The 455,660-nt window shown below is 72.2% G+C and carries 413 protein-coding genes, 4 tRNA genes, 2 rRNA genes, 1 other RNA gene, 10 pseudogenes and 2 riboswitches (2 of these 432 cut by a window edge); of the genes and pseudogenes, 244 read left to right on the plus strand and 186 right to left on the minus strand.

Features of this window, described 5'->3' with window-relative positions; genetic code table 11:
• The 3 genes from OHQ87_RS25875 to OHQ87_RS25885 form a co-directional block, all read left to right on the plus strand.
• Positions 1-1,100 (plus strand): 23S ribosomal RNA (locus tag OHQ87_RS25875); it begins 2,009 nt to the left of the window's first position.
• Positions 1,101-1,195: 95 nt separating this feature from the next.
• A 5S ribosomal RNA gene (rrf, locus tag OHQ87_RS25880) occupies positions 1,196-1,312 on the plus strand.
• Positions 1,313-1,560: 248 nt separating this feature from the next.
• Positions 1,561-2,187: an NADPH-dependent F420 reductase gene (locus OHQ87_RS25885; RefSeq protein WP_328342019.1), complete on the plus strand. Its 627-nt coding sequence runs from the start codon at positions 1,561-1,563 to the stop codon at positions 2,185-2,187.
• A gap of 323 nt (positions 2,188-2,510) precedes the next feature.
• Here OHQ87_RS25885 and OHQ87_RS25890 read toward each other — a convergent pair whose 3' ends face one another.
• Positions 2,511-4,334 carry a VanW family protein gene (locus OHQ87_RS25890; protein WP_328342021.1) on the minus strand — a complete coding sequence of 608 codons (1,824 nt, stop codon included), beginning with the start codon at positions 4,332-4,334 and terminating at the stop codon, positions 2,511-2,513.
• Positions 4,335-4,488: 154 nt separating this feature from the next.
• Here OHQ87_RS25890 and OHQ87_RS25895 point away from each other — a divergent pair, with 154 nt between their 5' ends.
• From OHQ87_RS25895 to OHQ87_RS25905, 3 genes are all read left to right on the plus strand, one after another.
• The gene (locus tag OHQ87_RS25895; RefSeq protein WP_328342023.1) at positions 4,489-4,614 is read left to right on the plus strand and encodes a hypothetical protein; all 126 of its coding nucleotides are present in this window, start codon (positions 4,489-4,491) and stop codon (positions 4,612-4,614) included.
• Between the two features lie 424 nt (positions 4,615-5,038).
• Complete coding sequence (locus OHQ87_RS25900; protein WP_328348999.1) at positions 5,039-5,581, plus strand: DUF6230 family protein; 543 nt, start codon at positions 5,039-5,041, stop codon at positions 5,579-5,581.
• A gap of 78 nt (positions 5,582-5,659) precedes the next feature.
• Positions 5,660-7,270, plus strand: coding sequence for a DUF6114 domain-containing protein (locus OHQ87_RS25905; protein WP_328342025.1), 1,611 nt, complete (start codon positions 5,660-5,662; stop codon positions 7,268-7,270).
• A 156-nt stretch (positions 7,271-7,426) separates the two neighbouring features.
• Here the strand turns inward: OHQ87_RS25905 and OHQ87_RS25910 are convergent, their stop codons facing one another.
• Positions 7,427-9,097: a DUF885 domain-containing protein gene (locus OHQ87_RS25910; RefSeq protein ID WP_328342027.1), complete on the minus strand. Its 1,671-nt coding sequence runs from the start codon at positions 9,095-9,097 to the stop codon at positions 7,427-7,429.
• Positions 9,081-9,749 carry a Uma2 family endonuclease gene (locus OHQ87_RS25915; protein ID WP_328342028.1) on the minus strand — a complete coding sequence of 223 codons (669 nt, stop codon included), beginning with the start codon at positions 9,747-9,749 and terminating at the stop codon, positions 9,081-9,083. Before OHQ87_RS25915 ends, OHQ87_RS25910 begins: the two co-directional genes overlap by 17 nt.
• A gap of 178 nt (positions 9,750-9,927) precedes the next feature.
• Here OHQ87_RS25915 and OHQ87_RS25920 point away from each other — a divergent pair, with 178 nt between their 5' ends.
• Positions 9,928-10,959 carry a DMT family transporter gene (locus OHQ87_RS25920; protein WP_328342030.1) on the plus strand — a complete coding sequence of 344 codons (1,032 nt, stop codon included), beginning with the start codon at positions 9,928-9,930 and terminating at the stop codon, positions 10,957-10,959.
• A 195-nt stretch (positions 10,960-11,154) separates the two neighbouring features.
• Here OHQ87_RS25920 and OHQ87_RS25925 read toward each other — a convergent pair whose 3' ends face one another.
• From OHQ87_RS25925 to OHQ87_RS25935, 3 genes are all read right to left on the minus strand, one after another.
• Positions 11,155-12,231, minus strand: coding sequence for a PHP domain-containing protein (locus tag OHQ87_RS25925; protein ID WP_328342032.1), 1,077 nt, complete (start codon positions 12,229-12,231; stop codon positions 11,155-11,157).
• A gap of 75 nt (positions 12,232-12,306) precedes the next feature.
• Positions 12,307-15,267: a glycosyl hydrolase gene (locus tag OHQ87_RS25930; protein ID WP_328342034.1), complete on the minus strand. Its 2,961-nt coding sequence runs from the start codon at positions 15,265-15,267 to the stop codon at positions 12,307-12,309.
• Between the two features lie 139 nt (positions 15,268-15,406).
• Entirely contained in the window at positions 15,407-16,351 is a 945-nt protein-coding gene (locus OHQ87_RS25935) for a peptidoglycan DD-metalloendopeptidase family protein (RefSeq protein WP_442930601.1), read from the minus strand.
• Between OHQ87_RS25935 and OHQ87_RS25940 the strand changes: the two genes are divergently transcribed.
• From OHQ87_RS25940 to OHQ87_RS25955, 4 genes are all read left to right on the plus strand, one after another.
• Positions 16,350-16,724, plus strand: a complete 375-nt coding sequence (locus OHQ87_RS25940) for a hypothetical protein (protein WP_328342039.1) — start codon at positions 16,350-16,352, stop codon at positions 16,722-16,724. The two genes, OHQ87_RS25935 and OHQ87_RS25940, sit on opposite strands and share 2 nt — an antisense overlap.
• 72 nt (positions 16,725-16,796) lie before the next feature.
• Entirely contained in the window at positions 16,797-16,964 is a 168-nt protein-coding gene (locus OHQ87_RS25945; RefSeq protein ID WP_204926980.1) for a hypothetical protein, read from the plus strand.
• Positions 16,965-17,077: 113 nt separating this feature from the next.
• Positions 17,078-17,611, plus strand: a complete 534-nt coding sequence (locus tag OHQ87_RS25950) for a tRNA adenosine deaminase-associated protein (protein ID WP_328342046.1) — start codon at positions 17,078-17,080, stop codon at positions 17,609-17,611.
• A 64-nt stretch (positions 17,612-17,675) separates the two neighbouring features.
• Positions 17,676-18,245, plus strand: a complete 570-nt coding sequence (locus OHQ87_RS25955) for a nucleoside deaminase (protein ID WP_328349000.1) — start codon at positions 17,676-17,678, stop codon at positions 18,243-18,245.
• Positions 18,246-18,399: 154 nt separating this feature from the next.
• Here the strand turns inward: OHQ87_RS25955 and deoD are convergent, their stop codons facing one another.
• Entirely contained in the window at positions 18,400-19,110 is a 711-nt protein-coding gene (deoD, locus tag OHQ87_RS25960; protein ID WP_328342048.1) for a purine-nucleoside phosphorylase, read from the minus strand.
• A 75-nt stretch (positions 19,111-19,185) separates the two neighbouring features.
• Between deoD and OHQ87_RS25965 the strand changes: the two genes are divergently transcribed.
• A tRNA-Ser gene (locus OHQ87_RS25965) sits at positions 19,186-19,272 on the plus strand.
• Positions 19,273-19,359: 87 nt separating this feature from the next.
• Here the strand turns inward: OHQ87_RS25965 and OHQ87_RS25970 are convergent.
• From OHQ87_RS25970 to OHQ87_RS26055, 17 genes are all read right to left on the minus strand, one after another.
• Positions 19,360-20,589: a tyrosine-type recombinase/integrase gene (locus OHQ87_RS25970; protein ID WP_328342050.1), complete on the minus strand. Its 1,230-nt coding sequence runs from the start codon at positions 20,587-20,589 to the stop codon at positions 19,360-19,362.
• 17 nt (positions 20,590-20,606) lie between these two features.
• Complete coding sequence (locus OHQ87_RS25975) at positions 20,607-20,816, minus strand: helix-turn-helix domain-containing protein (RefSeq protein WP_328342052.1); 210 nt, start codon at positions 20,814-20,816, stop codon at positions 20,607-20,609.
• Between the two features lie 421 nt (positions 20,817-21,237).
• Positions 21,238-22,797: a hypothetical protein gene (locus OHQ87_RS25980; protein ID WP_328342054.1), complete on the minus strand. Its 1,560-nt coding sequence runs from the start codon at positions 22,795-22,797 to the stop codon at positions 21,238-21,240.
• Positions 22,794-23,780 (minus strand): bifunctional DNA primase/polymerase, encoded by a 987-nt coding sequence (locus OHQ87_RS25985; protein WP_328342056.1) that lies wholly within the window; start codon positions 23,778-23,780, stop codon positions 22,794-22,796. The genes OHQ87_RS25980 and OHQ87_RS25985 overlap by 4 nt, the downstream gene beginning before the upstream one ends.
• A gap of 101 nt (positions 23,781-23,881) precedes the next feature.
• Positions 23,882-24,688: a phosphoadenosine phosphosulfate reductase gene (locus OHQ87_RS25990; RefSeq protein ID WP_328342058.1), complete on the minus strand. Its 807-nt coding sequence runs from the start codon at positions 24,686-24,688 to the stop codon at positions 23,882-23,884.
• 2 nt (positions 24,689-24,690) lie between these two features.
• Positions 24,691-24,999 (minus strand): hypothetical protein, encoded by a 309-nt coding sequence (locus tag OHQ87_RS25995; protein WP_328342060.1) that lies wholly within the window; start codon positions 24,997-24,999, stop codon positions 24,691-24,693.
• Positions 24,996-25,505 (minus strand): DUF4326 domain-containing protein, encoded by a 510-nt coding sequence (locus OHQ87_RS26000; protein WP_328342062.1) that lies wholly within the window; start codon positions 25,503-25,505, stop codon positions 24,996-24,998. Before OHQ87_RS26000 ends, OHQ87_RS25995 begins: the two co-directional genes overlap by 4 nt.
• A complete protein-coding gene (locus tag OHQ87_RS26005) occupies positions 25,502-25,795 on the minus strand; it encodes a hypothetical protein (RefSeq protein ID WP_328342064.1) in 294 nt (97 codons plus the stop codon). The genes OHQ87_RS26000 and OHQ87_RS26005 overlap by 4 nt, the downstream gene beginning before the upstream one ends.
• Positions 25,796-26,178: 383 nt before the next feature.
• Entirely contained in the window at positions 26,179-28,374 is a 2,196-nt protein-coding gene (locus tag OHQ87_RS26015; RefSeq protein ID WP_328342068.1) for a cell division protein FtsK, read from the minus strand.
• Between the two features lie 109 nt (positions 28,375-28,483).
• The gene (locus OHQ87_RS26020) at positions 28,484-28,672 is read right to left on the minus strand and encodes a hypothetical protein (protein ID WP_328342070.1); all 189 of its coding nucleotides are present in this window, start codon (positions 28,670-28,672) and stop codon (positions 28,484-28,486) included.
• A complete protein-coding gene (locus OHQ87_RS26025) occupies positions 28,669-28,809 on the minus strand; it encodes a hypothetical protein (protein ID WP_328342072.1) in 141 nt (46 codons plus the stop codon). Before OHQ87_RS26025 ends, OHQ87_RS26020 begins: the two co-directional genes overlap by 4 nt.
• A 237-nt stretch (positions 28,810-29,046) precedes the next feature.
• The gene (locus OHQ87_RS26030; protein WP_328342074.1) at positions 29,047-29,211 is read right to left on the minus strand and encodes a hypothetical protein; all 165 of its coding nucleotides are present in this window, start codon (positions 29,209-29,211) and stop codon (positions 29,047-29,049) included.
• Between the two features lie 138 nt (positions 29,212-29,349).
• Positions 29,350-29,817, minus strand: a complete 468-nt coding sequence (locus OHQ87_RS26035; protein ID WP_328342076.1) for a Pycsar system effector family protein — start codon at positions 29,815-29,817, stop codon at positions 29,350-29,352.
• A gap of 93 nt (positions 29,818-29,910) precedes the next feature.
• On the minus strand, positions 29,911-30,072 hold the full coding sequence (locus OHQ87_RS26040) for a hypothetical protein (protein WP_328342078.1): 162 nt from the start codon (positions 30,070-30,072) through the stop codon (positions 29,911-29,913).
• Between the two features lie 15 nt (positions 30,073-30,087).
• Complete coding sequence (locus OHQ87_RS26045; RefSeq protein WP_328342080.1) at positions 30,088-31,284, minus strand: hypothetical protein; 1,197 nt, start codon at positions 31,282-31,284, stop codon at positions 30,088-30,090.
• Between the two features lie 55 nt (positions 31,285-31,339).
• A complete protein-coding gene (locus OHQ87_RS26050) occupies positions 31,340-31,651 on the minus strand; it encodes a hypothetical protein (RefSeq protein WP_328349001.1) in 312 nt (103 codons plus the stop codon).
• Positions 31,652-31,811: 160 nt separating this feature from the next.
• Positions 31,812-32,063 (minus strand): DUF6284 family protein, encoded by a 252-nt coding sequence (locus OHQ87_RS26055; protein WP_328342082.1) that lies wholly within the window; start codon positions 32,061-32,063, stop codon positions 31,812-31,814.
• Between the two features lie 325 nt (positions 32,064-32,388).
• Between OHQ87_RS26055 and OHQ87_RS26060 the strand changes: the two genes are divergently transcribed.
• The 3 genes from OHQ87_RS26060 (at position 32,389) to OHQ87_RS26070 (ending at position 35,309) form a co-directional block, all read left to right on the plus strand.
• A complete protein-coding gene (locus OHQ87_RS26060) occupies positions 32,389-32,802 on the plus strand; it encodes a helix-turn-helix domain-containing protein (protein WP_328342084.1) in 414 nt (137 codons plus the stop codon).
• A 154-nt stretch (positions 32,803-32,956) separates the two neighbouring features.
• Complete coding sequence (locus OHQ87_RS26065; protein WP_328342086.1) at positions 32,957-34,363, plus strand: helix-turn-helix transcriptional regulator; 1,407 nt, start codon at positions 32,957-32,959, stop codon at positions 34,361-34,363.
• Position 34,364: 1 nt separating this feature from the next.
• Positions 34,365-35,309 (plus strand): NAD-dependent epimerase/dehydratase family protein, encoded by a 945-nt coding sequence (locus OHQ87_RS26070; protein ID WP_328342088.1) that lies wholly within the window; start codon positions 34,365-34,367, stop codon positions 35,307-35,309.
• Between the two features lie 141 nt (positions 35,310-35,450).
• Here the strand turns inward: OHQ87_RS26070 and OHQ87_RS26075 are convergent, their stop codons facing one another.
• The 5 genes from OHQ87_RS26075 to OHQ87_RS26095 all read right to left on the minus strand — a co-directional run bounded on the left by OHQ87_RS26075 (position 35,451) and on the right by OHQ87_RS26095 (position 42,202).
• Positions 35,451-37,139, minus strand: a complete 1,689-nt coding sequence (locus OHQ87_RS26075) for a GmrSD restriction endonuclease domain-containing protein (protein ID WP_328342090.1) — start codon at positions 37,137-37,139, stop codon at positions 35,451-35,453.
• Between the two features lie 1,017 nt (positions 37,140-38,156).
• The gene (locus OHQ87_RS26080; RefSeq protein ID WP_328342092.1) at positions 38,157-40,613 is read right to left on the minus strand and encodes a hypothetical protein; all 2,457 of its coding nucleotides are present in this window, start codon (positions 40,611-40,613) and stop codon (positions 38,157-38,159) included.
• A gap of 90 nt (positions 40,614-40,703) precedes the next feature.
• Complete coding sequence (locus tag OHQ87_RS26085; RefSeq protein WP_328349002.1) at positions 40,704-41,198, minus strand: hypothetical protein; 495 nt, start codon at positions 41,196-41,198, stop codon at positions 40,704-40,706.
• 32 nt (positions 41,199-41,230) lie between these two features.
• Positions 41,231-41,845, minus strand: a complete 615-nt coding sequence (locus OHQ87_RS26090; RefSeq protein WP_328342094.1) for a hypothetical protein — start codon at positions 41,843-41,845, stop codon at positions 41,231-41,233.
• A gap of 150 nt (positions 41,846-41,995) precedes the next feature.
• Positions 41,996-42,202 (minus strand): helix-turn-helix transcriptional regulator, encoded by a 207-nt coding sequence (locus OHQ87_RS26095; protein ID WP_328342096.1) that lies wholly within the window; start codon positions 42,200-42,202, stop codon positions 41,996-41,998.
• A gap of 156 nt (positions 42,203-42,358) precedes the next feature.
• Between OHQ87_RS26095 and OHQ87_RS26100 the strand changes: the two genes are divergently transcribed.
• Positions 42,359-42,607: a flavin reductase gene (locus tag OHQ87_RS26100; protein WP_328342098.1), complete on the plus strand. Its 249-nt coding sequence runs from the start codon at positions 42,359-42,361 to the stop codon at positions 42,605-42,607.
• A gap of 314 nt (positions 42,608-42,921) precedes the next feature.
• Here OHQ87_RS26100 and OHQ87_RS26105 read toward each other — a convergent pair whose 3' ends face one another.
• Both OHQ87_RS26105 and OHQ87_RS26110 read right to left on the minus strand, forming a co-directional pair.
• Positions 42,922-43,248, minus strand: a complete 327-nt coding sequence (locus OHQ87_RS26105; protein WP_328342099.1) for a hypothetical protein — start codon at positions 43,246-43,248, stop codon at positions 42,922-42,924.
• A 716-nt stretch (positions 43,249-43,964) separates the two neighbouring features.
• Positions 43,965-44,049: transfer RNA gene (locus OHQ87_RS26110), tRNA-Ser, on the minus strand.
• An 82-nt stretch (positions 44,050-44,131) separates the two neighbouring features.
• On the opposite strand from OHQ87_RS26110, the gene ffs reads away from it, so the two are divergent.
• The 4 genes from ffs to recR all read left to right on the plus strand — a co-directional run bounded on the left by ffs (position 44,132) and on the right by recR (position 48,151).
• Positions 44,132-44,221: signal recognition particle sRNA small type (ffs, locus tag OHQ87_RS26115), an RNA gene on the plus strand.
• Between the two features lie 108 nt (positions 44,222-44,329).
• Positions 44,330-47,134 (plus strand): DNA polymerase III subunit gamma and tau, encoded by a 2,805-nt coding sequence (locus OHQ87_RS26120; RefSeq protein WP_328342101.1) that lies wholly within the window; start codon positions 44,330-44,332, stop codon positions 47,132-47,134.
• A 108-nt stretch (positions 47,135-47,242) separates the two neighbouring features.
• Positions 47,243-47,551 (plus strand): YbaB/EbfC family nucleoid-associated protein, encoded by a 309-nt coding sequence (locus OHQ87_RS26125; protein ID WP_328349003.1) that lies wholly within the window; start codon positions 47,243-47,245, stop codon positions 47,549-47,551.
• Positions 47,552-47,557: 6 nt separating this feature from the next.
• Complete coding sequence (gene recR / locus OHQ87_RS26130; protein ID WP_328342103.1) at positions 47,558-48,151, plus strand: recombination mediator RecR; 594 nt, start codon at positions 47,558-47,560, stop codon at positions 48,149-48,151.
• Between the two features lie 215 nt (positions 48,152-48,366).
• On the opposite strand, the gene OHQ87_RS26135 is transcribed toward recR, so the two are convergent.
• On the minus strand, positions 48,367-48,954 hold the full coding sequence (locus OHQ87_RS26135) for a hypothetical protein (RefSeq protein WP_328342104.1): 588 nt from the start codon (positions 48,952-48,954) through the stop codon (positions 48,367-48,369).
• 633 nt (positions 48,955-49,587) lie between these two features.
• On the opposite strand from OHQ87_RS26135, the gene OHQ87_RS26140 reads away from it, so the two are divergent.
• From OHQ87_RS26140 to OHQ87_RS26160, 5 genes are all read left to right on the plus strand, one after another.
• On the plus strand, positions 49,588-51,264 hold the full coding sequence (locus OHQ87_RS26140; RefSeq protein ID WP_328342106.1) for an ABC transporter substrate-binding protein: 1,677 nt from the start codon (positions 49,588-49,590) through the stop codon (positions 51,262-51,264).
• 99 nt (positions 51,265-51,363) lie between these two features.
• Positions 51,364-52,371, plus strand: a complete 1,008-nt coding sequence (locus OHQ87_RS26145; RefSeq protein ID WP_328342108.1) for an ABC transporter permease — start codon at positions 51,364-51,366, stop codon at positions 52,369-52,371.
• Entirely contained in the window at positions 52,368-53,471 is a 1,104-nt protein-coding gene (locus OHQ87_RS26150; protein WP_442930602.1) for an ABC transporter permease, read from the plus strand. The genes OHQ87_RS26145 and OHQ87_RS26150 overlap by 4 nt, the downstream gene beginning before the upstream one ends.
• A 214-nt stretch (positions 53,472-53,685) precedes the next feature.
• The gene (locus tag OHQ87_RS26155) at positions 53,686-54,672 is read left to right on the plus strand and encodes an ABC transporter ATP-binding protein (RefSeq protein ID WP_328342110.1); all 987 of its coding nucleotides are present in this window, start codon (positions 53,686-53,688) and stop codon (positions 54,670-54,672) included.
• Positions 54,669-55,823 (plus strand): ABC transporter ATP-binding protein, encoded by a 1,155-nt coding sequence (locus OHQ87_RS26160; RefSeq protein WP_442930603.1) that lies wholly within the window; start codon positions 54,669-54,671, stop codon positions 55,821-55,823. The genes OHQ87_RS26155 and OHQ87_RS26160 overlap by 4 nt, the downstream gene beginning before the upstream one ends.
• A 133-nt stretch (positions 55,824-55,956) precedes the next feature.
• Here OHQ87_RS26160 and OHQ87_RS26165 read toward each other — a convergent pair whose 3' ends face one another.
• On the minus strand, positions 55,957-56,448 hold the full coding sequence (locus OHQ87_RS26165; RefSeq protein ID WP_442930604.1) for a hypothetical protein: 492 nt from the start codon (positions 56,446-56,448) through the stop codon (positions 55,957-55,959).
• A complete protein-coding gene (locus OHQ87_RS26170; RefSeq protein WP_328342112.1) occupies positions 56,430-57,089 on the minus strand; it encodes an HNH endonuclease family protein in 660 nt (219 codons plus the stop codon). The genes OHQ87_RS26165 and OHQ87_RS26170 overlap by 19 nt, the downstream gene beginning before the upstream one ends.
• Positions 57,090-57,196: 107 nt before the next feature.
• Between OHQ87_RS26170 and OHQ87_RS26175 the strand changes: the two genes are divergently transcribed.
• Positions 57,197-58,660: an MFS transporter gene (locus OHQ87_RS26175; RefSeq protein ID WP_328342114.1), complete on the plus strand. Its 1,464-nt coding sequence runs from the start codon at positions 57,197-57,199 to the stop codon at positions 58,658-58,660.
• A gap of 92 nt (positions 58,661-58,752) precedes the next feature.
• On the opposite strand, the gene leuA is transcribed toward OHQ87_RS26175, so the two are convergent.
• The 3 genes from leuA to OHQ87_RS26190 form a co-directional block, all read right to left on the minus strand.
• A complete protein-coding gene (gene leuA, locus OHQ87_RS26180) occupies positions 58,753-60,504 on the minus strand; it encodes a 2-isopropylmalate synthase (RefSeq protein WP_328342116.1) in 1,752 nt (583 codons plus the stop codon).
• 265 nt (positions 60,505-60,769) lie between these two features.
• Complete coding sequence (locus OHQ87_RS26185) at positions 60,770-61,300, minus strand: nitroreductase family protein (protein WP_328342118.1); 531 nt, start codon at positions 61,298-61,300, stop codon at positions 60,770-60,772.
• An 84-nt stretch (positions 61,301-61,384) separates the two neighbouring features.
• Entirely contained in the window at positions 61,385-62,209 is an 825-nt protein-coding gene (locus OHQ87_RS26190) for a hypothetical protein (protein ID WP_328342120.1), read from the minus strand.
• A gap of 245 nt (positions 62,210-62,454) precedes the next feature.
• On the opposite strand from OHQ87_RS26190, the gene OHQ87_RS26195 reads away from it, so the two are divergent.
• Positions 62,455-63,720, plus strand: coding sequence for an aspartate kinase (locus OHQ87_RS26195; RefSeq protein ID WP_145922160.1), 1,266 nt, complete (start codon positions 62,455-62,457; stop codon positions 63,718-63,720).
• Between the two features lie 4 nt (positions 63,721-63,724).
• Positions 63,725-64,792, plus strand: coding sequence for an aspartate-semialdehyde dehydrogenase (locus OHQ87_RS26200; protein WP_328342126.1), 1,068 nt, complete (start codon positions 63,725-63,727; stop codon positions 64,790-64,792).
• A 252-nt stretch (positions 64,793-65,044) separates the two neighbouring features.
• Here the strand turns inward: OHQ87_RS26200 and OHQ87_RS26205 are convergent, their stop codons facing one another.
• Positions 65,045-66,421, minus strand: a complete 1,377-nt coding sequence (locus OHQ87_RS26205; RefSeq protein WP_442930858.1) for a diguanylate cyclase — start codon at positions 66,419-66,421, stop codon at positions 65,045-65,047.
• 175 nt (positions 66,422-66,596) lie between these two features.
• Between OHQ87_RS26205 and OHQ87_RS26210 the strand changes: the two genes are divergently transcribed.
• The 4 genes from OHQ87_RS26210 to OHQ87_RS26225 all read left to right on the plus strand — a co-directional run bounded on the left by OHQ87_RS26210 (position 66,597) and on the right by OHQ87_RS26225 (position 69,528).
• The gene (locus tag OHQ87_RS26210) at positions 66,597-67,301 is read left to right on the plus strand and encodes a histone deacetylase (RefSeq protein WP_328342129.1); all 705 of its coding nucleotides are present in this window, start codon (positions 66,597-66,599) and stop codon (positions 67,299-67,301) included.
• Between the two features lie 153 nt (positions 67,302-67,454).
• The gene (locus OHQ87_RS26215; protein ID WP_328342131.1) at positions 67,455-67,913 is read left to right on the plus strand and encodes a lamin tail domain-containing protein; all 459 of its coding nucleotides are present in this window, start codon (positions 67,455-67,457) and stop codon (positions 67,911-67,913) included.
• Between the two features lie 241 nt (positions 67,914-68,154).
• Entirely contained in the window at positions 68,155-68,631 is a 477-nt protein-coding gene (locus OHQ87_RS26220; protein ID WP_328342133.1) for a hypothetical protein, read from the plus strand.
• 375 nt (positions 68,632-69,006) lie between these two features.
• The gene (locus tag OHQ87_RS26225; protein ID WP_328342135.1) at positions 69,007-69,528 is read left to right on the plus strand and encodes an SRPBCC family protein; all 522 of its coding nucleotides are present in this window, start codon (positions 69,007-69,009) and stop codon (positions 69,526-69,528) included.
• A gap of 4 nt (positions 69,529-69,532) precedes the next feature.
• On the opposite strand, the gene OHQ87_RS26230 is transcribed toward OHQ87_RS26225, so the two are convergent.
• Both OHQ87_RS26230 and OHQ87_RS26235 read right to left on the minus strand, forming a co-directional pair.
• Positions 69,533-69,979: a hypothetical protein gene (locus tag OHQ87_RS26230; protein WP_328342137.1), complete on the minus strand. Its 447-nt coding sequence runs from the start codon at positions 69,977-69,979 to the stop codon at positions 69,533-69,535.
• Positions 69,980-70,179: 200 nt separating this feature from the next.
• Positions 70,180-70,767, minus strand: coding sequence for a hypothetical protein (locus OHQ87_RS26235; protein ID WP_328342139.1), 588 nt, complete (start codon positions 70,765-70,767; stop codon positions 70,180-70,182).
• A 190-nt stretch (positions 70,768-70,957) separates the two neighbouring features.
• On the opposite strand from OHQ87_RS26235, the gene OHQ87_RS26240 reads away from it, so the two are divergent.
• Entirely contained in the window at positions 70,958-71,941 is a 984-nt protein-coding gene (locus tag OHQ87_RS26240; protein ID WP_328342141.1) for an ArsR/SmtB family transcription factor, read from the plus strand.
• A 349-nt stretch (positions 71,942-72,290) separates the two neighbouring features.
• On the opposite strand, the gene OHQ87_RS26245 is transcribed toward OHQ87_RS26240, so the two are convergent.
• Positions 72,291-72,509, minus strand: a complete 219-nt coding sequence (locus OHQ87_RS26245; RefSeq protein WP_328342143.1) for a flavin reductase — start codon at positions 72,507-72,509, stop codon at positions 72,291-72,293.
• A 368-nt stretch (positions 72,510-72,877) separates the two neighbouring features.
• On the opposite strand from OHQ87_RS26245, the gene OHQ87_RS26250 reads away from it, so the two are divergent.
• The 3 genes from OHQ87_RS26250 to OHQ87_RS26260 all read left to right on the plus strand — a co-directional run bounded on the left by OHQ87_RS26250 (position 72,878) and on the right by OHQ87_RS26260 (position 74,382).
• Positions 72,878-73,288 (plus strand): winged helix-turn-helix domain-containing protein, encoded by a 411-nt coding sequence (locus OHQ87_RS26250; RefSeq protein ID WP_328342145.1) that lies wholly within the window; start codon positions 72,878-72,880, stop codon positions 73,286-73,288.
• A gap of 234 nt (positions 73,289-73,522) precedes the next feature.
• Positions 73,523-73,972, plus strand: a complete 450-nt coding sequence (locus tag OHQ87_RS26255; RefSeq protein WP_328342147.1) for a hypothetical protein — start codon at positions 73,523-73,525, stop codon at positions 73,970-73,972.
• 32 nt (positions 73,973-74,004) lie between these two features.
• Positions 74,005-74,382: a hypothetical protein gene (locus tag OHQ87_RS26260; RefSeq protein WP_328342149.1), complete on the plus strand. Its 378-nt coding sequence runs from the start codon at positions 74,005-74,007 to the stop codon at positions 74,380-74,382.
• 457 nt (positions 74,383-74,839) lie between these two features.
• Here OHQ87_RS26260 and OHQ87_RS26265 read toward each other — a convergent pair whose 3' ends face one another.
• The gene (locus OHQ87_RS26265; protein WP_328342151.1) at positions 74,840-75,097 is read right to left on the minus strand and encodes a hypothetical protein; all 258 of its coding nucleotides are present in this window, start codon (positions 75,095-75,097) and stop codon (positions 74,840-74,842) included.
• 450 nt (positions 75,098-75,547) lie between these two features.
• Here OHQ87_RS26265 and OHQ87_RS26270 point away from each other — a divergent pair, with 450 nt between their 5' ends.
• Complete coding sequence (locus tag OHQ87_RS26270) at positions 75,548-76,096, plus strand: hypothetical protein (protein ID WP_328342153.1); 549 nt, start codon at positions 75,548-75,550, stop codon at positions 76,094-76,096.
• Positions 76,097-76,724: 628 nt separating this feature from the next.
• Here OHQ87_RS26270 and OHQ87_RS31465 read toward each other — a convergent pair.
• The gene (locus OHQ87_RS31465) at positions 76,725-77,120 is read right to left on the minus strand and encodes a DUF4145 domain-containing protein (RefSeq protein WP_442930605.1); all 396 of its coding nucleotides are present in this window, start codon (positions 77,118-77,120) and stop codon (positions 76,725-76,727) included.
• Between the two features lie 1,325 nt (positions 77,121-78,445).
• Between OHQ87_RS31465 and OHQ87_RS26275 the strand changes: the two genes are divergently transcribed.
• Genes OHQ87_RS26275 through OHQ87_RS26285 form a run of 3 tightly spaced genes read left to right on the plus strand, consistent with a single transcriptional unit; the run spans position 78,446 to position 81,416 of the window.
• Positions 78,446-80,005: a replication initiator gene (locus OHQ87_RS26275; RefSeq protein ID WP_328342155.1), complete on the plus strand. Its 1,560-nt coding sequence runs from the start codon at positions 78,446-78,448 to the stop codon at positions 80,003-80,005.
• Positions 80,002-80,199 carry an excisionase family DNA-binding protein gene (locus tag OHQ87_RS26280; RefSeq protein WP_026269772.1) on the plus strand — a complete coding sequence of 66 codons (198 nt, stop codon included), beginning with the start codon at positions 80,002-80,004 and terminating at the stop codon, positions 80,197-80,199. Before OHQ87_RS26275 ends, OHQ87_RS26280 begins: the two co-directional genes overlap by 4 nt.
• Positions 80,199-81,416: a tyrosine-type recombinase/integrase gene (locus OHQ87_RS26285; protein ID WP_328342159.1), complete on the plus strand. Its 1,218-nt coding sequence runs from the start codon at positions 80,199-80,201 to the stop codon at positions 81,414-81,416. The genes OHQ87_RS26280 and OHQ87_RS26285 overlap by 1 nt, the downstream gene beginning before the upstream one ends.
• A 386-nt stretch (positions 81,417-81,802) precedes the next feature.
• Here OHQ87_RS26285 and OHQ87_RS26290 read toward each other — a convergent pair whose 3' ends face one another.
• From OHQ87_RS26290 to OHQ87_RS26300, 3 genes are all read right to left on the minus strand, one after another.
• On the minus strand, positions 81,803-82,402 hold the full coding sequence (locus tag OHQ87_RS26290) for a hypothetical protein (protein ID WP_328342161.1): 600 nt from the start codon (positions 82,400-82,402) through the stop codon (positions 81,803-81,805).
• A 1,076-nt stretch (positions 82,403-83,478) separates the two neighbouring features.
• Positions 83,479-84,174, minus strand: coding sequence for an HAD family hydrolase (locus tag OHQ87_RS26295; RefSeq protein WP_328342163.1), 696 nt, complete (start codon positions 84,172-84,174; stop codon positions 83,479-83,481).
• Entirely contained in the window at positions 84,171-85,037 is an 867-nt protein-coding gene (locus OHQ87_RS26300; RefSeq protein WP_328342165.1) for a GntR family transcriptional regulator, read from the minus strand. The genes OHQ87_RS26295 and OHQ87_RS26300 overlap by 4 nt, the downstream gene beginning before the upstream one ends.
• A 625-nt stretch (positions 85,038-85,662) precedes the next feature.
• On the opposite strand from OHQ87_RS26300, the gene OHQ87_RS26305 reads away from it, so the two are divergent.
• From OHQ87_RS26305 to OHQ87_RS26360, 12 genes are all read left to right on the plus strand, one after another.
• Entirely contained in the window at positions 85,663-85,908 is a 246-nt protein-coding gene (locus OHQ87_RS26305; RefSeq protein ID WP_328342168.1) for a DUF6284 family protein, read from the plus strand.
• Positions 85,908-86,276, plus strand: coding sequence for an RRQRL motif-containing zinc-binding protein (locus tag OHQ87_RS26310; protein ID WP_328342170.1), 369 nt, complete (start codon positions 85,908-85,910; stop codon positions 86,274-86,276). Before OHQ87_RS26305 ends, OHQ87_RS26310 begins: the two co-directional genes overlap by 1 nt.
• A gap of 136 nt (positions 86,277-86,412) precedes the next feature.
• Complete coding sequence (locus OHQ87_RS26315; protein ID WP_328349007.1) at positions 86,413-86,724, plus strand: hypothetical protein; 312 nt, start codon at positions 86,413-86,415, stop codon at positions 86,722-86,724.
• A complete protein-coding gene (locus tag OHQ87_RS26320) occupies positions 86,724-87,593 on the plus strand; it encodes a DUF2637 domain-containing protein (RefSeq protein ID WP_328342172.1) in 870 nt (289 codons plus the stop codon). The genes OHQ87_RS26315 and OHQ87_RS26320 overlap by 1 nt, the downstream gene beginning before the upstream one ends.
• A 92-nt stretch (positions 87,594-87,685) precedes the next feature.
• Positions 87,686-88,153, plus strand: a complete 468-nt coding sequence (locus OHQ87_RS26325; protein ID WP_328342174.1) for a Pycsar system effector family protein — start codon at positions 87,686-87,688, stop codon at positions 88,151-88,153.
• A 22-nt stretch (positions 88,154-88,175) separates the two neighbouring features.
• The gene (locus OHQ87_RS26330) at positions 88,176-88,553 is read left to right on the plus strand and encodes a hypothetical protein (RefSeq protein WP_328342176.1); all 378 of its coding nucleotides are present in this window, start codon (positions 88,176-88,178) and stop codon (positions 88,551-88,553) included.
• 20 nt (positions 88,554-88,573) lie between these two features.
• Positions 88,574-90,508 (plus strand): conjugal transfer protein TraB, encoded by a 1,935-nt coding sequence (locus OHQ87_RS26335; protein WP_328342178.1) that lies wholly within the window; start codon positions 88,574-88,576, stop codon positions 90,506-90,508.
• A gap of 181 nt (positions 90,509-90,689) precedes the next feature.
• Positions 90,690-90,917: a hypothetical protein gene (locus tag OHQ87_RS26340; RefSeq protein WP_328342180.1), complete on the plus strand. Its 228-nt coding sequence runs from the start codon at positions 90,690-90,692 to the stop codon at positions 90,915-90,917.
• Positions 90,918-91,193: 276 nt separating this feature from the next.
• Positions 91,194-92,078: a bifunctional DNA primase/polymerase gene (locus OHQ87_RS26345; RefSeq protein ID WP_328342182.1), complete on the plus strand. Its 885-nt coding sequence runs from the start codon at positions 91,194-91,196 to the stop codon at positions 92,076-92,078.
• Positions 92,075-93,382 carry a DUF3631 domain-containing protein gene (locus OHQ87_RS26350; protein ID WP_328342184.1) on the plus strand — a complete coding sequence of 436 codons (1,308 nt, stop codon included), beginning with the start codon at positions 92,075-92,077 and terminating at the stop codon, positions 93,380-93,382. Before OHQ87_RS26345 ends, OHQ87_RS26350 begins: the two co-directional genes overlap by 4 nt.
• A gap of 38 nt (positions 93,383-93,420) precedes the next feature.
• The gene (locus OHQ87_RS26355; RefSeq protein WP_442930606.1) at positions 93,421-93,627 is read left to right on the plus strand and encodes a helix-turn-helix domain-containing protein; all 207 of its coding nucleotides are present in this window, start codon (positions 93,421-93,423) and stop codon (positions 93,625-93,627) included.
• Positions 93,627-94,790 carry a site-specific integrase gene (locus tag OHQ87_RS26360; protein WP_328342186.1) on the plus strand — a complete coding sequence of 388 codons (1,164 nt, stop codon included), beginning with the start codon at positions 93,627-93,629 and terminating at the stop codon, positions 94,788-94,790. Before OHQ87_RS26355 ends, OHQ87_RS26360 begins: the two co-directional genes overlap by 1 nt.
• Positions 94,791-94,844: 54 nt before the next feature.
• Here the strand turns inward: OHQ87_RS26360 and OHQ87_RS26365 are convergent, their stop codons facing one another.
• The 3 genes from OHQ87_RS26365 to OHQ87_RS26375 all read right to left on the minus strand — a co-directional run bounded on the left by OHQ87_RS26365 (position 94,845) and on the right by OHQ87_RS26375 (position 96,786).
• Complete coding sequence (locus OHQ87_RS26365) at positions 94,845-95,183, minus strand: hypothetical protein (protein WP_328342188.1); 339 nt, start codon at positions 95,181-95,183, stop codon at positions 94,845-94,847.
• A 421-nt stretch (positions 95,184-95,604) separates the two neighbouring features.
• A tRNA-Pro gene (locus tag OHQ87_RS26370) sits at positions 95,605-95,681 on the minus strand.
• 211 nt (positions 95,682-95,892) lie between these two features.
• Complete coding sequence (locus OHQ87_RS26375) at positions 95,893-96,786, minus strand: metallophosphoesterase (protein WP_328342190.1); 894 nt, start codon at positions 96,784-96,786, stop codon at positions 95,893-95,895.
• A gap of 25 nt (positions 96,787-96,811) precedes the next feature.
• On the opposite strand from OHQ87_RS26375, the gene OHQ87_RS26380 reads away from it, so the two are divergent.
• Positions 96,812-97,267, plus strand: coding sequence for a GatB/YqeY domain-containing protein (locus OHQ87_RS26380; RefSeq protein ID WP_328342192.1), 456 nt, complete (start codon positions 96,812-96,814; stop codon positions 97,265-97,267).
• A 192-nt stretch (positions 97,268-97,459) separates the two neighbouring features.
• On the opposite strand, the gene OHQ87_RS26385 is transcribed toward OHQ87_RS26380, so the two are convergent.
• Positions 97,460-99,889, minus strand: coding sequence for a penicillin-binding protein (locus OHQ87_RS26385; RefSeq protein ID WP_328342194.1), 2,430 nt, complete (start codon positions 99,887-99,889; stop codon positions 97,460-97,462).
• A gap of 403 nt (positions 99,890-100,292) precedes the next feature.
• On the opposite strand from OHQ87_RS26385, the gene OHQ87_RS26390 reads away from it, so the two are divergent.
• Positions 100,293-100,613, plus strand: coding sequence for a WhiB family transcriptional regulator (locus tag OHQ87_RS26390; RefSeq protein WP_328342197.1), 321 nt, complete (start codon positions 100,293-100,295; stop codon positions 100,611-100,613).
• Positions 100,614-100,742: 129 nt separating this feature from the next.
• On the opposite strand, the gene OHQ87_RS26395 is transcribed toward OHQ87_RS26390, so the two are convergent.
• The 3 genes from OHQ87_RS26395 to OHQ87_RS26405 are packed head-to-tail and all read right to left on the minus strand — an operon-like array spanning position 100,743 to position 103,555.
• A complete protein-coding gene (locus tag OHQ87_RS26395; RefSeq protein ID WP_328342199.1) occupies positions 100,743-101,888 on the minus strand; it encodes an ArsA family ATPase in 1,146 nt (381 codons plus the stop codon).
• Positions 101,889-101,945: 57 nt separating this feature from the next.
• Complete coding sequence (locus OHQ87_RS26400) at positions 101,946-102,923, minus strand: ArsA-related P-loop ATPase (RefSeq protein ID WP_328342201.1); 978 nt, start codon at positions 102,921-102,923, stop codon at positions 101,946-101,948.
• A gap of 26 nt (positions 102,924-102,949) precedes the next feature.
• Positions 102,950-103,555 (minus strand): Rv0361 family membrane protein, encoded by a 606-nt coding sequence (locus OHQ87_RS26405; RefSeq protein ID WP_328342203.1) that lies wholly within the window; start codon positions 103,553-103,555, stop codon positions 102,950-102,952.
• Positions 103,556-103,878: 323 nt separating this feature from the next.
• On the opposite strand from OHQ87_RS26405, the gene OHQ87_RS26410 reads away from it, so the two are divergent.
• The 7 genes from OHQ87_RS26410 (at position 103,879) to OHQ87_RS26440 (ending at position 111,702) form a co-directional block, all read left to right on the plus strand.
• Complete coding sequence (locus OHQ87_RS26410; protein ID WP_328342205.1) at positions 103,879-104,361, plus strand: hypothetical protein; 483 nt, start codon at positions 103,879-103,881, stop codon at positions 104,359-104,361.
• A 45-nt stretch (positions 104,362-104,406) separates the two neighbouring features.
• The gene (locus OHQ87_RS26415; protein ID WP_088643831.1) at positions 104,407-104,562 is read left to right on the plus strand and encodes a DUF4177 domain-containing protein; all 156 of its coding nucleotides are present in this window, start codon (positions 104,407-104,409) and stop codon (positions 104,560-104,562) included.
• A 10-nt stretch (positions 104,563-104,572) separates the two neighbouring features.
• Positions 104,573-105,034 (plus strand): RidA family protein, encoded by a 462-nt coding sequence (locus OHQ87_RS26420; protein WP_328342209.1) that lies wholly within the window; start codon positions 104,573-104,575, stop codon positions 105,032-105,034.
• A 121-nt stretch (positions 105,035-105,155) separates the two neighbouring features.
• On the plus strand, positions 105,156-105,956 hold the full coding sequence (locus OHQ87_RS26425) for an MBL fold metallo-hydrolase (RefSeq protein ID WP_328342211.1): 801 nt from the start codon (positions 105,156-105,158) through the stop codon (positions 105,954-105,956).
• Positions 105,953-109,525 (plus strand): adenylate/guanylate cyclase domain-containing protein, encoded by a 3,573-nt coding sequence (locus OHQ87_RS26430; RefSeq protein WP_328342213.1) that lies wholly within the window; start codon positions 105,953-105,955, stop codon positions 109,523-109,525. The genes OHQ87_RS26425 and OHQ87_RS26430 overlap by 4 nt, the downstream gene beginning before the upstream one ends.
• Before the next feature lie 143 nt (positions 109,526-109,668).
• Positions 109,669-110,115 carry a hypothetical protein gene (locus OHQ87_RS26435; protein ID WP_328342216.1) on the plus strand — a complete coding sequence of 149 codons (447 nt, stop codon included), beginning with the start codon at positions 109,669-109,671 and terminating at the stop codon, positions 110,113-110,115.
• Positions 110,116-110,145: 30 nt separating this feature from the next.
• Positions 110,146-111,702 carry a serine/threonine-protein kinase gene (locus OHQ87_RS26440; RefSeq protein ID WP_328342218.1) on the plus strand — a complete coding sequence of 519 codons (1,557 nt, stop codon included), beginning with the start codon at positions 110,146-110,148 and terminating at the stop codon, positions 111,700-111,702.
• On the opposite strand, the gene OHQ87_RS26445 is transcribed toward OHQ87_RS26440, so the two are convergent.
• Complete coding sequence (locus OHQ87_RS26445; protein ID WP_328342220.1) at positions 111,689-112,015, minus strand: hypothetical protein; 327 nt, start codon at positions 112,013-112,015, stop codon at positions 111,689-111,691. The two genes, OHQ87_RS26440 and OHQ87_RS26445, sit on opposite strands and share 14 nt — an antisense overlap.
• 129 nt (positions 112,016-112,144) lie before the next feature.
• On the opposite strand from OHQ87_RS26445, the gene OHQ87_RS26450 reads away from it, so the two are divergent.
• The 3 genes from OHQ87_RS26450 to OHQ87_RS26460 all read left to right on the plus strand — a co-directional run bounded on the left by OHQ87_RS26450 (position 112,145) and on the right by OHQ87_RS26460 (position 116,092).
• Positions 112,145-113,938: an alpha/beta hydrolase gene (locus tag OHQ87_RS26450; protein WP_328342222.1), complete on the plus strand. Its 1,794-nt coding sequence runs from the start codon at positions 112,145-112,147 to the stop codon at positions 113,936-113,938.
• Between the two features lie 175 nt (positions 113,939-114,113).
• The gene (locus tag OHQ87_RS26455; RefSeq protein WP_328342223.1) at positions 114,114-115,055 is read left to right on the plus strand and encodes a transporter substrate-binding domain-containing protein; all 942 of its coding nucleotides are present in this window, start codon (positions 114,114-114,116) and stop codon (positions 115,053-115,055) included.
• Positions 115,052-116,092, plus strand: coding sequence for a hypothetical protein (locus tag OHQ87_RS26460; RefSeq protein ID WP_328342224.1), 1,041 nt, complete (start codon positions 115,052-115,054; stop codon positions 116,090-116,092). The genes OHQ87_RS26455 and OHQ87_RS26460 overlap by 4 nt, the downstream gene beginning before the upstream one ends.
• A gap of 7 nt (positions 116,093-116,099) precedes the next feature.
• Here OHQ87_RS26460 and OHQ87_RS26465 read toward each other — a convergent pair whose 3' ends face one another.
• The 8 genes and pseudogenes from OHQ87_RS26465 to OHQ87_RS26500 all read right to left on the minus strand — a co-directional run bounded on the left by OHQ87_RS26465 (position 116,100) and on the right by OHQ87_RS26500 (position 126,839).
• A complete protein-coding gene (locus OHQ87_RS26465) occupies positions 116,100-117,263 on the minus strand; it encodes an acyl-CoA dehydrogenase family protein (RefSeq protein ID WP_328342225.1) in 1,164 nt (387 codons plus the stop codon).
• Positions 117,260-119,329 carry an ATP-binding protein gene (locus tag OHQ87_RS26470; protein WP_328349009.1) on the minus strand — a complete coding sequence of 690 codons (2,070 nt, stop codon included), beginning with the start codon at positions 119,327-119,329 and terminating at the stop codon, positions 117,260-117,262. The genes OHQ87_RS26465 and OHQ87_RS26470 overlap by 4 nt, the downstream gene beginning before the upstream one ends.
• A 187-nt stretch (positions 119,330-119,516) precedes the next feature.
• Positions 119,517-121,118 (minus strand): acyl-CoA carboxylase subunit beta, encoded by a 1,602-nt coding sequence (locus tag OHQ87_RS26475; RefSeq protein WP_328342227.1) that lies wholly within the window; start codon positions 121,116-121,118, stop codon positions 119,517-119,519.
• A gap of 177 nt (positions 121,119-121,295) precedes the next feature.
• Complete coding sequence (locus OHQ87_RS26480) at positions 121,296-122,492, minus strand: acyl-CoA dehydrogenase family protein (protein ID WP_328342229.1); 1,197 nt, start codon at positions 122,490-122,492, stop codon at positions 121,296-121,298.
• Complete coding sequence (locus OHQ87_RS26485) at positions 122,489-124,279, minus strand: acyclic terpene utilization AtuA family protein (protein ID WP_328342231.1); 1,791 nt, start codon at positions 124,277-124,279, stop codon at positions 122,489-122,491. Before OHQ87_RS26485 ends, OHQ87_RS26480 begins: the two co-directional genes overlap by 4 nt.
• A 122-nt stretch (positions 124,280-124,401) precedes the next feature.
• Positions 124,402-125,172: pseudogene (locus OHQ87_RS26490) on the minus strand (TIGR03084 family metal-binding protein); the annotation flags it as partial.
• A gap of 68 nt (positions 125,173-125,240) precedes the next feature.
• Positions 125,241-125,873: a TetR/AcrR family transcriptional regulator gene (locus tag OHQ87_RS26495; protein WP_328342235.1), complete on the minus strand. Its 633-nt coding sequence runs from the start codon at positions 125,871-125,873 to the stop codon at positions 125,241-125,243.
• 288 nt (positions 125,874-126,161) lie between these two features.
• On the minus strand, positions 126,162-126,839 hold the full coding sequence (locus OHQ87_RS26500) for a Crp/Fnr family transcriptional regulator (protein WP_067306583.1): 678 nt from the start codon (positions 126,837-126,839) through the stop codon (positions 126,162-126,164).
• Positions 126,840-127,059: 220 nt separating this feature from the next.
• Between OHQ87_RS26500 and OHQ87_RS26505 the strand changes: the two genes are divergently transcribed.
• From OHQ87_RS26505 to OHQ87_RS26530, 6 genes are all read left to right on the plus strand, one after another.
• Positions 127,060-127,764, plus strand: coding sequence for an adenosylcobinamide amidohydrolase (locus OHQ87_RS26505; protein ID WP_328342240.1), 705 nt, complete (start codon positions 127,060-127,062; stop codon positions 127,762-127,764).
• Positions 127,765-127,820: 56 nt separating this feature from the next.
• Positions 127,821-128,978, plus strand: a complete 1,158-nt coding sequence (locus OHQ87_RS26510; protein WP_328342242.1) for a CapA family protein — start codon at positions 127,821-127,823, stop codon at positions 128,976-128,978.
• Between the two features lie 93 nt (positions 128,979-129,071).
• Positions 129,072-129,860 carry an endonuclease III gene (gene nth / locus OHQ87_RS26515; protein WP_328342244.1) on the plus strand — a complete coding sequence of 263 codons (789 nt, stop codon included), beginning with the start codon at positions 129,072-129,074 and terminating at the stop codon, positions 129,858-129,860.
• Positions 129,857-130,579 (plus strand): TlpA family protein disulfide reductase, encoded by a 723-nt coding sequence (locus OHQ87_RS26520; RefSeq protein ID WP_328342246.1) that lies wholly within the window; start codon positions 129,857-129,859, stop codon positions 130,577-130,579. Before nth ends, OHQ87_RS26520 begins: the two co-directional genes overlap by 4 nt.
• On the plus strand, positions 130,576-131,274 hold the full coding sequence (locus OHQ87_RS26525; RefSeq protein WP_328342248.1) for an NUDIX hydrolase: 699 nt from the start codon (positions 130,576-130,578) through the stop codon (positions 131,272-131,274). Before OHQ87_RS26520 ends, OHQ87_RS26525 begins: the two co-directional genes overlap by 4 nt.
• A 58-nt stretch (positions 131,275-131,332) precedes the next feature.
• The gene (locus OHQ87_RS26530; RefSeq protein ID WP_328342250.1) at positions 131,333-132,511 is read left to right on the plus strand and encodes a MarP family serine protease; all 1,179 of its coding nucleotides are present in this window, start codon (positions 131,333-131,335) and stop codon (positions 132,509-132,511) included.
• 91 nt (positions 132,512-132,602) lie between these two features.
• Here OHQ87_RS26530 and OHQ87_RS26535 read toward each other — a convergent pair whose 3' ends face one another.
• The 4 genes from OHQ87_RS26535 to eccCa form a co-directional block, all read right to left on the minus strand.
• Positions 132,603-133,328 carry a phosphatase PAP2 family protein gene (locus tag OHQ87_RS26535; protein ID WP_328342252.1) on the minus strand — a complete coding sequence of 242 codons (726 nt, stop codon included), beginning with the start codon at positions 133,326-133,328 and terminating at the stop codon, positions 132,603-132,605.
• 30 nt (positions 133,329-133,358) lie between these two features.
• A complete protein-coding gene (locus tag OHQ87_RS26540) occupies positions 133,359-134,186 on the minus strand; it encodes a phosphatase PAP2 family protein (RefSeq protein WP_328342254.1) in 828 nt (275 codons plus the stop codon).
• Between the two features lie 41 nt (positions 134,187-134,227).
• On the minus strand, positions 134,228-135,619 hold the full coding sequence (mycP, locus tag OHQ87_RS26545; RefSeq protein ID WP_328342256.1) for a type VII secretion-associated serine protease mycosin: 1,392 nt from the start codon (positions 135,617-135,619) through the stop codon (positions 134,228-134,230).
• 75 nt (positions 135,620-135,694) lie between these two features.
• On the minus strand, positions 135,695-139,696 hold the full coding sequence (gene eccCa / locus OHQ87_RS26550; protein ID WP_328342258.1) for a type VII secretion protein EccCa: 4,002 nt from the start codon (positions 139,694-139,696) through the stop codon (positions 135,695-135,697).
• Between the two features lie 103 nt (positions 139,697-139,799).
• Between eccCa and eccD the strand changes: the two genes are divergently transcribed.
• Entirely contained in the window at positions 139,800-141,200 is a 1,401-nt protein-coding gene (gene eccD / locus OHQ87_RS26555) for a type VII secretion integral membrane protein EccD (RefSeq protein ID WP_328342260.1), read from the plus strand.
• A 132-nt stretch (positions 141,201-141,332) separates the two neighbouring features.
• Here the strand turns inward: eccD and OHQ87_RS26560 are convergent, their stop codons facing one another.
• Complete coding sequence (locus OHQ87_RS26560; RefSeq protein ID WP_067306541.1) at positions 141,333-141,839, minus strand: inorganic diphosphatase; 507 nt, start codon at positions 141,837-141,839, stop codon at positions 141,333-141,335.
• Between the two features lie 722 nt (positions 141,840-142,561).
• On the opposite strand from OHQ87_RS26560, the gene dacB reads away from it, so the two are divergent.
• The 3 genes from dacB to tilS all read left to right on the plus strand — a co-directional run bounded on the left by dacB (position 142,562) and on the right by tilS (position 146,542).
• Positions 142,562-144,022: a D-alanyl-D-alanine carboxypeptidase/D-alanyl-D-alanine endopeptidase gene (dacB, locus tag OHQ87_RS26565; protein ID WP_328342263.1), complete on the plus strand. Its 1,461-nt coding sequence runs from the start codon at positions 142,562-142,564 to the stop codon at positions 144,020-144,022.
• Between the two features lie 188 nt (positions 144,023-144,210).
• The gene (locus tag OHQ87_RS26570; protein ID WP_328342266.1) at positions 144,211-145,278 is read left to right on the plus strand and encodes a zinc-dependent metalloprotease; all 1,068 of its coding nucleotides are present in this window, start codon (positions 144,211-144,213) and stop codon (positions 145,276-145,278) included.
• A 4-nt stretch (positions 145,279-145,282) separates the two neighbouring features.
• Positions 145,283-146,542, plus strand: a complete 1,260-nt coding sequence (tilS, locus tag OHQ87_RS26575; RefSeq protein ID WP_328342268.1) for a tRNA lysidine(34) synthetase TilS — start codon at positions 145,283-145,285, stop codon at positions 146,540-146,542.
• Positions 146,543-146,708: 166 nt separating this feature from the next.
• On the opposite strand, the gene OHQ87_RS26580 is transcribed toward tilS, so the two are convergent.
• A complete protein-coding gene (locus OHQ87_RS26580; protein WP_328342270.1) occupies positions 146,709-147,671 on the minus strand; it encodes a GlxA family transcriptional regulator in 963 nt (320 codons plus the stop codon).
• 138 nt (positions 147,672-147,809) lie between these two features.
• Here OHQ87_RS26580 and OHQ87_RS26585 point away from each other — a divergent pair, with 138 nt between their 5' ends.
• The 4 genes from OHQ87_RS26585 to folE all read left to right on the plus strand — a co-directional run bounded on the left by OHQ87_RS26585 (position 147,810) and on the right by folE (position 151,879).
• Entirely contained in the window at positions 147,810-147,959 is a 150-nt protein-coding gene (locus tag OHQ87_RS26585) for a hypothetical protein (RefSeq protein WP_328349122.1), read from the plus strand.
• Positions 147,960-148,059: 100 nt separating this feature from the next.
• Entirely contained in the window at positions 148,060-148,635 is a 576-nt protein-coding gene (hpt, locus tag OHQ87_RS26590) for a hypoxanthine phosphoribosyltransferase (protein ID WP_091247681.1), read from the plus strand.
• A gap of 539 nt (positions 148,636-149,174) precedes the next feature.
• Positions 149,175-151,181 carry an ATP-dependent zinc metalloprotease FtsH gene (ftsH, locus tag OHQ87_RS26595; protein WP_328342276.1) on the plus strand — a complete coding sequence of 669 codons (2,007 nt, stop codon included), beginning with the start codon at positions 149,175-149,177 and terminating at the stop codon, positions 151,179-151,181.
• 35 nt (positions 151,182-151,216) lie between these two features.
• Positions 151,217-151,879 (plus strand): GTP cyclohydrolase I FolE, encoded by a 663-nt coding sequence (gene folE, locus OHQ87_RS26600; protein ID WP_328349010.1) that lies wholly within the window; start codon positions 151,217-151,219, stop codon positions 151,877-151,879.
• Positions 151,880-151,922: 43 nt separating this feature from the next.
• On the opposite strand, the gene OHQ87_RS26605 is transcribed toward folE, so the two are convergent.
• Both OHQ87_RS26605 and OHQ87_RS26610 read right to left on the minus strand, forming a co-directional pair.
• A complete protein-coding gene (locus OHQ87_RS26605; protein WP_328349011.1) occupies positions 151,923-152,609 on the minus strand; it encodes a hypothetical protein in 687 nt (228 codons plus the stop codon).
• Positions 152,610-152,777: 168 nt separating this feature from the next.
• Positions 152,778-155,450 (minus strand): FtsK/SpoIIIE domain-containing protein, encoded by a 2,673-nt coding sequence (locus OHQ87_RS26610; protein WP_328342277.1) that lies wholly within the window; start codon positions 155,448-155,450, stop codon positions 152,778-152,780.
• Positions 155,451-155,653: 203 nt separating this feature from the next.
• On the opposite strand from OHQ87_RS26610, the gene OHQ87_RS26615 reads away from it, so the two are divergent.
• A complete protein-coding gene (locus tag OHQ87_RS26615) occupies positions 155,654-156,214 on the plus strand; it encodes a hypothetical protein (RefSeq protein WP_328349012.1) in 561 nt (186 codons plus the stop codon).
• Positions 156,215-156,217: 3 nt separating this feature from the next.
• Here the strand turns inward: OHQ87_RS26615 and OHQ87_RS26620 are convergent, their stop codons facing one another.
• From OHQ87_RS26620 to OHQ87_RS26650, 7 genes are read right to left on the minus strand one after another with little or no spacing between them, the layout of a single operon-like run.
• A complete protein-coding gene (locus OHQ87_RS26620; RefSeq protein ID WP_328342279.1) occupies positions 156,218-156,820 on the minus strand; it encodes a hypothetical protein in 603 nt (200 codons plus the stop codon).
• 13 nt (positions 156,821-156,833) lie between these two features.
• Positions 156,834-158,012 carry a M23 family metallopeptidase gene (locus OHQ87_RS26625; protein WP_328342281.1) on the minus strand — a complete coding sequence of 393 codons (1,179 nt, stop codon included), beginning with the start codon at positions 158,010-158,012 and terminating at the stop codon, positions 156,834-156,836.
• Positions 158,009-158,566, minus strand: a complete 558-nt coding sequence (locus OHQ87_RS26630; RefSeq protein ID WP_328342283.1) for a hypothetical protein — start codon at positions 158,564-158,566, stop codon at positions 158,009-158,011. The genes OHQ87_RS26625 and OHQ87_RS26630 overlap by 4 nt, the downstream gene beginning before the upstream one ends.
• Complete coding sequence (locus tag OHQ87_RS26635; RefSeq protein WP_328342285.1) at positions 158,563-160,512, minus strand: MFS transporter; 1,950 nt, start codon at positions 160,510-160,512, stop codon at positions 158,563-158,565. The genes OHQ87_RS26630 and OHQ87_RS26635 overlap by 4 nt, the downstream gene beginning before the upstream one ends.
• Before the next feature lie 2 nt (positions 160,513-160,514).
• Positions 160,515-164,357, minus strand: coding sequence for an ATP-binding protein (locus tag OHQ87_RS26640; protein ID WP_328342287.1), 3,843 nt, complete (start codon positions 164,355-164,357; stop codon positions 160,515-160,517).
• Positions 164,358-164,406: 49 nt separating this feature from the next.
• Entirely contained in the window at positions 164,407-164,769 is a 363-nt protein-coding gene (locus tag OHQ87_RS26645) for a hypothetical protein (protein WP_067302246.1), read from the minus strand.
• 13 nt (positions 164,770-164,782) lie between these two features.
• A complete protein-coding gene (locus tag OHQ87_RS26650; RefSeq protein ID WP_328342290.1) occupies positions 164,783-165,097 on the minus strand; it encodes a hypothetical protein in 315 nt (104 codons plus the stop codon).
• 357 nt (positions 165,098-165,454) lie between these two features.
• Between OHQ87_RS26650 and folP the strand changes: the two genes are divergently transcribed.
• From folP to OHQ87_RS26685, 7 genes are all read left to right on the plus strand, one after another.
• Positions 165,455-166,351 carry a dihydropteroate synthase gene (folP, locus tag OHQ87_RS26655; RefSeq protein WP_328342292.1) on the plus strand — a complete coding sequence of 299 codons (897 nt, stop codon included), beginning with the start codon at positions 165,455-165,457 and terminating at the stop codon, positions 166,349-166,351.
• Complete coding sequence (folB, locus tag OHQ87_RS26660; RefSeq protein WP_328342294.1) at positions 166,348-166,707, plus strand: dihydroneopterin aldolase; 360 nt, start codon at positions 166,348-166,350, stop codon at positions 166,705-166,707. Before folP ends, folB begins: the two co-directional genes overlap by 4 nt.
• Positions 166,704-167,231, plus strand: coding sequence for a 2-amino-4-hydroxy-6-hydroxymethyldihydropteridine diphosphokinase (gene folK / locus OHQ87_RS26665; protein WP_328342296.1), 528 nt, complete (start codon positions 166,704-166,706; stop codon positions 167,229-167,231). The genes folB and folK overlap by 4 nt, the downstream gene beginning before the upstream one ends.
• A 67-nt stretch (positions 167,232-167,298) precedes the next feature.
• Positions 167,299-167,787: a DUF3180 domain-containing protein gene (locus tag OHQ87_RS26670; RefSeq protein WP_442930860.1), complete on the plus strand. Its 489-nt coding sequence runs from the start codon at positions 167,299-167,301 to the stop codon at positions 167,785-167,787.
• A 100-nt stretch (positions 167,788-167,887) separates the two neighbouring features.
• Positions 167,888-169,102 carry an ABC transporter permease gene (locus OHQ87_RS26675; RefSeq protein WP_328342300.1) on the plus strand — a complete coding sequence of 405 codons (1,215 nt, stop codon included), beginning with the start codon at positions 167,888-167,890 and terminating at the stop codon, positions 169,100-169,102.
• 122 nt (positions 169,103-169,224) lie between these two features.
• Positions 169,225-169,530, plus strand: coding sequence for a hypothetical protein (locus tag OHQ87_RS26680; RefSeq protein ID WP_328342302.1), 306 nt, complete (start codon positions 169,225-169,227; stop codon positions 169,528-169,530).
• 65 nt (positions 169,531-169,595) lie between these two features.
• Complete coding sequence (locus tag OHQ87_RS26685) at positions 169,596-170,096, plus strand: hypothetical protein (RefSeq protein WP_328342304.1); 501 nt, start codon at positions 169,596-169,598, stop codon at positions 170,094-170,096.
• A 32-nt stretch (positions 170,097-170,128) separates the two neighbouring features.
• Here OHQ87_RS26685 and OHQ87_RS26690 read toward each other — a convergent pair whose 3' ends face one another.
• Positions 170,129-171,124, minus strand: coding sequence for an ABC transporter ATP-binding protein (locus OHQ87_RS26690; RefSeq protein WP_328342306.1), 996 nt, complete (start codon positions 171,122-171,124; stop codon positions 170,129-170,131).
• A 2-nt stretch (positions 171,125-171,126) separates the two neighbouring features.
• Between OHQ87_RS26690 and OHQ87_RS26695 the strand changes: the two genes are divergently transcribed.
• The 4 genes from OHQ87_RS26695 to OHQ87_RS26710 all read left to right on the plus strand — a co-directional run bounded on the left by OHQ87_RS26695 (position 171,127) and on the right by OHQ87_RS26710 (position 176,006).
• Positions 171,127-171,813 carry an ABC transporter permease gene (locus OHQ87_RS26695; RefSeq protein WP_328342308.1) on the plus strand — a complete coding sequence of 229 codons (687 nt, stop codon included), beginning with the start codon at positions 171,127-171,129 and terminating at the stop codon, positions 171,811-171,813.
• Between the two features lie 149 nt (positions 171,814-171,962).
• Positions 171,963-172,685 (plus strand): ABC transporter permease, encoded by a 723-nt coding sequence (locus tag OHQ87_RS26700; protein WP_328342310.1) that lies wholly within the window; start codon positions 171,963-171,965, stop codon positions 172,683-172,685.
• Between the two features lie 152 nt (positions 172,686-172,837).
• Positions 172,838-173,842, plus strand: coding sequence for a glycine betaine ABC transporter substrate-binding protein (locus OHQ87_RS26705; RefSeq protein WP_328342312.1), 1,005 nt, complete (start codon positions 172,838-172,840; stop codon positions 173,840-173,842).
• Between the two features lie 175 nt (positions 173,843-174,017).
• Positions 174,018-176,006 (plus strand): hypothetical protein, encoded by a 1,989-nt coding sequence (locus OHQ87_RS26710; RefSeq protein WP_328342314.1) that lies wholly within the window; start codon positions 174,018-174,020, stop codon positions 176,004-176,006.
• A gap of 50 nt (positions 176,007-176,056) precedes the next feature.
• Here the strand turns inward: OHQ87_RS26710 and OHQ87_RS26715 are convergent, their stop codons facing one another.
• Both OHQ87_RS26715 and OHQ87_RS26720 read right to left on the minus strand, forming a co-directional pair.
• On the minus strand, positions 176,057-177,226 hold the full coding sequence (locus tag OHQ87_RS26715) for an NADH-quinone oxidoreductase subunit D (RefSeq protein WP_328342316.1): 1,170 nt from the start codon (positions 177,224-177,226) through the stop codon (positions 176,057-176,059).
• A complete protein-coding gene (locus tag OHQ87_RS26720; protein ID WP_328349013.1) occupies positions 177,223-178,386 on the minus strand; it encodes an SAM-dependent methyltransferase in 1,164 nt (387 codons plus the stop codon). Before OHQ87_RS26720 ends, OHQ87_RS26715 begins: the two co-directional genes overlap by 4 nt.
• Positions 178,387-178,604: 218 nt before the next feature.
• Here OHQ87_RS26720 and OHQ87_RS26725 point away from each other — a divergent pair, with 218 nt between their 5' ends.
• From OHQ87_RS26725 to OHQ87_RS26770, 10 genes are all read left to right on the plus strand, one after another.
• Positions 178,605-179,582 carry a Rossmann-like and DUF2520 domain-containing protein gene (locus tag OHQ87_RS26725; protein WP_328342318.1) on the plus strand — a complete coding sequence of 326 codons (978 nt, stop codon included), beginning with the start codon at positions 178,605-178,607 and terminating at the stop codon, positions 179,580-179,582.
• Between the two features lie 163 nt (positions 179,583-179,745).
• Positions 179,746-180,591 carry a pantoate--beta-alanine ligase gene (gene panC / locus OHQ87_RS26730; protein ID WP_328342320.1) on the plus strand — a complete coding sequence of 282 codons (846 nt, stop codon included), beginning with the start codon at positions 179,746-179,748 and terminating at the stop codon, positions 180,589-180,591.
• Positions 180,592-180,624: 33 nt separating this feature from the next.
• Positions 180,625-181,050 (plus strand): aspartate 1-decarboxylase, encoded by a 426-nt coding sequence (panD, locus tag OHQ87_RS26735; protein WP_328342322.1) that lies wholly within the window; start codon positions 180,625-180,627, stop codon positions 181,048-181,050.
• 135 nt (positions 181,051-181,185) lie between these two features.
• Positions 181,186-182,034 (plus strand): septum formation family protein, encoded by an 849-nt coding sequence (locus OHQ87_RS26740; protein WP_328349014.1) that lies wholly within the window; start codon positions 181,186-181,188, stop codon positions 182,032-182,034.
• A 74-nt stretch (positions 182,035-182,108) separates the two neighbouring features.
• The gene (locus tag OHQ87_RS26745) at positions 182,109-183,806 is read left to right on the plus strand and encodes an L-aspartate oxidase (RefSeq protein ID WP_328342324.1); all 1,698 of its coding nucleotides are present in this window, start codon (positions 182,109-182,111) and stop codon (positions 183,804-183,806) included.
• Between the two features lie 114 nt (positions 183,807-183,920).
• Positions 183,921-184,817 carry a carboxylating nicotinate-nucleotide diphosphorylase gene (nadC, locus tag OHQ87_RS26750; protein ID WP_328342326.1) on the plus strand — a complete coding sequence of 299 codons (897 nt, stop codon included), beginning with the start codon at positions 183,921-183,923 and terminating at the stop codon, positions 184,815-184,817.
• 101 nt (positions 184,818-184,918) lie between these two features.
• Positions 184,919-185,677 (plus strand): type III pantothenate kinase, encoded by a 759-nt coding sequence (locus tag OHQ87_RS26755; RefSeq protein WP_067302186.1) that lies wholly within the window; start codon positions 184,919-184,921, stop codon positions 185,675-185,677.
• Positions 185,678-185,804: 127 nt separating this feature from the next.
• Positions 185,805-187,313 carry a lysine--tRNA ligase gene (gene lysS / locus OHQ87_RS26760; RefSeq protein WP_328342331.1) on the plus strand — a complete coding sequence of 503 codons (1,509 nt, stop codon included), beginning with the start codon at positions 185,805-185,807 and terminating at the stop codon, positions 187,311-187,313.
• A 112-nt stretch (positions 187,314-187,425) separates the two neighbouring features.
• Complete coding sequence (locus tag OHQ87_RS26765; RefSeq protein ID WP_168222573.1) at positions 187,426-187,770, plus strand: histone-like nucleoid-structuring protein Lsr2; 345 nt, start codon at positions 187,426-187,428, stop codon at positions 187,768-187,770.
• 439 nt (positions 187,771-188,209) lie between these two features.
• Positions 188,210-190,735 (plus strand): ATP-dependent Clp protease ATP-binding subunit, encoded by a 2,526-nt coding sequence (locus tag OHQ87_RS26770; RefSeq protein ID WP_328342334.1) that lies wholly within the window; start codon positions 188,210-188,212, stop codon positions 190,733-190,735.
• 129 nt (positions 190,736-190,864) lie between these two features.
• On the opposite strand, the gene OHQ87_RS26775 is transcribed toward OHQ87_RS26770, so the two are convergent.
• Positions 190,865-191,770, minus strand: a complete 906-nt coding sequence (locus tag OHQ87_RS26775) for an A/G-specific adenine glycosylase (RefSeq protein ID WP_328342335.1) — start codon at positions 191,768-191,770, stop codon at positions 190,865-190,867.
• 96 nt (positions 191,771-191,866) lie between these two features.
• On the opposite strand from OHQ87_RS26775, the gene OHQ87_RS26780 reads away from it, so the two are divergent.
• The 3 genes from OHQ87_RS26780 (at position 191,867) to OHQ87_RS26790 (ending at position 193,987) form a co-directional block, all read left to right on the plus strand.
• The gene (locus OHQ87_RS26780) at positions 191,867-192,379 is read left to right on the plus strand and encodes a glycine cleavage system protein R (protein ID WP_328342336.1); all 513 of its coding nucleotides are present in this window, start codon (positions 191,867-191,869) and stop codon (positions 192,377-192,379) included.
• A 173-nt stretch (positions 192,380-192,552) separates the two neighbouring features.
• On the plus strand, positions 192,553-193,116 hold the full coding sequence (locus OHQ87_RS26785) for a peptide deformylase (RefSeq protein WP_328342337.1): 564 nt from the start codon (positions 192,553-192,555) through the stop codon (positions 193,114-193,116).
• Between the two features lie 139 nt (positions 193,117-193,255).
• Complete coding sequence (locus OHQ87_RS26790) at positions 193,256-193,987, plus strand: hypothetical protein (protein WP_328342338.1); 732 nt, start codon at positions 193,256-193,258, stop codon at positions 193,985-193,987.
• A 73-nt stretch (positions 193,988-194,060) separates the two neighbouring features.
• Here the strand turns inward: OHQ87_RS26790 and disA are convergent, their stop codons facing one another.
• The 4 genes from disA to OHQ87_RS26810 form a co-directional block, all read right to left on the minus strand.
• Positions 194,061-195,242, minus strand: a complete 1,182-nt coding sequence (gene disA, locus OHQ87_RS26795) for a DNA integrity scanning diadenylate cyclase DisA (protein WP_328342339.1) — start codon at positions 195,240-195,242, stop codon at positions 194,061-194,063.
• Positions 195,243-195,385: 143 nt separating this feature from the next.
• Positions 195,386-196,837, minus strand: coding sequence for a DNA repair protein RadA (radA, locus tag OHQ87_RS26800; RefSeq protein ID WP_328342341.1), 1,452 nt, complete (start codon positions 196,835-196,837; stop codon positions 195,386-195,388).
• Positions 196,838-196,931: 94 nt separating this feature from the next.
• Complete coding sequence (locus tag OHQ87_RS26805; RefSeq protein ID WP_328342343.1) at positions 196,932-197,759, minus strand: hypothetical protein; 828 nt, start codon at positions 197,757-197,759, stop codon at positions 196,932-196,934.
• 141 nt (positions 197,760-197,900) lie between these two features.
• Positions 197,901-198,740: a UbiA family prenyltransferase gene (locus OHQ87_RS26810; protein WP_328342344.1), complete on the minus strand. Its 840-nt coding sequence runs from the start codon at positions 198,738-198,740 to the stop codon at positions 197,901-197,903.
• Between the two features lie 46 nt (positions 198,741-198,786).
• Here OHQ87_RS26810 and OHQ87_RS26815 point away from each other — a divergent pair, with 46 nt between their 5' ends.
• The 4 genes from OHQ87_RS26815 (at position 198,787) to OHQ87_RS26830 (ending at position 202,528) form a co-directional block, all read left to right on the plus strand.
• On the plus strand, positions 198,787-199,545 hold the full coding sequence (locus OHQ87_RS26815; protein WP_328342346.1) for a methyltransferase domain-containing protein: 759 nt from the start codon (positions 198,787-198,789) through the stop codon (positions 199,543-199,545).
• Between the two features lie 44 nt (positions 199,546-199,589).
• Positions 199,590-200,756 (plus strand): acyl-CoA dehydrogenase family protein, encoded by a 1,167-nt coding sequence (locus OHQ87_RS26820; protein WP_328342347.1) that lies wholly within the window; start codon positions 199,590-199,592, stop codon positions 200,754-200,756.
• Positions 200,757-200,814: 58 nt separating this feature from the next.
• Positions 200,815-201,876: a type III polyketide synthase gene (locus OHQ87_RS26825; RefSeq protein WP_328342349.1), complete on the plus strand. Its 1,062-nt coding sequence runs from the start codon at positions 200,815-200,817 to the stop codon at positions 201,874-201,876.
• A gap of 91 nt (positions 201,877-201,967) precedes the next feature.
• Positions 201,968-202,528 carry a hypothetical protein gene (locus OHQ87_RS26830; protein WP_328342351.1) on the plus strand — a complete coding sequence of 187 codons (561 nt, stop codon included), beginning with the start codon at positions 201,968-201,970 and terminating at the stop codon, positions 202,526-202,528.
• Between the two features lie 81 nt (positions 202,529-202,609).
• On the opposite strand, the gene OHQ87_RS26835 is transcribed toward OHQ87_RS26830, so the two are convergent.
• Entirely contained in the window at positions 202,610-203,329 is a 720-nt protein-coding gene (locus OHQ87_RS26835) for a hypothetical protein (protein WP_328342352.1), read from the minus strand.
• Positions 203,330-203,657: 328 nt separating this feature from the next.
• On the opposite strand from OHQ87_RS26835, the gene OHQ87_RS26840 reads away from it, so the two are divergent.
• The 4 genes and pseudogenes from OHQ87_RS26840 to OHQ87_RS26860 form a co-directional block, all read left to right on the plus strand.
• Positions 203,658-204,143 carry a CarD family transcriptional regulator gene (locus tag OHQ87_RS26840; RefSeq protein ID WP_091610855.1) on the plus strand — a complete coding sequence of 162 codons (486 nt, stop codon included), beginning with the start codon at positions 203,658-203,660 and terminating at the stop codon, positions 204,141-204,143.
• Between the two features lie 54 nt (positions 204,144-204,197).
• Complete coding sequence (ispD, locus tag OHQ87_RS26845) at positions 204,198-204,893, plus strand: 2-C-methyl-D-erythritol 4-phosphate cytidylyltransferase (protein ID WP_328342356.1); 696 nt, start codon at positions 204,198-204,200, stop codon at positions 204,891-204,893.
• Between the two features lie 16 nt (positions 204,894-204,909).
• Positions 204,910-205,392, plus strand: a complete 483-nt coding sequence (gene ispF / locus OHQ87_RS26850; RefSeq protein WP_328342358.1) for a 2-C-methyl-D-erythritol 2,4-cyclodiphosphate synthase — start codon at positions 204,910-204,912, stop codon at positions 205,390-205,392.
• 512 nt (positions 205,393-205,904) lie between these two features.
• A pseudogene (locus tag OHQ87_RS26860) lies at positions 205,905-206,750 on the plus strand (tetratricopeptide repeat protein); the annotation flags it as partial.
• Positions 206,751-206,842: 92 nt separating this feature from the next.
• Here the strand turns inward: OHQ87_RS26860 and OHQ87_RS26865 are convergent.
• Positions 206,843-208,024 (minus strand): homogentisate 1,2-dioxygenase, encoded by a 1,182-nt coding sequence (locus OHQ87_RS26865; protein WP_328342359.1) that lies wholly within the window; start codon positions 208,022-208,024, stop codon positions 206,843-206,845.
• Between the two features lie 95 nt (positions 208,025-208,119).
• On the opposite strand from OHQ87_RS26865, the gene OHQ87_RS26870 reads away from it, so the two are divergent.
• From OHQ87_RS26870 to OHQ87_RS26890, 5 genes are all read left to right on the plus strand, one after another.
• The gene (locus OHQ87_RS26870) at positions 208,120-209,010 is read left to right on the plus strand and encodes a hypothetical protein (RefSeq protein WP_328342361.1); all 891 of its coding nucleotides are present in this window, start codon (positions 208,120-208,122) and stop codon (positions 209,008-209,010) included.
• Positions 209,007-210,203, plus strand: a complete 1,197-nt coding sequence (gene fahA, locus OHQ87_RS26875; protein ID WP_328342363.1) for a fumarylacetoacetase — start codon at positions 209,007-209,009, stop codon at positions 210,201-210,203. Before OHQ87_RS26870 ends, fahA begins: the two co-directional genes overlap by 4 nt.
• 226 nt (positions 210,204-210,429) lie before the next feature.
• Positions 210,430-210,639 carry a DUF397 domain-containing protein gene (locus OHQ87_RS26880; RefSeq protein WP_328342365.1) on the plus strand — a complete coding sequence of 70 codons (210 nt, stop codon included), beginning with the start codon at positions 210,430-210,432 and terminating at the stop codon, positions 210,637-210,639.
• Positions 210,640-210,747: 108 nt separating this feature from the next.
• The gene (locus tag OHQ87_RS26885) at positions 210,748-211,230 is read left to right on the plus strand and encodes an SRPBCC family protein (RefSeq protein ID WP_328342367.1); all 483 of its coding nucleotides are present in this window, start codon (positions 210,748-210,750) and stop codon (positions 211,228-211,230) included.
• Positions 211,231-211,394: 164 nt separating this feature from the next.
• On the plus strand, positions 211,395-212,642 hold the full coding sequence (locus OHQ87_RS26890) for an outer membrane protein assembly factor BamB family protein (RefSeq protein ID WP_328342369.1): 1,248 nt from the start codon (positions 211,395-211,397) through the stop codon (positions 212,640-212,642).
• A gap of 95 nt (positions 212,643-212,737) precedes the next feature.
• Here the strand turns inward: OHQ87_RS26890 and hisC are convergent, their stop codons facing one another.
• The 4 genes from hisC to hppD are packed head-to-tail and all read right to left on the minus strand — an operon-like array spanning position 212,738 to position 216,855.
• Positions 212,738-213,841, minus strand: a complete 1,104-nt coding sequence (hisC, locus tag OHQ87_RS26895; RefSeq protein ID WP_328342371.1) for a histidinol-phosphate transaminase — start codon at positions 213,839-213,841, stop codon at positions 212,738-212,740.
• On the minus strand, positions 213,838-214,839 hold the full coding sequence (locus tag OHQ87_RS26900; RefSeq protein ID WP_328342373.1) for an RDD family protein: 1,002 nt from the start codon (positions 214,837-214,839) through the stop codon (positions 213,838-213,840). Before OHQ87_RS26900 ends, hisC begins: the two co-directional genes overlap by 4 nt.
• Before the next feature lie 40 nt (positions 214,840-214,879).
• Positions 214,880-215,638: an RDD family protein gene (locus tag OHQ87_RS26905; protein WP_328342375.1), complete on the minus strand. Its 759-nt coding sequence runs from the start codon at positions 215,636-215,638 to the stop codon at positions 214,880-214,882.
• 11 nt (positions 215,639-215,649) lie between these two features.
• Complete coding sequence (gene hppD / locus OHQ87_RS26910; protein WP_328342377.1) at positions 215,650-216,855, minus strand: 4-hydroxyphenylpyruvate dioxygenase; 1,206 nt, start codon at positions 216,853-216,855, stop codon at positions 215,650-215,652.
• A gap of 141 nt (positions 216,856-216,996) precedes the next feature.
• On the opposite strand from hppD, the gene OHQ87_RS26915 reads away from it, so the two are divergent.
• The 9 genes and pseudogenes from OHQ87_RS26915 (at position 216,997) to OHQ87_RS26955 (ending at position 225,322) form a co-directional block, all read left to right on the plus strand.
• A complete protein-coding gene (locus tag OHQ87_RS26915; protein WP_328342379.1) occupies positions 216,997-217,497 on the plus strand; it encodes an Lrp/AsnC family transcriptional regulator in 501 nt (166 codons plus the stop codon).
• Between the two features lie 185 nt (positions 217,498-217,682).
• The gene (locus OHQ87_RS26920) at positions 217,683-219,095 is read left to right on the plus strand and encodes an outer membrane protein assembly factor BamB family protein (protein WP_328349015.1); all 1,413 of its coding nucleotides are present in this window, start codon (positions 217,683-217,685) and stop codon (positions 219,093-219,095) included.
• 67 nt (positions 219,096-219,162) lie between these two features.
• On the plus strand, positions 219,163-220,830 hold the full coding sequence (locus tag OHQ87_RS26925; RefSeq protein ID WP_328342381.1) for a fumarate hydratase: 1,668 nt from the start codon (positions 219,163-219,165) through the stop codon (positions 220,828-220,830).
• A 148-nt stretch (positions 220,831-220,978) separates the two neighbouring features.
• On the plus strand, positions 220,979-221,545 hold the full coding sequence (locus tag OHQ87_RS26930; RefSeq protein WP_328342383.1) for a hypothetical protein: 567 nt from the start codon (positions 220,979-220,981) through the stop codon (positions 221,543-221,545).
• A gap of 2 nt (positions 221,546-221,547) precedes the next feature.
• Positions 221,548-222,198, plus strand: a complete 651-nt coding sequence (locus OHQ87_RS26935; protein WP_328349016.1) for a nucleotidyl transferase AbiEii/AbiGii toxin family protein — start codon at positions 221,548-221,550, stop codon at positions 222,196-222,198.
• Positions 222,199-222,722: 524 nt separating this feature from the next.
• Entirely contained in the window at positions 222,723-222,986 is a 264-nt protein-coding gene (locus OHQ87_RS26940) for a hypothetical protein (protein ID WP_328342385.1), read from the plus strand.
• Between the two features lie 71 nt (positions 222,987-223,057).
• Positions 223,058-223,300: a hypothetical protein gene (locus tag OHQ87_RS26945; protein ID WP_328342387.1), complete on the plus strand. Its 243-nt coding sequence runs from the start codon at positions 223,058-223,060 to the stop codon at positions 223,298-223,300.
• 43 nt (positions 223,301-223,343) lie between these two features.
• Positions 223,344-223,629: pseudogene (locus tag OHQ87_RS26950) on the plus strand (type II toxin-antitoxin system Phd/YefM family antitoxin); the annotation flags it as partial.
• A 283-nt stretch (positions 223,630-223,912) separates the two neighbouring features.
• A complete protein-coding gene (locus OHQ87_RS26955) occupies positions 223,913-225,322 on the plus strand; it encodes a class II fumarate hydratase (protein WP_328342388.1) in 1,410 nt (469 codons plus the stop codon).
• Between the two features lie 123 nt (positions 225,323-225,445).
• On the opposite strand, the gene OHQ87_RS26960 is transcribed toward OHQ87_RS26955, so the two are convergent.
• On the minus strand, positions 225,446-225,727 hold the full coding sequence (locus tag OHQ87_RS26960; RefSeq protein ID WP_328342389.1) for a hypothetical protein: 282 nt from the start codon (positions 225,725-225,727) through the stop codon (positions 225,446-225,448).
• 654 nt (positions 225,728-226,381) lie between these two features.
• A complete protein-coding gene (locus tag OHQ87_RS26965; RefSeq protein ID WP_328342391.1) occupies positions 226,382-226,927 on the minus strand; it encodes a CGNR zinc finger domain-containing protein in 546 nt (181 codons plus the stop codon).
• Positions 226,928-227,004: 77 nt separating this feature from the next.
• On the opposite strand from OHQ87_RS26965, the gene OHQ87_RS26970 reads away from it, so the two are divergent.
• The 3 genes from OHQ87_RS26970 to OHQ87_RS26980 all read left to right on the plus strand — a co-directional run bounded on the left by OHQ87_RS26970 (position 227,005) and on the right by OHQ87_RS26980 (position 230,583).
• Complete coding sequence (locus OHQ87_RS26970) at positions 227,005-227,967, plus strand: EamA family transporter (RefSeq protein ID WP_328342393.1); 963 nt, start codon at positions 227,005-227,007, stop codon at positions 227,965-227,967.
• Positions 227,968-228,112: 145 nt separating this feature from the next.
• Positions 228,113-228,802 carry an HAD family hydrolase gene (locus OHQ87_RS26975; protein WP_328342395.1) on the plus strand — a complete coding sequence of 230 codons (690 nt, stop codon included), beginning with the start codon at positions 228,113-228,115 and terminating at the stop codon, positions 228,800-228,802.
• 89 nt (positions 228,803-228,891) lie between these two features.
• Positions 228,892-230,583 (plus strand): S8 family serine peptidase, encoded by a 1,692-nt coding sequence (locus tag OHQ87_RS26980; protein WP_328342397.1) that lies wholly within the window; start codon positions 228,892-228,894, stop codon positions 230,581-230,583.
• 89 nt (positions 230,584-230,672) lie between these two features.
• On the opposite strand, the gene OHQ87_RS26985 is transcribed toward OHQ87_RS26980, so the two are convergent.
• Positions 230,673-231,350: an IclR family transcriptional regulator gene (locus OHQ87_RS26985; RefSeq protein WP_328342399.1), complete on the minus strand. Its 678-nt coding sequence runs from the start codon at positions 231,348-231,350 to the stop codon at positions 230,673-230,675.
• A 63-nt stretch (positions 231,351-231,413) separates the two neighbouring features.
• On the opposite strand from OHQ87_RS26985, the gene cysS reads away from it, so the two are divergent.
• Positions 231,414-232,829: a cysteine--tRNA ligase gene (gene cysS / locus OHQ87_RS26990; protein ID WP_328342401.1), complete on the plus strand. Its 1,416-nt coding sequence runs from the start codon at positions 231,414-231,416 to the stop codon at positions 232,827-232,829.
• A complete protein-coding gene (gene rlmB / locus OHQ87_RS26995; RefSeq protein ID WP_328342402.1) occupies positions 232,829-233,974 on the plus strand; it encodes a 23S rRNA (guanosine(2251)-2'-O)-methyltransferase RlmB in 1,146 nt (381 codons plus the stop codon). The genes cysS and rlmB overlap by 1 nt, the downstream gene beginning before the upstream one ends.
• A gap of 193 nt (positions 233,975-234,167) precedes the next feature.
• On the opposite strand, the gene OHQ87_RS27000 is transcribed toward rlmB, so the two are convergent.
• A complete protein-coding gene (locus OHQ87_RS27000; RefSeq protein ID WP_328342403.1) occupies positions 234,168-235,259 on the minus strand; it encodes an ABC transporter ATP-binding protein in 1,092 nt (363 codons plus the stop codon).
• Between the two features lie 366 nt (positions 235,260-235,625).
• Here OHQ87_RS27000 and OHQ87_RS27005 point away from each other — a divergent pair.
• From OHQ87_RS27005 to OHQ87_RS27020, 4 genes are all read left to right on the plus strand, one after another.
• A tRNA-Thr gene (locus OHQ87_RS27005) sits at positions 235,626-235,702 on the plus strand.
• Between the two features lie 248 nt (positions 235,703-235,950).
• Positions 235,951-236,355, plus strand: a complete 405-nt coding sequence (locus tag OHQ87_RS27010) for a helix-turn-helix domain-containing protein (protein WP_442930607.1) — start codon at positions 235,951-235,953, stop codon at positions 236,353-236,355.
• A 35-nt stretch (positions 236,356-236,390) separates the two neighbouring features.
• Positions 236,391-236,810, plus strand: a complete 420-nt coding sequence (locus OHQ87_RS27015) for a VOC family protein (RefSeq protein WP_328342407.1) — start codon at positions 236,391-236,393, stop codon at positions 236,808-236,810.
• A 59-nt stretch (positions 236,811-236,869) separates the two neighbouring features.
• The gene (locus OHQ87_RS27020) at positions 236,870-237,292 is read left to right on the plus strand and encodes an ASCH domain-containing protein (RefSeq protein ID WP_328342409.1); all 423 of its coding nucleotides are present in this window, start codon (positions 236,870-236,872) and stop codon (positions 237,290-237,292) included.
• A gap of 112 nt (positions 237,293-237,404) precedes the next feature.
• Here the strand turns inward: OHQ87_RS27020 and OHQ87_RS27025 are convergent, their stop codons facing one another.
• On the minus strand, positions 237,405-238,055 hold the full coding sequence (locus OHQ87_RS27025; RefSeq protein ID WP_328342410.1) for a hypothetical protein: 651 nt from the start codon (positions 238,053-238,055) through the stop codon (positions 237,405-237,407).
• A 79-nt stretch (positions 238,056-238,134) separates the two neighbouring features.
• Positions 238,135-238,701 carry a hypothetical protein gene (locus OHQ87_RS27030; RefSeq protein ID WP_328342411.1) on the minus strand — a complete coding sequence of 189 codons (567 nt, stop codon included), beginning with the start codon at positions 238,699-238,701 and terminating at the stop codon, positions 238,135-238,137.
• Positions 238,702-238,869: 168 nt separating this feature from the next.
• Here OHQ87_RS27030 and OHQ87_RS27035 point away from each other — a divergent pair, with 168 nt between their 5' ends.
• Positions 238,870-241,251, plus strand: a complete 2,382-nt coding sequence (locus OHQ87_RS27035; RefSeq protein WP_328342412.1) for a M4 family metallopeptidase — start codon at positions 238,870-238,872, stop codon at positions 241,249-241,251.
• 114 nt (positions 241,252-241,365) lie between these two features.
• Positions 241,366-242,136 (plus strand): enoyl-CoA hydratase/isomerase family protein, encoded by a 771-nt coding sequence (locus tag OHQ87_RS27040; protein ID WP_328342414.1) that lies wholly within the window; start codon positions 241,366-241,368, stop codon positions 242,134-242,136.
• Between the two features lie 235 nt (positions 242,137-242,371).
• Here the strand turns inward: OHQ87_RS27040 and OHQ87_RS27045 are convergent, their stop codons facing one another.
• The 3 genes from OHQ87_RS27045 to OHQ87_RS27055 all read right to left on the minus strand — a co-directional run bounded on the left by OHQ87_RS27045 (position 242,372) and on the right by OHQ87_RS27055 (position 245,582).
• Positions 242,372-242,815 carry an HNH endonuclease gene (locus OHQ87_RS27045; protein ID WP_328342416.1) on the minus strand — a complete coding sequence of 148 codons (444 nt, stop codon included), beginning with the start codon at positions 242,813-242,815 and terminating at the stop codon, positions 242,372-242,374.
• Positions 242,816-243,478: 663 nt separating this feature from the next.
• On the minus strand, positions 243,479-245,005 hold the full coding sequence (locus tag OHQ87_RS27050) for an FAD-dependent oxidoreductase (RefSeq protein WP_328342417.1): 1,527 nt from the start codon (positions 245,003-245,005) through the stop codon (positions 243,479-243,481).
• Between the two features lie 58 nt (positions 245,006-245,063).
• Entirely contained in the window at positions 245,064-245,582 is a 519-nt protein-coding gene (locus tag OHQ87_RS27055; protein ID WP_328342418.1) for an MSMEG_6728 family protein, read from the minus strand.
• Positions 245,583-245,684: 102 nt separating this feature from the next.
• Here OHQ87_RS27055 and OHQ87_RS27060 point away from each other — a divergent pair, with 102 nt between their 5' ends.
• Positions 245,685-247,478, plus strand: a complete 1,794-nt coding sequence (locus tag OHQ87_RS27060) for an NAD-binding protein (protein ID WP_328342419.1) — start codon at positions 245,685-245,687, stop codon at positions 247,476-247,478.
• On the opposite strand, the gene OHQ87_RS27065 is transcribed toward OHQ87_RS27060, so the two are convergent.
• Positions 247,479-248,714 (minus strand): APC family permease, encoded by a 1,236-nt coding sequence (locus tag OHQ87_RS27065; protein ID WP_328342420.1) that lies wholly within the window; start codon positions 248,712-248,714, stop codon positions 247,479-247,481.
• A gap of 9 nt (positions 248,715-248,723) precedes the next feature.
• Positions 248,724-249,536 (minus strand): phosphatase PAP2 family protein, encoded by an 813-nt coding sequence (locus OHQ87_RS27070; protein ID WP_328342422.1) that lies wholly within the window; start codon positions 249,534-249,536, stop codon positions 248,724-248,726.
• 181 nt (positions 249,537-249,717) lie between these two features.
• Here OHQ87_RS27070 and OHQ87_RS27075 point away from each other — a divergent pair, with 181 nt between their 5' ends.
• Complete coding sequence (locus tag OHQ87_RS27075) at positions 249,718-250,980, plus strand: DUF4032 domain-containing protein (RefSeq protein ID WP_442930608.1); 1,263 nt, start codon at positions 249,718-249,720, stop codon at positions 250,978-250,980.
• 993 nt (positions 250,981-251,973) lie between these two features.
• Here OHQ87_RS27075 and nagA read toward each other — a convergent pair.
• From nagA to OHQ87_RS27090, 3 genes are read right to left on the minus strand one after another with little or no spacing between them, the layout of a single operon-like run.
• Positions 251,974-253,083 carry an N-acetylglucosamine-6-phosphate deacetylase gene (gene nagA, locus OHQ87_RS27080; protein WP_328342427.1) on the minus strand — a complete coding sequence of 370 codons (1,110 nt, stop codon included), beginning with the start codon at positions 253,081-253,083 and terminating at the stop codon, positions 251,974-251,976.
• Positions 253,080-254,093 carry an ROK family protein gene (locus OHQ87_RS27085; protein WP_328342429.1) on the minus strand — a complete coding sequence of 338 codons (1,014 nt, stop codon included), beginning with the start codon at positions 254,091-254,093 and terminating at the stop codon, positions 253,080-253,082. The genes nagA and OHQ87_RS27085 overlap by 4 nt, the downstream gene beginning before the upstream one ends.
• Entirely contained in the window at positions 254,090-255,019 is a 930-nt protein-coding gene (locus OHQ87_RS27090) for an SIS domain-containing protein (RefSeq protein ID WP_328342431.1), read from the minus strand. Before OHQ87_RS27090 ends, OHQ87_RS27085 begins: the two co-directional genes overlap by 4 nt.
• A gap of 199 nt (positions 255,020-255,218) precedes the next feature.
• Between OHQ87_RS27090 and OHQ87_RS27095 the strand changes: the two genes are divergently transcribed.
• The 5 genes from OHQ87_RS27095 (at position 255,219) to OHQ87_RS27115 (ending at position 259,323) form a co-directional block, all read left to right on the plus strand.
• The gene (locus tag OHQ87_RS27095; RefSeq protein ID WP_328342433.1) at positions 255,219-256,004 is read left to right on the plus strand and encodes a DeoR/GlpR family DNA-binding transcription regulator; all 786 of its coding nucleotides are present in this window, start codon (positions 255,219-255,221) and stop codon (positions 256,002-256,004) included.
• 119 nt (positions 256,005-256,123) lie between these two features.
• Positions 256,124-257,134, plus strand: coding sequence for an ABC transporter ATP-binding protein (locus tag OHQ87_RS27100; protein ID WP_328342435.1), 1,011 nt, complete (start codon positions 256,124-256,126; stop codon positions 257,132-257,134).
• A complete protein-coding gene (locus OHQ87_RS27105; RefSeq protein ID WP_328342437.1) occupies positions 257,131-258,144 on the plus strand; it encodes an ABC transporter permease subunit in 1,014 nt (337 codons plus the stop codon). Before OHQ87_RS27100 ends, OHQ87_RS27105 begins: the two co-directional genes overlap by 4 nt.
• A 117-nt stretch (positions 258,145-258,261) precedes the next feature.
• Entirely contained in the window at positions 258,262-258,645 is a 384-nt protein-coding gene (locus OHQ87_RS27110; protein ID WP_328342439.1) for a DUF3263 domain-containing protein, read from the plus strand.
• 165 nt (positions 258,646-258,810) lie between these two features.
• Positions 258,811-259,323 (plus strand): GNAT family N-acetyltransferase, encoded by a 513-nt coding sequence (locus OHQ87_RS27115; protein WP_328342441.1) that lies wholly within the window; start codon positions 258,811-258,813, stop codon positions 259,321-259,323.
• A 393-nt stretch (positions 259,324-259,716) separates the two neighbouring features.
• Here OHQ87_RS27115 and OHQ87_RS27120 read toward each other — a convergent pair whose 3' ends face one another.
• From OHQ87_RS27120 to OHQ87_RS27150, 7 genes are read right to left on the minus strand one after another with little or no spacing between them, the layout of a single operon-like run.
• The gene (locus OHQ87_RS27120) at positions 259,717-262,041 is read right to left on the minus strand and encodes an AAA family ATPase (RefSeq protein WP_328342442.1); all 2,325 of its coding nucleotides are present in this window, start codon (positions 262,039-262,041) and stop codon (positions 259,717-259,719) included.
• A gap of 37 nt (positions 262,042-262,078) precedes the next feature.
• Positions 262,079-262,633, minus strand: a complete 555-nt coding sequence (locus tag OHQ87_RS27125) for a hypothetical protein (RefSeq protein ID WP_328342443.1) — start codon at positions 262,631-262,633, stop codon at positions 262,079-262,081.
• Between the two features lie 44 nt (positions 262,634-262,677).
• Complete coding sequence (locus tag OHQ87_RS27130) at positions 262,678-263,430, minus strand: GTP-binding protein (RefSeq protein WP_328342444.1); 753 nt, start codon at positions 263,428-263,430, stop codon at positions 262,678-262,680.
• Complete coding sequence (locus OHQ87_RS27135; protein WP_328342445.1) at positions 263,408-263,878, minus strand: DUF742 domain-containing protein; 471 nt, start codon at positions 263,876-263,878, stop codon at positions 263,408-263,410. Before OHQ87_RS27135 ends, OHQ87_RS27130 begins: the two co-directional genes overlap by 23 nt.
• A complete protein-coding gene (locus tag OHQ87_RS27140; RefSeq protein WP_328342446.1) occupies positions 263,875-264,345 on the minus strand; it encodes a roadblock/LC7 domain-containing protein in 471 nt (156 codons plus the stop codon). Before OHQ87_RS27140 ends, OHQ87_RS27135 begins: the two co-directional genes overlap by 4 nt.
• Positions 264,342-266,993, minus strand: coding sequence for a sensor histidine kinase (locus OHQ87_RS27145; RefSeq protein WP_328342447.1), 2,652 nt, complete (start codon positions 266,991-266,993; stop codon positions 264,342-264,344). The genes OHQ87_RS27140 and OHQ87_RS27145 overlap by 4 nt, the downstream gene beginning before the upstream one ends.
• On the minus strand, positions 266,980-268,167 hold the full coding sequence (locus tag OHQ87_RS27150) for a hypothetical protein (RefSeq protein ID WP_328342448.1): 1,188 nt from the start codon (positions 268,165-268,167) through the stop codon (positions 266,980-266,982). The genes OHQ87_RS27145 and OHQ87_RS27150 overlap by 14 nt, the downstream gene beginning before the upstream one ends.
• 371 nt (positions 268,168-268,538) lie before the next feature.
• Here OHQ87_RS27150 and OHQ87_RS27155 point away from each other — a divergent pair, with 371 nt between their 5' ends.
• Positions 268,539-271,409, plus strand: a complete 2,871-nt coding sequence (locus OHQ87_RS27155; protein WP_328342449.1) for an alpha/beta fold hydrolase — start codon at positions 268,539-268,541, stop codon at positions 271,407-271,409.
• A 98-nt stretch (positions 271,410-271,507) separates the two neighbouring features.
• Complete coding sequence (locus OHQ87_RS27160; RefSeq protein WP_328342450.1) at positions 271,508-272,383, plus strand: ABC transporter permease; 876 nt, start codon at positions 271,508-271,510, stop codon at positions 272,381-272,383.
• On the opposite strand, the gene OHQ87_RS27165 is transcribed toward OHQ87_RS27160, so the two are convergent.
• The 4 genes and pseudogenes from OHQ87_RS27165 to OHQ87_RS27180 all read right to left on the minus strand — a co-directional run bounded on the left by OHQ87_RS27165 (position 272,380) and on the right by OHQ87_RS27180 (position 273,609).
• Positions 272,380-272,661 (minus strand): hypothetical protein, encoded by a 282-nt coding sequence (locus OHQ87_RS27165; RefSeq protein ID WP_328342451.1) that lies wholly within the window; start codon positions 272,659-272,661, stop codon positions 272,380-272,382. The genes OHQ87_RS27160 and OHQ87_RS27165 overlap by 4 nt on opposite strands.
• Positions 272,649-272,912 (minus strand): annotated as a pseudogene (locus tag OHQ87_RS27170) (DivIVA domain-containing protein). The gene OHQ87_RS27165 and the pseudogene OHQ87_RS27170 overlap by 13 nt, the downstream one beginning before the upstream one ends.
• Positions 272,913-273,028: 116 nt before the next feature.
• Complete coding sequence (locus tag OHQ87_RS27175; protein ID WP_328342452.1) at positions 273,029-273,151, minus strand: hypothetical protein; 123 nt, start codon at positions 273,149-273,151, stop codon at positions 273,029-273,031.
• Positions 273,148-273,609, minus strand: a complete 462-nt coding sequence (locus OHQ87_RS27180; RefSeq protein ID WP_328342453.1) for a hypothetical protein — start codon at positions 273,607-273,609, stop codon at positions 273,148-273,150. Before OHQ87_RS27180 ends, OHQ87_RS27175 begins: the two co-directional genes overlap by 4 nt.
• Between OHQ87_RS27180 and OHQ87_RS27185 the strand changes: the two genes are divergently transcribed.
• Positions 273,608-273,739, plus strand: a complete 132-nt coding sequence (locus OHQ87_RS27185) for a GntR family transcriptional regulator (protein WP_328342454.1) — start codon at positions 273,608-273,610, stop codon at positions 273,737-273,739. The two genes, OHQ87_RS27180 and OHQ87_RS27185, sit on opposite strands and share 2 nt — an antisense overlap.
• A gap of 195 nt (positions 273,740-273,934) precedes the next feature.
• On the opposite strand, the gene OHQ87_RS27190 is transcribed toward OHQ87_RS27185, so the two are convergent.
• Both OHQ87_RS27190 and OHQ87_RS27195 read right to left on the minus strand, forming a co-directional pair.
• Positions 273,935-275,107 (minus strand): sensor histidine kinase, encoded by a 1,173-nt coding sequence (locus OHQ87_RS27190; protein WP_328342456.1) that lies wholly within the window; start codon positions 275,105-275,107, stop codon positions 273,935-273,937.
• Positions 275,104-275,760, minus strand: coding sequence for a response regulator transcription factor (locus tag OHQ87_RS27195; protein WP_328342457.1), 657 nt, complete (start codon positions 275,758-275,760; stop codon positions 275,104-275,106). The genes OHQ87_RS27190 and OHQ87_RS27195 overlap by 4 nt, the downstream gene beginning before the upstream one ends.
• A gap of 126 nt (positions 275,761-275,886) precedes the next feature.
• Here OHQ87_RS27195 and OHQ87_RS27200 point away from each other — a divergent pair, with 126 nt between their 5' ends.
• The 4 genes from OHQ87_RS27200 to OHQ87_RS27215 are packed head-to-tail and all read left to right on the plus strand — an operon-like array spanning position 275,887 to position 279,536.
• Positions 275,887-276,432: a hypothetical protein gene (locus tag OHQ87_RS27200; protein WP_328342458.1), complete on the plus strand. Its 546-nt coding sequence runs from the start codon at positions 275,887-275,889 to the stop codon at positions 276,430-276,432.
• Positions 276,429-277,568: a peptidoglycan-binding domain-containing protein gene (locus tag OHQ87_RS27205; RefSeq protein ID WP_328342459.1), complete on the plus strand. Its 1,140-nt coding sequence runs from the start codon at positions 276,429-276,431 to the stop codon at positions 277,566-277,568. The genes OHQ87_RS27200 and OHQ87_RS27205 overlap by 4 nt, the downstream gene beginning before the upstream one ends.
• Positions 277,569-277,596: 28 nt before the next feature.
• On the plus strand, positions 277,597-278,283 hold the full coding sequence (locus tag OHQ87_RS27210) for an ABC transporter ATP-binding protein (RefSeq protein ID WP_328349017.1): 687 nt from the start codon (positions 277,597-277,599) through the stop codon (positions 278,281-278,283).
• Positions 278,280-279,536: an ABC transporter permease gene (locus OHQ87_RS27215; protein ID WP_328342460.1), complete on the plus strand. Its 1,257-nt coding sequence runs from the start codon at positions 278,280-278,282 to the stop codon at positions 279,534-279,536. The genes OHQ87_RS27210 and OHQ87_RS27215 overlap by 4 nt, the downstream gene beginning before the upstream one ends.
• Positions 279,537-279,658: 122 nt before the next feature.
• Here the strand turns inward: OHQ87_RS27215 and OHQ87_RS27220 are convergent, their stop codons facing one another.
• Entirely contained in the window at positions 279,659-281,512 is a 1,854-nt protein-coding gene (locus OHQ87_RS27220) for a hypothetical protein (protein WP_328342461.1), read from the minus strand.
• Between the two features lie 818 nt (positions 281,513-282,330).
• Between OHQ87_RS27220 and OHQ87_RS27225 the strand changes: the two genes are divergently transcribed.
• Positions 282,331-282,780, plus strand: coding sequence for a DoxX family protein (locus tag OHQ87_RS27225; protein WP_328342463.1), 450 nt, complete (start codon positions 282,331-282,333; stop codon positions 282,778-282,780).
• A gap of 56 nt (positions 282,781-282,836) precedes the next feature.
• Here the strand turns inward: OHQ87_RS27225 and OHQ87_RS27230 are convergent, their stop codons facing one another.
• Complete coding sequence (locus tag OHQ87_RS27230) at positions 282,837-283,562, minus strand: hypothetical protein (RefSeq protein ID WP_328342465.1); 726 nt, start codon at positions 283,560-283,562, stop codon at positions 282,837-282,839.
• 301 nt (positions 283,563-283,863) lie between these two features.
• Positions 283,864-283,999, plus strand: a riboswitch (SAM riboswitch).
• A gap of 9 nt (positions 284,000-284,008) precedes the next feature.
• Between OHQ87_RS27230 and thrC the strand changes: the two genes are divergently transcribed.
• From thrC to paaN, 3 genes are all read left to right on the plus strand, one after another.
• The gene (gene thrC / locus OHQ87_RS27235) at positions 284,009-285,295 is read left to right on the plus strand and encodes a threonine synthase (RefSeq protein WP_328342467.1); all 1,287 of its coding nucleotides are present in this window, start codon (positions 284,009-284,011) and stop codon (positions 285,293-285,295) included.
• A gap of 270 nt (positions 285,296-285,565) precedes the next feature.
• The gene (locus OHQ87_RS27240; protein WP_328342468.1) at positions 285,566-286,585 is read left to right on the plus strand and encodes a GNAT family N-acetyltransferase; all 1,020 of its coding nucleotides are present in this window, start codon (positions 285,566-285,568) and stop codon (positions 286,583-286,585) included.
• Positions 286,586-286,637: 52 nt separating this feature from the next.
• Complete coding sequence (paaN, locus tag OHQ87_RS27245; protein WP_328342469.1) at positions 286,638-288,311, plus strand: phenylacetic acid degradation protein PaaN; 1,674 nt, start codon at positions 286,638-286,640, stop codon at positions 288,309-288,311.
• Positions 288,312-288,475: 164 nt separating this feature from the next.
• Here the strand turns inward: paaN and OHQ87_RS27250 are convergent, their stop codons facing one another.
• Positions 288,476-289,006: a GNAT family N-acetyltransferase gene (locus OHQ87_RS27250; RefSeq protein WP_328342471.1), complete on the minus strand. Its 531-nt coding sequence runs from the start codon at positions 289,004-289,006 to the stop codon at positions 288,476-288,478.
• Between the two features lie 223 nt (positions 289,007-289,229).
• On the opposite strand from OHQ87_RS27250, the gene OHQ87_RS27255 reads away from it, so the two are divergent.
• The 3 genes from OHQ87_RS27255 to groL all read left to right on the plus strand — a co-directional run bounded on the left by OHQ87_RS27255 (position 289,230) and on the right by groL (position 292,577).
• A complete protein-coding gene (locus OHQ87_RS27255) occupies positions 289,230-289,433 on the plus strand; it encodes a cold-shock protein (protein ID WP_067305333.1) in 204 nt (67 codons plus the stop codon).
• Positions 289,434-289,704: 271 nt separating this feature from the next.
• A complete protein-coding gene (locus OHQ87_RS27260) occupies positions 289,705-290,676 on the plus strand; it encodes a hypothetical protein (protein ID WP_328342477.1) in 972 nt (323 codons plus the stop codon).
• Between the two features lie 278 nt (positions 290,677-290,954).
• Positions 290,955-292,577 carry a chaperonin GroEL gene (gene groL / locus OHQ87_RS27265; RefSeq protein ID WP_328342479.1) on the plus strand — a complete coding sequence of 541 codons (1,623 nt, stop codon included), beginning with the start codon at positions 290,955-290,957 and terminating at the stop codon, positions 292,575-292,577.
• Between the two features lie 112 nt (positions 292,578-292,689).
• Here the strand turns inward: groL and OHQ87_RS27270 are convergent, their stop codons facing one another.
• Entirely contained in the window at positions 292,690-295,155 is a 2,466-nt protein-coding gene (locus tag OHQ87_RS27270; protein WP_328342481.1) for a S8 family serine peptidase, read from the minus strand.
• 662 nt (positions 295,156-295,817) lie between these two features.
• On the opposite strand from OHQ87_RS27270, the gene OHQ87_RS27275 reads away from it, so the two are divergent.
• Complete coding sequence (locus OHQ87_RS27275) at positions 295,818-297,644, plus strand: glycerol-3-phosphate dehydrogenase/oxidase (RefSeq protein WP_328349018.1); 1,827 nt, start codon at positions 295,818-295,820, stop codon at positions 297,642-297,644.
• Between the two features lie 82 nt (positions 297,645-297,726).
• Positions 297,727-298,233: a hypothetical protein gene (locus OHQ87_RS27280; protein WP_328342482.1), complete on the plus strand. Its 507-nt coding sequence runs from the start codon at positions 297,727-297,729 to the stop codon at positions 298,231-298,233.
• Between the two features lie 32 nt (positions 298,234-298,265).
• Here OHQ87_RS27280 and OHQ87_RS27285 read toward each other — a convergent pair whose 3' ends face one another.
• Entirely contained in the window at positions 298,266-299,666 is a 1,401-nt protein-coding gene (locus OHQ87_RS27285; protein ID WP_328342484.1) for an FAD-binding oxidoreductase, read from the minus strand.
• Positions 299,667-299,701: 35 nt separating this feature from the next.
• Here OHQ87_RS27285 and OHQ87_RS27290 point away from each other — a divergent pair, with 35 nt between their 5' ends.
• Entirely contained in the window at positions 299,702-300,079 is a 378-nt protein-coding gene (locus OHQ87_RS27290) for a DUF4031 domain-containing protein (protein ID WP_328342486.1), read from the plus strand.
• Here OHQ87_RS27290 and OHQ87_RS27295 read toward each other — a convergent pair.
• Complete coding sequence (locus OHQ87_RS27295; RefSeq protein ID WP_328342488.1) at positions 300,032-300,667, minus strand: HD domain-containing protein; 636 nt, start codon at positions 300,665-300,667, stop codon at positions 300,032-300,034. The genes OHQ87_RS27290 and OHQ87_RS27295 overlap by 48 nt on opposite strands.
• 92 nt (positions 300,668-300,759) lie before the next feature.
• Here OHQ87_RS27295 and OHQ87_RS27300 point away from each other — a divergent pair, with 92 nt between their 5' ends.
• Together OHQ87_RS27300 and OHQ87_RS27305 are read left to right on the plus strand one after the other, a co-directional pair.
• Positions 300,760-301,992, plus strand: a complete 1,233-nt coding sequence (locus OHQ87_RS27300; RefSeq protein ID WP_328349019.1) for an FUSC family protein — start codon at positions 300,760-300,762, stop codon at positions 301,990-301,992.
• Between the two features lie 2 nt (positions 301,993-301,994).
• Positions 301,995-302,105: riboswitch (SAM riboswitch) on the minus strand.
• 66 nt (positions 302,106-302,171) lie between these two features.
• Positions 302,172-303,638, plus strand: coding sequence for a PrsW family intramembrane metalloprotease (locus OHQ87_RS27305; protein ID WP_328342489.1), 1,467 nt, complete (start codon positions 302,172-302,174; stop codon positions 303,636-303,638).
• A gap of 338 nt (positions 303,639-303,976) precedes the next feature.
• On the opposite strand, the gene OHQ87_RS27310 is transcribed toward OHQ87_RS27305, so the two are convergent.
• Positions 303,977-305,302, minus strand: coding sequence for a hypothetical protein (locus OHQ87_RS27310; RefSeq protein WP_328342490.1), 1,326 nt, complete (start codon positions 305,300-305,302; stop codon positions 303,977-303,979).
• A 354-nt stretch (positions 305,303-305,656) separates the two neighbouring features.
• Between OHQ87_RS27310 and OHQ87_RS27315 the strand changes: the two genes are divergently transcribed.
• The 3 genes from OHQ87_RS27315 to OHQ87_RS27325 are packed head-to-tail and all read left to right on the plus strand — an operon-like array spanning position 305,657 to position 307,892.
• Positions 305,657-306,016 (plus strand): hypothetical protein, encoded by a 360-nt coding sequence (locus OHQ87_RS27315; protein WP_328342492.1) that lies wholly within the window; start codon positions 305,657-305,659, stop codon positions 306,014-306,016.
• The gene (locus OHQ87_RS27320) at positions 306,013-306,618 is read left to right on the plus strand and encodes a tetratricopeptide repeat protein (protein WP_328342494.1); all 606 of its coding nucleotides are present in this window, start codon (positions 306,013-306,015) and stop codon (positions 306,616-306,618) included. The genes OHQ87_RS27315 and OHQ87_RS27320 overlap by 4 nt, the downstream gene beginning before the upstream one ends.
• Before the next feature lie 8 nt (positions 306,619-306,626).
• Positions 306,627-307,892: a glycosyltransferase gene (locus tag OHQ87_RS27325; RefSeq protein WP_328342496.1), complete on the plus strand. Its 1,266-nt coding sequence runs from the start codon at positions 306,627-306,629 to the stop codon at positions 307,890-307,892.
• Positions 307,893-307,955: 63 nt separating this feature from the next.
• Here the strand turns inward: OHQ87_RS27325 and OHQ87_RS27330 are convergent, their stop codons facing one another.
• A complete protein-coding gene (locus tag OHQ87_RS27330; protein WP_176738891.1) occupies positions 307,956-308,123 on the minus strand; it encodes a hypothetical protein in 168 nt (55 codons plus the stop codon).
• Positions 308,124-308,226: 103 nt separating this feature from the next.
• Positions 308,227-308,574 (minus strand): GroES family chaperonin, encoded by a 348-nt coding sequence (locus OHQ87_RS27335; protein WP_328342501.1) that lies wholly within the window; start codon positions 308,572-308,574, stop codon positions 308,227-308,229.
• Positions 308,575-308,725: 151 nt separating this feature from the next.
• On the opposite strand from OHQ87_RS27335, the gene OHQ87_RS27340 reads away from it, so the two are divergent.
• Positions 308,726-310,060, plus strand: a complete 1,335-nt coding sequence (locus OHQ87_RS27340) for an AI-2E family transporter (protein ID WP_328349020.1) — start codon at positions 308,726-308,728, stop codon at positions 310,058-310,060.
• A 66-nt stretch (positions 310,061-310,126) separates the two neighbouring features.
• On the opposite strand, the pseudogene OHQ87_RS27345 reads toward OHQ87_RS27340, so the two are convergent.
• Both OHQ87_RS27345 and OHQ87_RS27350 read right to left on the minus strand, forming a co-directional pair.
• Positions 310,127-310,813 (minus strand): annotated as a pseudogene (locus tag OHQ87_RS27345) (ATP-dependent DNA helicase); the annotation flags it as partial.
• 189 nt (positions 310,814-311,002) lie between these two features.
• Positions 311,003-312,364: pseudogene (locus tag OHQ87_RS27350) on the minus strand (ATP-dependent DNA helicase); the annotation flags it as partial.
• Between the two features lie 140 nt (positions 312,365-312,504).
• On the opposite strand from OHQ87_RS27350, the gene OHQ87_RS27355 reads away from it, so the two are divergent.
• Complete coding sequence (locus tag OHQ87_RS27355) at positions 312,505-313,011, plus strand: DUF402 domain-containing protein (protein WP_328342503.1); 507 nt, start codon at positions 312,505-312,507, stop codon at positions 313,009-313,011.
• A gap of 101 nt (positions 313,012-313,112) precedes the next feature.
• Here the strand turns inward: OHQ87_RS27355 and sigJ are convergent, their stop codons facing one another.
• A complete protein-coding gene (gene sigJ / locus OHQ87_RS27360) occupies positions 313,113-314,078 on the minus strand; it encodes an RNA polymerase sigma factor SigJ (protein ID WP_328342505.1) in 966 nt (321 codons plus the stop codon).
• Positions 314,079-314,548: 470 nt separating this feature from the next.
• On the opposite strand from sigJ, the gene OHQ87_RS27365 reads away from it, so the two are divergent.
• The 3 genes from OHQ87_RS27365 to OHQ87_RS27375 all read left to right on the plus strand — a co-directional run bounded on the left by OHQ87_RS27365 (position 314,549) and on the right by OHQ87_RS27375 (position 317,434).
• Positions 314,549-315,652 (plus strand): PPK2 family polyphosphate kinase, encoded by a 1,104-nt coding sequence (locus OHQ87_RS27365; protein ID WP_328342508.1) that lies wholly within the window; start codon positions 314,549-314,551, stop codon positions 315,650-315,652.
• A 146-nt stretch (positions 315,653-315,798) separates the two neighbouring features.
• Entirely contained in the window at positions 315,799-316,425 is a 627-nt protein-coding gene (locus OHQ87_RS27370; RefSeq protein ID WP_067311399.1) for a DUF47 domain-containing protein, read from the plus strand.
• A gap of 4 nt (positions 316,426-316,429) precedes the next feature.
• Positions 316,430-317,434 carry an inorganic phosphate transporter gene (locus tag OHQ87_RS27375; RefSeq protein ID WP_328342511.1) on the plus strand — a complete coding sequence of 335 codons (1,005 nt, stop codon included), beginning with the start codon at positions 316,430-316,432 and terminating at the stop codon, positions 317,432-317,434.
• 108 nt (positions 317,435-317,542) lie between these two features.
• Here OHQ87_RS27375 and OHQ87_RS27380 read toward each other — a convergent pair whose 3' ends face one another.
• Positions 317,543-318,511 (minus strand): Gfo/Idh/MocA family protein, encoded by a 969-nt coding sequence (locus tag OHQ87_RS27380; protein ID WP_328342513.1) that lies wholly within the window; start codon positions 318,509-318,511, stop codon positions 317,543-317,545.
• A gap of 110 nt (positions 318,512-318,621) precedes the next feature.
• Between OHQ87_RS27380 and OHQ87_RS27385 the strand changes: the two genes are divergently transcribed.
• Complete coding sequence (locus OHQ87_RS27385; protein ID WP_328342515.1) at positions 318,622-319,608, plus strand: NUDIX hydrolase; 987 nt, start codon at positions 318,622-318,624, stop codon at positions 319,606-319,608.
• 672 nt (positions 319,609-320,280) lie between these two features.
• Here the strand turns inward: OHQ87_RS27385 and pstB are convergent.
• The 7 genes from pstB to OHQ87_RS27420 all read right to left on the minus strand — a co-directional run bounded on the left by pstB (position 320,281) and on the right by OHQ87_RS27420 (position 327,413).
• Positions 320,281-321,057, minus strand: coding sequence for a phosphate ABC transporter ATP-binding protein PstB (pstB, locus tag OHQ87_RS27390; RefSeq protein ID WP_091242519.1), 777 nt, complete (start codon positions 321,055-321,057; stop codon positions 320,281-320,283).
• Positions 321,058-321,074: 17 nt separating this feature from the next.
• Positions 321,075-322,163 carry a phosphate ABC transporter permease PstA gene (gene pstA / locus OHQ87_RS27395; RefSeq protein ID WP_328342519.1) on the minus strand — a complete coding sequence of 363 codons (1,089 nt, stop codon included), beginning with the start codon at positions 322,161-322,163 and terminating at the stop codon, positions 321,075-321,077.
• Positions 322,160-323,251 carry a phosphate ABC transporter permease subunit PstC gene (gene pstC, locus OHQ87_RS27400; protein ID WP_328342521.1) on the minus strand — a complete coding sequence of 364 codons (1,092 nt, stop codon included), beginning with the start codon at positions 323,249-323,251 and terminating at the stop codon, positions 322,160-322,162. Before pstC ends, pstA begins: the two co-directional genes overlap by 4 nt.
• Before the next feature lie 43 nt (positions 323,252-323,294).
• Complete coding sequence (gene pstS / locus OHQ87_RS27405) at positions 323,295-324,401, minus strand: phosphate ABC transporter substrate-binding protein PstS (protein ID WP_328342523.1); 1,107 nt, start codon at positions 324,399-324,401, stop codon at positions 323,295-323,297.
• Positions 324,402-324,682: 281 nt separating this feature from the next.
• Positions 324,683-325,609, minus strand: a complete 927-nt coding sequence (gene mshD / locus OHQ87_RS27410) for a mycothiol synthase (protein ID WP_328342525.1) — start codon at positions 325,607-325,609, stop codon at positions 324,683-324,685.
• A gap of 45 nt (positions 325,610-325,654) precedes the next feature.
• Positions 325,655-326,521, minus strand: a complete 867-nt coding sequence (locus OHQ87_RS27415) for a polysaccharide deacetylase family protein (RefSeq protein ID WP_328342527.1) — start codon at positions 326,519-326,521, stop codon at positions 325,655-325,657.
• A 175-nt stretch (positions 326,522-326,696) separates the two neighbouring features.
• Positions 326,697-327,413 carry a winged helix-turn-helix transcriptional regulator gene (locus OHQ87_RS27420; protein ID WP_328342529.1) on the minus strand — a complete coding sequence of 239 codons (717 nt, stop codon included), beginning with the start codon at positions 327,411-327,413 and terminating at the stop codon, positions 326,697-326,699.
• Positions 327,414-327,688: 275 nt separating this feature from the next.
• On the opposite strand from OHQ87_RS27420, the gene OHQ87_RS27425 reads away from it, so the two are divergent.
• The 5 genes from OHQ87_RS27425 to OHQ87_RS27445 all read left to right on the plus strand — a co-directional run bounded on the left by OHQ87_RS27425 (position 327,689) and on the right by OHQ87_RS27445 (position 331,245).
• Entirely contained in the window at positions 327,689-328,729 is a 1,041-nt protein-coding gene (locus OHQ87_RS27425) for a hypothetical protein (protein WP_328342531.1), read from the plus strand.
• Positions 328,730-328,890: 161 nt separating this feature from the next.
• Complete coding sequence (locus tag OHQ87_RS27430; protein WP_328342533.1) at positions 328,891-329,670, plus strand: LmeA family phospholipid-binding protein; 780 nt, start codon at positions 328,891-328,893, stop codon at positions 329,668-329,670.
• 116 nt (positions 329,671-329,786) lie between these two features.
• The gene (locus OHQ87_RS27435) at positions 329,787-329,864 is read left to right on the plus strand and encodes an Ms5788A family Cys-rich leader peptide (protein ID WP_323135737.1); all 78 of its coding nucleotides are present in this window, start codon (positions 329,787-329,789) and stop codon (positions 329,862-329,864) included.
• Positions 329,865-330,063: 199 nt separating this feature from the next.
• Positions 330,064-330,912, plus strand: a complete 849-nt coding sequence (locus OHQ87_RS27440; protein ID WP_328342535.1) for a sulfurtransferase — start codon at positions 330,064-330,066, stop codon at positions 330,910-330,912.
• A gap of 3 nt (positions 330,913-330,915) precedes the next feature.
• Entirely contained in the window at positions 330,916-331,245 is a 330-nt protein-coding gene (locus OHQ87_RS27445; RefSeq protein ID WP_328342537.1) for a DUF1416 domain-containing protein, read from the plus strand.
• Between the two features lie 181 nt (positions 331,246-331,426).
• On the opposite strand, the pseudogene OHQ87_RS27450 reads toward OHQ87_RS27445, so the two are convergent.
• Together OHQ87_RS27450 and OHQ87_RS27455 are read right to left on the minus strand one after the other, a co-directional pair.
• Positions 331,427-331,675, minus strand: a pseudogene (locus OHQ87_RS27450) (hypothetical protein); the annotation flags it as partial.
• Entirely contained in the window at positions 331,672-332,178 is a 507-nt protein-coding gene (locus OHQ87_RS27455) for a DivIVA domain-containing protein (RefSeq protein ID WP_328342540.1), read from the minus strand. The gene OHQ87_RS27455 and the pseudogene OHQ87_RS27450, both read right to left, overlap by 4 nt.
• A 244-nt stretch (positions 332,179-332,422) precedes the next feature.
• On the opposite strand from OHQ87_RS27455, the gene OHQ87_RS27460 reads away from it, so the two are divergent.
• Positions 332,423-332,662 (plus strand): winged helix-turn-helix domain-containing protein, encoded by a 240-nt coding sequence (locus OHQ87_RS27460; protein WP_328342542.1) that lies wholly within the window; start codon positions 332,423-332,425, stop codon positions 332,660-332,662.
• A 791-nt stretch (positions 332,663-333,453) separates the two neighbouring features.
• Here OHQ87_RS27460 and OHQ87_RS27465 read toward each other — a convergent pair.
• Complete coding sequence (locus OHQ87_RS27465; protein ID WP_442930609.1) at positions 333,454-337,836, minus strand: S8 family serine peptidase; 4,383 nt, start codon at positions 337,834-337,836, stop codon at positions 333,454-333,456.
• 309 nt (positions 337,837-338,145) lie between these two features.
• On the opposite strand from OHQ87_RS27465, the gene OHQ87_RS27470 reads away from it, so the two are divergent.
• From OHQ87_RS27470 to OHQ87_RS27480, 3 genes are all read left to right on the plus strand, one after another.
• Positions 338,146-338,622 (plus strand): winged helix-turn-helix domain-containing protein, encoded by a 477-nt coding sequence (locus OHQ87_RS27470; protein ID WP_328342546.1) that lies wholly within the window; start codon positions 338,146-338,148, stop codon positions 338,620-338,622.
• A gap of 689 nt (positions 338,623-339,311) precedes the next feature.
• Positions 339,312-339,485 (plus strand): hypothetical protein, encoded by a 174-nt coding sequence (locus tag OHQ87_RS27475; protein ID WP_328342547.1) that lies wholly within the window; start codon positions 339,312-339,314, stop codon positions 339,483-339,485.
• Between the two features lie 4 nt (positions 339,486-339,489).
• Positions 339,490-340,452: a hypothetical protein gene (locus tag OHQ87_RS27480; protein ID WP_328342548.1), complete on the plus strand. Its 963-nt coding sequence runs from the start codon at positions 339,490-339,492 to the stop codon at positions 340,450-340,452.
• 494 nt (positions 340,453-340,946) lie between these two features.
• Here OHQ87_RS27480 and OHQ87_RS27485 read toward each other — a convergent pair whose 3' ends face one another.
• The 3 genes from OHQ87_RS27485 to OHQ87_RS27495 form a co-directional block, all read right to left on the minus strand.
• Positions 340,947-343,004 (minus strand): amylo-alpha-1,6-glucosidase, encoded by a 2,058-nt coding sequence (locus OHQ87_RS27485; protein WP_328349021.1) that lies wholly within the window; start codon positions 343,002-343,004, stop codon positions 340,947-340,949.
• On the minus strand, positions 343,004-343,381 hold the full coding sequence (locus OHQ87_RS27490) for an SCP2 sterol-binding domain-containing protein (protein ID WP_328342550.1): 378 nt from the start codon (positions 343,379-343,381) through the stop codon (positions 343,004-343,006). The genes OHQ87_RS27485 and OHQ87_RS27490 overlap by 1 nt, the downstream gene beginning before the upstream one ends.
• 183 nt (positions 343,382-343,564) lie before the next feature.
• Positions 343,565-343,939, minus strand: coding sequence for a DsrE family protein (locus OHQ87_RS27495; protein WP_328342552.1), 375 nt, complete (start codon positions 343,937-343,939; stop codon positions 343,565-343,567).
• 12 nt (positions 343,940-343,951) lie between these two features.
• On the opposite strand from OHQ87_RS27495, the gene mtfM reads away from it, so the two are divergent.
• Together mtfM and OHQ87_RS27505 are read left to right on the plus strand one after the other, a co-directional pair.
• On the plus strand, positions 343,952-344,056 hold the full coding sequence (gene mtfM, locus OHQ87_RS27500; RefSeq protein WP_067315095.1) for a small membrane protein MtfM: 105 nt from the start codon (positions 343,952-343,954) through the stop codon (positions 344,054-344,056).
• 181 nt (positions 344,057-344,237) lie between these two features.
• Positions 344,238-344,828, plus strand: a complete 591-nt coding sequence (locus OHQ87_RS27505; RefSeq protein WP_328342554.1) for an FABP family protein — start codon at positions 344,238-344,240, stop codon at positions 344,826-344,828.
• Between the two features lie 25 nt (positions 344,829-344,853).
• Here OHQ87_RS27505 and OHQ87_RS27510 read toward each other — a convergent pair whose 3' ends face one another.
• The gene (locus OHQ87_RS27510) at positions 344,854-345,702 is read right to left on the minus strand and encodes an aminotransferase class IV (protein WP_328342556.1); all 849 of its coding nucleotides are present in this window, start codon (positions 345,700-345,702) and stop codon (positions 344,854-344,856) included.
• A gap of 160 nt (positions 345,703-345,862) precedes the next feature.
• On the opposite strand from OHQ87_RS27510, the gene OHQ87_RS27515 reads away from it, so the two are divergent.
• The 8 genes and pseudogenes from OHQ87_RS27515 to OHQ87_RS27550 all read left to right on the plus strand — a co-directional run bounded on the left by OHQ87_RS27515 (position 345,863) and on the right by OHQ87_RS27550 (position 352,478).
• A complete protein-coding gene (locus OHQ87_RS27515) occupies positions 345,863-346,267 on the plus strand; it encodes a Fur family transcriptional regulator (RefSeq protein ID WP_328349022.1) in 405 nt (134 codons plus the stop codon).
• Positions 346,264-347,376: a CAF17-like 4Fe-4S cluster assembly/insertion protein YgfZ gene (gene ygfZ, locus OHQ87_RS27520; protein WP_328342558.1), complete on the plus strand. Its 1,113-nt coding sequence runs from the start codon at positions 346,264-346,266 to the stop codon at positions 347,374-347,376. The genes OHQ87_RS27515 and ygfZ overlap by 4 nt, the downstream gene beginning before the upstream one ends.
• Positions 347,377-347,503: 127 nt before the next feature.
• Positions 347,504-348,331, plus strand: a complete 828-nt coding sequence (locus OHQ87_RS27525) for a 3-keto-5-aminohexanoate cleavage protein (protein ID WP_328342560.1) — start codon at positions 347,504-347,506, stop codon at positions 348,329-348,331.
• A gap of 204 nt (positions 348,332-348,535) precedes the next feature.
• Positions 348,536-349,495 (plus strand): asparaginase, encoded by a 960-nt coding sequence (locus tag OHQ87_RS27530; RefSeq protein WP_328342562.1) that lies wholly within the window; start codon positions 348,536-348,538, stop codon positions 349,493-349,495.
• Between the two features lie 113 nt (positions 349,496-349,608).
• Positions 349,609-350,238 (plus strand): annotated as a pseudogene (locus tag OHQ87_RS31470) (helix-turn-helix domain-containing protein); the annotation flags it as partial.
• A 218-nt stretch (positions 350,239-350,456) separates the two neighbouring features.
• Entirely contained in the window at positions 350,457-351,209 is a 753-nt protein-coding gene (locus OHQ87_RS27540; RefSeq protein ID WP_328342564.1) for a hypothetical protein, read from the plus strand.
• Between the two features lie 70 nt (positions 351,210-351,279).
• A complete protein-coding gene (locus tag OHQ87_RS27545) occupies positions 351,280-351,594 on the plus strand; it encodes a DUF2516 family protein (protein WP_328342566.1) in 315 nt (104 codons plus the stop codon).
• Positions 351,591-352,478 (plus strand): alpha/beta fold hydrolase, encoded by an 888-nt coding sequence (locus tag OHQ87_RS27550; protein WP_328342568.1) that lies wholly within the window; start codon positions 351,591-351,593, stop codon positions 352,476-352,478. The genes OHQ87_RS27545 and OHQ87_RS27550 overlap by 4 nt, the downstream gene beginning before the upstream one ends.
• Before the next feature lie 46 nt (positions 352,479-352,524).
• Here OHQ87_RS27550 and OHQ87_RS27555 read toward each other — a convergent pair whose 3' ends face one another.
• Complete coding sequence (locus tag OHQ87_RS27555; RefSeq protein WP_328342570.1) at positions 352,525-353,205, minus strand: nucleotidyltransferase domain-containing protein; 681 nt, start codon at positions 353,203-353,205, stop codon at positions 352,525-352,527.
• A 76-nt stretch (positions 353,206-353,281) separates the two neighbouring features.
• Here OHQ87_RS27555 and OHQ87_RS27560 point away from each other — a divergent pair, with 76 nt between their 5' ends.
• A complete protein-coding gene (locus OHQ87_RS27560) occupies positions 353,282-354,199 on the plus strand; it encodes an SDR family oxidoreductase (protein WP_328342572.1) in 918 nt (305 codons plus the stop codon).
• A gap of 22 nt (positions 354,200-354,221) precedes the next feature.
• On the opposite strand, the gene OHQ87_RS27565 is transcribed toward OHQ87_RS27560, so the two are convergent.
• A complete protein-coding gene (locus OHQ87_RS27565; RefSeq protein ID WP_328349023.1) occupies positions 354,222-355,214 on the minus strand; it encodes a helix-turn-helix transcriptional regulator in 993 nt (330 codons plus the stop codon).
• An 84-nt stretch (positions 355,215-355,298) separates the two neighbouring features.
• On the opposite strand from OHQ87_RS27565, the gene OHQ87_RS27570 reads away from it, so the two are divergent.
• Positions 355,299-356,093, plus strand: a complete 795-nt coding sequence (locus OHQ87_RS27570) for an EI24 domain-containing protein (RefSeq protein WP_328342574.1) — start codon at positions 355,299-355,301, stop codon at positions 356,091-356,093.
• Positions 356,094-356,102: 9 nt separating this feature from the next.
• Here the strand turns inward: OHQ87_RS27570 and OHQ87_RS27575 are convergent, their stop codons facing one another.
• The 7 genes from OHQ87_RS27575 to OHQ87_RS27605 all read right to left on the minus strand — a co-directional run bounded on the left by OHQ87_RS27575 (position 356,103) and on the right by OHQ87_RS27605 (position 364,300).
• Positions 356,103-356,999, minus strand: a complete 897-nt coding sequence (locus tag OHQ87_RS27575; RefSeq protein ID WP_328342576.1) for a GNAT family N-acetyltransferase — start codon at positions 356,997-356,999, stop codon at positions 356,103-356,105.
• A 467-nt stretch (positions 357,000-357,466) separates the two neighbouring features.
• Complete coding sequence (locus OHQ87_RS27580; protein ID WP_328342578.1) at positions 357,467-358,474, minus strand: LacI family DNA-binding transcriptional regulator; 1,008 nt, start codon at positions 358,472-358,474, stop codon at positions 357,467-357,469.
• Between the two features lie 19 nt (positions 358,475-358,493).
• The gene (locus OHQ87_RS27585) at positions 358,494-359,867 is read right to left on the minus strand and encodes a GH1 family beta-glucosidase (RefSeq protein ID WP_328342580.1); all 1,374 of its coding nucleotides are present in this window, start codon (positions 359,865-359,867) and stop codon (positions 358,494-358,496) included.
• Positions 359,868-360,049: 182 nt separating this feature from the next.
• Positions 360,050-360,883, minus strand: a complete 834-nt coding sequence (locus OHQ87_RS27590; protein ID WP_328342582.1) for a carbohydrate ABC transporter permease — start codon at positions 360,881-360,883, stop codon at positions 360,050-360,052.
• Entirely contained in the window at positions 360,880-361,866 is a 987-nt protein-coding gene (locus tag OHQ87_RS27595) for a carbohydrate ABC transporter permease (RefSeq protein WP_328342584.1), read from the minus strand. Before OHQ87_RS27595 ends, OHQ87_RS27590 begins: the two co-directional genes overlap by 4 nt.
• Before the next feature lie 112 nt (positions 361,867-361,978).
• Entirely contained in the window at positions 361,979-363,286 is a 1,308-nt protein-coding gene (locus OHQ87_RS27600; protein ID WP_328342586.1) for an ABC transporter substrate-binding protein, read from the minus strand.
• Between the two features lie 255 nt (positions 363,287-363,541).
• Positions 363,542-364,300, minus strand: a complete 759-nt coding sequence (locus OHQ87_RS27605) for a maleylpyruvate isomerase family mycothiol-dependent enzyme (RefSeq protein ID WP_328342588.1) — start codon at positions 364,298-364,300, stop codon at positions 363,542-363,544.
• A 71-nt stretch (positions 364,301-364,371) separates the two neighbouring features.
• Here OHQ87_RS27605 and OHQ87_RS27610 point away from each other — a divergent pair, with 71 nt between their 5' ends.
• A complete protein-coding gene (locus OHQ87_RS27610) occupies positions 364,372-365,463 on the plus strand; it encodes a UDP-N-acetylmuramate dehydrogenase (protein ID WP_328342590.1) in 1,092 nt (363 codons plus the stop codon).
• A gap of 68 nt (positions 365,464-365,531) precedes the next feature.
• On the opposite strand, the gene OHQ87_RS27615 is transcribed toward OHQ87_RS27610, so the two are convergent.
• On the minus strand, positions 365,532-366,302 hold the full coding sequence (locus OHQ87_RS27615; protein WP_328342591.1) for an SDR family oxidoreductase: 771 nt from the start codon (positions 366,300-366,302) through the stop codon (positions 365,532-365,534).
• Between the two features lie 181 nt (positions 366,303-366,483).
• On the opposite strand from OHQ87_RS27615, the gene mshA reads away from it, so the two are divergent.
• The 3 genes from mshA (at position 366,484) to OHQ87_RS27630 (ending at position 369,440) form a co-directional block, all read left to right on the plus strand.
• The gene (gene mshA / locus OHQ87_RS27620) at positions 366,484-367,851 is read left to right on the plus strand and encodes a D-inositol-3-phosphate glycosyltransferase (RefSeq protein WP_328342593.1); all 1,368 of its coding nucleotides are present in this window, start codon (positions 366,484-366,486) and stop codon (positions 367,849-367,851) included.
• A 58-nt stretch (positions 367,852-367,909) separates the two neighbouring features.
• Positions 367,910-368,425, plus strand: a complete 516-nt coding sequence (locus OHQ87_RS27625) for a YbjN domain-containing protein (RefSeq protein WP_328342595.1) — start codon at positions 367,910-367,912, stop codon at positions 368,423-368,425.
• Between the two features lie 76 nt (positions 368,426-368,501).
• Positions 368,502-369,440 (plus strand): hypothetical protein, encoded by a 939-nt coding sequence (locus OHQ87_RS27630; protein ID WP_442930610.1) that lies wholly within the window; start codon positions 368,502-368,504, stop codon positions 369,438-369,440.
• 1,122 nt (positions 369,441-370,562) lie between these two features.
• On the opposite strand, the gene OHQ87_RS27635 is transcribed toward OHQ87_RS27630, so the two are convergent.
• Positions 370,563-371,918: an MDR family MFS transporter gene (locus OHQ87_RS27635; RefSeq protein WP_328342596.1), complete on the minus strand. Its 1,356-nt coding sequence runs from the start codon at positions 371,916-371,918 to the stop codon at positions 370,563-370,565.
• Positions 371,919-372,068: 150 nt separating this feature from the next.
• On the opposite strand from OHQ87_RS27635, the gene OHQ87_RS27640 reads away from it, so the two are divergent.
• Positions 372,069-372,836, plus strand: coding sequence for a phosphoglyceromutase (locus tag OHQ87_RS27640; protein ID WP_328342597.1), 768 nt, complete (start codon positions 372,069-372,071; stop codon positions 372,834-372,836).
• Between the two features lie 123 nt (positions 372,837-372,959).
• On the opposite strand, the gene phoU is transcribed toward OHQ87_RS27640, so the two are convergent.
• Positions 372,960-373,613, minus strand: a complete 654-nt coding sequence (gene phoU / locus OHQ87_RS27645; protein WP_328342598.1) for a phosphate signaling complex protein PhoU — start codon at positions 373,611-373,613, stop codon at positions 372,960-372,962.
• 212 nt (positions 373,614-373,825) lie between these two features.
• Here phoU and OHQ87_RS27650 point away from each other — a divergent pair, with 212 nt between their 5' ends.
• On the plus strand, positions 373,826-375,109 hold the full coding sequence (locus OHQ87_RS27650) for a sensor histidine kinase (RefSeq protein ID WP_328342600.1): 1,284 nt from the start codon (positions 373,826-373,828) through the stop codon (positions 375,107-375,109).
• 22 nt (positions 375,110-375,131) lie between these two features.
• Positions 375,132-375,815, plus strand: a complete 684-nt coding sequence (locus OHQ87_RS27655) for a response regulator transcription factor (RefSeq protein ID WP_067314784.1) — start codon at positions 375,132-375,134, stop codon at positions 375,813-375,815.
• An 18-nt stretch (positions 375,816-375,833) separates the two neighbouring features.
• Here the strand turns inward: OHQ87_RS27655 and OHQ87_RS27660 are convergent, their stop codons facing one another.
• The gene (locus OHQ87_RS27660) at positions 375,834-376,646 is read right to left on the minus strand and encodes a hypothetical protein (protein WP_328342603.1); all 813 of its coding nucleotides are present in this window, start codon (positions 376,644-376,646) and stop codon (positions 375,834-375,836) included.
• Between the two features lie 73 nt (positions 376,647-376,719).
• On the opposite strand from OHQ87_RS27660, the gene OHQ87_RS27665 reads away from it, so the two are divergent.
• Together OHQ87_RS27665 and OHQ87_RS27670 are read left to right on the plus strand one after the other, a co-directional pair.
• Positions 376,720-377,664: a Ppx/GppA phosphatase family protein gene (locus OHQ87_RS27665; RefSeq protein ID WP_328342604.1), complete on the plus strand. Its 945-nt coding sequence runs from the start codon at positions 376,720-376,722 to the stop codon at positions 377,662-377,664.
• 76 nt (positions 377,665-377,740) lie between these two features.
• Positions 377,741-378,547, plus strand: a complete 807-nt coding sequence (locus OHQ87_RS27670) for a sugar phosphate isomerase/epimerase family protein (protein WP_328342606.1) — start codon at positions 377,741-377,743, stop codon at positions 378,545-378,547.
• Between the two features lie 191 nt (positions 378,548-378,738).
• On the opposite strand, the gene OHQ87_RS27675 is transcribed toward OHQ87_RS27670, so the two are convergent.
• The 3 genes from OHQ87_RS27675 to OHQ87_RS27685 are packed head-to-tail and all read right to left on the minus strand — an operon-like array spanning position 378,739 to position 380,748.
• The gene (locus OHQ87_RS27675; protein WP_328342608.1) at positions 378,739-379,278 is read right to left on the minus strand and encodes a CGNR zinc finger domain-containing protein; all 540 of its coding nucleotides are present in this window, start codon (positions 379,276-379,278) and stop codon (positions 378,739-378,741) included.
• A 19-nt stretch (positions 379,279-379,297) separates the two neighbouring features.
• Entirely contained in the window at positions 379,298-380,464 is a 1,167-nt protein-coding gene (locus OHQ87_RS27680; protein WP_328342610.1) for a glutathionylspermidine synthase family protein, read from the minus strand.
• A 2-nt stretch (positions 380,465-380,466) separates the two neighbouring features.
• Complete coding sequence (locus OHQ87_RS27685; RefSeq protein ID WP_328342612.1) at positions 380,467-380,748, minus strand: hypothetical protein; 282 nt, start codon at positions 380,746-380,748, stop codon at positions 380,467-380,469.
• A gap of 125 nt (positions 380,749-380,873) precedes the next feature.
• Here OHQ87_RS27685 and OHQ87_RS27690 point away from each other — a divergent pair, with 125 nt between their 5' ends.
• The 6 genes from OHQ87_RS27690 (at position 380,874) to OHQ87_RS27715 (ending at position 386,124) form a co-directional block, all read left to right on the plus strand.
• On the plus strand, positions 380,874-381,794 hold the full coding sequence (locus OHQ87_RS27690; protein WP_328342614.1) for a proline dehydrogenase family protein: 921 nt from the start codon (positions 380,874-380,876) through the stop codon (positions 381,792-381,794).
• A 102-nt stretch (positions 381,795-381,896) separates the two neighbouring features.
• On the plus strand, positions 381,897-383,207 hold the full coding sequence (locus OHQ87_RS27695) for a hypothetical protein (protein WP_328342616.1): 1,311 nt from the start codon (positions 381,897-381,899) through the stop codon (positions 383,205-383,207).
• A 185-nt stretch (positions 383,208-383,392) separates the two neighbouring features.
• Positions 383,393-383,605: a helix-turn-helix domain-containing protein gene (locus OHQ87_RS27700; protein ID WP_088646105.1), complete on the plus strand. Its 213-nt coding sequence runs from the start codon at positions 383,393-383,395 to the stop codon at positions 383,603-383,605.
• Between the two features lie 206 nt (positions 383,606-383,811).
• Positions 383,812-383,913 carry a 30S ribosomal protein bS22 gene (locus tag OHQ87_RS27705; RefSeq protein WP_007465623.1) on the plus strand — a complete coding sequence of 34 codons (102 nt, stop codon included), beginning with the start codon at positions 383,812-383,814 and terminating at the stop codon, positions 383,911-383,913.
• Positions 383,914-384,034: 121 nt separating this feature from the next.
• Positions 384,035-385,108: an NAD-dependent epimerase/dehydratase family protein gene (locus OHQ87_RS27710; protein ID WP_328342620.1), complete on the plus strand. Its 1,074-nt coding sequence runs from the start codon at positions 384,035-384,037 to the stop codon at positions 385,106-385,108.
• A 158-nt stretch (positions 385,109-385,266) separates the two neighbouring features.
• A complete protein-coding gene (locus OHQ87_RS27715; protein WP_442930862.1) occupies positions 385,267-386,124 on the plus strand; it encodes a lysophospholipid acyltransferase family protein in 858 nt (285 codons plus the stop codon).
• A gap of 96 nt (positions 386,125-386,220) precedes the next feature.
• On the opposite strand, the gene OHQ87_RS27720 is transcribed toward OHQ87_RS27715, so the two are convergent.
• From OHQ87_RS27720 to OHQ87_RS27730, 3 genes are all read right to left on the minus strand, one after another.
• Positions 386,221-387,165 (minus strand): HAD family hydrolase, encoded by a 945-nt coding sequence (locus OHQ87_RS27720; RefSeq protein ID WP_442930611.1) that lies wholly within the window; start codon positions 387,163-387,165, stop codon positions 386,221-386,223.
• A gap of 123 nt (positions 387,166-387,288) precedes the next feature.
• Positions 387,289-388,152 (minus strand): DUF5667 domain-containing protein, encoded by an 864-nt coding sequence (locus OHQ87_RS27725; protein WP_328342623.1) that lies wholly within the window; start codon positions 388,150-388,152, stop codon positions 387,289-387,291.
• Between the two features lie 229 nt (positions 388,153-388,381).
• A complete protein-coding gene (locus OHQ87_RS27730; RefSeq protein ID WP_328342625.1) occupies positions 388,382-389,443 on the minus strand; it encodes an ECF subfamily RNA polymerase sigma factor, BldN family in 1,062 nt (353 codons plus the stop codon).
• Positions 389,444-390,163: 720 nt separating this feature from the next.
• Here OHQ87_RS27730 and OHQ87_RS27735 point away from each other — a divergent pair.
• From OHQ87_RS27735 to OHQ87_RS27765, 7 genes are all read left to right on the plus strand, one after another.
• Positions 390,164-390,418, plus strand: a complete 255-nt coding sequence (locus OHQ87_RS27735) for a glutaredoxin family protein (RefSeq protein ID WP_328342627.1) — start codon at positions 390,164-390,166, stop codon at positions 390,416-390,418.
• Between the two features lie 293 nt (positions 390,419-390,711).
• Complete coding sequence (locus OHQ87_RS27740) at positions 390,712-391,482, plus strand: redox-sensing transcriptional repressor Rex (protein ID WP_328342629.1); 771 nt, start codon at positions 390,712-390,714, stop codon at positions 391,480-391,482.
• Positions 391,479-392,870: a glutamyl-tRNA reductase gene (locus tag OHQ87_RS27745; protein WP_328342630.1), complete on the plus strand. Its 1,392-nt coding sequence runs from the start codon at positions 391,479-391,481 to the stop codon at positions 392,868-392,870. Before OHQ87_RS27740 ends, OHQ87_RS27745 begins: the two co-directional genes overlap by 4 nt.
• Complete coding sequence (gene hemC / locus OHQ87_RS27750; protein WP_328342631.1) at positions 392,867-393,862, plus strand: hydroxymethylbilane synthase; 996 nt, start codon at positions 392,867-392,869, stop codon at positions 393,860-393,862. The genes OHQ87_RS27745 and hemC overlap by 4 nt, the downstream gene beginning before the upstream one ends.
• Positions 393,859-395,439: a uroporphyrinogen-III synthase gene (locus tag OHQ87_RS27755; protein WP_328342632.1), complete on the plus strand. Its 1,581-nt coding sequence runs from the start codon at positions 393,859-393,861 to the stop codon at positions 395,437-395,439. The genes hemC and OHQ87_RS27755 overlap by 4 nt, the downstream gene beginning before the upstream one ends.
• A 19-nt stretch (positions 395,440-395,458) precedes the next feature.
• Positions 395,459-396,442 (plus strand): porphobilinogen synthase, encoded by a 984-nt coding sequence (hemB, locus tag OHQ87_RS27760; protein WP_328342633.1) that lies wholly within the window; start codon positions 395,459-395,461, stop codon positions 396,440-396,442.
• Positions 396,443-396,671: 229 nt separating this feature from the next.
• On the plus strand, positions 396,672-397,103 hold the full coding sequence (locus OHQ87_RS27765; RefSeq protein WP_328342634.1) for a helix-turn-helix transcriptional regulator: 432 nt from the start codon (positions 396,672-396,674) through the stop codon (positions 397,101-397,103).
• Positions 397,104-397,160: 57 nt separating this feature from the next.
• Here the strand turns inward: OHQ87_RS27765 and OHQ87_RS27770 are convergent, their stop codons facing one another.
• From OHQ87_RS27770 to OHQ87_RS27780, 3 genes are all read right to left on the minus strand, one after another.
• Positions 397,161-400,433: a lamin tail domain-containing protein gene (locus OHQ87_RS27770; RefSeq protein WP_328342635.1), complete on the minus strand. Its 3,273-nt coding sequence runs from the start codon at positions 400,431-400,433 to the stop codon at positions 397,161-397,163.
• Positions 400,434-400,537: 104 nt separating this feature from the next.
• Positions 400,538-401,554, minus strand: a complete 1,017-nt coding sequence (locus OHQ87_RS27775) for a GNAT family N-acetyltransferase (protein ID WP_328349026.1) — start codon at positions 401,552-401,554, stop codon at positions 400,538-400,540.
• A gap of 72 nt (positions 401,555-401,626) precedes the next feature.
• Positions 401,627-402,868, minus strand: a complete 1,242-nt coding sequence (locus OHQ87_RS27780; protein ID WP_328342637.1) for a lytic transglycosylase domain-containing protein — start codon at positions 402,866-402,868, stop codon at positions 401,627-401,629.
• A 56-nt stretch (positions 402,869-402,924) separates the two neighbouring features.
• Between OHQ87_RS27780 and OHQ87_RS27785 the strand changes: the two genes are divergently transcribed.
• Entirely contained in the window at positions 402,925-403,149 is a 225-nt protein-coding gene (locus tag OHQ87_RS27785; RefSeq protein WP_328342639.1) for an FmdB family zinc ribbon protein, read from the plus strand.
• A 151-nt stretch (positions 403,150-403,300) separates the two neighbouring features.
• Complete coding sequence (locus OHQ87_RS27790; protein ID WP_328342641.1) at positions 403,301-406,201, plus strand: ATP-binding protein; 2,901 nt, start codon at positions 403,301-403,303, stop codon at positions 406,199-406,201.
• 105 nt (positions 406,202-406,306) lie between these two features.
• Here OHQ87_RS27790 and OHQ87_RS27795 read toward each other — a convergent pair whose 3' ends face one another.
• Complete coding sequence (locus OHQ87_RS27795; RefSeq protein ID WP_328342643.1) at positions 406,307-407,830, minus strand: glycoside hydrolase family 10 protein; 1,524 nt, start codon at positions 407,828-407,830, stop codon at positions 406,307-406,309.
• A 509-nt stretch (positions 407,831-408,339) separates the two neighbouring features.
• Between OHQ87_RS27795 and OHQ87_RS27800 the strand changes: the two genes are divergently transcribed.
• Positions 408,340-409,845, plus strand: a complete 1,506-nt coding sequence (locus OHQ87_RS27800) for an amino acid permease (protein ID WP_442930612.1) — start codon at positions 408,340-408,342, stop codon at positions 409,843-409,845.
• A 193-nt stretch (positions 409,846-410,038) separates the two neighbouring features.
• Here the strand turns inward: OHQ87_RS27800 and arfA are convergent, their stop codons facing one another.
• Positions 410,039-411,550 (minus strand): arabinosylfuranosidase ArfA, encoded by a 1,512-nt coding sequence (gene arfA, locus OHQ87_RS27805; RefSeq protein ID WP_328342645.1) that lies wholly within the window; start codon positions 411,548-411,550, stop codon positions 410,039-410,041.
• A 136-nt stretch (positions 411,551-411,686) separates the two neighbouring features.
• Between arfA and OHQ87_RS27810 the strand changes: the two genes are divergently transcribed.
• Positions 411,687-412,688 (plus strand): LacI family DNA-binding transcriptional regulator, encoded by a 1,002-nt coding sequence (locus OHQ87_RS27810; RefSeq protein ID WP_328342647.1) that lies wholly within the window; start codon positions 411,687-411,689, stop codon positions 412,686-412,688.
• A 102-nt stretch (positions 412,689-412,790) separates the two neighbouring features.
• Here the strand turns inward: OHQ87_RS27810 and OHQ87_RS27815 are convergent, their stop codons facing one another.
• The 3 genes from OHQ87_RS27815 to OHQ87_RS27825 all read right to left on the minus strand — a co-directional run bounded on the left by OHQ87_RS27815 (position 412,791) and on the right by OHQ87_RS27825 (position 415,585).
• Complete coding sequence (locus tag OHQ87_RS27815) at positions 412,791-413,516, minus strand: methyltransferase domain-containing protein (protein ID WP_328342649.1); 726 nt, start codon at positions 413,514-413,516, stop codon at positions 412,791-412,793.
• Positions 413,517-413,595: 79 nt separating this feature from the next.
• Positions 413,596-413,910: a hypothetical protein gene (locus tag OHQ87_RS27820; RefSeq protein ID WP_328342651.1), complete on the minus strand. Its 315-nt coding sequence runs from the start codon at positions 413,908-413,910 to the stop codon at positions 413,596-413,598.
• 37 nt (positions 413,911-413,947) lie between these two features.
• Positions 413,948-415,585 carry an ABC-F family ATP-binding cassette domain-containing protein gene (locus OHQ87_RS27825; protein ID WP_328342653.1) on the minus strand — a complete coding sequence of 546 codons (1,638 nt, stop codon included), beginning with the start codon at positions 415,583-415,585 and terminating at the stop codon, positions 413,948-413,950.
• Between the two features lie 476 nt (positions 415,586-416,061).
• Here OHQ87_RS27825 and OHQ87_RS27830 point away from each other — a divergent pair, with 476 nt between their 5' ends.
• Together OHQ87_RS27830 and OHQ87_RS27835 are read left to right on the plus strand one after the other, a co-directional pair.
• Positions 416,062-416,832: an ROK family protein gene (locus OHQ87_RS27830; RefSeq protein ID WP_328342655.1), complete on the plus strand. Its 771-nt coding sequence runs from the start codon at positions 416,062-416,064 to the stop codon at positions 416,830-416,832.
• Between the two features lie 92 nt (positions 416,833-416,924).
• Entirely contained in the window at positions 416,925-417,293 is a 369-nt protein-coding gene (locus OHQ87_RS27835; protein ID WP_328342656.1) for a tetratricopeptide repeat protein, read from the plus strand.
• 32 nt (positions 417,294-417,325) lie between these two features.
• On the opposite strand, the gene OHQ87_RS27840 is transcribed toward OHQ87_RS27835, so the two are convergent.
• The gene (locus OHQ87_RS27840) at positions 417,326-417,505 is read right to left on the minus strand and encodes a hypothetical protein (RefSeq protein ID WP_442930613.1); all 180 of its coding nucleotides are present in this window, start codon (positions 417,503-417,505) and stop codon (positions 417,326-417,328) included.
• 229 nt (positions 417,506-417,734) lie between these two features.
• On the opposite strand from OHQ87_RS27840, the gene OHQ87_RS27845 reads away from it, so the two are divergent.
• Positions 417,735-417,929 (plus strand): helix-turn-helix transcriptional regulator, encoded by a 195-nt coding sequence (locus OHQ87_RS27845; protein WP_205789268.1) that lies wholly within the window; start codon positions 417,735-417,737, stop codon positions 417,927-417,929.
• Positions 417,930-417,997: 68 nt separating this feature from the next.
• The gene (locus OHQ87_RS27850; RefSeq protein ID WP_067315484.1) at positions 417,998-418,252 is read left to right on the plus strand and encodes a Smr/MutS family protein; all 255 of its coding nucleotides are present in this window, start codon (positions 417,998-418,000) and stop codon (positions 418,250-418,252) included.
• Positions 418,253-418,258: 6 nt separating this feature from the next.
• Here the strand turns inward: OHQ87_RS27850 and OHQ87_RS27855 are convergent, their stop codons facing one another.
• The 4 genes from OHQ87_RS27855 to OHQ87_RS27870 all read right to left on the minus strand — a co-directional run bounded on the left by OHQ87_RS27855 (position 418,259) and on the right by OHQ87_RS27870 (position 421,946).
• Positions 418,259-418,522: a type II toxin-antitoxin system RelE family toxin gene (locus OHQ87_RS27855; protein ID WP_328342664.1), complete on the minus strand. Its 264-nt coding sequence runs from the start codon at positions 418,520-418,522 to the stop codon at positions 418,259-418,261.
• Positions 418,519-418,899, minus strand: a complete 381-nt coding sequence (locus tag OHQ87_RS27860; protein ID WP_328342666.1) for a hypothetical protein — start codon at positions 418,897-418,899, stop codon at positions 418,519-418,521. The genes OHQ87_RS27855 and OHQ87_RS27860 overlap by 4 nt, the downstream gene beginning before the upstream one ends.
• Positions 418,900-419,017: 118 nt before the next feature.
• Positions 419,018-419,467, minus strand: coding sequence for a GNAT family N-acetyltransferase (locus tag OHQ87_RS27865; protein WP_328342668.1), 450 nt, complete (start codon positions 419,465-419,467; stop codon positions 419,018-419,020).
• Between the two features lie 82 nt (positions 419,468-419,549).
• Positions 419,550-421,946, minus strand: coding sequence for a M28 family peptidase (locus OHQ87_RS27870; protein ID WP_328342670.1), 2,397 nt, complete (start codon positions 421,944-421,946; stop codon positions 419,550-419,552).
• 268 nt (positions 421,947-422,214) lie between these two features.
• Between OHQ87_RS27870 and OHQ87_RS27875 the strand changes: the two genes are divergently transcribed.
• From OHQ87_RS27875 to OHQ87_RS27905, 7 genes are all read left to right on the plus strand, one after another.
• Complete coding sequence (locus OHQ87_RS27875; RefSeq protein ID WP_328342672.1) at positions 422,215-423,432, plus strand: PP2C family protein-serine/threonine phosphatase; 1,218 nt, start codon at positions 422,215-422,217, stop codon at positions 423,430-423,432.
• Positions 423,429-425,270, plus strand: coding sequence for a sensor histidine kinase (locus tag OHQ87_RS27880; RefSeq protein ID WP_328342674.1), 1,842 nt, complete (start codon positions 423,429-423,431; stop codon positions 425,268-425,270). The genes OHQ87_RS27875 and OHQ87_RS27880 overlap by 4 nt, the downstream gene beginning before the upstream one ends.
• Positions 425,267-425,719 carry a response regulator gene (locus OHQ87_RS27885; RefSeq protein ID WP_328342676.1) on the plus strand — a complete coding sequence of 151 codons (453 nt, stop codon included), beginning with the start codon at positions 425,267-425,269 and terminating at the stop codon, positions 425,717-425,719. The genes OHQ87_RS27880 and OHQ87_RS27885 overlap by 4 nt, the downstream gene beginning before the upstream one ends.
• On the plus strand, positions 425,712-426,518 hold the full coding sequence (locus tag OHQ87_RS27890; RefSeq protein WP_328342678.1) for an inositol monophosphatase family protein: 807 nt from the start codon (positions 425,712-425,714) through the stop codon (positions 426,516-426,518). The genes OHQ87_RS27885 and OHQ87_RS27890 overlap by 8 nt, the downstream gene beginning before the upstream one ends.
• A gap of 287 nt (positions 426,519-426,805) precedes the next feature.
• Positions 426,806-427,819, plus strand: a complete 1,014-nt coding sequence (locus OHQ87_RS27895) for a coiled-coil domain-containing protein (RefSeq protein WP_328342680.1) — start codon at positions 426,806-426,808, stop codon at positions 427,817-427,819.
• Between the two features lie 36 nt (positions 427,820-427,855).
• Positions 427,856-429,409 carry a fused MFS/spermidine synthase gene (locus tag OHQ87_RS27900; RefSeq protein WP_328342682.1) on the plus strand — a complete coding sequence of 518 codons (1,554 nt, stop codon included), beginning with the start codon at positions 427,856-427,858 and terminating at the stop codon, positions 429,407-429,409.
• A gap of 71 nt (positions 429,410-429,480) precedes the next feature.
• Positions 429,481-431,139 carry a serine/threonine-protein kinase gene (locus OHQ87_RS27905; protein ID WP_328342684.1) on the plus strand — a complete coding sequence of 553 codons (1,659 nt, stop codon included), beginning with the start codon at positions 429,481-429,483 and terminating at the stop codon, positions 431,137-431,139.
• Between the two features lie 65 nt (positions 431,140-431,204).
• Here OHQ87_RS27905 and OHQ87_RS27910 read toward each other — a convergent pair whose 3' ends face one another.
• Complete coding sequence (locus OHQ87_RS27910; RefSeq protein WP_328342686.1) at positions 431,205-431,873, minus strand: potassium channel family protein; 669 nt, start codon at positions 431,871-431,873, stop codon at positions 431,205-431,207.
• On the minus strand, positions 431,863-433,197 hold the full coding sequence (locus tag OHQ87_RS27915; protein WP_328342688.1) for a TrkH family potassium uptake protein: 1,335 nt from the start codon (positions 433,195-433,197) through the stop codon (positions 431,863-431,865). Before OHQ87_RS27915 ends, OHQ87_RS27910 begins: the two co-directional genes overlap by 11 nt.
• 207 nt (positions 433,198-433,404) lie before the next feature.
• On the opposite strand from OHQ87_RS27915, the gene OHQ87_RS27920 reads away from it, so the two are divergent.
• From OHQ87_RS27920 to coaD, 3 genes are all read left to right on the plus strand, one after another.
• Positions 433,405-434,538: a glycerophosphodiester phosphodiesterase gene (locus OHQ87_RS27920; RefSeq protein WP_328342690.1), complete on the plus strand. Its 1,134-nt coding sequence runs from the start codon at positions 433,405-433,407 to the stop codon at positions 434,536-434,538.
• 421 nt (positions 434,539-434,959) lie between these two features.
• Positions 434,960-435,493 (plus strand): DUF6817 domain-containing protein, encoded by a 534-nt coding sequence (locus OHQ87_RS27925; RefSeq protein WP_328342691.1) that lies wholly within the window; start codon positions 434,960-434,962, stop codon positions 435,491-435,493.
• A gap of 56 nt (positions 435,494-435,549) precedes the next feature.
• Positions 435,550-435,972, plus strand: a complete 423-nt coding sequence (gene coaD, locus OHQ87_RS27930) for a pantetheine-phosphate adenylyltransferase (RefSeq protein ID WP_328342692.1) — start codon at positions 435,550-435,552, stop codon at positions 435,970-435,972.
• A gap of 237 nt (positions 435,973-436,209) precedes the next feature.
• Here coaD and OHQ87_RS27935 read toward each other — a convergent pair whose 3' ends face one another.
• Together OHQ87_RS27935 and OHQ87_RS27940 are read right to left on the minus strand one after the other, a co-directional pair.
• Positions 436,210-436,728: a hypothetical protein gene (locus OHQ87_RS27935; RefSeq protein ID WP_328342695.1), complete on the minus strand. Its 519-nt coding sequence runs from the start codon at positions 436,726-436,728 to the stop codon at positions 436,210-436,212.
• 263 nt (positions 436,729-436,991) lie between these two features.
• Complete coding sequence (locus OHQ87_RS27940; RefSeq protein ID WP_328342697.1) at positions 436,992-437,222, minus strand: GntR family transcriptional regulator; 231 nt, start codon at positions 437,220-437,222, stop codon at positions 436,992-436,994.
• A 298-nt stretch (positions 437,223-437,520) separates the two neighbouring features.
• On the opposite strand from OHQ87_RS27940, the gene OHQ87_RS27945 reads away from it, so the two are divergent.
• The 10 genes and pseudogenes from OHQ87_RS27945 to OHQ87_RS27990 all read left to right on the plus strand — a co-directional run bounded on the left by OHQ87_RS27945 (position 437,521) and on the right by OHQ87_RS27990 (position 447,019).
• The gene (locus tag OHQ87_RS27945; RefSeq protein ID WP_328342699.1) at positions 437,521-437,892 is read left to right on the plus strand and encodes a DivIVA domain-containing protein; all 372 of its coding nucleotides are present in this window, start codon (positions 437,521-437,523) and stop codon (positions 437,890-437,892) included.
• Positions 437,889-438,149 carry a hypothetical protein gene (locus tag OHQ87_RS27950; protein ID WP_328342701.1) on the plus strand — a complete coding sequence of 87 codons (261 nt, stop codon included), beginning with the start codon at positions 437,889-437,891 and terminating at the stop codon, positions 438,147-438,149. The genes OHQ87_RS27945 and OHQ87_RS27950 overlap by 4 nt, the downstream gene beginning before the upstream one ends.
• 253 nt (positions 438,150-438,402) lie before the next feature.
• Positions 438,403-439,608 (plus strand): substrate-binding domain-containing protein, encoded by a 1,206-nt coding sequence (locus OHQ87_RS27955; RefSeq protein WP_328342703.1) that lies wholly within the window; start codon positions 438,403-438,405, stop codon positions 439,606-439,608.
• Between the two features lie 3 nt (positions 439,609-439,611).
• Positions 439,612-440,355: an ABC transporter ATP-binding protein gene (locus OHQ87_RS27960; protein WP_328342704.1), complete on the plus strand. Its 744-nt coding sequence runs from the start codon at positions 439,612-439,614 to the stop codon at positions 440,353-440,355.
• Positions 440,356-440,411: 56 nt separating this feature from the next.
• A complete protein-coding gene (locus tag OHQ87_RS27965; protein ID WP_328342706.1) occupies positions 440,412-441,158 on the plus strand; it encodes an ABC transporter ATP-binding protein in 747 nt (248 codons plus the stop codon).
• Positions 441,155-442,045, plus strand: coding sequence for a branched-chain amino acid ABC transporter permease (locus OHQ87_RS27970; RefSeq protein ID WP_328342708.1), 891 nt, complete (start codon positions 441,155-441,157; stop codon positions 442,043-442,045). The genes OHQ87_RS27965 and OHQ87_RS27970 overlap by 4 nt, the downstream gene beginning before the upstream one ends.
• The gene (locus tag OHQ87_RS27975; RefSeq protein WP_328342710.1) at positions 442,042-443,163 is read left to right on the plus strand and encodes a branched-chain amino acid ABC transporter permease; all 1,122 of its coding nucleotides are present in this window, start codon (positions 442,042-442,044) and stop codon (positions 443,161-443,163) included. Before OHQ87_RS27970 ends, OHQ87_RS27975 begins: the two co-directional genes overlap by 4 nt.
• Positions 443,164-443,347: 184 nt before the next feature.
• Positions 443,348-443,965: pseudogene (locus tag OHQ87_RS27980) on the plus strand (DEAD/DEAH box helicase); the annotation flags it as partial.
• A 135-nt stretch (positions 443,966-444,100) separates the two neighbouring features.
• Positions 444,101-445,615: pseudogene (locus OHQ87_RS27985) on the plus strand (helicase-related protein); the annotation flags it as partial.
• Between the two features lie 216 nt (positions 445,616-445,831).
• A complete protein-coding gene (locus OHQ87_RS27990; RefSeq protein ID WP_328342711.1) occupies positions 445,832-447,019 on the plus strand; it encodes a hypothetical protein in 1,188 nt (395 codons plus the stop codon).
• A gap of 34 nt (positions 447,020-447,053) precedes the next feature.
• On the opposite strand, the gene OHQ87_RS27995 is transcribed toward OHQ87_RS27990, so the two are convergent.
• Positions 447,054-447,470, minus strand: coding sequence for a helix-turn-helix domain-containing protein (locus OHQ87_RS27995; RefSeq protein ID WP_328342712.1), 417 nt, complete (start codon positions 447,468-447,470; stop codon positions 447,054-447,056).
• A 260-nt stretch (positions 447,471-447,730) separates the two neighbouring features.
• Between OHQ87_RS27995 and OHQ87_RS28000 the strand changes: the two genes are divergently transcribed.
• Positions 447,731-448,171, plus strand: coding sequence for a hypothetical protein (locus OHQ87_RS28000; RefSeq protein WP_328342713.1), 441 nt, complete (start codon positions 447,731-447,733; stop codon positions 448,169-448,171).
• A 7-nt stretch (positions 448,172-448,178) separates the two neighbouring features.
• Here the strand turns inward: OHQ87_RS28000 and OHQ87_RS28005 are convergent, their stop codons facing one another.
• The 4 genes from OHQ87_RS28005 to OHQ87_RS28020 form a co-directional block, all read right to left on the minus strand.
• On the minus strand, positions 448,179-449,411 hold the full coding sequence (locus OHQ87_RS28005; RefSeq protein ID WP_328342714.1) for a class I SAM-dependent methyltransferase: 1,233 nt from the start codon (positions 449,409-449,411) through the stop codon (positions 448,179-448,181).
• Positions 449,412-449,858: 447 nt separating this feature from the next.
• On the minus strand, positions 449,859-451,646 hold the full coding sequence (locus tag OHQ87_RS28010) for a DEAD/DEAH box helicase (protein ID WP_328342716.1): 1,788 nt from the start codon (positions 451,644-451,646) through the stop codon (positions 449,859-449,861).
• Positions 451,647-452,017: 371 nt separating this feature from the next.
• Positions 452,018-452,245 carry a DUF3107 domain-containing protein gene (locus tag OHQ87_RS28015; protein ID WP_328342717.1) on the minus strand — a complete coding sequence of 76 codons (228 nt, stop codon included), beginning with the start codon at positions 452,243-452,245 and terminating at the stop codon, positions 452,018-452,020.
• A gap of 65 nt (positions 452,246-452,310) precedes the next feature.
• Complete coding sequence (locus OHQ87_RS28020; protein WP_328342719.1) at positions 452,311-452,949, minus strand: TetR/AcrR family transcriptional regulator; 639 nt, start codon at positions 452,947-452,949, stop codon at positions 452,311-452,313.
• A 2,198-nt stretch (positions 452,950-455,147) separates the two neighbouring features.
• Between OHQ87_RS28020 and OHQ87_RS28025 the strand changes: the two genes are divergently transcribed.
• Positions 455,148-455,660 carry the beginning of a Daple gene (locus OHQ87_RS28025; RefSeq protein ID WP_328342721.1) on the plus strand. 1,248 nt of this gene lie beyond the right edge of the window, so 513 of the gene's 1,761 nt are visible here — the first part of the coding sequence; the start codon lies at positions 455,148-455,150; the stop codon falls past the right edge of the window.

Here is a 455,660-nt window from a genome sequence, read left to right on the forward strand (position 1 = left end):
GTAATTCGATGTATATGGACTGACGCCTGCCCGGTGCTGGAACGTTAAGGGGACCTGTTAGCCTTTCGGGGCGAGGCGGAGAACTTAAGCGCCAGTAAACGGCGGTGGTAACTATAACCATCCTAAGGTAGCGAAATTCCTTGTCGGGTAAGTTCCGACCTGCACGAATGGCGTAACGACTTCCCCACTGTCTCAACCACAGGCCCGGCGAAATTGCAGTACGAGTAAAGATGCTCGTTACGCGCGGCAGGACGGAAAGACCCCGGGACCTTTACTATAGCTTGACATTGGTATCTGAATGGGCTTGTGTAGGATAGGTGGGAGCCAGTGAAACCTGTACGCCAGTATGGGTGGAGGCAATCTTGAAATACCACTCTGGTTGATTTGGGTATCTAACTTCGGACCGTTATCCGGTTCAGGGACAGTGTCTGGTGGGTAGTTTAACTGGGGCGGTTGCCTCCTAAAGGGTAACGGAGGCGCCCAAAGGTTCCCTCAGCCTGGTTGGCAATCAGGTGTTGAGTGCAAGTACACAAGGGAGCTTGACTGTGAGACTGACAGGTCGAGCAGGGACGAAAGTCGGGACTAGTGATCCGGCACTTGCGAGTGGAAGCGGTGTCGCTCAACGGATAAAAGGTACCCCGGGGATAACAGGCTGATCTTCCCCAAGAGTCCATATCGACGGGATGGTTTGGCACCTCGATGTCGGCTCGTCGCATCCTGGGGCTGTAGCAGGTCCCAAGGGTTGGGCTGTTCGCCCATTAAAGCGGTACGCGAGCTGGGTTTAGAACGTCGTGAGACAGTTCGGTCCCTATCCGCCGTGCGCGTAGGATACTTGAGAAGGGCTGTCCCTAGTACGAGAGGACCGGGACGGACGAACCTCTGGTGTGCCAGTTGTCCCGCCAGGGGCACGGCTGGTTAGCTACGTTCGGAAGGGATAACCGCTGAAAGCATCTAAGCGGGAAGCCTGCTTCAAGATGAGGTATCCCACCCACCTATGGTGGGGTAAGGCCCCCAGCTAGACGACTGGGTTGATAGGCCGGAAATGTAAGCCCGGTAACGGGTTCAGTTGACCGGTACTAATAGGCCGAGGACTTGACTACGAAGCTGCTACGCGTCCACTGTGCAACTCTGAACAAGCAAACACCCCGACTGGTCACACGACCAGCCCGCGCGTGTGTTGATATGTTCATAGAGTTACGGCGGTCATGGCGGAGGGGAAACGCCCGGTCACATTCCGAACCCGGAAGCTAAGCCCTCCAGCGCCGATGGTACTGCACTCGGGAGGGTGTGGGAGAGTAGGACACCGCCGGACAACTTTCACAGTAAGCCCACCCCGCGGGGTGGGCTTACTGCATTTCCCCCGTGGTTCGGTGAATCGCCCCGGACAGGAGCCCTCACCTCGTACCGTCGATGCTGGACCCGGCTTCGGGGGGTCGCATCAGCTCAACGGAAAACGTGACGTGGAGTACGCCTCGTTCGCAATCGGAGCGGACCGGTCGGGGTACCTGCTGACCGTACGACCGGAACTGACCGTCGGGAGCGGCGGAGGCAGGAGTGGTCATGAAGATCGGAATCATTGGTTCGGGGCACATCGGCGGCACCCTCACCCGGCGGCTGCGTTCCCTCGGGCACGACGTGACAGTCACGAACTCGCGGGGGCCGCAGAGCCTGACCGAGCTGGCCCAGGAGACAGGTGCGGTCGCCGGCACCCTCGAGCAGGCCGTCCAGGACGCGGAGGTGGTGGTCGTGGCGATCCCACTGCTCGTGGTGCCCGAGCTGCCGGCACCACTCTTCGACGGCAAGATCGTCGTCGACGCGAACAACTACTACCCGCAGCGTGACGGTGACATCGCCGAGCTGCTCGACCGCAGCCTCAGCTCCAGCCGGTGGACCGCCGATCACCTCAAGGGTGCCCGGGTGGTGAAGACCTTCAACAACATCCAGGCCGCGCACCTGATGGACCAGGGCAAGCCCGCTGGCGCCGGTGAGCGGATCGCGCTGCCGGTGGCCGGTGACGACGCCGACGCCAAGCAACTGGTGATGCAGCTCGTCGACGCGCTCGGCTTCGACCCGGTGGACGCGGGCACCCTCGACGAGAGCTGGCGGCAGCAGCCAGACACCCCCGTCTACGGCACCGACCGGGATGCCGAGGGCGTCCGCCAGGGACTCGCCGACGCCCGTCCCTGACCAGGCCTGGCGCATCCGGGGAACACCCCGGGCGGGGGCGCACCCGGGAACATCCAGGGCAGGCGGATCGGGAACACCCCGGGCATACCCGGAAAGCACGGAGCCCCGCCGGCGATCAGCCGGCGGGGCTCGTCCGTGCCTGGGCCCGGCGGGCCTCGAACCGCGCTCGTGCCGGGGCCGCCACTACCGGGCCGGCCTGACTGCGCCACCACCTCGCCCCCGACCGTGGCCCGCGCACGTCTGCCGTCCCGGCGACGGTGCCAGCGGGGCCTCGATCAGCGCTCGGATCCAGGGAGCGGGTGGGCTCAGGGAACGGGTGGGGATCAGGAGGGCTTGGGACCGCAGACGAAGTTGGGCTCGGGGTCGTAGGTCCAGCTGAACTTCTCCCGCTTGACGACCTTGCCGTCCTTCTTGATGACCCGGTACGCGTCCTGGCTGAAGCCGGTGCTGCCGGCGGCGGCGATGCACTTCGGGCCGGGCTCCAGGTGGACCGTCTTCGGCGAGGTGATGTTGCGGCGGGGGCCGTACTCGGTCTTGACGCTGTCGTAGATCTTGGTGCTCCACATCGACACGGTGATCGTGTTCGAGGTGTACGCGGTGTCGATCAGCACCCCGTACGGCGTGTTGTTGCGGAACTTGAAGTCCAGGTCCGGCCAGAAGATCGTCGACTCGATCACCGCCGGGTAGCGGCTGAAGTAGAAAGAGTGCGGCTTGTGCTCGACGTCCTGGAGGCCGGCGTAGTAGCTGGCGTTGAAGAGCGTGGTGGTGAACTGGGAGACGCCGCCACCGACCCCGGGGACCAGCTTGCCGCCGACGATCACCGGGGCGTCCTGATAGCCCTGACCGTAGCCGCGCTCACCGGTGTGCGCGTTGAGCGAGAACGTCTCGCCCGGCTGCACGATCGTGCCGTCCACGTCCTTCGCCGCCTGGATGATGTTCTGGCTTCGCGGTGAGGAGAGCCCGCCGGGGAACTTGGTGGAGAAGGTGGAGACCCGCTCCTTGATGCCCAGCTCGGCCAGCTTCGCCTCGGTCAGCTCCGGCTCGGCCGCCTTGAGCTGCCCGGTGACCGTGCGGCCGTCCGTCTTCGGCAGCACCGCCAGCAGGTCCCGCCCCAGCGCCGCCGAGTCGAGCTGCTGCCCGGCCCGGCCCGGCACCACCTTCGGCTTGCCGCCGGAGATGGTCAGGCCGGCGTCCTTCGGCGTGGACTCGATCGCGGCCAGTTTGCTGCCGAGCGCCGACCGGAGCCGCTTCACGTCGACCTTCGGCGTCAGCTTCCCTTCGTCGTCGGCCGGGAAGCGCAGCGCGCGGGCGATCACCGCCGGCGGGACGCTTACCGACCCCTTGTCGGAAGTGATCGTGACCGGCGCGGCCACGGCCGGCTTCGCCAGCTCGGCGACCAGCCGGTCCACCTCCTCCCGGGTGGTCACCGGGTTCTTCTCCACCACCGGCACCGTCACCGGTTGCCCGGCCAGCCAGCCCGCGCGGACCACCTGTGCCGACTGCTCCGGATCCAGCGTCAGGCTCGGCCTGGGGTACACCGGCTTCGGGGTGGTGCCGGTGAAGATGATCGCCGGCATCGTCATGTCCCGGCCCTGCTTGCCGAGGACAGTCTTCAACGCCGCGTCCAGCTTGGCGGCGTCCACGGTCACCACCGGGTCGACCGTACGGGAGCCGAACAGCCGGTCCACCGGGTGTGCCTGCGCGGCGGTGGCGGCGGCGACGGTGGCGTCCACGTCCACGGTCAGGCCGACGTCGGCGGGGTTGATCTCCGCCCGGTTCTCGCCCACCACCACGGTCAACGGGGAGTTCATCGTGCCGGCCCGCTTCTCCAACTCGGCCCGCAGCTCCTTCGTCGCGTCGGCGCGGCTGCGGCCACCCAGCTCGGCGCCGAGCACGCTGGTGCCGCGCGGGACGTCCCCGGCGTACGCCCAGGCACCCGCGCCGACCACCCCGGCCAGCACCGTAGCGGTCACCCCACCGGCGAGCAGCACCCGCCCGCGGCGCCACCACGGCCCGCCGCCGGAGCCCGAGCCCGCGGCCCCGCCGGCCGTCGTGGGCTCGTCCTCGCCCGGCCAGCTCACCGCGGTGACCTGCACCGTGGGGCGGTCGTCGGAGACCTGGTTGTCGCCGTACAGGGTCACAGCCACCTCGATCGGACGTACCACACGGGGGGTTGCGGCCCCCGGGGACACCTACGGTAGCCAACCGGACGGCCAGCCGACAGCGTGCGTCCGGCCATCCTCACCACCGCGTGTCGTAGCCGGTCACACGGTGTATGGCCGTTCGTGGCACGGTGTCCGGATGGGCGAACGGGAATTGACGTACGGTGGCGGCGGAATCGACCGGGCGGCGGCGTTGCGCGCTGACCCGCAGTGGCTCGCGGCACAGCTCGCCGCACCCGGCAGCCGGGGGCTGCCGGCCGGGTGACCGGTTTCTGCGCCGGAATCGTCACCCACAGACAACCCTCAGTCGAGCGTTATCAAAAGGTGATGTTTGTCAGTATGCCTCTACTCAGGGTGGCGGAGCCCCCTTCGGTCACGGCGATCTGGGCGAATTGAGCGAACTTCGCGGCCTGGCGATGTTAACCGTCGGTAACATCCGGACATCTTCAAGATTGTTTCCCGTTACCGGCCGGTAGCAAGGGGTCTTGTGAGGTAGGTCGCTTCGCGGGAACATCCAATCCGCGTACTGCACGAGGCCGCCGGCCCGGTGGCAACCGCAGCACCCTCCACCCACCTCCCTCCCGAGCTGCGACCGCGCTCGGTGATGACCCCTCGCCAAGGAGAACCCCGTGAGTGAATCGGAAGGCCGCCAGCTGACCGGCGGGACACGGTGGCGTCGCTTCGCCGCGATGATGGTGCCAGCCACCGCAGTGGCCGGGGCGATCGTCTTCGGCATGTCAAACGGCGCCATCGCCGCGTCGTTCGCCGTCTCCGGCCAGACCTTCAAGGTCGGTGCCTCCACGTTGGAGGGCACCGGCTTCAAGCAGTACGGCGGCTTCGTGAAGGAGAAGGACGGGACCGCCCACCCGGTGGCCGTCTCCGAGATCACCAACGCCAAGCTCTACGACCTCTGCCAGTCGGTGAAGGTGCCGGACATGCCGATCGTGCTCACCATCAATGCCGGTGGCGGCGGCAAGCCGGCGACGGCCGAGGGCCTGCTCATCGACATGGATTCGCTCGGGGGCGACGCGGAGTTCACCAACATCAAGATCGGTCGGGACGCCACCGACCTGAATGCCGGCGCCACCCCGAAGTCCTTCGGCCAGAGCGCCGACAAGGTCGTCATCAAGGACCTTGAGCAGGTGGCCCGTTCCACCAGTGCTGGTGTCTTCACCCTGAACGGCCTGAAGTTGAAGGTCAACGTCGGTGCCGCCGCCAAGGAGTGCTTCTGATCTGAGGACCGGGCCCGTGGCGGACACCGCGACGGGCCCCGGCTCTGTCCACCCACGTCAGAACCGCCAGGAGGACACGTGAAATCCGCCCCAGCGCGGCCTGCCCGACAGAGCTGGATCGCTCGGGCGTGGCGCGCTTTCCGCCGGTGGCGACGGGTACGGCCGTTCTGGGGCGGACTCCTCACCGCGCTGGCCGGCCTGGAGATCTTCGCCACCACCCAGATGAGCCTCGGTGGTCTCACCTTCCAGATGGGGCCGACCGGCTTTCTGTCCTGGCTGATCCCGGTCATCCTGGTCGCCTGCGGGATGCTGATGTGGTTCACGCCGCAGCAACGCTACTTCTACGCCGTCATCGCGGCGGTGACGGCTGTCTACTCCCTGATCGGGGTCAACCTCGGTGGGTTCTTCATCGGGCTGCTCCTGGGCATGGTGGGGAGCGCGCTGGGCTTCGCCTGGGTCCCGGCCCGCAGCCCGGCACCTCTTGCCGCCGGGAACGAGACGGTCACCCAGCCGGATGGGCCAGCAGAGGAGACACCCCTCGTCGACGAGTTGATGCCGCCGCGCCGGGAGGAGCACACCACCGGGCCACTGACCGACACGTTGCCCCCACCGCGCAATCCGCTCCGCGAGACGGCAGTGGTGGACCGGGAGGGAACCGGAGGCACCGACACCACGCAGGTCCTGCCGGCGGTCGAGCCGGGCGGTGGCCCCTACCGCCCGCACCATCGGGATCCGCGGCTGTACGCGGTCCTGCTGGTGCTGACCACCACCTTCATGGTCGCGTCGCTCGCGGTCCGTGGGGCGCAACCGGCACTCGCGGAGCCAGCCTGCCCGGGGCCGACGAAGGCCGCGTCAGCACCTGGTCCACGCCCGTCCGCTCCGGCCGGTCCGAGCCCCACGCCGTCCGACAGTCCGGGCCCCATGCCGTCCGGGACGCCCGGGGGTAACCTGCTCACCGACCTCCTCGACGGCGTCACCAGCCTGTTCACCGGCGACGACAGCGACGCCGGGACGGCTGCGGCCCGGGGGAACCCGGCGCGTTCCTCGAAGGCATCCCCGACCCCCGAGCCCATTCTCAGCAGGCCAGTCGTCGGTTCCGGTGCTCGACCCGGGCCGAGCACCACCGTCCCGGCCCAGGGGTCCACCTCCCCCTCTCCGACGGAATCCGCCCGGCCCAGCCGGGGAACCTGCGGAAAGCCGGTTCCGAGCGCTTCGAAGCGGGTCGAGGTCGGCAAGCCGTTACCGAGGATCGCCGCCGAACCGGGACAGCCGACGGTAGCCCGCCAACCGTCCAAGTTGACCGGCACCAAGGTCACCATGACCGGGCTGCGGTTCGAGGGGATCGTCGACCTGCCCACCTCGGACGGCACGCTGACGGTGCTGAAGTTCAGCATGAGCAAGGCGGTCACCGCCGACTTCATGCTTGTCGCGGACGGTCCGGCAGGTCGCCACCAGCGGTACGTCACCGACGAGCTGACCGTACGGGGCGACGTCGCGTTCTACGCCACCCGGTTCGTCGGCCGGCTGCTCGGCATCAAGATCACGCTGACCCCGGACCTGCCGTTTCCCGACGGCATCCCGATCACCTCACCGGTCCCGATCACCTTCACCGACCCGGTGATCGACCTGGCGTTCGTCGACTCCGACACGCTGACCGCCCGACCCGCGCTGGTGCTCGACCTCTCCTGAGCTTTCCTCCACCCCCAGGTGCGTCGGGGGCGGGCACCCGCCCGCCCCCGACCACTGATCCCGGCCTGCGGCCCACCCGGCAGGGGCCGGGACCCGCCCGGCCGGCGTACCGCATCCGGCTCCGCTGGCCTGAGCGGGCGGGTGCCCGGTCACGGTTCAGAGGCGGGCCAGTGCCCGGCGCAGCGGGTCGAGCCCGAGCGCGCCCAGGTCGAGCGCCTGCCGGTGGAACTCCTTCAGGTCGAAGTCGGCACCCCGCCGGGCCTTCGCGTCCTCCCGGGCCTGGAGCCAGATCCGCTCGCCCACCTTGTACGACGGCGCCTGCCCCGGCCAACCCAGGTAACGGTTCAGCTCGAACCGTAGGTTCTCCTCCGGCACCCGGCAGTGCGTGCGCATGAACTCCCAGCCCAGTTCCGGCGTCCACCGCTCACCCGGGTGGAACCCGAACGGATTGTCCCGTGGGATCTCCAGCTCCAGGTGCATGCCGATGTCGATGATCACCCGGGCCGCCCGGAACGCCTGCCCGTCCAGCATGCCGAGCTTGTCGCCCGGGTCCTCCAGGTAGCCCAACTCGTCCATCAGCCGCTCTGAATAGAGCGCCCAACCCTCGCCGTGGCCGGAGACCCAGCACAGCAGCCGCTGCCAGCGGTTGAGCAGCTCCGCCCGGACGGCGGTCTGGGCGACCTGGAGGTGGTGGCCGGGGACGCCCTCGTGGTAGACCGTGGTCACCTCGCGCCAGGTGGAGAACTCGGTGACCCCCTGCGGCACCGCCCACCACATCCGGCCAGGACGGGAGAAGTCCTCGCTCGGCCCGGTGTAGTAGATCGACCCGTCACTGGTCGGGGCGACGCAGCACTCGATGCGGCGTACCTGCTCGGGGATGTCGAAGTGGGTGCCGTGCAGCTCGCCGATCGCCTTGTCGGCCAGCGCCTGCATCCAGTCCCGGAACGCCTCCTTGCCACGGATGGTCCGGGCCGGGTCGGCGTCCAACGCGGTCACCGCCTCGTCGATGGTGGCACCCGGGCCGGCGATCCGGGCGGCCACCGTCCGCATCTCGGCCTCCAACCGGGCCAGCTCCGCGAAACCCCAGGCGTACGTCTCGTCCAGGTCGACCTTCGCGCCGAGGAAGTACTGCGAGGCCAACTCGTAGCGCTCCCGGCCGGCGGCCTGCTTGTCCCGCCCGTGCGGGACCAGTTCGGTACGCAGGAACTGGCCGAACTCCGCGGTCGCCGCGGTCGCCGCCGCCGCACCCCGGCGCAGCTCGGTGCCGAGCGTGCCGTCGACGTCCAACCGCTGCACCAGGCCGTGGAAGAAGTTGTCGCCGTGCGGATCGGTCCAGCTGTCGCACTGCTTGGCCACCTCGGCCAGCTGCACCTTGGAGCTGACCCGGCCGGCGGCGGCGGCTTCGCGCAGGGTGGTCTTGTAGCCCTCCAACGTGCCGGCGAAGCGGTTGAGGCGGGCGGCGACATCGGCCCGGCCCTGCTCACCCTCGGTGGACATCAGGTCGAAGACCATCCGGATCTCGTGCAGCCCGCTGGCGATCACGTTCACCTCGCTGGTGATCTCGCCCGCCTCGTAACGGGCCAGCTCCAGGCCGAGGCGTTCCTGCATGGCCTCCTTGGCGGTCCGCTCCGCCACTGACTCCGGCTCGGTCACGTCCAGGTCGGCAAGGGTGCGCCGGGTCAGCTCGGCCCGTGCCTCGTAGCCGGCGGGCGAGAGGTCGTCGAGTTGGTCGTCGTAGCCGGAGATACCGACGTAGGTGGCGCCGGTCGGGCTCAGCGGTGCCCAGTCGGCCACGTACCGGTTCGCGAGGTCATCGATTCGTCCCACGCTGCGACCCTACGTGATCGTCGGTTCCGGTTGTCGAACACGCTTGTCGGGTTCGGGGCAGCAGGCGGGCCGGGGCGAAGTCGATCGGGAAGGGCAACCGGGAGCGCAGCCGTTGGCCACCGACCGCCCGGCACACGACCGGGTAGCCGCCGCCGTCGTCCCTACCCCACAGGGTCGCGGTCATCCGCTGGGGTCGCCGATCCAGCTCCACTCGCAGGAACCACGGCACCCCCGCCGTCGCGCAACGGCGCAGCCGGTCGACCGGGTCCGGCCGGTCACCGCGCCGGACGAACTCCACCGCCATCGTGCACAGTGTCGCCGTCACCCAGCGTTCCTGCTCGTCGTCGGCCGGCAGGGAGTGCAGGACGGTGACGTCCGGTTGGATCCAGCAGGACGCGGTGAAGGTCAGGTTGACCCGGCCGAGCACGTGCCGGCCGGTCGCCTCGGCCGCCGGGACAAACGCGCTGGCCAGAGCCGCCGTCGCCACACTTTCGACGGCCGGCGGGAACGGGGTGACCACCAGCCGGCCGTCGACGCACTCGTGCCGGGCACCGGCCAGCGCGCCGGCCGGCAGGTGCCGCTCCGCCTGCCGTACGGTCCAACCACCGGCCAGGGCCGGCACCGGTGCGGCACCGTTCGTCGACGACCTCAATCACGACACCTCCGGTCGATCAACGAGGCGGAGCCGCCGGAGTTCCTGTCGCCTGGCTCAGGGCAGCAGGTCACCCGGACCGCCGGGATCGTCCGCAAGTCGGATGGTCTCTGTGGCCGACGACACGGTGGCCGAAATCCGCGGGACTTCGTCGTGCCACTGCGGCAGAGTGCAAGGGGTGACAGGCCACACCACCCCTGACCGAGCCGCGCTGCGAACCTGGCTGCCGGGCTTCCTCGCCCTCGCCGCGATCTGGGGCTCCAGCTTCCTGTTCATCAAGGTCGGCATCGCGGAACTGCACCCGCTGCACCTCACCCTCTACCGGGTGGCGACCGGCGCGGCGACGCTGCTGGTGGTGTTGGTGCTGCTCCGGGACCGGCTGCCCCGCGAGCCCAGGGTCTGGGTGCACATGGTGGTGGTCGCCGCCTTCGGTGTGGCGATCCCGTTCACCCTCTTCGGCTACGGCGAGCAACGGGTCGAGTCGATGCTCGCCGGCATCTGGAACGCCACCACACCGCTGTTCGTGCTGCCACTGGCGGTGCTGGTCTTCCGTACCGAGCGGTTGACCGCGCGGGCCGCCGTCGGGCTCGGGCTGGGCTTCCTCGGCGTGCTGGTGGTGCTCGGCGTCTGGGAGGGGGTGGGCGGGGCGCACTTCGCCGGCCAGTTGATGTGCTTCGGTGCGGCGGCCTGCTACGGGGTGGCCATTCCGTACCAGAAGAGGTTCGTCGCCGGCAGTGCCCACTCCGGGCTGTCGCTCTCGGCGGCGCAGCTGCTGGTGGCCACCGCTCAGCTGGCGGTCGTCGGGCCGCTGGTGGCCGGGGTGCCGCCGGCACCGACCGGTCTGTCGTGGCCGGTGGTCGGGAGCGTGCTGGCGCTCGGTGCGCTCGGCACCGGGCTGGCCTTCGTGATCAATCTGCGCAACATCCGGATGGCCGGGGCGAGCACCGCCGCCACGGTGACCTACCTGGTGCCGATCTTCGCGGTGCTGATCGGCGCGCTGGTGCTCGGCGAGCGGCTGAACTGGCACCAGCCGGCCGGTGCGCTGGTCGTACTGCTCGGCGTTGCCGTCGCACAGGGCCTGCTCGGCCCCCGCCGACCCCGCCGGACGCCCGCTGCGGCCAGCTCGTCCGGCGTCGAGCCGTTGTCCGGCGTCGAGCCGTTGTCCGGTGGGGTGCGCCGGTCAGGCACGCCGTCCGCTGCCGGGCGGTGACCGGGTCCCCGTCAGCCCGCCCTCCGCGATGATCGACTCCAGGGAGTCGTAGTTGCGGTGTCCCGCCAGCTCGGATACCGCAACCAGGCCCCCGGGGAGCGGATCATCGCGGGCGTTGGGCGTTGGGCGTTGGGCGTCGGGCGTCGGGCGACCGGCAGGAGGCGGGACCCGGGTCAGGGGCGGGTCAGGGGCGGGTCAGGAGTGGGTGCGGGTGCGGGTCCAGTCGACCAGGCGGTCGGCCGGCCAGGTGTTGACCACCCGGTCGGCGGGGACACCGCACAGGGCGGCCCGGACGCAACCGAACCGCTGCCAGTCGAGCTGCCCGGGGGCGTGCGCGTCGGTGTCGATGGCGAACCGGCAGCCGGCCTCCAGGGCGCGGCGGATCAGCCGCTTCGGCGGGTCCTGCCGCTCCGGCCGGGAGTTGATCTCCACGGCCACGTCGTGCTCGGCGCAGGCGGCGAAGACGGCGTCTGCGTCGAAGTCGCTCTCGGGGCGGGTCCGCGCCCGGTGCCCCCGGTCGCCCGGGCCGGTCACCCCGGCCGGTCGGGACGACACCATCCGCCCGGTGCAGTGGCCGAGGATGTCCAGGTGCGGGTTGGCGACCGCGGTGAGCATCCGGCGGGTCATCCTCGCCCGTTCGTCGCGCAGGCCGCTGTGCACCGAACCGACCACCACGTCGAGCCGGGCCAGCAGCTCCTCGTCCTGGTCGAGGGAGCCGTCGGCGAGGATGTCCACCTCGATCCCGGTGAGGATGCGGAAGCCCTCGGGCAGCGCCGCGTTCACCGCCGCCACATGGTCGAGCTGCTGGCGCAGCCGGTCGGCGGTGAGCCCCCGGGCCACCGTCAGCCGGGGCGAGTGGTCGGTCAGCACCACGTACTCGTGGCCGATCTCGACAGCGGCGAGCGCCATCTCCTCGATCGGTGACCCGCCGTCGGACCAGTCCGAGTGGGTGTGGCAGTCGCCACGCAGCGCGGCCCGCAGCGCGCCGGCCGCCTCGTCCAGGTCGGTGCCCTCGGTGGCGACCAGCCGGCGCAGGTAGACCGGTTCCTCGCCGGCCAGCGACTCGGTGACGCAGCGGGCGGTGACGTCACCGACGCCGGGCAGTTCGGTGAGCGTTCCGGCCCGGTTCCGGTCGGTCAGCTCCGTCGCCGGCAGCGCGGCGAGGGCGGTCGCCGCCGAGCGGAACGCGCGTACCCGGTAGGTGGCCTCGTTTGCCCGCTCCAGCAGGAACGCGATCCGACGCAGGTCGGCGACGGGGTCTCTGGCGCTCATGTCTGGTCAACCTACGCGTCCGCGCCGCCGGTCGGGGGACGACCGGCGGCGCGGAGTGTGGACAGCAGGGACGGATCAGGAGTACGGCAGCTTCACCACCGACTGGTTGCCGATGCCGAGGGTGGACGGGTTGACGCCGATCGCCGACCAGACCTCCACCTTCACCGTGCCCCGGGAGAGGTTGCCCAGCGTGCCGACGGCGGAGTGCAGCCCGGCGTTCTGCGTGTAGTGCTCGTAGCCGGGCACCGGATCGGTGGCGAAGTAGCGGTACGTCTCCACCCGGTCGAAGGTGCCGTCACCGGTCAGGTCGTAGGAGACCCGGGCCTGCACGCCGTTGCCTACCGACTGGCCGGCGTCGAGGAACAGGTCGAACCCGGTCTGGCCCCCGGCGTAGGTCAGGTTGAGCCCGGTGGCGGTGAAGACCACCGGGTTGGCCGGGGTGCCGTCGTGGTTCGTGCCACCGGTGCCGGCCACCGTGGCCGTCGTCGCGGTGCCGGAGGCCCCGAGCCCGCCGCCGGGCAGCAGGAACCTGGTCGGCGAGCCGGCCGGCGGGGTGGTCGGCGGCGGGGTCGGGCTGGTCGGGGTCGGCGACGGGCCGGTCGGCGTGGGGCTCGGCCCGGTCGGGGTGGGGGTGGGCGACGTGGTCGGGGACGTGGTCGGCGTGGGGCTCGGGTTGGTGCCGCCGGCCGCGTTGCCACCGCTCCAGGTGTACGCCCCGGTGGTGGCGGTCTTCCCGGCGGCCACGGTGAGGCTGGTGCCGTCGGAGAAGCGCACGGTCAACGGCGCGGCGGTGATGTTGCTTGCCACGTAGGTGCGTGCGCCGTTGCGGTTGAACACGGCGGCCAGCGGATGGTTGGCGGTGACCGTGGTGTCGACCTGGCCGAGCGCGGCGAGGTTGCGGATCCAGTGGAAGGTGTGTGCCCGGCTCTCGCCCTCCTCCGGGGTGTAACCGGGGTTGGCCCGTAGCTTGGCCAGCGCCGCGTCCGGATCACCGAGGGCCAGGAACTGCCAGAGGATGTCCTGCCACACGGTGGGTTCGCCGCCGTTGTTGCGGACCAGTTCGGCGTAGTTCGCCTTGTTGTAGGCCGGCCGGTAGCCGAGGTAGAGGTGGCCGCCGGTGACCGGGAGCATGTTGATGCCCTGGATCATCTCCGGGTCGGCGCTGAACCAGGTCGCGTACGCCCCACCGTCGCCCCAGACCATGCCGACGGTGGAGTGCCCGAACGTCTCCGGGTAGTTCTCGTTGTCGACGTCGAACCAGTACTCCTGGATGGCGGCGGCCTGGGTGGTGTAGATGAACACGCCCGCGTCGCGGACGGCGGTGTTGCCGGTGGCCTGCCCCCACTGGATCAGAGCGTTGGCGAAGTTCATCCCCTCGGACGAGGACTCCTGGTTGTTGCCGGCGTTGAACGAGCCGTGCCCGGCGGCCCAGTCGTGCCCGGCGTAGATGTCGAAGTCCCGCAGGTAGGGGAAGCGGGTGTCGGACCGGTTGTAGTTGTTGGCGTCCCGGATGAGCAGGTCGACCATGCCGCCGTACTGGCTCTGCGTGGCCCACGTCGGGTCGAACTTGGCAAGCGTCGCCGCCGCCGCGACGAAGTACCCGTAGTGGAAGTGGTGGTCGTTGAGTTCCTGGTCGGACCCGTACGACGCCGGGTAGCCGATCAGGGTGCCCCAGTTGCGGTCGTAGTAGAAGACCTTGGCGGTCTTGCCGGGGGTGGCGGTGAACCAGTCGGTCAGGGTGCTGCGGATGGCGTTGAGCGCCGCGTTGCGGGTCTCGGTGTCACCGACCTGGTCGGCGATCTCGGCGATCCGGGCGGCCCGACCGAGGCCCTTGCCGGTCCAGTAGGTGTCGCCGCCGCGCTGGTCCATCGGGTTGCCCCGGACGGCGGCGAGCTGCTCCTTGAGTTGGGTCAGGTCGGTGCCGGACCCGGTGGCCACGGCGGGCACCTCGGGCAGGACGCCGTGGAACTTCATCGTGGTGCGGAAGGAGGCGACCCCGGTCAGCACCTTCATCCGGCCGCGCGCCGACGGGTAGGTCTGGGTGAGCGGGGTGCTGCCGGCGAGCGACTTCCACTGGTGCGGGTAGAGGCTGACCACGGTCTGGGTGGCGGTGCCCTCCCGGGCGGTGGTGGTGAACGAGTACGTGGTGTCCACCGCGCTGGTCGCCGGGTCGTAGGTGTAGTCGACCCGGGTGCCGGTGACGTGCGCGTGGGCGTACCGGCCGTAGCTGGCGGCCAGGGCGGCGCGGGCGGTGGCGTCGGCGGTGGGCGGCAGCAGGGCGACGGAGAAGTAGCCCTTGCCGGCCAGGGTGGAGGTGATCCGTCCGTTGACGACGGTCCAGCTCGCCCCGGTCGGGGCGTACCCGACGTAGTCGTGGCCCCGGACGGTGAAGCCGATGGTGCCGCCGGTGTTCGACCAGACGGTGGCCGCGCCGCCGGTCGGGTTGATCTGGGCGTCGCCACCGGTGGCCTGGAAGTAGGCGAACGGCAGCCCGTGGCCGATGGTGGCGCGCAGGCTCCGCGCCCCGTCACTCCAGTACGGGGTGACCGTCCAGTCGGACCAGTCGTCGACCTTGACGACAGGTACGCCGAGCGCGGCCACCCCGACCCGGATGTCCTCGGTGTAGGTGTACTTGAACTCGCCCACCCCGGTCGAGGTGCCGGTGACGGTGGCGGTGGACGGGGCCGAGAAGCCGAGCCCGTCGGTGAACGTCTGGTACGACAGCGGGTGGGCGTGCAGCGGTTCGCTGTAGGAGCAGTTCGTCTTCTTCCACAGCAGCGACGACCACCAGTCGTTGGTGGGGATCGGCCCGGCGGGGGCGTTGGCGGTGGCGTACTGCCGGGGGTTGGTGGACAGGTCGCCGCAGCCACTGGGCAGCGGGCCGACCGGGTCGGTGGTGTAGCTGCCGGCGCCGACGGTGGCCGCCTCGGCGGGGGTGCCGACGGTGGTGAGGGTGAGGCCGCCGACGGCGACGGCCAACGCGGTGGTGGTGGCGAGCACCCAGGGGGTGCGACGCCGGGGGACGGGAGGTGTCATGGTGCCTCCTCCGCGCGGAGCCGCTGGGACGGCCAACTGCGCGGTTCGTCGGAATTGGGGAGGATAGTTACCTGAGAGAGCGCTCTCTCACTCGGGACGTTAACCGACGGGTAATACCTACGTCAATGCGTACGGCGGGCTACCCGGCAGCGGACGAGCCGCGCGGAGCGCGGGGGCAGCCGTGTTCGCGCTCCCACGCGGCCACCGCCGCGACCGGCGACCGGTTGCCCTTGCCCCGCCAGGAGTCCAGGTACTTCGCCGGCCACACCACACCCCGCCGGATCCACCAGTCGTCGCGCCCGGTGCACTTCGGTGACAACCCGAAGTGCAGGTGGCAGACGTTGTTCGCGTTGCCCGTCCGGCCCACCTCGCCGAGCTGCCGGCCGGCGGTCACCCGGACCCCCGCGTCGATCCCCGCGCTGATCGCACTCAGGTGCGACCCGTAGTACCGCACCCCGTCGTCACCCAGCAACGACACCGACAGACCACCGTTGTACGGACCCAGCGGCCCCTTCTTGTCGAACCGGTCCACCCGGCTCACCTCCAGGACCGTCCCGTCGGTGACCGCCACCACCGGCTCACCGCAGTCGGCGAAGATGTCGGTGCCCGGATACCCCGAGTGCGTCGGGTGGTAGTCGACGTTGCCCGCCCGTACCGGAAAGACCCGGCGCAGGGTGGTCGGGACCGGGGTGGCCGACGGCGACCCGGCCGGGGTCGGCGTGGTCGAGGGTGCGCCGGTGGGGGTCACCGGCACCGACGGCTGGTCACCGGTGGCCACCGCCGTCGGTCCGTCCCAGACCGGGGGCGCGGCCGGTCGGTCCGTCCCGCAGCCACCCAGCAACGCCGCCACCAGCAGCAGGACGGGGTACGCCGGACGGGTGGGCCGTCGGTCGGGCCGCAGCAGGGACATTCGGACATCCTGGCAGACCGCTACGGTGGAGGTCACACCGACAGCGGCACCGGCCGACCCGGTGGGCCGGCTCTCGGCCCTGGCATGACCTGCCGGTCCCCTTCGGTCGGCAGTCCGGCAGGGGCGCTGCGGGTGCGGTGTGGTCCGTCCGGTCGGAGGGGGAGCAGTGAGCATGACGAACCACCAGCCCGGACCCGCTCCGCCGCAGGTCCCGTACGCCTCCTCGGGGCTCTTTCCCGCCGGGCGGCCCCGGCGGCCGACCTGGCGGGAACCGCACCCGGTCACCGGTGCCGCGGTGGCCGCGGGGGGTGCGCTCGCCGCCGCCTGGCTGGTGCTCTTCGGCCTGCTCGGCCGGGACGTCGGCGGGTACGCCTGGTGGACGGTCGTCGCCGGTGCGCTGGCCTGGCTCGCCGCACTGGCTCTGGTCCGGTACGGCGACCGGGGGGTCGGCACCGGCGTCGCTATCGTCACCGCGGGTGGTTGGAGCATCGCGTTCGCAGTCGTCGTGACACGGTGGGCGGTCAGCGCGGACTGGCCGATGTGGTGACTCACGGTGATCGCACGGCTTCGTTTGCCGCATCATCTTGACGTACTCGCTGTGACTGGGGACGCTCTTGTCATGGCCTGGAACACCCCGCGGCTCGACTCCGAGCGGAGCCGGCGTCGCCTGCAGATTCTCGCCGAGCTGGCGGGAGCCCGCTCGGTACGCCAGCGGGAACGGCCCCAGCGGGAACGCACCGAGCGGCTACGCCAGCTCATCGCCACCCGTCGCCGCGTCGCCGGCTGACGAACTTTCCGGGATTGCCCGGTCCTTCGGGGCGTTGACCGGTCGGCTGCCGACCCGACCGGTTAACGTGCACGCGTAACGAGTCGGCCGTGCCGAGGTCTTTTGGGGGAACCATGTCGTACTTCGCTGCCGCCGTGGTGCGCGACGAGGGCGGCTGGAACGCCGCCGAGGTGAACCTGCGGGGCGCCACCGACATCGACGAGGTCGCCGACCGGCTGCGCGATGTCGAACCGGAGGCCGACGTGTCGCTGCTCTTCGTCGAGGCCGACGACGCGTACCTGGTGCTGCTGCGCCTCGACGAGGGAGAGGACCTGAAGGTCTTCGGTTCCGATTCGGCGTACGCGGAGGAGTCCCGGCTGGGTGCGCTGCTCGTCGGCGATCTCAAGACCTCGGTCACCGGCCTCGACGACGTCGACGAGCCGCCGTCGACCACCGCCGGTGGGGGCGACGAGGAGAGCGAGCAACCGGTCGTGGACCCCGAGGCCGACCCGGTGGGCGACGCCGACATCCTCGCCGATCTGGGCATCTCCGCCCAGCATCTGCTCAAGCTCTGTGCCCACGAGGGCATGCTCCCGGCCGACGTGACCGCCGAGGTGTGCCAGGTGCTCGGCTGCGTCGACGAGGTCGAAGAGCTGCGTGAGGTCTGAGCCCTCACCCGCCGGCGACGACGTGACAGGGGCGTTCGGCACCGACGGTGGCCCGACGGTGCCGATGGGAAGCGGCCCGGGGGCGACCGGCCGGCAGGCCGTTCCGGATTCCACCGGCCGCCGGCAACGGCACGAGCGGTGGATGCGCCGCGCGCTGGAGATCGCCGTCACCGGCCCGGACCTACCCTCCGCCGACGGTCCCGTCGGGCCGGACAGTTCCATCGGGCCCGGCGGTTTCGGTGGTGGGGCGGTGGAGGACGTGCCGGTGGGTGCGGTGGTCTACGGCCCGGACGGCACCGAGTTGGCCGTCGGCCGTAACGAACGGGAGTTGACCGGGGATCCGACCGCCCACGCCGAGGTGCTGGCGTTGCGGCGGGCCGCTGCGCGGTTGGGCCGCTGGCGGCTGGACGACTGCACGCTTGTGGTGACCCTGGAGCCGTGCACCATGTGCGCGGGCGCGCTGGTGCTGGCCCGGATCTCGACTGTCGTCTTCGGCGCCTGGGAGCCCAAGACCGGGGCCGCCGGCTCGCTCTGGGACGTGCTGCGCGACCGTCGCCTCAACCACCGCCCCGAGGTCTATGCCGGCGTCCTGGCCGCCGAGAACGCCACCATCCTGCGCGCCTTCTTCCGCTGACCAGCTAACGGGCAGCCGCCTGACGGTCCCGTGCGACCACCCGGGCTTTCCGTGCGGCCCCCGGCGGGCTCCTGCCTGATCAACTCGACAGGGCCGATGCGGCGGTGTCCGCGTGCCGGCGATACCACCGCATCGGCCCTGTGGTGGGCCGGGCTCAGCGGGTGACGGCGGTGTCCAGGGCGATCTCCACCATCTGGCCGAAGGTCTGCTCGCGTTCCTGCGCGGTGGTCTTCGCGCCGGTCTTGATGTGGTCGCTGACCGTCAGCAGGGTCAGCGCGCGGGCCTTGAACCGGGCGGCGATCGTGTAGAGGGCGGCCGACTCCATCTCCACCGCCAGCACGCCGTAGTCGGCGAGGGTGTCGTACAGGTCCGGCCGGTCGGTGTAGAAGGCGTCGGCGGCGAGGATCGGCCCGACGTGCATGGTGATGCCGCGCCGCTCGGCCACCTCGACCGAGGTACGCAGCAACCCGAAGTCGGCGACCGGGGCGTAGTCGATCAACCCGTCGAAGCGCATCCGGTTCATGTTCGAGTCGGTCGACGACCCGATCGCCGCGATCAGGTCCCGCAGTTGGAGATCCTCGGTGAGCGCGCCGCAGGAGCCGACCCGGATCAGGGTCTTCCCGCCGTACTCGTTGATCAGCTCGTGGGCGTAGATGGAGGCGGACGGCATGCCCATGCCCGAACCCTGGACGGAGACCTCGACGCCGTTCCACCGCCCGGTGAAGCCCAGCATGCCCCGCACCGTCGAGTAGCACGTGGCGTCCTCGAGGTAGGTCTCCGCGATCCACTTGGCCCGCAGCGGGTCGCCCGGCATCAGGACCCGCTCGGCGATCTCGCCCGGCTTCGCGCCGATGTGCGTACTCATGGCAAAGATCCTGCCAGGCCGGCCGGGGCGATACCGGTGCGGCATCGGAACCGGGGTTCCTGTACCCTCGTCGGCGGTGGCGTGTCCGAGTGGCCTAAGGAGCACGCCTCGAAAGCGTGTGAGGGTTTACGCCCTCCGCGGGTTCAAATCCCGCCGCCACCGCTCACGAACAGGCGAAACGCCCGGTCGATCCGCGAGGATCGCACCGGGCGTTCCGTTTGTGGTCTCAGTTTCGGTCTCAGTTGCTGCTCAGGAGGGCGTTTTCGGGTCCTCCGTCGGGTTGTCCCAGAGCAGCCCGCCGACCCGCTTGGCGATGTCCCGGCGGACCTGGGCGGTGAGGTGTTGGTACCGGACCGCCATTGCCGAATTCGACCAACCCATGATGCCCATTACCGCCCGCTCGGCGACGCCGAGAATCAGCAGCACCGTGGCGGCAGTGTGCCGGGCGTCGTGCAACCGGCCGTCCCGTAGCCCGGCAAGCCGGAGCAGTCGTTTCCATTCGTCGTAGTCGGTGCGCGGGTTGACCGGGCCGCCGGTCGGCGTGGTAAACAGCCAGTCGCCGCCCTCCCATAGTTGGGCTGCCGTGACGCGCTCCTGATCCTGTTCCTCGTGGTGCTTGCGGAGCAGCGCCACCAACTCGTCAGGCAGCCCGATGCTGCGCCGACCGGCCCGAGACTTGGTCTCGGCGGTGTCGGCGCGCACCTGGCGACGGTCGGGGCAGTGCCCGCCGTGCTTCCGGCCGCACGGTGAGCTACATCCGTGCTTCCACCTCGGCCGCTGCCGGCCGCGCCGAACGGTCAGCGTCCCGGCGTCGAGATCGATGTCCGACCAGCGCAGGCCGAGCGCTTCGCCCTGGCGCAGACCGAGAGCGAGCGCGACCGCCCACCGCGCGCTGTTGCGCCGGCCCCGGGTGGCAGCCATGAGCCGCCGTACCTCCGTGACCGAATACGGCTCGATCTCGCTCTCCGGCAGTCGCGGTGACTTGGCGAGACTGGCGGGATTCTTCGCCAGGTGCCCCCGGCGTACCGCCTCGTTGAGCGCGGTCCGGATCGTGCGGTGCGCTTGGTGGGCGGTCGCTGGGGCGCTGCCGTTGTCCTGCATCCGTCGGTAAAGGCGCTCCAGGTGCTCGGGCTCCAGGCGCTCGATGCGGTGGGCACCGAGACCGGGAATGAGGTGCCGGTAGACCGCCACCCGGTAGCCGGCGATGGTGTTCTCTCGGACGGCCGGTGCGGCGATGTTCTCCACCCAGTGCGTGAGCCAGGTCTTCACCGTCCAGCGCTGGCCAGCCTTGCGGACCGCCCCGCTGTCCCGCTCCCGTTCCAGCAGTCGAACCTTCTTGATGACTGCGGCTTCCGTCTTGCCCCGGACGTGTCGACGGTCCGGAGATCCGTCGTCCTTCACGCCGACGGTCACCCGTCCGTGCCAGGAACCATCAGTGCCGAGGTAGATGCTCGACGCCCCGTTGGGCTTGCGTCCCATTCGTCAGGCTCCTTTCGTCAGGCGGCGTGGTCGAGTGGCGTCGGGTCGGCCAGGAGATCCCGCACGTACTCGTCGAGGCAGAAGGTGGGCACTCGGCGAAGACGGCCGATGGTGACGGTGCGGATCTGTCCGGCCTTGATGAGGGCGTACATGGTGGTACGGCCGATGCCGAGTCGCTGGGCGGCTTCTTCGATGGTCAGGACGACGCGGTTGTCGGTGCTGGGCACTGTCTCTCCCCGTGTTTCCGTGGCGTGTATCGACAGGAGCGGATAGAGCAGGTTGCTGAGAGCGCCGTAGCGCCAAGATCTCGGGCGGCATGGTGTTCGGCCATGCGTCGGTTCGTTGTGTGGCTCTCAGTGGGCCGGTGTGGGCGGGGGTGTGGGCGGCCGTGGGTGGTGCTGTGCGTGGGAGGGCTGAACCATCTCCGCATCTCCGCATCTCCGCAAACATGGCTGTGAGCTGGGCGAATGCTTGCGGAGATGCGGAGTTCCGTTGAGGGGTCATCTCCGCAAAGAGGTGTGATCTCCGCAGTGTTTGCGGAGATGCGGAGATCGATGGTTCTCTAGGTGGTGATCTCCGCAGGGTGTTTCCGCTGGTAGAGCGGGGTTGGTGCGGCGTTGCGGAGATGCGGAGATGGTTCAGCAGGTTTCACCCCTGGTGGTGCTCGACCCAGAACACCGACCGGTCGCCCCGGTCGTTCTTGCCGGCCCGGACGACGTGTTCCCCGCGCCACCGTCCGGCCTGCCCGGTGAGCAGTCGGCCGAGTTGCAGCGGGTTGGGTAGCCGGCCGTTGTGGGTGGTGATGAACTGCCCGTCCCACGGGTCGTTGATGTCACTGCCGAGGTGCAGGGGTTCGGCGTCCTGGCGGAGTTCGGCGGCGGTCATGGGCCGGTTGCCGTGACGGTCGTGCCAGCAGGTGAGGAACGCCCGCCAGCGGGTTTCGTCTTCGTCGATCTCGCGGATATCGGCGGCGTTGGTGAGGAAACCATCGATGCCGTGATGGTGGAGGAATCCGCCGAGGGCTTGCGCCCAGGGGGTGAACTGCCGCATCGACAGTCCGGTGACCCGTGGTGCTCCCTGGCGGGTCCAGTCGAGGACGAGGACCAGGAGGTGCCACAGGACGGTGAGTTGGTTGGTGGGGTTGGTGATCCATTGGTCGAGGTGGGGGATACCGAATCCGGCTTGGTCGCGGAGTTCGGGGCGGGGCATGTCGGGGTCGAGGCGCACCCGGACGGTGCGAGAGGCCATGTCGCCGCCGACTTGCAGGTTGTTGCCCGTGGCCATCCATAGCCGGTCGTTGACGGTGGCGACGTTGCGGGATGCGCCCAACTGCCGGTCGGACCACACACCCGAGGTGACGAGCTGCGCGAGCACCGCCGAGTCGATGACGGTTCCCTCGGCGAGGTTGTCCCAGATGACCACGCCGACCTGCTCTGCCAACACCGCCGTGATGGACTTGCGGAGTTCTTCATCCGAGTAGGCCCAGGTCATGACCCGTTGCCCGTAGAGCATCCCGGGGCCGGCGGTGAGGATCGTCTTCCCCGATGACGGCATGGTCGCGTCGATGAGCGCGAACGGCGTCAGGGAGCGGGTGAAGTGCCGCAGGATCGGCGTGGCCAGCAGCGCCACGTAGTTGGCCCGGTCGGCGGCCGATGACCACGGGAAGTCCCGCAGGAACCGGCCGAGCAGGAACGTACGCGCCTCGTCGACCTGCTCCGGGGTGGGGTGGTCGGGCACGGGTGGCAGGGCGACTTTCGAGGCGAGGTAGAGGCCGGTAGGCGCGTCGTAGCCGGGCTGCTGCAACAAGGTGCCGTCACGGCGCAGCACCGGGGCACCGATGATGCCGCGTAGCGGCGGCACGCCGGGCCAGGTCTTGCCGGCCAGCACCGATGACAGGATGTCGCGTGGTGGGGTCACCTCGTCTTCGAACATCTCAGGGTCTCCTGTGTCGCTCTTGCGAGTCTTGAGGCGGTAGACGTAGGCGTGTTCGGCGAGCAACCCGGCCAGACCAGCGGGGTTGACCATGCTCGCGGACACGGGCAGCGGGGAGTCTTCGTCGGCGGCGGTGGCCAGGCCACCGGAGACCGCTTCCATGTGGACCAGGGAACCGGCGGACACGTACGTGTCGGGCAGCAGCCCGTCGACCAGGGCGGCTTTGAGCACGCGGATGGTTTCCGGGCCGGACCCGATTTGCAACCGCGTCGTCATGCCGCCGCCTTTCCGGTCCCGGCCAGGTGGCGCGGGTTGCGTGCCCCGACGCGCAGCCCGGACGCGATCGTGCGCGCCACCTCCCCGGCCCGCAGCCCGATCGACAGGGCGGCCGGTTCGAGGACCGCGTACACGTCGGTGTCGGTGAGCGCGCCTCCGGCGGCCAACTGGCCGAGTGCCACGGCCGAGGTGAACAGGGCGTGATTGCGGTGCCCGTCGGGGGCGGCGGTGAGGTGGGCGACCTGCCTGCGGATCGCGGCAGCGAGGTACGCGCCGCGCCGATCCGGCGGCAACGCCACCGCAGCAGGCCGGTAGGTCGGCCGCACGGTGGGCGCCAACAGGTCGGCCAGCCATCCGGGCAGCGGGGCGGGGTCGACGTCAAGGGCGATCGTGTAGGGGCGGCGGTTGACGGTGGAACCGGCGGCCACCACGTACCCGCCGTGGGATCGGGTGTCGACCTTCCAGCCGATCCCACCCCACTCCCCGACGGTGTTGCCCAGCATCGGGCCGGTGGCCGGGTGGCGGTAGAACAGGTGGCTTCCGCCCCGGCCGGTGCGCTGCATGTACGTCGGATCGACGGTGCCGTGGTGCCGGTCGGCCAGGGCGATGAGCACGTCTGCCCCGTCGCGCGCCCCGGCCCATTCCGCCGGTGGGACGTCGGCGGGGTGTTTGGGCACGTCCAAGTCGACCACCACCAGACCGGACGGCCCGCAGGCGACGCCGATGCCGTAGGGCTGTTGCGTCCAGGCGCGGCGGATGCGGTCCGGGTCGGTGGTGGCCCGGTCTTCCCACCCGACGTGACGGCCGGCGGCCCGGCAGCGGGGGTCGGTGCGGTCGCAGCGGTCAGCGGTGCACCGGTTCGGGAACGCGGGCCGCTTCGCGTGGTCGTCGTCGGGCCGGGTGTCGGGGCGTAGCGGGAAGACGTGCCAGCCGCGCGCCGCGCAGGCGAGCGCAGCGGCGAGCAGCACCGCAGAGTCGATCATGAGAAGTTCCTTCCGGGCACAGGCGGTCCGGTGGCCAGCACACGGGGGGCGCTGGCCACCGGGAGGTGAGGGCGCGAAGCGCGCCGGTCAGGCCGTTGGGGTTAGGTGAAGCACGCGCCGTTGTCGCAGAGCGCGTCATCGTCAGCGGGGTCGAAGCCGGGAAGCATGTCCTGCGCAGCGGTCACGGCCAGCGCAAGAGGCCGGTTGAAGCGGGTCAGCCACACGGGGTCTTTGCCGAGCGCGGCCCGCCGGGCGTTGAGCAGGTTTTCCAGGTCGCACGCCCGGCGGAACATCTCCGGTCGGTCCCGGCGCGTCTCGGCCCACGTCGCGGGCCGCCGGAACGGGCAGAACCAACAGGCGCTTTTCGGGGGTACCGGGAGGCCGGCGGCGGTGATGATGCGGGCGCAGTCGTGCCGGCGCAGCGGCGGCGCTTGGTCGAGCAGCGGGTAGACGGTGCGTTCGTAGGGTTCGGCGCGGCGGTTGTTGACCCGTTCGATCTCGTCCAGGCTGATGCCCACCCCGACCGTCGCCGGGTTGTCGGCACTCGCGCCGTGGGCTTTGAGCCACCGGCCGATGACCTTGATTTTGAAGTCGGCCGTACACGAGCGAGTGCCGGGCGCTCCGTTGGACATCCGTACGGGGATCGGCAGCGACCGCGATCCCTCACGGGTCAGCCGGCCGTACAGGGTTTCCGTGGTGCCGTCACGGCGGACCCGGTCGAGTTCGTGAAGTTGGATGCCGTGCAGCGCCGCGTAGGGCTTGGCGTACTGCTCCAGATAGACCAGGGTCGCGGGGTCTTCGGAATCGTCGCCGACGTTGGCGAACAGAAACACCGGGAATTCAATCCGCCCGGTAGCGGCCAGCACCAACGCGGCGGTCGACTGCACCCCACCGCCGTAGGAGAACACCCTCACGCCGCACCCCCGGAGAGTCGGTCGGGAAACCGCAGCACGGTCGCACCGTCGTCGCTCGTGGGCCGTGCTGGCGGGATCGTGCGGCGGGTGGGGGTGATGTTCAGGCGTAGGTAGAGCTGGGCGCGGCCCGCGTCGGCCCCGGTCAGCATCCGGCGCTGCCCTTGGCAGGCGAGACGGCCGGTCGCGGCCAGAACACGCGCGGCGGCGTCGAGTTCGGCCGGGGTGCCGGTCAACCAGACTTCGAGGCCGGTCAGGGGCGAGTCGTGCCGGGACGGGCGGTCCGCCCACCGCCCACCGCCGGTCACGCGGCCCTCGCCGCAATGGTGGTGAGTAGTTCGTCTTCGGCGAGCCAGCCGATCAGGAGTTCCGCGTATCCGATGAACTGGCGGCGGACCTGGGGCCGGCAGTCACAGTCGTTGCCGTGGGCGGCGTCGTGGAGGCGGTCGCCGTAGTGCAGGGCGGTGCCCAGGTTGACCATGGCGGGGTGGGTGTCGGTCGGTGGAGGGGTGGGTTGGTTGATGATGCTGAGCAGCACATCGGCGTGACAGGGCTGGTCGAGCGGGCACCAACAGGCCAGGTCACGCCCGGTGAGGTCACGCCGTGCGGCGGTGATCAGATCAGGGCGCAGGATCAGCCACTGCCGGTACTGGTCGATGGCCGTGGCCCGGTCGGCGGCGGTGGCGGCGGTAGGCTGGTAGGGGTTGCCGTAGCGGGTGGGACGTCCGACGTAGACGGCCCCGGCGGGCATCCGCCATCCGGCGGTGCGGCGGCGCTGAATCCGGCGGGCCGCCGGTCGGGTGAGCTGGGTCATCGGGTGGCCTTCCGTGGACGGGGGCGGCCGGCGACGGCGGCCCGGGTGACGGTGTGCCGGAGATCGTTGAGCAGCCCGTGGAGCTGCCGGCGGGCGCGCAGCTCGACCGGGGTCAGGGCGACGCGTACGCGGATCTCGGCGTGGTCGCGGCCGGCGGCGGTGCGGACCCTGACGAGGACGGCGCGACCGTGGCCGGGCAGGTCGATCACGATTTCTTCCGACCGGTGCTCGCCGAGGTTGCAGCGGTGGTCCCGTCCGCACCATCCGGTGTGATCGGGGCGGCGGGTCATGGGTGGCCGTCGCGGTACTCGGCGCGGATGTGCTCGATGAGTCGGCGGCCGGTGCGGACGCGGATGCCGGTGCCGTCGCAGCGGGGGCAGTCGCGTCGGGTGCCGATGGTCGTGCGGTGCGAACGGCGTCCGTGGCAGCGCCGGCAGTGTCCCCACGGGGACACGGCACACACGGCCAGGTATGACGCTGCGTATACGAGGGCGGCAAGGCTAGCGAGCAGGGCGATGGGGACCACGAAATGCCTCCACAGGCCGGTTTTCGGGTGCGTACGGCCGTCGCCGCTAGTTGTTAGGGCGCTGGCCATGGACCAGATGGGTTGCTAGCGGGGGTGCTAGGTCTAGCGGGGTGTGCCGCTAGACCTAGCACCCGATCGCTGCCCGGGTTAGGCGGCTTTGTCGCCTCGCCGCTTGTGACGCTCCGCAACCGCATCGGCGATGTGCTGGCGTTCGATGCCGCGCCGGTTCGCGCCCTTGCCCGTGGCCGGGTCGGTGCCCCATACCTGCCCGGTGGTGATCCCGTAGGGCTTGAGTGCGGCGGTCAACTGGTCGCGGGTCAGATCCCCGTAGGCGTCGGGGTTGAGGTCGGCGAGGCGTTCGGTCAGCGTCTCGGCCCACACCTTCGGCTCCGTCGCCGGGACCACGGTGAGGATGTCGTCCAACAGGGTGTCCCGCCGCGCCGCCGGGGTGGCCGGGGTCTGCCCGATCGCGTGTCCGGTCAGCGTCCCGGCAGCTTCCCTCAGGGCGCGTGCCCGGTCGGTGATCTTGTCGGCGGTGGGACCGTCGACGTAAAACGTGCGGACGATCTGCGCGTCGTCGGCCGCGCCGACGAGGTAGCCGACGCCCTTGTCCTTCTTGGCGAACATGGTCGCCCGGATGCCGTTCTTGTAGGCGCTGGTGCCCAGGATCATGTCGTTCTCAATCTGGCCCATGACCCGCAGGCAGAACCGGGTACCGGCGTTCGCCGACACCCCGGTCGGCAGGCTCTTCGCGTCGGGGCGTTGGGTGGCGACGACGAGGATGACGCCCAGGGCGCGACCGAGCTTGATGACCTTCTCGGCCAGCTCTCCGGCTTCCTTGCCGAACTCCGGGTGGGAGAACAACTCCTGCACCTCGTCCAGGGCGACGACAAGCCAGTGCAGGCCGAGCTTGCGCCGCCGGGCCAGTTCGGGGGTGACCTTGTTGTCCGGGCAGACGGCCTTGGGTAGGCCCTTGATGACGGCGGCGCGGCGCTGGCATTCCTTGCGCAGCTCCCGCAACGCCAACAGTCCTTCTTCGGCGGTGTCGTCGTCCTGCCCGGAGGCGTACCGGGCGGACACCTTTTCGAGGGGGTCGAGTCCGCCGGTGCCCTTGAAGTCGAAGCACCACAGTTCCGCGTACGGGTCCAGGGTGGCGGCGAGCATGGGTACCTGGGTGGCGGCGGTCTTGCCGTAGCCGGGAATCGACCCGATGAGCAGGTTGGTGTAGGGCAGCTCGAAGGAGATGACCCGTCCGCGTGGGTCGGTGCCGAACGGCACCGGCCTGCCCAGGTCGAACCCACCCGACGCCTTGAGTAGGGGCCACGGCTTCGGCGGGGTCGCGGCCATGTCCTGATCGCCCACCCACAGCAGCAGCCGGCCGGGGTGCACCTCCGGTTGCCCTTCCGGCCACACGCAGCCGAGAGGGCGGGTGAGGCCGGCGGCGAGCCGGTCCCGCCGCTCGATCACATCCCCGGCGGTGACACCGGGCGGCAGGTCGATGTCGGCCCGCCACCCGGGGCCGTCGCGGGTGATCGGCGCGGTGAACGCGATAGCCCGGTGTCCCTGCTTGGCGATGGCCTGGGTGATGCCGGCGATGCCGAGCACGGCCAAGGCGCGCACGACCACGTCGGAGGTGAGCCGGGCGACGCGGGGGATGACCACGGCGGTGTCGAGCAACGGCTTGTCGGCCGGTTGCCCCAGCAACCCGCACAGCGTCACCAGCATGGCCAGTACCGCCCACCGCGCCCACAACGGGGCCAGAGCGACGGCGACGCCACCGGCCAGGGTGACCGCGAGGGTGAAGGTGGCGACGATGCCGCGCCAGCGGACGCGCCGGTCACGCTGCCGGGAGAGCTTGAGGTACAGCTCGCCGTCGCGGGACTGGGAGGTGGCCTGCCGGTGCGGCTCGCCTTCCCAGTCGAACAACCACCGGGTACCGCCGGCCACCAACCGGGCCGCACCGGCCGGGGCGCGTAGGGCGAGTTTCCCGGCGTACTTCGGCAGCCGGGTGAGGTGGTAGCCGGTGGTGTGCAGCAGATGCCCCACCGCCCACCGCATCACGTCGACCAGCTCGGCGCGGGAGCGCAGCCACGCGGGCAGGATCGGCCGACGCTGCCCGGCGCGGGCACCGTCGAGGGTGAACCGCGGTGACCGCTGGACGTCCGGGGGGTCGACCAGCAGCGGCCCACCGTCGTCGGGGTCGGGGTCGGGGTCGGGGTTGGTGGTGCGGGCGGTGCGGGCGGCGTCGAGGTCGACCACGTCGGCGTCCGGGCCGCCCGGGTGGTGCAGGTCGCGTTCGGCGGCCTGCCAGTCGAAGCGAGGGTCTTCGTGGGGGGACGTCATGATGGGGGTTCCTCCAACAGGTCCGTTGGTTCGGATCGGGTGAGGGCCGGCGGCACGGCACGGTTCCTAGGCCATGGGCCGCGCCGCCGGGCAAGGGTGGGGTTGGGGGTCAGCGGCGGTCGCGGGGCGCGGCGCGGCCGTTGAGTTGCCGCCGCGCCCGGTCGACCTCCGGACGGTCGTGCAGGGCCTGACGCTGTCGCTCGGCTTCCTGCCGGGCGGTCGTGCTGCCGGTGGCCGTGGCGGTGGCGTCGAGGTCGCGCCACCGCTCGTAGGCGTCGGCGAACCGGTCGCCGCTCACCTGGGGTTCCGCTTCTCGGCGGCGGCCCGGTTGCGGTCGTCGGCCTGGCGCTGCGCTTCGGCCATCTGGGCCAGGCGTGCTTCCCGGCGGCGGGTGACGATCCGGTCGTGGTGTTCGCGCAACTGTCGATCGGACATACTGAGGGTTCTCCCGAGATCCCTATGCGGGTTGAGGGGTAGGGCCGGCGGCACAGCGGGTTGTCTAGGCCGTGTGCTGTGCCGCCGGGCGGGGTCACTTGTCGGTCGCGCCGCAGCAGCGGCAGGTCTTGCCCCCGTTGAGCGGGGCGCAGGCGCATCCGCAGGACAGGCATCCCCGGCCGGGAATGCCACCGGAGTTGGCGTGCAGGCAGCCGCATCGGCCGCAGCGGGTGGCCATCAGCGGCGGCCCTTGCGGCCGATCACGGTCGCGCCGTTGCCGATCGCGGACTGTCCCTTGACCGTGATCCGGCCGGTCGTGATCGGCCCGTCGCCTGATCCGGCCTCGAAGTTGTAATGGCCCTTCGTGCAGATGGCCAGCGTCCCGGTGTCGTCGACCGACACACTGCGGAAGCCGTTGCCGCACGTCGAGCAGGATGAGAGCGCCACGGTGGTTCCTCCCTGAAGGTTCGGGCGGCCAGGCGGTCTGGCGGCCCCCGCGCGGGCACCCTCCGGGGCGGGGTGGGTGCCCGACGGGGGCGGTCAGCCGACGGCGGTCAGGAACGCGGTGAGCGCGGTGCCGACCAGCCCGGCGAGCAGCAGATCGACGGCGGTGCGGACCCGCCGGTACTTGCGCACGGTCGTGCGGGACAGCCACACGAGGTGATTCGCCTGTTCGGCGGCGGCGGTCAGTGGCGGCGCGGTGGCCTCGGTCATCAGGTCCCCCGGTGTGGTGGTGGCGTAGCGGACCAGGCCGTGACCACCCCCCAGGGAGGGCCGGACCGTACCCGCGAGCAGTCCCACCGCCGTGCCGACCGCCGCGACCGTGGCCACCCCGGCGGCCAGCGCGGGGCTGGGCAGGTTGGTGCGGGCCAGGATCGCCACGCCGACCGTGACGGCCGCACCCGCGACCGCCATCAACGTGGACGCCTTGCTGTCGGCGCGCGCCAGTTCGGCGCGGACCTCGGTAATCCGGTCGGTGAACCAGACCGGGTCGGGTACTGGCACCATCAGAGGTGCCCTCCTCTCACGTCAGAGGTTGGGTGACCGGACCGGCGGCACAGCACTGGTTCCTAGGCCGTTGGGCTGTGCCGCCGGGCGGGGTCAGGACTGGTCGGCCTTGTCCTGCTGGGCGGACGATGCCTTGCGCTGCTTGATGGCCTTGTCGCTGAACCACGACGGGTTGGCTTTCTGCGCCCGCCGCTCCAGGTCATCGGCCTGCCGGTCCGTGATGGTGTTCGGGACGGTGGTCCTCTTGCCGAACATGGCTTCTCCCCTGGGTCAGGCGGCGGCCGGGACGGGGGTGCCGTTGACCGGCGTCGGTGCTGCGTGTGGTGCGGATGGTGAACCGGTCACGGGGCGGGGCCGGTGGCGTTTGACGGTGCTCACGCTGACGTTGGCGAGGTGGGCGATCCGCTCGTGGGTGGCGTTCGGCTCGGTGGTGTGCGCGGCGATGACCCGCTCAGCGGCGGTAAGCGACCGGGCCACAGGTCGGGCCGGGCGGACCGGTTCACGAACCGGCGCGGGCGGTGCCGGGGTGACCGGTTCGGCGTGGTCCCCCGGGTCGACCGGAACCTCTGCCGGTCCCTCCGGCGTCGGGTTGGCCGGCGAGTGCGTGGTGACCTTCTCGGCCCGGTGGTCTTTGTCGGCTTGGCGGGCGGCGGCGCGGGCGGCCCGTGCCGTGTTGTAGCCCTCCCATGCTTTGCGGGGGTCGCGTTCGTTGTGTTCGATCGACCAGCGGGCGGCCATGAGGGAGCGAATGGGGAACATGCGGCGGCGCTTCGGGGAGAACTCCACCCCCGCGTCGTCGATCAGGCTCGCGTCCTCGGCCAGCAGTTGCACATGCTGAGCACGGCGGGTGTGCAGCCCCCACAGCCAGGGGCTGAGCAGGGACAGCAATGCGAACGCCACCGCCGCCGCCGTGGGGGCGGCCCCGTCGGCGAAGTGGGCGTAGTTGATGGCGGCGACCACGGCGGCGATCAGCCACGCCGCCCGACGCAGACTCGCGGCGGTGGCGTGGGCCTTGAGCATGAGCGCGTCGTGGGCGTGCCACTGGACGTAGACGGCGATGGACTCCAGGGCGGCGGAGAACGCCACCGCGAACGCCACCCGAGACGGCCCGTTCCACGCGGCCGGGGCGATCTGGTCGTAGGCGTAGGCGGCCTGCGCGTATGCCGCACCACCGTTGATCAGCAGCAGCGGCAGCACCGGGCGTAGCTTCGCGCCGAACTCCGCCCGTGCCCGGCGGCGACGCTCCCGCGTCTCGGCCCGCTCGACACGCCGGACGGCGTCACGGCGGCGCCGCTCCTGCTCATCGGCCAGGGCCTGGCGGCGGGCGTGTTCGGCGTTGGCTTCCCGCTGCTCCCGGTGGAGCTGCGCCATCAACCGGGCACGCTCGACATCGGCTTGTGCGGACTCACGGCGGGCCGCCGCACGGGCAGCCAGGATCGCCGGATCTTCCGGCGTACGACGAAACATCGGAAATGTCCTTCCGGTCAGTGGTCGAGAAGGGCGGCGAGGGGGCCACGGCGCATCAGGCCACCGCCAGCGCGGCGAGCCGGTTAGCCGTCGACTCGTCGAGCGGGCCGGCGGGGTCGGTGTACTCGGTGGCGAAGGCGTAGAACTCCCAGCCGTGCCACGTCGGATAGGCGTTCATCCGCCGGTACGCGCGGCCGTCGTCGGTGGTGCCGGTGCTCTCGGCGGTCAGCAGGTCCGGGTCGTTAAGTCCGGCTAGGTGCAGCCACGACGTCAGGGCGGCGATGCTGTGGAAGTCGACGGCCAGCGACGTGCCGTCGGAGTGGAAGTGGATGGCGATCGGGTCGGCCAGCAGTACCAGTTCGGCCAGGACAGCACGACGACTCTTCCGGTTACTCACTGCGGAACCTCTTTCAACATGGGGAGAGCAGTCGGTGCACTCCCCGAACGAGTGCGGGACGTAGTAGGGACGCACCCGGCCGCAGGCCGGGCACGTGTGCGGGCAGCAACGCGGCGGCCCGATGCGGACATCACGCCACGCGGTGCGGGCTCGTACGGCGGGCGCTGGCGAAGTCAGCAGCAGCGCGGACAACGCGGGCCTCAGCCCGGCGCAACCTGCGCCAGTCCAGGGCAGTCGGGCCACCCTGGTCGATGGCGTTGAGCAGAGCGATTTCGGCGTCAAGCACGTCCAGTTCGGCAGCGATCAGCGGCCATTCGGCCTCGATGGCGGCCAGATCGGCGGCAGATGGTTCGGTGGTGACGGGAGCGAGTTGCTTCCGCACGGAAGACCTCCAAGTGGAGTCAGTAGAGAGCCCGGCGGCGCTGGGCAGGAGCGCTCGCGCCGCCGGGCTGGCGATGGATGAGATGGCACGGTCACCTGAGCCGTGCGCGGCACCTTTTCGGTGGGAGGTGCGGCCCGATTCGGTTGTCAAAGAACAGGTGCGCAGCGGTCCGTGGGCGCGCAGCGCCGCGAGGCGCTGCCTTCCCCGGCTACCAACCGGCGGTGCAGCTGATTTCAGCGCTAAAATTAGCGCTGAAGTTGTGCGATGTCAACGAGGGTGGGGGACTAGGATCAGCGGATCAGGCAGTCAGACAGGGAGGCGTTGGGTGGAGGATTGGCAGGCCGTGGCCAGCGCCATCAACAACCGGATGGCCGAGTTGCCGCTGACTCAGCAGGAGTTGGCCGAGCGCTCCAAGGTCTCGGTAGCGACGCTGCGAGAGCTGCAATACGCGACGGCGACCCGCAAGCGGTCCGCTCGTACGCTCGCTGCGATCTCTCACGCGCTCGACTGGCCGGACGACTATCTCCGCGCCGTGCTGACCGGCACCACACCGCCCAGCGGCAGCGGGGCAGCAGTGTCGGCGGACAGTTCGTCGCTGGTGCTGGCGCGGCTGGATCAACTGCACGCCGAGGTGCGGCGGCTCGCGGATGCCGTCGAGCGGATCGGGATCGATGTCGGTCATGGCGACAAGGACACCAGTTCTGGACGCGCACCCGAACACCGTTCGCCAGCCGGGTAGACGCAGTTCACTAGGCACTGACTAGGCGCGGGTGTGCATGGGTCAATGCCTACGCCAGCAAAGGAGGGCCGTTTTGCCTGCTCGCGCCAGGGATGCAAACCCGAATCTCGCGCTCTACAACCTTCGTGATGCTGCCGGCGAGACTCAACAGGACGTGGCGAACGGGCTGAACCACCTCGGCACGGCGCGGGGCAAGAGACTGGCCGTCACCGCCAACCAGGTGAGCAGGTGGGAGCGGGGAATCACGTTCCCGTCGGCGCTCTACCGGCAGCTCCTTGCCGAGCACTTCGGCGTATCCGTGCAGGATCTCGGCCTTACCCGGCAGCGCGTCACGCCGCAGCAACGCGACAGTCCTGAGAACGACTCCGGAGGTTTCGCGATCTACCAGGATTCCGAGTCTCACCCGCACGCCGAGGAAAGCCAGCAGGAATGGCGGGCCGTCCGACGGAAGCTGAACACCCAACGGGTACAGCTCGCCAGGGAGGCAGCCCGCCTCTATGACGCGAAGGATCGAGTAGGCGACACCGGTCTCATCGCGCCGCCGGAATGGCTGCCGTCGACCCCGATCGAGTTGACGCAGTTCGGCATCGGACTCGCGCCGGAGGGAACCGCGCCGGTCGTCACCGGCACCGAGGACGCATCGGCCGGCGTACGGCCACTGGCGTCAGACGGGCGGCGCCATCAGCGCTACAGCCTCGCGCTGCGCGACGTCGAGCAACCCCGACTGCTGGAGAACCGGCTCGCGTGGCACCTCGCGGGCGTCGATTGGAGCCAGCCCGATCGGGCGCTTACCTTCACCACCGGCACGTACTTCGGTGGTGTCGACGTCTCGGAAGCGCTCGCGCATGAAATGGCGATGTACCACGTTGCCGGCGATGGGAGCGGCATCCTGCCGGCGTCCTGGCGCAACCTCGGCTTCCGGCGACTCGTCGGCGACCCGTTTACGCCCAGCCGCCGGGCCACGGCACCGTCAACCGACACGCTCACCCTGCGGGTCGACGACGACGGGGTTTCCTTCGTGCTGCACAACCGGGCGGCCGGCAACGTGGCCGTAGCCGGAGGAATGCTGCACATCATGCCGGCGGGAGTCTTCCAACCGTCGAGCGTCCTGCCGGCCGCTCAGGCGGCCGACTTCGACCTGTGGCGCAACATGATGCGCGAGTACAGCGAGGAATTCCTCGGCAGCGCGGAGCACGGCGGCGACGGTGAACCAGCCGACTACACCGCCGAACCCCTGGCATCCTTCGACCGCGCCCTGGCCGCCGGTGGGGTTCGGGTCTTCTGCCTCGGCGTCGCGCTCGACGCGCTCACCCTGTGGGGCGAGATCCTGACCGTGGCCGTGTTCGACGGTCCGACCTATGACCGGCTGTTCGCCAACATGGTCAGCGCAAATGCCGAAGGGACAGTGGTCAAGACTGGGCGGGTACGGCCCACCTCGGCGCTGCCGTTCACCCGACACACCATCGACGAACTGACCGCCAGCGGGCGACTGGCCCCGGCGGCGGCCGGCTGCATCCAGCTCGCGTGGGAACACCGTCGCACCATCTTGGGGAGAGGCTGACGTGCACGTACTGGTAACCGGTGGCCTGGGATTCCTCGGCCACGCCGTCACCCGCGAGCTACTCGCCACCGGCCACCGGGTCACCGTCATGACCCGGGGCCGAGGTGACCGCACCCCGCCCCCTGGTGCCGAGCTGGTGACGGGAGACATCCGCGACCGCGACCGCGTCGCCGACATCGTCCAGCAGGGCGGGTACGGCGGCGTGGTGCATCTCGCTGCGCTCACCAGCGGCCGAGACTCATTCGCCGACCCGCTGAGCTACTTCGACGTCAACGCCACCGGCACCCTGAACCTCCTCATGGCCCTGGACGCCGCACGCTCGACCACCGCACCGGCCGCCCTGGTCTTTGCCTCCACCAACATCGTGTACGGATCACAGCACCACGGCGCACTCTCCGAAGACCTCGACCCACACCCCGAAAGCCCTTACGCGGCATCGAAAGTCGCCGCCGAGCAGATGGTGGCGGCCTACGCAGCGACCGGAGCTATCGGCGCGATCACCGTACGGCCCTTCAACATCGCCGGAGCGGTCGACGGCATCACTGATACCGACCGGGCACGGATCATCCCCAACGTCTTCCGTGCGATCACCGGCCAACTCGATTACGTGACGCTGAACGGAGATGGGTCGGCAGTACGAGACTTCGTGCACGTCGCCGATGTAGCCATCGCCGTCCGACTCGCCCTGGCCGCATGCGCCCCAGGGATCTGCCAGACCGTCAACCTCGGTTCAGGCATCGGAACGAGCATGGCCAGCGTGGTAGCCGCCGCCGAACAGGTCACCGGGCGCTCGGTCAACCTCCATCGTCAGCCACCCAAACCGGAGCCAGCGAATCTGATGGCGGACGTCAGCCGCGCCCGGAGCGTCCTTGACTGGACGCCAGTAAGGTCAGAAATAGTCGCTATTATTATAGAGGCATGGGAGGCATGGGAGGGGCGAACCTGAGGGGCGTCCTTCCAGCCGCTTCCGTGAGCCGAGCAGGTCGGGCCGGTGTAAAACGGTTGCGAATCGCGAGTGGGGTCCATGTTGTTATCTAGCCTCCCGCTATTGTCGCCGAAAATGACCAGTAGATCGGGGTGGCACTATTTACGCGAGATTCCCAGGTGCTGGGGAATTGGTAGGTGTTTCCTCTGCCGCCCTTGCCAGCGCCGCCACGATGTCATCGTGGCTCACCTCAATGACGAAGCTTTGAGGAGTGAGTTTCAAGTCGGCGTAGGCGCATCCTAGTTCGGCCAGGCGGCGGGCACGCTCCGCAAGGAACAAGTCAAAGTTGTCGTCGAAAAGCGCGTCGGGGAGCAGGGCGGCTCGCCTAACATGCTCAATGTCTATCGGCATCAGCCGCCGATACTCCGATGGAGCCTTGTCGCTAATGGTGCGATTGTCTGACCGGGAGATAATGGCGAAGTTTGCTAACGAGTTGATGCGCTTGAATTCCGCGCCTTCGCGAGCGAGATGCGCTCGCGGAAAGCAGTGATGGTATTCCTTCCTGTTGGGCTCTGCTAGAACATCCTCGATCGGGACAGGCTCTCCAGATATAAAGCTGCGAGGATTGAGCGAGGCAAGTAAGAGAATTAAAGTCTTACTCGCCACGTTCTTGCCCGAGAATGTGTTTGAGAGAAAGAAGTCGGGGCCGAGTTTGGCGTAGATTTCCCCTAGCGTATTCGGCAACCCCTGCCGCAGCTTGACAGCTTCATCGATATCACGCTTTATGTTGCGCTGGGGGTTGCCGCTGTATCGATGAGAGAAGGCGCATCGCCAGAACCACCGCACGAGTGACCGGCGCTGTTCGTCAGTCACCGGGTCTGACTGCCGCACCGAGAAGAACGCGGCGAGCGGAATTAGCATACTGGAGTAGGGAAGGAACTTGAGGTGACGGACATGAAAATTCGCTCGCACGAAATCTATCGAACGCCTAATTGCGTTCTCGACAATTGGAAAAGCTTCTCGAACGCTTGCCCCGTTGACGTCCACTAGCGATGTCGGCGAGGGTTCCCGCATTAGAACGGCCGCCGTGCACCTCATCATGAGGTCACTATCGTCGCCGACGTCTTCGAAGCCGAAGTCCCCAAACTCTTCTGCCAGGTCCAAAAAGCGCTGCTGAAGGTTGAACTCTTCGCTCCAGGTCCAAGCCGTTAGCAGTTGGTAGGTATCCAGCGGGATGCCCATCCTATTAACTCGCTCGAAGACGATTGCGACACTAGTCCTGTCCTCCGTCTCGAACGTCTGCACAGGTATCAGGAGAGAGAGGAATCGCTGTTGAACGCGAGCGATTTCGCGATGCTTGGGCTCGTCGAGGTTGCGCGTAAGTAGAGAGAATTCCACCGGCTCAAGGAAGGCAGCTAGTGGAAAGTGTCGCTCAGTATCGACTTGGTCATCAGCGAGAGCGACGAAACGTGAATCCTGAACATCGTCAAGGGCGGCGAAGTCATAATAGATGGGTAACCAGGAGTCGGGATCAGTAACGGCAGGGACAAGCGATCGCTGGAAGGCTGTGAATATTGCTGTCAGTCGCTGCTGTCCGTCCAGTACATAGTCAACCGGATAATCTTTGTCCGGCGGCGGCAGCACGAAGGTCCCGAGTTGGTTCTCCCTCTTCAGCCGCTCACTGGTCCGCCACAGAAGAATAGATCCGACCGGAAATTGCTTGTAGATGGAATCCATGAGGAGCGCCGACCGTTGCGGCGGCCATACAAACTTGCGCTGGAACCCTGGAACTCTGATCGTCCCGTCGATGAGGCGATCGATGGCCGATTGGATGCTGAGGTGGTCGCTCACGGAGAGCAGTGTAAGTGAATATGGGCACTCCTCGCAGCTCTGTGCTCGGCCGGCTCACGGGCCACGCTGCTAGAAATGTCTTTGTTGCCGCTCGTTCATTTAGGTTTGGCACGATATGATCCCATCGGATTCAGCAGCGGTGCCGCAGTACTGCGTGCCTGCCGTGTCCAGCCCCTGGAACCCGTTTGCTCCCAAGCGGTATCGGCCGAGAAGCCAGATCCGATGGACTGACCAGGCATGTAGCAAGTAGTCGATCGGTTAATCTCGTCGGTCTGAACTAGCGAATTGGGCGGTAAGCGTGCACGTCAAACACCCTGCGTCACGTATCGATTGCGGCGAGTTAACTGATGACCCCTTGTCTGAGAGTTGACCCCTGCGGCGGAAGCCTCTGCAATGGATGCAACGAAATCACGTCCGTGAAGTTCGCTGGAAATAGCGAAAAGCCCGGGGCCTAATCCGGGCGTTCGCTACGTGACCTCGTTTCTGTGAAGAACCGATGGCCGAGTGGCTCGGCCGAAGTGAGGAGTCAGCGTGACAGTAGCGCCACCGCCGGAAGGGGTCGACACGGAGCGCACCGACCCGCATAAGCGGGCACTGGAGTACATGAGGGCCATCCCCGCGCTCATGCAGGGCTTGGCTGCTCTGCTGATCGCCGTGGCGACGGTTTGGACCATCTGGTTCCGGTAGTGACTCATCCGGTGGTCCCGGGGACCTCGCGTCGTGCGCCATACGTGGCCCTGGTGGTCTCAGTTCTGGTCTCGTTCGTCGTGATGTGCCGGTGCGTGGACGCGTTCGCGCGACCGTGTCGCACCTCGTCACGGCCACTACTGCATTCACCTGGATGCAGGGTCGCAGACCTCGAAAGCGTGTGAGGGTTTACGCCCTCCGCGGGTTCAAATCCCGCCGCCACCGCTCGTGACAAGCGAGAACGCCCGGTGCGATCCGTGAGGATCGCACCGGGCGTTCCGCGTTTGCCCGGCCCGGCCGGCCCCCGATCGGAGCCGGCCCGCGACCGGGTCAGGACGTGCCGGCGTTCCGCTGGCCCACTCGGTAGGTGGCGGTGTTGCCGTCGGTGTCCAGCAGCACGGTGACCGGGCCGGGAGGCAGCGTGCAGGTGACAGTGCCCTGGGCGGCGCGGTCCGTCCCGCACGTCGACCGACCCGTCCCGCCAAAGACGGTCAGCCGGGCCCGGCCGGTGCCGGCGGTGCGCGCCCAGGTGAAGGTCTGCCGGGCGGCGGTCTGGTCGGGCGGGACGGTGAAGCAGGCCGCGAGGCGGTCCGGGCCGGCGGTCACCGTGGTGTCCGTGGTGTCCCGGGGCAGCGGCGGGCAGACCGGCGCGTCGGTCCGGGCGAAGCCCACCGTGTACGAGAGCTGCGCGACCCAGCTGTGCCCGGTGAGCAGCGCCGAGTGCGGTGCCGGACCGTCCAGGGTGCAGCCGTGCCAGGTGTACCACCAGAGGCTGCACTCCGACTCACCGTCGGCGTCCACGATGTCGACGTTCAGTGCGGCGTCGACCGGCAGCAGCGTGGCGATCGACGCCCCGGACGGGGTGGGCAGGACCACGCAGTCGATCTGGCCGGAGGTGTCGATCCGGCCCCGGTGCGGCGCGTCGGCCCAGCCGGCGTCGGAGACCGGTGTGCACCCGGCCGGCCGCAGCGGCAGCAGCGACACCGCGAACTCGGTGGTGCTTGTGGCGTCCACGCTGGCCAACAGGGTGTGCCGGCCCGCGGGCAGCGGGCAGCGGACCTGGGCGCAGACCGTCCGGCCGGCGGCGTCGAGGACCCGGGCGAACGTGGTCACGTTGTCGCCGCGCAGGGCGGTCACCCGGTAGACCCCGGCGGCCGGGACGTCCAGGATTCGGCACGCGACCGGGGCCGGGGCGCCGACGGGCGCGGCGCCGTAGCGGCCGGGCCGGACCGTGGGGCAGCCCATCGGGTCGGAGATCCGCCGGATACCCAACGGGTACGTCTCGACGGTGTTCCCGCTCCACTCCCGGTACGAGATCACCCGGTAGTCGCCGTCGGCCGGGAGCACGCAGCCGACCTGGTCGGTAGGCTCGGTGCAGATCCGGTTGCCACCCGTGTCCTGGGTCCAGCGTTCACCGGACACGATGACCCGTTCACCGGCCCGGCCGGTGAAGGGCTGGCAGTTGGTCTGTACCCGGGCGACCTGGCTCACCTGGAGGGCCGGTTGGTCCCAGGGGGCGTAGCCGGTGGTCGGCGCGCACCCGTCGGCCCGGTCGAGCGGGTTCAGCGCCACCTCGTACCGGTGGGTCCGGTCGGCGTACAGGGGGCCGCTGACCAGCAGGGTGTACCGGCCGGCGGCCGGCACGGTGCAGACCGGGACGCCCTCCCGGGCGCAGACCTGAGCGCCTGTGGCATCCAGCACCTGCCAGTCGAAGCTGGTGGCGTCGAGGCTGACGGCGCGGACGAGCAGCGGCCGGGCCGCGTCGGTGCCGAAGGTGTGGCAGGTCGCCTCGCCGGCCGGGGTCGCGCCGCTGTTCACGGCGCTGCCCGGGTCGCCGTACGGAGCGAGCGGCAGGCTCTGGCAGCCCGCCGGGTCGGACAGCCGCCGCGCCTTGACCAGGTGGGTGCCCTCCTTGCCGTACTGTTCCCAGCTCAGCAGCCGGTAGGGGCCCGGCCGGTCGAGCCGGCAGTCACCGCCGCCGTAGCTCAACTCGCAGAGCGTCAGGTGCCGCCCGTCAAGGATCAGCCCCCGTATGTCGCGCGGACCGCCCGGGTCGGCGAACCGCAGCAGCGCACCGGCTGGCTGGTCGAACAGGTGACACCGGGCGGCCGCACCGGCCGGCAGCGTCACCGTGCTCCCCGGTGACCCGAAGTCGAACAGGTCCGCCGGCAACTGCCCGCAGCTCGACGGGGTATGCGTCGACTCGGCCGCGATCGTGTAGTCGCCCCGCCCGGTCGAGTACGGCAGTTGCAGGGTGATCCGGTACGTCCCGGCGGCACCGACCCGACAGCGGTTCGCGTCCACGCCGAGCCGGCAGAGCTCCCGGCCGGTGGCATCGGTGACCCGGCCACCGACGGAGTCCCGCCCGGTGCCCCGACCGAGCTGGACGAGCAGCAGGTCGTCGGCGGCGGTGGTGGTGACGGTCCAGACGTCCTGCGCCTGGTCGACGATCGCGGCGCAGGTGGCGACCGTGCCGAGGGCCAGACCGCCGCCGCAGCGTGAGCGGGGTGGCTTGGGCTGCCGGGTGACGGTGGTGGACCGGGTACGCGGCTGTTCGGTGCTCAGCCCGGTGGCCTGCGACGCCGGATCCGATGTGGCGGGTGCCGACGCCGGCGAGCCCGTCGCCGTGGTGCCGGACGTACCGACCACCGCGGCCGGTGTCGGTGCCCCGTCACCTGCGGCGATCGGGCCTACTGCCAGGGTCGAGACGAGCAGGGTGGCCAGCGCGAGGCGTGGCAGTGACTTCCCGGCCCGGATCACCGGGCGGGACAGGACTGTGCGTGACATCGATCCCCCGTGTGCTGCCCACGCCGACTGCGTGGCCAGGAGATGTTCTCATCGGGGCCGGTCACGGACAATCCACGTCGTGGCTGCAGTTCAGCAGGGGCCGTAACCCTCGTCGAAGAGGCGGCGGGCCCAGTCGGCGTACCCGGCGATGATCTCCCGGACGGCCGTGCCGTCGTGCAGGAAGAGGTACCCCCGGTCGCCGTCGCGGGCGAGCAGTCCGTCGAACCGGTACGTCCGCTGTGGAGCGTGCAGCCGGACCGCCGACGGGTACCGGCGCAGCACCTCCCCGACGGGGGTGCCGACGGTGATCCCCTCCGGGGTGCTCATCGGGTCGTCGAGCCAGAGCAGCACCAGCCGGTCGTCGACGAAGATCGGGCTGGCCGTGCCGTGTCCGGCCAGCGTCGTACCGCAGGTGTCGGCATCGGCGCGGAGCATTCCGCGCCGGGTCAGCTCCGCCTCGCTGACGCCGAACTCGGCTCCGGCCAGGCCGTGCAACCCGACCACCTGGCTGGCACCGATGGGCCGCGCCGGAGCGTCGTGCTCCGATGGCCGGCGGCCGCTGCCCGATGCGGTGGCAGCCACCAGCAATGCCGCAAGGACGGCAAATTGTCGCAATGTCATGGAATCCCCCAGTCCACAACGGGACCGGGGCGTTCAGGTTGCTGGTCGGCCGGGAATTGCTGCTCCTCCCATTCCTCGGCCAGCTCGTCCCAGTAGTCGGCAGTCAGCCCACGCCGGCCGTGGGTCAGCCAACCGGCGGTGTTCCGCTCCAGGTGCAGGCCCAGTTCGGCGAACGGGTCGAGCCATCGGCCGGGCTCCGCGCCGAGCCGCGCCAACGCCGCGTTGATCGGCCACTCGACGCGCGGCAGCGTGAAGGTGCTGTCGAAGCGCGGACCCCAGCTCAACCGGCCGTCGAGCCAGACCGCCGACGCCTGTCGACCGAGACCCCCGGCGAACTCCGCCTCCAGGTACGCCACCGGCCCGCGCCGCGACCAGCGGTCCAGCAGCCCAGCCAGGGCCGGCGAGAGGACCAGCTCGAACGGCTGCCCGGCGGTCGGCTCCTCGGGGTGGTAGTCCGGCAGCGCGCCGGTCAGCTCCTCGACCAGTTGCGGGGTCACCGGCAGCAGCGCGAAATCCTGCCGGAGCGCGGCCAGCACCGCGTGATCCAGGTCGGCGGTCTGCTCGCGCAGCAGCTCGACATCCGCGACGACCGCGCTGAGCTGGTAACTCATCCGATCCCCCCGCTGTCCACACCCTGTGGATAGCACATGTGTACGACGGATCCGGGCCGCCGTGGATGCCCGCACCGTACCGGTGTTCATGGCGGAGGGTGTACCGGTCTGCACGCCGGCGAGTGCTGTGCCCGATGGTTGGTCGGCTGTCTACTCGTCGTCTTCCGCAGGTGTGCGGGGAGGTCGGTGGTGGCGTGCCCACTCGTCGACCTCGTCGGCGTCCCAGACAGTGGTGCCGATCAGTCGGGCGAGTGGTTCGGGGAAGCCGGGTCTGCGGGTTATCTGTAGGACCCGCTGCCGCGACACGTTGAACAGGGCGGCCAGTTCGCCCGGTCCGTACAAGCGCGGTCGCTTCACCCTTCGACCGTAGGCACGGCGCTGGCTTGACTATCGCTCCTTGCTGATTGACAAGTGGGTGCGCGGTGATGTGAGGTAGGGATGGCCTCCGGCCTGGTGGAGGAGCTTCCCGGCGGGCCGGGGTGCCGTGAAGATCGACCCCACCTCGGAGGCGAGATGCAAAGACACGCGCCGCTCAAACCGCTCTGGATCTGCACCGCCGATGCGCTGCCCTGGCCCTGCGGGCAGGCCCGACTCGACATGGTCGCCGACTACGCGGGGGAGCGGGTGAATCTCGCTGTCGACCTTGCCGGGCTGTTCGTGGAGGCGATGGCCGACCTGACCCGGACCTGCCCCGAGCCGCCCGACCCGATCACCACGTACCAGCGCTTCCTGGGCTGGGTGAAGACGACGCACAGGGCCTGAACGGGCCGGCGTGCCCCCGACAGGCTGGGAAACGACGAAGGGTCGGCTTCCGATCGGGGCCGACCCTCGCGTCGGTGCTGCTCAGACGAGCGGAGGATACGAGATTCGAAACTTGAGGTTTATCCCAGCACGCTTTCTGAGTCTGCCGTCCGTATTCGCCGGGGCTGGCAGCCGTACCAGGAAGCGACGTTGGCGCGGGCTGAAGCCTCAACGGATGGCCCTGAACGCAGCCGAACGAGACGGCACTTTCGGGGTCTGCGAGCGTAGGTCCCGAGCGGTCTCTACCAGATGCGGGCGCTCACCGGAAGCCGTCCCTACCCGACGACGCTCCACAGCACGGCACCAAGCGGCGCAAGGACCTTGACGGCCTCTGTGCCGATCTTGGCAACGTCGGTCAAACGGTTCGTCATTTCTAGCCACCACTGGAAGTGCGAGGGGTTGTTGAGATCCAGCTCAGACGGAGCTGATCGACTTTCCTGGAGAAACTCAGCTACGCCCGGCTTGTCCTCGCCGATCAGCCGGGCCGCCTGGGTCGCCTTCTCGGTCCAGTCGGCACCAAAAGATGTCTGGTTGTACTGGGAGAAGTGGAAGCCGTCTCTCCCGTTGTTGGTCGCACTACATCCGAAGAACTGAAGAGTCACAGCTTGGCAGTGTACGGAGTGGACGCTACTGAAATCACGCGGCTGGGAGTATTGATCTCCTCATCGGAAGGCACAGACCGTCCAGTTCCCCGGACGGGACCAAGGTCGCTCGCCCGGTACGGCGCTCCGGCCGGTGCGGCCCGCCTGCGGGCTATCTTGATCTCTACTGAAACTATCTCGGCAAGGTAGTGATGAAGGAGCCGGAGGAGCTTGCCGGCCATGCACGCACGTTCATGAGGCTATTGACTAGCAGAGCGCGGAGCCGCCGCCCAGTTCTGGCACGATGAAGGCTGGGTGTTCGCCTCATCCATCGGCGAGGCGATCCACCAGGCGACGGGACTATGACGAGTGGAAACGTCTGCTCAAGTTCGCCGGAACGCGGGACGGTCGGTTATACGACGCTCGCCACACCGTCATCGCGCTCTTGGCCCTTGCCGTCTCCGGCCGCGCCCTCATGTGCGTCACGGGCTGGTCGAAATCGGCGATGCTATCCACTGCAGTACATCACCGACCCGGCAGGCCGCGACATCGCGCAGCAACTCGGCGGCCTGCTCTGGGCGATCCGCAGACCCGCCCGAGGAGATGGCCGTTGGGCCGCCGCTGGGCGGGCCGGAGCAGGGCACGTGAGACGGCAACTGAGACGAGAGCGGCGGTTGGAGGCGACTCAGGGCCGGCCCCCGCGGGGCCGGCCCTGTCGTTTTGCCTGCTCGGACGAGCGGAGGATACGAGATTCGAACTCGTGAGGGTTTTATCCCAACACGCTTTCCAAGCGTGCGCCCTAGGCCTCTAGGCGAATCCTCCGCGAGCCAGGATACAGGTCCCCGCCCGCCCGGCCACCCCACCACCCCCTGAAGATCCATCAGGGGTCGGGTAGGGTGGGCGGTACCTCCCGTGCGGCGGTATCTCGTGAACCTCCCCAGGGCCGGAAGGCAGCAAGGATAAGCGAGCTCTGCCGGGTGCACGGGAGGCCTTTTTGTCTCCGGCCACCGGTACCGTACCTGCGGGTCCGGGTCACGGGGTGGTGGGTGGTCACCCGCGACCGACCGGCGCAGAATGGCCCGGTCGAGAGGAGGCGGGGCGAATGACGCTGGCGCTCTACCGCAAGTACCGGCCGCGCACCTTCGCCGAGGTCATCGGCCAGGAGCACGTCACCGAGCCGTTGTCGCAGGCGCTGCGCAGCGGGCGGCTCAACCACGCGTACCTCTTCTCCGGCCCCCGGGGCTGCGGCAAGACCTCCAGCGCCCGGATCCTGGCCCGCTCGCTCAACTGCGAGCAGGGCCCCACCCCCGAGCCGTGCGGGCAGTGCGACTCCTGCCGGTCGCTGGCCATCGACGGCTCCGGCTCGATCGACGTCATCGAGATCGACGCGGCCAGCCACGGCGGTGTCGACGACGCCCGTGAGCTGCGCGAGAAGGCGTTCTTCGCGCCGGCCCAGAGCCGCTTCAAGATCTATGTCATCGACGAGGCGCACATGGTCTCGTCGGCCGGCTTCAACGCCCTGCTCAAACTGGTCGAGGAGCCCCCGGAGTACGTCAAGTTCATCTTCGCCACCACCGAGCCGGAGAAGGTCCTCGGCACGATCAGGTCGCGGACCCACCACTACCCGTTCCGGCTGATCCCGCCGAAGGTGCTCCGGCCCTACCTGGAGCAGCTCACCCAGGCCGAGGGGGTGACCGTCGACCCGGCGGTCTTCCCGCTGGTGGTGCGCGCCGGTGGCGGCAGCGCCCGGGACAGCCTCTCCGTGCTCGACCAGCTCATCGCAGGTGCCGGCCCGGAGGGGGTCAGCTATCCCCGGGCCGCCGCGCTGCTCGGCGTCACCGACTCCGCGCTGATCGACGAGATGTGCGACGCGCTTGCCGCCGGGGACGGCGCGGCGGCGTACGCCACCGTCGACCGGGTGGCCGAGGCCGGGCACGATCCGCGCCGGTTCGCCTCGGACCTGCTCGAACGGCTGCGCGACCTGATCGTGCTCCAGCAGGTCCCGGATGCCGCCGGCAAGGGCCTGATCGACGGCCCGGCCGACCAGATCGAGCGGATGGCCGCCCAGGCCCAGCGGCTCGGCCCGGCCACCCTTTCCCGCTGCGCCGACATCGTGCACAACGGCCTGGTCGACATGCGCGGCACCACCGCACCACGGCTGCTGCTGGAGCTGATCTGCGCCCGGATGCTGCTCCCCGGCGTCGACGACTCCACCGGCGGCCTGCTCCAGCGCCTGGAACGGCTGGAACGCCGGCTCACCCTGGGTGGCGGGGAACTGCCGCCGGCCGCCGCCGGCTCCGCACCGGCCGCTGCCGCCCCGGAGGTACGCCCCACCGCTCCCGCCCCGGGTGCGGCTGCCGCCGCCTCCCACCCGGGGACCGCAGGCCCGCCGCCGGCTACCGGCGGCCTGACCGGGGCGGCTGCCGCCCGTGCCGCCGTTGCGGCTGCGGGTGCCCGGGTCACCTCACCCGGCCCGCGTTCCGCTCCCGGTGACCCGACCGACCCGGGCTCGACCGACCCGGCCTTCGTCCCCGCCGACCCGACGGGCTCCGGGACGACGTTCGCCAGCCCGGCCGGCTCTGGTGGCCCGAGCATCGACGGGCCGAGTTCCGAAGCGCCCGCCCGCCGTCCGGTGCCGGCCTCGGCGGTGATGCCCGACCCGGCGACCCCCGAGCCGCCCCGTCCCGGTTCCGCCGCACCCGGTGCCCTCGACGCGGTCGCGGTGCGCCGCGTGTGGCCCGACATCGTGGCCAAGGTCAATCGGGTCAAGAAGCCGGCTGCGGCGCTGATGCGCGACGCGGTGGTCCGTGACGTGGACGGTGACGTCCTGGTGCTCACCGTCAAGTCGCCGGTGCTCGCGCAGATGATGGGCGCGCACACCTCGGTCCTGGCCGACGCGCTCTACGAGGAGTTCGGCGGCCGGTGGCAGATCCGCTGCGAGGTGGCCGGCGAGCGGGGTGGCACGTCGCCCGGTACTCCTTCCCGGCCGGCCGGCCCGGCCCGGCCGGCTCCCGCCCCACCCCCGGCGCCGGCCGAGCCTGCCACCGGCGGTCCGGCCGGTCCGAGCGGCGGTCCAGGCCCGAATGGTCATGCGGGTCCGAGCGGTGGTGCGGGTCCGAGCGGTGGTGCGGTGGGTCTGAGCGGGGGGCCGGCCACGGTCGGCTCGTCAGCTCCCGCCGGCAACGGCCCGGGTCGTCCGGCCGGCTCGTCCGGCGGTACCCCGACCGGCTCCACCGTCCCGGCTGCCGCGACCGCCCAGGGCGGCTCGGCTGGCGGCGGTGCGGCACGGCTACCTGGGGGACCCACCGGCCAGGTGGGCGCGGTGGGCACGGTGGACGCCCCGGTCACCTCACCCGTCGCGGTCGGTGTGGACGACGACGAGGGTTGGCCCGAGCCGGCCCGCCCCGGCGGAGCCGCCAGCGTCGCCTCCGCTTCCGACGACTGGCCCGAACCCGCCCGACCAGGTGGCGCGACGGCGACCGTGACGGCAGCCGCCCCGGCGGTGCCCGCTGCGCCCGCCGTACCCAGGCCGGCTGGTCCGCCGAAGACGTCGCCGCCGACGACGGCCGGGACCGGCGGCGCGCCGGTGAGCAGCGCGATCGCGGCGGCGCGGGCGGCTGCGGCGGGTAAGGGGCCCCGGCCCGCGCCGGCAGGGCGCAAGACCGCCGACGCTGAGTGGGCCGGTGAGCCGCCCTACGACCCGGACTACGACGGCCCGACCCGTGCTGGTGGGGCGGCGGGCGCGACCCGGACCACCCCGGCCTACGAGGGGTTCGACCCGGGTGACGAACCGCTGGACGAGGTGATCGACGAGCGGACCGCCCGGCAGTCGAGCGAGGAGCAGGCGGTGCAGCTGCTCCGCGAGGCGTTCGGCGCCGAGAAGATCGACGAGGTGGACGCGCGCTGACGCGTCGTTCCCCGGACCGGACCACCGGCCGCCCCCGACTAGGCTGGGCGCGGCCGAGCAGACGAGTGCGAGAAGGAGCCATCCGTGCGCCCAGGTGGACAGCCGAACATGCAGCAGATGCTGAAGCAGGCGCAGAAGATGCAGCAGCAGATCGCCAAGGCCCAGGCCGAGTTGGCCGAGGCCGAGGTGACCGGCACCGCCGGCGGCGGCCTGGTCACCGCGACGGTGTCCGGCTCCGGTGAGGTCAAGAGCATCAGGATCGACCCGAAGGCGGTCGACCCGGAGGACGTCGAGACCCTGGAGGACCTGGTCGTCGCGGCCCTGCACAACGCCGCCGAGGCGGCCAAGGAGCTGACCGACCAGAAGATGGGCCCGGTGGCCGGCGGCATGGGCGGCCTCGGCCTGCCCGGATTCTGACCCCAGATGTACGAGGGTGCCATCCAGGACCTGATCGACGAGTTGGGGCGGCTGCCGGGCGTCGGGCCGAAGAGTGCCCAGCGGATCGCCTTTCACGTCCTGTCGGCGGACCCGGCCGACGTCAACCGGCTGGCCGGTGCGCTGCGCAAGGTCAAGGACCTGGTCCGGTTCTGTACCACCTGCTTCAACGTCGCCGAGTCGGAGCAGTGCCGGATCTGCCGCGACCCGCGCCGCACAGACGAGGTGATCTGCGTGGTGGAGGAGCCCAAGGACGTGGTGGCGATCGAGCGGACCGGTGAGTTCCGGGGGCGCTACCACGTGCTCGGCGGGGCGATCAACCCATTGGAGGGGATCGGCCCGGACAACCTGCGGATCCGGGAGCTGATGACCCGGCTCAGCGGCGGGACGATCCGCGAGCTGATCCTCGCCACCGACCCGAACACCGAGGGCGAGGCGACCGCGACGTACCTGGCGTTGATGGTCAAGCCGATGGGGATCGCCGTCACCCGCCTGGCCAGTGGCCTGCCGGTCGGCGGCGACCTGGAGTATGCCGACGAGATCACCCTGGGTCGGGCCTTCGAGGGCCGCCGCGCGGTCTGAAACCCCCTGCGGCCCGGGTGGGTGGTCCGGAGCTGCCCACCGTCCCCGGGTAGGTGGTCGCTGCGTTCCGCCGTCCCATGTTCGTGGAGAGTTGTTGTCGCTGGGGCAGTCGCTGGGGCAGCAACAACTCTCCACGATCCCCTGCGGCATGTCGCTGGCCGGCACCCCCGGGTGGGGTGCCGGCCAGCGGTGTCTTTCGAGGGTGCGGGTGTGGGTCAGCTGTTCCAGTGCTCGGCGACGAGGTCGGCGGCCTGCTTCTCCCACTGGGCGTAGGCGTCGGGGTAGGCGGAGACCTGGACGGTCTGGGCGGCCTTGGTCAGGGGCATGTCCTGCCAGCCGTCGACCTGCTTGAGGCCCTTGAGGAACGCGGTGGTGGAGTAGATCGGGTCGGTGATCTGTTCGGGGGTGCCCCAGCCCGACGACGGGCGCTGTTGGAACAGGCCGAGGGAGTCGTGGTCGTTGCGGTCGCCGAGGTGGCCGAGGTTCTCCAGCTTGGACTCCTGCAACGCGGTGCCGATGGAGATGACGGCGGCGCGTTCGTCGAGGCCGGACTTCTTGGTGGCGGCGATGATCGCCTTGGCGTTGGCGGTCTGCTCGTCGTCGAGGTCGATGCGGGACTGCTCGCCCTGGGTGCCGTGCGGGATGAGCTTGCCGCTGTCGGGCTTGTCGGCCTGCACGGCGACGGCGACGGGCCGGGTGTCGAGGGTGGGGGTGGTGTGGGTGGCGGGGCCGGCGAGGACGCCGCCGGCGAAGGCGAGGCCGGCGATACCGAGGGCGCTCTTACGCAGCATGGTGGTGTTCATGGGAAAGCTCCATTCGGGGGTTGGCGACGCACCTTGGGGAGGGGTGCGAGGCAAGCACCACGACGGGGCGCTCAGCGGGGGAGGTCGGCGGCTGCCCGAGCGGAGGACTCGCGGCACCGGACCAGGTGTAACGACCTTCGGCCCACCGTCATTCCGCCGGGGGTGGCGGCATCGGGCCGGGCAGCGGGGGGTGCTGCTGCGGTCGTACGCAGGGTGTAACGCCGCCTGCCCGGCCGGGATTCCGCCCCGGGGGTGCGGCCGGTCACGGGACGTCGACCCCATCGCGCCCGGGGCCGCCGTACCTCCGCACGGCGGCCCCGCCGAACCGGACGTTCGGCTTTCGAGCCGGCACCCCGCGTACTCCTCGAAGGGTGGTGGAGCGGGCACGGTGACGGCGGGTGACCGGCGGCGGTGACCGTTTCGGACGTTCGGGCGATTTCCGGACATCGCCGCGCGGCCTCGCTGTGACAGTCCCGTTTGTCGCGGGATCCGGCGGTGTCAGACAGAGCGCTTGGTGTCGGGTTGGTAGCGATTGCCTAACGGCCGTTCCGCTTCGGTGTGTCGTGCCATAGCCTCCCGCTCACGGACCGAGCCATGGACCGGCGTTGTTCAGGCGGATGACAGAGGTGAGAGATGCAGGCGAGAAGGCTAAGGACGGCCGTGAGCCTCGTGGCCGTTGCAGCCCTGGCGGTCGGCGCGGCCGGCTGTGCGGAGAGTGACCGCGGCGATGACAACAGTGGCGAGGCCAAGACGGGCGGCACCTTCATCTTCGCCGGTGCCGGTGACCCGAAGAACTTCGACCCGATCTTCAACGACGACGGTGAGTCGTTCCGGCCGGTCCGGCAGATGTACGACACGCTGGTCCAGCACAAGCCGGGCACGGCCGACCTGGTGGGTGGGCTCGCCGAGAGCTGGGAGCACGACCCCGAGGGCAAGGTCTGGACCTTCAAGCTGCGCCAGGGCGTGAAGTTCCACGACGGCACCCCCTTCAACTCCGCCGCGGTCTGCTACAACTTCGACCGCTGGTACAACATGAAGGGCGCCGCCGCCCAGTCGCAGATGATCTACTACCAGGACGTCTTCGGCGGGTTCGCCAAGAACGAGGCCGAGGGTGCCGGCCAGGCGCTCTACAACAAGTGCGAGGCCAAGGACGACAGCACCGCCGTCGTCACCCTCAACCAGTACAAGGGTGCGTTCCCCGGCGCGTTCGCGCTGACCGCGCTCTCGATCGCCAGCCCGGACGCCCTCAAGAAGGGCGACGCCGACACGGTCAAGCAGAACGGCGACTCCTTCGAGTACAGCTCGTTCGCGACCACCACCCCGGTCGGCACCGGCCCGTTCACCTTCGGTGGCTGGGACAAGGCCAAGAACGAGATCACCCTGAACCGGAACCCCGACTACTGGGGCGAGAAGGCCAAGGTCGACAAGGTCATCATCAAGGTGATCAAGGACGAGAACACCCGTAAGCAGGAGCTGCGGGCCGGCACCGTCCAGGGCATCGACTTCCCGGCCCCGGCCGACCGCAAGGCGCTCTCCGGTGAGGGCTTCCAGGTCCTCGACCGCCCGGCGTTCAACATCCTCTACCTGGGCATCAACCAGAAGAACCCGAAGCTGAAGGACCTGCGGGTACGGCAGGCCATCGCCTACGCCCTCAACCGTGAGCAGCTCGTCCAGACCAAGGGCCCGGGCGGCACCAAGGTCGCCGACGAGTTCATGCCGGACACCGTGCTCGGCTACGCCCCGGACGTGCAGAAGTACGAGCACAACCCGGAGAAGGCCAAGCAGCTGCTCAAGGATGCAGGTGCCGAGGGGCTGACCCTCAACTTCTACTACCCGCCGGACGTCTCCCGGCCGTACATGCCGAACCCGCAGGAGATCTTCACCGTCCTCGCCAACGACCTGCAGGCCGTCGGCATCAAGGTCACCGGCAAGCCGCGTCCGTGGAACGGCGGCTTCAAGGACGACGTGCAGCAGTTCGGCAAGCAGGACCTGCACATCCTCGGCTGGACCGGTGACTACAACGACCCGGGCAACTTCGTCGGCACCTTCTTCGGCCGGGGCAAGGTCGAGTTCGGCGACCAGGCGATGACCGAGATGTTCGCGGCCATCACCAAGGCCGACGGCACCGTCGACGAGGCGGGCAAGAAGGCGGCCTGGGAGCAGGTCAACCGGGACATCGCCGCCAAGTGGCTGCCGGCCGTGCCGGTCTGGCACGCCCCGCCGGCCATCGTCGTCACCAAGGACGTGCAGGGGATGATCGCCAGCCCGTTGACCGACGAGCGGTTCAACACGGTCAGCGTCAACAAGTGACGTCAGTCGGCTGACGCCGTAGGCGTGCATCGGCCCGGGTCGGGAGCAAGTGCCGGCCCGGGCCGATGCCGCGAACATCGAGAAACTGGTGTGTGAGAGATGTTGCGAGTCATAGTCCGCCGCCTGCTGCAGCTGGCGGTGACGCTGATAGCGCTGTCCGCGCTGATCTTCATCTGGTTGCGGAACCTGCCCGGCGGGCCGGTCGAGGCGCTGCTCGGCGAGCGGGCCACCCCGGAACGACGGGCACTGCTGATCAAGGCCCTCGGTTACGACCAACCGATCCTCGTGCAGTACGGCAAGTTCATGCAGCGGGTCCTCACCGGTGACCTGGGCAACTCGATCCGCACCGGCGACCCGGTCACCGACGTCATCGCCCGCGCCTTCCCGGCCACCATCGAACTGGCCGTCGCCGCCATGATCATCGCGGTCGGCCTGGGTGTGCCACTGGGCTACCTCGCCGCCCGCTACCGGGGCCGACTCCTCGACAACCTGACCATCGCCGGCACCCTGCTCGGCATCTCGATCCCCATCTTCTTCCTGGGCTACCTGCTCAAGGACGTACTCACCCAGGACATCCACTGGTTCCCGCCGTCCGGACGGATCAGCACCGGGATGGACAACACCAGCGTGACCGGGTTCTACGTCCTGGACGGCCTGCTCACCCGGGAGTTCGACGCCAGCGCCGACGCGCTCTGGCACCTGATCCTGCCGGCGATCACGTTGGCCACCATCCCGCTGGCGGTGATCGTGCGGATCACCCGGGCCAGCGTGCTCGACGTGCTCAACGAGGACTACGTGCGGACCGCCGAGGCGAAGGGCCTGCGGCACCGCACCATCCGGGGCCGGCACATCCTGCGCAACGCCCTGTTGCCGGTGGTCACCACCATCGGCCTCCAGACCGGCGCGCTGCTCTCCGGCGCGGTGCTCACCGAGAAGGTCTACAACTGGGGCGGCCTCGGCACCCTGATCACCGACTCGATCAGCGGTGGCCGGGACTACCCGGTGCTCCAGGCGATCATCCTGCTCGCCGCGCTGGTCTTCGTGCTGGTCAACCTGCTGGTCGACCTCTCCTACGCCTTCATCGACCCGAGGGTGCGTGTGCGATGAGCGATCCGACGACCCGCCCCGGCGTGGGCCAACCCCGCAGCGGCGGCAGCCCGGCCGACGGAGCCGGCGACAGTCCGGCAGCCCGGCCCGCCGGCGGCCCGGCCGGCGAGCCCGGCCACCGCCCGACCGACCGGCCCGCCGGCAGGAGCGAGCGGAGCATCGGCCGGCTGGGCGACCGGAAGAAGGCCCGGCTGGACGAGTTGGCGCGGGCCACCGCGGACCCGGGCGGGGTCAGCCTCTACCGGGACGCGCTGCGCCGGTTGCGCCGCAACCCGGTGGCCATCGTCGGCGCCGTCATCGTCGGCTTGTTCGTGCTGGTGGCGCTCTTCGCCCCGCTGATCGCCCCGCACGATCCGGTGCAGCGTTTCGACGAGCTGACCAGGACCCTGACCGTGGACAGCATTCCCGGCGCCACCGCGGGACATCCGCTCGGCTCGGACCCGCTCGGCCGGGACTTCCTCTCCCGCATGATCCACGGGAGCCGGCAGACCCTCTTCGTCGGCGTGCTCGCCACCTTGATCGGCCTCACCCTGGGTGTGCTGCTCGGTGCGGTCGCCGGGGCCTTCGGCGGCTGGGTCGACGTGGTGCTGATGCGGCTCACCGATGTGATGTTGGCGCTGCCCAGCCTGCTGCTGGCGATCACCCTGGTCGCGATGGCCAGCCGGTCGAGCCAGTGGACTGTCATCTTCGCGGTGGCGATCGTCAGCGTACCGATCTTCGCCCGACTGCTGCGCGGCTCGATGCTGGCCCAGCGGGAGAGCGACCACGTCCTCGCCGCGCGGGCGTTGGGCGTCAAGGAACGCAACATCGTGCTGCGGCACATGCTGCCCAACTCGCTGACCGCGGTGATCGTGCAGGCCACCCTGACCTTCGCGGTGGCGATCCTGGACGCGGCGGCGCTGTCCTTCCTCGGCCTCGGCGATCCGGACATCAACCGGGCCGAGTGGGGGCTGATGCTCGGCGTGGACGGCCAACGCTACTTCGAGGTCCGCCCCGAGTTGGCCTACTACCCGGCGTTGGCGATCATCGTGGTCGCGCTCGGCTTCACCCTGCTCGGTGAGGCCATGCGCGAGGCGATCGACCCGAAGAACCGGCGGTGACGGCGGTGCGGTGCATCGGTGTGCGGCCCGGTCGACCGGCGACGCGGCAGGTCGGTGTGTCCGGTCGACCGGCGACGCGGCAGGTCGGTGTGTGGCCCGGAGAGCCGGCGGTACGGCGGGACGGGGTGGTCGGCGGCCCCGGGCCGGGTGGGCACCGGGTGGGCCGGCGACCGCAGTCGGGAGCGAACGACCAGCACAGTGAGGAAGTGACCCGATGAGCCTGCTCGACGTACGCGATCTGAGCGTGGTGTTCCAGCGCCGGGGCGAGCGGCCGTTCACGGCGGTCGACCAGGTCAGTTTCACCGTGGAGCCGGGGCAGACGGTCGGTCTGGTCGGTGAGTCCGGCTGTGGCAAGAGCGTGACCAGCCTGGCGATCATGGGACTGCTCCCGAAGCGGGGCAACCGGGTCGCCGGCGAGGTGCTCTTCGAGGGCACCGACCTGCTCAGGCTCCGCCCGGACGACCTGCGGGACCGGCGCGGCCGGGACATCGGCATGATCTTCCAGGACCCGCTCTCCTCGCTGAACCCGGTCATCCCGATCGGGGTGCAGGTCGCCGAGGTGCTGGAGCGGCACCGGGGGATGGACCGCCGCAAGGCGCTGCGGGAGGCCCGGGAGTTGCTCGAGGCGGTCGGCATCCCGGACCCGGACCGTCGGCTGACGGAGTTCCCGCACCAGATCTCCGGCGGCATGCGGCAGCGCGCCCTGATCGCCATCGCGCTGGCCTGCAAGCCCCGGCTGCTGATCGCGGACGAGCCGACCACCGCGCTGGACGTCACCATCCAGGCGCAGATCCTCACCCTGCTCAAGCAACTGGTCGACGAGACCGGCACCGCGCTCATCATGATCACTCACGATCTCGGGGTGGTGGCGGGCCTCTGCGACACGGTCAACGTGCTCTACGGCGGCAAGGTGGTGGAGCGGGCCGCCCGGCACGAGCTGTTCGCCAGGCCCCGGCACCCGTACACGCACGGGTTGCTCAGCTCGGTGCCCCGGCTCGACTCGGTGCGGGGTGAGCGGCTGCATGCGATCCGTGGCTCGGTGGCCGACAACATCCCGTGGGTCGAGGGCTGTGCCTTCGCCCCCCGCTGCGACAACGTGGTGGACGCCTGCCTGGACGGCCCGCCACCGTTGGAGCCCACCGCCTCCGGCGGCGACCTGCGATGCAACAACCCCGTTTCGGAGGAGGTGGCGGTGCCGTGACCGAACGGACCGGACCTGAGGACGCCGTGACCGAGCCGAGAGGAACGGACGACGCCGCGACCGGGCGGGAGCGGCCCCTGATCGAGCTGCGCGACGTCAAGGTGCACTTCCCGATCAAGAGCGGCCTGCTCTTCGACCGTACCGTCGGCTACGTCTACGCGGTCGACGGTGTCTCGTTGTCGATCAACGCGGGTGAGACGTACGGGCTGGTCGGCGAGTCGGGGTGCGGCAAGTCGACGCTCGGTCGGGGCCTGCTACGGCTGGTCGAGCCGACCGAAGGCGAGATCGTCTTCGACGGCACCGACGTCCGCGCGCTCAAGGGCGAGTCGCTGCGCAAGGCCCGCCGCCGGATGCAGATGATCTTCCAGGACCCGCTGTCCAGCCTGGATCCCCGGCAGTCGGTGGAGTCGCTGCTGGTGGAGGGGCTCAAGGCACACGGGTTGGCCGACGACCGGGAGGCGACCAACAAGCGGCTCCGCGACACCCTGAAGGCGGTCGGCCTGCCGGCCTCGGCGCTGAGCAGGTACCCGCACGAGTTCTCCGGCGGGCAGCGGCAGCGGATCGGTATCGCCCGCGCGCTGGTGCTCGACCCGGACCTGATCGTCGCCGACGAACCGGTCTCCGCCCTGGACGTGTCGATCCAGGCCCAGGTGCTCAACCTGCTGGAGGACCTCCAGAACGAGCGCGGGTTGACATATCTGATCATCGCGCACGACCTGGCGGTGGTCCGGCACATCGCCGACACGGTCGGGGTGATGTACCTGGGCGGGCTGGTGGAGGAGGCGTCCAGCGACGACCTCTACCGGGAGCCGATGCACCCGTACACCAAGGCGTTGATGTCGGCGGTGCCGGTGCCGGACCCGCTGGTGGAGGACCGGCGGGAGCGGATCCTGCTCGCCGGTGACCTGCCCTCGCCGACCAACCCGCCGCCCGGCTGCCGGTTCCACACCCGGTGCCCGTGGGCGCAGCCGACCCGCTGCGCCGACGAGCGTCCGGCGCTGCGTGACGTCGTCGGCGGACACCGGGTGGCCTGCCACTTCGCCGAGGACATCGCCGCCGGGCGGCTCCGCCCGCACGAGGTGGAGCCGGAACTGGTCCGGCCCGACGACGGGGCACCGGGTGACACCGGTGAGCTGATTCCCACCCAGTGAGCAGCTGACGAGGGCCCCTTCCCAAGATCCCGGGAAGGGGCCCTCGTCACGCACTCTGTCGATCGGTCGGCCGTGTGGCCGCAGCGGCGGTGACCGCCCGGGACCACCCGCCCGGACCGTTGCGGCGGCGGGTTCAGCCCTCGGGGCGGTGCAACAGGGCGACCGCCACGGTGTGCACGGCGTCCAGGTCGGCCGGGTCGGCCAGCTTGGCGGTTCCGCCGGTCACCGCGTACCACTCGTCGGCGTCCTTGTACTGGACGGTCAGGGTGACCTGGCCGTCGGCGTACCGGGTCTTCAGGGTCAGCTCACCGGTCACCACACCGACCTCGTCGGTCATCACCCCGCCGGGGCCGGCGACCAGGTCGGAGGTCAGTTCACGGGGCGTACCGGTGCCGCCGGCGTCAGCGGTCATCCCCGCGCCGGGCAGCTCGGCCGACGCGGCGGGCCGACCGTCGGCGGTCATCCCGGCGGTGGCCGCCCCGTCCGCCGGTGCGGCCCTGTCCACCCCGGCGGCCCTGTCCACCCCGGCCCCGTCGGCTGCCGGCCCGCCTGACGCCGACCCGGTCGGGTCGGTCCCGGCGTCGGTACCGCCCGGATCGGCCGGTGTCAACGCTTGCCCGCCCATGTGCAGCCCCCCAACATGTCACTTATGGCGGCCTTCTCGGCGCTGGTCACCGTCAACCGCCAGTGGTGCTTGACCTCTACCCAGTGTTCCGCGTACGTGCACCAGTAGGCGCGGTTCGGCGGTTTCCACTGCGACGGGTCCTGGTCACCCTTGGACCGGTTGGAGCTGGCGGAGACCGCGAAGAGCTGCGGCCTGGTCAGGTCGTTTGCGAAGTCACCACGCTTGGCGTCGTCCCACTCGTCGGCGCCGGAGCGCCACGCGTTGGCCAGCGGCACCATGTGGTCGATGTCCACGTCGGAGGGGTCGGTGAAGGTCCGCCCGTCGTAGACGCTCTCCCACCGCCCGCCGACGACGTTGCAGCCGGAGAGACGGATGTCCTTGCCGTCCCGCTGGAGCACGCTGTCCCGGACGTCGCAGTTCTTGCCGGTGTCCCGCCAGTGCGGGAAGCGGTTCCGGCTGTAGCCCTTCATCGACCCGGCCTCGGCGACGGTCAGCTCCGAGAGTTGTTCACCGACGTTGCCGGAGCTCGCGGGAGGCGCCTCCGGTTCGTCCACCGAGACGTCACAACCGCCCACGCCGAGGGCGAGCAGCGCGGCAAGGGCCGCCGCCACCGCCGCGCGGCCTCCTGATCTGGTACGCACAGACGACACCTCTCCAGCTTGCGGGCTTCCGGCGATCCCGCACAGTACCCAAGCACGGTTTCCGCGTTTCGTGGCGTCTCCGGTCGCCGGCGTGCAGATTGGTACCCATGACGGCACCGGCTCACGCGCTCCGCATCCGCACCACCGCCGGACGGGGGACGCTGCTCGCCGCGATCCTCGCCTCGGGCATGGTGTTCCTGGACAGCACCGTGGTCAACGTGGCCCTGCCCCGGCTCGGCGCAGAGCTCGACGCCACCGTCGCCGGTCTGCAGTGGACGGTCAACGGGTACGCCCTGATGCTGGCGGCCTTCGTCCTGCTCGGCGGGTCGCTGGGGGACCGGTTCGGCCGGCGGCGGATCTTCCTGATCGGGGTGGTGTGGTTCGCGGTCGCCTCGGTGCTGTGCGGGCTCGCCCAGGACACCAACCAGTTGATCGCTGCGAGGTTCCTCCAGGGCGCGGGTGGGGCCCTGCTCACCCCCGGCTCGCTGTCGGTGCTCCAGGCCAGCTTCCACCCGGACGACCGGGGCCGGGCGATCGGCACCTGGTCCGGGCTGTCCGGCGTGTCCACCGCGCTCGGGCCGTTCGTCGGCGGCTGGCTGATCGACGCGCTCTCCTGGCGGTGGATCTTCTTCATCAACCTGCCGCTCGCGCTCGGCGTGTTGCTGGCGGCGGTGCGCTGGGTGCCGGAGAGCCGGGACGAGAACGTCTCCCGCAGCGCCGGCCGGCGGTTCGACATCGCCGGGGCGCTGCTCGGCGCGCTGGCCCTGGGTGGGCTCACCTACGCCCTGATCGACGCCCCGGTACGCGGGGTCGGCTCCTGGTCGGTGCTGCTCGCCGCCGGCGTCGGTGTCCTCGCCGCGGTCTCCTTCGTGCTGCTGGAACGGCACCGGGGCGAGGGGGCGATGCTGCCCACCACGATCTTCGGCAGCCGGCTCTTCTCGGTGCTGAACGTCTTCACCGTGCTGGTCTACGCCGCGCTGAGCGGGTTCACCTTCTTCCTCTCCGTCTACCTGCAGAACGTCGTCGGCTGGTCGGCGCTGCGGACCGGGTTGGCCACCGTGCCGATGACGGTGCTGTTGCTGCTCGGCTCGGCGCGGGCCGGGGCGCTGTCGGCGCGGATCGGCCCCCGGCTGCTGTTGACCGTCGGCCCGATCGCGGCTGCCGGTGGCCTGTTGCTGCTGCGCCGGGTCGGGCCGGGTGCGTCGTACTGGTGGGACGTGCTGCCCGGGGTGCTGCTCTTCGGGATCGGGCTGACCCTGGTGGTCGCGCCGTTGACCGCGTCGGTGCTGGCCGCCGTGGCGGACCGGTTCGCCGGGGTGGCCAGCGGTTTCAACAACGCCGCGTCCCGCACCGGCGGTCTGCTCGCGGTGGCCGCGCTGCCGCTGCTGGTCGGCCTCTCCGGCACCGGCTACGAGCAGGCCACCGCCCTCACCGACGCGTTCCGGGGCGCAATGACCTGGTGCGCCGGGCTGTTGCTCGTCGGCGCGCTGCTGGCCGCACTGCTGGTCCACCGCCCGCCGTCCCCGGACCGCGCGCCGGGTCGGGCCGGGCGGTCGCCCCGGCGCGCGTAGTCGAGGACCCGCCCCGGGCCGGCGGTGGGCCCGGGGCTCGTGGTCGTGATCCGGGATCGTCCGGCGACGACCACGAGCCCCGGGTCGTGCGATCAGTGCTGAATGCGGTTGGTGGCGCTGGTGACGGCCTTGATGGAGGCGGTGACGATGTTGGGGTCGGTGCCGACGCCCCAGACCGTCTGGCCGTTGATGTCGCACTCCACGTAGGCGGCGGCCTGGGCGTCGCCGCCGGAGGAGAGCGCGTGCTCGTGGTAGTCCAGCACGCGTACCGCCACGCCCACCGACTGGAGCGCGTTGACGTACGCGTCGATGGGGCCGTTGCCGACGGCGGTGAGGGTGCGCGCCGCGCCGTCCACGACCACCTGGGCCTCGATCTCGACCTTGCCGTCGACGGTGCCGATCGTGTAGCCGGTCAGCGTGAGGGCCGGGTCTACCTGGTGGTCGACCAGGTAGTTGCGGGCGAAGATCTGCCACATGGTGCCCGGCTCGACCTCGCCACCGTCGTCGTCGGTGACCTGCTGGACGACGCCGGAGAACTCGATCTGGAGCCGGCGCGGCAGGTCCAGCTGGTGCTCGGACTTCATGATGTAGGCCACGCCGCCCTTGCCGGACTGCGAGTTGACCCGGATGACCGCCTCGTAGGTGCGGCCCAGGTCCTTCGGGTCGACAGGCAGGTAGGGCACCCCCCAGGTAAACTCGTCGATCGGCACCCCGGCCGCCTCGGCGTCCCTGGCCAGTGCGTCGAAGCCCTTCTTGATGGCGTCCTGGTGGGAGCCGGAGAAGGCGGTGTAGACGAGGTCACCGGCGTAGGGGTGGCGCTCGTGCACGGGCAGTTGGTTGCAGTACTCGACGGCCCGCTTGACCTCGTCGATGTTCGAGAAGTCGATCATCGGGTCGATGCCCTGGGAGAAGAGGTTGAGGCCCAGGGTGACCAGGTCGACGTTGCCGGTGCGCTCACCGTTGCCGAACAGGCAGCCCTCGATCCGGTCGGCCCCGGCCAGCAGGCCCAGCTCGGCGGCGGCCACCCCCGTGCCCCGGTCGTTGTGCGGGTGCAGGCTCAGCACCAGGCTGTCCCGGCGGGGCAGGTGCCGGTGCATCCACTCGATCGAGTCGGCATAGACGTTGGGGGTGGCCATCTCGACGGTGGCCGGCAGGTTGATGATCAGCTTCCGGTCCGGGGTCGGGTCGATCACCTCGATGACCTTGGCGCACACCTCCACCGCGTAGTCCAGCTCCGTGCCGGTGTACGACTCGGGCGAGTACTCGTAGTAGACGTCGGTGTCCGGGGTGTGGATCTCGGCGTACTTGCGGCACAGCCGGGCGCCCTGGGTGGCGATGTCGGCGATGCCGTCGCGGTCCAGCCCGAAGACCACCCGACGCTGGAGGGTGGAGGTGGAGTTGTAGAAGTGCACGATGGCCCGGCGCGCACCGCGCAGCGACTCGAAGGTCCGCTCGATCAGGTGCTCCCGGCACTGGGTGAGCACCTGGATGGTGACGTCTTCGGGGATCAGGTCCTGCTCGATGAGCTGCCGGACGAAGTCGAAGTCGGTCTGGCTGGCCGACGGGAAGCCGACCTCGATCTCCTTGTAGCCCATCTGCACCAGCAGCTGGAACATCCGGCGCTTGCGCTCGGGGGACATCGGGTCGATCAGGGCCTGGTTGCCGTCGCGCAGGTCGACCGCGCACCAGCGGGGCGCGACCTCGACGTGCCGGGTCGGCCAGGTGCGGTCCGGCAGGTCGATCCGGAACTGCTCGTGGTAAGGCTGGTAGCGCTGGTACGGCATCCGGCTGGGACGTTGCCGGGCGATCCGGTCGGTCTCGGTGTCGGTGACAGGTTGAGCCATGACGGAGTGCTCCCGTGGGTCAGGTGGCGTCAGCATTCGAAAGGTGTCGGCGGGTGCGGGCGACGATGCCCGGACGGTTGCCGAGAGGAAGTTCGGATCTGCTGGACGGCGCGGTTCGACTCCGCGACGGGGTGCCGGCCTGGTCAGGCCCCGTCGCGGCGACCAAGGAGAAGGTACGCCCGCCACATGACAGAGTGACCCTACGTGATGAGACGGGGGGTGGGAAGGCGGGTCCGGACTCTGAGATGGGAATCGCACCCACCGGTCAGCAGAGCAGCAGGGCGTGGACCGGGCGCCGGTGCCGCAGCGCGGTCTCCCGCCGCAGCAGCTCCTCGGGCAGGACGAACGGGTCGCCGAGTCGCCCCACGGCGGTCACCACCAGTGGGCGGATCTCCGGCGACAGGTCCAGGTCGGCGGCGAGCGCGGCCCGGTCGAAGCCGCGGATCTGGTGCACGTGCAGGCCGAGCGCTGTGGCCTGGACGGTCAGGTGTGCGATCGACTGGCCCAGGTCGTACCCGCACCGCTCCGGGTCGGCTCCGGTGTACGCGCCCACCACCAGCGCGGCGGCGTGCCGGGCCCAGTGCTGGTCGGCAACGGTGAGGCTGACCAGAATCCGTTTCCACGTCTCGTCGTCGCGGCGGCCGAGGGCGAACCGCCACGGCTGGACGTTGCCTGCCGACGGGGCCCAGCGGGCCGCCTCCAGCAGGGATGCGGCCTCGTCGCCGGCCAGTTCGGCGGTCGGATGGAACGCCCGGGGGCTCCAGCGGAAGGCGAGCAGCGAGGTGAGGTCAGCCATGGGTGAAGAATCCTACATGGGTGTTATGACCGATTATTCCCCCTGCTCAAATGTGGTCAAGAGCACCCGTAACGCCCGCTCGGCTCAGGACGTTGCCTCGCTCGGCGAGGCCGACGCCGCCTGCTGCCCCAGCGGCTCGCCGCTCACCACCGGCCCGGCCAGCGGCACCGTGTCGGGGGCCGGGCCGGGCGGACCGGCCAGGGTCAACGTGCCCAGTGCCGCCCGCACGAAGGTGGGCGTGCCGTCCGGCTGGTAGCAGTAGATGCCCACGTCCAGCGGCGGGTTCAGCGAGGCGGCGGTGCTCTCCACGGCGTAGCAGCTGCCCGGCACCCCGGGCGGCGCGGCTGCGGCGGAGACCGACAGCGCGGTACGCCGGTCGGTGAGCACCTCCAGCCAGTCGGTGAACGGGTGCTGCACCCGGGGGTCCAGCTGGCGCGGCACCGTGGCGTCCCGGTCGCCCAGCCGTACGCAGCTCGCCGGGTCGGGACGGCCGGCCGAGGGCAGGCCGCACTGGAAGAGCCCGTCCGGGGTGGCGGCGAGCGCGACGTCGGCCGTCCCACCGAGGGCACCCCCCGGCACGTCCACCCGCCAACTGCCGTCGTTCGCGCTGACCACCGTGATGTCGCGGGCCGGTCCGTCGGTGCCGGACAGGGTGTACCGGGCGGTCAGGTGCCGGTCCCGGGCGGCGGCCGCCAACGCGGCCAGCGCGTCCCGGGCGGTGTCCGCCGGGGCGGGTGCCGGATCGGAGGGCGGCCCGGTCGATGGCGCGGGCGGGTCGTCGGCGGTGCAGCCGGCCAGCAGCACCAGCGGCGCGAGCAGCACCAGCAGGACCAACCGGGCCGGCGGCGCCGGCCGGAACGGGGCGGGAACGCCGATCGGCCGGCGGGCCGCGCGGGGGTGGGCATGCACCGGGTCATTCTGCGCCGGGTGGCCGTCCACCACCGCCCCGCAGAGAACCGGTACCGGGGCCGGCGTGTCGGGTCCGGCACCGCGGGGAATGCCTGTCCGGATCGGCGACCTGCGCCGGATGGTGGGATCACCTGACCCGCACTCGCGTACCGCCCGATACCCTGGGGTGGTCTGACACGCGCCGCCGGACATCAGCCGGCGGCGTCGGCACGCTCAGGGTCGTCGCTGGGAGGGAGTGCGCCGTCGTGGCACTCGTGGTGCAGAAGTACGGCGGGTCCTCCGTCGCCAACGCCGAGCGGATCAAGCGGGTGGCCGAACGGATCGTCGCCGCCCGCAAGGCCGGCGACGACGTGGTGGTGGTGGTCTCCGCGATGGGCGACACCACCGACGAACTGCTCGACCTGGCCAACCAGGTCAGCCCCCTGCCACCGGGCCGTGAGCTGGACATGCTGCTCACCGCCGGGGAGCGGATCTCGATGGCGCTGCTCGCCATGGCCATCCACAACCTGGGGTACGAAGCCCGCTCGTTCACCGGTTCGCAGGCCGGCGTGATCACCACCTCGGCACACGGCCGGGCGCGGATCATCGACGTCACCCCGGGGCGGCTCAAGGGCGCGCTCGACGAGGGCGCGGTGGTGATCGTGGCCGGCTTCCAGGGCGTCTCGCAGGACACCAAGGACGTCACCACCCTGGGCCGGGGCGGCTCGGACACCACCGCCGTGGCGCTCGCCGCCGCGCTGCACGCCGACGTCTGCGAGATCTACACCGACGTGGACGGCATCTTCACCGCCGACCCACGGATCGTGCCCAACGCCCGGCACATCAGGCACATCACCTACGAGGAGATGCTGGAGCTGGCCGCCTGCGGCGCCAAGGTGCTGCACCTGCGCAGCGTCGAGTACGCCCGCCGCGCGGGGTTGCCGATCCACGTCCGTTCGTCATACTCGACCAACACCGGCACCATGGTCACCGGATCGATGGAGGACCTTCCCGTGGAACAGGCGCTGATCACCGGGGTTGCCCACGACCGCAGTGAAGCGAAGATCACGATCGTGGGGGTGCCCGACGAGCCGGGCGCCGCCGCCAGCATCTTCGACACCGTGGCCGGTGCCGAGATCAACATCGACATGATCGTGCAGAACGTCTCCACCGAGGGGACCGGCCGCACGGACATCTCGTTCACCCTGCCCAAGGCCGACGGGCCGACGGCGATGGCAGCGCTCAGCAAGATCCAGGAGCCGGTCAAGTTCAAGGGTCTGCTCTACGACGACCACGTCGGCAAGGTGTCGCTGATCGGCGCGGGCATGCGCTCGCACCCGGGCGTCGCGGCCGGGTTCTTCGCCGCCCTCGGCGCGGCCGGCGTCAACATCGAGATGATCTCCACCTCGGAGATCCGGGTCTCCGTGGTCTGCCGGGACACTGACCTCGACCGGGCGGTCCGGGCCATCCACGACCAGTTCGAGTTGGGCGGCGACTCCGAAGCCGTGGTGTACGCGGGAACAGGGCGGTAGCCCGGTGGCACCGCAGCCCACCCTGGCCGTGGTCGGGGCGACGGGGGCTGTCGGCACCGTGCTGTGCGACCTGCTCTCCGCCCGGCGCAACGTCTGGGGCGAGATCCGGCTGCTCGCCTCGGCCCGCTCGGTCGGGCGGAAGGTGCGTTGCCGGGGCGAGGAGCTGACCGTCGGCGCGCTCACCCCGGAGGCGTTCGACGGCGTCGACGTGGCGGTCTTCGACGTGCCCGACGAGGTGTCGGCGCACTGGGCGCCGATCGCCGTCGACCGGGGTGCGGTGGTCGTCGACAACTCCGGCGTGTTCCGGATGGACCGGGACGTCCCGTTGGTGGTGCCCGAGATCAATCCGGACCAGGTGCGGCACCGCCCGAAGGGGATCATCGCCAACGCCAACTGCACCACCCTGACCATGATCGTGGCGATCGCCCCGCTGCACCGCGAGTACGGCCTGCGGGAGCTGGTGCTCGCGTCGTACCAGGCGGTGTCGGGGGCGGGTCAGGCCGGTGTGGACGCGTTGCACCTGCAACTCGGCAAGATCGCCGGGGACCGGGTGCTCGGCTCCCGACCCGGCGACGTCCGGCAGGCGGTCGGCGACGACCTGGGCCCCTTCCCGGCGCCGCTGGCGTTGAACGTGGTGCCCTGGGCGGGCTCGCTCGTCGACCACGGATGGTCCTCCGAGGAGATGAAGGTCCGTAACGAGTCCCGCAAGATCCTCGACCTGCCCGACCTGAAGGTCTCCGCCACCTGCGTACGGGTGCCGGTGGTGACCGGCCACTCGGTCGCGGTGCACGCGGTCTTCGCGACCGAGGTGGACGCGGAAGGCGCCCGGGAGGTACTGCGCAACGCTCCCGGCGTGATCCTGGTCGACGACCCGGCCGCCGGCGAGTTCCCGATGCCGATCGACGCGGTCGGCACCGACCCCTCCTGGGTCGGACGCATCCGCCGGGCCGTCGACGACCCCCGTGCCCTCGACCTCTTCGTCACCGGCGACAACCTCCGCAAGGGCGCCGCCCTCAACACCGCCCAGATCGCCGAACTCGTCGTCAAACCCCCCTCCCGCCCCCGCCCCTGACCCACCCCCTGCCCCGCCCCCGCCCCTGGCCCCCCTCCCCCCTCCCCCCTTCCCTGCCCTTCCCTGCCCACTCCCTGCCCTCCCCGCGCCGCCTGCCGGTGTCGATCATGGAGTTGTGGTGCTCTCAAAGGACTCGGGACGGGGCAAATCCCCCACCACGACTCCATGATCGACGCGACGCGACGCGACGCGACGCGACGCGGGGCGGGGCGGGGTGGGGTGACGCGGGGTGGGGCAGTGGGGTGGGGTGGGTTAGGGGGTGGAGAGGTGGACGGTGTCTCGGCCCTGGTGCTTGGCGGCGTAGAGGGCCTGGTCGGCGCGGTGCAGGGTGCGGTCGGCTGGTTCGCCGGGGTGGGGGAGGGCCACTCCGACGCTGATCGTGCGGCCGGTGCGGCGGGCCGCCTCGGTGAGGCGTTCGGCGATCCGGACCGCCTCGTCCGGGTGGGCCACCTCGATCACCGCGACGAACTCGTCGCCCCCGGTGCGGTACAGCTCGTCGCCGTGCCGTAGCGCCGCTTCCAGGGCGCGGGCCAGCCCCACCAGCAGTCGGTCCCCGGCCTGGTGACCGTAGGTGTCGTTGACCGTCTTGAAGCCGTCCACGTCGATGGCGAGCAGCGCGGTACGCCCGGGGGTGGCCGCCGCGATCCGCCGGCCGAACGTGCCGGTGTGCCGCAGCCCGGTGAGCGGGTCGAGGCTGGCCTGTTCCCGCAGCTGGGCCAGGGTGCGCAGCCGCTCCGACGCCCCCCACGCCTGTCCGGCGAGCAACTCCATCAGGTTGACAGTGGTCGGGTCGGGGCGCAGCAACCGGCCGTCGGCGACCAGCAGCACCCCGCCGCCGTCCGGTGGCCCGACCGGCACCGACACCAGGGTGCGTACCCCGGCGCGGGCCAGCGCGACATGTTCCTCGGTGGGCGGGCACCCCACCTCACCCAGGGTGTACGCCGCACCGTACCGGTGGGCCCGGACGATGAGCCGGCCGAGCTGGTCGGCCGACGCCCCGGCCAACTCGGCACGGATCCGGGACTCCAACTCCCCCGGGGTGCCGGTGGGCGCACCGAGTCGGGGGCCGCGTCGACCGGTGAGCACCAGCACGGCGGCGGAGAGGGTGGAGACTTCCCGGGCTGCGGTGATCGCGACGGTCATCAAATCCCAGTCGGTGGGGGCGGAGGTCATCGCGGTGGTGTGCCGGAGCAGTTTCTCGCTGCGACTTTCGGCGGGCGGGCCGCCCAGCGCCGTGATCCGGGCACCGAGCAGCCCGGCGAGCCGCTCGGCGGCCTCCCGCCAGGGGGTGAGGTCCACCGGCCCGCTCCACTGGAGGTCGAGCACGCCTACCGGTCGGCCCGCCGGGTCGCGTACCGGCACGCAGACCTCGGCGGTGACGTCCGGGCGTAGCGGCAGGTAGTCGGGGTCGGCGGTGACGTCGTCGACGGTGGCGCCCACGCCGGAGGCGTACACCCGGCCGACGATGCCCGACTTCGGCGGGACGGCGGAGAAGACCTGCCAGGCGCCGGTCGCGGCGACGCAGCGGAGCCGGTCGTGCACCTGGAGCAGGACGGAGACCGTGGCGGGGACGTACCGGGCGAGCGCGGTCACCGTCCAGTGGCACGCCTCGGTGGCGGTCGACGCCATCGACAGGCGGACCGTGACGTCCCGGACGACTCGCTCGTGATCCACGTTCTTCCAGGTGAGAATGGCCCGGCGGGTGCCGGGGGCTGCGATCTAGCGTACTCAGCGCCGCACGGGCCACCCGCGTCAAGATCACTTCGTTCGTACACATGTTTCATCCACAGGCTGTGGACCCAGCGTGTGGATTCCGGTCTTGGAAGGGGGCGGGGTGGAGCTGCTCTGGTACGTCGCCTACGGGTCGAACCTGCACGCCGCCCGGCTCGGCTACTACCTCGCCGGGGGCCGCCCACCCGGCGGGCTGCGGTCGTACCCCGGCTGTCGGGACTGCCGACCACCGCGCCGGACGCTGCCGGTGTGGATCCCCGGCGGCGTCTACTTCGCCGGGAAGTCCCGGGCCTGGACCGGCGGGATGGCCTTCTACGACCCGGAGCTGCCCGGGGTCGCGGCGGCCAGGGGCTACCTGCTCAGCCGGGCGCAGTTCGCCGACCTGGCCGCCCAGGAGATGTACCGGCCACCCGGTGCCGACCTGCCCGCGCTCGACGAGGCGGTGGCCGCCGGTCGGGCCACCCTCGGGCCGGGCCGCTACGAGACCCTGCTGCGGGTCGGCACCCGCGACGGGCTGCCGATGCTCACCTTCACCGCGCCGGGGCGGGCGGCCGACGTGGCGTGGACCCCGCCCGCCCCGGTCTACCTGCGGATGATCGCCGACGGGTTGCGGGAGGCGCACGGCTGGTCGCCGCCCGCGACTGTCGACTACCTGGCCGACCGGCCGGGAGTGGCCGGGCACTGGTCCCGGCCCCGACTGGCCGCCCTGCTCCGCCCGGCGGGGGAGGGTGGATCGGTGGAAGGGACGCCTCCGACAGGCCGATCGCGTCGCCCATGATCGCCATTAGGGTCCCGTTGCCGGGACTGGCGGGTCTGTTTGTCGGCGCGGCGCCCTTCCGGCCCACGACGACGGGCCGGTGTGGATAGCCTCGGCCGAATTTCCGTGGCGGGCCTCGGATCGAGGCCGGCCCGTGAACCTGTGGGGGTACGCGTGAAGCACAACAGACTCGTCGGATTCGCCGCGACGCTCGCCGTCGCCATCGGCGGCTCGTTCACCGTCGCCGCGCCGGCCCGGGCCGCCGCGCCGGCAGTGGAGATCACGAAGGTCTACTACGACTCCCCGGGCAAGGACGACCGCTCCAACAAGAGCCTGAACGCCGAGTACGTCAAGCTGACCAACCGGCGCGGCTCGACGCTCAGCCTGAAATCCTGGACGCTGCGCGACAAGGCCAACCACGTCTACACGTTCTCCGGCGACTTCCGGCTCGCCAAGGGCGCCAGCGTCTACATCCACACCGGTAGGGGCACCAACACCTCCACCCACCGGTACTGGGGCTCCGGGAACTACGTGTGGAACAACACCGGGGACACCGCCTACCTGCGCAACTCCGCAGGCACCGGGATCGACTCCTGCAAGTGGGGGAGCGGGGGCAGCTACACGAACTGCTGATCACCAAGCCGGAGGACGGCCGTACGGGGGCATCCGCGGTGACCGGCGCGCAGAGGGGCGACCGCCGGGCACCGTCCGACCGCCCCGGGAAGGTGGCGGCGACTCCTCGCACCGGGAGCCGCCGCCCCGCCCCGGGGCGGTCGACCCGTCTCAGCCCCCGGTCGGGTCCGTCCTGCCCGGTGGGGCCTGGGCCGGTGACCGGCGGTCGGTGCGTACCTGTCGGTTCTGCCATGCTGGCCCGGTGACCGTGACCTGGCGACACCTACCCGCCCCGGCCCGCGAGATCGCGGTGGCCGCCACCGAAGCGGTGGAGGCCGCACAGGCCCACGACGGCGTCGCGTACGACCGGGCGGTGCTCCGGCTCGCCGGTGCCGACCGCGCCGGGCTGGTCCTCGGCGGGGTGGTCCGACTGCTGCTGGAACAGGCCCACCCCGACGGGCTGGACGGCGACGACGTCCGGCAGGTGCTGGAACACTGCGTCCGGGCCGCCGCGCACTGGCAACCCGACGTCGATCCGCACGCCGTGCTGGTGCTGCTGGCCGGGGCGCTCGGTGTCTACGACCCGGGTGACGACGACGCGCCGCCCGATCCGGCCGCCGTCGCCCGCCACGCCCCGCTGCTGGTGACCGACCTGCTCGCGGCGACCGGGGTGCCGCTCGCCGGCTGCCTGGAGGCGGCGTTCGCCGAGGTCGCCCGCACCGAGCGCCACGACGACTGACGGCGGCCCGGGCCCACCGCCCCGCAACGACTGCGGGGAGGTCACCGGTCGCCCGGTGAGCTCCCCGCCGCTGCGTTCCCACCGCTCAGGAGGTGGCGGCCACCTGGAACGAGGACTGTCCTCCCGAGTACCGTCCGGGCGTCCGCCCCGACAGTTACCGGCATCAAAACGTCGGGGTGCGACGTCGGCAACCGCCTTTCGGTCGTGCCGGCTGCGGAACTCGGCCACCCGTCGTCGGTGCCGGCCTGACATACGGCCGCCGCGCGCCGCGCGGGCCTCGGTTGGCTCGGCTGCCCAGGGGGTACGGGGGACGTGGCATCCCGAGGACCAGCTCCCTCCCGGCGAGCGGGCTCGACCGGAGTGAGGAGGAATGCCATGACCACCAGGGTCGAGAGGTCGATCGAGGTCGGCGTCCCGGTCAGCATCGCCTACAACCAGTGGACCCAGTTCGAGGAGTTCCCCCGGTTCATGGGTGGCGTCGAGGAGGTCCGCCAGCTCGACGACCGTCAGTTGCACTGGGTCGCCCGGATCGCCGGGGTGCGCCGCGAGTGGGACGCCACGGTGCTCGAACAGGTGCCTGACGAGAAGGTGGCCTGGGCCGCGAGCGACGGCGTCACGAACGCCGGGGCGGTCTACTTCCAGCGGATCGGCCCGGACCGCACCCGGGTGCTGCTGTGCCTGGAGTACGAGCCGGACGGGCTGGTCGAGAAGGCCGGGGACCGGCTGCACGTGGTGGCCCGGCAGGCCGAGGCGGACCTCGAGCGGTTCAGGTCCTACCTGGAGGCCCGGGGCGCGGAGACCGGCGCGTGGCGCGGTTCGGTCGGCTCGGGGCGCGGCGTGGGCACCCCGGGCGTGGCCCAGGCCGGTCCCGATGGTGACTCCGGTGTCGACAGGTGACCCGTCACGACGGCTCGACCACCTCCGCCTCGCCGGAAACGCCCTGCCCCCGGCGCTCGGCCAGCTCGACGATCACGTGGTTGCCGGCGATGGCGCCCGCGCCCCGGCGGACCCGGGCCGCCTGGGTCAGGGCGTAGGACAGCAGCGCGGACGGCGACCGACGGGCCTCGTGGTCCACCTCGCCGTCGTGCGCGGACACCACCCGACCGGCGGCGGGGGCGAGAATCGGCTGCCCGAAGGCGAGGAACCGCTGCGGCGGCTCGGTCGCGAGCAGCGTGCGCCAGTCCCGGACGGTCGCCGTCCGTCGCCCCCGCACCGCCACGAAATCCATCGCGTACGTGGTGGCGAAGAGGTCGGTGCCGTGGCTGGGCACCCGCCGGGCGGGACTGTTCTGGACCAGCCAGCTGCCCCGGAACGGCAACGCGAGCATGACCGGCCCGGTGGTGGACATGAGCGGCCTCCGAAGGTGGTCAGGTCGGATGGGGCAAGCAGGTCGGCAGATACGCCCACCCAGTTGTAGACGACCATGCGGCCTGCCGGCCCGGAAGGGCCGGCAGGCCGAGCCAGGGCGGCTTGCCGTCGAGCAGGCTTACCGCGTGGCCCTCGATCCTCCATCCGCGCTGTCCGGGCAGGTGGGGTGGAATACCACCGTCAGCAAGGTCGGACGGTCCACACCGGCGTCCAGTCGCCGACCGAATCGGACGAGTAGGCGCCAGGCGTGGTGTAGATCAAGCTGCCCGAACTGCCGTACATCCTGGCTCGGGTTCCGGTGGACTGGTTGTTCTTCCACGACCCGTTGCCGCCCCACGGAATGGAGTAGGAACGGCAGGAGACCATGTCGATGACACTGCCCGAGTAGGACGTCCCGCTGAACGCGCAGAAGTGGTAGTAGCTGCAGGTGTACAGCGCCCCTACCTCGCCCGACGCGCTCACCTCACGGGCCCGGTCCTGGCCGGGGAGCGGCAGGACGATCGTGCCCGTGCCGTTCAGATCGATCTTGTTGAGAGATACCTGAGTACCACCGGAACGCGCCAGGGCGGAGTCCACCTGGCTCTGGAGCGCCTCCGCCTGAGCGACAGTCAGACCGGCGGTGCCGGCCTGCTCTGCGAAGCCCGGGTGGGCGGAAGCAGGGCCGACCTCGGTCACGATGTTGGCCTGTGGGTGAACCTGGGGCGGTGCGGCGGCGGCCGGCGCGGCAACTCCGCTGACCACGAAGGCCGCACCGAGGACGGTGCCCATGAGGGCATGACGGATTCCCATGTCTCTCCTTCCGAGAGGTAAAGGGATCAATGCCCAAAAGAAGGGGCATCGACTGCCATCACGGTATGGTTGCCGGGTTCCCGTAGTCGCTTTGTTTCGGTTCTGGCCGAAGTGCCACCGTCGCCTCTGTTCGAGGGCTGGTGCTGATCCTGGTTTGGGAGGGCCACGGATGGTCTACCGGATTCACTTCACCGCCGAGGACCTGAGGCGCATCCGCGTGATCGGGTCGCCGTCACCTCTGATGGAGACCCTGCGGATGGTCCGTGGGTTGTGGAAGCCCTCGCTGATGCGGCATGTCCCCTGGAAGGGTCGGGTGGTCCCGCGCCTGCCGGCCGAGGCCCGTCTGGTCTTCGACCTGGCGCCGCCTCGTGGCTACGCGCCGGACTTCCTGTCCCCGGCACGGCCCGGGGATGCCCAGGAGTGTATCGAGCAGATCCGGTCCACACCCCGGTCGGTGATCCGTCGGGAGATGACCCAGTTCGCCCAGGAACGGCCAGTGCCGGGCTGGGCACGCCGACTCGACGACGACCCGCAGGTCCTCGAACGCCTTGCCGACACCCTCGGTCAACTGCACGCCATGCTGGTCGCCCCGTACTGGGACCAGGTGACCGCCCAGGCGGCCGTCGACCGGGCCGCCCGGGCCCGGGATATGGTCGATCACGGGGTCGACCACCTGCTACGCAGCCTGTGTCCACCGCAGATCCGCTGGAACCCACCCATCCTGGAGATCCACACCGGGCTCACCGGCGAGCTGCACCTCAACGGCCGCGGACTGCTGTTGATCCCCACCGTGTTCGGCTCTGGCATGCCCAGCGTCAACTGCGACGCCGAACCCCAACCGTGGTTGAACTATCCCGCCCACCACGACGGGTATCCCACCCTCGGCGTACCCCCACCAACGGCTCCGGCGGCGGTGCCCCGGCAGATGGTCGCACTGCTGGGCCGCACCCGCGCCACTGTCCTGCACGCCATCGCCCACCAACCCGGCTGCACCACGGGCGAACTCGCCGCCGCCGCACGCATCAGCCTGAGCAGCGCCAGCGAACACGCCACCGTACTCCGCGCCGCCGGCCTCGTCGCCACCACCCGCCGCCGGCAGAGCGTCCTCCACGTCCTCACCCCGACCGGCCAGTCCCTCCTCGTGTCGTCGTAATGGGAAGTGTGCACGCTGGCCGGTCTGGAGGCGGGGGTCCCGGTTAGCTGGTCCAGCGTCGGTGAAAGGGTCCTGACGGGCTGCCGCAGCAGTTACTACATCTACCTACGAATGCATCAGGGGCCACTCTCATCGATGGAGAGTGGCCCCTGACCTCGGTCGGGGCGGCCGGATTCGAACCGGCGACCTCTTCGTCCCGAACTGGCGGCGGGCCGGGTGGATCGGGTGTCATCCGAGGTCATCCGGCCTGCTGGGGTCGCCTCGGGTCGGGTTCGGTGGGCTGGGTTGCTGTACTTCGCTGCTGTACTGCTGGCGTCGGATGAGCTGCCTGCACCGAGTCGGTGGATCCTCATCGCATCCAGCCGAGGAATCGGTAGTGCAGGGTGCCTGCGGGGATATGGGCCAGGTCCTGGGCGGCGTCGACGAACTGGGCGGCCAGGTAGAGGGCCAGCGACACCGGGGCGCGGTCGTACTCCGCTCGCAACTCCTGACGGCGGGTGTGACAGGGCCATTCGGTATTGCAGCCGCCGCAGGTCCAGTCCGGGGTGAGCGGAAGGTGTGTGGTCATCGCGGTGTCTCCCGGGTGGCCGGTTGATCGGATGGTGGGGCCACGGCCTGGCTGTGTTCAGAGGGCCAGTGGTCTCGGCCGATCGGAATCCGGTGTGTGGCGTGGCAGGGCAGCTCGCTACCGCATCGGCAGACCATCCGCCATCGCTTCCAGGACCAGACCGGTCGGTGTCGTCTCGACAGGGTGAGCGCGACGGCTGTCAGGTACTCCTCGTACGAGACGCGAGGCACTGGTTCTCCCCTCGGTTGTCCTGGTGGTCGGGTGCCGGGCCGGCCTCTGGGGTCAACGCCACGGCTCTTGTCACCGTAACGACGTAGGACTGTAGATACAATAAGATGTAGAACTGTTGGACACGTAGCGTCACTTTCGTGATCGACCCGAGTGCGGATCGCGCCGTGTTCCGGCAGCTCGCAGACCTTCTGCGAGACCGGATCACCTCTGGTGCCCTCGCGCCTGGGGCTTCACTGCCCAGCGAGCTGCGGTTGGCTCAGGAGTACGGGCTGAGTCGCACGAGCGTCCGACAAGCGGTAGCACTGCTCCGGTCGGAAGGGCTCGTCATCGTGGAACCACCGCGTGGCACGTTCGTCCGCGCCATCGAGCCGACCGAAACGGTGACTCTCCTCAAGGGCGACACCGCTACCGCCCGGATGCCTACCCCCGCCGAGCGACGCGAACTGGAGATGGGTGAGGGCATCCCGGTCATCGTGATCTTCCGCGCCGACGGCTCCCGCGAGCTGTACGCCGCCGATCGCATCCGCGTGGTCGCTGACCTCCCTTAACTTTGGGGAACCCCGCCGGGGGATGAGGTACCAAAGTGTCGGCCGCTGTCGACCGCCCTCGATCCGCGTCGGCGAGCAGGCGATGGCCGCCGTCGAGTGCCCCTTGGAACCGGCCTTGATTTGATGGTCGCGCTGCCTTCTCGCTGCCTCGGTCCCGCCTGATGCCTCGCTTACAAGCCTTGGGCGTTACTTGCCGAACAGACTGGTTGCGCTGACCCGATACCTTCAACGACCGTGACGATCGATGATCTAGGCAGCCTCGGCGATGCAGTCAGCGGCCTCATTGCTGTCGTTCTCGGCGTAATAGCTTTGCTCGGCAGTCGCTCAGCTTGGGCAGACTGGCGAGCTCGGCAACAGGCTGAGAAGGAGCACGCTGAGGAGCAGACGAAGGAGCTTCGCCTGAACCGTGAGCGGACCATGCGGGGCTGGATGCATGGCGGGACTCAGGTCTACGGTGTTCAGCTTGTCACGGAGCCAGCGGAGCTTTCTCAAGCTGTCGATGAGCTGAAGGACGGCGGCCCATCTGACTACGTGCTTCTACGGGTCAGCGAGTCCGAGACGGGTAACGTCAACCGGGCTTACAGCTTGCGCCAGATGGTCGTGTCACAGGGCTACATCGCCCAAGCACCGTCGACCGCTGAGTACGAAGCACTCCAGCGTGGTCGAGAGCTGACGAGTGACTAGCGGATGGACCTCTTCTCAGGATGGAATCGGCCATGATCGCTGCGCGACTCTGGCAGCGAAGGATGGACATGCGGCCTGACCAGCTACTGTACGACCTTGTGAGTCCAGATGTTGTCAGCGCGATCGGCTCCATCAGCAGCTCGCTGATCGCGGTGATTGCTGCAATCATTGCATTCTTTGCTTGGCGGACTTCAGTCAACGCAGCAGAGTCGAACAAGGCTCTGACGGTGATTGAGAAAGCGCGATGGCACGCCGACAATCGCCCGGAGTTCCTCGTCGAAGCGGAGGGGCTGGTCGAAAACGCCGGCTTGCTGCTTGCAGCGTTACCTTTATCGACTCGAAGTCGCTCGCTTGGGTCGACGTCGTTGCCTCTATCCGACACCGCAAGTTTGGTAGTGACTCCGACTTAGAAGATCCGGGTCCTTACCAGTGGGATCCGATGTCCGAACAGTTCGAAAGCCCGCTCAAGACCAAGCAGTTTCGCTTGTACGCTGGCGCAGATGCCACCCTCTGGATGGAGGCCGCGACCAGCGAGGAGTGGCATAGGTATACGCGCCCGATCCGCCTATGGCTTCACTGCACAGCCGAGAATGGCGACACCTGGCTGGTGCCCGCATCCTGTCGACTTACGCCTGTGCAACTGGTGGAGGCATCATTACCCGAGAGCAAATTGAGGCCGAATCTGAGATCAAGTGGGGGCCTGGATGACGGTCGGGCCCAAGCTTATCGGCTCGTACGGCACGCCCACCAGTTCACTATTAGCCGTGGCTGGCATCAATCGGCAGCGCGTCTACCAGCTCACCTACACAAGCAGGCTGACTCTGCGTCATACGACTAGCTCGTTTCGCTCGCGCTGATCGTCACTCATTACCGGTGCCGCTGCCGGGACTCCGCTGTAACGTACAGCCGCCACGCAACCTCGTTGATCGACCGAAGCCATCGCCGGCCCACTGCGCCAGGCTGGGACGGCGCCAACTCGGCCCCGGCGGCCTCGTCCATCATCACGCAAAGCTTCTCGTGCTCCTCAACGTCGAAGAACATGAGACAATAGGCCGCGAGCCGTAGCACGTCAGACCAGCCGTTCCGCTCCCGAAGCATGCGCGGCCAGATGTCGAGCTTCTCCATAATGTAGGACTCGTCCGACCACGCTCTCGGGTGAGCACGTGCATAGTCTGCCCAGAACTCGCTCCGGCCGAGGTGACGAGCAGGCGGAGCCATTGCAAGCAGATCGAGCAGTAGTCGAACGTCCGGATGGTCAAGCGGGGCACTGTCCATCAGGCCAACCTAGCGGGGGGTCAACTCGTCAGGGACCAAGCCGAGCCTGTCGTAAGTCCGACAGGGCGGTGCATGAAGATCCCTCGCTTGTAAGTTCTGGGCGCTTCGTTCAGCGGAGTCCCTCCACGTCTGCGACCTCGGGCAGTTGTCGTCCACGTGCCGCCGCCGGCGGCTGTCCCGGTCCTGGCTCGCTGCTGTCGCCAGCTCCGAGCGCGCGGTTTAGGAACGGTCTAGCGGCAACCGGCGGGTCGTTATCTCTCGCCAGGCACAAGGCTTGCAGGCCAGGCCTACAGTCACACCGTGACCACACCACGCACGCGCGGGTTGCTTTCGGCGCGCACTGTCGCCTGGATCGAACTCGTGGCACTGATCGTTGCTATCGGTGCGCTTGCAAGAGACGTCTTCGACTTGAAGATTCCCGGCACTGCGAGCGAGGATCGACAGAAGATTCAAATCGACGTTCCCGAGTCAGGAACGCTGTCAAGGTGTGCCACGCTGCAGGGCTCCGCTCCCCGCATCAAGGGCAAGACGCTGTGGATGGCCCACATCTCTTCAGATGGAAGATACAGCTTCGCGAAAGCCACCTACGACGACAACAGCCGATGGCGCGCGACGGACACGTTCGGCGGCGAAAGCGACGTGAACCAGCGCTTCCGTGTTGTCGTCTTCCTAGTTGACCAAGAAACCTCATCCTTTCTGACCGGAATCCGGGTTGAGAGAGCAGCAGACGGCAAGCCCAGCGACTACTGGGCACAAGCACTCCCGCCTGGAGCAACTCACGAATCATCTCTCATGGTCACTCGGGACGGTAAGCGTGGCCAGCCCTACTGCGGGCAGCCAGAAGCGTAGCAGCGGGCCGCGAGCGTCGACAGCCTGAAGATGTCCACTGTCAGCTTGGGAAGTGTCTTGATCGCTAAGCAGGCCATCGTGAACCTGCTGGTGATAGGGCTCGTCGTCGAGCAAGCGAGTAAGAGTCCGGGCAGGGAACTCCCCGTTGCTGACCCCTGTTGACCCGACTGTCGGGCATGCAACGGGCACGCCCCAGCCCTGGGAGAATCTACACGCCCCTCCCCATGCAAGGAGCCATGAATGGGCCGTATGGCCGATGGAACCCCGATCCCCGTACGGTGCGAGGGGACCGTGCTGCTGCATGAGGACGATACGGGCACGTGCGAGGAGCCGGGCTGTCCCGGGGCCGGGCTGCGTCACCGCGCCCTGATCGACGTATGCCGCCTCGATGACTGCATCCGTTGCCCTTCGGGACCGGCCTGGAGTGACCACCTCTGATACTCGCCATCTCTCCAGGGCAAGTCAGTCGACGCCTTCGGTGTGAAGGAATGATCAGCCATCGATGAGCTGCGCGAGCGTCAGGGCTGACCTGTACGAACGACCCATCAGCGTCCATGGGCGTCCGACACCCTCCGCACCTGTTATCACCCAGTTAGTCAACCAGCCCAAGGGTCCACTCTCAGCGCCCCTAAGGACCGGTCACATGGGATTGCGCCCGATGTTCCATCTCGTAAACAAGCCTTAGCAGCTGCGTGGTGAATGCGAGCGTATTCAATGCTCTTTCTTTGCTGGCTGCCTCTAGGCGATGAGTAGACAGGTTGCCATGCGTCCTTATGAGATCAAGCCAAGGACGCATTGGGGGAGTAATATAGCCAGTCGTTGTCAAATGGTCTAAATACTCGACGAATGTCTTGCCTTCCTGCGCGCCCTTGTCAACGGCGATATGCATGAGAATCTTTCGGCACATGAGTTCACATGACGTAAAGGCTCCCGAGCCGGCCGTCTCTCGCGCCTCCAGGTAGGCAGCCCCAACCTCAGTCGGAAGACCTTCAACAGCCTCGCCCGCAAGAGTAGCGGGCGACATGATGTCCCCGTTGTGAACCACACCCTTGTGGCAGCCAAGGCAGCGGGACCAAGCTACGAGGTTGGATTGCTCCAAAGTGTACGCAATTACTGCGGCGTTTGTCTGACTTCCGCAATGAGGGCACCGGTAAACGACTACCGCGTTCTCGTGAGAGACATGCTCAATTCTGACATCGCGCGCCGAGCCCGAAAAGTGCGCAATTCCATTGTGTCCTACCACAGGTGTACCCTACCTGAGTGCTCCGGGAGCACCAACCATCATCTCCGCTCATGGTCAATGCCATCCCGTCTGCCGTCGACCCGCACTTCTGTGGAGCGGGCCGCCGCCCGGCCCGCCACGTCAAGACGACCTTGACGCCCGTACGGACGCTGGCGGGTCGGGCGGTGGTCTGCTCGGCTCGCCCGGGTCGACGGCGGGCGGGATGGCTCCCCACCGCCACCACCCACGGACCGCAAGCCGCCGACGGACCCCCGGCCATCCTGGAGCCGGAGCGCCCCCGCCGGAGGCGCAGTAACCGCAACCCCGCCACTCGTCCGCCAGCCGCCGACGGACCCGGCGTGCGCTCCCCTACGCCGCGCGGACTGCTGGCCGCGCGGGCCCGGCCGGCTGCCGGCCCACCACACCACCGGGAAACGACCTGTCGTCATCCGGCGGCTCACCGGGCTACCCGCCCTCCGCGCCAGCCGCCGGGCGTGTTGCGTGACCGGAGTCGGAGCGACAGCGGAGCGACGGGCGCGCGCCCAGGCGGCGGCGCGTGCGGCCCGTTCAGGGCCGCCTTGATAGACGTACAGAAAGTCCTCCCACACCGGTCGGCAGTCGGCCGCTCTGCGGGTTCACGGCGGGTTGACGTGTCCGTACCCGGTGCTACTCTGGCCCTCGTCGAGCACGTCAGCGCGGCCTTTCCGCCGGATCGCTGCACTCGACTTCGGAGTTGCCCAGCGGCCTTCCTGCCGCTAACGCGGGTCACGTCCCGCAGGCTCTCGATCGCACCGGCCACTGCGCCGACCCGGAATCCACTGAGCGGCCCAGCACGGCCTTCCCGCCGTCCACGATGGCCCTCGGATTCACGCACCTCGACGGATGGGGATCGCCTGCGGCAACCACCGGAAGCCGACGACCAGGCACCCCACCCGTCCCGGCATCACCCAAGATCCATAGAACCCAGCTCCACGGCGGTCCAAGGTCGATGGCCTGCACCCGCCCTCCGGCGTGAGCCGCCCTCTCCGGCGGTGCCAGGAGACACCACGAACACCACCAACGGACACCGCTCCGGCGTCCGGTGGCAGTTCGTCGCCCGTCCCCTGCCACCCCTTGAGGAGAAAGCCGTGTCCACCCTCACCGCCGGCCGTGACGCCCAGGCCCTGCACCGCGCCGCCGCCCCGGACTACTTCGGCTGGCTGGAGCACACCCGCGCTGCCGGAGGCTGCACCCGCCCGATCCGCCTGACCGGCACCCTCACCACCGTCGAACCCGGCACCGGACGCGTCCTAGCCGCGCAGCACACCGACGAGCTGCCCGACCGGACGATCTACAAGGCGTGCGGCAACCGCCGTGCCGCCCAGTGCCCGGACTGCGCCTGGGTCTACGCCGGTGACGCCTTCCAGGTCGTCCGCTGCGGCCTGACCGGCGGCAAGTCCATCCCCGCCACAGTCAACGCGCACCCGGTCGTCTTCGCCACCTTCACCGCCCCATCCTTCGGCCCGGTGCACCACCGGCACATCCCCCGGCACACCTGCACCCACCGGCGGCGCTGCGACTGCCGTCCCGCACCCTGCCGCGCCCGGAGCACCGCCGGCACCTGCCCACACGGGCGGCCCGCGGCCTGCTTCACCCGCCACGACGCCGACGACCCGCAGCTCGGTCGACCGCTCTGCCTGGACTGCTGCGACCACGACCACCAGGTCATCTGGAACTACTCCTCGGGCGAGCTGTGGCGACGCACGAAACAGGCCATCGAACGCCACCTCACCGCCGTGTGCCGCCGACGCGGCATCCCCCACGTCCAGGTCTCCACCGACTCCGGCCGAATCCGGCGGGTGCCTCCGGTGCGGGTGTCCCACGGCAAGGTCGCCGAGATGCAACGCCGGGGCGCGGTGCACTTCCACGTCCTGCTGCGCCTCGACGGCATCGACCCCGACGACCGGCACGCCCTGGTACCGCCGCCGGCCGGCATCACCGTCGACGACCTCGACGCCGCCGTCCACGCCGCCACCCGACAGATCACCGTCACCACCCCGCCCCATCCCGACCGCCCGCAGGGCTGGCAGGTCGCCTGGGGTGAGCAGATCGACGTACGCCGCATCGGCGTCAGCGACGGCGACGTGACCGACGGGAAGGTGGCCGCCTACCTCGCCAAGTACGCCACGAAGTCCACCGAGGTCACCGGCCACTGCTCCACCCGGCTCACCCCGGACACCGTCGACGCCTACGCCGACCCGGAAGGCGACCACCTCGCCCGCCTCATCGACGCCTGCTGGCGACTCGGCCGCCCCACCCGGCACCACGTCACCCGGACAGCCGGGAAGACAGAAGACCGTCAAGGCGACCTTGACACCACATCGAACGAGTACGCCGGGCTGCGCCGATGGGCGCACATGCTCGGCTACGGCGGCCACTTCCTCACCAAGGCCCGCCGCTACTCGGTCACCTTCGGCCTGCTCCGCGACACCCGCGCCGCCTACCGCCGCACCGAGCACACCGGCACCGCTAACAGCGACGACACCGCCGGCACGGTCACCGTGGGCACGCTGGCCTTCGTCGGCTCCGGCTGGCTGACCGACGGCGACGCCCTGCTCGCCAACACCGCCGCCGCCCAACGCCGCGAACGCCAGCGCATCGGCCGGGAAGAACTCGCCCACGAGGCGTGGTCGGGGGTGGCGGCATGACCCGGCACCTCACCCCACGCTGGTACTCGCCTGCCGAGGTCGCCGTCCTGCTCGGCTTCGGTCTGTCCAAGGTCAAGATGAAGATCGCCACCGGCGAGCTGCGCTCCATCAAGGACGGCAAGTACCGCCGCGTCCTGCCCGAGTGGGTCGACGAGTACGTCCGCGAGCAGGTCCAGCGGCAGGAGGCCGCCTGATGCCCGGACGCACCCGCGCCAACGGCGAAGGCTCGATCTTCCCGTACCGCAACGGCTTCGCCGCGTACGTCTGGGTCACCAAGCCCGACGGGAAGCGGACCCGCAAGTATGTCTACGGCCCGACCCGGGAGGCCGTCCACGACAAGTGGATCAAGCTGCACCAGCAGGCCAAGGCGGGGCCGGTCGCTACCCGGGTGCCGAGCCTTGGTGACTACCTGACCTACTGGCACCGGGAGGTCGTGCGGCCCAACCTCGCGCCGCTGACCTGCGCCACCTACGAGACGATCCTCCGGCTGTACGTGATCCCCGGCCTCGGCGGGAAGCGGCTCGACCGGCTCCAGGTGCGCGACGTGCAGACCTGGATCAACGAGGTGGCCCGCGCCTGCCAGTGCTGCGCCCAGGGCAAGGACGCCCGCCGCCCGGAACTCAAGAGGCGCTGCTGCGCGCTCGGCCGGTGCTGCATTGACGTGCCGTCCGCCCGCACGGTCAAGGACGTCCGGGGCGTGCTGCGCTCGGCGCTCAACCATGCGGCCACCGAGGAACTGGTCACCCGCAACGCCGCCGCCCTGGTCAAGCTCCCACCGGTCCGCCGCCGCAGGGGCCGGGCGTGGACCAGTGACGAGGCGCGTCGCTTCCTGGAGTCCGCGCGGGCCGACCGCGATCCGTTGTACGCCGCGTACGTGCTGATCCTGGTGCTCGGCCTGCGCAAGGGTGAGGTGCTCGGCCTCACCGGGGACGCCGTCGACCTGGCGGCGGGGGAGCTGTCGATCGGCTGGCAGTTGCAGCGGGTCGGCGGCCAACTGCTGCACCGGGAGACCAAGACGCAGACCTCGGACGCCACGCTCCCGCTGCCGGACATCTGTGCGGCGGCACTCGACCTCCGCCAGCAGGCGAGGAAGGCCGACCGTGATGAGGCGGGCATCGCCTGGCAGGGCTCCCGGCTGCTGTTCACCACCCGCTACGGAACGCCGGTCGAGCCGCGCAACTTCAACCGTTCCTGGGATGCCCGCTGCGCCCGGGCCGGAGTCAGGAAGATCACCGTGCACGATGCGCGGCGTACCTGCGCGACGCTGCTCGTCGACCTGGACGTGCACCCGCGCGTCATCATGCAGGTGCTCCGGCACGCCGAGGTGTCGGTGACGATGGAGATCTATTCGCAGGCGTCCTCGGACGCCACCCGCGACGCCCTCAAGCGCTTGGGCGAGAGCCTGCGCTGACCGCTGCTGCTGTACTTCACTGCTGTACAGAAGCACTAGAGGGCACATCCATGGATCGGATGTGCCCTCTGACCTCTGTCGGGGTGGCCGGATTCGAACCGACGACCTCTTCGTCCCGAACGAATGATCATGAATCCTTCAGCAGTGGAAGGGCTTCACTTCACCTCGGCAGATAGTCCATCATCGTTCGCCAGAGTCCGCCGACGTGCGGGCCGGTTGTCACTCAGTTGGTCACGCAGTCAAGGATCTTGCGCGCCCGCCTCCGGAGGGAGATGCCTCTTCCGGCCGCATCTAGTCATTGAGCTGGTCTGATGCCAGCCGAGATGGGTACGAACGGTCGACTTCGGCATGCATTGGGCACAAGGGCTTCCGCACCGGCGGCTACATCACTCGATGCCGGGCCGTGAGTGTGGCAGTTCGTGAAGGTAGCCGCTTCGATCGCGTAGCCAGTACCGACCTGCGGCGTCGCGGAACTCAAGGCTGACGACAAGCCCGTCATGCCGCTCATCGTCGGTGAGGTCATCGGGGGCGATGTCGTTGACATTCACAATCAGTTCTCCGCGATACGGCGGCACGACCTTGATCGGTCGGCTAAGCCAAGATGTCTTTTCGGGGTTAGGCCGATAGAATCTGACAACTGCGTCGTAAATCGGTGATTCGGAGGCATTCACGATCCAGGCACCCCAGTCGTAGACAACCCAGCCCGATAGGCCCGCTACCACCTGCCTGGCTGTCGTGCTGCGGCCGTACCAGACCGCGACGAGAGACGCCTGACTACGCCTCTCGTCCGCCCTTCGTTCCCGGCGGTCTAGCTCGGCTCGGGCGTCGCGCCCAGACTCGACCTTGTACACGCGGTATCCGACCATGGCCGCAGCCAGGGCGAGGATGACGGTGGCGACGTTGGCCAGTGCGCCGATCCACGTTGCCACGTCGCCCAGTTCCCACGGCCGGGTGGCAAGATAGGCCATCGTTGCGGGTGCGATCACGTGGTCAGGCTAGGCCGCTCCTGCAACAGCCTCGCGGCCGTAGTTGTAGCCGCCGGCAAGTGACTCTGTGCTCTGTAGTGGCTTAGCCCAACTTGCAGCCCCGACGATCACCGCAGCAGAAGGCCGGGTGTCCCGGCCGATCACAGTCCCTAGCCCCGCCAGCCGGGTCGACGCTGCCGGGAAAGTCCACCATAGTCAAAAACGGGAGAAGAATTTGCGCGCTCGAACGTAATCGGATGCAAGCCACCCCAATGGATATCGGTCAAACCTCCCCGCATCACGAGGGGGGTGGCAGTCACATTCGGAAAAAGAATGAATGGAGTATACACATCATAATCAGAAAGAGGGGTTGCGGGCAAATACTTGATGTTGATTCGACCTTCCAGGGACCTTAACTGAACAGACATGCAATCGGAGCCAATTGTTGAACATAAATCACTTGCTCTTCTAATCGCGGATACCGCGATCTTCTCAAGTACCTCGACCGTGTGGAAAGTGCCAGGCTTCAAGGCGCTTATTCGTTGCTGAATGTCTTGCTCGGGTCTCGATGTCAGATCCCCATTCGCGAATACATAAAACTTGTCTCGCTTCCAGGTCATCGGTCGAGTTTCGGCATGGAACAGTCTAGTGCTATCGCCCCTCCGGCCAGTGTGGTCAAGTCGATAGAAGACCGGCCGTGAAGCTAACCTTCGAACGCGCTGTTGGCCTACCACCTGGACGGTAAGGGGGGCGCCGTGCGTTGCCTTTAGGTAATGTTGATCAATTGCTTCCCTGAGGCGGATTAGATACCACCCCAGGTCTCGTTCATGGCCTCGGTGGCCAAAGCGAGTGCCCTCATGGTGATAGCCGGGGTCCAAAATCCTGCTGATCCATACGTCGGTCGGCTCGCCCTTTATGTGAGCGATACCCGTATACCCGAGCGTTACAGTTGCATTACTCGCTTGAAAGAGTATTGCCTTGTTGGCTGCCGTGTCATGCGGCCTATAGCTCCTCCCTCGTCTAGTTGTCACCAAGCGATCACTGACATGCAGCGCGAACTCTGGCGTGATAATCGATACAAGTAGCGTCACGGGACGTTATCCGCCAATACGTTTGATCAGAACCTCGGCTATCTCTATCATGTCTGTGATTACCACATCCGCCGAGGCGGCTTGGAATTCCTCAATCTTGGCCTGTCGATTCGCATACCCAACCACCCGAACACCGGCCGCCCTCGATCCCTCAATGTCGGAAAGTGAGTCACCGATCAGAACGCATCGACGCGGCTGTTCGCCGAGGACTCGGACGGCTTGCAGGATAGGTGCCGGATTGGGCTTCATGTAATCCGGAGCGGAGTATGCCCGGCCGACTACTGGCGATACGCAGCTGGCTAGCCGATGAGCTGCCAGGTAGGCACCCACCGCACCGGCTGAGTTGTTGCTGACCACTGCCACCGGGATGCCGGCCTGCCGGGCTGCCACGATGACTTCCCGGCCGTACGGCGTGGGTTCGGCAGTCTCGACGGCGCGGCGCTCGGCTGCGCAGAGTGCGTCCTCTACCGCCCGCGTGACGTCCTGGCCGCTGGTTGCGCCGACGCGGCGTAGCACCTCTAGCGGGTCTGGTTCGCCGGCCAGGTCGGGCGGCACGTCGACGCTGTGCTTTCGAAGGACGTCGACCAACTCGGCGGCAACCTGCGGCGCCGGGTAGCCGGCGAAGACGCTGCACACTGGGCCGTCGAAGTCGAGCAGCAGCGCGCCGACCCCGGCTAGTAACCGGTCAAGGTCGGCGTTCATGCGTCGTACCGGTAGGCGATGGTCGACCACACGGAGTCGAACCACTGGCGGGACGCTTCCACGAACTGCGTGCCGTGGGAGGCGTCGTCATCGGTCACCGCGTAGTGGAATAGCGGCACGTCCTTGCCCATTAGGTCGTAGATCGCCATGGGCTCACCCTTGATCGAGACGGTGCGCTCGACTACAGGATAGAAGCCGTAGAAGACCTCTTCGCCGTTCAAGATGTAGAGCTTGAACAAGGGCGACGCTCGATGCACCCGTACCTCTACGGTGGTCGATCGGATCAGGCCGAGGTCGCCCAACTCGGCCACTTGGTCGATGATGCCGTCTGCCGCCCGGCGCGTGATGCGCTCGGCTCGCTCTCGCACCGCCGGATCATCCGCCTGAGTCTCAGCCCGAGCGGGCAGCGCCATGGGCATCGTCATGTCAGAGATCAGCACCCGTACCGCGATCGTCTCCGGCGCGAGCCTGCCCACCCGCACCTTGTCGAGCGCTTCGGCAAGCGCGTCTCGCAACGTCTCGCCCGAGAACCCGGCGAAGTCGATGGTGACGTGCGGCCTCTCGAATGCGGCTTCGATGTGTGGCCGCAGCTCTACGGCTCGCTGTGTCTGCGCCCGGACGAACGCGCCGCTGCCCTGCCGGGACACGATCAGCCGTTCCGCGCGGAGCAGGTCTAAGGCTCGCTTGACTGTCTCCCGCGCAACGCCGTACCGGGCGGCTAGGTCGGGTTGTGACGGCAGCTTGTCACCGGGCGCGAGTCGACGCGTGAGGATGGCCGCTCGCAGCTTGTTCGCGATCTGCTGCGAAGCCTGTTTGGGGTCGTCGGGGTCCAGTTCGCCGAGGAAGTCAAGGTTCTCGCTCACCCCCTCACGGTAGCGCTGACTAGCCAAGTCAGGAAAGTTCGCCGCACCCCCTTGACCTGACTAGCCAAGCCAGCTTAGGTTCATCAACGTCCGACCTGGCTAGCCAGGCAGGGCAAGCCGAACGGAAGTCGGGGAAGGTTGGCGCGCGCCGCGCCGCACGCCCACGGGCCGCTCGTGTGGTCGTTCATTGAGAACTTCACAGCAGAAGCGCCGCGTTTGATCCGTCTGCGGCATGTCCGCCTTGATCCACATGGTGGCCGACCTCGGTAGATCCCGAGCGAGCGGACCGAGTGGGCTGATCTTGGCGCGCGGTTGCTTCTGCCTCTGATCCCCCGTCGTGGGTGGGGTCGCGCTGTCCTGGCGCGGCCCCCGGCCCCGGCGCTCTGCTGCTGGTCCGTGTGACGCCCGGACCGCCCTGTCTACCCAACCTGACCTACCCCTGTGGGAGAGGTGATCCCGCTATGTCCGTGATTGCTACGTGTGTGCGTGTCACGACCAAGAGCCGCGCTACCTGGCGTACCTGCACGGCGTGCGGGGCGCTCGCTCCGCTGGCCCCTGACGAGAACTCCTGCCGGGCTTGCCCGCAGCCGGTGCGTTCTCGCCGTACCGAGAGGAACCGATCGAAGTGACCCCCGCCGAGATGGAGCCGACCCCGGTTGACCTGGCCGCGATTGACGCCGAGTGGCCGTTGATCGCCGCTGAGTTGGACGTGCTCGACGCTGAGATCAGCCTGTTCTACGCCGACGACCGGGGCGGCCCGTCGCCGTTGGACTGGCGCAGGTTGCGCCGGGCCGAAGCCCGCGTCACCCGCGTCGCCGCCGAGATGGCCGGGCGACCGGCCACCGGGCAGGCCGCGTTCCGGGTCGCCTGATGCCCCGCATCCGGGCCGCCTTCCACGATCCGGACGGCAAGCGGTTCGGCATCCCTACCTACTGGTGGCAGGGTGCCCCGCCCGGTTACGCCACCCGCCGTCAACTCCGTGCCGCAGGCCTGCGGCCTGCCGGGCAGCCGATCGCTGCTCAGGTGCTCTGGCGTGGTGTCGGCGGCATCCGCGCCGCGTACCTGTACCGGGTTGATCTGGCCCGACCGAAGCGCACCGCCACCCCTGCCCAGCTCCGCGCCGTCCGCGCCGCGCTGACCGCTCGCCGTACCTGCCGCATCTGCGAGCGGGTGCAGCCCTACTACATCCCGCGCTCGCTGAACGAGTGCCTTGACTGCTTCGAAGGAGTCCCCTCGTGATCTGGCTGTTCCTGATCCTGCTGGGCGGGCCGCTGGTGATGCTCGCCCCGTTCGCCCTGGCCCACGCCCTCAACAGCGCCACCCCGACCGTGAAGGAGACGCTGCGATGACCGTCCGTAAGACCCGCCGCGCCGTGATGGCCGAACTGATTCTGCTGGCCGACCCGGCCTTCATCCGGGTTCACACCCCGGGCGTGTCGCTGTCGGTCACCTTCGACAGCGTCGCCGCCCTGAAGTCGTGGCTGCATCTGGCTGGACTCGACGACCCGGACATGCTGGTCGGCGAGCACGACGGCACCACCGACGACGGTCGCCCGTACCGGTCGATGAACGCCTATCCGACGTGGCACGGCTGGGAGTTCTACGCCAGCGCCACCGAGTACACCGACCCTGTCGAACCGCTCGACTCGTCGACGGCTGACCGGCTCGCCGCGTTGGCGGTGGCCTGATGACCGCGCCGACGCTGAGCATCTACCCCCGAACGGTGGACGAGTTGATGCCCGAGGCGCACGCCCTGGTCGCCCGTCTCGGCACGGTCCCGTCGCGGAACCGGATCAAGACCGAGTTGCGGGTGGGTGGTCCGAAGGCGGACGCCATTATCGACCGGCTGACCCGCCCCCCGGTCGACCCGGCCACCACCCCGACCGGCAGCACCCCCGCCCCGGACGCCGCCGACGGGCCACCGGTCGACCTGGACCCGCACCCGGACGCCGACCCGCCCGCGCCGGACGCGCTCACAGCCCCGGTGCCGCCCACCCCGCCCACCCCGCCCGCCCCGGCCCCGGCCCCGGACATGCCCGAGGCACCCGACGTCGCGTCGGGGCAGGCAGCACCCGCCGTAGACCCGGGTTCCAACATCACCACCACCCGGACCGCCGGCCGTCCGACGGGCCGGGGGTGGGCGTACGTCGGGGTGATCCTGGGCGGGGTGGTGTCGATCGCGGCGAACGTGGCCCACACCTACCTGCCGAAGCCGGCCGACGGCACGCCCGCCGGTTGGGCACCGGACCCGGGGTGGTCCCCGTCGCCGCTGGCGGTGGCGTTGTCGGTGTTCTGGCCGGTCGCTCTGTTCGTGACGGTGGAGATCCTGACGCGCATCCCCTGGGGCGACGGAGTGAGTTCGGTGTTCGCCCGGGTGGCCGGTGTGCTGCCGGTCGCGGTGGTCGCCGCCGTTGTGTCCTACCGGCACCTGTCCGGGCTGCTGGCCCACTTCGGTGAGGACCCGCTCACCATCGCCATCGGCCCTCTCGCTGTCGACGGGCTGATGGTGATGGCGTCCGCTGCGCTGCTGGTGACCAGCCGCCGCAGCCGTTCCTGACCCCGCCCGGCGGCACAGCCCCATGGCCTGGAAACCCGTGCTGTGCCGCCGGTCCGGTCACCCAACCCCCATGTGAGAGGAGGGCATCTCTGATGGTGCCAGTACCCGACCCGGCGTGGTTCACCGACCGGATCGCCGAAGTCCGCGCCGAGCTGGCGCGCGCCGACACCAAAGCGTCCACGTTGATGGCCGTCGCCGGTGCGGCCGTGACGGTCGGCGTGGCGATCCTCGCCCGCACTGACCTGCCCGGCCCCGCGCTGGCCGCCGGGGTCACCACCGTCGCCCTGGTCGGCACGGCGGTGGGACTGCTGGCCGGTGCGGTCCGCCCGTGCCTGGGCGGTGGTCACGGCCTGATCCACTACGCGGCTGCTGCGCCGGGTGACCTGATGACCGAGGCCACCGCCGCACCGCTGACCGCCGCCGCCGAACGGGCGCACCACCTCGTGTGGCTGTCCCGCACGGCCATCCGCAAGTACCGGCGGGTCCGCACCGCCGTAGATCTGCTGCTGGCCGGCCTGGCTGGCACCGCGCTCACTGCCCTGCTCGCCACTCTCGCCTGACTGATCACGAAGGAGTCGTTTCGTGTCGAACACCAGCCCGTCGGGTCGCACGTTGTTCTCCGGTGCGGATTCCCTGACGGATAACCACGCTTTGATCGAGTGGTGCGAGAGCACCCGCCGAATTCTGCACGCCGCCGCCCTGGAACTCGGGATTACCGCCAGCGAGTTGGACGCCCGCTTGCGTCGGGTCGGCGGTGGAGCCGTCGTGGTCGGTGGCTTGACCGCGCGGGCGCGTGCCCGGCAGGTCGCCAAGCCGATCCAGCAGGCCAGTGAGGCTCTGGTGATCGCGAGTCAGTACGTGATCACGGCGAACAACCGGTTCGTCACCGCCTACATGCCCGAGTTGGAGCAGGTCGGCTACCGGGGCACCCGCCGCCCCGACTTCAAGTTCACCGCCTGATCAGGAAGGGAGGAACAGTCGTGAAGTCACGGATGCCGAAGAACGGCGGGATCTCCGACCCGTCCGGGCTGGCCGCTGTGCACACGGTGCGGCTGCCGTTGTGGCCCTACCTCGTCACCCCGACCGGGTCGGTCGGCCTGGCCGTCGCTACCGGCCTGGCCCACTGGCGATGGGGCGACCAACCCACCTCCATCGGCGCTGCCGCCGCCGGCCTGACCCTCGCCGGCACCGCCCTGACGTCGTTGACGTGGCGGGCCGCCGCCGCCCGGGGCATCGTCCGCCGCGCCGTCGCCACCACCACGTGTGTGGCCGGGTCGGTGTGGGCGATCGGCGCGACGATCGCCGGCCCCTGGTCGTCGCCCTGGTCGGACATGTGGCTGATTGGCGCACCGACGGCGAGCATCGCCATGGCGGTGGTGCGGGTGCTGCGCAATGGCGACGGCGAGGATCCGGCCGCCGCTGGTGGTGGGCTGGCTGACGCGGTCAAGAGTCTGCGGAACGCCAGCGTCGCCCGACCCACGATCAAGGGCGCGAAGGCCGCAGCCGCGGTGACCCTGGAAGCGGGTACGTCGGTGCGGGAACTCGCCGCCGACCGGGCCGCGCTCGCCTCCGCGCTGGATGTGCCGGAGACGGCGGTGCGGGTCATCCCCGACCCGGACTCTGCCCGACGCGGCCGGCTGGAAGTCGTCCCCGTCGACCAACTCCGCACCATGATCCCCTGGCCCGGCCTGTCCGCCCCCGGCCGATCCATCGCCGAACCGATCGTGCTCGGGGTGATGGAAGACGGCGAACCGCTGACCCTGTGGCTGCCAGGCGACCACGCCGCCGGGCGGAACGCGGCGCACTTCCTGATCGTGGGCATGTCCGGCGCAGGCAAAACCGAAGTCATCCTCAACATCGCCGCCGAAGTCATCTCCCGCACCGACGCCGAACTGTGGCTGGCCGACCCCCGCAAGTTCGACCAACTCCCCGCATGGGCCATCCAAGGGGCCGCCCGGACCGCCGGCACCGAAGACGACACGAACGAACTCCTCGAAGACCTCTACACCGACATCACCGGCAGGGCACGCCAGATCGGCGCACACGGCCACAAGCAGTGGACCAAGGGTTGCCGGCAATGCCCCCGCTACCGCGTCGCCATCATCGACGAAGCCTCCCAAGTCGCCGCCGGGAACCCCCTGGTCACGGAACTCACCGAAGCCGCCCGGTCCGCCGGCATCAGCCTGGTGTTCGGGTTGCAGCGCGCCAGCCACGACCGGTTCCCCACCTCGGCCCGAGCCAACATCCCCGGATCGATCTGCCTCGGCGTCGACAAAGACGTCGACGCCGGCATGGCCCTGTCCGAGGCCACCCTCGACGCCGGGGCAATGCCATGGGCATGGAAGAACACCAAGCCGGGCTACCTCTACGCCGAGGTCCCCGGCACCGACACCACCCGCTGGTCAATGCCCTGCCGCAGCTACGTCGCCAACGAAGACCACCGCACGCAAGCCGTCGCGCCGTACCTCGGCGGACAACCCACCACCGGCCCCACCCACCCGGAGCCAGCGCGCCCGGCACCCCACCCCCGCCCGCAGCCCATCCCGACCGACAACGACAGCGACCACGACGACGAACCCAACCAGGCCATCAACCCCAACGACCCACCCGACAACGTCGACCCCGCCGAACCGATCCGCATCCCACCCGGCATGCCCCGCATCCCCCTCGGACTCCGCCAACCCGCGATGAGCACCGATGAGGCGTACGAGCACCTACGCGGGCACCTGCACGACCTACACGACGCGGGCGTCAACGTCGTGCGACCCGGGGACCTCGGTGACGTCATCGCCGCTACCGGCCTGTCCGGCGACTGGGTACGCAAGGCACTCGGCCGACTCTCCACCGGCCCCGACGCCATGCTCCGCAAGACCGACCGGGGCACCTACAAGATCCGCATCCCCGAACCGGCGTAACCCACCGTCACCACACCCGGGGGTCGTCCGGACGGTCCGGACCGTCCGGACGACCCCACCAGGGTCCAAGTAGGAAGCCGTCCGGACGCCACCATCCGGACCGTCCGGACGGCCCCCGCCACCCTCATGCCATCGCAGCCCGTAACCGACATTGCCCGCGCATACCCACCGGGAGAACCCCATGCTGACCGTCGCCGCGCTCGTCCTGGGCGCGCTACTCGGCCTGATCCTCGGCGTGCCGCTCGGCCGTCGCGTCGAACGCGTCGCCTGGTACGCCGACGCCACCCTCGCCCGCGCCCGCATGACCGGATGGCTCCTGCGCGACCTCAGCGGCTGGCTGCTGGCCGTCGTGGTGGTCGTGGCCGTCGTCGTGTTCGTGGTCTGGGCGCTGTTGCGGCCCCACCGCTAACACCTCTGAACGGCGCGCTTCGCGCTCTCACCCCCGAATGGCCAGTGCCGCCCGGCGCTGGCCATCGTCACGCCGCACCCGGGAAGGAGCGGCCTGATGTTCCTACACGGCACCCGGTGCGGGCACTGGATCGGCACGGAACGGCGCTACTGCCACCACCCCGGCGGTGTCCGCCCCTACCTGCAAGGGCCACGCTGCCCGGCCCACACCCCCAACGCCCTGGCCGGACGGCCCGAGCCCCCATCGACGTCCCTGAACGAACCCGAGAGGAGCGCCATGCCCGACACGTCTCCGCTGGTCGCCGCCGCCCTCACCTACGCCCGTCGCGGGTGGCCGGTGTTCATGCTCGCCCGCTCGAAACGACCCGTCGCCAACTGCCAGCCCTGCGCCGACGCCGGCCCCGACCACGACCGGGAAGGCTGCGTGTGCCTGACCTGCCACGGCTTCTACGCCGCGAGCACCGACCCGGCACGGGTCGCCGCGATCGTGGCAGCCGTGCCGCGCGGGCAACTCGCCATGCGCACCGGGGCCGCGTCCGGGACGGTGGTCGTGGACGTAGACCCACGGCACGGTGGTCACAACAGCATGGCCGCGCTCATCGCCGAAGGACTCCTACCCCGCACTCGTTACGCCGCTACCGGGTCCGACGGGCTGCACCTGTACTACCGGCACCCCGGAATCTCGGTGATCTCCCGGCCGATGCCCGGTCGGCACGGCATCGACATCAAGGCCGATGGCGGCTACGTGGTGCTGCCGCCGAGCAGACACCAGCGCACCGGCCGCCCGTACCGGTGGGCTGACGGCGAACACGACCTGATTGAGATGGCCCCCGCCCTGCTCGACGCCTGCCAGGCCACACCGACCCGCACCGTCAGCGACACGACCAGGTCGACCCGCACGCCCGGGGGAGGGGCCATCTCATCCCCTGACGCGTTGCTCGCCTCCATCCTGGCCACCGTCGCCGCCGCCCCCAAGGGACGCCACCGCGTGACCCTCTACGGCGCCGCCCGAGGCGTCGCCCGGATGGTCGCCGCCGGGGCCATCAGCCACGCCGACGCGGTTGTCGCTCTCACCGACACCGGCCGCGCCGCCCAGCAGACCGAACGCGAAATCCGCGGTGCCATCACCGGCGGATTCCGAGACGAAGGAGTTGCCCCATGAGCCACGCCGACCAGGTCGACGGTGCCGCGATCCTCGACGCCGTTCATGCCGCGCTGACCCGCTACGTCGTCCTGCCCTCCACCGAGGCAGTCGACGCGGTGGCGCTGTGGGTTGCAGCCACCCACGCCCAGGCCGCGTGGGCGCACGCGCCCCGGCTGGTCATCCGCGCGCCGGAACGGCGCTGCGGCAAGTCCCGCCTCCTCGACGTAGTCGAGAGCACCTGCCACAACCCGCTCATCACCGTCAACGCCTCGCCGGCCGCCGTCTACCGCGCGATCGGCACTGACAACCCGCCCACCCTGCTCATCGATGAGGCCGACACCATCTTCGGCGGGAAGAACGCCGACGCCAACGAAGACCTACGCGGCCTGCTCAACGCCGGTCACCAGCGCAACCGGCCCACCATCCGATGGGACAACAACACCCGCAGCCTGGAGAAGATCCCCACCTTCGCCATGGCTGCGCTCGCCGGCATCGGCGCGATGCCCGACACCATCGAAGACCGCGCCGTGGTCGTGCGGATGCGCCGACGAGCCGCCGGGGAGAAGGTCGCCCCGTACCGGATGCGCCGCGACGGCCCGCCGCTGCGCGCCCTCGCCGAGCAGCTCGCCGCGTGGCTACGCCCACACCTGACTGCCCTGGAAGCCGCCGAACCCGCCATGCCCCTGGAAGACCGCGCCGCCGACACCTGGGAACCCCTTATCGCCGTTGCCGACCTGGCGGGCGGCACCTGGCCCGCCCGCGCCCGCAAAGCCGCCGACATCCTCACCACTGAGCACACCGACACCGCCGCCGCATCCGACCGCATCCGGCTCCTCGCGGACTGCCGCACCGCCTTCGGTGATCTCGACGCCATCCCGACCAGCGTCCTGCTCGACCGACTCCGCGCCGACCCCGAAGCACCCTGGGCCGACTACGGCCCCGCCGGACTTACCGCCGTCAAGCTCGGCACCCTGCTGCGCGAGTACGACATAACCTCGGCGAACATCCGCTTTCCCGCCCCGATCGGCCAGGTCAAGGGCTACCAGCGACACGCGTTCATCGACGCGTGGACCCGGTATTGCCCCCTGCCCGACCCCACCCCCGCACCCGCGCCGTCCCACCCGTCCCACCCGTCCCTGCCCAGCTCAACCCCGGGACGGCACAACCCGTGGGACGGCACGACCCGTCCCAACCACCACCCCCACCGGGACGGGTCAACCCGTCCCGCCCTCCAAGCCGTCCCGCCCCTGACGAGCGCAGGGACGGGTGGGACGGGTGGGACGGACACCCCCCGCAACCACGCCAACGGTGGTGCGGCATGACTAACCGCCTCGGCCCAGCGATGGGAGGACACCCGTCGGTGAAGACCTCGGCTGGCAAAGCCCTCTACCGGATCACCGAAGCCATGGGCCTACTCAGCATGAGCCGCACCGTCATCTACCAGGAGATGCGCGCCGGTCGACTCCGCTACGTCCGCCAGGGCAGCGACCGCCGCATCACTGCTGCCGCCATCACCGAATACGTCGCGCTGCTAGAGCGGGAGACCGCACAAGGAGTTGCCGCCTGATGAGCAAGCGTCGAAGCCGTGGCGACGGCGGATTGCACTGGGACGAAGCCCGTCAACGCTGGATCGCATCCGTCACCACCGGCTACACCCCCGCCGGGAAGCGCATCGTCCGCCGAGGCAGCGGCAAGACCAAGACTGAGGCCAAGGCGAAGCTCAAGGAGGTGCTGCGCGACCACGAAGACGGCCTGACCATCGCCCCCCAGGGGTTCACCGTTGCCGATGCGGTCAATGACTGGCTAGCGTACGGCCTCAGCGGCGTGGCCAAGGGCACCGTCGACAAGAACGGGTATCTCTGCCGGGGGCACATCATTCCCGCTCTCGGCGCTCGCAAGCTGCGCGATCTGGGCGCCGAGGACATCGACCGATGGTTGGCGGACAAGTCCAAGACGCTGAGTACCCGCACGCTTCGGGACCTGCATGCCTGCCTGAATCGTGTGGTGAACCGGGCTATGGCCCGTGACAAGGTCAAGCGAAACGTGGTGGCGCTCTGCGCGACTCCGAAGGGGCAGCAGGGCCGGCCGTCGAAGTCGCTGACGCTCGACCAGGCCAAGACGCTGCTCAGCGCTGCCGAGGACACCCGGCTATACGCCTACGTCGTGCTGTCTCTGCTGACGGGTGCGCGGACCGAGGAACTACGGGCGCTCACCTGGGAACACGTCGACCTCGACGGCCGACCCGATGCCGACCCGCCCGTGCCGCCCTCCATCTCGGTATGGCACTCGGTGCGTGCCGGTGGTGACACCAAGACCAGGAAGTCCCGGCGCACCTTGGCGCTGCCGCTCCGGTGCGTGACCGCACTCCGACGACACCGTTCATTGCAGGACCGAGAGCGAGAGAAGGCCGGGAATGGCTGGCAGTCTCGGAACCTCGTGTTCGCGAACGTGGTCGGCGGTGCCCTGGACGCGGCCAACGTGCGGCGAGCATTCCGCCGGGTGGCGAACAAGGCGGGACTCACGGCTGCGGACTGGACGCCGCGTGAACTCCGGCACAGCTTCGTGTCCGTCCTGTCCAGCAGCGGCGTCAGTCTGGAGGACATCGCCGATCTCTGCGGACACTCCGGCACCACGGTCACGGAGAAGATCTACCGGCACCAGCTCCGGCCCGTGCTTCTCAGCGGCGCGGTCGCCATGGACCGCATCTTCGCTATCACCTCTGAGAGGTAAGGCGGGGTGCCCTGTCCTGCGGTAACAGAACAGGGCACCCCTTCTTGCGACTTGCTACTGAACGAGCTTGTGAAGCTTGTTGGCCACCACCAGGGCAGTCGTGACGAGGGCGACAACGCCTGCGGCGATGCCGAGCGCCACGCTAGGGCTAAATCCGAGAGCTTCGTTGGTCTGCATTGCGACGGTCAGTCCTGAGACGACGGCCGCCAACAGTCCGACTACCGAAGTGATCAGGAGGATCAGGAGGTCACGTGCCGTCAGCAGGTAACGATCTTCGCTGCCTGTTCGGCTGCCGCTCCGGTTCCTCTCCTTGGAGAGCCGGGGTAGGGGCACGCGGGAAGGGCTAGGCTTCGTCGCGCGCGTAGCTGTCTTTCGAGGGCTGTTCTGGGCCATCTGCTCTCTCTACCGGTCGTAGTAACACTTACCTCGGACGAGAAGTTCCCAGCCGGGGGGTGTCGCCTGTCCGGTTACCGCCGGATCGACGCAGTCTGGGTTCTTCTGCCCTGGATAACGAGTTACGTTCGTGACCGTGACGTGGAGGATGCCACTATGGGGTGTGTGATGCGGGTAACTTGCCCCGTAGCTCGTGCAAGATTTTCTCGTTAAAGCAGCCGAGGGTGGACCGATCTGCTGGGACTGGTGCACGCCTCGGACAGAACGGCTCCCTGTTACCGCAGGGGGCCGTTCGCCCTCCCTCGGCCGGGAGCGGGCGGCAGAGCAGCCTTGCCTCGTGACCCGTTGGGCGGTAGTCACTCAATTGGTCACTCAGGATGCACTAGAGGGCACATCCATCGATCGGATGTGCCCTCTTACCTGGTCGGGGTGGCCGGATTCGAACCGACGACCTCTTCGTCCCGAACGAAGCGCGCTACCAAGCTGCGCCACACCCCGAGGCGTGCGGTGAAATAGTAGCCCACCCGCTCCGCCGATCAAACTCGGTACCCCCGGCCCCGGCCTCCCGCTGGCCGGGGTGACTTCACAGCCCGGCTCCACCCCGCCGCTGACCAGCTCATCCCGCCAGTTCCATGATCAGGTTGCGTTTTTGCGCAGAGGTGACGGCGTGTCGTCTCCATTTCCGCAACCTGATCATGGAGCGGGCGGGTCAGCGGGGGGTGAGGGTGAGGATGCTGGCTTCGGGGGGGCAGGCGAAGCGGACCGGGGCGGTGGGGTGGGTGCCGAGGCCGGCCGAGACGTGCAGCCAGGAGTCGGAACCGGGCCAGCGGTGCAGGCCCTTCGCCATCGACCGGGGCAGCCCGCAGTTGGTGACCAGCGCGCCGTAGCCGGGTACGCAGACCTGGCCGCCGTGGGTGTGCCCGGCCAGCAGCAGGCCGAAACCGTCAGCGGCCATCTGGTCGAGCAGGGCGGGTTCCGGGGCGTGGGCGAGCGCGATGGACAGGTCGGCGGCGGGGCTGACCGGGCCGGCGACGGCGGGGTAGTCGTCCTGCCCGATGTGCGGGTCGTCCACGCCGACCAGTTCGAGGAGGCGGCCACCGGCCTTGACCGAGGTGCGGGCGTTGTTGAGGTCCGCCCAGCCGGCGCCGGTGAGGACGTCGCGCAGTTCCTCGTACGGCAGGGCGGCGCCCTCGGCGTACTCCCGGTTCGGCAGGAAGTAGGTGAAGGGGTTCTTCCAGACCGGCCCGGTGTAGTCGTTGGAGCCGAAGACGAATGCCCCCGGGTAGTCGAGCAGGGGTTGCAGGGCGCGCAACACCCCGGGGACGGCGTCGGGGTGGGCCATGTTGTCCCCGGTGACCACGACCAGGTCCGGGTCGAGGGCGGCGAGCGACGCCACCCACTGCTGCTTGCGTCGCTGGTCGGGCATCATGTGCAGGTCCGACAGGTGTAGCACGCGCAGTGGCTCGGCGTCGGCCGGCAGCACCGGCACGTCGTACCGGCGCAGGGTGAACATGTTGCGTTCGACGAGGGACGCGTACGCCAGGGTGGCCGCTCCGGCGGCGACGGTCCCGGCGGCGAGGCCGAATAGTGTGCGCTTTCGCATGCCGACCAGGGTAGTTTGACCGTCCATGAGCACGCTGAAGGACCGCCTGACCGCAGACATGCGCGCCGCCCTCAAGGCACGCGACGAGCTGACCACCTCCACGTTGCGGATGGCCCTGGCCGCCGTCGGCAACGCCGAGGTCGCCGGCAAGGCCAAGCGCGAGCTCTCCGACGACGAGGTGCTCGCGGTGCTGACCAAGGAGGCGAAGAAGCGCCGGGAGGCGGCTGCCGCCTTCGCCGACGCGGGTCGCGCCGAGCAGGCCGACAAGGAGACCGCCGAGGGCGTGGTGCTGGACCGCTACCTGCCGAAGCAGCTCTCCGCGCAGGAGCTGACGGAGCTGGTCTCGGGGGCGCTCGCCGCAGGCGGCTACACCGAGAAGTCCCAGATGGGGGCGGCGATGAAGACGGCCCAGGCAGCGGTGGCCGGCCGGGCCGAGGGTGGTCGCGTCGCCGCCGAGGTACGCCGACAGCTCGGCCTCTGAACCCACCGTCCCCGGTAGGGACCGGCGCTGCTTCGGCCCGAAGCACCCGGCTCGACGCGGCGGCGGCGGGTCAGGTCGAAGTGCCGGATCGGTGCGGCGGCGGGTCAGGTCGATACGCCCGGACAGATGAGGTGGATGCGAAACGGGCGGGCACCCCGAAGTGGGGTGCCCGCCCGTCGTCGTCGGTACGGCTCAGTTGTTGCCCGGTGGGCGACCTGGTGGGTTGCCGGGGTTGCCGGGCGTGTTCCCCGCGTTCGCGGGGGTGCCGCCGCCGCTGCTCACCTCGATGGTGACCACGCCGCCCTTGATGGTGCGGCCGTTCGGGCTGGTGCCGGCGGCGGTGCCGGCCGGGCAGTCCGAGGTGACCTTGTTGTCGGAGACGACCACGGAGAAGCCGGCCTCCTTGAGCTCGCCCCGGGCGCTGTCCACCGACTGGCACTTCACGTTCGGGATGGACCGCTGATCGCCATTTATGATCTTGCCGTTGGGTGGGGTGAACTCGATGCCGGGCTTACCCTTCATGGCGTCCCGCAGCGTCTCGTAGACCGGCGGGTTGATGCCGGTCGCCGTGTCGTGGCCCATCTGCTGGGTGGTCTGCGGCCAGTCCGGGTCGGCCATGATGCCGGCCACCGCGAACTGCTTGGTCATCGCCACCAGGGCCGAGGTCTTCTCGCCGTCGGTGGTGCCGGACTTGCCGGCCACCGGCTTGCCGACGATGCCCCGGACGTTGCGGGCGGTCGCCCCGGAGCACTTGGAGACCGAGGAGTGGTCACCGACCGGGCAGCGGGCCGCGTCCACGGCGGCCCGCGCCACCTCGGTGCTGATCCGCTGCTCGCAGCGCGGGTTGGCGACGTCGAGCTTGTTGCCCTCCGGGTCCTTGATCTGCTGCACCGGGATCGGCTCGCAGAACTTCCCGTCGGCCGCCAGGGTGGCGTAGGCGTTCGCCAGCTCCAGCGGGGTGGTCGCGGAGACGCCGAGAGTGAAGGAGCCCCACTGGTTGGCGCCGCCCTCCTTGGTGGCCCGCCGGGCGTCGTCGCTGCTGCGGAAGGTGATGCCGAGCTTCTGCGCCGCCTTGATCACGTTCTCCGCGCCGACCTGCTGCTCCAGCGGGACGAAGTAGGTGTTTACCGAGTTGCCGAACGCGGTCCACATGTTGTGCACGCCGGCCATGCTCGCCGAGGCGTTCTTGGGGCAGTAGAAGTGCGTCCCCGCGCAGGCGGCCGGGGAGTTCTGCTCGACGATGTACTCCGACTTGAACTCCGCCGGCGAGTTGATCTGGTAAGCGAGCGGGATGCCCTTCTCCAGCGCGGCCACCATGGTGAACATCTTGAACGTCGAGCCGGCCTGGTAGCCGGAGATGCCCTGGCCGCCGCTGAGCAGCGGGATCACCGTGTTGGGATAGTTGCCCCGGACCTTCTTCTTGGCCTTCTTGGGGTCGCTGGAGAGCTTGTTCTGCGGCTTCTTCGGATCATCGATCTTGAAGTTCCGGTTGACCGACAGCGCCCGGACCCGGCCGGTGCCCGGCTCGATCGCGGCGACCATCCGGGCGGCCTTGCTGTTCACCCCGAGGTTCTTGCGGACGGCCCGGTCGGCACCGTTCTGCGCCTGCACGTCAAGGGTGGTGGTGATGGTGTAGCCGCCGCTCTTGAGCCGCCGCTCCCGGTCGTACGTGGTGGAGCCGAAGGTCTCCTGCCCGAGCCACCAGCGGTAGAAGTAGTCGCAGAAGAAGCCCCAGTCCTTCTTGTTGGTGGCGACGCAGCCGTTCGGGGTGCGCTTGTCCTTCACCGCCAGCTTGACCGCCTTGGCGGCGTCCGCCTCCTGCTGGGTGATGGCCTGGGTCTTGACCATGTTGTCGATGACGTAGTTGCGTCGGTCGAGCGCGAGCGGGTAGCCGCTGGGCGTGGTCGGGTCGTTGGTGGTCGGCGCCTTGACCATGCCGGCCAGCAGCGCCGCCTCCTCGATCTTGAGGTTCTTGGGAGACTTGCCGAAGTAGACCTGGCTGGCGGCGAAGACGCCGTACGCGCCGTTGCCGAAGGAGGCGAGGTTCAGGTAGCGGGTGAGGATCTCGTCCTTCGGGAACTCCTTGTCGACCTGGAGGGCCAGCTTCATCTCGCGCAGCTTGCGCTCGCTGGTGTCCTCGGTCGCGGCGACCACGTCGGCCGGGTGGGTGGCCGAGTAGGCGATGGCCAGCCGGACGTACTGCATGGTCAGCGTGGACGCGCCCTGCTGGGAGTTGGCGCCGGACTGGTTGTTGACGAAGGCCCGGGCGATGCCGTTCAGGTCGACGCCGTTGTGCTTGTAGAAGTCGTGGTCCTCCGCGGCGATGATCGCCTTCTGCATGTACGGGGAGATGTCCGCGAGCTTGACGTCACGCCGGTTCTCGTCGTACAGGGTCGCCAGCGGGGTCTTGCTGTCGTTGGCGAGCAGGTAGCTGATCTGTGGCGCGCGGGCCACGGTCAGCTCCTTGGGCAGCGCGCCGAAGGTCTCGGCGCCGGCCTTCGCGGCCAGGCCGGACATCGCCACCGCGGGGAAGGCCGCTGCCGCCACCACCACACCGGCCAGCAGGCCGCAGATCAGCAGCGATGCGGCGTTGGTGAAGACATTGTGGTCACGTTTCCGCATCCAGGTCACCTCGACAGGGTACGCGAGTAGGGAACGAGGGGCGCCGGGGCGTTCTTTCCCCATTTCCTGCTTGCGCCGACCTCGTTGTGCTAAACGCACGACCCCCGGTGTGTGGTTGCGTGTGACCCGCGCCGAGTCTCCACCGATCGGTGGAGCCCGCGCAGCGTTTTCACGTACTTCGACGGGGTAAGCGGCGACCGAACGCCCGGGAAGCCGGGACTGTCCGGAATGTTGGATTTCGCCGACAACGTTGCGTAATCGTGCGACTACAGAGCATGATGGTGGCGGCGACAGAGCCACACGTCGTCCGCGCCTCCTTGGGGAAGGACGGGCCGGACGGCCGGGGGGAATCGACGGCTGGTCGCGCGAGGTCGGTAGGTACTGCAAGGGGGGACGGGTACAGATGGGGATGATCACTGACTGGCCGTCGCTGGCGGCGTGTCAGAACGGGGATCCGGACGCGTTGTTCGTACAGGGTGCCGAGCAGAACGTGGCGAAGCGGATCTGCCGCAGCTGCCCGGTGCGGTACGAGTGTCTGGCCGACGCGCTGGACAACCGCATCGAGTTCGGGGTGTGGGGTGGCATGACCGAACGGGAACGCCGGGCGTTGCTGCGCCGGCACCCGCAGGTGACGAGCTGGCGCAAGATGTTCGAGGCGGCGATGAAGAAGAACGCCAAGGACAAGACCGGCAAGGACAAGATCCTGGTCACCGCCGCCAGCTGACGCCGGCCCGACCGCCGGACGCTGGCCTGGCCGCTGGCTGACCCGGCCCGTCCGAACGGTCGGCGGCTGACGCCCGCCAGGCCGAGCGGTCGCCTGGTGCGGGGTCGGCCCGGTGGGCCCGCCCGCCGTTCAGGATCGGCTGATCGCCGCGCCGATCGTCCGCAGCCCGTCGACGTCGTGCACGTCGGCGGGCTGCGCCGTCACCGACACCGTCGGCACGGCCGGGAACGCCTCGGTGAACCGCCGGGCCACCTGCCGTTCGCGGACCTCCTGCTGCGCCAGGGCCGCGTGCGCCCGCAGCACGTCGACAGTGGCGTCGTGCCCACCCAGCCCGGCCAGCCGGTCGGCCGCCGCCCGGCTCTCCGCCGCGCCCAGGGTCACCGCGGGCCGGTGCACCCGGTTGAGCACCAGCCCGGCCAGCGGCATCCGCTCCGCGCCCAACCGCCCGGCGAAGTAGGCCGCCTCCCGGACCGCGTCCGGCTCCGGCGTCGCCACCAGCAGGAACGCCGTCTCCCCGGCCTGGAGGATCCGGTACGTCTGCTCGGCCCGCTGCCGGAAGCCGCCGAACATCGAGTCGAGCGCGGCGACGAAGCCCGAGAGGTCGGTCAGCAACTGGGCGCCGAGCACCTTCTGCACCACCCGGGAGAACATCCCGAAGCTGGCGGTGACGAAGCTGAACATGCTCCGCCCCCCGCTGCGGGCCGGGGCGAGCAGCAGCCGCAACATCCGGCCGTCCAGGAAGCGGGAGAGCCGGGCCGGGGCGTCCAGGAAGTCAAGCGCCGAGCGGGACGGCGGGGTGTCCACCACGATCAGGTCCCACTCGCCCCGGGCGTGCAGCTGACCCAGCTTCTCCATCGCCATGTATTCCTGGGTGCCGGCGAAGGTCGAGCTCATGGCCTGGTAGAACGGGTTGGCGAAGATCTCCGCCGCCTTCGCCGGGTCGGTGTGCTGGAGCACCACGTCGTCGAAGGTGCGCTTCATGTCCAGCATCATGGCGTGCAGCTCACCGCCGCCGGTCTCGACGTCGATCCCCTTGACCCGGCGAGGGGTGTTGTCGAGCTCGGTCAGGCCGAGCGACTGGGCCAGCCGGCGGGCCGGGTCGATGGTGAGCACCACGGTCCGCCGGCCGTGCCGCTCGGCCGCCCGCAGCGCCAACGCCGCCGCGGTGGTCGTCTTGCCCACCCCGCCGGCGCCACAGCAGACGACGATCCGCACGCCGGGGTCGGCGAGGATCTGGTCGACGTCCAGCACGGGCGCCGCGTCTTCGGAAGGCACTGATCGAGCGTATCGGGCCGGTGGGGTCCGTGCGCCCGTGCCGACGTGAGCTGTGCGTCAATCCGCCCGGCGGAGGATCCCGGCGAAGGCCGTCAGCGCGGCGGAGTCCACCCCGTCGGGCAGCAGCGGCAGCTCGGTCACCGGTCGCCCCAGCTCCGCCAGGTCGGTCCGCAGGGAATCCTCCAGCTCCCGTCGTACCTGCTGGTCCCGGGCCTCGCCGGCGAGCCCGGCCACGGTGGTCGGGTCCGTCGGCAGGCCGGCGGCGGCCAGCCCGCGCTTCAGCTCCGCCCGGGTCACCTCCCGCCCGGTGGAAAGCGGCGGACGGGCGGCGTTGACGATCACCCGGCCCACCGGGAAACCGAGCTGGGTCAGCTCGGCGATCGCGTCCACCGTCTCCTGGACCGGCATCTCCTCCAGCAGCGTCACCACGTGCACGGCGGTCATCGGGGACCGCAGCAACGCCGAGACCCCCTCGCTCTGGGTCTTGATCGGGCCGACCTTGGCCAGCCGGGCGGTCTCCGCGGTGACGTTGAGGAAGCGACCGATCCGACCGGTGGGCGGGGCGTCCAGCACCACCGCGTCGTACGCCCGGCGTTGGCCGACGGTGCGGGTGGTGGCCTCCTTGACCTTGCCGGTGAGCAGCACGTCACGCAGGCCGGGCGCGATGGTGGTGGCGAAGTCGATCGCGCCGAGCTTACGCAGTGCCCGGCCGGCCGCGCCGAGCTTGTAGAACATGTCGAGGTACTCCAGCAACGCCTCCTCGGCGTCCACCGCCAGGGCGCGCACCTCGCCGCCGCCCGGGGCGTCGGCGAGGTGGCGCTCGGCGTACGGGAGGGGCTCGACGCCGAAGAGTTGGGCGATGCCCTGCCGCCCCTCCACCTCGACCAGCAGGGTGCGCCGGCCGTCGGTGGCCAGGGCGAGCGCCAGCGCCGCCGCCACGCTCGTCTTGCCCGTGCCGCCCTTGCCGGTCACCACGTGCAGGCGGGATGGCCATCCGGTGCCGGCCGGGTCGGCCGGCCGCTCAGCTGCTCGCACCGGTCGAGCCTATCCACCCCACGAGGTCAGCCGACCTCGCAGACCCACCAACCCGCCTTCCGTACCACGGTGAACCGCAGCGGTTGCTCGGCGATCCGCTCGTCGCCGGTGGTCATGGTCAGCTTGGTGGAGACCGTGGCCCGGTCACCGTTCTGACTGTCGACCGTCGGGCTGGACCAGCGGAACCGTGGGTTGGTGTAGGTGGTCGCGTACTTCTGCACCTCGGCCACCTTCGCGCTGATCTTCTGCTGGTCGCGCGACTCGGAACAGACGAAGTTGGCCGCCTTGCCGGCGTCCCGGTCCTGGTAGACGGCGGTGAGGAAGCCGTCCACCGCCACCGTCGGCTCCTTGGCGCCCGACCCGCCCTCGCTGTCGCGCAGGGCCAGGAAGGCGAGTGTTCCGCCGCCACCGCAGAGCACCACGGCCGCGGCCAGCGCGAGCGAGGCGATCAGCACGCCGCGCCGCCGCTTCGGTGCCGGTGCCCGGTACGCCGGGTAGCCCGACGGTGGTGCCGGGATGGCGTCGGACGTGGCGCTGCCGGGGGCGGTCGTGCCGCCCGGGTCTGGTTTGTCGTGCCGCGACGCCGGGGCGCCTGGCGATCCGCTCGGGCCACCGAACGGTGGTTGGGTCATGTGGTCCCCCGGGGGATGGGCGCCGTCGCCGCCCCTGGCGACGACGCGGGTACGGGCGCGGCGGGCGACCCCTGATCGCCCGTCCGAGGCGCAAGGGTAACGGTCGATGGGCGGGCTGTGGCGGACTGCTCACGACCTGCGTTGGAGCGCGGTCAGCTTCCGGACCAAGCGAGTGTCGCATATGTGACTTGAGGTGAACGACCGTGCGCGTCCCGTTGTCCGTTACGCCGGCCGGGTCCTACGTTCGTCCGGGTGTGGGGGAGCGGATCGGGTCGGCGCCCGGTCCGGTCGGTCATTCACCGTACGAGGCCGGAGGCAGGTACATGCGCGACGCGGAGAACATCGCCCGATCCCAGTTCTCACCGGGAGATCGGGGGAGGCGGGCCGGTGCGGCCGGCGACGCGGACGGGCTGGGTGGTGGACTGCCGGTGAACGAGCGGTCCTACCGGCGCTGCGCCGAGCCGTCCGAGGTGCTGCGGCTGCTCGGCTGCTCCGGCGAGCGGGGCCGGGACGACGAGGAGCCCGGTTACGTCATCCACCTGCCGATCCGGGTGGCCGACCTGACGGCGGCGACCGCGCTGGCCGGCACCGTGGCCACCTCGCTCGGCTTCCTGGTCGAGCTGGACGCCGGCGAGACCACCGTCTCCGACGCCGACGACCAGAACAACAGACACCGGGTCTTCTGCGACCTGCTGCTGCCCGACCGGTCCCGCTGCCCCCAGCCGTACGACCACGCCGGGCAGTGCGGTGAGCAACCCACCGCCCCGGAGCAGCGTCCCGCGCCCAGTCCGTCGCCCGGACCGTAGGCTGTCGGCGGAACAGTCCACGTCAGGCAAGGGAGCCTTCCACCGATGCAGAAGTGGGAATACGCCACGGTCCCGCTGCTGGTCCACGCGACCAAGCAGATCCTCGACAACTGGGGTGAGGACGGTTGGGAACTCGTCGCCGTGATCCCCGGCCCGAACCCGGACCAGTTGGTCGCCTACCTCAAGCGCCCCAAGGGCTGAGGAGCCGACGATGAGCAACGGACCCCACGCCAAGCTCGCCGAACTCGGTCTGGCCCTGCCCGACGTGGTGCCGCCGGTGGCCAGCTACGTCCCGGCCGTGCAGTCCGGCCAGCACGTCTACGTCTCCGGTCAGTTGCCGGTGGCCGAGGGCAAGCTGCTCGCCACCGGCCAGGTCGGCGCGGGTGTCTCGCCCGAGCAGGCCAAGGATCTCGCCGAGCGGTGCGCGCTGAACGCGCTCGCCGCGGTCGACTCGCTGGTCGGCCTGGAGAACATCGTCAAGATCGTGAAGCTGACCGGGTTCGTGGCGTCGGCACCGGGCTTCCACGGTCAGCCGGCCGTGATCAACGGCGCGTCCGACCTGCTCGGGGCCGTCTTCGGTGAGGCGGGTCGGCACGCCCGATCCGCCGTCGGGGTCGCCGAGCTCCCACTGGACGCCCCGGTGGAGGTCGAGTTGATCGTCGAGGTCGGCTGACCGGCACCGCCACTCCCCGCACCGCCGGCCGGTCCGGTCGAAAGCCGTGAACGGCCACAAACCAGTGGGCCGACTCGGCAAGATCGCGGGGAGTGGCGGACGGGGTCGTACGATCGCAGCCATGACCGGGCATGTGACGGCACCGCCGGCCGCACTGGCCGACCGGCTGCCGGACTGGGTGACGTTGCTGCGTGCCCCCAACCCTGGGCCGATGACCCTGGAGGGCACCAATACCTGGCTGTTGCGCGCCCCCGGCGCGGAGCAGGCGATCGTCGTCGACCCGGGGCCGGCGGACGAGGGGCACCTGGCCGCCGTGGCGGCGTATGGGCCGGTCGGGCTGGTGCTGATCACCCACGGGCACCCCGACCACACCGAGGGCGCGCCCCGCCTGAGCGAGCTGCTCGGCGGGGCACCCGTGCTCGCCGCCGACCCGGCGCACACCGTCGGCGGTGCGCCGCTGACCGGGGCGGCGGAACAGCTGGCCGGGTTCGGGCTGGCCATCGACCTGGTCGCCACCCCCGGGCACACCGCCGACTCGGTCTGCTTCGCGGTGTCGTACGACGCCGAGCGGGTGGTGCTGACCGGGGACACCATCCTCGGCCGGGGCACCACCGTCGTCGCCCACCCCGACGGCCACCTCGGCGACTACCTGGCCAGCCTGGGGCTGCTCTCGGCGTACCCGGGGATCGTGGCGCTGCCCGGGCACGGCCCGGCGCTTGCCGACTGCGGCGCGGCGGCCGACTTCTACCTGGCCCACCGCCGGGCCCGGCTCGACCAGGTCCGGGCCGCCGTCGCCGAGGGTGCCCGCACCGCGCCCGAGGTGGTGGCGAGGGTCTACGCGGACGTGGACCGGTCGCTGTGGTGGGCCGCCGAGTCGTCGGTCCGCGCCCAGCTGGAGTACCTCGGGGTGGAGCAGCCGTGACCTGCCCGGTGTGCGGCACGCTCGCCGTCCCGGGCGCGCGGTTCTGCCACAACTGCGGGGCGGCGCTGCCTGCCGCCGCCACCCTGCCGACCGCCGAACGTCGGGTGGTCACCGTGCTCTTCGGCGACCTGTCCGAGTTCACCTCGTGGTCGGAGGACCTCGACCCCGAGCGGGTCGGCGCGGTCACCGACCGGGTGCTCGCCGCGCTCGCCGGCGCGGTCAAGACGTTCGGCGGGCACGTCGACAAGCTCACCGGCGACGGGATCATGGCGGTCTTCGGCGCCCCGGTGGCCCACGAGGACGACGCCGAGCGGGCCGTCCGGGCCGCCCTGTCGATGCAACGGGCGGTGCGCCGGGTGCTCGACGACGAGCGCGGCGGTGGAGCACCGCTCGGCCTGCGGGTCGGGCTGAACACCGGCGACGTGATCGCCGGCATCCAGGCCGCCATCGAGTACACGGTCATCGGGGACACGGTGAACACCGCCGCCCGGCTGGCCGACGCCGCCGCCGTCGGCGCGATCTACGCCGGTGCCCGGACCTCGTCGGCCACCCGGCACGTCGCCTCCTGGCGGGTGCTGCGCCCGCTGCGGCTCAAGGGCAAACGCGAGCCGGTCGAGGCGTACGAGCTGCTGGGGCTCCTGGACGCTCCGGGCACCCGGTCGGGCCTCGGCGACGAAGCGCCCTTCGTCGGGCGGGAGACCGAGATCGGCCGGGTCGCCGGCCGGCTCGCCGAGGTGATCGACCGGGGCGAGCCCAAGGTGCTGCTGATGACCGCCGAGGCGGGGATCGGCAAGTCCCGGTTCGCCGCCGAGGTGGAGCGGCTGGCCGCCGGTTACGACGTCGGTGCCGGCCGGTACGCCGCCCACAGCGGTGCCCGGGTGCTCTCGGTGCGCTGTGCCGCCTTCGGTGAGCGGCGTCGGCTGGCCCCGCTGGCCGACCTGGTCCGGGCTGCCGTCGGCCTGCCCAACGACGCCTCCACCGCGCTCACCCGACCGGCCGTGGAGGAGCGTCTGCGCCGGCTCGGCCAGCGGCTCGGCCGGTTGCAGGTCGATGCGCCGCCGATCGCCGGCGACCAGTTGCTGGCCCTGCTCGGTTACGGCGAACTGCCCGGTAACGCGGGCGACCAGGACGGATGGGGTGCCACCCCGCCGACCGCCGACGCCGAGGCGGTGCCGGTGGCGGTGGCCGGGCTGCTCAGCGCCCTGGCCGCCGAGGCGCCGCTGGTGATCGTCGTGGACGACCTGCACGACGCCACCGGCGAGACCATCGCCGCGCTCGGCGCGACCCTGTCCCGGCTCACCGGCCCGGTGCTGGTGATGCTGCTGGGCCGCCCGGAGCTGGTCCGGACGGCGGGAGCGCTTACCTGGATCGCCGACGCCGAGGTGCACGCCCTGCCGCCGCTGCGCGGTGCGGACGCCGCCCGCCTGCTCACCAGCTACCTCAACGGTGGGAAGCTGCCGCAGGCCGACGCCGACCGCTTGCTCGCCACCGCCCAGGGCAACGCCTTCTACCTGGCCGAGTTGGTCACCCTGCTGCGGGAACGGGGGGCGTTGACCGCCGGACCGGACGGCGGCTGGCGGCTGGTGGCCGGTTCGCTGGGCAGCCGGCTGCTCTCCCGTGACCTGGCCGCCGTGCTCGCCGCCCGGATCGACGCGCTTCCGCCGGAGGCCCGCTCGGCGTTGCGGGACGCCGCGGTGGTCGGCGACGTCGTGCCCACCGGTGCGGTGGAGGCGCTGCGCGAGCTGCGGGCCGGGCGGGACGGTCGGCCCGCCGCGGTGGCCGCCGTCGAGCTGGAACGGGCCGTGGAGGAGCTGCTGCAACGCCGGATGCTGCACCGCAACCGGACGGGCTTCGCGTTCGCCACCCCGCTGATGCGCGAGGCCGCCTATGCCGGGGTGAGCAAGGCCGAACTGGCCGAACGGCACGCCGCGCTGGCCCGGTGGGCCACCGGGGTGCCCGGTTCGTCGGTCGCCCCGCCGGGCGGGTTCACCGACGCCGCCCGGGACGACTTCGTCGCCGAGCAGGTCGAGCGGGCCGTCGTCCTCGCCGACGCGGTGAAGCTCCGCCCGGATTCGCCGGCCCGGACGGTAGCCGGACTGGGGGTGGCCGCGCTGGGCCGGGCCGCCCGCCGGGCGTTGCAGGTCGGTGAGCCGGCGTTGGCCGTCGAGTACGCCGAACGCGCCGCCGAACTGGCCCGCGAGGGGGTGCCCCCGGTCGACCGGGTGGCGCACGCACGGGCCCTGCTCCAGGTCGGCCGGGTCGGTGACGCGCTCGCCTTCGCCGAGAAGATCGCCGCCAACGCCGGTGACGACGCCGGCACCCGGGCCAGCGCCCTGCTGCTCGCCGGCCAGGCCCACCAGACCTCGGGCGACCAGGGCCGGGCGACGGCCTGCTGGCAGGAGGCGTTGCAGGTGGCCACGGCCGGGGAGGTGACCAACCTGCGCGCCTCGGCGATGCGCCGGCTCGGGATGGCCGACTTCGTCGCCGGGCGGCTCGGGCAGGCGAGCAGCCGGCTCGCGGCCTCCTACCAGATCAGCCTCGCCGCGAAGGATCCGCGGGGGCAGGCGTGGGCGTTGCAGAACCTGGCCTGGGTCACCACCACCCGGGGGGACTTCGCCGGCACCGACGCGGTGCTCGGCCGGGCCGCCCGGCTCTTCGCCGAGTTGAAGGACCCGTACGGGCGGGCCTGGCTGCGCGGCACCACCGCCTTCGCCCGGTTGCTGGCCGGTCGGCTGGGGGAGGCCTGCCGGCTGGCCGGTATCTTCCTGCCGTTCGGGGAGCGGGTCGGCGAGGCGTGGGCGGTGGGCACGCTGCGCGCGGTCGAGGCGTTCGCCGGGGCCGAGCTGGGCGAGGTGGCCGAGGCGGACCGGGCGGCCCGCCGGGCGTACCGGGATTTCGCCGCGGTCTCCGACGACTGGGGGCGGGGGTTCGCGCTTGTCGTACGGGGTGTGGTGGCGCGGGGGCTGGGCGAACCGGAGCACGCCGCCGACCTGTTCACCGACGCCCTCGCGTACGCCGGCCGGACCTCGCATCCGCTGCTCACCGGGATGGCCGGCACGCTGCGCGGCTTCGTCGCGCTGGACATGGGGGACTGCGAGACCGCCGAGCGGGACGCCAGGGCGGTGCTGACCGCCGTCGAACCGCACAACCCGCAGGCACCGGCGCAGGCCGCTCCCCGGGTGCTGCTCGCCACCGCCCGGCTCGCCGCCGGGGACACGGCCACCGCGGTCGGGCTGCTCGCCCCGGTGGCGACGACCGCCGCGAGGACGCCGACGCTGCTCTTCTCCCGCCGACAGACGCTGGCCCGGTACGCCTCCGCGTTGCTCGCCCACGGTCAGTCGGAGCAGGCGTTGGACTGGGCCCGCCGGGCGGTCGCCACCCCGGCGGAGGATGTCCGCAGTCAGGTGATCGGGGCGGGGGTGCTGGCCGAGGCGCTGGCCGCCTGCGGATACCCGGCGGAGGCGTTGGCCAGCGCACAGGAGGCGGTCCGGCTCGCCCACGCGACCGAGCAGCGCAGCGAACGGGCCAGCGCCGACGCCCTGCGGGCCCGGCTGGCCGGCGAGGTCTGATCGATCCCGGCCGGTGGGTCTGATCGATCCCGGCCGGTAGGTCTGTCGGTTCCGGTGATGTGCGCTTCGGCGGGGGCGGTTAGCGTGTCACTTCACGCGACCGCCGCCCGGCGTCGGTCGTGCCGTCGGGGGTTGGGGAGCAGATGAGGTTGCCGCGTTCGGGTGCCGGCTGGACGATCGCGGTCTTCGGGGTGCTGGCGGTGCTGCTCGGCGCGCTCGGGCTGGTGTGGCCGGAGGCGCAGCTGCGGCTGCTCGGCTTCGAGGTGCCGGCGAACCGGGCGCCCGGCGACTACACCGGGACCTTCCTCACCGCGTCCTCGATGGCCTCGTTCAACATGGGCGTCTACTACCTGCTCGCGGTGGCCACCGAGTGGCGGGCGTTCTACCGCTTCACGGTGGTCTTCCGGCTGGTCACCTTCACCGTCTTCACGCTGACCGTGCTGGCCGACGTGGCCCCGGACAGGTTCATCGGGGTGGCGCTCTGGGAGGGGGCGGGCGCGGTGGCGACCGCGCTCGGCCTGCGGTGGGACGCCCGCCGGGACACCGCCACCACCGCCGGGCCGGCCGTTGCCGCCGGTACGGATCGCTGAGCGCTCCGGCGGAACGGGTATTTTCGAGCCGTGACCGAGACCCCGCCCGGCGCCCTCCGGCTGCCCATCGTGCCCGGTCTGACCGACTTGCAGGTCTTTGCCCGGGGTGGTTACGCCACCGTCTACCGGGCCACCCAGATCTCCGTCGGTCGGGAGGTCGCCGTCAAGGTGGAGAACCGCACCCTGGACAACGAGCGCGACCAGGCCCGGTTCCTGCGCGAGGCGCGGGCGGCCGGGCGGATGTCGTCGCACCCGCACGTCGTGGACCTCTTCGACGTGGGGGTGACCGTCGACCAGCATCCGTACCTGATCATGGAGCTGTGCGACGGCTCGTACGCCGAACGGATGCGGACCTCGCCGCTCGACGCGTCCGAGAGCCGTGACCTCGGCATCAAGATCGCGGACGCGTTGGCCCACTCGCACGCGGCCGGGGTGCTGCACCGCGACGTCAAGCCGGCCAACATCCTGCACTCGCACTTCAACTCGGCGGTGCTCGCCGACTTCGGGCTGGCGGTGCTGGCCGAGGCGCGGGACGCCTCGGTCACCCTGGAGGTGCTCACCCCGGCCTACGCGCCGCCGGAGATGTTCAACCACAGCCCGCCGTCACCGGCCGTCGACGTGTACGCCCTCTGCGCCACCCTCTACGCGGTGATGACCGGCCGACCCCCACGCTGGCAGTCCGAGCGCAACCCGAGCCTGGTCACCGTGCTGGAACTGTTCCACCAGCCGATCCCCGACCTGCCCGGGGTGCCGACCGAACTGGTCGACGTGCTCCGTGCCGGGATGTCCAACGACCCCGACGCCCGCCCCTCCGCGCTCGAACTGCGCGACCTGCTCACCGCGCTCCCCCTCGACCCGGCCCCCACCCCGGTCAGCGGCGTCCCGGTCTCCGGCGGGCCGTCCACCGGCGGTCCGGGCGGGGGGCCGTACACCGTCGGATGGACCACCGGTCAACCCGGGCGGATCACCGGCCAGCCGAGCCCGCGTCCACCCGTCCAGGACGACCAGCCGACGGTGCCCCACGGCGAGCGCCGGCGGCGGCGCTGGTTCCTCGGCGGGGCCGGGGTGCTCGCCCTGGCCGCCTCGGCGAGCGCCGGAGCATGGGTCGCCGGCGGTGCGCCACCGGTGGCCGGGCCGACAGCCACCCCGTCGGTCGTCGGCTCGTCGAGCCCGGCCGCCCGCTGGGGCACCCTGCCCGGCTGCGCGGCCGACGGCACGGCGGCGACCCTGCCGCCGGGTGCCCGCTGCGCCCCGGTGCTGGAGTGCTTCGGCCCGGTGCGGCTGCGCGGCGACCGGGCGGAGGCCGCCGAACTCTCCTGCGAGGGGCGGCACACCTGGGAGACGTACGTCGAGGGGCAGTTGCCCGCCGCGCTGGCCGCGGCCGGGCACGCCGCGATCAGCGCCGACCCGACGGTCCGGTCGGTGTGCAACGTGCGGACGTTCCGGCTGACCAGTGGGATCGACTACACCAACGGCTGGCACCTGGAGGTGTTGCCGCCCGCCGAGACGGATCTCGACCGGACCTACCGCTGCCTCGCCGGGCGGGGCGTGGACGCCCTGGTCGCGCCGACCCTCACTGGTCGCTGACCTCGCGCATCCGATGCAGCCGGCTCAGCACGGCCGCGCTGTCCAACGCGTCCAGGGTGTCGGCGTCGAGGAACGAACCCGATTCCGGCTGACCCGTGGGCGTCGCCCCGGACGGCTGCTGCCCGTCGTCGCGTTCGCGCAGCGCGGCCAGCGCGGTGCCGGTCACCGTCGCGAACAGGACGCCGAGCAGTGCCAGCCCCACTGTCAGGATGCCGGCGGGATGCCGGAAGGCCAGCGTCGCCAGGACCGCGCCGGTCGCCAGCGCCCCGACCACCGCCACCGCCCGCGCGTCCGGTCTCAGGATTCGCCTCACCTGACAAGCATGACCTGAACGGGCGCGCTGTCAAACCGTACGGCTCGGCGCGGTTGACCGTTATGCCTAGAGTGACGACGGTCGAGGTGTCGTCTCGACCTGTCCTGTTCCCCACCGGAAGGCAGCCACGTGCCACAAAGAACCCGGTCCCTGGCCGCGGCGGGCATCGCCGGCCTGGTCCTCGCCACGGTGGCGGTCGTGCCGGCCGCCGCCGCACCCGGCAGCCCGCACACCCTCCCCGTCACTCCCGACCGGACCAGCCGCACCGAGGCCCGGCGCGTCGACAGCGTGCCCACGCCGAAGCTCGACTGGTACGCCTGCTACGACTACGCCGAGTGCGCCACCGCCCGGCTGCCGCTGGACTACGACAAGCCGAAGGGCGCCACCACCGAGGTCGCCCTGCTCCGGGTGAAGGCCCGTGACCGGCAGGCCCGGGTCGGCAGCCTCTTCCTCAACCCGGGTGGCCCGGGTGGCTCCGGCACCGACATCGCGCTGGCCGCGCCGTACTTCCTCGGCGACGACCTGCTCGACCGGTTCGACATCGTCGGCATCGACCCGCGCGGCGTCGCCGCCAGCAGCAACGTCAAGTGCTTCCCGTCGGTCAAGGAGCAGACCAGGGCGTACGCCGGCCTGAACGTCGCCTTCCCGTGGACGAAGGCCGAGGAGCAGGCGTACCTGAAGTCGTCGAAGGCCGTCGGTCAGGCGTGCTCGACCACCGGCCGGCCGCTGACCTCGGCGATGTCCACCGCCGAGGTGGCCCGGGACATGGACGTGCTGCGCCGGGCGGTAGGCGACAAGAAGCTCAGCTACCTCGGCTTCAGCTACGGCACCGCCCTCGGCCAGTACTACGCGAACATGTTCCCGGACCGGGTCCGCGCGGTGGTCGTCGACGGGGTGCTCGACCCGAACGCCTGGGTTGGCCAGGGCAAGGCCCGCGACCAGCTCCAGGAGACCCGGCTGCGCAGCGCCGACGGGGCGTACCGGGCGCTGCGTGAGATCCTGGTCCGCTGCGACAAGGCCGGTCCGCAGGCGTGCTCCCTCGCCTCCGGTGACCCGGTCGCCTCGTACGAGCTGGTGGCGAAGCGGCTGCGCCAGAAGCCCGTGGTGGTCGACGATCCGGACGCCGGTTCGTTCACCGTCAGCTACGCCGACTTCGTGGGCGCCAGCCTCAGCGCGCTCTACAGCCCCTACGGCTGGGAGCCGATCGTGGACAGCACCGAGCAGTTGCTCGTTCTCACCGATCCGCAGTCGGTGTCGCCGGCCCGCCTCGCCGAGGCCCGCGCGGCGCTCGGTCGGCTCGCCGTGCAGGCCCGGGAGCAGCGACGGTTCGACTTCCCGTACTACAACGGGCTGGAGACCTTCCTCAGTGTCGACTGCACCGACGGGTACCACCCGAAGAAGCTCGCGGACTGGCCCGCGCTCAGCGCCCAGGAGGACAAGCGGGCGCCCTACTTCGGGCGGCTCTGGGCCTGGGGCACCGCGCCCTGCGCCCGGGACGCCTGGACGGTGCGCGACGCCGACGCCTGGACCGGGCCGTTCGACCGGCGGACCGCCGCGCCGGTGCTGGTGGTGGGCAACTACTGGGACCCGGCCACCAACTACCAGGGCGCGGTGAGCTCGGCGCAGCTGCTGCCGAACAGCCGGCTGCTCAGCAGCGACAGTTGGGGTCACACGGCGTACGGGACGTCGGCCTGTGTGACAGGGGCGGTCGACGCGTACCTGCTGCGGGGTGCGTTGCCGGCGAAGGGCACCGTCTGCGTCGGCGACGACCAGCCGTTCGTCGAGACGCCGGAGCCGGCCGGGCGGGCCGCCACCTCCAAGGGCGCGCTGGCCGCCGCCGGGTTGCCGGCCCGGGGCGAGCCGAAGCGGCTGCCGCCGGTCGTCGCGCCGCTGCCCGCGTTGGGCTCGCTGGCCGTGCGCTGATCCGGTTCCGGGGTACGGCGGGCGCCCGGTCGTCCGTCGTACCCCGGGTTCCTCCCCTGGTCGGGTCGGATGGGCGTCGCGGCGGTCGACCCGTCACCGCGATGCGGCGGGACGCAGATGGACCCGAACGGCTACCCTCGGTGTCCCCCAGGCTGTCCGTCAGCGAGGTGCGCCGATGAACGACGTCTCCGCCCGCCATCGGGTCCGTTCGGTCGCCACCACCCTGGCGGTGGCGCTGACCCTCACCCTGGCCGCCGCCGCCGGCTGCGACAACCGGCGCGAACCGTCGCTGCCCTCGGTCCGCGACAAACTGCGGGAGTCGCACATCGACGGTCAGTCGAAGATCAAGATCGGGGTGGCGACCACCGAGCCCCTGATGGGCGAGTTGCGCAACGGCGCACACGTCGGCTTCGACGTGGAGATCGCCCGCTACGTCGCCTCCTACCTCGGCTACGAGGGTGACCAGCGCATCGAGTGGGTCTCGGTGACCACCGAGGACCGCATCCCCGCCCTCCAGGGTGGCGTGGTCGACCTGGTGGTCTCCAGCTTCTCGATCACCGAGGAGCGGGAGAAGCTGGTCAGCTTCGCCGGGCCGTACTTCGTCACCACCCAGGAGGTGATGGTGCCGACCCGGCTCAAGGACAAGATCCGCACCATCGAGGACCTCCGCGAACCGCAGTACAAGGTCTGCACCAGCGGCGGCTCCACCACCGAGGCCGAGTTGGCCAAGCACGACGTGAAGGCGCTCGTGGTCAAGGAGGTCGGCGACTGCGTCAAGGGGATCCGGGAGGGCCGCTACGACGCGGTCAGCTCCGACGAGACGATCCTCGCCGGTTTCCTCTCCCTCTACCCGACCGAGTTCGAGATCGTCGACATGCCGTTCGGTACCAGCGAGCTGCTCGGGATCGGTGTGCCGATAGGCGATCCGGCCCTGCGTGACCTGGTGGCCTTCGCCCTGCAGAAGAGCTACCTGCAGGGGCGCAACGGGATCAGCAGCCCGTGGCTCACCGCGTACAACCGGACCCTCGGGCCGTGGCTCAAGGCGGAGAAGGCGCAACCGCAGCCGCTGAACGTGCCGCAGCTGGTCGACTTCGACGACAAGGCGCCGACCCGGTGACCGCCCCGGCCGTACCGCAGGATCTGGGCGCCACCACCGTCGGAGTGCGTGACGGCTGGGACCCGGCGGTGGAGCGGCGGGCGCGGGCCAGCCAGTCGTTCTGGACGGCGGTGGTGGGCGTGCCGGCCATCTTCTCGGTGCTGCGCCTCGGTGTCGAGGCGGGCGGCGAACTCCAGACCACGCTGCTGCTGGTGGCGAACGTCGGGCCGGTGAACCTGCTGGCCGGTTTCCTGACCACCGCCGCCCGGCTGCTCTCCACCGGCCTGGTCGCGGTCTTCGCGCTCGGCGCGGTGCTGCGGGTCAGCGTCGAACGGATGCCGCCCACCGTCCGCCGCCCGCTCTTCGTCCGCTGGGCCGACCTCACCCCGGCCTGGTTCGTGCTGGCCAGCTTCCTGATGGCCCTGGTCACCTGGCAACTGCTCTACCTCCCGTTGCTGCTGCCGGCGTTCGTCGCCGCCTTCCAGCTCACCCCGGCACGCCTGCACGAACACGTCCTGCTCCGGACGCTGATCGTGATGGCGCTGCTCGCCGGCTACGGCTGGCTGCTCGCCCCCACCCTGGTCGACGCGTGGCAGCAGCGGGAACTGCTCGCCCTGGTGCTGCTCGTCGTCCCGCCGCTGCTCGCGCTGGCGGTGACCGGCCCGCTGCCCGGGGCGGTGATCCGGCCGCTCGCCTCGGTCACCGAGGCGGCGGTGCTGGCCATGCTGGTCTGGGCGGCGCTGCCGGTGATCACCACGCCGGTGCTGCCGCTCACCGTGACCACCGTGGAGTCCAGCCCCGGCGTCACCGAGGACGTCCGGGGACACGTGGTCACCGTGGACGACGTCAGCATGGTGCTGCTCCAGGAGCGCGGCGGCGTCCGGTACGTGCCGGTGGACGACGTCCGCGCCCAGGTGCTCTGCCCCAGCGAGGAGGAGCTGCCCCGGCACCGGCTGCGGATCCGGGACTACCACGTCGAGGACTCGCTGCTGGAGGGGCTGGGCCGGCGGGTCCGCCCGGTGCACCGCACCGACGCGGCCTGCCGCACCCTGCGCTGAGCCGGGGTCAGTAGGACTTCTCCTGACCCAGCACGTGCTGGGCGACGAAGTTGAGGATCATCTCCCGGCTGACCGGGGCGATCCGGCCGGCCCGGACCGCGCCGAGCAGCGTCGCCACGCCGTACTCGGTGGTCATGCCGGCCCCGCCGAGGGCCTGCACGGCGGTGTCCACGGCCAGCGCGGCGGCCTCCCCGGCGGCGTACTTGGCCATGTTGCCGGAGACCCCGGCCTCCAGGTCGCGGCCCGCGTCGTACAGGGTGGCCGCCTTTCCGATCATGAGGCGGGCCAGCTCCACCTGCACCGCCGCGTGCGCCAGCGGGTGGGACACGCCCTGGTGTGCGCCGATGGTCCGGCCGCCCCAGACCTTGCGGGTGGCGGTGTACTCACTCGCCCGCTCGATGGCGTACCGACCGGTGCCGACGCCCATCGCGGCGACCGTGATCCGCTCCGGGTTCAGCCCGGCGAACAGCGCCGGCAGGCCGGCGTCCAACGACCCGCCGACAAGCGCGTCGGCGGGCAGTCGGACGTCGTCCAGGTAGAGCAGGAACTGGTTCTCCGGGGAGACGATCTCCATGTCCAGCCGGGACCGGGTCAGCCCGGCCGCGTCGGTCGGCACCACGAACAGCGCCGGCTTGAGCTTCCCGGTGGTCGCGTCCTCGGTCCGGGCCACCACCAGCACGTACTGCGCCTCGTCCACGCCGGAGATGTAGCACTTGCGGCCGGAGAGCAGCCAGTCGTCGCCGTCGCGGCGGGCCACCGTGCCGAGCCGGTGGAAGTTCGACCCGGCCTCCGGCTCGGTGATCGCGAAGACCACCTTCAGCGAGCCGTCGGCGAAGCCGGGCAGGAAGCGCTTGCGCTGCTCCTCGGTGCCGTGCCGGTTGATCACCGTGACGGCGATGGCCGGCGAGACCACCAGCAGCAGCAGCGGGCAGCCGGCGGCGGCCAACTCCTCGCAGACGATGGCCAGCTCGGTGAGGCCGCCACCGCCGCCGCCGTACTCGGTGGGGACGTTGACGCCCAGGTAGCCGAGCCGACCGGCCTCGTCCCACAGCTCGGTGGTGTGCCCGCCCGACCTCGCCTTCTCGACGAAGTAGGCGTGGCCGTACCGGCGGCCCAGCGCGCGGACGGCGTCGCGGAGCTGGTCCTGCTCGGGGGTGAGGTCGAAGTTCATCGGGGTGCCTCCTCGGGGTCGACCACGGCCAGCACCGCACCCGTCTCGACCTGCCCACCGGCGGACACCGGCAGGTCGGCGACCACGCCATCGGTCGGGGCGAGCACGGGATGTTCCAGCTTCATCGCCTCCAGGGTCAGCAGCAGGTCCCCGGCGGCGACCCGCTGACCTGGTTCGACGTGCACCCGGGTCACCGTGCCGGGCAACGGCGCGAGCAGCGACCCGGCGGCCGGCGCCACCCGGGGCAGCGGGAAACGGGGCAGCTCGGTCAGCTCCGCCGCCCCGTCCGGGCCGTCCACGAAGACCACCGACCCCGCCCGGTGTACGCGGAACACCCGCCGCACCCCCGCCACGTCGAGCAGCACCCGGTCCGCCGCCGCCGTCACCAGCGTGACCACCGGCCCGGGCTCGGCGGCCGTCTGGGCGGCCGTCGTGGGACCGGTGGTGTCCGTGCCGGCGGTGGTCGTGCCAGGTGCGGCGACGGTCGTGCTGGTGGGTGAGGCTGGCGGATCGGTGGACCAGTCGGCGAGACCGCCGGACCGGTCCAGCCGGTAGCGCACCTCGATCTCGTCGCCGGTGCGGCAGGCGTACCGGGCGAACTGGGGAAAGGCCGGCACGTTGCGCCAGCCCGACGGGAGGCCGGCGAGCACCGGGGCGTCGGCACGCCGCGCGGCGGCGCAGGCGAGCGCGGCGGCCAGCGCCGCGATCGGGAGCTGGTCGGGCGGCAGCAGTGGTGCGAAGACCTCGTCGTGTGCGTCCAGGAAACCGGTGTCCACCTGCGCCGATCCGAACTCGCGGCTGCGCAGCACGCGGACCAGCAGGTCCCGGTTGGTGGCCACCCCGTGCAACTCGGCGCGGGCCAGCGCCCCGGCGAGCACCCGGGCCGCCCCGGCCCGGGTCGGTGCCCAGGCGACCAGCTTGGCGAGCATCGAGTCGTAGTGCACGCCCACCGCCGAACCGGTGCGTACCCCCGAGTCGAGCCGCACGCCCCGGGTCGGGGCGAACTCGCCGACCACCCCGGGGACCGCGAACCGGTGCAGGGTGCCGGTGGCCGGGCGGAACCCCTGCGTCGGGTCCTCCGCACAGAGCCGTACCTCGATGGCGTGGCCGTCAACCGACGGGGTCTCCGGCACCGGCAGCGCACCGCCCTCGGCGACGAGCAGTTGCAGCCGGACCAGGTCCAGCCCGGTGACCGCCTCGGTGACCGGATGCTCCACCTGGAGCCGGGTGTTCATCTCCAGGAAGAAGAACTCACCCGTCGGGGCGAGCAGGAACTCCACCGTCCCCGCCCCGACGTAGTCGACCGCCCGCCCGGCCGCGACCGCCGCCGCGTGCAGCCGCTCCCGGACCCCGTCGGGCAGCACCGCCGGGGCCTCCTCGACGATCTTCTGGTGCCGGCGCTGGATCGAGCAGTCCCGCTCACCGAGGGCCACCACCGTACCGGCGGTGTCGCCGAAGATCTGCACCTCGACGTGCCGGCCGCGTTCGACGTACCGCTCGACGAAGACAGTGCCGTCGCCGAACGCGGCGGCGGCCTCGCGGCGCGCGGAGTCGACGGCCGCCGGCAGGTCGGCGGGGTCGCGGACGACGCGCATCCCCCGGCCGCCGCCCCCGGCGGACGCCTTGACCAGCACCGGGAAGTCGGTGATCGCGTCGCCGTCGGTCCAGGTCGGCAGCATCGGCACGCCCGCACCGGCGAGCAGCGCCTTCGCCGCGATCTTGTCACCCATCGCCGCGATCGCCCCGGCCGGCGGGCCGACCCAGGTCAGGCCGGCGTCGGTCACCGCCGCCGCGAACCCGGCGTGCTCGGCGAGGAAGCCGTAACCCGGGTGTACCGCGTCCGCACCGGTGCGCCGGGCCGCGTCCACGATCAGGTCGATCCGCAGGTACGTCTCGACTGGCGTGTTCCCCGGCAGTCGGACCGCCTCGTCGGCCTCGGCGACGTACGGCGCGTCGGCGTCGGCGTCGGAGTGCACGGCGACCGTCGCCACGCCGAGCGCCCGGCAGGTGGCGAAGACCCGCCGGGCGATCTCCCCCCGATTGGCCACCAACAGCTTCCCGATCACCCTCACGGGATCCGCCTTTCGTTCGCGGCTGCGGGACTCCGCTGCGCTGCGTTCCTCGCGCTCACGGTGCCTGCCTTTCGTTCGCGGCTGCGGGACTCCGCTGCGCTGCGTTCCTCGCGCTCACGGTGCCTGCCTTTCGTTCGCGGCTGCGGGACTCCGCTGCGCTGCGTTCCTCGCGCTCACGGCACTACAGCCGGAAGACGCCGAAGGTGTCGGCGCCCTTCACCGGTGCGTTGTGGATCGCCGACAGGCAGAGCCCCAGGACGGTACGGGTGTCCCGGGGGTCGATCACCCCGTCGTCGTAGAGCCGGCCGGACAGGAACAGCGCCCCGGACTGCGACTCGATCTGCTGCTCGACCATCATCCGCATCGCCGCGTCGGAGTCCTCGTCGTAGTCCCGGCCCCGGGCGGCGGCGGCCTGCCGGGCGACGATCGACAGCACCCCGGCCAACTGCGCCGGTCCCATCACCGCCGACTTCGCGTTCGGCCAGGTGAACAGGAACCTCGGCTCGTACGCCCGGCCGCACATCCCGTAGTTGCCGGCACCGTAGGAGGCGCCCAGGTTGACAGTCAGGTGCGGCACCGTCGAGTTCGAGACCGCGTTGACCATCAGTGCGCCGTGCTTGATGATGCCGCGCTGCTCGTACTCGGTGCCGACCATGTAGCCGGTGGTGTTCTGGAGGAAGACCAGCGGGGTGTCGGTGGCGTTGGCGAGCTGGATGAACTGGGCCGCCTTCTGCGCCTCCGCGCTGAACAGCACCCCCCGGGCGTTCGCCAGCACGCCGACCGGGTAGCCGTGCAGCTCGCCCCAGCCGGTCACCAGGGCGGTGCCGTACGCCGGCTTGAACTCGTCGAACTCGCTGCCGTCGAGCACCCGGGCCAGCACCTCCCGTGGGTCGAACGGCACCTTCAGGTCGGCGCTGGCGATGCCGAGCAGCTCCTCCGGGTCGTATCTCGGTGGTCGGGGGGCCGGGTCGCGCGGCGGCGGACCCTGCTTGCGCCAGTTGCACCGGCGGATGCACCGGCGGGCCAGCCGGATACCGTCCCGTTCGTCCTCGGCGAGGTGGTCGGCGAGACCGGACGTGCCGGCGTGCATCGCCGCGCCGCCCAGCGACTCGTCGTCGGTGATCTCGCCGGTGGCCATCTTCACCAGCGGCGGCCCGGCCAGGTAGACCTGGGACCGGTCCCGGATCATGATCACGTGGTCGGACATCCCCGGCACGTACGCCCCACCGGCGGTGGCGTTGCCGAAGACCACGCTGACCGTGGGGATCTTCGCGGCGGAGAGCCGGGTCAGGTCGCGGAACACCCGGCCGCCCGGGATGAAGATCTCCGCCTGGGTGGGCAGGTCCGCCCCGGCGCTCTCCACCAGGTTGACCATCGGCAGCCGGTTCGCCAGGGCGATCTCGCCGGCCCGCCGGGTCTTCGCCAGCGACCACGGGTTGACCGCGCCGCCGCGTACCGTCGGGTCGTTGGCGACGATCAGGCACTCCACGCCCTCGACCACGCCGATGCCGGTGACCACGCTCGCCCCGACCGGGAAGTCGGTGCCGTACCCGGCGACCGGCGACAACTCCAGGAACGGGCTGTCCCGGTCGAGCAGCAACTCGATCCGCTCCCGGGGCAGCAGCTTGCCGCGCCCGTGGTGCCGGGCCACGTACTTCTCGCCACCGCCGGCCCGCGCCTGGTCGAGGGCGGCGTCCAACTCGGCCAGCCGCTCCCGCAACGCGTCCCGGTTGGCCACGAACGCCGGCGCGGCCGGGTCGATCGCACTCTCCAGTGTGGTCACAGGTTCCCGTCTTTCGTTCGCGACTGCGGGGCTCGCAGGACCGGCTGACTCCTCGCGCTCACAGGTTCGTCTTTCGTTCGCGACTGCGGGGCTCGCAAGACCGGCTCACTCCTCGCGCTCACAGGTTCGTCTTCGTTCGCGACTGCGGGGCTCGCAAGACCGGCTCACTCCTCGCGCTCACAGGCCCAGGCCTTTCGCGATGATCTCGTTCATGATCTCGGTGGTGCCGCCGCCGATGCCGAGGATGCGGGCGTCCCGGTAGTGCCGCTCGACCTCGGCGTCGCGCAGGTAGCCGAACCCGCCGTGCAGTTGCAGCGCGGCGTCGACCACCTGGTCGCAGGCGGCCACCGCGACGTTCTTCGCCATCGCCACCTCGGTCACCACCGGCTCGCCCGCCGCCACCCGGGCGGCCACCTGGTGCACGTACGCGCGGGCCGCCTCGGTACGGGTGTGCATCTCGGCCAGCCGGTGCCGGACCAGTTGCCGGCTGGCCAGTGGACGACCGAAGGTGGACCGGTCCCGGCACCAGCGGGTCGCCAGCTCCACGCAGCGCTGCGCGGTCGCGTACGCCTGGGTGGCCAGGGACAGGCGCTCGGTGGCGAAGTTCTGCATGATCGCCAGGAAGCCGGTGTCCTCCTCGCCGATCCGGTTGGCCACCGGGACCCGGACGTCGACGAAGGACAGCTCGGCGGTGTCCGAGCAGTGCCAGCCGAGCTTCTTCAGCTTCCGGCCGACGGTGAACCCGGGCGTGCCCCTGTCGATCACCAGCAGGTGCAGCGACCCGCTGCCGGGGAAGTCGCCGCAGACCGCCGTGGTGACGAAGTCGGCGCGTACCCCGCTCGTGACGTACGACTTCGACCCGTTCACCAGGTAGTGGTCGCCGTCGCGGCGGGCGGTGGTGCGGATCGAGGCGACGTCGGAGCCGCCGTCCGGTTCGGTGATCGCCAGCGCGCCGATCAGCTCACCCGCCAGCGTCGGCCGGACGTACCGGGTGACCAGGGGATCGTCGGCGGCGGACCGGCGGGTGGGGAGTCGACCACCGAGCGTGCCGCCGGTGCGCGCTCCGGCCGCCGCGACGATGTGCGGCAGCGCGATGCCATGGGTGAAGAGGGCGGCGACCAGCCCGGAGGAGCCACCGGAGCGGATGATCTCCTCGGTGACCACTATCGAGTCGAGCAGGTCACCGCCGCTGCCGCCGACCGACTCGGGGAAGCCGATGCCGAGCAGGCCGATCTTCGCGGCGGTGGCGTGCAGCGTGCGGGGGACCTCGCCGGCCCGCTCCCAGTCGTCGAGGTGCGGCAGCACCTCCCGGGTCACGAAGGCCCGGGTCAACTCCCGCAACTGCCGCCGCTCCGGCGTGTCCACGATCGTCATCCGTCCCCCTCCCCGGCTGCCGCTCCCGGCCCGGCTGCCGCTCCCGGCCGGTCTGCGGCGGGCGGGCCGGGAGTGAGGGCGGCGGGCAGGTCGACGATGCGCGAGCGGAGCAGCTCACCGAGCGCCTTGGCCTGCGGGTCGAACCGGGTGGAGGCGGCCACCCCCGGCCCGAGCAGGCCCCGGATCACGAAGTTGACCGCCCGCAGGTGCGGCAGCTCGTACCGTTCGACGGTCAACGCGGCGGTCTCCGGCAGCAGCTCGGCCAGCCGCGCGACGGTCAGCCATTCCCGCAGCCAGCCCCAGGTCGCGTCGGTGCGCGCCCAGACGCCGAGGTTGGCGTCGCCACCCTTGTCACCCGACCGGGCCCCGACCAGCTCACCCAACGGCCCCCGCCGGGTCGGCCCGGTCGCCGGTGCCGGGTCCACCGGTGCGGCGGGCCCCGCCGGAGCGGGCACCGGCCGGGTCTCGGCCTGTGGCGTGGCGTCCGGCGTGGTCTGTGGTGCGGTCTGCGGCGGCGGGGGGATCGGCAGCCGGGTGCCGTCCGGTAGCACGGCGACGTGGGGCACGTCGACCTGCGGCACGGCGTCGGCGGTGAAGACCCCGTACGGGGTGGCGTCGCCGGGCAGGGTGGTCAGCGTGCATCCCGGGTAGGAGGCGAGGGCCAGCTCCACCGCCGCCGCCGAGAAGGCCCGCCCGGCCCGCACCCGGTCACCGTCACGCAGGTGTACGTGCAGCAGCGCGCTCGCCGTCTCGGTGTCGACCGCGTCGACGTGGTCGGTACGGGCCAGCGTGAACTCCAGCCCGTCCGCGCCGACCGCCGCCTCGACCTGCCCCCGGACCAGGGCTGCCTTGGCGGGGATGTCCAGCCCGCAGAGCACGAACGTCATCGCGTTGCGGAAGCCGCCCAGGTTGTTGACGCCCACCTTGAGGGTGGCCGGCGGTGGGGTGCCCCGGACCCCGCCCACCCGCACCCGGTCCGGCCCGTCCTGGTGCAGCCGTACCGTGTCCAGTCGGGTCACCACGTCCGGGCCGAGGTAGTCGGGGCCGCCCACCTCGTACAACAGTTGGGCGGTGACGGTCTCGACGGTGACCGCGCCGCCGGTGCCGGGGTGCTTGGTGAGCACCGACGAGCCGTCCGGGTGGATCTCGGCGATCGGGAAGCCGGGTCGGCGTCCACCGTCGGGCAGTTCGGTGAAGAAGCTGAAGTTGCCGCCGGTGACCTGGGCCCCGCACTCGATCAGGTGCCCGGCGACTGTGGCGCCGGCCAGCGCGTCCAGGTCGTCGGGTCGCCAGCCGAACCGGGCGATGGCCGGCCCGACCGTCAGCGAGGCGTCGGTGACCCGCCCGGTGACCACCACGTCCGCCCCGGCGTCCAGGCAGGCGGCGATGCCGAACGCGCCGAGGTAGGCGTTGGCGGTGAGCGCGTCCGGTCGGGGCAGTGCGTCGCCCTCGACGTGGCCGACCCGGACGGCGAGGCCGAGCCGGTCGGCGAGCGCGCCGATCGCGGCGGCCAACCCGGCCGGGTGCAACCCGCCCGCGTTGGTGACGATCCGTACGCCCCGGTCCAGGGCGGTGCCGAGACAGCCTTCGAGCTGGCGCAGGAAGGTCTTCGCATAGCCGAGGTCCGGGTCGCGCAGCCGGTCCCGACCGAGGATCAGCATGGTCAGCTCGGCCAGGTAGTCGCCGGTCAGCACGTCCAGCTCACCGTCGTCGAGCATCTCCCGCCAGGCGGTGGACCGGTCACCGTAGAAGCCGGAGGCGTTGCCCACCCGGAGCACGCCGCTCACGCCGTCGCCCCGGTGCGCTCGTCCCGGCCGTCCGGGGCCGCCGCGTCGCCGGCCCCGGACGCGCTGTCGCGCACCGTCGGTCGGCCGGCTTCCGGCGTGGCCCGTTCGCGGTCGGTGGTGCGTGGGTCGCGCCCGGCGCCCGGTGGGCCGGCGAAGGCCTGGGCCACGTCGAGCCAGGCGTCGGCGGTCGGGCCGGTGGCGGCCAGGGCGGTGTCGGCGCGGTGTCGGCGCTGGGTGACCAGCAGGCAGAAGTCGAGCGCCGGGCCGACGACCCGGTCCGCCGCGTCGGCCGGCCCGAAGGTCCAGCGTGACCCGTCCGGCGCGGCGAGTTCGACCCGCACCGGCACCGTCGGCACCGACCGGCCGTGGGCGGCGAAACCATGCCCGAGGGTACGGAATCCGAGGTACGCGACGTGCCGCAACCGCGCCGTCGGGGTGCGGGTCACGCCGAGCGCCTCGGCGACGTCCTCGCCGTGTGCCCAGGTTTCCATGAGCCGGGCGGTGACCATCGAGGCGGCCGACATCCGGGTGCCGTACCAGGGCAGTTTCTCCCCGGCCGGCACGGCGGCCAGGGCGGCGGTGAGACCGGCCCGGCCGGTGCGCCAACGGGTGAGCAGGGTGGCCGGCGGTGCCAGGAACTCCGCCGCCCCGTCCTCGACCAGCCGGCTCGGGTCGGCGGCCGAGGTGACCGAGGCGTGGAAGGCCGTCGGATCGGTGGCTGCCAACCGGGCGACGTGGTCGGTCCAGGCCAGGTGGGCGATCTGGTGGGCGACCGTCCAGCGGGGCGCGGGTGTGGGCCGCTTCCACGCCTCGTTGGGCAGCGCGGCGACGAGCGCGTCGAGCTGGTCGGACTCCTCGGCCAGGTCGGCGAGCAGTGCGGTCGGGTCGACCATGGTGCCTCCCGGGCGGGTGGGTCGATGAGCGCGGGTCAGGGCCGGTCGGGCCGGTGGGGTCGGGTCGGTCAGGGTTGGTCGAGGGGCGGGTGTGGTCCGGGGGTGAGCAGGGTGGCGAGCTGGCGTTTCCAGGTGTGCAACAGGGCGGTGCGGCGGGCCGAGTCGTCGTGGAGCAGGTTGGCCACGCCGAGCCCGCGGAGCAGGTCGAGGGTGGCCTGCACCGCCTCGCGGACCCCGGGGCGGCGCTCGTCCACGTCGAGCAGCGCGACGGTGAGCCGGTGCATCTCCCGACCCACCCTTGCCTCCAGTGGTACCAACGCGCCGCGTAGCTCCGGGTCGGTGCGGGCGGCCACCCACAGCTCCAGCGCGGCGACGAAGAGCGGCCCGGTGAAGGCGACGCCGAGCAGGTCGATCACCCGGTCGAGTCGCTGCGGGCCGACCGGCAGCGCCTCGGCCTCGACGCGCAGCTCTTCGGCGCGTCGCTCGGCGAGGTGGGCGACGGCGGCGGTGACCAGGGCCGCCTTGGTGGGGTAGTGGTGCAGCTGGGCGCCACGGGAGACCCCGGCGTGGCTGGCGACCACCGTGGTGGTGGTGCCCGACCAGCCGTACCGGACCAGGCAGTCGACAGTCGCTTCGAGCAGCCGGGCCCGGGTGGCGCGGCTGCGCTCCTGTTGGGGGACGCGGGTCGATGCGGCGGACACGGGGACAGCGTGCCGCCGCCGAAACAAACAGTCAAGCTTGACTTTTTCTGTGGCATCGGCTGATCGTTCCGGTCGGGCCCCAGGGGAGTGCGGCAGGGATCGGGGAGAGTTGTCGCCGCTCCCGCTCCCCGCACCCGCGATCGGGCCGAGGCGACCGAGCGGGTCACCGGGGAGAACCGCGGGCCGCCAGCCGGCACCGCCCCTGCCGGAACCGGGCCGGGACCGGTCGCGAACGAGCCAGGGCCGCCGGTCGGGGCGGCCCTGGCTCGGTGTGTACGTGGTGCCGGGTCAGACCCGCGCGCGGCGGGCGAGACGCTCCGGGTCGAGGATGATGATGCTCTTGCCGTCCAGTCGCAGCCAGCCACGGGAGGCGAAGTCGGCGAGCGCCTTGTTGACCGTCTCCCGGGAGGCGCCGACGAGCTGGGCGATCTCCTCCTGGGTCAGGTCGTGGGTCACCCGCAGCACGCCGCCGTCGCGGGTGCCGAACCGGCCGGCCATCTGGAGCAGGTTCTTGGCGACCCGGCCCGGCACGTCGGTGAAGATCAGGTCGGCCAGCGAGTCGTTCGTCCGGCGCAGCCTACGGGCGAGCACCCGCAGCAACTGCTCGGCGATCTCGGGCCGGTTGTTCAGCCAGGGGCGCAGGGCCTGCTTGCGCAGCCGTACCAGCCGGGTGTCGGTGACCGCCGTGGCCGTGGCCGTACGCGGGCCGGGGTCGAAGAGCGAGAGCTCACCGACCATGTCCGACGGGCCCATCACGGCGATCAGGTTCTGCCGGCCGTCGGCTGCCCGACGCCCCACCTTGATCTTGCCGGACAGGAGGATGTAGAGACTGTCGCCGGGCTCGCCCTCGTTGAAGACGATCTCGCCTTTGCGGACGTCGATCGTCTCCATCTCTTTGGCGAGCGCCTCGGCAGCCTCCGGGTCGACACCCTGGAAGATCCCGCTGCGAGCCAGTACCTCGTCCATCGCGCACCTCCGGTTGCGCGCTGCCGTCCCTCGGCCGGGTCCGCCGTCCGCTGATCCCTCGCGCGCCGCCAAGTCTAGGCGCATGTGAGGACGAATCAGAGCTGCACCCCTGGAAACTTGATCGTTGGGCGTAACCTCGCCGACCCGATCGGCCCTTATGATCATCCGCCCGAACCACCTGGTCACCGGCGGTGGCCGCCGCTGGTCGTAGGGTGTCCGGGTGCTGAGCGACCCCGTGCTGACCCACCGCCCCGAGGACGGATGGGATATTCCGCTACTCGTGTGGCGGGCCCGCCGGCCCCTGCGGGCGGTCAGCTCCGGCCCGCTCGGTGGCGGTGTCGGCGTACGCAACTGGGTGGTCAACGCGACAGTGCCGATGTCGTACCGCCGGGACGACCCGGCGACCCACCTGGCCGCGCTCGCCGACCGGCTCGGCCTCGACGGGCCCGGGATCGGCCTGCTCACCGGCGTGGACGTCGCCGAGGTGGTGACCCGGACCGACACCGGCGTACGGGCCTGGGCCACCGTCGGCCTCGGCACCCCCCTCTGGGCCGCCGTCCCGGCGGAGGCCGTGGTGCCGGCTCCTGCCGGGGTGTCGGGTACCGCGCCGGTGCAGCGGGTCGGGACGGTCAACATCGTCGTCTACGTGCCGGCGGCGCTCGGGGACGCCGCGCTGGTGAACGCCGTCGCCACCGCGACCGAGGCGAAGTGCCAGGCGATCGGGGAACTGGGCCTGCCGGGCACCGGTACCCCCACCGACTCGGTCACCGTGCTCTGCCCCGCCGGTGGGCCCGCCCTCCCGACCGAGCCGTACGGGGGACCCCGGTCGACCTGGGGCGCCCCGCTCGCCCGGGCCGTCCACGCGGCCGTCCGGGCCGGCGGGTCGGTCTCCTGCGTCCCGTGGTCGGAGCGGCGGACGGGCTGAACTTCCGTCCGATCGGCCGTCGTGGGTCGATTACCCACCCGGTAGCGTCGCGGGCGATGTACTCTGCCGCCTTCTCGAAGCCCCGTCCCCGCCGCCGCGCCGTGCTCGCCTCCGGCGCGCTGCTCGCCGTGCTCCTCGCAGGCTGTTCCCAGCCCGACGACTCCCCGGAGCCGGTCTGGCGTCCGGGCGGCGGTGGTGGTGCCAGCGGTTCCCCGGTGCCGAGCGGCGCAGCGGCCGACAAGGGCGCGGCGGTCACCCTCTCGGCCACCGGCGACATCGTGATGGGGATGGCCCCGTCCCGGTTGCCCGCCAACGGCGGCAAGGGCTTCTTCGACGAGGTCGAGGGAGCACTCAAGGCCGACCTGGTGATGGGCAACCTGGAGGAGCCGCTCACCACCGACACCGGCACCGGCAAGTGCGGCGCCGACTCCAGCAACTGCTACCAGTTCCGGGTTCCGCCGGAGTACGCCGGCCACCTCAAGGACGCCGGTTTCCAGCTGCTCAACCAGGCCAACAACCACGGTTACGACTTCGGGCCGCAGGGCTACGAGAACACCCGGCAGGCGCTGGAGAAGCACGGCCTGAAGCACACCGGTGCGCCGGACCAGATCACCGTGGTCGAGGTCGGCGGGGTGAAGGTCGCGGTGGCCGGCTTCTCGTCGTACCCCTGGTCGAACAGCCTGGTCGACATCGACGCCGCCAAGGGAGTGGTCGAGAAGGCCGCCACCATGGCCGACCTGGTCGTGGTGCAGGTGCACATGGGCGGCGAGGGGTCGGACAAGACCCGGGTCCGCCCCGGCACCGAGATGTTCCTCGGCGAGAACCGGGGCGACCCGGTGAAGTTCTCCCACGCCATGATCGACGCCGGGGCCGACCTGATCGTCGGACACGGCCCGCACGTGCTGCGCGGGATGGAGTTCTACCAGGGCCGGCTGATCGCGTACAGCCTGGGTAACTTCGCCGGGGGTGCCCGGTCGCTCAACCCGACCGGCCGGCTCGGCTGGGGCGGGGTGCTGAAGGTCTCCCTCAAGCCGGACGGCAGCTTCGCGGGCGGCTCGTTCACCTCCACCCGGATGAGTTCGGTGGGCAAGCCGACGATGGATTCGGCCGACCAGGGGCTCGGCCTGGTCAAGCAGCTCAGTGGCAACGACTTCCCGCGTACCGGGGCGCGGTTCGACGGCAAGGGGAAGATCAGCCCGCCCGAGGCCGGCTGACCGCCCGTCGCCGTACCCGGCTGGCGTGGGCGCGACGGGGCCGGCTGGCGTGGGCGCGACGGGCCGGCGGGGTGGCGACGTAGGCTGGCCGGCGTGACCATCAGCTCTCCCGGCCGGGTCGAGACGGACCTCGGCCGTACCCGGCGTGCCCGGCGGATCGGTCGGGCGTTGACCGAGGCGCACCCCGACGCCCACTGCGAACTCGACCACTCCAATGCGCTGGAGTTGGCCGTCGCCACGATCCTCTCCGCGCAGTGCACCGACAAGAAGGTCAACGAGGTCACCCCGAAGCTCTTCACCAGGTACCCGACGGCGGCCGACTACGCCGGGGCGGACCGGGCCGAGTTGGAGGAGCTGATCCGGCCGACCGGCTTCTACCGCAACAAGACCGACTCGCTGATCAAGCTGGGTCAGGCGCTGATCGAGCGCTACGACGGCCGGGTTCCCGGTCGGCTGGCCGACCTGGTGACGCTGCCCGGGATCGGTCGCAAGACGGCGAACGTCATCCTGGGCAACGCCTTCGACGTCCCGGGGATCACCGTCGACACCCACTTCCAACGGCTGGTGCAGCGCTGGGGGCTGACCATCCAGACCGATCCGGTCAAGATCGAACACGAGATCGGGGCGATCTTCCCGAAGCGGGAGTGGACCATGCTCTCCCACCGGATCATCTTCCACGGGCGGCGGGTCTGCCACGCCCGCAAGCCCGCCTGCGGGGCGTGCACCCTGACCCGGCTCTGCCCGTCGTACGGGCTCGGGCCGACCGAACCGGCCGCCGCCGCGAAGCTGCTCAAGGGCCCCCGTGCCCGGGAGCTCGCGGTCGCCGCCGGGGTCGACCCGGAGCTGGTGCCCGCGCAGGCCGTGGTCGCGGAGGCACCGTGAAGCGTCGGCTCGCCGCGCTGGTCGTCCCGGTGCTGCTGGCGCTCGCCGGCTGCACCGCCACCGCCGGGCGGCAGGACTCCGCCACCGGCCCCGACCAGGGACGGCCCGCCCGCCCGTCACCGTTCGCCGACTGCGCCACCCTGACCGGCCGGCCGTCCACCACCCCCACGGGCACCACCACCCCCGCGCCGACCGGGTCCGTCGCCCCGTCCGACCCGGCCGCGCCGACCGGGTCCGTCGGGGCCGGCGACGGCGGCGGTACGGTCGGCAGCCCGGCCCCGGCCGGCGGTGGCGGAGGTCTGCTGCCCGAACTGGTGCTCTCCTGCTTCACCGGCGGCGCTCCGGTGGCGCTGCGCGACATCCACGGTCCGGCCGTGATCAACGTGTGGGCCTCCTGGTGCCCGCCCTGCCGCAAGGAGCTGCCGGCCTTCCAACGGCTCAGCGTCCGCGCCGCCGGCCAGCTCCAGGTGATCGGGGTGAACAGCCGGGACAGCCGGGACGGCGCGCAGGCCATCGGTGAGGACTTCGGTATCCGTTTCCCGGTGCTCTTCGACCAGGGCGAGGCCCTGCAACGGGAGCTGCGCCGCACGGCCGTCCCGCTGACCCTGCTGGTCGACGCGCAGGGGCGGGTCCGGCACATCGACACCTCCGGCGCACTCGACGACGCCCGCCTCGCCGACCTGGTCCGCCGCCACCTCGGCCTGGTGGTGCCCGCGTGACCTCCCGTCCGCCGTCCTGGTTCGATCCACTGCTCGGCCGGCTCGGCACCGCCCGGGCCGAGGACTTCACCCGACTGACCACCCCCGAGGAAGGCGGCCGGGAGAGCGCGGTGCTGGTGCTGCTCGGCGAGGAGCCCGGTGCCGGCCCCGACGTGCTGGTCCTCCAGCGGGCCGCCACGCTGCGCAACCACGCCGGCCAACCGGCCTTCCCCGGCGGCGCGGCCGACCCGGAGGACGCCGACGTGCGGGCCACCGCGCTGCGTGAGGCGAACGAGGAGGTCGACCTCGACCCGGCCAGCGTGACCGTCCTGGCCGAGTTGCCGAAACTCTGGATCCCGGTCAGCGACTTCGTGGTCACCCCGGTGCTGGCCTGGTGGCACAGCCCGCACCCGGTGCACCCCCGGGAGCCGGCCGAGGTGGCGCACGTGGCCCGGCTGCCCGTCGCCGAGCTGGTCGACCCGGCCAACCGGATGCGGGTCCGCCACCCCAGCGGCTGGATCGGCCCGGCGTTCTCCGTCCGGGGAATGCTGGTCTGGGGCTTCACCGCCGGGGTGCTCGCCGCCCTGCTGGAGATGGGTGGTTGGGCCCGGCCGTGGCCCTGGTCGCGGGTGGTCGAGCTGCCACCGACCGGTGCCACCCCGGCTCCCTCGGCGGGCACCGAGGAGGCGGACGAACTGGCCGGTCCGCTGACCTGACCGTCACGTTCCGCATCCGCTGCGCCGAACGGGTGTCCGGTGCACGTACCCTTGACCGGTGTCGGCCGTGGATCTCGTTCTGCTCCTGCTCATGCTCGTGTTCGCGATCAGCGGATACCGCCAGGGCTTCGTCATCGGGGCGCTGTCGTTCTCCGGGTTCTTCCTGGGTGCGCTCATCGGCCTCCAGCTCGGGCCGATGCTGGCCCGCCAGTTCATCGACAGCGGGACCAGGGTGCTGGTCTCCCTGGTCGCCGTCTTCGGGCTCGCCGTGCTCGGTCAGGCGCTGGCCGGCTGGCTCGGCTCCCACCTACGGCGGACGATCACCAACGACGCCGCCAGGCGGGCCGACGACGTCGGGGGCGCGTTCGTCTCGATCCTCGCGGTGATGCTTGTGGCCTGGCTGGTCGCGGTGCCGCTGGGCTCCTCGTCGCTGCCCTGGCTGGCCGCCTCGGTCAAGAACAGCGCGCTGCTGACCGTGGTGGACCGGGTCCTGCCGGACCAGGCCCAGGAGCTGTCCACCGCGCTGCGGGACACCGTCGACACCAACGGCTTCCCCGACGTCTTCAACGGCCTGGGTCGTACCTCGGCGCGACAGGTCGCCCCGCCGGACCCGGCGCTGGCCGGCTCCCAGGTGGTGGCGAACAGCCAGCGGGCGGTGGTGAAGGTGCTGGGTTCCGCACCGAGCTGCTCGCGCCGGATCGAGGGTTCCGGGTTCGTCTACGCCGACGACCGGGTGATGACCAACGCGCATGTGGTGGCCGGCACCCGCTCCGTCGCGGTCGAGCTGCGCGGCGAACGGTTCGACGGTGACGTCGTCGTCTACGACCCGGACCGTGACCTCGCCGTGCTGCACGTGCCGGGACTGCCCGGCCCCTCCCTGCGGTTCGCCGCCGGACAGGCCGGCAGCGGCGCGGACGCGATCGTGCTGGGCTTCCCACTCGACGGCCCGTACGACGCCCGCCCGGCCCGGATCCGGGACGTGGACCGGATCGAGGGCCCGGACATCTACAACGCCAGCAAGGTGAACCGGGAGATCTACACGATCCGGGCGCTGGTCCGCAGCGGCAACTCCGGCGGCCCGCTGGTCTCCTCCAACGGTCTGGTGCTCGGGGTGATCTTCGCGGCGGCGGCGGACGACCCGAACACCGGTTTCGCGGTGACCGCCGAGGAGGCCCGACCGGTGGCGCTGGCCGGCGCGGAGCGTACCCGTGGGGTGGGCACCGGCGACTGCACCTGAGCCCACCGACGCGGCCCGACCGACCGGGGCCGGGGTGCCGTCACGGCAGAGGCGGAGCCCGGTGCCGCCACCGGCGGGGGGAGGGCCGGGTTCAGCCGCCGGCCGGCGCGACGGCCGGTGCGTCTCCGCCGGTCGGGGTGAGGCCGGGCAGCTTGGCCCGGCCCCAGGTCAGTGAGCGGTCGAGCACCGCCCGCGCCATGATCGCCACGCAGGTGCCTCCGTTGACGAACGACGCCACCACGTCGCTCGGGTGGTGCATGCCCCGGTACATCCTGGTCAGTGCCACCCCGATCGGCACCAGCACCAGCAGGGTCCACCAGGTGACCCTGCCGGCGGTGCTCTTCGCCTGCAGGGCCAGCAGCAGTGCGACGCCGACATAGAGGGCGACCGCCGCCGAGGTGTGGCCGGACGGGAAGCTCGACGTCGGTGGGGAGACGTCCATGTGCTCCACCGCCGGCCGACGCCTGTCGATGGCCATCGTGGTGAGCAGGAAGACCAGCGCCTGGGCGGTCACCGCCGCGCACAGGAACAGCGGCTCCCGCCAGCGGTGCAGCACCAGCCGGAGCACCAGCGCCACCAGCACGGTGACCGTGACGATCAACTGGGTGCTGGCCAGCGTACTGAACACCAGCGAGACGTCGTTCCACCCGCCGGTGCGGTCGGCGGCCAGTTCGCGGTTGACCGTGTCCTCCACGGTGAACGGCCAGACGTCGTCGAGCACCCGGGTCACCAGCAGCCCGAGCAGGACCATGAAGGAGAGCAGCAGGGCCACCGGAAGGAGCACCCGCCTGGCGACCTGCACAGCGATGGGGGACATGGGCCGCCATGTACCCCGACCCGCCGCCGGCTACGCGCGTGGCCCCGCCGGGTCGTCCGGCAGTGCGCGCGGCCCCGCCGGGTCGGCCAGCTCCGGTGCCACCCCGTCGACTGTGGCCCGGCCGGTCGGCAACCCGGCCCGGTCCCGCCAGGTGCGGAACGCCGCCGCGGTGGCCGCCACCACCGCCACGCCCAACAGCCAGCCGCCGAGCACGTCGCTGACCCAGTGCACGCCCAGCGCCACCCGGCTCAGCCCGGTCACCCCGACGAGCAGCACGGCGACCGTCCAGAGCAACACCCGGGCCGCCGGACGACCCCGGGTGAACGGCAGGAATACCAGCAGCAGCACCCCCGCCGCGAGGGTCGCGTTCAGCGCGTGCCCGGACGGGAAGGAGAACCCGGTGGCCCGGGCCACCGGGTCGAGCAGTTCCGGCCGGTTCCGGCCGACAAGCAGTTTCAGCAGCGCGCCGAGGGCCCCGCCGACGGCCATCGTGGTGACCACCCAGAGCGCCAGCCGTCGGGCCTGACGCCACCACGACCACACCACCACGACCAGCGCGGCCACCCGCAGCGGACCCGGTGAGAAGACGTGCGTCCACGCCTCCATCGCCCGTACCCACGCCGGATGGTCGGCGGCGAAGCGGTGCAGGGCGTCGGTGACCGTGGCGTCCAGGTCGTGCAGCGGCGACCAGGCCCCGACCACCAGCACCGCCAGCAACGCGAACGGCACCAGCACCAGGAAGGCCGCCGCCGACGCCAGGGTCAACCGCAACCCCAGCGAGTGGTCCCGGTCCAGGCGGCGGTCCCGCCAGGACCGGTCCGACGGGGGTACGGAGGTACGCGGACCGGAGGAACTCATGCGACCTGCTCTACCCACCCGTACCCGGATTCAGGCGCGGCTCAACGACCCCACAACCGGAACCGACGGACCATCAACGCCACCCCGGTGACCAGGGCGGCGAGGATGGCGACACCGGTCCACAGCCGGCGCGGGGCGGTGTCGTCAGCGCCGCCGGCCGGTTGGGCCGTCCACCGGGTGTGCTGTCGCGGCGCGGTGAAACCGAGCGGGTCGCTGCCGGTGCCGCCGGCCCGGGCGTCCTCGGCGGAGCCGGGGGCCGGGCCGAACCCGACCACCCCGGGCGAGTCGTTGTCGTCAAGCGGGTTGCGGTAGATCAGCGGCAGGTCGGCGGTGAGCGCGGCGACCGGGTCGACCCGGCCGTACCCGAACCGGTCGTCGCGGCCGGTGGGGCCGATGTCCTTGGCGGTGCTCAGCAACCGGTTCACCACGTCCCCGGCGGACATGTCGGGGTAGCGGGCGCGGACCAGGGCGGCGGTCGCCGTCACCAGCGGCGCCGCGAAGCTGGTGCCCTGCACGCCCCAGTAGTTGCCCGGCGGACGCGCCCCGACCAGACCGGTCGCCGGGGCGGTCAGGGTGGTGGCGTGACCGGTGATCGAACCGGACCAGAGGTTCTCGCTGTCGCGTTCCAGCCCTGCCACCGCGATCACCCCCGGCTCCCGCGCCGGGTACCAGACCTTCGACGTGGTGGACGTGGCGACGTTGCCGGTGCAGGCCACCACCACCACGTCCCGGGCGAACGCGTAGTCCAACGCGGCGGCGAGGGCCGGGCTGTCGCCACTGCCGCCGAGAGACAGGTTGATCACGCGGGCGCCGTTGTCGACCGCCCAGCGCACCCCCTTGGCGACGATCATCGCGTCGTCGTAGCGGTTCTCGTCGTCGAGCACCCGGACCGGCAGGATCCGGGCGTCCGGCGCGAGCCCGACCACGCCCCGCCGGTCGTCGCCGCGCCCGGCGATCAGACTGGCCACCGTGGTGCCGTGCCCCACCGGATCCGGCTCGTCGCCGCCGGCGGGGGAGACCAGGTCCATCCCGGGCAGCACCTGGCCGACCAGGTCGGGATGGGCACCGTCCACCCCGGAGTCGATCACCGCCACCGTCACGCCGCGTCCGGTCGAGGTACGCCAGGCGGTGGCCGCGTTCAACTCGTCGAGCTGGAACTGGTCGTCGCGGATCCGGTCGGTACGGGCCTCCACCGGCGCGAAGTCCGGCTCGGTCAACGGCGTGCCGGCGCGCGGCCCGGCCACCGTGGCGACCGACGACCCGGTGAGCGCGGTGACCGTAGCGGCCGACGGCGGGATCATGGCGGCGGCCGGGGGCGGGGACACGCCGAACACGGTGACGGTGATCGCCACGACACCGACCAGCGCACGCCCGGCGAACCGGTGCAGCGCCGTCGGGGAGCCCTGCCGAACCCTTGTCACATCGTCAGCCATTCATCGCGCGGGACACCTGCAGCTCGGAGATTACCGGTTCTCCCTGCCGACACGGCACGTTCCGACACACCCGGATCACGGTGGCGGCAGATGCGCCAGCTGCACGAGGCGTACGCCCTCGCGTCGGGTGACCATCCGACCACGCCCCGCCGGCAAGGGCCCCGGCCGGACCGTACCCACCAACTGCCCCTCGTCCGGGCTGCCGCTCATCACCAGCCCGGCGGTGGACAGCTCGCGCAACCGTTGCACGATCGGCTCGTACTGGGACCGGCCGGCGCCACCGCAGCGGCGGGCCAGCACCAGGTGCAGGCCGACGTCGCGGGCCTGGGGCAGGTGCTCCTCCAGCCCGCGCAGCGGGTTCGCCGGACCACTCGCCACCAGGTCGTAGTCGTCGACCAGGATGAACAACTCCGGACCTGACCACCACGAGCGGTCCCGCAACTGCGCCGGCGTGACCTCCGCTCCGGGCAGCCGACCCTGCATGTAGCCGGCGACCGACTCGATCAGCTCCGTGGTGTGCGCCGCCGCCGTGCCGTAGCCGATCAGGTGGTCGGTCTCGACGGTGCCGAGCAGGCTACGCCGGTAGTCGACCAGGATCACCCGGGCCTGCTCCGGGGTGAACCGTTCGATGATCGAGGTGGCCAGCGCCCGGAGGAACGACGACTTGCCGCACTCGGCGTCGCCGAAGACCACGAAGTGCGGCTCGGTGGCGAAGTCGAGCAGCACCGGACGCAGGTCCGCCTCGGCGATCCCGACCGGGAACGCCAGGCCGGTGCCGGCGGTGCGGTCGAGTTCGGCGTACGGCAACACCGGCGGAAGCAACCGGACCCGGGGCGCTGCCGGCCCCGACCAGGCACCCGCGACCGCCTTGACCAGGTCCGCCGTCTCCCCACCGGTGAGCTGCGGCAGGGCGGTGAGGAAGTGCAGGCTCTGCGCGGTGATGCCCCGACCGGCCTGCTCCGGCACCCCGGCCGCCGCGGTCCGCTTCACCACCGAGTCGGACGGGTCACCCAGGCGCAGCTCCAACCGGGAACCGAACAGGTCCCGGATGCCGGGCCGGAAGTCCAGCCAGCGCACCGCGCTCGCCACCACGTGCACCCCGTAGGACAGGCCCCGGGTGGCCAGGTCGGTGATCAGGGGTTCCAGGTCGTCGTACTCGCCGCGCAGGGTGGCCCAGCCGTCGACCACGAGGAACACATCACCGAACGGGTCGACGGTGGGCTGACCGGCGGCGGCGAGCGCCCGACGCCGTTTGCGCCACGCCGCCATCGACTCCACCCCCAGCTCGGTGAAGCGGCGTTCCCGCTCGGTGAGCAGGGCGGCGATCTCCCCGACCGTACGCCGGACCACCGTCGGGTCGGCCCGGCCGACGACCCCGCCGACGTGTGGCAGCTCCCGCAGCGCGGTCAACCCGCCGCCGCCGAAGTCGAGACAGTAGACCTGTGCCTCGGTCGGGGTGTGGGTGAGCGCCAACGCGCAGACCAGGGTCCGCAACGCGTGCGACTTGCCGCTCTGCGGTGCGCCGACCACCGCCACGTGCCCGGCCGCCCCGCCCAGTGCCAGCCACAGCAGGTCACGCCGCTGCTCGTACGGTTTGTCGACGATCGCCACCGGCACCTGGAGACCGCCGTGCAGCTCCGGGCTGGCGAAACTGAGCCCACGCTGCGGGTCGACACCGGGTGGACCGAGCAGCTCGTCCAGGGTGGGTGCCAGGTCCAGCGGTGGCAGCCACACCTGGTGGGCCGGTGGCCCCTGCCCGGCCAGCCGGCCGACAAGCGAGTCGAGCAGGCTCTCGGTCTCCTCCTCGACGACCGGCGGGGCCACCGGGGCGGTCGGCTCCGGCACCGGCACCGGCACGACATGGGTGGAGAAGGCGAGTAACCGGGCCGTGCCGCCCGCCCCGCCGCCGGTCGTCCCGCCCCGGCGACGGACCGGGCCGGAGACGTACGCGGCCCGGAACCGGACCAGCGGGTCGGTGCCGGCGCGCAGGTAACCGTGCCCGGGGGAGCGGGGCAGTTCGTGGGCGTCCGGCACCCCGAGCACCGTCCGGGACTCCAGCGCCGAGAAGGTGCGCAACCCGATCCGGTACGACAGGTGGGTGTCCAACCCGCGCAGCCGCCCCTCCTCCAACCGCTGGCTGGCCAGCAACAGGTGGACGCCGAGCGACCTGCCCAACCGGCCGATCTGCACGAACAGGTCGATGAAGTCGGGCTTGGCCGACAGCAGCTCGGAGAACTCGTCGCAGACCAGCAGCAGCGACGGCAGCGGGGCGAGCGGTGCACCGGCGGCCCTGGCCCGTTCGTAGTCGCGCCGGCCGGCGAAGTTGCCGGCCCGGCGCAGCAGCTCCTGGCGGCGCATCAGCTCGCCGTTGATGGCGTCCACCATCCGGTCGACAAGCGGTAGCGCGTCGACCAGGTTGGTGATCACGGCGGCGGTGTGCGGAAGCCGGTCGAAGGAGGCGAAGGTGGCCCCGCCCTTGAAGTCGACAAGCACGAAGTTGAGCTGCTCCGAACTGTGCGTGGCGGCCAGCGCCAGCACCAGGGTGCGCAGCAGCTCCGACTTGCCCGAACCGGTCGCGCCGATCAGCAGCCCGTGCGGGCCCATCCCGTCCTGCGCCGACTCCTTGAGGTCCAGTTCGACCGCGCCGCCGTCCACGCCGACGCCGATCGGCACCCGCAGCCGGTCCCGGGGTGAGCGGGGCAGCCAGCCCTGGTCGGCGGTGAACCCCTCCGGGTCGCCCAGCCCCAGCAGCTCGGGGAGGCCGAGTTCGGCCCCGGGGGCGGCCTCGGCACCCCGGGTGACGGCGGCGAGCCGCAGCGGGGCGAGTCGTCGGGCGACCGCCTCGGCGTCGGTGACGTCCAGCCCGTCGGCGGTGCCCACCTCGGCGTGCCCCTCGGCCGACCAGGAGTGCAGCCGTCCGGCGCGTACCTCCAGCAGCAGGGCGAACCGGTCCAGCAGGCGCGGCGGCGGGGTGTCCAGGTCGAGCACGGTGACCGCGTCGATGCCGCCGTCACCGGTCAGCTCGGTGGCGTCGGTCAGGTCGCCGCCGTCGAGGAGCACCACCACGTGCGGCCCGTCGGTGGCCGGCCCGGCCGGGCTGAACCGGGAGCGGCTGGCCAGCACCTCGTCGAGGAGCCGCTCCAGTTCGACGGCGGAGCTGGTGACCAACCGGACCGGGCCGAGCGCGTCGACCCGGGTCGGGTGGTGGGCGTGCGGCAGCCACTTCACCCACTCCCAGTGCCGACGCCGTTCTGGGCCGGCACAGACGGCGACGAGCAACTCGTCGGGGGCGTGGAAGACGGCGAGCTGGGTGATCATCGCGCGGGCCAGCGCCTGCGCGTCGGGTGACCCGGTGCCGGGGCCGCCGCCGCCCGCCGTACCGCCGCCCGGCCAGCCGGGGCCGTCGCCGCCCGGCTGGCCGCCCCGGACGAAGACCCGGGCGAAGCTGCGCAGCGACAGCGCCACCGGCAGGTCCGGCACCACCGAGTACGCGTCGAGGAAGCGCCGCAGCGCCCCGGCGGTCATCGGCTCCAACTCCTCAAGCGGCCGGGTGACCGGCGGAACCAGCGGGGTGGCCAGTGTCTGCGGTCCGACGGCGACCCGGACCACGCCGAAGTCCGGGTCACCTGGTCGCCGCTCCCAGACCCGGTGGCTGTCCACCGTCGACCAGAGCCGACCCGGGTCGGGATGCCGGTAGTACAGCCCGGCCCGCTGCTGCCCGGCGGTCTGCCGGACCCGTCGCCGCAGGGCGGTCAGGTGCCGCAGGTACTCCCGACGGGCGGCCATCATCTCCGACTTCTTCGGGGTGCCGGAGGCGCTGCCCCAGGAGGTCATCAGCATCGCCACCGAGGAGAGCCCGAACATCCCGCCCACCACGTACGAGTAGGCGCCACCGCCGCGACCGAACATCATCGCCATCGCCACCGTGCCACCCAGCATCGGCAACACCATCAGCGCCTGCTGCCAGCGCCCACCGGTGACCGGAGGGATCTCCGGCGGGCCCTCCACGGGCAGCTCCCCGGCCGGTATCTCAGGCGCGGGCCGGCGCGGTGGCCGCTTGATGACGACAGTGGACAAAAGGCACCTCCCTGTGGCGCTCGGTAACCCGAACCTGGCTCATCGTAGGTAAAGTGCGCGTCGTCCGTCAGCCACCGCTCCCGATCGAGATGGAGTCCAGTCGATGACCACCGGGCTGGCCAGGGTCACCATCAGCGCCCCCGGGCGACGCGTCGACGTGGCCCTGCCGGAACAGGTTCCGCTTGCCGAACTGCTGCCCGAGGTGCTGCGGCACGCCGGTGAAGGGCTGGCCGACGACGGCGAGCGGCACGGCGGCTGGGTGCTGCGGCGTACCGACGGCGCGGTGCTGGTGACCGGGCAGGCGTTACTGCCGCAGGGGGTGCGCGACGGCGAGGTGCTGCACCTGGTGCCCGCCCACGACCAGTGGCCCGAGCTGGAGTACGACGACGTGGTCGAGGCCATCGCCGACGGCGCCCGTCGCCGGGGAGCCGCCTGGTCGGCGTCGACCACCCGGGCCGCCGCGCTGGCCGGCGCCGGGGCGCCGCTCGCCGTGGGGCTGCTCGCCGTGCTGGCCGCCGGGCCGGGGGAGTCCGCCGGTTGGCCCGCCGCGGGCACGGTGGCGCTGCTGCTCGTCCTCGCCGCCACGGTCGCCTCCCGGGCGTACGGGGACGGGCCGACGGGAGCGACCCTCGGCGGCTACGCCCTGCCGTACGCCGCGGCGGCGGGCGCCCTCGCGATCAGCTCCGGCGACCCGGTGGGAGCGTTCCGGCCACTGCCCTGGCTCGGTGCGCCCGAACTGCTCGCCGGTGCGGTGGCGCTGCTCCTGGTCGCTGTGCTGGGCCTGCTCGGCGTCGCCACCCGGCTACGGGTCTTCGTGGCCGGCGCGACGACCGGTGCGGTGGGCGCGCTCGCCGGCCTGGGCGGGCTGCTGCTCTCCCCGGCCGACGCCGCAGCCGTCCTGCTCTGCGTGCTGGTCTTCGCCCTCGGGGCGCTGCCGCTGCTGGCGATCCGGCTGGGCAAGGTGCCGCTGCCCCCGATCACCCTGCCGGACGGCCCGACGGGTGGCCCGGACGGGGTGCGGGACCTACCGGACCGGGGTCGGGTGTACGCGGCGGTGGCCCGCAGCGAGGAGATGCTGACCGGGATGCTGCTCGGGCACGCCGCGCTGGTCGTCGCCGCGGTGCTGGTGCTGGCGGCCACCGGTGGGGTCGCCGGGCGGGTGCTGGTGGCGGTCGGCGCGGCGGTGCTGCTGCTGCGTTCCCGGTTGTTCGTGGCCGTCCGGCACCGGGTGCCCCCGGTGACTGCCGGGCTGGCCGGGTTCGCGGTGCTCGGCGCGGTGCTCGCCGGCCGGTCCGGGCCCCTCGGGCTGCTGGCGTTGAGCGCGGGCGGACTGCTCGTCGCGCTGCTCGCCGTCGCCGCCGGTACGACGTACGCCCGGCGGCCGGTCTCGCCGTACCTCGGTCGGGTGGCCGACCTGACCGACACCGCGCTGGTGGTGTCGGTGGTGCCGGTGGCCTGCGCGGTGCTGGACCTCTACGACGCCGCCCGGGGCCTGCTGGGCTGACCTCGGCTGCCCGGACCCCCGCTGCCCGGACCCCCGCTCGGGCTGGCCCCGCCGACCTGGCGCGCACCAGGCCGGGTGGGCGACGGCGGAGGCCCGGACCGACGGGTCCGGGCCTCCGACGGAGCTGGTGGGTCAGTGTCCGGTGCCGCCCTGCGCCTCGGCGTCGCGGGCCCGCTGGTACGACGCCCGGACCTCGGCTTCGGCCTCGACCCGGCCGACCCAGGTCGCGCCCTCGACCGACTTGCCCGGTTCGAGGTCCTTGTAGACCTCGAAGAAGTGCTGGATCTCCAGCCGGTCGAACTCGCCCAGGTGGTGGATGTCGCGCAGGTGCTCCTGGCGGGGGTCCTCGTAGGGTACGCAGAGGACCTTGTCGTCGCCGCCCTTCTCGTCGGTCATCCGGAACATGCCGATGGTGCGGCAGCGGATCAGGCAACCCGGGAAGGTCGGCTCGGGGACCAGCACCAACGCGTCCAGCGGGTCACCGTCCTCGCCGAGGGTGCCCTCGATGAAGCCGTAGTCGGCCGGGTACTGGGTCGACGTGAACAGGGTGCGGTCCAGCCGGATCCGGCCGGTCGCGTGGTCCACCTCGTACTTGTTGCGGTGACCCTTCGGGATCTCAACCGTTACGTCGAAATCCATCTCCCACGCTCCCTCGTCTGCCCACGCTGGCTGAACGGAACCACTGACGCCCCCGGTGCGGATGAATGGCCACCCGTCGGCTCCGGACGCCGCATAGTCTTCGGACCGAAGTAGTGTCACCCAGGCGGGTTCGGCGGCGGGAGGAGGGGGTCGTGGGGAGGGAAGATTCACACTACCGCCCGGAGGGGGTTGACGGCCGGGGATCGGGTCGACCCGTGACCGGTGCGGCCACCGGCCGGGTGTCGGTGCCCGACGCGAACGTCCCCCGACGCCCCGAGTCGGCCCCCGAACCGCCGCCGGCTCCCGCAGCGCCGCCGGCCGCCGGTCGGGCCGCCGAGCATCCGCCACCACCGGCCTGGCGTCCGCCGTCGTCGGCCACCGCCGGTCGCGCGGTCGTCGGGTCCGCACCGGTGTCGCCCCCGTTACCGCCATCCGGCTCCGCCCCGGCCGCCCCGTCCTCCGGTTCGGCGTCGGTCCCGTCCTCCGGCTCCGGTTCGGCGTCGGTTCCGTCCTCCGGCTCCGGGTCGGTCCCGCCGCACCGCGGCGCGGCGTCGGTCTCGTCGGTATCCCCCAGTGGCGTTGCGGCGTCGCCTTCCACCCATCCGGTGTCACCCGCCCACCCCGGGTCACCCGGGTCGCCCGCTCACCCGGGGTCGGTGTCGCGTCCCGCGCATCCCGGGTCTGCGACGGTCCCGGCGCCGCCGGGCGGTGGCGGCCCGCCGGTGCCCGGCGCGTCGCCGCGGCGTCGTCGACGGTGGCTGCCGGCGCTGCTGGTCGTCGTGCTGCTGGTCGGCCTCGCCGGAGCGGCGGTGGTGCTCCGTCCGGGCCCGGTCGCCGGCTGGCTGGGCGCGGACCCCACCCCGTCGGCCTCCGCGCCGGCCCCCGAGCCCGACCCGTCCGCGGTGCTCGCCGGCCCCGACGCCGCCGCGCCGGAGCCGACCCCCGCCGGGGTACGCGCCGCAGTCGAGCCGCTTACCGCTGCCGCCGCCCTGGGTAGCCGGGTCAACGTTTCGGTGGCCGACGTGGTCACCGGCGAATCGCTGTACGCCAAGGGCGGCGACGACGGCACCGTGCCCGCCTCGGTCACCAAACTCGCGACCGGGGTGACCGTGCTGAAGGCGCGTGGCCCCGGTCACCGGATCGCGACCCGGGCGCTCGCCGGGACGAACCCGGGCGAGGTGGTGCTGGTAGGCGGTGGCGACCCGACCCTGGCGGTCGACAAGAGCGGCTTCTACCCCGGCGCGGCCCGGCTCGACGCCCTCGCCACCCAGGTCAGGCAGGCCCTCGGTGGCACCGCCCCGACCCGGGTGGTGGTCGACTCCACGCTCTTCCCCGGCCCGGTCCACGGCCCCGGCTGGGACGCGGACATCCCGACCGGCGGATTCGGCGCCTCGATCACCGCGCTGATGACCGACGGTGCCCGGCGGGATCCGGTGCGGGCGCGGAAGAACTTCGACGACAGCCACGGTGCGGCCGAGCGGTACGCCGAGCCCGACCTGGCCGCCGGTCGCTCCTTCGCCCGACTGCTCGGCCTGCCGGAGAACGGGGTGGTCCGGGGCACCGCCCCGGCGGCCGGTGGTGCGACGGCGACCGGTGCGCCCGAGCCCGGCACCGAGCTGGGCAAGGTCGAGTCGTTGCCGATGATCCGGCTGGTCGACATCATGATCAGCGACAGCGACAACGTGATCGCCGAGGCGCTGGCCCGACAGGTCGCGCTGGCCCGCAACCAACAGGCCTCCTTCGCCGGCGGCGCGACGGCGATGGACGAGGTGATCGGCGAGCTGGGGCTGCCGGCCGACGAGATCAGCCTCGCCGACGGCAGCGGGCTGTCCCGTAGTAACCGGATCAGTCCGTCGCTGCTCACCGACCTGATCGCGGTGGCCGGCAACGGCGCGCACCCGGAGCTGACGGCGATCTTCGGCGGCCTCCCGGTGGCCGCCTGGTCGGGCACCCTCGACACCCGGTACTCCTCGACGGCCACCGCCGCCGGTGCCGGCGTGGTCCGGGCCAAGACCGGCACCCTGACCGGGGTGCACGCCATCGCCGGCCTGGTCACCACCCGCGACGGCCGGTTGCTCACCTTCGCCGTGCTCACCGACCAGGCCCCGGCCGGCGACCCGGAGGTCACCCGGGCGGCACTGGACCGGATCGCCGGTGCGCTGGCCGGCTGCGGCTGCCGCTGACCGGCCCGGTCTGCCGCTGCCGGTCCGCGCTGCCGCTGCCGCTGCCGCTGCCGCTGCCGGTCCGCTCTGCCACCTGTCCGCCTGCCGCTGCTGTCGTCGTCCCGGCTGCTGTCGGGCGGGCCGTGCTCGTCGGGCCTGCCGTCGAGCGGAACCGGCCGGGGTGTCGCGGCGCGGGTACGGTGGGTGGCATGGCGCAGTTCGTGGACTGGGATCTGGCCGCCGCCACCGCTGGGGCGCTGAGCAAGTCGGGCCCCCGCGTGTCGTACGCGGAGGCCACCGAGGTGGTCGGCGACCTGCGCCGGCTCACCGACGAGGCGGCCGGGCACGTCGCCGACTACACGGGGCTGCGCCCCCAGGTGGCTCATCCGCCGGTCCGGGTGGTGGACCGGCGGGACTGGGCGGCCACCAACATCGCCGGCCTGCGTGAGGTGATCACCCCGCTGGTCAGCAGGCTCTCCGGTGACAAGCCGCCCGGCGTACTCACCGAGGCGGTCGGCTCCCGGCTCACCGGGGTGCAGGCCGGCACCGTGCTGGCGTACCTCTCCGGCCGGGTGCTCGGCCAGTACGAGGTCTTCTCGGCCGATCCGGGGCAACTGCTGCTGGTCGCGCCGAACATCGTCGAGGTGGAGCGGAAGCTGGGGGCGGATCCGCGCGACTTCCGGCTCTGGGTCTGTCTGCACGAGGTCACCCACCGCACCCAGTTCACCGCCGTGCCGTGGATGCGGGCGTACTTCCTCGGCGAGGTGCAGGCATTCGTGGACGCCTCGCAGGGCACCGAGCACCTGGTCGAGCGGTTGCGCCGGGGGGTGTCCACCCTCTCCGACGCGGTGAAGGATCCGGACAGCCGCACCAGCGTGCTGGACATCGTCCAGACCCCGGCGCAGCGTGCCGTGCTGGACCGGCTCACCGCGCTGATGACCCTGCTGGAGGGGCACGCCGAGTTCGTGATGGACGGCGTCGGCCCGCAGGTCATCCCCAGTGTGGAGCGGATCCGGGCGGGGTTCGACCGGCGCCGCGAGGCGGGCAACCCGCTGGAGAAGGCGATCCGCCGGCTGCTCGGCGTGGACGTCAAGATGCGCCAGTACGCCGAGGGTCGCAAGTTCGTGCACGGGGTGGTCGAGCAGGTCGGCATGGCCGGCTTCAACAAGATCTTCGGTTCGCCGCTGACCCTGCCCCGGCTGGACGAGCTGGGTGATCCGGCCGCCTGGGTGGCCCGGGTGCACGGGCCGGCCGGCGCCACCCCGACCGCCGGCTGAGCCGATGGCCGGTCGGCCCAGCCCCGTCGACCCGGTCGTGGTCGGGCGGCCCAGCCCCGTCGACCCGGCCGTGGTCGGGCGGCGCGCCTCCCGGGCCCCGCGGGGGGTGGCTCTCGCCCCATCGGTGGCCGCCATCCGGGTCGCGGTACGCCGTGCGCTGGCCGACCTGTCCGCCGACGGGCCGGTGCTGGTGGCCTGCTCGGGTGGGGCTGACTCGCTGGCCCTCGCCGTCGCCACCGCCTTCGTGGCGTCCCGGCTCGGCCGGCCGGCCGGGCTGGTGACGGTCGACCACGGGTTGCAGGCCGGGTCGGCCGAGCGGGCCGCCGCCGTGGCCGGGTGGGCCGGGCGGGTCGGGTTCGATCCGGTCGAGGCGGTGCCGGTGACGGTGGCCGGGCGTCCGGGTGGTCCCGAGGCGGCGGCCCGGCAGGCCCGCTACCAGGCGCTGGCGGACGTCGCCCGACGGCACGGGGCTGCGGCCGTCCTGCTCGGGCACACCCGCGACGACCAGGCCGAGACGGTGCTGCTGGCGCTCGCCCGGGGTGCCGGCCCGCGCGGGCTGGCCGGGATGCCCGCTCGACGGGACCTGGCCGGGGTGCCGCTGCTGCGCCCGCTGCTCGACGTGACCCGGGAGCAGACCCGCAGCGCGTGCGCGGCGCTGGGCCTGACCCCGTGGGAGGACCCGCACAACACCGACCCGTCGTACGCCCGGGCCCGGGTCCGCGCCGACGTGCTGCCGGCACTGGTCGCCGCGCTCGGTGCGGGGGTGCTGGACAACCTGGCCCGGACGGCCCGGCTGCTCGCCGCCGACACCGCTGCGCTGGACGACCTGGCCGCCGCCGCCCTCGCCACCCCACCGACCCGGCCCGACGTGCCCCCGTGCGACGAGCACCGGCCCGCAGGAGCCCGGTCCGAGGGGCGGCGGTCCGAGGGGCTTCCGCCGGCGGGGTCGCGCACCGACGAGCCCCCGCCGGACGGGTTCCCGGGCGACGGAGGCTGGTCCGAGGGGTCGTCGTTCGACAGGCCCGGGGTGCGGGACGGCGGGGGGTTGTCCGTCGTGGCGCTGGCCGGGCTGCCCGGCGCGGTACGCAGTCGGGTGCTGCACGCCTGGGCGCGGGAGCTGGGGGCCCCGCCCGGTGCCCTCTCCCACCGCCACGTCGACGCGTTGGACGCACTGGTCACCGCCTGGCGTGGGCAGGGCGCGACGGCGCTGCCGGGCGGGGTGCGGGTCGGCCGCCGGGGCGGTCGGCTGCTGCCCGTCGACTGAGCGCGCCTCCGTGGTCTTCTCCTTGTCGACCACGACCCGCCGGGTCGGGAAGCCGGGGCGGGTCGGATCGGGTATTCATGATCGGATTGCCGTTTCGCGCATCCGTGCCGGCGTGTCGTGTCAGTCTCCGCAATCGATCATGGTGTATCGGGGCACGACGGCGGGTTCAGCCGACGGGAACGCGGTCCCGGAAGGTGGTGCGGTAGCCCTGCGGGGTGGTGCCGACCCGGCGGGCGAAGTGGTGGCGCAGGGCGGCGGCGTCGGGGAAACCGGAGCGGTCGGCGACGCTCTCCACGCTGAGCCGGGTCTCCTCCAGCAGCCGGCGGGCCAGCAGCACCCGTTGGTTGGTCAGCCAGTCGTGCGGGGTGGTGCCGGTCTCGGCCCGGAACCGGCGGGCGAAGGTACGCGGGGACATGCCGGCGCGGGCGGCCAACTCGTCCACAGTGGTCGGCTGGTCCAGGTGGCCCACCAGCCAGCTCAGCACCGGTTCCAGGGTGGGTGCATCGGGGGTGGCCGGGATCGGCGCCTCGACGTACTGGGACTGGCCGCCGTCGCGGTGCGGGGGGACCACCATCCGCCGGGCCAGCCGGGTGGCGGTGACCGAGCCGTGTTCCTGGCGGACCAGGTGCAGGCAGGCGTCGATGCCGGCGGCGGTACCGGCACTGGTCAGCACCGGTCCGTCGGCAACGTAGAGGCTGTTGCACCGGACCCGGGCCGACGGGTGCCGGCGTTGCAGCTCGTCGGCGTACTTCCAGTGGGTGGTGCACTCCCGGCCGTCGAGTAGGCCGGCCGCGCCGAGCACGAAGGCTGCGGAGCAGACGCTGAACACGTACGCCCCCCGGTCGGCAGCCCGGCGAAGTGCGGCCAGCACCACCTCCGGCACCTCGCCACCCTGGGTGTAGGCGGGGACGGCGACCAGGTCGGCGTCGTCGACCGGGGCGAGATCGGCGTGCGGGGTGAGGCCGAAGCCGGAGGCGGTGCGGACCGGACCCCCGTCGGCGGTGCAGACGGTGAACCGGTAGCCGGGGAATCCGTCCTCGGTGCGGTCGGTCCCGAACACCTCGGTGAGCACGCCGAGTTCGAAGACGGCCACCCGGTCCAACGCGATGACGGCCACCGATCGAATCATGTGACGAGGGTAACCGCAGCGGTGGCAGAAAATCGAGGGGGAGTGGCATCTCTGCCACTGTTCCGGCCCGTCCGGACGGCGGAAACTGAAGTCAGTCCGGTGCGCACCGGCGGCGAAAACCACTCAGATGATCAGAAAGTGAGCGCCGCCATGGAGTTCCTGTTGCTTCTGCTCTTCCTCGTCGTGCTGGCTGTCGCCTCGGCGTTCGGCCTGACCACCGACACCCGCGACTCCGCCGACTGGAAGCCCACCGAGGAGGGCCGCCGCTGGCGGTCCCGCGCCTGCTGAGGTGATTGCTCCCGTTGTGCCGGAAAAACCCACGGTGGGACCGCGTCGAAAGGTGCGGCCCCGCCGACGCGGGTCGTCCGGCGTACGGCAGGCTATGAGCATGGCTGACGGCTCCTGGTACGACGCCGACATCGATCACGTGATCATCTCCGAGGCGCAGATCCGCGAGAAGACCGCGGAGCTGGCCAAGCAGGTCTCCGCGGACTACGCCGGGGTCACCGACGGGCTGCTGCTCGTCTGCGTACTCAAGGGGGCGGTCATGTTCATGGCCGACTTCGCCCGCGCGCTGGGCCGGCAGGGCCCGCCCGTCGAGCTGGACTTCATGGCCATCTCCTCGTACGGCCAGGGCACCACCTCCTCCGGCGTGGTGCGCATCCTCAAGGACCTGGACCGGGACATCGCCGGCCGGCACGTGGTGGTGGTCGAGGACATCGTCGACTCCGGCCTGACCCTGTCGTGGCTGCTGCGGTACCTGGAGTCCCGGTCGGCGGCCAGCGTCGAGGTGGTGGCCCTGTTCCGCAAGCCGGAAGCGGTGAAGGTCCCGGTCCCGGTGAAGTACGTCGGCTTCGACATCCCGACCGAATTCGTGGTCGGCTACGGCCTCGACTTCGGCGAGCGCTACCGCGAGCTGCCGTACGTCGGCGTACTCAAGCCCGAGGTCTACGCCCGCGCCTGATTCCCGCCGACGTTTCGTATCGGTAGTCATCGAGCAGACGTTCAGCGGGCTCCCAGTCAACCCGACTACGGTAGGTGTCGGTGGCGTGGGGCATCTCCGCGTCCGGCACCCCGACCGCGTGACCGGGCGGGCGTGGGGCCGGTGCGTAGCTCTCCGCAACGCCGGCTGAAACCCCGGTTCGCCGTCCGCGTGGCAACGGGCAAGCTCGCTCCTCGCGTGCAGGTGGTCACGAATGTGCCCGACTGCGGGGCTCGCAAGCTCGCTCCTCGCGTGCAGGTGGTCACGAATGTGCCCGACTGCGGGGCTCGCAAGCTCGCTCCTCGCGTGCAGGTGGTCACGAATGTGCCCGACTGCGGGGCTCGCAAGCTCGCTCCTCGCGTGCACGGTGTACCGTCGAATGACCGCGGTGCGGCAGTTTGCGCGCCTCGGGGTCGAGGCCGGCCCGCACGGCGGCTCGACGCCGCCATCGGCGGCGACACCATTCAGACGGTCAGGACGTCGATCAGGAGGATGCGGGCGCCTCGGCGCTCGACAACAGCATGGAACGTACGCGTTTCTTCCGCCGACCGGTGGTCTGGATCATCCTGGTCATCCTCGGCGCCGTTGTGCTCAGTCAGCTGTTCACCGCTGGTCCCAGCTACCACCGCGTGGACACTTCCGTTGCGCTCGACCAACTGCACACCGCCAAGATCAACAAGGTCGTCTTCCAGGACAAGGAGCAGACGCTCCAGCTCAACCTGGCCGAGAAGACCAAGTTCGGCGACACCACGACCGACCGGATCGAGGCCCAGTTCCCGTACCAGGCCGGCGAGCAGGTCTGGAACGAGGTCCTCGAGGCCAAGGCGGCCAACCGGGTCACCGGCCCGGCGGACGCCAAGGTGTCGTCCGACAGCATCTGGGTGAGCCTGCTGGTCAACCTGCTGCCCATCGCGCTGCTCGTGCTCCTGCTGCTGTTCTTCATGTCGCAGATGCAGGGCGGCGGCTCCCGGGTGCTCAACTTCGGCAAGTCCAAGGCGAAGATGATCACCAAGGACACCCCGAAGACGACCTTCGCGGACGTGGCCGGGGCCGAGGAGGCGGTCGAGGAACTCCACGAGATCAAGGACTTCCTCCAGAACCCGGCGAAATACCAGGCCCTGGGCGCCAAGATCCCGAAGGGCGTGCTGCTCTTCGGCCCGCCCGGTACGGGTAAGACGCTGCTGGCCCGCGCCGTCGCCGGCGAGGCCGGGGTGCCGTTCTACTCGATCTCCGGCTCCGACTTCGTCGAGATGTTCGTCGGTGTCGGCGCCAGCCGGGTCCGCGATCTCTTCGAGCAGGCCAAGGCGAACGCCCCGGCGATCGTCTTCGTCGACGAGATCGACGCCGTCGGCCGGCACCGTGGCGCCGGCATGGGCGGCGGCCACGACGAGCGTGAGCAGACCCTCAACCAGCTGCTCGTCGAGATGGACGGCTTCGACACCAAGGGCGGCGTCATCCTGATCGCCGCCACCAACCGGCCGGACATCCTCGACCCGGCGCTGCTGCGTCCGGGTCGCTTCGACAGGCAGATTCCGGTCGACGCACCCGACATGGAGGGCCGCAAGGCGATCCTGCGGGTGCACGCCAAGGGCAAGCCGTTCACGCCCGACGTCGACCTCGACGCGGTCGCCCGGCGTACCCCCGGTTTCTCCGGGGCCGACCTGGCCAACGTGATCAACGAGTCCGCGCTGCTCACCGCGCGCAAGGAGCAGCGGGCGATCAGCAACGACTCGCTCGAGGAGTCGATCGACCGGGTGATCGCCGGGCCGCAGCGCCGGACCCGGGTGATGAGCGACCAGGAGAAGAAGATCACCGCGTACCACGAGGGTGGGCACGCGCTGGTCGCCTGGGCGTTGCCGCACGCCGCACCGGTGCACAAGGTGACGATCCTGTCCCGGGGTCGTTCGCTGGGGCACACCCTGGTCCTGCCGACCGAGGACAAGTACACCCAGACCCGGGCCGAGATGATCGACACCCTGGCGTACGCGCTGGGTGGCCGGGCCGCCGAGGAGCTCGTCTTCCACGAGCCCACCACCGGCGCCGGCAACGACATCGAGAAGGCCACCCAGTTGGCCCGCGCGATGATCACCCAGTACGGCATGAGCTCGAAGCTCGGCGCGATCAAGTACGGCACCAGCGGGGACGAGCCGTTCCTCGGCCGCAACATGGGCCACGAACGGGACTACTCCGACTCGGTGGCCGCCGAGATCGACGGCGAGATGCGGGCCCTGATCGAGTTGGCCCACGACGAGGCCTGGGAGATCCTGGTGGAGTACCGGGACGTCCTGGACAGCATGGTCCTGGAGCTGATGGAGAAGGAAACCCTCTCCACCGCCGACATGGCCCGGATCTGCTCCCGGGTGGTCAAGCGCCCGCCGATGGCCCCGTACAACGGCTTCGGCAAGCGTCTGCCCTCCACCGAACCGCCGGTGCTCACCCCGGCCGAGAAGGAGAAGCTCAAGGCGCAGGCGACGGCCGACGGCATCTCCGTCGGCGGCTCCTCGAACAACTCGGACGGTCTACGCTGAACACCGACGCCGCGGCCAGCCCCGACAACTCGGGGCTGGCCGCCTCGTCCACCGAGCCCGGTGACGAGACGCTCGACTACGTCGCCGCCAGGCTGATCAGCGGCAAGCTCAACGGCCGTCCGATCGAGGACACCATGGACCTCGGCCGGATCGAGAAGGCGGTTCGGGAGATCCTCATCGCGGTCGGGGAGGACCCCGACCGGGACGGCCTCCAGCAGACCCCGGCCCGGGTCGCCCGGGCGTACGCCGAACTCTTCGCCGGCCTCCGGGTCGACCCGGCCCAGGTGCTCAGCACCACCTTCGAGGCCAACCACGAGGAGTTGGTGCTCGTCCGGGACATCGACGTGATGAGCCTCTGCGAGCACCACCTGCTCCCGTTCCGGGGCAGCGCGCACATCGGCTACATTCCCGGCCCCGACGGTCGGATCACCGGCCTGTCCAAACTGGCCCGGCTGGTCGAGGTCTTCGCCCGCCGTCCGCAGGTGCAGGAGCGACTCACTTCGCAGATCGCCGACCTGCTGATGAGCAAGCTGCAACCGCGCGGTGTCATAGTGATACTCGAATGCGAGCACATGTGCATGGCGATGCGCGGCATCCAGAAGAGCGGCGCCAAGACCATCACCTCGGCCGTGCGCGGGGTGCTCCAGCACGACGCGAAGTCCCGCGCCGAGGCGATGTCGTTGATCATCCCGCGCTGACCCGCTGACCCGCTGAACGCCGTCGACCGGGCGGCGCGTCTGGTCAGCCGGCCAGCAGCGCCAGCATGATTCCGGCGGCGGTCAGCACCGCCGGCACCAGGCAGGTCAAGAGCCCCAGGCGAGGGGTGCGGTCCCACCGCCCGTCCGGCCCCGGTGGGAACAGCCGACCCACCCCCACCCAGCCGGCCGCGAAAGCCGCCGCCGGCATCGGCAGACCCACGAGCAGCGCCGCCACGCTCACCGGTCCGGTACCGGTCGCCAGGAACAACACCAGCTGTACCACCGGCACGACAAGCGCCAGCGGCCCGTACACCAGCAGGTTGCGCAACCGGGGTGGCCAGGCCGCCGGACGCAGTGGACCGGGTGCCGCCAGCGCCGCGTCGGCACCCTCCACCCAGCGCTGCGCGGTCCGCAGGCCGGTCAGCACCGCCGCCGGACCGCCCGCCATCGCCCGGCCGGCCTCGGCGAGTTCCGGCGGCGTCGGAGCCAGCGACATCGCCGGTACGCCCAACTCCCGCAGCCGGGCCTGCTGCGGCACCAACCTGGCGCGTACCTCGGTCAGCTCCGCGCGGGCCGCCTCCACGGCGCGGGACTGTGCGGCGGCGGCCGTCGCCGCACCCCGGCGTACCCCGTCGAGTTGGCGGGCGGCGGCCAGGTAGTCGGTCCAGGCGGCGGCTACCGACGGGGCCGGTTCACCACCGGTCCGCTGCCGGACCGGCACCACCGTCACCGCGTCGTCGATGCTCACGCCCGGTCCTCCTCGCGGTCGGTCCTGCCCGGTCCTGCCTCCCGTCGCCCTGGCCGGCTCCCCTCGTCACCGGTCACGGCCGGCCTGCCGTCGGTCGGCCGGGCCGGGGTCGGCCCGCTGCCGGAGGGGTTCGGGTTCGCCGTCCGTGGGTCACGTCTGATCCGCCTCGTAGGCGAACGGCACCAGCACGGTGCCATGGTCGTCGGGGGAGTCCCAGAGGACCACCCGGTCCGGTCGGGGACGCCACTGCACCGGCCGCCCGAAGACCGGGGCCAGTTGGGCACCCGGCACGTCGACCGCGGCGACCGCGGCCAACTTTCCGACCTCGCCGTCCGGCTCCACCAGACCGGCGAACGGCGGCACCGTCCGCCACCAGCCCAGCAGGTGCCGACCCTCGGGCGGACCCTCCCGCAGCAGCGTGCGCAACCTGTCCGGCGGCACCTCCCGCACCGACGGCGCGTCCACCCCGAACACCACCAGATAGATCGGGCCGGCACCGTTGCCCACCGTGAGGAACTCCGGTCCGTTCACCGTCGACACCCGCTGGCGCTCGCCCAACTCGGCGGCGAGCTCGGCAGCCAGCGGGGCGGACCCCTCGGCCAGCGCGGCGATCACGAACTCCGCGGTACCCGGCGGATGGTGCGCGGCGGTACTCCGCGCAGCCGTCACCAACAGGGCCGCCGCCGCCACGCCCGGGCCCAGGACGGCCAGGTTCCGTCCCGCCACCGGACCCAACGGCACGGCCACGGTCGTCCGGGCCACGTCCACCGCCCGACCCAGCAGAGCCGCCGGAGCGCCGGAGCGGCCGGCCACGGCAGCCCGCCACCGTGGATCGTTACGCAGTAACGGCCGGGCCCAACCGGCGAACACCACAGGCGGTGCGGCACCCTCCGGCCGCGCCGTGAACAGTCGATGCCGCAGCCGCTCGACCACCTCCGGTGCGTCGTGCGGGTCGGGGAACCGGACCAACCGCTCGTGCCCGCGCGTGGCGCCGCGCGGCCCACCCAGTCCACCAGCGGTGTTCACCACCGCGCTGCCCACCGCCAGGCCGGCGGCGGCGTCGTTGGTCGGCATCAACACCGCGCTGCCCCCGGCGAGCGCCACCCGCACCGGGAACTGCCCCAGCACCGAGTCCCGGGGTGCCGGCCCCGCGCCGACGCCCAGGTCACCCGCGCCGGCCAAGACCAGGTGTACGCCGTACCCGCGCCCCGACCGGGCCAGGCCGTCCAACCGGGCCAGCACCTCGGCCGCCACCGGCTCCCGGTCTGACAGCAGCAGGGGGACATTGTCGATGACACAGACGATGCGCGGCAGCATCTGATGATCGCGCAGCTCCGCGAAACGCTGACCGCCGGCCCGCGCCGCCGCCTCCTGCCGCCGGTGGATCTCCAGCAGCAACTGGTCGAAGAGATCCCGGACGTACTCCGGGTCGGCGGCCATTCCCGCCGCGCGGACCTGCGGCAGCCACGATCGGTCCCGCTCGGTCTGGAGGAACTCCACGAACGACTCGCCGTTGCCCAGGTCCACCAGGTACAGGGCCAGCTCGTCCGGGCCGTACCGGGCGGTCAGGCCGAGCAGGGCGTTGGTCAGGAACGCCGAGCGGCTCGCATCCGACCGGCCGCTGACCAGCCAGTGCGGGGTCAGCTCGGTGAAACCCACGGTGACCGGCCGGCCGCTGGCATCCCCGACGGGGGTGGACAGGCCGTCGGCCGACGTGGCCGTCCACAACTGCGCGTCCTCGGGCGGCAGAAGCTCGGCGAGGCCCAGCCGGGAACCCGCCTCCACCTGGTCGGCCAGCCGACGACAGACCGCCCCGATCAACTCCGGGCCAGGATCCTCGTCGACGAGGACCGGGCAGTTCAGCCCACCGGGGGCATCGGGGCCCGGCCCGCTGAACGGGCTGCCCGGCGGGTCACCCACCAGCGCGTACGAGGTACGCAGCCGTACCGGCGTCGCCTGCGGCAACGGCGGCCGGCCAGCGGCCGGCCAGCCGGCGACCACCAGGTGCAGACCGGCACCTCTACCCCGCTCAGCCAGCGCCACGATCCGTTCCAGGTCGCTCGGAGCGGTCGACTCGGGCAACCCGGCGATCACCAGCAACAGCGTCCGGTCATGTCGGCGGGGTCGTCCGCTCCCCGGGGAGACCCACTGCTCGGCCTCGGTGAGCACCGTCCGCAGCCCGGCCACATCGGTCACCGGCGGCGGCAGCAGACCCGCATCGGCAAGCGCCGCGAACGGTGCGAAGGTGCCGGCTCCGCAGGCTTCCGGCCCGGCGATGGTGCGGGTGCTCGTGCCGTCCGTTCCAGTGGTGGTGCCGGTGGCTGCCCTGTCCGCTCCGGCGGTGGTGCGGGTGGTGGTCCTGTCCGCTCCGGTGGCGGTGCCGTCGACGCCGCGGACCAGCAGACAGCCCGCCGGGGCAGCCGCCAGCAAGCGCAGCAGTACGGCCCGAAGCAGGCCGTTCACCCGGGGATCCTGGACGTCCGCGTCGAGCGTCAGATGCCCCGAACCGAGCAATGGCACCAACGCCGGGAAACGGGCGTCCTCCAGCGGTGCGGCCGTACCGATCCGGACGAAGGAGGGGTTCTCCTCGCCACACGGGGCATCCGCCGGCAGGTCCTCCAGAACGGCGCCGGCCCAACCCGGGGCGAGCAACGCGGCAGCGGAACGCAACCGGTCCGCCAACTCGTACTGGCGGCGCTGGTCGGCGGGGGCCGGGCGGATCTCGTCGAGGACCCCGGCGGCAGCGGTGGCGGTGGCCGCGGCACGGCGGTGCAGGGCAGCGGCGCGGTTCGTACGAGCCCTCGGACCGGCCACCGCGTCCACCCCTCTTTCCGAGGTTGGAAACCTCCCCGACTGCAGACCGTATCCCAGCCGGGGCCGCTGCCACGGGAAGCGCGACGGCGATGCGCCGGGCTTGTCGTGAATGACGACGAACTCTCACCTCGCGAGATCATCCTGTCACGATCCGCAGCTTCCGGGGCATTGGGTACGAGGCGCTCAGCCGATAGCCTCAGGGGGTGGAATCAGTGCAGCCCCCCGCCGGTTCCCAGGTGTCCCGTGTACCGGCGCAGCGGACCCCGCCGGACCAGTCGGCATCCCCTGTGCCGCTGCCAGTGCCGCAGCGTCCCCCCCGCCGGCTTCGGACCGCTCTCACTGTCGTCGCCGGCGTGCTGGCGTTGCTCTGCGTGGGGGGCGGAGTGGCTGGCTACGTGCTGTACGAGCGAGCCGCCACCCCCGACCGAAGCGCCCCCGACGTCGTGGTGGACAACTACCTCCGTGAGTTCCTGGTCAATGAGAACGACACCCGTGCAGAACTCCTCGTGTGCAAGGGGAGCCTAGATGGACTAGCCGAGATGCGAGCGCTCCGTGACGATCTGCGTAACAGAGAGCGCCGATTCGCGACGACGCTTACGATCAGCTGGGGGGCGCTCTCGACGCAACGAGACGGTGAGACTGCACAAGTGGAAACAGATCTAATTCTCTCGGCAGCAGTGGATGGCATTTCTCAAAGTGATCGGCAGCGTTGGCGATTTCAGACTCGCCTCAATGATCATTGGACAGTATGCGACGCAACCAAAGTTATTTGATAGTTACTCGACCCACAGCAGGTGGACCGGTACCTCCAATGTGGTGGGTGGCTGCCCACGCCAAGCCCAGCGGTACCAATCCAGTTCCGGAGTGACCCGGACGCAGATGTCGCCGTCGGCGCCCGAATAGGACTCGGTCACCGCGCGTAGGTCACGGTGCTCGATGGAGTCCTCGACGTGCACCACTCGACGGCCACTGACCGCATCCGTCTCGAAGACCGGTGTGGGGGACCGATGCGTCGGTCCGTCCAAGGAAACCAGTTGAATGGCATTCTCACGCGTAGGGGCGGTGAGCGCGGGCCGGTCGGCCAGGGTCTCCACCCACACTCTTTCCACGGGAACGAGCGGGGCGAAGACCTCCACCTGATCGGCCTCCGCCCGATACCACTCGTGTTCCGGGATGATCGGCACATAGGTGCGACTGCCCTGTACCACCCGCTCGTCGGCGCGCAGGTCCCCCCGCCACCCGAGGCCGGGAAGTCCGACGAGGACGCGGCGGCCGCGCAATTCGACCCTGCCTGTGGCGGGAACGATCTCGATCGGTCGTGGTGGTAGCGGTGCCCAGTCGGGCTGACCGGCGAAGGGATCCGGCAGCGGTCCATTCATCGTTCTGGCAGCCTCATGCCGACCCGTTCAGCGGTGCTCCCCGCTGTCGCATGAACGGCACCGGATTGATCCCGCCGGTGAAGCTGCGGTTACCGTCGACGTGTACCTCGAAGTGCAGATGTGGGCCCGACGAATTCCCACTGCTGCCCACCAGCCCGATGACATCACCCGCTTTCACGAGTTGCCCGGGGACCACCCGAGGTTTCTCGATCATGTGACAGTAGCGGCTCACGTAACCGCCAGCGTGCAGGATATCGACGAACCAACCGCATCCGCCCTTACCGGGAAACCCGTCGACATCGCAGTTACGCACTCCATTGTGGTCAGGGTCGCAGCGTGCGACGAGCACTCGGCCGGTAGCCGCGGCATGGATCTCGGTTCGCTTGCGGGCGCCGATGTCCACTCCGTTGTGGCGCGGCCGGCTCGCGGTACGGAACCCGGAGCCGACGCCACCGCTGATCGGTGCGGTCCAGCCGGAGGCGGCGATGGTCCGCGCGGAAGCCTGGTCGCAGACCGTGCGGTCGGCGATCTGCACCGTCCGAGCGGCACCACCGGCGAGAGCGTTGACGATCTGACTCGCAAGGTCCTCGTGCTTCGCGTAAGCGTCAGGATAGGCGCTGATCTGTACCTTCTGTGCTGCCCGGCTGAGTGACATCCGATCCCAGCCGTCGACCTTCAGCAGCTTCTCGTAGAACTTGCGGGCGGCATAGTCGGGGGACATCCGTTCCACGACGGTGCCCCAGCCGGCTCGCTGCTGGAATAGGCCGACGGAGTCGTGGTCCGAGCCGACGCCTTCGTTCGGGATTCCGCGGGAGCCGGCGACCGTGCTGTTGGACAAATTCCGCAGCGCTGACTCCTGCATCGCCGTGGCAACCGCGATCACCCACCCCCGGGGTGGCACCTTCATCTTCTGGCCAACCTTGATGATGATCGCCGCGTTACGCAGCTGACTGTCCCCGTATGCGGACATCCGAGGCATCTTTCCGGTCACGTTGACTCGGTGCTCGTCCTCGCACTGCTGCTCGTTGGACACCAGGCTTTCCTGGTTCCCGCCGAGATTCGTGAGGAAGAACGCCGCGCTGCCACCACCGCAGCAGAGAAGTGCGAGGGCGCCTGTCAATGCGGCGGCGACGGCACCGATTCGGAACCGGCGGCGAGGCAGTTCCCCCGTGCCCGGCGTCTCGGCAGTCATTCCCGCTCCCAGTCCACGGCATCCACCAACCAGCGGCCGTCGGGCGCAACCAGCTCCAACCGCAGCCTTCCGCTCTCCAACGGAACCAACACCTCGGCGAATATCGCCGTTCGAGGTCGGAGCGTCGGGGAACCGGTGACCTTCTCGTCCGGCACCCCGGTTGGGTCGGCGTCGGTCAGCTTCTCGGTGAGTGCGGAGGTGGAAAGCGGCCGGAGGGCCGACTGCCACTGCTCCGCTGTGGTGGCGGGTCCGCCGAGCCAGGCGGTGGTGAACCGGGTCGCCGTCTGCTCGGGGGTCAACTCGCCGGGTCGGGTACGGGGCGACTCCGGAACCGGGGTGGTGATGACACCGTCGTCGCCCTCCTCCGGGTCGACAGTTGTTATGGGTTCACGAGGGCGGCTGCTCAGTCCCGCCGTGAAGTCACTGGGACCGGATACCAGACGGGCCGCGCTGATCACACCGAGTACCAGCACGGCGATCGCGAGTGCGATGCCGAGCCGGGATCGGACCAGCCGCCTGAAGAGGAACTCAACTGCTCGTCGCATCACGATCACCTGGCCTCGGAGCGTACCCGGGGAGTGGGCTTCGGCGTTGGTGCCGCGGAGTCGGGGCGGTAGACAACGAACGAGGGAGTCTCCTCCGGCGAATCCGGCTCGGTCCAAGCCGCCGCCGATCGCTGACGAGGGCGGGGCGCGGCCGTGGGGCGGCCGTTCTCGCGCTTCGGCGGGACCGGCTCGGCGTCCTCAGCGCGCTCCTGTCCATCCGGCCGTTCCCGCGGAGCGGGTGTGCTGACCGTGGAGTGGCTCGGATCTTCCCGCCGGGCCTCGGGCCGCAGACCCGCCGGTTCCAGCGCTGTTCCCCGCCGTCGAGTGTTCTTCGGTTCGGCCGTGCCACCGGGCTCGGCGACGTCGAGTCGGGCGGCGACCCGCATGTCCCGGAAGAACCGGCGGTGCCACGACCCGGCGGAGCTGACCGCCTCACCGCCGTCCTTGCCACCCAACTGCGTGATCCGTCGATATGGCCGAAGAAGTAACCAGCCGACAACACCACAGAGCCAGACCAGCACCACCTGGAGCCAACCCGGCAGGGTGGGCGTACTCATGATCAGGTCGACGGCGAACAGGTAGATCGCTGCTCCGGTGCCGAAGATGGCGATGTTGAAGACAGCGGCGACCACGGCGTTCGCCAACCGCCGCAAGCCGGCGCTGGCCGGACGGAGTAGCCCGATCGTGCCCAGGATCGGCGCCGCGATGACCGCCCAACGGAAGATCATGAAACCGAGCAGCACCAGCAGGGAGGCGGTGAGGTCGAACATGGCGAAGAGCAACGAGGCGAGCACCGCGATGAATCCGGAGCCGATCCGGTCCATGTCCCGGCTGCCCTGGAGGTACTCGTAGGCTTCCGGATCCTCCAACTTGATCTGTTCGGCGACGGTCATCCACTGCTGCTGCTTGGCTTTGACTGTCGCATCCCGGGTTGCCGGATTCTGCCGGAGCTTCTCCGCCTCTTCCCAGGAGAGGGACTTGGCGTCGTAGAGGGCTGCCCCGTACTTCTTCGCAGTCTCGCTGTCCGCCGAGCCCAGGACCCCACGCAACCAGTTGCGGTACAACATCGACTCGGTGGCGGTGTCGCTGGCCCGGACGGCAGGAGGGCGCTTGTCCACGCACGCTTCGGGGTTTGGCAACACGCATCGATCCGGTGGAATGTCGCGGGTCGCAGGTCCAACGGCGTCGTGTACGACGCCCAGCGAGGTGATGAGTGTGCCGTCGGCTATATTGGCGGACTTCACCGGCCAGGCCGCGAGCGCGGTCACCGCGACCATCACGAGGAGCGCCCAGCCTGCGGTGGTCATGGCGTTGCTCATGTCTGACTGGCGGGAGCGCCACAGCAGATAGAGGCCCACCACGCAGAGCGTCACGATGCCGAAGACGCTGAACACCTTCTGGTAGACGGCCTTGGTGGCCTTGTCCACCAGCGGGTCGGCCCAGTTCCACATCGACCGAGGGTCCCAGGCGCGCTCCCGCAGTGCGTTCGAGGCACCCACCACTGCCGTGGCCATCATAAGCTCGCCGTTGGCGACTGTCGTGGTGAACTTGTAGTCCGGATGCAGGACGGCGGAGGCACAGCCTCCCTCCACGTCGTACGTATTGAAGCTGTATCCGGCGTAGCCGTAGTCGCTGTAGAGGCCCTTCGGTCCGGGGAGTTTCGACGCATCGGGTCGAGAGGCGAACCAGCCGGCCAGTCCGGAGTCCGGGGCCGAGGGAACCGGCGGCTTGCGGCAGTCCACCTCGGTCTCGCTGACCTGCTTCAGCTTGGAGACGCAGGCGCGGAAGTCGACCTGCCACTCCTTGGTGGTGCAGAGGTCCGCGGCGGCCTGCGCCGTTACAGGCGGACCGGCGTACGCCGGTGTGGCCCCGACCACCGGCCAGGCGATCGTGGCACCGGCGAGTACGCCGAGTGCGAGGAGGAGCGCCGTGATCCGTGCCCGGGTCCTCGCCATTGTCACGCCTCCAGATCAGCCAGGACGGTCGGCAGTATCCCGGCGGCCTGGGCGACCGCGGCGGGGGTGGTGTCGAGATGGTCCAACAGCCCCTCGACGTACGACACGTCCACCCGGACCTTCTGCACCCGGCCGTCCACGTCGCGCATGACGAATTCGCGGAAGCCGAGCCGGGTGGCGGAGGTGGTGTCGACGGCGGAGAGAGAGGCCAGGGTGGCCTCGTAGCCGTCGTCGACCGGGACCCGGAGCAGCCGGAGGGCCTCGGAGGCGATCTCGGTGTCCTCGGCGATCCGGCCGACGAAGACGGTGGAGACGAGGTTCTGGACGTCGAGGCCGAGGATGTCCTTCGGGTTCTGCGAGGCGACCAGGGCGGCGAGGTTCCACTTGCGGGAGTCGCGGGCGAGTCGGACCAGGAAGGAGCGGCCGGAGCGCCAACCCTCCATGAAGTGCGCCTCGTCGAGGCCGACGAGCTTACGGGACGACATCGAACCGCCGTAGCAGCGGCGTACGGCGAGGCGGTGCGCGGTGTGCAGCATCGGCAGCGCCAACGCCTCCTCGGCCGACCAGTACTCGCGTTCGATCTTGAGGTCGGGCAGTCGGAGGCCGGCCATGGTGATCACGGTGAGCGCCGCGTCCGCGCCGAGCAGCCCTTCCGGCGGGCGGCCGAAGAAGAGCATGGCCAGCGGCATCTCTGCGGTGTCCAGCAGTAGGTTGGCCAACTCCCGGCCGGCGTCGTCGTCGAGCCCCTGCAGGCAGGTGACCACGTCGTCCAGGGTGGACTTCTCCTCGGCCGGCACCTGGCGTACCGCGTGTCGGAACAGGGTGGCGGTGGACGCCTCCCGGGCCACCTGCGGCGGCACCAGCATCATGCAGATGTCCTGCACCAGCATGCGTCGCTCGGCCCGGGCGTTGGAGACCGCGATCTCGAACTCCCGGTCGCCCGCCGCGCCGGTGGCGAACTCGCTGCGCAGCGGGGTGGGGATGAGCGCGTAGGGGGCCAGTGTCCCCGGTTCCGAGCCGGTCAGGTTGAGCACCCGGGCGTAGGGCTTGAGCTCGGGCATGGCGCAGAGGCGGGCCAGCGGCCCGGAGGGGTCGAGCAGGGTGACCTGCACACCCCGGCGGGCGGCCAGGTAGCCGAGCGCACCGAGCAGCGTCGACTTGCCACCACCGGGTTCGGCGACGAAGACGGCGAGCCCGGAGCGTTCGCGTACCTCCATCGGGAAGTGCAGGTCGAGGAAGACCGGCCGGCGGCAGGTGCCGGCGGTACGCCCGATCAGGTCGCCCCGGCGGTCGCCGACGGTGGAGGCCGCCTGGGGGAGCGCGGCGGCCAGCAGCGGGACCGGCATCCGGCGGACGTAGCCGGTGTTGGCGATCGGCTCGCCGGGGATGAACTCCCGGGCCAGCCAGTCCTGGTTCTTGGGGTGTTGCAGGGAGATGCGCAGCTCCCGGGAGTAGAGCTGGATGAGCCGGCGGGCCCGTTCCATGCACTCCTCGCGGGTCCGGCCGCCGACGGCGATCCGGTGCCAGCCGTGCGCCCGGGCGGAGTCCACCGGCAGGCCGGTGGTCATCTCGTCGCCGATCACCAGCGCCCGCTTGGCGAGCCGTTCCAGCTCGGGTGGGGCGTCAATGCCGTGCTCGGCGTAGTCGAGCTGCTGCGAGCGGATCATCCGTAACCGGTGTTCGAGGTTACGGAAGGAGTCACCGGAGCCGAGGATGTCGACCCGGGTGGAGATCTCCATCGGCCAGGGCAGCCGCTCGTGGAAGTGCAGCCAGGGTTCGTGCCGTTCCGGGATCTCCAACGGTTCCATCCGGCCGACCGCGAGTACGGCGACGTGTCGTTCCTCGCCGGTCATCCGGTTGACCAGCTTGACTGTGGTGCCGTACGGGGTGCGGTAACGCTCGACCTGTTCGGTGAGGGCGAGCAGGTCACCGCGTTCCCACCGGCCGTTGGTCACCGGGGAGAGCGTGCCGGGTGGGGCCATGCAGAGGGCGACCGAGCGGTAGAGCAGCCACTCCAACTCCTGCGCGGTGACCCGCCGGCCACGCATGCCGAAGCTGCCCAGCACCTCGTCGAACTGCTCGACGGTGCGACCCAGTTTGCGGCGCTCCCCGTCGGCGGTGCCCTTGCCGAAGGCCCGCAGCAGCCGTTCGGTGAGGGAGTCACCGAGTGAGCGACGGGCGAAGGTGACCCCCAGGTAGGTCTGCCCCTCGGCGTGGTTGACCGACATCAGGTGCTGCTGGGCGGCGACCAGGTGGTCGGCCCAGCCGGGTGTGCCGGGGACGTCGGGCAACGGTGCGGCGGTGTGCGCGTCGATGGTGCGGGCCCACTCGTCGGCGGGGAACGGCCGGGTGGTGCGGCGCAGGTGCAGCCGGAAACCGGCCAGGCCGGCGTACTGCTCGGAGATGGCGGAGAGCAGCGCCTCGCGTTCGGCGTCCGGGCGGAACGCCCACCGGACCTCGGGGAGCCAGTACCAGGCGGTGACCGTGTTGGGGGTGAAGGTCAGGTGACCGGCTATCTCGGTGATCGCCAGCTCGATCGAGGGATCCCGGTCACCGAACTTGATCTTCGGTGCGCGTACCCGGACCGGCTTGGTGGGCGTGTTGCGGCGGCTCGCCGCGCGCTCTCTCGGCGCGGCCAGTTCCCGGGAACCGGGGTCGGCGGGTTCGGGCCGGTCGGGCTCGACGAGTTCGCGCCGGACCGGCTCGGCGGTCAGCGCGCCGATCGGGGCGGTCACGGCCTCCACCCGGAGCGGCTCGGGCGTCTCCGGCCAGGCCGACTCGACGGGCTCCGGCCAGGCCGGCGCGGACTCCACCGGGGTCGGCCGCGGCCCGGCCGTCGGCAGCCCTTCCCGTCGGGCCTGCTCGGCGCTGGGCTGCCGCGCGACCTCGGCAGCCTCGCGTCGGCCGCGTTCCGCAGCCTCGTTCCGGGCTGCTTCGGCCGTCGCACGGCGGGTGTCTTCGAGTGCGTCGCGTCGCGCCGTCTCGGCGGCCTGGCGTCGGGCCGCTTCGCTCGCGTCACGACGGGCGCGTGCGGCGGCTTCGCGCTGCGCCGCCTCGGCGGCCTCGCGTCGGGCCTGCTCGGCGGCCTCGCGGCGGCTCAGTTCGGCGGCTTCTTCGCGCTGGGCCTGCACGACCGCCGCACGCCGGGCTGCTTCGGCGGTCTCGCGTCGGGCCTGCTCGGCGGCCGCACGCCGGCTGCGGTCGGCTGCTTCCCGGGCCCGCTCGGTGGCCTCCCGGCGGGCCCGTTCGGCTGCCTCCCGGGCGGTGAGCGGTTCGCCCACGTCGGGGGGGAACAACTCGGCCGGGACGATGCGGCGTGGTGCCCGCTGCGGCGGCTCGGCGGCTGGAGCCGCCGCAAGGCGGTCGCCCTGCTGGTGGGGAACCCGGGTACGGGTGGACCGTTCGGTCGGCGGGGCGGCCTCGATGGCCGCCGGGGGCGCCTGCGCCTCGATGGCCGCCGGCGAGGTCGGTACGGCCGACTGGTGCGGGATGGCCGGGTGCTCCCGGCCGGTGCCGCGCCGCACGGGGGTGCCGGGCGAGGGGGACGCACCGGGGCGTGGACCGCCGCCGAAGAGGTCGAGGAAGGGGGAGTCGATGTCGGTGCCGTCACCGACCAGCATCGGCGCGGCGGAGACCGGCTCGACCGGGGGCGTGCCACGGCCGGGGGAGGGTCGGGGTGCCTGGAAGACACCTACCCCGCCCTGGCCCGGGCCCGTGAGCAGGGCCGGGTCGTACGGCTCGTCGTCCGGCAGCTCCTCCTGGGGGTAGTCGAACGACCGCGCACGGTTACCGTGCGGGGCGCCGTGTCGTCCGGCCGGGAAACCCGGCGTGGAAGAGCGACTCATTCGACCGCCTCACCCATCTGGTCCGACTGCCCGATGCGGGTACGCCCGGTCATGCCAGTTCCTCCCGGATCCTGATCCGGCTGCCGACCAGGCGGGGATCCCGCAGTTCGGCGGCCGGCTCCCGGGTGCGTCGCCAGTCGGTGAGGGCGGTGCGGATGACCATCCGCGCCGGCCGGTCCGGGTCGACGTACCGGAAGATGAACGAGGTGCTCACGATGGCGAGCGCGATCTCCCAGGCGGGGAAGAGCTCGACCTGCAACGTGAACAACCAGTGGATGAACATGTAGAGGGGTACGAGCAGCATGAACAGTCCGTACTGGGCGTACGGCAGGTGGACCGGAAGGGTGTAGCCGGGCGGCCCGAGGTAGACCAGGCGTGCCCGGTAGATGTCGTCGTCGGTGCGCAGCCGCATGTCTCGCCCGCGCCTATTCGAAGATCAGGTCGATCAGGTAGTCACCGATGAAGAAGAGTGTGGCCGCGCCGGCGATGAAGGCCAGCCCGACGATCGCGATGGCCGAGCTGGTGAGCACCTTGGAGATCTCGCCCCGGCTGGCCCGGCCGATGAAGATGACCCCGAGGACGGCGAGCAGGATGGGCGCGATCTTGCTGGCGAAGAAGGTGACGACACTGTTGGTGTCGATGCCCTTGGGGGCCGGTTCGGCGAGCGGCGCCGTCGCCAGGGTGTGCAGCACCTGAGCGACGCCGGACGACGTCGTCTCCATGAGCTCGTAGGCGATCACTGGAACCTCCCCATAACGCGGCCGGCGGTGCCGCGGTGGTGCAATAGGCAAGCCTGGCGGGAAATGTGCTCACTGTGCGCAGCGCGAATGACGTCGTGCTGTTTTCTCACCACGGAGAGTGGCGAGATTTGGGGGGATTTTCCCGCTTTGGCCCTCCCTCCACGCCTCGCCACCTCTTGATGCTGGGCAATTCCACAGCGTACGGGCCGCCCTCCTTTGCGACAAGCCGCGAAGAGTCGACCCGATTCGACCTCGGTGACCGATCGTACACCTGTTCTAATGAGCACGTCAGCCCCGCTGCCGGGTCGGCCGGCGGGGGTCCTCGGAGCGGTGCGGCGCGACCGGTACCGTCTAGTCGTGACCGATCTGGTACGGGCGCAGGACCCGGTGGTGATGGGCGTCCTCAACGTCACGCCCGACTCCTTCTCCGACGGTGGCCGGTACACCGATCTCGATGCCGCAGTCGCACACGGGGTGCGACTGCACGACGAGGGCGCGCACCTGGTGGATGTCGGCGGTGAGTCCACCCGACCGGGTGCCGACCGGGTCGACCCACGGACCGAGGTGTCCCGGGTCCTGCCGGTGATCCGGGAACTCACCGCCGCCGGGGTGCCGGTCAGCATCGACACCACCCGGGCACCGGTGGCCGAGGCGGCCGTCGGCGCAGGCGCCGCGGTGGTCAACGACGTCTCGGGCGGGCTGGCCGATCCCGACATGGCAAGGGTGGTCCGGGACGCCGGCTGTCCCTGGGTGCTGATGCACTGGCGGGGGCACTCGCGGGGAATGCGCGAGCTGGCCCGCTACACCGACGTGGTCGCCGACGTCCGGGCCGAACTGGCCCAGCGGGTCGACGACGCGCTGGCCGCCGGGGTGGCCGCCGACCGGCTGGTGATCGACCCGGGGCTCGGCTTCGCCAAGACCGCCGCGCACAACTGGGAGATCAGCGCCCGCCTGCCGGAGCTGATCGACCTCGGCCTCCCCCTGCTCTTCGCCGCCAGCCGCAAGTCCTACCTGGGCCGCCTGCTCGCCGCCCCGGACGGCACCCCACGGGACACCGACGGCCGGTCGGCCGCCACCGTCGCCACCAGCGTGCTCGCGGTGGCCGCAGGAGCCTGGGGGGTACGCGTGCACGACGTCCGGAGCACCGTCGACGCGCTCGCCGTCTGGTCGGCCACCGGCCGTCCCCGGCTCGCCGCCCTGGAAGTCATCGGAAAGGACCCGGCCCACGCGGGTCGAGGAGGGGAAGGTCGATGACCGACCGGATCGCCCTGACCGGGCTACGGGCCCATGGCCGGCACGGCGTCTACGACTTCGAGCGCGCCCAGGGTCAGGAGTTCGTGGTCGACGCCGTCCTCGAACTCGATCTCACCCCGGCCGCCCGCTCCGACGAGGTGACCGACACCGTGCACTACGGCGAGCTGGCCGAGCGGCTGGTGGCGGTGCTCACCGGTGAGCCGGTCAACCTGATCGAGACGCTCGCCGACCGGCTGCTCGCGGTCTGCCTGGCCGAACCGCTTGTCGCCGCGGCGACGATCACGGTCCACAAGCCCGAGGCCCCGATCCCGCACACCTTCGCCGACGTGGCAGTCACGATGCGGCGTACCCGATGACCCGGGCGGTGCTGTCCATCGGCAGCAACCTGGGCGACCGGCTCGGCCACCTGCGCGGCGCGGTGACCGGCCTCGGCGACGCGGTGCTGGTCGTCTCCGGCGTCTACGAGACGCCCCCCTGGGGGGACGCCGGGCAGCCGGCGTACCTGAACGCGGCGGTGATGGTCGCCGACCCGACGGCGACCCCGCGCGACTGGTTGGCCCGCGCCCACGCCGCCGAGCGGGCCGCCGACCGGGTCCGTGACCCGGCCCGCCGGTTCGGGCCGCGCACCCTCGACGTGGACGTCGTCGCCGTCTGGGACGACACCGGTCGACAGGTGCTCAGCGACGACCCCGAGCTGACCCTGCCGCACCCCCGCGCCCACCAGCGCGCCTTCGTGCTCCGGCCGTGGATCGACATCGACCCGCACGGGCGGCTGGCCGGGCACGGCTGGCTCACCGACCTGCTCAACGACGAACCGGTCGCCGGCGACGCCCTCGAACTGACCCCACGCCCCGATCTGACGTTAGAGTCGGACTTATGAACCAGTGGAGCCGGCCGGCATGACGCAGTCCCGACCGCCCCGTGACCAGGAGCCCGACGGGTCGAAGATGGGCCCCACCCGGTTGTCGACCCTGCTGGTCGCCGCGCTCGCCGCCGCGGCGGTGGCCTGGCTGCTGATCAGCAGCTTCTACTACAGCGGCATCCCCCGGTTGCCCTGGCTGCCGGTGGTCACCCTGGCCGCCCTCGCCGTGCTGGAGGCGTACGCGGCGGTCAACACCCGGAGCCGGATCGAGCGCAAGCCCGGCCGGGAGCCGGTCAACCCGCTGCTCGTCGCCCGGTTCGTGGTGCTGGCCAAGGCGTCTGCGCTGGCCGGGGCGATCTTCCTCGGCTTCTACGCCGGGCTGACCGGGTGGCTCTTCGTCGAGCCGACCAACGCCGCGATCGAGGACCGGCCGGCCGCCGGGGCCGGCGCGCTCGCCTCGCTCGCCCTGGTCGCCGCCGCGCTCTGGCTCGAACGCTCCTGCCGGGTCCCCGAGTCCGACGACGACGCCGACGACCGCGGCGACGACCTGCGGGGCCGACCCGACCGACGCTGAGCCGGGGGTTACGTCTGGCCCTGCGCGCAGGTACGGTGCCTGGCGACCGGAGAACAGCCAGCCGTCACCGGGGTGGCCGGTCACGTGGGAGGCGCACCACATGGGGTACGACGAACCGGGCCGGGCCGCGTCGGCGGAGGTGCCCGCGACCGTACTGGAGAACGTCTTCGACGACCCGACGCAGGGCGAGCCGGGCCGGGACCGGCTGGGCGTGCACGTCGTCTGGGAACTGGTGCTGCTGCTCGCCCTCGCGGCCCTGGCCTACCTGCTCTGGCGGGAGAATCCCGAGGCGCTGCGTGGTGGCGGCCTGCGTCGGCTGCTCGTCGACGCGGTCGCGCTGGGTCTGCTCGTGGTCGCCGCCGGGCTGAGCCTGCGTACCGCCGCGGTGAACCTGGCGATCGGCCCGGTGGCGCTGGCCGCCGCGCTGCACTTCGCCGAGCAGGGCGACCGGGGGGTGTCGACGGCACTGGTGCCGGCACTGGTCGCCGCCGCGCTGGGCGGGCTGGCCCTGGCCTGGGCGGTGGTGGTGCTGCACGTGCCCGGCTGGGCGGCCAGCCTCGCCGCCGCCGCCGGGGTGGTCGTCTGGATCGAGCGGTGGGAGGTGCCGGTGGCGGTGCAGGCCGACTACGACCCCCGGCGCAACGCCTACTACCTCTTCGCCGGGTTCGCGGCGGTCGCCGTGCTCCTCGGGGCGTTCGGCGCGATCCGGGCGGTGCGTCGACTGGTCGGCCGGTTCCGTCCGGTGGCCGATCCGGCCCGGCGACGCGGGATGGCCGCCGCGCTGGTGACCGCCGCCGCGCTGATCGCCTCCACCGTGCTCGCCATGCTCGCCGGGGTGCTCGTCGCCGCCAACGGGACCGGGCCGGTGACGCCGACGTCGGGGCTGGACTGGACGGTGCTCGCGGTGGGCGTGTCCATGCTCGGCGGCACCAGCGCGTACGGCCGACGCGGCGGAATCTTCGGCGCCCTGCTCGCGGTCGCGTTGGTGGTGACCTACCTGGCCTGGGCGGCCGAGACCGGTGCCCCCACCGACCGCTGGGCCGTCGGTGGGACGGCGTTGGCCGGCGGCCTGCTGGTCACCCGGTTGGTCGAGACGTACGGTCGGCCGCGCACGGCCCGGGGCGAACCGGTCGAGCTGCCGCCGGTACGGGACGGGGCGATCAGCTCCGGCTGGTCGATGCCCCCCGCCGGCGAGGCGCGCAACTGGACCCCGGCGCTGCCCGAACGGACGACCGACGCCGACACGCCGCCCGACCCCTGGGAGGCCCCCCGGTGGCAGCGTGACCCACCCCGCTGGGACACCGGCGAGCGCTGACCCACCGGCCGGTGGTGTCCGCCCGGCCGGCTGGGCGGCGCACGGTGACCGGATCGGTGGCGGCGGTGCGGCCGGGCGCGGACGACGGGCCGGGAAGGATCTCGCCGGTTAGGCTCGCGGGCATGACCGAGACTCCTTCCGCCGGCACCGGCCACACCTTCGACCAGCTCGACGCCCTCTCCACGGAGGAGCTGCGGGAGCGGGCCTTCGCGCGGGCCCGGGAGCGGCGCGACGTCGGGTTCTTCTGGTCGGTGCTGCGACACCTGCCGAACGCCGACGAGGCCGCCGCGCTCGACGGGGCGCCCAACTCGGTCGGGCCCACCATCGACGAGGCCTCGGCGCTGTGGCGGGAGCTGACCGGGCACGGCTACGAGGAGTCCGCGCCGCTGCTGCGGGCCGCGTTCATCGACTACCTGATGAAGCACTGACCGGTCGCGCCGCCGGGTGGCGGGAGAGGTTTGCCGGCCGCGGTGGGTCGGGAACTTCCCGCCGCATGGCCCTCACCAACCGTCCCCGCACCGTGCAGGGGTACGGCACCGCCGCCGGCACCGGCACCCTCGCCGCGCTGATCCTCGTCGGCGTCTGCGGCAGCCCCTGGTACGTCGGCTGGGCCGAGGACCACACCGACCCGAACTCCGCCGGTGGCTGGTACCTGCGGCTGCTCGCCTGGCCGGCCTGGCGGCTCGACTCGGCCGACTCGGCACACGGGGTGCTCGCCACCGACCTGCGGGCCATCCTGGTGCTGGTGTTCGCCGCCGCGCTGCTCTACCTGCTGCCGGCCGGTCAGGTGGCGCGGGTGCCGGGCTCGGCCAGCCAGTTCTTCTCCGGCTGGGCCGCGTACGCCCTGGCCGGGGCGGCGGCCACCCTGGTGGCCGCGCTGCTCACCTCGGACGGCTCGCTGCTGGCCGCCTTCGAGACCACCGGTACCGGTGCCGGCTACGGCTTCTTCGCCGGTTGGATCATCGGGCTGGCCAGCCTGGGCGGCCGGGCCTGACCCGCTACCGGGCTGATTCCGGCGCCGGGTGGCTAGCCGCCGGTCTGTCCGAGTTCCAGCACCCGGGTCCGGCTGAGCGTGCCGGCCGGGCGGCCGTCGGCGGTCACCACGACCGCGTCCGTGCCGGCGGTCAGCATCGCGGCCAGCGCGTCGTACGCCGACCGGCCCAGCGGTAGTTCCGGCAGGGTGGCGTCGGTGGTCTCCCCGTCGAGCACCTCCCGGGTGACCGGGGTGACCGCCAGCCGACGGATGCCCCGGTCCGCGCCGACGAACTCCCGGACGAACGGCGAGGCGGGGGCACCGAGCAGGGCCGCCGGGGTGTCGTACTGCTCCAGCCGGCCACCCTCGGAGAGCACCGCGATCCGGTCGCCCAACCGGACCGCCTCGTCCAGGTCGTGGGTGACCAGCACGATGGTCTTGCGGACCTCGGCCTGGAGGCGGAGGAACTCCTCCTGCAACCGGGTCCGCACGATCGGGTCGACGGCGGAGAACGGCTCGTCCATCAGCAGCACCACCGGGTCGGCGGCCAGCGCCCGGGCCACCCCGACCCGCTGCCGCTGCCCACCTGAGAGTTCGTGCGGGTAGCGGCGTCCGAACTGGGCCGGGTCCAACCCGACCAGCTCCAGCAGCTCGCCGCTGCGCTGCCGGATCCGCTCCTTCGACCAGCCGAGCAACCGGGGTACGGTGCCGACGTTGGTGGTCACCGTCTGGTGCGGGAACAGCCCCACGTTCTGGATCACGTAGCCGATCCGCCGACGCAGCCGCACCGGGTCGACCCGGGTGATGTCCTCGTCGCCGAGCAGGATCCGGCCGGCGGTCGGCTCGATCAGCCGGTTGACCATCCGCAGCACTGTCGACTTGCCGCAGCCGGACGGGCCGATCAGCACCACCAGCTCGCCGGCGGCCACCTCCAGGCTCAGCTCGCGGACCGCCTCGGTGCCGTCCGGGTACTGCTTGCGGATGCCGTCTAGCGTGATCGAGGCGGCGCTGTGGTCTGCGTCGCCGGTGCCCTCGGGGGTAACGTCCACGTGTGTCCTTCCACCTGAGTTACCGGGCCGAGCCGGGTAATCCGTGGTTCTCCTGGCAGTACGTGCGGGACAACTCTGACACCATTCTCGCCGCGCTGCGCGAGCACGCCTCGTTGACCGGTCGGGCGGTGCTGCTCGCCGCCCTGGTCGCGCTGCCGCTGGCGGTGCTGGCGTACTGGTACCGACGGCTCGCCGGGCCGATTCTCGCACTGGCCGGGGTGTTGTACACGATTCCCTCCCTGGCCCTGTTCGCGTTCATCGCCCCGTACCTGGGTATCGGCGCGGTGACCGTGCTGACCGTGGTGGTGCTGTACGCGCTGCTGGTGATCGTCCGCAACGCGGTGGCCGGGCTGAACCAGGTGCCCCCGGAGGTCCGCGACGCCGCCGAGGGCATGGGGTACGGCCGCTGGGCCCGGTTGTTCCGGATCGACCTGCCGTTGGCCCTGCCCGGCATCCTCACCGGCCTTCGACTGGCCACCGTCTCCACCGTCGCGTTGGTCACCGTCGGGGTGGTGATCGGTCGGGGTGGTCTCGGTCAGTTGATCTTCGCCGGGTTCCAGAACAACTTCTACAAGGCCCAGATCATGACGGGCACGCTGCTCTGCGTCCTGCTGGCCCTGGTGCTGGACCTGATCCTGGCCGGCGTGGGTCGCCTGCTCACCCCCTGGCTGCGGAGCCGACCCCGATGAGCCCCGCAGTCGCGAACGGAGGGTTGGTCCGGTGAGTGCGAGGAGTGCAGCGCAGCGGAGCCCCGCAGTCGCGAACGGAGGGTTGGTCCGGTGAGTGCGAGGAGTGCAGCGCAGCGGAGCCCCGCAGTCGCGAACGGAGGGTTGATCCGGTGAATCCGGTGCAGCAGGCGGTGGTCTGGTTGAACGACCCGTTGAACTGGACCAACCCCGGAGGCGTGCTCGACCGGATCGGCGAGCATCTGAGCATGTCCGCCGCGGCGGTGCTGCTGGGCTGTCTGGTGGCCTGGCCGATCGGCCTCTGGCTGGGGCACTCGGGGCGCGGTGGCGGGGCGGTCGTGCTGATCTCCAACCTGACCCTGTCCATCCCGACCCTGGCGCTGTTGACCATCCTGCCGTTGACCTTCCTCGGCTTCGGCCGTCCGGCGGTGGTGGTCGCGCTGGCGGTCTTCGCGGTGCCGCCGCTGCTGGCCAACGCGTACACCGGGGTGCGGCAGGCGGATCCGGAGGCCCGGGACGCGGCGCGCGGGATGGGACTGTCCGGTTGGCAGGTGCTGCGGCGGGTGGAGCTGCCGCTGGCGGTGCCGTACCTGGCCGCCGGGTTCCGGACGGCTGCCGTCCAGGTGGTGGCGACGGCGGCGTTGGCCTCGTTCGTCAACGGCGGTGGACTTGGGCAGATCATCCGGGCCGGTTTCGGGCTGGACATCGCGGCCGGCGGCGGGCAGATCATCGCCGGCGGGCTGCTGGTGGCCGGGCTGGCGCTGGCGGCGGAGGGGGTGTTGGCACTGGTCGAGCGGGTGGTGACACCGCGACCGCTGCGGCGTGCCCGACGGGCGGCCAACCGGCGGGCAGCGGACGCCACGGCGGGAAATTGATCTGCCGCATGACGATCAGGTGACGAAAATCCCTCAGAGTTTGTCGGTCGGTCCTGGAGGATATTGGCTGGAACTTGCGGGCGGCGATCGTCGCCCGTCGGACACGCGGCCGGCCCGGCACGGGCCGCGCCGGGACACGGGAGGCGGGCACGATGCGCGTACGGACACGGCTGGCGGTGGGCGCGGTGGGTGCCCTGACCATGGCGGGTCTGTTGACCGGGTGCGGGGACGCCGGCTCGTCCGGCACCGATGCTCCGGAGCAGGGCGCGGGCGGTGCGGGCTGCGCCCCGGTCGCCGGTGACCAGTTGGTCGTCCTCGACGACGACAAGAAGCTCCAGAACACCGACAACATCATCCCGGCGGTCAACGCCAAGGTGGCGAACCCGCAGCTCCTCGCCGCGTTGGACAAGGTCTCCGCGGCGCTGGACACGCCCAAGCTGATCGCCCTCAACAAGGCGGTCGACGTGGACCGCAAGACGCCCAAGGCGGCTGCCGAGGAGTTCGCCTCGGCCAACGGGCTGACCACCGGCATCGCCAAGGGGCCGGGCGGGCAGATCGTCGTCGGGGCGGGCAACTTCTCCGAGAGCCAGACCCTGGCCGAGCTCTACAACATCGCCCTGACCGCGGCCGGCTACCAGGTCAAGGTGCAGCAGATCGGCAACCGTGAGCTGTACGAGCCGAGCCTGGAGAAGGGCGAGATCCAGGTCGTCCCCGAGTACGCGGCGACCATGGCCGAGTTCCTCAACACCAAGGCCAACGGCAAGGACGCCACCCCCGTCTCCTCGCCGGAGCTGGACAAGACGGTCAGCGCGTTGAAGTCCGAGGGCGACAAGGCGGGTCTGGCCTTCGGCACCCCGTCGGCTGCCCAGGACCAGAACGCCTTCGCGGTGACCAAGGCGTTCGCCGACAAGTACGCCCTCAGGACCCTCTCCGACCTGGCGGCCAAGTGCTCCGGCAAGGACACCGTGCTGGCCGGCCCGCCGGAGTGCCCGCAGCGGCCGAAGTGCCAGGCCGGTCTGGTCGAGGTCTACGACTTCAAGGCCGGCTCGTTCAGCTCGCTGGACGCCGGTGGTCCGCAGACCAAGAACGCGCTGAAGACCGGCACCGCCAGCGTCGGCCTGGTCTTCTCGTCCGACGGCGCGCTCGCCACCAGCTGAACCTGATCCCGGTCGCGGTCGGCTCCCCCCGACCGCGACCGGGCCGGTCCCGGGTCGCGAGGGGAGCAGCCGAACCGCCCGCGAGCTGGCCCGGCTGCGTCGTACCGGCCGAGATCGGGCATTTCTGCCGTGGGACCGTTTCCAGCCAGCGCACATCTCGGTAGGCTGCACAGCCATGCCCTCCCCGGTCGTCTCCGAGAAGCGCAGCCCGCAGCTACTGACCGTGCTGTTCTGGGTCGGGGTGGCGCTCGCGCCGGTGGCCGCGCTGATCCTGCTGCTCGCCGACGGCAACGGCCCGCTCCGGTTCGCCGCGGTACTGGCCATCACCTCCGTGGTGCTGATCGGTCTCTCCATCGCGCTGCGGGCCGACGGCGGTGCCGGGTCGTCCGGCCCGGAGGCTCTCGACGAGGTGGAGGAACTCCGGCGCGAGTTGCGTAGTGAGATCGTCGCCGCCGCCCAGCGGGGAAACCAGGCGTTGGACCAGTGCCAGCGGACCGAGGAGCAGGTAACCGCGCTGCGTCGGCGGCTGGACGCGGCGGCGGCCGGGACCGCCACCGGTGGCAGCCCGCCGGCCCCCGACGAACGGGCCGTCGGTGCGGGCCGGGCCAGGGTGCCGACCGTCGAGCCGGAACCGGAGGCACCGGTCGGCCGTCGCCGGGCGGTCGCCGAGGAGACCCCGTCGGAGTGGGAACGGCCGGATTCCTCCGAGCCGGTCGCGGCGGGCCGCGGCCGGGCTGCCGCCGACCGGGAGGCCGCCGAACCCATCGGCCGCCGGTACGCCCCGGAGCCGTCGACCTCCGACCGGGCCGGGGTGTACGGCGCGGACGCCCGGGAACCACGTGGTGCGGTGCCACCCGCCGGGTCGTCCCGTCCGCTCGGCGTGGTGCGGCACACCGAGACGGTGCACGTGACCACCCGGCACACGGTCGTCGACGGCGCCGATCCGACGGGCGCGGCCTACGGCGGTGGGTACGCCGGCCGTTGGACGCCCGGCTCGGGAGACTCCTCCTGGACCGGCGGGGAGCCGGAGCGTCCCTGGTCGGGGCAGGCGGAATCGGCCGACCGGGGTTGGTCGGCCCCGCCTGACGACCGTTCCCGGCCCGCCCGCCCGGCACCCCGCGACGAGCGGGCCTGGCCGACCGCCGACCCCTCCTGGGCTGCACCACCCGCCGCCGACCCTTCCTGGAGCGCCCCGGCCGACGATCGGCCGGAGCTGGCCCGCCCGGAGCTGGCCCGCCCGGAGCTGGCCCGACCGGAGCCGGCGCGATCCGAGCCGGCCCGATCCGAGCGGTCTCCGGTCGGCGGCGAGGCCGACGCCTGGCCGGGCAGCCGGACCGGATGGGCCCGGGCCGAGCCGCCCTCGCGGGCGGGGCAGGGCGGTGGCCGGCGGGCCGAGGACCGGGGCGAACCGCCCCTGCGTGAGGTACGCGCTGGTGACCGGTGGGCCGAGGTACGCGACGACGGGCGGGCCCGGGAGGTGCGGGTCGGTGAGCGCCGAGCGGAGGTGCACGCCGACGGGGCCGGTTACCACTACTCCGACCGTTGGGCCTCGGTTCGACAGGAGGAACCACACCGGGACGAGGCACACCGGGACGAGGCATACCGGGATGAGGCATACCGGGATGAGTCACACCGGAACGAGTCACACCGGGAGGAGCGTTTCCGGGACGTACCACGCCGGAGTGGACCAGATCGGACCGGAGAGCAGTGGGACGGCGGCCGATCGGCGCGGGACGACCGTCCAGCGCTGCCGGCCGGCGGCGTTCCGGTGCCGCAGCAGTGGCGGGAGCCGGCCCGCGGCCACCGACCGGCCGAGGAGTGGACGGCCCAGCCGGTGCAGACCACCGAGGAGTGGCCCGCTCGTGTGGCCCGGCCCGTTCGGACCGGCCAGGATCGGCCGGCTCGCGCCGAAGACCAACCGGCCCAGGGCTGGCCGACTCCTACCGGCCAGCCGGCGCAGGATTGGCCCGCGCAGGCTGACGGCCAGCGGTGGGGCGGGCAACCGGCCGAGCCGCGGCGGGACCGGGAGCCGGTGGTGTCGTGGCGTACCCCAGAGCCAGAGCCAGAGCCTGAGCCGCACGGCCGCCGGCAGTGGGGTGGCGAGCAACGGTACGGCTACCCGCCGCAGGACGACGCCCCACGGGCCGGCGGCCACTGGCGCTGACCAGGTCAGCCTGACGGCCTGGTCAGCCTGACGGCCAGGCCAGCCGCGGTTCACTTGTCGATGTCGCCGACCACGAAGAACATCGAGCCGAGGATGGCGATCAGGTCGGGCACCAGGCAGCCGGGGAGCAGGGTGGCCAGCGCCTGCACGTTGGCGTACGAGGCGGTGCGCAGCTTGAGCCGCCACGGCGTCTTCTCGCCCCGGGACACCAGGTAGTAGCCGTTGATCCCGAGCGGGTTCTCCGTCCAGGCGTAGGTGTGCCCCTCGGGGGCCTTGACCACCTTGGGCAGTCGGGTGTTGACCGGCCCGGTGAGCCGGTCCACCCGGTCCAGGCACTGCTCGGCGAGGTCGAGGGAGGCGTACACCTGGTCGAGCAGCACCTCGAAGCGGGCGTGGCAGTCCCCGGCGGTGCGGGTGACCACCGGCACGTCGAGCTGGTCGTACGCCAGGTAGGGGTCGTCGCGGCGGAGGTCCAGGTCGAGCCCGGAGGCGCGGGCGACCGGCCCGGACGCCCCGAACGCGGCGGCGTCGGCGGCCGACAGCACACCCACCCCGACGGTTCGGGCCAGGAAGATCTCGTTGCGCCGGATCAGGTTGTCCAGGTCGGGCATCCGGCGGCGGACCTCGCCGATGGCGGCGCGGGCCCGTCCGGTCCAGCCGGCGGGCACCTCCTCCTTGAGCCCGCCGACCCGGTTGAACATGTAGTGGATCCGGCCGCCGGAGACCTCCTCCATGATCGCCTGGATGGTCTCCCGTTCCCGGAACGCATAGAAGACCGGGGTGATCGCGCCGATCTCCAGCGGGTAGGAGCCGAGGAACATCAGGTGGTTGAGCACCCGGTTCAGCTCGGCCAGCGCCATCCGCAGCCAGGTGGCGCGCTCCGGCACCTCCATGCCCATCAGCCGTTCCACGGCGAGCGCCACGCCCAGCTCGTTGGAGAACGCCGACAGCCAGTCGTGCCGGTTGGCCAGCACGATGATCTGCCGGTAGTCGCGGACCTCGAACAGCTTCTCCGCGCCCCGGTGCATGTACCCGACGATCGGTTCGGCGGCGACCACCCGTTCCCCGTCGAGCACCAGCCTCAACCGCAGCACGCCGTGCGTCGAGGGGTGCTGCGGGCCGATGTTGAGCACCATGTCGGTGCCGAGCTGCTCCCCGCCGGCACCGGTGCCGACGGTCAGCTCGCGCAGTTCACCGGTGTCCGTGGTCATGCCGGTCATCGTGCCATGAGCGCGTCGACGGTGACGCCGACCGGCTGGAGCAGCCAGTAGTGTCCGCCGAGCCCGGCCGGGTCGGTCAGCTCCGCCGCCGCCGACGCCGCGGCGAGCGCCCGCACGTACCCGGCCGGGTCGGTGCCGGCCAGGCTCAGCGGCGGTCGCCCGCCGTCGGCCCCGAGCGCCCGCAGCGCCTCCCGCTGCGACATCAGCGTGTACGCACACCCGGCGACCCGTGCACCGGCGGCGGCGACCGAGTCCATGGCGACGTGCGCGGTGATGTCGCACGAACCGTCCGGCACCGGCGGCACCTGCCGGCCACCCCGGTACCCGGTCAACGTCCCGCCCACCGGCCGCCCCTCCCGCACATGCCCGTAGTCCACGGCGAGCGCCACCCCCCGCCGCAGGCACCCGACGGCCCGCCCCCAAGCCTCATCCCGACTCCGCCCCACCTCCACCCCGCCAACCCCCACCCGGTCGATCTCCGCCCCGGTGATCAAGAGGTTTGCGTCAGGTTCCGGGCCCACTTCTGACGTAAAGCTCTTGATCACCGGGCTCGACATGGGGGGTGGGGGTGGGGTGGGGTGCCAGTGGGTCAGCCAGGCGGTGTCCTGAGGGGTGAGTGGGGGGCCTGGGGATTCGGTGCCGGTGCGGGGGTGGACGAGGCGGTAGTGGTAGCCGTTTGCGGGGGTGTGGTCGGCGAGGTCCAGGGGGACGTTGTCAAGCCATTCGGTGGCGATCAGGAGGCCGGTCACGGCTTGGGGTATCTCGGTGGTCCAGTCGATGTCGGGTAGGAGATCCGGTGGGCGGGGGGCCAGTTCCACGGCGGTGAGGCGTAGGCGGTGGGCCAGCGGCGGCGGCTCCGGGTGGGTGCCGGCCAGGGCTGCGCGAGGTGGGTCGGTGCGGGGGTCGGCGTCGCGGGCCAGGGTGGCCAGGGTGCGGAGCAGTTCGGCCCGGCCGGCACCGACGTCCACCACGTCGAACGGGGTGGGGAAGCCCAGGATGGCGTCCAGGCGCGACACCAACCGGAACACCGCCGCCGCGAACGCGGGGGAGGCGTGCACGCTGGTCCGGAAGTGGTCGGCCGGTCCGGTGCCGGAGACGAAGAAACCGCCCGGCCCGTACAGGGCGGCGTCCATGGCGTCCCGCCAGCGCATCGAGTTCATCCCGGGTTCAGGGTCCGTCACCGTGCCGACCCTACGGTCTGCGCGCACGAGACGGGCGAAGCCGTGCACGCTCCCCTGGCACCCGGGCCGTGGTGCGCCACCGGAAAGCCCGGTGCCCGTGGTCGGTGAAGGTTTTCACACATCCTTGTTCGGGTTCCCTGCCCCCGGCGCATACTTGCGATCGACCGGTACCCCCTTCCGAGGACTGGATCGTTGCCATGAGCGCACCGCTGCGCCCGCGTCCGGCCGCCCCACCCGGGGCCGCCGTACCGCAGGGCTCCGCCGTACCCGGCGTCCCGTTCGTCCTTCCCCGCAGCCTCACCGTCGGTGTCGTCGGCGCCGGCCGGGTGGGAGCCGTGCTGGGGGCGGCACTGGTCGCCGCCGGGCACCGGGTGGTCGCCGCCTCCGGGGTCTCCGGGGCCGCGAAGGCCCGGATCGCGCTGCTGCTGCCGGAGGCCGTGAACCGGTCGGTCATCGCGGTCGCCCGGGAGGCCACCGATCTGCTGCTGATCGCCGTACCGGACGACGCGCTGGCCGGGGTGGTCGCCGGGCTGGCCGACACCGGGGCGCTGCGCCCCGGCCAACTGGTCGCGCACACCTCCGGCGCGCACGGCCTGGCCGTGCTGGCCCCGGCCGCCGCCGTGGGTGCCCGGCCGCTGGCCCTGCACCCCGCGATGACCTTCACCGGTACGCCGGACGACCTCTCCCGACTCGCCGGCATCTCCTACGGGGTGACGGCACCGGCGGAGCTGCGGGCGGCGGCGGCCCGGCTGGTCGCCGACCTGGGTGGGGTGCCGGAGTGGGTGGGCGAGGCCGACCGGGTCCTCTACCACGCGGCGCTGGCGCACGGCGCGAACCACCTGGTGACCCTGGTCAACGAGGCGGCCGACCGGCTGCGCGACGCCGGGGTGACCCAGCCGGAGAAGGTGCTCGCCCCGTTGCTGCGGGCGGCCCTGGAGAACGCGCTGCGGCTCGGCGACGACGCGCTCACCGGCCCGGTGTCGCGCGGCGACGCGGGCACCGTACGGCGGCACCTGGCCCGGCTGGCGGAGACCGCGCCGGAATCCGTCGCCCCCTACCTGGCGTTGGCACGACGGAGCGCGGACCGGGCGATCGCGGCGGGCCGGCTCCGCCCGGTGGACGCCGAGTCGCTGCTGGACGTGCTGGCGGGCATCCACCGCGAGGTGGCAGCGTGAGCCGGGTTTGCGAGCCCCGCAGTCGCGATCGGAGGGCGGACCGGTGAGCGCGAGGAGTGAGCCGGGTTTGCGAGCCCCGCAGTCGCGAACGGAGGGCGGATCGGTGAGCGCGAGGAGTGAGCCGGGTTTGCGAGCCCCGCAGTCGCGAACGGAGGGCGGACCGGTGACGGAGTTGGTACACACGCGGGCCGAGCTGGCGAAGGCGCGGTCGGGGCTGGCCGGCACGGTCGGTGTGGTGATGACGATGGGCGCGCTGCACCAGGGGCACGAGGCGCTGATCCGGGCGGCCCGGGAACGGGCCGACCACGTCCTGGTGACGGTCTTCGTTAACCCGTTGCAGTTCGGCCCGAACGAGGACTTCGACAGGTACCCGCGCACCCTGGACGCCGACCTGGCGGTGTGCCGGCGGGCCGGCGCGGACCTGGTCTTCGCCCCGGCCGTGGCGGACATGTACCCGGCCGGTGAGCCGATGGTCCGGATCAACCCGGGGCAGCTCGGCGAGGATTTCGAGGGGCAGAGCCGGCCCGGCTTCTTCCACGGTGTGCTGACCGTGGTGTTGAAGCTGCTCCAGCTCACCCGGCCCGATCTCACCTTCTTCGGTGAGAAGGACTACCAGCAGCTCACCCTGGTCCGTCGGATGGCCCGGGACCTGGACGTGCCGGTCGAGGTGGTCGGGGTGCCGACCGTACGGGAGCCGGACGGTCTGGCGCTGTCCAGCCGCAACCGCTACCTGTCGGCGGAGGAACGGCAGGCGGCGCTCGGCCTGTCCGCCGCGCTGCGGGCCGGGGCCACCGCCGCCGAGTCGGGTGCCGACGCCGGTGAGGTGCTGGCCGCCGGGCACCGGGCGCTCCACGGGGTGCCGGGCGTGAGCGTGGACTACCTGGTGCTCACCGATCCGGACCTGGAGCCGGGGCCGGTCACCGGGCCGGCCCGGCTGCTGATCGCCGCGTGGGTGGGCAGGACCCGGCTGATCGACAACCTGGCCATCCAGCTCGCCCCCCGCTCCTGACCCACGCACATCACCATTCCGAGAGGCACGCAGATGTTCCGGACCATGCTCAAGTCGAAGATCCACCGGGCCACGGTGACCCAGGCCGACCTGCACTACGTCGGTTCGGTGACGGTGGACCAGGATCTGCTCGACGCTGCCGACCTGCTCCCGGGCGAGCAGGTGGCGATCGTGGACGTGACCAACGGGGCCCGGCTGGAGACGTACGTGATCCCGGGGGAGCGGGGCAGCGGCGTGATCGGCATCAACGGCGCGGCGGCGCACCTGGTGCATCCGCAGGATCTGGTGATCCTGATCTCGTACGGTCAGATGGACGACGTGGAGGCCCGGACGTACCGGCCCCGGGTGGTGCATGTCGACGCCGACAACAGGGTCGTTGAGCTGGGCGTCGACCCCGCTGCGGCGGCTGCCGGGACGGCCGGTGACCCGGTGTCGAGCCCGCTCGCCGTCGTCGGCTGACCAGAATTCCGGTCTGTTACCGGAAGGTCATTTTTGGTTACCCTGGTCCGACCGTCGGATTGACGGTCGTCGGCTGGGGAGGCTGCCGTGCGCCGTGCGACGAGGGTCCTGGTCGCCGCGTGGGCGGTGGGTGCGATGTTGACGGGTTGCGGCGTACCGGGCGGTCTCGACGGGGATCTCACCGACGACTGGGCGGCCCTGCCGACGGCCGGGCCGTTCACCCCCGGGGCGGGGGTGTGCCAGGTCGCCGACTTCACCGACACGGTCGCCCTGGCGGCGTACGCGCCGGTGGACTGTGCGGTTCCGCACCGGGTGGAGACGGTGCACGTGGGCGCGTTGCCTGCTGGGCGGGCCGCCGCGCCGGCCACCGGTTCGGCCGAGCTGCGGGGCGCGTTCGCCGAGTGCGACACCAGGGCCGCCGGTTACCTGGGCGACGACTGGCGGGCCGGTCGGCTGCGGTTGGCGGTGGCGCTGCCGACCACACCGGGCTGGGCGGCCGGTGCCCGCTGGTTCCGGTGCGACCTCAGCGAGGTGGACACGGCCGAGGCGGCGGCTACCGTGGTCACCCGTACCGGCAGCCTGCGGGACGCGCTGAAGGGGCCGTCCCCGCTGCGGCTGGGCTGCCAGCGGGCGAAGAGGGGTCGGGGCGCCGGGGTGCAGGTGCTGGTGCCTGTGGAGTGCTCGGCCGTGCACGAGGCGGAGTTCGTGGGCGCCTGGAAGGCCCCCGATCGGGCGTACCCGGCGAAGGACGTCGACTGGCTGCCGCTGTACGCCGGCTGCCGTACCCTGCTGGGCCGTTACGTGGGCGTGCCTGACGACGCCGACCTGCGGTTCCGCAGCGGCGTGGTGGTACGTCCGCCCGGTCCGGGCCGGTGGCGGGTCGGCGACCGGGGGGTCCGCTGCTACCTCTGGTTGAGCGACCGGACGGTGACCGCCTCGCTGAAGGGGGGCGGCCCGGCCGCCCTGCCGGTCCGCACGAAGTAACCGGGCGGGGTAGCCGAAACCACTCGTCCCGCCCCCGCCGCCCGTCGCGAGGATCGTTCGGGTTGACTGTGGGCATGGAACTTCCGCCGACCGTCGACCTGCCGGCTCTGCCCAGCCTGCTGGCTGCTCCCGCGCCCGGCTGGGTGGAGACCACCGACGTGATCGTGGTCGGCTCCGGGGTGGCCGGGCTCACCGCCGCGCTGCACCTGCGCGAGGCGGGACTGCACGTCACCGTGGTCACCAAGGTCAACATCGACGACGGTTCGACCCGCTGGGCGCAGGGCGGCATCGCCGCCGTACTCGATCCGGCCGACTCGCCCGCCGCGCACGCCCGGGACACCGAGATCGCCGGGGTCGGACTCTGCGATCCGGCGGCCGTCCGGCTGCTGGTGGAGGAGGGGCCGCTGCGGCTGCGGGAGCTGATGCGGATCGGCGCGGAGTTCGACCGCAACCCGGACGGCTCGCTGATGCTCACCCGGGAGGGCGGGCACCGGGCCGACCGGATCGTGCACGCCGGTGGTGACGCCACCGGGGCGGAGGTGCAGCGGGCCCTGCACGCGGCGGTCCGCCGGGACCCGTGGATCCGGCTGGTCGAGCACGCCCTGGTGCTGGACCTGCTGCGCGCCCCCGGCGACGGCCCGGATTCCCCCGGCCCGGCCTGCGGCATCACCCTGCACGTGCTGGGTGAGGGCAGCGAGGACGGCGTCGGCGCGCTGCTTGCCCGCGCGGTGGTGCTGGCCACCGGCGGGATGGGCCAGGTCTTCTCGGCCACCACCAACCCGGCGGTCTCCACAGGTGACGGCGTGGCGTTGGCGCTGCGGGCCGGGGCGGCGGTCACCGACGTCGAGTTCGTGCAGTTCCACCCGACCGCGCTGATCGTGCCGGAGCAGGCCCGGGTGCCGGGTGCCGGATTGGCCCAGCAGCCGCTGGTCTCGGAGGCGCTGCGCGGCGAGGGCGCCCACCTGGTCGACGCCGACGGCAAGCGGTTCATGCTCGGCCAGCACGAGCTGGCCGAGTTGGCACCCCGGGACGTGGTGGCCAAGGGCATCCACCGGGTGCTGCTGGCCACCGGCGCCGACCACGTCTATCTCGACGCCCGGCACCTCGGCGGGGACTTCCTCGCCGGGCGGTTCCCGACCATCGTCGCGTCCTGCCTGGCCATCGGGGTGGATCCGGCGACCGACCTGATCCCGGTCGCCCCGGCCGCCCACTACGCCTCCGGTGGCGTCCGCACCGACCTGCGCGGCCGGACCTCCATCCCCGGCCTGTACGCCTGCGGCGAGGTCGCCTGCACGGGCGTGCACGGCGCGAACCGGCTGGCCAGCAACTCGCTGCTGGAGGGGCTGGTCTTTTCCCGCCGGATCGCCGAGGACATCGCCGCCGGGCTGCCCGAGCAGGCGCAGCCGGAGCAGACCGGTGCCTGGGTGGGCGGCGGGGGTGGGGTGCTGCCCGCCGAGGGGGTACCGGCGTTGCAGCGGGCGATGACCCGGGGCGCCGGGGTGCTGCGGTCGGCGTCGACCCTGGCCGCGACCGCCGCCACCCTGGTCGAACTGGGGCAGGGCCGGGGTCGTCCGGGCACCGCCGGCTGGGAGGCGACGAACCTGGTCACCGTGGCATCGACGCTTGTCGCCGCCGCGTACGCCCGCCAGGAGACCCGGGGCTGTCACTGGCGGGAGGACTTCCCGGCGGCCGACGAGCGGTGGCGCGGCCACCTCGTCGCGGCCGTCGGTGCCCGCGGCGAGCTGACCGAACGCTGGGAGGAACTGCCCTGACCACCCGGAGCGGGCCGGGTTTGCGAGCCCCGCAGTGGCGAACTAAGGGGGTGCGGTGAGTCCGAGGAGTGAGCCGGGTTTGCGAGCCCCGCAGTGGCGAACTAAGGAGATACAGTGCGGGAATCGACGCGGCAGGCGCTGACGGCCGGTGGGCTGGACCCGGAACGGGTGCGGCGGGTGATCGTCGACGCGCTCACCGAGGACCTGGGGGCGGACTTCCTCGACGTCACCAGCGTCGCCACCATCGCGGCCGGGCAGACCGACACCGCCGACCTGGTGGCGAGGGCCGACGGGGTGGTGGCCGGGCTGACGGTGGCCGCTGCGGTGTTCGAGCTGGTCGGCGAGGTGACCGCCGCGGAGCGTACCGTCGAGGTGGTGGTGGTGGCCCACGACGGCGCACGGGTGGCCCGGGGGGACGTGCTGGCCACGGTGACCGGCCCGACCCGGCTGCTGCTCACCGCCGAGCGCACCGCGCTGAACCTGCTCTCCCGGCTCTCCGGGGTGGCCACCCACACCCGGGCCTGGGCGGACGCCCTGGCCGGCACCAAGGCGACCGTGCTGGACACCCGCAAGACCACGCCGGGCCTGCGGATGCTGGAGAAGTACGCGGTCCGGGCCGGCGGTGGCACCAACAAGCGGATGGGCCTGTACGACGTCGCCATGATCAAGGACAACCACAAGCTGGCCGCCGGGGGCATCGGGGCGGCCTTCCGGCGGGTCCGGCAGGCCTTCCCGGAGGTGCCGGTGCAGGTCGAGGTGGACACCCCGGCCGAGGCGGTGGAGGCGGTCGAGGCCGGCGCGGACTTCCTGCTGCTGGACAACATGTCCCCGGCGACCCTGCGCGAGGTGGTCGCGGCGGTCGGCGACCGGGCCGAGCTGGAGGCGACCGGTGGGCTGACCCTGGAGGTGGCCGCCGAGTACGGGGCGACCGGGGTGGACTTCCTCTCGGTGGGCGCGCTGACGCACTCCTCGCCGATCCTGGACATCGCCCTGGACCTGCGCGAGCGGTGAGCCGGACGGGCTGCCGGGCGTCGGTGCCCCCGGTCGGCGCGGGCACCGGGCCCGGTCCACTCCTCGCCTCCAGCCGGCCGGTCGGCGTCTAGGCTGCGTGCGTGCTGCTCTGCATCGACATCGGAAACACCAACACCGTGCTGGCGACCTTCGACGGCGACAAGCTGGTGCACTCGTGGCGGATCAAGACCGACGCCCGTTCCACGGCGGACGAGCTGGGGCTGATGTTCCGGGGGCTGCTGGCCGGCGACGCCGTGGAGATCACCGGGGTGGCCGCCTGCTCGACGGTGCCGGCGGCGCTGCGCTCGCTGCGGACGATGTTGGCCCGCTACTACGCCGACCTGCCGAGCGTGGTCGTCGAGCCCGGGGTACGCACCGGCGTGCAACTGGCCATCGACAACCCGAAGGAGGTCGGCGCGGACCGGGTGGTCAACACGCTGGCCGCGTACACCCTCTACGGGGGTCCGTCGATCGTGGTGGACTTCGGCACCACCACCAACTTCGACGTGATCAGCGGCCGGGGCGAGTTCCTCGGCGGGGCGTTCGCCCCGGGCATCGAGATCTCCTTCGACGCGTTGGCGGCCCGCGCCGCCCAGCTGCGCAAGGTGGAGGCGAACAAGCCCCGTTCGGTGATCGGCAAGAACACCGTGGAGTGCCTCCAGTCCGGCCTCTACTTCGGCTTCGCCGGGCAGGTCGACCGGATCGTCGAGCGGATGACCGAGGAGTTGGGCGAGGTCAGGGCGGTGATCGCCACCGGCGGGCTGGCCTCGGTGGTGATCGGCGAGTGCCGGACCATCACCCACCACGAGCCGATGATCACCCTGATCGGCCTCCGGATGGTCTACGAACGCAACACCTGAGGGCCGCCGGGGCGGTGCCGGGTGTGCTCGACCACGGCGGGCAGGTTATCCCGTAACGACCCGCCGGGCCCTTGAGTACGCTCATGGGCTGACCCCGTCGAAACTCCCTTAGCCGAGGAAGCGTGCCGTGACCGAGCAGAACACCGTGCCAGTGGACCCCGCCGACGACCTTCCCGAGCAGATGAAGGTCCGCCGGGAGAAGCGGGACCGGATGCTCGCCGAGGGCGTCGAGCCGTACCCCGTCGGTTTTCCCCGGACCAGCACCCTGGCCGAGGTCCGCGAGCGCTACGCCGAGCTGCCCACCGACACCGCGACCGGGGACCGGGTATCGGTCACCGGTCGGGTGATCTTCGTACGGAACACCGGCAAGCTCTGCTTCGCGACCCTGCGCGACGGCGACGGCACCGAGCTGCAGGCGATGCTCTCCCTGGACCGGGTCGGGGCGGAGCGGCTGGACGACTGGAAGCGCCTGGTCGACCTGGGTGACCACGTGGGTGTCACCGGTGAGGTGATCACCAGCCGGCGGGGTGAGCTGTCGGTGCTCGCCGACGAATGGGCGGTGACCGCCAAGGCGCTGCGTCCGCTGCCGGTGGCGCACAAGCCGCTGAGCGAGGAGGCCCGGGTACGGCAGCGTTACGTGGACCTGATCGTCCGTCCGCAGGCCCGGCAGATGGTCCGCACCCGGGCCGCGGCGGTGCGTAGCCTGCGTGATTCGTTGCACGGGCAGGGATTCATCGAGGTCGAGACGCCGATGCTCCAGTTGCTGCACGGTGGCGCGGCGGCCCGCCCATTCGTGACCCACAGCAATGCACTCGGTACCGATCTGTATCTGCGAATCGCGCCGGAACTGTTTCTCAAGCGTGCCGTGGTCGGTGGGGTCGACCGGGTCTTCGAGATCAACCGCAACTTCCGCAATGAGGGAGTCGACTCGTCGCACTCACCGGAGTTCGCCATGCTGGAGACCTACCAGGCGTACGGCGACTACGACACGATGGCCGCGCTGACCCGTAATCTCGTGCGGCAGGCGGCGGTGGCGGTCAGCGGCTCGACGACGGTGACCCACGCGGACGGCCAGGAGTTCGACCTGGGCGGCGAGTGGCGCTCGGTGACCCTCTTCGGGGTGCTTTCCGAGGCGCTCGGCGAGGAGGTCACGGTCCGCACCGACCGGGCCCGCCTGGTGGAGTACGCCGACAAGGTGGGGCTCGCGGTCGACCCGAAGTGGGGTCCGGGCAAGCTGGCCGAGGAGCTGTTCGAGGAACTGGTGGTGCCGGGCCTCCAGGCACCGACCTTCGTCCGGGACTACCCGGAGGAGACCAGCCCGTTGACCCGGGCCCACCGCAGTGAGCCGGGCCTGGCCGAGAAGTGGGACCTCTACGTGCTCGGTTTCGAGCTGGGCACCGCGTACTCCGAGCTGGTGGACCCGGTGGTGCAGCGGGAGCGGCTGGTCGCGCAGGCGCAGCTGGCGGCCCGGGGCGACGACGAGGCGATGCGGCTGGACGAGGATTTCCTCCGGGCGATGGAGTACGGAATGCCGCCGGCCGGGGGTATGGGAATGGGAATCGACAGGCTGTTGATGGCGCTGACCGGCCTGGGAATTCGGGAAACCATCCTCTTCCCGTTGGTCCGCGCCGAGTAGCCGGCGGCAGGACCTTAGCCGGGTCGTTACGCCATCCTATTGACGCGGCAAGCATCGGGCAGGTTATCGTGCTCCTATTGCAGGAGCACCCTGCTCGAAAGGAATGTGGGACGTGGCCAAGCAGATCATTCACAAGCTGGTCGATGACCTGGACGGCGGGGACGCGGACGAGACCGTCAAGTTCGCCCTCGACGGCGTTCAGTACGAGATCGACCTGTCGAACTCCAACGCCGACAAATTGCGGGACGTTTTCGCGCCGTACGTGGCCGCCGGCACCCGGGTCGGTCGGGGCGGCGTGGTCGTGGGCGGCCGGGCCGCCCGGGGCCGGGGCGGTGCGACGGCCGACCGCGAGCAGAACAAGGCGATCCGGTCCTGGGCCAAGAAGAACGGCAAGGACATCTCCGACCGGGGGCGCATCCCGCAGGAGATCGTCGACGAGTACCACGCGACCCGCTGAGCAGTCGGCGGCGACCCGACGCCGGGCCGGAGCACCCCCTCCGGGCCGGCGTCGCCGTCTCCGGGTGTCTCCCGGCGTCGCGGTGGGCGCTCGCCGAGCCGGCTCCGGGAGGGAAGTTCTCCGGTGCCGGGGGCGTTGTCCACAGCCGGTGGATAGTTCGTCCACAGCCTGTGGATGGCCCACGAAGGCCCCCGGCGGGTGTCCCGTGCACCCGGGAATTTCGCTCTGCGCGTACAGGTTGGGGTGCCGGAACACCTCCTGAGCGCGGATGGTTGGTCATAACGACGTCGGAACGGCTCGGTGCGAGGAGACACGACCTCAGCGGAGTCGGTCAGCGGCGATAGAGTAAGGAGGCACGGACGCCCGTCCCGGACGTTCGCGCACCGGCCCCGCCAAGATCTCGCAGTCGAGGCGCACGGCACGTGAGGAGCACGAGGGCATGTTCGAGCGGTTCACCGACCGAGCGCGACGGGTTGTCGTCCTGGCCCAAGAAGAGGCCCGGATGCTCAACCACAACTACATCGGTACGGAGCACATCCTGCTGGGCCTGATCCACGAGGGTGAGGGCGTCGCGGCCAAGGCCCTGGAGAGCCTCGGCATCTCCCTGGAGGGCGTCCGTCAGCAGGTCGAGGAGATCATCGGCCAGGGCCAGCAGGCGCCGAGCGGGCACATCCCGTTCACGCCCCGGGCCAAGAAGGTGCTGGAGCTGTCCCTGCGCGAGGCGCTGCAGCTCGGCCACAACTACATCGGCACGGAGCACATCCTGCTCGGGCTGATCCGTGAAGGCGAGGGCGTGGCCGCCCAGGTGCTGGTGAAGTTGGGCGCCGACCTCAACCGGGTCCGCCAGCAGGTGATCCAGCTCCTCTCCGGCTACCAGGGCAAGGAGCCGGCCGCCGCCGGCACCGCGACGGGTGAGGCCGCCCCGTCGACCAGCCTCGTGCTGGACCAGTTCGGTCGTAACCTGACTCAGGCTGCCCGCGAGGGCAAGCTCGACCCGGTGATCGGGCGCGAGAAGGAGATCGAGCGGGTCATGCAGGTGCTGTCCCGCCGCACCAAGAACAACCCGGTCCTGATCGGTGAGCCCGGCGTCGGTAAGACCGCCGTGGTGGAGGGCCTGTCCCAGAAGATCATCAAGGGCGAGGTGCCCGAGACGCTGAAGGACAAGCAGCTCTACACCCTCGACCTCGGTGCCCTGGTCGCCGGCTCCCGCTACCGGGGTGACTTCGAGGAGCGCCTGAAGAAGGTGCTCAAGGAGATCCGCACCCGCGGCGACATCATCCTGTTCATCGACGAGATCCACACCCTGGTCGGCGCGGGTGCCGCCGAGGGCGCGATCGACGCGGCGAGCATCCTCAAGCCGATGCTGGCCCGGGGCGAGCTGCAGACCATCGGCGCGACCACCCTCGACGAGTACCGCAAGCACCTGGAGAAGGACGCCGCATTGGAGCGTCGTTTCCAGCCGATCCAGGTGGGTGAGCCGTCGCTGGCCCACACCATCGAGATCCTCAAGGGCCTGCGGGACCGCTACGAGGCGCACCACCGGGTGAGCATCACCGACGCAGCCCTCGTGGCAGCCGCAACTCTGGCCGACAGGTACATCTCCGACCGGTTCCTGCCCGACAAGGCGATCGACCTGATCGACGAGGCCGGGGCCCGGATGCGGATCCGCCGGATGACCGCGCCACCGGACCTGCGTGACTTCGACGAGCGGATCGCCCAGGTGCGCCGCGACAAGGAGTCCGCGATCGACGCGCAGGACTTCGAGCGGGCCGCCCAGCTGCGTGACAAGGAGAAGCAGCTCCTCGGTCAGAAGGCGCAGCGCGAGAAGGAGTGGAAGGCCGGTGACCTGGACGTCGTCAGCGAGGTCGACGACGAGCAGATCGCCGAGGTCCTGGGCAACTGGACCGGCATCCCGGTCTACAAGCTGACCGAGGAGGAGACCTCCCGGCTGCTGCGGATGGAAGACGAGCTGCACAAGCGCGTCATCGGCCAGGAGGACGCGGTCAAGGCGGTGTCGAAGGCGATCCGGCGTACCCGGGCCGGCCTGAAGGACCCGAAGCGACCGTCCGGCTCGTTCATCTTCGCCGGCCCGTCCGGTGTCGGTAAGACCGAGCTGTCCAAGGCACTTGCCGAGTTCCTGTTCGGCAGCGAGGACGCGCTGATCCAGCTGGACATGTCCGAGTTCCACGACCGCTACACGGTGTCCCGCCTGGTCGGTGCCCCTCCCGGCTACGTCGGTTACGACGAGGGCGGGCAGCTGACCGAGAAGGTCCGTCGTCGCCCGTTCTCGGTGGTGCTCTTCGACGAGATCGAAAAGGCCCACCCGGACGTGTTCAACACCCTCCTCCAGATCCTGGAGGACGGCCGGTTGACCGACGGCCAGGGTCGGATCGTGGACTTCAAGAACACGGTCATCATCCTGACCACCAACCTGGGCACCCGGGACGTCGCCAAGGCGGTGTCGTTGGGCTTCCAGCAGTCGGAGGACTCCGAGTCCACCTACGACCGGATGAAGCAGAAGGTCAACGACGAGCTCAAGCAGCACTTCCGGCCCGAGTTCCTGAACCGGATCGACGACACCATCGTCTTCCACCAGCTGCGTCAGAACGAGATCCTCTCGATCGTGGACATCATGATCCAGCGGATCGAGGGCCAGCTCCGCAACAAGGACATGGGTCTGGAGCTCACCGACAACGCCAAGAAGTACCTGTCCAAGAAGGGCTTCGACCCGGTGCTGGGCGCCCGTCCGCTGCGTCGGACGATCCAGCGCGACATCGAGGACAACCTCTCCGAGCGGATCCTGTTCAACGAGCTGATCCCCGGTCAGATCGTGGTGGTGGACTGCGAGGGTGACCCGGACGACATCGAGAAGTCGAAGCTCGTCTTCCACGGCTCGGACCGTCCGGCCGAGGTGCCGGACGCCGTCCCGGCCGACCTGGGTGGCGCTGCCACCACGGGCGAGTAGTCGGCAGGGCACAGAGCACGAGGGCGACGGCCCGGTGGCGTGAGCCACCGGGCCGTCGCCCTTCAATCTGTCCGCCCACGGTGCGGGTCCTGCTCACCGTGGGGCGGCACTGGCTGTCGTGACCCGCGGTCAGCCGGGGAGGGGTTGGGCGGCGGGGCCGTCGCCGATGAGCCGGAAATTCTCCTCACCGACCGGCTCCACCAGGCCGTCCTTCACCAGCCCGGCCAGGGCCCGGGCCCGCTGCACGTCGTCGTGCCACACCTGGTCGAGCCGCTGGTGCGGCACCGGGCCGGTGGCGTCCCGGAGCACTCCGAGCAGCAGTCCCCGCACCTGACGGTCGGTACCGGCGTACCGCTGGGGTCGGCGGGTCGGGCCGGCGGGCGCCACCTGGCCGGTGGCCCGCCAGGCACAGACCGACTCGACCGGGCAGGCCGGACAGCGCGGCGAGCGGGCGGTGCAGACGATCGCGCCGAGTTCCATGAAGGCGGCACTGGCAAGCGCCGCAGCCGCCGGCTCGACCGGTAGCAACTCCTCGCAGGCGACCAGGTCGGCCGGGGTGGTGGCCGGGCCGGCGTCCGGGTCGCCGGCAACGGCCCGGGAGACGACCCGCCGGACGTTCGTGTCGACCACCGGGTGCCGCTGACCGTACGCGAACGCGGCGACCGCCCTGGCCGTGTACGTCCCGATGCCGGGCAACGCCAGCAACTGGTCCAGTTGGTCGGGTACCCGACCGCCGTGCCGTTCCACGATCGCCACCGCGCAGTCGCGCAGCCGTACCGCCCGACGGGGGTAGCCGAGCCGGCCCCACATCCGGATCGCCTCGGCCGGAGTGTCGGCGGCGAGGGCGGCGGGATCGGGCCACCGCCCGAGCCAGGCGTGCCAGGCGGGGAGTACGCGTACCACCGGGGTCTGCTGGAGCATGACCTCGCTGACCAGGATCGGCCAGGCCCCGATACCGGGCACCCGCCAGGGCAGGTCGCGGGCGTTCTTTTCGTACCACCGGCTGACCAGGGTGGTGAAGGTGGGTTCAGTCATCGCGCCGACGATGATGTCACGCCGTGCCTTCCCGCTGGTTGGGCGGGAAGGGCGGGGCGTCCCCGGGGTGCCCGACGGATCGGGCAGAATGCCCGGATGAGCGAGCTCGCGATCACCGTCATCGGCCGGGACCGGCCCGGCATCGTGGCCGACGTCGCCGAGGTGCTCGCCCGGCTCGGGGCGAACCTCACCGACTCCACCATGACCCGGCTGCGCGGTCACTTCGCCATGACGTTGGTCTGTGTCGGCCCGACCGCCGGTGAGGTCGAGGCGGCCATGGCCCCGCTGGCCGCCGACGGCCAACTGCTGGCCACCGTACGCGCGGTCACCCCGGACGGTACGTCGGCGTCGGCGGGTGAGCCGTACGTGCTGGCGGTGCACGGCGCGGACCGGATGGGCATCGTGGCGGCGATGACCCGGGTGATCGCCGAGGCCGGCGGCAACGTGACGGACCTGAGCACCCGGCTGGCCGGTTCGCTCTACGTGGTGGTGGCCGAGGTTGACCTGCCTGCGGGCAGCGCCGACGACCTGACCGGCCGGCTCTCCGAGGTCGCCGCCGACCTGGGTGTCGGGTTCTCCCTGCGCCCCGCCGACCCGGAACTCCTGTGAGCGCGAGGAGTGAGCGGGGTTTGCGAGCCCCGCAGTCGCGAACAGAGGTGATCCTGTGAGCGCGAGGAGTGAGCGGGGTTTGCGAGCCCCGCAGTCGCGAACAGAGGTGATCCCGTGAGCGCGAGGAGTGAGCGGGGTTTGCGAGCCCCGCAGTCGCGAACGGAGATGATCCCGTGAGCGGGGAGCCGTACGCCGGGCTCGGCGGCTGGACCCCGGCGGCGCTGGGCGTACCGGGGGAGGTGCGCCGGGTGGTCTGTGCCCCCGAATCGGTGCTGAGCCGGCCGGGGCCGGAGGTGGACCCGACCGCCGAGGAGACCGTCCGGCTCGCTGCGGACCTGGTGGCCACCATGCGGGTCTCACCCGGCTGCGTGGGTCTGGCGGCGCCGCAGATCGGGGTGGGCGCGCAGGTGTTCGCGGTGGACGTGACCGGCCATCCCAAGGCGGTGACGGTGCATGGCACCTTCGTGCTCTGCAACGCCCGGGTGGTGGAGGCGAGCCGGTGGAAGCCGGGCCGGGAGGGCTGCATGTCGGTGCCCGACCTGACCGGTGACGTGAAGCGGGCCAGCCGGTTGGTGGTCGAGGGGGTGCTGCCCGGCAGTGGTGCGCCGGTCCGGCTGGTCACCGACGGCTTCGAGGCCCGCGCACTGCAACACGAGATCGACCACTGCGCCGGCCTGCTCTTCCTCGATCGGGTGGCCGGTGCGCACGCGGTCTACCAGCGCAAGGTGTACCTGTGACGCGTCCTGTGCGGGGGTGGGGGAGCCGGGCCGAATTCCGGGCGACCGTCGTGAGTGGAGGGTCGTTTCCGAGCCGGTGGTCGGCGACCGGCGAGTCGTTCCCGGTCCTCGTGCGTCGCGCCGCTACGGTGGGGGCATCATGCGTCTGACGGTCGGTCCCCTGCCATCCGCCGTGTACTGGCGGCGTCGCGCCGTCGTACTCGGGGCGGGGCTTCTCTTTCTGATTGTCCTGCTCTACTCGTGCACCCGGTCCGGGGACACCAGCACCACACCGGGTGCCGGGTCCTCGACGTCGGCTCCCGCGGCGGGCGGCGCGTCGCCGACGGCCGCCTCGCCGCCTCCCGGGTCCGCGTCACCGTCCGGTCCGTCCGACTCGCCGGACTCGTCGGCCGGGCCGACCACCGCCCCGGGTACGAGCAGCACGCCGCCGGCCGATCCGCCCGCTGCACCTGTCAATCCGGCCCGGGTGGACGACGGCACCTGCACCGACGGCGAGATCGCGGTGACCCCGGTGGCGCTCCCCGCCGAGGTGCGTCGGGGTGCCCCGGTGGACCTGAGCCTCAAGATCCGGAACAAGTCACAGCGGACCTGTAACCGGGACGTCGGCGCGGACGTCCAGGAGTTGTTCATCAAGTCCGGTGCGGAGAAGGTCTGGTCGTCGGACACCTGTGGCACCGGCAAGGGCTCCGACCCGCAGTCCTTCACCCCGGGCTTCGAGCGCTCCTACCAGCTCACCTGGAACGGTATGGACGCCAGCCGGTGCAGCCAGGGGGTGGCCTCGGGGCCCAACCCGCCGGCCGGCAACTACCAGGTCTTCGCCCGGGTTGGCACCAAGCTGAGCGAGCCGGTGAAACTGGTCGTCACCGGCTGACCCGGGCCGCGGGTCGATCACCGGCGCTGACCGGCTCGGCCGAGCCGGTCAGCCTGGTCGTGACCGACGCCGGTCAGACGTAGCGTTCCAGGATGGACGCCTCGGCCAACCGGGACAGCCCCTCCCGGACGCCCCGGGCCCGCGCGTCGCCGACCCCCTCGACGGCCTGCAGGTCCTCCACGGTGGCACCGAGCAGCCGCTGGAGGCTGCCGAAGTGCAGCACCAGCCGGTCGACGATCGCCGCCGGCAGCCGGGGCACCTTGGCCAGCAGGCGGAACCCGCGCGGGCTGACCGCCGCGTCGAGGGCGTCGGAAGCGGCCGGGTAACCGATCGCCTTGGCGACCGCGACCAGGTCGATCAGCTCGGTCGCGCCGAGCAGGTCCAGCTCGACCAGGGCCTCGTCGAGGGTGCGCGACTTGCGGCCGGTGGGCAGGTAGTCCCGGATGACCAGGGTGCGGTCGGCGTCGACGCCGGCCATCAACTCGTCGAGTTGAAGGGCGAGCAGCCGGCCGTCGGTGCCCAGCTCGACCACGTACCCGGCGATCTCGTCGGCGATCCGGCGGACCATCTCCAGCCGCTGCACCACTGCGACCGCGTCCCGGACGGTGACCAGGTCCTCGATCTCCAGCGCGGAGAGGGTGCCGGAGACCTCGTCGAGGCGGAGCTTGTAGCGCTCCAGGGTGGCCAGGGCCTGGTTGGCCCGGGAGAGGATCGCTGCCGAGTCGTCCAGCACGTGTCGCTGGCCGTTGACGTAGAGGCTGATGATCCGCATCGACTGGCTGACCGAGATGACCGGATAGCCGGTCTGCCGGGCCACCCGCTCGGCGGTGCGGTGCCGGGTGCCGGACTCCTCGGTGGGGATGGAGGGGTCGGGCATCAGGTGTACGCCGGCCTGGACGATCCGGGTGCCGTCGCTGGAGAGCACCACCGCGCCGTCCATCTTGCACAGCTCGCGGACCCGGGTCGCGGAGAATTCGACGTCCATCGGGAAGCCGCCGGTGCAGATCCCGTCGACGACCTTGTCGTAGCCGAGCACGATCAGGGCACCCGTCCGCCCACGCAGGATGCGTTCGAGCCCGTCGCGCAGCGCGGTTCCGGGTGCCATCAGGGCGAGGTTGGCCCGCAGCGGATCACCGGCGCTGCCGGTGGCCCCGGTGACGCTCACGCTGATCGGACGGGTGGGTGAGCCCACGGCAGCGGCGCGGGTGTGGGGCGTCGCGCCGGCAGGCTTGGCGGCGTCGCGGTCGGTCGGCACGCGCACAGTCTACGGACTGCCCTGCGGTGGGTGCTCCCGTGGTTACTGTGATGTGTCACGGCGTCGGGGTCTTCCCACCTGCCGGACGTGCCGGGCGTTGTCCGGTATGGCCCGACCGGTCCGTGGGTGTCGGCCACCCTCGGTCACTCCGCGGATGCACGGGCGACAGCCTGGAGCGCCGATCGCACGTCCGTGACCTCGGTCACCTGCATGTTCCCGGGGCCGGCACCGGTGCTGTCGGGGCCGCATCCGGGCGGCACGAGGGCCGTCCGGAAGCCGAGCCGGGCGGCTTCGGCGAGTCGGCGGGGGACCGCACCGACCCGGCGTACCTCGCCGGTCAGCCCGACCTCGCCGATCGCCACCAGGTGCGGCGCGATCGCCAGGTTGAGCCCGCCGGAGGCGACCGCCAGCGCTACCGCGAGATCGGCGGCCGGCTCGACCACCCGGATCCCGCCGACGGTGGCCGCGAAGACCTCCCGGTCGTGCAGGGTCAGCCGCTCGGTACGACGTTGGAGCACCGCCAGCACCATGGCCAACCGGGCCCCGTCGAGCCCCGAGACGGTACGCCGGGGCGAGCCGGCCACCGTCGCCCCGATCAGCGCCTGCACCTCGGTCAGCAGCGCCCTGCGCCCCTCCATCGCCACCGTGACGCAGGTGCCCGGGACCGGCTCGGAGTAGCGGGTGAGGAAGAGCCCGGACGGGTCGGCCAGGCTGCTGATGCCCCCCTCGTGCATCTCGAAGCAACCGACCTCGTCGGCCGCACCGAACCGGTTCTTGACGCCCCGGACCATCCGCAGCGAGGAGTGCTTGTCGCCCTCGAAGTGCAGCACCACGTCGACCAGGTGCTCCAGCACCCGGGGACCGGCGACCTGGCCGTCCTTGGTGACGTGGCCGACCAGCACGGTGGCGATGCCGCGCTCCTTGGCGACCGCGACCAGGGCGGCGGTGACGGCCCGCACCTGGGTCACCCCGCCCTGCACCCCTTCGCTGCCGGTGGTGGAGATGGTCTGCACCGAGTCGAGGACCAGCAGGCCCGGCTTGACCGCGTCGAGGTGACCCAGCACGGCGGCCAGGTCGCTCTCGGCGGCCAGCCACAGCTGCTCGTGCAGGGCGCCCATCCGCTCGGCGCGCAGCCGGACCTGGCTGACCGACTCCTCGCCGCTGACCACCAGCGACGGGCTGCCCGCGGTGGCCGCCCACTGCTGCGCCACGTCGAGCAGCAGGGTGGACTTGCCCACGCCGGGCTCGCCGGCGAGCAGGACCACCGCGCCGGGGACCAGGCCGCCGCCGAGGACCCGGTCGAGTTCGCTGACCCCGGTGGGCCGGGCGCGGGCCGGCGCGGCGCTGATCGTGGCGATCGGTCGGGCCGGCTCGGCCGGCATCCGGGAGCTGACCACCCGGCCGGAGACGACCGGCCCGGTGACCGTGGACTCGACCACCGATCCCCACTCGCCACACTCCGGGCAGCGCCCCACCCACTTGGGCGGCTGGTGGCCGCAGGCGTCGCAGGCGTAGGCAGGGCGGGGCTCACGGGCGGCCCGGCCCCGGGCCGCGCCGGACGCACCACGGGCGGGAGTCGATCGGGGGGTGGTCACCCCAGGACGCTAACCCCGACCGGTGACGAAAACACCGTCGGCGTGGTGGTCACCACGCCGACGGTGTCGTCGGTGCCTTCGGGTCCTGCCCGGGTCAGCCGCCGTGGCCGGAGCTGCCCTCCTGGCTGCTCTCCTCGCCACCCTCGCGGTGCACGATCGGGGAGGCCGGGGCCGCCGGGCTCAGCGGCACGCCGACCGGGACCGGGGTGCTGACGGTACGACCGCCGCCGAAGTCGAAGGTCAGGTTGACCTGCTGGCCGCTGCGCAGCGCCTCGTTCAGCCCGACGAGCTGGAGGTGCCTGCCGTTCTGCACGTTGAGCTGGACGTAACCGAGGGCCGGGATCTCGATCCGGGCCGGCTGTCCGGCCGGCGCGGACGGGCTGGCCGCCGCCGAGGGAGAAGCACCCTCCGACGGCGACGCGGTGTCCGACGGGGACGCGCCCTCCGAGGGCGAAGCACCCCCCGACGGGGACGCGCCCTCCGACGGGGAGGCACCCTCAGACGGGGAGGCACCCTCAGACGGGGAGGCGGTGCCCGACGGGGACGCGCTCCCGGTCTCGGACGGGGACGCGGAGCCGGACGGGCTGGCCGAGCCGGCGGCCCCGGTGAGCAGGATCTGCCGGGCACTGTCGGTGGTGACGGTGACGGTGACCGGCTCCCGGGTGTCGTTGTAGATCACCGTGTTGATCGCGGCGTTCCCACCGGCGGCGAAGCCGCTCTCCCCCGGGTACGCGACGTAGAGACCGCGCACCTTGTACGCGTTGTCCGGCGTCTGGACGTTCACACCCTGGACCGACGGCTGCTTGTTGGCGGTCTCGGACACCTGGCCCGCCCCGCAACCCGTCGCGAGCAGGGCGGTCGTCGCCGCCAGGCCGGACAGCAGCAGGGTGGTCCGCCGGGAACCCCTGATCGAGCGCGTCACGTCGGTCCTCCTCGTCACGATCCGCACCCGGCCGTACCCCGGGCACGGGGTGGTCATACCCGCGCAGACCGCGCTCCAGGGTAGTTGGAGCTGATCGAGGGCCGCACGCGGACCCGGTGCCGCCACCCGGGCGGGTGCCGGTCAGACCACCCGACCACTCGCCACCAGTAACACCACATCGATCAGGGCCACCACCATGACCGCCCGGAACGCGGCCACCGAGCGACCGCCACCCCGGGTGGCGGCGCGTCCCGCGTACCAGCCGACGGCCGGGACCGCGACGGCCGCGACGACGGCCGCCCAGCCGACCCACGACGGTGGTCCGGGTGGCCCGAGGACCAGGGTGACGGTGGCGGCGAGCAGCAGTCCGGCGGCGGCCAGCCGGCTCCCGGTGGCACCGAGCCGGTGCGGCAGGCCGCGTACTCCCGTGCGGGCGTCGTCGGCCAGGTCGGGCAGCACGTTGGCGAAGTGCGCCCCCGCGCCCAGGCAGGCCGCCGCGACGATCAGCCAGACCGGTGGCGTCGGTGCCCCCGGGAGGGCGAGCACCACGAAGGCGGGCAGCGTGCCGAAGGAGACCGCGTACGGCAGCACCGAGAGCGGGGTGGACTTCAGCGGCCAGTCGTAGAGCAGCGCCGAGACCAGGCCGAGGGTGTACCAGAACGCGGCGACCGGGTTGGTGGTCGACGCCAACAGCACGGTGGCGATCGCGGCCAGCCTGGCGGCCACCACCACCGTGCGGCGATCCACCAGCCCGGCGGCGATCGGCTTGTCGGTACGCCCCACCGTGGCGTCCCGCCCGGCGTCCACCGCGTCGTTGGTCCAGCCGACGGCGAGCTGGCTGGACAGCACGGTGAGCACCACGGCGACCGTCCCGGCCGGACGGTGGCCGACCCCGACGGCGAGCAGTCCGGCCACCGTGGTCACGGCCAGGCCCGGTTCCGGATGACTCGCCCTGACCAGCCCCGACATCGTCCTCGACATACGGGAAGTCTGGTCGTTACCGGCCGGTCGTGTCACGCTCGGTGCCATGCGTGACGCTGCGGTGTCCAACGGTGTCCGGGTGCTGCCCCCCAACGACCCCCGCCAGTACGACGACCTCGCCGGTGAGTGGTGGCGGCCCGACGGCGCCTTCGCGATGCTGCACTGGCTGGCCCGCGCCCGCGCGGCCCTGGTGCCGCCGGCGACCCGGCCCGACGCGGTCCTGGTCGACCTCGGCTGTGGTGCCGGGTTGATGGCCCCCCACCTGGCCGGCAAGGGCTACCGGCACGTCGGGGTGGACCTCACCCGGTCGGCGCTGGAGCAGGCGGCGGCACACGGGGTGACGGTGCTCGCCGCAGACGCCACGGCGGTGCCGCTCGCCGACGGTTGCGCCGACGTGGTGGCCGCCGGTGAGCTGCTCGAACACGTGCCCGACTGGCGGTCGGCGGTCGCCGAGGCGTGCCGTCTGCTGCGCCCCGGCGGGCTGCTGGTGCTGGACACCCTCAACGACACCGTGCTGGCCCGGCTGATCGCGGTGGAGCTGGGTGAACGGCTGCCCACGGTGCCCCGGGGCATCCACGACCCACGGTTGTTCGTGGACGACCGGGAATTGGTCGCCGAGTGCGCCCGGCACGGTGTCGCGCTGCGGGTGCGGGGGGTCCGCCCGGGTCTGCGGGGCACACTGGGCTGGCTGGTGCGGCGCGCCCTCGGGGGTGTCGGCCGGGGACGGCGCGACGGCGGGCCCAGGATCCGACAGACCTGGTCGACGGCGGTGCTCTACCAGGGCCGTGGGGTCCGACACGGGTAGCCGCCCCGGTTCGGGGTACCAGGAACACCCAGGAAGGGGAGCGGATGACTGTGGACGTACTGGCGGCGGCCCGCCGGTTGGCGCCGAGGTTCGCCGCGCGGGCGGCTGGCCACGACCGGGACGGCACCTTCCCGGTCGACGACTTCGCCGACCTGCGGGAAGCCGGGCTCTTCGGGTTGATGGTCCCGGCCGGGCTGGGGGGCGTCGACTCCTCCTTCGCCGGGTACGCGGCGGTCGCCACCGAGCTGGCCCGGGGCAACGGCGCGACCGCGCTGGTGTTCAACATGCACGCCTCGGTCACCGGCGCGCTCGGCGCGGTCACCGAGGAGTTGGCCGAGGCGTTGGGCGTACCGGACGAGGCGCTGGCCGCCCGGGACCGGCTGCTCCGGGCGGCGGCCGAGGGCGCCTGGTACGCGGTGGCGATGAGCGAACGCGGCGCGGGGGCCCGGCTGTCCCGGCTCAGCACGGTCTACGAGCCGGTCGACGGCGGTTGGCGGGTCAAGGGGAGCAAGGCGTTCTGCTCCGGGGCCGGTCACGCCGACGGCTACCTGGTGGCCGCGCGCAGTGCCGTCGACCCGTCGGTGGTGTCCCAGTTCCTGGTCCCCGCCGGGGAGGGAGTGACCGTGGAACCGACCTGGGACGCCCTGGGCATGCGGGCCACCTCCTCGCACGACCTGCACCTGGACGTGACCGTGCCGGCGGACCGGCTGCTCGGCGGCGTGGAGGGGCTTGCCCTGGTGGTCGCCCAGCTCATGCCGCACTGGCTGGTGGCCAGCTATGCCGCCGTCTACGTGGGGGTGGCCCGCTCGGCGGTGGACGCCGCCGCCGAGCACCTCAACGCCCGGGACCTGGGTGGTCTGCCGGCGGTCCGGGCCCGGCTCGGCCGGGCGGACGCGGCGGTGGCGGCGGCGGAGCTGGTGGTGGCCGAGGCGGCCCGCCGGGTCGACGACGCCCCCGGTGACGAGGAGACGAACCGGTGGGTATGGCGGGCGAAACTGCTCGCCGGCAGCACGGCGGCGGAGGTGGCGGCGTCCATGCTGGAGGCGGCCGGCACCTCGGCGACCCGGCGGGGGCATCCGCTGGAACGGCTCTACCGGGACGCCCGCTGCGGCTCGCTGCACCCGGCGACCTCGGACGTGTGCGCCGACTGGCTCGGGGTGGCGGTGCTCGGGGGTGACCCGGACCGCGACGGAACGGCCCCTCGTTGGTGAGGGTGACGGAGGTCGGGGTGGCCGCCGGAGGCGCAGTGTCGACGAGAGGTGGGGACAGATGGCCGTGCCGTTGATCGCGGGGCTGGGTACGGCGCATCCGCCCGGTGCCAGCCAGGACGAACTCTGGACGGGGTACTTCGCGAAGCACTTCTCGGGTGCCACCCGGGCGCTGGCCGAGCGGATCTTCGCCAACTCGGGGGTGTCCCGCCGGCAGGCGGCGGTCAACCCGCTGCTGGAGGACGTCTCGGACTGGCCGACCGAGCGACGGATGCGGCGTTACCAGGTGGAGGCCCTGCCGCTGGGCAAGGAGGCGGTGGGCCGGGCGTTGACCGTCGCCGGGCTCGCGGCGAGCGACCTGGGCCTGTTCGTGGTCTGCTCGTGCACCGGCTACGCCACCCCCGGGCTGGACATCCTGCTCGCCCGTGACCTGGGCATGGCCCCGGACACCCAGCGTATGTTCGTCGGGCACATGGGCTGCTACGCGGCCCTGCCGGGGCTGGGCGCGGCGGGTGACTTCGTGACCGCGCGGGGTCGACCGGCGCTGCTGCTCTGCGCCGAACTGACCAGCCTGCACATCCAGCCGGCATCGGCCCGGATGGACACCCAGCAGATCATCTCGCACGCCCTCTTCTCCGACGCCGCGGTGGCCGCCGTGGTGGTCCCGGGGGCGGAGACCGGCACGCCGGGCTACGCGTTGCGCGAGGTCGCCTCGGTCACCGACACCTCGACCGCCGACCACATGACCTGGGACGTCACCGACACCGGTTTCCGGATGGGCCTGTCGCCGAAGGTGCCGCAGGTGCTATCGACGCACGTCCGGGGGCTGATCGACGGGCTGCTGGCCCGGCACGGCACGACGATCGCCGAGGTGGACGGCTGGGCGGTGCATCCCGGTGGGCCGCGCATCCTCAACGTGGTGGAGCGGGAGTTGGCACTGCCCGACGACGCGCTGGCGGCCTCCCGGGCGGTCCTCGACGAGCACGGCAACTGCTCCTCGCCGACGGCGTTGCTGATCGTGGACCGGCTGCTCCGGCGAGCGGTGCCGCCCCGGTGGATCGTGCTGCTCGCCTTCGGCCCGGGGCTCACCCTCTACGCGGCTCTCCTCGAACGCCGGTCCTGACCGCCCTGGTCCGCGGTGGAATGCCTGGTCGGGGCCGGTGGACTCGGCGCTGCGCCGAGCGCCGTGGCCGGCGTCTGGCTACCCTCGCCGGGTGGGGGTCGAGGCGGGCGGTGGGGACCGGCTGCGCGGTGCGGTGCTGGCCGGCGCGGTCCTGCTCGCCCTGCTCGGGGGCGGCTGGTGGTGGTCGGCCACCGCCCCGGCGACCGGCCGGACCGGGACGGCGACGGTGTCGCCGGAATCGTCGGCCCGGACGGAGGCGACCCGGCGCGTCGTGGTGATCGACCCCCGGACCGGTCGGGTGCTGGAGTCGACCGAGCTGCCCGGCGCTTCCGGCGACCCCGACGTGGGGCTGCCGACGTTCACCGACACCCGGTGGCGCGAGCGGATGACCCTGGTGGCCGGGCGGGCGCCGGTCCGCCGGGAGTCGGTGGCCGACGGCGCGCGGCACCTGTTCCAGTACCGCTGCTCGGGAGACGGCACCCTGCTGATCTCGATCCTGCACGACGATCCGCCGGAACGACGACAGACCGACTGCGACGGTGAACTGGTCGCGTGGGAGCTGACCGGCCCGGACGGGCTCACCCGGTTGGAGTTCTCGGCGGTGGGGCCGGGGTCGGTCGAGTTGGAGGCGCAGGTCGTCGCGGTGCCCTGAGCGACGCTTACTGCGCGGCTATGCCCGCTGCGCGGGGCCGGCCGGCACCCGCACCGGCACTTCCTGGCCCTCGTGGCGGGGTCAGCCGGCGAGCCGGGCCAGGTCGTCCCGGTAGTCGACGGCGGCACCCAGCTCGGGCAGGACCCGGACCACCGTGCCGGCCCGGTCCGCCAGCAGCGCCGGGGCGGTGTCGGGCCGGGCGGGCAGGTGCAACGCGGCGCGCAGTTCGCCGGTGGGGTCGGCGAGGGCGCGTACCGGGCCGCCGACGGGTGGGGCGGGAGTCACCTCCCGCCCACCGGCGACGCTTACCACCTGGACGCCCTCGGGTGCGGCGCTGGCGGCGGCGGCCACCTGCGCGGCGCAGGCGCACCCGTCCACCAGAATGATCATTGCGGGCAGCAGACCGCGTAGCGGGACCGGCCGCTGGTCGACGTCGACCAGGTCAAGGGCGGGCAGCGACCGGCCGACCAGCGGTGGTGGCGAGGCCGACTGCGGCAGCACGGTGGGCCGGTCGGTGCCGCGGGACGACCGGGGCCAGGTGACGGTGACCAGACCGACGGTGGTGGCCAGCACCGCCACCAGGAGCATCAACAGCGGTAGCCCGAGCGGTGGTCGGCCGTCCGGGCGGGGGGTCAGCCCCAGCCGCCGTCGCCAGCGGGTGGCCGAGCTGCGGCGGCGCAGCTCGCGGCGCAGCTGGGCGGCCTCCTCGGCGAGCGCGGACGCGTCGTCCGGCACCACCACCCGACCCCACTCCGGCGGCAGATCGGGCAGTCCGTGTCCCTCTGCGTCAGGCATGCCCATCGGACCCCCCGGTAAGCGGTGCGGCGAGCGGTGTGCGGTACCCCTCCAGCCTCCCGCACGGACCCTCCTGCCGCCAGACCTGGGCGGCCGGGACGCCGCCGGGCTACCATGGGAGGAGCGCATAGCCCGAGAAATCCACGCTCCGTCCGCCCGTACCGGGTTGTCATCCGCTGCTCACGGAGCGTGTCTGAACCATTGGTTTGGCCGCCTGTCAAGCCGAAGCAAGACCTCTCACAGGGCCCCTGAGCTGCGCCAACGGTCAGGACGGCAGCGGGACATTGGTGCCTGAGCGTGTTACCCTAGACACAGCGAAAGGGGTTTCGAACCTATGGTTTTCAGCGTCGGCGAGACCGTTGTCTACCCCCACCACGGGGCCGCACTCATCGAGGCAATCGAGACTCGGGTCATCAAGGGTGAGCCCAGGGAATACCTGGTTCTGAGGGTCGCGCAGGGTGACCTGACGGTCCGGGTGCCCGCCGAGAACGCCGAGATCGTGGGCGTCCGTGAGGTGGTCGGCGAAGAAGGCCTGGGAAAGGTCTTCGACGTGCTCCGGGCACCGCACACCGAGGAGCCGACCAACTGGTCGCGGCGTTACAAGGCGAATCTGGAGAAGCTGGCCTCCGGCAACCCGCTGAAGGTCGCCGAGGTCGTCCGCGACCTGTGGCGTCGGGAGCGGGAGCGGGGCCTTTCCGCGGGTGAGAAGCGCATGCTCGCCAAGGCCCGTGACATTCTCGTCGGCGAGGTCGCGCTGGCCGAGAAGAGCACCAAGGACGAGGCGGAGTCGCTGCTCGACAAGGTCCTCACCGAGGCCTGATCCCACCGCATCGTCGTACCCACTGCGTAGCGAAGAATTCCCGAGGACCGCGACGTGACCGCGCAGCTCAATCCGCGCGGTGACGTCGCGGTCCTCGTTCCTGCCGCCGGTGCCGGGGTAAGACTCGGTCCGGGTGGTCCCAAGGCGCTCCGGCTGCTCGGCGGGGAGCCCCTGCTGGTGCACGCGGTACGCCGGATCGCGGCCGCCCCGTCGGTGCACACCGTGGTGGTGGCCGCGCCGGCCGCCGAGGTCGACGCGGTCCGGCGGCTGCTGGCCCCGGTGGCCCCGGTCCTGGTGGTGGCGGGTGGTGCCGAACGACAGGCGTCGGTGGCGAACGCCCTGGCCGCCGTGCCGCCGGGTCCGGGCATCGTGCTGGTGCACGACGCCGCCCGGGCGCTCACCCCGGCCGCACTGGTCGAGGCGGTGGCGGCGGCGGTCCGGGCCGGCCACGACGCGGTGATCCCGGTGCTTCCCGTGGTCGACACGATCAAGAGGGTGGACGGCGACGGCGTCGTCCTCGGCACCGTCGACCGGTCCGCCCTGCGGGCCGTGCAGACCCCGCAGGGTTTCCGTCGGGAGGTGCTGGCCGCCGCGCACGCCGCCGCCGGTGACCCGCTCACCGACGACGCCGGCCTGGTCGAGAAGCGGGGTGTGCCGGTGTTCTGTGTGCCCGGCTCCGAGTACGCGCTGAAGGTCACCCGCCCGTTCGACCTGACCCTGGCCGAGCAGCTGCTGGCCGCCGGGCATTGACGCGTACCCTCGATTCATGATCGTTCCCCGGGTCGCCGTCGGCACCGACATCCACGCCTTCGCCGCTGGCCGGCCGTGCTGGCTGGCCGGCCTGCACTGGCCCGGCGAGGACGGCCTGGCCGGGCACTCCGACGCCGACGTGGTCGCGCACGCCGCCTGCAACGCACTGCTCTCCGCCGCCGGGCTCGGTGATCTCGGGGCCAACTTCGGGGTCGACCAGCCGGAGTGGGCCGCCGCCTCCGGGGTGGCGCTGCTCACCGAGTCCGCCCGCCGGGTCCGCGCGGCCGGGTTCGGGATCGGCAACGTCTCGGTGCAGGTGGTCGGCAACCGGCCCCGGATCGGCCCGCGTCGTGAGGAGGCACAGCGGGTGCTCTCCGCGGCGGTCGGTGCACCGGTCACCGTCACCGCCGCCACCAGCGACGGGCTCGGCTTCACCGGGCGGGGCGAGGGCCTGGCCGGCATCGCGGTGGCCCTGGTCTACGACGCGGCGGCGGGGTAGGGCCGGCAGTGACCGACGACGAATCGACCCTGGACGGCTACCGGCAGCGAGCCCAACTGCTTGCCGAGCTGGGCCGCTACGACGAGGCCGCCGAGGAGCTGGGCTTCGCGCTCGCCCTGGCCCCGGCCGACCCGTCCGCATTGACGCTGCTGGCCCGGCTGCACCTCGCCGCCGACCGCCCCGGTGCGGCGGTCGCCGCCGCCGACGCGGCGATCGGCGGCCCGTCGGCACTGCCGGACCCGCCTGGCCCGTCGGCACTGCCGGACCCGCCTGGCCCGTCGGCACTGCCGGACCCGCCTGGCCCGTCGGCACTGCCGGACCCGCCTGGCCCGTCGGCACTGCCGGACCCGCCTGGCCCGTCGGCCCCGCCAGGCTCGCCCGGCTCGTCTGGCCCGCCCGGCCCGTCGGCCCCGTCCGGCTCGCCCGGCCCGTCGGCCCCGCCAGGCTCGCCCGGCTCGTCGGAACAGGTGGGCTTCTCGGTGCCGCCTGTCACACCAGGACCGCCGCCGCCGGGCCGGACCGCACCGGCGGTCGGGTCCGGCCCGTCCGGGGAGGTCGGCGCGATGGTGCCGACCGCCGCGCTTGTCGTCCGGGCGATCGCCCTCGCCGACCTGGGGGAGTACGCCGAGTCGGCCCGTACCGCCGATCGGATCCTGGCGGCCGGGCCGGCCGACGCGTACGCCCAGCGGAGCGCGGCGGCGATCCTGGCCGAGGCGCGCAACGGCCAGCCGGCGCTGAACGCGGCCTGGCGTGGGGTGGAGCTGGCCCCCGACGAGCCGCAGGCGCACCTGGTGCTGGCCCTGGTCGCCGGCCGGCTGGAGCTGTTCGACCTGGCCGAGCGGGCCTACCGGGAGGCGCTGCGGCTCGACCCGGAGCTGGCCGAGGCCCGGCACGACCCGGGGGTGCTACGGCTGGAGCGGCGTCGCTGGGTGCTGGCGCTGGAACAGGTTGCCGCGTTGGCGCCGGTGCACCCGGCCCGCGCGGAGAAGCTGCCGCTGTGGACCGGGCTGCGCCGGTTCGTCCTGGTCGGTGGCGGCTGGTCGCTGGTCGCCAGCCTGCTGCTCGCCGTCCTGGCCGCCGGCGGGGCGGGGGCGAGCCGACTGGTGGCGGTGCTGGCGGCGGCCGGTGGCGGCCTGCTGGCCTGGCGGCTGGCCCGGCAGGTCCCCGAGCTGAGCCGGGTGGTCCTGCCGGTGCTGCGCCGGGAGGACCGGCCGTTGGCCCTCGCCGTGTACGCCGTCCCGACCGCCCTGGCGCTGCTGCTGCTCTTCGCCCTGGTGGGCAGCCCGTGGCCGCTGGTGCTCGCCATCGCCGTCGCGGTGCCCGCCACCCTGATCGCCGCCACCCGCGCGGGCGTCTAGGGCGGTCCCGCCGGGGCGTTCAGGAACGCCGGGGCAGTCGGCGGCAGGAACGCCGGGCGGTCGGGTGCGCCAGGGCAGTCGGCAGCGGATGGTCAGGGGCGGCGGGTCCAGGTCCAGGCGTAGTCGGTGTCCTCGCACTCCACGGCGGCGTCGCAGAGGTCGAGCGGGCGGAAGGTGTCGACCATGACGGCCAGCTCGTCGAAGAAGTCGACGCCGATCGAGCGTTCCGCCGCACCCGGCTGCGGGCCGTGGGTGAAGCCGGACGGGTGCAGCGAGATCGAGCCCTGCCCGATGCCGGAGCCGCGTCGGGCCTCGTAGTTGCCGCCGGTGTAGAAGAGCATCTCGTCGGAGTCGACGTTGTGGTGGTGGTACGGCACCGGGATGGCGTCGGGGTGGTAGTCGACCTTGCGGGGGACGAACGAGCAGATCACGAAGTTGGGGCCCTGGAAGGTCTGGTGCACAGGCGGCGGCTGGTGGATGCGGCCGGTGATCGGCTCGAAGTCGTGGATGGAGAACGCCCACGGGTACTGGTGCCCGTCCCAGCCGACCACGTCGAACGGGTGGTGGGCGTAGACGTGCCGGGTCCAGGCGGTGCCGGTGGCCCGGGAGCGGTGCCGGACCAGCACCTCGACGTCGGTCCCGTCGACGAGCAACGGCGCGTCCGGCCCCCGGACGTCCCGCTCGCAGTACGGCGAGTGTTCGAGGAACTGGCCGCGCACCGACAGGTAGCGCTTCGGTGGGCCGATGTGCCCGCTGGCCTCGATGGTCAGCAGCCGGACCGGGGTGTCGCCGGTGGGGACCAGCCGGTGCACTGTCGAGGTGGGGACGACGACGTAGTCGCCGGCGACCAGGTCGAGTGCGCCGAAGGTGGACTCCAGCCGCAGCGTGCCCGCCTCGACATAGAGGCACTCGTCGCCGGTGGCGTTGCGGTAGAGCGGGGACGGCCGGTCGGCCAGCGCGTACCCGATCCGGACGTCGTCGTTGGCGAGCAGGTGACGCCGGCCGAGCACCGGGTCGGGCCCCGCGCCGGCGAGCTGGTGGGTACGCAGGTGGCGCGGCTTGAGCGGATGGTTCGGCAGCCGGGTGTAACCGGGTGGGGTGAACTCCTCGGCGGCGACGATCGCGGTCGGCGGATGCCGGTGGTAGAGCAGGGACGAGTCGGCGGAGAAGCCCTCCTGGCCCATCAGCTCCTCGGTGTAGAGGCTGCCGTCGGGCTGGCGGAACTGGGTGTGCCGCTTGCGGGGCACCTCGCCGACGCTGCGGTAGTACGGCATGTCGCCTCCCGTTTCGTCCCGATATCCGGCCGGTGGCGTCCGATAACCGGACGTTGCTGTCCGTTCCTTGACAGCGTCCCGTAGATTCTTGTCTCGTGTCAACGCAGGTCCCCCGCCTCCTCGCCGGGCTCGTCGACGACGCCGCCGTCTTCCCGCCCGGCAGCGCGTCGCTGCCCGACGCGCTCGTGGCGCACCGCGAACACCACACCTCCTGGTATTCAGCCCTGGTCGGCCCGCTGCTGGTGCCCGCCTCCGCCGTCGCCGCCGGCACGCTGACCGGCCTGGTCGACCCGGCCGAGAGCTTCGTGGTCGGGCTGATCGGCGACACCGGCATCGCCCGGCTGCCCGCCGCGCTGACCGGCCTCGCCGCCGCCGGCATCGTGGTCCGGCAGGTCGAGGTGGCGGTCGCCCACCGCGGTGAGGACCCGCAGCCCGGCCTGGCCGAGCTGCTCCGGCTCGCCGGGGCGGGGGCGGACCGGGAGCCCACCCGGTCCGGCGACCTCGACTGGTACGCCGAGCTGCCGCTGACCTTCGGGCTGAGCGCCGCGCTCGACACCCTCGCCGAGGCCCGCGCGGCAGGCGTACCGATCGCCGCGAAGTTCCGCACCGGCGGGCTGGCCGCAGAGCTCTTCCCCACCCCGGTCGAGCTGGCCGCGGTGATCTGCGCCTGCCGGGACCGGGAGGTGCCGTTCAAGCTGACCGCCGGGCTGCACCACGCGGTGCGCCACCTCGACCCGGAGACCGGCTTCACCCACCACGGCTTCGGCAACGTGCTGGCCGCCACCCTCGCCGCCGCCGCCGGTGCCGAGGTGGACGCCGTCGCCGTACTGCTCGCCGACACCGATGCGGTACGGCTTGTCGAGCCGGCCCGCGCGGCCCGCGACGCCGACCGTCCGCTGTGGGTGGGGTTCGGCTCGTGCAGCGTCCGGGAACCACTTACCGATCTGATCCGGCTGGGGCTGGTGAACGGGGGATTCGACAGATGAGCTGGGTGCCGGGCGTGGACGGGTCGCCGTACGGGGTGACCAACCTGCCGTACGGGGTGTTCCGGCACGACGGGCAGCCGCCCAGGATCGGCGTACGCGTCGCCGACCTGGTGTTCGACCTGGCCGGCGCGGAGTCGGCGGGGCTGGTGCTCGCCGCCGGGGCGTTCGGCCGGCCCACCCTCAACGACTTCATGGCGCTGGGTCGCCCGCAGTGGACCTCGGTCCGGCAGCGCCTGGCCGAACTGCTCACCGACCCGGCGCACCGGGCCGCCGTGGAGCCGCTGCTGGTGCCACTGGCCGAGGTCGAGCTGATGCTGCCGTTCGAGGTGGCCGACTACGTCGACTTCTACTCCTCCGAGCACCATGCCGGCAACGTCGGGCAGATCTTCCGCCCCGGCCAGCCGCCGCTGCTGCCGAACTGGAAGCACCTGCCGATCGGCTACCACGGCCGGGCCGGCACGGTGGTGGTCTCCGGCACCCCGATCGTCCGCCCGACCGGGCAGCGCGGCACCGACCAGGGCCCCACCGTCGGCCCGTCGGTACGCCTCGACATCGAGGCCGAGGTGGGTTTCGTGGTCGGGGTGCCGAGCGCGCTGGGCGACCGGGTGCCCACCGCCGACTTCGCCGACCACGTCTTCGGGGTGGTGCTTGTCAACGACTGGTCGGCCCGGGACATCCAGGCCTGGGAGTACCAGCCGCTCGGGCCGTTCCTCGGCAAGTCCTTCGCCACCTCGGTCTCCGCCTGGGTGACCCCGCTGGACGCGCTGGCCGACGCGTTCGTGCCGGCCCCGGAGCAGGAACCGGCGGTGCAGGACTACCTGCGGCAGACCCCGCACCTGGGCCTCGACCTGCGGCTTTCGGTCGAGTGGAACGGCGGGCGGGTCACCGAGCCGCCGTTCGCCGGCATGTACTGGACCCCGGCCCAGCAGTTGGCCCACCTCACCGTCAACGGCGCGTCCCTGCGGACCGGCGACCTGTACGCCTCGGGCACCGTCTCCGGCCCCGAGCGGGGCCAGGTCGGCTCGTTCCTGGAGCTGACCTGGGGCGGTGCCGAACCGGTCCAGGTCGGCGGGGACACCCGTACCTTCCTGGCCGACGGTGACACCGTCACCCTGCGGGCCACCGCCCCCGGCCCGGACGGCACCACCGTCGCCCTCGGCGAGGTGACCGGGCAGATCCTGCCGGCCCGCTGAGGCTCTCCGCCCCCGCCCGTCCCCAGGGCAGCCGGCCCGCTCCGACCGGTCCGTCCACCGGGCAGCCGGCCCCGCTCCGCCGGCCGTCGCACCGGTTGTCCGATCGTCCGTGCCTCCCGCCGCGTTTGTCCTTCGGATTCCGTCGGCACACCCTGCGTCGCCCGCCTCCCGTCGGCGGCGTGGGGTGTGTCGGCGTGACACGTCCCAGCGGACAGGAGGTAGGAGCATGAACGATCTCGTCGGCGCGGTGTGGCGCACCAGTAGCCGCTCGAACGACCAGGGGCTCTGTGTGGAGGTGGCGGACAATCTCGTCCGTACCCGGGCAGTGGTCGGGGTACGCGACTCCAAGGACCCGTCGGGTCCGGCCCTGGTCATCGGCCCACCGGGTTGGGCGGCGTTCGTCGACGCCGTCCGGGAGGGGCTGTTCCGGCCCTGAGCGATGCGGTCACCGGTGCCCCGGACGGGGCACCGGTGACGGAAATTTCATCGTCCGACCTCCCGTCGGCCGCTCACTCCCCGTACGGTGGACGACACGGGAGGTGTCATGGCGACGGTTTCGGTCACCGATTTCATCGAGGCGCCGGCCGTCGACGTGTGGACACTCCTGACCGACCTGCCGGTCCGCGTCGACTGGCTCTGCACGGTCAGCGCCGTCGAGCTGCTCACCCCCGGGCAGTTCGGGCCGGGCACCGTCTGGCGGGAGACCCGCACCCGGCCGGACGGTGGCGACCAGCCGGAGGAGTTCGTCGTGCTGGCCGCCGAACCACCGCACCGACTGGAGCTCAGTTCCCCCGGCATCGGGGTGGACTACCGGATCAGCTGGACCCTGCGGACGGTCCAGCGCCGTCGCCGGGGCTGCACCGCCGTCACCGTCGAGCACCGGGCGGTGCCGACCGCCCCGTACGGCCGGATGCTGGCGCTGCTCTTCGGCGGCCTGGCCGCCCGGACGGTGGAGGGCGCGATCCGGCGGGACCTGACCGCGCTGGCCGCCACCATGCGCAGCACCGGCCGGGCCACCGCAGCCTGACCCGCCCCCGGCACTCCGCACCCCGGCAGCCGGCCCCCGCACCCGCGCCCCGAGCGCCCGGGGACCTGGCCGGGATCGGGTTGGCGCATCCGTTCGCGCGACGCGGCGTGACCTGACCGGTCCCGAAGGGGAAGGCCTGGGTAGGGTGCCGGGCGGAGGTGGGCATGGGATTCCCCAAGGGACGGCGACGACTAGTGGTCGCGGCCGCCACGCTGCTCACCCTCGCGGTGGTCGCCGGCATCGGTTACCGGGTGCTCGCCCCCGCCGAGGTAAGCACGCCCGCCCAGGGCGCGCCGCCGTCGGCCGGCACCCCGGCGATCGGGGTGGTGGGCCGGCTGCCTGTCGCGCCGCTTGTGGTCGCGGGACGGCTCCGGGTCTACGCCGCCGACCGGCAGCTCTATGCCGACCAGCCCGCCGACGGCCGGAACCGGGTCACCCCGTTCTGGTCGTACCGGCGCTGGCCCGCCTCGCTCGACGGGGTGCTGGCGGCCGGTACGACGGTGCTCAGCCACTGGTCGGACGGGAAGCTGGTGGCGCTGGACGCCCTCACCGGCCGGGTCGCCTGGCGGGCCGACGGGCCCGAGCCGGACGACACCCCGCCGGCCCGGCGCACCGGGGCGGCCACCGTCTGGGACCCGCGCGGGATCTCCGTCGCATCCACCCCGGCGGGCCGGACGGTGCTTGTGGTCTCCGGGGCGGGCAGTCTGCGCGGCCACGACCTCGCCGACGGGCGGGCGCTCTGGCGGGCCGACGGTGACCCGGACTGCCGTACCGACCTGGGCACCACCGCCGCCGGGCAGGTCGTCTCGGTCGACTCCTGCGCCGGGCCGACGGCTGTCGAGTTCCGGGACGTCGCCACCGGCACGGTCGCCACCCGCTGGCGACCGCCGGACGCCCCCGACCGGTTCGCCGTCACCCCGGTCGGCTGCCTCACCCCCCGCTCGCAGTGCCGGGGGCTGCGCACCGACGCCGGCTCCGGCGGCCGGGGTTGGCAGGTCGGCCCGGGTGCGCCGATGGCCGCCCCCGCGCTGGACGCGGCCGACAGCACCCTGGTCGGTGAGCTGGCCGTCGGTGACGACGGCGGGGTGCTCAAGGGGCGGGAGGCCCGCAGCGGCAAGGAACGCTGGCAGCGCGGTGACCTGGGCCCGGTCCAGATCCTCGCCACCGAGGCCGGCCGGCTCTACGTGCTTACCGAACGCCGCGAGCTGGTCACCCTGGACCCGGTCACCGGTGCCCAGCGGTCCCGGTTCCCGATGACCCCCGGCCGGGACGGCATCGGCTGGAAACCCGGCCGGGCGTACGCGGCAGGCGGCTACGTCGCGGTGGAGCGGCTGCGGGAGCGCGCCGACCCGGACGACGACGACCAGGCGTACTTCCTGATGGCCGAGCCGGTGGTGCTCGCCGCGACCTGAACCCGGCCCCGGCGAGCCCTGACCTGGTCCCGCCCGTCGGCGCCCGGCCCGCCGAGCCCTGGTCCCGCCCCCATCGAGCCCGTGACCGAACGGGCTCAGGACAGCGCGGCCTCTGCGGCGGCCAGGAAGGCGTCGTTCTCGGCCGGGGTGCCGATGGTGACCCGTACCCCGTCGCCGGGGAACGGCCGGACGATCACGCCGCGCGCCTCGCACGCCCGACCGAACTCCACGGCCCGCCCGCCCAGCGGCAGCCAGACGAAGTTGGCCTGGCTGGACGGCACGTCGGGGACGAGCTTGCGGAGCGCCTCGGTGACCCGGTCCCGTTCGGCGACGACAAGCGCGCAACGGCGCTCGACCTCGTCGGCCTGGGCCAGCGCGGCAAGCGCCCCCGCCTGGGCGGCGGTGCTCGTGGAGAACGGGGTGACCACCTTGCGTACCGCCGCGGCCACCTCCGGGGCACCGACCAGCCAGCCGATCCGCAGCCCGGCCAGCCCCCACGCCTTGGACAGGGTGCGCAGCACCACCACGTTGGGCCGGTCGAGGTAGGTCAGGCCGTCCGGCACCTGTGGGTCGGTGACGAACTCCCGGTACGCCTCGTCGATGACGACGAGCACGTCGTCGCCGACGGCGTCGAGGAACCGGTCCAGCTCCGGCTTGCGTACCGCCGTGCCGGTGGGGTTGTTGGGGTTGCAGACCAGCACCATCCGGGTCCGGTCGGTCACCGCCGCGGCCATCGCCGCCAGGTCGTGCCCGTGGCCGGCGTCGTTGGGCACCCGCACGCTGTTCGCCCCGCTGGTCGCCGCGATGATCGGGTACGCCTCGAACGAGCGCCACGAGTAGAGCAGCTCGTCGCCGGGCAGGCAGGTGGCCCGGACCAGGTGCTCGGCCAGCGCCACCGACCCGCAGCCGGTGGCGATCCGGTCGGGGTCCACGCCGTACCGCTCGGCGAGCGCGGTGCGCAGCGCCACCACGCCCATGTCCGGGTAGCGGTGCGAGCCGGTGACCGCCTCGGTGACCGCCTCGACCACCCCGGGCAGCGGTCCGTACGGGACCTCGTTGCTGGCCAGCTTGATCGCCTCGGCCAGGCCCAGCTCGCGGGCCAGGTCGGCCGGACTGCGCCCGGGTACGTAGTTGGGCAGCGCGTCCAGGTCGGCGCGGGTCAGCCGCAGCGACGGCTGGTGACGTCCGGTGTCGGTCATGGGGTGTCTCCCGGGGGCTCGGGGTCGGCGCGGTCGGTGGGGGTGTCGGGGCTGTCGGGTCGCGGCACCTGCACCACTACCGTCTGGGCCCGCTTGTCGTGCAGCGCCTGGCGCAGCGGGTGGTCGAAGAGCGCGGAGACCGCGTCGACGAACTGGAGCAGCAGGCCGAAGCCGCAGCAGAACCAGAGCAGGGTGGGCATGCCCATGGTGCTCCACCGGCGGGTGGCCCGGCCGAAGCCGAGCGGCTGGTCGGCGTCGACAGGCACCGCCCGGATGCGCAGCAGCCGCTTGCCCAGGGTCTGCCCGCCGGAGGCCATCGTCGGCACCTCGTAGGCGAACCAGAGCGCGGTCGCGATGACCAGGATGGCGATCTGGAGGCCGCCGGCCTGCTCGCCGATGGTGGGCAGGCCCTCCCGGGAGGAGTCGCCGGCCATCGCCCGGCGGACCGCCTCCCGCAGGTAGGGCGCGGTCTCCTCGAAGTACCGCCAGACGAACCAGCCGTTGACCACCGCGTTGAGCAGGAAGACGGCACCGAAGTCGATCAACCGGGCGACCAGCCGGGCGCCGTAACCGGCAAGCGGCACGCCGTGCGGGCGCGGCTCCGGGGGACGCCCCGGCCAGGTCGGGTACGGCCAACCGGGCGGCGGCCCGCCGGGCTGACCGACCCCGTCCACGCCCGGCTGCGCTGCCCCGGGTCGTCCCGCGACCGGCGGCTGCCCGGCCCAGGGCGGGCCGGAGGTCCCCGGTGGTGTGCCAGGTGCACCGGGGGCGGTCGGGGCCCACGGGGATGCCGAGGGTCGACCGGCCGTCGTCGGTCCGCCCGCGGCGGGGGACGTCGGGGCGGGCGGCTCTTCGACCGGCTCCGGTTCGGGCGGCGGCGGACCGTCCGGTGGGGTGGCGTCGACCGGGATCGGGGCACCGATCCAGCCCTCACCGTCCCACCACCGTCGGGTGGTCGGCTCGGCCGGGTCGACGTGCCACCCTGGTTGCACGCTCACGGTCTCGCCCTGCGCTGTCCGGTGCGGTCGCTCTGCTCGCTCACCCGGCAACCTTAACGACGATGGTGCCGGCGAACTTGTCGTGGAGGCACTGCTGCCACGGCTTGTCCCAGAGCTGCCACAGCCCGTCGAGGTAACTGAAGCCGGGAATGACCGCCCCGCCGACCTGGTGGACGGCCCACCGCTTGGCCGCCGCCTTCCGGGTCAGCGTGCCGGCCGGGTCGAGTGGCACCACCTGGAGCTTCATCGCCCGCTTGCCGATGGTCTGCCCGGTCCTGAACATCATCTCGACCTGGTAGAGGTAGCTCAGAACGAACATCACCAGGAAGATCACGGCCTCCAGCGCCAGCAGCGGCAGCAGGAAGGCGGTGAACGGGTCGGCGATGGGCTGGCCGTCGGACCCGGTGCTCAGGTCCGGCAGGACCAGCGTGAAGAAGACGATGAAGGCCGGCACGATGAAGACCAGGCTGGCCGCCCCGAGCACCAGCCCGTCGATGAGCACCGCGAGCAGCCGGTCGCCGAAGCCGGCCAGCGGCAGCCCGCGCGGCGAGAACCCCGGAAAGCCCGGCGGTGCCGTGCCGGGTGCCGGCGGTGGGTATCCGGGCAGGCCGGCGTACGGGCCGGGTGGCGTCGGGTAGGGGCCGGGCTGCGGATACCCGCCGGGTGGGGCGGGGTGGGGGCCGGGTTGCGGCGGCACGGCGTACCCCTGGGGGGTGGGGCCGGAGGGCGGGGCGAAGCCGCCGGCGGCGGGCGGAGGCCCACCGGCCGGCGGCGTCGGGTGTGTCGGAGGCTGCGTCACGCGGGACAGTGTTACAAATTGCCGCGCGCTTCCTGCTCCCGCTCGATGGCCTCGAACAGCGCCTTGAAGTTCCCCTTGCCGAAACCGAGCGAGCCGTGCCGCTCGATCAGCTCGAAGAAGACCGTCGGGCGGTCCTGCACCGGCTTGGTGAAGATCTGGAGCAGGTAGCCGTCCTCGTCCCGGTCGACCAGGATCTTGCGGGACTTCAGCTCCTCGATCGGCACCCGCACGTTGCCGATCCGGGCCCGCAGCTCCGGGTCGTCGTAGTACGAGTCGGGCGTGTCGAGGAACTCGACACCGGCCGCCCGCATCGCGTCGACGCTGGCCAGGATGTCGTTGGTGGCGACCGCGATGTGCTGCGCGCCGGGCCCCTGGTAGAACTCCAGGTACTCGTCGATCTGCGACTTCTTGCGGGCCACCGCAGGCTCGTTGAGCGGGAACTTCACCTTCCGGGTGCCGCTGGCGACGACCTTGCTCATCAGCGCCGAGTAGTCGGTGGCGATGTCGTCGCCGATGAACTCCGCCATGTTGGAGAAGCCCATCACCCGCTTGTAGAACTCCACCCACTCGTCCATCCGGCCGAGTTCGACGTTGCCGACCACGTGGTCGACGGCCTGGAAGAAGCGCTTCGGCTGGAGGCCGGCGGCGATCATCGGCTGCCGGTCGACGATCGGCCCCCGGGCCACGAAGCCGGGCAGGAAGGGGCCGGTGTAGCGGGACCTGTCGACCAGGCTGTGCCGGGTGTCGCCGTAGGCGGCGATGGTGGCGAGCCGGACGGTGCCGTACGTGTCGGTCACGTCGTGCGGCTCGACCAGGCCGGTCGCGCCCTGGGTCAGGGCGTGCGCGTACGCGGCGTCGACGTCCGGCACCTCCAGCGCGATGTCGTCGACCCCGTCGGAGTGCTTCGCGACGTGGTCGGCGCCGGTCGCGTCGGGGCGGACCGCGCCGGTCAGCACGAACCGGGCCGAACCGCTTGTCAGCACGTACTCGGCGTGGTCCCGGTAGCCCTGCTCCGGCCCCCGGTAGGCCACGCAGGTCATGCCGAACGCGGTGGAGTAGTAGTGCGCGGCCTGCTTGGCGTTGCCGACCAGGAAGTGCACGTGGTCGAGGCCCTTGACCGGGAACGGGTCACGGGTGATGTCGTGGTCGACTGCGCCGACGAGCGTGTCGACGTCGATGTCCTCGGTCGACTGGGGTCGGTCGATCGCCTGGGTCACGGTGGCCTCCCTCGGTTGCGGCCGGCTTCGTGGGCCGGTGGTCCGACAGCTCTTTGCCGGAAGCATCGCGGTGGCCGGGTCCACTGGGCAACCGTCACCTTTTTCCCTGGTCAGGTTGCGCAATCGGTAGGGTGTGCAGCCATGAACGCTGGTCATGGTGTACAGCTCGACGAGTTGGACGGCAGGCTGGTCCAACTCCTCGCCGACGAACCCCGGATCGGGGTGCTGGAGTGCTCCCGCCGGCTCGGGGTGGCCCGGGGCACCGTCCAGGCCCGGCTCGACAAGCTGGTCGACCGGGGGGTGATCGGCGGGTTCGGGCCGGAGATCCGCCCGGCGGCGATCGGCTTCGCGGTGACCAGCTTCGTCACCCTGGAGATCAGCCAGCGGCACGGCCACGACACGGTCACCGCCCACCTGGCGGCGATCCCCGAGGTGCTGGAGGCGCACACCATCACCGGGGCCAGTGACCTGCTCTGCCGGATCGTGGCCCGTTCCAACACCGACCTGCAACGGGTGATCGACCAGATCGTCTCGTCCGAGGCGATCCGCCGGGCCTCCACGATCATCGCGCTCGCCGAGCAGATTCCGTACCGCACGCTGCCCCTGCTGCGTTCCGCCGCCGGCCGTGATCAGCTCAGCTGATCCGATATAGCAGTATCCGCACGTATTGTTAGCGCTATTTCGGCGATATTGTGATGTGCCGGTTCTGCCGAGGGGCGAGCGCGTGTGCGGGGAGAAAGCGGGGCGACACTCCGGCGCGGGGGCGGGGCGGGGAGGTGATCGTCGCTACGGTGTGCGGTGTGAAGGGCCGTGGGGTGCGGGGAGGGCTGCTGCTCGCGCTCGTCGTCGTGGTCGCGCTCGCCGCCACCGGCGTGTGGAACCCCTTCCCCGGGGTGTGGGACTGGGTCGACCGCAGCGAGCCGATCTCCGAACCGGACGTGCTCTGGCAGCAGCGGGTCGGCGGCACCCCGAAGAGCGTCACGATCGTCGGCGACACCGTCGTGGTCGAGCAGCGGACCCGCATCGAGGTGCGCAGCCTCGCCACCGGCGCCCCGCTCTGGGAGCGCAAGGCGGACTGGTCGGCGGTGGCCGGCGGCGACCGGGACGCCGTCGTCGCCGTGGGTAAGCTCCTGGTCAAGGGGTACGAGCTGATCGACCCCACCACCGGGGCGGTACGCCGACGCGACGGTGACGCGGTGGCCGTCTGGACGTACCGGAACATGCTGCTGGACGCCCGGTGCGTGGCCGCCACCGACTGCACGCTGAGCGCCTGGGATCCGCGCGGCACCCGCCCACTGTGGACGGCCTTCCTGCCCGGCGTCAGCACCGGGCTCTTCGCCGACAACCCGGGCCTGCTCGGCACCCGGCGGCTCACCGCGCACCGGATCGACGAGGCGGTGGCCGGGCCGGAGGCGGTGCCGCCGCTGCTCGGCTTCCCGGTGGACGGCCGGGTGCACGTGGTGGACACCGCCACCGGGCGGGTGGTGCAGAACGTCGAACCGGGCCGCGACGAGCGGTTGTCGGTGGTCGGCGGCCGGCTGCTCAAGATCAGCGCCAGTTCCGTCGAAGGTAGCTGCCAGTACGCCGTCTCGGCCCGGGATCCGGCCACCGGGCAGGAGGTGTGGCGGCGGTCCGGGCTCAACCTGCGCACCGCCGACAGCGCCGGGTGCGTGCAGCGGGAGGACCCGCAGGGTGCCCGCAACGTGCTGACCGGGGTGGCCCCCGACGGGCGGGAGGCGGTGCTCGACGGGTACGACGGCCGGCTGCTGCTGGTGGACGCGGAGGGGGAGAAGCTGCTCGCCGTCGACGACCGGTACGCCCTGGTGCGCAGCGCCGACAAGGAGTCGATCATCGCCCGCGAGCTGGGCACCGGCAAGGCCCGCTGGACCCGGCCGGCCGGTGCGAAGGCGGGCGCGGCGCTCACCCCGTACGCGGCGGTGTCGACCGGGGACAAGCCGAGCCGGCTGGTGGCCCTGGACCCGCGTACCGGCCGGGAACTGGTGGTGTTGCGGACCAGCGCCAACGCGCTCGCGGTCGGCCCGAACGGAATGGTCGTCGGCGAGGGCCGGGAGATCGGGTACGTCCGGTTCGGTGCGGGCTCCGGCGGGCCGCCGCCCGCCCCGCCGCCGGCCGGTTCGGACGGTGGTGGCGGGCCCGGCCCGGGGCGCACCGGTGGCGCACCGGACGTCGAGGACAGTTGCGGGCCGAAGCGGGAACTCTGCGCCAACGGCAACGGGTGAGAGCGGCGTCCCACGACCCACCCGGCGGGTGTCACCGATCGACCGGTCTGCCCTAGGCTTTCCCGTCATGAGCAGTGCCGCCGCGTTCTCGTACGCCCCCTTGCTGCCGACCGGTCCCGACCAGACGGAATATCGCCTGGTCACCGACGAGGGCGTCGACGTCGTCCACGGGCCGGGGGGTCGCCGTTTCCTGACCGTGGAGCCGGCCGCGCTGACCGCGCTGACCGCCGAGGCGATGCACGACATCGCCCACTACCTGCGCCCGGCGCACCTGGCCCAGCTCCGCTCGATCATCGACGATCCGGCGGCCTCGCCGAACGACCGGTTCGTCGCGCTGGACCTGCTGCGCAACGCCAACATCGCCGCCGGCGGGGTGCTGCCGATGTGCCAGGACACCGGCACCGCGATCGTGATGGGCAAGCGGGGCCGGCACGTGCTCACCGACGGCGGCGACGCCGAGGCCATCTCGCGCGGCGTCTACCAGGCGTACACGAAGCTGAACCTGCGGTACTCGCAGCTCGCCCCGCTGACCATGTGGGACGAGCGGAACACCGGCAGCAACCTGCCCGCCCAGGTCGACCTGTACGCCGAGGACCCGGACGGCCACCCGGACGCGTACAAGTTCCTGTTCATGGCCAAGGGCGGTGGTTCGGCCAACAAGTCGTACCTCTACCAGGAGACGAAGGCGCTGCTCAACCCGACCCGGATGATGCAGTTCCTGGAGGAGAAGCTGCGGCTGATCGGCACCTCGGCCTGCCCGCCTTACCATCTGGCGGTCGTCATCGGCGGCACCTCCGCCGAGTACGCCCTGAAGACCGCCAAGTACGCCTCGGCGAAGTACCTCGACGCGCTGCCCACCGCCGGTTCGATGAGCGCACACGGCTTCCGCGACCTGGAGCTGGAGGCCGAGGTGCTGGAGTTGACCCGTAACTTCGGCATCGGCGCGCAGTTCGGCGGGCGGTACTTCTGCCACGACGTGCGGGTGGTCCGGCTGCCCCGGCACGGGGCGTCCTGCCCGGTGGCGATCGCGGTCTCCTGCTCGGCCGACCGGCAGGCGGTTGCCAAGATCACCCCGTCGGGGGTGTGGCTGGAGCGCCTGGAGACCGACCCGGCGCGCTACCTGCCGGACGTCACCGACGAAACCCTCGACGCCTCCGACGTGGTGCGCGTCGACCTCAACCGCCCGATGGACGAGATCCGCGCCGAGCTGTCGAAGTACCCGGTGAAGACCCGGCTGTCGCTGACCGGCCCGCTGGTCGTGGCCCGGGACATCGCCCACGCCAAGATCGCCGAGCGCCTCGACGCGGGGGAGCCGATGCCGCAGTACCTGCGCGACCACGCCGTCTACTACGCCGGCCCGGCCAAGACCCCCGAGGGGTACGCCTCCGGCTCGTTCGGCCCGACCACCGCCGGCCGGATGGACGCGTACGTGGCGAAGTTCCAGGCGGCCGGCGGTTCCCAGGTGATGCTGGCCAAGGGCAACCGGTCCGGCCAGGTGACCCGCTCCTGCCAGCAGCACGGCGGCTTCTACCTCGGCTCGATCGGCGGCCCGGCGGCCCGGCTCGCCCAGGACTGCATCCGGCACGTCGAGGTGCTGGAGTATCCGGAGCTGGGCATGGAGGCGGTCTGGAAGATCGAGGTGGAGGACTTCCCGGCCTTCATCGTCGTCGACGACAAGGGCAACGACTTCTTCGCCGAGGTCACCAAGCCGGTGCTGACCGTGGGCCGCCGCTGAGGGCAGGTCGCCGCAGAACCGCTGGCCAGAGCCGTCGCTCGCGACGTCCGGGGTCCATCATGCTTCCGCTGAGGTGACAGGAGTGCCTGCAACGCTCTGTAACCGGAATGGCCAAGCGTGCTTGGCCTAGCCTGGTAGGCTTGCCCGGGTGAGCCAGTACTCCGAGGGTGATCTGCGGGCGGTCGTCGCCAGGTACGAGGCGACCAGGGCAGCCGCGTTGACCGAGCGGGACGAGCAATTGCGGGCGTTCCGTGCGGCCGGTTGGCGGCCGGTGGACCTGCAACGGATCACCGGGTACAGCCGGGAGACCATCCGCCAGGCGCTACGACCGGAAACCCGGCGGGCGGCCAATCTGAGCCGACGCAAGATCCTGCCGCAGCCGCCGGCGGACTACCGCTCCTATGCTGACCGTAAGCCTTACGTGGTGGCCGACAGCCTCACCGCGCTGGCTGGCCCGACCGCAGGCGTGATCATCCTTCCGCGTCATCTGGACTGGTCCGGTCACGCCGAGTACGACCTGAGTCGGCCCGCCCGCCTGGCCAGCATGTACAAGGTGGTACTCACCGAAGCCGGCACGGTCGACGACCTGAACACCTGGCTCCACGCCGACCTGCTGCGGATGCTCTGGCCCACCCTCTGGCTGCCGCCCCAGCTCCGACGCCGATGGGAGGAAGCCTTCCCTGAACTCGTCACGACCGGCACGAACGCCGCGTGACGATGGACGCCTTCCACGAAAGGCTCGCCCGTACCGGGCTTGCCGCCGCCCGCCGATATGGTTTTGCTCTTGCCGGCGGCTATGCCGTGCAGGCCGCTGGGCTGCTCGAACGCCCCAGCGAAGATGTCGACCTGTTCACCGCCTGGGATCGCCGCGACGAATTCGGCACTGCGGTCACGGCCGTCGTGGACGCCTACCGCGACGATGGTCTGACCGTCTACATCGAGCGCCAGTACGACACGTTCGCCCGGCTGACCGTTGCCGACGGTGACCGTACCTCCAAGGTGGAACTCGGTGTGGACTGGCGTGCCAACGAACCCATCCTCATGGCCATCGGACCGGTCCTGCACCCCGACGACGCGGTCGCGAACAAGATGAGCGCGCTCTACGGACGGGCGTTCGCCCGTGACTTCATCGACATCGACGCCACGCTTCAATCCGGCCGCTACACCCGGGAAACCCTCCTCAACCTCGCGTACCGCGCCGATCGCGGGTTCGACCGACGCACCTTCGCCGACGCTCTCGGACAAGCCAACCTGCTCGATCCCGACGACTTCGTCCAGTACGGCGTCACCGGGCAGGCACTGGACGATCTCCGTAACCGATTCGCCGTATGGCGCAGCGGGCTACTCGACGGGCAGGACGAAAGATGAAGCGCGGAACCCGGCCCACCCACCGTCCGGGCGGCCGCCGGGTTCCCTCGCGTAGTTACTGCTGCGGGCCCTGACGATGCTGTTGACGGTTACTGCCAGGTCCGAAGTTCGTATATCGCCGACCTGCCCTGCCCGTCGTCCATCTCGGCAAGCTTGAGGTCTCTGACGAGAACATCGATTTCCTGCCCGCTTCCACCACTTCCGGCATCCGCCCAGACCTCGACCGCCCCGCTTTCGGGTAGTTCGCGGGGCCCCACTACCAGGAGCCTCGTCGGTCGAGACCCGGCCACGTCACCTCCTTCCGGCGTGATGGATGTAGGTGTGTCCGGTGGGGGGCCGTGCCGGAGAGACGGTTCATCAGGTGGGACCTCCCGTGTCGGTCAAGACCCCGATGAGCTGCCACGCGACTCGGCGCGAGTGAACTTGCCACTACTTTAAGGCATAAGTGGCCACCTGTTAACCCTTGAGGAGGCAACTCTTGTATGCCATCAGGTGGGGAGTGATGCGCATGATTGAGTGGCCACATGGCGGGCGACCTTGAGGCAGCGTCGGAGGCGTACCGGACGGCGCTCCAGCGGGTGCAGGACGGGCTCGCGGAGGTCGCCGCAGCTCGCGCCGATGTTCCGAAGGTGCGCGAACGGCTGGCCGTAGCGATCGTGGCGGCTTACCAGAACGGCACGCGGGTCGGTGAGATCGCCCGGGTCGCCGGCTACGGCCGCGAACAGGTCCGGCGGATCCTGCGGGCCGGCGGTGTGGAGTCCGGAAGCGCCGGGACTGTCGACGCCTGAGCGTCAGGGAGCGAGCCCCACGGTTGGGAGGCTTGAGGTTGGCCTACTGTCTGGCCGGGGAAGATGGTCAGGTGACCAACCTGGAGTCAGCGGTACGGAAGCTGCGCGCGGCGCAGGCCGGCGTGCCCCGCGCCGAGGAGCGGGCGGCCAAGCTCATCGCTGAAGCCCGCGCCCAGGTGAAAGCTGCGCGTGCCGAGCTGGCCGAGGCGATCCGGGCCGCTGACCGGGACGACACACGTCAGGTCGACATCGTGACGGCCACCGGCTACAGCCGGGAGCGGGTCCGGCAGATCATCCGCAACGGAGAGGACTGACTGGCATGACCACCGAGATCGACCTGGTGCCGCCGGTACCGCGATACGGCAGCGGGAGTTCCGCGATGGCGCCGGCGGAGCGTTGGACGGGGTCGAGCGCACCGGGGATCCGGTCATGATCACCAAGTACGAGCGGCCCGTGGCCGTGTTGCTCGGAATCGACGAGTGGGAGGAGATCGAGGCGTTTCGAGACCGTAGGGACTCGGCGGGTGATCGCTCGTTCTCGTGCCGAGGGGCAGTTCGTGCCGCTGTCGGCGGCTCTGGAGTCGCTCGGAGTTGATCCCCACGAGGTGGAAGCGCTGCTGGCCGACCGGGCCGGCGGTGCGGCGGTGCGGCGGCGTAAAGGTTCAGATCGACCGGGATGTGCTGGTCTGGCCGCACAAACAGCCGCGCAACTTCGCCGCTGAAGCCCGCGCCCAGGGCCCGTGTCGAAGGCGAAGGTGCAGGCCGAAGATCGTGCTCGATCCTAGAAAGAGTGGCCTCCGGTTGCGAGTGACACCACCTTTCCCTGATCGAGCGCGATCTTGTCCGCCCGGCTGCTTTCAGCGCGATCTCGCCCGCCCGCCCGCTTTCTCCCGGGCATTCCTGCAGGTAGCCGCTGGCCGGGGCAGGATGGTACGGGTGACGACTCCAGAGGCAGCGGGCTACCGGATCGAACGTGACTCGATGGGCGAGGTGGAGGTGCCCGCCGAGGCGCTGTGGCGGGCGCAGACCCAGCGCGCGGTGCAGAACTTCCCGATCTCGGGTCGGGGCATCGAGCCGGCCCAGATCAAGGCGCTGGCCCAGATCAAGGGGGCCGCCGCCCTGGTCAACGGCGAGCTGGGCGTGATCGGCGAGGACGTGGCCGCCGCCATCGCCACCGCCGCCGCGCACGTGGCCGCCGGCGGGTACGACGACCAGTTCCCGATCGACGTGTTCCAGACCGGTTCGGGCACCTCGTCCAACATGAACACCAACGAGGTGATCGCCACCCTGGCCACCCGGGAGCTGGGCCGGGACGTGCACCCGAACGACGACGTGAACGCCTCGCAGTCCAGCAACGACGTCTTCCCGTCGTCGATCCACCTGGCCGCCACCCAGTTCGTGGTGGAGGACCTGCTGCCGTCGCTGAAACACCTGGCGGAGGCGTTGGAGGCGAAGGCGGCCGAGTTCGAGACGGTGGTCAAGGCGGGGCGCACCCACCTGATGGACGCCACCCCGGTCACCCTCGGGCAGGAGTTCGGGGGCTACGCCGCGCAGGTCCGCTACGGCGTCGAGCGGCTGGAATCGGCGCTGTCCCGGCTGGCCGAGCTGCCGCTGGGCGGCACCGCAGTGGGCACCGGCATCAACACCCCGCTGGGCTTCGCCGGCAAGGTGATCGAGAAGCTGCGCGCCTCGACCGGGCTGCCGCTGACCGAGGCCCGCAACCACTTCGAGGCGCAGGGGGCGCGGGACGCGCTGGTGGAGACGTCCGGCCAGCTGCGTACCGTCGCGGTCGGGCTCTACAAGATCGCCAACGACGTACGCTGGATGGGGTCCGGGCCCCGCGCGGGCCTGCGGGAGCTGCGCATCCCCGACCTCCAGCCCGGCTCGTCGATCATGCCCGGCAAGGTCAACCCGGTGGTCGCCGAGGCGGTGCGCCAGGTCTGCGCGCAGGTGATCGGCAACGACGCGGCTGTCGCGTTCGCCGGTTCGCAGGGCGACTTCGAGCTGAACGTGATGCTCCCGGTGATGGGCCGCAACCTGCTCGAATCGATCAAGCTGCTCGCCGCGTCCAGCCGGCTCTTCGCCGACCGCCTGGTGGCCGGCCTGGTCGCGGACGCCGAGGTCTGCCTGGCGTACGCGGAAGGCTCGCCGTCGATCGTCACCCCGCTCAACCGCCACCTCGGGTACGACGAGGCCGCCTCGATCGCCAAGGAGGCGCTGGCGAAGCAGGTCTCCATCCGGGAAGTGGTGATCTCCCGGGGGCACGTCGACTCCGGCAAACTCACCGAGACCCAGCTCGACGAGGCCCTCGACCTGCTCCGCATGACCCACCCCTGACCGTCTCGGCATGATCGACTCCTGTGGGGCGACATCGCGGTGTCGGGGTGGCGTTGACACCGCTACATCACCCCACGGGAGTCGATCAGCCCCACGGGATTGGATCAGCGGCGCGGGAGTGGGTCACTGCGGCTCTGCGGGTGGGTGGGTGCGGGGTACCCAGGCGAGGAAGCGGTCGAAGAGGGTCGCCGGATCGGGGCCGGGGTCCGGGTGCAGGCGGTACAGGTCGGCTGCGGCATCGTGCAGGACGGCACAGAGATGGACGTGGAGTGCGGTCCGGTCGTGGGCGTACTCGGAGACGAGGGTGAGGCGCGCGGTCGCGCAGGGCCATGGCCCGGCGCACACCCGGCACAGCCAGAGTGGCCGTAGCGGCAGGTGCCGGCGCGGATGCCCGACACCATCCACCCTCCCGCCCGGCCCGCTGGCCTGATCTGGACGGTACGGCCCGCCTGGCCCGGCTGGCCCGCCTGGCCCGGCTGGCCCGCCTGGCCCGCCTGGCCCGCTGTGCTCGGCCGGGCGGTCCGGCCCGCTGGGGTCACCCGCTCCGCCCGGGCCGTCCAGCCTGTCCGGCTGGGCCGGGCCGTTCGGTTCGGCCGGGCTGGTCGGCGCGCTCACCAGCGGCCTCCGTTGGCCCGCCACTCCTGCGCCCGCGTCAGCCATCCGGTGCGTCCTACCCGGGGGAACGCCACTGTGGTGTCCTCCCAGCCGGGGGCCGATCCGGCCGGTTCGGGATCTGGTCCGACACCCGATCCGGTGACCGGTTCGGGGCTGGTCGGGGCGGGACGGTCGGGTGCGGGTGCTCGGCGTCGTCCGGTGGGTCGGAACATCATGGCAAGCCGGTGTCGCCAGGTGGGCCGGGGCATCGCGTCGCCTCCATGGTGGGTCGGCTGGTCGTCTCCCCCGGCGACGGGACTGCCGGCCGGAAGGCGAGCGGTCCCACCACGACATCGTCGCGCCCGGAGGGCGGGGCGCTCGATGTCGCACTCCACAGTCTGCTGATGACACCACTACCGTGTGAAGGCTCGTGTCGGCTTCCGGTGTGGTCGGCGATGCTGCCGCTCAGGGGCGGCGGGCGGCCTTCCGCGCCCGGTAGGCGTTGACCGCCACCCGGTTGCCGCAGCCCGCCTCGCAGAACCGGCGGGACCGGTTCTTCGACAGGTCCACCAGCACGTTGGCGCAGTCGGGGCGGGCGCAGTGCCGCAGCCGGTCCAGTTCGTCGCCGCGTACCAGGTCGGCGACGGCCATCGCCGCCTCCACGGCCATCCTGGTGGCCAGCGGGGCGTCCCGGGGTACGGCGTGCACGTGGTACGGCTGGTCGTCGTGCCGGATCAGTTGCGGCAGCGCCCGGTACTCGCGGAGCAGGTCGTTGACCACGGCGACGACGGTGTGCAGGTCGCCGTCCCAGAGTCGGCGCAGCCGGGGACGCAGCGCCCGGACGGCCCGCAGCTCGACCTCGGTGTGTGCGTGCCGACCGCTCCACCGGTGCGCGGCGACGAACCGATCCAGCGCGGCGATGTCGGGCAGCCCCTCGCCGTCCTGGCTGTCGGTGTTGACCAGGGCGGCGGCGGAGATCAGCCCGCACTCCGTGTCATGGGCGAAAAGCAACTTGACCCCTGTCGTTCGCGGCGGCTAACGTCACTGGCGTAATGCTACTTTGCTGATGTCACACCGGAGGGCCCCCGATGCCGCACCGCTCCACCAACGGCGTCGGGCTGGCCCTCGCCCTGCTCTCCGCCGTCACCTTCGCCACCTCAGGCACCTTCGCCCGCTCACTGATCGGGGCCGGTTGGTCCGCCGAGGCCGTCGTGGTGGCCCGGGTCGGCCTCGCCGCCCTGGTGCTGGCCATCCCGGCGGCACTCGCGTTGCGCGGCCGGGCGGCAGTGCTGCGCCGCAACGTCGGTCCGGTCGCCGTCTTCGGTCTGCTCGGTGTCGCGACCGCCCAGGCCTGCTTCTTCAACGCCGTCCGTTACCTGCCCGTCGGGGTGGCCCTGCTGCTGGAGTACCTCGGCATCATCCTCGTGGTGGGCTGGATGTGGCTGGTGCACGGGCAACGTCCCCGCCGGCTCACCGTGGTCGGATCGCTCGCGGCGCTGGCCGGGCTCGGCCTGGTGCTCGACCTGACCGGCGCGGGCCGGCTCGACCCGGTCGGCGTGCTCTGGGGGCTCGGTGCGGCCGTCGGGTTGGCCGGCTACTTCGTCCTCGCCGCCCGGGTCGACCCCGAGCTGCCCTCGGTCACCATGGCCAGTGGTGGAATGGCCGCCGGCGCAGCAGTGCTGGCCGCTCTCGGCCTGGTCGGGGTGCTGCCGTTGCGGGCCACCTTCGGCGCGGTCGACTTCGCCGGGCAGCGCACCAGCTGGCTCGTCCCGATCATCGGGCTGTCGCTGATCGCCGCCGTGGTGGCGTACCTGACCGGGATCGCCGCGACCCGCATCCTGGGGGCCCGGCTGTCGTCGTTCGTCGGGCTGACCGAGGTGCTGTTCGCGGTGCTCGTCGCCTGGCTGGTGCTGGGTGAGCTACCGGTGCCGGTGCAGCTCGCCGGTGGCGCGCTGATCGTCGCCGGGGTGGCGCTGGTCCGCCTCGACGAACTGCGCGAGGGCCGCACCGGGCCGACGCCGGCACGGGCCGACGAACCGGCGCTGACGTGACGCCGACTCCGGCACGGGCCGGCGCTGACATGATGCCGACTCCGGCACGGGCCGGCGGGCCGGACACCGGCACAGGTCGGCGGGCCGGCAGGGCAGGGGACCTGCTCGGTGTGACCGGTGACGGCGACGTGAGAAAGTGTCGGACATGCTCAGCGTGGTGGTGTTCGACGCCGACGAGACCCTGATCGACCTGCGCCCGGCGGTCACCGGTGCCCTGGTGGCCGTACTGGAGGAGATGCGGCGCCGGACCCCGGTGGCGGCCGGGGTGACCCTCGCCGAGGTGGAGTCCGACTGGCAGGCGGTCTTCGGTTCGATGACCGCCGCCCCGGTGACGGAGATCCGCCGGGCCGCGCTGGCCCGGTCGCTCGACCGGGCCGGGCTGGTCGGCCAGCTCGACGAGTTCGCCGAACTCTTCTTCGCCAGGCGGTACGCGCTCAGCCGCCCGTACCCCGACACACTGCCGGCGCTTACCGCGTTGCGCGCCGACTTCACCCTCGGTTACGCCACCAACGGCAACAGCCGGGCCGAACGCTGCGGCCTGCCCGGCGAGTTCGCCTTCGAGTTGTACGCGCACGAGGGCGGCCTGCCCAAGAAGCCCGACCCGGCCTTCTACGCGGCGGTCGTCGACGCCGCCGGAGTACCGGCCGAGCGGATCGCCTACGTCGGTGACTCGATCGCCCACGACGTGCTCGGCCCCCAGCAGTCAGGCCTGTGCGGCATCTGGCTCAACCGCCAAGGCCTCCCGGTCCCGCCCGGGGTACGCCCCGACGCCGAGGTGCGGACGCTCGTCGAGCTGCCGGCGGCGCTGCACAGCCTGCAACCGACGAATGCCTGATGCGGGGCCAAATCCGACTTGTATCTGGCGGAATCGTCGCCGGTGCTATGGGATGGCTGCCACGTCCCTCAACGAGAGGATCTGATGTGGTGAGCAAGCGCTTCACCGCCGGAGCCGTCGCGACCGCGGCGGCCCTGGCACTTACGGTGACCGGCCTGACCGTCCCGGCGAACGCCGGGCCGACCACCAGCCGTACGTTCACCGTGGTGGCCGAGGACGGCGTCTCGGCGGACGCGGCGATCGCCGCGATCCGTGCCGCCGGCGGCACCGTCGTGTCCCGTACGGACGACGTCGGTCTGTACCGGGTCACCAGCGACCGGGCCGACTTCGCCGGCCGGGTCACCGCCGCTCCCGCGCTGGTCGGCGCGGCCGAGCAGCGGGCCATCGGCCGTAAGCCCAAGCTGGACCGGGTCGAGCAGGAGAACCTGCTGACCCAGGCCAAGCAGGCGGTCAAGGCCAAGGGCAACGCCAACGGCAAGAAGCTGGACCCGCTCGACGACAAGCTCTGGGGCCTCGGCATGATCGGGGCCGACAAGGCCCGCAAGGTCATGCCGGGCGACAAGCGGGTCACCGTCGGCGTCCTGGACACCGGCGTCGACGCCAGCCAGCCCGACCTCGCGCCCAACTTCAACTGGGCGCTGTCCCGCAACTTCGCCCCGGACATGGTCGACATCGACGGCCCGTGCGAGGTGGCGAGCTGCCTCGACCCGGTCGGCACCGACGACGGCGGGCACGGCACCCACGTCGCCGGCACCATCGGTGCCGCCGCCAACGGGTTCGGCCTCTCCGGCGTCGCCCCGAACGTCTCGTTGGTGGAACTCAAGGGTGGCCAGGACTCCGGGTACTTCTTCCTCGACCCGGTCGTCAACGCCCTGGTGCATGCGGGCAAGTCCGGCATCGACGTGGTCAACATGTCGTTCTACGTCGACCCGTGGCTCTACAACTGCACCGCCAACCCGGCCGACTCGCCCGAGTCGCAGGCCGAGCAGCGGGCCGTCATCAAGGCGATGAAGCGGGCCCTGAACTTCGCCCACAACAAGGGCGTCACCCTGGTCGGCTCGCTCGGCAACAACCACGAGGACCTCGGCGCACCCCGCACCGACGTGTCCAGCCCGGACTACGGCGCCGACCCGTACCCGCGGCCGATCGACAACGAGAGCTGCTGGGACTTCCCGGTGGAGGGCCCGCACGTGATCGGGGTGTCCGCCGTCGGCCCGTCCGGCAAGAAGTCCGATTACTCCAACTACGGCACCGAGCAGATCTCGGTCGCCGCGCCGGGTGGCTGGTTCCGGGACGGCTTCGGTACCGACACCCACCGCACCGACGGCAACATGATCCTCTCCACGTACCCGAAGAAGGTGCTCCAGGAGGAGGGTTCGGTGGACGAGAACGGCAACGTCGTCCCGGGCTTCGAGAACTCGGTGCTCAAGCAGTGCACCACCGCCGGTGAGTGCGGCTACTACACCTACCTCCAGGGCACCTCGATGGCGTCCCCGCACGTCAGTGGGGTTGCCGCGCTGATCGTCAGCAAGTGGGGCAAGAAGGAGGGCCGCGACGGCTACGGCCTGGCGCCGGCCAAGGTGGAGCAGCACCTCTACCGGACCGCCACCGAGCGCGCCTGTCCGGAACCGCGCCTGCAGAGCTACGCCAACGAGGGCCGGCCGGCCGAGTTCGACGCGTACTGCGCCGGCTCGCTGAACTTCAACGGCTTCTACGGCTACGGCATCGTGGACGCGAACGCCGCGGTCCGCAGCCCGCTCAAGCCGAACGTCGCCCCCTGACGCTCGACATCCCGGGAGAGGTCCGGACGACCAGTCGGTCGTCCGGGCCTCTCCGCCCGCGTCGGGTGAGGACTTCACGGCGGGGCTGGTCAGGACAGGGCGGTGGAGATCGTCTGGGCGGCGATGACGACCTGCCGGCCGACCGTGTCGACAGGCAGCGGGGCCAGCGAGATCACCCCGACGCTCGCCTCCAGGCCGGGGACTCCGAGCACCGGCGCGGCCACCCCGTACGCCCCGGCCTGGAGTTCCCCGGCGGTGCTCACCGGGCCGGTGACGCCGGACCGGCCGGCGAGGACGGCCCGCCCGGCGGCCCCGCGTTCCAGCGGATGCCGGGTCCCCGGCCGGTACGCCACGTGGAACGACGTCCAGCTCGGCTCGACCACCGCCAGGGCCACCCCCTCGTCGCCCTCCACCACGGTCAGGTGCGCCGTCGCCCCGGTCTGCTCGGCGAGGCGACGCAGCGCGGGTAGTGCCCCCTCCGCCAGCAGCGGCTGGGCCCGCCGGGCCAGGTGCAGCACGCCGACGCCGAGGCGCAGCCGACCGTCACCGCCCCGACGCAACATTCCGTGCCCGGTCAACGCGCCGACCAGCCGGTAGACGGCGGCCCGGCCGATACCGAGCTGGTGGGCGGCCTCGGTGACGGTCAAGCCGCCCGGTGCATCGGCCACCAGGTGCAGCAGACGTAGCCCCCGGTCCAAGGTCTGCGCCGTCTCCCCGCCCGCAGGCGTCGCGTCCCCCGGCTCACCTGCCGGTGCCGTCGTCCTCACAGCAGGCAGCGTACGACCCGGCTCGGGCCGACCCCGGAAAGCGCGGACAGCTACCCTGGTGCGGTGACGCTACGCCTGTATGACACCGCCGCTCGATCGGTGCGGGACTTCGTCCCGCGGGAAGCCGGCAAGGTGGGGGTCTACCTGTGTGGTCTCACCCTCCAGGCGCCGCCGCACATCGGTCACCTTCGCTCCGGTGTCAACTACGACGTGTTGCGGCGCTGGCTGTCGGCCGTCGGCTTCGAGGTCACCTTCATCCGCAACGTGACCGACATCGACGACAAGATCCTGGTCAAGGCGCAGGAGCAGGGTCGTCCGTTCTGGTCGATCGCGTACGTCAACGAGCTGATCCTGGCCCGGTCCTACCGGGCGCTGAACGTGCTGCCGCCGACGTACGAGCCGAGGGCCACCGGGCACATCCCGGAGATGCACGAGCTGATCGCCCGCCTGATCGATACCGGTCACGCCTACCCGGCCACCGACGGGTCCGGCGACGTCTACTTCGACGTGGCCTCCTGGCCGGCGTACGGGTCGTTGTCCGGTCAGTCGCCTGACGACATGCAGTCCGCCGGGGACGCCCCGGAGCGGGGCAAGCGGGATCCACGGGACTTCGCGCTCTGGAAGGGCGTCAAGGCCGACGAGCCGGCCGACGCCTACTGGCCCTCGCCGTGGGGCCGGGGCCGCCCCGGCTGGCACATCGAGTGCTCGGCGATGTGCCTGCGCTACCTCGGCGCGGAGTTCGACATCCACGGCGGCGGGCTCGACCTGACCTTCCCGCACCACGAGAACGAGATCGCCCAGTCGCAGGCCGCCGGGCTGCCCTTCGCCCGCTGGTGGGTGCACCACGGGCTGCTCAGCATCGGCGGCGCCAAGATGGGCAAGTCGCTGGGCAACGCCCTCGACCTGAGCTACGTCGACTCGCTCGGGGTGCGCCCGGTGGAGCTGCGCTACTACTACGCGGCGGCGCACTACCGGTCCCGGATCGACTACTCGGAGGACGCGCTCTGCGAGGCGGCGGTGGCCTACCGGAGGATCGAGGGGTTCGTCCAGCGGGCCGTCGAGCGGGTCGGTGCCGGGCAGCTCGGGGAGCTGCCGGCCGCGTTCGTCGCCGCGATGGACGACGACCTCAACACCTCCGCCGCGCTCGCCGTCCTCCAGTCGACCCTGCGTGACGGCAACACCGCGCTGGCCGGCGGCGACGATGTGACCGTCCGCACGACCCTCGCCGCCACCCGGGCGATGCTGGATATCCTCGGTGTGGACCCCCTCGACCCGGCCTGGGCCGACGGCGGTCGCACCGACGACCTGCGCGGCGTGGTGGACTCCCTGATCGCGCTGGCCCTCGAACAGCGCGCGCAGGCCCGCAGCCGCAAGGACTGGGCCGCCGCGGACGCCGTACGCGACCAGCTCAAGCAGGCCGGTGTGGTGGTCGAGGACACCCCCCAGGGCCCCCGTTGGACTATTGGAGAGCAGGACTGATGGCCGGCAACTCGCAGCGCCGTGGCCGGCGACTGGCGTCGAAGGCGGGTGCCCCCAAGGGCTCCGGTGGCAAGAACAAGGACTCCCTCGCGGGCCGGGGCAAGACCCTGCCCGCCGACGAGCGGCCCTGGCACAAGGCGTACTCGGGCACCGAGAAGCTGCCCCAGCGCACCGCCTGGAAGCAGGACAAGGAGCGGCGGGCGGCGGTCGAGGAGGGGCGTGCCCCCAAGATCGGCCAGCCCGGCACCAAGGACACCACCTGGGGCAGGGGCACCCGTGGGATGGCCCCGGTTCGGGCCGGCGCGGGCGGTCGGGGTGGCGGGAGCGCCCGGAACGGCGCAGGCACCGGCCGGGGTGGTCCCCGGGTCGCGCCGGGGCGCAAGTCCAACCCGTCCCGGGACACCCCGGAGCTGCTGGTCGGCCGGAACCCGGTGCTGGAGGCGCTGCGCGCCCAGGTGCCGGCGACCGCGCTCTACACCGCGCAGGGCATCGACGCCGACGACCGGATCAACGAGATCACCCGGACGGCCGCCGACCGGGGCATCGCGATCCTGGACATCAGCCGGGCCGAGCTGGACCGGATGACCGGTGGTGTGCTGCACCAGGGCGTCGGCCTCCAGGTGCCACCGTTCGCCTACCAGCCCTTCGAGGACCTGGTGGCGGCCGCGCTGGAGCAGACCGCCCCGTTGCTTGTCGCCCTGGACGGGGTCACCGACCCGCGGAACCTGGGCGCGGTGATCCGGTCGGCCGCCGCGTTCGGCGCGCAGGGTGTGTTCGTACCTGAGCGCAGGGCCGCCGGGATCACCGCGACCGCCTGGCGGACCAGCGCCGGAGCGGCGGCGCGGGTGCCGGTGGCCCAGGTCACCAACCTGACCCGGTCGTTGAAGGCGTGCCAGGAGGCCGGCTTCATGGTGGTCGGCCTGGACGCCGACGGCGACACCGACCTGTACGACCTGGAGGCCGCCGTCGGCCCGCTGGTCGTGGTGGTCGGTTCCGAGGGGCGCGGGCTGTCCCGGCTGGTGGGGGAGACCTGCGACCTGACGGTCAGCATCCCGATGATCTCCGAGGTGGAGTCGCTGAACGCCAGCGTCGCCGCCGCCGTCACCCTCGCCGAGGTGGCCCGCCGCCGCGCTGCGGAAGGCTGACCGACTCCGGCTCTGCCGGGCTGCCGGTGGGTCTGCGGACGACCGGCCCGGGTTGCTGAGGGCGGGGCCGGAGCGGCAGCGGCCCTGCTGTGCCCCGCCGCCGGTCCTTCCGGGCGCGGGCACCCACGCCGGGAGGAAGTCACGAAGTAAGGGGCGGCCCGCCGAAGCGGACCGCCCCTTACTCGCGGTGGAATCAGATGCGGTGACCGGTGGTGGCGTTGAAAAGGTGGGTGTTGCCGGTGCGCGGCTTGACGAACACGGTGTCACCCATGTTCGGCATGGTCCGCCGGTCGGTGCGGACCACGAAACGCTCCTCGTGGCCCTCCAGCGCTGCGTGACCGTAGACGTTGGCGTCCGAGCCGAGGTCCTCGACCAGCTCGACCACGACCGGCATGCCGCCCTCGGTCGGGCTGACCAGGTCGCAGTCCTCCGGGCGGAAGCCGACGGTGACCTTGTCGCCGCCGCCCTCGCCCCGGGCCGCCTCGACCTGCTCGCGGGTCAGCGGGATGTGCAGCTCGGCGAAGGCCGCGCCCCGCTCGTTCAGCGGGACGGTCTTGATGTTCATGGCGGGGGAGCCCATGAAGCCGGCGACGAAGACGTTGGCCGGAGTGTCGTAGAGCGCCCGCGGGGTGTCCACCTGCTGGAGGACGCCGTCGAGCATGACCGCCACCCGGTGACCCATGGTCATGGCCTCGACCTGGTCGTGGGTGACGTAGACCGTGGTGATGCCGAGCTTCGCCTGGAGCGAGGCGATCTGGGTACGGGTCTGCACACGGAGCTTGGCGTCGAGGTTCGACAGCGGCTCGTCCATGAGGAAGACCTGCGGCTCGCGGACGATCGCCCGGCCCATCGCGACCCGCTGACGCTGACCACCGGAGAGCGCCTTCGGCTTGCGGCTGAGGTACTCCTCCAGCTGGAGCAGGCCGGCCGCCTCCTTGACCCGCCGGTCGATCTCGGCCTTGGGGGTCTTGCGCAGCTTGAGGGCGAACGCCATGTTCTCGTACACCGACATGTGCGGGTAGAGGGCGTAGTTCTGGAAGACCATAGCGATGTCGCGGGCCTTCGGCGGGAGGTGGGTGACGTCCCGGTCGTCGATGTAGATCGCGCCGTCGTCGACGTCCTCCAGGCCGGCGAGCATCCGCAGGCTGGTGGACTTGCCGCAACCCGACGGGCCGACCAGGACGAGGAACTCCCCGTCGCCGATCTGGAGGTCGAGCTGGTTGACCGCGGGGCGTTCGGTGCCCGGGTAGACCCGGGACGCCTTCGCGTACGTGACCGTAGCCATGGTGGTGCGCTTCCTTTCACCGGCAGGAACGTGCCGGACGATCCGAGTGAAGGAGCTGTCGGCGCCCACGGCGCCGACCCGCGGACCGCACCCGGGGCACGACCGTAGCCGGCCCGGGGTGTCATCCGTGTCACTGCACGGTAAACGGGATTTCCACTCGTGCCAAGACGGGATACACCGAGTGGGACGGACGGCATACGCATTTCGGTCAGGCGGGCACGGCCGGGCATCAATCCCCTCGCTCGACGGGGGTCCGGCGAACCGATTCGTCGGTGGGACGGGTGCGAGATTGACGTTTTCCATGCTCGGGGACCCTGCCGGCCGGGATTTCCCGACGTCAGTCGCTATGCTGACCTCGCACCACGCGCCCCTGTAGCTCAGCTGGCCAGAGCACTCGCCTTGTAAGCGAGATGTCGCCGGTTCGATCCCGGCCGGGGGCTCCAATTCCACAGCACGGCCGCCACTGGCGTTGCCGCATGTCGATGCGTCGACATGGCCGGAACCCGGCCGGTCGCCCTGCACCGCAGACGGCGACGGGATGGTCACTTCCGGTCCGGACGGTGATCCGCTCCGGCAGAGCGGCCACGGTGCCGCCGGCGGTGACCGCCTCTCCCGGTCGCGGCGGGACCACGTCGGTCGGTCCGGCTGGGTAACCTGGTCGGCGCGGAGCTAGGACGACGGGCGGGGGCCGATGAGTCGTGCGGTGGAACAGTCGAACCGGGCCATGTTGCGGGCCCGGGACGCGATGGACCGGGCCTACGCCGAGCCGCTGGACATCCCGGCGCTGGCCCGGATCGCGCTGGTCTCCGAGGCGCACTTCATCCGCACCTTCCGGGCCACCTTCGGCGAGACCCCGCACCGCTACCTGCAACGACGTCGGGTGGAACGGGCGATGTCGCTGCTGGTGGAGACCGATCGGGACGTCACCGACATCTGTTTCGCCGTCGGGTTCAGCAGCCTCGGCTCGTTCAGCCGCACCTTCCGGCAGATCGTCGGCGAGTCGCCCACCGAATACCGCAGCAGCCGGTCGGCGGGCGACGGGCCGGTGCCGAGCTGCTTCGCCAAGGCCTGGACCAGGCCCAGCAGTTTTGGATAAGCAGCAGGTCAGGGGCCTGGCATAGCGTTCCCGGCATGACGATGAACGCGATCACCCGTTCCCAGCTCTACGTCCTCGACCAGGACGAGGCGCTCGACTTCTACGTCGGCAAGCTGGGTTTCGAGGTCAACACCGACCAGGATCTGGGCTTCATGCGGTGGCTGACGGTCAACGTGCCCGGCGACCCGCAGCGGGAGGTGCTGCTGGAGAAGCCCGGCCCGCCGGCGCTGGACCCGGCGACCGCCGAGCAGGTCCGGGAACTGCTGACCAAGGGCGCGATCGGCGGGTGGCTGAGCATCACCACCGACGACGCCCACAAGACGTACGAGGATCTGGTCGGCAAGGGGGTCGACATCACCGACGAGCCGACCGAGCGTCCGTACGGCATCGACTTCGGCATCCGCGACCCGTTCGGCAACCGGATCCGGATCGGCCAGATGTTTCCTCGGAGCTGACGCGGCGTCGCCGCGAAACCGGGGTGTGCGGGGTGTGGTCGCCGGGCTACCGTCGCCCGGTGACCACGCCGAGCCTCCCCGATCTGCCGAAGTGCGAGTTCGCCTTTCCCGGTCCGCTGCGCGACCAACTCGTGGCCGCCGTGCTCAGCGGGGAGAAGACCTCCACCACCGGCCTGCTCCAGGACTACGAGCGCGACGGCGAGCCGCTGCCCGCCGTGGGTGACCGGGCGGTGGTGGTCGACTCCGCCGACCGCCCGGTCGCGGTGATCGAGGTGATCGAGGTCCGCGTGGTCCGGCTCGGGGACATCGACCTCGACCATGCCCGGGACGAGGGGGAGGGGTACGACTCGGTGGCTGCCTGGCGGGCCGGCCACGAGGAGTTCTGGCACGGGTCGGACTACCTCGGCTGGCTCGGTGACGCCGGTTTCCGGGTGGACGACGACACCTCCGCCGTGGCCGAGCGTTTCCGGGTGGTCGGATGAGGGCGGGGACCCCGTCGCGGGGTGACGGCGCGGCGTGACCGTGGCGGCCCCGGTGCGGGCCGCGTGGCAGCGGGTTCCAGGTGGTCCACCGCCGGAGGGTGTGGCCGGCCGGTCAGCCGGTGGGCCGTTCCAGTTCGTCCCGGACGGTGAGGAAGTCCTCCTTGCGGTCGGGCTGCTTGGTCGCGGTCAGGAAGACCACCACGCCGGCGACCTCCGGGTCGGCCCAGGCGCAGGCGGTGAGGTGACCCTCGTCGGCGGTACGTCCCCGCCCGCACCGGGCCTCGCCGCCGAACCGCCCGAACTCGACCGTCCTGGGCTTGGGAATCTGGTACGGCTTCAGCAGCCGGGCCAGGGTGGCCTGCGGGTCGGCGATCGTGCCCGAGACGGCGCTCACCATGATCGTCTCGGGAGCCGGTCGCCCCCGGCTGTACGCCCCCTCGACGGTGCTGGTGGCGGGGGCGGCCTCCCTGGTCAGCTCGTTCAGCCGGAACCGGGGCAGCCCGGCTGGCAGCGGGGCACCGGAGCGGGGCAGGCCCAGCAGGGTGTCCGGGGTCCGCAGCGTCCGGGCGGCCGGGGTCGGGGCAGGGGCCGCCGGCCGTCCGACGTCGGACACCGCGCAACCGGCGGCCAGGACGGTGGCGGTCACGGCCGGCAGCGCCCCGGCCAGGCCGAACCGCCGACGCGCCCCGGCCAGGCCGAACCGGGTGTGCAGACCGGTCAGGACGGTTGGTCGACGCGGACCGGCGGGTCGTCTCTTCGGCACAACGCTCCTCGCAGGAATCGGAGCGGGTAGGTTATCCGATCTGCACCGTCCGGAAGCCTGACGCCCACCGCGACCGTGGTCAGCCGGTCGCGGTGGTCTTCAGCAGGAGGGTGGCCAGTTCGGGCGCGGCGGCCGGCGGCTGGGGACCGTCCGGGCAGTCGGTCCAGTCGACGCTGCGCGTTCCGACGGTCAGCCGGTAGGTGAAGGTGTCCGCGCAGCGGGCATCGGGTGGGCCGCCGCCGCTGCTGCGGGTGGCCGGGCCGGTGAGCGCCCGGAGCCGGTCGAGCTGAGCCGGGGTGAGTCGGCCGGTACGCGCCGTGCCGGACCGGTCGGTCGTGCTCCAGCGACCGTCGGGCTCGACGGTCACCGTGTCACGGTTTCCGGCGAAGCCGCCGGAGCGGGTCAGGGTGATCCGGGCGGGGGCGGGTTCCGCCGCCTCGGTGCCGTTCGCGGTGGCGTCGCCGGCAGTGGGGGTCGAGGCGGCAGTGGCGGTCGGGACGGCAGTGGGGGTCGAGGCGGCGGTGCCGGCCGTGCCGGTGGGGGTGACGGGCGACGGCGCAGGTCTGCCCGGGTCGGTCGCTGAGCAGCCGGTCAACAGGCTGACGGTGATCGAGATCTTGATCAGGACCAGGGCGGATGCTCTCATCCTGATGGGACGCGCATCGACACCGGTCGGTTCCCTCAGTAACACCCATCCCCCGTTCGGGCAGTGTCGTGTCATGGAATTGCTCCACCCCTTCTCTTTTCTTCGATGTATCGCTATATCTACATGCGTGACCACCCCCGTCACATCTTTCCCTTGCCAGGAGGGCACGTGAAAAGACCCCTCGCCGCCGTCAGCGCAGCTCTGCTCACCAGCGGACTGCTGACCTGCGTCGCCACCACAGCGCACGCGGCCCCCGCCGCCCCCGACACCGCCCCTGCCGCCCGCGCCGAGAGCCTGCTGCGCAGCAACCCGGGTGCGGTGCAGGGCACCAGCGGAGAGGCCTACCAGGCGGTCCGTACCAAGGTCGACGCCAACGGCGCGGCGCACACCCGGTACACCCGGACCTACCAGGGGTTGCGGGTCCACGGCGGTGACTTCGTCATCCACACCGCGCCCGACGGCACCCTCGCCGGCACCTCGGTCGGCCTGGCCGCTCCGCTCACCCTCGGCACCACCGCCAAGATCTCCCCGGCGGCGGCCAAGGCGATGGCGCGCAAGGCGTTCTCCGGCACGATCACCGAGGTGGGCGCACCGGAGCTCTTCGTCGACGCCACCTCCGGCAAGGGCCGGCTCGCCTGGGAGACCGTGTTGTCCGGCTGGAAGGCCGACGGACAGACCCCGTCGAAGCTGCACGTCGTGACCGACGCCAGCACCGGCCGGGTCACCAGCTCGCACGACGAGATCGAGTCGGTGGTCGGCAGCGGCCAGGGCATCTACACCGGCACGGTCAGCATCGACACCACGCTTTCCGGCAGCACGTACCAGATGATCGACCCGTCGCACGGCAACGGCCGCACCTGCGACATGAACAACGGCACCTCCACCTGCACCACCTTCACCGACGCCGACAACGCCTGGGGCGACGGCACCAACGCCAACCGGCAGTCCGCCGGGGTCGACGCCCACTTCGGGGCGGCCAAGACGTTCGACTACTTCAAGAACGTGCACGGCCGCAACGGCATCTTCGGCAACGGCACGGGCGTGCCGAGCCGGGTGCACTACGGCCGGAACTACATCAACGCCTTCTGGGACGGCGCCCAGATGACCTACGGCGACGGTGCCAGCAACGCCCGCCCGCTGGTCTCCCTCGACGTGGCCGGCCACGAGATGAGCCACGGCGTCACCGAGGCCGTCTCCGGCCTGGTCTACTCCGGCGAGTCTGGCGGCCTCAACGAGGCCACCAGCGACATCTTCGGCAACATGGTGGAGTTCTACGCCGCCGCGCCGAGCGATCCGGGCGACTACCAGGTCGGCGAGAAGATCAACATCAACGGCAACGGCACTCCGCTGCGCTACATGTACAACCCGTCGCTGGACGGCTCGTCCGACTCCTGCTGGACCACCAGCACCAAGAACAAGGACGTGCACTACTCCTCCGGCGTCGGCAACCACTTCTTCTTCGACCTCGCCGAGGGCACCGGCGCCACGTCGTACGGCACCTCGCCGGTCTGCGGCTCCGCTGCGGCGGTGACCGGGATCGGTCGGGAGAAGGCCGAGAAGATCTGGTTCCGCGCACTGGACGTGTACTTCACCTCCAACACGTCGTACGTCAACACCAGCACCCCGGCGAACACCGCCCGCGCCTACAGCCTCAAGGCGGCCACCGACCTGTACGGCAGCTGCTCCACTGAGTACAAGGCCGTCCAGGCGGCGTGGACCGCGGTGGCGGTGTCCGGCAGCGACGCCCCGTGCTCCTCGACCGGCAACGACTTCTCCGTCTCGCTCTCCCCGACCTCCGGCTCGGTGACCGCGGGCGGGTCGGTCGCCACCACCGTGGCCACCGCGACCACCAGCGGTACCGCGCAGACCGTGACGTTCTCCGCGTCCGGCCTGCCGACCGGCGCGACCGCGTCGTTCAGCCCGGCCTCGGTGACCTCGGGCGCCGCGTCGACCCTGACCATCGCCACCTCGGCCGGCACCCCGGCCGGCAGCTACCCGGTGACGGTCACCGGCACCGGCGCGGTGGCCCACTCGGCGAGCTACACGCTGACCGTGAGCAGCGTCGGTGGCAGCTGCACCGCCGGCCAGCTGCTGGGCAACCCCGGCTTCGAGTCCGGCAACACGGTCTGGGCGGCCAGCTCGGGCGTCATCGGGCAGAACGGCGCCAGCCAGCCCACCCACGGTGGCACCTGGAACGCCTGGCTGGGCGGCACCGGCCGGACCCTCACCGAGACGCTCACCCAGTCGGTGAGCCTGCCGGCCGGCTGCGCGTCGTACAACTTCAGCTTCTGGCTGCACATCGACTCGGTGGAGGTCACCACCACCACCGCGTACGACAAGCTGACGGTGCAGGTGCTCAACTCCTCAGGCACCGTGCTGGCGACCCTGGCGACCTACTCGAACCTGAACAAGGCCGCCGGCTACACCCAGCGCTCGTTCTCGCTGGCCGCGTACGCCGGCCAGAGCGTGACCCTCAAGTTCACCGGCACCGAGGACGCCTCGCTGCGGACGTCGTTCGTGGTCGACGACACCGCGCTCGACGTCTCCTGACCTGATCCCTGCGTCGGCGGCCCGGCGGCCACCCCTCGTGGGTGGTCGCCGGGCCCGCGCCGTTATGGTCGCCGCACCGGCACGGCACGTGCCGGTGGCGCGACGAGAGAGGTGGTGGCGGTGTCGGATGCGGAGCTGACCGTCGAGGTGACCGGCGCGGTGGCGACGGTGACGATCCGGAACCCGGCCCGGCGCAACGCGATGACCCCGGACATGTGGCGACGGCTGCCTGTGCTGCTGGACGGGCTGGAGGCCGACCCGGCCGTCCGCGCACTGGTGCTCACCGGTGCCGACGGGGCGTTCTGCGCCGGTGCCGACCTCGGTGACCTGGACGAGCTGCTGGACGCGAACGGGGACGCGGGCATCGCGGTCGCCGCCGAGGAGCGGCTGGCCGCTTTCGCCAAGCCCACAGTCGCGGCGGTGCAGGGCCCCTGCGTGGGCGGTGGTTGTCTGCTCGCGGTCGCCTGCGACCTGCGGATCGTCGCCCCGGACGCCCGGTTCGGGGTGCCGCCGGCCCGGCTCGGGCTGGTCTACCCGGCACCCACCACCCGGCGGTTGACCCGGCTCGTCGGCCCGTCCACGGCCAAGTTCCTGCTCTTCACCGCCGAGCTGATCGACGCCGAACGGGCGTTGCGGGTCGGCCTGGCCGACGAGGTGGCCGACGACCTGCCCGGCCGGGTCACCGCGATCACCGCCGCCATCGCCGCCCGCTCCCAGCTCAGCATCGCCGCCGCCAAGGAGATCGTCGACGACCGGGCCAGCCCGGCCCGGATCGCCTGGTGGCACCGGAAGGCGCGGGACAGCGGCGAGGCCCGCGAGGGGGTCGCCGCCCACCACGAACGCCGTACGCCCGACTTTCCCTGGTCCCCGTCGGCCGCCCACTGACCGTTGGCCGCCCGCTGACCGTCGGCCGCCCGGCTGCCACCGGCGGCAGGTCGCACCAGCACGGATGTAGTGGTAACGGGGCGGGGCGGATACCACTACATCCGCGATGGTGAGTCGAAGGGCGGCGCGTGGGAGTGGCGGGGCCGGTGGGCGGTTCGTCGGAGTGCCGGGGGCCGGCGGGCGTCGCGCCGGGGCGTACCCCGACGCGACCCCCTGTGCCCGCCGGCCGGTCCCGTCACCGCCCGGCGAGGCTCGCCCAGGTCGGCGTCGCCGGCTCCCGGCGCAGCGGCATGCCGGCCTCGGCCGGCGTCCGGTCCCCCTTGCGCTGGTTGCACCCGTAGCAGGCGGCGGTGGTGTTCCGCCAGCTGTTCCGACCGCCGCGCGAGCGGGGCAGCACGTGGTCGACGGTGCCGGCCGACCCGCCGCAGTACGCGCACCGCCCACCGTCGCGGCGCAGTACCCCGGCCCGGGACCAGGCCGGACCGGCGCTGAACCGCCAGCGGGTGACGACGTACCGGACGAGGCGGACCACCCGGGGGACGGGGAAGATCCCGATCACCCGGTCCGGCTCGGCCTCGTGGATCTCGGCGACCCGGCGGCACAGCATCCGGATCGCGTGTTGGACGGTGACCCGGTGCAGCGGGCCGAGGTCGGCGTTGATGACGAGGACGGCGTCCACCGGGCTCTCCCTTCGCGGTCGGTGGTCGATCGGACCGGTCGGCGAGGTCGCCCGGCCGCAGTGGAGCCGGCCGGGACGAACCCGCCGCCGGGCCCGCGTGGCGGCCCGGACGACGAAGGCCGCCCGGTCCTCGGATGGGACGGGCGGCCGGCGCGAAGGGCACGCGTCAGTCGGGGGTCCCGTCCCAGGGGTGTTCGGCTCGGCAACCGTCGATGGGTAGCGTCGACCACGCGCTGGTGAGGTGCGGCGACGTCATGGGCGTGCTCCCGATTCGACTGGTTGACCTTGCGTGGATCACGGTAGGCGCGGCGACGCAGGCGGGCAACGCATTTCGATGCGCGCCACCGCCACCCTGCCGTAGCGCGCCCACGGAGCACGGCTACGAGCGGACCGACCAGACGGTGACGTCGACCGAGGCCGGCGTCGCCTGGTAGCGGTTGTGGTCGATCCGGACGTAGTTGACCACCGTCGGCTCGCCAGGATCCGGCTGGCAGTAGGTGACCGGGGTGCGGTCGACCTGTTCGAGATCGATGCTCGAGTACCGCTGGGCCTTCGGGTTCCGGCAGGAAATAGACCGAGTCCTCGGCGAGCAGCTTCCAGTGCGGCGCGTCCGCAGGCGGCACCCAGTCCGGCCCCGGCGCTACCGGCCGGCGAGTGAACCCGCTACCGGCCGGCGAGCAGCCCCCGGGGGCGGATGGAGCGGACCGGTTCGGCGGCGGCCCCCTCGGCGCGCAGGATGTGGTTGGCGGCGATGATCCCGGTCGCCGCCGACCGCTCCATCAACGCGCTGGGGAAGTCGGTGCCGATGCCGTCCCCGGCCAGATAGAGGCCGTCGGCGTCGGTGCGTACCCCGGGTCGGCCGGGGTGGCTGCCCGGGGTGAACGCCGGAGCCTGCGCCTCGACCCGGGCGCGCAACTCCCGCACCCCCAGTCCGGCGACCTCCGGCCAGAGCGTGACCAGTTCGGTGCGCATCCGTTCGGCCAGTTCCCCGGCCGGCACCCCCTCGTCGCAGGCGTACGCGTGCAGCTCCACCACCGCGCCGCCGGTGCGCTGCGCCCACCGCCGGGACTCGTTCTCCAGCCGGTGGTAGAGGGTCACCGAGTCCAGGGTGGGCTGGCGGGACACCCCGCTGAACACCGCCCGGTCGGCCCGGACGTCCCCGTCGAGCCAGTACCGCGCCACCGCGTACGGCGGGCCGGGCCGACCGAACGCGGGCATCCGCGCCACCAGCCCGGGCGCCGCCGCGACCAGGCCGGGGGAGGCGGTGACCAGCGCGGCCAGCGCCGGCGGGTCGACGGCCAGCACCACGTGCCCGGCGGGGTACGACGTGCCGTCGGCGTCGGTGACCCGCCAGCCGTCCGACCCCCGGTCCAGCCGGGCGGCGGCGACCTCGGTGCGCACCCGACCGCCGTGCTTCTCCACGTACCGGGTCAGCGGCTGCCAGATCGCCGTGGCGTAGTCCTCGTCGGGGCAGTCGAACGCCAACCCCTCCGGGTTGCCCAGCAGATAGAAGTGGAACTGGGCGATCATCTCGGCGGCCGACATCTCGGTCTCGTGGTTGAAGAACGAGTGCGAGAAGACCTCGAACAGCATCGCCCGCGCCCGGTCCGGCAGTTTCAGCGAGGCGAGCAGCGCGTCGGCGGTGGTGTCGTCGAACTCGGCGTAGGTGCGCACCGGGTCGTAGCTGAGCAGCGGCAACGCGGCGTCCCGGTCCATCCGGCGCAGGTCGGTCAGGCGCAGGCTGGGGCTGCGCAGCAGTAGCGCCAGCAGGTTGGCCGGCGGGGCCGGGGGCAGCCTGCCGAACTCCTCGGTGGGCCACTGCGCGGACAGGATCGGGTAGCCGGGGATCGGCTTGAGGAAACCGAGCGTCGGATCGACCCGCCGCAGGATCGACCGCCAGTTGTAGTACTGCCTGAAGAACGCGTGGAAGCCGTGCTCGTTGACCTGGCTGCCGTCGGCGAGCGCCTCCGGCCACGCGCCGAGCCGGCCGCCAAGCGTCGGCGCGGCCTCCAGCACGGTGACGTCCACCCCGCGTTCGGCGAGCACCACCGCCGCCGACATGCCGGCGATCCCGCCACCCACCACCACGGCCGTGGTCGGCCGGGCCACCCGGGGGGCACCACCGCCGCCCGGGTCCACCTCGTGCTCGCGTACGCCGATGAGTCGACCCAGCTTCTGCGACAGCGCCATGTGCACCTTCCGACCCGAGGGGCCTCCAGTCTGCCTGACCAGGCTCGATCCGGCCCGGTCAGGCAGGTCCGCCACCGCCAGCGGAGGCGTCGGCGGGTCGCCCGGCGGCGAGCGGGGCACGGTCGGATGGGGGCCAGACGTACTCCAGGTCGGACGGGATGTCGCCGAACCTGGGGCGGTAGTGGTCCGGATCCTTGCGCAGCAGCGAGGACCGATGGCTCAGGTGCAGGTCGTCGCGGCCCAGCCAGGGCGGTAGCTCACCGGCGGCGGCCAGTTCGGCCTGGCTGCGTACCCGACCGGTGCCCCGGGCGGCGGTCAGGTCGGTGACCAGGGTCGCCGCGCAGGTGTCCGCCCGACCCGGTGCACACCACACCGCGCACACGTCCAACCCGTACCGGGTCAAGGCCTCCTCGTAACCGGCCCACATCTTCACCGCCGGGTGGTGGCGCCAGCCGTAGCCCGGCCGGGTCAGCCCGCGCAGCACCTGGATCGCCTCCACCCGCTGTTTGCCCAGCCGGCGCTGGTCGAGGACCCGCGCGCTGGCCAGGAAATCCGGGTACGGCAGGAACGTCTGCACGGCGCTGCTCTACCCACCACCGGGTCCGACATGCCTGCCCGCGATCACCCCGCGCGATTACCAGGGCTGCGTCCGCTGCGACCGGCTGACTACCATCCGGGCATGGCCGAACCCCTGCGGGACCGTGCCCGGCGCGCGACCGGCTGGCGGTTGCGGATGAACGGCGACTCCCGTCCGCACTACGTGGTCTGCGGCAACGACCCGTTGACGTACTGGGTGGTCCGGGCGCTGCTCGGCACCGAGCTGGCCCAGGGCCGGGTCCGGATCACCCTGGTCGTGCCGGAGCGCCGCCGCTCGGAGGGCCCCGACGGGCGGGACGTCGACGGCGTGCAGGTGATCCGGGCCGACCGGCTCGACGAGGCCACCTTCCGCCGGGCCGGCCTGGCCGGGGCGGACGGCCTGGCCCTGCTGCACCAGGACGACGTGGGCAACATGCACGCCGCGCTCTGCGCGCAGGAGGTCGAACCCCGGTTGCGCCTGGTGGTCCGGATGTTCAACACCAGCCTCGCCAACGGTCTGCGGCAACTCTTCCCCGACTCGGCCGTCCTCTCCGACGCCTCGATGGCCGCCCCGGCGTTCGTCGCCGCCGCCCTCGGCGAGGTCGCCCCGACCCACTTCCGGCACGGCGGTCGTACCCTCTACGTGGCCCGCCGGGGTGACGTCCGCCCCGCCGACGTGGTCTGCGGGCTGGCCGTCACCACCGACCCGGAGGTGGTCCGGGTGCTGCCCGCCGACGAGAAGGCCGCCGACGTGGTGCTCGCCGAGGCGACCGGCCAGCCGGCCGGCACCGAGCTGGCGGCCCGCCGGCTGGTCCGGGCCCGGCGTCGCCGGCAACCCCTCGCGGTGCTGCTCCGGGCGGTCCGCAGCTTCGCCACCCGCAAGATCGGCATCGCGGTGCTCACCCTGCTCGGGGTGATCGCCCTGCTCGGCTGGCTGAACGCCCGCGCGGTCGAGGTGAGCTGGACGGAGGCGCTCTACCTGACCCTGGTCACCACGCTCAGCGGCCAGGACCCGGACGTCGCCAAACCGGCCGCCGCCCAGATCATGCAGGTGGTGCTCAACCTGGCCGGGCTGGCGCTGATCCCGCTGATCACCGCCGTGGTGGTCGACGGGATCGTCAACGCCCGGCTGGCCCTGCACGCCGGCCGGATCCAGCCGGAACGCGCCGGGCACGTGGTGGTCGTCGGGCTGGGCAACATCGGTACCCGGGTGATGGCCCAGCTGCACGACTTCGGCGTCGAGGTGGTGGCGATCGACCGGAGTGCCGAGGCGCGCGGTGCGGCGCTGGCCCGACGGCTGGACGTGCCCCTGATCGTCGGGGACGCGGCCCGTGAGGAGACGCTGCGTTCGGCCTCGGTGGAGCACTGCCAGGCGCTCGTGGTGGTCTCCACCGACGACGGGGTCAACCTGCGGGCCGCGCTCAACGGCCGGGCGCTCAACCCGGAGCTGCGGGTGGTGCTGCGGCTCTTCGACGGCGACTTCGCCGAGCGGATCCAGCGGGCCTTCGGCATCGGCATCTCGCGCAGCGTGTCCTACCTGGCCGCGCCGTCGTTCGCCGCCGCGCTGCTGGACCGGGCGGTGATCGCCACCATCCCGGTCGACCGGCACGCCCTGCTGGTGGTGGAGGTGCCGGTGGTGGCCGGTGCCGCACTGGACGGCCGTCCGCTCGCCGCGGTGGCCCGCCCCGGCGAGGTACGCCTGCTGGCCCACTCCCGGCCCGGGCAGAAGACCGACTGGACGGCCGACCCCCGGATGGTGATCACGGCGGGGGACCGACTGACAGTGGTCGCCCGGCGGGCCGGGCTGAGCGCCCTGCTCCGGGAGACCACCCCGCCCCCGCCGCCGGCTGTCCCGCCGCCCGCCGGCGTACCGACGTCGCGGGATCCGCAGGAGTGACTAGCGGAGGTGGCGGAGGGCGTACCAGAGCGCGCCGAGGGCGAGCACGCCGAAACCGGCGAGGACGCTGGTGGTCGGCAGGCTGACCGCGAGCAGCAGGCAGCCGACCAGCCCCAGCACGGCGAGCGCCCGGACGGGCAGCCGTCGGGTCGGATCCCGGCCCAGGGTCAGTGCGGCGGCGTTGGTGATCGCGTAGTAGACAAGCACGGTGCAGCTGGAGAAGCCGATCGCCCCGCGTACGTCGCCGAGCGCCACCACCGCGACCACCACGGCGGCCACCGCCAGCTCGGCCCGGTGCGGGACCTGGCGGACCGGGTGCACGGCGGCCAGCGCGCCCGGCACGTCCCGGCGGCGGGCCATCGCCAGCAGGGTCCGGCCCACCCCGGCGAGCAGCGAGAGCAGCACCCCGGTCACCGCCACCGTCGCGCCGGCCCGGACCACCCAGGCCAGGCCGGGCAGCCCGGCGACGGTCACCACGTCGGCCAGTGGCGCGGCGGACGCGGCCAGCCGGTCGGGGCCGAGCACACCGACCGCGACCACCGCCAGGACCAGGTAGACCGCCAGCACCACGCCGAGGGCCAGCGGCACCGCCCGGGGGATCGTGCGGGCCGGGTCGCGGACCTCCTCGCCGAGGGTGGCGATCCGGGCGTACCCGGCGAAGGCGAAGAAGAGCAGCCCGGCGGCGGTCAGCACGCCCCGGGCCGGGCCGGCGCCCTCGGCGAGCCGGTCGAGCCGGACCTCCCCGGCGGCCAGGCCGGTCACCGCGACCAGGGCCAGCACCGCCAGCACCACGACCACGAGCACCTTCGTGGCGGCGACCGTCCGGGTGACGCCGCGCAGGTTCACCGCGGTCACCGCGAGCACCGCGCCGACCGCGACCAGCCGGGCCTGCCCCGGCCACAGGTACGCCCCGATGGTCAGCGCCATCGCCGCGCAGCTCGCCGTCTTGCCGACCACGAACCCCCAGCCGGCGAGGAAGCCGGCGAACGGGCCGAGGCGTTCCCGGCCGTAGACGTAGCTGCCGCCGGATTCCGGGTAGCGGGCCGCCAACCGGGCCGAGCTGGTCGCGTTGCAGTAGGCGATGAACCCGGCCAGCGCCAGCGCCACGAGCAGTCCGCTGCCACCGGCTGCGGCGGCGGCCGGGGCGAAGACCACGAAGACGCCCGCACCGAGCATCGCGCCGAGCCCGACGACCACCGCATCGGGTACGCCCAACCGCCGGCTCAGCCGATCCACCACGGCAGGTTACGGGTCGGAGGTGAACGGGCGGCCCTCATCGTGCGACCGGCCCGGGTCGGAGGTGAACGGGCGGTCCCAGGCGCGCAACCGGCCCGGCAACGGCAGCTCGTCCCAGGGGATCCGACGTAGCAGCCGATCTAGCAGGAGGCCGAGCAGTAGCCCCGCCACCGAGTCGGTCAGCCAGTGCCAGCCCAGGTAGGTGGTGGTGCACAGGACCACCACCGGCGGCACCACCCGGACGGCGGTGACCAGCGGCCGGGGCATCCGCCGGCCGACGGTACGCAGCAGCGGGGCGAGCAGCAGGGCGAGCACCCCGTACCAGACGATCGCGTTGGCCACGTGCCCCGACGGGTACGACTGGGCGTAGCCGACCGGCAGGTCGTGCTGGAACAGCGGCAGGGTCTGTTCCGGCGGCAGGAACGGTTCCTTGACGCTCGCGGTGGGGGCCGGGCGGGCCGTCCAGACCTTGAGCGGGCCGATGGTCAGCAGGGTGAGCACGAAGGCGACCACGGGAGGCAGCAGTGGACGGACCGAACGGAGCCGGACGGCCAGCAGCACCCCCAGGGCGGCGGCCGACATCGTCAACGGGCTGCCCTGGCCGAGCAGGTTGAGCGCCCTGGCGATCCAGTACGCGGTGGTCGGCCGGTGCGCGTCCGCCCAGTCGGCGACCGCCCGGTCGACGCCGAAGAGGTGGCCGGTGGCGAGGGCCACGGTCAGGCCGACCAGGGCGGCGAACAGCACCAGGTCGTACCACCAGCCGGCCGGGCGGACCGGCCTGAGCCGTGCTCCGTCGCGTACCGTCGTGGTGGTCTCCCGCACGCGATCACGCTACCGGCCGACCCCTGTGGCCGTGGTGGCGCGGCCGGGGTCTGGCGTGGTGCGACCCGGCGGCCGTGGTGGCGCGGCCCGTGGTCCGGCGTGGCGCGGCCCGTGGTCCGGCGTGGCGCGGCCCATGGTCCGGCGTGGCGCGGCCGGGGGTCTCGCGGGCCGGGGTCGATGTGTGTCGAACCACGAAGGGAGGCGCATGCCGGGGGCACCCGGCACACTTGTCCCCGTGCGGATCACCTCGGCCCTCGTCGACCCGGCGCTGCTCGACCTTCCCTGGTCGACCCCGCTGGAGGAGTGGCCCGCCCGGCACCTGGTGGCGCTGCCACAGGGCATCTCCCGGCACATCGTCCGGTTCGTCCGCCTCGGCGACTACGTGTACGCCGTCAAGGAGACCGGGGAGCGGGTCGCCGAACGCGAGTACGACCTGTTGCGGGCGCTGGAACGGATCGACTTCCCGTCGGTGGAGGCGATCGCGATCGTGGCCGACCGACAGGCCGACGACGGCACCCCGCTGGACCCGGTGCTGATCACCCGGCACCTCCAGTTCTCGCTGCCCTACCGGGCGCTGTTCTCCCGCACGCTGCGCCCGGAGACGATGGGCCGGCTGCTCGACGCCCTCGCCGTGCTGCTGGTCCGGATGCACCTGACCGGCTTCTTCTGGGGCGACTGCTCACTGTCCAACACCCTGTTCCGGCGCGACGCCGGGGCATTCGCCGCCTACCTGGTCGATGCCGAGACCGGTGCGCTGCACCGCTCGTTGTCCAACGGGCAGCGCGGCGAGGACCTGGAGATCGCCCGGGTCAACATCTTCGGCGAGGCGCTGGACCTCCAGGCTGCCGGGCTGCTGCACGAGTCGATCGACCCGGAGGTGGTCTGCGAGGAGGTCGTGCAGCGCTACGAGCGGCTCTGGCACGAGATCACCTACGAGCAGCAGATCGAGCGGGAGGCCCGGCACGACATCGAGGGCCGGATCCGCCGCCTCAACGACCTGGGTTTCGACGTGGCCGAGGTGGCCCTGTCGACGGTCGACGACGGGCGTTACCTGGTCCGCCCGAAGGTCGTCGACGCCGGCTACCACACCCGACGGCTGATCCGGCTCACCGGGTTGGACGCCGAGGAGAACCAGGCCCGCCGGCTCCTCAACGACCTGGACGCCTACCGGGTGGAGAGCGACCTGACCGACGAGCAGCAGGCCGCCCACCGCTGGCTGACCGAGGTCTTCGAGCCGGTCGTCCGGGCGGTCCCCGCCCACCTGCGGCACAAGCTGGAACCGCAGGAGATCTTCGCGCAGATCATCGAGCACAAGTGGCTGCTCTCCGAGCGGGCCCGTCGGGACGTGGGGATGGGCCCGGCGGTGCAGTCGTACCTGTCCGACGTGCTGGTGCACCGCCCCGACGAGCAGGCTGTCCTGGGTGTCGAGGTCCCCACCGCCTGACCTGCATTCTTCCCGGCCTGCCCTTCTTCCCGGCCTGCATTCTTCCCGGCCTGCCTTCTTCTGGCCCGCCCGTCGCGTGGCCCGCCCGTCGCGTGGCCCGCCCGTCGCGTGGCCCGCCCGTCGCGTGGCCCGTGCGTAGCGGGGCCCGCGCGCCTCCGGACCAGGTGGGCTCTCGCCGGTGCCTGGCCCACGCACCGTGACGACCCCGCGGTCCGCTCCAGGCCCAGGAAACCGCAGGTAGGACCTGCCATGCGCATCCTTTGGACCTGATGACGTAAACGAATCAGGATGCTTCACCGCGCATCCGGGGCACGTTTTAACGCAACACCGTTGCGTTAAAACGCCGTGGGCGGCTGGTCAACCCGGGACAGGAAGTGCCCGATCGGGGAGCGGGGTGGGCCCGCTTGGCGATCATGGAGTGGTGGTGCCGACCTTGGGGGCTTTACGGGCGTTCTGTCACCCACCACAACTCCATGATCGGCGAGGCAGCGGTGGTCGACGAACAGCCGTTCCACCTAACGCAACGGTGTTGCGTTTCCACGTGGCGAGCGATCAGGGGTATGTGCGGGCTCGTACGGGCTCCCCTGATCACTCTGCCGCCAATTCCCGCCTTCGTCCGGTTCCCGCCTTCGTCCGGTTCCCGCCTTCGTCCGGTCGCGGTCGCTACTCACCGCCGTAGTCCGCGCACCGTTGCCGGCCGCCTGCTCCCCGCCGGTTGCCGCGACCCGCCAGCCTCGGCCGAGGTCGCGCGGGCGCGCCCGTGACTCGTTAACGTCATCAGCTCTAAAGGACGCGCATGGCACATAATGGTGGTTGTGGGTCTGCACGTCTGTGTTGTTCATCGCGCGGACGGTTGAGAGCCGCACCGGACCGAGCCGGACCGAGCCGGACCGGACCGGACCGGACCGGACCGGACCGGACCGGACCGGACCGGACCGGACCGGACCGGATGAGGTTGAGCTGGGCCAGGACAGGGTCGGGGCGGGACAGGTTTCAGTCGAGCCAGGTGCCGGCGCGCATCACCCGGACCACGTTCAGCTCGTCGTCGAGCACCACCAGGTCGGCGCGGAGGCCCGCCTGGAGGGCACCCACCCGGTCACGCAGGCCGATGGCCCGGGCCGGGGTGGTGGCGACCATCCGTGCCGCGTCGGCGATCGGGATCCCGGCGGATACGGCGTGCCGCAGTGCGGCGTCCATGGTGAGGGTGCTGCCGGCGATCGCCCCGTCCCGGGTCAGGCGGGCCACCCCGTCGGCCACGGCTACCTGCTGGCCACCCAGCTCGTACTCGCCGTCGGGCATGCCGGCGGCGGCCATCGCGTCGGTGATCAGTGCGATCCGTTCCGGGCCGGCGACGCCGGTGGCGAAGGTGAGCATCCCGTCGTGCAGGTGCACCCCGTCGGCGACCAGTTCACAGACCACGTTCGGGGCCTCCAGCAGGGCCACCACCGGGCCGGGCTCGCGGTGGTGCAGCGGGCGCATCCCGTTGAACAGGTGGGTGCCGACGCTCGCCCCCGCCGAGACCGCGGCCCGGGTCTGCTCCCAGGTGGCGTCGGTGTGGCCGACGGCGGCGACCACACCGTGTGAGGTGAGCAGCTTGATCGCGTCCAGGGCACCGGGGCGCTCGGGTGCCAGGGTGACCATGCGTACCGTCCCCGCCCCCTCCTCTAGGAGTCGGGTGAGCTCGTCGGTGGACGGGTCGCGGAGGAATTCCGGGTTCTGCGCGCCGCACCGGATCTTCGACAGGTACGGCCCCTCGAAGTGGACGCCCGCCAGCACGCCCTCCCGGACCAGCGGCGCGAACGCGGCGGTGGCCGCCCGCATCAGGTCGAACGGGGCGCTGACCAGGCTGGCCAGCAGGGTGGTGGTGCCGTGGCGCCCGTGGAACGCGGCGGCCTCGCGGGCGGCGTCGGCGTCGCCGGCGGTGAAGGTGTGCCCGCCCCCGCCGTGGGTGTGCATGTCCACGAAGCCCGGCACGATCCAGTGCCCGTCGCGCTTGGCGGGGTACTCGGCGACGGCGGTGATCCGCTCGCCGTCCAGCTCCACGCACCCCTGCCGGACCACGCCGGTCGGGGTCACCACCTTGCCGGTCACCCGCTGGGTCATCGTCTCTCCAGACTGTCGAGGGCGAGCAGGGCGGCACCGAGGCAGCCGGCCTCGTCGCCGAGGGCCGCCGCGACCAGGCGCGGCTCCCGATGGAAGGTCATCCGTTCGTGCAGGGCCGCGCGGAGCGGGCCGAGCAGTTGCTCGCCGGCCCGGGCCAGACCGCCGCCGATGACCATGGTGTCCACGTCGTAGAGGGCCTGCCCGGTGGCGAGCCCGTCGGCCAGCGCCTCGACGGCCTCCCGCCACACCCGGCCGGCCAGTTCCTCACCGGCCGCCGCCCGCCCGGCCACCTCGGCCGCGCTCACCGCCGTACCGGCCGGGCGCGTTGCCGCGCCGGCCGGAGGTGCTGCCGTGCCGACTCCGGGCGGGCCGGCCTGCGTCGTTCCGTCGTCCAGTTCCGCGTAGCGGCGGGCGATGGCCGAGGCGGACGAGACGGCTTCCAGGCAGCCGGGCCGACCGCAGCCGCAGCGCGGGCCGTAGGGGCGTACCAGGATGTGGCCGATCTCGCCGGCCGCACCGTGCGCGCCGACGGCGGCCGACCCGGCGACCACGTGCGCGGCGGCGATGCCGGTGCCGATCGCGACGAAGAGCACGTGCCGGGCGTCCCGGCCGGCACCGAGCCGGGCCTCGGCGATCCCGCCCACCCGCACGTCGTGGCCGAGCACCGCCGGCAGCCCGAGCCGCGCCGCCACCAGTTCCCGCAGCGGTACGTCCCGGAAGCCGACATTCGCCGACCAGACCGCCACCCCGGCGGCCTCGTCGACCACCCCGGGTACGGCGACGCCGCAGGCCACCGGGGTCGATCCGGCGGCACGCGCCTTGTCGGCCAGCCCTCCGGCGACGGTCAGGACGGTCTCCACCACGGCGTCCGGGCCGCGTCCGGCGTCGGTCGGGTGGCGTTCGGTGTACGCCACGCTGCCGTCCGGGCGGACCAGGGCGCACTTCATCCCGGTCCCACCGACGTCCAGCGCGACGACGAGGTGTTCGCCGTCGCCCGGCCCGTCGGTCATGCCAGCACCACTGAGCGGGTCAGGTGTCGGGGCGCGTCCGGGTCCAGGCCGCGGCTGGTCGCCAGGGCCACCGCGAAGCGCTGGGCCAGGATCAGGTCGGCCATCGGGTCGACCGGGGTCCGGCCGGCCGCCCAACTGCCCAGCACGGTGTGGCATCCGTGGTGCCGGCTGTGCACGAACGCGGCCCCGGTGGCCGCCACGTCCTCCGGCAGACCGTCGGGCAGTTCCCCGAACGCCCAGACCAGTCGGCCGGGTGCGGCGATCGAGATGGGGCCGTGCCGGTAGTCCATCGCCGGGTACGCCTCGGCCCAGAAGGTGGCTGCCTCGCGGCACTTCAACGCGGCCTCCTGGGCCAGCCCGACGGTCCAGCCGCGACCGAGGAAGGTGGCCTGGTCGATGCGGGCCGGGTCGAGCGGCAGCGGGGCCCGGACGGCGACCTCGGCGTCGGCGGCCAGCGCCTCGACGTTGTCGCCGAGGTGGGCGCGGAGCAGCGCCAGGGCGGTGGTGGCGAACCGGGTCTGCACCACCGAACGCTCGTCGGCGAAGGGCATCGGCACGGCCGTGTCGGCAAGCGTGCCGGCGGGCGAGTCGGGGTCGCCGACCAGGACGGTGGTGGGTGTCCGGCCGCGCAGCGCGGCGAGCAGGTCGAGGACCTCGGTGGTGGTGCCGGAGCGGGTGATCGCGATCAGCCGGTCGTAGCGACGGTCGGTGGGGAACTCGCTGGCCTGGAAGGCGTCGGTCTCGCCGTGACCGGCCCGCTCGCGCAGCCCGGCGTACGCCATCGCCATGAACCACGACGTGCCGCAACCGACGACGGCGACCCGCTCGCCGGGTCGGGGGAGGCCGGTGGCGACGGTGTCGGCCAGCCGGGCCGCCTCCCGCCAGCAGTCGGGCTGGCTGGCGATCTCCGCGTCGACGTACGCCATGTGAACTCCTCGCACAGGGGAGGGAGGTGCGCAATACGGCTCATTACCACCGTCTTTCGCGCGTTATTCTGCGCGAATCGAGGCCGGTGTGGCAACCTGCCCCCGGATCGCGCAGAGCAGGGTTTTGCGCACCGCCAGTTTCGCGCACTACTGTGCACGCAATCAATCACCGTTCGGGCAGAGTCATCGGAGGCTCCACGTGGACCGGTACGCCAGGTGGAACGCTCTGCTCGAGATGCTCACCGGCAGCGGCCGGGTCAGCGTCGAGGAGGCCGCCGAGCGGCTGGACGTCTCCCAGGCCACCATCCGACGCGATTTCGACCAGCTCGCCCAGCAGCAGATGATCACCCGGACCCGGGGTGGCGCGGTCGCCAACGGCGTCTCGTACGACCTGCCGCTGCGGTACAAGACGGCCAAGCACTCGGCGGAGAAGCAGCGGATCGGCGCCGCCGCCGCCGCGCTCGTCTCCCCCGGCACCGTGGTCGGTCTCAACGGCGGCACCACCAGCACCGAGGTGGCCCGTGCCCTGGCCGTCCGGCCGGATCTGAACACCAACGCCGAGGGTGCCCAGCTCACCGTGGTCACCAACGCCCTGAACATCGCCAACGAGCTGCTGGTGCGCTCGCGGATGAAGGTCGTGGTCGCCGGGGGTGTGGTGCGGCCGAAGTCGTTCGAACTGGTCGGGCCGCTCGGCGGGGCGCTGCTGCGCGAGGTCACCCTGGACGTCGCCCTGTTGGGCGTGGACGCGCTCGATCCCCAGCTGGGTGCCGCCGCCCACCACGAGGGGGAGGCGGCGATGAACAACCTGATGGTGGCGCGGGCCAAGCGGGTGGTGATCATCGCGGACTCGTCCAAGCTGGGCGGTCACGCGTTCGCCCGGATCTGTCCGGTGGAACGGGTGGAGACCCTGGTGACCGACTCGGGGGCGGCCCCCGAGCTGGTCGACGCGTTCCGCGCCGCAGGCGTGGCCGTCGTCTGCGCCTGAGTGGCTCGTTGATACACCGTCGGTAGTGATCCGAACGCCGATGCATACCGGGTATTGCCATGGCGGGCATACCGAGTATGGTGTCCGCTGTCATAGCCCACCATCGGGGGAGGCGCAGCTTGTCGGCTGTCCTGGAGATCGAAGGTCTACGTAAGACGTACAAGAGCCGTCGGCGTGGTGTCCGCAACGCGCTGGACGGGTTCGACATGCGGGTGGAGGCCGGGCAGGTGCACGGCTTCCTCGGCCCCAACGGGTCGGGGAAGACCACCACGCTGCGCACCCTGCTCGGGCTGATCCGGCCGGACGGCGGGCGGATGGCGATCCTCGGCCACGAGGTGCCCGCCGCGCTGCCCAACGTCGCCGGCCAGGTCGGCGCGATCGTGGAGAGCCCGCAGTTCTTCCCGCACTTCACCGCCCGGGACACGCTGTCCCTGCTGGCCGGGGCCGGCGAGGTCCCCGCCGTACGGGTCGACGAGGTGCTGGAACTGGTCGGGCTGCGGGACCGGGCCGGCGAGCGGGTCAAGACGTACTCGCTCGGCATGAAGCAACGGCTCGCCGTCGCGTCCGCCCTGCTCAAGAACCCCAAGCTGCTGATCCTCGACGAGCCGGCCAACGGTCTCGACCCGGGCGGCATCCGGGAGATGCGCACCCTGATGCGCACCCTCGCCGAATCCGGGATGACCGTGGTGCTCTCCAGCCACATCCTCGGCGAGATCCAGCTCATCTGCGACGAGGTCACCATCATCTCGCTGGGCCGTCGGGTCGCCGCCGGCCCGGTGGACCAGGTGCTGGCCCAGCACTCGCACGGTGGCGTACGGGTGCGGCTGGACGCCGCCGAAGACCTCGCCGCCGCCGCCGACCTGCTCGGCCGGGCCGGCGTCGCGGTCACCCGCCACCCCGACCACCTGATGCTGGCCGGCGTCGACAAGCCGGCCACGGTCAGCCGGCTCCTCGCCGAACAGCACCTGTACGTCAGCGAACTGGCCCCGGTAGCGGTGGACCTGGAGAGCGTCTTCCTGGAGATCACCGCCACCGCACCGGTCCCCGGCCAGCACCGCCAGGTCGACGAGTCCACGAAGGTCGACGAGCCGGGTCACACCGGCAGCACCACGGGAGGGTGGGGCGCATGAGCCTGTACGTCACCGAACTGCGTCGGCTGGCCAAGCGCCGGCTCACCCGGGTCATGCTGGTCCTGCTCGTCCTCGGCCTGACCGGCGTCGTCACCGCCTTCACCTTCTCCAGCCACAAGCTCTCCCCGGCGGTGATCGCCCAGGCGCAGGCCGAGTCGGATGCCAACTTCCGGGAGGCCGTCAAGGACTGGGAGCGCTCGATCACCGAGTGCGAGGCGGCCAAGGCCCGCGGCGAGCAGACCGAGGACCGGTACGGCCCGAACTGCGGCCGGGACTGGCAGCCCACCGCGGACATGTTCGACCCGAAGTGGAACCTGCCGTACCAGTTCGACTTCCGGGGCGAGTTCGGGATCTTCGTCGCCGTCTTCGCCGGAGCGGTGGCGCTGTTCGCCTTCCTGATCGGCGCCTCCTTCGTGGGGGCCGAATGGAGCAGCGGCGGGATGATGAACCTGCTGCTGTGGCGGCCGAAACGGCTCGTCGTGCTCGGCACCAAACTGGCCGCCGTGTTCACCATGCTGACCGGGGTGACAGTGGTGCTGGGCGCGCTGTGGACGCTTGCCTTCTGGCTGATCGGCACGCACCGGGGGACCACCGCGAAGGTCACCTCCGGGGTCTGGCAGTCCACCGGGATCAGCTGGCTACGGGCGCTGGGGCTGATCCTCGCCGTCGGTGCGGTGGCGTTCGCGCTGGCCTCGCTGGGCCGGCACACCTCGATGGCGCTCGGCGTCGCCGTCGGCGTCGGTGTGATCAGCGAGATCGGCATCCGGATCGCCCTGACCATCGCCGGGGTCCGGTTCGGGGACCGTTGGGTGCTCTCCACCTATGCGCTGGCCTGGTTCCAGAAGCAGTGGAAACTGGTCGACTACCGCTCCTGTGAATTCGCCCAGGGCGAGTGCACCCCGAAGGAGATGCTGGTGACCTGGCAGGACTCGGCGCTGGTCTTCGGCATCGGCACCGCCGTGGTGATGGTCGCCGCGTTCTGGATGATGCGTCGGCGCGACATCACCTGAGCCGGCCGCCGCCCGGCGGCGGGTGACGTTCCGGCCCTGGCCGGAGCGTCACCCGCCCTGGTTAAGCTGGGGTTCCCCGGCCGGTCCGCCCGGTCGTCCCCCTTGCCGAGGAGCGCCATGTCGCCCGCCGACGCCGTACGCCGGTCCGAGCCGTCGCCGGATCCGGCCGACGCGTCGTCGCGGGTGCCGTCGCCCCGACCGGCCTCGGATGCCGAGCGGACCGACGAGCGAGCCGACGGGCGGACCGGTGAGCGGGCGTCGACCGGCGGCGACGAGTTGACCGAGCGGGAGTTGCGCATCCTCGCCTTCGAACAGCAGTGGTGGCGGCACGCCGGGGCCAAGGAGCAGGCCATCCGGGACACCTTCGGACTCTCCGCCACCCGTTACTACCAACTGCTCAACGGCCTGCTCGACCGCCCCGCCGCACTGGCCGCCGAGCCACTGCTGATCGGCCGGCTGCGTCGGCTACGTGCCTCCCGGGCCCGCAACCGACGCCGCTGAACGCCTGCGGACCGGTGTCGACGGCCCATCGGGGCGGCCTAGGCCTGACAGCGGAGCGTGAGATGTCCGGCGGCGATGGGACGACCGGCCGAGACCTCCGCCCAGACCGCCAGTCACCCACCAAAGGGGTGGACGACCGCCGGTAGGGGCGGCAGACTGCGGCACGTGGCAGGCGCGGTACGGCTGGAGCCGGTGGACGAGGCAAACCTGGAGTCGTTGCTCTCGGTAGCGGCGGCTGAGGCCGAGCCGAGTGACGTCATGCCACCGGTGGAGGCGCCCGCCGGCTGGTCGCACGCCCGCCGGGAGGCGTTCCGGGAATTCCACCGGGCCAGCTTCGGCGGCCTGGACGGCCCGACCCGTACCCTGATGTTCGCTGTGTGTGTCGGCGGCGAGGTGGTCGGCATGGTCCGGATGACCCGCCGCGACGCCCCCGGGTTGGTGGAGACGGGGATGTGGCTCGGGCGATCGGCACGGGGGCAGGGGCTCGGCGCCGCGGCCCTGCGGGAACTGCTGAACGCCGCTGCGGCGGCCGGCATGCACTCCGTCGTCGCGGAGACCACTCCGGACAACCTGGGGGCCGTCGCGGTGTTGCGTAACTGCGGTGCAAAACTCCGCAATGAGGGCCAGAAGGTGTACGCGGAGATCTCCCTCGACGCGACCCCGCCTGTCGCCGGCTGATCCCTCGGCCCTTCGATGTGGCCCGCACCCGGCCTCATCGGGTGCGCCGGCGGTGCGGGTGGCGCGGCGCCGACGGTGGCGGTGTGCGGCGGTGTGCGGTGGCGGTGTGCGCTGACGGTGCGACGGTGCGGTGGCGGCGTCTGGTGGTGCGGTGGCGGCGTGTCGCTGCCCTCCCATGCTTCCCGCAGTAACCTCCCATGCTTCCCGCAGTAAGTGGTATGCCTGGCTGTCATATTCATGCCGCTCAGGCATACCGCTCACGGCAACATCTACTTGTTCGCGGCGACACGCCCGGACGGGCCGGCCAAGCATCCTGCGACCTGCTGGCCTATGACTACCCGCCCGAACGCCCGAACGCCCGAACGCCGGGACCCGCCCGAAACTACGCGCAGGTCAACCCGCGTGCTTGTCCGCGTACGCGGCGAGCCAGGCGACCTGCGCGGGATCCAGGGACGGGCGGACACGGCGGCGGGCGGTGGCGACGTGGACGGCGGTGACCGTGGCGGCGGACAGCGACTCCCGCATCGCGGCCAGCGCCGCCTCCCGCACCAGCGCCGCGCAGTCCGCCGCCGAGAAGCCGGTCAGCTCCTCGCCGAGCGCGGCCAGGTCGACGTCCTCGGCGAGCGGCACGGCGCGGGACGCGGCGCGCAGGATCTCCGCCCGGGCCCGCCCGTCCGGTGGCGGCACGTACACCAGCCGTTCCAGTCGGCCGGGGCGCAGCAGCGCCGGGTCGACCAGGTCCGGTCGGTTGGTCGCCCCGACCACCACCACGTTGCGCAGCGCTTCCACCCCGTCCAGCTCGGTCAGCAGCGCGGCCACCACCCGGTCGGTCGTACCGCCGTCGGTGGCCTGGCCACGCACCGGGGCCAGCGCGTCCATCTCATCGAGGAAGACAAGCGTCGGCGCTGCCTCGCGGGCCCGGCGGAACAGCTCGCGGACCGCCCGCTCGCTCTCGCCGACCCACTTGGAGAGCAGTTCGGCGCCCTTCACCGACAGCACGTTCGCCCGCCCGGTCCCGGCCAGCGCGGTCACCAGGTAGGTCTTGCCGCAGCCCGGCGGCCCGTAGAGCAGCACCCCACGGGGCGGCTGCACCCCCAACCGGGCGAAGGTGTCCGGGTAGGTAAGCGGCCAGAGCACCGACTCGGTGAGGGTCTGCTTCACCTCACCCAGCCCACCGACGTCGTCGAGGGTGACCGAGGCCAGCTCCAGTGTGGACGCCGTCATGGTGGTCGGCCGGACCACCTCCAGCGCCGCCGAGAAGTCGGCCATCGTTACCGTCGGCGTCTCGGCCGTCTTCTGCCGCAGCGCCGCCCGTACACCGGCCTCCCGGACCAGCGCGGCCAGGTCGGCGGCGACGAACCCGGGGGTACGACCTGCCACCTCGTCGAGCCGGACGTCCTCGGCCAGCGGCACCTGCCGGGTCAGCACGGTCAACTGCTCCCGGCGCAGCGCCGGATCGGGCAGCGGCACGGTGATCCGCAACGACAGCAGGTCGGGCGCCCGCAACCCCGGGTCGACCGACTCCGGACGGGAGGTGGTGCACACCACCGCCGTACCCGATCGGACGGCCCCGGCGACCACCTGCCGGAAGACGGTGGCCAGCGGCCCGGCGTCCTCGGCCGGGGCCAGCGCCTCCACGTCGGTGACCAGCAGCACCGCCGGCCCGCCGTCGGCCAGTTCGGCGGCGGCCGCACGCAGCCGCCGGGCGGCCGCGTCGTTGGTCAGCGCGGCGAGTTCCGGTGCCCACAGCGGGCGTACCCGGGCCCTGACCGCCTTCGCCACCGCCCGCACCAGCGCCGACTTGCCCGAGCCGGCCGGCCCGCTGATCAGCACGCCGAGCGAGACAGTGGTGCCCAGCCGGCCCAGCACCTCCCGGTGGTGGAAGCCCAGGTCCAGCAGCTCGGTCAACTCCTCGGCCTGACCGCGCAGCCCGGGCAGCTCGTCCACGTGCGGCACGTCGTGGTCGTCCACCGCCTCGTCGTTCACCCCGGCGACAGTTGCGGCCGGTGGCCCACCGGCCGCCGGATCCGCCGAGGTGCCGGTCGGGCCGGCGGGGGTGCCGGTCGCCCGGCCGGGCCAGGAACCGTCGGTGCGGGTGGTCCGATCCCGGTCCGGGCGGGCCGGGCCGGAGGAGCCGTGGGTGACCTGGCCGTGTTCCCAGCCGACCACGGTGTCCATGGTCACCAGGGCACCGGTCGCCGGTTCGGCGGCGACCACGGTGAGCAGGGTGCTCGTCCAGGCGTACCCGACGGTGTTGGCGAGGCTGCGGCGGGCGGCCTCGACCAGGCCGCGTACCGAGGCGTCGGGGAGGACGTCCTGGGGCAGCAGGGAGACGTTGTCGCCCTCGGTGACCACCTTGCCGAGCAGGGCGAGCCGGAGCATCTCCGGGGACACCGCGGCGAGGACCGGCACCGGGCCGGTCAGGGTCACCCGCCGGGCCGGGGTCACCGGCATCGGGCCGACCGTCACCTGACCGCCGTCGCGCAGGCCGAGGTTGCCCAGGGTGAGATCGTCGGCGTAGAGCAGGGCGGCGCTGGCGGTCGGCTCGGCGGGCGCGACGATCCCGGCGGTGACCCGTCGACCGGCCAGCCGGACCGGGTCACCCGGACGGAGCGCCAGGGCGGTGAGCACCTCCGGGTGCAGCCGGACGATGCCGCGTCGGGCGTCCAACGCTGCCGGGCGCAGGCTGGCGGTCAGGGTCAGGTCCGGTTCGGGCATCGCCCGACAGTAGCCGCCCGTTGCTGCGGACACCCGGTCAGACGTCGTTGTCGAGCAGCGTGGGGTCGCGTCGGATCAGCTCGGCCAGCCGGGCCGCCGGGTCGACGCCGGGCATCTCCCGCGCCGGCGTCCACGCCGGTGGCGTCCGGTCCGCCAGCGGCCAGGCCGGCGGTGGCGTGACCGGGGGGTCGGCGGCGGCCCGCGTCTCGGCCTCCGCCCGGCCGCTCCGGGCCCCGGTGTCCGTCCGCTCCACCCGCAGCGGGTACGTCTGCCCGCCGTACTCGACGCGCAGCACCACCGCCAGGCCGGGATGGGCGGCGACCACCCGACGGACCGCCTCGGCCACCTCCTCCACGGGGTCGGACCCGCTGACGGCGGACACCGCCGGTCTGGCCCACCCCGGCCCGGTCCGGGCCAGTTCCGCCGGGGCCGGGCCGGGCCACCCGGGTGCCGTGGGCGCCTGGCCGGTCGCCTCGAAGGCCAGCGTCGGCGTGTCGTCGTCGACCTCCGTGTCCTGGTCGGCCGACCGGCGACGGCGGGCCTCCTCACGGCGGGCCAGCCGGGCCAGTGTCTCGTCCAGACCACCCCTCATCACGTCCCCCTCTCCGATGGAAACGGCCCCGGGCGTCGATTCGTTCAGACGCCCTTCTCCCGCACCGCCCGGTCCAGCGCCCGGTCCAGGACGACCAGCAGGGCATCCCGCACCGACAGCCGGTCCCGGGCGTCGAACTGGACGAGCGGTACGTGGTCGCCGATCGCCAGCGCCCACCGGATTGCCCCCAACTCGTGCGTCAGCCGGCCGTCGAAGGTGTTCACCCCGACCACGAAGGGCAGGCCGGCCCGCTCGAAGAAGTCGATCGCCGGGTAGCAGTCGTCCAGCCGGGAGCTGTCCACCACCACCAGCGCGCCGAGCGCGCCCCTGGCCAGGTCGTCCCACATGAAGCCGAAGCGGTGCTGACCCGGCGTGCCGAACAGGTAGAGCTTCAGGCTCCGGTCGATGGTCACGCAGCCGAAGTCCATCGCCACAGTGGTGGTGGTCTTGGCGCTGCCGACTCCCGGGTCGTCCACCCCGATGCCGGCGCTCGTCATCTCGGCCTCGGTGGTCAGCGGGGCGATCTCGGAGATCGCGCCGACCGTGGTCGTCTTGCCCACCCCGAAACCACCGGCGATGAGGAGCTTGACCGGGATCGGTGGGGCGGCGGCCGGCCCGGTCCGGGTGGCCGGGACCGGGCCGGCCGTCGGGACGACCGGGGGCCGGTACGGCGGCGGCGGGTGCTGGGGCGGGGTCGCAGGGCCGCCCACCGGCTGGCCGTAACGGGCGGAGGCACTGTTCGCGGCGAGCCCGCCGAGCGGGGCGACCGGCCATTCAGGAGATCGCACGGAGTCCATCAATCACTCGCAGGATGAGGTCGGGGTCAAATGCGTCGTCGACGGTGCCGACGTGCACGTCGAGGTGGCCGGCGGCCCGCAGGTCACCGACCAGCACCCGGGTCACGCCGAGCTGCAGCCGCATCCGGGCGGAGATCTCCGCGACCGAGATCGGTTCACCGCACAGGGCGACGATCGCCTGCAACTCGGGTGCGAGCAGGGCCACGACGGCGGCCCGGCCCGCCCCGGACCGGGCGGTGACCTGGGTCTCCAGGCCGATCGCCGGGTCCGCGCCGGCCACCCGTCCGGCCGTCAGCACGAACGGGCGGGGGCTGGTCGGTCGGTCGGTTTCCGGTTCGGGAGCGGGAGCGGGTGTCGCCGTCCCGCCCCCCGTCTGGGCGCGCAGGTAGGGGCGGACCCGGACCGACGGTTCGGGTTCCGATTCCGCACCGGCGGCGTCCCGGGTCATTGCTGAACGGCGTTCTTCAGCTCGGCGATGAGTCTCGGTGTCAGCGCGCCGCCGGCCCGGCCGGCGAAGAGCGTCATCTCGTACGCGACGGTGCCCAGGTTGGCCGACCGGTCGGCGATCACGCCGAGCACCGAACCGCTGCTGATGGCGGTGATCAGCAGGTAGCCGTCGGCCATGTCCACGATCACCCGGTTGAGCCCGCCGAGCGCGTACCAACTGGCCGCGCCGCCGGCCAGGCTGGTCATGCCGGAGACGACGGCGGCCAGACGTTCCGCGTTGGACCGGTCCTTGATCGACGACATGGCCATCAGCAGCCCGTCGGAGGAGACCGCGATGGCCTCCAGGACCCCGGCCGTGCTGGAGGTGAACGAGTCCAACAGCCAGTTGAAGGTGCGCGCCTCCGGGCTGAGGTCACCGGCGGCGTGGTTCTGGTAGTCGACGTTCTCGTGTACGTGCGGGCTGGTCACCGTGTCGTTCCTTCTTCAGAGCGGCGGTCGGGGCGGACTTCGCGCAGAGCCCGGGCGACGCCCGTCTCGAACGCGTTGATGAGATCGCGGACCTCGCCCGGATCTCCCGGGTGCTGGCTGGGTGGTTGCCGGGGTGGTGCGACGGTCAGGTTGGCGCCCGGGATCCGCCGGGTCAGTCGGGGCGTCGCCGGTTCGGCGGGGTGGGTGGCGGCCGGTCTGGCCTGTTCGGCCCGGTGTACCCCGGACTGGAACTGCTCGACGAGAGCGCGGGCGGCGGCCGGGTCGGCGTGGGTGGCGTCCACCGGGCCGACGACGGGGGCGGTGCGGGGCAGACTGGCGCCGGGTACCCGCTGCCGGATTCCGGGCGGCGGGGCGGGCTGGTCCGCCCGGGGCGGGCTGGCCGGCGGGGCCGTGGGGAGCAGCGCGGCCGGTGGAACCGCCGGCCGGTGCGGTGCGGCGGGGGCCACCGCGGCGGTGCCTCGGGCCGGCAGCACCGTCGCGGCAGCGGCGGGCGGGTCGGTGTCGGTGGGCCGGACCGTCTCCGGGTCGGCCGGCACCGTGCCGAACGCATCCCAGGGGCCGGTGGCCTCCATGCTCCTGGTCGCCTTGCTGAGCAGTGTGGGGTCGAATCCGGGCAACGCCGTGGGGTCGACCACCGACCGGCTCGGGCCGGCGTCGACCACCGGCCGGGCCAGGCTCGCGTCGGCCACCGACCGGGCCGGGCCCGCCTCGACCATCGGCCGGACCGGGCCCGCGTCGACCATCGGCCGGGCCGGGCCCGCGTCGCGTCCCGCCATGGTGCGGGCCAGCGCGGATCCGGGGAGCGCAAGGCTGGCGGTGATCCCGCCGCCGGGGGTCGCGGCGAGCTCGACCGTCCAGCCGTGCCGGCGGGCCAGCCGCCCCACCACGAAGAGCCCGAGCACCTCGGACGGGGCCAGGTCCAGCCGCTCCCGGCGGGTGAACCGGACGTTCTCCTCGGCCAGCCGTTGCTCGCTCATGCCGATGCCCTGGTCGACCACGGCCAGCGTCGCGCCGTCGTCGGTCGGCTCGGCGGTGACGACGACCCGGGTGTGCGGCGGGGAGAAGATGGTGGCGTTCTCCATCAGCTCGGCCAGCGCCAGCACCAGGTCTCCGATGATCGCCGGCGCGGCGACCACCTGGGGTGGGACCTGCACGTCCACCCGGGTGTAGTCCTCGATCTCACCGAGGGCCAGCCGGACCACGTCGGCCACCGGGACCGGTGCGACGTGCGCGTCGTCGCCGGCCGCGCCGGAGAGGACCACCAGGCTGCCCGCGTTACGGCGCAACCGGCTGGAGATGTGGTCGAGCCGGTACAGGTGCTCCAGCCGGCCCGGCTCGGTCTCCTGCTGCTCCAGCCGGTCGATCAGGGCGATCTGCCGGCCGACCAGGTTCTGGGTACGCCGGCCGACGTGACCGAACATCTGGGCCACGTTGCGCCGGCTCGCCACCTGTCGTTCCACCAGCCGGGCGGCGGTGCTCTGCACCCGTTCGAAGGCACGGGCCAGGTCGCCGATCTCGTCCCGGGCGCCCACGTCGACCGGGTCGAGGCGTACCGGTGGGGTGGTTTCCGACTCGTCGTCGGCGACCCGGACCAGCTCGGACTCGGCGACCCGGGCGACCCGGTCGGCGGAGCGGGTGAGCCGGGTGAGCGGCCTGGCCACCGCCCGGCCCACGGCCATGGTGAGCAGGATGACCGAGATCAGGATCGTCACGATCAGCAACGTCACCCAGTACGCCCCGGCGAGCGCCACCTGCCGGTCGGCGCTCACCTCGGCGGTGACGTCGGCGGCCAGCTTCTTCTCGACGAACTGGCCCAGCGTGATCATCGAGGAGACGGTGGGGAAGAGGGTCGCCAGGTCCAGCGCGCCGATCGCGGTGGCCGGGTCGACCGCGCTCTGGTTGATGAAGTTCGGGCCGGTGCGGTTGGCCACCGCGACTTCCTCAAGGGTGAGCAGGTCGAGCTGCTCGGGGGTGACCAGGGCCTGGAGCCGGGCGCTCTCGTCTTCGAGGACGGCGAAGTTCGCCACGTAGGCGGTGACGGTCTGGGCGTTGGGCCGGGCGGCGACCAGCACGATCAGGGTGGCGCCGGCGCTGAGGCTCTCGCCGGTGCGCAGCAGCCCGTCCAGGGCCAGCACCTGCCGCCCGGCCGCGGTACGGGTGTCCGCGTTGAGCCGCAGCCGGAGCGAGTCGATCAGGGCGGTGTGCACCGGCCCGTACCCGCCCATGATCTGGTCCGGGCCGGTCTGCCCGGCCACCGCCGCCGTGCGGAGGGCGGCGAGCTGCCGTACCCCGTCGAGGGCGGTGTCGACCTCTGTCGGGAGCGCGTCGCCGAGATCGGCGCGCAGGTCGGCGATCCGGTCGTCCACCTCGGCGACCTTCTGCACCAGGTCGGTGCGCTGCACCTGCCCGAGCAGCAGGCCGACGGCGAGCAGGCGTTCCTGCTGGAGGTTCTGGAGGATGGTGCCGACCCGGCTGGCGATCCGCACCCGGTCGGCGAGGTCGCCGGCCCGCTGGGCCACGGTGGCCCGTTCCCAGACCACCGGCACGGTGAGCCCGGTCATGCAGAGCAGCGGGACCAGCACCAACAGGGCCAGCTTGCCCCGGATCCGGAGCCTACCGAGCAGCATCGAAGGGCCTCCACCGCTCGGGTTCGGCGCTCTGGCCCACGGGTTGGAGCACCGGCACCACCCCGGCCGGCAGGCGACCTGGCTGCGCCGGCGGCTCCCACGGGGTGGGCTCGGTCACTTCGGCCGGCTCGTCGGGGGTGGTGCCCCGGCCCGCCGGGGTGTCTCTCCTGCGGGACAGCCACCCGCTCGCGCCGAACGCCACCAGGAGCAGCCCGGCCACCCCGCCGACGCCGAGGATCAGCAGGTCGTCGCGGTCGATCTGGTCGAGCCGCTGCCGGAGCAACCGGTCCAACTCGTCGAGGATGACCGGCTGGAGTTCCCGGGCGGCGCTCTGCGCCTGGGTACGCGCACCGGCGAGCTTGGTCAGGTCCACCGTCTGCGTCCGCCCGGTGGGCTGGGACAACGCCCCCAGCGCCTCGACCGCCCGCTGGTAGTTGTCGAGCGGGGTGAGCACCTCCGCGCCGATGTCGACGCTCTCCGAGGTGTCGACCACCGTCTGCAGGTCGCGGACCAGGTCGCCGGCGGGTTGCAGGGCGGCGAACCGGAGGGTGGCCAGCTCGCCCACGGTGCGGGCCTGCTCGGCGGCGGGTCGCCGCTGCGCCAGCACGGCCAGGTCGACGAGCCGTCCGGCGGCGACGATCGCCTCGGGCATCTCCTCGCCGACGCCGTCCTGGAGGAAGTACGAGTCGGAGCCGGCGTCCCGGATCAGGCCGGAGGTCTCCCGTACCTTGCCGTGCAGGGCGAGCAGCAGGTCGGTGACCTCGCCGTACGCGGTGAAGGCCGTCTCCGGGTCGGTGAGCGACCGGCTGGGCAGGCCCTCCAGCTTCGCCCGCAGCCCGGCCCACCGCTCGGTGCTGCGCAGCTCGTCGCCGACCCGGGTGTCCACCGTCGCGGCCGCCTCCACCGCCCGGTCCAGGGCGTCCCGGGCCACCGGACGGCCGGCGACGGCGGCGGTCTGCGCGTCCACCAGCGCCTCGGTGACCGGGCCGAGGGCGCGCAGGTACTCGACGCCGAGGCGTTCCCGTTCGGCCAGCTCACGGTCGGCGTCCACGAGCCGGTGGCCCTGTACGACGAGGAACGCCACCGGCAGCAGCAGCGCGGTGGCGAGTAGCAGTGGCAACAGGCGGCCCGGTGTCCTGGGCCGTCGACGGACCCGCGAGGCGGGAACGGTCATGGTTGTCTCCTCCGGCGGCGGCGCAGGGGTTCGGGGATGGCGGGAGAACTTCGGTCCCGTGCGTCGGACCGGAACCTAATCGAAGGTCGATGCCTGGCCAGAGGTCTGTACCGGTCAGTTTTGCGTCACTTCGAGTGATGTGACGCGACATCGACGATCTCGATACGCTGCGTACTGTTGTCGAGGTGACATGCTCGTTTCCATAGCGGTATCGCGCCTTAAGCGTGAATTCACGCAATCCGAACTCGTTCTGCGTGAAGGCCGGGTGACCTTGTGCGGTTTGACCTTGTCCGGCCGACGATCGGATGACCAGGACGGACGTACGGCGGATCTCAGCCAACGCTCAGCTTCCGGGCCGTACCGTGAGCGAAATGAAATCGCCGTTGTCGGCCGTACGGATCCGCCGTGCCCTGCCCACCGGCCGCCGCGCGGTCGCCGCGTCGGTGGTCGTCGTCCTGCTGGCGGCGCTCGTCGGGTGGGCGGTCTGGCCGGACCGGCCGGGCTTCCGCACCGAGTCCACCGTGCTCAACGTGCGCTCCGGGCCGGTCGGCGACGAGCCCGTCGACCTGGACACCACGCTCTACCTGCCGAAAGGCACCTCGGCCGACCGGAAGGTGCCGGCCGTGTTGCTGGCCCACGGCTTCGGCGGCACGAAGGACTCGGTCCGCGCCGACGCCGAGGACCTGGTCGGCCAGGGCTACGCGGTGCTGACCTGGACGGCCCGGGGTTTCGGCCGCAGCGGCGGTCAGATCCACCTGGACAGCCCCGACTACGAGGTGCGCGACGCCCAACGGCTGCTGGACTGGTTGGCCGCCCGCCCCGACGTGCGTACCGACTCCGCCGGTGACCCCCGGGTCGGGGTGGTCGGCGGCTCGTACGGCGGCGGCCTGGCCCTGCTGCTGGCCGCCCAGGATCCCCGGGTCGACGCGATCGTCCCCATGATCACCTGGAACGACCTGTCCCGCGCCTTCCTGCCGGAGGACACCGGCAAGCCGGCCACCGAGGGCGTGTTCAAGAAGGGTTGGGCCGGCATCTTCTTCGGGGGCGGCGGCAGCGCCGGCTCCGGGCCGGCAGGCCTCTCCGGCAACACCGCCGCCGCCGAGCCGGAGGGTGCTCCCGCGTCGGCCGGTGCGCCCAGCCCGCAGCCGGGCAACGGGCCGGGTAGCGGATCGTCGCGCGCCCCGGGGGCCGCCGCCGACCCGTCCTGCGGGCGGTTCGCCGCCGACGTCTGTGCCGCGTACCTGCGGATCGCCACCACCGGCCGGGCCGACCAGGCGGCGGTGGACCTGCTCCGGCGCTCCTCACCGGCCGGCGTGCTGGGCCGGATCAAGGCCCCGGCCCTGCTGGTGCAGGGCGAGGCGGACACCCTCTTCCCGCTCACCGAGGCGGACGCCAACGCGCGCGGCATCGCCGCCGCCGGCACCCCGGTCCGGGTGGCCTGGTTCACCGGCGGCCACGACGGCGGCACCGGCCCGACAAGCGACTCCGACCGGGTGAAGTTCCTGACCGTGCAGTGGCTGGACCACTACGTCAAGGGCACCGGCGCGGCCCCCGGCGACGACTTCACCTTCTCCCGGATCGCCGGCTTCGACGCCCTCGACCGGGGCCTGGTCGCCACCGGTTACCGCACCGCCGACTATCCCGGGGTGACCGGGGACGCCCGCCGGGAGGTGCCTGTCGACGGCCCGGCCCAACCGGTGGCCAACCCGCCCAACGGCAACCCGGCGGCGATCTCGGCGATCCCGTTCGCCGGGTCGCTCGGCTCCCTGCTCGACGGGGTGGCCGGTGACGTACCCGGCCAGCACGCCCGGTTCGAGTCCGCCCCGCTGACCGAGGCGGTGGACGTGGTGGGTGCACCCACGGTCACCGTCCGGGCCGCGTCGGCGACCGGCGAGGCGGTCCTGTTCGCCAAGCTCTACGACGTCGACCCGGCCGGTGCGGCGACGCTGCCGTCCGGGCTGGTCGCCCCGATCCGGTTGACCGGGTTGCCGGCCACGATCGACGCGGCGCAGCCGGTCCAGGTCACCCTGCCGGCGATCGTCCGCCGGGTCGAGGCGGGGCACCGGCTGCGGCTGGTGCTGGCCACCGCCGACCAGGCGTACACCACGCCGGCCGCGCCGGCCGTCTACACGGTGGCGGTCGACGGCGCGGTGAGCCTGCCGACGGTCACCGCCACGCCGATCCCGACCACCGCCACGGTGTGGCGCTGGGTGCTGGTCGGTCTGCTGGCCGCGATCCTGGTCGGGCTCGTGGTGGTCGTCGCCGTGGTCCGCCGCCGGCACCGCCGCCAGGACGACTCCGTCCATCCCGAGTACGCGGGCATCCCGCTCGCCGTCCGCGACCTGCGCAAGGAGTACGCGGACGGCTTCGTCGCGGTCTCCCGGGTGGACTTCGAGGTGCACCCCGGTCAGGTGATGGGGCTGCTCGGCCCGAACGGCGCCGGCAAGACCACCACCCTGCGGGTGCTGATGGGGCTGACCCAGCCGACCGCCGGGGAGATCTACGTCTTCGGGCACCGGCTGGTGCCCGGCTCGCCGGTGCTGTCGCGGATCGGCGCGCTGGTGGAGGGGCCGGGTTTCCTGCCGCACCTGTCCGGCCTGGACAACCTGAAGGCGTACTGGCGGGCAACCGGCCGGCCGTGGGCGGACGCGCACTTCGACGAGGCGCTGGAGATCGCCGGCCTGGGTGACTCGGTGCACCGGCGGACCAAGAACTACAGCCACGGCATGCGGCAGCGGCTGGCCATCGCGCAGGCCATGCTGGGCCTGCCGGAGCTGCTGGTGCTCGACGAACCGACCGACGGCCTGGATCCGCCGCAGATCGCCGAGATGCGCCGGGTGCTCCAGCGCTACGCCACCGACGGGCGGGCGGTGCTTGTCTCCAGTCACCTGCTGGCCGAGGTGGAGCAGACCTGCACGCACGCGGTGGTGGTGAACAAGGGCCGGATCGTCGCCTCCGGCCCGGTGGACGAGATTGTCGGCGAGTCGCCGAGCACCCTGTTCGAGGTGACCGACCAGGCCGCCGCGCGGGAGGTGCTGAGCCGGCTCGACACGGTGCAGGTGCTGACCGCCGACGATGCCGGTGGGCTGGTGGTGGACACGAACGGGACCGCGCGTAGTGAGGTGGTGGCCGAGCTGGTCCGGGCCGGGATCGGAGTGGACCGGGTGGTGCCACGGCGCCGCCTGGAGGATGCGTTCCTCGCCCTGGTGGGCGAGAACTCTCGGGGAAGCGGTGACCGGTGATGACGGGTTCTTCGGCGGGTTCGGCGTCGGGCACTGGCCCGAACGGCAGTGCGGCGTCGGGTGGCGCGGCATCGGCTGAGGTGGCGTCGGGTGGTGGCGTGGCGACGGGGGCGTTCGGGCCGGGCGGGGCGGCGGTCGGGTACCGGCCGGGGGCGACCCTGCCGTTCGCGGCGGAGTTCCGCCGGCAGGCGTCGCGGCGGCGTACCCAGTTGGCGCTCGGGTTCATGGTGCTGCTGCCGTTGATCATCCTGGTGGCGTTCCAGTTCGACTCCGGCGAGGACGACGGTGGTGGCGGGGGCGAGTTCGCCAGCCTCGCCGACCTGGCCACCTCGGGCGGGCTCAACTTCACCCTCTTCTCGATCCTGGTGTCGGCGTCGTTCCTGCTGGTCGTGGTGGTGGCGCTGTTCTGCGGCGACACGGTGGCCAGCGAGGCGAGCTGGGGCAGCCTGCGCTACCTGTTGGCGGTGCCGGTGCCCCGGGCCCGGTTGCTGACGGTGAAGCTGCTGGTGGCGCTGGCGTACTCCGGGCTGGCCCTGCTGTTGCTGGCCGGCACGGCCCTGCTCGCCGGCACCCTGCGCTACGGCTGGTCGCCGCTGACCAGCCAGGTCGCCGCCGAGCTGACCCCGACCGAGGGGCTGCTCCGGCTGCTGGCGGTGCTCGGCTACCTGGCCGTCGTACTGCTGGTGGTGGCCGGTTTGGCGTTCCTGCTGTCGGTCATCACGGATGCCGCGCTGGGCGCGGTCGGCGGCGCGGTGCTGCTGTGGATCCTGTCCAGCATCCTGGACCAGATCACCGCGCTGGGGGTGCTGCGCGACTTCCTGCCGACCCACTACAGCAGCGCCTGGCTGGGGCTGCTGTCCACCCCGATGCAGACCGACGACGTGGTCCGGGGCGCGATCTCGGCGATCTGCTACGCCACCCTGTTCTGGGGCCTGGCCTTCTGGCGCTTCACCCGCAAGGACGTCACCAGCTAGCCCGCTGTCGGCGCGCACCCACCGTCGTGGCCGGCCCGGCGTCCGCAGCGGCCGGCCGGGCCTGGGCGGTGGTCGCCGCCGCCGAGCGGGGCGTCGCACCAGACCCGGGTACGCACGGACTGACTGTCCTCCTCGGAGAGCGTCGTCTCGCCGAAGTCGATGGCGAGCACGTGCCCGAGCGAGCGACGCAACGCCATCGCCAGGGCGGCGGCCTCGTCGAGGCTGGTCAGCCTGGTCGGTAGGTGGATGATCCAGCACGGGTCGGTCACCGGGGCCACCAACTGTTCCGGGTTGCTTTCGTCCGGCGGCAGTCGGTGTGCCTGGGCCCCCACCGCCGCAGTGCCACCCGGATGCGTTCGCCTTCGGTGGTGGCGGTCGCCAGGTCGCGGGTGAGGTGTTCCAGTTCGTCGGCGACCTGGTCGAGGAAGGCTTACACCTGGTCGGGGTCGAGGCCGCGCCACCGGCGGGTGCCGAAGGTGACGGCGCGGACGTGCTGCGGCAGCAGCCGCCGCCCGGCTCGATAGATCATCCTGTCTCGCCTTTGCTGGTCCGTCGGGATGCGGTGTCGGCCGGCGCTTCAGCGGGTCGCGGGTTCCGCGCCCGACAAACCGCCGGTGTACGACGCCAGCGCGGCGACGGCCGAGGTCAGGCACTCGGGGCCATCAGGTCGAGCTGTTCGGCGGCGTGCTGCCACTGCCGGGCGGTGGTGTGGGTGTCGTGCTGCCGCTGCCGGGCAGCCGCCGGGGTCGGATCGGTCGCCCGGGTCACGGCGGGTGGGGCGTCGGCGGGGACCGTGTCGTGAAGTTGCTGCCCGTCGGCGGGGGCCGTGTCGCGGAGTTGCTGGCCGGCGGCGGTGACCCGGCCGGGAACTGGCGGATCCGGTCGGCCGCCGCACTCCACCGGCTGCCCACGCTGTCCAGCACCTCGACCAGCCCACCGATGGTGTCCGGCTCGACGTGCCCGGCGGCGACCCGGAGCCGGCGTACCCCGTCGGTGACCTGCTGGTCCACCTCGCCGGCCAGGTCGAGGGCATCCCCGCCGCTGCGCCGGGCCAGCCGGAGCGCCGGGTGCGGGCAGCCCGCGCCGACACGGTCCAGCAGCACCATGGCGGCGGCCACCCCGAGGTACGTCTCCCGCAGTTCGGCGGCCACCTGCTCGACCGCCCAGCTTGAGGGGAAGTTGCGCAACGTGATCAGATGGGATTGCCAACCCGGGAGGATCACCATGCCCGGGATTCCGCTGAGCTATACCGACATCGCCGCCGATATCACCAGCCGGATCAAGGTCGGCGAGTATGAGCCGGGGGCGAAGCTGCCGTCCTATTCGCAGCTCGCGGACCTCTACTCCGTCTCGTGAGGCGGGCGGCTCCTGATCTCGACCGCTCGGGCGGGACCCATTCCGCACCCGCAAGGTCGTGCTGTATCCCGCTTGGCGATCATGGAGTTGTGGTGCCGACTTTGGGGGTTTTACGGGCGTTCTGTTACCCACCACAACTCCATGATCGGCGAGGCAGCGCTGGTTGACGAACAGCCGTTCGGGTCAGGAGGCGGGTCATCCGGCGGTGGGGAGGGAGACGGTGACCACCAGGCCGCCGTCGGGGCGGGGGGTCGCCCGTACCGTCCCGCCGTGCGCCCGCGCCACCGCCCGGACGATGGACAGCCCCAGGCCGAAGCCCCGGTGACCGGCAACCCGCTCCCGGTTGAGCCGGCGGAACGGCAGGAACATCGTCTCGATCTCGTAGCCGGGCACCACCGGCCCGCTGTTGCTGACCGTCAGGGTGGCCCGGCCGTCGACCACGGCGGTGGTGACCGAGAGCCAGCCGTCCGCACCGATGTTGTGCCGGACCGCGTTCTCCACCAGGTTCTGGGTGAGCCGTTCCAGCAGGACCGGGTCGCCGACCGTACGGGCCGGGGCCAGCGACCGGGTGACGCCGAGCGGGGTCGACCGGGCGGTCTGTTCCGCGACGTGACCGGCGATCTCGGCGAGGTCCACCTCGGCGTGTTCGGCGAGTTCGTTCTCCGAGTCGGCGAGGGTGAGCAGCCCGTCGATCAGCCGCTCGTGGCGTTCGTTGACCGCCAGCAGGGTCTCGCCGAGCTGCCGCAGCTCGGCCGGGGCGTCCGGGCGGGTGATCGCCAGCTCCACCAGGGACCTGTTGATCGCCAGCGGGGTGCGCAGTTCGTGCGAGGCGTTGGCGACGAAGCGCCGTTGCCCGTCGAAGGAGCGGTCGAGCCGTTCGAGCATCAGGTCGAAGGTGTCGGCCAACTCCTTCACCTCGTCGGTAGGCCCGGCCAGGGCGATCCGTTCGTGCAGGCCCCGGCCGGCGCCGTCCGCCCCGGCGATCCGGCGGGCCGTGCCGGTGATCTGCTGCAACGGCTGCAACGCCCGGCCGGCGACCAGCCAGCCGAACGCGACAGCGGCGATGGTCACCACGGCCAGGGCCACCCCGCCCTGGGTGAGCAGCGAGTCCAGGGCGTCCCGCCGGGCGTCGTCCTGTACCTGCCGGACGAGGTTGCGCAGGTGCTCGGCCTGCTCGGCGTTGATCTGGGTGCCCTGCGGCAGCGAGATCGACTCCTTGCCGCCCGCCCCGCGCAGGTTGAACCCGAGACCGTGGGCGAGCCGCTGGTCGACGAGCACGTACGTCACGGCGAGCAGCACGGTGCCGGCGAGCAGGAACAGGCCGCCGTAGATGAGGGTCAGCCGGGCCCGGATGGTCGGTTTCCTCATCGGATCTGGTACCCCACCCCGGGTACCGTCTCGATGACCGGTGGGTCGCCGAGCTTGCGCCGCAGCTTCATCACGGTCACCCGCAGCACGTTGGTCATCGGGTCGATGTGCTCGTCCCAGGCCCGTTCCAGCAGGTCCTCGGCGGAGACCACCGCGCCGTCGGCCCGCAGCAGCTCGGCCAGCACACCGAACTCCTTGCGGGACAGCGGCACGAAGTGGCCGTCCCGGGTGACCTGCAACCGGGACGGGTCCAGGACGATCCCGGCCCGGGTCAGCTGCGGCGGGACGGCCGGCCGGGTACGCCGGGTCAGCGCGTGCACCCGGGCGCTCAACTCGACGAACGCGAACGGTTTGGTGAGATAGTCGTCGGCGCCGATGGCCAGGCCGGCGACCCGTTCCCGGACGGCGGCGGCAGCGGTCAGCATCAGGATCCGGGTGTCCAGCTCGGCGTTGACCAGGGCACGACACACGTCGTCGCCGTGCACCACCGGCAGGTCCCGGTCGAGCACGACCACGTCGTACCCGTTGACGCCGATCCGTTCCAGGGCCGCGTCGCCGTCGTACGCGACGTCGACCGCGAACGACTCCCGGCGCAGCCATTCGGCGATCGCGTCCGCGAGCAGCTTCTCGTCCTCGCACACCAGTACGCGCACCGTTCCATCCTCGCCCACCCGGGATAACCACCGCGTTAACGTCGCCGCTTATGCCCTGGATACCGCCTGAGGAGTTGAGTTGTCCCTGATGCCGGCTGTCTGCCGGCCGGAAGGGAGTGACGAACAATGCGACGAAGTCCGCTGAGCCTGCTCCTCGCCCTGCCCGTGGTGGCGGCCCTGACCCTGACCGGCTGTCAGGCCGACGACTCCGACGACTCCGGGGTGGCCACGGCCGGTGGCGGTGGCGTGCAGCCCTCGCTCTCCGCCGCCGCCGGGATGAGCGACGAGGAACGTCAGCTCAAGTTCGCCGCGTGCCTGCGGGAACAGGGGCTCGACGTGCCGGACCCGGAGCCGGGGCAGAAGGGGCCACGGTTCAACTTCGGGTCGGACGTGGACACGGCCAAGGTGCAGGCGGCGCTCCAACAGTGCCGCGAGTACGCCCCCAACGGCGGGCAGCCCCGGCAGCTCGACGCCGACCAGGTCGAGCAGGTCCGCAAGCTCTCCAAGTGCATGCGGGAGAACGGCGTGCCGAACTTCCCGGACCCGGCTGCCGACGGGCGGGTCCAGCCCGGCCAGGCCGGCCTCGACCTCAAGGACCCGAAGCTGCGGGCGGCGTTCGACAAGTGCCGGGAGACCGTGCCCAACCTCGGTAACCGCCGGGGGACGTCATGAGCACCGCGACCCGGCCCGCCGAGGTGGCCGCTGACGATCCGGACGAGCCACCGGCCAGACGTGGGCGCTGGCGACCCGGATTCCTGCTCGGCGGGGTGGCGGTGCTCGTCGTGGCGGTCGCCGGTGCGGCGGTCACCTTCGCCACCGGTGGCCACGCCGACCGGCCGGCGTCGGCCGATGGGCGGCCACCGTCGAGCACCCCGGTCACCCGGCAGACCCTGGTCGACCGGGAGACCAAGAACGGCGAGCTGGGGTACGGCACCCCGCGCGCCCGGGACAGCCGGCTGAACGGCACGGTCACCTGGCTCGCCCCGACCGGCGCGACGGTCAAGCGGGGCAGGACGCTCTACCGGGTCGACGACGAACCGGTGGTGCTGCTCTACGGCGGTCTGCCGGCGTACCGGATGCTGCGTTCCGGGGTGAGCGGCACCGACGTCAAGCAGTTCGAGCAGAACCTCGCCGCGCTGGGGCACACCGGCTTCACCGTCGACGAGGACTTCACCTCCGCGACCGCCGACGCGGTCCGGGACTGGCAGGAGGACCTGGGCCTGCCGGAGACCGGCCAGGTCGAGCCGGCCCGCATCGTCTACGCCCCCGGCGAGGTACGGGTGGAGAGCCACGGCGTCGAGGTGGGGGACACCGTCGGCGCGGGCAAGGCGGTCCTCTCGACCACCGGCACCGCCCGGCAGGTCACCTGCACTCTCGACGTCTCAGACCAGCGGCTGGCCCGCAAGGGCGCGGAGGTGACCATCACCCTGCCGGACGGCACCCGGAGCACCGGCAAGGTCGACACGGTCGAGACGGTGGTGCAGACCTCGGCAGCATCGACCGGCCAGGAGGCGAAGACCGAGACCAAGATCGAGGTCACCGTGACCGGGGACGACCCGAAGGTGCTCGCCGGTTACGACAAGGCGGCGGTGGACGTCGGCTTCGTCGCCTCGGAACGTGCCGACGTGCTCACCGTGCCGGTCGCGGCGCTGCTCACCCTTGCCGAGGGCGGTTACGGGCTCCAGGTCGTGGAGGAGGCCGGCACCCGGATCGTCGCGGTACGCACCGGGCTCTTCGCGGACGGCCGGGTGGAGGTCTCCGGCGAGGGGGTCGCCGACGGGCTGACCGTGGGGATGCCCGGTGACTGAGCCACCCCGGGTCGCCCAGCCGGACCGCGTGGTCGAGCTGCGTGACGTGACGAAACGCTACGGCGACACGGTCGCCGCCCTCGGCGGGGTTTCGATGACCGTCGACCGGGGCGCCCTGGTGGCAATCGTCGGCCCGTCCGGGTCGGGGAAGTCCACCATGCTCAACGTGATCGGCACCCTGGACCGACCCAGTTCGGGCGCGGTCCACATCGACGGGTACGACGCCGCGCGGCTGTCCGACCGGGAACTGTCCGCGCTGCGCGCCAGCCGGATCGGGTTCGTGTTCCAGCAGTTCCACCTGGCTGCGGGCGTACCACTCGTGGAGAACGTGGCGGACGGCCTGCTCTATGCCGGGGTGGCCCGGCGGGAGCGGAGGCGGCGGGCGGAGGCGGCGCTGCGACGGGTCGGCCTGGGGCACCGGCTGGAGCACCGGCCGCACCAGCTCTCCGGCGGAGAGCGGCAGCGGGCGGCGATCGCCCGCGCGGTGGTCGGTGAGCCGCCGCTGCTGCTGGCCGACGAGCCGACCGGCAACCTCGACTCCCACTCCGGCGCCGGGGTGATGGAGCTCCTGCACGAGCTGCACGCGGCCGGCACCACGGTCGTGGTCATCACCCACGACCGGGAGATCGCGGCGAGCCTGCCCCGGCAGGTGCAGATGCGCGACGGGCTGATCGTGGCGGACTCCGCCACGCCGACCGAGGGGGTACCCAGATGACCACGACACCGCTGCGGTCGACGGGCGCAGCACGGCGGACCGCTGCCGCGCGGCCGGAACGGCTGCGGCCGGCCCGGCTGAGCCCGCGGGACGTGCTGCGGGTGGGCGGTGTGGGGCTGCGTACCCGGCCGTTGCGGGCGTTCCTGTCCGCCCTGGGCATCGCCATCGGCATCGCGGCGATGATCAGCGTGGTCGGCATCTCCTCGTCGTCCCGGGCCGACCTGGACCGGACCCTGGCGGCCCTCGGCACCAACCTGCTCACCGTCGCGCCGGGCAGCACCCTCTTCGGTGCCGACGCCCAGTTGCCGGTCGAGGCGGTCGGCATGATCAGCCGGATCGGCCCGGTACGTCAGGTGTCGGCCACCGCCCAACTCGCGGACACCCCGGTCTACCGGTCGGACCGGATTCCGGCGGCGGAGACCAACGGGTTGGGCACCCAGGCGGTGGAGCTGGACCTGCTCGACACCGTCGGCGGCTCGCTGGCCAGCGGGACCTGGCTCAACGAGGCCACCGCGAGGTATCCGGCGACAGTGCTCGGGTCCGTCGCCGCGGAACGCCTCGGGCTCGGCGCGGCCGGACCGGACATCCAGGTGTACGTCGACGGGCGGCGGTTCACCGTGATCGGCATCCTGCGGCCGGTCCCGCTCGCCCCGGAAATCGACTCGTCGGCGCTTGTCGGCTGGTCGGCCGCGACCACCTATCTCGGCCTGGACGGGCATCCGACCCGGATCTACACCCGCTCGGCCGCGCAGCACGTCGAGGCGGTCCGGGGGGTGCTGGCGGCGACGGCCAACCCGGAGCAGTCCAACGAGATCCAGGTCTCCCGGCCGTCCGACGCGCTCGCCGCCCAGCAGGCCACCGACGAGGCGTTCACCGGCCTGCTGCTCGGGCTGGGCGCGGTGGCGTTGCTGGTCGGCGGGGTGGGGGTGGCCAACACCATGGTCATCTCGGTGATCGAGCGGCGGGCCGAGATCGGGTTGCGGCGGTCGCTGGGGGCCACCCGGGGGCAGATCCGGACCCAGTTCCTCGCCGAGTCGCTGCTGCTGTCCGCCCTGGGTGGGCTGGGCGGGGTGCTGCTCGGCGGTCTGGTCACCGCCGGTTACGCCAGCTCGCAGGGGTGGCCGACGGTGGTGCCGCTCTGGGTGGTGGCCGGCGGCATCGGGGCGACCATCGCCATCGGCGCGTTGGCCGGGCTCTACCCGGCGATCCGGGCCAGCCGGCTCGCACCCACCGAGGCCCTCGCCACCCCGTGACCGGCCCGCCCCGACTGCCGGATGGCCGGGGCCGGGTGGGTGGCGCCGGCCCGGGTGGTCGGCTGGCCCGGCGGCCGGTGCGGGATCTCACCGGCCGCCGAGCCAGGGTCGGTCGGCCGGGGTCAGCGGCGGCCCACCCGGATCAGCTCCCAGCCCCCCTTCGGGACGCCGGGCGTCGGGTCGGTCCGCAGGTTCATCGGGTTCGCCATCCCGAGGTAGAGCGTCGGGCCGTCCGCGACCATGGTGCGGACCCCCTGGTTGAGCGGGTTGCCGAAGCCTCCGGTGTCGACCGCGCGGGCGGGTCGGCCCGGCGCGTCGAACGACCAGAGATCGGCGCCGAAGGTCGGCGGGCTGGTCGCCGCGCCGGCCGGGGGCGTCGTCGTACCGGCCGGTGGCGTCGGCATCTCACCCTCCAGCGAGATGTACGCGAAGTCCATGGTGCCGACGTAGAGCCGACCACCGGCCACCGCCATCTTCCAGGCGTACAGGTTGAACGGGTCGCCGAAGCCGGAACCGCCGTAGACCGGGGTGGTGCCGGTGGGTGCCGGGGCCCAGGCGCCGACGCCGTTGTTCGCGGTCGGATCGAAGGCCGGCAGCGCCGACTCGCCGTAGAGCGTCTCGACCCGTTCGTGCGTGCCGCCGAGGTCCTGGCCCCGGAAGACGGCGAACGCCCGCTGGGTGTTCTGCACGGTGGCCTGGAGCTGTGCCGGGCTGCGCGGCGGGTACACCGAGAGGTGCAGGGCGGTGGCCTGCAACGGCACGTGCATGGTGCCCCAGTGGAGCCGGCCGCCGTAGGAGGCGAGGCCGCCGAGGGCGTACGCCCGGCGTACCACCGGGTCCGGCTCGTAGTCGGCGGCCGACCAGACCTGCGTCCAGTTGCCGGCGTCCTCCGGGTTGAGGCCGGGTGCGCCGGTGGCCAGCGGCGGGCTCATCCAGATGCTGGCCAGGTCGGCCCGGTCGGTGTCGTCGGCCGCGTCGGAGCGCGACGCCTGGCCGCCGCCGACGGCCCGCGGCGCCTGCTCGCCGACGTCGGAGTACGACGCCTGCGGGCCGGTGGGGTGGTCGGGGCGCAGCGGCGGGGCGTCGCCTGTGGCGCGTCCGGCCACCGAGCCGTCCACTATCGCCTTCGGCCAGGTCGAGACGTAGAGCCGACCCTGGTGTTCGGCGAGGTCGGCGACCTGGGTGGGCAGGTCGGCGACCTCGGTGAAGGTGAACGGGTCGGCACGGTTGCCGGTCCAGCGCAGCACCCGACCCGCCTCGCCGCCGTTGGCACCCAGGCCGACCCCGGCGTAGAGCACACCTCCGGCCACCACCCAGTGCCTGATGTTCTCGTACGCGGAGAGGTTGGTCGAGCCGAGGTACCGGCCGGTGACGGTGTCGAAGGCGAACACGTTCACCCCGTCGACCACACTCGGGCCGCCGAGGAGCACGACCCCCTGGTGGGCGGCGGCACTGCGCAGCCCGGCGGTGGTGTGCAGCAGGTTCGCGTCCGCCGGGGAGGCGGACGTGATGTCGGCGGTGCGCTCGGTGAGCCGCTCGGTGGTCAGGTCGTAGGTGAAGACCTCGGGGGTGCGGTGGTCGCCGAGGGTGGCCGGCAGGGCCGGGTTGCTCCGGGCCGGCTGGCTCTGGCCGAACTCGCAGACGTAGTCGTCGTTGAGGATCGGCTCGCGGACCTGGTAACCCTCGGGCTTCAGACAGAGCACGTTCGCCCCGGTGCCGAACCAGAGCCGGTGGCCGGCCTGGGCGAGGCCCCAGACGTACGACTGGTTGACCTTGGGCTGGCCCTCCGCACAGGGCGGGCCGGGTGGATAGTCGACACCGATGCCGGCAAAGCATTCATCGGCGGCGGCCTTGGCGAGCAGCCGTACCGATTCAGGCCGGGTGTCGGCGCTGGCCGGAGTGGCGTGGACGGGCAGCAGGATCAGGATGGCAAATGCGGGCAGCAGTCGCCGGGGCAGGGGTGGTCGACGTCGCACGGGGGTCCTTTCCGCGAACATCCGGATGAGCTGGCGGCAGCCGGGACGGGGTGGGCTGGACCGCTCTCGACCAGGGGGGATGGGGAGTCGACGTTGCCCATGGAACCGCAGCTGAGAGCAGGGAAATGCATTGACTGATGGGAATTAAAAACCGACACCGATGGTGCTGGCCCGATCGGGGTGGTGTGGGGCCGGACGGGTGAATTCGGGAGTGGTCCTGCAGTTCCGGGAGCGACGTGGTGACGAGGCTAACGTATTACGACGCCCGTTATCCCGGGAGAACCTGTTAATGATTTTTAAACCGGCAGGCCTGCTGCCTCAGGCGGAGTCGCTGCCGAACTTGTGCGTGGGGGCGGCCTGGGCGGGTGGGGGGAAGTTGCCGATGAGTGCAATTTCGGGGTGTCCCGGGCGTTTCGCGGCAGCCGAGTGATGTCGTTCGAGGTAGCCAGGGTTGCGCGCGCGAGCGAGGGGTGGGTGGTCGCGGTGACCCCTGGAGTGACCCCACGCGGATTGCGTGCATATTCATTTTCCATAAACTCGGACTATGAATTTGATGACAGTTAATTCATAGTTAACAATCATTACGTTCGCGTGCTTGGTCACCCACGGTGGGGGGCGGGATGGGACGGCGGGTGCGGAGGCTCGCCCGTGCGATCGATGTGTACGCGTCTTGGTGCCGCGTGACGGTGGGCCGGTCCGTGGCGGCGGGGTGGGGTAGTGTTTCCAGGCGGGATCTTCCCAGTAACAAAGATTTTATAGGTTTGAATGCTTTAATGCCTCATCATGGGTGGGAGTCAATCCCTTCCATGGAGGTTCCCATGAACGTCTCTCGGCTCGGCGGGCCGATCCTGTCCCTGTACCGCATCGTCATCGGCCTGCTGTTCACGCTGCACGGCCTGTCCTCGGTCTTCGGGTTGTTCGGCGGCAACCCGATGACCGGCAAGGCCGTTCCGGTCGGCACCTGGCCGGGCTGGTGGGCCGCACTGATCCAGCTGGTCTGCGGCGCGCTGGTGCTGGCCGGGCTGTTCACCCGGCCCGCCGCGCTGCTCGCGTCCGGCTCGATGGCGTACGCCTACTTCGTGGTGCACCAGCCCGAGGGCCTGCTGCCGCTGCGCAACGGGGGCGAGCTGTCGGCGCTCTTCTGCTGGTCGTTCCTGCTGATCGCGGTGCTCGGCCCGGGTGCCTGGGCGCTCGACACGCTGCTCGCCCGTCAGGGTGCCGACACCGCGCCGGCACCGGTGACCGAGGCGAGCTCGGTGCCGGCCTGACGCACTGACCGGCGTCGCCGGGGAACCTCGACGAGGTTCCCCGGCGACGCGTCCGGTCAGGGGTTGTAGGGGGCGTCGGTGTGGCTCACCTCGGTGAGCTTGTGGCCGGCGAGCTTGTAGACCGACGTCCGCTTGATGTCCAGCTCGGCCATGCCCCGGCTGGGGCTGCGGGTCAACCAGACCACGGTGGCCTTGCGCCCGGCCACGTCGATCGACAGGACCGGGGTCCGGTCACCGAGGTCGACCAGGGCCTGGAACGCCGGCACGCCACCGTCGTTGCGCCACGCCGCGAGGGTGTAGAAGGTGCCGGTGCCCCCCGAGTTGACCGCCACCGCGCCCACCGCGTCGTCCGCGCCGTCCCCGTCGAGGTCGCCGATGCCGCACGGCTTCTGGAGCTTCACGGTGGCCCCGTCCTCGCCGGACCACTGCCCCCCGGCCAGCGGCAGGTAGTCCGGATAGCCGTTGTAGGGCACCTTGCTGCTGCCGAGCCGGGCCTCTGCCAGATGGGCACAGGTCATCGGGGCCTTGACCGGGGCGGCGGCAGCTGTGGTCGGGGTGGCAGCCGGCGCGGTGGTGGGGGCGGCCTTCACCTCCGGCGACGACACCGGGTCGGTGGGAGTCGCCTCGGGCGAGGCCTCACTGAGCACCGAGGCGGTGGAGGGCTCGGTGGACGGGCCGACGGTGGGCGCTGCCTCGCCCGTTCCGCCCTGCTCACCCCCGCAGGCGGCGGTCAGCAGGCAGACCAGGGTGAGGGTCGCAAGGCTCGACGGGATCCGTCGCATGGGCGGGGGGTCCTCTCTCGGACGTCAGGTGTCCCGCACCGTACTGATCGACGGCAATGTCGGTCATCGGCTCGACGGTCGGCCCGCGTCGGCCTGTCGGAGCGCGGTCAGGGGCCGACCGGCGGGCCGGCGTACTGGTGTCTCTGTGCCGCGCAGACAGGCGTGTTGAGCTGGAAGCTTGCCCGAAACATCGGCGACTGTCGGTGCTGCCGGCGGGCGGCCGGTGGGCGGGTGGTTCACACCGTGGGAGCGGACTGGGCGACGGCGGCGAAGCTGCCTAGACTCGGTGGCACAACTGCATACCTCATCCAGAGGGGCTGAGGGATACGGCCCGACGACGCCCCGGCAACCACCCCGCGCGCTCATCGCTGAGCGTCCGGCGGGGCAGGTGCCAATTCCGTCCCCGCCGCAGGGTGCGATGCGGGGAAAGATGAGAGGAATCCGACATGACGTCGACGCTCGCCGCCCCCGGTATCGACACCACCGCCAGCCCCGCCCGCGCACTGGTCTGCCGCGCCTGCTCCGCCCGTTACCCGCTCGCCGCGCAGCACGCCTGTTACGAGTGTTTCGGCCCGCTGGAGGTCGACTACGACACCGCCGCGCTGGCCACCGTCACCCGGGAGCAGATCGAGGCCGGCCCGCAGAACATCTGGCGGTACGCCGCACTGCTCCCCGCAGGCCAGGACCCGGCCACCCGGGTCACCCTCGATCCCGGGCTGACCCCGCTGGTCGCCGCCGGGCAGCTCGCCGCAGAGCTGGGCATCAGCGCGCCGCTCTGGATCAAGGACGACAGCGCCAACCCGACCCACTCGTTCAAGGACCGGGTCGTCTCGGTGGCGCTGACCGCCGCGCGGGCGCTCGGCTTCCGCCGGTTCGCCTGCGCCTCGACCGGCAACCTGGCCAACTCGGTGGCCGCCCACGCCGCCCGCGCCGGAGTTCCCTCGGTCGTCTTCATCCCCGGCGACCTGGAGCAGGGCAAGGTGATCACCACCGCCGTCTACGGCGGCGACCTGGTCGCCATCGACGGCTCGTACGACGACGTGAACCGGCTCTGCGGCGAGCTGGTGGAGACCGACGAGTTCGAGGACACCGCCTTCGTCAACGTCAACGTCCGGCCGTACTACGCCGAGGGCTCCAAGACCCTCGGGTACGAGGTGGCCGAGCAGCTCGGGTGGCGGATCCCGGCCCAGGTGGTCATCCCGATGGCCTCCGGTGAACTGCTCACCAAGATCGATAAGGCGTTCACCGAGCTGGTCGAGATCGGTCTGGTCGAGGCGCCGGCCGGGGGTTGGAAGGTGTTCGGCGCCCAGTCGGCCGGCTGCAACCCGATCGCCACCGCCCTGCACGCCGACACCGACGTCATCACCCCGGTCCGGCCGACAGGCATCGCCAAGTCGCTCAACATCGGCGACCCGGCCGCCGGCCTGTACGCCCTGGAGGCGGTGCGGCGTACCGGCGGCTGGATGGAGTACGTCGACGACGACGAGATCCGCGCCGGCATCCGGCTGCTGGCCCGGACCACAGGTGTCTTCGCCGAGACGGCCGGCGGGGTGACCGTGGCGGTGCTGCGCAAGCTGGTCGAGTCCGGCCGGCTCGACCCGACCGCCGAGACTGTCGTCTTCAACACCGGCGAGGGGCTGAAGACCATCGACGCGGTCGCCGGGCAGGTCGGCCCCACCCACCGGATCAAGCCGTCCCTGCGGGCCGCCCGCGACGCCGGCCTGCTCTCCTGAGCGGGCCGGGCGGAAGCGGCCCGGGGCGGAAAGTGGATCTTTGGGTGACCGGGTTTTCGCGGTGAGTGGCGGAAACCCGCCGGGAAGGACTTGACGGCAGGAACCGGACGGCGCAAGATGCTCCGTGCGGGAGGGCTTTCGCCGGAGACTTTTCAAGTTCTTGCGACCCAACGCCGGAGGCGTTGTGCGAACGTCCCTCCCGACCAACCTCCGAAGGGGGCCAGCGGAAATCCGCTGGCCCCCTTCGTCGTCCCCAGGAAGACTTGCGGCGTGGCCCTTGACATCACGCCGATTGATCCCGACGACCAGCCGACCCTCGACGTGGTCCACCGGATCGCGGCGACGGCCGAGGCGATTGACGAACCGGACCTGCCGCCGCTGTGCCGGCGTCGGTTCGAGGGAGCGCTGCGGCATCCGATGCCCGGCCTGGACGCCCGGTGGTCGGTGGCCCGTCTCGACGGGGTGCCGGTCGGGCTGGTCCGGCTCACCCTGCATCTGCTCGACAACACCGAGAACGCCAGCATCGAACTGGTGGTCGATCCGGCGTACCGGCGGCGGGGGGTCGGCCGGGCGCTGTTCGGCCACGCCCGGCGGCTGCTCGGGGAAGCCGGCTGCAAGCGCATGGTCGGCGCGACCCGGGCCGCACTGCCCGGCGAGCCGGACCGGGAACTGCCCGGGGCGGCCTTCGCGGCGGCGCTCGGTGCGAAGGCGGCGCTCGCCGAGGTCCGCCGCCGGCTCGACGTCGCCACGCTCGACCACGCCCGGCTGGCGGGCCTGCTGGCCGAGGCGCGGGCGGCCGCCGCCGGCTACCGCACGGTCCGCTGGCGGGACCATCCGCCCGAGGAGTACGTCGCCGACGTCGCCGACCTGGAGGGCCGGCTGATGACCGACGCCCCCCTGGGCGACCTGGAGTGGGAGCCGCAGCGGGTGGACACCGAGTGGATCCGGGGCATGGAACGTGCCCTGGACGCGCGGGGGGTCCGCCGGTACAGCGTCGGCGCCGTGCACGAGGCGTCCGGCCGGCTGATCGCGTGGAGCCTGCTCAGCCTGGCCGCGAACACCACCCGGCACGCCTGGCAGCAGATCACCATCGTCGACCCGGCCCACCGGGGGCACCGGCTCGGCCTGCTCTGCAAGGCCGAGAACCTTGAACACACCCTGGGGTACGAGCCGGAGCTGGAAGTGATCGACACCTACAACGCGGCGGCGAACACCCACATGATCGCGATCAACGAACAGCTCGGTTTCCGGCCGGCGGCCGGGTCCACGGAGTGGCAGTTGACCATCTGAACTGTGACACGCCCCTACTGATCTGGTCGACATCTGTTGCATGATGGCGGGCATGACGGAGACCCCGCACCCGCTGTACGACAGGCACGCCGACACCCTGCACCGCGCGCTGACCGCGATCACGGAGCGCGGGTACTGGTCCGCCTACCCCGAATCGCCAAGCCCCCGGGTGTACGGCGAGACCGCTGCCGCCGACGGGAAGGCCGCCTTCGAGGCGTACCTCGGTGGTGATTTTCCGCTCGACCAGCCTGGCGCGGGCGATCGGGTGGCCACCGAGACGAGCCCGTTCGGGGTGGCCCTGGACGTGCGGTACCCGCACCCGGGCGCGGACGAGGCGGTCGCCGCCGCCTCCGCCGCGCTGCCGGCCTGGCGCGACGCCGGCCCGCAGGCCCGGGTGGGGGTCTGCCTGGAGATCCTCGACCGGCTGCACCGGCACATCTTCGAGCTGGCCAACGCGGTGCAGTTCACCAGCGGGCAGGCATTCGTGATGGCCTTCCAGGCCGGCGGCGCGCACGCGCTGGACCGGGCCCTGGAGGCGATCGCCTACGCGTACGCGGAGATGACCCGGCACCCCGCGACGGCCGGCTGGGAGAAGGCCGCCGGCAAGGGCGACCCGCTGCGGATGACCAAGACGTTCCACGTGGTCCCGCGCGGGGTGGCCCTGGTGATCGGCTGCAACACCTTCCCGACCTGGAACTCGTACCCCGGGCTGTTCGCCTCGCTGGTCACCGGCAACCCGGTGGTCGTCAAGCCCCACCCGCGGGCGGTGCTGCCGCTGGCCATCACCGTGCGGTACGCCCGGGAGGTGCTCGCCGAGGCCGGCTTCGACCCCGACCTGGTGCTGCTCGCCCCCGAGGCCCCCGGCGAGAAGCTGGCCTCGACGCTGGCCCTGCACCCGGCCGTGAAGATCGTCGACTTCACCGGCTCCACCGGGTACGGCGACTGGCTGGAGGCCAATGCCCGGCAGGCGACGGTATACACCGAGAAGGCCGGCCTGAACACCGTCGTGATCGACTCCACCGACGACTTCGCCGGGATGTGCCGCAACCTGGGCTTCACGCTGACCCTCTACAGCGGGCAGATGTGCACCACCTCGCAGAACATCCTGATCCCCGCCGCCGGTATCGCCACCGACCAGGGGCACAAGAGCTTCGACGAGGTGGCCGCCGGCATCGCCGCCACCATCGGCAAGCTCACCGCCGACCCGGCCCGGGGGGTCGAGCTGACCGGCGCGATCGTCAACGACGGGGTGCTGGAACGGCTCGACGAGGTCACCAAGGTCGGCCAGCCGGTGCTGGAGTCGCGTACCGTCGCCCACCCGTCGCTGCCCGACGCGGTGGTCCGGACGCCGACCGTGGTCAAGCTCGCCGCCACCGACACCGAGGTCTACGGCCGGGAGTGGTTCGGGCCGATCTCGTTCGTCATCGCCACCGACTCGACCGCACAGAGCATCGAGATCCTCCGGTCCACCGTGGGGGAGTCCGGCGCGTTGACCGCCGCCGTCTACTCGACCGACGAGGCGGTGCTGGACGCCGTCGAGGCCGCCGCGATCGACGTCGGGGTGCACCTGTCGGCCAACCTGACCGGCGGGGTCTTCGTGAACCAGTCCGCCGCCTTCTCGGACTTCCACGGCAGCGGCGCGAACCCGGCCGCCAACGCCGCCCTCACCGACGGCGCCTACGTGGCGAGCCGCTTCCGCATCGTCCAGTCCCGCCGCCCGGCCTAACCCCCGCCCGCCCCCACCCCCCGCCCGCCCCCGCCCCCGGTGCTGGGGCGGGCGTGGGGTGCTCGGTGATCAAGAGGCTTACGTCAATTCAATCCCTCAGACTGACGTAAACCTCTTGATCACCGGGGCGGGGCGACTGGGGTGGGGGTGGGGGTGGGGGTGGGTCAGGCGGGGCGGCGCATTTGGAGTTCGCGTAGCTCGGGGAGTTTGGGGTGGGGGACGCGTACGCCGGTGTCGGTGAAGCCCAGTCGGTGGTAGGCCCGGTAGGCCCGGTCGTTGCCGACCACCACCTCCAGCATGAGCTGTGGCCGGCCGCAGGCGCGGGACCAGGCGGCGACCTCGTCGATCAGCGCGCCGACCAGGCCGGTGCCGCGCCAGGCGGGGGCCACGTAGACCGCGTAGACCACTGTCATGTCGGGCTCGTCGGGGGCGACGGTGCCACCGGCGTGGCCGACCAGCCGGCCGCCCGGGTCGGCGATGAACTGGGCGGTGTGGCACCCCTGGGAGACGTACGCGATCCGGGCCGCGTACTGGGCGTGCGGGCGGGCGGCGGCCTCGGCGACGGTCTCCAGGAAGGCCAGCGGCGCATCCGCGAGCATCTCCAGCCGCAGCGCCCGCATCCGGGCGGCGTCCTGCGGGCGCACCCGGTGCACGGGGGCCGGCCGGGTCGCCGACAGGGCCGGGGCGTGGGTCATGTGCGCATGCATACCCCAGTGATGGAAGCCGATGGGTGACCGGGTCGATACCCGTCTGATTTGGGCCTATTTGTGGTCGTGCGCTGTCGTCACTCCTCGTGTAGCGTGCGATTTCGGTCACCGATTCAGCGGCCTTCACCGACCGCCGAAACGGTGGTTCTCCGCTGTCGGTCCGCCGGCATCCCGGGGTTGTGGAGCGCCGCGCAGAGTGAGGAAGTGCACCGTGGCACAGGGCACCGTCAAGTGGTTCAACTCCGAAAAGGGCTACGGCTTCATCGCCGTCGACGGCGGGCAGGACGTCTTCGTCCACTTCTCCGCCATTGAGATGGACGGCTACAAGGCGCTGGACGACGGTCAGCGGGTGGAGTTCGAGATCGCCCAGGGGCAGAAGGGCCCGCAGGCCGAACGGGTCCGCGTCATCGCCTGACCTCCCACCGCGCGGACGCCCGGTCCCACCGGTCGGTCAGTCCGCGGGACGGATGGCGCCGGGGGTGCGCGCCGGGCAAGATCGTGAACCGTCCAGGCGTCCTCGCTGAGGAGGGTTCATGACCGACCAGTCACCTTCGGGTCCACCCGACCCCGCTGCCGGGTCCCCGGGTGGACCGTGGGGGCCGCCGTCCGGACAGCCCTCCTGGGGGTCGCCGTCCGGCCAGCAGCCCGCAGGGACGCCGCCGGGGCAGCCGCCGTACGGTCCGTCCGTGGCTGGCCCGCCGGGCTGGGGCTACCCGGGTCCCGGCAACCAGCCGCCCGCCGTCGGCAGCCCGTATCCGGGCTACCTGCCGGGTGGCGGTTACCCGCCGGGCGGTGGTCTCCCGCCGTACGCCGGGAGCGGTCCCTGGGGTCCGCAGGACCCGCTGGTCAACCCGCCGTACGCCGGGCTGGACGGTTGGTTCACCCGGTGCACCGGGGCGTTGCGCCGGGGCTGGCGGATCCTGCTGCCGTTGATGCTGCTCACCCAGGTGGTGCCGGCGGTGGCCGTGTCGCTGCTCTCGCTCGGCATGGGCCCGAACGCCGAATCGCTGCCCGCCGACGGCTCGCTTCCCGACGGGTACCTCAGTGACCTGGCGATCTACGGTGCCTCGGTGGCGCTTGTCGCCCTGGCGTTCGGGGTGGTGCAGGGCATCGGCTGGGCCGGCGGCACCTGGGTGGTGGCCCGGCAGGCCGCCGGTCAGCCGACCGACCTGCCCGGCGCGCTGCGCTACGGCGCCCGCCGTTGCCTCGGGCTGTGGGGCTGGATGCTGGTGATGGGGCTGCTCGTCGGGGTCGGCTTCTGCCTCTGCCTGCTGCCCGGCATCTACCTCGCCTTCGCCCTCGCCCTGGCCGGCCCGGTCTACCTGTTCGAGGGGCAGAACCCGATCGGCCGCTCGTTCCGGATGTTCCACGACCGGTTGGGCATGGTGCTCGGCCGGGTGGCGCTGGTCGCGTTGGTGGCGATCCTCGGCAGCGTGCTCGGTGGGGTGGTGGAGTCGGTAGGCACCCTGCCGTTCGGCACCGACCCGTTCACCGCTCCCGGCACCGCCGTGGGTGCGGTGGCGGTGATCCTGGTGAGCGCGGTGCTTGTGGTGCCGGTCTACCTGGTGCAGCTGGTCGGCCTGGTCGTCACGTACGCCGAGCAGCGGGCGCAGGAGGGGCCGGTGAACGCCGCGCGACTGGCGGCGGAACTCGGCTGACCGGCCCGATCGTGCTTGCACTCGGCAGGGGAGAGTGCTAAACAAGTCATTGGCACTCGCATACGCTGAGTGCCAATGGTCGGGGCGGTAGGGCCACGGTCACACCGGCGTCTCGATGGCGTCGGGTGGCACGAGGCCGGTCGTCGCGGGCTGTCCGGCCCGACCGAGGAGGACGTCGTCGTCGCCAGGTGGCGACGTCCCCAAGGTGCGTACACCAGGCGGCCCGTCCGGGGCACAACACCCGGGTGGCCCGTGAGTGTCCAGGAGGACAACACCGTATGGCCAAGATGATCGCGTTCGACGAAGAGGCTCGCCGCGGCCTCGAGCGGGGCATGAACCAGCTCGCCGACGCCGTGAAGGTGACCCTCGGCCCGAAGGGCCGCAACGTGGTGCTCGAGAAGAAGTGGGGTGCCCCCACCATCACCAACGATGGTGTGAGCATCGCCAAGGAGATCGAGCTCGAGGACCCGTACGAGAAGATCGGCGCCGAGCTGGTCAAGGAGGTCGCCAAGAAGACCGACGACGTCGCCGGTGACGGCACGACGACGGCGACCGTCCTGGCCCAGGCCCTGGTGCGCGAGGGTCTGCGCAACGTGGCCGCCGGCGCCAACCCGATGGCCCTGAAGCGGGGCATCGAGGCTGCCGTGGCCAGCGTCTCCGAGGGGCTGTCCCAGCTCGCCAAGGACGTAGAGACCAAGGAGCAGATCGCCTCCACCGCCTCCATCTCCGCCGGTGACAGCACCGTCGGCGAGATCATCGCCGAGGCGATGGACAAGGTCGGCAAGGAAGGCGTCATCACCGTCGAGGAGAGCAACACCTTCGGCCTGGAGCTCGAGCTCACCGAGGGCATGCGCTTCGACAAGGGTTACATCTCCGCGTACTTCATGACCGACCCGGAGCGTATGGAGGCCGTCTTCGACGACCCCTACCTCCTGATCGTCAACAGCAAGATCTCCTCGGTGAAGGACCTGCTCCCGATCCTGGAGAAGGTCATGCAGTCGGGCAAGCCGCTGCTGATCATCTCCGAGGACATCGAGGGCGAGGCCCTGGCGACCCTGGTCGTCAACAAGGTCCGGGGCACCTTCAAGTCGGTCGCCGTCAAGGCGCCGGGCTTCGGTGACCGCCGCAAGGCCATGCTCGCCGACATCGCCATCCTCACCGGTGGCCAGGTCATCAGCGAGGAGGTCGGCCTCAAGCTGGACGCCGTCGGCCTCGACATGCTGGGCCGCGCCCGCAAGGTCGTGGTGACCAAGGACGAGACCACCATCGTCGACGGTGCCGGCGACGCCGACCAGATCCAGGGCCGGGTCAACCAGATCCGGGCCGAGATCGACAAGAGCGACTCCGACTACGACCGCGAGAAGCTGCAGGAGCGGCTGGCCAAGCTGGCCGGCGGCGTCGCGGTGATCAAGGTCGGCGCGGCCACCGAGGTCGAGCTGAAGGAGCGCAAGCACCGCATCGAGGACGCCGTCCGCAACGCGAAGGCCGCCGTCGAGGAGGGCATCGTCCCGGGTGGTGGCGTCGCGCTGGTGCAGGCCGGCAAGACCGCGTTCGACAAGCTGGACCTGGTCGGCGACGAGGCGACCGGTGCCAACATCGTCAAGGTCGCGCTGGACGCCCCGCTGCGGCAGATCGCCGTCAACGCCGGCCTCGAGGGCGGCGTCGTGGTGGAGAAGGTCCGTAACCTCGAAGCGGGTCACGGCCTCAACGCCGCCACCGGTGAGTACGTCGACCTGCTGGCCGCGGGCATCATCGACCCGGCCAAGGTGACCCGGTCGGCGCTGCAGAACGCCGCGTCGATCGCGGCGCTCTTCCTCACCACCGAGGCCGTCGTGGCGGACAAGCCGGAGAAGACCCCGGCCGCCCCGGCTGGCCCGGGTGGCGGGGACATGGACTTCTGAGTCCAGTTCCAACGCCGAAAGGGGCGGGCCGCGCAAGCGGTCCGCCCCTTTCCGTCTTCGTGACCGGGGTTCCGTTCCGTCCGGGGAGCCGGTCCCCGGGGAGGCGGAGCGGTCAGCGCCGGGCTGCCCGTACCGCCGCGTAGGCGTCGACCAGGCCGGCACCGGTCGACGCCGCCACCGGACCGCAACTGAGGTCGGCGGGGCCGGCCGGCTGAGCGGTGTCCCGCAGGATGCTCCGGGTCCGGGCCAGGTCACCGACGAGTGCCGGGTTCGCCGACCACATCAACGCCACCACCCCCGCCACCTGCGGGGTGGCCATCGAGGTGCCGTCCAGGGTGGCGTAGCCGCCGCCGGGCATCGCGGACAGGATCTCCGCCCCCGGGGCGACCAGGTCCGGCTTGGTCGCCCCGCCGGCGACGGGACCACGGCTGGAGAACTCGGTGACGGCCCGGTCCCGGCCCACCGCACCCACCGTCAGCACGTCCGGGTACGGTGCCGGCGGGTCGACGATCGACCCGCAGTCCGGCCCGGTGTTCCCGGCGGCGGCCACCACGAGGATGCCCGCGGCGTCCAGCGCGGCTGTCGCCGGACGCAGCGCACCCGGGTCGCAGCCCTCCACCGGCGGGCACCCCCACGAGTTGGTGAGCACGTCCGGTGCCCGCTCCGGTCGCCCGTCGGTGAACGGGTTTCCGCCGGCCGGGAACGGGGCCAGCATGAACTGGAGACAGTCCAGGTAGTGCGCCGGGCTGCCCAGGTTGCGGTCGAGGTTGACGCAGCCCACCCACTGCGCGCCGGGGGCCACCCCGATGCCGTCGCGCCCCACCGCGCTGCCCGTGGTGTGGGTGCCGTGGCCGCCGGTGTCGGTCGGGGCGCGGGTGTGGTCCCACGGGTCGTACCAGGAGTCGTCGCCGCCCCGGAAGCCGGCGGCCAGCGTCGGATGGGTGCCGTCGACCCCGGAGTCCGAACTGCCGATCACCACCCCGGCCCCGGTGACGTCCAGCTCCGACCAGACCCGGTCGGCACCGAGCATCCGGATGTTCCACTCCGGGCCGGTCGGCGCGGGCCGATCGCCCCCGCTGACCGGCGCGGGTGCGGGCAACGGCCGGAGCCGCTGGCTGACCAGCACCCGGGCCACCTCGGGCCGCGCGGAGAGCCACGCCCGTACCGCCGGGCCGCCGTCGGTCTCGATCGCGTTGACCAGGTAGTACGGCGTCGGGTCGAGGTGCAGTCGGGCCAGGTCCCGGCGCAACGCGCCCTGGGTACGCTCGGCGGTGGAGACCAGCCGGCGGTAGACCTCGGCGGTCCGTGCGTCCCGGCCGGCGCGGCCCGGCGTACCCGCAGGAAGGCCGGACAGGTCGGCCTGCTCGTGGAGCACCACCAGCAGCCGCTCGCCGTAGAGGCCGGGTCGGCCGGCGGTCACCTCGACCACGCCGACGGTGAGCAGCAGGACGGCCGCGCTCGACGCGGCGACCAGCCGGCTGGGGGCGCGCCCGCGCGGCCGGGCGAGCAGCACCCCGTACCCGATGGCCAGGAAGACCGCGACGGCGAGCCCGACGCCGGTCCCGACCGCGACCCAGTACGGCACGTCGCGGGTGGTGGACAGCAGGATCGAGATCTCCTCCGGGTCGGTGAGGGCCAGCGGGCCGAACACCGCCAGGCCGACCAGCCAGCGGACCGGCGCGACCCCGGCGGGTGCGCCGGCCCGCCGGGCCGCCACCTGGCACGCGCCCAGCACGAAACCGACAGGCGGGACGAACAACAGGGTGGGAAGTTGGGCGCCGGACTGGCCGGTGCCGGCCACGAGCAGCAGCAGGACCACCCCGGCGACCAGACCGCCGGCCAGCACGGTACGGGCGGACCGGGGTGGCCCGTGACCGGTGAAGGGGGACCAGAACCGGTCGTCCAGCAGCGCCCCGGCCAGCAGGCCGACCGCCGTCGCGGCTAGCGCGGCGAGCACCGTCTCCAGCAGGCCACCGAGTGCGCCGAGCCAGACCCAGGGCAGCAGCAGGGCCAGTCCGGCGGTGATCGTCAGCAGGGTGACCGCCCGGGGCCGACCAACACCGTCCGCCACTCCGCGCCGGCCACGACCGTCCTGTGGGATCGGGGTGGTCTGCTGGGTGGGGTCCGTGTGGGGTGGGGTGCCCGGACCGGACAGGCGGGTGGTCAGCAGCGCGAGCAGCGTCGCAGTTGCGGCAAGTGCAGCCAGGTACAGCTCGTGGTGCACCTGCGGAAGTGCCCGCAGGGATCCGAGGACCATCAGGGCGAGTGCGGCACCGAGCCACCCACGCCCGGCGGTCCGCACCCGGGCCGAGCGGGGGAGCAGGGCCAGCAACAGCGCCGGCAGGCCGACCAGTAGGGCGGTGGCCAGGCTGAGCGCCGGCCAGAGCCACCCCCACCGGTCCCATCCCGCGGCCACCTGCAACTGCTCGACCGACCAGCCGACCACCTGGAGCAGCGCGGTGAGCGCCACCGTCCAGCCGCCGACCAGCGAGGCGGCCACCACCGGCCACGGGCTGGACGGACGGCCGGCGTGCGGCGGGGGGCGGTAGCCCGGCGGAGGAGGTGCGTCGGCCAGCATCCGGAAACAGTACGACGCACCCCGCTGCCCGACGGAGGTGCCGGTCCGATGGATCGCCTCGCCGCCACCACCCACCCCGGAAACCGCCTAATACCGATCCGGAAACGCTGACCTGCGCGATCCGCTTCCTCCCACCAGCCTGGCGTCGCCGATTCCCTCCCTCCCGCTCGCCAGCCGGGCGTCGCCGATCCGCTCGTTCGGCGGCGCCGGTGGTGGCCGTGTGGCCGCTGAACCCCCTCGTCGCATCTCCCGCCCCGCCTGCTTCCCGCCCCGCCTGCTTCACCCTGACGGTTACGGATAGTCATATCGAGAGGAGGCGCGACCCTATCCCTTCGAGTCCTTTGCTCTGCTGCCATCAACGCGACAGTTACCGAAAGTGCGTGGTGCGTAGCGAGCAGCAGAGCAAAGGATGTGAGGGCGGAATGCTGAGGGTGGGCCGGGGGTGGAGATCGTGCTGTTCAGAGTGTTGGTTTCCTGGGGTGAGGGGGTGCGGTGGGGGTGGAGGTGGCCAGGGGTTCGACTGCGGAGGGTAACCGGGTTGACTTCGGATATCCGTTACTCAGTGTTGTCAGGGGGTCGGTGCGGATCTCGGTGGGCTCCGGCTCCGGGCCTGCTGCGGGTGGGGTCGGGCGGGTTACGGTGGACGGGTGCGTGACCCCAATGTGACCCGAGCCGCCGCTGGTCAACTCTCTCCCGAGCGCCGCGTCGCGGACCTGCGTCGGCTCCGGGCCGAACGGTTCGACGTGCTGGTCATCGGGGGTGGGGCGACCGGCGCGGGTGCCGCGCTGGACGCCGCCTCCCGGGGGCTCAAGGTCGCCCTGGTCGAGGCCCGCGACTTCGCGGCCGGGACTTCCAGCCGGTCCAGCAAACTGATCCACGGCGGTCTGCGTTACCTGGAGCAGTTGGAGTTCCACCTGGTCCACGAAGCGCTGACCGAGCGGGGCCTGCTCGCCACCCGGCTCGCCCCGCACCTGGTCCGGCCGGTCCCGTTCCTGATCCCGCTCCCCGCCGGCAAGGGGCTGCGCGACCTGCCGGCCCGGCTGTTCCGCCGCTCGTACTACGGCGCCGGGGTGGCCGCCTACGACGCCTTCGCCGGGCTCTTCGGCACCGGCCGGGGGATGCCGCTGCACCGGCACCTGAGCCGCGAGGGCGCCCGCCGGGTCTTCCCCAGTCTGCGCGCCGACGCGCTGGCCGGGGCCATCCGTTACTACGACGGCCAGGTCGACGACGCCCGGCTGGTGGTGACGTTGGCCCGCACCGCCGCCAGCCTGGGTGCCACCGTGGTGAGCAGTGCCCGCGCCGTCGGGTTGGTGCGGCAGGCCCGGGAGGTCACCGGGGTCCGGGTCCGCGACCTGGAGGCACCCGCCGACTCCCCGGACGCCGAGTTCGAGGTACGCGCCCGTACCGTCATCGGCGCCACCGGCGTGTGGAGCGACGACATGTCCCGGATGCTCAACGACGTCGGGCTGCGTCCCGGCATCCGGGTCCGGGCGTCCAAGGGGGTGCACCTGGTGGTGCCCCGCTCGGCGATCACCGGGGAGACCGGGCTGATCGTGCGTACCGCGACAAGCGTGCTCTTCGTCATCCCGTGGGGCGGGCACTGGATCATCGGGACCACCGACACCGACTGGCGGCTCGACCGGTCCCACCCGGCCGCCTCCGCCCGCGACATCAGGTACCTGCTCGACCAGGTGAACACGGTGCTGGACCGGCCGTTGTCCGGTGCGGACATCGAGGGCGTCTACGCCGGGCTGCGCCCGCTGCTGGCCGGCGAGGCCGACTCCACCTCCAAGCTCTCCCGGGAACACGCGGTCTTCGAACCGATGCTCGGGCTGCTGCTGGTGGCCGGCGGCAAGTACACGACCTACCGGGTGATGGCCGCCGACGTGGTCGACCGGGCCGCCCACCGGCTCGGTGGCGTACGACCCTCGCGTACCGCCGACCTGCCACTGCTCGGCGCCGACGGGTACGCCTCGATGTGGCGGGACCGGGCCGACCTGGCCCGCCGGCACGGGATGCCGGTCGGCGTGGTCGAGCACCTGCTGGAGCGGTACGGCACGCTCACCCTGGAACTGCTGGCGCTGATCGCCGCCGACCCACTGCTCGCCTCACCGCTGGCCGGTGCACCCGAGTACCTGGCCGCCGAGGTGACCTACGCCACCCGGGCCGAGGGGGCGCTGCACCTGGAGGACGTGCTGACCCGGCGTACCCGGATCTCCTTCGAGACGACCCACCGGGGCCTCGACTCGGCCGGGCACACGGCGGAGCTGATGGGCGCGGTGCTCGGCTGGGACGGGGCCATCCGGGAACGGGAGGTCGCGCACTACCGGGCGCGGGTCGAGGCGGAGCGGGAATCCCAGCTCATGCCGGACGACGCGACCGCCGACGCGGCCCGGCTGGGTGCGCCCGACGTCCGGGGTTTCGCCGCCGACCGGGGTGTCGACGGTGCCGAGGGCGGCCACGCCGAACTCCCGACCTCCTCCCGCTGACCGCTCCCGGGCCGTTCCCCCTGCCGGTGCCGGCCCGGTCGGCCGGTTCCGGACGACACCCGGGTGGGATAGGTTCCGGCGCGTGGTTCCCCCTCAGTGGTCGCGCGCGCTCGTCGTCCCCGCCGTTGCCGTCCTGACGGTCGCCCTGGCCGGCTGCGCGATCTTCGACCGGGACGGCGGATCCACAGCGGAGGGCGGGAGCGGAACGACATCCCCGGGGGCGACCGCCAACCGGGTCAGCCTGGTGCAGAAGCTCGGCGAGGACGGTCCACTGCGGTCGCTGACCGTCGAACCGGACGGCCGGTGGGAGTGCGACGACTGTGCCGGGGACGGGGTCACCTCGACCGGTTCCCTGGACCCCGAGCAGGTGCAACGCCTGCACAGGCTGCTCGCCGACCCACGGCTTGCCCAGGAGACCGACCAGGCGCGCCAGTACCGGGCGAGTTGCATCGACGCGCTGACGTCCAGCCTGCTCACCACGGCCGGGTTGATCACCTCGCAGGACTGCCCGGGTGAGGAACGACCGGCGGTGGCCGGCGAGATCCTGCTCCTGCTCACCCAGGCCACCCCCGCCGAACCCACCCGCTGAGCCGACCCCGCCGCGCCGCCCGGCGGGTCGGTTCAGAGCACCTTGCCCGGGTTGAGCAGCCCGGCCGGGTCGAGCGCGGCCTTGATCGCCTGGTGCACCCGCATGCCGACCGGGCCGACCTCCCGGGCCAGCCAGTCCCGCTTGAGCAGCCCGACGCCGTGCTCTCCGGTGCACGTGCCGCCCAGCTCCAGGCCGAGCCGGATGATCTCGTCGAAGGCCCGTCGGCCCCGCGCCAGACTGGCCGGGTCGGCCCGGTCCACCACGATGTTCGGGTGCAGGTTGCCGTCCCCGGCGTGGCCGACCACCCCGATCGGCACCTCGCACTCGGAGGCGATCCGGGCCACCCCGTCCAGCAGCGTGGCGAGCGCCCCCCGGGGCACCGCCACGTCGTCGATGATCAGGCCGCCGTTGCCGTCCGGGTAGGTGTCGGCGGCGAACTTCTCCATTGCCGGGTGGGCCAGCCGACGGGCCTGGAGCAGCGCCGCCGCCTCCACCGCGTCGGTCGCCGCGTACACCTCCTCGGCGCCGGCCGCCGTGCAGACCTCGGCGATCCGGGCCAGGTCGTCCGCCGCCCGGGGACCGGTGTCGGCGGCGGCGAGCAGCAGCGCCTGGGCGTCGGTCCGCAACCCCATCGGCCGGTACGCCTCGATCGCCCGCAGATGCGTCCGGTCGAGCAGTTCCAGCAGGCTCGGGGTGAGCCCCTGCGCGGCGATGCCGGCCACCGCCGTCCCGGCCTCGGCGGTCGAGGCGAAGACCGCCACCATGGTCAGCGACTCCTCGGGAACCGGCCGCAACGACACGGTCACCTCGGTGATCACGCCGAGGGTGCCCTCCGCGCCGACGAAGAGCCGGGTCAGGTCGTACCCGGCCACCCCCTTGGCGGTACGCCGGCCGGTGCGCAGCACCTCGCCGGAGGCGAGCACCACCTCCAGCCCGAGGACGTACTCGGTGGTCACCCCGTACTTGACGCAGCACATGCCGCCCGCGTTGGTGGAGACGTTGCCGCCGATGGTGGAGGACTCCCAGGAACCCGGGTCCGGCGGGTAGTAGAGCCCCTGGGCCCGGACCGCCCCGGCCAGCGTGGCGTTCACCACACCCGGCTGCACCACGGCGATCCGGGCCACCGGGTCGATCTCCCGGATCTCGGTCATCGCGACCGTGCTCAACACCACCGCGCCGTCCACCGCGTTCGCCGCGCCGGCCAGCCCGGTCCGCGCCCCCTGCGGCACCACGGGTACGCCGTACCGGGCCGCCGCCCGGACCACCGCGACCACCTCCGACGTGTCCCGGGGGCGGACGACCACCAGCGGCGTACCGGCGGCGCAGAGGTCCGCCTCGTCGCGTCGGTGCAGCCGGAGCAGATCCGGGTCGGTGAGCACGGCCCCGTCGCCGAGGGTCGCCCGCAGGTCGTCGAGGAGGGGGGAACCAGCCATGCGGCCGAGGCTAGCCGGCGGCTAGATTGGCCGCCATGCTCTACCTGGACCGCCCCGCCTGGCCGTGGCGCGGTCGGCTCTGGTCGCACCTGATCAGCGACGTTTCCCCGGCCGAACTGCACGCCTTCGCCGAGCTGCTCGGGGTGCCCCGGCGGGGCTTCGACCGGGACCACTACGACATCCCCGCCGACCGGTTCGCCCCGGCGGTCTGGCTCGGCGCCCGGGTGGTGACCAGCCGGGAGATCGTCCGTCTGCTGCACACCGCCGGCCTGCGCCGCCCCAAACACCTCGCCCGCCCCGAACCGCTCGTGGGCCCCGAACCGCTCGTCGGCCCCGAACGCCGCACCGGGGCTGGCGGCGGCGGATCAGCGCAGGGTGGCCAGCTCGCGGCGGAGGTTGGCGCGGGCGGGTGACTCCCACCGGTCGGCCAGCGAGGGCAGCCGGAACAGGGCGGGCAGGGCCAGCAGGCCGTCGAGGACCCTGGCCCGGCCGGTACGGAAGTCCGCCTCGGGCACGTGCGCGTACTCGGCACGGATCGCTGCGGCGTACCCGTCGTACACCTCGGGGGGTGTGGCCAGGATGGCCAGGTCGGCGTCGCAGAGCAGGGCGCCGTCGCGGTCGCCGGGGGCGACGGCGTGCCCGGCGGTGAGCAGCACCAGCCGACGGACCTCGGCGACCGGGGCGGCCGGCATCCCGAGGCCGGTGAGCAGGCTGCCGGCCAGTGCCGCGCTGGCCCGCTCGTTGGTGTTCCCGGTGGCGCGCGGATCGTAGACGGCGTCGTGCGTCCAGGCGGCGAGCGCCACCAGCTCCGGCCGGTCGGCGAGGTCGGCGTGCCGGTCGACCAGCTCCAGCACCGTCCGCAGGTGGTGTTCGGTGTGGTAGTGCCGGTGCGGTTCGCGCCAGCGGGCCAGCAACTCGGCCCCGACGGCGGTCGCCGCCGGGCCGTCGTCGGCCCCGGCGGCCCGTGCCGACACCAGCCAGCGGTCGATCAGCTCGGTCATCCGGACGATTCTGCCGTACCCGGACGGGATGAACCGGCACGGCGCGGGTAGTCCCCGCCATGGCCGTGGCCCGGGACCGACGACCGTCGCTGATGCGTCGCGCCGGGCTCGGCGGCGGCGGGAACGACGTCGACTCCGCGCGGATCGCCGAGGCGATGGCCTACCTGCGCCACCGGAGCCGGGCGACCCTGCACGACCGCCTGCACCAGGTGCGGATGGCGATGGGCCTGGCGGTGCAGGCGGGGCTGGCCGCCGCGCTGGCCTGGATCGTGTCGCACCACCTGCTGGGCAACCCGCAGCCGGTCTTCGCGCCGATCTCGGCGGTGGGCACCCTGGCCGCCTCGGTCGGCCAGCGGCTCCGCCGGACCGTGGAGCTGATCGTCGGGGTGGCGGTCGGGGTGTTCCTCGGCGACGTCCTGATCTACTTCCTCGGCACCGGCGGATGGCAGCTCGGGCTGGTGGTGACCGCGGCCATCCTGCTCACCACCTTCTTCGGGGCGAGCGTGGCGGTGGTGATCCAGGCGGCCGCCACCGCCGTGCTGATCGTCACCCTGAGCCCGTCCACGGCGGACCTGGAGCTGCCCCGGTTCGTCGACGCGTTCGTCGGGGGTGGCATCGCCCTGCTGGTCACCGCGATCCTCCTGCCGCTCAACCCGCTCCGCGTGATCAACCGGGCGGCCCGGCCGGCGCTGGACCTGCTCGCCGGCCAGCTCGACGTCTGCGCCCAGGCGCTGCGCGACCGGGACCGGGGCGCCGCCCAGCGGGCGCTGGACCGGCTCCGGGAGAACAAGGAGGAGCTGGCCACCTTCACCGAGGCGATCGAGGGGGCGAAGGAGACCAGCACGCTCTCCCCGGCCCGGTGGCACCGGCGCAGCGAACTGACCCACTACGCCGAGGCGGCCGAGCCGATCGACCGGGCGATGCGCAACAGCGGCACCCTGATCCGCCGGTCGGTCACCATGATCGAGGACGAGGAGGCGGTGCCGGAGCCGATGCCGGACGCGGTGGCCCACCTGGCCGAGGCGGTCCGTCTGCTGCGGCACGAGTTCGCCGTCGGGGAGGAGCCGGAGAAGGCCCGGGAGCGGTCACTGCGCGCGGTGAGCGAGGCGGGCCGGGCGTACGACCAGGGGGTCGGGTTCTCCGGCAGCGTGGTGATCGCCCAGGTGCGTACCACCGCCAGTGACCTGATGGTCGCCTCCGGCATCGCCCAGGAGGAGGCCAACCGGCTGGTCCGGCAGTCGTTCGGCGAAGAGGGCGTACCGGCCGGGGGATCGGCCGGGCAGAACTCCACCCCGAAACCCCCGACCGCGCCACCGCTCGGCTGACCTGCCGACACCTGTCAGCCCAGGGAGGCGTGCAGGGCGTCCCGGTCGGTGTCGGCAACCTCGACGAGGGTTGCCGGCCGGCAAGCCGGGGCTTGATGCTGGCGCTCGTGACCTACCCGGCAGCACAACGACTCCGGAGCGCCCGGCCCGGTGGGCCGGGGATGACTACGCTGATCCACATGGCCGACACCCCGCCCGGCGGGCCACCGCCGTCGCCCGCGCCCCCCGTACCGTCGCCGGAGGCCCCCGTACCGTCGCCGGAGGCCGCCGCGCCCCGGATGCCGCTGCGCCGCCTCGGCTGGCGGCGGGTCCTGGCGCTGGCCGGGGTGGTGCTGCTGATCGCGGCCTGCGCGGTCTACATGCTCTACACGCTCGGCGACAACCTGGGCCTGGACGCGCTGCTGGTCGGGGTGACCGCGGCGATCCTGCCGGTGCCGGTGCTGGTGGCCTGTTTCCTCTGGCTCGACCGGTACGAGCCCGAACCGCTGAAATACCTGATCTTCTGCTTCGCCTGGGGGGCGTTCGTCTCGACCGCCGCGTCGCTGACCGTCAACAACAGCTTCGCCGCCCTGTTCAAGGACTGGGGGGTGTCGTCGTCGCTGACCGGGGTGCTGGTGGCCCCGTTCATCGAGGAGCTGACCAAGGCGCTCGGCCCGATCCTGCTGCTGATCTTCCGTCGCCGCGAGTGGTCGGGGATCACCGACGGCCTGGTCTACTGCGGGCTCTCCGCGGTCGGGTTCGCCATGGTGGAGAACATCCTCTACCTGGGCGGCCTCGGGTACGCCTCCGGCGTCGACCAGTGGGGGCCGGCGACCGGCGTCCGCAATGTCATAGTCATCTTCATCTCGCGGATCCTCTTCTTCGGCTTCGCCCACCCGCTGTTCACCTCGATGACCGGGGTGGGGCTGGGCATCGCCGCCCGCACCGCCGACCGGCGGGTACGGGTGCTCGCCCCGGTCGCCGGCCTGCTGCTGGCGATGATGCTGCACGGCACCTGGAACCTGATCCCGACGCTGGTCCAGGCCACCGGCCAGGCGGTGATCTTCTTCTACGGCATGGTCGCGGTGATGGTGCCGATCTTCTTCGGCATGGTCGGCTTCGCGGTCTGGCTGCGCGCCTGGGAGGGGCGGCTCACCGAGCGGACCCTGCCGGACTACGTCCGGGCCGGCTGGCTGAGCCCGCCCGAGGTGGCCGCCCTGGGCAGCCTGGGCCGCCGGCACGCCGCCCGGACCTGGGCACGTCGGGTCGGTGGGGATGCCGGGCTGCGCGCGATGCGCGGTTACCAGTTCGCCGCCACCCGGCTGGCGTTGCTGCGTGACGGGATGCGGCGCGGCCTGGACCGCAAGCCGGCGGAGCGGGAGCGCACCCTGCGGGAGGAGCGGCAACTGCTGGAGACGATCGCGGCCTACCGGTCGTTCTTCGTCGGCCGGGACCCGCAGACCCCGGTGGGCGTCTGGGACGGACAGCGTTACCACCTGCGGTTCCCGGACGGGACACAGCGCGTCGTCGACGCCCCGGACTCCCCGGTGGTGCCGATTCCGGTGGTGCTCGCCACGCCACCGCCCCCGGCCCACCCGGCCGGCTACGGCCCACCCGGCTGGTACGGCCCCCGGCCGGCCGCCCCGTGGCCGCCCGGCCGGTACTGACCGCCGAACTCCTACCGAGACCGACCCGCCCCGAGCCCGAAGGCGGGCGGCTCTCGTCGGCGTGCGCCCGCCGCCTGCCCCACCAGGTATGGGCGCGGGGCGCGTGTCGGGATACATGAAGAGATTCCGCCTCTCCTGAATACCTCCTCGCTGTAGCAGAAAACCCCTTCACTGGACGAACCGGTCAAATACGCTACAAGTCGCCCGTAAACGGCTCTAGGTCGCAAACGGGCAGCTCTGGGTATCTGGGTGGCTCTCTGGAGGGGTTCATGAGTAACGGCCGACGACTGCGGCGAGGACTGAAGCGTGGCCGCGCCGCTTCAGGGCTGAGTTCTGCCCTAATGGTGGTCGGGATGACGGGTGGGCCCGCAGTCGCAGCGCAACCCCTGGAAACCGCGCCGTCTGCGCAGAGCGTGCGCACCGGCGCGTCCGGTCCGCTGGACCAGTACGGCGGGTGGCCGGCGTCCTGGTCGACGGTCCGCCAGGACGGTGGCGGACCTGACGATTCGTGGGACAGCTACCCGGACGAGCCATCGGACTGCGGCCCCCAGGGCTGGCAGGGCCCGTGGGGCGGGCACGACGGTGGCAAGGACCACTACCCGCATGGCCCCAAGAAGAAGGGCCCCCAGGGCCCCCAGGGTGCCCAAGGCGCGCAGGGCGATACGGGTGCCCAGGGCGCCCAAGGCGTGACTGGCGCTCAGGGCGCTCAGGGTACGACCGGGGCGCAGGGTGCCCAGGGCGTTCAGGGCCCTCAGGGAGCCCAAGGTGCGACCGGCGCGCAGGGTGTTCAGGGCACGCAGGGTGTTCAGGGCACGCAGGGTGTTCAGGGGTCGCAGGGCCAGACGGGCGCGCAGGGTTTGCAGGGCGCGCAGGGGGACACTGGTGCGCAGGGTGCCACCGGTGCCCAGGGGTCTCAGGGTGCCACCGGTGCTCAGGGGCCTCAGGGTGGTACTGGCGCCCAGGGCGCGCAGGGTTTCCAGGGTGCGCAGGGTGACATTGGTGCGCAGGGTGCTCAGGGTGTGCAAGGTGCGCAGGGTGCCACCGGTGCTCAGGGATCTCAGGGTGGGACCGGTGCGCAGGGCGCGCAGGGTTTCCAGGGTGCGCAGGGTGACATTGGTGCGCAGGGTGCTCAAGGTGCGCAGGGTGCCACCGGTGCTCAGGGATCTCAGGGATCTCAGGGATCTCAGGGATCTCAGGGATCTCAGGGATCTCAGGGTGACACTGGTGCGCAGGGTGCTCAAGGTGCGCAGGGTGCCACCGGTGCTCAGGGATCTCAGGGTGGGACCGGTGCGCAGGGCGCGCAGGGTTTCCAGGGTGCGCAGGGTGCTACCGGTGCGTCGGGTGTCCAGGGTCCTCAGGGTGCACAAGGTGCGCAGGGTGACGTAGGCGCGCAGGGCGCTCAAGGCACGCAGGGCGCTCAAGGCACGCAGGGTGCGACCGGTGCGCAGGGCGCACAGGGCTTCCAGGGTGCGCAGGGTGAGACCGGTGCTCAGGGCGTTCAGGGGCCTCAGGGCGTGCAAGGTGTCCCGGGTGAGACAGGTGCTCAGGGAGCGCAGGGTGCTCAAGGTGCCCAGGGCGACGCGGGTGCTCAGGGCGCGCAAGGTGCGCAGGGTCTGGCAGGCGTTCAGGGTGCTCAGGGTGACGCGGGTGCGCAGGGGGCGCAAGGTGTAGCCGGTGACACGGGTGCTCAGGGTGCGCAGGGTTTCCAGGGTGCGCAGGGCGACGCGGGTGCGCAGGGCACACAGGGCACACAGGGCACACAGGGGGCGCAGGGGGCGCAGGGTGCGGCAGGGGTTCAGGGTGCGCAGGGTTTCCAGGGTGCGCAGGGCGACGTCGGCGCGCAGGGCACTCAGGGCACTCAGGGCACTCAGGGCACTCAGGGCGCGCAGGGCGACATCGGTCCACAGGGCATCCAGGGTGCCCAGGGCGTCCAGGGTGCCCAGGGCGACGTGGGCCCACAGGGCCCACAGGGCCCACAGGGCCCACAGGGCACTCAGGGCGCGCAGGGCGGCGCGGGCGTGCAGGGCGCCCAGGGAACGGCGGGCAATGGAATCCAGGCGGCCTACATTCAGGGCCCGTTGACCGTCATCGCGGATACCCCCGTTGATTTCGGGTGCGTGCCCGGGGACATCGCTGTCGGAACCGGATACCAGCTCTCGGGTGCGGGCGTGAATCCGGTGCTGATCCAGCCGCTCTCGATCAGCGGCTACCAGTTCACCTTTACCGGCGGGGGTGCCGACATCTGGGTGTCCTGCATCTCGCCCGCCACGCCGTTGGCGTTTGCCCCTGCGGCCGACAGGTCGGATCGGGCAACGGCGAAAAACAGTGGCCGTACCAGCCGGCCGAACCGCCCCAGTACCGTCAAGGAGGAGAAATGAGCACGCGTCAGATACTCGGTTCACTTGCCTGTGGTGCGGTCCTGCTTGTCGGAGTCCCGGCATGCAGTGCTAAACCCGCCGACAAGCCGCAGGCCAGCAGTTCCGGCAGCAGCGACAGCACGAACGGCGGTTCCCACACCGGATCCACACCGGCGGATCTCCTGAAACTCGGTGTCGAGCAGGGCCAGGCCGGTGACTACGACGCGGCGAAGGCCAGCTTCGAGAAGGTGCTGGCCGACGAGGCCGACAACAAGTTCGCCTGGTTCAACCTGGGCTTCATCGCCCAGTCGCGCAACCAGGCCGACGAGGCGATCAGCAACTACGACAAGGCGTTGGCGGCCGACGGCGACTACAAGCCGGCCCTCTACAACAAGGCCATCGCCCTGGAAGGCAGGGAGCCGACGACGTCGATGGAGATCTACCGCAAGGTCGTGTCGATCGACAACAAGTCGTCGACCGCCTACCTCCGACTGGGCATGCTGCTGTCCAAGTCCGGTGACGAGGAGGCAGCGCGGGACGCCTTCAAGGCGGCCATCCGGCTGGACAAGGGGCTCACCTCTTCCGTTCCGGCGAAGTACCGGCCCGCCCCGACGGGCAGGTGACCGACCCGATGCACACACCGCGCGTAACGGTCTTCACCGGAAGCAACCGCACCCGTTTCATCGACGAGTGCTTCCGCTCGCTGGTGGCGCAGACCTTCACCGACTGGGAGTGGGTGGTCATTCTCAACCAGGGGTCCCGGTGGCGGCCCGAGACTCACGACGATCGCATCCGGCTCATCGTCCAGGACGACCTCAATGGTGTGGGTGCGGTGAAGGGGCACGCCTGCGCCGAGGCCGCCGGGGACATCCTGGTCGAGCTCGACGACGACGATCTGCTCAGCAGCGACTGCCTGCAGGAGATCGTCGACGCCTTCGACTCCCACCCGGAGGTGGGGTTCGTCTACAGCGACACCGCCCAGATCCAGGAGGACGGTGGTCGCTGTGAGGACCGTTTCGCGAGTTCGTTCGGCTGGCGGCACTACGACGAGAAGGTGGACGGCCGCGAGGTGCTGGTCTGCCGGGCCTTGCCGCCGACGCCGCACAACGTGAGCTACATCTGGTACGCGCCGAACCACGTGCGGGCCTTCCGCCGGGACATCTACGAGAAGGTCGGCGGATACGACGAGTCGCTCGACGTCGCGGACGACGCCGATCTCATGGCGCGGATCTACCAGGTGAGCGAGTTCCACCACATTCAGAAATGCCTGTACCTGCAGCGCATGCACGCCAAGAACACGCAGCGTATTCCGGAGCTCAATGCCCGCATCCAGCAGCGTACGGTGGAGATCTACGACCGGAACATCCAACACAACGCGTTGGCCTGGTCGCGGCGGCAGGGACTTGTGGCGCTCGACCTGGGTGCCGCCCACAACAAGCCGGAGGGCTATCTCGGTCTGGACTACCACGACGGGCCGGGCGTCGACCTGGTCTGCGACGTGACGAAGGGGGTCGATCTGCCGGACGGCAGTGTCGGGGTCATTCGGGCCGTGGACTTCCTGGAACACATTCCGGACAAGATCGCGCTTTTCAACGAGTTGTACCGACTGCTCGCTCCGAACGGGATGTTGTTGTCGCTGACCCCCAGCACCGACGGTCGAGGCGCCTACCAGGACCCCACGCATGTCGCGTTCTACAACGAGAACTCGTTCTGGTATTTCACCGACGCCAACTACTCTCGTTTCGTGCCGGAGATCCGGTGCCGGTTCCAGGCGTCACGGTTGGTCACGTACTTCCCCAGCGAGTGGCACCAGGCGCACAACATCCCGTACGTCTCGGCGAACCTCATCGCGATCAAGGACGACGCCCTGCGCAACGGCGGCCTGCTGAACATCTGACCCATCGGGTGGGGCGCAGCCGCGTCCCGCGCTGGCGGTCGGGTCGTGCCCGGCCGGGACCGGTCAGGTCATCAGGGTGGTGAGGAAGTCGCCGAGGCCCTGGGCCATCGCCATCAGGGCCGCCCCGATCCCCTTGAACAACTGCGCCGCCCCGTCCGGGCGGAACGCCATGAAGTAGATCAGGAAGGCGACGCTGCCCCAGAGCAGCACCTTCTTCACGAGAATCGGCATCGTCCCTCCCCAGGGCACCTGGACGTGCGTGGCTTCCCGCCGGGAAGCGGGACAAACCGGGAGGCCGGACAAACCGGGAGGCGGGGTGGGTCGGCGGGTACGCCTACAGGTAGAGGCCGGTGCTGCCGGTGGACTCGGTCTCCACCCGCTCGGCGGCGACGGCGTGCACGTCCCGCTCGCGCAGCAGCACGTACCCCCGGCCGTGCAGTTCGACCTCGGAGCGGTCGTCGGGGTCGAAGAGCACCCGGTCGCCGGCCACGACGGCGCGCACGTGCGGGCCGACTCCCACGGCGGTGGCCCAGGCCAGTCTCTTGCCGACGGCGGCGGTGGCCGGGATGACGATGCCTGCGGTGGAGCGGCGTTCGCCCTCGCTGCCGTCCACCTTCACCAACACCCGGTCGTGCAGCAGGCGGATCGGCAGGCCGGTGTCGAGGTTCGGGTCGACGGTCACGCCAAGACGCTACCGTGTGCTCCGGTGGCGTCCATCCGGTGGTGGAGCCGATGCGGCCCGGGCAGGTTGAGCCGCCGTGGTGCGGGGCAATGAGTGGCGGAACTGTCCTACGGTGGCGGGCGCACGGACGTACCCTGTCCGGGCCGTCGTCGTGGGCGGCCCGGTGTCGTTTCTCCAGGAGGTGCGCTTGAGCCGCTTCGAGCGGGTACGCGGGCGGCTCCGCCGCGCGTACGAGTCCGGACGGGAGTCGGTCCGCGCGGGGCGTGCCGATCCGGCTGACGCGCCTGAGGGAGTCGGAGTGGCCACCCCCGCGTCGCCCGGCCCGGAGGCGGCCCCGTCGGCGACGGTGGTCGGCACCGAGCCTCCGGCGGCCCTGCACCACTCCACCTCCAGCCGCGATGACGCCGACGTGCCGCACGCCCTGCGGATCGCCGCCGCCTGGTCGTGGCGGTTGATCGTGATCGGCGTCGTCACCTGGGCGCTGTTGAAGATCGTCGGGACGATCAGCATCGTGATCATCCCGCTGGCGGTGGCGCTGCTGCTCTCCGCGCTGCTCGCCCCGGCGGTGGGCTGGCTGCTGCGCGTCCGGTTCCCCCGCTCGCTGGCCACCGCCGTGGTGATGGTCGGCGGCCTGGTCGCGGTGTTCGGCACGCTGACCCTGGTGGTCAACGAGTTCATCCAGGGGGTGCCGGAGCTCAGCGAGAAGTCGTCGCAGGGCGTACGGCAGATCCAGGACTGGCTCAAGACCGGGCCGTTGCACCTGTCCGACAGCCAGCTCAACCGCTACATCGAAGAGGCGCAGGGCTGGATCAACGGCAACACCGAGAAGTTCACGAGCGGGGCGCTCGCCACCGCCACCACCCTGGCCGAGCTGCTCACCGGCGCGATCCTGGTGCTCTTCGCCACCTTCTTCTTCCTGCGTGACGGCAACCGGATCTGGCGGTTCCTGGTCCGCCTGCTGCCGGTCGCCGCCCGGTGGAAGGTCGACGACGCCGGCCGGGCGTCCTGGGCGACGCTCGGCGCCTACGTGCGGGCCACCGTGCTGGTGGCGTTCATCGACGCGGTGGGCATCGGCATCTTCCTGGTCGTCTTCGACGTCCCGTTCGCCTTCCCGCTGGCCGCGTTGGTCTTCCTCGGCGCGTTCATCCCGATCGTCGGCGCGTTCCTGTCCGGGGTGGTGGCGGTGCTGGTGGCGCTTGTCGACAGCGGACCGGTGACCGCCCTGATCATCCTGGGCGTGGTGATCGGTGTGCAGCAGGTCGAGGGGCACCTGCTGCAGCCGTTGATCATGGGTCGGGCGGTGGCCATCCACCCGCTCGCGGTGATCATCGGGATCGCCGCCGGGGTGGTGCTCGCCGGCATCACCGGGGCGCTGGTCGCGGTGCCGTTGATCGCGGTGCTCAACACCGCCGTACGCCGGCTCGCCGCCCGCAGCGTGCCGGACACCCCGCCGGACGCCGTGGTGGTCGCCTCCCGGGCCCCCTGACCGGACCGGCCACCGAACGCCGCAAGCCGCCCGTTCCGCTCGCGGGAGCGGGCGGCTTGCGCGTGGTCAGAGCTTGGCGAGGCGCTCCAGCGCACCCTGGGCCACCTCGGGCCGGGTGGTGTACCAGAACGGGGGCAGCGAGCGGCGCAGGAACGGGCCGTAGCCGCGCGCCGTCTCCAGCCGCGAGTCGAGGACCGCCACCACCCCCCGGTCGCCGGTGGCCCGGATCAGCCGGCCCACCCCCTGGGCCAGCCGGACTGCGGCGATCGGCACGCTGACCGCCGAGAAGCCGGAGCCGCCACCCGCGTCCACCGCCGCCGCGCGGGCCGCCGCCAGCGGCTCGTCGGGGCGGGGGAAGGGCAACCTGTCGATCACCACCAGCTGGCACGAGTCGCCCGGCACGTCCACCCCCTGCCAGAGCGACATCACCCCGAACAGGCAGCTCGACCGCTCCTCCCGGAACCGGCGCACCAGCAGCGGCAACGCCTCCTCGCCCTGGAGCAGCACCGGCAGGTCGGTGCGCGCCCGGAGCAGCTCCGCCGCCTGCTGCGCGGCCCGTCGCGAGGAGAACAACCCGAGGGTACGACCACCGAGCGCGCCGACCAGCCGCAGCAACTCCTCGCCGGCCGCCTCGGGCAACCCGGAGACGCTGGGCCGGGGCAGGTGCGCGGCGACGTACAGGATGCCCTGCCTGGCGTAGTCGAACGGTGAGCCGACGTCCAGCGACGACCAGCCCGGCCCCGAGGTGGCCGGTACGACGCCGGTGGCGGGCCGGCTGCCCGGTGTGGTCGCCACCCCGCCGTGGCCGGCGACGCCTGCGGTGGGCCGACCCCCGGCACCCGGCTCGGCGGGCGGGGCACCCGTGGGCGAACCACCCGGGACGGCGGCGGTCGACCGGCCCGCGGCGGCGGTGGCCAGTGCGGCGGCGGCCGGGGACGGCGGGGCGGGCGGTGGCGCGTCCAGGCCGAGCGCCCTGGCGACCGTGTCGAACCGACCGCCCAGCGCCAACGTCGCCGAGGTGGCGACCACGGTGCGCTCGTCGTACAGGTGGGTGGAGAGGGTGCCGGCGACCGACAGCGGCGCGACCACAAGCGCCCGGCGGCTGCCGTTGTCCGGTTTCTCCACCCAGGCCACGTCGTGGTCGGCCTCCTCCAGCAGCCGTTGCGCGGTGGCCGACAGCTCGTCGAGTGCCGCCTTTGCCTGCTGCTTGCGGACCGGGTCCGGGTCGTCGGCCTTGACGTCGCCGATCGCGTCGAGGGCGGCCCGGGTGGCCGCGTCGAGCAGCGTGCACGCCTCGCGCAACGGGCCGGGCAGCCCGCCGGTGAGCCGACCGGCCGGGGCCTCGCCCAGCCCGGCGGCGAGCGCGTCGCCGGCTTCGGTGAGCCGGTCGGCGACGTCCGGCCGCAGCAGCGGCCGGGCCCGGCGGGCGGACCTGTCGATCAGTTCCGGCACCAGCTCGGCCTGGGCCGCCGAGGAGACCCGGTCGGCCAGCTCGTGCGCCTCGTCGACGATCAGCAGCTTGTGCGGCGGCACGATGTGCCGACCGGCCAGCATGTCCACCGCGAGCAGACTGTGGTTGGTGACCACCACGTCGGCCTCCCGGGCGCGGGCCCGGGACGCCTCGGCGAAGCACTCCTGGCCGAACGGGCAGCGGGACGCCCCCACGCACTCCCGGGCGGGCATCGAGACCAGCCGCCACGCCTGGTCGTCGACGCCCGGGTCCAGCTCGTCCCGGTCGCCGGTGTCGGTCTTCTCGGCCCAGTCGCGCAGCCGTTGGATCTGCTTGCCCATCCGGCCCGCCTCACCGAGCCACTTCGTCCCGCCGCCGGGCCGGGCGGCGGGGGCGTCGAAGAGGGTGTCCTCCGGCTCGTCCTCGGTGGAGTTGTCCAGCCGGGCCAGGCAGAGGTAGTGGTGCCGGCCCTTGAGTACGGCGAAGGTGGGGCGGCGGCCGAGCAGCGGTTCGACCGCGTCGGCGAGCCGGGGCAGGTCGTGTTCGACCAGTTGGGACTGCAACGCCAGGGTGGCGGTGGAGACCACCACCGGGCCGTCCACGGTCAACGCCGGGGCCAGGTAGGCAAGCGACTTGCCGGTGCCGGTGCCCGCCTGCACCAGCAGGTGCTCCCGGGTGGCGACGCTGCGCTCGATCGCCTCGGTCATCTGCTGCTGGCCCGGCCGGGTGGCGCCGCCGGGGACCGCGCCGACCGCCGCCGCGAGCAGCTCGGTGCCGCTCGGCCGGCCACCGCGCCGCCGACCGGAGCGGGCCGTCGGGGTGCTGGAACCGGCGGCGGTACGGGGCGGAGTCACCGTGCGACGGTACCCGCCGACGCCGACAGTGGACGCGCCGCCGCCTCCCGCGTGGCGCGGTCACCGTCCGGATTGTCGCCACTGCTGACCGGTCAACTCCCTGCGGCGGCGAGTGGGCGGAATCGGCTAGGGTGCGACTCATGCCGAGCGACACGGTCCGTGTGATCTACCGCAAGTACGACGGCAGCGCCCACCGTGACTACCCGGCCCGCCGGCTGACCGAGGACGACCTCGGGGTGTGGCTCGGGGTGACCGAGGGCACCGAGTCGGTCTACCACGGCCGGCCCTCGGTGGAGCAGATCCCCTTCGTCCTGCTGGTGCCGCACCGGGCCTGGTGGACGGGCATGTTCAACCCGCCGCCGCGGACCAGCGAGGTCTACTGCGACATCGCCACCCCGGCCCGTTGGGAGGGTGACGACACGGTCCATCTGATCGACCTCGACCTGGACGTGGTGCGCCGGCGGACCACCGGCCTGGTGGAGCTGCGCGACGAGGACGAGTTCGCCGAGCACCGGGTCCGGTTCGGCTATCCGGACGAGGTGGTGGCGCAGGCGCAGGCGGCGGCGGCCCGGCTGCTCACCGCCCTCGGCGACGGCACCGAACCGTTCGCCTCGGCCTACCGCAAGTGGTTGGCCCTGGTGGTCTGATCCACCAACGGGCGGCCCGGCGGTCCGTCCGGCTCCGACCTTGACCCCGGCTCCGACCTTGACCCCGGCCCCGGCCCGCGTGGTGGCGACGGCGGGGCGGGTCACCAGCGTGGTGGCCAGGTGGCGTCGGGGGCCAGCTCGGGCAGCCGGTGGAGCTTGTCCGGGTTGAGCTGGTGGAACAGGCCGGTGACCCGGCCGTCGTGCACGGCGAACCCGGTGACCATCCGCAGCAGCCGACCGTCGGGTGCGACGGTCTCCAGATGCAGGCCGAGCACCCCGTCCACCAGCACCGGCTCGGCCCGGAGCCGCTGGCCGTACCGGCCGGCCCGGGTGAAGAGGCCGAGCAGGAAGCGGGCCACCGGGTCGACGCCGACGATCGGCCGGCGGGCCGCAGGGAAGTGCCCTCCGCTGTCGCTGGTCAGCACCACGTCCGGGGCGAGGACCCGGACCAGCGCGTCGAGGTCACCCGACTCGGTCGCGGCGGCGAACGCGGCCAGCACCCTTCGCTGCTCGGCCGGGTCGGCGGTGTGCCGGGGCACGTCGGTGGCGGTGACCGCCCGACGGGCCCGGGAGGCGAGCTGGCGGGCCGCCTCGGGTGTGCTCCCCAGCACCTCGGCGACCCGGGCGAACGGCACCGCGAAGACGTCGTGCAGGACGAAGGCGACCCGCTGCTCGGGGCTGAGCCGTTCCAGGACGACCAGCAGGGCGGTGCCGAGCTGGTCGCGTCGGACCGCCCGGTCGGCCGGGTCGGGGGCGAAACCGTCCGGCCCCGGCACGACGCCGTCCCACGGCGTGACCACCGGCTCCGGCAGCCACTGCCCCGGGTACGTCTCCCGCCGGACCCGGGCCGAGCGCAGTACGTCGAGGCAGATCCGGGAGCAGGTGGTGGTGAGCCAGCCACCCAGGTGCCGGACCTCGGCGCGACCGACCGGGTCGGCGAGCGCGCCGGCGTATCGTAGCCAGGTCTCCTGGACGGCGTCCTCCGCCTCGCTGCGACTGCCCAACATCCGGTGAGCCAGCGCGGTCAACCGCCTGCGTTCGGCCTCGAACTCCGCTACCAGGTCCACCGCCCCATGATCCCTCCCCGACGCGACTCGTCCGCCCTGGGCCGAGCGGGCCCGGTCAAGATCGCGCGCTACTTCATGGTTGTAGTGGTCTCATTCGCAAAAAGATGCCACTACAACCATGACAACCCCGTTGCGTTAGGTGGAACGCCTGTTCGTCGACCACCGCTGCCTCGCCGATCATGGAGTTGTGGTGGGTGACAGAACGCCCGTAAAGCCCCCAAGGTCGGCACCACCACTCCATGATCGCCGAGCGGGCCCACCCCGCTCCCCGATCGGGCACTTCCTGTCCCGGGTTGACCAGCCGCCCACGGCGTTAACGCAACGGTGTTGACGACCATGAAGTAGCGCGATCTTGCCGGGCGTCGCGGCGACGGGTGGGACGCGGGCGCGCGGGGATGTGCGGAGGCTGCGGGGCGTGTGGGGTGGGTGCTCGGGTGGTGGGGGGTGCGGGGGTGGGCGAGGATCGGGAGATGCGTGCAGACGAGGAGACGGAGATCGTCGTACCCGAGGGTGGGACGGTACGGCAGTTGCTGCGGGTGCGATCGGACGGCGGGCCGGTCGATCTCGGGGCGGTCGATCCCCGCTCCACCCCGGGCCTACCGGCTGCGGCGGGTGAGGGGAAGGACCGCAAGCTCTGGGCCCGGCGGCAGGTCGAGTTGATCGGTGCCGGGTTGGCCCGGCAGCAGGAGATGCTGTTCGCGACGGCGACCGCGACCGCGAAGGCCACGGCGGGCCCAAAGGCGGCGGCGGGCGCGAAGGCGGCGGGCGCGAAGGCGGCGGCGGGCGCGAAAGCGAAGGCGGCCGCGACGACCACGGCGGCCGCGACGGCGACAGTGCCGGCGGCCGGTGCGCGGGATGCCCACACCTCGGCCCCGACCAGGGGCGGATCGGAGCTGGGCCGAGGACGGCCGGGGCGGCTGCTGCTGGTGCTCCAGGCGATGGACTGCGGGGGCAAGGACGGCACCGTGAAGCGGGTGGCCGGCGCGATGAACCCGCTCGGCCTGCACATCCGGTCGTTCGGCCCACCGACCCGCCAGGAGTTGCGGCACGACTTCCTGTGGCGGATCCGCCGGGCGTTGCCCCCGCCGGGGTACGTCGGCATCTTCAACCGCTCGCACTACGAGGACGTACTGGTGGCCCGGGTCGACGCCCTGGTGCCGGAGGAGACCTGGCGGGCCCGGTACGACCAGATCAACGCCTTCGAGCGGGAGTTGGCCGACGGGGATGTGACAGTGGTGAAGGTGATGCTGCACATCTCCGCCGACGAGCAGGCGCGGCGGTTGTCGGAGCGGCTGACCGACCCGACGAAGTACTGGAAGTACCAGCCGAGCGACCTCGACTCCCGGGCCCGCTGGGACGACTACCAGGCGGCGTACGCGGAGGCGCTGGGCCGGTGTGACACGGACGCCGCGCCCTGGTTCCTGGTGCCGGCGGACCGCAAGTGGTACCGGGACTGGGCGGTGGCGCACCTGTTGCGGGAGACGTTCGAGGGCCTTGATCTGGGGTATCCGGCTGCCGGTTTCGACGTGGAACGGGAGCGCCAGCGGTTGTCGAGTGGCGGCGGTGGCGGCTGAGGTGAACAGCAGGTGAACGAGCGGTGAATCGGGTCTGACCGGGGGTAGGCCGGCGAAGACCCGCCCCGGTGGGGTACCTAGCATGCTTCAGCGGGCGCCCCCTGGGGCGGCGGCCACCCTTCCACCGACACGACGAGGTCCGTGCTGTGAAGTTTTCCTTCCGTCCCACCGAGGGCGCTTTCTACGAGCTCTTCACCAGGGCCGCGCAGAACCTGGTGAAGGGCACCGAGCTGCTCAACGAACTGGCCCTTCCCGGCGTCGACGTGCAGTCGGTCAGCGAGCGGTTGACCGAGGTCGAGCACGACAGCGACCAGATCACCCACGATCTCTACAAGAAGATCAACTCCACCTTCATCACCCCGTTCGACCGGGAGGACATCTACCGGCTGGGCTCGCTGCTCGACGACGTGATGGACCACCTGGAGGCGGTCGGCAACCTGCTCTACCTGTACGGGCTCACCAAGCTCCCGTCGCTGCCGCGCGAGCTGCACGAGTTGGTCAACGTGCTCGACCTCCAGGCCAAGCTGACCGCCGAGGCGATGCCCCGGCTGAAGTCGATGAAGGACCTCGAGGACTACTGGATCGAGTGCAACCGGCTGGAGAACGACGGTGACCAGGCGTACCGGATGCTGCTGGTCCGGCTCTTCTCCGGCGAGTACGACGCGCTGACCGTGCTGAAGATGAAGGAGGTCGCCGACGAGCTGGAAGCCGCCTGCGACGCCTTCGAGCACGTGGCGAACACAGTCGAGACCATCGCGGTCAAGGAGTCCTGAGCCTGTGAGTCCCGAACTCATCGCCGTGCTGGCGGTGATCGCGGTGGCCCTGGCGTTCGACTACACCAACGGCTTCCACGACGCTGCCAACGCGATTGCGACAAGCGTTTCGACCCGCGCGTTGACACCCCGGTTCGCCCTCGGCCTCGCCGCGGTCGGCAACTTCATCGGCGCACACTTCGGTGCCGGGGTGGCCAAGACCGTCGGCGACGGCCTGGTCACCCTCCCCACCGGGGTGGGCAGCCTCGGGGTGGTCTTTGCCGGGGTGCTCGGCGCCATCGCCTGGAACCTGATCACCTGGTACTTCGGCCTGCCGTCGTCGTCCTCGCACGCCCTCTTCGGCGGCCTGGTCGGGGCGACCCTGCTCTCCACCGGTGGCGTCGTGCAGTGGGTCACCATCGGCGAGAAGGTCATCCTGCCGATGGTCCTGTCGCCGATCGTCGGCCTCACCCTCGGTTATCTGCTGATGCTGGCCATCCTCTGGGCGTTCCGCAAGGGGCAGCCGGGCAAGCTCAACCGGGGTTTCCGCTGGGCGCAGACCGCCTCGGCGGCGGCCATGTCGGTCGGCCACGGCATGCAGGACGCCGCCAAGACCATGGGCATCGTGGTGCTGGCGCTCTACACCGGCGGCTTCCAGGACGACAAGACGCACATCCCGGGCTGGGTCTTCTGGACCTCGGCGACCATGCTGGCGCTCGGCACGTACGCCGGTGGTTGGCGGATCATCCGGACCCTCGGCCGCAAGATCATCGACCTGGGTCCGCCGGAGGGTTTCGCCGCCGAGACGGTGGCCAGCGCGGTGCTCTACTTCAACGCGCTGGTGTTGAAGGCCCCGATCTCCACCACCCACACGATCACCTCGGCGATCATGGGGGTGGGCGCCACCAAGCGGCTCTCCGCGGTCCGCTGGAACGTGGCCGGCAACATCGTGCTCGCCTGGATCATCACCTTCCCGGCCGCCGCGCTGATCGCCTGCCTGACCTACCTGGTGGTCCGCCCGTTGTTCTGAGCGCCGCCGGGAGGGCGGTCCGTCGGTCAGGACGGGCAGCCCCGCCCCGGTCGGGAAGGGCACCCGCGTCACCGTCTCGGGCGGGACGCGGGTGCCCTTCCCGGCGTCTCAGGCGTAGTCGACGCCGATACGGGCCCGGATGTCGTCCAGCAGGGCCATCACCTCCAGCGTGACGGCGTGCGGCACCAGCGGGCTCTCGGTCAGCCCGGCCGCCAGGCAGCGCTGCACCTCTGCGGCCTCGTACTGGTAGCCGCCGCCGGCCGGGTCGTCGGTGAGCGTCTCCGGCTCTGCGTCGGCCCGGTGCAGCACCGCCGAGCCGGGGCGGAAGAACGGCTCGGGCAGCTCGATCCGGCCGGTGGTGCCGGTGATCGCGGCGGTCAGCGGGGTCGCCCCGACCATCCCGCACCCGAGCGTGGCGACCGCGCCCGAGTCGTACCCGAAGACGATGCCGGTGTTCTCGTCCACCCCCTCCGGGCTGAGCTTGGCCCAGGCCCGTACGTGCTGCGGGACACCGAGCAGCAGGTGGGCCAGGCTGACCGGGTAGACGCCAAGGTCCAGCAGCGCGCCGCCGCCCAGGGCCGGGTTGCGCATCCGGTGCTCCGGCGGGAACGGCCCGGCCACCCCGAAGTCGGCCCGGACGCCTGTCACCTCGCCGATCGCCCCCGACCGGACCAGCTCGACCAGGCGCAGGATCAGCGGGTTGCACCGCATCCACATGGCCTCCATCAGGAAGACCCCACGGGCCCGCGCCAGCTCGACCAGCTCCGTGCTGGTGGCCAGGTCGAGGGTGAACGGCTTCTCCAACAACACCGCCCGGCCGGCCTCCAGGCAGACCCGGGCGGCCTCGTGGTGGGCGGCGTGCGGGGTCGCCACGTAGATCGCGTCCAACTCGTCGTCGGCGGCCAGCTCCGCCCACGAGCCGTACGCCCGGCTGGCCCCGTACCGGCCGGCGAACCGCTCGGCGCTCTCCGGCGCCCGTGAACCGACCGCGACCAGTTCGGCTCCCGACACCAGTCGTAGATCCTCGGCGAACCGGCCGGCGATGTGGCCGGTGGACAAAATCCCCCAACGTGTCATGCGCCCACGCTAACCCGCTGCCCGCTGCCCGCTGCCCGCTGCCCGCCGAGGGGCATCGGCCCGGCGGTCGGTGGGGTGGGCGGGGCGTTCGGCGGGACTAGGCTCGGCGCATGACGATCGACAGCTCCGGCTTCCCCGCCCCGCCGGCCCTGGTCGAGCACGCCCGTCGGTTCCAGGCCGAGGGCGGCGTCCCGGCGTCGCCCCGGGTCGCGGCCACCGTGCTGCTGCTCCGCCCGGCCGGCACCGACTTCGAGGTGTACGTCATCCGCCGGGTCGCCGCGATGGCCTTCGGCGGGATGTACGCCTTCCCCGGCGGTGGCGTCGACCCGTCGGACTCCCAGGCGCACCTGGACTGGGTCGGCCCCGGGCCAGCGGCCTGGGCGGATCGGCTGGGGGTCGCCCCGCAGGCCGCTCAGGCGGTGGTGTGTGCCGCGGCGCGGGAGGTGTTCGAGGAAGCCGGGGTGCTGCTGGCTGGCCCCGGCAGTGACCCAGCGGTAGGGGATGGACCGCTGGTGGGGGACGGCCCGCTGGTGGGGGACGGCCCGCTGGTAGGCAGCCGCACGGTGGTGGGGGACGTCAGCGGTGACGACTGGGAGATCGCGCGGCAGGAACTGGAGGCACGCAGGCGGGGCTTCGCCGGGTTGCTCGCCGAGCGTAGGTTGACGCTCCGGTCCGACCTGCTGATGCCGTGGAGCCGGTGGATCACGCCGGAGTTCGAGCCGCGTCGCTTCGACACGTACTTCTTCGTGGCTCTGCTGCCCGAGGGGCAGCGGACCCGGGACGTCTCCGGCGAGGCCGACCACACCATGTGGATCCGCCCGGCGGACGCCCTGGCCCGCGCGCAGGCCGGTGAGCTGACCATGCTCCCGCCCACCCTGGTCACCCTGGCCGAGGTGGCCGCCGCCGGTGAACGTGCTGGTGCTGGTGCTGGTGCTGGTGACCTGGCGGCCGCCGGTGGCGACCGTGCCGGGGCCGGGGCCGGTGCCGGTGCCCTGGCCGCGGTGGCCCGCGCCTCGGCCACCCGGGACGCGGCCACCCCGGTGACCCCCCGCCTCCACGTTCCGGAAAACGGCACCCCCCACTTCATCCTCACCTGACCCGCCACACCTGCCCCGGGCGGGCGGCCCGCTGCAGTCGGTGGGTACCGCGCACATCGGCCCGGTGCCGTCGGTGGGCCGACGTGCCGCTGTGCCGACGTGCCGACGTGCCGACGTGCCGACGCGAGAGGAGACCGGGTTCGTCGGTCCGGTGCGGTCGGGGCCCCGACCCGCCTCCACCCACCAGGCTCTGCCCCACGCCATCCAGGTCTGTCTCAGGTCCTTTCGAGCTGATGACGCTAGCGACTCACCGGTGGGCTCAGCGACGACCCGTCCCGGCAGCGACCCGGTCCCAGCGACGACCCGGTCCCAGCGACGACCCGGTCCCAGCGACGACCCGTCCCGGTGCCGGACCGGCCCGCTCGGGTGCCTGAATCGTTTATGTCATCAGCTCGAAAGGACCCGGACGAGTCTTCCGACACCCCGCCGTCCCCACCGCTCTGACCGTCAACCGGGCAGCACCCACACCGCACGCGCGCACCCGTCGCGCACGCGCGCACCCGTCGCGCACGCGCGCACCCGTCGCGCACGCGCGCACCCGTCGCGCACGCGCGCACACCAGTCCGTCGCACCAGCCCGTACACCGGTCGGGGCAGGGGCCGTGTCGGTTGCCGCACCCGCCCGAACCACCGTGGTTGCGCGAGCCGCCGGGGCACGCTGGGCGGGGAGGGGTCAGCCGAAGCGGCCGGTGATGTAGTCCTCTGTCTTCTTCTGGCTGGGGTTACTGAAGATCTTCTGGGTGTTGTCGTACTCGATGAGGCGGCCGGGGTCGCCGGTCTTCTCGATGGAGAAGAAGGCGGTGCGGTCGGAGACCCGGGCCGCCTGCTGCATGTTGTGGGTGACGATGATGATGGTGAACTTGTCCTTGAGCTGGAACATCAGGTCCTCGATGGCCAGCGTCGAGATCGGGTCCAGCGCCGAACAGGGCTCGTCCATCAGCACCACCTGCGGCTCGACCGCGATGGTACGGGCGATGCAGAGCCGCTGCTGCTGGCCGCCGGACAGGCCCGCGCCGGGCTTGCCGAGGCGGTCCTTGACCTCGTCCCACAGGTTCGCCGAGCGCAGCGCACGCTCGGCCGCCTCGTCCAGGATGGACTTCTTGCGCACTCCGTTGAGCCGCAGCCCGGCCACCACGTTCTCGAAGATGCTCATGGTGGGGAACGGGTTGGGGCGCTGGAACACCATGCCGATCATGCGGCGGACGGCGGTCACGTCGACGTCGCGGTGGTAGACGTCCTGGCCGTCGATGGTCAGGCTGCCCTCGACCCGGGCGCCCGGCAGCACCTCGTGCATCCGGTTGATCGACCGCAGGAAGGTCGACTTGCCGCAGCCGGACGGGCCGATCAGGGCGGTGACCGTCTTCGGCTCGACCGTCAGGTTGATGTTCTCGATCGCCTTGAAACCGCCGTAGTAGGCGGTCACGTCGGTGGCGTCGATGCGCTTGGCCATGGTGGTACCTCCGGGGTTCATCGGCCGAGCCGGTTGCGGCGGGCCAGCAGCTTCGCGGCGACGGTCAGGGCGAGCACGAGGACGACCAGGGTCAGCGCCGCGGTCCAGGCCCGTGCCGGCGAGTACTTCGACGCCTCGCCGGCCTGCTGGTAGACGAAGAGGGCCAGCGACGACTGGTTGTTCTCGAACGGGTTGAAGTTGATCGCCGCACCACCGCCGGCGACGAGCAGCACCGGGGCGGTCTCCCCGGCGGCCCGCGCGATGGAGAGCATGATGCCGGTGACGATGCCGGGCAGCGCGGTGGGCAGCACCACCCGCAGGATGGTCTTCCACTTCGGTACGCCCAGGGCGTACGCCCCCTCGCGCAGCGGCGCGGGGACCAGGCGCAGCATCTCCTCGGTGGAGCGGACCACCGTCGGCAGCATCAGCACGCTCAACGCCAGCGCGGCGGCGAAGCCGGAGAAGCTGGGGCGGCCGTCGTTGAACCACGGCGACACGATCAACACCCAGAAGGCCAGCACGAACAGGCCGGTGACGATGGACGGGATGCCGGTCATCACGTCGACGAAGAACCGGATGGCGAAGGCGAACCGGCCGCGTCCGTACTCGACGATGTAGATCGCGCAGAGCACGCCGAGCGGGACGGTGATCGCGGTGGCGATGCCTACCTGCTCCAGCGTGCCGACGATGGCGTGGTAGGCGCCGCCGTTGGCGTCCCGGGCCCCGATGTTGTTCATCGAGCTGCCGAAGAAGTCGGCGTCGAGCCGGGCGGTGCCCTTGCTGACCAGGGTCCACACCACCGAGGCCAGCGGCAGCACGGCCAGCACCAGGGCGGAGTGGATCAGGGCGCTCCAGACCCGGTTGCGGGCCGAGCGTCGACCCTCCACCACGTTGGCGGCGGTGAACAGGGCGGCCAGGTAGAGCAGTGCGCCGAGCACCACGACGAGGACCGGGCCGCCGAGGTCGACGCCGTAGACGATGCCGGCGGCGACCAGCAGGGCCAGCACCGCCAGGGCGGGGGTGGCGTACCCGGGCAGCCGCCTGGCCCGCAGGCTGTCCGGCTGGGCCGGTGGGCGGGGACGGTGGGAGGTGAGCGTGGTGGTCATGCGGCCGACTCCGTGAACTCGCGGCGGCGGTAGATGATCGCCCGCGCGGTGATGTTGACGATCAGCGTGATCGCGAAGAGCACCAGGCCGGAGGCGATGAGCGCGCCCCGCCCGGTCTCGTTGGCCTCCGCGAAGCGGTTGGCGATGTTCGCGGCGATGCTGTTGCCGCCGTTGGCGAGGATGTTGAACGAGATGGCGTACGTCGAGCCGAGGGTCAGCGCGAGCGCGATGGTCTCGCCGAGCGCCCGGCCGAGGCCGAGCATGACGGCGGCGATGATGCCCGGTCGGCCGTACGGCAGGACCGCCGTGCGCAGCATCTCCCAGCGGGTGGCCCCCAGGGCGATGGCGGCCTCCTCGTTGGCGGTGGGGGTCTGCAGGAACACCTCGCGGGAGAGCGAGGTGATGATCGGCAGCACCATGATCGCCAGGACCAGGGAGCCGAGCAGGATCGAGTTTCCGTACGGGCCGTCGCCGAAGATCGGGATCCAGCCGAAGTACGTGTTCAGCCAGGCCGACAGGTCGGCGACCGGCCCGACGAAGAAGTCCCGGCCCCACAGGCCGAACACCACGCTCGGCACGGCGGCCAGCAGGTCGATCACGAAGCCCAGCCCGGTGCCGAGCCGACGTGGCGCGTAGTGGGACAGGTAGAGGGCGATGCCGAGTGCCACCGGCACCGCGATCAGCAGCGCCAGCAGGGCGGTGAGCAGGGTGCCGAAGGCGAGCGCGCCGATGCCGAACGTGGGTGGGTCGTCGTTGGGGAACCAACCCTCGAAGGTCCAGAAGTCGGCGCTGTTGGCCCGCAGCGCCGGGACGGCCTTGGCGATCAGGAAGACCGCGATGGCCGCGATGATGACCAGTACGGTGACGCCGGCGGCCAGGGTCAGGCCGCGGAAGGCCCGTTCCGCGCCGAACGCCCGCGCCCGGGGCAGTCCGCCGCCTCCGCCCAGGCCCTGGTCGTCATCGGGGGTACGGGTGCTGACTGGTGCCTCGGCAACACGCGCCGAGGCACCGGCGGACCGCTCGTGACCCTGGGTCACGGCAGGTCCACCGGTGCCGGCGGATGCCGAGCGGGGAGGGGTTTCACCCATCTGCGCGCTCGCTTCGACTTGAGGGGGTTGTCGCTCGGGACGGTCAGCCGAGGTTCTTGACCGCGGCCTCGACCTTGGTCCGGACCGAGTCGGGCAGGGGGGCGTAGCCCAGCTCCACCAGCTCGGTCTGGCCCTCGGCGCTGGCGGCGTGGCCCAGCAGACCCTTGACCAGCGGCAGCTTGTCGGCGGCGATGCCCTTGCTGCACACGATCTCGTAGGTCACCAGGACGATCGGGTACGCCCCGGCCTCCTTGGTGGCGTAGTCGATCGACATCTTGAGGTCGTCGCCCTGGCCCTCGATCTTGGCCCCGGCGATGGTCTTGCCGGCCGACTCGGCGGTCAGCTCGGTGAACTCGCCGGCCCCGTTCTGCACCTTGGCCTTCTTCAGGCCGGAGTTCTCGGCGTACGACCACTCGACGTAGCTGATCGTGCCCTCGGTGCTCTTGACCTTGGCGGCGACGCCGTCGGACTTGGGGGCGCCGAGCCCGCCGGGAGCCTTCCAGGCCTTGTTGTTGCCGAAGGTCCAGTCCGTCGCGGCGGTCTTGGACAGGTACTTGGTGAAGTTGTCGGTGGTGCCCGACTCGTCGGAGCGGTGCACCGTCTGGATCGTGGCGGCGGGCAGCTTGGCGTCCGGGTTGTCGGCCTTGATGGCCGGGTCGTCCCACTTGGTGACCTTGCCGGCGAAGATCTGCGCCAGGGTGGTCGGCTTGAGCTGGAGGTTGTCCAGACCACCGACGTTGTAGACGACCGCGACCGGGCCGATCACCATCGGCAGGTTGAGCGCCGCGCCGCCGGCGCACTTGGCGTCGGCCTGCGGCTGCTCCTCCGGCTTGAGGGCGGAGTCGGAGCCGGCGAAGTCGGCGGTGCCGGCGATGAACGCCTGGATGCCCGCGCCGGAGCCGGTGGGCTCGTAGTTGATCGTGGTGCCGCCGCACTTCTGCTGGTACGCCTTGATCCACTCGGCCATGGCGTTCTTCTGTGCGGAGGAGCCCTGCGCGTTCAGGGTGCCCTTGCCGCAGTCGGCCGCCGCGCTGGCCGAACCGGAGGCGGAGGTGCTGGCCGGCTCGTTGTTGTCCGAGCCGCAGGCGCTGAGGCCGAGGACCGCAGTAAGAGCGAGGCAGGCAATGGCGCCGTGCCGCTGGAGCTTCACCTGAAAGGTTTCCCTTCACGTCTTTGGTCAGGTCGCCCGGATGGGGCCCGAGTGCCGGCGCGCTGACCGGCTGACACGAAAGCTAGAAGTGCCAGGTAGACGGTTCGCCGGTCGGAAGTGAACGCAGCATGAACAGCCCCGGCCGGAAAGATGACCGCTGCCTGAGGGAGGGTTGTCCGTTAGGTGAACTGCCGTCCCGGTATCCGCATTAATGCGATATATCCGGGCAGCCGTTATCCCGGCGAGTCCCCGCCGTTACCGCGCGGAGACCGAGGGGGAGGTCAGCCCAGGTGGTAGTTGACGTGCCCGCACCAGCGGGCGAAGCCGAGCCGTTCGTAGAGCGAGACGGCGGCGGTGTTCGACTCGTCCACGTAGAGCATCACCCGGTCCAGGCCCCGCCGGTCGCGCAGGTAGGCCAACCCGGCGGTGGTCAGCGCCCGGCCGAGGCCGCCGCCGTGCGCGTCCGGGTCCACCCCCACCACGTAGACCTCGCCGATCCGGGCCGAGCCGGACCGTTCGTGCACCTTGGTCCAGTGGAAGCCGAGTAGCCGCCCGTCCGACGGGTCGACGGCGAGCAGGAAGCCGGCCGGGTCGAACCACGGCTCGGCCAGCCGGGCCCGCAGGTCGTCGATGGTCCACCGGCCCTGCTCCGGATGCGCGGCGAAGGCACGGGCGTTGAGCGCGAGCCAGGCGCCGTCGTCCTCGCCGGGGCGGAAGGACCGCAGCGTCACCCCGTCCGGCAGCCGGGGCGGCGACACCGCCTCGGTCAGCGGCCGACGGAGCTGCCAGAGCACCCGGGCCCGTGTGCCGCCGAGGTCGACCGCGAGCGCCGCGGCGGACGGGTGGTCGCCGTGCGCCCAGGCCCGCACCGGGCCGGGTGCCACCGCCAGTACGCCCCGGGCCAGCGCCCGCCCGGTGCCCCGCCGCCGGAAACCGGGGTGCACCGCCAACTCCACCCCCACCCCCGAGGTCGGGTCGGTGGTGTCCAGGTGGGCGTACCCGGTCAGGGTGCCGTCGGCGGCACGGGCGGTCAGGTGCCGGGCCGACGCCTGCGGGTCGCGTAGCCGCAGCAGGGTGTGCTCGTCGAAGGGCTGGGCGCCGTCGGCGTCACCCGCGAGCCGGGCCAGGGCCAGCACCTCGGCCACCTCGCCCGGGGCGAGTCGGTCGCTGTGGGCCACCCGGTCGGTCGTCGCCTCGACGCTGCTCATCCCGCCACCGTAGTCGGCTCCGGAGCGTCGTTCCGCCCGCCCGGTTCAGTTGGCCCCGCCGACCGGCAGGGCCTCCAGTCGGAACCGGCTGGTCAGGTCGGGCAGGATCCGGCGTAGGGCGTCCACTGTGCCCTGCCGGTCGCCGCCGGCGTCGTGCATGAGCACGATCGCGCCCGGCCCGGTGTCCCCGGTGACCGTCGCGGTGATCTTCGCGGCCCCGGGGACCTGCCAGTCGTTGGGGTCGACGGTCCAGTGCAGCGGGGTCATCCCCAGCCCCTCGGCGACCGAGACCACCGGGTACGTCCAGGCCCCGCCGGGCTGGCGGAAGTAGCTGATCCGGGCGTCCGGAACGGCGGCGTGGATGGCGTCGTTGGTGCGGATCAGGTCGGCCCGGATCAGGTCGGGGGAGCGCTTGCCGAGCAGCACGTCGTGGTGCCACGAGTGGTTGCAGAGGGTGTGCCCGTCGGCCACGATCGCCCGCAGCAGGTCCGGGTGGTCCTGGGCGTTCTCGCCGACCACGCAGAACGTCGCCTTGACCCCGTACGCGCGGAGCACCTCCAGCACCTGCGGCGTGTACGTCGGGTCCGGCCCGTCGTCGAAGGTCAGCGCGACCTCGCCGGAGCCGGTGCTGGCGTGGCTGCCGAACGGGCCGTCGCCCCCGCCGGCCGGCTGCGCGGCGTCCGGGTCGACCCCGGCGGCGGGGGTGCCGGTGCCGTCCGGGCGAGCCTGCGGGGCGGCCGGGTCGGCGGGTTGCTCGGCGTACTGGGCGCCGTCGACCTGCGCCGACGCGCCGGTGGGTTGCCGGGGAGGTTCGGGGACCATGCTGCGGCCGAGCGCGTACGCGGACCCGAGCAGGGCAGCCAGCACCAGTGTGACGACGCCGATGGTCCCGCCGGTCGACCGGGCGCGCATCAGCGCCACCGCCGGTCCGGATCGCGGGACGGCCCTCTCGTCGCCCCCGTGGTCAGTGCACGCACCGTCGCCCCTCTCGCCCCTGCTGATTCCGGCAGTCAGAATAGAGCCGGCAACAGGGGCAAAAGGGGCGTATCGGAAATACTCCTACGGTGGTGCGGTGCTCCCGCCGGGATCAGACCGGCAGCGGCGCGGGCTCGGACTCCGGCAGCGACCGGGACGACGGCGGGACCACGAACTTGTAGCCCACCTGGCGGACCGTGCCGATCATCGACTCGTACTCCGAGCCGAGCTTGGCCCGCAGCCGTCGGACGTGCACGTCCACGGTGCGGGTGCCGCCGAAGTAGTCGTAGCCCCAGACCTCGCGGAGCAACTGGTCCCGGGTGAACACCCGGCCCGGGTGCTGGGCCAGGAACTTCAGCAGCTCGAACTCCTTGTAGGTGAGGTCGAGCGGCCGACCCTTGAGCTTCGCCGCGTAGGTGTCCGGGTCGATGTTCAGCTCGCCGGCCCGGATCGAGCCGCCGGCCCCGGAGGTGGCGTTGTTCAGCCGGCCCACCGCGAGCCGCAGCCTGGCCTCCACCTCGGCCGGCCCCGCACCGGCCAGGATCACGTCGTCCACGCCCCAGTCGGCGTTCAGGGCGATCAGACCGGCCTCGGTGACCACCGCGACAAGCGGCACGCCCAGGCCGGTGGCGTGCAGCATCCGGCAGGTGGCACGGGCCTCGCTCAACTCCGAACGGGCGTCGACCAGCACCGCGTCCGGGCTGGGCCCGGAAACCAGGGTGCGGACGTCACGTGGTGCGGTACGGACCGAATGCGGCAACAGGTCGAGTGCCGGCAGCACCGCCGAGGGCTCACCTGCACGCGCGGTCACCAGCAGCAGGAGCTCCACACGATCACCTCCGTCCCGGCGGCTCTATGGCCGCACGCGACCAGCTGCTCCGCTGGCGGGCGGGGCGCTGAGAACTTGCGTGGGTCCCGGCGTCGCTGACGGGCGGGTAACGGCTTGAGCGTAACCGATCGCCCCGCTGTCACCTCGGCGTCCTTTCCTGTTTGTCGGATCTGCCCGTGATCGCCGCTCAGGTTTTAACGTCACCGAAACCGACGGCCCCCGTCGGGAGCCGACGTGATCCCCGCCGAACCCCCTCGGTCTGGCACGATCGGGGCGTGTTTCCCTCCACCTCGCCCGAGACCGGCCGTGACCCGTGGGTCGACGACGCCCCCGACGGCCCGGCCGGCGGTCCCGCACCCGGGCCGCGCCCGGCCCCGGACGACGACGCCGGAAGCCGACGCGAGCGCGGCCCGCGCCGGTTCCGCAAGGGCGGTGCGCCGCGCCGCAGCAGCGAGGAGGACGACGTCGAGCCGGACGAGGAGCCGATCGAGCCGGTCGAGGTCCGTCGGCCGCTCTCGCTGACCATCGCCGGTTTCGCCGCGCTGCTCGGCGTCGGCCTGGTGCTCGGCGCGCAGACCGCAGGCCCCGGGCACCGGCTGCCGTTCGCCCTGATCGTGTTCGGCGTCCAACTGCTCTTCGTGCTGGCCTGGACGATGGCCATGCGCCCGCCCGCGCTGCTGCTGGTGGCGTTGACCAGCGGCGTGGTCGCCGCGGCGGCCGACGTGGCCGCCGTGCAGACCGACGTCGCCGGGCTGGCACCGCTCGGGTTCGTGGCGCTGGGCGGCTTCCTGCTCGGGGTGATCGGTCAGCTCTTCCGCCGGGTGGACCGGGTCCGGGTGACCGACTCGCTCGGCACCACGTTGCTGATCGTGGTCGGCGTGGTGGCGTTCGCCATCCTGATCACGTTGAGCCGGATTCCGGCCGGCACCCAGGCGATCACCGTCTGCCTGGTCGCCACCGGTGTCGCGCTCACCGTGGCCCGGCTCACCGACGCCGTGCTGGCCTGGCCCCGGCTGGCCCCGCAGGTGCCCCGGGGCGCTGCCGGGGTGGTCGTCGGTGCGATGGCCGGCACTCTCACCAGCGCCCTGCTCGGCAGCTACCTGGTCGGCTTCACCCCGACCAGCGCCGCGGTGATCGGTCTGGTCACCGCTGCCACCGCCGTGCTGGCCGACCTCGCCGTCGGCTACGCCGAGGCGGGCCGGCTGATGGCCGGGGAACCACCCACCCTGTGGATCGCCCGGCACATGCAGGGTCCGTTGGGCGGGTTCGCGTTGGCCGCTCCGGCGGCGTACGCGATGTGTGTGCTCTTCCTCTGACGCGGGCGTCCGTCGACCGCTCTGACGCGGCTGCGGGCGCGAGGCGGTGGGGCGCGAGGCGGTTGGGCGTGACGGCGCTCGGGTAGTAGCGGTGCGCCGCGACGGCGGCACCGATGACGGCACGTCGCGGACGGCGACGGCGACGACGGACGGAGACGGGTGTGGCGCAGACGTACGAGGAGCGGCCCCGGCGGCGCGGGCGCAGGTGGCTCGTCGTACTGGTCGTCCTGGTGCTGATCCTGGGCGGGCTGCTGGTGGTGGCCGACCGGGTGGCGGCCGGCCTGGCCGAGCGGGCGATCGCCGACCAGGTCACCCAGGAGGTCACCAAGCAGGACGCCAGCTCCGCGCCGCCCCAGGTGGACGTCGGCGGCTTCCCGTTCCTCACCCAGGTGGTCGACGGCCGGTACGAGCGGATCTCCATCGTGCTGACCGACGTGCAGGGCAAGGTGGAAGGCAACGCGGTCAGCCTGCCCCGGCTCGACGTGGACGCCCGTAACGTGCGCGCCTCGCTGGACACCATCCGTTCCGGGCAGGGTGACGTGGTGGCCGAGACGGTGGCCGGCACCGGCACGGTCACCTACGACAGCCTGGCCAAGCTGCTGGACCGGCCGGGGCTCAAGCTGGGTGAGCAGAACGGCAAGCTGGCGGTGACCGCGCCCGTCGACATCCTCGGCCAGAAGCTCACCGTCACCGGCACCGCCGACGTGACGGTGGCGGACGACGGCAAGGTGGCGTTGAAGTTCAGTGACCTGAACGCCCAGGGGCTGCCGGCGGTGCCGCTGGCCCGCACCCTGCTGAACAACTACGCCCGGGGCATCTCGGTCGACGTGCCCCTGCCGGAGCTGCCGTTCCAGCTCAACGTGCGCAAGGTCGAGCCGCGCCCGGAGGGGCTGACGGTGACCGCCGACGCGAAGGACGTCCCGATCAACTCGGCGAGCTGATCCGGCGCTCAGTGTTGGGCACGGCCCGGCCCCGGGGTTTCCCGGCAGGCCGGGCCGTGTCCCGTATGGTGGTCGACCCCTGGCACTCTCCGGGACGGCTGGTAGGCTCCGACACCATGGGGACGCACCTCACCAAACGGCGCGCGGTCGACCTGTGCCGCGTGGCCACCTGCCTGTGTCGCTCCGTCATCTGACGGCGGGGCTGTCTCCGGCCGCCTAGCGGCCACCGCACCCGAGGCCCACTGACCTCCGGTGCCACCCTCCAGAAACGCCCGGCAGCGGCGCCGTCGCACAAACCCGTGATCCGTTCCTCTATGGGTCCCGCGCATGGTGCGACATCACCGATCTCCACCCGCGCTGGCTCACCACCCATCCTTACCAGGGAGTGATCTGATGAGTCGCGACACCGCACTCGTCTCGGCCGAATGGGCCGAGAAGAACCTCGACGCTCCGGGCGTCGTCTTCGTCGAGGTCGACGAGGACACCTCGGCCTATGACACCGGCCACATCGCCGGTGCCGTCAAGCTCGACTGGAAGACCGACCTCCAGGACCAGGTCCGCCGGGACTTCGTCAACAAGGCCCAGTTCGAGGCGCTGCTCTCCGCGCGGGGCATCGGCAACGACGACGTCGTGGTCCTCTACGGCGGCAACAACAACTGGTTCGCCGCGTACGCGTACTGGTACTTCAAGCTCTACGGCCACCGCGACGTCAAGCTGCTCGACGGCGGTCGCAAGAAGTGGGAGCTTGACGCCCGCCCGCTGGTCACCGACGCGGTGACCCGCCCGGCCACCCGGTACGTCGCGGGCGAGCCGGACACCTCGATCCGGGCCTTCCGCGACGAGGTCGTCGCCGCGATCGGCACCAAGAACCTGGTCGACGTGCGCAGCCCCGACGAGTTCGCCGGCCGGCTGCTGGCCCCCGCCCACCTGCCGCAGGAGCAGGCGCAGCGGGCCGGGCACATCCCCACCGCGATCAGCGTGCCGTGGTCCAAGGCGGCCAACGAGGACGGCACCTTCAAGTCCGACGACGAGCTGCGCAAGATCTACGCCGACGCCGGCCTCGACGACGGCAAGGAGACCATCGCCTACTGCCGGATCGGCGAGCGCTCCTCGCACAGCTGGTTCGTGCTCCAGGAGCTGCTCGGCCACCCCAACGTGAAGAACTACGACGGTTCCTGGACCGAGTACGGCTCGCTGGTCGGCGTGCCGGTGGCGCTCGGCGACGAGCCCGGGGAGGCCTGAGCCATGACTGCTCCCACCGCCTCCACCGCCGCCGGCTGCGCCGCCCCGGACCAGTCCGCGCCGCTGCCGGCCAGCCTGGACCTGGAGAAGGAAACCGTCATCACCGGCCAGGTGCTGGCCGAGTCGGGCGAGCCCGTGGCGGGCGCGTACGTCCGGCTGCTCGACTCGACGGGCGAGTTCACCGCCGAGGTCGTCACCTCCCCGGCCGGGCAGTTCCGGTTCTTCGCCGCGCCGGGCAACTGGACCCTGCGGGCGCTGTCCCGGCACGGCAACGGCGACACCGCCGTGACCGCCAACCGGGGCATCAACGAGGTCTCCGTCACGGTGGCCTGACCCACGCTCTCGATCGGCCCGGGGCCGGTCACCCCACCCGGGGTGACCGGCCCCGGGCCGTCGCACCCTCCGCAGCCCGCCCGCCAGCGCCCGGCAACCCCGGGTGTCCGCCGCCCAGCAGACGCGAGGTGCCCGCCGCCCGGCAGCCCACCGGGCCGTCACCCGGCCGGCGGTGTCACGAGGTGCAGCCGCCCTGGTGGTCGACCCGCCGGATGCAGCGACGACGCCCGCCGAGCGGCCGGTCGCAGAAGACCGGATGCTGCGGGTCCGTCGCGCCCTCCTCGGAGATCGTCGTCTCGCCGAGCACCAACTCCGGCAGGAACGCCAGCGACCGCCCGATCGCGCGGGCCAGCAGCCGCGCCGCCGGCAGGTCGTCGGCGGCGACAGTCAGGTGTACGACGTACCGCTCGCGCTCGGTCACGCCGGTCACGCCCGCACCTCCCGGGGTCCGAACCGCGACTGCCAGTCGCGCAGCGCACCCTTGATCCGCGCGTTCTCCTCCCGGGTACGGGCCAGCTCGGCATGCAGCGCGCCCAACTCGTCGGCGACCCGGTGCAGGAACCCGTCCACCTCGCCCGGGTCGAGCCCGTTCCGGGACCGGCCGAACCACTGCTGCCGCACCTGACTCGCGCACAGCGGCCGGTGTGCCGCCGACCGGTAGTGGTGCCCGGTGTTCCGCCGCCCCGGCGGCCCGGACCGCCCGGTGGGGCGGTTGTCGATCCGGCTGCTCGCGTGCCGGTTGGTCGGTGCCTGGTTGTTCCGGGGCCGGTCGGTCGGGGTCTGGTAGCTCGTGGGTCGGTTGGTGTCGCGGTGCCGGGCGGGCGGCCGCTCGGCCGCCGTGGTGCGGCCTGTTGTCTCGGGCCGGCCTGTTGTCTCGGGCCGGTCGGGTGCTGTCGACCGCTTCCGGCGGAACAGCCGCAGGAACCTGCACACGATGGGGACCACCTCTCCGCAGGGGCAGCGGGGATCGTGCTGCCGTGGAAGGTGGCCGGGGCGGGCGGGTTCCCTTCCACTACACCCGCCCCGACCGGGGGAGAGCCCTGCTCGTTGCCACGCGAGGAGTGCTCGCCGACTAACTTATTTGAAGAACTGGAAAGAGTCAACGACCGGTTGCAGCGCGTAGTTGCACGTCGTGATGGGGGCGTGATCGAATCGCAGGTGCCACGCGAGGAGTGCCATGCCTGCGACCCCGGACTACATCCGGATCTCCGACGAGATTGTTGCCGACGTCAGGTCGGGCAAGTACAAACCAGGGGACAAGCTGCCCTCGATCAGTGAGCAGTGCAGCCGATTCAAGGTCAGCCCGTCAACGATCAACCTGGTCAACGTGCGGCTGGAGGCGCTTGGGGTGATCAGCCGTCACCAGGGCAAGGGTATCTACGTCACTGATCCGGCCACCTGGCTGCGGAAGCCCTGACGGCGGTCGACGCTTCCTCGGGTTGCGGGGCTGGCCGGCCCCGGTGACGGTGAAGTCCCTCCTCCATGATCGACTCAACTTCGTGGTTGTAGTGGCATCCGCTTGCTTCGATGCCACTACAACCATGAAGTAGTGGTGCCCGAGCGGCGAGCTGCCGCGAACGGGCGCCGCCGAGGTCGTCGGCGGCGCGGAAGGGTACCCGTTGAGTCGTCGGCGGCGTGAATGGGCCGCCCGGCGGCCGGCGTGGCGGCTCTCTACCGGCCCGGGTGCCGACCGGGGGTGTGCCGAGACATCATGATCAACTCAGTTTCGTTGATGTGGTGGCATCCGCCCGATCGGATGCCACCACATCAACGAAATAGCGCGCTCCAGCGGTTGGGCCCCTCGCGCTCCAGCGGTTGGGCACTGCCGGGCCCTGCTGAGCGTCGGGCACCGAGCCCGCTGGGCCCTCATGGACACGATGTCGGCTGCCAACGGCCGGACCCGGTGGGGACTGTTTCCTCAGCGACGGTGTATGCCTGTCCGTCATAAAAATGACGGACAGGCATACACCGTTCGGAACATAGTGTGGGGACCCGAGACAGCCGAGGGGTGCACGGCTCCCCGGGCTGGTGCCGGCCCACCCGGGCCCGGGTCGGCCGACCCGGCCCCGGGGGCGGTCCGAGGAGAGCGCGGATCCCAGGGCGGGTGCCGGGTCAGGACGACCCTGGGTGGCCCTGCTGACCTGAGGACATGGCGGTGGCCGCCGACCCGGGCGGGGTCGACGGCCACCGTGTGGTGCGCCTACCGGTCTAGCTGCCGGACACCCGTGCGCCCGCGCAGGTCGACGTGGGGGCCAGGCGGAAGTCGAGGGTGCCGACGATGCCCGCCTCGACGACCGTCCGCTGGGCCTGGGGCACCCAACTGTCCTTCGCCACGATCACCTCGTACCGGCCCTTCGGCAGCCACCAGGCGTACCTGCCCTGGCCGTCGGCGGTGAGCGTGGTGCCGGTGGTCGATCCGACCAGGTTCAGCCGGACCGTGGCCGGGACGCCGACGGTCTGGCCGCCGCAGGTCACCCCGGTCACCGTGCCCTGGATCTTGCCCCAGTTGTTCGGCGGCGAGACGTTCATCTCGACCCCGACCGACGACACCGGGTACGGGGTGTCCGAGGTGAACCCCAGCTCACCCGAGTAGACCCCGGGCTGGGCCACCCCGGCCGCCGCCGTGGCGGTCAGCGTGACGGTGACCGTCTGGGACGCGCCCGGGGCCAGCGTGAAGCTGGTCGGTGCGGTGGACAGCCACGGCAGGTCACTGGCGTCCGCGCAGCCTTCCAGCCCGCCGAGCCGCTCGCTGTCCGCCGAGCCGACGAACGAACTGGGCGAACCACCGATCTTGTACGCCCCGCAGGCGGCGGCACCCCGGTACCTGCCGAACTGGGCATTGGGCAGGTTCCGCCAGGCCCCGGCTACCGGGTCGAAGCCGACCGTCCGGTTGGTCACCGACGTCGAGTTGCCGGTCACCCCGCCGGCCAGCACCAGCATGCCGCCGGCCGAGGCGTACTGGGAGCCCCACAGGTCGACCGGGAGGTTCGGCAGCGGGCTCCACGCGTCCGACGCCGGGTCGTACCGCCAGGCGTCGGTGTACTCGTCGGCGGCGACCCCGCCCGCGCAGTAGACCTGTGCGCCGATCCCGCCGCAGGACAGCCAGGAGACCGGATGCGGATAGGCCGCCCCGGCCCGGAACGTGCCGGTACGCGGGTCGAAGACCGTCACCTCGCTGGACTCCGTGCAGGTGGTGTCGACACAGCCGCCGACCAGGTAGACCTTGCCGCCCGCGACGGCGGTGCCGGCTGCGGCGGCGGGGGCCGGGTTGACCGCCCCGGCCAGGGTGCTCCACGTGCCGCTGGCCGGGTCGAAGACGTCCACCGACGGTTCCGTGCCGTCAGTCGCGCCCCAGCCGCCGAGCACGTACAGCTTGCCGCCGATCGGCACGGCGGACGGCTTGGACCGGGCGTGCGGCAGGTCGGGCAGCGCCGTCCAGGTGCCGGTGGCCGGCTCGAACACCCAGGCCTTGCGCTCGTTGCCGGTGTCCCCACCGCCACCCACCGAGTAGACCTTGCCGTCCAGGTTGGCCGCCGCGTTGTCGTAGATCGCGGCGGGCAGGTTGGCGATCTTGGTCCAGGCGTCGTCGGCCTGCGGCGCGGCGTCCGCGTTCCCGCCGCCGTAACGAACACCGGTACGACCGGTGCTGATCCCCTTGACCACCTGCTCCCGCAGCGGAGCGCCACCGGTGGCCAGCACCTCGAACCCGCCACCACGTTCCAGCAGTTCCACAGTCGCCGGGGCGGAGCCGGTGTTGCGTACCGTCACCTTGGCGTTGCGGGTGCTGCCGTACGGCTGGTGGGCCTCGATCGTGGTGGTGCTGACGGTGAGCCGCCCCGCGGCCAGGGCCAGGTCGGCCCGGCGGGTGCTGTCCGCCACCACCGTCACCTGCTGGGTGACCGTCGTGTACGGCGGCCGGGCAGCGGTGAACGGGTGGGTGCCGGTCAGCCCGGAGAACAGGTGGTAGAAGCCGTCCGGCAGGTTCGGGTCGTCCGGGGTGGCCGCCGAGACGGCCGTGTCGGTGGGCCGGTCCACGCTGGTCACCGTCACCCCGTTGACCGGTGTGCCGGTGTTGCGGTCGGTGGTGTTGCCGACCACCAGCCCACCCGGAACGGGCGTGCAGTCCCGGTTGACCAGCTGGACGTCGTCCACCTGCCACCACCAGGCGTAGGTGCCCTTGAACCGGAAGCGGACAAGCGCCCCGGTCGCGCCGGCCGCCGGGGTCAGCGGCACCTCCTCGACCCGGGGGCCGCGCCGGCTCGCCGTCTGGTGCCAGACGTTCGTCCAACTCGTCCCGGCGTCGGTGGAGACGTCCACGTCGGCGGTGTCGGTGATCCCGACCGCCCGCCAGTCACTGCGGAAGCGCAGCAGCGGCGCGGCCGAGGCGGACAGGTCGACAGCCGGGGTGACCAGGTCGGTGTCCTGGGTGTTGCCGGTGCCGAACTTGTCGCTGTCGACGATCGCGAACCCGCCGGTACCGCCGGTCAGGTTGCCCCGCGCGCCCGGGTCGTCGAAGACCCAGCCGCCCTTGTCGGTGCGGTTGCGCACCGACCAGCCCTCCGGGGCGGTGGTGCCGTCGAAGCTCTGCGTCAGCAGTGGCGCGCTCAGACTGCCGGTGTAGCCGGCGGCGGCACAGGCCGCCTCGACCGGCACCGGGACGTCCGCCGTGACGCCCGTCGCGCCGACGGTCAGGTCCTTGGTCGCCGTCCGGTAGCCCGGGTACTTCGCGGTGACGGTGAGCTTGTAGTCGGTGTTGCCGGCCACTGTGAACGAGTACCTGCCGGTCACCGGGTCGGTGAAGACCGGTGCGCCGGGGCGGCCGGCGACCTCGATCCTGGCGTACAACGGCCAGCCATGCCCGGAACCGTCGGTGACCCGGCCGGAGACGGTGACCGTCGGCGTCGCCGTCAGGGCGAAGTCCCGGGTCACCGTGCCGTCCTGCGGGACGGTCACCGTGCCGGTCGCGGTACGGAAGCCGTACGCGGAGACGGTCAGCGTGGTCTCGCCGGCCGGCACGGTCAGCGTGTACCGGCCGTCAGTGCCGGTGACGATGCTGCGGTCGCCGTCGGTGACGGTGGCACCCGCCACCGGGTCGCCGGTGGCCACGTCGGTGACCCGGCCGCTGACCTGGCCCACCGGCCCGCGCGGGGCCTGCCGCACCGCCTCGTACGCGTTGAGCCGCCCCTCACCGAAGACGTTGTTGTCGGCGGCGGTGCCCCCGCAGGCGGTCGCGTCGACGTCCGTCGCGGTGCGGTCGAGCAGCGTCTCGGTGGCGGCGACGTTCCCGCGCAGGCTGGGCGCGGCCGACCAGACCAGGGCGACAGTGCCGGCCACGTGCGGGGCGGCCATCGAGGTGCCGCTGAACGCCGCGTACCCGCCTCCCGGAACGCTGGACCGCACGTTGCTGCCGGGCGCGGCGATGTTCGGCTTCAACCCGGCCGGGTCGGTGGCGTTCCCCCGACCGGAGAAGCTGGAGATGTTGTTGTTCACGTCGTACGAGCCGACCGCGTACGCGTTGGGGTTGTCGCCGGGGGAGCCGGCGCTGCCGCAGGCCGGGCCGTCGTTGCCGGAGGAGAAGACCGGGAACATCCCGGCGGCCCGCCAGGCGGCCACTGTCTGCTGGTACCAGGGGTCGCCGCCGTCGCCGCCCCAGGAGTTGTTGACGATGTCGGGGCGCAGGTCGGGGCGGGGGTTCTGGCCGTTGAGGTCGGTCGGGGCGAGCACCCACTGACCGGCGGCCAACAGCGAGGCGTCCGAGCAGTTGTTGGACTCGCAACCCTTGGCGGCGATCCACTTCGCGCCGGGGGCGACGCCGACCTGGTTGCCGGCCCCGTCCGCGCCGACCATCGTGCCCATGGTGTGCGTGCCGTGGTCGTTGTTGTCGCAGGGCGCGTCCTGCGGGCAGATCCCGGCCGGGTCGTACCAGTCGTAGTTGTGGTCGAAGGTGCCGCCACCGAGGTTGCCCCGGTACGACCCGACCAGCGCGGGGTGGTCGTACTGCACGCCGCTGTCGATGTTGGCGACCACCAGGCCCTCGCCCCGGTCGCCGAACTCGTCCCAGACCCGGGGCGCGCCGATGTTGGTCAGCCCCCACTCGGCGGCGTTCGTGCCGGCGCGGGCGGCCGTGCCGCGGACCGGCCGGACCAGCGGGTAGCTGCGGGTCGGTGCGATCCGGTCGACCTCCGGCCGGGCGGCGACGACGTCCAGCAGCGCCCGGTCCCCGGTCACCCGCAGCGCGTTGGCGATCCAGTACGCGGTATAGGTCGCTTTCCGCTCGTCGAGCACCGCCCGCAGGCCGCGTTGGGTCCGCTCGGCGGTGGTGGTGAGCAACCGGTGCACCTCGCCGGCGCGGGCGTCCGGGCTGCGCAGCCGGGCCGCCTCGGCGAGCGGTGCCTGCTCACGCAGGTAGACCAGGAAGGTCCCGGTGCCGTCGGCGAGCCCGTCGAGGACCTGCCGGTCCACGGTGGCCCGGGGCGCGGCCGGCGCGGCCCCGGCGGGTAGGGCAGGCTGGGCGGTGAGACCCAGAAGTCCGGCCGCGAGCGCGGCCACCAGTCTCCACCGGGACGGTCGTCCGGTCGGTCGTCTGAGCACTGTTCCTCCCCACGTCGTCGGACCCGATCGGTTCGGGTCCGGCCGCGTGTGCCGGGGTCGCGGCCACGCGCAGCGGCTGAGGAGGTGGCCGGTGGGTGGTGCTGGTGGTGCTGGCAGGCCGGCCCCCCACGGCCGCTGTGCATCATGCTCAGCCGGGGAACCAAGCTGATCAATGGATCGGGTCGGTCAGTATTCGGTCAGTAACCAGGCGCCACGCTGACCGTTAGGCTGACACCAGCCGTGCCGGCACCTGTCGTGGGCAGACGGGAGCGTCGGGAGCGGGCGGCAGGTGCGGTCCTGGGAGGACGTGTGACCGGTGTCGACATCCCGTTCGTGGTCTGTGTCAGCGCCGACGTCTCCGTCCGGGAACGGGTGGTCCGCCGGCTCGACGACCTGGGGCCGGTGGTGATCTGCGCGGACCTGGCCGAGCTGCGCGCCATGCTCTTCCCCGCCCCCGCGGTGCCCGCTGCCGTAGCCCCCACCTCGGTGCGCTGCGGCGACCTGGTCGTCGACCCGGCCGGTCACCTGGTCACCTGGCAGGGGGAGCCGTTGGCGCTGACCCGGCTGGAGCGGGAACTGCTGGCCCGGCTGGCCGGTGACCCGGGGGCGGTGTGGAGCTACGAACGGATGTTCGGCTCCGTCTGGGGCGGTGCATGGCTGGGTGACGCGGCGATCCTGCACTCGGCCGTCAAGCGGCTGCGCCGCAAACTGCGCACGGTGTCCGGCGGCCCCCAGGTGCAGACCGTACGCGGCGTCGGCTACCGCTTGGCCGTCCCGCGCAGCTGACGGGGTGCCGGCAGGCGACTCGTCGTCCCGGGTGGCTGATGCGGTGCCGGCGGGCACCTCGTTCTGCCGCGCGGCTGATGCGGTGCCGCAGTCGGGTCCCGGATCCGGGGTCCCGGATCCCCGGACCGGGGTGCGGGGTGCGGGGTGCGGGCCAGCGTGGGGATGACGTCACGGTTGCCGACGCGGGCTTGACGTGGTGGCGCCCGGCGCGATGTGGGTGCGGTGTGGGGTCAGCGTGGGAGCTGCGGGCTTGACGTGGTGCCAGCCTCCGAATTGTCGTCGAGCCTGATGCTGCCCGTCTATGCGTGAAATAGCGGGGTTGACCGCGCTCATCCGTTACATTCTGTGATCGAATACCAGCCATCCCCCACTCCCCTTCGCACGCTTCGCTCTGCTGCCCCCCGCGCGACGGTAACCGTGGGTGTGTGTCGCATAGCGGGCAGCAGAGCAAAGCGTTGGCATGAGGGTGAGGGCTGGGCGAGGAGGTGACCGCATTTACGCTGCTCAGTGGGGTGTGGCGGATCTTGGCCTCGCGGGGAGCTTGATGGTGGCGCTCTTTGGGTTACTGAAAGTAATAATGCCGAGATGGGCTGCCGCAATCACTCAGCGTGGTTTTTTGGATTTTCCTGAATCCGGAATCGTCAAAGGTCGTCCCGCACCGGCTCGACAGGCGGCGGAGTTGTCCACCGGTGGCGGTGGCGGTGGCGGTGGCGGTGGCGGTGGCGGTGGCGGTGGCGGTGGCGGTGGCGGTGGCGGTGGCGGTGGCGGTGGCGGTGGCGGTGGCGGTGGCGGTGGCGGTGGCGGTGGCGGTGGCGGTGGCGGTGACCGGCGGGTGGGTCGGCGGTGGGGTCGTGACACGATGAGCCGGTGAGCGGTGCCGTCCACCCGGGGTACGCCCCACCGACCGGTCCGTCCGCGCCGCGTCGCCGGCTGCCCTGGCTGCTGGCGGTGACGGTGGCCTGGGCGGTGCTGTTGGGCGTGCTCACCTGGTGGTCGGCGCGGGACGACCCGCCGACCGTGCGCGAGCAGCGCACCCTCACCCAGGCCGGCCCGGTCGTGGACCGGGCGCTCGGTCACCTGGTCGCGGCGGTCGGCGACGACGCCTGGGTGCTGACCGGGCCGGAGGTCGAGCGCGGCTGCCGGATCACCCCGATGTCGGACGGCGCGACCCTGAGCCGGGGGCTGGACGTGCTGGTCGCCGAGGGGGGTGAGCGGGCGTTGTTGGAACGCGTCGCCGACCGGCTGCCGGCCGACTGGCGGGCCGGGGTACGGGCCGGCTCGTCGGGCCCCCGTCTGCGCGCTGACGCGGGGGAGTTCGTCGCGGTGGAGGGCCGGGTCACCAGCGGCGGCCGGGTCCGGTTCACCGCCGACACCGGTTGCCGCCCGATCGGCGCCGGCTATCCCCAACCCCCTGCCCCGGCGTCCCCGGTCGTCCCACCTGCCCCGGCGGCATCGGCTGCCCCGGCTGCCCCGGCTGCCCCGTCTGCCCCGTCTGCTTCGGCTGCCCCTCCTGCCTCGGTGGCTCCTTCTGGCCAGGCTGCGTCGGCTGATTCGATGTTGGACGCCGCGCTGCGGGCGCTGGGGCGCTCGGCACAATCCGCCCCGCAATCGGTCAGCGTCCCCTGCCCCGGGGGTGGCACGGCCCGTACCCTCGCCGTCTCGGCCGGTGCCGCGCCGGTCGCGCTGACCGGCCTCCGCCCCCTGGCCGCCGGCCCGCCGGTGGTCGACCTCCCCGAGGTGTACGCCTACCGCAGCGGCCCGGCCACCGTGCTGGCCGACGGCACCGGCGCGCAGGTGCGCCTGTCCGCCTCCACCGGCTGCCCCGCCTGACCGAACTCCTCCACCCGTGCCCCCCGTGCCAACCCGTGCCCCCCGTGCCAACCCGTGCCCCCCGTGCCAACCCGTGCCCCCCGTGCCAACCCGTGCCCCCGTCACCCATGACTCATGCGGCGACATCGGGGCCAGCCAAGATCGTGCTCGATCCACGATGTCAACACCGTTGCGTTAACGCCGTGGGCGGCTGGTCAACCCGGGACAGGAAGTGCCCGATCGGGGAGCGGGGTGGGTCCGCTTGGCGATCATGGAGTGGTGGTGCCGACTTTGGGGGTTTACGGGCGTTCTGTTACCCACCACAACTCCATGATCGGCGAGGCGGCGGTGGTTGACGAACAGCCGTTCCACCTGACGCAACGGTGTTGTCCACGATGTAGTGGCATCTCACAAGCTTCGAGGCCACTAGATCGTGGATCGAGCACGATTTGGCGGGACAGGACAGGGCAGGGCAGGGCAGGGCAGGGCAGGGCAGGGCGGGACGGGCGGGGCTGTCAGTGTTCGTGGTGGGGGTGGTCGTGGGGGGTGCGGCTGCGGCCCAGGGCGTCGACCCGGCCCCACCGGCCCGGTATGTCCAGCAGCTCGACCCGGCCCATGCCCTCCGGCACCATCGGGTCGATGATCAGGTGCTCGCCCTGCGGCTCGAGACCGAGGATCACCCGTAACAGCAGCAGGGGTGTGCCGGCCGACCAGGCCTGTGGGCTGCACGCGGTCGGGTACTGCACCGGATAGTCGGTGAGGTGGCGTTCGAAGCCGGCGAACGCCTCGGGTAGCCGTCCGTCGAAGTAACGGGAGGCGTCGAGCATCGCCTCGCAGATCCGCCCGGCCTCCTCGCGGAAGCCGTACCGGCTCAGGCCCCAGGCGATGAAGGCGTTGTCGAACGGCCACACCGTGCCGACGTGGTACCCGATCGGGTTGTAGCGGCCCTCACCGGTGGCCAGGGTGCGTACCCCCCAGCCGGAGAAGAGCCGGGGGCCGAGCAGGTGTTCGGCGACCAGGGCGGCCCGGGGCTCGTCGACGATGCCGCTCCACAGCAGGTGGCCGATGTTGGAGGTGAGCGAGTCGACGTGCCGGCCGTCCGGGTCCAGGGCGAGGGCGAAGTAGTTCTTCCCGGGAATCCAGAAATCCCGGTTGAAGCGTTCCTTGAGTGCCGCCGCCTCCCGGTCCAGCCGGTCGGCGTACTCCGGATCGTTCCAGAACAGCCGGGCCATCCGTGCGCCGCGTCGCTTGGCGTCGTAGGCGTACCCCTGGATCTCGCAGGTGGCCCGGGGGAAGCCGGGCAGCCGGCCGTCGGCGTAGGAGACGGCGTCCCAGGAGTCCTTCCAGCACTGGTTCTCCAGCCCGGTCTCCGGGTTGCGGCTGCGGTACCAGACGTAGCCGGTGCCGAGCAGGTCGCCGTAGGTGTCGATCCAGTGCAGCGCGGCCCGGACGGGGGCCTCCAGCTGCTTGACCAGCGCGGTGTCCCCGGTCCAGCGCTCGTACTCGTCGAGCAGGATGACGAAGAGCGGGGTCGAGTCGGCCGCGCCGTAGTAGGGGGAGTGGGGCTGCTCCTCGAAGCCGGCGGTCTCGCCGTACCGCAGTTCGTGCAGGATCTTGCCGGGTTCCTCGTCGCGGAAGTCGTCGAGCCGGAACCCCTGGAGGCCGGCCAGCATCATGATCGTCGGTGGGACCAGTTCGGGCAGGAAGGGCAGCACCTGCAACGAGGTGAGCATGCTGTCCCGCCCGAACAGGGTCATGAACCACGGCAGACCGGCGGCGAGCAGCCGGACGCCCAGCGTGATCGACTCGTACCGGAGCGCCGCCAGGTCGTGCAGGCTCTGCTGGTACGCCCCGGCGAGCGGCTCACAGTCGCAGCCGAGTTGCGGTGCCCGGGCGACAAGCTTCTCCTGCTCGTCCCGGATCACGGCGGGGCCGCGCGCGGCGCCCAACGGGGTGACCGCCCGGACGTCCTCGTCCCGGGCACCGTGGATGACAGGTGTCACGGTCAGGCAGGTGCTCCACTCGGAGTGCGGCCCGACGGTGATCGACCAGGTCATCCCGGCCTGGTCGACGTCGGCGTCGGCGCTGCTGGTGACCGTGGCCTCCCGGTGGAAGGCCTCCCTGCGGTAGGTCAGCCGCAGCGCGTTCTCACCGGCCTCGGCGCTGGTACGGCCCTTCTTCGGTCGCTGGTGCTTGATCTCGAAGAGGTCGGCGAAGTCGGAGCCCATCTCCATTCGCAGGTGGAACCGCACCTCCCGGCCGGAGTGGTTGAGCACTGTCAGATCCTCGGTGAAGTTGCCGCCGATCGACCGGCTGCGGATCACCGACACCTTGGCGTCGAGATAGTGCGTCGGCTCGCCGGGGACCAGGAAGAACCGGGTCTGGTAGGAGTGCGCGTCGTCGACCGAGAGGGCGTGCAGGCGTTCCCCGTCGAGGGTCAGCAGCCAGGTGGAGAGGAACCGGGTGTCGAAGGAGAACAGCCCGGTGGGGAAGTCGAACGAGGGTTCGACGTCCCCGCTGCGGTCGCAGACCAGGAAGGTGTTGCCGTCGAGGATGCTGACCCGCTGCTGCATCACGCCCGCCCGGTCTGCTCGCGGGCGGTCTCCCGGGGGTCCCGTGCCCCCGGTGGGTCGGGGAAGAAGTGCCGGAAGACCAGGAACAGCATCACGTTCCCGCTGAACGTGGACTCGTTGCGCAGCACCGCCGAGATGGCCTGGGCGCGGCCGGTGACCAGCCTGTCGAAGAGGTCGGCGCTGCTGCTCCACACCGCGTCCGCCGCGCCCTGGGCCTGCTCCACCACCGCCTTGCCGGGGCTGATCCGCACCAGCCAGTGCTCGGTGCGGTTGCCGGCGGAGAGGTCGATCTGGAGGGTTCCGACGACAGGGCCCCGCAGGACCGCCGGGGCACGCGCCGGCAGCGCCGCGAAGAACTCCTCCGTCGCCTGGCTCACCTTCGCATGGTAGGCAATAAGCGAACAGACAGGCGCTTTATCGGCACTGTACGCAAAGCGGACCGACGTGCCGGTGCTCCCGCACCGGTTGCTCGACGTTCCCGCACGGGCCGATCGGTGTCGCCGTACGGGCCGATCGGCGTCCCCCGCACGGGCGTCGGCCGGCGGCTTCGCGCCGACGGGTCAGTAGACCAGGGCCTGCGCGCCCTCGGCCATCGACTCTTCGACGAAGACGGCCGCCCCGGCGATCCGTACGCCGGGCAGCACGTCGTCAGGGCCGATGTCGCGGCGGGCGGCGCACTGGGTGCAGGCGGTGACCTGACCGGTGGCGAGGACGACGCCGAGCAGGTCGGCCAGCGGCGCGGAGTGCGGCAACGCGAACTGCTCGGCCCGACCGGGCACGGCGAACCAGGTGGACTCACCGGTCAGCCAGAGCGACACCGGCACCCCGGCCGCGACGGCCGTGGCCGCCACCGTGAACGCCTGCGCGCACCGCTCCGGGGCGTCCGCTCCGGCGGTGGCCTTGACGACGAGAGTGCGGCCCATGGGACCCAGCATAGGATGACCATGATGGTTACCGAGATCGGGTTCGTCAGCCTGCTGGTCGCGGGCCTGGGCGCGCTCGCCGGTGGCCTGGTCTACCTGGCCGTACGCCTGTCGAGAGGTAAGTGGTGAACCGGTGAGCGCGAGGAGTGAGCCGGGGTTGCGAGCCCCGCAGTCGCGAACGAAAGTGGCCCGGTGAGCGCGAGGAGTGAGCCGGGGTTGCGAGCCCCGCAGTCGCGAACGAAAGTGGCCCGGTGAGCGCGAGGAGTGAGCCGGGGTTGCGAGCCCCGCAGTCGCGAACGAAGGAGATCCGGTGAGCGACGAGAATCCCCTTCAGCCGCCGTGGTTGAACGCGCCGCCGGTCGAGGAGTACCCCTACCAGGAGAGCCACGACCTGCGGGTCGGCCCGAAGTTGCACCGGGCGCTTGACGGTCTGCTGCCGTACGTCGGGGTGTGGCGCGGTCGGGGCCGGGGCGGTTTCCCCACCATCGAGGACTTCGACTACGGCCAGGAGATCCGGATCAGCCACGACGGTCGGCCGTTCCTGTTCTACGAGTCCCGGGCCTGGCTGCTCGACGACGAGAGCCGCCCGATCCGCCCGGCCGGGCGCGAGGTGGGCTGGTGGCGTCCGGTCATGGACGGTGAGCGGGTCACCGACGAGCTGGAAGCCCTGATGACCACCCCGACCGGCATCATGGAGCTGCACATCGGCAAGCGCACCGGCACCCAGATCGAGTTCGCCACCGACGCGGTGGTGCGTACCGCCACCGCCAAGGAGGTGACGGCGGGCGCCCGGCTCTTCGGCATCGTCGAGGGGGCACTGCTCTACGCCCAGGAGATGGCCGGTGTGGGCCACAGTCTCTCTCCGCACCTGTCCGCCCGGCTGATCCGGGTCGCCGGCTGACCCCGCCGCCCGGCGGGGACGTCGGTCAGCCGAGGTCGAAGCCCAGCAGCTCCTGGAGGCGGGGGGTGTGCGGGGCGGGCGGGCGGGTGGCACCGTCGAGGGATCTGACCTCGACCAGGCCGCGTAGCGACGAGGTCAGCCAGATCCCGGCGGCGGCGTGCAGCCCGGCCGGGGTGACCATGCGTTCGGCCTGCCCCAGGCCCACCTCGGCGGCGTGGGCGAGCAGCCAGCCGCAGGTGGTGCCGGGCAGGATGCCGGTGCTTGCGGGCGGGACGGCGCAGAGGGTGTCGCCGTCCAGCCAGACGACGTTCGCGCTGGGTGCCTCCAGCACGTAGTCGTCGGTCGAGACCCACAGCACGTCGTCCACCCCGCTGCGGGCGGCCCGGCGACGGGCGGCGCTGTTGGCCGCGTACGAGATGGACTTGATGCCGGTCGGGAGCCAGGACAGTTCGGCGCGGGCCGTCGCCGGCACCCCGAGGGGGAGGGTGGCGACGGTGACCCCGGCCCGGCGGAGTCGCCTCGCGGCGGCCGGCACCTCGGCCAGGGTGGCGTACACCGTCGGCAGCCCGCCGCCCTCGGGCCCCCGGGTGCAGACCAGGCGCAACGCGCCCTCGACCTCGGCGGGCCATCCGGCGGCGAGGTCGTCAAGCAGCTCCACCAGCGCCGACTCCGGGGGGAGCGGGAGCTCCAGGGCGGCGGCGCCGGCCCGCAGCCGGGCCAGGTGGGCGGTGCGCAGCCAGGGGCGTCCGCCGCGCAGGTGCATGGTCTCGAAGAGCCCGTCCCCGCGCAGCACACCCAGGTCGTCCCCGCGCAGCACCGGCTCCGTCGCGGGGACGACGCCCCGACCGAGCACGGCGATCCTCGATCCCACCATGACCGCCGAGCCTAGCGGCGTACCCCGGCCCGGCCGGTGGCCCGGCGATGGCCGGCCGACGACCGTGGTCGGCCGATGACCGGTGGCCGGGTGGTGGCCGGGCGATGATCGGCGGTTGCCGAACTATGATCGGACCGTGTCCGAATCCTCCCTGGCGGAAATGCTCCGCTCCCGTGGGCTGCGACTGACGGCGCAGCGGCAACTGGTCCTCCAGGCCGTGCTCGACCTGGGGCACGCCACACCGGAGCAGGTGCACACCGCCGTCCGGGAGGTGGCCGCCGGGGTCAACATCACCACCATCTACCGGACGCTGGAGCTGCTGGAACGGCTCGGTCTGGTGACCCACACCCACCTGTCGCACGGCTCGCCGACCTATCACGCGGCGGGTGAGCACCAGCACATCCACCTGGTCTGCCGGGAGTGCGGCGCGATCGACGAGATCGACCCGGAGTCGATGCGCCCGCTTGCCGAGCGGCTCGCCACCGAGCGGGGCTTCCGGGTGGACATCGGGCACGTGGCGCTCTTCGGCGTCTGCGGCAACTGTGAGGACGGGGAACCGACATGATCGACATCGCGGGAGCGGTGGCCGTCGAGGCGATCGACGAGGCCAGCCGGGACCAGCCGGACGCCGAGCACCGGGCGGCCGGGGTCCGGGGGGTCGCCGCGCACTACGGCGACCCGATGCGCGAGCAGCGCACCCTGGCCACCGGGGTCGGTCTGGTGGACCGCTCGCACCGGGGGGTCGTCGCCGTCGCCGGCCCGGAGCGGATCGGCTGGCTGCACACCCTGACCAGCCAGCACCTCGCCGCGCTCGGCCCCGGGCAGGGCACCGAGCTGCTGGTGCTCAGCCCGCACGGGCACGTCGAGCAGCACGCGATGGTCGCCGAGGACGGCGGGACCACCTGGCTGGACACCGAGCCGGGGATGACCGCCGGCCTGCTGACCTACCTGGAGAAGATGCGGTTCTTCAGCCAGGTCGAACCGCGTGACGCCACCACCGACCACGCGCTGCTGACGCTGGTCGGGCCGCAGGCCACCGACGCCGTCGCGGCGCTCGGCGTCACCGGCCTGACCGCGCCCGAGGTGCTCGCGGTGCCGGGTCCGAAGTTCCGCTCCGGCGAGCTGCCCCCCCGACCCACCATCGGGTACGACGTGCAGCCGCTGCCCGGTGGCGGGTGGGCCCGACGGGTGCCGCTCGGCGTGGACCTGCTGGTGCCCCGGCCGGCCCTGGACCAGGTCGCCGCCGAGCTGCGCGACAGCGGGGTCCCGGCGGCCGGGCTGTGGGCGTACGAGGCGGTGCGGGTGGCTGCCCGACGGGCCCGGGTCGGGGTGGACACCGACCACCGGACGATCCCCGCCGAGGCGGGCCTGATCGCCCCGGCCGTGCACCTGGACAAGGGCTGTTACCGGGGGCAGGAGACGGTCGCCCGGGTGCACAACCTGGGTAGGCCTCCGCGTCGGCTCGTCCTGCTGCACCTGGACGGGGTGACCACCGACCAACTGCCGGCGGCCGGCACCCCGGTCACCCTGGACGGCCGGACTGTCGGTTTCGTCGGCACCGCCGTGCACCACTTCGAGCTGGGTCAGGTCGCCCTCGCCGTGGTCAAGCGCAACCTCCCCGACGACGCCCGGTTGTCAGTGGGCGAGACCGCCGCCGCCATCGACCCGGAGTAAGGATCTCGAATCGGTGCCCCGGGGGCCGGAATTCCTTCGGGTTCAGCGCTTCTGTCGAGGGAATCTTCCGGCCCCGGCCGAGTCGGGTCGTCGACCGGGGCCGGTCGGGGCGGCTACCATCGCCGGCATGACGACAGGGACGTTGATCACGGTTGCCCCGACCGGCGCGGAGTCGGCCAAATCGCAGGTGCCGGCGCTGCCGGTGACCCTCGACGAGTTGCTGCTGACCGCCAAGGAGTGCGAGGCGCTCGGCGCTTCCGTGATCCACGTCCACATCCGTGACGACCAGGCCCGGCCCACCCTCGACCAGGGCCGGCTGCGGGAGACGGTGGCGGCGCTGCGCGAGGGCACCGACCTGATCGTGCAACTCTCCTCCGGTGGTGCGGTGACCGACCCGGCGGCCGACCGGTTGGCGGTGCTGGACGCCGCGCCGGACATGGCCTCCTGCACCATGGGCACCGTCAACTTCGGCGACGACGTCTTCCTCAACCGGTGGGAGTTCATCGTCGACCTGCACACCCGGATGCAGGAGCGCGGCATCCTCCCCGAGTACGAGATCTTCGACCTCGGTCACCTCGCCGCTCTGCAGCGTCTGCTCGACCGGTACGGCCTGCCGCACGGCGGGCACGTGCACGTCGACTTCGTGATGGGGGTGCCGGGCGGCATGCCGGGCACCACCGCCACCCTGGTCGCCGCCCAGCAACTGCTGCGCGACCTGCCGGCGGGCACCACCTTCTCGGCCACCGGCGTCGGCCGCAGCACCATCCCGGTGCTGCTGGCAGCGCTCTCCACCGGCGGGCACCTCCGGGTCGGCATGGAGGACACCGTGACCTATGCCAAGGGCCGTCCGGTGGAGTCCAACATGCAGCTGGTCGCCCGTGCGGTCGGGTTCGCGCAGCTCGCCCAGCGCCCGCCGCTTACCACCACCGAGGCCCGTCGACTGCTCGGTCGGTAGTCCGCCCGGTGGGCAGAGCGGCCGGGGCGGGCGGCGGCAGCGTCGGTTCGGCACGCGGTCCGGTGCCGTGCCGTGGCCGCCGTGGGTCCGGTCGGCGCGGGTGCGCGGTAAGCCACGCTCAGCCCGACGCTCCCTACGCCCGTGGCCGACGTCGCAGGTCACCCGGCTGTGGGGCGTACCGACCCGCGTCGGTACCTTCCCAGGGTGTCCAAGACGTACGAGGGTGGCGAGCCGCTCGCCGAGGTGGTCCGGTCCGGGTTCGTGGAGGGTGTGCACCGGGGCTCGGTGGTGGTGCTCGACGCCGCCGGTGCCCCGGTGGCCGGTGCGGGGGACGGCGTGTCGCCGATCTTCCCCCGGTCGGCCAGCAAGCCGTTGCAGGCGCTCGGGATGCTCCGGGCCGGGCTCGCGTCGACCGACCCCGCCGACGTAGCGCTGTTCTCGGCCAGCCATGCCGGTGAGGAGTTCCACCTGGCCCGGGTGGCGGCGTTGCTGGGCTCCGCCGGCCTGACCCCGGAGGCGTTGCACTGCCCACCCGACCTGCCCTTCGGTGAGGCAGCCCGGGAGGCCGTGCTGCGCGCCGGCGGCGGCCCGAGCCGGCTGGCGATGAACTGCTCCGGCAAGCACGCCGGGATGCTGCTGACCTGCCTCGCGGTCGGCTGGCCGCTGGACGGGTACTGGCGGCCGGAGCACCCGTTGCAGCAGCGGCTCACCGCCACGATCGAGGAGTTCACCGGCGAGCGGGCGGCGGCGGTCGGGGTGGACGGCTGTGGCGCGCCGGTGCTGGCGGTCTCGCTGACCGGGCTGGCGCGGGCGTTCCTGCGTCTGGTGGCCGCCGAGCCCGGTTCCCCGGAGCGCGCGGTGGCGGACGCGATGCGGGCGTACCCGGAGGTGGTCGGCGGGACCGTGGCGGACGACACCCGGCTGATGCGGGGCGTACCCGGGATGTTGGCCAAGATCGGCGCGGAGGGGGTGATCGCCGCGGCGCTGCCCGGCGTCGGTGCGGTGGCCCTCAAGATCGACGACGGTGCGGCCCGGGCCAGGATGCCGGTGCTGGTCTCCGCGCTGCGCCAGCTCGGCGTGCAGGCCCCCGTCCTCACCGAGTATGCCGAGTTTCCCCTGCTGGGCGGTGCCCTCCCGGTCGGCGCGATCCGCCCGGTCTGGTGAATTCTCCCGCCACGCGGCGCAGCTGAGGGGACGCCTTCCCGGCCGTTGTTACCTTGCTAACTGTGGCTAGCGTTTTGCTTGCTGGAGCTAGCAGTGCGGACTACCGTGGGGGCATGGCCGCACCCAAGGATCTACCCGACGTCGGCGGATTCATCCGTGACCTGCGGCGGAACGCCAAGATCTCGCTCCGCCAGCTCGCCGAGCAGGCGGGGGTCAGCAACCCCTACCTCAGTCAGATCGAGCGGGGCCTGCGCAAGCCCAGCGCCGAGGTGCTCCAGCAGCTCGCCAGCGCGTTGCGGGTCTCCACCCCGGCGATGTACCTGCGGGCCGGGCTGCTCGACGACAAGGAGGGCCAGGGGGTGCTCGCCGCCATCTCGGTCGACCCTGATCTGACGATGGCCCAGAAACAGTCGCTCAGCCAGATCTACGAGACCTTCCGCCGGGAGAACACCCGCCTGGCCGAGGCCACCGCCGAACAGACCGCCGCCGACCGGACCGTCCCGACCGAGCCCGTCGTCCCGACCGAGCCTGTAGTCCGGACCGAGCCTGGCGTCCCGACCGAGCCGGTCGTCACGGATCAGCCCGTCGTCACGGATCGGCCCGTCGTCACGGATCAGCCTGTGGTCACGGATCGGACCGCCGCCACGGCAGATTGGTCCGGGACGCCGACGGAGCCGACGGAAGCGGCGGCCGGGGTCACGCCGGCCGCTACGGGCCCCACCACACCGGAGGGCACTCCGACCGAGGCCGTCCTCGAATCGGTCGCGGTCACCGAGGCGGGTGGCGCACCCGCGCCCGGCGGCGCGGCCGGCACGCCCGTACCCGGCGGACCGGACAGCACACCCCCGACCAGCGGGGCGGACAGCACGCCTCCCGCCCCCGGCACCCGCGCCAGCAGGGCGGATGTCGCACCCACGAACAGCAACAGCAGGGCCGCCTCGGCGGCCGAGGAGGAGTTGTCATGACCCAGCCGAAGACCAACCGCATCCCGGCCCCGCTCTACGCCGCCGCAGGCGCCGGTGAGCTGGCGTTCCAGCAGTTGCGCAAGCTGCCGACCGTGGTGACCGAGCTGGGCAACCGGGTCGTCACCGACGGCACCAAGGTCGTCACCGAGCTGGGTGGCCGGGCCGTCGTCACCGGGGTCGAGCTGCGCCAGAAGGCGACCGAGACCTTCCGTACCGCCAACCTGACAGCGACCGGCCTGCGCGACAAGGCCGCCCCGGCCGAGCTGAACCTGGACAAGCTGCGCGCCGAGCTCGACCTGGACAAGCTCCGGGCCGAGCTCGACCTGGACAGGCTGCGCGGGGCGGCCACCCGCAACGCCGCAGTGGTGCTCGCCGGGGCGCAGGCCGCCCAGGAGCGGGCGTTGGCCGCGTACGGCGCGTTGATCGCCCGTGGTGAGCGGGTGGTCGGTGCCGGGGTGCTGGAGGCCGCCGACACCGTCAACGCCGACATCGAGGCGACCGACGCCACCGTCCCGGCCGACGTGCACGCGGTAGCCACCCGGGACCGGACGCCCACCCCGGCGGACGTGGCCCAGGTCGGCGCGGACCACCCGCCCACCCCGGCGGACGTCGCCGAGGTCGTCGAGGCCAAGCCGGCCGCCGCCAAGGTCACCCGGACCCGGGCCACCAAGGCCGCTGCCAAGCCGGCTGCCACCGGTGCGGCGAAGCCGGCGAAGACCACGAAGCGCACCCGGCCGGCCGCCGAGTGACGTTTGCCGACACCGGCCCCGGAGGCGTCCTGGCGGACGTTTCCGGGGCCGTCGGCATATGCTGGCCGGCATGGCCATCGCCGCGCCGATCTTCGTCTTCGACGCCGTCTTCATCATCGACCGCGTCCTGCTCTTCTTCGCGCTCATCGTGCAGGGCATCTCGCTGGTGCACGCGATCACCCAACGATCGGACTCCTTCGCGGCGATCGGCACCCTCCCCAAGGGTGGCTGGATCGCCATCCTGGCCGTCTGCCTGCTGCTCACCCTGCTCGGCTTCGGCGCGCTGAGCATCTTCGGGCTGATCGGCATCGCCGCCGGCCTGATCTACCTGCTCGACGTCCGGGTCGGGCTGCGCGACCTGCACGACGGCAAAGGGTTCTGGTGAGGGGTTTCCGCTGGCCGCCACCGCCGGACGGCGGACCCCGCACCTGGGGCCCGGGGCCCGGTGCACCGCGTACCGGGCGGCCCGCCCTGCCGGAGCCGGAGACCGAGCTGGTCGCCACCCCGCACGACGTGCAGTTGGAACGGCTGGTCACCGGCGTCGGTGACCCGGTCACCGTGTTCGCCCACGGGTTCGGCAACGGCATCGCCACCACCCGTCCGTTCGGCAGCGCGGTCACCGGCCGTCGGGTCTTCTTCCAGTTCCGGGGGCACGGCCGCTCCGACGCGCCGCCCGGCCCGTGGAGCTACCTCGACCTGGCCCGTGACCTGCGGGCCGTGGCGGACCTCAGTGGTGCCACCCGGGCGTTCGGGGCCAGCCTCGGCGCGGGCGCGCTCTGCCGGCTGCTCGTCGAGAGCCCGGACCGTTTCGAGAAGCTGGTCTTCCTGCTGCCCGCTGTCCTCGACCGGCCGCGTGGCCCGATCGCCCACCAGCGGCTGACCGACCTGCTCGACGCGGTGGCCGGCGGCGACGCCTCGGCCGTGGCGGACGTGGTCGCCCTGGAACTGCCCCCGTCGGTACGCAACACCCCGGCCGGCTGGTCCCACCTGCGCCAGCGGCTCGACCAGCTGCTCCGCGACGGGCTCGCCCCCGGCCTGGCCGACCTGGCGGACGAGTCCCCGCTGCCGGACGTCGCCGCCCTGGCCGGGGTCACCGCCCCGGCCCTGGTGATCGGCTGCGTCGGCGACGACCTGCACCCCACCCACATCGCCGCGGAGCTGGCCGCCGCGCTGCCCGCCGCCACCCTGCACGTGTACGACCGCCCCGGGTTCGCCTGGACCGACCGCACCGACCTGCGGGAGCGGATCTCCACCTTCCTCAACGCCTGACCCCGGTCCACCGCCGCAGTCCCCGGGGTCGGCGGGCGACCGGCGGTCAGAACGGTGGCGGGGGCAGGTGGGCGGCGCGGACGTCGCGCAGCCAGCGCTCCACAGCGGCCTCGTCGGGCCGGTCGGGCAGCGGGGTGCGGATCCGGGCGAAGTCCCGTTCCGCCTCGGCGACCAGCGCCTCCGCCTCGGCCAGCGCGCCGTCGGCGACCCGCTCGCCGAACGCCCGGAACCACGCCGGGTCCGCGAGCCGGATCTCCAGGCACCCGGTGGCATAGAGTTTCCGTCCCTGGTGCAGCAGCCGGGCCAGGTGCCGGGCGTGCTTGGCCGAGCGCCGCCGGCCGCCCACCGTCGAGTCGCGGGTGGTCAGCTTGCGGAACTGCTGGCCGGCGTAGCCGAGGTAGGCGTCGCGGACGCGTGGTGCGCTGAGGAACGTCGACCGGATGGCGATCAGACGCTCGCCGAGCTCCGTGCGGGTCTCGTAGCAGTCGTCGGGGAGCCAGATCAGCTCGGTGGCGGTCGGGTTGCCGCTCAGCGCCAGCCGGGCGTACTTGCCGGCCTCGTGCAGGGTGACGTCCGGCTCGGTGGTGACCATCGACTCCCGGGGTGGCCGCAGGCCATGGAAGGCCACCGTCGGGGCGGCGAAGACGCCGATCCGGTCCACGTCGGAGCCGGGACCGGCCAGCCCGTAGGCGACCGAGCCGACGATCCCGGAGAGCAGCAGGTGCATGCCGGCAGCATGCCGGACGGAACCGCCGTGCGAAACCGGACTTCGGTTGTCAGGTATCGCTGTCACAGTCGACGGTATGACGACGACACCGCTTGAAGGAAAGGTCGCGCTGGTGGCCGGCGCGACCCGGGGCGCGGGCCGGCAGATCGCGGTCCAGCTCGGCGCGGCCGGGGCGACGGTCTACGTGACCGGGCGCAGCAGCCGGGCCGGCCGCTCCGAGCTGGACCGCCCGGAGACGATCGAGGAGACCGCCGAGCTGGTCACCGCCGCCGGGGGCACCGGCATCGCGGTACGGGTCGACCACCTGGTGCCCGACCAGGTGCGCGACCTGGTGGCCCGGATCGACGCCGAACAGGGCCGGCTCGACGTGCTGGTCAACGACGTGTGGGGGGCCGACCCGCTGATCACCTGGGAGAAGCCGGTCTGGGAGCAGCCGCTGGACGCCGGGTTCCGTACCCTGCGGTTGGCGGTGGACACCCACATCGTCACCAGCCACTTCGCCCTGCCGCTGCTGATCCGTCGCCCGGGCGGGCTGGTCGTCGAGATCGGCGACGGCACCCGGGCGTACAACGACACGCACTACCGGCTGTCGGTCTTCTACGACCTGGCGAAGGTGTCGGTGACCCGGCTCGCACACAGCTGGGGGCACGAGTTGAAGCCGCACGGGTGCACCGCCGTGGCGCTCACCCCCGGCTGGATCCGTTCCGAGGCGATGCTGGAGCACTTCGGGGTGACCGAGGAGACCTGGCGCGACGGCGCGGCGAAGGACCCGCACTTCCTCATCTCGGAGACCCCGGCCTTCGTCGGGCGGGCGGTCGCCGCACTGGCCGCCGCCGAGGACCGGGACCGCTGGAACCAGGCGTCCGTCTCGGCAGGCGAACTGGCCCGGGTGTACGGCTTCACCGACCTCGACGGCAGCCGGCCGGACGCCTTCCGCTACCTCACCGAGGTGGTCGAGACCGACCGCCCCGCCGACGTCACCGGGTACCGCTGACGACTCGTCGGCCCGGTCGCCGTCAGCGGGGAGCCTGGTCCGGGCCGACGCCGTAGAGGGCGGCCGAGCGGGTTGCCGCGTCGACGAGCAGGGCACGCAGGTGCGGTGGGTCGAGCACCTCCACCTCGGGGCCGAGGCCGAGCAGTTGCGGGTACGCCACCTCGACGGACTCGACGGGTAGCCGGGTCACCACCCAACCCTGCCCGTCGGGTGTGCCGGCGGCGGCCATCGCCTCCTCGTACGCGAAGGGGGCGTCGGCGAGGAAGCGGAGCCGGCGCAGACCGGTGGGGCTGACCCGGACGGTGATCCGTTCGGCGAGCATGCCCCGCAGGAACGCCTCGGCCTGCTCCCGCCAGTAGCCGCCCAGGTCGAACCCGTCGTCCCGGACGAAGGTCGCCGGGTCGGCGACGACGTCGAGCACCCGGTCCACCCGGTAGGTGCGCATCGCGTCGCCGACCCGGCCCACGAGATACCAGGTGCCGCTCTTGAGCACCAGCCCGTACGGCTCGACCCGGCGGGTGACCTCCCGTTCGCCGCGCCGGTACCGCAGCTCGACCACCCCGTCCCGCCACACCGCCCGGGCCAGCTCGGACAGCCAGCGGGGTGGGGTGGACTCGCGGAACCAGCCCGGCACGTCCAGGTGGAACCGCTGCCCGGTACGGGCCGGCGCGTCGCGCAGGCTCGGCGGCAGCGCGGCGAGCACCTTCAGCTCGGCGGACGCCACCGCGTCGGCCAGCCCCAGGTCACCGGCCGGGCCGGGCAGCCCGGCGAGGAAGAGGGCTTCCGCCTCGTCCCGGGTCAGCCCGGTCAGCCGGGTCCGGTAGCCGCCGAGCAGCCGGTAACCGCCGGCCCGCCCCCGGTCGGCGTAGACGGGCACCCCGGCGGCGGAGAGCGCCAGCACGTCCCGGTAGACGGTCCGCTCGGAAACCTCCAGCTCGCGGGAGAGCTCGGCGGCGGTCATCGTCTCCCGGGCCTGCAACAGCAGCACCAGGGAGATCAACCGGGCAGCGCGCACCCCCGCATCCTGCCGCCCCGACCCGTCGGTGGCGGTCACCGGGTGTCCGGTCGGGATAGCCTGCGGCCAGTAGGCTCTGCGGTCGTGAACGGACCCCGTACCATCGCCGCGCCGGTGACCGGTGCCACCCGCCGTTTCTTCGGCGGCGTGGGCCTGCTCGTGCGCGGCCTCGGCCTCTATGTCCGCAGCCCGGGGCTGATGCTGCTCGGCGTGGTGCCGGCACTGCTGTCCGCCGTGCTCTTCGTCGCCGCGTTCGCCACCCTGGTCTACTTCGTCGACGAGTTGGCGGCGTGGGTGACCCCGTTCGCCGACGACTGGTCGAGCACGCCGCGCAGCCTGGTCCGGGTGATTGCCGGGCTGGCCTTCCTCGGGCTGGGCGGGCTGCTCACCGTTGTCGGCTTCACCGCCGTCACCCTGGTGATCGGCGACCCGTTCTACGAGAAGATCTCCGAGCGGGTGGAGGACCGGCTCGGCGGCACCCCGGGCGCGGTGGAGGTGCCGTTCGGGGCTTCGCTGCGACGCAGCGTCGTCGACTCGCTGCGGCTGGTCGGGCTCTCCGTGCTGTTCGGCATCCCGCTCTTCGCGGCCGGTTTCATCCCGGTGGTCGGGCAGACCGTGGTGCCGGTGGTCGGCGCGGCGGTGGGCGGCTGGCTGCTCGCCGTGGAGCTGGTCGGGGCGCCGTTCTCCCGGCGGGGGCTGCGGCTGCCGGACCGGCGGGCCAGGTTGAAGGCGGACCGGGCCACCTCGCTCGGCTTCGGGGTGGCGGTCTTCCTCTGCTTCCTGATCCCGCTGGGCGCGGTGCTGGTCATGCCGGCCGCCGTCGCCGGGGCCGCGCTGCTCGCCCGCCGGTCGCTGGGCCAGCACATCGAGGAGAGCTGACCCCGACCGTCAGGGCAGGTCGCGCAGGCAGGACCAGCCGGACGTCATCGGCCGGTAGCCGAGCCGTTCGTTGATCGCCAGCATCGGGGCGTTGGCCTCGTCGTTCGAGGTGTAGGCGGTGCGTACGCCCCGGCCGGCGGCCCGGTGCAGCGCGGCCTGCTTGGTCAGTCGGGCCAGCCCCCGACCCCGGTACTCCGGCCGGGTCGCGGTGAAGTCGGACCACATCCGGTCGCCGTCCCGCTTGACCAGGCTGAGCGCGACCAGCGCGCCGTCGACCTCGGCGACCGTGCTGGCGTCCCGGTCCAGCCCCGGGTTCTCCCAGCACTCCGACCGCCAGAGGGAGTAGCTGGTCGCGTCCACCGGCACGTCGCCCGGCTCGCCCGCGGCGGCGGCGTCGTCGAGAAGATAGATCTGGTACGGATCGAGCCCGGTGAGGGGGAGCAGGCGGACCCCGGCGGGCGGCTCGGGCATCGGCGGTGCCGGGCGGAGGTCGAGCGCCGAGTAGCGCAGTTCCCGGCTGGGGGTGAACCCGTGCCGGCGGGCGTACGGCAGCGAGTCGGCCTGCGCCCAGGTCCGCACCCGGCGGACCCGGAGCGACCCCAGGTGCGCCAGAGCGGCGGTGAGCAGCGCCGTTCCGGTGCCCCGGCCCCGGTGCTCCGGATGCACGTGCAGGGTGGAGATGTCCCCGAAGTCCGGCTCCGAGGTCCGGGCGTTCCGGTACGCCGAGACCCAGCCGACGATCTGCCCGGCCGTCTCGGCGACCCAGGCCCTCCAGTTCTCCTCGGGTGGTGGTTGGGCGATCATCTGCCGGGTCGACGCCACCCCCCGCACCAGGTAGGGATGGACCAGCGAGCGAAGGGCCACGACCCCCGGCGCGTCGTCCGGTCGAGCGGTGCGGATCAGCACCCGCGCCACCCCGCTCCCGGTCGGATGGTGAAGTGCTGTTCCCCGGTGTCGGGAGACGCGGCTGTGGGATGACTCGATGGGGCGGGGGCAGACATGCCCGCGAGCGTAGGCACCGGTCGGCGTGGACTGCCACGGGTTTACGCCATCCACCATCGACCTGACTCTGAGTAACGCCGGGGGTGAGTCACGGCCGTAGCTACTCCACGTGATCGGCAGTCCGCCTCCACCACATCCCATCCGCATCCTTTGCTCTGCTGCCCTTCACGCGACAACCGGCTGAGCTGGTGTTGGATGGTCGGCACTCCGGCTGGGATCGATCATGAACGATCACGCTAAGTGTCTGTCGTCTGGATGGCAGCAGAGCAAAGGATGCGGATGGAGTACGGGTGGGCTGCCGCTATATCGCTCAGAGTGATGGTCCTGGTCGATGCTCAGGGGGCCGGGGGCCGGGGGCGGGTGGGGAGCGGTCAGGCGGACTGCCGGATCACCAGCTCGGTCGGCAGCACCACGACCCGCTCGACGTCCGCACCGGCGGCCAGGGCCAGCAGCAACCGGGTCATCTGCCGGCCCAGCTCGACGATCGGCTGCCGCACGGTGGTCAGCGGCGGCTCGGTGTAGGCGGCCGTCTCGATGTCGTCGAAGCCGATCACCGCGACGTCGTCCGGCACCCGCCGTCCCGCCTCGTGCAGCGTCCGCAGGGCGGCGTGCGCCATCAGGTCGGAGGCGGCGAAGACGGCGTCCAGATCGGGGTACGCGGCGAGCAGCCGACGCATCGCCGTGGTCCCCGACTCGCGGGTGAAGTCGCCGTACTCGATCATCTGCGGCAGGCCGGCGGCGACCACCGTGTCCCGGTAGCCGGCGAGCCGCTCGATGCCGGCGACCATGTCCTGCGGGCCGGCGATGGTGGCGATCCGGCGTCGACCGTTGCTGATCAGGTAGCGGGTGGCCGTGGCGACCCCGCCGATATGGTCCACGTCGATGTAGGGCACGTCGGCGGCGTCCAGCGGTCGACCGCTGCACACCACGGGTATCCCCAGCCGGGCGAGCCGGCCGGGGAGTGGGTCCTCCCCGTGCAGCGAGGCGAAGAGCACCCCGTCGACGTGCCGGCCGGTGGTGTAGCGGGCGACCCGGTCGTGTCCGGCGGGCGAGCCGGCCAGCATCAGCACCAGTTGCTTGTCGGCCGCCTCCAACTCCTGGGCCGCGCCCCGGATGATCCCGGGGAAGACCTGGTCGTCGGAGAAGACCCGGGTGGCGGCCTCCGGCAGCACCAGGGCGATCGAGTCGGTCCGCTGGGTGACCAGGCTGCGGGCAGCCAGGTTCGGCACGTACCCCAGCTCGGCCACCGCCCGACGGACCGCCTCCTGGATCGGCTCGGCGACCGTGGTGGAGCCGTTCACCACCCGGGACACCGTCGCCCGGGACACGCCGGCCTGCCGGGCGACCTCCTCCAGGGTGGGCCGTTGTGCCGCCGTCATACCCGCTACCACCGCCTTGTCACAGCCCGTTCCGGGAGATCACCTCCTGGTACCACCGGGCGCTCGACTTCGGGGTGCGCCGCTGGTTGAGATAGTCGACGTGGACGATCCCGAACCGCTTCCGATAGCCCTCGGCCCACTCGAAGTTGTCCAGCAATGACCATACGAGATAGCCGCGCAGGTCGACTCCGCGGGAGATGGCCTCGTGCGCGGCCCGCAGGTGTCCGTCCAGGTAGGCGATCCGGTCGGTGTCGTCGACCCGGCCCCCGGCGGCCGGGTCGACGCTGGCGTCCGGGAACGCACCGCCGTTCTCGGTGATCATCAGCGGCAGCCCCGGGTAGTCGGTGCCGATCCGTTCCAGCAGCCGGGTCAACCCGGCCGGCTCGATCTGCCAACCCATGTCGCTCACCGGGCCGCTGGCCGGGAGGAACTCCACCGCCCCCTCGGTGCCCGGGTAGGCGCTGCTGCCGGCCCCGTCCGGGCGGCCCGCGACATAGGTGGGGGAGTAGTAGTTGATCCCGAGCAGGTCCAGCGGCGCGGCGATGATCTTCTCGTCGCCGTCCCTGACGAACGTGGGCTCGACCATCCGGGCGACGTGTTCGAGTACGTCGGCCGGGTAGCCCGCACCGGTCAGCGGGTCCAGGAAGATCCGGTTCTGGAGGCCGTCGACGAGGCGTACCGCGGCGGCGTCGGCGGCGCTGTCCGGGTCGGCCGGAGCGACGTCCGCCGGGTTGAGGGTGATCCCGACGGTCTGTGCGCCCGCCGCCCGCAGCGCCCGCGCCGCCAGACCGTGCCCCAGCAACAGATGGTGTACGGCCCGGAAGGCCGCCCCGGCGTCCTGCTCGCCGGGGGCGTGCACCCCGTTGCCGTAACCGAGGTACGCCGAGCACCACGGCTCGTTGAGCGTCGTCCAGGTGCGGACCCGGTCACCGAGCCGGGAGTGCACCGCGAGGGCGTAGTCGGCGAAGTGCTCGGCGGTCTCCCGGCTGGTCCAACCACCCCGGTCCTGCAACGTCTGCGGCAGGTCCCAGTGGTAGAGCGTGACGATCGGGTCGATGCCCCGGTCGAGCAGCGCATCGGTCAACCGGTCGTAGAAGTCCAGGCCGCGCGGGTTGACCGGGCCGGTGCCGTCCGGCCTGATCCGGGGCCAGGCCACCGAGAACCGGTACGCGGCCAGCCCCAGTTCGGCCATCAGCGCCACGTCGTCGGCGTACCGGTGGTAGTGGTCGCAGGCGACGTCACCGGTGTGCCCGGCGAACACCTTGCCCGGCGTACGGCTGAAGGTGTCCCAGATGGACTCGCCGCGACCGTCGTCGCGGGCCGCGCCCTCGATCTGGTACGCGGCGGTCGCCGCGCCCCACACGAAGTTCTCCGGGAATCGAAGCTCGCTCACGCGGTTTCCTCCTTCGTTCGCGACTGCGGGGCTCGCAGAACCGGCTCGCTCCTCGCGCTCACGCGGTGCTCTCTTTCGTTCGCGACTGCGGGGCTCGCAGAACCGGCTCACTCCTCGCGCTCACGCGGTTTCCTCTTTCGTTCGCGACTGCGGGGCTCGCAGAACCGGCTCGCTCCTCGCGCTCACGCCTTGACCGCACCTTCCATGATGCCGCCGATGATCTGGCGGCCGAACACGACGAACACCAGCAGCAATGGCAGCGTCGCGATCGCCGTGCCGGTGAACACCTGCGACATGTCCTGGTAGTAACCGTCGGAGAGGGCCCGCAGCGACAACTGCACGGTCGGGTTCTCCGGGTCGTTGAGCACAGCGTACGGCCAGAGGAAGTCGTTCCAGGTGGTCATGAACGTGAGCAGGCCGAGTACGGCGGCGGCGGGCCGCAGCGCGGGGAGCACCACGTTCCAGTAGATCCGCAGCGTGTGGCAGCCGTCGACCCGGGCCGCCTCGATCAGCTCGGTGCTGACCGCCTGGGCCGCGTACTGGCGCATCATGAACACGCCGAACCCGGTGACCAGGGCCGGGACGATCACCGCCGGCAGCCGGTCGTTCCAGTTCAGCTTGGTCATCAGCAGATAGAGCGGGATCACCCCGAGCTGGGTGGGCACCATCATGGTGGCGACGATGACCATCAGCAGCGCGTTGCGTCCCCGAAACCGCAGCTTGGCGAACGCGAACCCGGCCAGGGTGGAGAAGAGCACCACCGAGAAGGTGACGCTGACCGCGACGATGGTGGAGTTGACCAGGCCGGTGAGGAAGTGCGCGTCGGGGTTGGCGAAGAGCCGGGTGATGTTCGTGCCGAGGTTGCCGCCGGGGGTGAGCGGCGGCGGCACCTGCCCCATCGCGTCGCTGCTGCGGCTGGCCACCACGAACATCCAGTAGATCGGGAAGATCGACAGTAGGGCGGTGAGCGCCAGCGCCGGGTAGGTGAACCGGCCGGCCGACCAGATCCGGGTCATCGGTTCCCCTTCCGCGCGCCGCCACCGAGCCGGCGCAGGAGCAGTACGTTGATCGCCGCGACCACCGCGATCAGGGCGAAGAGCAGCCAGGCGACGGCGGAGCCGTAGCCGAAGTTGTAGTGCGGGGCGAAGGCGTTCTCGAACATGTACATGGTCACCGTCTGGGATTCGCGCAGTGGCCCGCCCCGGATCGCGTTGGTGCCGGAGTTGAACAGCCGGGGCTCGGTGAACAGTTGCAGCCCGCCGATGGTGGAGATGATGACCGCGAAGATGATCGTGGGTTTGAGTAGCGGCACGGTGATCGACCAGAACTGCCGGGCCCGGCCCGCCCCGTCGATGGAGGCGGATTCGTACAGGTCGCGCGGGATGGCCTGCATGGCGGCCAGGAAGATCAGCGCGTTGTAGCCGGTCCACCGCCAGTCGACCATGGCGGAGATGGCCGTCCAGGCGGCGAACCGGTTCGCCTTCCAGTCGATCGCGTCGACGCCGACCAGGTCGAGCAGCCAGTTGATCATGCCGAACTCGCGGCCGAAGAGCACCGCGAAGACGATCGCCACCGCCGCCGTGGAGGTGACGTTCGGGACCAGCACCGCCATCCGCCAGGTGGTCCGCGCCCGCAGCCGCCGGTTCAGCAGGTTGGCCAGCCAGAGGGCGGCGAGCAGTTGCGGCACCGTGGAGATGACGAAGATGCCGAGGGTGTTCACCACCGAGTGCCAGAAGTCGGCGTCGGCCATCAGCTGGGTGTAGTTCTGCGCGCCGACGAAGGCCGGGTCCACCCCCAACAGGTCCCAGTCGTGCAGCGACACCCAGAACGTGTAGACCAGCGGATAGATCCCGAAGATCGCGAAGAGCAGAAAGAACGGCGTCACGTACAGATAGGGCGAGTACCTGACGTCGAGCCGGGCCAGCCGGTGCCCCCGTTCCGGGGGTCTGCTCCGGGTCGGCACCGCGCCCGGCGGCCGACCCTCAACCTGAACAACCATCTCCCGCAATCTCCCTCTCTTCCACATCCACCCGATCCCCACCTGCCGGACCCCGTTCGGGGCGATGTGGCGGTGACCCCGCTACATCGCCCCGACATGGTCGGAGGCGGGGTTACTTGGCGGCTGCCTTCCTGGCGTTGGCGGTGGCGTCGGTCCAGCCCTGGGCGGGGTTGCGCTGGCCCAGTTCGACGGTGCGGACGGCGTTCTCCACCTCGGTCCGGACGGCCTGGTTCTTCGGCCCCATGTAGACCGGCTTGAGGCTCGTGGCGCCGGCGGCGAAGATCTTGCCGACCGGGGCGTCGGAGAAGTACGCGTTGGTCGAGTTGACGATCGCCGGGTCGGCCAACGCCTGCGGGGACGACGGCAACGGCCCCTTCTCCTGGAACGCGCCGATCTGACCCTTGGCGCTGGTCAGGAACTTGGCCAACTCGATCGCCTCGGCCTGGTGCCGGCTCTGCTTCGGCACCGCCAGGTAGGAGCCGCCCCAGTTGCCGCCGCTGCCGGGCACCTGGGCGATGTCCCACTTGCCCTTGGCGTCCGGGCCGGCGTTGCCCTCGATCACCCCGGTCATCCAGGCCGGGCAGGCGATGGTGGCGAACTTGGCCTGTTTGAAGGCGGAGACCCACTCCTCGGACCAGGCCCCGTACCGTCCGGAGAGACCGGAGTCGATGATGTCGACGGTGGTGTCGTACGCCTGGCGTACCGCCGGGTTGCTGTCGACCACCAGCTTGTCTGTGGTGTCGTAGTAGCTGTAGCCGGTGGTGTTGCCGGCGGTCTGGAGCAGGATGGTGTTGAAGGTGTTAGTGGCGGCGTCCAGGAAGGCCGCGCCGGTGTTCCTGGCCTTGAACTGCTCGCCGACCCGTACGTAGTCCGCCCAGGTGGGCCAGAGCTTGGACACGGCCTCCCGGTCGGTGGGCAGGCCGGCGGCGGCGAAGAGGTCCTTGCGGTAGCAGATCGCCATCCCGCCGACGTCGGTGCCGAGGCCGATGAGCTGCTTGCCGTCGGCGGTCAGCCCGCCGTTCCACTTCCACTCCAGGAAGTTGCCCTTGAGTTCGGCGGCGCCGTGGTCGAGCAGGTTGACGAAGTTCTGCGGGTTGGCCTTGTACTCGACGAGCAGCCCCTCCTCGATGGCGACCACGTCACCGGCGCCCTTGCCGGCGGCGAGCCACTGGGTGAGCTTGGGGGAGTACTCGTCGAGGTTGCCGCCGGTGCCCCGCTCCACGATCTTGATGCCGGGGTGGTCGGCCTCGTACTGCCGGTAGAGCTTCTCGTAGCCGAACTGGCCGAACACGTCGACGGTCAGCGTCACCGGTCCGCCGTCGGCGGCCTCGTCGTCGCCGCCGCAGGCGGTGGTGGTGAGCAGTGCGGTGGTGGCCACCAGGGCGATCACCGCGAGGCGGCGGCGCGAAAAGACACCCATCTGGATCGGACCCCTCTCAGGTCGGGTGGTGGGGTGTGGAGCTGCGTATGAGCCGGCCGCAGGGGTTGCCGGCCGGATTCGATCTCGGCGAGAGAGCGCTCTCACGACAGGGTGGTAGGTTGATGGACTCCTGTCAAGAGAGCGCTCTCTCGATTCGGCGCGGGCCATCCGAACGGTGCCGGGGCGGCAACGGCGAGAGCGGCCGCCCCGGTCGGGACGGCCGCTCTCGGAAGCGGTCGCGGTGGCGCGCAGGCGTCAGCCCACGCGCAGGCCCGCCAACAGGGAACGGTCCCCGGTCACCCCGAGGGTGTCGAAGCTGATCCGGCCCCAGAGCGCCAGCAGCAGGTCACTGGCCGAGGCGGTGACCTGGACCCGGGCATGGTGGTCGTCGTGCCCGAAGACCGTCGCGGTGTCCAGCAGGGCCACCCCCTCACCGCGCATCCGGAGGTACCAGTCCTGCGCGGCGTCGCTGGCGGTCAGGTGCACCACCCCCTGCCACTGCCCGGGGGTGCGCCGCCGACCGGCCGGCAGCCAGGTGTCGAGCACCTCGCCGACCCCGTCGGCGGCGAGCTTCGTCTCGATCGGGTCACCGGCGGCGATGGCGAGCTGGGCGTCCCACCTGTGCACCGCCGTCTCGTGCGCCACCCGGCGCGGCCAGAACCCGGCCTTCTTCGGCTGCGGCATCGGGTTCCAGGCCGGGGCCTCCGGGTCGAGCGCGTCGAAGAGGGTCATCAGCTGGTCGTACCCGTGCTGCCAGAGCTGGAGCGGGGTAACCCCGGCGGGCCGGTCGGCGGCGTCCGGGCGGGGCGGCTGGGCGGTGTCGCCAGTGCCGACGAAGGAGTGCACCCAGTGGTAGAGGCCGGCGAGGTGCACGGTCAGGTCGGCCACCGTCCACCCCGGGCAGGACAGCACGGGTGTCTCCGGCGGGGCCTCGGCGACGGCCGCGGCGAACGCCGGCCCGTCGACCCGGAGCGCTCCGATCCAGAAGTCCTTCGTGGCGTGCAGTCTGCTCATCGCAATCCTCCCCGGGGGTGACCCGGCGACCAGTGGGTGCCGCGGCTACCCCTCAGCCTAGGGTGAAAGGCGTGTCAGACGTCTACGCCAAACCGACAACGGGCGCCGAACCCGCCGATCCGGCCGTCCTGGCGGGATACACCACCCTGCGCCTCGGTGGCCCCGCCGCCCGGTTGGAGCCCGCCACCAGCGCCGACGAGATCGTCCGCCGGGTCCGCGAGGCGCACCGGCGCGACGAGCCGGTGCTCGTCCTGGCCGGTGGCAGCAACGTGGTCGTCGGGGACGCCGGCTTCCCCGGCACCGTCGTGCTGGTCCGGTCGCGGGGGCTCACCGTGGTCGCCGAGGACCCCGACACCGTCACCGTACGGGTCGAAGCCGGCGAGCCCTGGGACGACCTGGTCGCCGCCACCGTGGGCAACGGCTGGTCCGGCCTGGAGTGCCTCTCCGGCATCCCCGGCTCGGCCGGCGCCACCCCGATCCAGAACGTCGGCGCGTACGGGCAGGAGGTCGCCGAGCGGATCACCGGCGTCCAGGTGTACGACCGCGCCGACGACCGGCTGACCACCATCACGGCGGCGGACTGCGGCTTCGCCTACCGGGGGAGCATCTTCAAGTACAGCGACCGTTGGGTGGTGCTCTCGGTCGACTTCCGGCTGGACCGCTCGCCGCTGTCCGGGCCGGTGCGCTACGCCGAGCTGGCCCGCTCGCTCGGCGTCGAGGTCGGCGACCGGGTGCCGCTGGCCGCCGCCCGGGACACGGTGCTCACGTTGCGCGCCGGCAAGGGCATGGTGCTCGACGCCACCGACCCGGACACCTGGTCGGTCGGCTCGTTCTTCACCAACCCGGTGCTCGACCGGGCGGCGTACGAGCTGCTGCGCGGGCGCGCCGCCGACCTCGGCGAGCCGCCCTCCTGGCCCTGCCCGGGGGACCTGGTGAAGGTGAGCGCCGCCTGGCTGATCGACAAGGCCGGTTTCGCCAAGGGCCACCCCGGCCCCGGGGGCACCGCCATCTCCGGCAAGCACACCCTCGCGCTTACCAACCGCAGCGGCACCGCCCGTACCGCCGACCTGATCGCCCTCGCCCGCGAGATCCGCGACGGCGTGCACACCCGGTTCGGCGTCCCGCTGCACCCTGAACCGGTCCTGGTCGACTGCGCCATCTGACCCCGTCGCGGTCAGGTGCGGTGACGCCGAACGCCGCGACGGCGTCGGTGGCCTGCGCCGCCCGTCGGTCAGGTGTTCGCCACCCGGTGCACCTTGTGCTGGGCGGCCTGGGCCAGCGGGCGGACGACCAGCCGGTCCACGTTGACGTGGTGCGGGAGGGTGGCGCACCAGGCGACGCACTCGGCGACGTCCTCGGCCACCAGCGGCTGCGCCACCCCGGCGTAGGTGGCGTCGGCCTTCGCCGCGTCCCCGCCGAAGCGGTTCAGGCCGAACTCCTCCGTCCGGACCATCCCGGGATCGATCTCGACCACCCGGACCGGTCGGCCGCACAACTCCAGCCGCAGGGTGCCGGCGACGGCGGTCTGCGCGTGCTTGGCGGCGGTATAGCCACCGCCACCCTCGTACACGGTGAGGCCGGCGGTGGACGAGACCACCACGACGGTCCCGGCGGCCGAGCGTTCCAGGGCCGGCAGCAGGGCCTGGGTGACCCGCAGCGTGCCGAGCACGTTCACGTCGTACATCCACTGCCAGTCGGCGACCGAGCCGGACTCCACCGGGTCCAGCCCGCGCGCGCCCCCGGCGTTGTTCACCAGCACGGTGACCGGGCCGGGCGCCTCGGCGGCGGCCCGGGCCAGCCCGGCCACCGACTCGTCCGAGGTGACGTCGCAGGTCACCGCGGTGGCGCTGCCGCCGGCCGCGGCGATCTCGGCGACCAGGCCGGTGAGCCGGTCGGTGCGGCGAGCGGCGGCGAGCACGTGGAAACCCGCGGCGGCGAGCCGACGGGCGGTGGCCGCGCCGATCCCGCTGGACGCCCCGGTGACGATCGCGACAGTGGTCATCCGGCCATTCTCGCCCCGCCGCGAGGTCCCGGCCCCGGGGTCCGGTGATGAGGTCCGTCACGCCCGCGACCCGGGGTGACGCATTTCCGAAGCCCGATGGGGAAGATGACACCCGGCGTACGGGTTGACCGAGGAGCGCCGGTCGTGCGGGACGGCATCAACCGTGACAGAGGGAGCGGACGTGGCGGATCAGCACATCGGTGTCGGTCGTCAGCGAGGTGCCCTACCGTGGCCCCGGCCCCGCCGGATCGCCACCCTGTCGGTGCACACCTCGCCGTTGCACCAACCCGGCACCGGCGACGCGGGCGGCATGAACGTCTACATCCTTGAGGTCGCCCGCCGGCTCGCCGAGGCGAACGTCGAGGTGGAGATATTCACCCGGGCCACCTCCGGGGACCTGCCGCCGGTGGTGGAGATGGCCCCCGGGGTGCACGTCCGGCACGTCACCTCCGGCCCGCTGGAGGGGCTGACCAAGGAGGAACTGCCCGGCCAGCTCTGCGCCTTCACCGCCGGGGTGCTGCGCGCCGAGGCGGCCCGCCCGCCGGGGCACTACGACCTGATCCACTCGCACTACTGGCTCTCCGGCCAGGTCGGTTGGCTGGCCAAGGAGCGCTGGGGGGTGCCGCTGGTGCACACCGCGCACACCCTGGCCAAGGTCAAGAACGCCCAGCTCGCCGCCGGTGACCGGCCGGAGCCGAAGGCCCGGGTGATCGGTGAGGAGCAGGTGGTCGCCGAGGCCGACCGGCTGGTGGCGAACACCCGGGTGGAGGCGACCGACCTGCTCGGCCGCTACGCCGCCGACCCGGCCCGGGTCACGGTCGTCGAACCCGGGGTGGACCTGGACCGGTTCCGCCCCGCCGCCGGGGACCGGGCCGCCGCGACCCGCGCCGCCCGTCGCCGGCTGGGCCTGCCCACCAACGGGTACGTCGTCGCGTTCGTCGGCCGGATCCAGCCACTGAAGGCCCCCGACGTGCTGGTCCGCGCGGTCGCGGCGCTGCGCGAGCGGGACCCGGACCTCGCCGACGAGGTGACAGTGGTGATCTGCGGTGGCCCGAGCGGCAGCGGCCTGGACCGGCCCACCTCGCTGATCGAGCTGGCCGGCTCGCTCGGTGTCGCCGACCGGGTGCGTTTCCTGCCGCCACGTACCGGTGACGACCTGCCGGCCCTCTACCGGGCCGCCGACCTGGTGGCGGTGCCCTCGCACAACGAGTCGTTCGGCCTGGTGGCCCTGGAGGCGCAGGCCTGTGGCACCCCGGTGGTCGCCGCCGCCGTGGGCGGCCTGGTCACCGCCGTCCGCGACCAGGTCAGCGGCGTGCTCGTGCCCGGCCACGACCCCACCGACTGGGCCCGTACGCTGGCCCGGCTGCTCCCCGACCGGGCGGGTCGGGAGGCGTTGGGCCGGGGGGCCGCCCGGCACGCGCGAGGGTTCTCCTGGGACCGCACCGTGTCCGGGCTGCTCGCCGTCTACGGCGAGGCGGTCACCGAGCACCGGCAGCGGTTGGCGGCCCGGCTGGCCGAGGGGCCGGCACTCACCGGCTGCTCGTGGTGACCCGGGCCACCAATGCGCCGTCCGGTGGGCTCGTCAGCCCGGCCGTAGAGTGGGTCCGATGAGCGCGAGAAGCGAGCTGGCGGCCCTGATCGAGTCGGTCTGCACCGAGCGGGAGCTGGAGTGGGAAGCCACCGGCGAGGGCTCGTACGCGGTCACCCTCCCCGGCACCCACAAGCTCAAGACGATCTGCAACCTGATCGTCGGAGAGCACGCGCTGCGGGTCGAGGCGTTCGTGATGCGTCAGCCCGACGAGCGGCGCGAGGAGCTGTGGGCGTGGCTGCTCCAGCGCAACGCCCGGATGTACGGCGTCGGGTTCTCGATCGACGCGGTGGGGGACGTCTACCTCACCGGCCGGGTCAACCCGTCCGGGGTCGACGCCGACGAGCTGGACCGGCTGTTCGGGGCGGTGCTCAGCTATGCCGACGAGTCCTTCGACACCATGCTGGAGATCGGTTTCGGCAGTTCCATCCGTCGGGAGTGGGAGTGGCGGGTCAAGCGGGGCGAGTCGACCGCGAACCTCGCCGCCTTCGCCCACCTCTTCACCCCCTCCGCCGGAGGTTCGGACCGGTCCTGACGGGTATGCCGCACCGCTGCGGCGCGGCAGTGTGGGACCCGCCGCAGGCCGAGGACGGACTGTCGAGGAGCGTGTCATGGCTCAGCGGAACAGCTCAGGTCGCGGCGCGACGGCGACCAGGACCACGCGTCAGGCGGGTAACCGGACCCCGAACACCCCGGGCATCTCCGAGTCGGAGATCTCCCGGATGAGGGTGGACGACATCCGGGGTCAGTTGCGCCGCCGGGGGGTCTCCGGGATCTCCGCGCTGCGCAAGCCGGAACTGGTGAAGACCCTCGTGCGGACGCTGCGCTCGGAGGGCCGGGGCGGCGCAGCCCGACGCAGCACCGGCCCGTCCGGCCGGGCACCAGCCAGGAAGATTGCCGGCGCGTCGACCGGGGCCGCCAAGGGCGCCCCGGCCCGACGGGGCACGTCGGCACGGGCCAAGGCGGCCCCCGCCCCGGCGCGCAAGACCACCCCCGCGCGCAAGGTCACCCCGGCCGCGTCCCGCCGGGCGGCGAGTTCCCGGGCGAATGCGACACCGGCCGCGCGGACGAAGGTGGCCTCCCCGTCCCGGGCGAGGGCGTCGGCCCGGTCGGGGCGGGCCGTCCCGTCGCGTCCGGGCGCGAAGGCGGCCCCGACCAAGGCCACCGCCCGATCCTCTGGCGTCCGTACCGGGCGGTCGACCTCCCGGTCGGTACGCTCGGCGCAGCTCATCTCCTCTCCGGCCGACCGGCCGGAACGTCCCGGGCGCAGCCTGGTCACCACCCATCATCAGGTGATCCGGAACTGGGCCGCGGCCCGGGGGGCCAAGCCGGCCACCATCGCCGGCACCGAGCGGAACGGGCGGCCGGGCGTGCTCACCTTCGACATCCCGGGCTACCGGGAGAGTCGCCGGGTGCAGGTGATCAGCTGGGACGACTGGTTCCGGACGTTCGACGGTCGCAAGCTCAATCTGATCTTCCAGGAGCAGCTGCGGGACGGCCGGCAGAGCAACTTCTTCCGGACCGAGTCACCCGATCGGGAAGACGGCTGAGACGTTTACCGGAATGGCTGCCGGGTAGCCGAGTGTTGGCAGTCACGAGACCCGGAACGGCAACACCGCAGCTGGGACGGTCGGTGTTGTGACCGGCGAGACAGTGCTCGCGGGTTGTATCCGGAAACCGGGCGAACTAACTTTATTGCACCGCGCCACGCTCGGAAACGTTCGGGGGAGCGGCGGATCGATCAGATCCGTGCACCGAGCGAGGCGCAAATCGGGTGGAGCACGCCGTTGGGGGACGGTGCCACCCGGAACCGGCGGCGCGAGCGGGCGACGCTTACGGGGGTGAGGGTCGCCCGCCGCCGCCGGGCAGGCGGTACGAGCGCCCATCCGCGACTTCGGTCGCCGGTGGGCGCTCTGCCGTTTTCCGCCTGCCGTTTCCGCTCTCTGCGAACCCTCAGCGGCCCAGGTGCAGAAAGGCCCACCGTGGCCCGGCATGACCCTTCGTCGTGCCCGGCCTTGCCCGCGCCCCGTCGCCCGCGGCCGTCGCCCGCGCCCTGTGGCCCGTCGCCCGGCTGCCCCACTGCCCACCGCAAGATCGCGCTCGATCCACGATGTAGTGGCCTCGGCGCTCTCCGACACCACTAGATCGTGGATCCAGCACGATCATGGCTTGCCTCCGTCGCCGCACCCTGGGCCGGAGTGGGCGGTGAGCCCCGTAGTCGTCGTCCCCGGTCGTCGGCGCGCCCTGGTCGTCGAGGAGGCTTGGTCGTCGAGGAGGCTTGGTCGTCGAGGAGCCCTGGACGTGGACTACTGCGTCGACCAGGCTCGAAGGGTGATGGGCCGTCGGCGGGCGAGGGGATACGGCTGACCCGTTGACAGTGAGCGGGCGCAGCTCGTAGACCAGCCGGACCTGAGGGGTGGGCCGTGCGTCCTTTGGAGCTGATGACGTCAACGATTCAGCGAGGCGTGCCCGGCCGCCTACGAGTGAGTCGTCAACGTCATCAGCTCCAAAGGACGCAGATGAGGTACCGGACCGGGCATCGGGACTTCAGCTACGGATGTGAGCCGGGGATTCAGTTCGGGTGCGGGGTCGGGGGCGGAGCCGGGATGCGGGCTGGGGGCTCAGTTCGGGTGCGGAGTGGGGGCGAGCCGGGGATGCGGGACCGGATCGGCTCAGCGAGGTGCGGTGGCGGCGGCTTCGGGGGCCTGGGGGACCGGTGACGCCACGGCGGTGACCGGCACGATCGGCTGGGCTGGACTGCGCAGTTGGGTCGCCCGGCGTTCCCGGGCCGGCCCGGAGAGCAGGTGGGCCAGCGCGGTCGCCAGGCCGATCACGACGCAGCCCAGCCAGAGCGTGACGTCGCCGGCGTGCTCCCGGACCACCCCGCCGAGCACCGGGGCGACCGCGCCTGCCACCTGCCAGGACAGCGAGAAGACGCCCTGGTAGCGACCCCGTAGCTCGGCCGGGGAGAGTTCGGCGATCAGGGTGGCGTTGGACGGGGAGTTGAGCATCTCGCCGAGCGTCCAGATCAGCACGGTGAATCCGAAGAACCAGGCGGTGTCGGCGAGCGCGGTCAGCCCGAAGCCGATGCCCGTCACCACCGAGGCGAGGGCTAGCACGTGCGACCGGCTCCGCCCCCGGATCCACCGTGGGACGAAGAGTTGGCCCGCCACGATCAGCACCCCGTTGAGTGCGATCACCGAACCGTAGGTGGCGGGGGAGAGCCCGGCGTCGCCCATCGCGATGGGCAGCATCGAGATGTGCTGGAGGAAGACCAGCGCCCCGAACAGGTTGAGCACGACGAAGCCCAGGAACACCCGGTCGCCGGCGATGGTCCGCAGCGCGCCCGCCGCGGGTGGCCCACCGACCTGGACGGAAGCACCCTTGACGACCGGACCGCCGCCTCGACCGGGGCCAGGTCGCGCCGTGGTCGTCAGGGCGCGTCGGGTCTCGCCCACCCGGACGAAGACGATCAGCGCGGTGACCAGGGTGGTGGCCGCGTCGACCACGAAGAGCAGCAGGTAACCGGCCTCGGCGGCCAGCCCGGCGAGCACGGCGGCACAGGCGAAGCCCAGGTTGATCGCCCAGTAGTTGAGCGAGAACGCCCGCAGCCGGTCCCGTTCCGGCACCACGTCGATCATCATGGCCCCGAAGGTCGGCCTGGCGGCCTCGGCGAACATGCCCAGCAGCAACGCGCCCACCGCCACCGCCCAGAGCGGCCGGGCGAAGCCGAGGGCCAGCATCATGGTGGCCGCGCCCAGGTGGGCGGTGAGCAGGGTGGGTCTCCGCCCCCACCAGTCGGCGAGGGTGCCGCCCACGGTGGTGCCGACCGCGCCGCCGACCCCCCACAGGCCCATCACCAGTCCGGCCTGGGCGGCGGAGAAGCCGCGGGCCTGGGTCAGGTAGATGGCCAGGAAGACCAGCACGAACGAGCCGAGCCGGTTGATCAGGGTGCCGACCCAGAGGTACCAGAACGTCCTCGGTAGTCCACCTGTGGTCTCCCGGAACCAGCCCCGTACGCCGCGCACGCCCGTCCCCCGCTCAGGTAATGACCGCTTTCCTTGAAGCGCCTTACAACCTAGTTTCGGGGTCCGACACCGGTCACCGGGTTTTCCACGTGGTGGTCGTCACCACCACTGCCCGCGTGTCCCCGCGCCACGTGCGGCAGGATGATCGGCATGACTGCGAGCGAGGGGCCCACGGTCGGGACGCTGGTCCTGCTGCGGCACGGCGAGAGCGACTGGAACGCGAAGAACCTCTTCACCGGCTGGGTCGACGTCGACCTGACGGCCAAGGGTGAGGCGGAGGCGCGCCGCGGCGGCGAGTTGCTGCGCGAGCACGGCCTGCTGCCGGACGTGGTGCACACCAGCGTGATGCGCCGGGCGATCCGCACCGCCGAGCTGGCGCTGAACGCCGCCGACCGGCACTGGATCGCGGTGCGCCGGTCGTGGCGGCTCAACGAGCGGCACTACGGCGCCCTGCAGGGCAAGAACAAGAAGCAGACCCTTGACGAGTACGGCGAGGAGCAGTTCATGCTCTGGCGTCGCTCGTACGACACGCCGCCACCGCCGATCGCCGACGACGACGAGTTCTCGCAGGTCGGCGACCCGCGTTACGCGCTGCTGCCGAGCGAGCTGATGCCGCGTACCGAGTGCCTCAAGGACGTGGTGGAGCGGATGCTCCCCTACTGGTACGACTCGATCGTGCCGGACATCCTCGCCGGCCGGACGGTGCTGGTGGCGGCGCACGGCAACTCGCTGCGCGCCCTGGTCAAGCACCTCGACCAGATCTCCGACTCGGCGATCGCCAAGCTGAACATCCCCACCGGCATCCCGCTGCGCTACGACCTCGACCCGCAGCTGCGCCCGCTCACCCTGGGTGGGGCCTACCTCGACCCCAACGCCGCCAAGGAAGCCGCCGCCGCGGTCGCCAACCAGGGCCGCTGAGCCACGCGGAAGGGCTCCCCATCAGCGGATGAACCCGCTGCCGGGGAGCCCTTCCTCCGCATCGGCCCCGTCGTGCCCGCCGCCGGGCCCGGTGGGTCCGGCGCGCGCCGCCGGCCGCCGGATTCAGCCAGCGGCGGGGGCGGTCTCGCCGGTGATCAGGTAGACCACCCGTTCACCGGCGTTCACCGCGTGGTCGGCGAACCGCTCGTAGAACCGGCCGAGCAGGGTGGCGTCGATGGCCGTCTCCACCCCGTACGGCCACTCGTCGCCGAGCAGCACGCCGAACAGGCTCTTGTGCAGGTCGTCCATCACGTCGTCGTCGCGGTCCAGCTCGGCGGCGATGTCGGCGTCGGGGCTGGCCAGCACCTTGCCGATCTTCTCGGCCATCCGGTCGGCGACCGATGCCATGTCGGTGAAGACCGGACGCAGCTCGGCCGGCACCGCCGGGGAGGGGTGCCGGCGCAGCGCGGTCTTCGCCACGTGGTCGGCCAGGTCGCCCATCCGTTCCAGATCGGCCGCCACGTGCAGGGCGGTGATCATCGCGCGCAGGTCGGAGGCGACCGGTGCCTGTCGGGCGAGCAGGTCGCAGACCCGCTCCTCGACGTGCTGGTAGAGGTTGTCGATCTCGGCGTCCCGCGCGATCACGGCCTCGGACGCCTCGCGGTCGGCGGTGAGCAGGCCTCGGGTGGCCTGGCGCATCGCGGCGCGCACCCCCTCCGCCATGTCCACCAGCAGTTGGCTGACAATCTGCAGGTCGGCCCGGAACTCGTCGCGCATCGTCACTTCCTGGGGTCGGTGCCGCCGGCAGCCCCGAGGACCGCCGGCGTACGGGTCGAGCAGGTGCGGGACCCACGGTAGGCGGGGGGCGACGGACCCGAGATGAACCCGGATGAACGGCACGGGGACCAAGAGTGAATTTCTCCCGAAGCGGGCGTAATTCGTCCTGTTATGGGCGATAGCCAGGTTAACAATGACCCTACGATCGCCGGGTGGAATGGGCGGTGGCGATCGTGGTGGCCCTGGTGACCGGACTGGTCGCCGGGCTGCTGCTGTCGGGGCCCGTCCGTGACTGGCGACGCCGCTCGGCGTCGTCCGGGGGCGAGGGCTCCCGCCGGAACCTGGGGAGGTCTGCGATTCCCGACGACCAGTCCGGCGGGCTCAGCGGGCTCGGCCGCAAGACCATCGACTCGCTGCGCGCCGGTGTGGTGGTGCTCGGCCCGGACGACGTGCCGGTGCTGGTGAACCCGGCCGCCCGGGCGATGGGACTGCTCCGCACCGGTGTCACCCCCGGTTCCATCGCCGCCCACCCGCTGATCCGTACCCTCGCCGGGCAGGTGCGGCGGACCGGGGTGCGGCGCGAGATCGAGCTGGACCTGCCCCGTGGTCGCGACAACGCCGGTGAGAACCCGCTCGGCGTGCACCTGCGGGCGATGGGGCTCGGCGGCGGGTACATCGCCGTCGAGGCGTCCGACGTCACCGAGTCGCACCGGCTGGCCCGGGTACGGCGGGACTTCGTGGCCAACGTCAGCCACGAGCTGAAGACCCCGATCGGGGCGTTGCAACTGCTCGCCGAGGCGCTCGTCGACGCCACCGAGCCGACCGACGGGGCGCCGGAGCTCTCCGAGGACATGCTGGCCGCCCGCCGGTTCGCCGAGCGCATCCAGCACGAGTCGACCCGGCTCGGCCGGCTGGTGCAGGAGTTGCTGGAGCTGACCCGGCTCCAGGGCGCCGAGCCGCAGCCCGCGCCGGAGCCCGTCGCGATCGACTGGGTGATCGCCGAGGTGCTCGACCGGACCCGCACCTCGGCCACCGCCCGCCGGATCCAGGTGGTGACCGACGGCCAGCGGGGGCTGACCGCGTACGGCAGCGACAGCCAGCTCGCCACCGCCGTGTCCAACCTGGTGGAGAACGCGATCACCTACTCCGGCGAGGACACCACCGTCCAGGTCACCACCCGGGCGGACGACGACCACGTCACGGTCTCCGTCACCGACCAGGGCATCGGGATCGCCCCCACCGACGTCGACCGGATCTTCGAACGCTTCTACCGGGCCGACCAGGCCCGCTCCCGCGCCACCGGTGGCACCGGCCTCGGCCTGGCCATCGTCAAACACATCGCCAGCAACCATGGCGGCCGGGTGGAGGTGGCGAGCACGCTGGGAGGGGGTTCGACATTCACCCTCCGGCTACCCGCCGGCCCTCCGGACGACCTGGAGACGATACTGCCGTCCGCTGGTATCGAGCCCGGCCCGGCCGAACTCCGCCGGGCCTGACCGTACGAAAGGAAACACCCCGTTGAGCCGCGTACTGGTGGTCGAGGACGAGGAGTCGTTCTCCGACGCCTTGTCGTACATGCTCCGCAAGGAGGGCTTCGAGGTGTCCGTCGCCGCGACGGGCACCTCCGCCCTCACCGAGTTCGATCGGACCGGCGCGGACATCGTGCTGCTCGACCTGATGCTCCCGGAGATGTCCGGGACGGAGGTCTGCCGGCAGCTGCGACAGCGCTCGCACGTGCCGATCATCATGGTGACCGCCCGGGACAGCGAGATCGACAAGGTGGTCGGGCTGGAGATCGGCGCCGACGACTACGTCACCAAGCCGTACTCGCCCCGGGAGCTGGTGGCCCGGATCCGGGCGGTGCTGCGCCGGCAGAGCCCCGAGGTGACCGAGTCGGGTGCGCCGACGCTGGCCGCCGGCCCGGTCCGGATGGACATCGAACGGCACGTGGTGACCGTCGACGGCGCGGCCGTGCAGCTCCCGCTCAAGGAGTTCGAGCTGCTGGAGCTGCTGCTGCGCAACGCCGGCCGGGTGCTCACCCGGGGGCAGCTCATCGACCGGGTCTGGGGCGCCGACTACGTCGGTGACACCAAGACCCTTGACGTGCACGTCAAGCGGCTGCGTTCCAAGATCGAACCGGAGCCGTCCGCGCCCCGGTTCATCGTCACCGTGCGCGGGCTGGGCTACAAGTTCGAGCCGTAGGCCGGCGGAGCACCACGCTCAGCGCTGCGGGCTGGCCGGGTGCGGGGCGATCTGGCCCTGGCCCAGCCGGGCCGCGCACAGCTCGGCCAGCTTCGCGTACGCGGGCGCGCCGATCAGCGCGGTCAGCTCCGGGCCGTACGACAGGTACATCGCCTCGGTGCCGACGTGCGCGTCGGTCGACGAGGTGCACCACCAGTCCAGGTCGTGCCCGCCGGAGCCCCAGCCCCGCCTGTCGAACTCCGCAAGCGTCGAGACCAGCACCTTGGTGTCGTCGGGCCGGGTGGTCCACTCCTGGTCCCGGCGGACCGGCAGCTGCCAGCAGACGTCCGGCTTGTATTCCAGCGGGTGCACCCCGTCGCGCAGCGCCTGGCCGTGCAGCGCGCAACCGCCCCCACCGGGGAAGTCGGCGTCGTTGAGGAATACGCACGGGGCGTCCTCGCTGCGGGTGGCGGTACGCCGGGCCGGGTTCTTGCCGTCGATGGTGTCGGTCTCGGTCCAGTTCTTCGTACCCCGGCGGAAGTGCTGCCAGGTCTGCGGGGTGAGCCGCTTGACGGCGGCCCGGACCCGCTTCTCGTCGTCGGCGTCGGTGAAGAACGCGCCGTGCGAGCAGCAACCGTCGGCGGCCCGGCCGGCGACGATGCCGTGGCAGCCCTGGCCGAAGACACACGTCCAGCGGGACAGCAGCCAGGTGAGGTCGGCGCGGACCAGGTGCCGCTCGTCGGCCGGGTCGACGAACTCGATCCACTCCCGGGGGAAGTCCAGCCCGACCTCCCGGCTGCGGGGGTCGCCGGGGTCGTCCACCAGCACACGCAGCTCCACCTGGCTCGTCACCCGGACCAGGGTACGCGGGGTTGGTTACCCGGGCCGGCGAGCCGTGGAAACGTGTTGGCCCTAGGGTCTCCTCATGCGGCTGGGTGTGCTCGACGTCGGTTCCAACACGGTTCATCTGCTGGTGGTCGACGCCCACCACGGCGCGCATCCGTGGGCGGCGCACTCCGAGAAGGTGGTGCTGCGGCTGGCCGAGCAGATCGGCCCGGACGGCGCGCTCACCCGGGCCGGCGCCGACGGGCTGGTCGAGGCGGTCGGGGCGGCCCGCGCGTCGGCCACCGCGCTGGCCGCCGACGACCTGCTGGCCTTCGCGACAAGCGCGGTACGCGACGCCACCAATGCGGCCGAGGTGCTGACCCGGGTGCGCGAGGAGACCAGCGTACGGCTGGAGGTGCTCTCCGGCGCGGACGAGGCGCGGGCGACGTTCCTCGCGGTCCGGCGGTGGTTCGGCTGGTCGGCGGGGCGGCTGCTGGCGATGGACATCGGCGGCGGTTCGTTGGAGCTGGCCGCCGGCATCGACGAGGACCCGGAGGTGGCGGTGTCGCTGCCGCTGGGGGCCGGCCGGCTGAGCCGGGAACGGCTGCACGTCGACCCGGCGGGGTCGACACCGCCGACCGCCGAGGCCGTGGAGGAGCTGCGGGAGTACGTCGACGCGCAGCTCGACCCGGTGGTGGAGAAGCTGGCCGGGGTGGGCTGGGACCGTCCGGTCGCCAGCTCCAAGACGTTCCGGACGCTGGCCCGGCTGGCCGGGGCGGCCCCCTCCTCGGCGGGCCTGTGGGCCCGGCGCAGCCTCACCAGGACCGGGGTGCGGCAGGTGCTGGGGTTCGTCCGGCACATCCCACCGGCCAAGCTCTGCGAGCTGGAGGGGGTGAGCGCCGGCCGGGCCCACCAACTGCTGGCCGGCGCGGTGGTGGCCGAGGCGGTGCTGCGCCGGTTCGACGTGCAGGCGGTGGACATCTGCCCGTGGGCGCTGCGTGAGGGCGTCATCCTCAGACGGTTGGATCAGCTCGAACCGATGTGACGTACGCCGGGCGTTCCGCGGCTTTTGCGGTTGCTCGTCCGGAACTGCGGTGGCGGACCGGGCTACCCTCGGGGATGTGACTTCCCGCGTCCCGGTGCTCCTGTCCAGTTCCTCGGTCTTTCCTGAGCGGACCGCGGCGGCGTTCCAGCTCGCCGCGGCACTCGGCTACGACGGGGTCGAGGTGATGGTCTGGACCGACGCCGTCAGCCAGGACGCCGGCGCGCTGCGCGGCCTCGCCGCGCACTACGGCGTCCCGGTGCTGTCGGTGCACGCTCCCTGCCTGCTGGTCACCCAGCGGGTGTGGAGCCCCGACCCGTGGGAGCGGCTGCGCCGGGCCGCCGAGCTGGCCGACACCCTGGAGGCGCCGACGGTGGTGGTGCACCCGCCGTTCAGCTGGCAGCGTGACTACGCCCGCAACTTCGCCGACGGGCTGGACACCGTCGCCGGCCGGTTCGGCGGGGTGCGCTTCGCGGTGGAGAACATGTACCCGGTACGGATGGCCGGGCGGCAGTTCGTCCCGTACGTGCCCGGCTGGGATCCGACCGAGGTGGGCTACCCCTCGTACACGCTCGACCTGTCGCACTGCGCCGCGTCGCACAGCGACCCGCTGGCGATGGCCGACCGGATGGCAGCCGGCCTGGCCCACGTCCACCTCGGCGACGGCACCGGCGAGGGGCGCGACGAGCACCTGGTGCCCGGCCGGGGCACCCAGCCCTGCGCCGCACTGCTCCGCTCCCTGGCCGGCCGCGGCTTCTCCGGCTCGGTAGCCGTCGAGGTGACCACCCGGGGCGCCAAGAGCCGCGCCGTCCGCGAGGCCGACCTCCGCGAGTCCCTGGACTTCGCCCGCGCCCACCTAACCGCCCCCACCCCCCTCAACGCCTGACCCCCGGCTCCCCCCGGCCCCGGCTCCCCCAGCTCCCCCGGCTCGCCCCGCCCCCCCCGGCCCCGGTTCGCCCCGGTGATCAAGAGGTTTGCGTCATGTTCAGCCACAGATTTGACGTAAACCTCTTGATCAACTCGTGCGGGGGGCGGGGCGGGGGGTGGGGTGGGGGTGGGGGTGGGGTGGGGTGGGGGTTAGGGGACTGGGATGGGGGTGGCGGCGCGTTTGCGGGCGCGGTGGGCGGCGACGTGGGAGCGGGTGGCGCAGCGTTCCGAGCAGAACCGGCGGCAGCAGTTGGACGAGGTGTCCAGGTAGACGTTGCCGCAGCGCTCGTCGGCGCAGACCCCGAACCGGGCGCTGCCGTACTCGCAGAGCCAGACCGACAGGCCCCACGCCGCGCCGGCCAGGTATTCCGCCGCGACCGAGGCACCCCGGCTGGTCACGTGCATGTGCCAGTCGCTGGAGTCGTGACCGGAGATGCGCGGTTGCACCGGGAACGCCTCCAGCAGGGCGTTCAACTCGGCCACCGCCTGCGCGTCACGCCCCGAGGTGCCGTACTCGAAGACGTCCCGCAGCCGCTTGCGCGCCCGCCGGAAGATCGCCAGGTCCCGGTCGGCGACCTCGTCGCGCATCCACGCGTTGTCGTCGGGGATGAGCGCCCGCAGGTCGTCGAGGTCGTCCAGCCGGGAGTTGACGAGGTCGACCCCGGTCCGGGCGTACGCGTCGAAGTTCACCCGACCAACGGTAGACGACTCATGGAACACGCGGTGCGTCGATGTAGTGCGGCAGGAAACGCGCATAACCGTCGGTGATCAGACTTTCGCTCTCCCGGATGCCGACCCCGGCCGACTCGCCGTCGACGATCCAGCTGCCCAGCACCATCCGGTAGCCGTCGAACTGCGGCAACGCCCGGAACTCCTGATAGCAGAAGCCCTCGTCGCCGTAGATCCCCGGACTGCTGATCTCGGTGTCGCCGGTGACGATGCGTACCGAGGCACCCTCCCGGCCGAGCAGCGGCTTCGCCACGTACTCCGGCATCCCGCGCGGCGAGTCCAGGTAGGCCGGCAGCAGGTAATCGTGCCCCGGGAACAGCTCCCAGAGCACGGCCAGCAGCGCCTTGTTCGACAGCAGCAGCTTCCAGGCCGGCTCGATCCAGGTGGTCGGGGTGCCCGGGTCCAGCGCCGGACGGCCGTACGGCTCGGCCAGCATCCACTCCCACGGGTAGAGCTTGAAGCAGGTGGTGACCTGTCGGTCGGCGGCGTCGACGAAACGCCTGCCGTCCCAGCCGACGTGCTGGATCGGCAGCAGGGTCACGTCCAGCCCGGCCTGCCGGGCCGTCTCGGCCAGGTAGCCGGCGGTGATCTGGTCCTCGCCGGACTCCTCCTCGTTGGACCAGCACACGTGCACCCGCCGGTCGTGCAACCCGGCGCCGATCTTGGCCCACGCCCCCACCAGCCGCTCGTGCAGGCTGTTCCACTGGTCCGCGTCGGGGCGGGTGTCCTCCAGCCAGTACCACTGGACGATGCTCGCCTCGACCAGGGCGGTCGGGGTGTCGGCGTTGTACTCCAGCAGCTTCGGCGGCCACGAGCCGTCGTAGGCGAGGTCGAACCGGCCGTACAGGGTGGGTGGGCGTTCGTGCAGCGACCGGGCCACCGCCTGCGCCGCCCAGGCCGGGATGCCGAACTCGGCGTACCGGTTGCGGGCCACCACGTGTTCGGCGGCGGCCACCGACATCCGGTGCAGCTCCTCGGTCGCCTTCTCCAGCCGCAGCACCTCGTCGAGGTCGAAGGCGTACGCGGCGGACTCGTCCCAGTACGACATCAGCTCGCCGTCGGGCAGTTCGGTGTCGGCGTACACCAGGCCCTGGCTGCGGATCACCGAGGCGAAGTCCGGGCGGGGGGCGACCCGCTCGCGGCGCACCGTCAGCCGCCGCAGGAGGCGAGATGGGTGCCGAAGCCGCCGCGGTCCGGTAGCGCGCCGGCCACCGGGTCGGGTGCCGCGGCCCGGGGATCGATGCCGACGGTCGGCACCTGCATGGCGAGTGCCACGGTGTCCCCGCCGCCTACCGGCCCGAGGGCGCAGTCGTCATCGTCGTCGTCGGAGGTCAGGTTGCAGCCGGAGAGGGCGAGCGCGAGCGCGGTGAGCGCACCGAGCTGCACGGAGGCCGACCGCAGCCGGCGGCGGGGGTGTCGTTCCACGTTCATGGTTGTAACCGATCCATGCCATCCCCGCGCCCCCCGACCGGAGCCTGTGATGCGGTTGGGACCTGCCCCGGTGCGGTCCGGCCGCCGCCGGGCGCGGCCGTACCGTCGGGCGATACGCTCGGCTCATGCTCCGTTCCGTCATCCTCGCCGCCTCCCGGTCATCCCAGGTCGAGCGGCTCGTCGCGACGGCCCCGCTGACCCGGGACGTCGTCCGGCGGTTCGTCGCCGGCACCGGCACCGACGACGCGTTGCGCGCGACCCGCGCCCTCGTCGCCGACGGCCTCACTGTCACCCTCGACCACCTCGGCGAGGACACCGTCACTCCCGACCAGGCCACCGCCACCCGGGACGAGTACCTCACCCTGCTGCGGGCGCTCGCCGCCGCCGGGCTGACCCCGGCCGCCGAGGTGAGCGTGAAGCTGTCCGCCCTCGGCCAGCGCTTCGACGAGCAGTTGGCGTACGACAACGCGCGGGCGATCTGTGTGGCGGCCGCGCAGGCGGGCACCACCGTCACCCTGGACATGGAGGACCACACCACCACCGACTCGACCCTGGACGCGCTGGTCAAGCTGCGCAAGGACCACCCGTCGACAGGTGCGGTGCTCCAGGCGTACCTGCGGCGCACCGAGTCGGACTGCCGGGAGCTGGCCGGCGTCGGGTCGCGGGTACGGCTGTGCAAGGGCGCGTACGCCGAGCCGGAGTCGGTGGCGTACCAGTCGGCCCGCGAGGTGGACAAGTCGTACGTGCGCTGCCTCAACGTGCTGATGTCCGGGAGCGGCTACCCGATGCTGGCCACCCACGACCCGCGCCTGATCGCCATCGGCGAGGACCGGGCCCGCTGGTTCGACCGGGGGCCTGACGAGTTCGAGTTCCAGATGCTGTACGGCATCCGCCCCGAGGAGCAGGCCCGACTGGCCGGCGAGGGCTACACGGTGCGCACCTACCTGCCGTACGGGCAGGACTGGTACGGCTACCTGATGCGCCGCCTCGCCGAGCGTCCCGCCAACCTGGTCTTCTTCGGCCGGGCGCTGGCCTCGAAGAAGTGAGCCGGCGGGCGTCCAGCCCGCAGAGGTGAGCCGGCGAGACGAGCCGGGGGCGCCGCGCGGGTGACTCTGGCTGACTCGTCCGATTCGTCGTACCCTTCGCCGGTGACCGAGGACGCCCCGCGCCGTCGCCCACGGTGGCCGTGGTGGACGGCACCGGCGGTGGTCCTGGTCCTGCTCGCCTGCGGTCTGCCGGTGGCGCTACTGGCCGGCGCGGCCGATCGGGACACCGACCGCCCGGCTGCGGCCCACCCGGCCGCCGGCCGGGCCGCCCCGTCGGACCCGGTAACCCCGGCCGGCCAGGCTGACCCGGCGGGTCGGGCCGCGCTCGTCGGTCGGCAGCTCGCCGGCCAGCTCGACCGGCAGGCCGCCGCTCTGCTGCGCGGCGACCGCACCGGTTTCCTGGCGATCGCCGACCGGTCCGTCCGGTCCGACCTGGCCCGCCGCTATTCCGCACTGCGGGCGCTGCGGGTGACGGTGTGGCGGGCCGAGTCGGAGGGGCCGCCGGTCGCCGTCGGCGGTCAGCCCGGCCGGTGGCGGCAGCCGGTCACCTTCCGGTACTGCCTCGTCGTGCCGGACTGCCGACCCGACCCGGTGCGGGTGCAGACCCGGTGGCGCGAGTCCGGCGACACCCTGGTCCTGGCCGCCGTCGAGGAGTCCCGGGCCGGGCGGACCGGCCCGCGCCCCTGGGAGGTCAGCGAACTGGTCACCGCCGTCGGCCCACGGACCGTGGTGGCCACCACCCCGGCGTACCGTGGGCGGCTGCCCGAGCTGCTCACCGCGGCCGAGGCGTCGGCGCAGGTCGCCGACCGGTACGCGGTGGCCGGCCCACCGCCGGACCGGTACCGGGTCTTCTACGCCGGCCGGGCCGAGTGGACGCGCTGGTACGGCGGTGGCCGTCCCCGGTGGACCGCCGGGTACGCGGTCACCGTCGGCGACGGGCGGCACGAGGTGGTGCTCAACGCCGCCGCGCTCACCACAGGTGGCCCCGGCGAGCTGCTCCGGCACGAGCTGACCCACGCCGCCTCGCTGCCCGGGGGTGGCTACTCCGGTGGGCGGACCTGGTGGCTGGTGGAAGGGCTGGCCGAGTACGCCGCCGCCGACCACACCCCGGTCGACCGCTACGAGGGGCTGGACGAGGTGCACCGGTTCGTCACCGGGGGCTGGGACGGCCGGCTGGCCGGTCTCGCCCCGGCCGACGACGCCCCGGCCGACCGGGCGGGGGCCGCCTACGGCATCGGCTACCTGGCCGTCCGGCACCTCGTGGACAGGTACGGCGAGCAGCGGATGCTGGACTTCTTCCGGGCGGTGCTGCCCGGGGGCCGTACCGTCGAGGAGGCGTCCGTGCAGGTGTTCGGCGAGCCGTGGCAGCCGCTGCACGACGAGTGCGTCGACTACGTCCGCACCCGGACGTGACCCGCGTCGAGGTGGAAACGCCTGGTCACGACCGGGTGAACGAGGTCCGTCCCAGGATCAGTTGCGGGAAGGGATCGCGCAGGTCACAGCCGTCCCGCTACCGTACTGGTAACACGCGCGTTGCCGGCCCGTACGGGAGCTCCGTCGGGTGGCGCGCGCCGGGCATGGGATGGGTCGGGTGAGCCATGGCCGGGTCGCAGTCCTCCGACGGTCGGCTGTCGGACGTCAGGTTCCTCACGGTCGCCGAGGTCGCCTCGGTGATGCGGGTGTCCAAGATGACGGTCTATCGCCTGGTGCACAGCGGTGAACTCACCGCCGTCCGGGTGGGCCGGTCGTTCCGGGTGCCCGAGCACGCGGTGCACGACTATCTGCGAGGGGCGTTCCAGGAGACCGCCTGACCTCGCCGAGTGTGACGTAACGGGCATCGACGGGGGCGCGTTGGTCCGGCCGACGCGCTCCGGCTACCCTGGAGCCGATCCTGACCGTACGCCGGTGCGCCCCGCCGCCACCACGCTGGTCCAGGTCCGTTGTCCGCAAGCGGCCACCGGCGTCACCATCTCGACGCCGAGGGTCCGCCCCGAACGTTGCATTGAAAGGCTGTCGTATGGGCTCGGTGGTCAAGAAGCGCCGCAAGCGCATGGCTAAGAAGAAGCACCGCAAGCTGCTGCGCAAGACCCGCGTCCAGCGTCGCCGTCTCGGCAAGTGACCCGACGCCGGGCCACCACCCGGCGCTCGGTGTCACTTGCCAACTGTCGACCCTCGGAGGCTCAGGTGATCAGGCCGCGGACATCCCGGCTCGGTCCCTCCTGCCGGTCAGGGCGTGCGCGATGACCCCCGGTGGCACCTCAGGTGCTCCGGGGGTCGTCGTCGTCACCGGGGTCGGCCGCTACCTGGGTGCGCACGTCGCCGCCCGGCTCGCCGCCGACCCCCGCATCGAACGGGTGATCGGCATCGACCCGGCCACCCCCGGCCCCGAGTTCACCGACCTGCTCGACCGGGTCGAACGGATCCGCCTCGACCTCGACTCGCTCGGCGGGCTGCTGGCCGACCTCGACGTCGACGCCGTGGTCCACCTGGCCCTGGCCACCGCCCCGGACCCGCAGCACGGCGGTCGGTCGGCGATGAAGGAACAGAACGTCATAGGCACCATGCAGCTGCTCGCCGCCTGCCAGCGGGCGCCCCGGTTGCGCAAGCTCGTGGTCCGGTCGTCGACCGCCGCCTACGGCGCGTCCTTCCGCGACCCGGCGGTCTTCACCGAGGAGACCGAGCCCCGCGAGGTGCCGCGCGGCGGTTTCGGCCGCGACATCCTCGACATCGAGGGGTACGTTCGCGGCTTCCGTCGCCGTCGGCCCGACGTCACCGCGACGGTGCTGCGCTTCGCCCCGTTCATCGGCTCCACCGCCGACACCACGCTCACCCGCTACTTCTCCCGGCCGGTGGTGCCCACCGTCTTCGGCCGCGATCCCCGGCTGCAGTTCGTGCACTTCGACGACGCCCTCGAAGTGCTGCACCGGTCCATCGCCGAGGACCACCCGGGGACGTACAACGTCGCCGGGCCGGGGGTGCTCTCGTTGTCGCAGGCGATCCGCCGGGCCGGCCGGGTGGCCGTGCCGGTGTGGGAGCCGGGGTTGTCCGGGGCCGCCGCGGTCGCCCGTAACCTCGGTTTCGGCCGCTACGGCCTCGACCAGGTCGACCTGATCGTGCACGGCCGGGTCGTCGACACCGGCCGACTGACCCGGGAGTACGGCTTCACCCCGCGCTCCACCGCCGTCGCGTTCGACGACTTCATCCGCGCCCACCACGGTGGTGTCGTGGTCAGCCGGGACCAGCTCGCCGCCGCCGAGCAGGTGGTGCTGGAGAGCATCCGGCAGGTCCGTTCCGCCGTCCGGGAACGCACGTGACCGAGCAGAACGGCCACCGCCGACTCACCACGCCATCCGTGACCGCCCCACCCGCCCGCAACGGTGCGGCCCCCGACGGTGCGGCCACCGACCCGACTCTCCCCGCCGCGGCCCTCCCCGCTCCGGCCCTGCCCGCCCCGGCCGACGGCGGCCCCTCGGTGGCGGACCGGCCCGGTGACCAGTGGGACCGTCGGGTCGCCGGCGGCCTGGCGTTCCTCCGCCGACGCCTCTCCGGCCAGTACGAGGTGGACGAGTTCGGCTTCGACCCGGAGCTGACCGGGGCGGTCTTCCACCCGCTGCTGCGGTTGCTCTACCGCGACTGGTTCCGCACCGAGGTCACCGGCCTGGAACACGTACCTGCGGACGGGGCCGGCCTGGTCGTCGGCAACCACTCCGGCACGGTGGCCCTGGACGCGTTGATCCTCTCCGCCGCCCTGCACGACCAGCATCCCGCCCGCCGCTACCTGCGGTTGCTCGGCGCGGACCTGGTCTTCCGGATGCCTGTGGTCTCCGAGTTGGCCCGCAAGACCGGCGGTACGGTCGCCTGCAACCCGGACGCCGAGCGGCTGCTCGGCAACGGCGAACTGGTGGGCGTCTTCCCGGAGGGCTTCAAGGGCATCGGCAAGCTCTACTCCGACCGCTACAAGCTGCAACGCTTCGGGCGGGGCGGCTTCGTCTCGGCGGCGCTGCGCACCGGCACCCCGATCGTCCCGGTCGCCATCGTCGGCGGCGAGGAGATCTATCCGATGCTTGCCGACATCAAGCCGCTGGCCCGACTGCTCAAGCTGCCCTACTTCCCGGTCACGCCGACGTTCCCATGGCTGGGGCCGCTGGGCATGGTGCCGCTGCCGAGCAAGTGGTTGATCGAGTTCTGCCCGCCCATCCCGACCGCCCACCTGACCGACTCGGCGGACGACCCGCTCGTCGTGTTCAACCTCGCCGACCAGGTCCGCGAGACCATCCAGCAGACCCTGCACCAGCTGCTGGAACGCCGCCCCGATCCGTTCGGCCCCTGACCCGGGGCACGCCGCCGGTGGTCCGGGCGGTGCGGCGATCCGGGCGGTGCGGCGATCCGGGCGGTGCGGCGATCCGGGCGGTGCGGTGGTCCGGGGTCAGGCCGGGCGGCGACGTCGGTGCAGCGCCCGGCCGGCGGAGACCGCGCCGGCCAGCAGCCCGACCGCCGCCGTCGACGGTACGGCGATCCTGGCGGCCCGCCGGGCGGTGCGGAAGTCACGAACCTCCCAGCCCCGTTCCCTGGCCGCGCGTAGCAGCGCGCCGTCCGGGTTGACCGCCACCGCCCGCCCCACCGCGTCGAGCATCGGCAGGTCGTTGCGGGAGTCGCTGTAGGCGGTGCAGCGGGTCAGGTCCAGGCCTTCCACCGTGGCGAGCTGGGTGACCGCCTCGGCCTTGGCCGGCCCGTGCATCAGGTCACCCACCAGCCGGCCGGTGTAGGCCCCGTCGACGATCTCGGCGACCGTGCCGACCGCGCCGGTAAGGCCGAGCCGGGCGGCGATCACCCGGCCGATCTCCACCGGCGCGGCGCTCACCAACCAGACCCGCTGGCCGGCGTCCAGGTGACGCTGGGCGAGCCGTCGGGTGCCGGCCCAGATCCGCGGCGCCATCAACTCGTCGAAGATCTCTTCGGCGAGGCGTTCGACGTCGTCGACCCGCCAACCCTCGACGAACGCGAGGGCGGCCTGCTTGGCCTGCGACATGTCACCGGCGTGCTCGGTGGCCAGCAACCGGAACCGGGCCTGCTGCCAGGCGAACCGGGCCACGTCTGCGGTGGTGAGGTACCTGCGGGCGGCGAGCCCACGGGCGAACCAGTAGATCGACGCGCCCTGCATCATCGTGTTGTCGACGTCGAAGAAGGCGGCGGCACAGGTATCCGTCCGTGCGGGTACGGGTGACGCCGTCGCTTCGGCCCAGCCGGCGGTGTGCCCGTGGAGGTCGGTGCTGACCGTGACCCGGCGACTGCCGGCCATGGCACCTCCCTCCCGCGCCGTCGCGCCGACCCTGACGTGTCGAGCCGCCCTCGGCGTGGTCGAGCCGCCCATCTGGTGTGGTCGGGCCGGCCCTGACGTCGTCGAGTCGACTCTCTGACGTTGTCGAGCCTAGTCCGGGGCTGGCCCGGGTCGACCCGTCGAAGCGGGAACTGTGGTGTGCGGCTCGGCCGCCGGTCAGCGGTCGACCGGGCAGCTGGCCGGGGTGGGGCCGAGGGCGTCGCTGACCACCGGGACGGGCAGCCCGCAGGCGATCGCGGCGCGCAACGTGTCGGAGCGCTTGCGGATGGCGTCGAGCAGGGCGAGCGACTGCCGGGTGCGCTCCCGCTCGGCGGAGCCGGCCCCGTCGAGCAGGCCACCCACCGCTCGGCGTTGCCCGGCGACGAAGGTGTTCACCGCGTCCAGCGCCGCCGGATCGGCGTGCTGCGCGGCACCGGCGGTGAGCAGTCGTACGCCCTGCCGGGTGTCGGCGTCCATGTCGTCGAGCACCGCGCTGAACCCGGTCGCGTCGTCGCGGAGGGTGGCCGCCTCGTCGAGCCGGGTCCGGGCGAAGTCGAGGAAGAGCTGCCCCCGGCTGATGTCCGAGCTGGCCAGGGCGAGCTGGGCCCGTTCGGTGGAGCGTTTCATGCCGTACAGGGCATCGCCCGGCACCGCGTTCTCGCTGGCGGCGGAGATGCCGGAGACGGCGACCGCTCCGGCCGCGATGCCGACCAGGATGGCGCCCCGGGCGCGGGCCCGCCGCGCCGTGGCCCCGCCCAGCAGCGAACCCCGGCCGGTGGCCTGCGGCGCGACGTCGGCACCCGGCTCGGCGGCGCCCTCCCGTTCGGCCGCGGCGATCAGCATGGCGCGTAGGCCGGTGCGGAACCCGGCATCGACCTGGACGTCGGGTCGCTCGGCGACGAGTCGCTGCCCGACCGCGACGAGCGCGGTGAGCTGGTCGTCGGCGCGGGACCGTACATGGTGGCGTCGGCCGCCGTTGGCTTCGTCGAGAAGCTGGGCGAAGCGTACGGCCCGACGACGGGAGAAGAGGTCGCTGTCCACCGCAGGCACCCCCTCTCGCTGGTGACGGCCGGTCGGCCGCGGTGGTTCCCAGCGACCGGCGGCGCCGTGCACCGTCGTACCAGGGTCGTGGTCGACGGCGCTGCTCCGGACCGGGACGGGTCAGGGGCGCCGGGACAACCACCGGCCGCACCCGGAGAAACGCTCCGCGCCGGGCCCCGGTTACGGGGCGGCCGACAGCGAAATCACGAAGAGTGATCGTTGTCCCAGGTCAGGGCTGGAAGCCGTCCGGCAGTAGCCGGGCCAGCGCCCGGACCGCCCGGTACTGCAACGCCTTGATCGCACCCTCGTTCTTGCCCATCGCCCGGGCCGTCTCGGCCACCGAGAGGCCCTGGAGGAAGCGGAGCACGATGCACTCCTGCTGTTCCGGGTTGAGCCGGGTGACGGCGGTGAGCAGCGCGACGTTGGTGATGTGCTCGACCACGGCCGCCTCGGGGCTGCCTTCCGGTCCCCGGTCCTCCCGGTCCGCGTCGAGCACGTCGCCGGTGGTCACCTCCAGCCGGTAGCGGCCGGACTTGAAGTGGTCGGCGACCAGGTTGCGGGCAATGGTCACCAGCCAGGCGCCCAGGTCGCGGCCCTGCCAGGTGAAGCTGCCGATCCGCTTGAGGGCGCGCAGGAAGGTGTCGGAGGTGAGGTCCTCCGCCAACTGGCGGTTGCCGACCCGGAAGTAGACGAACCGGAAGACCGTGTCGACGTACCGGTCGTAGATCAGTCCGAACGCCGCCGCCTCGCCGGCCTGCGCCCGTTCCACAAGCATCCAGACCTCGGTGGCCGGGTCGGACGGGTCGGGCCGGCTCGGGAAGCCGGTGGGCGAGGTGCCGGTGGGTGGCGGGCCGTCGGCGGGCGGGCCGGCAGCCGACGGACCCTCGGCCGGGACGGCCGGGATGAGCGCGGTGTCGTCGGCCGGGACGGCCGGGATGAGCGCGGTGTCGTCCGCCGGGACGGCCGGGATGAGCGCGGTGTCGTCGGCCGGCGCGGCCGGGATCACCGCCGTCTCCCCGCTGGCCGGGTCGGTCGCGGTGGGGGGGTCGCCGACCCGTCTGCTCTGCGTCGGCATGGTGGGCGGCCGGGCGGGCGAGGTCACCCGGCCGGCCGGAGTGGCGTTGCCGCCGGGCGCGGCGGACCGGGGTGCCGCCTCGTTGGGGTGCGGACGCTGGTGGACCCGGCGGGACGCGGCTTCGGGGCGGGCCGGGTCGGCCCGTTCGTTGACCGACGCCCGGGGTGACGGCCCGGTCAGGCCGGTGGGGCGGTCCGCATAACCGAAGGCGGTCACCGGGCCTCCCCGCGGCGCGACACGACCGGGCCCGGCTGGCGGCGGTGGGTCGCCGCGCCGGGTCTGCCCTTGACGGGCAGGGCCGTGTGGGGGTGTGCCGGCGCGCGGCAGATCCCCTTGAGGTGCTGGTCCAATGCGCGCACAGGCACGGGGGCCTCCTCGGGCTGAGGGGTGTCGACTCACGGCAAATGGGGTGAGCCGACCCGAGTGATGATAGGGCCAACGTCACCCGCGTGTGGCAAGTCCGTTACACAGGGCCAAAGTATTTGCGCGACCCGCGCACACCTGGCGGACCGGTTGTCCGTCGCCGTCGGTTGACTTTCACGTCAAGCCTTGCTTACGGCTGGAAAGCCCAGGTCAGGCTAGGGGCGTCCGGCCGTCTGCGGAGCGCACCGACGGTCCGGCCACCGGCCCTTCCCGACCCGTCTGATGGTGGTCCGGACGTCGACCGGGCAGCCCGATAGGTGCTTCCGGTTGACGCTGTGTGACCGCGCGGTGTGTGGGCCTGGCCGGGTGGCCGGCGGCGTGTCAGACTCAGCCACCGCGCGGCACCTCCGTCGCGACCGGCTGGGCCGTCCGGGGTGTGCCGCACCCGTGGACGGGCGAGACTGGGCGGGCGTGGCGTGGCGCCGGGCATCCGGCTCCCGGGTGCGCGGCGGTCCGTCCACCGCATGTCCCCCGACCGCGGCCGAGCCCGGTCGCCCGTACCCGGAGGTTTCGATGTCCACCGATGCCCGGCTCGCCCTGATCACCCGGCCCGGTTGCCACCTGTGCGAGGACGCGAAGGCCGCCCTGGAACGGGTGGTCGCGGTCACCGGTGACCGCTGGGTGGAGAAGGACGTCACCGGCGACGTCGAGCTGGAGCGCGAATACGGCGACCGGCTGCCGGTGGTGCTGCTCGACGGCAAGGAGCACGGCTACTGGCGGGTGGAGGAGGAACGGCTGCTACGCGACCTGACCACCCCTCAGCTCTAGGGGTGGCGCGGATCACGGTGGGTCAGCGGCTGCGCGCGATTGGTGAGTGAAGTCGGGATTGAGCAATAATCGCGCGGCGGCCCGCTGTGGTGCCGGATCGATCTTGTGGGACGGAGGAACCGGTGGAGGGGTGCCACGAGTCAGCAAGATCGCGATTTGTGCACGTCTTCACAAGCGCCTACTCTGTAGTTCTGACGCGCCCTGCTAGCACGGCCGGTTCTCCCGGCCACCGGCGGGGGTCCCCAACGGGCCGGGCACCGGAGTCGGCCGAGGATCGCACCGCACGGAGTCTCATGAGTCAGCACCGTCACCCAGGCGCGTCCGATCGCGCCGGTGCCGTACCGGCGCTCCCGGACCTCCCGGAGGCGACCGTCGCGCGGCTCCCCGAGTATCTGCGCGCCCTGCACAACCTGGCCGACGCCGGGCACGAGACGGTGTCCAGCGAGGGCCTGGCCGGCGCTGCCGGGGTCAACTCGGCCAAGCTCCGCAAGGATCTCTCCCACCTCGGCTCGTACGGCACCCGGGGGGTCGGCTACGACGTCGCCCTGCTGGTCGACCAGATCGAGTTCGTGCTCGGGCTCACCCAACGCCGGGCGGTCGCCCTGGTCGGGGTGGGTAATCTCGGTCACGCCCTGGCCGGCTACGACGGCTTCGCCAGCCGGGGTTTCCGGATCGCGGCGCTCTTCGACGCCGACGCGTCCCGGGTCGGTGAGACGATCAACGGGCTGGCCGTGCGACACGTCGACGACCTGCCCCGGGTCGCCGCCGAGGAGGCGATCTCGATCGGCGTGATCGCCACCCCCGCCCCGGCCGCCCAGGCGGTGGCCGAGCAGCTGGTGGCCGCCGGCGTCACGAGCATCCTCAACTTCGCGCCCTGCGTACTCTCGGTGCCGGACGGCGTCGACGTGCGCAAGGTGGACCTCGCCATCGAGCTTCAGATCCTGTCCTTCCACGAGCACCGCAAGGCGTCGTTGACCGCGCTGCCCGCCACCGGCGGCTCCGCCCTCACCGCGCTGTCCGGCGGGCTCGCGACCCCCGACACCCAGGAGGCGATCGGCACGTGAAGCTGCTCGTCGTCGGCGCGTCCTACCGCACCGCTCCCGTGGTCACCCTGGAGCGGTTGGCGGTCGCCCCTGCCGACCTCACCCGAACCCTGGACCGACTGGTCGCCCAGCCGTACGTCGCCGAGGCGGTGCTCGTCTCCACCTGTAACCGGGTGGAGGTGTACGCCGCCGTGTCCGGCTTCCACGGCGGCCTCGGCGACATCTGCGCCGTCCTCGCCGAGCAGGCCGGTGCCCCGCCCGCCGCGTTCGCCAACCACCTCTACGTGCACTACGACTCGGCCGCCGTCGACCACGTCTTCCGGGTCGCCGCCGGGCTGGACTCCATGGTGGTCGGCGAAGCGCAGATCCTCGGCCAGCTCCGGGACGCCTACCACTGGGCCTCCGGCGCGGACACCGCCGGGCGGCTGCTGCACGAGCTGATGCAGCAGGCGTTGCGGGTCGGCAAGCGGGCGCACGCCGAGACCGACATCGACCGGGCCGGGCAGAGCGTCGTCACCGCCGCCCTGGACCTCACCGCCGAGCTGCTCGACGGCGACCTCGCCGGACGGCCGGCCATGGTGGTCGGCGCGGGCGCGATGGGCGCGCTGAGCGTGGCGACCCTGTCCCGCCGGGACGCCGGCCCGCTCACCGTCACCAACCGGGGCGCCGATCGGGCCGTCCGGCTGGCCGAGTCGTACGGGGCGAATGCCGTCCCGCTGGCCGACCTCGTCCCCGCGCTCTCCACAGTGGACATCGTAGTGGCCGCCACCGCGGCCACCGAACCGGTCCTCACCCTCGACGTGGTGGCCGGGGCGCTCGCCCGCCGTGCCCCGGACCGGGGGCCGCTGGTCCTGCTCGACCTCGCCGTGCCCCGCGACGTCGCGCCCGAGGTGGCCGAGCTGCCCGGCGTCGAGGTGATCGACATCGACCGGATGGCCACCCTGCTCGCCGACGGCCCGGCCGCCGCCGACGCCGCCGAGGTCAGCCGGATCGTGGCCGCCGAGGTCGAGGCGTTCCTGAGCTGGCTGCGGGGGGCCGACGTGGCACCCACCGTGGCCGCTCTGAGGGGGCGCGCCGACGACGTGGTCACCGCCGAGCTGCGCCGGCTCGCCCAGCGTCGCCCGGACTTCAGCGACGACCAGCGCGCCGAGGTCGCCCGGACCGTGCACCGGGTGGTGCAACGGCTGCTGCACCAGCCGACAGTCAAGGTCCGCCAGCTCGCCGCCGAACCGGGTGGCGACCAGTACGCCGCCCTGCTGCGCGAGCTGTTCGACCTGGAGGTGCCGCAGACCGCCGGAGTCGACTCGGTCCCCGACGTGGTGGAGACCGTCGACGGCCGTGCTTCGTTCGAGGTCGCCGGGGTGCCGACGAGCGGCACCGACCAGCCGTCCACCGGAGGTGCGCGATGACTGTCCCCCTGCGCCTCGGCACCCGGGGCAGCGCCCTGGCCCTGGCCCAATCAGGTCACGTCGCCGAGGCGATCACCGCGGCGACCGGACGCGCCGTCGAGCTGGTCGAGGTGGTCACCGCCGGTGACCGCTCGTCCGCGCCTGTGCAGCGGCTCGGCGTCGGTGTCTTCGTCTCGGCGTTGCGCGACGCGCTGACCGCCGGCACCATCGACCTCGCCGTGCACTCCTACAAGGATCTGCCCACCGCCGAGGCTGGTGGGCTGACCGTGGCGGCGGTGCCGCCCCGGCAGGATCCACGGGACGCGCTTGTCGCCACCGGCGGTCGTACCCTCGCGGAGCTGCCGCCCGGGGCCGTGGTCGGCACCGGCGCGCTGCGCCGAATCGCCCAGCTGCACGCCCTCGGTCTGCAACTGGAGGTCACCCCGATCCGGGGCAACGTCGACACCCGGCTCGGCCGGGTGCTCGGCCCCGACGCCGATCTCGACGCGGTCGTCCTGGCCCGGGCCGGGCTGGCCCGACTCGGCCGGACCGACGTGATCACCGAAACGCTCGACCCGATGCTGATGCTGCCCGCGCCCGCCCAGGGTGCGCTGGCCGTGGAGTGCCGGGTCGACGAATCCGACCTGGTCGAGCTGCTCGCCGTGCTCGACCATGCACCGTCCCGGGCCGCGGTCACCGCGGAACGGGCGCTGCTGGCCACCCTGGAGGCCGGGTGCTCCGCCCCGGTCGCCGCCTACGCCGTCGTCGCCGAAGGCGAGCCAACCGGCTCGGGTGCCGAAGGCGATGTTGTCCACGAGATTTACCTGCGCGGGGCGGTGATCAGCCCGGACGGTTCCCGAGACCTCCGGCTGTCCCGCACCGGAACGCCCGCCGACGCGGCGGAGATCGGCAAGGCACTCGCCGCCGAACTCCTCGAACTCGGCGCCGACTCGATCCTCGGCCACGAAGGAAGCACCGGCCCGGGGACCCAGCAATTTGGGAGCACAGAATGACCCGCACCCGTAAGCCCGTCGGCCGCATCGCGTTCGTCGGCGCCGGTCCCGGTGACCCGGGGCTGCTGACCCGCCGGGCCCACGACGCCCTGGTCGACGCCGACCAGGTGGTGTACGACCGGGGAGTCCCCGAGTCGCTGCTCGACGTCGTGCGTGCCCAGGCCCGGTCCGACGCCCAGTTCAGCCCCGCCGAGGGCGTGCCGGGCGACGTTGCCAAGATGCTCATCAGCGCGGCCCGCTCCGGGCTGAACGCGGTGCACCTGGTCGCCGGTGACCCGTTCGGCCACGACTCGGTGGTCAAGGAGGTGCAGGCGGTCGCGCGTACCGCCGCGCACTTCGAGGTGGTGCCGGGCGTCGGTCAGGCCGAGGGCGTCGCCACCTACGCCGGGGTACCGCTGCCCGGGGTACGCACCGCCGCCGACGTCGAGGACGTCGGCACGCTGGACTTCGACGCGCTCGCCGCCGCCGTCGGCCGGGGCTCGCTGGCCCTGGCGGTCGACGCCGGTGACCTGGCCGCCGTCCGGGACGGCCTGCTGGCCGCCGGGGTGAATGGCACCACCGGGGTCGGGGTGACCGGCGACGGCACCGGCGAGACGCAGTACACCACCACGTCGAGCGTGGACTCGTTCGTCGCGGCGGCGCTCGGTTTCACCGGCCGGGTGGTGCTCACCGTCGGCGAGGGCGTCGGCCAACGGGACAGGCTGAGCTGGTGGGAGAACCGCCCGCTGTACGGCTGGAAGGTGCTGGTCCCCCGGACCAAGGAGCAGGCCGGGGCGATGAGTGCCCGGCTGCGCGCGTACGGGGCGATCCCGTGCGAGGTGCCGACCATCGCGGTCGAGCCGCCGCGTACCCCGGCCCAGATGGAACGGGCGGTCAAGGGTCTGGTCGACGGCCGGTACGCCTGGGTGATCTTCACCTCGGTCAACGCGGTCCGGGCGGTCTGGGAGAAGTTCGCCGAGCACGGCCTGGACGCCAGGCACTTCGGCGGCGTCAAGATCGCCTGCATCGGCGAGGCCACCGCCGACGCGGTGCGTGCGTTCGGCATCCAGCCGGAGCTGATCCCCGCCGGGGAGCAGTCCTCCGAGGGGCTGTTGGCGGAGTTCTCCCCGCACGACGAGATCCTCGACCCGGTCGGCCGGGTGCTGCTGCCGCGCGCCGACATCGCCACCGAGACGCTCGCCGCCGGGCTCACCGAGCGCGGCTGGGAGGTCGACGACGTGACCGCGTACCGGACGGTCCGGGCCGCCCCGCCGCCCGCCGAGATCCGGGACGCGATCAAGTCGGGCGGGTTCGACGCGGTGCTCTTCACGTCTTCATCGACAGTACGCAACCTGGTAGGTATCGCCGGGAAGCCGCACGCGCGTACCGTTGTTGCCGTCATCGGGCCCAAGACGGCGGAGACCGCGACGGAGTTCGGCCTGCGGGTCGACGTACAGCCTCCGCACGCCTCGGTGCCCGACCTGGTCGAGGCGCTCGCCGCCTACGCCGTCGAACTGCGCGAGAAACTCGCCGCGATGCCGGCGAAGCAGCGTCGTGGTTCGAAGGTGCAGGGGCCGACCGCGCTGAGGTTCCGCTAGCCGTACTGGGAGGCCCCGCATGCCGTACCCCGAGATCCGGCCCCGCCGGCTGCGCCGTAACGCGGCGGTGCGGCGGCTGGTCTCCGAGACCCGCGTCGCCCCGGCCGAACTGGTCGTGCCGATGTTCGTCAAGGAGGGGCTGACCGAGCCACGGGCCATCGCGTCGCTCCCGGGGGTGCTCCAGCACTCCCGGGACTCGCTGCGCAAGGCGGCCGTGGAGGCGGTCCGGGCCGGGGTGGGCGGGATCATGCTGTTCGGGGTGCCCGAGCGGCGGGACCCGACCGGGTCCGGCGGGATCGACCCGGCCGGCATCCTGAACGTCGCCATCCGCGACGTGGTGGCCGAGGTCGGTGACGCCACCGTGGTGATGAGCGACCTGTGCCTGGACGAGTTCACCTCGCACGGGCACTGCGGCCTGCTCACCCCGGAGGGCGAGGTGGACAACGACGCCACCCTGGCCGCGTACGCCGAGATGGCGGTGGCCCAGGCGGACGCCGGGGTCGGCATGGTCGGCCCGTCCGGGATGATGGACGGCCAGGTGGGCGTGGTCCGCCGGGCCCTGGACGCCGCCGGTCACGCCGACGTGTCGGTGCTGGCGTACGCGGCGAAGTACGCCTCCGCCTTCTACGGGCCGTTCCGCGACGCCGTCGAGTCGGCGCTCGACGGCGACCGGCGCACCTACCAGCAGGACCCGGCAAACCTGCGGGAGTCGCTGCGCGAGGTCGAGCTGGACGTGGCCGAGGGTGCCGACCTGGTGATGGTGAAGCCGGCCCTGCCCTACCTCGACGTGGTGGCGGCCGTCCGGGCCGCCGTGGACGTCCCGGTCGCCGCCTACCAGGTCTCCGGCGAGTACGCGACTGTCGAGGCGGCTGCCGCGAACGGCTGGATCGACCGTGAGCGGGTGATGCTGGAGACGCTCACCTCGATCCGCCGGGCCGGGGCGCAGGTCATCCTCACCTACTGGGCGGTCGAAGCCGCCGCCCTGCTCCGCCAGCGTTACTGATCCTGCTCGCCGCGGCCCCGCCCGCCCTCTTCCCGCGCCGTCTCCTGCGCCGTCTGCCTGCGGTGCTGCCTCGGGTCCCGCCCGCTTCCCGCTCTCGCGTCGTCCCCGCGCGGGTCGCTCACAGCCTGACCTGACTTCGAAGGGCGTGCCGGCCCGCTCTGAATTGAGCCCGGTGCTGCCCGTCCACGGGTGAAGACGGCAGGCTGACTGCGATCGCCCGTTACTGTCTGTGCTTGACCACCCGAGGCGCCGAAGTCAGCGCGAGCTGGCGCGTTGGGCGGGGGTGCACCACGGCACGGTGGGCCGGATCGAGGCGGGCGCGCTCACCCCGAGCATCGCCCTGCTGCGCCGGATCATCGCGGCGGCCGGCTTCCGGTTGGCAGTGGTCGACGAGTTCGGCCGGGTGCTCACCCCGATGCGGGACCGCGACGACGCCCGGGACGGCGCTGACCGTCGCTACCCTTCCCACCTGGACACGATTCTCGATCCGGAACCGGGTGAGTGGTGGGCGGACGTCTACGGGCTCGCCCGACCACCGGAGACGTTCTATCGCAACCGGGCCGTCCGGGACGCGATGCGCCGACGGAGCCAGTGGGAGGTGCGGGTGGCGAAGTACCGCAACGTGCCGCCCCCGCCCCGGGTGGTGCGCCCGCAATGGTGACGGCCCGTCGGCCCGGCGGGGAGGCCGGACCGACGGGCCGTCGGAGGTGCGGAACCGTCAGTCGTCGTTGACGATGGTGCCGGTCGCCAGCGGATCGGCGAACCGCAGATGCAGCGAACCAGCGACCGCGAACGCGATCTTCTCGTCCGACTCGCGCTTGCGGTCACCGCGCACGGTCACCGGGAACGCCAGCGAGGTCTGCCCGGCGGGCAGGGTCCGGCAGCCGACGTACGGCTCGAAGTCCAGCACGACGGTCGCGGTCAGCCCCACCGTGGCGGCGCAGAGCGTGGTCGGCTGGGACAGCGGGCGGGACACGGTGACCTGGAACGTCAGCGTGCTGGTGCCCCGGTCGCCCTCCACCACGGAGGCGTCGGCCACCCGCAGCGACGGTTGGCTGCGGAACCGGGCCACCTGCGGGTCGTGGTCACTTGCCCCACGGGTGCCGTCCCCGGTGAACTCCGCCGGCCAGTCCGCGTTGACGTGCGCCGCCCGGATCTGCACCAGGTCGTCGTGGAGCGCGTCGTTGACGAACAGGTTGTCCAACGTCTGCGCCGACCCCTGGAAGCTGTACGAGTACGCCGCCGACGGCACGTCGGCCACCAGGTCGTCCCACAGGTTGTGCAGGCCGGCCCGGTAGAGCGGCCCCAACTGGTCCGACGGGGTCGGGTTCGCGGCGGTCGCGATCGGGTCGTCCGGACGGGGGAAGACGTTCAGGTCCCCGCCGTACACCACCCGGGCGTCCGGGTCGGCCGCCTCGATCGCGGTGACGATCGCCGCCCCGTACGCGGCCTGCTCGGTGCGCTGCCCGACCCGGCTGTCCGGCCCGGACGAGTAGTGGTTGCTCAGCGCGTACAGCAGGTAGGACTCCGAGCCGCCGGGGGTCGCCTTCACCACGAACTTGCCCAGTTGCGGGGCCCGGGTGAAGACGTTGTCGCCGTCCTTGCCGGTCGAGGTGTCGGTGTCGGCCGGCAGCACCGCGTTGAGCGCCTTCGGGTTCTGCACGTCCGCGTTGGACGCCAGCCCCGCCGACCGGTACCGCACGGTGGGGGAGTTGCCCAGCAGCGGATCGGTGGCGGTCGCCCCGGCCAGCGACAACCGGTCGGTGCGGTACAGGAACGCCGAGGTGATGCCCCGGGCGTCCGCGCCGGTCCGGTCGTACGCCGCCGCGTAGGCGGGACCTCCGGCGGCCCGGATCGTCAGCGCCAGGTCCTGGAGGGTGTCCGGAGCACCGTCGGCGTTGTCGGTGGTGCCGCAGACCAGACTGCCGTCGGAGACCGCGCAGATGTCCTGGTCCTCCGCCTCCTGCACCAGGATCAGATCCGGGGCGTGCAGGTCGGTGCGGATCTGGGCGGCCAGCTCGGTCAGGTGCTCCCGGTAGTCGGCCTCGCCCGCCGGCACGTAGTCGAACGGCGGGGACACCCCGGGGCAACCCGAGTTGCCGGTGAAGTCGCAGCCGTCGAACGGGTCGTCGCGGAAGTCGTACAGGTTCTCCACGTTGTAGGTCGCCACCGCGACCTCCCGGGCCCGGTCCGCCGGGCGGGGCGGGTTGTTCGCCGCCGGGTCGACCCCGGCCGCCAGGGTGAGCGCCTCCGGTTGCACGCTGAACTTGCTGAAGCCGTACGACACCGCGCCGAACGCGTCGGTGGTGAGGGTGTCGAAGGTACGGGCCGGCGGGAGCAGCGCCGTCGAGTCACCGGCGGTGGCCTTCACGCCGCCGCCGCCGAGCAGGATGCGCTGCCCGTTGCCGTTGTCGAAGAGCTGCCCCGGCACGTCGTCCAGCGGGTGGGTGTCCCGGAACACCCGGCGGGCGTACGGGTCGGTCCGCTTCAGCAGCGGGTCCGCCCGGTCCACCACCCAGACCTCGGAGTCGGCGGTGGAGCCGAACACGTCCCGGGGACCGGTGACGCCGGAACCGCTGCGGACCCGCAGCCGGGCCCCCTCGTGCCGCTCCCAGAACCGGTCCGCCGCCGCCGCGTCGGCCGGTGGGGTGGCGTCGTCCACCGCCACGGCGGTGTTCACGTCGAGCCCCGAGTCGAGCCGGCGGACCAGCGAGGCACCGGAGAGCTGGGTCTGGTCGTAGTACTCCGAGACCCGGCCGCGCAGTACCACCTCGTCGCCGACGGTCGGCGCATAGCCACCGATCAGCGTGGTGAACGCGCCCATGAAGACGAAGATGCCGTCCGAACTGAGCGGGTCGCCGTCCTCGGTGCCGGTGCGGCTCTGGAGGTAGAAGCCGTACTGGTCGGCGCCGGCCGAGGTACGGGTCAGCGACTTCTGGGTGATCACGCCACGGACGTCGTACAGCAGGGGGCTGGTGCCGTTGCCGCTGGCCGGGGCGAGCGGCGACCGGTCGGTGCGAGGGTTCTCGTCGTCCCGGGTCTGCCCCTGCACCTGGCCCACCGACAGCACCGCGTTCACCTGCACGGTGAGCGGACAGGTGGCGGTGCCGCCGTCGGCGTCCGTCGCGGTCACGGTGACCGCGTAGGTGCCGCCGGGCAGGCCGGTGGCGGTGACCGTCGCGGTGGCCGTGCCACCCGGCGCGGTCGCCGGGGTGAACGCGGTACGGCTGATCGTGCCGCTCGTCGGGACCGGGCTGACCGCGGTGACCGCCAGGTCGACGATCGTGTCGTCCGGGTCGGTGCCGGTCACCTCCCGGGTGGCGGTCGCACCGGCCTCGATGGTCAGCGCCCCGCCGCAGGTCAGCACGGCCGGCTGGTCCACCGGGCCGCCTCCGTCGACGGTGTGCGCGCCCAGTCCGTCGAAGGTGTCGGTGGCGAACCCGGCCCACTGGGCGGCCGGGTCGAACGCGTCCGACGGGTCGGTGTCCCCGGCGGAGATCGACGGCAGTCGGCGCAGCGTGTTGTCGGCGGTGCTGGTCAGCCCGCTGCCCCATTCGGTGCCCGGGTCGACGCCGACCTGACCGATCGCGTCGAGCACCACGCCACCCCGGCGCAGCACGATCGCGTCGTCGCCGTTGAACAGGCTCGCGCCGGTGGTCTGGTCGGCCTGGGCGAGGATCGCCGGCCCGGCCGAGGCGGCGGCGAAGACGAAGACGTCCCCGGCGGCGACCGTGCCGGTGAGGGCGATTGTGGTGGCCGTGGTCGACCCGTTGAAGTAGAGCTGGAACTGGTAGCCGCCGGCGGTGAGGTCGACCGGGGCACCGGTGCCGTTGTACAGCTCGATCGCCTTGTTGTTGGACGAACCTTCGACGTACTCGGAGATGAACAGGTCGGTGGGCGCGGCGGTGGCCGCTGTGGGAGCGACGCCGAGCACCGGTACGGCGACGACGGCGACGGTGGCGAGCGCGGCGAATCTGCGGCGCAGGCGCATGGGGCCTCCACGATGGGTGGACGGGAACCAACGCACGTTAAGGTGCGCCGCTGTCCGCCGTCCATCCCCCGGGCGGCGCTGTGGTGAATTCGCGACAGCGCCGCTCAGTGTTGGGCGTCGAGGCGGTGCACCAGCTCGGCGACGTCCACGCTGTATTCGCACCAGTCCCGGTCGGGCTGGTAACCCAGCTCGGCGTTCACCTTGAGCATCGCCTCGTTGGCCTGGGCGTTCCAGGTCTGCACCTCGGTCAGCTCCGGCTCGGCGGAACGCAACTCCAACAGCATGCGTGCCTTGATCGCCCGGTCGATGCCGTAACCCTGGTGGTCGCGCACCACGATGGTGTCGTACTGGTCGGCGCGGGTGGGGTGCTGGACCGGCACCACCACCTCGGTCAGGCCGGCCACCGTGCCGGTCTGCTCGTGCAGGGCGAGCACGATGTACGGCTTCATCCCCCGGCGGTGCAGCGTGTCGAGGCTGTCCCGCAGCCGCTGCGGGTCGTACGAGCTGGGGCGCAGTTCGCCGTCCTCGACGTCGCGCACCTCGGCCTTCGCCCGCGCGTACGCCTCGATCAGGTCGTCGGACGGCCCGCCCGGGTAGAACTCCAGGTGGTAGCCGGGGCCGACGCCGGCGGCCATCTCGGTGAGCGCCGTCCAGTCGACAGTGCCCAGGTCGAGCACGCTGCGGGTCTCGACGTACTCCTGGGTGAAGCCCAGCGACGAATAGAAGCCGATCGCCGGGGTGTCGCCGACCACCTCGACCCCGATCGACCGGAAACCCTCCTGGTAGACCCGTCGGGCGGCGATCAGCACCAGGTCACGGCCGAGCCCGGTCCGGCGTACCGCCGGGTGCACCAGCACCTCCAGGACGCCGATGTCGCCGAGCAGCAGCACGTGCACGTGCCCGAGGATCGCACCGGGCTCACCCTCGGCCGGTTGGTCGGCCTGGGCCACCCAGGAGATGCGTCGTTCGCCGGGCATCACCTCGGAGAGGTACTCCCGTAGGGAATCCTCCCGCCAGGGCGGGTCCTGCGGGAGGTCGGCTGCGAGAACCGCGTTCAGCGTGTCCAGCACGGAGCCGATCTCGGCGGACGACGCGGTTCGGGGGTCCCACTCGCGCACCATCACGCGTCTAGCTTGCCGTCAATGGCTTCTCGGGGGAAGTGTCCGGTCCGGCAATGTATGCGAACGATCACCTCACGTACGGCTTGCGCGTCCATATTCGTGGGCCTTGTCGAAGACGTCCTGGGCGTACCGGCGTACGTCGTTGTAGGAGAGGATGGCCCCCCACCAGTCGCCGGGGATGGTCATGTTCCGGCCGCCCTGGCACAGGTAGTTGCCGGCGGCCAGCGCGGTGTCGTCCAGGTCGTGCGGGTCCTTGCGGCCGTCGTTGTCGGCGTCCGCGCCGACCTGCTGCCAGGTGGTGGGGATGAACTGCATCGGCCCGATCGCCCGGTCGTAGACGGTGTCCCGGTCGAACAGCCCGCCGTCGGTGTCCCGGATCAGGGAGCGCCCGCCCTTGCCGTCGAGCGGATCGCCGATGATCTCCGGTACGGCCCGGCCGTCCGGCCCGAGCGTCGCGCCGTTGGCCTGTCCGTGCCGGGACTCGACGTAGCCGATCGCGGCGAGCGTGGTCCAGCTCAGCTGGCAGCTCCGGTTGGTCTGGGCGAGCACCAGCTCGGCGTAGCCGTACGCCTGCATGGCGATCGGAGAGATGCCCACCTTGCCGCCGGTGACCCGGGCCCAGTCGGCCAGCCCGTCGGCGGGCCGGCCGGCGGCGGTCGGTGCGACCGGTCCGGTCGGTGCGACCCCGCCCGTCGGGAAGCCGCCCGGCGGCAGTGCGGGGCCGCTCCCGCCCGGGAGTACCGGGACTCCGGTGGTCGCGGTGACCGACGGGAATCCCGGGCCGGCGGTGGCGGCGTCGTCCACCGCGACCGGTCGGGGTGCCCGGACCGCGCTCGGCACCACCACCGCACCGACCGCGGCAGTCGCCGCGACCAGCGCGAACAGGAACAGGGCCGGCAGGGTCAGCCGACCGCTGGGGCGGCGGGACCAGGCCCGGGTGGCCCGGGTGGCGGCCCCCACCGCCTGCCGGGGTGGCGGCAGCCGGACCGCGTGCGCGAACGGGATCCGCCGGCGTCGACCTCCCGCCGCACCGCCGCCCGGCTCCGGCTTCGCATCCGGCTCCGGCTTCGCATCCGGCTCGGGCGTCTTGCCCGGCTCGGGCGGGGCGTCGGCCGTCGGGGGCTGACCACCGGCGGGCCCGGCTCCGGCATCGGTCTCGGCGGCCGGTGGGGTCTCGGCGGCCGGTGGGGTCGAGGGATCGCGCCGGGGCCGGCGGGGCCGGGGAATCCAGCCGCGACGCGGGACGGCGGACACGTCCTCGGGCGGTGCCGCTGCTCGCAGGGGCCGTACCGTCGAATCTTCGCCGCTCACCACCGTTTGAGTATCACCCATCCCGGTCCGGGAGTCAGGTCCGGTCGTAGGGTGGGGGCATGCCCCGGTACGAGTTCCGCTGCCGCGCCTGCGGCGACACTTTCGAGGTCAACCGACCGATGGCCGAGGCCGGTGCGCCGGCCGACTGCCCCCAGGGTCACGCCGACACGGTCAAGCTCCTCTCGACAGTGGCGGTCACCGGCCGTGGTGGCGGCTCCGCGACCGGTGGGGCCCCGGCCGCGCCCGCCGGCGGTGGCTGCTGCGGTGGTGGCTGCGGCTGCTGAGCGGGCCGATGCGCCCGATGTAACGGTGTGGCACGCCAGTACGCCGAATCAGTGACCCCTTGGGTCCGAGATCGCCCGACCGTTCTCACGATGCGTGACCGGTTGACCATAGGGCAGCATGAACCCGACGTCAGGGGCGGAGGTGCCACGCATGTCTCCACGGATCCACCTCCCGAGCGGTTGGGTGACCTTTGTGTTCACCGACATCGAAGGCTCCACCCGGCTGGCCCAGCTGCTCGGGCCGGACTACCGCCCGGTGCTCTGGGAACATCGCCGGCTGCTGCGCGACACCCTCGCCGAGACCGACGGCGCGGAGCTGCTGACCGAGGGGGACTCCTTCTTCCTCGCCTTCCCGGACGCGTCGGCGGCGCTGACCGCCTGCCTGACCGCGCAGCGGGCACTGTCCACCCACGACTGGCCGAACCCGGAGGCCGCGCCGAGGGTACGGATGGGTCTGCACACCGGTTACGCGGAACCCCGCGACGGCGAGTACGCCAGTCCCGAGGTGCACCGGGCCGCCCGGGTGGCCGCCGCCGCGCACGGCGGCCAGGTGCTCTGTTCGGCCTCGACCGCCCGGCTGGCCGACCCGCTGCCCGCCGGGGCCACCCTGATCGACCTGGGCCTGCACCGGCTCCGGGGCTTCGACGACCGGGAGCGGCTGTTCCAGCTCGTCGCGCCGGGGCTGGAGCGGCAGTTCCCGCGCCCGCGTACCGCCGAGGCGTTGGCGCACAACCTGCCCACCCAGGTCACCACGTTCGTCGGCCGGGAGACCGAACGGGTCGAGTTGGATCTGCTGATCCGCCGGCACCGGCTGGTCACGGTGGTCGGCGCGGGCGGCGCGGGTAAGACCCGACTCGCCGTCGAAGTGGCGTCCGGCCAGGTGGAGGCGTACCCGGACGGGGTGTGGTTCGTCGACATCGCCACGGTCACCGACCCGGGCCTGGTGGCGTTCGCGATCGCCGCCGTGCTCGGGCCGCGTCCGGAACCGGGCCGCCCGATCCTCGACACCCTGGTCGAGTACGCCTCGGTGCGGCGGATGCTGGTGGTGCTCGACACCTGTGACGCCCAGCCGGCGGCCTGCGCCGAGGTGATCTCCCGGCTGTTGGCCGGTGGCAGCGGGGTGCGGGTGCTGGCCACCAGTCGTGAGGCGTTCGGTCTCCCCGGTGAGGTGGTGTGGCGGATTCCGCCGCTGGCGGTCGACCCGCAGCCGGGGCGTACCGAGAGCGACGCGGTGGCGCTGCTGCTGGACCGCACGGCGGCCGCCCGGGGTGGTCGGCCGCCGGAGTGGACCGAGACCGCCGACCTGCGTCGGGTGGTGCAGCGGCTGGACGGGCTGCCGCTGGCGATCGAGCTGGCCGCGGCCCGGTTGCGGGTGCTCTCCGCCGGTCAGTTGGCGGCCCGGCTCGACGACGTGCTGGGCACCCTCGACGCCGGCCGGGGCGCTCCGGAACCGCCCGTGGAGCGGGGCTGGGCGGGCAACCAGCAGGACACGGTGGACCTGGTCGCCGCCGCCGCCGGGCAGACGCCACCGAGCCCGGCGCAGCGGGCGGTGCAGCGGTCCGCCACCGAGCGGCACCTCACCATGCAGGCCACGGTCACCTGGTCGTACCGGACGTTGGGGCCACGGGCGGCCCGGCTGTTGCGCTGGTTGGCTGTCTTCGCCGGGCCGGTGGACCTGGCCACGGTGGAGTGGCTGTTCGGCGACGATCCGCTCGACCCGCTGTCGGTGCTGGCGGACAAGTCGATGGTGGTTGCCGAACTGCACGCCTCCGGCAGCACCTACCGGATGCTCGACCCGATCCGGGCGTACGCGGCGCGGCGGCTGGTCGAGACCGGAGAGGCGCAGGCCGCCCGGGACCGGCACGTGGCCTGGGCGCAGCACGCGCTGCACCGGGCACATCTCGGGGCTGACGGCCGCCCGGTCACCCTGTCGCTCTACGCGTTGGACCCGCTCGCCGGTGAGCTGCGGGCGGCGCTGCGCTGGTCGGCCACCGGGGGCAGCGCCCGCGCCGGGTTACGGCTGGCAGGTGGGCTGGACCAGTGGTGGCGGGAGCGGGGGCTGTCCCGGGAGGCCCGGCTCTGGCTGTTCCGGCTGTACGGGCGGATCGCCGAGACCGGCGAGGCGATCCCCGAGGCGGAGCTGGCGGCGGCGTACCACCTGCACTCGTTGCACGCCGGTGCGGACGGTGAGTTCGGTGAGGAGCTGCGGTTCTCGCAGCGGGCGGAGGCGGCGGCCCGGCAGGCCGGTGACGCGGGACTGCTGGCCCGGGTGCTCGCCGGGCGGGCCGCGCCGTTGATCGACATGGGGCAGTTCGCCGAGGCGGAGCGGGTCTGCCGGGAGGTCATCGACTGGGCCGACGAGCAGGAGGTCGGCGGGGACGCGTTGCTGGCCGTCTACAACCTGGCCGAGCTGCTGTGGCGGCGGGGCGCGTTGGCGGAGGCTGCGGAGCTGCTCGGGGCGGCCCGCCCGGTGGAGGCGGCCCGCCCGGTGGAGCGGGGTCGCCGGTCGGTGGACATGCTGCTGGGCATGGTGGCGCTGGCCCGGCGTGACCTGGTGGCCGCGCACGAGCACTTGCTGGTGGCGCTGCGGGCCCGGATGGGGCACGGCTACCACGGGCGGGCCGGCGACACGGTGAACGCGGTGGCGGTGCGCTGCGCGCTGGGCGGGGAACCGTTGACGGCGGCCCGGCTCTTCGGCGCGGCCCAGGCCACCAGGGCCCGGCTGCGGGGCACCCCCGGCATCTACGGGGCGTACTGGTTGGAGCGGCAGGCCGAGCTGCGGCGCACCCTCGGCGACGCGGCCTTCGACGCCGCGTACGGCGAGGGTGGTGAGCTGGGCCTGGAGGAGGCGGCGGCGGTGGCGTTCGCGGTGGAGCACCCGGACCTGGCGGCGGACTCGGTCCGGTTCCGGGCCACCGGCACGGCGACGCCCCGGCCGACCGGCACGGCGACGCCCCGGCCGACCGGCACGGCGACGCCCCGGCCGACCGGCACGGCGACGCCCCGGCCGGCTGGCCGGCGCGACGCGGAACGCCGGGAGGAGTGGGCGTGACCTGCCCCGCCGCCCGGTGCGGGAACGACGCGGCGGGCCCGGCCCGGTGGATACGGTCTGGCGAACGCCCCGGGTGATGTGGTCACCCGGGGCGTCCGTGGTCGGTCAACGCACCACCCGGGCCGGTGAGGCGGCGCTCTCGTTCCACACCCGGTCCAGTGCGGTCATCTGGTAGGTGTACGTCCGGCCGGGTGTCGCGGTGGGATCCACCCAGGACTGCGACCGCCCCGGGGTGGCCCGGACGGTGCCGACGAGGTGTGCCGCGTCGGCCCGGTCGCACCCGTCGACCCGACCGGCCCCGTCGAAGCGGTAGACCGCGTACGACGTGGCGGTGCCGAGCGGGCCCTTACCGTCGGCCGGTCCACGCCAGCGCAGCCGTACCCCGTCGGCGGTCCGCTCGGCCCGGGTCAGCACCGGGCGCGGCAGCGGCTTCGCCGGCAGGTGCGGCATGGGCGGCACCAGCGCCGGCCGGGAGTAGTGCGCGGCGGCGTAGGCGCTCGTCGCGCCGAGCCGGTCGGCCCGCACCTGGACGGCGGAGAAGTGCACGTTGCCGAGCACCTCCGGGTACGACCGGTTGAGCGTCAGGTGGTCCGACAGCTCCTGCGGGTTCATCCAGTACGTGCCGTAGGTCGGATCACCGCTCTTGTAGTCCGCCTGACCGACGTAGAGCTGCACCCGGGTGCCGCGTACGGTCTGCGCCCACCAGGGCACAAGTCGGGCGTAGTCGGCAGCCGGGTACTGGCCGATGTACCAGTAGAGCTGCGGCACGACGTAGTCGATCCACTCCTGCCTGACCCACCTGCGGGTGTCGGCGGAGATGATGTCGTACGACTGGCTGCCGGTGGTGTCCGAACCGTCCGGGTCGGCGCTGGCGTTGCGCCAGATGCCGAACGGGCTGACCCCGAATTTCACCCACGGCTTCGCCGCCTTGATCCTGGTCCCCATCTCCTGGATCAGCAGGTCGATGTTGTCCCGCCGCCAGGCGGCCCGGTCGGTGAACCCCCTGTGGTACGCGGCGAAGGTGGCGTCGTCGGGCACCTGGTAGCTACCGCTCGGGTACGGGTAGAAGTAGTCGTCGAAGTGCACGGCGTCGACGTCGTACCGGGAGACGGCGTCCATGATCGCGGTCTGGACGAACTCGCGGACCTCGGGGACGCCCGGGTCGTAGTAGAGCCGGCTGCCCGCGACGCCGGCCGGCGGGTAGGCGAACGCCCACCCGGGATGCCGCCGGGCCGGGTGGTCCGGGGCGAGCTGTGCCAGGTCCGCCCCCGCGCCGCCGGGTGCCGGCATGGAGATCCGGTACGGGTTGAACCAGGCGTGGAACTCCAGGTTCCGTCGGTGCGACTCGGCGACCAGGAAGGCCAGCGGATCCCAGCCCGGGTCCTGCCCGCGTACCCCGGTCAGATACTCCGACCACGGCTCGTACCCCGACGGCCAGAACGCGTCGGCGGTGGGGCGGACCTGGACCACCACCGCGTTGTGGTGCAGCCGTTGCGCCAGGTCGAGCCAGCCCCGGTACTCCGCCTGCTGGGCGGCGACCCGGTCGGGGGCGGTCCGGGAGTCCGCGCTCGGCCAGTCGATGTTCACCACCGACGAGATCCACATCGCCCGGAACTGCCGCTTCGGCACCGCCGGATCCACCGCACAGCCCCCACCGCCGGTGCCACCCGTCCCGGCTGTGCGACTGGTGACCCCGCCCCCATCCCCCGACCCGCTCCCCACCCCGCTCCCCACCGCGGCACCCCCCGCCCCCGCCCCACTCCCGACCAGCCCACCAACCAGTGCCAGAACCAACCCAGCCACACCCCACTGCGTCACTCCCACACCCCGTCTCCCTTCATCAGATCCCGCGGCCCCGCTCCCGCGGCCCCGCTCCCGCGGCCCCGCTCCCGCGGCCCCGCCTGTCCCGCGGCCCCGCCTGCTGCCCGGTGATCAAGAGGTTTACGTCAATCTTCGCGCGACGGATGACGCAAACCTCTTGATCATCGGAGGCGAGTCTGGGTGGGTGACCGAAAGTGGTTGGGAGGGGGCTCTGGGTCAGAGGGGGCGGGGGTGGGGTGGGTGGATTGGCGGGGGTGCTGGTTGGGTAGCAACGCGCGGCACCGGTCGTCAGCGGGGCGGTCGCGGTGGTGGGAGGGGTGAGCGCAGTGTCCGTGCTGCGAACCAAACCGATCAAGGACGTGGTTGCCCAGGGCAACGCCGACGGCAGCGACGGAAGCCCCGGCCTGAAACGCCGGCTCGGTGCGCGCGACCTCACCGGCTTCGGCATCGGCATCGTGATCGGCACCGGCATCTTCACCCTCACCGGCATCGAGGCGCGGGACAGCGCCGGGCCGGGCGTGGTGATCTCGTTCGCCATCGCCGGGACGGTCGCCCTGCTCGCCGCCCTCTGCTACGCCGAGCTGGCGTCCAGCGTGCCGACCGCCGGCAGCGCCTACACCTACGCGTACGCCACGATGGGCGAGATCGTCGCCTGGATCATCGGATGGGACCTGCTGCTGGAGTTCGCGCTCGGCGCGGCGGTGGTGGCCCGGGGCTGGTCCGGTTACCTGGCCGAGCTGTTCGGCCTGCCGAGCGCCTGGTTCGCCGAAGAGGGCAGCGTGGTCAACCTCGGCGCGATCGGCATCGTGCTGCTGCTCGGCGTGGTGGCCATCATCGGCATCCGCGAGTCCGCCCGGATCACCAACCTGCTGGTCCTGGTGAAGGTCGCGATCTGCGTCTTCGTCGTGGTCGCCGGGCTGTTCTTCGTGAAGGCCGCCAACCTCAGCCCGTTCATCCCGCCGGCCGAGCCGGCCGGTGCCGGTGACGACGGGATCAAGCAGCCGGTCGTCCAGGCGATCTTCGGGGTGGAGCCGTCCGTCTTCGGCTTCGTCGGGGTGCTCAGTGCCGCCGCGGTGGTCTTCTTCGCGTATACCGGCTTCGAGGCGGTGGCGAACCTGGGCGAGGAGACCCGGCGGCCCAAGCGGGACCTGACCCTGGGGTTGTTCGGCACCCTGTTGATCTCCACCGCGCTCTACATCGGCGTCTCGCTGGTCGTGGTGGGCATGGTGCCGTACGGCGAGATCGACAGGGGTGCCCCGATCGCCGCGGCCTTCAACGCGGTCGGTGCGAGCTGGGCCGGGGTGCTGGTCTCCATCGCCGCCGTCGCCGGCCTGACCAGCGTGATCCTGGTCGACCTGGTGGCCATGGGCCGGATCGGCTTCGCCATCGCCCGGGACGGGCTGCTCCCGCCCGCCGTCGCCAGGATCCACCCGCGCTGGGGTACGCCCTACCGGATCTCCGCGGTGATGACCGTGGCGGTGGCGCTGCTCGCCGGGTTCCTGCCGCTGTCCGCCCTGGCCGACCTGGTCAGCATCGGCGCTCTCTGCGCCTTCATGATCGTCTCGATCGCGGTGCCGATCCTGCGCCGCAAGCGCCCCGACCTGGAGCGGCCGTTCCGGGTCCCGTTCTCCCCGGTGCTGCCGATCTTCACCGCGCTGGCCTGCCTCTACCTGACGCTCAACCTGTCGATCGAGACCTGGATCAGGTTCCTCATCTGGATGGTGCTCGGCGCGGTCATCTACTTCGGCTACGGCTACCGGCGCAACCGCCTCGCCACCCGCGAAGCCGACGAGGACCGCACCTCGGAACCGGCCTCGGCCTGACTCCCCGTCGGGTGCCGGCCACGCCGTTCCCTCCGACCGGCACCCGACCCGCCCGCTCGACCCGCCCGGTACCCGACCCGCCCGCTCGACCCCGCCCGGTACCCGGCTCCGACCGCGCCCGGCATCCGGGCCCTGACAGGGTGGGTGGCGGCCCGGGGGCGGCGCTGCTCCCCGCCGGGCTGCCCGGGTGTGGTCAGGGCTGCGGTGCGAAGCGCAGCACGTTCCAGGAGATTGCCGGCAGGCGTACCGAGCAGCGCCCGCCGTCGGAGGTGGTGGTGGGTAGTTCCCGGGGCGTCACCCGGTCGGGTTCGGCCTCGGTGTTGACCGCCTCCGGGTCGTCACCGGCGGCGAGGCTGAGATGCTGTACCGGGTGCAGCCCGGACAGGCCACGCAGGTCGAGATCCAGCGGAAGGTCTTCGGCGCTCCGGTTGACCGCGAACACGACCAACTCGCCGGATTCCTCGTCGTGCAGGGCGACGGTGTCCAGCACCGGCACGTCGCCGTACCGCTTCGTCTCGTAGTGCGGCGAGACCGGCTCGGTCCGCAGCACGGTGCCCCTGGCGTACCGGGCGGTCAGGGCGAACGGGTGGAAGATGCTCTGCCGCCAGGCCGGTCCGCCGGTGCGGGTACGGATCGGGGCGATCACGTTGGCGAGCTGGGCCTGGGCGGCGACACCGACCCGGTCGGCGTGCCGGAGCAGGGTGATCAGCAGGTCGCCGACCACCACCGCGTCGACGGCGGTGTAATCGTCCTCGATCAGCGCGGGCGCCTCGACCCAGCCGCGCCGGTCCAGGTCGTGCTGGAGGCGGGACTGGTACCAGACGTTCCACTCGTCGAAGGAGATCTTCAGCTTGCGGGTCTGGCGCAGCCGGGCGGCCACGTGGTCGGCGGTGGCGACCACCTCGGTGATGAAATGGTCCATGTCGACGGCGGAGGCGAGGATGCTGGCCCGGTCGCCGTCGGTCGGGTCGTAGTAGGAGTGCGCGGAGATGAAGTCGACGTGCTCGTAGGTGTGTTCCAGCACTGTCGCCTCCCAGGAGGCGAAGGTGGGCATGCCCCGGCCGGAGCTGCCGCAGGCGACCAGGCTGATCGACGGGTCGATCAGCTTCATCGCCCGTGCGGTCTCGGCGGCGAGCCGGCCGTACTCCTCGGCGGTCTTGTGACCGACCTGCCAGGGGCCGTCCAGCTCGTTGCCGAGACACCACAACCGCACCCCGTACGGCTGCTCAGCGCCGTGCCGGCGGCGCAGGTCGGACAGCCGGGTGCCGCCCGGGTGGTTGGCGTACTCCAGCAGGTCGCACGCCTCCTGCACGCCCCGGGTGCCGAGGTTGACCGCCATCATCGGCTCGATCTCGGCGGCGGCGGCCCAGGTCATGAACTCGTCGAGGCCGAACGCGTTGGTCTCGACGGTCTTCCAGGCCAGGTCCAGCCGGCGGGGCCGGTCGGCGGCCGGGCCGACGCCGTCCTCCCAGCGGTAGCCGGAGACGAAGTTGCCGCCGGGGTAGCGGACCACCGAGACGCCCAGCTCCCGGGTCAGCGCCAGCACGTCACGGCGCAGGCCGAGCGGATCGGCCTCGGGGTGGCCCGGCTCGTAGATGCCGCCGTACACGCAGCGGCCCATGTGTTCGACGAAGGAGCCGAAGATCCGTCGGTCCACCGGACCGATCGTGAACGCCGGATCGATCGTCAACCGGGCTGTACGCACCTGGGTGCCACCTTTCCTCGACCTGCTCCGTGACTGCGGTCACGGCGTACCAGGCGTTCCTACAACGTTGCAACCAACGTTGTAAAGGGCTTGTTACGCGATAGGGTCCTGAGTCGGAGGGGGGAGGTGGCAGATCGTGCGGCACAGACTGAAGGACGTGGCCGAACGGGCCGGGGTGTCGGTCAAGACCGTGTCGAACGTGGTCAACGGCTACCAGCACGTCCGACCGGACACCCGGGCCCGGGTCGAGGCGGCCATCGCCGAACTCCGCTACCGGCCCAACCTGTCCGCCCGCAACCTGCGCAAGGGCCGTACCGGGGTGATCGCCCTCGCCGTGCCGGAGCTGGACATCCCGTACTTCGCCGAACTGGCCCGGCACGTGGTCGCCGCCGCCGTCGACCACGGCTGGACGGTGCTCATCGACCAGACCGGTGGCGGCCCCGAACAGGAACGGGCGGCCGCCATCGGCATCGGCGACCACATGATCGACGGGCTGATCTTCAGCCCGTTGTCGCTGAACGCCGACGACCTCGCCGGCCTGGACGGCATGCCGATGGTGCTGCTCGGCGAGCGGGTGGACCACGGCCCCGCCGACCACGTGGTGATCGACAACGTGACCGCGGCCCGGGAGATGACCGCCCACCTGATCGGCCTCGGCCGCCGCCGGATCGCCGCCATCGGCTCACAACGCACCCCCGAGGGTGCGAGCGCCCGACTCCGGCTGGCCGGCTACACCGCCGCCCTGACCGAGGCCGGCCTCGGGTACGACGAGAGCCTGGTCGCCCCCGCCCCGGCCTGGCACCGGGCCGACGGGGCCGCCGCCATGCGCCACCTGCTCGCCTCCGGGGCCCGCCCCGACGCGGTCTTCTGCTTCAACGACACCCTCGCCCTCGGCGCGCTCCGCGCCCTGCACGAGGCCGGCCTCCGGGTCCCCGCCGACGTCGCCGTCGCCGGTTTCGACGACATCGAGGACGGGCGGTTCAGCGTCCCCACCCTGACCACCGTCGCCCCGGACAAGGAACGGATCGCCCGGCTCGCCGTCGATCTGCTCGCCGGCCGGCTGGACGGCGACCGGGACGCGCCGCCCCGGGAACTCACCGCCCCGCACCGGCTGACCCCCCGCGAGAGCACCGCCTGACAGAGCGGCCTCCCGCGACGTGCCCTCTCACCTGACCCCGCCGGACCCGCCTCCCGTCGCTCCGCCGGAGCAGTCGGGCCGTCGGCACCGTCGCCCGGCCTGTCAGTCGAAGAAGCGGGCCAGGTGGGCCGGGTTTTCCGGTGGTGCGTCGGAGGGCAGCGGGGTGAGGTCGGCGAAGATCGACGCCCCGTCGCAGCCGGCGTGCAGCGGATGCCAGCGCGGGGTGCCCGGCGGGCGCTGCCCGCAGATCCCCTTGATCGTCTGCACGTCCAGCAGCCGGACGTGGGTCGGGTCGGCCACCGCGTTGACATGCCCCCACCAGGGGCTCATCACGTGCAGCACCCCACCCGGCCGGAGCACCCGGTGGCACTCGTCAAGAAGCGGCAGGAAATCGATCAGGTGCTCCAGGATGTGCACGGTGAAGAGGACGTCGACGGAGCCGTCGGCCAGCGGCAGCGACCCGGACAGGTCCGCCACCGCGTCCACCCCGGGGGCCGGGAAGATGTCCAGCCCCAGGTTCGCCGGGTACTGCTTCTGCCCGCCGCAGCCCAGGTCCACCACCACCGGATCCCGGCCGCCGACCCGCACCCGCCCCCACACGCCGTACACCCCGGCCAGCCGGCCGACCAGCTCGCGGACCAGCCGCAACTGATCCGGCTCGGCCACCTCGCCGCTCAGGTGGGCGACCCCCCGGTCGAACCGCACCTCGACCGCGAGCCCGCGTAACCGCTCGTCGTGGCGGGCCTGCTCGGCCCAGGCCGCGTCGAGGAACCCGTCGAGCGCCCGCAGCCGTTCGGCCGAGGGCGGTGCCTGCGCCAATGCGACCATGGCCACCTCCCGCCGGCCGTTACCCGCTCCCCGGCCCGACACACCCACCCGATCGGGGCTGCTGCCTGCGCAGCAGCGGTCAGCCGCCGGTGCGGCGGGTGGGCCGGCCGACGCCCCGGATGCGTTGCCGGGGAGCGCCGGCAACCTTCGGCCGCTTGAGGTGGTAGCGGTGCAGTTCGTTGTGGCCCTCCAGGGACGGGTCCTCGCTCATCCCGACGAGTTCCCAACCCTGGTCGCCGGCCCGGTTCAGGTGGGCCAGCGCGGTGTCGCCGTAGGCGGTCACGTCGACCATCGAGCCGTCCGGGCCGTACCAGACGAAGACGACCTCCCAGCTGAGGTCGGAGGCGGTCGGCTGGCGACGGCGCACCAGCAGCGCGTACTCCCACTTGAGCATGACCCATTGTCACCCGGCGGTCATCAGGCGGCGTGGATCAGTCCTCGGCGATCCGCCCGTCGGCGACCCGCAGGCGCCTGTCGACGCTGACCGCCTCCAGCATCCGCCGGTCGTGGGTGACCAGCAGCAGCGTCCCCGGATAACCGGCCAGCGCCGACTCCAACTGCTCGATGGCCGCCAGGTCGAGGTGGTTGGTCGGCTCGTCCAGCACCAGCAGGTTGACCCCCCGGCCCTGGAGCAGCGCCAACGCCGCCCGGGTCCGCTCGCCCGGCGACAGGGTCGCCGCCGGCCGCAGCACGTGCGCGGCCCGCAGGCCGAACTTGGCAAGCAGCGTCCGTGCGTCCGCCGGCGTCATCTCGGGTACGGCGGCCTCGAACGCCTCCAGTAGCGGCTGGTCGCCGAGGAACAGCCCCCGGGCCTGGTCCACCTCGCCGACCACCACCCCCGGGCCGAGCGCGGAATGACCGGCGTCGAGCGGCAGCCGGCCGAGCAGCGCACCGAGCAGGGTGGTCTTGCCGGAGCCGTTCGCCCCGGTGATCGCCACCCGGTCGGCCCAGTCGACCTGGAGGGTCACCGGGCCGAGGGTGAAGCCGCCCCGGCGGACCACCGCGTCGCGCAGCGAGGCCACCACCGCACCGGCCCGGGGCGCGGCGGCGATCTCCATCCGCAGCTCCCACTCCTTGCGCGGCTCCTCGACCACGTCGAGGCGTTCGATCAGCCGCTCGGTCTGCTTCGCCTTGGCCGCCTGCTTCTCGGTCGACTCGGCCCGGAACTTCCGGCCGATCTTGTCGTTGTCGGTGGCCTTGCGGCGGGCGTTCTTCACGCCCTTCTCCATCCAGGAACGCTGGGTGCGGGCGCGGGCCTCCAGCGAGGCGCGGGTGTCGGCGTACTCCTCGAAGTCGGCGCGGGCGTGCCGGCGGGCCACCTCCCGCTCCTCCAGATAGGCGCCGTAGCCGCCGCCGTAGTGCCGGGTCTGCTGCTGCACGAGGTCGAGTTCGAGCACCCGGGTCACCGTCCGGGTCAGGAACTCCCGGTCGTGGCTGACCAGCACCGTCCCGGCGCGCAGCCCGGTGACGAACCGTTCCAGCCGGTCCAGGCCGGCCAGGTCCAGGTCGTTGGTGGGCTCGTCGAGCAGGAAGACGTCGTACCGGCTGAGCAGCAGCGAGGCCAGGCCGGCGCGGGCCGCCTGGCCACCGGAGAGGGCGGTCATCGGGTGGTCCAGGTCGACCGTCAGCCCCAACTCGGCGGCGACCTGGGCGGCGCGTTCCTCCAGGTCCGCCCCGCCGAGTCCGAGCCACCGCTCCAGGGCCCCGGCGTACGCGTCGTCGGCCCCGGCCGTGCCTTCGGTGAGCGCCTCGGTGGCCGCGTCCAGCGCCGCCTGCGCGCCGGTCACCCCGGTCCGGCGGGCCAGGAAGTCGCGGACCGTCTCGCCCGCCCGCCGCTCCGGCTCCTGCGGCAGGTATCCCACCGAGGCCCCCGGCGGGCTCAACGAGACGCTGCCCTCCTCCACCGGCTGCACCCGGGCCAGCGTGCGCAGCAGCGTCGACTTGCCGGCCCCGTTCACTCCCACCAGCCCCACCACGTCGCCGGGCGCGACCACCAGGTCGAGGTCACTGAAGAGCATCCGCTCCCCGTGCCCGGCGGCAAGTCCTTTGACGATCATCGTGGCGCTCATCAGGCCCGAGCCTAGCGTCCGCCGGTCCGGGCGAGGACGGCGCGCGGTGCGACCCAGCGCCGTCCCGGCCCAGCTACCGCCCGAAGGACCCCGGTCGGCCGGTAACTGGCGGTCCGGGGTGGTCGTGCGGCCGACTTTCAGGGTGGCGGGGGCTGTGCGGCTGGTCGGCGGCGGGCATGGTCGTCTGGGCGATCGTTCGGGTGGCGGGGTGGTCGTGCGGGGGTGGTGATCCGCGCGAGATTGTGGAGAGTTCTTGCGGCTATGGCGACAACAATTCTCCACAAACCTGCGCTCCCCGTGGCTTTCGCCGATCACCGCCCGCCCGTCACCACCGCCGTCGGGTCTTCCGGGCCGGCGGCCGGGTCGGTAGGCGGCCCGGCGGTCGGGTCGGTGCTCGGGGGTCGGGCTGTCGGTCCCGGTCGGTGAAAGGTGGGGGAGGGGCGGGATGAGCGGGGCGGGTGGGGCAAGGTGAGGGTGTGGGATTGACGCTGGCGGTGGACTGCGGGGGCGGGGGCATCAAGGGATCGGTGCTGGACGGGGGTGGCAACCTGCGGGCACCGGTGATCCGGGTGGACACCCCGTACCCGTTGCCGCCCGACCTGTTCGTCAAGACGCTTGTGGAGTTGGCCGGGCGGTTGCCCCGGGCGGACCGGGTCACGGTGGGGATGCCGGGCATGATCCGGCACGGGGTGGTGGTGGCCACGCCGCACTACGTCACCCGGTCCGGTCCGCGCAGCCGGATCGACCCGGACCTGCTCGCCGAGTGGTCCGGGTACGACGCCCGCCGGGCGCTCACCGAGGCGTTCGGGATGCCGGCGCTGGTGCTCAACGACGCCGAGGTGCACGGTGCCGGGGTGGTCGCCGGGACGGGCTGCGAACTGGTGCTGACCCTCGGCACCGGGCTGGGTAGCGCGCTTTTCGACGGCGGGCGGCTCGCCCCGCACCTGGAGCTGTCGCACGCCCCGGTCCGCTGGGGCACCACCTACGACACGTACGTGGGGGAGCCGGAGCGGCGGCGGCTCGGCGACGCCTTCTGGTCCCGGCGGATCCGGCAGGTGGTGGACGGGCTGCGCCCGGTGTTCCGCTGGGACCGGCTCTATCTCGGCGGCGGCAACTCGCGGCTGATCCGCCCCGAGCAGGTGGCCCGGATGGGCGACGACGTGGTGATCGTGCCCAATACGGCCGGAATCGTCGGCGGCGTCCGCGCCTGGCAACTGACCGGCGAACGGGACGACCCGACCTCCTGAGCCACAACTGCACCCGCAGGAACACTCGCGGTACGCCCGGTGTTGTGCCAGCGTCGGAGCAATGGCGACGTGACGCGAGGGGGTGGGTCGGGATGGATCTTCTGGCGGAGTACCGACGGGCGACCATGTACTTCGAGATGGGTGACCCGAGCGGAGCGGTCCGGCTGCTGGAGCCGATCGTGGCGGCCGAGCCCGGCAACTCCTCCGTGCGTCAGCTGCTGGCCCGGGCGTACTTCCAGACCGCCCAGCTCGGCCGGGCCGAGGAGCAGCTGCGGGAGCTGGTCGACCGGGACCCCAGCGACCACTACGCCCACCACGTGCTGGGCCGGACGCTGGAGCGGCTGAACCGCTACCCGGACGCGCTGCGCCACCTGCGCATCGCGGCGGCCATGCACTCGACCAACGACGACTACGTGACCGCGCTGCGCCGGGTGGAGAGCCGGGTCGACAACGGTCGCTGAGGTCCCTGGCCGGGCCGGGGGAGGGGAGTTTCCTACCCTTCCTCCGGCCCGGTTCTGCGTCTCGTCCAGGCCAGGAACCGCGTGAACAGCTCCGCCGGGGGCGGGACGGCGTCCGGGTTGAGGGTGACCAGGTCGCCGGTGGCGTCGAACAGCTGCCCGGCCATGTAGACGGACAGCCCGATCCGGTCCCGCCGGTAGTCGCTGGTCAGCATCAGCCGGGCGGGCTGACACGGCCACGGAGCCGCGCACACCCGGCACCGCCAGAGCGGTCGCATCGGTACGTGCGGCCGGATGGCCCCGCCTGGGCGGGCATGGACCCGGGAAACGTTCAGCGGCTTCACCGTCTCATAGTGGTCGCTACGCTACCCCCTAGTCAAGGCCCTAGTAGGGTGTCGCCCAACTAGGGTATTGCCCAGTGGGGAGGTGTCTAGCCTCCGGTTCATGGGCCGGAATCTCATGGGCGCGTACGAGATCCGGATGAGGCTGGGCGTGAGCAGGCAGCGGGTCGAGCAGTTGATGAAGCGCCCCGACTGGCCGAAGCCCTACGAGTCGCTCGCTACCGGGCGGATCTGGCGTACCGAGGACATCGAGGCGTGGATCCGCGAGCACCGGCCGAACCTGCCCGACGAAGCCTGAGCCTCGCCCCGGTCCGTGCGGGCCTACGATGGGCCTGCCATGGCGGCTGCGCAGGTGGGGGAGGCGGGATGAAGCTCAAGCTGGACCTGCACGACATCTTCAACAAGGGCCACGACATCGACCGTGCCCTGCGCGGGATCATGGACGAGGCGGTGGCGAAGAAGGCCACCCTGGTCGAGATCATCCCAGGTAAGGGTTCTGGCCAGCTCAAGAAGAAGGTGCTGCGCTTCCTCGACCAGAAGGACGTCAAGCAGCTCTACCACCGGGTCGAGAAGGACTCCAAGAACTTCGGCCGCCTCTTCGTCCACTTCCGCTGGAAGTGACGTGCCCTAGAAGGACCGGTATACCTCTCTGCGGTGGGCGATTCGCACGACTGCTATCAGAACCTGGTCATCCAGGATCAGGTAGACGATCCGAAAATCGCCTACCCGGATCCGCCACTTGGTATCGCCACCGGACAGCTTCACGCAACCAGCGGGCCGAGGGTCAACTGCCAGCTGATCGATCGCGGAACCGATGCGGACCTGGGTGGAGCGGTCGAGCTTGGCCAGTTGGCGCGCCGCAGCATTGGTGAGCTCAACCTTCCATGTCACAGGTCGAGCTCCCGCTTGACCGCGCTCCACGGCTGCGTGGACTCACCAGCACGCATCGACGCCAGTGCGTCGTCGCATGCCTGGGCGTCCTCCTCGTCGATCACCTGTTCCATGATCTCGTCAAGCCGCGCAAGCTCCTCACGAGCCGAGGCACGCAGAGCGGGTGTCCGGTTCGGGTTTCTGGCTACCGCTTCCAGATACTGCCTGATCTTTTCAAGACCCTGCGGATCGAGCGCCGTCGGTGGCCCCATCGCCGCCACCCGCTGCCCTTGGCGAGTCAAGTAGACGACGTTGCCATCCTCAGCCGCCTCGACGGCTTCAGACGGCGGACCGGCATGAGGCGGAACCTCATACTCGAACGCGTGCGCGGCGGTCATGGAGGTCATGGTAACGCTGGACGGCCCCGGAGCCGGACAACCAGCTGAGGCGGTGTCGGCCGGAATCCGTCAGAAGGTGAGTCAGCCCAACCGGGTGATCCGCTCCACATCAGCACTGTCAGAGGTCCAGGACGGCGACCGTCTCCCCGTCGCTCTGTTCGCCGGTTGGCCGGAAGCCCAGCTTGAGATAGAAGCCCTCCGGCCCGCCCGCCCGAGGCACCCAGGTGACGTACGCCCGCTTGCCGCCCCGGGCGCGGATCTCCGCGCAGACGGCCTCGACGGCGAACCGCCCGTAGCCCTTCCCCTGGGCATCGGCCGCGATGTTGAGTCGCCAGAGGCCGGATCGGACGTCATCGGGGTTGTCGCCCCACGCGTAGTCGAGGAAGGCCATCAGGAAGCCGACCAGCCGGTCGCCGTCGAAGATCAGCCTCGGCCAGGCGATGTCCGGGAAGACGTACGCCTCGGCCAGTGACTTGACCACCGGCCCGACCAGATCCTCCTGATCGGGTCGCACCGACAGCCCGAGCGCCGCCTCGTAGTTCTCCGGGGTGACCTTCTCCAGCCGCATCCTGCGGACCGTAGCCGGCGCGACCGGACCCGGCGACCGGTTATCCGTGGCCACGGATAACCGACCGCCTCCGACCATTGCGTCAGAACGGATACGTGCGGGCGACCGCCAGCATCTCCGAGGTGTGCGACCCGACCACCCCCACCGCAGCCGGCCGCTTCCGGAACCCCGGCAACGCCTCCAGCCCGTCGCTGGCGTCCATCGCCCGCAACGCCACCTGCCCCGCCCGGGGCCGCACGGTCAGGGTGATCTCGACCCCCTCCGACGGTGGGGCGTGGAAGACGATCCCGAAACCCCACCGGTCGGACGATGCCTCCTCGACGGTCGGCTGCCGCCCGACCGGCACCTCCCGCCCGGCCACCTCGGCCCGGGTCACCTCGGCGGTGGTGGCGTCCACGTGCAGGGTGGCGAGCCGGACCGTCCGCTGGGGGAGCAGCCGCAACCGCAGGGTGCGCAGTCCACCGGCGTTGGTGTCCGCCAGCACCTGCACCGTCGGGGCAGGCAGGTCCGCCGCCGGGGCCGGGCCGCCGCGCAGGTCCGCATCGCCCAGGCCGGGGAAGCCGTCGACCCCGGCCGGGCCGTCGACGTACCCGTCGGTCCACGGCTGCGGGTCGGCCTCCCGGCTGATCCACCGCGCGGTGCCGGTGTCGGCGTCGAGGGCGTACATCAGGTGGGTGGGCACGGGGTGGGCGGCGTCGAAGCGGTCGACGGCCAGGCCGACCCCGGCGAACACCGTGGCGGCCAGCGCGGCGGCGACGGCCGGCAGCGCGCCGAGCCGGCGGGCGCGGCCGGCGACCAGGCCGCGCTGGCCGCCGGCGGCCGGGTGCAGCAGGTCGAGCACCGGCAGCGCGGCCAGCCCCAGCAGCACCGCGAACAGCGCCGCGACCCCGCCCATCGCCATCCCCAGCGCGGGGAAGAGCAGCACCACGGTGGGCAGCAGGATCACCACGGCGACCGCGCCGGCCAGGGCCACCGCGAGCACCGGCCACGGGCCGTCGATCCGGGTGCGCAGCGCGACCAGGCCGGCGAGCGCGCCGGCCAGCGCCGGCAGGGTGGCCAGGTACGCCCCGCCGGGCACCAGCGCGGCCAGCACCACCCCGAGCAGGGCCAGCCAGCCCAGCCCGCCGACGGCCAGCGCGGCCGGGCCGGCCCAGCGGCGGGCCAGCGCGTACCAGGCGAGCAGGATGGCGGCGGCGAGCGCCACCACCGCCAACCGGTACCAGACCGGCCGGTACGGGTCGAGCAGTTCGGCGTAGCCGGGGCGCAGCGCGGTGATCCCCGCCCAGAGCAGTTGGGCGGCGAGCGGGGCGACCACGATCGGCACCAGCGCCAGCCCGAACCCGGCGAACAGCCGACCGGTGCCGGCCCGGCCGGTGCGCCGGACCAGCCAACCCAACGCCAGCACCCCGAGCACCGCCAGGGCGGCCAGCGGCCAGGTCAACCAGCCGGGGTAGCGGACCAGCCCGCCCGGCACCGGGAAGTAGGCGGCGTCGTGCCCGGACTTCAGCGCCGTCAGGTCGGTGCGGCCGAACTCCCGGGCCAGCCCGAGCGCGTTGTCGCCGTGCATCTGGAGGCTGCCCCGGTCCATCGCCGCCGGGGTGTCCAGCGGGGTGTGGTAGATCGCGCCCCCGTCGATGTAGGCCGAGTTCAGCCCGACGAAGTCGTGGTCGAGGAAGGCGGTGAAGTCGGTGTCGTTGGGCAGCGCCCGGTAGATCTCCACCGCGAACGAGGTGCCCACCGGGTGCGGTGCGCCCCGGCCGAAGGCGGCCACCAGCCCGGCGTTGTTCCTTGACGTCTCGAACATGATCACCGGGCCGGTCGCGCCCCGGGCCTCCAGGTTGAGCACCACCCCGCCGTCGGCGGCCAGCGGGTGGCTGGCCGCGAACGCCGACGCGCCGCACAGGCACGCCTCCTCGGCGTCGGTCAGCACGAACACGACGTCGTTGCGGGGCCGGGGGCCGGCGGCCAGCGCGCGGGCCACCTCCAGCACGGTGGAGGTGCCGGCCGCGTCGTCGTTGCCACCCGGGCCGGTCTGCACCGAGTCGTAGTGCGCCACCAGGAAGACCCGGCCGGTGGAGGCGGTGCCGGGGAGCCGGGCCACCACATTGCGGACCCGGGCGAAGGTGGCCCCGCCGGCCGCCCCGCTGAGCTGCCCGGCCTCCGGGGCGACGGTGTCCTGCACCTCGGTCTGAAGGCCCAGCCCGCGCAGTGCCCCGACCAGATGCTCGCGCACCTGGTCGTTGGCCGCACTGCCGGCGGGGTGCGGCCGGGCCGCCACCGTCTGCACGGTCCGGTAGGCCCGCCCGGCGCTGAACTCGTCGGCCGGGGCGTCCGCCGGTCGGGGCGTCGGGGTGGCCAGGGTGACCAGCATCGCCGCACCCACCGCGACCAGCGCCAGGACGGCGGCGAGGGCGGCGAGCGGACGACGCCGGGGCCGGGTCAGCGCCCGGTCGGCGGCGGAGGCGGGGGGTACGCCCACGGGGACTCCTCGGAGGTGGTGCGGGGGGTGGGCATCATCCTGCCCCGACCGGGGGAGAGCGGGGCGTACCGGGACCGAACCGTGACGCGGGAGGCTGACCGGACGCTCACCCGATGACGGCCTTGCCCGGGTACGCCCCGACCGGGCGGACCGTGTTGTGTGCGACCGTTGTCTAATACAGGATCAGTAGGGCACTCGGAAGGAGCCCGACATCACCAGCGAACTCCCGCGTCTCGCGGCGGTGACCCGGTCGCACCGGGGGCCTGGCATGGCCGGGTCCTCCGCCGCGCCGTACCCGCACGGCGGGCTCGGGCCCCACGCCAACCTGCCGCCCGGTGAACGGCTGCGGGTGCTGCTGGTCGAGGACGACGAGGGCGACGCCTTCCTGGTCGGTGAGCTGCTCGCCGAGACCAACTCGATGATCGACCTGCTTGTCGCCACCAGCCTCAGCGAGGCCCGGCAGCGGATCGCCGGGGTCGACTGCGTCCTGCTCGACCTCGGGCTGCCCGACGCACAGGGCCTGGACGGGCTGCGCCGGGTGCTGGAGATGTCAAGCGGCGCGGCGGTCTGCGTGCTGACCGGCCGCTCCGACGAGCACCTCGGCATCGTCGCGGTCGCCGAGGGCGCCCAGGACTACCTGGTCAAGGGGCAGGTCGACGGGGTGTTGCTGACCCGCGCCCTGCGCTACGCGGTGGAGCGCAAGCGGGCCGACGAGAACGCCCGTCGGCTGCGTGAGGTCGAGCTGCGCCAGGCCGAGTCGGCCCGGTTGGAACGGGGCCTGCTGCCCCAGCCGCTGATGACCACCGACGAGGTGGCGGTGCACACCTTCTACCGGCCGGGCCGGCACGCGGCCCTGATCGGCGGGGACTTCTTCGACGTGGTGCAGACCCGCCCCGACCGGGTCGACCTGATCGTCGGTGACGTCTGCGGGCACGGGGTGGACGAGGCGGCCCTCGGCGTCGAGCTGCGGGTGGCCTGGCGGGCGCTGATCCTGGCCGGGGTGCCCGACGACGAGGTGCTGCCCGCCCTGGAGCAGGTCCTGATGAGCGAGCGCCGGCTCCAGGAGATCTTCGCCACCGTCGCCACCGCCCGGCTCGACCTGGCCGCCAACCGGGCCACCGTCCGGTTGGCGGGTCACCCGCCGCCGTTGCTGCTGTCCGGCGGTAAGGTCGCGCCGGTTCCGGCCCGTGGTGGCCTGCTGCTCGGCGTACGACCCCGCCGTCCCGTCGCGTTCGATCTGGAGTTCGACACCGATGACTGGTCCCTGTTGATGTACACCGACGGCCTGATCGAGGGGCGGGTGGGTGACGGTGACGACCGGTTGGACGTCGACGGGCTGACCGGCCTGCTCCAGGAGCGCGCCAACCACGCCGTGCCGCTGTCCGAGTTGCCCGCCTGGCTGGTCGGCCGGGCCGAGCAGATCAACGGGGGGCCGCTCGCCGACGACGTCGCCATGCTGCTCGTCACCCGGGGCGGTGGCCGGTGAACACGTACCGTTCGGGGTGGACCCTGCGTCGTCGGGTGCTGGCGCTGCTGGCCGTGGTCGGCGTGCTGCTGGTCGGGCTGGCCGTCGCCGAGGCGGCGGTGGCCACGAAGAACCGCGCCCACACCGACGCGCTGCTCACCCGGACCGGCCCGCTGCGGGTGCAGGGGCAGGAACTGCTCAACGCGCTGCTCGACCAGGAGACCGGCATCCGCGGTTACGCGGTGAGCGGCAACCGCGCCGACCTGGCCCCGTACGAGCAGGGGGTGCAGCAGGAGCGCGACGTGGCCGCCACCATCACCACCCTGAGCCGGGACTATCCGGCGATCGCCGGCGCGCTGCGCACCGCCCAGCAGCAGGCGGACGCCTGGCGGCGGTCGGTGGCCGAGCCGGTGATCGCGACCACCGGGAGCAGCGGCACGGTTGCCGCCCAGGCGTTGATCACCGCCCAGGCCCGGCAGCAGTTCGACCAGATCCGGGCGTCGGTGGGTGACCTCCAGGCGGCGATCCTGGCCGAGCGGGAGCAGGGTGCCCGGGACATCGAGCGGACCGGCAACCTGCTGGTGGCGCTGCTGGTCGTCGCGGCGGTGGTGGTGGTCGTCGCCGGGATCCTGATGGTGCTCTCCCTGGAGCGGATGGTGATCCGGCCGCTGACCGGCCTGGCCCAGCAGGTGCGGGAGGTCGCCGCGGGTGACTACCAGCACCACATCGCCGGGTCGGGGCCGCCGGAGTTCCGCCGGCTCGCCGACGACGTGGACGTGATGCGGCAGAAGATCGCCAAGGACCTGGCGGAGGTGCGGGCCGCCCGGGAGAACATCGAGTGGGTCAACAGCCAGTTGCAGAAACAGGCCGAGGAGCTGACCCGCTCCAACCGTGACCTGGAGCAGTTCGCCTACGTCGCCTCGCACGACCTCCAGGAGCCGTTGCGCAAGGTGGCCAGCTTCTGCCAGCTGCTCCAGCGCCGGTACGCCGGGCAGCTCGACGAGCGGGCCGACCAGTACATCGCGTTCGCGGTGGACGGCGCGCAGCGGATGCAACGCCTGATCAACGACCTGCTGGCGTTCTCCCGGATCGGCCGGCTCACCACCGGCTTCGTCGACGTCGACCTCAACAAGGTGATGGCCGACGTGGCCAGCCAGACCGAGCCGGGCCGGCAGTACGCCGACGCCGAGCTGACCTGGGGCGAGCTGCCGGTGATCCGGGGCGAGGAGCCGCTGCTCACCAACCTGCTCGTCAACCTGGTCAGCAACTCGGTGAAGTTCCGCCGCCCCGACGTCGCGCCGAAGGTGCGGGTCTCGGCACGGCTGGTCGATGCCGAGTGGGAGATCACCTGCCAGGACAACGGCATCGGCATCGAGCCCGAGTTCGCCGACAAGATCTTCGTGATCTTCCAGCGGCTGCACGCCAAGGACGCCTACCCGGGCACCGGCATCGGCCTGGCCATCGTCAAGAAGATCGTCGAGTACCACGGCGGTCGGGTCTGGGTGGACACCGACCAGGCCGAGGGGACCGCGATCCGGTTCACCCTCCCGGCCCGCCCGGAGGACGTCGAGGCGGCGAAGGCGGCGGCCGAGGCGGATGCCACGGCCGACCCGGACGGCACGGAGCCGGCCGGGACGGACGCCACGGCGACGACCGGCGGGGACGGCCCGGAGACGACCACCGACGCCGCTGCCGCGTCCCACCCGGTGGGGGAGACGCCCGCGCCGGCCGGGGAGGCCGAGCCGGCGGACCGGCCGGCACCGGTCGGGCGGCAGCCGGGCGGGGTGCAGGACGAGGACCCACCCGGCGGGTCGCCGGGACAAGGCACCACGGGTGGTACGAAGGAGAGGGTGGGATGACCGCGCCGGCGGACGGCAAGAGCCCGATCGAGGTTCTGTTGGTCGAGGACGATCCGGGTGACGTGCTGATGACCCAGGAGGCGTTCGAGGAGCACAAGCTCCGTAACCGGCTGACCGTCGTGTCCGACGGCGCCGAGGCGCTGGACTACCTGCGGCGCGAGGGCCGGTACACGGACGCGGTGACCCCGGACCTGATCCTGCTCGACCTCAACCTGCCGCGCCGGGACGGCCGGGAGGTGCTGGAGGAGATCAAGAACGACGAGCAGCTGCGCCGGATCCCGGTGGTGGTGCTCACCACCTCCCAGGCCGACGAGGACATCCTGCGCAGCTATCAGCTGCACGCCAACGCCTACGTGACCAAGCCGGTGGACTTCGAACGTTTCATCTCGGTGGTCCGCCAGATCGACGAGTTCTTCGTCAGCGTGGTCAAGTTGCCGCCGCGTGGCTGACCAACTGCTCGCCGACGTCGACACCCTGCTACGGGAGACCGCGGCGGACGTGGTGCTGCCGCTGTTCCGCAAGCTGGACGACGCCGACGTCACCGAGAAGGCCCCGGGTGACCTGGTCACCGTCGCCGACCAGCGGGCCGAGGAGCGGATCTCGGCGGAGCTGCGCCGGCTGCTGCCCGGCTCGCTCGTCGTCGGCGAGGAGGCGGTGGCCGAGGACGGGTCGTTGCTGCGTCACCTGCGCGACGGCGGCGACGTCTGGGTGGTCGACCCGGTCGACGGCACCGGGAACTTCGCCGCCGGCCGCCGCCCGTTCGCCCTGATGGTGGCCCTGCTCAGCGCGGGTGAACCGGCCGCGTCCTGGGTGTTCGACCCGCTGGCCGGGACGATGGCCGTGGCCCGTGCCGGCGACGGCACCCGGCTGGACGGCCGGCCGGTGCGCTCCGGTGCCACCGTCGCGCCGCAGCGGTTGCGGGGCACCGCGATGGTCCAGTACCTGCCGCAGGCCACCCGGGACCGGGTGGCGGCCGGCGAGGGGCGGATCGGGGAGCTGCTGCCGGGTCAGCACTGCGCCGGGCGGGAGTACCTCGACCTGCTCACCGGGGAGCAGCAGTTCGTGATGTTCTGGCGGACCCTGCCCTGGGACCACGCTCCCGGTGCGCTGCTGGTCCGCGAGGCGGGCGGGGTGGCCCGGCGGTTCGACGGCACCGAGTACCACCCGGCCGACGACGGTCGGGGGCTGCTGGTCGCCGTCGACGAGCCGACCTGGCAGGAGGTCCGCGCCGCCCTGCTCGGCGACTGACCGCCCGCTCCCTCGCCACTGTGACTCCTGCCGGGAGGCCCTGCCCGGCGACTCCTGCCGGGAGGCCCTGCCCGGCGCCCGACAGATCGACGAGTTGGACCCTCGGCGACCGGCCCGACACGCCGGGTCGAGGGTTGTTGTCAGGTGTCGTCACGGGCCTGGTCACCGCGTGTGATTGCGGTAATGTGACCGGCGGTCTCCGCCCCCAGGCCGCCAACCGGGGCCGGCGGGACCGCCGCCGTGCCGGCCTGCGACCGGGCGTCGGCGGCAGAGGGAAGGACACCCCCGTGCCCAGGACCAGCCTGACCCGGCCACGTCTGCGTCGACCGTTGACCGTGCTGCTCGCCTCGCTGGCGCTGCTGCTCGGCGTCGGCGCGGTGCCCGCCTCGGCAGAACCCGGCGAGGGCGGCACCAAGCAGCTCAAGGACGCGCTCACGGCGGCGGCGAAGGGGCACATCGAGGCCAAGGCCAAGCTGGACAACTCCAAGCGGCGGCAGACCGCGTTGACCGCCGAGCTGAAGGTGATCGAGGGCCGGCTGGGCGAGCTGACCGCCCAGGTGGGCGAGGTGGCCGCGCAGTCCTACCGGGTGGGCCGGTTGACCCCGACGTCGATGCTGCTCAACACGGCCAGCCCGGAGGCGTTCCTCAAGCGCGCCGCCGACCTCGACATGATGGCCCAGCGGGACGGCAAACAGCTCCGCGCGCTCGCCGAGGCGCGGCAGACCGCCGCCGAGGCCACCATCGCCATCAACACCGAGGTCCGCGAGCAGCAGAAGCAGCTCGCCACGCTGGCGAAGAAGAAGCGGGAGGCCGAACGCGCCCTGGCCACGGTCAGCTCGGGCAGTAGCGCCGGTTTCAGCGGCGGGTCGAGTTCGGCGAAGCCGGCCCCGCGAAACTCCGACGGGTCGTGGCCGGGCGAGTCGTGCTCGGTGAACGACCCGACCACCTCCGGCTGCATCACCCCACGCACCCTGCACGCCATGCAGCAGGCCAAGGCGGCCGGTTACAAGCGGTTCGTGTCCTGCCACCGCAGCGGCGGGGGCGGCGAGCACCCCAAGGGCCGGGCCTGCGACTTCTCGGCCGCCACAAGCGGCTTCAAGGACGAGACGGCCACCGGCGGGGACAAGGCGTACGGCGACAGCCTGGCCAACTACTTCAAGAACAACGCCAACCGGCTCGGCGTGCTCTATGTGATCTGGTACCGGCAGATCTGGATGCCGAACACCGGTTGGCGGGCGTACAGCGGGTCGGGCAGCCCGGCCGCCGACCACACAAACCATGTTCACCTTTCGATGTACTGACCGTCCGGCCCAGGAACGGGACGTAGCATCGCGACGGTGAGCAGCACATCGTCCGACGTCGTGACCGCGCCGACGCCCTCCGCGCCGGTCCCCTCCCGCGCCCTGCCCAACGGGCTCGCCGCGTTCCTGGTCTTCTTTTCCAGCGGCGCGGTGCTGGTGCTGGAGACGGTCTCGCTGCGCCTGGTCGGCCCGTACGTCGGGGTGACCCTCCAGGTGACCAGCTCGGTGATCGGCATCGCGCTGGCCGCCATCGCGTACGGGGCGTGGTCGGGTGGGTGGCTGGCCGACCGGCGCGACCCGCGCGGGCTGCTCGCCCCGGCGTTGATCCTGGCCGGCATCGCCGCCGCTGTCACCCTGCCGGTGGTCCGGTACGCCGGTGAGCTGCTGCGCGGCGGGGCGGTCAGCGGCATCCTGCTGCTCACCGCGCTGGCGGTGTTCGTGCCGGCGGCGCTGCTGTCGGCGGTCACCCCGCTTGTGGTGAAGCTGCAACTGGCCGACCTTCGGCGCACCGGGCAGGTGGTCGGGCGGCTCTCCGGCATCGGCACCCTCGGCGGCATCACCGCCACCCTGGGCACCGGCTTCGTGCTGGTCGCGGCGCTGCCCAGCACGGTGATCCTGATCGGCCTGGCGGCGGCGCTCGGCGTGGTCGGGCTGGCGCTCGGGGTCTACCTGCGTCGGCAGGAGGCCGCCGGGTTGCCCGGTCCGGCCCGGACGAAGGCCACCCTGGCGGTGCTCGGGCTGGTCGCGGCGGGGCTGAGCGCGGTCGCGCCGAACCCGTGCGACGTGGAGACCGCCTACCACTGCGCCCGGGTGGAGGCCGACCCGTCCCGGGCCGGTGGGCGCACGCTCTACCTCAACTCGGCCCAGCACTCGTACGTCGACCTGAACGACCCGACCCACCTGGAGTACGAGTACACCCAGTGGATCGGCGCGGTCGCCGACGTGTCCGCCCCGAAGGGGCAGCGGCTGGACGCGCTGCACCTGGGCGGGGGCGGGTTCACCATGCCCCGCTACCTGGGCGCCACCCGGCCGGGCACCGACAACGTGGTCTTCGAGATCGACGGCGAGCTGGTCGAGCTGGACCGGCGGGAGTTGGGCGTCAGGACCGGGCCGGGGCTGCGGGCGGAGGTGGGGGACGCCCGGATGCTTGTCGGCGGGGAGCCGGCGGACAGCCGTGACCTGGTCGTCGGGGACGCCTTCGGACACCTGGTGGTGCCCTGGCACCTGGCCACCCGGGAGATGGCGGCGGAGGTCGACCGGGTGCTCCGCCCCGGCGGGATCTACGTGCAGAACGTCATCGACTACCCGCCGGGCCGGTTCATCCGCGCGGAGCTGGCCACGGTGGCCGCCGAGTTCGACCACGTGGCGCTTGTCGCGCCGCCGGAGGCGATCGCCGGGCGGCAGGGCAGCAACTTCCTCATCGTCGCCTCGGACGCCCCCCTGCCGCTGGACGCGCTGCGGATCCGGCTGGGCACGGTGGCGAAGATCCCGGACATGTTGGCCGGCAGCGAGGTGACCCGGTTCGTCGACGGCGCGCTGGTGTTGACCGACGACTACGCCCCGGTGGACCAATTGCTCGCGACCGCCTGATCGGGTGACTTTCCTGACCGATTACGACCATCGAGGTGTAGGCCGGGTCGTCCCGGGCAACTCGGTCGACCATGGGTGCAGGAGTGCGCAACGCCGCCCAGCTCCTCGGTGAGCGGTACCGGCTGATCGAGCAGCTCGGCGCGGGCGGCATGTCCGTGGTGTGGCGCGGCTACGACCAGGTGCTCGGCCGTCAGGTCGCGGTCAAGGTGCTCGCCTCCCGGCTGGCCGCCGACCGGGCCTTCCGGCACCGGATCCGGATCGAGGCGCAGGCCGCCGCCCGGCTCTGCCACCCCAACATCACCAACGTGTACGACTACGGCGAGTCCGAGCAGGTCGGGCTGACCGTGCCGTACGTGGTGATGGAGCTGGTGGACGGCGGCCCGCTCACCGCGCGGCTCGGCCGCGACGGGCAGCTGCCCTGGCGGGAGGCGGTGACCATCGGTGCCGAGGTGACCTCGGCGCTGGCCACCGCGCACGCCCGGGGGGTGGTGCACCGGGACGTCACACCGGGCAACGTCATGCTTACCGCCACCGGGGTGAAGGTGGTCGACTTCGGCATCTCCGCGCTGGTCGGCGAGAGCGAGAAGGGGCCGGACGGCACCCTGCTCGGCACCCCCGCCTACCTCGCCCCGGAACGCCTCGACAACGGCCAGGTCTCCCCGGCCACCGACGTGTACGCGGTCGGGCTGCTGCTCTACCGGATGCTCACCGGGCGGCTCCCCTGGCAGGCCAGCACCACCACCCAGATGTTGCGGGCGCACATGTACCACGACCCGGAGCCGATGCCCCCGGTACGCGGGCTCCCCGACGAGGTGGTCGAGCTGGTCGGTCGCTGCCTGGCCAAGCGCCCCGAGGACCGGCCGGCGACGACCGAGGTGGCGCGTACCCTCGCCGGCGCGGCCGGGATGGTCGCGGCGGTGCCGGTCTCCCCGGCCCCCGGGCTGCTCGATCCGGCCCTGCTCGCCAACGCCGGCACCACGATCCTGCCCTGGTCGGCCGACACCGACGCGTTGCCCTTCTCGGGCCGGACCCGCAACCGGCGGGCCGCCACCCGCCGCCGCCGGATCGAGGCCGGGGTGGCCGCCGTGAGTCTCGTCGCGGTCACCGCGGCGATCTGGGGGGTGACCTCGCGCAGCCCCGCCAGCGGTGGTGCCGACCGGCCCACCGAGGCCCGGATGGGGTTGCCCGAGCCCATCGGGTGCGAGGTCGAGTACGCGCTGCGCAGCGACTCCGGCAAGGACTTCGCCGCCCAGCTCACGCTCACCAACACCGGTCCCCGGGAGCTGCGCGACTGGACGATGAGCTTCGCGTTCCCCGGCCAGCAGACCGTCACCACGACCACCCCCGGGGTACGCCAGGAGGGGCGGCTGGTCCGGGTCACCCCGGCGGCCGGAAGCGCCGCGCTGGCCCCGGGCGCGGCGGAGGAGGTCTCGCTGACCGGCCGGTACACCGGCGGCAACCCGCTGCCGCTGGAGTTCAGCGTCGGCGAGTCGAGCTGCGGGGTGCGGGTCTCCGGGGTGGCCGGCAGCGCCCCGGTGGTGAAGCCGCCGACGGCGAAGAAACCCGTGGCGAAGAAGCCGGCGAAGTCGTCGGGCAAGACCTCGGGCAAGGGCGGGTCCGCTGCGGCCGGGCCGGCGAAGCCCAAGCCGAAGGCCGAGCAGCCCGGCAAGGGACAGGGGCCGGCGGCGGGCAAGGGGCCGGGTGGGGCACCGGGAAAAGCGGGAAAGTGACTGGGAGGGGAGGCAAGGGCGGCGGTAGAGGCGGCGGTCCCGGCCGGGGACCTCGGGGCTGAGGCTCAGCGCAGGGCCGCGAACTGTTGTACCTGGGCGATCCCGCCCTCCACGATGAGGATGCTGCCCGGCCCGAGCACGGTCTCGGGGTCGGCGTACCGGAAGCGTTCGCCTGCCGGTTTGGCGCCGACCACCATCACCCCGTACCGCTCCTGAGCCGCGATCTCCCGCAGCCGGCGGCCGACAAGCGGCGGCGGCACCGGCACCTTGGCGATGGCGAAGTCCTCGCCGAACTCCATGAAGTCGAGCATCCGGCTGACGATCAGGTGGGCCGTCCGTTCCCCGGCCTCCGCCTCCGGGAAGACCACGTGCTGCGCGCCGACCGAGGCCAGGATCTTGGCGTGCTTCCGGGAGGTCGCCCGCGCCCAGATCTGCGGTACGCCCACCTCGGTCAGGGCCAGCACGGTGAGCACGCTGGCCTCCACCGAGGCGCCGATGGCGACCACCACCCGACGGAAGTCGCCGACGCCGAGCTGCCGTAGCGCCTGTTCCTCGGTGGCGTCGGCCTGCACCACCCGGTCCAGCGACGCCGACCAGCGCTGCACCCGTTCGGCGTCGCGGTCCACGGCGAGCACCTGGTGGCCGAGCCGGGCCAGCGCCCCGGCCAGGTGGCAGCCGAACCGGCCCAGCCCGATCACGGCGATGTCGCCGTCGTCCTCGTCCCTAGCCGACAACGGGTTGCTCCTTCGGGTAGCGGTAGAGCCGGCGTCGGGTGTTCAACGCGATCGCCGAGCCGAGGGTGAGCGGTCCGATCCGACCGATGTACATCAGCACGGTCAGCACCAGTTGGCCCGACGCGGGCAGTTGCGGGGTGAGCCCGACGGTGAGGCCGGCGGTGCTGAACGCCGAGGTCACCTCGAACAGCGTCTCGTTGAACCGGACGCCTGTGGTGAGCACGGTCAGGCCGAACGTGCCGGCGGTCACCAGCGCGACGCTGATCAGCGCCACCGTCAACGCCTGGCGTTGGCTGACCACCGCGATCCGGCGGCGGCCCACCGTGACGTCCGGCTCGCCGCGCAGCTCCGCCCAGATGACGAAGCCGAGCAGGAAGAACGTGGAGACCTTGATCCCACCGGCGGTGCTGGCGCTGCCACCGCCGATGAACATCAGGGCGATGAGCAGGGGGTAGCTCTCCTCCTTCAACGCCGCCACGCCGATCACGTCGAACCCGCCGGTACGGCTGAGCGCGATCTGGGTGAACGAGGCGAGCAGCTTGTCCGGGGTGTCGTAGGTGCCGATGGTGAACGGGTTGTGCCACTCGGTGGCGAGCAGGCCGACGACACCGATGGCCAGCAGCACCACGGTGCCCCAGATGGTCAGCTTGGTGGCGACCGCCCAGCGGACCGGTCGGCGGCGTTGACGGAACGCCTCGAACAGCGCGGGGAAGCCCAGCCCGCCGACGATCGCGCCGAGGGCCAGCGGCAGCGACACCCACGGATCACGGGCGAAGCCGACCAGACCGTCGGTGTAGAGGGTGAAACCGCCGTTGTTGAACGCCTGGATCGAGTGGAACGCCCCGGACCACAGTGCCCGGCCCGGCGGGTAGTGGTAGGTGAGCCAGAGCCGGCCGGTGACCACCACGGTCATCACCAGTTCGCAGCCGAACACCGTGCCGGCGATGCGCAGCAGCAGACGACGGAGGTCGGCGAAGCCGTACTCGGCTGTCTCGGCCTGTACCAGCAGCCGGTTGCGCAGCCCGAGCTGCCGGGTGACCGCCAGGCTGACCAGGGCCGCGCCGGTGAGGATGCCCAACCCGCCGGCCTGGGTCAGCACGGTGATCATCGCCAGCCCGAAACCGTTCCAGTAGTTCGGGGTGTCGGTGACCGCCAGGCCGGTGACCGAGACCGCCGAGGTGGCGGTGAAGAGCGCGGTGACCGGCGGGGTGTAGCGGTGTGCGCTGGTGGCCCAGGGCAGCATCAGCAGGCCGGTGCCGATCGCGATCGCCACCAGGAAACCGAACGGCACCAGCCGGACTGGGTGACGAAGGAACCCGCGCACCAGACAATCCTGTCGATTCCGGCGAAGTCGGGTCGGTGAATCGCGTATCCCGGTGCGGTCCCGGCTCCCGCGCCGGTTTCCCCGCAGGGTTCACCTGGCGGTCAGTCGACGACCAACTGCCGGTCAGCCGCGCCCGGTCTGCTGGTGACGCCCACCTGCCGGGACGTCCCGCGACCTGTCGGACGTCCATCGACGAAGGAGATCGCGTTGCGACGTACCCTTTCCGCTCTCGGGGTGGCCGGCGCGCTGCTCGCCGTGGCCGTCGCCGTTCCGGTGGCCGTGCCCGGCGCGGCCTCGGCCCGCGAGGACGACGCGGACCGTGCCGACCGGGCCACCCACCGGCCCGTGGTGATCGGCCACCGGGGGGCCAGCGGTTACCGCCCGGAGCACACCCTGGAGGCGTACCGGCTGGCGATCCGGCTGGGTGCCGACTACATCGAGCCCGACCTGGTCTCCACCCGGGACCGGGTGCTCGTCGCCCGGCACGAGAACGAGATCTCCGGTACGACCGACGTGGCGGCCCGCCCGGAGTTCGCCGCCCGCAAGGCCACGAAGACCATCGACGGGGTGCCGGTCACCGGCTGGTTCACCGAGGACTTCACACTGGCCGAGCTGAAGACGCTGCGGGCCAAGGAGCGGCTGCCGCAGGTACGGGTGGCGAACACCGCCTTCGACGGCCGGTTCGAGGTGCCCACCTTCCAGGAGGTGCTGGACCTGGCCCGCGCCGAGTCGAAGGCCCGGGGCCGCACCATCGGCGTCTACCCGGAGACCAAGCATCCGAGCTACTTCGCCTCGATCGGGCTGCCGCTGGAGGAGCCCCTGGTCGCGGTGCTGCGCCGCAACAGGCTGACCCACCGCGACGACCCGGTCTTCATCCAGTCCTTCGAGACCGCCAACCTGCGCAAGCTCGACCGGATGACCGACGTGCCACTGGTCCAGCTCCTCGACGCCACCGGCCGGCCCTACGACTTCACCGTCGCCGGTGACCCTCGCACCTACCAGGACCTGGCGACCGCCGCCGGCCTGCGCGGGATCGCCGGGTACGCCGACGGGGTCGGGCTGAACAAGAACCTGATCGTCCCCCGGGACGCCACCGGCAAGCTGCTCGCCCCGACCACGGTGATCCGCGACGCGCACCGGCACCGGCTGGTGGTGCACGCCTGGACGTTCCGCGCCGAGAACCAGTTCCTCCCGGTCGACTTCCGGATCGGCACCGACCCGAACGCCCGGGGCGACATCACCGCCGAGTACGAACTCTTCCTCGGCCTCGGCCTGGACGGCGTCTTCGCCGACCAGCCCGACACCGCCGTCGCCGCCCGCGCCGGCCTCCCCACCCGCTGACCCTTACCCGCTGATCCCTACGCCTGTTGACCCCCGCGCCTGTTGACCCCCGCGCCTGCTGATCCCGCGCCCGCTGACCCCGTGCCTGCTGATCCCGCGCCCTGCGTGATCGACTGACCGGGTCCCCGGGCGAGGGTGGGGGTGGGCTCCAACGGGGTGGGCCACGCGGTTTCGGCCGGGCACGGCGAGGCGGTCACCGCCTGCGACACCTATAGCCATGCGGCCCCTTTCGACCTGATGACGTAAACGATTCAGCCGGTGGCGGTTTATGCGTACCCGTCGGGGGACGCCGGTGGCGGGTCTATGCGTATCCGCCGGGGGACGCCGGTCGTGACCGGTGTGCGGCGTACCGATGGTGGTGTGATTTTTGCCCTTGGCCCGGGGGCGGCGGGTTTCGGTGGTCGATACCTACAGTCGGGGCATGGGGACCGACGACGGGGTGCGGGGCTGGCTCCGCCGGCACGGCGCCGAGCAGATCGCGCATCCCGGCGGCACCCTCTACGCCCACCTGTGCCGGGTCGGCGACCGGCTCGCCGCGCTCGGCTGCGCCCATGACGTGCAGGCCGCCGGCCTGGCCCACGCCGCCTACGGCACCGACGGCTTCGACCTCGCACTGCTCGACCGGGCCGACCGTGCGGTGCTGCGGGACCTCGTAGGTTCCGAGGCCGAGGAGATCGTCTATCTGTACGGCGCCTGCGACCGCAAGCGCAGCTGGCGGAAACTGGCAGAAACCGGCCAGGTGTTCGACCGCTTCACCGGGCAGGTGAGCACGCCGGACACGGCGCGGCTCAGGTCGTTCACGGACCTGAGCATCGTCAACGAACTGGATGTCGTCGAGCAGGATCCGACCGTGGCGGCACGGCACGGCGCGTACCTCCGGGAGCTGTTCGCCTCCTGGACCCCCCTCGCCTCCGCGCAGGTCAGCCGCGACGCGCAGCGGGTCCTGGGGTGGTGACGCCCGGACCATCGGCCGGGCCGCCGCCGACGGCAGGAAACCCCGCTCGGGTACGCGTGCGCGCCGTCTATCCCGGCAGCTTCGACCCCTTCACCCCCGGGCATCTGGACGTGGTGGACCGGGCCCGCGCCCTCTTCGACGAGGTGGTCGTACTCGTCGCGATGAACAGCAGCAAGAATCCGGACGTCGACGAAGGGGAGCGGGCCGCCGCCGTCCGGGCCGGTCTGCCGGCCGGATGGTCCTCCGTCACCGTCGTCGCCTGGCGCGGTCTGACCTCCGCCTACTGCCTCGGCCACGGGGTGGGGGTGATCGTCCGGGGCGTGCGGAACACCACCGACCTTCAGGCCGAATGCCGGCTCGCCGCGATGAACCAGTCGCTGGGCGTCCCCACGGTGTTCCTGCCCGCCCAGCCCGAACTGGCGGCGATGTCGTCGACCGCCGTACGCACGCTGGGCAGACTGCCACCGCGCTGGGCGTAACGCGGACGCGCGGGTGGTTCGGGTCGTCGGATTGTGGAGAGTTCTTGTCGCCAGGGCCGCCAGGGCCGCCAGGGCCGCAATAACTCTCCACAATGGCCGAGGTTGGACGGTCGCCGAGCAGGTCGGCCCACCATTCGGGAACTGATCGAGCTGGTGGGGGCGCGCTCGGGCGGTCAACGGAGCAGGATGGTCGTGACGCGGGCATGGGCCGCGCCGGGTCTGGCTGCTGCGGGGTGGTCAGCGGGTACGGGGTGGCGTGGCCGACGGGTGATCGAGGTCGTCGCGCAGTGCCTGGAGCCGGTCGCGGCAGCGCAGGATGAGGCCGGTGATCTCGTCGAAGGTCGCCGCATCGACGCGGTTTCCGTCGAGCCACAGCGCGCGTACGGCCGTCCGGCTCTGCACGAGGTACGTCGCGGCAGCCTCGACCAGCCCGACGAACTCGGTACGGTGCTCCGGGGCGGCCTGCCGGGCGTGGCGTCGTGCCGCCTGCACCGGCTCACCGGGAGCGGTGAAGATCGTGGCGAGGCTGCCACCGTCGGCCCAATCAGCCCGATCAGCCCGATCAGCCCGATCAGCCTGGTTGGCCAAGTCGCCCCGGTCGCCCCGGTTGGCCTGGTCGCCCCGGTCGCCCCGGTTGGCCTGGTCAGCCCGGTTGGCGCTGTCGGCACCGATGCCGGCCAGCACGTACTCAAGTTCGGTTGCGGCCAGAGTCAGCCTGCCGACGGCCAGGACCGTCCCATCGGTGAGTCGCCGCATCGGCTCACCCTAACGGAGCGGACCTCACGTCATGCCCCACCAGGCCGCGCAGCCCGAGGGGCCCGGCGGAGGGGCTCAGGACGATGGGGTGGACGGGAGAACGCCGGCCGGCACCGCTTCCGCAGCCCTCCCGCGGATCGGCTGATCCGTTGACGTCATCAGGTCCAAAGGATCTGCGTGCACTATGTGTCGCCGGTCCGGGCAACCTCTGATCGTGGACGCCGCCACGGCCGCACGCACCCCACCGGGTTGCCGCGCGGCCGTTACCGCGTCGAGGTCTGGGCGACGTAGGTGCCACGGCCGGGCTGACCGGTGATCAGCTCGCGGTCGTGCAGCAGTGAGAGCGCGCGCGAGGCGGTGTTCATGTGCACCTGGTACGCCTCGGCAAGCTCGCGGGTGGACGGCAGTTTGTCGCCGGGTTTGAGTTCACCGCTCTTGATCTTCGCGGTGAGTTCATTGGCGATCTGGCGGTATGGGGCTTCAGCTGTGGGCATGGTGAGACTCCGGTTGGTTCGGCGTCTCTGATCATGCCGGGCCTGCACCAGTAACTGCAACAAGCTGTCGTGTCGCGTGAACAGAGGGTCGACCTACACAAACATTTTGGGTATGTTGTGGATGTCCGGTTCCGGTTGGTTCGGCAAACCTCGGGGGCGGACACCAAGGGTTGGCTTCGGGGCCGTACCGCCGCCCAGGGCTGCGGTCCCGAGGTCGGGTGACCCGGCCCGCGTCCCCTATCGGCGGGCCGGGTCGCCTTCCACCGCAGCGACCCGACCCGACCCCGGAAGGTGACCCATGCGCATCCTGCTGTCCCTGTTCCGCAGCCTCTGGCCCGGCCGTCCGGGCCGCAGTCCCTGGCCAGGCCGTTCGGGCAACTGCCTCTGGCGTCGCCGGGCGGAACGACGTCGGCCGCAGCGCCCGCCCAACGGTGGGTGGTACCGCTCGGAGGTGTGTCGGCCGCTGACCGCCCGGCAGGTCCAGGAACGACAGTTCGGCCTGGTCAAGCGGGGACTCGACCCGGTGGAAGTGGACGCCTTCCTGCACCGGGTGGCCGCCGACCTGGCGAAGACCCGGCGTGATCTGGCCATCGTCCGGGAGGAAAACCAGCGGATCAAGAGCGCCCTGCGCTCCTGGCGCACCCACTTCACCTCGGACGTGCGCTGGTGAGCCGGGAGCGGTTCGTCGTACACCTGCCGGTTGTCGCCGAGGATCTGGTCGCCGCGCGGGGATTCGCCCGGGTGGTCACCCGGGCGCTCGGGTTCCTGGCCGATGTCGACCGGGGCGGTACCACCGTGTCCCGGGAGGACGAGCAGTCCGTACGCCACTGGGTCTACTGCGACCGGCGACTGGCGGGCGGCCGGCGTTGTTCGCGCCCGGCCGACCACGACGGCGGCTGCGACCCGCCGACGAGGGCCGACCCGTGAGTCGGGCAGCGGGCACCGCGGCGATCGGCCGGGCGGCAACGGTGGCGCAGCGGTGGCGGGGGGCGACACCCGGGCCGGGCGGGTGATGGGGGTGAGCGCCACCCGGCACCAGGTGACACGCCGGGTCGTCGTGACGACTGTTAACACCGGCCACCCGGTACGTGTCACTTGTGTGTCGTCGCCACATAGCCCGTGGGTGACGTCACTTCTAGCGTGAGCCGTCACAAGCTTCCTGTCCTCACCTGGAGTCGCGATGACGGTCCGGCACACCCGGCGGGCGTTCCTCTCCGCCGCCACGATGATGGCCGCGGCGCTCGCCGCCACCGCCTGCGGCAGCCCGCAGGACACCGCCTCCGGCGGCGGTGACTCGGCCGCCCCGGTCAAGGTCGGCCTGGTCTACTCCCAGTCCGGTGCCCTGGCCAGCTACGGAAAGCAGTACGTCGAGGGTTTCAAGGCGGGCCTCGACTTCGCCACCAGGGGCACCGGCAGGGTCGGTGACCGCACCGTCGAGCTGACCGAGGTCGACGACGCCGGTGACCCGGCCAAGGCGGTCTCCGCCGCCAAGGATCTGATCGGCAAGGGCACGAAGATCATCGCCGGGTCGACGGCGTCCGGGGTGGCGCTCCAGGTCGCCCCGATCGCCGCCCAGAACAAGGTCCTGTTCATCTCCGGCCCGGCCGCCACCGACGCGGTCACCGGCGCCAACAGGTACACGTTCCGCTCCGGCCGGCAGTCCTACCAGGACGTGGTGACCGCTAAGTCGTTCATCGGCGACCCGACCGGCAAGAAGGTCGTCGTGTTCGCCCAGGACGGCGCGTTCGGCGACGCCAACGAGGCCGCCGTCAAGGCGGTCATCGGTGGGGCGGGCGCCACCGTCAGCAGCGTCCGGGCCCCGGCCAGCGCCAGCGAGTTCACCCCGTTCGCCAGCCAGATCAAGGCCGCCAGGCCGGACCTGCTCTTCGTCGCCTGGGCGGGCACCACCGCACCGGCCATGTGGCAGACCCTCGACCAGCAGGGCGTGCTCGCCTCCACCACGGTCGTCACCGGGCTGGACATCCGCGCCTCCTGGCCGACCTTCGGCGCGGCCGGCAGCAAGATCTCGTTCCTGTCGCACTACTTCGACGGGGCCAGCGACACCGAGGCCGCCAAGGCCGCCAAGGCGAAGATCCCCGGCGGGACGCTCGACCTGTTCCACCCCGACGGTTTCGCCGCCGCGCAGATGGTCGTCCGGGCCGCCCAGGAGGGTGGGGACGACGTCGACAAGATGGTCACCGCCCTCGAAGGCTGGACGTTCGACGGGGTGAAGGGCCCGATGACCATCCGCGCCGACGACCACGCCCTGCTCCAGCCGATGTACCAGGCCAAGCTCACCGGCAGCGGCACCGCGTTCACCGCCGCCGCGCAGAAGACCCTGACCGGGGACGAGACCGCGCCGCCGGTCACCCCGATGAAGGGCTGACCGGTGCTCGCCACCCGTGGTCTGACCTGGCGGATCGGTGAGGTCGCCATCGTCGACGACGTACACCTCGACCTGGCACCCGGGGAGTTCCTGGGCGTGATCGGGCCGAACGGCGCCGGCAAGACCTCCCTGTTCAACCTGATCACCGGCCTACGCCAGCCGACCGGCGGCCGGGTCCTGCTCGACGGCGAGGACGTCACCGCACTCCCACCGCACCGACGCGCCCGGCGCGGTCTGGGCCGTACCTTCCAGGCGTCCTCGGTCTTCGGGTCGCTCACCGTGCGGGAGAACGTCCGGCTGGCCGTACAGGCGTACCGGGGTGGCTCGATGAAGCTGTGGCGGCGGGCGGCGGCCGACCGGGAGGTGGCCGCCGCCGCCGACGCGGCGCTCGACCGGGTCGGCCTGCACCACCGGGGTACGGCGCTGGCCGGCACCCTGGCCCACGGCGAGAAACGCAAGCTGGAGATCGCCCTGCTGCTCGCCGGGGAACCCCGGGTGATGCTGCTCGACGAGCCGATGGCCGGGGTCAGCGCCGAGAACGTCCCCGAACTGGTGGACGTGATCAGGTCGCTGACCGGCGACAGTGGCCGGTCGGTGCTGATGGTGGAGCACCACATGGACGTGATCCTGGAACTGGCCGACCGGATCGCCGTGATGCACCACGGCGCACTGCTCGCCTGCGACACCCCGCAGACCGTGATGGCCAACGCCACCGTCCAGGCGGCCTACCTGGGGGAGTCCCTGTGAGCGCGAGGAGTGAGCCGGTTTTGCGAGCCCCGCAGTCGCGAACGGAAGACGGCGCGGTGACGTCGGTGCTGAGGGTGGAGGGGTTGTCGGTGCGGATCGCCGGGCTGCACATCCTCCAGGGGGTGTCGTTCACCGTCGCGCCGACCGGGGTGACAGTGCTGCTCGGGCGCAACGGCGTCGGCAAGACCACCACGTTGCGCGCGGTCCTCGGGCTCACCCCCCGGGGCGGCGAGGTGCGCGGCACCGTCCGGACGGGCCAGCGGAGCCTGCTCGGGCGGCCCACCCACCGGCTGGTCCGCGACGGGCTCGGCTACGTGCCGGAGGACCGGGACGTCTTCGCCGGCCTCACCGTCGCCGAGAACCTGCGGCTCGCCGAACGACGCGGCACCACGCCCGCGTACGACCGGGTGTTCGCGCTCTTTCCGGAGCTGGACCGGCGCGGACGGCAACGGGCCGGTTCGCTCTCCGGCGGGCAGCAGCAGATGCTCGCCATCGGCCGGGTGCTGCTCAACGACAACCGGCTGCTGCTCGTCGACGAGCCGACCAAGGGGTTGGCGCCGAAGGTGGTGACCGAGGTGGCCGAGGTGCTGGAACGGGTCGCCGAGACCGTGCCGGTGCTGCTTGTGGAGCAGAACCTGGCGGTGGTGCGCCGGCTGGCCACCGACGCCGTGGTGCTCGCCGCCGGCCGGGTGGCCTGGGCCGGGGACGCGTCGGAACTGCTGCGGGAGACCGAGCTGACCCGCTCCCTGCTCGGCGTCGGCTCCGGCGGCCACGGCCCGAGTGAGACAAGGGTGCACCAGTGAGCGACATCGTGCTGCTGACGTTGACCGGGCTGGGCCTGGCGGCGCTGTACTTCCTGGTCGCCTCGGGGCTCTCCCTGGTCTTCGGGCTGGCCGACGTGCTGAACTTCGCGCACGGGCTGTTCCTCGGCGTCGGCGCGTACGCCACCTGGTGGGCGGCTGGGAACCTGCCCGGCGCCGGCCCCGACGGCCTCGGATTCGTGCTGGCGGTGGCCTTCGGGGTGGCCGCCGGGGTGCTGGTCGCGGTGCTCGTGGAGCTGGTGCTGATCCGACCGCTCTACTCCCGCACCATCGAACAGGTGCTCGTCACCGTCGGCCTGTCGCTGGCCGGGGTGGCGCTGCTCCAGGCCACCTGGGGTGCGGACGCCCGGCCGTTCCCCCGGCCGGCGTGGACCCGGCAGGTCACCACGGTCCTCGGGGCGAACGTGCCCAACGGCGGGCTGCTGCTGATCGTGGCGGCCGTGCTGGTGCTCGGCGCGCTGCTGGCCTTCCTCCGCTGGACCCGGTACGGCCTGATCATCCGGGCCGGGGTGGAGAACCGGGAGATGGTCACCGCGCTCGGCATCGACGTGCGCAAGGCGTTCACCCTGGTCTTCGCGATCGGTGGGGCCGCCGCCGCACTGGCCGGGGCGCTCGGCAGCACCTACTACGGCACCGTCTCACCCGGTCAGGGCGGCTCGCTGCTGATCTTCGCGTTCATCGTGGTGGTGATCGGCGGCATGGGCTCGGTGGTCGGGTCCGCGTACGCGGCCGTCGTGGTGGGGCTGCTGCAACAGTTCGTCAACTACTACGGCCCGTCCGGGCTCGGCGACATCTGCGTGGTCGGGCTGCTCGCCGTGGTGCTGCTGCTGCGTCCGCAGGGCTTCGCCGGGAAGGTGGCACACGCATGAGCGACTCGATGGTCGACGCACCACCGGCCGCCGTACCGGCCGAGCTGACCCCGCCCCGGTCCCGCTGGCACGGGGTGCGGCCGTTCCTGCCGCTGGGGGCGCTGGGCGTGGCGGCGATCGTGCCGTACTCGACCGTGCACCTGCCGGGGCTCTTCGAGGGGCCGCTGAACTCGCCGGGCACCCTGCAACTGCTCGCCATCTGCCTGGTCTTCGGCGGTCTCGCCGCCGGCTACGACCTGCTGTTCGGGCGGACCGGGATGCTCTCCTTCGGCCACGCCCTCTACTTCGCCGCCGGGGTGTACGGCACCGACGTGCTTGTCACCCACGCCGGGCTGGCCCTGTGGCAGGCGGCGCTGCTCACCGTGGTCGGCGCGACCACCCTCGCCGGGCTGCTCGGCGCGATCGCGCTGCGTACGGTCGGCATCGCCTTCGCCATGGTGACGCTGGCCTTCGCCCAGGTCGGCGCGATCCTGGTGACCAGGGACTTCTGGGGCTTCACCGGCGGCGAGGAGGGGTTGCCGCTCGACGTCTCCGGGCTGCCGGCGGCCCTGGTCGGGGTGACCAACACGGTCAACCTGTACTGGCTGGCGCTGGCCTACCTGGCGGTCGTGGTGCTGGTGGTGCACCGGGTCAGCGGCTCGCCGACCGGCCGGGTGCTGGCCGGGCTGCGCGACGACGAACGGCGGATCGGGGTGCTCGGGCTCGACCCGTACCGGTTCAAGCTGGTCGCGTTCACCCTGGCCGGTGGGCTGGCCTCGGCCGGCGGGGTGGTGTACTGCCTGATCGTCGGCGGGGCCAGCCCACACGTCACCACCTCCGAGCTGACCCTGTCGCTGCTGGTCATGGTGGTGCTCGGCGGCCCGGGTACGCGCTGGGGGCCGGTCCTCGGCGGCATCGTCTACATGTACCTCGACCACCGGCTCACCGCGTTCGGCAGCAGCGCCGCCGTGGACGCCCTGCCCGGCGTGCTGAGCGCCCCGCTGAGTCAGCCGCTGTTCGTCCTCGGCACCGTCTTCATCCTGGCCGTCTACTTCTTCCCCGGCGGCCTGGCCAGCCTCGCCCCCCGCCTCGCCCCCCTAACCCGACCCCTCCGCCCCTCCCCCCGCTCCCCCCGCTAGCCCCGCCGGTGTGCGCCGCCGGGATTAGCCCCGCCGGGTTAGCCCCGGTGATCAAGAGGTTTGCGTCATCCAGAAGCTGGATCGTGACGTAAACCTCTTGATCAACTCCTTGGGAGGTCGGGCTGTCCGGCCGGGGTGGTAGGAATGGCGGGTGGATCAGGGGCTGGCGGGGGATCAGGGGCGGGTGGGGGTGCGGGAGCGGGCCGAGGAGGTGCTGCGGCGGCTCGCCGGTGCGCATGCCCGGCTGCGTGAGGACCAGTGGCGGGCCATCGAGGCGCTCGTGGTCGACAAGCGCCGGGTGCTCTGCGTGCAGCGCACCGGGTGGGGCAAGTCGGCGGTCTACTTCGTGGCCACAGCCCTGCTGCGCGAGCGCGGCGAGCACGGGCCGACGGTCATCGTCTCGCCGCTGCTGGCGCTGATGCGAAACCAGGTGGAGGCGGCGGCCCGCGCCGGCATCCGGGCCCGCACCATCAACTCCGCCAACCTCGACGAGTGGGACCAGATCACCGCCGAGATCCACGCCGGGGCGGTGGACGTGCTGCTGATCAGCCCCGAGCGGCTCAACAACCCGGACTTCCGCGACGCCGTCCTGCCGAGGCTGGCCGCGACCACCGGACTGCTGGTGGTGGACGAGGCGCACTGCGTCTCCGACTGGGGGCACGACTTCCGGCCCGACTACCGCCGGCTGCGTACCTTCCTGGCCAACCTGCCGGAGCGGACCCCGGTGCTGGCCACCACCGCCACCGCCAACGAGCGGGTGACCCGGGACGTCGCCGAACAACTCGGCACCGAACCGACCCCACCCCCCGCCGACCGCGCCGCACCTCCCGCCGACCGCGCCGCACTTCCCGCCGACCGTGCCGCGTCGCCCGCTGCGACCAGCATCGACCGCGCCGCGTCGCCCCCCGACCCTGCGGCGTCGCCCGTCGGCGCCGGTGGGCGGCGGCCGGACGTGCTGGTGCTGCGGGGCACGCTCGACCGGGAGTCGCTGCGGTTGGCCGTGCTCGACCTGCCCAGCCCGGCGCACCGGCTGGGCTGGCTCGCCGATCACCTGGACGCGCTGCCCGGCTCCGGGATCATCTACACGCTCACCGTCGCGGCGGCCACCGAGACCGCCGAGTTCCTGCGCGGGCGCGGCTGGTCGGTGGCCTCCTACACCGGTCAGGCCGAGGACGCCGACCGCCGCGCCGCCGAACAGGACCTGCTCGACAACAAGATCAAGGCCCTGGTGGCGACCAGCGCGCTCGGGATGGGCTTCGACAAGCCCGATCTCGGTTTCGTCGTGCACCTCGGGGCACCGCCCTCGCCGATCGCCTACTACCAGCAGGTCGGCCGCGCGGGCCGCGCAGTCGAACACGCCGAGGTGCTGCTGCTGCCCGGTGTCGAGGACGCCGCCATCTGGCGGTACTTCGCCTCGCTCGCCTTCCCGCCCGAGGAGCAGGTGCGGACGGTGCTGGCCGCCCTGCACACCGACCGGCCGCTCTCCACCCAGGCCCTGGAACCCATCGTCGACCTGCGCCGGACCCGCCTGGAACTGATGCTCAAGGTGCTCGACGTCGACGGCGCGGTCCGCCGGGTACGCGGCGGCTGGCTCGCCACCGGCGAGCCCTGGACCTACGACGAGGCCCGGCTACGTCGCGTCGCCCAGGCCCGCACCGCCGAGCAGCAGGCCATGCGCGAGTACGCGAGCACGCCCGGTTGCCGGATGCGTTACCTGCGGGAGTGCCTGGACGACAGCGGGGCGGACGACTGCGGCCGGTGTGACCGCTGTGCCGCGCCCCTGTTCACCGCCGACGTCTCCGGCCCCGCGTTGACCGCCGCACAGACCTTCCTCGGCCGTCCCGGGGTGCAGATCGCCCCCAAGAAGCTCTGGCCGACCGGCCTCGACGCGGTCGGCGTACCGCTGAAGGGGCGGATTCCCCCGACGGAGCAGGCGCTGCCCGGTCGGGCCGTGGGGCGGCTGTCCGATCTGGGCTGGGGCGGTCGGCTGCGCGGCCTGGTCGGCCCGGACACCGCCGACGGCCCGGTCCCCGACGACGTGGCGGCGGCCGTGGTCGAGGTGCTGAAGGCCTGGGCGCACGGCGACGACCCGTGGCCGCGCCGCCCGGCCGGCGTGGTCGCGGTAGGTTCCCGTAGCCACCCGGCCCTGGTCGCCTCGCTCGCCGAGCGCATCGCCACGGTCGGCCGGCTGCCGCTGCTCGGCCTGGTCACCCCGATCGGCCCGGCGGGGGCCGGCGGGCCGCGCGGCAACAGCGCCCAGCGGGTACGCGCCCTGCACGACGCCTTCGCCGTCGCCGACGAGGTGGCCGGGGCGCTGGCCGGGTTGGACGGCCCGGTGCTGCTCGTCGACGACCTGGTCGACTCCGGGTGGACGATGACGATGGCAGCCCGCCTGCTGCGCCGGGCCGGCGCCCCCGACGTCCTCCCGCTCGCCCTCGCCGTCGCCGGCTGACCCGATCCGGATGCCGACCGTTCGCGCCGCCCGCCTCGGGTCGCGCCGCCCGCCTCGGGTCGCGCCGCCTGCCCGGGTCGCGGTCTCGGCGATGAGCGGACGGTCGCCGGCAGACGGGCCGACCGGACCCGGTTCCCTGACCGGCCGTATTGCGACCGTCGCCACGGTGTCCGGCCGTCGCGCCGACGCCGACGGCGACGGCGGTACGGTGGGCGGATGGCCGACCAGCGATCCGTCACCCGGCCCGCCGACCCGGCAGGTCGCGGCGGGCCGGCGACCGACGAGGGCAGCTCGGACCAGGTGGACCGGGACGCCCGGGGCGTCGTCGGGAGCGTCGCGGAACCGGCGGACCGGGGTGGAGCGGGCGTCGTCGGGAGCACCCTGGAACCGGTGGACGGGGATGGACCGGGCGTCGACGGGGGCATCGCGGAGCCCGGCGGATGGACGCTGCCTGCGGGTGGGGCCGCAGCCGGTGGTGGGGCGTCGGGGGTCGCTCCGGATCGGGCCACGCTGCGGCTGGCGCTGGTGGTGGGTGGCCTTGTCCTGGCCGTCCTGCTCGGCTTCGGCCTCGGCCGGGCCAACGGGAGACCGGCCGGTCCCACGGCGGCGACCGCGGCCACCGCCACCGGTGACCACACCCACGCCCCCGGCACCGGGGCACACCAGCACGACGCGACCGCCGGGCAGCCGGCCGGCGACGCGGCCACCGGCCTTTCGGTCACCTCCGGCGGCTACACGCTCACCCCGTCGGGTGGGGAGTTCGTCGCCGGGCGGGCGGGTGAACTGCGGTTCCAGATCCGGGACGCCCAGCGGCGGGCGGTCACCCGGTTCGCGATCGTGCACGACAAGCCGATGCACCTGGTCGTGGTACGCCGTGACCTCACCGGATTCCAGCACCTGCACCCGACGATGGCCACCGACGGCACCTGGTCGGTCCCGCTGACCCTGCCCGAGCCGGGCGTCTGGCGGGCGTACACGGATTTCACAGTGGTCGCCGACGACGGCCGGCAGACCCCGGCCACGCTGGGCGTGGACCTGGTCGCACCGGGGGACTACGCGCCCCGCCCGCTGCCCGCCCCGGCCACCCGGGCGACCGTGGCCGGGTTCACCGTCGACTACACGGGCAGCCCGCAGGTGGGGATCGCCGTACCGCTGCGGTTCCAGGTCCGCGACCAGGCGGGACGGCCCGCCAACCTGGAGCGTTACCTCGGCGCGTACGGGCATCTGGTCGCCCTCCGGGAGGGGGATCTGGGCTACCTGCACGTGCACCCCGGACCCGGGCCGGCAGGTGACACGGTGACCTTTTGGCTGACCGCGCCCGGCCCCGGCAACTACCGGATGTACCTGGACTTCCAGGTGGCGGGCGTGGTGCGGACCGCCGAGTTCACCCTCACCGTCCGCTGACCCGGACTCAGCCGGCCCGGCGGGCGGGCCCGACTCAGCCGGCCCGGCGGACCGGGCGGCGGGCCAGGTAGCGGAGCAGATCGCGGATGTGGTGCTTCTCCTCGGCGGGCACCGACGGGTCGGCCAGCCGGTCGAGGATCACCCTGATGTCCGCCTCCACCGGGCCGTCGTCGGCGCGTCGGCGGGGCACCGGCCCCGAGTCGGGCAGGCCGAGCGCCCGGAAGGCCGCCGCGACCGGCAGGTCGAGGGCGGCGCAGAAGCCGCGCACCTTGGCCAGCTCGGGGTAGTCCTGCCAGTCACCGGCGAGCCAACGGAAGACTGTGGACCGGCCGACACCTGTGTGGGCCGCGAGGTCGCTCACCGTCCAACCCCGCTCGTCACGGGCGTCGTCGATGGCCCGCCGCACGAAACGCGCGAACGCCATCTGTGGGGAAACCTCTGTCGAACCCATGCCGGTGAGATCGTCCCCTTCCGGGGGGAGTCGGGGTGTCCGGTGCGCCCTTCGAGGGTAGTACGACGAGCTGACGGTGTGACTCACCGACCGACCGCCGGGCCCCGGCGGCGGGTGCCTGACGGGCTGCGGCGCAGGTCGTGGCCGTTTCGTCGCCCTCGGGGAGCGGTGGCCGTTGTCATCCGTCAACTAAACTCGACAGGTCCCCGGGCCACCGATCCCTTCCCGGACCACTTCCCGGGCCACCCAGGAGGAGCAGCATGGCCGAGCCCGACCGTCCGGTGCCGCACCGCCCGGGTGCGGTCAGTCTCTTCTTCGTCGCCAAGGCGGGCGTCTTCGCCCTGGGCTTCTGGATCTGGTTGCTGGTGCTGGTGGCGACCGGTGACGGGGCGGCGACCGGGGCACACGTCCTGGCCGCCGCCGGCGCTGTCACCACCACCCTGGTGGGGGTGGTGCTCGGCGTCCGGTTGGCCCTGCAACGTAGCGCCGCCGCCCGGCACGCCGAACTCAAACGCCTCCTGGTCGACATCTCCTGGAACGCCTTCGCCGCCGCCGGCAACACCGAGACGTCCGGCAATGTGGTGCCGTTCCCCACCTCGCCCGCCGACGACGAGCGGGGGACGCGCGAGCGGGTCTCCTCGGTCTTCGACCGGTCGACGGGGGAGCGGCCCGGCGGTCGGGGTGGCGACCGGCGTCGCTGAGCCCGGTTCAGGCACCGCCGGTCGGCGTGGGACGGTCGTCGAGCAGGGTGGCCAGCCGTGGGGTCACCTGCCACTGGTCGACCAGCTGTCGGTATTCGGCCTGCGGCCCGTCGCCGCCCGGCCCGCCAGGTGCCCGCTCCGCGCGGCCGCCGGTGCCTGTGCCGGTGCCTGTGTTGGCGTCGGTGCCGGTGCCGGTGCGGCGGGCCCGGATCAGCAGATTCCGGGGGGTGTGCCGGGAGTCGACGAACTCGACCACCTCGGCCCGGTAGCCGTGCGCCCGCAGCAGCCCGGCCCGCAGCGCGTCGGTGAGCACGTCGGCGAAGCGTTCCCGCAGGATGCCCTGCCGGGTCAGCAACTCGTACGGTGCCGGCGTCGGCCGGGCGCGTAGCTGCGCCGCGAGGTCGTGGTGGCAGCACGGCGCGGCGAGGATCCACCGGGCGTCCCAGCGCACCGCCCGGGCCAGCGCCTCGTCGGTGGCGGTGTCGCAGGCGTGCAGCGCGAGCACCAGGTCGGGGGCGGGCTCCACCACCGCGTCGGCGATGGTGCCGGCCACGAAGGAGACCCGGTCGGCCCAGCCGAGGCGTTCGGCCAGCTCGCCGTTGCGCTGCCGTTGGTCCTCTCGGACGTCCACCCCGACCAGCTCCACGTCCAGCCCCCGACCGGTCAGGTACCGGTAGGCGGCGAAGGTCAGGTAGGCGTTGCCGCAGCCCAGGTCGACCACGCGCAGCCGTCCGGTGAGCTCGTCGGGAAGGGTGGCGGCCAGCGCGCGCAGGAAGGCGTCCACCTGCCGCCGCTTGGCGGCGTTGCCGCCGATCGTCGCGAAGATCGGGTCCCCCGGGTCGAGCAGGTACTCCTTGGCCCGGTCGTGGCGCTCCGGCTCGGCCGCCGGACGGCTGGCCGCCGCCCGGTGTACCTGTGCCTCGCCGGACTTGGTCACCCGTAGCTGGAGGGTCGCCACCGCGGTCTCCACGTGCCAGTTGCCGAACGGCTCGGCGAGCAGCGCGTCGACCGCCGCGTCGGCGTCCGCGCCCGGCACCACGTTCCGGGTGTACGGCCGGACGCCGTCGGACGTGGAGATCTGTAGCCTGGTGCCGGCCTTGAGGGCGACCGGGCGTAGTTCGGCGCGTACCACGGAGGGACGCTGCCCCCTGCGTCGGCCGGCGGCGACGGCGCGGGTCAGCGCGGGGTCGAGCAGCAACGCCCGTACCTCGGTCAGGGCGGCGTCGAGCGATTCCGGCATCGTTCCATCATCCTTTCCGCCCGACCGGTTGCCGCGGGCGGGCCGGCCCGGGGTGTCCCGCACCGCACCGGTGCCCCACCCGGCGGCATCCCGCGACAAGCCCGTAGCTGGTCTGCTCCCACCCGCACAGACCCAGAGGGGCCTCAAGATCAGATTGCAGTTTTGCAGACGACACGCCGATGCGAGTACGCGAAATCGCAATCTGATCATGGTGCCCTCTCGCCAACCAAAGCCCGAGGATGAGCTGGGTCTGCTCGTGTCCCGGGCCAAACGGAGGCGGAGGGCCCGGCTACGGGCTGGCTCGGCCCGGGTTCGGGTCCGAATGGTGGTGACGCTGGTCCGCACCGCCGACCCGCCGACGCCCGCCCCGGGCGGAAACGCGACATCCCCCGGGACGCCCATACGGGCCGGGGGATGTCGGTGGTGTCCGTCAGTCGGTGGTGTCCGTCAGTCGGCGGTGGCCTCGGCCGGCGTGTCCGTGCCGGAACCGCCGCCACGGCGACGCCGCCGACGACGGGGCCGGGTCGACTCGCCCTCGGCGGCCGGCCCGGTGGCCGCGCCTGCGGCGGTGGCGGTGTCGGTGGCCGCGCCCGTGGTGGTAGCCGCGCCTGCGCCGGTGTCGGTGGACTCCCCGCCGGTCACCGCGGTCGACTCGCCCACGACCACCTCGCCGGCCCGACGGCGACGCCGGTGGCGGGGGGTACGGGTGCCTTCCTCGGCGGACTCGACCGGTGCCTCGGCGGCGTCCGGCGCGTCGGTGCCGGGGCGACCCCGACGCCGTTCGCCGCGACCGCTGCCCGCGCCCCGGCCACTGCTCTCACCCCGGCCGCCGCCGTCGCCACGGCCACTGCTCTCACCACGGCCCCGACCCTCGCCGCGTCGGGGGCTCCGGCCGCTGCTCTCGCCCCGGCGGGACCGGCCACCCAGGTCCTCCTCGACCTCGGCGGAGAGCCCGGCGCGGGTCCGCTCGGCGGTCGGCAGGGTCCCGGTCATCTCGGACGAGATGTCCAGGTCGGTGTAGAGGTGCGGGGAGGTGTGGTAGGTCTCCGGCGGCTCGGGCATGTCCAGGCCGAGCGTCTTGTCGATGATCCGCCACCGGGGCATGTCGTCCCAGTCGACGAAGGTGACCGCGACACCTGTCGCCCCGGCCCGACCGGTACGACCGATCCGGTGGGTGTAGGTGTCCTGGTCTTCGGGGCAGTCGTAGTTGATGACGTGGGTGACGCCGCTGACGTCGATGCCCCGGGCGGCCACGTCCGTGGCGACCAGAGTGTCGATCTTGCCGGCCCGGAACGCGCGTAGCGCCCGCTCCCGCGCGCCCTGGCCCAGGTCACCGTGCACCGCGGCCACCGCGAAACCACGGAAGTCGAGGTCTTCGGCGACCCGGTCGGCGGCCCGCTTGGTACGGGTGAAGATCATGGTCAGCCCGCGCCCCTCGGCCTGGAGGATCCGCGCCACGATCTCGATCTTGTTCATCGAGTGGGTGCGGTACGCCAGCTGCTGGGTCTGCGGCGACGGGCCGGTCTCGGCGGTGTGCCCGGCGTGGATCGTCACCGGCCGGCGCAGGAACCGCCGGGACAGGGTGACGATCGGGTCCGGCATGGTGGCCGAGAAGAGCATGGTCTGCCGGTCCTCCGGCAGCATCGCCAGGATCTTCTCGACGTCGTCGAGGAAGCCCAGGTCGAGCATCCGGTCGGCCTCGTCGAGCACGAGCGCACGGACCCGGTCCAGCCGCAGGTGCTTCTGCTTCTGCAGGTCCATCAGCCGACCCGGGGTGCCGACCAGGATCTCCACGCCCTTGCGCAGCGCGTCGATCTGCGGCTCGTACGCCACCCCGCCGTAGATCGGCAGCACCCGCACGCCCCGGGTGCGCCCGGCGGCGGCGAGGTCCTTGGCGACCTGGATGCCCAGCTCACGGGTGGGTACGACGACAAGCGCCTGCGGCACGCCGTCGCTGCCCTCGCCCGGCGCGAGAAGCCGCTCCAACAGCGGTACGCCGAAGCCGAGGGTCTTGCCGGTGCCGGTCGGCGCCTGCCCGATCATGTCGGTGCCGCGCAGCGCGATCGGGATCGCGTACTCCTGGATCGCGAAGGCGCGGGTGATGCCCGCCGCGGCCAGGGCCTCGACGGTCTCGGGCCGCGCGCCGAGCGCGGCGAACGTGGGGGCCTCCGGGCGGACCGGGGCGGTGGGGACCAGTTCCTGGCCCTCCAGTTTGTCGAGAATCTGTTCGCTCATCTGGATCTGGGGGTGCCCTCTCGTGGTGCGCCCCGTTTTGTCCTCAGGGCGCGTTCGGTATGGCGCGGGCCACGCGATCGGCGGCGGAAAATCGCCGAGCCGGACCGGGCCGCACGCGCGCCGCAGGCAGGACTTCGATCAGATCGGCGCCCACGGCAACACCCTCATCCTACCTGAGCAGGCAGGCAGACGCCCCTGACCTGGAGGCCCGGCTTTTCGCCGGGGGTGGAAAATGTGACCCGGGTCACCGTCGGCCGCCGTCGGCGGCCGGAGAGCGGGCTGACGGAGCTGACCGGCCACGATCCGGTCAGGGCAGCCCGACACCGGGCCCGGCCTGCGGCGGGATCACCCGCCGCAGGGGCCGGACCGGTTCAGCGAACGGTGAACCCGACCGCGCGGGGGGACGCCTCGGCGATCTCGACGTAGGCGACCTTGCCGACCGGCACGATGACCCGTCGACCCTTCTCGTCGGTCAGGGACAGCGTCCCCTCGGCCTTGGCGAAGGCGTCGGTCACGATCTGCTCGATCTCGGCCGGCGACTGCGCGCTCTCCACAACCAGCTCGCGCGGCGCGTACTGCACGCCGATCTTGACCTCCACTGTGCCTCCTCAGGTGGGCGAAATAGCCGCCGATCGGAAGGCTATCCGATCTCGGGGCAGGATGTTCAGGCCGACTCACCCTGGAGCGGGAAGCTCGCGATGCCCCGCCAGGACAGCGCGGCGACCAGCGCCTCCGCCTCGGCCTTGGGCATCCGCCGGCCGCCGGCCAGCCAGAACTGGGCGGCGGTCTCGGCCGCGCCGACCAGGCCGGAGGCGAGCAGTTCGGCGTGCGGCCGGCTGACCCCGGTGTCCGAGATGATGGTGTCGGTGATCGCCGCGATGCAGCCCTGCTCCACCCGCTCGACCCGCTGCCGGACCGCCGGATCGTTGCGCAGGTCCGACTCGAAGACGAGCCGGAACGCCTCGCTCTCGTGGTCGACGAAGTCGAAGTAGGCCCGCACCGACGCCCCGACCCGCTCCTTGTTGTCGCTGGTGCCGCGCATCGCGTCGTGCACCTTGGCGACGATGGCGTCACAGTGCGTGTCGAGCAGCGCCAGGTAGAGATCCATCTTTCCCGGGAAGTGCTGGTACAGCACCGGCTTGGAAACCCCGGCCCGCTCGGCGATGTCGTCCATCGCGGCGGCGTGGTACCCCTGCGCTACGAACACCTCCTGAGCCGCCGCGAGTAGCTGCTTACGGCGTGCTGAACGGGGTAGCCGGGTGGGCCGGCCGGCAGTCTGCGCACCGTTCCCCACAGCGGTCATGGGAACCTCCGAGTTTCGTCATTCCAGCCGGCACTTCTACCCCGTACCGGTCAGGGCACTCACCCCGGCCCCGGAATTGGCCCGCCGCTGTAACTTATCGCCACTGTCACCACACGGTAGCCTCAGCGAGGGCGACCAAGGAGCGCGCGGTGAGTGAATCAGGGCAACCCGGTGCCGCCACCCCGGGAGAGCACGACGACGGTACGGGTCAGCAGGACGACCTGGCCCGTTCCGTCAGCGGGTGGGCACCTGGGGCCGGGTGGTCCGGCGGGGCCGACGCCCCGGGCTACCGGGAGGCCGGGTCACCGTGGAACCGGGCCGACCCGACGGCGGGCTGGGGTGGGCCGCCCTCGCGACACGGAGACCTACCTGCGCCGTTCACCACTCCGCCGGCCGGCGAGGAGCCCCTCCGTAACGGTCGGGCGCACCACAATGGTCACGACTCGGCACCGGATTTCCCGGCCCCCCCGCGTCATCCGGTGAGCGCCCCACCCGGCGATCCCCGGTACGCCGGAGACGAACCCCGGGTCACCGACGGTGACCGGCTGGTCGTCCCGGCCCAGCGGCCGGTGCCGCCGACCGAGCAACAGCACTCGGCGGAGGCCGCCCGACACTCTTCGGACGATCCCCCCACCCCCGGCGCCGGGCGCTGGCCCGACGGTGACGTTTCCGCCTCGGCCGGCACCGGGCGCTGGCCCGACGGCGACGTGCCCGCATCGGCCCCGCCTGCGGTGCAGGTCCCCCCGGTGGGCACGGCTGCTTCCGGGTTCGAGGTGCCGCCAGGTTTCCACGCCCCCGAGCCGGGCGAGGCCGGGTCCTCCCCGCCCGGAGTCCGCCGCGAGTGGGGTGGCCGCTTTTCCGCCGAGGGTGAGCGGCGCGACGAGGCCGACCGCTTCGCCCCGGGGGAGCCGTCCGCAGGCACCGAGTCGGGTGGCGCACAGCCGCGGCGCACCGAACCGGGTGGCGGAGATCCATATGGTGCCGGGCCGCCTGGTGTCGGGCCGCCTGGTGTCGGGCCGCGTGCTGCCGGGCCGGGGGGTGGCGAGTCGCGTGCCGCCGGGCCGGAGGGTGGCAGGCCGCATGGTGGCGGGGAACGGTCGTCCACCGAGCGCCGGCAGGCCACCGCAGCGGACGAACCGGACTGGTCCGGCCCGAGCTGGAACCGGCCGAGCTGGGGCGGGACCTGGGCGCCCTCCTGGGCCCGCGACGAGGACCCGTCTGCCGCCCGCCGGACCCGGGCCGAACGGGCGGCGGAGTGGTCGGCCGAGCCCGCCCGCCCCTACGAGCCGGTGCGCGCCGAGCCCGCCCGTCCGTACCAGCCGGTGCGCGCCGAGCCCGCCCGTCCGTACGAGCCGGTGCGCTCGGAGGTGCCGCGCCCGTACGAGCTGACCCGCTCCGAACCGGTCACTCCACCGGCGGTACCGGAGCCCACGCCGCCCGTGGTCGACCGATCCGACCGGCACCGGCCGACCGCCGACCGGTCCGCTCCGGGTCATCCCGGCCCCGACCGCCCCGACCGTGACCACCCCGATCGTCACTGGTCCGAGCATCCCGACCCGCCCGGACAGAGCTGGTCCGAGCACCCCGACCCGCCCGGACGGAAGTGGTCCGACCGCACCGACCGGCCCGATCGTGACTGGTCCGACCGCCCCGATCGGGACTGGTCGGCTCGTGACCGGTCGGATCGCACCGGTCGGCCGGGCCAGGACCGGTCCGATCGCACCGATGGCGACCGCACCGACCGCGACCGGTCTGACCAGGAGTGGTCGGATCGCACGGACCGGCCCGGACAGGACCGGCCCGCGCGGGACTGGCCTGACCGCAGCGGTCGACCGGAACGGGGGGAACGGGACTGGTCGGATCCTGCCGCGCGGGACTGGTCCGACCGGGTCGAGCGGTCCGATCGTGAGCGGCCGTCGGGTGAGCCGCCGGTACCGGAGCGCACGGTGGACCGGTCGGCCGAGCAGCCCGGGTGGGCCATGGGCCGACTCGCCGCCACACCGCCCGCCGTGCCGTCCCTGCCCTATGACGAGCCGGCCGGCATGCCACCCGCCCCTCGCGGCGAGCCGGCCGGAACGCCTCTCCTGCCCCGCGACGAACCGGTCAGGTTGCCGCTGCCCCGGGACGAACCGGCCGGCTTGCCGCTGTCTCGGGACGAGCCGATCAGGTTGCCGCTGTCTCGGGACGAACCAGTCAGGTTGCCGCTTTCCCGGGACGAACCGGTCGGGTTGCCGTCCGCCTCCGGCGGTGAACGGGGCACCGGGCTGCCGGCCACCCCACCGGCCGGTCGTACCGAGCAACCGTTCCGGCTCCCCCGGGACGAACCGGTCGACCGGCCGGCCGCCCCACCGGCCGGCCGCGCCGAGCAACCGTTCCGACTTCGGTCGGTGCCGACGCAGCCGCCCGGTCCCGCCGACCTTCCCGGTCACCCGCCGGAGCCCGCGGCCACCGCCGTCGGCACCCATGCCACCGCCGTCGGCGCCCCCACCGCGAGCGGGCCACGCCGCCTGGACCAGATCCCGCCCGCGCCCGCCCCGACGAGCGACCCCCCCTACGCGGCCCGCCGATCCGCCCCTGACCCGCTGACCACGGCCGAACCGGTGGTGGACGAACGGAGGCCGGACCGGGGCACGGCGGTGCTGCCGCAGCGCGTCCCTGCCGAACCGGACGTCCCCGTCGTGCCGGAGCCGCCAGCCGTGGAGCCCCCCGCC

Origin of the sequence: Micromonospora sp. NBC_00421, assembly GCF_036017915.1 — a bacterium.
GTDB lineage: Bacteria > Actinomycetota > Actinomycetes > Mycobacteriales > Micromonosporaceae > Micromonospora.

Coding starts and splice junctions, on each gene's coding strand:
- OHQ87_RS25885 (WP_328342019.1), top strand. CDS start 1,561: ATGAAGATCGGAATCATTGGTTCGGGGCACATCGGCGGCACCCTCACC.
- OHQ87_RS25895 (WP_328342023.1), top strand. CDS start 4,489: ATGGGCGAACGGGAATTGACGTACGGTGGCGGCGGAATCGACCGGGCG.
- OHQ87_RS25900 (WP_328348999.1), top strand. CDS start 5,039: ATGATGGTGCCAGCCACCGCAGTGGCCGGGGCGATCGTCTTCGGCATG.
- OHQ87_RS25925 (WP_328342032.1), bottom strand. CDS start 12,231: ATGAGCGCCAGAGACCCCGTCGCCGACCTGCGTCGGATCGCGTTCCTG.
- OHQ87_RS25930 (WP_328342034.1), bottom strand. CDS start 15,267: ATGACACCTCCCGTCCCCCGGCGTCGCACCCCCTGGGTGCTCGCCACC.
- OHQ87_RS25940 (WP_328342039.1), top strand. CDS start 16,350: ATGACGAACCACCAGCCCGGACCCGCTCCGCCGCAGGTCCCGTACGCC.
- OHQ87_RS25935 (WP_442930601.1), bottom strand. CDS start 16,351: ATGCTCACTGCTCCCCCTCCGACCGGACGGACCACACCGCACCCGCAG.
- OHQ87_RS25945 (WP_204926980.1), top strand. CDS start 16,797: ATGGCCTGGAACACCCCGCGGCTCGACTCCGAGCGGAGCCGGCGTCGC.
- OHQ87_RS25950 (WP_328342046.1), top strand. CDS start 17,078: ATGTCGTACTTCGCTGCCGCCGTGGTGCGCGACGAGGGCGGCTGGAAC.
- OHQ87_RS25955 (WP_328349000.1), top strand. CDS start 17,676: ATGGGAAGCGGCCCGGGGGCGACCGGCCGGCAGGCCGTTCCGGATTCC.
- deoD (WP_328342048.1), bottom strand. CDS start 19,110: ATGAGTACGCACATCGGCGCGAAGCCGGGCGAGATCGCCGAGCGGGTC.
- OHQ87_RS25970 (WP_328342050.1), bottom strand. CDS start 20,589: ATGGGACGCAAGCCCAACGGGGCGTCGAGCATCTACCTCGGCACTGAT.
- OHQ87_RS25980 (WP_328342054.1), bottom strand. CDS start 22,797: ATGACGACGCGGTTGCAAATCGGGTCCGGCCCGGAAACCATCCGCGTG.
- OHQ87_RS25985 (WP_328342056.1), bottom strand. CDS start 23,780: ATGATCGACTCTGCGGTGCTGCTCGCCGCTGCGCTCGCCTGCGCGGCG.
- OHQ87_RS26000 (WP_328342062.1), bottom strand. CDS start 25,505: ATGACCCAGCTCACCCGACCGGCGGCCCGCCGGATTCAGCGCCGCCGC.
- OHQ87_RS26005 (WP_328342064.1), bottom strand. CDS start 25,795: ATGACCCGCCGCCCCGATCACACCGGATGGTGCGGACGGGACCACCGC.
- OHQ87_RS26015 (WP_328342068.1), bottom strand. CDS start 28,374: ATGACGTCCCCCCACGAAGACCCTCGCTTCGACTGGCAGGCCGCCGAA.
- OHQ87_RS26025 (WP_328342072.1), bottom strand. CDS start 28,809: ATGTCCGATCGACAGTTGCGCGAACACCACGACCGGATCGTCACCCGC.
- OHQ87_RS26035 (WP_328342076.1), bottom strand. CDS start 29,817: ATGGTGCCAGTACCCGACCCGGTCTGGTTCACCGACCGGATTACCGAG.
- OHQ87_RS26040 (WP_328342078.1), bottom strand. CDS start 30,072: ATGTTCGGCAAGAGGACCACCGTCCCGAACACCATCACGGACCGGCAG.
- OHQ87_RS26045 (WP_328342080.1), bottom strand. CDS start 31,284: ATGTTTCGTCGTACGCCGGAAGATCCGGCGATCCTGGCTGCCCGTGCG.
- OHQ87_RS26080 (WP_328342092.1), bottom strand. CDS start 40,613: ATGTCACGCACAGTCCTGTCCCGCCCGGTGATCCGGGCCGGGAAGTCA.
- OHQ87_RS26090 (WP_328342094.1), bottom strand. CDS start 41,845: ATGAGTTACCAGCTCAGCGCGGTCGTCGCGGATGTCGAGCTGCTGCGC.
- OHQ87_RS26100 (WP_328342098.1), top strand. CDS start 42,359: ATGCAAAGACACGCGCCGCTCAAACCGCTCTGGATCTGCACCGCCGAT.
- OHQ87_RS26120 (WP_328342101.1), top strand. CDS start 44,330: ATGACGCTGGCGCTCTACCGCAAGTACCGGCCGCGCACCTTCGCCGAG.
- OHQ87_RS26125 (WP_328349003.1), top strand. CDS start 47,243: ATGCAGCAGATGCTGAAGCAGGCGCAGAAGATGCAGCAGCAGATCGCC.
- recR (WP_328342103.1), top strand. CDS start 47,558: ATGTACGAGGGTGCCATCCAGGACCTGATCGACGAGTTGGGGCGGCTG.
- OHQ87_RS26135 (WP_328342104.1), bottom strand. CDS start 48,954: ATGAACACCACCATGCTGCGTAAGAGCGCCCTCGGTATCGCCGGCCTC.
- OHQ87_RS26140 (WP_328342106.1), top strand. CDS start 49,588: ATGCAGGCGAGAAGGCTAAGGACGGCCGTGAGCCTCGTGGCCGTTGCA.
- OHQ87_RS26145 (WP_328342108.1), top strand. CDS start 51,364: ATGTTGCGAGTCATAGTCCGCCGCCTGCTGCAGCTGGCGGTGACGCTG.
- OHQ87_RS26150 (WP_442930602.1), top strand. CDS start 52,368: ATGAGCGATCCGACGACCCGCCCCGGCGTGGGCCAACCCCGCAGCGGC.
- OHQ87_RS26155 (WP_328342110.1), top strand. CDS start 53,686: ATGAGCCTGCTCGACGTACGCGATCTGAGCGTGGTGTTCCAGCGCCGG.
- OHQ87_RS26165 (WP_442930604.1), bottom strand. CDS start 56,448: ATGGGCGGGCAAGCGTTGACACCGGCCGATCCGGGCGGTACCGACGCC.
- OHQ87_RS26175 (WP_328342114.1), top strand. CDS start 57,197: ATGACGGCACCGGCTCACGCGCTCCGCATCCGCACCACCGCCGGACGG.
- leuA (WP_328342116.1), bottom strand. CDS start 60,504: ATGGCTCAACCTGTCACCGACACCGAGACCGACCGGATCGCCCGGCAA.
- OHQ87_RS26185 (WP_328342118.1), bottom strand. CDS start 61,300: ATGGCTGACCTCACCTCGCTGCTCGCCTTCCGCTGGAGCCCCCGGGCG.
- OHQ87_RS26205 (WP_442930858.1), bottom strand. CDS start 66,421: ATGGCGTCGACCGCCACCGAGGCGTGCCACTGGACGGTGACCGCGCTC.
- OHQ87_RS26225 (WP_328342135.1), top strand. CDS start 69,007: ATGACCACCAGGGTCGAGAGGTCGATCGAGGTCGGCGTCCCGGTCAGC.
- OHQ87_RS26230 (WP_328342137.1), bottom strand. CDS start 69,979: ATGTCCACCACCGGGCCGGTCATGCTCGCGTTGCCGTTCCGGGGCAGC.
- OHQ87_RS26235 (WP_328342139.1), bottom strand. CDS start 70,767: ATGGGCACCGTCCTCGGTGCGGCCTTCGTGGTCAGCGGAGTTGCCGCG.
- OHQ87_RS26240 (WP_328342141.1), top strand. CDS start 70,958: ATGGTCTACCGGATTCACTTCACCGCCGAGGACCTGAGGCGCATCCGC.
- OHQ87_RS26245 (WP_328342143.1), bottom strand. CDS start 72,509: ATGACCACACACCTTCCGCTCACCCCGGACTGGACCTGCGGCGGCTGC.
- OHQ87_RS26260 (WP_328342149.1), top strand. CDS start 74,005: ATGATCGCTGCGCGACTCTGGCAGCGAAGGATGGACATGCGGCCTGAC.
- OHQ87_RS26265 (WP_328342151.1), bottom strand. CDS start 75,097: ATGGAGAAGCTCGACATCTGGCCGCGCATGCTTCGGGAGCGGAACGGC.
- OHQ87_RS31465 (WP_442930605.1), bottom strand. CDS start 77,120: ATGTCGCCCGCTACTCTTGCGGGCGAGGCTGTTGAAGGTCTTCCGACT.
- OHQ87_RS26280 (WP_026269772.1), top strand. CDS start 80,002: ATGACCCGGCACCTCACCCCACGCTGGTACTCGCCTGCCGAGGTCGCC.
- OHQ87_RS26285 (WP_328342159.1), top strand. CDS start 80,199: ATGCCCGGACGCACCCGCGCCAACGGCGAAGGCTCGATCTTCCCGTAC.
- OHQ87_RS26295 (WP_328342163.1), bottom strand. CDS start 84,174: ATGAACGCCGACCTTGACCGGTTACTAGCCGGGGTCGGCGCGCTGCTG.
- OHQ87_RS26310 (WP_328342170.1), top strand. CDS start 85,908: ATGCCCCGCATCCGGGCCGCCTTCCACGATCCGGACGGCAAGCGGTTC.
- OHQ87_RS26315 (WP_328349007.1), top strand. CDS start 86,413: ATGGCCGAACTGATTCTGCTGGCCGACCCGGCCTTCATCCGGGTTCAC.
- OHQ87_RS26320 (WP_328342172.1), top strand. CDS start 86,724: ATGACCGCGCCGACGCTGAGCATCTACCCCCGAACGGTGGACGAGTTG.
- OHQ87_RS26325 (WP_328342174.1), top strand. CDS start 87,686: ATGGTGCCAGTACCCGACCCGGCGTGGTTCACCGACCGGATCGCCGAA.
- OHQ87_RS26340 (WP_328342180.1), top strand. CDS start 90,690: ATGCTGACCGTCGCCGCGCTCGTCCTGGGCGCGCTACTCGGCCTGATC.
- OHQ87_RS26345 (WP_328342182.1), top strand. CDS start 91,194: ATGCCCGACACGTCTCCGCTGGTCGCCGCCGCCCTCACCTACGCCCGT.
- OHQ87_RS26350 (WP_328342184.1), top strand. CDS start 92,075: ATGAGCCACGCCGACCAGGTCGACGGTGCCGCGATCCTCGACGCCGTT.
- OHQ87_RS26360 (WP_328342186.1), top strand. CDS start 93,627: ATGAGCAAGCGTCGAAGCCGTGGCGACGGCGGATTGCACTGGGACGAA.
- OHQ87_RS26365 (WP_328342188.1), bottom strand. CDS start 95,183: ATGGCCCAGAACAGCCCTCGAAAGACAGCTACGCGCGCGACGAAGCCT.
- OHQ87_RS26375 (WP_328342190.1), bottom strand. CDS start 96,786: ATGCGAAAGCGCACACTATTCGGCCTCGCCGCCGGGACCGTCGCCGCC.
- OHQ87_RS26380 (WP_328342192.1), top strand. CDS start 96,812: ATGAGCACGCTGAAGGACCGCCTGACCGCAGACATGCGCGCCGCCCTC.
- OHQ87_RS26385 (WP_328342194.1), bottom strand. CDS start 99,889: ATGCGGAAACGTGACCACAATGTCTTCACCAACGCCGCATCGCTGCTG.
- OHQ87_RS26390 (WP_328342197.1), top strand. CDS start 100,293: ATGGGGATGATCACTGACTGGCCGTCGCTGGCGGCGTGTCAGAACGGG.
- OHQ87_RS26405 (WP_328342203.1), bottom strand. CDS start 103,555: ATGACCCAACCACCGTTCGGTGGCCCGAGCGGATCGCCAGGCGCCCCG.
- OHQ87_RS26410 (WP_328342205.1), top strand. CDS start 103,879: ATGCGCGACGCGGAGAACATCGCCCGATCCCAGTTCTCACCGGGAGAT.
- OHQ87_RS26415 (WP_088643831.1), top strand. CDS start 104,407: ATGCAGAAGTGGGAATACGCCACGGTCCCGCTGCTGGTCCACGCGACC.
- OHQ87_RS26420 (WP_328342209.1), top strand. CDS start 104,573: ATGAGCAACGGACCCCACGCCAAGCTCGCCGAACTCGGTCTGGCCCTG.
- OHQ87_RS26425 (WP_328342211.1), top strand. CDS start 105,156: ATGACCGGGCATGTGACGGCACCGCCGGCCGCACTGGCCGACCGGCTG.
- OHQ87_RS26435 (WP_328342216.1), top strand. CDS start 109,669: ATGAGGTTGCCGCGTTCGGGTGCCGGCTGGACGATCGCGGTCTTCGGG.
- OHQ87_RS26455 (WP_328342223.1), top strand. CDS start 114,114: ATGAACGACGTCTCCGCCCGCCATCGGGTCCGTTCGGTCGCCACCACC.
- OHQ87_RS26465 (WP_328342225.1), bottom strand. CDS start 117,263: ATGAACTTCGACCTCACCCCCGAGCAGGACCAGCTCCGCGACGCCGTC.
- OHQ87_RS26480 (WP_328342229.1), bottom strand. CDS start 122,492: ATGACGATCGTGGACACGCCGGAGCGGCGGCAGTTGCGGGAGTTGACC.
- OHQ87_RS26500 (WP_067306583.1), bottom strand. CDS start 126,839: ATGGACGAGGTACTGGCTCGCAGCGGGATCTTCCAGGGTGTCGACCCG.
- OHQ87_RS26510 (WP_328342242.1), top strand. CDS start 127,821: ATGTACTCTGCCGCCTTCTCGAAGCCCCGTCCCCGCCGCCGCGCCGTG.
- OHQ87_RS26535 (WP_328342252.1), bottom strand. CDS start 133,328: ATGTCCCCCATCGCTGTGCAGGTCGCCAGGCGGGTGCTCCTTCCGGTG.
- OHQ87_RS26540 (WP_328342254.1), bottom strand. CDS start 134,186: ATGAGTTCCTCCGGTCCGCGTACCTCCGTACCCCCGTCGGACCGGTCC.
- mycP (WP_328342256.1), bottom strand. CDS start 135,619: ATGGCTGACGATGTGACAAGGGTTCGGCAGGGCTCCCCGACGGCGCTG.
- eccD (WP_328342260.1), top strand. CDS start 139,800: ATGACCACCGGGCTGGCCAGGGTCACCATCAGCGCCCCCGGGCGACGC.
- OHQ87_RS26560 (WP_067306541.1), bottom strand. CDS start 141,839: ATGGATTTCGACGTAACGGTTGAGATCCCGAAGGGTCACCGCAACAAG.
- OHQ87_RS26570 (WP_328342266.1), top strand. CDS start 144,211: ATGGCGCAGTTCGTGGACTGGGATCTGGCCGCCGCCACCGCTGGGGCG.
- tilS (WP_328342268.1), top strand. CDS start 145,283: ATGGCCGGTCGGCCCAGCCCCGTCGACCCGGTCGTGGTCGGGCGGCCC.
- OHQ87_RS26580 (WP_328342270.1), bottom strand. CDS start 147,671: ATGATTCGATCGGTGGCCGTCATCGCGTTGGACCGGGTGGCCGTCTTC.
- hpt (WP_091247681.1), top strand. CDS start 148,060: ATGGCTGACGGCTCCTGGTACGACGCCGACATCGATCACGTGATCATC.
- ftsH (WP_328342276.1), top strand. CDS start 149,175: ATGGAACGTACGCGTTTCTTCCGCCGACCGGTGGTCTGGATCATCCTG.
- OHQ87_RS26620 (WP_328342279.1), bottom strand. CDS start 156,820: ATGAATGGACCGCTGCCGGATCCCTTCGCCGGTCAGCCCGACTGGGCA.
- OHQ87_RS26625 (WP_328342281.1), bottom strand. CDS start 158,012: ATGACTGCCGAGACGCCGGGCACGGGGGAACTGCCTCGCCGCCGGTTC.
- OHQ87_RS26635 (WP_328342285.1), bottom strand. CDS start 160,512: ATGGCGAGGACCCGGGCACGGATCACGGCGCTCCTCCTCGCACTCGGC.
- OHQ87_RS26640 (WP_328342287.1), bottom strand. CDS start 164,357: ATGAGTCGCTCTTCCACGCCGGGTTTCCCGGCCGGACGACACGGCGCC.
- OHQ87_RS26645 (WP_067302246.1), bottom strand. CDS start 164,769: ATGCGGCTGCGCACCGACGACGACATCTACCGGGCACGCCTGGTCTAC.
- folB (WP_328342294.1), top strand. CDS start 166,348: ATGACCGACCGGATCGCCCTGACCGGGCTACGGGCCCATGGCCGGCAC.
- folK (WP_328342296.1), top strand. CDS start 166,704: ATGACCCGGGCGGTGCTGTCCATCGGCAGCAACCTGGGCGACCGGCTC.
- OHQ87_RS26670 (WP_442930860.1), top strand. CDS start 167,299: ATGGGCCCCACCCGGTTGTCGACCCTGCTGGTCGCCGCGCTCGCCGCC.
- OHQ87_RS26675 (WP_328342300.1), top strand. CDS start 167,888: ATGGGGTACGACGAACCGGGCCGGGCCGCGTCGGCGGAGGTGCCCGCG.
- OHQ87_RS26680 (WP_328342302.1), top strand. CDS start 169,225: ATGACCGAGACTCCTTCCGCCGGCACCGGCCACACCTTCGACCAGCTC.
- OHQ87_RS26685 (WP_328342304.1), top strand. CDS start 169,596: ATGGCCCTCACCAACCGTCCCCGCACCGTGCAGGGGTACGGCACCGCC.
- OHQ87_RS26705 (WP_328342312.1), top strand. CDS start 172,838: ATGCGCGTACGGACACGGCTGGCGGTGGGCGCGGTGGGTGCCCTGACC.
- OHQ87_RS26710 (WP_328342314.1), top strand. CDS start 174,018: ATGCCCTCCCCGGTCGTCTCCGAGAAGCGCAGCCCGCAGCTACTGACC.
- OHQ87_RS26715 (WP_328342316.1), bottom strand. CDS start 177,226: ATGACCGGCATGACCACGGACACCGGTGAACTGCGCGAGCTGACCGTC.
- OHQ87_RS26720 (WP_328349013.1), bottom strand. CDS start 178,386: ATGAACTCGATGCGCTGGCGGGACGCCATGGACGCCGCCCTGTACGGG.
- OHQ87_RS26725 (WP_328342318.1), top strand. CDS start 178,605: ATGAGCGCACCGCTGCGCCCGCGTCCGGCCGCCCCACCCGGGGCCGCC.
- panD (WP_328342322.1), top strand. CDS start 180,625: ATGTTCCGGACCATGCTCAAGTCGAAGATCCACCGGGCCACGGTGACC.
- OHQ87_RS26740 (WP_328349014.1), top strand. CDS start 181,186: ATGTTGACGGGTTGCGGCGTACCGGGCGGTCTCGACGGGGATCTCACC.
- OHQ87_RS26745 (WP_328342324.1), top strand. CDS start 182,109: ATGGAACTTCCGCCGACCGTCGACCTGCCGGCTCTGCCCAGCCTGCTG.
- OHQ87_RS26770 (WP_328342334.1), top strand. CDS start 188,210: ATGTTCGAGCGGTTCACCGACCGAGCGCGACGGGTTGTCGTCCTGGCC.
- OHQ87_RS26775 (WP_328342335.1), bottom strand. CDS start 191,770: ATGACTGAACCCACCTTCACCACCCTGGTCAGCCGGTGGTACGAAAAG.
- OHQ87_RS26780 (WP_328342336.1), top strand. CDS start 191,867: ATGAGCGAGCTCGCGATCACCGTCATCGGCCGGGACCGGCCCGGCATC.
- OHQ87_RS26790 (WP_328342338.1), top strand. CDS start 193,256: ATGCGTCTGACGGTCGGTCCCCTGCCATCCGCCGTGTACTGGCGGCGT.
- OHQ87_RS26810 (WP_328342344.1), bottom strand. CDS start 198,740: ATGTCGAGGACGATGTCGGGGCTGGTCAGGGCGAGTCATCCGGAACCG.
- OHQ87_RS26815 (WP_328342346.1), top strand. CDS start 198,787: ATGCGTGACGCTGCGGTGTCCAACGGTGTCCGGGTGCTGCCCCCCAAC.
- OHQ87_RS26820 (WP_328342347.1), top strand. CDS start 199,590: ATGACTGTGGACGTACTGGCGGCGGCCCGCCGGTTGGCGCCGAGGTTC.
- OHQ87_RS26825 (WP_328342349.1), top strand. CDS start 200,815: ATGGCCGTGCCGTTGATCGCGGGGCTGGGTACGGCGCATCCGCCCGGT.
- OHQ87_RS26835 (WP_328342352.1), bottom strand. CDS start 203,329: ATGGGCATGCCTGACGCAGAGGGACACGGACTGCCCGATCTGCCGCCG.
- OHQ87_RS26840 (WP_091610855.1), top strand. CDS start 203,658: ATGGTTTTCAGCGTCGGCGAGACCGTTGTCTACCCCCACCACGGGGCC.
- ispF (WP_328342358.1), top strand. CDS start 204,910: ATGATCGTTCCCCGGGTCGCCGTCGGCACCGACATCCACGCCTTCGCC.
- OHQ87_RS26865 (WP_328342359.1), bottom strand. CDS start 208,024: ATGCCGTACTACCGCAGCGTCGGCGAGGTGCCCCGCAAGCGGCACACC.
- fahA (WP_328342363.1), top strand. CDS start 209,007: ATGAGCTGGGTGCCGGGCGTGGACGGGTCGCCGTACGGGGTGACCAAC.
- OHQ87_RS26880 (WP_328342365.1), top strand. CDS start 210,430: ATGAACGATCTCGTCGGCGCGGTGTGGCGCACCAGTAGCCGCTCGAAC.
- OHQ87_RS26885 (WP_328342367.1), top strand. CDS start 210,748: ATGGCGACGGTTTCGGTCACCGATTTCATCGAGGCGCCGGCCGTCGAC.
- OHQ87_RS26890 (WP_328342369.1), top strand. CDS start 211,395: ATGGGATTCCCCAAGGGACGGCGACGACTAGTGGTCGCGGCCGCCACG.
- hisC (WP_328342371.1), bottom strand. CDS start 213,841: ATGACCGACACCGGACGTCACCAGCCGTCGCTGCGGCTGACCCGCGCC.
- OHQ87_RS26915 (WP_328342379.1), top strand. CDS start 216,997: ATGAACGCTGGTCATGGTGTACAGCTCGACGAGTTGGACGGCAGGCTG.
- OHQ87_RS26925 (WP_328342381.1), top strand. CDS start 219,163: ATGAGCAGTGCCGCCGCGTTCTCGTACGCCCCCTTGCTGCCGACCGGT.
- OHQ87_RS26935 (WP_328349016.1), top strand. CDS start 221,548: ATGGACGCCTTCCACGAAAGGCTCGCCCGTACCGGGCTTGCCGCCGCC.
- OHQ87_RS26940 (WP_328342385.1), top strand. CDS start 222,723: ATGGCGGGCGACCTTGAGGCAGCGTCGGAGGCGTACCGGACGGCGCTC.
- OHQ87_RS26955 (WP_328342388.1), top strand. CDS start 223,913: ATGGTACGGGTGACGACTCCAGAGGCAGCGGGCTACCGGATCGAACGT.
- OHQ87_RS26970 (WP_328342393.1), top strand. CDS start 227,005: ATGCCGCACCGCTCCACCAACGGCGTCGGGCTGGCCCTCGCCCTGCTC.
- OHQ87_RS26975 (WP_328342395.1), top strand. CDS start 228,113: ATGCTCAGCGTGGTGGTGTTCGACGCCGACGAGACCCTGATCGACCTG.
- rlmB (WP_328342402.1), top strand. CDS start 232,829: ATGGCCGGCAACTCGCAGCGCCGTGGCCGGCGACTGGCGTCGAAGGCG.
- OHQ87_RS27000 (WP_328342403.1), bottom strand. CDS start 235,259: ATGGCTACGGTCACGTACGCGAAGGCGTCCCGGGTCTACCCGGGCACC.
- OHQ87_RS27010 (WP_442930607.1), top strand. CDS start 235,951: ATGAGTCGTGCGGTGGAACAGTCGAACCGGGCCATGTTGCGGGCCCGG.
- OHQ87_RS27015 (WP_328342407.1), top strand. CDS start 236,391: ATGACGATGAACGCGATCACCCGTTCCCAGCTCTACGTCCTCGACCAG.
- OHQ87_RS27030 (WP_328342411.1), bottom strand. CDS start 238,701: ATGAGAGCATCCGCCCTGGTCCTGATCAAGATCTCGATCACCGTCAGC.
- OHQ87_RS27050 (WP_328342417.1), bottom strand. CDS start 245,005: ATGGCGCTGTCGCAGAAGCTGGGTCGACTCATCGGCGTACGCGAGCAC.
- OHQ87_RS27060 (WP_328342419.1), top strand. CDS start 245,685: ATGGCCGAACCCCTGCGGGACCGTGCCCGGCGCGCGACCGGCTGGCGG.
- nagA (WP_328342427.1), bottom strand. CDS start 253,083: ATGACCCAGCGGGTGACCGGCAAGGTGGTGACCCCGACCGGCGTGGTC.
- OHQ87_RS27085 (WP_328342429.1), bottom strand. CDS start 254,093: ATGACCGACGGGCCGGGCGACGGCGAACACCTCGTCGTCGCGCTGGAC.
- OHQ87_RS27090 (WP_328342431.1), bottom strand. CDS start 255,019: ATGGCGTACGTCGACGCGGAGATCGCCAGCCAGCCCGACTGCTGGCGG.
- OHQ87_RS27105 (WP_328342437.1), top strand. CDS start 257,131: ATGAGCCTGTACGTCACCGAACTGCGTCGGCTGGCCAAGCGCCGGCTC.
- OHQ87_RS27110 (WP_328342439.1), top strand. CDS start 258,262: ATGTCGCCCGCCGACGCCGTACGCCGGTCCGAGCCGTCGCCGGATCCG.
- OHQ87_RS27120 (WP_328342442.1), bottom strand. CDS start 262,041: ATGCCCGAACCGGACCTGACCCTGACCGCCAGCCTGCGCCCGGCAGCG.
- OHQ87_RS27125 (WP_328342443.1), bottom strand. CDS start 262,633: ATGAGGGGTGGTCTGGACGAGACACTGGCCCGGCTGGCCCGCCGTGAG.
- OHQ87_RS27130 (WP_328342444.1), bottom strand. CDS start 263,430: ATGGACTCCGTGCGATCTCCTGAATGGCCGGTCGCCCCGCTCGGCGGG.
- OHQ87_RS27135 (WP_328342445.1), bottom strand. CDS start 263,878: ATGACCCGGGACGCCGCCGGTGCGGAATCGGAACCCGAACCGTCGGTC.
- OHQ87_RS27145 (WP_328342447.1), bottom strand. CDS start 266,993: ATGCTGCTCGGTAGGCTCCGGATCCGGGGCAAGCTGGCCCTGTTGGTG.
- OHQ87_RS27150 (WP_328342448.1), bottom strand. CDS start 268,167: ATGACCGTTCCCGCCTCGCGGGTCCGTCGACGGCCCAGGACACCGGGC.
- OHQ87_RS27155 (WP_328342449.1), top strand. CDS start 268,539: ATGAAATCGCCGTTGTCGGCCGTACGGATCCGCCGTGCCCTGCCCACC.
- OHQ87_RS27185 (WP_328342454.1), top strand. CDS start 273,608: ATGCCCGGGATTCCGCTGAGCTATACCGACATCGCCGCCGATATCACC.
- OHQ87_RS27180 (WP_328342453.1), bottom strand. CDS start 273,609: ATGGTGATCCTCCCGGGTTGGCAATCCCATCTGATCACGTTGCGCAAC.
- OHQ87_RS27190 (WP_328342456.1), bottom strand. CDS start 275,107: ATGAGGAAACCGACCATCCGGGCCCGGCTGACCCTCATCTACGGCGGC.
- OHQ87_RS27200 (WP_328342458.1), top strand. CDS start 275,887: ATGCGACGAAGTCCGCTGAGCCTGCTCCTCGCCCTGCCCGTGGTGGCG.
- OHQ87_RS27205 (WP_328342459.1), top strand. CDS start 276,429: ATGAGCACCGCGACCCGGCCCGCCGAGGTGGCCGCTGACGATCCGGAC.
- OHQ87_RS27215 (WP_328342460.1), top strand. CDS start 278,280: ATGACCACGACACCGCTGCGGTCGACGGGCGCAGCACGGCGGACCGCT.
- OHQ87_RS27225 (WP_328342463.1), top strand. CDS start 282,331: ATGAACGTCTCTCGGCTCGGCGGGCCGATCCTGTCCCTGTACCGCATC.
- OHQ87_RS27230 (WP_328342465.1), bottom strand. CDS start 283,562: ATGCGACGGATCCCGTCGAGCCTTGCGACCCTCACCCTGGTCTGCCTG.
- thrC (WP_328342467.1), top strand. CDS start 284,009: ATGACGTCGACGCTCGCCGCCCCCGGTATCGACACCACCGCCAGCCCC.
- paaN (WP_328342469.1), top strand. CDS start 286,638: ATGACGGAGACCCCGCACCCGCTGTACGACAGGCACGCCGACACCCTG.
- OHQ87_RS27250 (WP_328342471.1), bottom strand. CDS start 289,006: ATGACCCACGCCCCGGCCCTGTCGGCGACCCGGCCGGCCCCCGTGCAC.
- groL (WP_328342479.1), top strand. CDS start 290,955: ATGGCCAAGATGATCGCGTTCGACGAAGAGGCTCGCCGCGGCCTCGAG.
- OHQ87_RS27270 (WP_328342481.1), bottom strand. CDS start 295,155: ATGCTGGCCGACGCACCTCCTCCGCCGGGCTACCGCCCCCCGCCGCAC.
- OHQ87_RS27285 (WP_328342484.1), bottom strand. CDS start 299,666: ATGGCTGGTTCCCCCCTCCTCGACGACCTGCGGGCGACCCTCGGCGAC.
- OHQ87_RS27290 (WP_328342486.1), top strand. CDS start 299,702: ATGCTCTACCTGGACCGCCCCGCCTGGCCGTGGCGCGGTCGGCTCTGG.
- OHQ87_RS27295 (WP_328342488.1), bottom strand. CDS start 300,667: ATGACCGAGCTGATCGACCGCTGGCTGGTGTCGGCACGGGCCGCCGGG.
- OHQ87_RS27300 (WP_328349019.1), top strand. CDS start 300,760: ATGCGTCGCGCCGGGCTCGGCGGCGGCGGGAACGACGTCGACTCCGCG.
- OHQ87_RS27305 (WP_328342489.1), top strand. CDS start 302,172: ATGGCCGACACCCCGCCCGGCGGGCCACCGCCGTCGCCCGCGCCCCCC.
- OHQ87_RS27320 (WP_328342494.1), top strand. CDS start 306,013: ATGAGCACGCGTCAGATACTCGGTTCACTTGCCTGTGGTGCGGTCCTG.
- OHQ87_RS27325 (WP_328342496.1), top strand. CDS start 306,627: ATGCACACACCGCGCGTAACGGTCTTCACCGGAAGCAACCGCACCCGT.
- OHQ87_RS27330 (WP_176738891.1), bottom strand. CDS start 308,123: ATGCCGATTCTCGTGAAGAAGGTGCTGCTCTGGGGCAGCGTCGCCTTC.
- OHQ87_RS27355 (WP_328342503.1), top strand. CDS start 312,505: ATGCCGAGCGACACGGTCCGTGTGATCTACCGCAAGTACGACGGCAGC.
- OHQ87_RS27365 (WP_328342508.1), top strand. CDS start 314,549: ATGCGTGCAGACGAGGAGACGGAGATCGTCGTACCCGAGGGTGGGACG.
- OHQ87_RS27380 (WP_328342513.1), bottom strand. CDS start 318,511: ATGACACGTTGGGGGATTTTGTCCACCGGCCACATCGCCGGCCGGTTC.
- OHQ87_RS27385 (WP_328342515.1), top strand. CDS start 318,622: ATGACGATCGACAGCTCCGGCTTCCCCGCCCCGCCGGCCCTGGTCGAG.
- pstB (WP_091242519.1), bottom strand. CDS start 321,057: ATGGCCAAGCGCATCGACGCCACCGACGTGACCGCCTACTACGGCGGT.
- pstA (WP_328342519.1), bottom strand. CDS start 322,163: ATGACCACCACGCTCACCTCCCACCGTCCCCGCCCACCGGCCCAGCCG.
- pstC (WP_328342521.1), bottom strand. CDS start 323,251: ATGGGTGAAACCCCTCCCCGCTCGGCATCCGCCGGCACCGGTGGACCT.
- mshD (WP_328342525.1), bottom strand. CDS start 325,609: ATGAGCAGCGTCGAGGCGACGACCGACCGGGTGGCCCACAGCGACCGA.
- OHQ87_RS27415 (WP_328342527.1), bottom strand. CDS start 326,521: ATGCGCGCCCGGTCGACCGGCGGGACCATCGGCGTCGTCACACTGGTG.
- OHQ87_RS27435 (WP_323135737.1), top strand. CDS start 329,787: ATGGGGACGCACCTCACCAAACGGCGCGCGGTCGACCTGTGCCGCGTG.
- OHQ87_RS27440 (WP_328342535.1), top strand. CDS start 330,064: ATGAGTCGCGACACCGCACTCGTCTCGGCCGAATGGGCCGAGAAGAAC.
- OHQ87_RS27445 (WP_328342537.1), top strand. CDS start 330,916: ATGACTGCTCCCACCGCCTCCACCGCCGCCGGCTGCGCCGCCCCGGAC.
- OHQ87_RS27460 (WP_328342542.1), top strand. CDS start 332,423: ATGCCTGCGACCCCGGACTACATCCGGATCTCCGACGAGATTGTTGCC.
- OHQ87_RS27485 (WP_328349021.1), bottom strand. CDS start 343,004: ATGCAGCAGCGGGTCAGCATCCTCGACGGCAACACCTTCCTGGTCTGC.
- OHQ87_RS27495 (WP_328342552.1), bottom strand. CDS start 343,939: ATGCTGGGTCCCATGGGCCGCACTCTCGTCGTCAAGGCCACCGCCGGA.
- mtfM (WP_067315095.1), top strand. CDS start 343,952: ATGGTTACCGAGATCGGGTTCGTCAGCCTGCTGGTCGCGGGCCTGGGC.
- OHQ87_RS27510 (WP_328342556.1), bottom strand. CDS start 345,702: ATGGTGGGATCGAGGATCGCCGTGCTCGGTCGGGGCGTCGTCCCCGCG.
- OHQ87_RS27515 (WP_328349022.1), top strand. CDS start 345,863: ATGCTCCGCTCCCGTGGGCTGCGACTGACGGCGCAGCGGCAACTGGTC.
- ygfZ (WP_328342558.1), top strand. CDS start 346,264: ATGATCGACATCGCGGGAGCGGTGGCCGTCGAGGCGATCGACGAGGCC.
- OHQ87_RS27525 (WP_328342560.1), top strand. CDS start 347,504: ATGACGACAGGGACGTTGATCACGGTTGCCCCGACCGGCGCGGAGTCG.
- OHQ87_RS27540 (WP_328342564.1), top strand. CDS start 350,457: ATGACCCAGCCGAAGACCAACCGCATCCCGGCCCCGCTCTACGCCGCC.
- OHQ87_RS27545 (WP_328342566.1), top strand. CDS start 351,280: ATGGCCATCGCCGCGCCGATCTTCGTCTTCGACGCCGTCTTCATCATC.
- OHQ87_RS27555 (WP_328342570.1), bottom strand. CDS start 353,205: ATGCACCTGCTGCTCTCCGGGATCGTCGGCTCGGTCGCCTACGGGCTG.
- OHQ87_RS27560 (WP_328342572.1), top strand. CDS start 353,282: ATGACGACGACACCGCTTGAAGGAAAGGTCGCGCTGGTGGCCGGCGCG.
- OHQ87_RS27580 (WP_328342578.1), bottom strand. CDS start 358,474: ATGACGGCGGCACAACGGCCCACCCTGGAGGAGGTCGCCCGGCAGGCC.
- OHQ87_RS27590 (WP_328342582.1), bottom strand. CDS start 360,883: ATGACCCGGATCTGGTCGGCCGGCCGGTTCACCTACCCGGCGCTGGCG.
- OHQ87_RS27595 (WP_328342584.1), bottom strand. CDS start 361,866: ATGGTTGTTCAGGTTGAGGGTCGGCCGCCGGGCGCGGTGCCGACCCGG.
- OHQ87_RS27600 (WP_328342586.1), bottom strand. CDS start 363,286: ATGGGTGTCTTTTCGCGCCGCCGCCTCGCGGTGATCGCCCTGGTGGCC.
- OHQ87_RS27605 (WP_328342588.1), bottom strand. CDS start 364,300: ATGAGCAGACTGCACGCCACGAAGGACTTCTGGATCGGAGCGCTCCGG.
- OHQ87_RS27615 (WP_328342591.1), bottom strand. CDS start 366,302: ATGACCACTGTCGCGATCGTCACCGGGGCGTCCAGCGGGATCGGCGCG.
- OHQ87_RS27625 (WP_328342595.1), top strand. CDS start 367,910: ATGAGCGCGAGAAGCGAGCTGGCGGCCCTGATCGAGTCGGTCTGCACC.
- OHQ87_RS27630 (WP_442930610.1), top strand. CDS start 368,502: ATGGCTCAGCGGAACAGCTCAGGTCGCGGCGCGACGGCGACCAGGACC.
- OHQ87_RS27640 (WP_328342597.1), top strand. CDS start 372,069: ATGACTGCGAGCGAGGGGCCCACGGTCGGGACGCTGGTCCTGCTGCGG.
- phoU (WP_328342598.1), bottom strand. CDS start 373,613: ATGCGCGACGAGTTCCGGGCCGACCTGCAGATTGTCAGCCAACTGCTG.
- OHQ87_RS27665 (WP_328342604.1), top strand. CDS start 376,720: ATGCGGCTGGGTGTGCTCGACGTCGGTTCCAACACGGTTCATCTGCTG.
- OHQ87_RS27685 (WP_328342612.1), bottom strand. CDS start 380,748: ATGAACGTGGAACGACACCCCCGCCGCCGGCTGCGGTCGGCCTCCGTG.
- OHQ87_RS27690 (WP_328342614.1), top strand. CDS start 380,874: ATGCTCCGTTCCGTCATCCTCGCCGCCTCCCGGTCATCCCAGGTCGAG.
- OHQ87_RS27700 (WP_088646105.1), top strand. CDS start 383,393: ATGGCCGGGTCGCAGTCCTCCGACGGTCGGCTGTCGGACGTCAGGTTC.
- OHQ87_RS27705 (WP_007465623.1), top strand. CDS start 383,812: ATGGGCTCGGTGGTCAAGAAGCGCCGCAAGCGCATGGCTAAGAAGAAG.
- OHQ87_RS27710 (WP_328342620.1), top strand. CDS start 384,035: ATGACCCCCGGTGGCACCTCAGGTGCTCCGGGGGTCGTCGTCGTCACC.
- OHQ87_RS27720 (WP_442930611.1), bottom strand. CDS start 387,165: ATGGGCGGCTCGACCACGCCGAGGGCGGCTCGACACGTCAGGGTCGGC.
- OHQ87_RS27735 (WP_328342627.1), top strand. CDS start 390,164: ATGTCCACCGATGCCCGGCTCGCCCTGATCACCCGGCCCGGTTGCCAC.
- OHQ87_RS27740 (WP_328342629.1), top strand. CDS start 390,712: ATGAGTCAGCACCGTCACCCAGGCGCGTCCGATCGCGCCGGTGCCGTA.
- hemC (WP_328342631.1), top strand. CDS start 392,867: ATGACTGTCCCCCTGCGCCTCGGCACCCGGGGCAGCGCCCTGGCCCTG.
- OHQ87_RS27755 (WP_328342632.1), top strand. CDS start 393,859: ATGACCCGCACCCGTAAGCCCGTCGGCCGCATCGCGTTCGTCGGCGCC.
- hemB (WP_328342633.1), top strand. CDS start 395,459: ATGCCGTACCCCGAGATCCGGCCCCGCCGGCTGCGCCGTAACGCGGCG.
- OHQ87_RS27770 (WP_328342635.1), bottom strand. CDS start 400,433: ATGCGCCTGCGCCGCAGATTCGCCGCGCTCGCCACCGTCGCCGTCGTC.
- OHQ87_RS27775 (WP_328349026.1), bottom strand. CDS start 401,554: ATGGTGCGCGAGTGGGACCCCCGAACCGCGTCGTCCGCCGAGATCGGC.
- OHQ87_RS27785 (WP_328342639.1), top strand. CDS start 402,925: ATGCCCCGGTACGAGTTCCGCTGCCGCGCCTGCGGCGACACTTTCGAG.
- OHQ87_RS27790 (WP_328342641.1), top strand. CDS start 403,301: ATGTCTCCACGGATCCACCTCCCGAGCGGTTGGGTGACCTTTGTGTTC.
- OHQ87_RS27815 (WP_328342649.1), bottom strand. CDS start 413,516: ATGGTCGCATTGGCGCAGGCACCGCCCTCGGCCGAACGGCTGCGGGCG.
- OHQ87_RS27820 (WP_328342651.1), bottom strand. CDS start 413,910: ATGCTCAAGTGGGAGTACGCGCTGCTGGTGCGCCGTCGCCAGCCGACC.
- OHQ87_RS27825 (WP_328342653.1), bottom strand. CDS start 415,585: ATGAGCGCCACGATGATCGTCAAAGGACTTGCCGCCGGGCACGGGGAG.
- OHQ87_RS27835 (WP_328342656.1), top strand. CDS start 416,925: ATGGATCTTCTGGCGGAGTACCGACGGGCGACCATGTACTTCGAGATG.
- OHQ87_RS27840 (WP_442930613.1), bottom strand. CDS start 417,505: ATGCTGACCAGCGACTACCGGCGGGACCGGATCGGGCTGTCCGTCTAC.
- OHQ87_RS27845 (WP_205789268.1), top strand. CDS start 417,735: ATGGGCCGGAATCTCATGGGCGCGTACGAGATCCGGATGAGGCTGGGC.
- OHQ87_RS27850 (WP_067315484.1), top strand. CDS start 417,998: ATGAAGCTCAAGCTGGACCTGCACGACATCTTCAACAAGGGCCACGAC.
- OHQ87_RS27860 (WP_328342666.1), bottom strand. CDS start 418,899: ATGACCGCCGCGCACGCGTTCGAGTATGAGGTTCCGCCTCATGCCGGT.
- OHQ87_RS27865 (WP_328342668.1), bottom strand. CDS start 419,467: ATGCGGCTGGAGAAGGTCACCCCGGAGAACTACGAGGCGGCGCTCGGG.
- OHQ87_RS27875 (WP_328342672.1), top strand. CDS start 422,215: ATGGCCGGGTCCTCCGCCGCGCCGTACCCGCACGGCGGGCTCGGGCCC.
- OHQ87_RS27885 (WP_328342676.1), top strand. CDS start 425,267: ATGACCGCGCCGGCGGACGGCAAGAGCCCGATCGAGGTTCTGTTGGTC.
- OHQ87_RS27905 (WP_328342684.1), top strand. CDS start 429,481: ATGGGTGCAGGAGTGCGCAACGCCGCCCAGCTCCTCGGTGAGCGGTAC.
- OHQ87_RS27925 (WP_328342691.1), top strand. CDS start 434,960: ATGGGGACCGACGACGGGGTGCGGGGCTGGCTCCGCCGGCACGGCGCC.
- OHQ87_RS27935 (WP_328342695.1), bottom strand. CDS start 436,728: ATGCGGCGACTCACCGATGGGACGGTCCTGGCCGTCGGCAGGCTGACT.
- OHQ87_RS27940 (WP_328342697.1), bottom strand. CDS start 437,222: ATGCCCACAGCTGAAGCCCCATACCGCCAGATCGCCAATGAACTCACC.
- OHQ87_RS27945 (WP_328342699.1), top strand. CDS start 437,521: ATGCGCATCCTGCTGTCCCTGTTCCGCAGCCTCTGGCCCGGCCGTCCG.
- OHQ87_RS27955 (WP_328342703.1), top strand. CDS start 438,403: ATGACGGTCCGGCACACCCGGCGGGCGTTCCTCTCCGCCGCCACGATG.
- OHQ87_RS27975 (WP_328342710.1), top strand. CDS start 442,042: ATGAGCGACTCGATGGTCGACGCACCACCGGCCGCCGTACCGGCCGAG.
- OHQ87_RS27990 (WP_328342711.1), top strand. CDS start 445,832: ATGGCCGACCAGCGATCCGTCACCCGGCCCGCCGACCCGGCAGGTCGC.
- OHQ87_RS27995 (WP_328342712.1), bottom strand. CDS start 447,470: ATGGGTTCGACAGAGGTTTCCCCACAGATGGCGTTCGCGCGTTTCGTG.
- OHQ87_RS28000 (WP_328342713.1), top strand. CDS start 447,731: ATGGCCGAGCCCGACCGTCCGGTGCCGCACCGCCCGGGTGCGGTCAGT.
- OHQ87_RS28005 (WP_328342714.1), bottom strand. CDS start 449,411: ATGCCGGAATCGCTCGACGCCGCCCTGACCGAGGTACGGGCGTTGCTG.
- OHQ87_RS28010 (WP_328342716.1), bottom strand. CDS start 451,646: ATGAGCGAACAGATTCTCGACAAACTGGAGGGCCAGGAACTGGTCCCC.
- OHQ87_RS28020 (WP_328342719.1), bottom strand. CDS start 452,949: ATGACCGCTGTGGGGAACGGTGCGCAGACTGCCGGCCGGCCCACCCGG.